The sequence below is a fragment of the Mesorhizobium sp. BH1-1-4 genome (genome assembly GCF_020165665.1).
Lineage (GTDB): Bacteria > Pseudomonadota > Alphaproteobacteria > Rhizobiales > Rhizobiaceae > Mesorhizobium.
The window spans coordinates 228826-688343 of the sequence record NZ_JAIUIN010000001.1; the positions used below are offsets into that span (position 1 = coordinate 228826).

Genomic DNA, 459518 nt, shown 5'->3' on the forward strand with positions numbered 1-459518 from the left:
CAGGACGAGTTCCAGCTGACCTATGTCTTCATCAGCCACGATTTGTCGGTGGTGCGCTACATTGCCGACGATGTGATGGTGATGTATTTCGGCGAGGCCGTCGAATACGGCTCGCGCGACGAGGTCTTCTCGGACCCCAAGCACAGCTACACCAGGACGCTGTTCGCCGCCACACCGCGCGCCGACGTCGCCTCGATCAAGGCGAGGTTGGCGAAGAAAAAGGCGGCCTGACCCGAAGGTCAGGCACGGCCCATCCGGTTACGACAGCTTGGCGATGATAGCGCGCAGCGCCTCGCCGAATTTGTGGATCTCCTCGACCGTGTTGTAATGCACCAGCGAGGCGCGGATGGCGCCGCTGTCCATGCTGAGGTTGAGGCGTTTCATCAGGCGGGGCGCATACATATGGCCGTCGCGGATGCCGATCTGCAACTCGGCCATTTCCTCGACGATCCGCTGCGGCGACAGCTTGCCGATGTTGAAGCAGAAGGTCGGCACGCGCTCATGGATACGAGCCTCGTCGGCGACGCCATAGATGGTCGCGCCGCAGCCCTTCAGCACCCCCATCATCTCGCGCGCCAGCACCAGCTCATAGTCGCGGATGGCGCCCATGCCGGCGACGATGTTCTCGCGCCGCGAGCGGTTGTTGGAGGGTGCCAGATTGCGGCCGATCAGTTCCAGATACTGCACGGCGGCATCCATGCCCGAGACGTTCTCGTAGATGAATGTGCCGGCCTCGACCTTGTAGGGCGGCTCGTCCGGAATGAAATCCTCGCGGAAGGTCGGCAGCCGCTTCAGCGTCTCGAAGCGGCCCCAGAGGAAGCCCATATGCGGCGAGAAGTTCTTGTAGCCGGAGCAGACGAGATAGTCGCAATCCCAAGCCTGCACGTCGATCAGCCCGTGCGGTCCGTAATGCACGCAGTCGAGAAAGACTTCGGCGCCTGCTGCATGCGCGATGTCAGCCACGGACGCGACATCGACGATCGAGCCGATCGAATGCGCCGTCACCGTGCAGGCGACCAGCCGGGTGCGGTCCGAAACCAGCGGCCTGAGATCGTCGACATGCAGATTGCCATCCTCGCGCATGCGCCACCACTTGAACTTGGCGCCGGCCGATTCCAGCGCCAGCCAGGTGGCGATGTTGGCGTCATGGTCCATGTCGGTGACGACGATCTCATCGCGTTCAGAGAGCATCTGGCCGATTCCGAGGCTGACCAGGCGGATGAAGGAGGTGGCGTTCATGCCGAAGCAGATTTCGGACGGGTTGTATGCGTTGATCAGCAAGGCGACGCTGGTCCGGGCGTCGGCGACCGACTGGTCGACGGTGACGCTGCGGCCATAGCGGCCGCCGCGCTGCACATTGTGCGAAACCAAATGGTTGGTCACCGCGTCGAGCACGCTCTGCGGGATCTGCGCCCCTGCGGCGTTGTCCATGAAGATGAAATCGCCCGCCCGCTGCAGAGCGGGAAACATAGCGCGAATGGTGTCGACGGGGAACGCTGAGGCGTTCGCTGTGTCGGTTTGATGCTTGTTCACGGGGTAGGCTCCTACAAAGGACTTGGCGGTTCGGATTGGTTTGCGAGGTCAGCGTGTCTTCTCGGTCTTGAAGCGGGCTTCAAGCAGGCTGACGAGACGAACCATCGGCCAGAGGAAGATGAGATAGACCAGTGCGGCGCCGATCAGCGGCGAGGGATTGGCGTAGAGCGACTGGGCGTTGGTCGCTTCCTTCAAGAGTTCCGGCAGCGCCACGGTGGAGGCCAGCGACGTGTCCTTGAACATCGAGACGCAGTTGCTGGTCATCGGCGGGATGACCACGCGCACCGCCTGCGGCAGCACCACCTTGCGCAAGGTCAAAAGGAACGGCAAGCCGAGCGCCTGCGAGGCCTCGAACTGGCCGCGCGGAATGCTCTCTATGCCGGAGCGGAACACTTCGGCGGAATAGGCCGACATGATGATGGCGAATGCCGTCACGGCGGACGCCCAGGACGACAGGCGTATGCCGAGAAAAGGCAGCGCGTAATAGATCAGGATCAGCACCACCAGCACCGGCAGCGCGCGAAAAATGTCGGTGTAGCCGACCGCCAGCCAGCGCACCGGCTTCGGCGCGTAGAGCCGCAACAGGCTGATCCCCAGGCCCACGGGAATGCCGATACCGATGCTGAGCAGGCCAAGCAGCAGCGTGTTCAGGAAGCCGCGCAGCAACGCCGGCAGGCTCGACGCGATGACGTCGGCGTTGAAGAAAGTGTCGATCAGCGACATCTGAGCATTCCTGAACGGTGTTGCGTCATCCGACGCCAGAGCCCGACCCGGAACATCAAGCTCGGCTTTGCCGAACGGATGCTGGTCCCGGGAAGGTATGCGTGAAACGGGATGTGCCGACCCCTTTGGGGGCCGGCACGCCTTGCGTCCGTGGCCGGCGCTCAGGCCTTGGGCAGCGGCATTTCCTTGACGGTCGAGGAATCGGCCGGGGCCTCGCTACCGAACCACTTCTTGTGGATCGCGGCCAGCGTGCCGTCCTTCTTCATGGCGCTCAGCGCGTCGTTGAGCTTGCCGAGCAGCGGATGGTCCTTGGTCAGCATCAGGCCGTACTGCTCGCCGGTCTTGATGCGCTGCTTGACCTTCAGGTCCTTCATCTTGGTGAAGGAATATTCCATGCCCGGAATGTCGCTGACGGCGGCGTCGATACGGCCGGCGCTGAGATCCAGCAGCAGGTTCTGCTGCGTGTCGTAGCCCTTCACGTCACTGAAGCCGTCGGCGTCCTGATGGGCCTTGACCCAGGTCTCGCCGGTCGAGCCGGAGAGCACGCCGACGATCTTGCCCTTGAGGTCGGCTTCGGCATTGATCGCGCTGTCGGACTTGGTGGCGATGCCCATGTCGGAATCATAATAGGGCTGGGTGAAGGATTGCGACTTCAACCGCTCCGGCGTGATGGTGATCGAGGAGATGGCGACGTCGATGCGCTTCGAGGTGGTCGCGGCGAACAGCGCCTGGAAGCCGAGATCGGCGATGTCGGTGGTCATGCCGATGCGCTTTGCCGCTTCGTTGACGATGTCGACCTCAAAACCCTCGAACGTGCCGCTCTCGTTCTTGTATTCGAAGGGTGGGTTGGTCGGGTAGGCGCCGACATTGAGCACATCGGCGGCAAAGGCGGTTGCCGGTCCGGCGGCGATGCCGATTGCCGCGGCGAAAAGGATGAGATTGCGACGGTTGAGCTTCATTGGTGGTCCCTCTGGGGTGTTCCCTCTGGTTGTTGATCGGGCGGGCTGCCCCGCACGGTTTGTTGCCGTCCCGCCTCCCAGCGGGGCGTCAATTCATGGTTGCGACCATGCGCACGGGCGCGGCCGCGATCTGGTCCTGGTCGCATGCGCATTCACGCTGAAATTGGCGATGGTATCGATATGCAGGTCGCGGATCTGGGCGCATATGCCATCGAAAGCATAGCGCGCTGGACGATGACTGGGGCAGCACAAACGACAAAGGACTGAAACCCCTCCCACCCGGAGCACCGCGACGAACTGCCGGGAAACCCTCCAGCCCGACAGTCGGCATCGACTTTGAATGCTATCCAAAGCGCCGCGCTTTTCAAGGTAAAAGTTTTAAGCTTAAAAAAGTTTCTCGGCTGCCCGCTCGACCGGGCGCTAGCGGGGGCCTTCCTGCTCCAGTTCGGCGTGGGCGGCGCCATAATTGGCCGCGGCGCCCGCGCAGAGAAACATCGTGTCGCTGGCCAGGACGAAAAAGCTGGCGCCGAAGGCTGCCCACTGGCCGACGGTCTGCGGGCTGGCGCAGAATATGCCGGAGGTCTTGCCGTGCGCGATCGCCACGCCAATGATCCTGCTGATCGCATCCGTGAGCTTGTCTGCGCCCTTCGGTCCGATCGCATTGATCGATACGGAGAGATCGCCGGGCCCGACGAAGATCACGTCGACGCCGTCGACATCGGCGATCGCCTCGATGTTGGCCAACCCCTCGGCGGTCTCGACCTGGACAGCGACGACGATCCTGTCATTGGCGCCGGCCAGATATTGCGGAATGCGATAGCCATAACCGGCCGCGCGGCCGGGTCCGACGCCGCGCTCGCCCAGCGGCGGATAGCGCGAAGCCGTCACCGCCATCTCAGCTTGGGCCGCGGTCGAGACGCGTGGCACCAGCACGCCCTGCGCGCCGCTGTCCAGCGCCGCCTGGATGGCTTCCGGCGCATGGCCGGGAACCCGCACCATCGCCGGCACGCGGTGGACATCGGCCGCCCGCACCATGGCCTCGACCATGTCGCGCGAGATCTGGGCATGCTCCCAGTCGATGCAGAGGAAGTCGAGACCGGACAGCGCCATCACCTCGACCGCGACGGGATGCGGAATGGCGGCGAAGGAGCCGACGAGCTTGGCCTTGCCGATACACTTCTGGCGGAATTCGCTCATGCCTATTCCTTTCTCATCCCGCCAAATTCATATCGGCAAACCAGCGCGAGGCGAAGCTATTTCATGCTTGAAATATTTTCGCGGAGCCGTAGCGTGCGATCTTCGCCGGGAGGTCGCGACATGAACAAAGCACATTCGTTGCATGGCACCAACAAACTCAAGCTTGGCGTCTTCTCGACCAACGCCGATGGCGGCCTTGCCATATCGGATGTGCCTGAACGCTGGACGGCAAGCTGGCAGGACAATCTGACGGCCGCCCAGATCGCCGACCGCGCCGGGCTGGAGTTCATGTTGCCGATCGCACGCTGGCGTGGCTTTGGCGGCCGCAACAAGGTCAGGGAAATGTCTTTCGAGACCTTCACCTGGGCGGCGGCGCTCAGCGTGGCCACCGACCGCATCGGCCTGTTCATGACCGTGCACGTGCCGCTTGTGCATCCGCTCTATGCCGCCAAGGCGCTGGCGACCGTCGACCACATCAGCCAGGGCCGTGCCGGGTTGAACATCGTCTGCGGCTGGAACCCGAAGGAATTCGGCATGTTCGGCACGCCGCTGGTCGAGAAGGGTTACGACCAGGCGGCCGAATGGATCGAGATCCTCGAGAAGCTCTACGCGTCGGCGGAGCCGCTTGACTATGACGGCACCTATTATCACCTCAAGGAGGCGGTCAGCCGGCCGGCCAGCCTGCAGCTTCCGCGCCCGGTGACCATGAACGCCGCTTTCGGAGGCCCGGGCCGCGATTTCGCCGCCGCCAGATGCGATTATCTGTTCACGACTTTTTCCGAGATGAGCGATGCCGGCAAGCATGTCGCCGACATCAGCGAGCGGGCCGACAAGGTTGGCCGGGAGGTCGGCGTCTACACCGTGGCGCATGTCGTCTGCCGCCCGACCATGGAAGAGGCGCAGGCATATTATAAAAGATATGCCGTCGATCTTGCCGATCACGAGGCGGTCGATGCGCATATGGCGGGAAAAAAGGAATTCTCGCAGTCGCACGACCCGCATGCCTATGACGCCTACCGCCAGCGTTTCGCCGGCGGCGCCGGCACCTATCCGCTGATTGGGACGCCGCAAACGATTGCCGCCGACATGGCCGCCATATCAAAGCACGGCTATCAGGGCATCGCCCTGTCCTTCGTCAACTACACGCAGGAATTGCCCTATTTCTGCGACCACGTGCTGCCGCTGCTGAGGCAGGCCGGGCTTCGCGAATAAGATATTCCGGGGAAAGCGAATTCTTTATTCCGGAATAACGGCGGTCGCCTGGATCTCCACCTTGGCGCGGTCCTCGACCAACGCCACCACCTGCATGGCGGCCATCGCCGGGAAATGCCGGCCGATCACGTCGCGATAGGCCTCGCCGATGCCCTTCAGGTTGCCGAGATATTCGGCCTTGTCGGTAAAATACCAGGTCATCGAGGTGATGTGCCTTGGCTCCGCGCCGGCCTCGGCCAGCACCGCGACAATGTTCTGGAGCGTCTGCCGCACCTGGCCGGCGAAATCGTCGGTCTCGAACTGGCATTGCCCGTTCCAGCCGACCTGTCCGCCGACGAAGACGAGCCTGCCGCGCGCCGCTACGCCATTGGCGTAGCCGACCGGTTTTGCCCAGCCTTCCGGCTGCAGGATCTCGTGCATGTCGTCTCTCCGCCTGTCCAATATCGGGTCCGCAATATCCGTGTCGAAAAATTCCGTGGTCGCGACCTGTTCAGGCCGCGCCCATCACTTGCCGCGCGATCACCACCTTCTGCACGTCCGAAGCGCCCTCATAAATGCGCAGCGCGCGGATCTCGCGATACAGGCTCTCGATGATGTGGCCCTTGCGGACGCCGTCGCCGCCATGCAGTTGCACCGCTTTGTCGATCACCTCCTGCGCCTTGTCGGTGGCGAACAGCTTGGCCATCGCCGCCTCGCGCGTCACCCGCGCGGCGCCCATGTCCTTGGTCCAGGCGGCGCGGTAGACCAGCAGCGCCGCCGCATCGACGTCGAGCGCCATGTCGGCGATGTGGCCCTGCACCATCTGCAATTCGGCCATCGGCGCGCCGAACAGTTTGCGCTCGGTGGCTCTGTTGATGCTTTCATCGAGCGCCCGGCGGGCAAAGCCGAGAGCCGCTGCGCCGACGGTCGAGCGGAACACGTCGAGCACCGACATGGCGATGCGGAACCCATCGCCCGGCCTGCCGATCAGTGCCGAGGCCGGCAGCCGGACCTGGTCGAAGGATAGCCGCGCCAGCGGGTGCGGCGCGATCACTTCCAGCCGCTCGGCGATTACAAGTCCCTTGGCGTCGCCCGGCACGATGAATGCCGAAAGCCCTTTGGCGCCCGGCGCTTCGCCGGTGCGGGCAAAGACGACGTAGAGATCGGCGATGCCGCCATTGGAAATCCAGGTTTTTTCACCGGACAAAACATAGCTGTCGCCATCGCGGGTCGCCGTCATCTCGGTGTTGGCAACGTCAGACCCGGAGCGCGGCTCCGACAGGGCAAAGGCGGAGATCGCCTTGCCTGCGCGGGTCTTTGCCAGCCATTGCTGCTGGTCAGCCGTTCCGAAAAGGCTGAGCGCGCCGGTGCCCAGCCCCTGCATGGCAAAAGCGAAGTCGGCGAGCCCATCATGGCGCGCCAGCGTCTCGCGGGTGATGCAGAGCGTGCGCACATCGAGTGGTCCCGGATTGCCGGTGTCGAGCGCCGTCGGCTTCAGCCAGCCGTCCCTGCCAAGCATGGCCACCAACTCGCGGCAGGCGGCATCGACGTCGTGATGATCGACGGGCAGGTTTTTCGCGCACCAGGCGTCGAGTTGTTCGGCCAATTGGCGATGGCGGTTTTCGAAGAACGGCCAGTTGAGGAAAGAGCGGTCAGGCATGGATACCTCCGCAATTCTGCGAGGTCTGCACTCTACGGCGCCCCCCTCTGTCCTGCCGGACATCTCCCCCTCTAGGGGGGAGATTGGCAGCTTGCGCGCCGGGCCCCATCCTGCGGTGCTGGCGATTGGCGAAAGCGGCGATGACAGCCGATCTCCCCCTAAGAGGGGGAGAGGTCCGGCAGGACAGAGGGGGGCGCTGTCCCGCCAGCGTCTCCAAAGAAGCGCTCATCTCAATTCCCCTCGAACACCGGCTTTTCCTTGGCCACGAATGCCCGATACGCCCGCTCGAAATCGCGCGTCTGCATGCAGATCGCCTGCGCCTGCGCTTCCGCCTCGATAGCCTGGTCGAGGCCCATCGACCATTCCTGGTTGAGCTGCGTTTTGGTGATGCCGTGGGCGAAGGTCGGGCCCGAGACGATGCGGGCCGCCATCTCCAGCGCATCGGCCTCGAGCGCCGCCGCATCGACCAGCCTGTTGTAGAAGCCCCAGCGCTCGCCTTCCGTCGCCGTCATGGTTCGGCCGGTGTAGAGCAGTTCGGCGGCGCGGCCCTGGCCGATGATGCGCGGCAGGATCGCGCAGGCGCCCATGTCGCAGCCGGCGAGACCGACGCGGGTGAACAGGAAGGCGGTCTTGGCCTCCGGCGTGGCGATGCGGATGTCGGCGCTCATGGCGATGATGGCGCCGGCGCCGACCGCGACCCCATCGACCGCGGCGATGATCGGCTTGCCGCAATTCAGCATCGCCTTGACGAAATCGCCGGTCATGCGGGTGAAGGCCAGGAGTTGCTTCATGTCCATCTTGACCAGCGGCCCGATAATGTCGTGGACATCGCCGCCCGAGCAGAAATTGCCGCCATTGGACAGGAACACCACGGCGTCGACGTCGTCGGCATAGACGAGGTCGCGGAATGTGTCGCGCAGCTCGGCATAGCTGTCGAAGGTCAGCGGGTTCTTGCGTTCCGGCCGGTCGAGCCGGACCTTGGCGATCCTACCCTCGACCTCCCACAGGAAATGCTTCGGCTTGAGGCCGGCCATTGCAGTCATTCGCGTCCCTCCCAGTTGCTGCGGAACGAAGTCAGCATGCCGGTCAGCCGGCGGGCATCCTCCTCGCTGACCTTGCCCAGCAATTCACCGATCCAGCCCTCATGCGCGGCGGCGATGGTGGCAAAGGACTTCGTGCCCTCCTCGGTCAACCTAACCATCGAGGTGCGGCGGTCGCCGTTGCGGCGCGCGCGCGCCACCAGCCCTTCGGAAACCAGCCGGTCGACAATGCCGGTGACATTGCCGTTGGAGACCAACAGGAAGCGCGACAGGTCGCTCATCAGCATGCCTTCCGGCGCCCGGTAAAGTGCCGCCATCACGTCGAAACGCGGCAACGTCGTGTCGAATTCCTTCTTCAGGCGCTCGCGCAGTTCGGCCTCGATCGTGCGTGAGGCGCGCAGCAGCCTGATCCACAGGCGCAGCCGGTCCTTGCCGGGCCCCGATGGCATGGGCAGGGGGCCGGCTACCATGTTTCACCTCCCGAGATCGAAATCGCCTGTCCGGTGATCGATTGCGCCGCGTCGCCGCACAGCCAAAGCACGGCTTCGGCAATTTCCAGCGGCTGGATGAAACGGCCCTGCGGGTTGGTCGAGGCAAGGCTCGCTCTTGCCTGTTCTGCCGAGCGTCCGGTCTTTTCGACGATGCGCTGGATGGATTCCTCCAACATGTCGGTCTCGACGAAGCCCGGACACACCGCATTGACGGTGACCCCGGATTTCGCCGTCTCGGCGGCAAGCGCCCGCATCAGGCCGACGACGCCATGCTTGGCCGCCACATAGGGCGCGACATAGGCGTAGCCTTTCAGACCGGCGGTCGAAGCGATGAAAACGATGCGGCCTGCCTTGCGCGCGGCCATGCCGGCCAGCGCCGGCTTCACCGTCAGGAAGGCTCCGGTCAAATTGACGTCGAGCGTCCGCTGCCAGTCGGTAAGCGTAGTCTTGTGCGCAGGCGTGCTGCCGGCCATGCCGGCATTGGCGACGACGATATCGAACGGTCCGCGCGCGGCCTCCGCCTGGGTGTAGAGCCCGGCCATCGCCGCCTCATTGGTGACGTCGGCGGCAATGCCATGGATGCGAGCGTTCTCGCCAGCCACCTTGGCGAGTTCAGCTTCGCGACGCCCACATATGGTCACATCGACACCAGCCTCGGCCAGTGTCAGCGCGATGGCCCGGCCGACGCCGGATCCACCGCCGGTGACCAGCGCGTGCTTGCCGGGGATCGTCGCTGCCACCGTCATACTTTCAGCCCCGCCGCCGCATCGCGCTCGGCCAGCCGGTAGATTTGATCGCGTCCGGGCAAATAGGGATCCGGCCATTTGACGCCTCGGTCGCCGAGTGTCACCGCCGCATGCAGCGTCCAGTAGGGATCCGTGAGATGCGGCCGCGCCAGCGCGACCAGATCGGCGCGGCCGGCCATCAGGATCGAATTGACATGGTCGGGCTCGTAGATGTTGCCGACAGCCATCGTCGCCATGCCGACCTCGTTGCGGATGCGGTCGGAAAACGGCGTCTGGAACATGCGGCCGTAGACCGGCTTGGCGGCAACCGACGTTTGGCCGGCCGAGACGTCGCAGATATCGACGCCGGCCTCATGCAGCAGCTTTGCGATCTCGACGGCATCGGCGGGCGTGACGCCTTCGATGCCGACCCAGTCATTGGCCGAGATGCGCACCGAGATCGGCTTTCCCGCCGGCCAGGCGGCGCGCACCGCATGGAAGATTTCGAGGGGATAGCGCATGCGATTTTCCAGCGAACCGCCATAGGCGTCCGTGCGCCGGTTGGTTACCGGCGTGATGAAGGACGACAGGAGATAGCCGTGCGCGGCATGGATCTCCAGCATGTCGAAGCCGCAGCGATCGGCCATTTCGGCCGAGGCCACGAACTGGTCGCGCACCAAATCCATGTCGGCGCGGTCCATCGCCCTTGGCACCTGATTCTGCGGCGACCACGCGACGGCCGATGCCGCCATGACAGGCCAGTTGCCGGAGGCGAGCGGCACATCGGTGCCTTCCCAGCCGACACGGGTCGAACCCTTGGCGCCGGAATGGCCGATCTGGGCGCAGATCCTGGCCTCGGTTTCGGTATGGACGAAATCGACCAGCCGCTTCCACGCCACCTCATGCTCGGGCGCGTAGAAGCCGGGGCAGCCGGGCGTGATCCGCCCTTCCGGGCTGACGCAGGTCATCTCGATATAGACGAGGCCCGCGCCGCCCTTGGCGCGCTCGGCATAATGGGTGAAATGCCAGTCGGTCGGGCAGCCGTCGACGGCCTTGTACTGTGCCATCGGCGAGACGACGACGCGGTTGTTGAGCCTGAGGTCGCGCAGCTTGAAGGGCGCGAACATCGGGGCCCGGCGCAGCCTGTTGCCGCCGGCACCGGCCTGGCGCTGAAACCACTCTTCCGCGCTTTCAAGCCATTCGGCATCACGCAGCCGCAAATTCTCGTGGCTGATGCGTTGCGAACGGGTCAAGAGCGAATAGTTGAACTGTACCGGATCGAGGCCGAGATAGCGCTCGACCTCCTCGAACCACTCCAGAGAATTGCGCGCCGCCGATTGCAGCTTCAACACCTCGGTGCGGCGGGCATCCTCATATTTGCGGAACGCGGCCTCGAGGTCCGGTTCGGTCTCGACATACTCGGCCAGCGCCACCGCGCTTTCCAGGGCGAGCTTGGTGCCGGAGCCGATCGAGAAATGCGCCGAGGCCGCCGCGTCGCCCATCAGCGCCAGATTCTTGTAGGACCAGCGCTCGCACAGCACGCGCGGGAAATTGATCCAGGCCGAGCCCCTGATGTGGTTGGCATTGGTCATCAGCGCATGGCCGCCAAGATGTTTGGCGAAGATACGCTCGCACACCGCGATGGACTCCTGCTGCGACATCGCGCCGAAGCCGAAGGCGGCCCAGGTCTGCTCGCTGCATTCGACGATGAAGGTCGCGGTCTCGCTGTCGAACTGGTAGGCGTGCGCCCACACCCAGCCATGCTCGGTCTTCTCGAATATGAAGGTGAAGGCGTCGTCGAATTTCTGGTTGGTGCCGAGCCAGACGAACTTGCATTTGCGCGTGTCGATGTCGGGCTTGAAGATGTCGACGAAGGTGTTGCGCGCCCTGGAGTTCAGCCCATCGGCGGCGACGACGAGGTCATGCGTCTCCATATAGGGTTTTGGGTCGGCGATGTCGGTTTCGAACATCAGCTTGACGCCAAGTTCGCGCGCGCGCCGCTGCAAGAGGACCAGCAGCCGCTTGCGGCCGATGCCGCAGAAACCGTGGCCCGATGAGACCGTCCGCACGCCGTCATGGATGACGGCGATGTCGTCCCAATAGGCAAAATGCTTCTTGATCCAGACGGCGCTGACCGGATCATTCTCAGCGAGATTGTCGAGCGTTTCGGCCGACAGCACCACGCCCCAGCCGAACGTGTCGTCGGCGCGATTGCGCTCGAACACCGTCACGTCGTGCGCGGCGTCCCTCAGTTTCATCGAAATGGCAAAGTAGAGGCCGGCTGGTCCGCCGCCGAGAACCGCAACCCTCATCCGTGCGATCTCCTCTTCGCTTGCTATGCCTCAGTATCGCGCCGGAGGTATGATATTTCAAGCTTAAAGTTTTATGTCGAAATGATTAGGCGGGGATTGCGTGGCGCGCTTGCGTGACATCCCTGCAAGCGCGCCACGGGAGATCATTTCTCCGGGTTCTTCGGGCTCCACAGCACCGTTTCGGCACCCTTCTCATAGGCCATGCCAGAGGGATAGCTGATCGCTTCCAGCTGCAATCCCCACGGCGCCTGGAAATAAAGGATGGTCTGGCCGGCGGCGGGCCCTTCCTTGACCGGCAGCGGCCCCAATCTCGTCTTGACGCCCTTGCCATCGAGATAGGCTTTGGCGGCGGCGACGTCATCGACGTAAAGGGCGATATGGAAGCCGCCAATGTCGCTGTTCTTCGGTGTCAGATCCTTCTGGTCGGGCGCGGTGTATTTGAACAGCTCGATGTTCGATCCATAGCCGCAGCGGACCATGGTGACCTGCTCTATGACAGCCTTCGGATCGACGCCGAGCAGGTCCTGCATGAAAGTGCCCTTGTCGTCGGCGAACGGGCCGAACGACATCGCCTTCTTGCAGCCGACCACTTCGGTGAAGAAATCGACCGCCTGCTTCATGTCGGGGACCGTGATGCCGGTATGGTCGTGGCCGCGCATGCCAGGGATCGAATCCGCCGAGGCCGCTCCCATCGAGCCCAACAGGATCGCGGCAAGCATCGTGCCGCGGGTTGCGTGTTTCATGTTATCCTCCGTTCGCGGGCTGATTTCGCCCCCATGCACGTCCGAGGCCCGCTCTTCGGCGTGCGGGATGAACAGTCTTAGGCCGGCGCCTTCTCGGGCGGCCGCAGCCAGTCCGCGTCGATCTCGGGAAGCGGAATGGCGGCAAGCAGGTCTCGCGTGTAAGTCTCCCTGGGATTATCGAACAGCGTGTCGGTGGCGCTCGCTTCGACGATGCTGCCCTCGCGCATGACGATCACCTGTTGGCAGAGCCGCCGGATGACCGACAGATCGTGGCTGATGAAGGCGACCGTCAGGCCCATCTCCGCCGCGAGTTTCTCCAGCAAGGTGAGAATCTGCGCCTGCGTCGACACGTCGAGCCCGGAAACGATCTCGTCGGCCAGCACGAATTTCGGCGACAGCGCCAGGGCGCGTGCAATGCCGACGCGCTGGCGCTGGCCGCCCGACAGTTGGTGGCGGTAGCGGCTGGCGAAGCTCTGCGGCAGGCCGACGCGTTGCAGTGCCTCGGCGACGCGCGCTTTCAGATTGTCGCCAAGTCCATTCTGCTTCAGCGGCGCGGCGATGATGCTGGCGATGGTGCGGCGCGGGTTGAGCGACGACATCGGATCCTGAAAAATCATCTGCAGGTCGCGGCGCAGAGGCCGCAACCCGGCCTCCGGCAGGTGGGTGATGTCACGGCCTTCGAAACGAATCTCGCCGGCGCTCGGCTCCAGCAGCCGCACCAGCGCACGGCCAAGCGTCGATTTGCCCGACCCGGATTCGCCAACGATTCCGGTCACCGAGCCCTTGGGCAGGTCGAAGTCCAGGCCTTTCAGGATTTCGGCCAGCGGCGCGCGCCCGATCAGCGGCTTGCGCGTCATGTCGGGCAGCGCGACCTTCAGCCCGCGCACGGAAAACAGCGGCTCAGCCATGCGGGCGCCTCCATGCCTGGTCGGCCGCCGCGATCTCGGCCGCAAGTCCGGCCAGCACCGTCTCGTCCACGGGTTTCAGCGACGCGAAGGGGGCGGTGTAGCGCGGCGTCGCGGCCATCAGCGAGCGCGTGTAGGGATGCCGAGGTGCGGCAAAGAGGTCAGCGGTCTCGGCCTCTTCCACCACCTTGCCGGCATAGAGCACCGACACTTTCTGGCTGATCTTGGCGACGACGCCGAGATCATGGGTGACGAACAGGATCGCGGTGCCGTGCTCGCGCTGCAACGCGGCGATCAGCCGAAGGATCTGCTTTTGCACGGTGACGTCGAGCGCCGTGGTTGGCTCGTCGGCAACGATCAGCCGTGGCTCGGCGGCGAAGGCTGCGGCAATCAGCACGCGCTGGCGCATGCCGCCGGACAGTTCGTGCGGATAGCTCTTCAGCACGCGGTCGGGATCGCGGATCTGCACTTCGTCCAGCAATTGCCGGACGCGCTTGTCCGCCTTGTCGCCACTCCAGCCCAGGATGCGCACCAGCCGGTCGGTCATCTGCGGGCCGATGCGGCGCGACGGGTTGAGCGCTGTCAGCGGGTCCTGCGGGATCAGCGCGGTGCGCGCGCCGATCAGCGTGCGCCGCGCTTTTGGCGGGAGTTTGCCGAGGTCTTCGCCCTCGAGCCTCATATCGCCTTCGACGATCCGTACGCTCGACGGCAAAACGCCAAGCACCGCCTTGCCGATCATCGTCTTGCCGGCGCCGCTCTCGCCGACCAGCGCGCGCACTTCGCCGGGTTGCACAGTGAGCGAGACAGAGCGCAGCACGCGCTGGCCGTTGGCCAGCACGGCGCTCAGATTGGCGATGTCGAGACAGGCGCTCATCGCAGCACCGGATCGAAACGCGTCTTCAGCGCCTCGCCGAACTGGCTGAACGACAGCACGGTCAGGATCAGCGTGATCAGCGGGAACACCAGCACCCACCAGGCCTGATGGATCGACAGCCGGCCCTCGGCGATGATGCCGCCCCAGGTCGGATCGTCGGTCGAGATCGACAGATTGACGAAGGATAGGATCGCCTCGACGATGACGGCGATGCCCATTTCCAGCGACAGCAGCGCCACGATCGACGGCACCACGTTGGGCAGCACTTCGCGCAGCATGATGCCGATGCGGCCGTAGCCGGCGATGCGCGCATTCTCGACATAGTCCATGCGTGACTGCCCCATCGCCTCGGCGCGGATCACGCGGCAGAAGCGCGTCCAGTCGATGATCGCGATGGCGAGGATGACCGAGCTCAGGCCCGTTCCGAGCACGGCGACCAGGAGGATGGCGAACAGCACCGGCGGAAACGCCATCCAGATGTCGACGATGCGCGAGATGATGCGATCGGCCCAGCCGCCGAAATAGCCCGCGATCAGTCCCAGCGTCGAACCGACGACGCACGCCGCGATGGCCGCTGCAAAGGCGACGATGAAGGCGATGCGGCCGCCGAAGATCAGCCGGGACAAGAGATCGCGACCGAGACTGTCGGTGCCAAGCCAATAGCCCGGCTCGGCGCCATCGAGCCAGAACGGCGGCAGGCGCTCCAGCATCAGATCCTGCGCCAGCGGATCCTGCGGCGCGACCAGCGGCGCGAAGATCGCGGCCAGCAGTGCCAGCAGCAGCCAGCCGCCGGCCAGCCACAGTCTCGGGCTCAATCGGCGCCTGATAATGCGTGCCTCATCCATGGCGCAGCCTCGGATTGAGCAGCGCATACATCATGTCGACGACGAGGTTGATCAGCACGAACAGCAGCGCGAAGACCAGCACGATGCCCTGGATCAACGGCAGGTCGCGGTTGATGACGGCGTCGATCGCCATGTTGCCGAGCCCCTCATAGGAGAACAGCCGCTCGACGATGACGGTGCCGCCGATGAGGAAAGTGAACTGCACGCCGATCAGGGTCAGTGTCGGCAGCGCGGCGTTCTTCAGCGCCTCGCGCAGGATGACCTGCGTTTCCGAAAACCCCTTGACCCGCGCCAGCACGACATAGTCGAGGTCGAGCACTTCCTTCAGCGACTGTTTGAGAAGCTGCGCGATGATCGCCGCCAGCGGCAGCGCCAATGCGACGGCCGGCATGAGCATGTGTTTCAGGAGGTCCCAGGTCAGGTCGAAGCGCAGCCGCAGCAAGCTCTCGAAGAAATAGAACTGGGTGACGAAGGGCAGGTCGAGTTGCGGCGACACCCGGCCCGAAATGTCGAAGATCGGCACCAGCACGCCGAACAGCAGGATCAGCACCAGGCCCCAGAGGAAGTCGGGGATGGAAAGGGCGGCGCCACTCGCGATATCGATGCCGGCTTCGACCGCCGTACCGCGCTCGCGGGCGCCAAGGATCGCCGTCGTGCCGCCGATCGCCACCGCCATGAGGAGCGCTACGATGGCGAGCTCCAGCGTTGCCGGCAGCCGGTTGAAGACCAGGCCAAGCACGTCTTGCCGCAGCGAAATCGAGGTGCCGAAATCGCCCCTGACGACGCCGGACAGCCATATGAAGAACTGCTCGACGATGGTCTTGTCGAGCCCGTAGAGCGCGCGCAGCCGGGCGATATCGGCATCCGTCGCGCCCGGCGGCAGCATCATGGCGATCGGATCGCCGGGCGCGATGCGGATCACGACAAAGACGACGACGGCCACGCCGAACAGCGTGATCAGCATCGTCAGCAGACGAATCAGGAATCGTTGCAGGAGCATGTAAATCTTTGCAGGAGCCCGTGGGCTCGTATGCCGATGGAAATGCGCGCCGTCATTGGCGACGGCGCGCGGCAATTCCAGGCCTATATCAGGCCGGCGTCATCAAGGCCGGCAGCAGCGCGCCGGAGATGTGCTGGACGACTTTGACGCCCTTGGTATGCACGATCGGCTGCGCGAACTGCACCACCGGCAGCACATAAGCCTGCTCGGCGATGTATTTGTCGACCGCCTTCCAGCCGGCGATGCGCTTGGCCTCGTCCTTTTCGCCCCACAGCGGACCGATCTTGGCATCGAGATCGTCGGTCTTCCACGACGAGTGCGGCGACGGGCCGAACATGGCAAATCCGGTCGACGTCGTCGGATCGCCGATGGCGTTGCCCCAGTTGTAGAAGGCCGCCGGCGCCAGCTTGTGCGCGGCGCGCAGCTCATAGTGTTTGGCGATCTCGTAGACTTCGATGGTTGCCTCGATCCCGACCTTGCGCCACATGCCGACGATCGCCTGCACCATCTCATAGTCCTTGGGCTTGAAGCCTTTGGTCGTCTGGATGGTGATCTTGGCCGGTTTTTCAGGCGAATAACCGGAGGCCTTGAGCAATTCCTTTGCCTTTTCCGGATTGTGCTCGACCTTGATCGACGGGTCGTAAGCGGCGTATTCCGGCGTTTCCAGCGTATCGATCGGCTGGCCGTAGCCACGCAGCAGCCGCTTGACCAGCAGCTCCTTGTCGACCGACATCACGGCCGCCTGGCGGACATTCTTGTCCAGCATGGCGTCCTTGTTGTTGAAGAAGATCATGCCGATGTCGGACACGTTCTTGATCGAGCCGGCAAGTCCGTCCTTGGCGATCAGTCGATCGTATTCCTCATAGGGGATTTCGAGCGTCACCTGCGAGGAGCCGGATTCGATCTCGGCGACGCGGCTCGCGGCGTCGGTGACGAACTTGATCGTCACGTTGTCGAAGGCCGGCTTGCCGCCCCAATAGTCCGGGTTGGCCTTCAGCCGCAGGAAGGCGTTGCGCTCGAATTTCTCCACCATGTAGGGACCGGTGCCGATCGGCGCCTTTTCGAAGCCCTCCGCGCCGACCTTCTCGTAATAGGCCTTGGGCAGGATGTAGCCGGTCAGGAACGACATCCACTTGAAATAGACCGGGTCGAACTGCACCACGTCGCCAGTGATCTTGTTGCCGTCGATCTTGAAATTGTTGACGTTCTTCCAGACGAACTGGATCGGGTTGCCGGTCTTTTCGTCGCCCGCGCGCTGCAGCGACCAGACGACGTCTTCCGGTGTGAAGGGCGAGCCGTCATGCCACTTCACACCCTCGCGCACCGTCATCATCACCTTGGTGCGGTCGTCGTTCCAGCCCCATTCGGTGAGCAGGCCCGGCGCGAAGGACAGGTCCGGCTTCTGCGGGATGAATTGATCGAATACCGATTGGTAGAGGCCCTGGATGGTCGGGTTGACCGCCGAGGGTCCGGTGGTCGGATCCCAGGACGGCAGGTTGACGTTGTAGGCGATGGTCAGCTCGCCGGCTGCGGCGTTGGCGATCTTTGGCAGGCCGACGGCCGCCACGCCAAGTGCCGCGGCACTGTATCCCAGCAATTCGCGTCTGTTGATTGTCATGGTCGTTCCCCTTGTTGTTTGTTGTCTTTGCGCAGCAATGTCAGGTCATTGATTCAGGCTTCGTGGGCAGCAGCGCTTGCCTCTCGTCGCCTCTGTGAAGTCGTCGGGCTACCTCCCGCCAAGCTGTTGCGCGAGCATGAAGCCGGAGGCCGCACCCGTGCCGGCGCCGGGCCATGTCGCGGCGCCCGTCAGATGCAGATTGCCGACCGGAGTGTTCCAGCCGGCATGGCCGCGCGCAGGGCGGAACAGGAAATTCTGCGCCAGATGATGGCTGCCGCAGACCTGGTCGCCGCCCACGAGGTTCGGGTTCTCGCGCTCGAGATCGATCGGCGAAAACACCGCTCGGCCGAGGATTTTCGCACGCAGGCCGGGTGCGTAGGTTTCGATGATGTCGAGCACGCGCTCGGCATAGGCCTCCTTGACCTGGTCCCAGTGCGCCGGCGCGATCTTGCCCGCGGCGTCGCCCAGGATTTCGGCGGGCAGCATGCGCACCTGCACCCACAGTACATGCTTGCCCTCGGGCGCCCGCGACGGATCGACCGCGGTCGGCTGGCCGACGACCAGAACCGGCTCGTCCGGCAGCAGGCCTGCCATCGCCTGCTGATAGGTGCGCGACATCTGGTCGAGCGATGGCGCCAGATGGACATAGGCGAACCGACGCAGCTCTGCCCCGGCGCGCCAGTCGGGCAAACCGTCGAGCGCCAGATGGATCATCATCGTGCCCGGTGCATACCGGAATTTCCCCATCGCCGTGTCGAAGCCGGCGTCACCGGAACCGTTTGGCAGCAGCTTGCCGGTCAGCGCCTTGGGCGCGACGCCGGCGATGACCGCCCTGGTGGCGCTATGCGTTTCGCCGGATGCGAGCCGCACGCCCGTCGCCTTGCCGCTGGAGACCGTGATCTCGGCGACATCGGCGCCGGTGACGATCTTGCCGCCGGCCGATGTCACCATGCCGGCCAGCGCCTTGATGATCGTGTCGGCGCCACCCTTGCCCAGCACCATGCCAAAGCTCTGGTTGGCCATCGATTCCAGATAGGGGAACACCGCGCCGCCGGCGATGTCGGGCGCGAAGTCGAGATGCATGCCCCAGGTGGCGAGCGTTGCCCTGACATGCGGCGAAGAGAAGTTCTCTTCCAGCCAGGCGCGGGGCGACGACAGCAGCAGCCGGCCGGTGTCGAGCGCGCCGGAAACACCCTTCTTGCGCCACAGGGTCCAGGCGGTGCTTGCAAGCGCGCGGGCGCTCATCGGCGATCCCAGCAGTCGGAACAGGTGCTCGGCCTCGCCGGGAAAGGCGGCAACCAGCCTGCGCCATGTCGCGGCATCAGCCGCTGAAAAGGCGGCCATGCGGATGGCGGTCTTCTCCAGATCGTTGCTGACGCCGAACCAGCGCCCATCCGGAAAGGCGCTGGCGAAACAATCGGCGACCGGCGCGAACTCCAGCCCCTGCGCTTTCAATTCATTTGCATATTTCCGGTGAAAGGCGGAGCCGGCAAACAGGCTCAGATTCATCGCGCCGAAATCGTGGCGGAAGCCGGGAAGGGTAAATTCGCGGGTTTGCACCGCGCCGCCGATTGTCGCGCTGCGCTCGAAAATGCCGGTTTTCCAGCCTTTGAGCGCCAAATGCGCAGCGCATGCCAGACTGTTGTGGCCCGCCCCGACAAAGATGGCGTCGAACTCGCTCACGCCCCGTTCCCATTTCCTTTATGCTTAAAGATAATTGCAGATGCATATGTTTTCGTCTAGTAGGTATATTAAGGGCCGAGACGAGCCTTGATCATGTCAGACAAGAGGGAACAGAGACCATGGACACGCAAAAACTCCTTGGCGAAGTCGCCGGCCAATTGCTTTCGGGCGCCATCAGGGTGGTCGACCTGTCGGCGCCGCTCGGGCCCGATACGCCGCTGATCAAGCTGCCGCCGGAACTCGCCGTAGACACGCCGAAGGTCGAAATCCACAACATCTCCCGCTACGACAAGAACGGTCCATGGTGGGCCTGGAACTGGCTGAAGCTCGGCGAGCATTCGGGCACGCATTTCGATGCGCCGCAGCATTGGATCAGCGGCAAGGATTATCCGGACGGCGCCACCGACACCATTCCGGCGCAGAATTTTGTCGGCCCGGTCAATGTCATCGACTGCTCCAGGGAAGCCGCCGCCGACCACGATTTCCTGCTCACCGTCGACCACATCAAGGCATGGGAAGCCAAGCATGGCGCGATCAACGCCGGCGAGTGGGTGGTGATGCGCACCGACTGGTACAAGCGCAATGGCTCGGAAGCCGAGTTCCTCAACGCCAACGAGACCGGCCCGCACACGCCCGGCCCGACGGCCGAAGCCATCCAGTTCCTGATCAGCAAGGACATCAAGGGCTGGGGCTCGGAGACGATCGGCACCGATGCCGGCAAGGCCGGCGGCATGGAGCCGCCATTCCCGGCGCACACGCTGATGCACAAGGCCAACCGTTATGGCCTGGCCAGCCTCTGCAACCTCGACCAACTGCCGCCGAAAGGCGCCATCCTGATCGCGGCGCCGCTCAAGATCGAACACGGCACCGGCAGCCCGATCCGCGCGCTGGCGCTGGTGGCGGGGAAATAAGGGAGCGGTCTTCGGGAGAAGATCATGGTCGCGGTCGATGTCAGATTGATGGGTGGGGAGCGGCAGCCTTGCAGCGCTGGCGCTTACCCCCCTCTGTCCTGCCGGACATCTCCCCCTCAAGGGGGGAGATTGGCAGCTTCGTCACCCCGCTCAATCCTGCGTCGTGTACAAGTGGCGAAAGTCGCGATGACAGCCGATCTCCCCCCAAGAGGGGGAGATGTCCGGCAGGACAGAGGGGGGCGCCGTAGAGCGCCAGCCCACGCAATCGAACGCCATCTCCCAGAGACGGCGAGCACCCGCCAATGACCGCCCCCGACCACATCATCGTCGGCAGCGGCATAAACGCGCTGGTCTGCGCTGCCATGCTTGGTGGCAAAGGCGCCAGGGTGCTCGTCCTCGAACGCAACGACCGCATCGGCGGCTGCATGCGCACCGAGGAGATCACCGCGCCGGGCTTCGTCCATGACGTGATGGCGACGACCTTCGTGCTGTTCATCACCTCGCCGGCCTTCGCGGCACTGGGCGCCGACCTCGCGCGCCACGGGCTGGAATTCTGCCACACCGGCACCCCGACCGGCGTGCTCATGCCTGACGGCAGCCACGCGGTGCTCACCACCGACCGCGCCGCCAACATCGCCGCGCTCAACGCGATCGCGGCCGGCGACGGTGACCGCCACGCGGAAGATGTCGGCGGCATCGAACGCAATGCCGGCCTGCTGTTCGGCCTGCTCGGCGGCAGTCTGTGGTCCTATCCCACCGCGAAGCTCCTGGCCGGCGACGCCTGGCGGCGTGGTCCGCGCGGGCTTGCCGCCTTTCTCGGCGACGCGCTGGTGCCCGCGCGGGGTTGGCTCGAAAGGAGCTACCGATCGGAGACCGTCCGCGCGCTCTGGGCGCCCTGGGTGCTGCATGCCGGACTTGGCAGGGAAGACGCCTTTTCCGGCCAGATCGCCAAGGTGATCGCCTTCGCGCTGGAGGCGGCCGGCGCGCCGATCGTCAAGGGCGGCGCGAGGAACCTGCTTGCCGCCTTCGAGGCCCTGATCCGGGAACGCGGCGGCGACATCCAGACCAGCGCCGATGTCGCCGCGGTCGTCCAGAGCGGTGGCCGCGCCACCGGCGTGCGGCTGGCGTCTGGCGAAACCATCACGGCGAACAAGAGCGTCATCTGCTCGGTCACGCCGACGCAGCTCTACGGTCGCCTGCTCGGCAAGGACGCTCCGAAGGACGATGTCGAGGCGACGCGGAAATACCGCTACGGCAAGGGCAATTTCCAGATCCATTACGCTCTCGACAAGCCGCCGTCCTGGCGCGGCGAAGGCCTGGACAAGGTGGCGCTGCTGCATCTGACGCCGGGGCTAGATGGCGTCTCGAAAGCCTGCAACGAGGCGGCGCGCGGCATGCTGCCCGAGATGCCGACCATCTGTGTCGGGCAGCCGCATGCGCTCGACCCGTCGCGCTGCCCGGAAGGCAAGGCGATCCTGTGGCTGCAACTGCCCGAGGCGCCTCGCCACATCAAGGGCGACGCCGCCGGCAAGCTGCAGGCACCGGCTGATGGGCAATGGACCGACACGTTGCGCGAGGCCTATGCAGATCGCGCCGAAGCGATCCTCGCCAGCCATATCGACGGCTTCAAGGACAGCGTGATCGCGCGCCGCGCCTATTCGCCGGCCGATCTCGAGGCGATGAACATCAACCTGGTCGGCGGCGATCCCTATGGCGGCTCCTCGACCATCGACCAGGCCTTCCTGTGGCGGCCGTTCAAGACCAGCCGCAACCACCAGACCGGCATCAAGGGCCTCTATCATATCGGCGCCTCGACCCATCCCGGCGCTGGCCTCGGCGGCGGGTCCGGCTTCCTTTTGGCGGGGAAGCTCTAATGGAACAGAAGGTCGCCGAAAAACGCCAGCGCATTTCGACCCTCGGCCAGATCGGCCTGCAGCAATTCGCGCCCTATCTGATGAACCGCATCATGGGCCGCTACAACGCCACCCTGCGCGACGATTTCCGCAAGCAGGGCCTGACCATTTCGCAGGTCCGCACGCTGGCCGTGCTGTCGGTCACCGACGGCGTCACCGTCAACGACCTGTCGGTCTACACCGTGATCGAACAGTCGACCCTGAGCCGCACGCTCGACACGCTGGAGGGGCAAGGCTTCGTGCGGCGCGAGCAGGGCGTGAGCGACAGCCGCATCCGCCATGTGTTCCTGACCGACGAGGGCCGCGCAGAGTTCACCCGCGCCTGGCCGGCCATGCATGACGCCTTCGAGGCGATGTTCGACGATATCGACGATGCGGAATATGCGGCACTGATCGCCACACTTTTGAAGATGCTCAAGAACATTCGCAAGCACGACATCTAGATGTACGCGCCGCCAATCCCGGGCGAATAAGGGGCCGGGCGGGCAACGGAAGGAGGCCAAAATGGCCGAACGGTCTTTTGCCAAGGAAGTCGAGAAGCTCAGGCTTGGCGCCGGCGAGGAATTTGCCGGCGAGGGCATCCTCGCCATCACCAAGGCGCTGCTGCAATGCGGCGTCGGCTATGTCGGCGGCTACCAGGGCGCGCCGATCAGCCATCTGATGGACGTGCTGGCCGACGCGCAGGACATTCTGGGTGAGCTCGGCGTGCATTTCGAGGCCAGCGCCTCGGAAGCCACGGCCACCGCCATGCTCGCCGCTTCGGTGCATTACCCGATCCGCGGCGCGGCGACCTTCAAGTCCACCGTAGGCACCAATGTCGCTTCCGACGCACTGGCCAACCTCGCGTCTGGAGGCGTCACCGGCGGTGCGTTGATCATCGTCGGCGAGGATTATGGCGAGGGCTCCTCGATCATGCAGGAGCGCAGCCATGCCTTCGCCATGAAAAGCCAGGTCTGGCTGCTCGACCCACGCCCTAACCTGCCGTCGATCGTCAAGGCGGTGGAGGACGGCTTTGAGCTGTCCGAGATTTCCAACACGCCGGTCATGCTGCAGGTGCGCATCCGCTGCTGCCACGTGCACGGCCATTTCATCGCCAAGGACAACAAGCGCCCACCGATGACGGTCGCCGATGCACTGGACGCACCACGTCGCGACACCGGCCGCATCGTGCTGCCGCCCGCCTCCTTCCTGCACGAGAAGGAGAAGGTGCAAAAACGCTGGCCGGCGGCGGTGGATTTCATCGCCAAGAACAAGATCAATGAGTTCTTCGGCTCGGACCACGGTTCGGTCGGCATCGTCATGCAGGGCGGCATGTACAATTCCGTCATCCGCGCGCTGCAGCGTCTTGGCCTTGCCGACACCTATGGCGAGACCGATGTGCCGCTCTACGTGCTCAACGCCGTTTATCCGCTGATCGACGACGAGTTCCTCGCCTTCTGCGAGGGCAAGCAGTCCGTGCTGGTCGTCGAGGAGGGGCAGCCCAACTATATAGAGCAGGCTTTTGCCGCCATGCTGCACAAGGCCGGGCGCGGCACCCGTCTGGTCGGCAAGGAGCATCTGCCGATGGCCGGCGAATATACCGGCCAGGTCATGCTCGACGGCATCGGCGCCTTCCTGCGCGCCGAGGCACCGCATCTCTTGCCCGGTGAAGTGCGCGCACCGAACAAGGTCGGCGACGGCGTCGACACGGCCGATCTGATCAATGTCGTTCCAGGACGACCGCCCGGTTTCTGCATCGGCTGTCCGGAGCGGCCGATCTTCGCCGCGACCAAACTGGTCGAACAGGAACTCGGCAAGCACCACATCGCCTCCGACATCGGCTGCCATTTGTTCTCGATCATGCCGCCTTTCGAACTTGGCGCCACCACGATGGGCTACGGGCTCGGGCCGGCCTCGGCCTCGGCGTTCAATTCGCCCGACGCCAAGCGCCGCTCGATCTCCTTCGTCGGCGACGGCGGCTTCTGGCACAACGGCCTGACCTCCTCGATCGGCAACGCGGTGTTCAACAAGAATGACGGCGTCATCGTCATCGTCGATAATTTCTACTCGGCCGCCACGGGTGGGCAGGACATCCTGTCATCGCGCGCGGGCAACAAGACCAAGTCGACCAAGCACCCCATCACCGAAGCGGTGAAGGGCATGGGCGTCAAATGGCTGCGCCATGTCGACCGCACCTACGACGTCGGCAAGATGCAGGACACGTTGCGCGAGGCACTGACCACCGAAGAGAAGGGGCCGAAGGTCATCGTCGCTTCGTCGGAGTGCATGCTCAATCGCCAACGCCGCGAAAAGCCGCTGGTCGACAAGGCGATCAAGGGCGGGACCCGTGTCGTCAAACCGAAGTTCGGCGTCGACGAGGACATCTGCACCGGCGACCATGCCTGCATGCGGCTGTCCGGCTGTCCATCGCTGTCGGTCAAGTCGCTCGACGATCCGCTGCGCGACGATCCGGTGGCGTCGATCGACCAGAACTGCGTCGGCTGCGGCAATTGCGGCGAGGTGGCGGACGCCGCGGTGCTTTGCCCCTCCTTCTACCGCGCCGATGTCGTGCACAATCCCGGCCGTTGGGATCGTTTCCTGCAAAGCGCGCGCCGCACTGTAATCAGCCTGATGCAGCGCCGCCGCGAGAGCCGCCGTCTGACGTTCGCCGATGCTTGACCAGAACTCGCCCCTGCGCCCGAAATCCGGTGCCGCTGACAATGAGCCGGTGATCAAGCTCGCCGTGCTGGCGGTCGGCGGCCAAGGTGGCGGCGTGCTGGCCGATTGGATCACCGATGTCGCCGAGCGCAACGGCTATGTCGCGCAGTCGACCTCCGTCGCCGGCGTTGCCCAGCGCACCGGCGCCACCATTTATTATATCGAGATGGCCCGCGACACCGGCCGCCTGCCGGTCTTCGCACTGTCACCCTCGCAGGGCGACGTTGATATCCTGATCGCGGCGGAACTGATGGAGGCCGGTCGCGCCATCATCCGTGGCTTTGTCACGCCCGATCGCACCACGCTGATCACCTCCTCGCACCGCATCGCCGCAGTGTCGGAAAAGATCGAGCCGGGCGACGGCAGGGCGTCGTCATCGAAGGTGCATGCGACGGCTGTGGCCGCTTCCAAGCGCTTCATTGCCTTCGACATGGAAAAGATCGCCGCCGACAATGGCTCGATGATCTCGGCCAGCCTGCTTGGCGCGCTGGCTGGATCGGACGCGCTGCCGTTCACACGCGAGAGCTACGAGCAGGCGGTCAGTGCCGGCGGCCGTGGCGTGAAGGCCAGCCTTGCCGCCTTCGGCGCAGCCTTCGACCGCGCACGCGGCGCGGCGGCAGCACCTTCGCCAAAGCCGGCCGAGCCGGCGATTGTCGAATCCGCTTTGGGTGCCGGGCGTGTGAGCGGCCCGCAAAATCTGCTGCAGGGATGGCAGGCTCTCGCCGCCCGCATCGATCTGATGCCGATCGCGGTGCGCGACATGGCGCTTCGCGGCCTGAGAAAGGTCGTCGATTATCAGGACATTGCCTATGGGCGCGATTATCTCGACCGACTGGACAAGGCCGTGGCCATGGACAGCGCCGGCCACGGCCACGGCCTGTCCATCGCCGCCGCCAAGCATCTGGCCAACGCCATGTGTTACGACGACATGATCCGCGTCGCCGATCTCAAGACGCGCTCGACCCGCGACAGGCGGGTGCGCAAGGAGGTTGGCGTCAAGGACGGCTCGGTCCTGCAGGTGACCGAGTACTTCCATCCGCGCATCGAGGAGTTCTGCGGCACGCTGCCGGCGGTGCTCGGCAGCTATATCGAGAACCGGCCCAAGCTTGCCGGCTTCCTCGACCGCCGCATCAACCGTGGCCGCCGCATCCGCACCGACAGTTTTGTCGGCTTTGCCGCTCTGTGGTTCATCGGCGGCCTGCGCCGCTGGCGCCGCCGCCTGCTGCGCCACAAGGTCGAAATGGCGCATGTGGAACGCTGGTACGCACTGGCGCTCAGCCACGTGCCTCAGGATTACGGGCTGGCCGTCGAAATCCTCAACTGCCGCCGGCTGATCAAGGGCTACAGCGACACGCATGCGCGCGCCCAGTCGAAATTCGACCGCGTGCTGTCGGCGCTTGATCTGCTCAAGGGCAGGGCCGACGCCGCCGACTGGATCCGCCGCCTGCGCGAGGCGGCGCTGAAGGACGAGAAGGGCGATATGCTCGACGGCGCGCTGAAGACCGTGGCGACGCTGGGATCATCTCCCGTCACCTGAGGTTCCCGTCCTGGTCTTAGACAATTGGAGCCGTTCCGCATGGACATGTAGCGGCGCCGCCTGCGGGAACAGGTGCAGCAATCCCGAATCGACGCGCTTGCGCAGATGCGCATCCACCGCGGCCCGGTCCCGGCAGCCATGGAACCGGCCGCTGCAATGATCGCGCAGCCGCACGAGATCAGCCATCATAGGCGACATCGGTAGGCCCGCCGCATCGAGCAGGCTCGCGCTGAGGAAAGCGACATCGAGCGGCGCCGTGTCGGGTATTGGATGGCGAAGCGGGTGATTGAAGGTCGAGAGCGTGTAGAAGGTGCGGTAGGCAAGTGAATCCGGTCTTGCCAGCGCGTCCTCGCCCGCAATGGCATCGACGAGCGGCTTTGTCGCCGACGACTGATGATCGCCGAATTCGAGCACCACGGCGCCGCGTTTGCCGGCTTCCGCTTCCCGGCGTTCCAGGAACGCCTGTAAATCTCCGCGTGCGATCGCCATGCGGCGCAGATATTCGCCGGCCTGGAAATCGTCGGAGAAGGGTTCACCTTCCACCTTCAACTCCGGTTCCATCCGCCCCTCATAGGGGGAGTGCGGGAACATGGTCTCGATTTCGAGGAACAATGGCCGTGCGTCTTCCTTGCGGTGCCTTGCGATGAATGCCTCGGCCGCGCGATAGTAGAAGTCGTCGCGCAGATGGTAGAACGGCGCGGCGATATCCTTGATGTCCAGGATGGTCTCGAAGCCGATCGATTTCAGGAAGGGCCCTTCATTGACGAAGGTAAAATCCATCGGCGTCATCACAGCGGTACGGTAGCCGCATCGCGCCAGAATCTCCGGCAACGCGCCGGCGACCTTGTCCTGCAGCGTGATTGTCAGATAAGGGCTTCGCCAGCCGAAATCGGTGGCAGAAAGGCCGGTCATCAGTGACAAATTGGTGATCCAGGTGCCGCCGCCAAAGGTTTCGACCTGCATCGGGTGCGCTTCGCCGGCTTTGGGGGCGAAGCGCTGTAGAAATCCCGCACCCTTGGCGATCTGGGGAAATTGGCGGGATCGGACTGGCTTTCGCTGAGCACGAAGAAGATGTCGGGAAGCGTGGCCTGGTCACCGCAGTCCACCGTATCGGCGAAGGGGGGCTGCGGCGCGACGGCCTGCAGCCGCTGCTCGAAAGCCGGCTCGACGACCAGATTGCGCAGATCCATCAGCGAGACAAAGAAGGCCGACATGTGCCGGCCTTGCATGTAGTAGAAATAGCGGTCCTTCGACGCCTCGGCTGGAAAGGTCAGCGGCACCAGGGTGACGGGCACCGCCAGAATCACGGCGCGCACCGATACGGGCCAGCCAAGCTTCCGGTCGGCGCGAAAGATCAGGATCGCAGCGGCGATGCCAAGCGCCAGTGCCATGACAACCGGCAGGATGAGATGGAGATAGGAGCCGACGAGGAAGCGATACACTTCCGGATCCCTGGAGACGAAGACGGTGTCGTAGAAGTGCAGCGAAAAACCCTTCATGCGGAACTTGATCGCTGAAATCAGCGTCAGGACGCCGACGATCATCCAGGCGAGGTAGGCGGAAAAGGCGAGTCGCGATGTGGCCAGGAACAGGGTGCCCGCGACGACCGCCACCAGCGCCAGCGAGAACGGCACCGACAGCCATTCATGCTCGACCCTGCCGGCGGCGAGAATGCCGGCAAGGCTGACCAAAACCAGCATCAACGGATGGCATAGCAGCCGCAAAAGCTTCTGAAGCTGAGCTAAAGGTTTTCTCATGGATAGGACTCAGCATAATTTTGGGGAACTCTTCGATTAATTGCGCCGCCAGAACAAACACATAGTGAATTTAACGTTAATTCCGATACAAGGCCGCCCTTGGGGTTGTCTCCGCAAGCTTGTCGAACGACGGAAGGCGTCATTAGTCGGCACCCGATGGTGCTGCTTGGTCGGCGGATCTTTCCAAACGGCCGCTAAGGGGTGGGCCTCCGGAGGATCTTGAGAAAAATCATGAACATCGTTCATTTTGGCTTGAACATTGTTCATAAAATGATATTCTGCAGAAATGAACGCCGTTCATGGCACGGCGGCCGGCGTCATCCACGTCTGGAGGACTGAAGCCGCCGCCGCCATCACTGAAGACGACAAGACGCAGCAAGGAAGTTTAACCAGCTCACTGTTATCAACGGGATTGAAACAGTGCGCGCAACCGCGAGGCCAAAGGCATATTGCCGGTTGGGTTTCGCCAATGGAAATCGCCATGACCACGCATCTGATGCTGTCGCGACGTTTTGCACCGCTTTTCTGGACGCAGTTCCTGTCTGCATTCAACGACAATTTCCTCAAGAACACGCTGGTGTTCCTGATCCTTTTCACGCTGGCCGCCGGTCAGGCGGCCTCGCTGGTCACCTTGGCCGGAGCCGTGTTCATGGCTCCTTTCCTGTTGCTGTCGGCGCTCGGCGGTGAAATCGCCGACCGCTTCGACAAGGCGCTCATCGCCCGCCGGCTGAAATTCGCCGAGATCGGCGCCGCTGCCGTCGCGGTCGTCGGCATCGCGCTGTCCTCCATTCCAGTGCTGATGACCGCGCTGTTGATGTTCGGCGTCATCTCGGCACTGTTCGGGCCGATCAAATACGGCATCCTGCCCGATCATCTCGAGCGCAAGGAATTGCCCCGCGCCAACGCCTGGATCGAATCGGCGACCTTCGCCGCCATCCTTGGCGGCACGATCGTGGGCGGTGTCGTCTCCGCTGACGGCATTGGTGTCGCCGTCTTCGGCCCGATGATGATGATCCTGGCGGTCGGCTGCTGGTTCGTCAGCCGCTATATCCCCTCGACCGGTTCGGCCGCGCCGAACCTTGTCATCGACTGGAATATCTTCCGCTCGACATGGCGCCAGGTCAGTGAATTGCGCACCGACACGCGCATCTGGCGCGCCGGATTGATGACCTCGTGGTTCTGGCTGATCGGCGCCATCGTGCTTTCGATCCTGCCCACGCTCATCAAGGATCAGCTTGGCGGCAACGAGATCGCGGTCACCGCCTATCTCGCGGTGTTCGCCGTTTCCATCGCCATCGGCTCGGCGATCGCCGCCTGGATGTCCCAGGGCCGCATAGTGCTCCTTCCCGCGCCGGTCGGCACGGCACTGCTGGCGCTGTTCGGCCTGCACCTTGCATGGACGATCTGGAGCATGCAGCCCTCGCCCAAGGCCGAAACCCTTGGCCTCTTCTTCGCCGGGCCGAACACGATCCGTGTTGCGATCGACCTTGCCGGCATGGCCATTTCCAGCGCCTTCCTGGTGGTGCCGACCTTCGCCGCCGTGCAGGCCTGGTCGCCCGAGGCGCGCCGCGCCCGCGTCGTCGCCGCTGTCAGCATCGTCAATGCCGGCTTCATGACGTTGGGCGGCATCCTTGTCGCCGCCATCCAGGCGGCGGGCGTCTCCATCGCCAGCGTGCTGTTCGGGCTTGCCGCCTTCAATGCCGTGGCCGCCTGGCTGATGCTGAAATATCTGCCGACCAACGCCTTCCGCGACTTCGTCTCCATCCTCTTCCGCGCCTTCCATCGGCTGGAAGTGGAAGGCCTGGACAACCTCAAGGCGGCTGGTCCGGCGCCCATCCTGGCGCTCAACCATGTCAGCTTTCTCGACGGACCGCTGGCGTTGACGCTGACCGATGAGGAGCCGGTCTTCGCCATCGACTACACGATCGCCCAGGCGTGGTGGATGAAGCCGTTCCTGAAACTGACCCGCGCCCTGCCGCTCAATCCGGCCAAGCCGATGTCGACGCGCACGCTGATCAAGATCGTGCAGAACGGCGATCCGCTGGTCATCTTTCCCGAGGGCCGCATCACCGTCACCGGCGGGCTGATGAAGGTCTATGACGGCGCCGCCATGGTGGCCGACAAGACCGGCTCGATGGTGGTGCCGATCCGCATCGAGGGGTTGGAAAAAAGCCCGTTCTCGCGGCTGACGGCGCAGCACGTGCGCCGCCGCCTGTTCCCGAAGGTCAAGGTGACCATACTGCCACCGGTCAGGCTCAAGGTCGCCGAGGAGCTGAAGGGGCGCAAGCGCAGGGCCGCCGCTGGTGCCGCGCTCTACCAGGTGATGTCCGATCTCGTCTTCCAGACCCAGCACATCGACAAGACCGTGCTCGAAAGGGTCATCGAGACGGCGACCGAGCGTGGCATGAAGCAACTCGCCGTGCAGGATCCGGTCTCCGGTTCGCTGAGCTACGGCAAGCTGCTCACGGGTGCCGCGGTGCTCGGCGAGAAATTCGAAACGCTCTATGCCGGACAGGACACGCTCGGCATCATGCTACCCAACGCCAATGGCGCCTGTGCAGCTCTGCTCGGCGTCATGTCCGCCGGCAAGGTCCCGGCGATGATCAATTTCACCGCCGGTGCCGCCAACATCCTGTCCGCCTGCAAGGCGGCGCGGGTAACCACCATTTTGACCTCGCGAGCCTTTGTCGAGCAGGCCAAGCTCGGCGCAATCGTCGAGGAGGTTGGCCGGTCGGTCAACATCGTCTGGCTGGACGATCTGCGCGCAACCATCGGCCTCAAGGACAAGCTGCTTGGCCTGTTGCGCAAGGCCACGCCCAGGGTTGCCCGCAAGGCCACCGACCCGGCCGTGATCCTGTTCACCTCGGGCTCCGAAGGCACGCCCAAGGGGGTCGTGCTCACCCACCGCAACATCCTGGCCAATGCGGCACAGGCCGCCTCGCGCATCGATTTCCATTCGGGCGACAAGGTGTTCAACGTGCTGCCGATCTTCCATTCGTTCGGCTTGACGGCGGGCACGGTGCTGCCGCTGGTTTCAGGCGTTCCCGTCTATTTCTACCCGTCGCCACTGCATTACCGCATCGTGCCGGAACTGGTTTATGCCTCGAACGCGACCATCATCTTCGGCACCGACACCTTCCTCAGCGGCTACGCGCGCACCGCGCATCCCTATGATTTCCGCTCGGTGCGCTACTGCTTTTCCGGCGCCGAGCCGGTCAAGGCCTCGACCCGCGAAACCTATATGGAGAAGTTCGGCCTGCGCATTCTCGAAGGCTACGGCGTTACCGAGACGGCGCCGGTCATCTCCATCAACACGCCGATGTACAACAAGTCGGGCACGGTCGGAAAAATCATGCCCGGCATGGAATACCGCCTGGAACCGGTGATCGGCGTCGAGGGTGGCGGGCGGCTGTTCGTGCGCGGCCCCAACGTCATGGCCGGCTATCTCAGGGCCGAAAAGCCTGGTGTGCTCGAACCGCTGCGGGACGGTTGGCACGACACCGGCGACATCGTTAGCATCGACGATGCCGGCTTCGTCAGCATTCGCGGCCGCGCCAAACGCTTTGCCAAGATCGGCGGCGAGATGATTTCGCTGGCTGCCGTGGAAGCGTTGGCGGGCGAATTGTGGAAAGGCTCGCTGTCGGCGGTCGCGACCGTGCCGGATCCGCGCAAGGGCGAAAAACTGGTGCTCATCACCGAAGCCGAAAAAGCGACGCGCGCCGAGTTTCTGGCCTTTGCCAAGGCAAACGGGGCGATGGACCTGATGGTGCCTGCCGAAGTGCGTGTCGTGGCGCATGTGCCGGTGCTCGGCTCGGGCAAGATCGACTTCGTCGGCGTGACCAGGCTGGTACGCGGCGAAGCCCTTGAAACCGCCAAGGTCGAGGCCGCCTGATCTCCGACAGCGGCGAGACGACGCCGCGATTCATCGCGGCGTCCTGCTTGGTTCAGACAACCAGGTTCATCATCGGCTTCACCGCTCCTGAATCCGGAAACACCTTGTCGCCGAGCACCGCGGCCGAAAGTCCGAACTGCTCGGCGAGCAGGCCTTTCAGAACCGCCCTGACATCGCTGGTCGGCGCCAGGTCGCGCTGCTGGTAGAGTTGCGCTGGCTTCAATCCCGGCCAGTCGGCGATGACGCGGCCGCCCTTGATCGCACCGCCGGCGAGCAGCACGACCGTGCCGGTGCCGTGATCGGTGCCGACCGTGCCATTGATCCGCGCCGTTCGGCCGAATTCCGTGATGGCGATGATCGCCGTATCCTTCCAGCGCTCGCCGAGACCTTTTTCGAATTCCTCGAACGCGCCGTCGAGGCCGCCGAGCAAGGTGGCGAGCCGGCCGGTCGCGCCGCCTTCGTTGACATGTGTGTCCCAGCCGTCGAAGGCCAGCGCCGCGACGCGCGGCCCGTCATCGGCGGCGATCAGCCTGGCCGCGCCCTGCGCGGCCTGCCGCATGCCGGCGGCGCTGTCGAGGCCGCTCCTCGGTTTCATTGCCTTGGCGCCCATCTGGTAATCGAGCGCCATCCTGTCGGCGTCGAGGCCCTTTTGCAGCGCCACCGCCAGCACCGGGTCGCGATGCTGGTAAAGATCGAGAACGCGCGCCGGGAGGTCGCCGGACGGCGCCGGCAGCGATTGCGGCGCCCAGCCGAGCACAGGGGCCGCGCCACGGATCACCAGTGGCGTCGACGGGCCGACGGCCAGGCCGCCGAGCGTTGCCACGCGGTCGCCCGCCGGCAGGCTTTCGAGCGCCCGGTTGAGCCAGCCGGTGGCGACATGGCCGGGGCCGGCAAAGCCGCTTTCCAGAACATCCTGCCCGTCGAAATGCGAGCGCTCGCGATAGCCCGTCGCGGCAGCGTGCACGACCGCCGCCTGGTTGGCCTTGAACAGCCGGGCGAACGCCGGCATCGCCGGATTGACGGCAAAGAAACCATCGAGCGGCAGCGCTGCGTGCGGGCCGGAGAGCGAGAGCGCAATGTCGCCATGCAGGCCGGCATAGTCTGGATCGCCGACCGGGCCGACCGCCGACAGGCCGTCGAGCGCGCCGCGCAGCACGATGACGATCAGGCGCGGGTCGCGATTGTCGGTGGCCCGGGCGAAGCGCGGCAGATAGGCCCAGGCAAACAGCGCGCCGCCGGTCATCAGCACGGCGCGGCGGGAAGGGTGAGGGGTTTCACATAGCAGGCTCATGAGGTGGTCTCCACGGGAGTTGTCGGCGCCGGATCTGTCGCTCGAACTATCGTCGCTGGAATTCGGGCGCCATCAGCAGCAGCGCCAGGCCTTGCTGCTTGGACTCGGCGCGGCTGACCGCCTGACGCGTTTCCGGCGAGGCGGAAGGCCCGATGACCGCGTCGAGCATGTCGTTGGGGTTGCCGATATCCTTCACTTGCTGGGCAGCCTGCCAGGCGATGTCGAGGCGGATTTTCATGCCTTCCGCCGACGCCCAATTGTCCCCCTGGTCGGAAAAGCCGTTCGGTCCCGGCGGCTGCCAGAGCGGCTCGCCCAGCGCGTTCAGCCAGTTGAGCGACTGGCCGGGATCGTTCGGTCCCGGGCCGCCCGCCCGCCTGATGGCGGCGACATAATCGAAGGGCGAGCGCATCTTGGCCAGGGGCGTCGACCATGCCTCCGGCATGCCGATGAGCGCCGCCGCCAGCGCCCTCAGATTGCCGCTGTTCTTGAGGAACACCTTGGCGAGACGCGCGACCGCCGCCGCCGGCGGATCGTCCGAAATAAAATGGCGGGCGAGTTGCGTGGCGATGTGTTGCGCGGTCGCCGGATGAATGGCGATGTCGTTGAGCGCGGCCTCCGCCTGGCCCACGCCGCCGGCCGGATAGGTCTTGCCGAGCAGCACCGCGTCGCCCGGTTCATGGGCGTTGGCGTTGAAGACGGAACTGCCCGGTTCGCCCAGCCGGCCTTCCCGCCCGGCCATCGTCCAACCGGTCATGATACGCGCGAAGCTGGTGACGTCGGCCTGGGTGTAGCCGCTGCCGACGCCGAGCGTATGCAGTTCCAGGATTTCGCGGGCGAGGTTCTCGTTGAGGCCGCGCTGCCGGTTCTTCCCGGCGCGGGAGTCGGGGCCGACCGACTGCTGGTTGTCGAGATAGAACAGCATGGCCGGATGCCGCTCCACCGCCATCAGCATGTCGGCGAAGCGCCCGAGCACGAAGGGCCGGATGGCTTCGCGTTCGAAGGCGCCGGCGCTGGCGCGCACGATGTTGTCCTTGGCCACGCAGACGCAGAAATGGTTCGACCAGAAATAGACGAGACGCTCGACGAAGCCGACCTCCGCCCGCAAGGCCTTGTCGAAACGGGCCTGGGCTTCGGCCCGGTACAGGGTGGCTTCAACAGGTGGTGTCGCCGGGGTTGGCTTGGCGGGTACCGCCTGCGGCGAGCCGGCCGGCGCGCTCGCCTTCACGGCCGCGCTCGGCATGGCCGGAGCAGTCGATATGGGCGAGGCGGCACCCGTCGCTGCCGGGGCCTTCGCCTTCGCTGGCTGCGCGGCCGCCTTCGCCAGGCCTCTGTCGAGCTTGCGCTGGAAACCCGCCGCCATGCTGGCCTGGATCGCCGGCGTGCTGCCCAGGAGATCGGCATAGGCCGGATCGTCATAGGCGATCATGGCGATGTCGGGCTGCCGAAGTTCCGCCTTGAGATAGCCGCGCGGATCGCCGGCCATTCTGTCGCGGTCGCCCGGGCGGGCTCCAAGCCCGAAACGGTTGAAAATGACGAGGACGGGATCTGGCGGCACGGAGCCTTTAGCCGGGATGGCCATGTCGGCTCTCCATGGTTGGATCACACGCGCGATGCGCGACGCCCGATTGGGCTGTTTCCTGAACGCTCAAACCGGCGACGGGAACCGGGCAGGCGGGGTGCCCGCCCGGCTCTTCCGCACGCTTACCAGTGGTGCCAGCGGTGCCAGTGACGGTGCGGATGCCCGACATAGAATGCCGGGCCGTGCCAGTAGTGGTAGCGCGGATACACCACGACACGGTTGGGAACGCAGCGTCCCCACGGGTTGGGGTGCCAGCCGGGTCCGCAACCCCAGGCCACATGCTCGATCAGCGCCGAGGCGGCAGGTTGCGCCACCATCGGCATGGCGGGGGAGGTCGCGATGGTCGCCGCGGTTCCGGTCAAGGCGAGGACGGCTGCTGCCGCATACTGTGTCAGACGGTTCATGACGATACTCCGAATGTTCTGCGAGAATGAAAACCTGTCCGTGCCGATTGGTCCGGCAGGCTGCCCTTCTCCTGGTTAAACGGCCCCACCGGCGTTTTCCGTCGCTCGTCACGGCGATTTTTTTGGCTCTGCCGCCGGCACAGGCCCGGCGCGCCTGGCCAGCCCGTCCGCCAGCACGGCGCGATCCCCTGCGGAACCCGCCGCCGCGTACTCGACGATGCGCTGCTCAAGCCGCGTGCGCAGGGTGATGTCGGCATTGCGGGCCCTCTCCAGGGCCGCCGCCAGCGCCGCCTTGTCGAGGACGGGTTGCCGCAACAGATCCGCCGCCTCGCGCCTGGCCTTCTGGCCGTCGAGAATAATGTCGCGCGACTCGCGGCGTACCTCGCGCAGCGCCTTGCGGAACAGCATGCGCTGGTTGTCGGGAAGACGGCCGCCGGCCGCTTCCAGCGAATAGCCCTGGGCCGGCTTGCCGCTTCTTATCCAGACGGCGCCGCCGGCAAGCGCGCCGGCCAGGAAGACATTCAGCACCACCGACGCGATGGTGAGGTTGCGGCCTGTACTCATAAGTCCTCCTCGATCGTCTCGCCATCGGGCGCGGCGTCGCCGAACGCCGTCGCATTGGCATCGAGCACATAATGGTCGGACGGAACCTCTGGGGTAACGATGCTCACCATGGCCAATCCGGTCACCGCGCCGGCCAGGCCAATGCCGGCCAGCCCCAGACCCAGCCACCAGACCCGCCGGCGCCGGCGCTGGACGAGATGCCGGTCGGCGATCCGCAGGATGCCGCCGTGCAGCGCCGCGCCGGGCGCCGTGACCTCGTAGCTGTCGAGCAAGGCGTCGAGTTTCCCGGCGTGTCCCAATATGGCCGCGCCTGTCTGGCTCGCGGCGAACATCGCCCCGGCCGCGCGGTCGGCCTGCGGCCACCGCCGCAAATCGCCGCCATAGGCCGCCGCCAGAGCCGCGAAGCGCTCGGCATCCATTGCCGGTTCGTTCCTGGACCCATCAGACATCACTTTGTCCTTTGCCGGTTGGCACGTATCCGGACGGATTCCCGGGACCTCGCCGGGCGCTCGCGAAATACGGTGAACGCTTCGCAATCATGGCCGCCCTTTCTCACTCATGGACACCCTCCCTGGCCAGGATCATCTGCAAGGCCCGCCGGCCGCGCGAAAGCAGGCTTTCCAGGGCATCGACACTGATCTCCAGGGTCGCGGCCGCCTCTATGTTGGACATCTCCTGATAGTAGACCAGGATGATCGCCTCGCGCTGGCGCGGCGCGATTGCCTGCAAGGCCTGCTCGACCCGGTGCGGCTCTTCGCGGGCATCGGGAAGCGGGGCGGGATCGACAATGTCGGGAACCTCGTCGGTCACCCATTCGCGGCGCCGACGTAGCCGGTCGTAGCACAGATTGAGCGTGACGCGGTGGATCCAGCTGTCGAAGCGTGCATTGCCGCGCCGCCAGCCGGATGCATGACGCCAGATGCGCACAAAGGTTTCTTGGGCGACATCCTCGGCCTCCGCCGCGTCGCCCAGCATGCGCGCGGCCAACGCCAGGATGCGCGGCAGCTTGCGCGCGACGAGCGTCCGCACCGCCTCCGGCTCGCCGGCACCGACCCGGCGAACCAACTCCTCGTCCGGGTCGGCGCTCATCGGCTGGCGCACTCCCGATGTCCATCACACGTCATAGCCTCTCGGTCATTGCTCCGGCTTGGGAGCGGATTTGTGGCCCGGCATCTCGTCGGCCGTCAGAATGCCGTCGCCGTTCTTGTCCAGCTTGGCGAAGCGCTTGGCGAAGAACGCGTCGAGCTCGGCCCGGTCGATGAAGCCGTCATGATTGGAATCGATGCGCGCGAAGGATTTGGCGGGATCGCCCTTGATGTTGCGCTTGGCCTGGAAGGCCTCCCACTCCACGAGGCTGATCTTGCCGTCGCCGTCCGTGTCGGCGGCCATGATCGCCTTCTCGCGCCGCTTCTGGAACTTGGCCAGGCTGATGTCGGACTTGCCAGTCGGCGATGGGGCAGTAGGGGCGGCGGGCGACGTAGAGGCAGGTGGCGTCGCGGCCGGTGGCTGTGTCGCCGTCTGGGCGAGGGCCGCCGTGGTCAGCAGGCCCAAGGCAGCGGCAAGGATCGAACGGCGTATCATGCTTCACGTCTCCGGTTGGCGCGTCCCGGACCCAATGCCGAGGTCACGCTTCAACCGTTAAACGTCGCGACCTGAGAAATCCGTCGGTCGGCCCTGCCGATCACGCCGATTGCCCGGATGCCGCGTCTCGTGCCCTGGGAGAGGGCGGCACGGCATCTTATCCGGCGGGGCTGAAATTCACGCCGGCCGGCAAACCCGTCGCGAAGGCGAGCCTTACGTCGATTGGTCGGCTTCCACCAGCTGATCCGATTTGAAGCCCGCGTGCTGCGGGGTCCACACATCGCCCTCTTTGTTGAACCAGTGGCACAGATACATGCCGGAAGCGGCGCCGTCGCTGACCGTCATCCTCGGGCCTCCCGACTTCAGCTTGACGACGTCTCCGGTCTTGAAAGTGTTGGGCATTTTCGGACCTCCCATGCTGAGGCCGGTATTTCATACCAAAACCGGGGTCCCGACAATGGCGGATGGGCCTTCCGGTCCATTGTCTTATGTGGCGATCCGAGGGCGTCGCAAACGAGGCGTCCGGAGCTGCTCCAGCGATCAATCCACCTCGATCACGCGCCGCGCCGGTCTGCCGGCCGGCTCTCGCCGTCGCGCCGGCTCGGGCTTGTCTTGTGCCAATGCCTCCTGCTGCAGTCTCTGCTCCCTCAGGCGGGTTGTCTTGGCAATTCTGGCGTGGCGCTCGGCATCCAGCACCAGCCTCGCCTCACGGTCCGCTCTTGCCAGTTTTTCCTTGTCGACACGCCTTTGCAATTCGAAACCTCCTGTCCGTGAAACCACGGCAGGAAATGTGCGACCCCAACTATCTGTTCCGAAAAAATTAAAACGCCATTTCCATCATTTGTTGTTGAGGTTCGAAAAATCCCGGACTGTCACGTGATTTGCGCGGCACGTTGCAAGCCGCACGATGACCTGACTTGTGGGAAAACTGGTGCCGCTTAGGTGACTCGAACACCTGACCCCATCATTACGAATGATGTGCTCTACCAACTGAGCTAAAGCGGCCCGGGAGGCCGAGGCCTCCAAGATGGGCTGGGTGATAGACTCAACCGGCGGCGAATTCAAGATGCGACTTGGCAATTCTGCAAGGGCGTCCGTCAGGATCTGAGGCAGGCCTCCTCGGTCCTTACGCACGATAATCGCTCGCAAAGCCCGATTTTCTTTGCCGGAACATCGCGAAGATGGACTTTGGACGGCCCGTGGAGGCAGAATGCGCTGCCCGCCCGTTGATTGATTGGTCGCCTGCGGCTAACCATCATGAAAGCTTGGGGCAATTTGCAGAGGGATCTCGCTTGGACGCGATCGAAAAAGCGATCCGGAACGCCTTGGAAAAGGGCAATGCCGAGGACCGGGCGTTCCGCGAGAGGGTCTATCGGTCGGCCTTCGCCGCGCTCGACCGCGCGCTCCAGGCCAATCCCGGCGTGACCGTGGAAGTCGCCATCAAGCGCCGCAAGGCTATTCAGGAAAAAATCACCGAAATCGAATCCGAGTTCCTGCCGGCCGTGCCTGGCGTCGCCCCCCGGATTGACGCGATTGACGCCCCGGCGGCCGAGACCGCGGCTGGCGCGGCACCCGCGGTCGAGGCCGGCCCCAAGGCCCCGTCGGTGCCATCGCCCGCCGTCACCGTCGACGGTCCCGTGCAGGCCGCCTCCGGCGCGCCGCGTTCGCGCGTGCTGCCGGTCGTTCCCGATATCATGCCGGACGCCACGCTTCCGGGCGCACCAGCCATCGACATGTCGGCTGCCGCCGCGCCGGGAGCCGCGACGGAAGTGGCGCCAGACCGCGATGAGCGCCGCATTCGCGGCCGGCGCCTGCCGCTGACCGCCATTTTCCTCACGGTCACGCTGCTCGCGGCGGTTGGCATCGGCCTGTTTTTTGCCGTGCAGACCGGTGTGTTCAAGTCGGCGGCCGAGCTTAATACCGCGCCGCCGGAAGCGCCGCCGACCGTCGAGGACGACGATTTCACCCCGGCAGACGGCGCCAACGCGCCCGCCAAGCCCGGCGCCGCGGACCAGTCGCGCGACTGGATCAACGTGTTCTCGCCGGCCGACCCGACCCATGTCGCCGCCCCGTCGGACGCCAAGGCCGAAGTGATGAGGGACGACGCCGGATCGTTCCTGCGCATCCAGTCCGGCGCCTCCGGCTCGGCGATCGCCTTTGACGTTGGCCAGGGCGTGCTGGAAAAGCTCGCCGGCAAGCACGCCGTGTTCGACATCATCGCGCGCGCCGAGGACGGCAAGGACACGCAGATCTCCGTCGACTGCAATTTTGGTGAACTCGGCGACTGCGGCCGCAAGCGCTACGCGGTCGGCCAGCAGAGAAACGAATATCTGTTTGACGTGAAGTTTCCCGACAAGCGTCCGGGCTCTGCCGGCACCATCGCCATCAATTCCGACTTCGACAAGCAGGGCAAGGCGGTCAACGTCTACGAGATCCGCGTTTCGATCGAGCCGTGAGCAATTCCAGGAAAACCGTTACACGCTTGCTCTAACGGTCGAGCAGCGCCTGCAGCGTCTCGATGCGGTCGGCCTCGTTGGCCGGCTTGTCCCAGCGCAGCCGTGAAATCCTGGGGAAACGCATGGCCACGCCCGATTTGTGCCGGGTCGAGCGGTTCAGCCCCTCGAAGGCGACTTCCAGCACCAGGCCATTGTCGCGATCGGCGCGCACCGAGCGCACCGGTCCGAAGCGCTCGACGGTGTTGTCCCTGACATATTTGTCGATCTGCTTCAGTTCCTCGTCGGTGAAGCCGAAATAGGCCTTGCCGACCGGCACCAGCTCCTCCGCGCCCTCGGGCCCGGACCAGACGCCGAACGTATAGTCGGAATAGAAGCTCGAACGCTTGCCATGGCCGCGCTGGGCGTACATCAGCACGGCGTCCACCGTGTGCGGATCGCGCTTCCATTTGAACCACGGACCCTTCGGCCGGCCGGCGACATAGGGCGAATCCCAGCGCTTCAGCATCACCCCTTCGATGATCGGATGCGGCGGCGCGCGGCGCAAATCCTCGAGCGCCTGCCAGTTGGCGAAGTCGACGAAGGGGGAGAGATCGAAGCGGCTGGGGTCAAGCGTCCCGATGAAGGCTTCGAGGCGGCCGCGCCGCTCGCGAAAGGGCAATCCGCGCAGATCCTCTTCGCCGATCTGCAGCAGGTCGTAACAGCGCATGAAGGCGGGGTATTGCTGCTGCATCTTCGGCGTCACCGTCTTGCGGTTCAGCCGCTGCTGCAGGTCCGAAAAGGTTCCCGTCGCCTCGCGCGGATCGCCGACAAGCAATTCGCCGTCGAGTGCGGCGGAAAAGTGCATGGCGTCGGCAAGATCCGGAAAGGCGCCGGAGACATCGTCGCCGGTGCGCGAATAGAGCCTGCGAATGCCGCCTTCGGCCACCGCCTGGACGCGGATGCCGTCCCATTTCCATTCGGCGGCGTAATCCGCCGGATCGAGTTTTTCGAGGTCGCCGTCGCCAACCGGGTTCGACAGCATCACCGGTCTGAACAGCGCCAATGCCGTATTTTGGGGTTTTTCGGCCTTGCCTTCCAGCCACGCGAACAGCGCGGTGTAAGGCGGCGACAGGCCGTGCCAGAGCTCCTCGACCTCGGCGACGTCGACCTTGCCGAAATCCGCCAGCGCCTGTTTGGCGAGCCGCGCCGAGACGCCGATGCGCAGGCCGCCGGTGACCAGCTTGATGATGGCAAAGCGCGCCGAGATGCCGGCGCTGTCAAGCAGCCCCGTCAGCACCTTCGGCCCGTCGGAGCGGCTTGCCGCCTGCAGCTTGGCCACCACCTCGCCGAGCGTCGGCTCGCGGTTGGCGATCCTGCCCGGCGTTTGCGGCCAGACCAGCGACACCGTCTCGGCGAGGTCGCCGACATAGTCGTAGGAATAGCCGAACAGCACCGGGTCCATGCGCTCGGTGACCAGGGTGCGCAGCATCGCCGGCTTGACGGCGGCGATTTTGAGATCGCCGGTGATCGCGGCCAGCGCCAGGCCACGGTCCGGGTCTTCCACAGTGCGAAAATAGTCGACCAGCAGCGTCAGCTTGCCGTTGCGCGACGGCGTCAGCACCAGGCGGTCGAGAAGCTCGGCGAAGCGGTTCATGGCTGGATGCACCACGCCAGCAGCGAAAGCCGGCGCGCGGCGCCCCCCTCTGCCCTGCCGGGCATCTCCCCCACGAGGGGGGAGATTGGATGTCGCGTCGGCTTTCGCCACTCTCCAAGGTCGAAAGAGATGCGCCGGCACTGAAATTGCCAATCTCCCCCCAAGTGGGGGAGATGTCCGGCAGGACAGAGGGGGGCGCCGTAGAGCGCGACTCCGGTGATTGACGGACCCATCGCCATGCTCAATCGCCCTCGTCCTCATACCCGACAAGATGCAGCGGCCTGGCCGCTATCCCTTCCAACTCGCACCAGCGCACCAGGGCTTCCTCGCGGCCGTGCGTGACCCAGATTTCCCCGGCGCCGGTCTCCTTGATGGTGGCGGTGAGTTCGTCCCAGTCGGCATGGTCCGAGATGATCAGCGGCAGCTCGACGCCGCCTTGCTTGGCGCGCTGGCGGATGCGCATCCAGCCCGACGCGAAGCACGAGATCGGATCGGGAAAGCGCCGTGCCCAGCGGTCGGCGAAAGCCGATGGCGGACCGACCACTATGGCGCCGGCGAAATCCTGCTTGGCCCCGCTCTCCACCGTCGCCGGCTCGAGATCGCCAAGATCGATGCCCTGGCTCTGGTAATATTCGCTGAGCTTGGCCAGCGCGCCATGGATGTAGAGCGGCTTGTCGTAGCCGGCGTCGCGCAACAGCCGCATCACCCGCTGCGCCTTGCCGAGCGCATAGGCGCCGACCAGATGCGAGCGCTCGGGAAATTGCCCCGCCGATTTCAGCAGACGGGCGATCTCTTCCGTGTCGGGCGGATGGCGAAACACCGGCAGGCCGAAGGTTGCCTCGGTGATGAAGACGTCGCAGCGGATCGGCTCGAACGGCGCGCAGGTCGCATCCTTCTGCCGTTTGTAGTCGCCGGAGGCGACGACGCGCCTGCCCTGGTGTTCGACCGCGATCTGCGCCGACCCCAGCACATGGCCGGCCGGGTGGAAGCTGACGCTGACGCCGTCGAGCGAAATCGTCTCGCCGAGCATGGCTGCCTGCGTCGTCCCGGCAAAATCCTCGCCATAGCGCAGTGCCATGATGTCGAGCGTCTGCCGTGTCGCAAGCACCGAGCCGTGGCCGGAACGCGCATGGTCGGAATGGCCGTGCGTGATCAGCGCCCGGTTCACCGGCCGCACAGGGTCGATGAAGAAATCGCCCGGCGGGCAGTAGAGGCCCTCGGGCCGGGGATGAAGCAGGTCGCTGGCGCGCATGCCCTCAAGATAGGATATAATTCCGTCGCGGGAAGCCTGCTGCTCTAGACTGCTGACTCCCGGGCAAAGCGTGCTCAATTCGGTTCAGCTTCGGCATGCTTTGCTCTACAGAGGTTGCGGCCGGCTACCCTGCCGGTGGAACCATCATCATGAAACCGCTTCAGACCTCGTCGGGCGACCCGAACGCCGATCGCCGTGCGGACTATGCCGAAATGCTCTTTGCGTCCGGCGATCACACAGCGGCGGCCGAGTTGCTGCTCGGCGCGCTGGAACTGGCGCCGCAATGGGCAATGGGCTGGTTTCGGCTCGGCGAGATGCAGGAGGCATCGGGCAGGCCCGACTTGGCGGCGCAGGCCTGGACGACGTCGCTGAAACTCGATCCGGCCGATCGCCAAGGCGCGGACCTCAAACTGCACCTGATCGGCAAAGGTCCGGTCTCCACGGCGCCGCCCAGCGCCTTTGTCGAAACGCTGTTCGACCACTATGCCGAGACATTCGAGGAGATGCTGGTCGGCAAGCTCGACTATAGGCTGCCCGAGGTGCTCGACGCCGCTATCCGCAAGGCAAGGCCGGGCCGCTTCCGCCTGGCGCTCGACCTGGGTTGCGGCACTGGACTGATGGGCGAGAGGCTGAGGCCGATCGTCGACCGACTGGAGGGGTTCGATATCTCGGCGAGGATGCTGAGGAAGGCGCGGGCAAAAGGCATCTACGACGCGCTGACAAAAGCGGATTTGCAGGATTTTTCCTATTCGGGCGAAAACCCCGATCTGGTCACCTCGGCCGACGTGCTGATCTATATTGGCAAGCTCGAAGGTTTGGCGGCAACGGTTGCCGGCCTGCTCGCCGAGGGCGGCCTGTTTGCCTTTTCCGTCGAGAGCCTGGCGGAGGGCGGCGACTTCGCGCTGCAACCGTCGCGGCGCTATGCCCATTCGGATGGCTATGTCATACGGACCCTCGAGGCCAACGGTCTCTCGATCGTCGCGCTGGAACCGACGACCATCCGCTGGGATCGCCGCGAGCCTGTCAAAGGCCTGGCCGTCGTGGCACGGAAAGCTCAGGCCGTGTGAGGCCAGCTCGTTGCACTGCTGCAAAAAGGTCCGATTTGCGTGCGCGACTGATATTTGCGATCTGGTCGCATCAGGGCGGGATACCAGGAGGAGCAGTTCGATGCGCTGGAACATGATGATCTTGGCGTCTTGCCTGGCAACCACCGGCTGCGTCGGCAATTCTGCGTCCGAGCGTCAGGATGCCAACATCGAGTCCTCGCTGCAGTATGACAGCGTGCCATGCGACCAGTTGCTGGCGCAGCGCAACGGATTGGCGCAGCAATACAATCTTCCGACGACCGCCAAGCCCACCTTCTCCAACCCCGCCATGGGCTTCGGTCCGTTCACGCCCGACATGCGCTCCAAGGCCCAACGCGACAGCGACAAGGCGTCGGGCGATATCGACGCCATGAACCGGTCCATCGACCGCCGCGACTGCGGCAAGCCGGACAAGCAGAAGAAGTTCGCTCTGCCTGGCTGATGATCCAATCGTCCATCTAGCAAGGCTCCATCCGGTGAACCTCTCGGACCTCGGCGACCGCATCTGTATCCTGGGGCCGTCCAACAGCGGCAAGTCGACGCTCGCCGACGCGATCGCGCGCAAGCGTGGCCTGACGCCCATCCATCTCGATCTGCTCTTTCACCTGCCCAACACGAATTGGGTGCAGCGTCCGAGGAGCGAGTTCATCGCCTTGCATGACGCCGCGATCGCCGGCGAGCGCTGGGTGATGGATGGAAATTATTCGGTTTGCATGCCGCAGCGCTTCCAGCGCGCGACGGGACTGATCCTGCTCGACATCTCCACCTCCGCGAGTCTGCTGCGCTATTTCAGGCGGACCCTGTTCGAGAGGGAAAGGCGTGGTGGCTTGGAAGGCGGGCGCGACAGCGTCAAATGGGACATGATCCACCACATCGCCGTAGCGACGCCGAAAAACCGCGAGAGATACCGGACAATGTTCGAGAGGATCGATCTGCCGAAAGTGCAACTGTCGTCGGTCCGGGCAATCAAGGAATGCTTCCGGGAATGGGAGTTGACCAGATGAGCGTGATGCCCGGCTTGAGCAACTCCAGGAGAAGCGCGTAGCGCTTCCCCTTGGGAATTGCGTAAAAACAAAAAGTTAGAGCGGGTCAGAGATTCTATCCAACTCTGAACCGCTCTAGTACCCCGCCTTGCGGTCCACCAGATTGTCGAGCTTTTCGCCACGCTCGAAAGCGTCCATCTGGCGCAGCATCGTCGGCGCCAGGTGCACGGGGTCGGAGGTCGCCGCGGCATGCGGCGTCACGAATACTTTCGCATGGCCCCACAGCGGACTGGTCTTCGGCAGCGGTTCGACCTCGAACACGTCGAGGCTCGCCTCCTTCAGCGTCCCGTCGTCCAATGCGCGCAAAATGTCGGCGTCCTTCTGGAGGCGCCCACGCCCGGCATTGATCAGCACCGAGCCGCCAAGGCCGTTGCGCTTGCGCAACTCCTTCAGCACGCTGTAGTTGATGATGCCTTGCGTGTCCGGTGTGAGCGGCAGAAGCACGACCAAAATGTCGGTGGCATTGAGAAACGGGATCAGGCCAGCTTCGCCGGAATAGGTCGCCACGCCCTTCATCGGCCGCTCGCCGCGCGACCAGCCATTGACGGCGAAGCCGAGCGACAGAAGCACCGAGGCCGCGGCCCGGCCGAGACTGCCGAGACCCATGATGCCGACGGAAATGTCGCCGGCTGGCCGCTGCAGCGGCTCGTGCCAGGTCTTCTTCAACTGCTGCGACCGGTAAAGCAGGCCCTGGCGATGATGGTCGAGCACCCGCCAGACGACATACTCCGTCATGTACTGGGTGAGGTTGTCGGCCACGACCTTGACGATCGGCACGTCGGGCAGGCCGGGGTCGGCGAAGATATGGTCGACGCCGGCACCGATCGAGAAGATGGCGCGCAGATTGGGCAGCGACGACATCAAATTGGGCTTGTGCTTCCACACCACCGCGTAGGTGATCGACGGATCCTTGGCGCCGTCCGGCTCCAGCACCACCTCGCGCTCGGCCGACAAGAGGTCGCGCCAGCGTTGCGGATGAAAGCCGGTGACGGCAAGCAGGATACGGCCTTTTTCCATCGCGGTTCGTTCAGTCCTTCCTTGTGCGGATCACTCGCTGACCACGCCTGTCGGCGCCGTCTCGATCTTGAAGGCGGCCGAGATCAGCGCCCGAGTATAGTCGGTTTGCGGATTTTCAAAAATCTGCTGGGAAGGGCCGGCTTCGACGATCTGGCCGTTGCGCATGACGATGACGTCGTTGGCCAGCGCCCGGATGACCTTGAGGTCATGGCTGATGAAGAGATAGGCGAGGTCGTGCTTGGCCTGCAAATTGCGCAGGAGATCGACGACCTGCGCCTGCACACTCATGTCGAGCGCCGATGTCGGCTCGTCCAGCATGACGAAGCGTGGGTTGAGCACCATGGCGCGTGCGATGGCGACACGCTGGCGCTGGCCGCCGGAAAACTCGTGCGGATAGCGGTTGCGGGTCGCCGGGTCGAGGCCGACTTCCTTCAGCACGGCGACGACCTTGTCGTCGCGCTCGTCCGGCGACAGCCTTGGCTCGTGAATCCTGAGGCCTTCCTCGATGATCTCGGCGATCGACATGCGCGGGCTGAGCGAACCGAACGGATCCTGGAAGACGATCTGCAATTCGCGTCTGAGCGGCCGCATGGCGTTGAAGGAAAGCTGGTTGATGTCGCGACCATTGAACTGGATGGCCCCGGTCGACGAGATCATGCGCGCCAACGCCAGGCCAAGCGTCGTCTTGCCGGAGCCGGATTCGCCGACCACGCCGAGCGTCTGGCCGGCGCGCACCGTGACATCGATGCCGTCGACCGCTTTCACATGATCGACCGTGCGCCGGAAGAAGCCCTGCTTGATCGGGAACCAGACCTTGATGTCGTTGCCGGTCATGACCGGCCTGGCATCGGCATTGGCGGCCGGCGGCTTGCCTTTCGGCTCGGCGGCGAGAAGATGGCGCGTATAGGGGTGCTGCGGGTTGGCGAAAATGTCCTTGGTCGGCCCGGTCTCGACGATCTTGCCCTTGGTCATGACGCAGACCCGGTCGGCGATCTTGCGCACGATGCCGAGGTCATGGGTGATGAACAGCATTGACATGCCCTTGCGGCTTTTCAGGCCCGCGAGCAGTTCGAGGATCTGCGCCTGGACGGTGACGTCGAGCGCCGTCGTCGGCTCGTCGGCGATCAGCAGTTCCGGCTCGTTGGCGAGCGCCATGGCGATCATGACACGCTGGCGCTGGCCGCCCGAAAGCTGGTGCGGATAGGCGTCGAGCCGCTTTTGCGGATCGCGAATGCCGACTTCGTTGAGCAGGGCCAGCGTGCGCGCCTTGGCCGGACGGTCGCCCATGCCCTGATGCAGCTTCAGGATTTCGACGATCTGATGCTCGATCGTGTGCAGCGGATTGAGCGAGGTCATCGGCTCCTGGAAGATCATGGTGATCTTGTTGCCGCGCACCTGGCGCAATTGCTTCTCGCTCATGGCGAGCAGGTCGGCGCCCTGGAACAGGATCTTGCCCGACGGATGGCTGGCGCTGGGGTAGGGCAGCAGCTTCAGCACCGATAGCGCCGAGACCGATTTGCCGGAACCGGATTCACCGACCAGTGCCACCGTCTCGCCCTTGGCGATGTCGAACGAGATATGGTCGACGGCAACGGACTGGCCGGTGCCCTGGTTGAAGGCGACGCTGAGGTCCTGCACGCTGAGCAAGGGGACTTCGCTCATTTGAACGTCTTGCGCGGATCGAAGGCGTCGCGCGTCGCCTCGCCGACGAAGACCAGCAGCGACAGCATCAGCGAGATGACGACGAAGCCCGATATGCCGAGCCATGGCGCGTTGAGGTTGCGCTGCGCCTGCTTGAGCAATTCGCCGAGCGAGGCCGAACCCGGCGGCAGGCCGAAGCCGAGATAATCGAGCGAGGTCAGGGTCGAGATCGAGCCCGAGAGCAGGAAGGGCAGGAAGGTCAATGTTGCCACCATGGCATTGGGCAACAGGTGCCGGAACATGATGGTGCGGTTGGGCACGCCGAGCGCGCGGGCCGCGTTGACATATTCGAAGTTGCGGGCGCGCAGGAACTCGGCCCGCACTACGCCGACCAGCGCCACCCAGGAAAACAACAGCATCAGGCCAAGCAGGATGAAGAAGCCAGGTGGCAGGATGGCGGCGACGATGAGCAGCAGGTAGAGCACGGGAATGGCCGACCAGATCTCGATGAAACGCTGGAACAGCAGATCGGTCCAACCGCCGAAATAGCCCTGCAAGGCACCAGCGGCGACGCCGATCAGCGCCGAGCCGATGGTCAGGATCAGGCCGAACAGCACCGAAATGCGGAAACCGTAGATGACGCGCGCCAGCACGTCGCGCGCCTGGTCGTCGGTGCCGAGCCAGTTCCAATTGCCGACATTGCAGGCCGGGTCATCGGCTCCCTGCGGATACTGGTTGCAGCGCGTCTTGGCGTCATATTCCCACGACGGCTTGGCCGGAGCCGCCTCGGGAATGGCATTGTTGACGGTCTGGTAGGAGTAGCGGATCGGCGGCCAGATCATCCAGCCATGGGCGTTGATCTCGTCCTGGATCACCGGGTCCCGGTAATCGGTGACGGCATAGAAGCCGCCGAATTTTTCCTCGGGGTAGGCGACCAGTACCGGGAAAAGGATCTCACCCTTGTAGGAAGCTATGATCGGCTTATCGTTGGCGAGGAATTCGGCAAACAGCGACAGCACGAACAGGACGAGGAAAATCCACAGCGACCAGTAGCCGCGCCGGTTGGCCTTGAAGTTCTGCAGGCGGCGCTTGTTGAGCGGCGACAGGAACGGCCGCGGGATCCGCACCGGCACCACCCCGGCGGTAACGCTTGCCTCCGACATCAGATGTCTCTCCGCTCGAAATCGATGCGCGGATCGACCCAGGTGTAGATGAGGTCGGACAACAGCCCGACGAACAGGCCGAGAAGCGAGAAGATGTAGAGGTTGGCGAACACCACCGGGTAATCGCGCTCGACCACCGACCGGAAGCCGAGCAGGCCGAGGCCATCGAGCGAAAAGATGTTCTCGATCAGCAGCGATCCGGTGAAGAAGGCCGAGATGAAGGCGCCCGGGAAGCCGGCGATGACGATCAGCATGGCATTGCGGAAGACATGGCCATAGAGCACCTGCCGTTCCGACAGGCCCTTGGCGCGCGCCGTCACCACATACTGCTTGCGGATTTCCTCCAGGAAGGAGTTCTTGGTCAAAAGCGTGGTCGTGGCGAAGGCCGACAGCACCAGCGCCGTCAGCGGCAACGTCATATGCCAGAAATAATCGGCGATCTTGGCCGGCCACGACAACTGGTCCCAATTGTCCGAGACGATGCCGCGCAACGGGAACCAATCCCAGAAAGAGCCGCCGGCGAACAGCACCATCAGCATGATGCCGAAGAGGAAGCCCGGAATTGCATAGCCGACGATGACGACGCCGCTGGTCCAGATGTCGAAGGGGGTCCCGTCCCTGACCGCCTTGCGGATGCCGAGCGGGATCGAGATCAGATAGGACAACAGCGTGATCCAGAGCCCGATCGAAATCGAAACGGGCATTTTCTCGAGGATCAGATCGAGCACCGAGATGTCGCGGAAATAGCTGTTGCCGAAATCGAAGCGGGCATAGTTCCACAGCATCATGCCGAAGCGCTCGAGCGGCGGCTTGTCGAAGCCGAACTGCTTCTCCAGCTTCTTGATGAATTCCGGATCGAGCCCCTGGGCGCCGCGATATTTAGAACCGACGTCGCCGGCGGGATCGAAATTGGAACCACCCGCATCGCCGCCGCCGCCACCGAGGCGGTCGCTGCCACCCTGGTTGGTCAGCTTGGCGATGACCTGCTCGACCGGGCCGCCGGGCGCGAACTGGATGACGGCGAAGGATATCGCCATGATGCCGAACAGGGTCGGGATCATCAAAAGGATACGGCGCAGTATATACGCGCCCATCAGGCTTTCTGCCCTCGTGGGACGGATATTTCAGCCTTTGCCAATTTTTGCCGCCTTGTCCTTATCGAACCACCACAGCGTCTCGACCGGAAAGCCGTAATCGGGCTTTTGCTCGACGAAGCCGAACATGTCCCAATAGGCGACGCGGTGATTCGCCAGATAGTATGTTGGAATCCAGTCTAGCCGCGCGCGCAAGACCCGGTCGATCGCTCTTAGCGCCGTGACGAGTTCCGGGCGGCTTTGCGCCTTGCCGGCCGCCACGATCAGCGCATCGATGGCCTTGCTTCGCGTGCCTGGATAGTTTCGCTGACCCGGGATGTCAGCCATCCGGGAATCATAGAGCATCTCCAGGCTGTCGGCCGTGGGCGTTGCTCCGATCGACCAATGCAGCAGGTTGAGGTCGAAGTCGAAATCGCTTTGCCGCTGTTCATATTGCGCCGAATCGACCTGGCGGATCGATGCGTCGATCCCGATCGCCTTCATATTTTCCGACCATGGGGTGAAGATGCGAACGAGGCCGTCATCCTCGGCCAGCATTTCGACCCGCAGGCGCTCCCCCTTGTCGTCGACGAGGAAACCACCCGCGCGCTTCCAGCCCGCTTGCGCGAGCAATTTCGAAGCCTCGCCCAGCAGTTTGCGATCATGGCCCGATCCGTCGGAGAGGGGCTGCGTTACCGCCTCGCCAAAGACCTCCGGCGGCAATTCGTCCCGGAATGGTTCCAGCAGGGCCAATTCACCAGGCGAGGGCAGGCCTTCGGCCTTGTAGTCCGACCGTTCGAAGTTCGATTGAGATCGTTCGTACGAGCCGTAAAAAAGAGCCCGCTTCATCCATTCGAAATCAAAGCACCTGGCTATCGCCCGCCGCACCCGCTCATCGCGAAATTGCGGACGACGCTGGTTCAGCGCGGCCCCCTGCATGTCCGGCGTCTTTTCGCCGGGAAATTCGCGTTTGACGACCTTGCCGTCCTTCAGCGCCGGAAAGTCGTATCCGGTCGCCCACACGCGCGCGGTGAATTCCTCGCGAAAATGCGTATCGCCTTTCTTGAAGGCCTCGAAGGCGGCCTGCCGATCGAGGTAGAAGTCGATGCGGATACGATCGAAATTGTAAAAGCCGCGATTCACCGGGAGATCGCGGCCCCAATAGTCGGCCACGCGCTCATATTCGACGGTTTGCCCGGCGGACACACGCCCAATTCTGTAGGGTCCCGAGCCGAGCGGCGGTGTCATGGTCGAGGCATCGAAAACATTCGCCGTATAAAAGGCCTTGGACACGATCGGCATGCCCACGACAGCAAGAATGTTTTGCGCCGATTGTTCGCCATTGAAGGTGAGGTCGAGAGTGGCGGGATCGACCGCGACCGCTTCCGTCATGTAGCGCAGCGCCTTGGAAAGGTTCGGGTGCCCCTGGTCCTTGTAAAGCTTCAGCGCGAAGGCGACGTCTTCGGCGGTCAGCGGCGAGCCGTCGTGGAAACGCGCTTGCGGTCGAAGCGCGAAGCGGAAGCCGTTGCGGTCTTGCGACAGCGTGACGGACTGGGCAAGCAAGCCGTAGACCGCATCCGGCTCATCGAGCGCGCTTGTCATCAGGGAATCGAAACAGAGTTCGGCGCGCGGCGGCGCCTCCCCTTTCAAGACCAGGAAATTAAGCGTGTTGAAAGTCAGGAAGCTCTGATTGAGGGTTGCGTTGGGCGGCGCGAAATTCATCTGGCCGCCCTTGGGCGCGTCCGGGTTGACGTAGTCGAAATGCGGAAAATCAGGCTTGTATTTGAGGTCGCCAAAGGCGGACAGACCGTGCAGCTTGATGCCCGTCGCGACGTTCGCGAAGGCTTTGCCTGGCATCAGGGCGGCGGCCGCGGCAGCGCCGCCCAAGGCCAGGAAATCGCGGCGGGGCAAGGCCGCCATCAATTCAGACCCTTGTACTTGGCCGCCAGTGCAGCTTCTTTCTTGGGATCAATCCACCAAGAATCGAGATCCGGGCCCAAGTAGGTCGGCTGGTTTTCCGGAATGCCGAACTTGTCCCAATAGGCCAGCCAGACCACGGACCGGGTGAATTGCGGGACGAGGTAAAAATTCCACAACAAAACCCGGTCGAGTGCATGGGTGGCGGCGAGCAAATCGTCACGATCCGTCGCGAAGATAACGCGCTCAACCAGTGCGTCCACCACCGGATTCTTGATCCCCGAATAATTTCGCGAGCCCGGCGTATCGGCGGCCTTCGAGCTCCAGTATTCGCGTTGTTCATTGCCCGGCGAATCCGATTGCGACAGCCGGGACGTTATCATGTCGTAGTCGAAATCATTGAGTCGGGCGATGTATTGGCTGGTGTCGACGATCCTGAACGAAGCGGTGACGCCGATCTTTCGCAACATGGTCACAAACGGGTTGACTGTTGTTTCGGCGCCTTGATCGTACCCCAGGATCTCGATGGTGAAGGGCTCCCCGCTTTTCTCATTTGTCATCTGGCCATTCTGGATTTTCCAGCCGGCTGCCGCGAACAGGTCGATCGCTTTGCGCAAATTCTGCCGCTCTGCCTGTGGGCTATCGAAGACCGGAGGTTTGAATTCCTTGCTAAACAGTTCGGCCGGCAGTTTGTCTTTATATTGATTGAGTATCTCCAACTCCTTGCCCTGCGGAAGGCCGCTTGAGGCAAGGTCACTGCCCATGAAATAGCTGTTGGCGCGGGTGTTGAGACCGAAGGACTGGGTGCGGTTCAAAGTTTCAAAATCGAAGGCATAGCCGAGCGCCTCGCGCACGCGTCGATCCTGGAACTTCGCGCGACGCGTGTTCATGATGAAGCCTTGCATCGAAGCGAGGGACGTTGCCTTGAACTCCTGCTTGATCACGTCGCCGGCTCCGAGAGCCGGAAAGTTGTAGCGCGTCATCCAGAGGCGTGCACTGTTTTCAGAGTGGATGTCTTCGTACCCGCCCTTGGTGAAGGCTTGCCACGCGGCATTGTCATCGAGAATGTAGGTATAGCGCCGAACATCGATATTGTTGCGTCCAACGTTGATGCCCAGATCGGCAGCCCAGAAGTCAGGAACCCGCCGCCAGACGACCTCCGAGCCCGGTTTGAAGCTCTCGATCTTGTAAGGGCCAGAGCCGAGCGGGATTTCGAGACTTGGCTTGGTGATGTCACGCTTTTTTCCGCTGGCGTCAGTGCCTTCCCACCAGTGTTTCGGGAGCACCACCACGTCCGCCATGATCAGCGGCAACTCCCGATTGCCTTTTTGATTGAACCGAAATTCCACTTCCCGATCAGACACCGCGACAGCGTCGGTGACGTTGGCGAAATAATGGTTGAACTGCGGACTTTCCTTTTTGAGGAAGTTGAACGACCAAACCACGTCATCCACGGTGATCGGTTGGCCATCATGCCATCTGGCACGCGGGTCGAGCCGGTAAGTCGCGGATGAAAAATCGGCCGGATACTTATAGGCCTCGGCGATTTCGGGATGATTGACGCTACCCTCGTCGAGGGACTTCGCCATCAGCGACTGGTAGAGCAGCCCGCCCTGATAATTCAATCCTGCGGCCGGCGTGCCGCGTGCGATGAACGGGTTGAAACTGTCGAAGGTGCCGAGCTCCACCGAATTCAGCGTGCCGCCTTTCGGTGCGTTTGGATTGACGTAGTCATAGTGCTGGAAATTGGCGCCGTACTTGGACTGGCCGATCAACGACGAAGTGGCGAGCCATTCGTCGGCTTGGCTCGCTTGCAAGCCGCAGACCAAAGCCGCCGCGACCAGCATCGACCTCAGAAGCGTTCGGCCAACCGTCATAATTATCCTCTCGCGATGCGCGCCAGATCATCCAGAAGGGCGATCCTAGATGATTTGGCGCTCATGAAAACCGCAATGCGCCGGCTTTGTCGCCGCATCAGGCATTTTCCCAACAAAAAAGCCGGGCTGAACCCGGCTTTTTCAAGATCGTCGAGATAACAGTCTGGTTATTGGGCAGGCGCCGGTGCGGGAGCTGGCGCTGCCGGAGCGGCTGGCGCCGCGGGCTTGGCAGGTGCCGCGCCGTCGGCCGGTTTCGCCGGAGCCGCCCCATCCGCCGGCTTGGCGGGCGCGGAGGCATCCGCGGCGGCACCCGGTGCCGGCAGCGGCTTGGGATTGTCCGAAAGCGTGCGCAGATAGGCGATGACGTTGGCGCGGTCCTCGTCCTTGGGCAGGCCGGCAAAGCCCATGGCCGTTCCCTTCACGAATTTCTTCGGCGAGGTGATGAAGTGGTTGATGTTGTCGTAGGTCCACTTCTCGGTGCCACCCTTGGAGAATTCCTTCATGCCGGCCGAATAGGCGAAGCCTTCATGTTCGGCCACGGGGCGGTCGACGAGGTCCCACAAATCCGGGCCGACCTTGTTGGGGCCGCCCTTTTCGCCGGAATGGCAGGCCTGGCACTTCTTGAACACGGCAGCACCGGCCTCGGCATTGGCGGTCTGGAGGAGATCGGCGATCGGCTTGGCCTCGGCCGCCGGCGCGGCAGCGCCGCCTTCGGCGGGTTCCGCGGCCTCGATGGCGAAGCCGGGCTTTTCCGGCGCGGGCGAGGCAAACAGCGCATCCGACACCAGGCCGACCGAGAAGACGACGAAAACGGTTCCGAGCAATCCGGCGAGCAGTTTGTTGACTTCGTTGGAATCCATACGCCCCTTGCTCCCTTTTCCGGCGGACTGATCCGTCCACTCCGTCCGTCGGTATCGAGACCTGCCCTCCAGAGCCGGTCAAATCGGGCGGAAACTAGGTCTTTTGCTCCAGCGTTGCAACACCTATAAGGGCGCTTCCAGTGAGACCTTTTGCCACTTTTCCTTGTCCTCTTTTCGAACGCCTCGCCAGACCGATGTCCACCTTGATCCTGATACCGGCCCGCATGGCCTCGACCCGCCTGCCGGGCAAGCCGCTGGCCGATATCGCCGGCGCGCCGATGATCGTCCATGTCGCGCGCCGCGCCGCCGAAGCCGGGTTGGGCCGGGTGGTGGTGGCGACCGACACGCAAAGCGTCGCAGAAGCAGTGCGCGCGCATGGTTTCGAGGCCGTCATGACGCGTATCGACCATGAATCCGGTTCCGACCGCATCCACGAGGCACTGTTGACACTCGACCCCCGGGGCGAGGTCGACACGATCGTCAATGTGCAGGGCGACCTGCCGACCATCGATCCAGCCATCATCGCCGCCTCGCTCAGGCCGTTCGAGGACATCTCGGTGGATATCGCCACGCTCGGCGTCGAGATCGTGCGCGAGGCGGAAAAGACCAATCCCAACGTCGTAAAGATCGTCGGGTCGCCGCTCTCCGGCACACGGTTGCGGGCGCTTTACTTCACCCGCGCCACTGCACCCTGGGGCGAGGGGCCGCTTTATCACCATGTCGGCCTTTACGCCTATCGACGCGCGGCGCTCGAGCGTTTCGTGGCGCTCAAGCCGTCGCCGCTGGAGCGCCGCGAACGGCTGGAGCAGTTGCGGGCGCTGGAAGCCGGCATGCGCATCGACGCCGAGATCGTCCAGTCGCTGCCGCTCGGCGTCGACACGCCTGAAGACCTGGACCGGGCCAGGCAAATCCTTTCAAACTGAGATATCAGCATGCCTGAAAAGACCAACAGAATATCCTTCCAGGGCGAGCCCGGCGCCAATTCCGACACAGCCAGCCGCAACGTCTATCCCTCGATGGAGCCGTTGCCGTGCCCGACCTTCGAAGACGCGTTCAATGCCGTCGAGACCGGCAAGGCCGATCTTGCCATGATCCCGATCGAGAACACCATCGCCGGGCGCGTCGCGGACATCCACCACCTTCTGCCGGAATCGAAACTGCACATCGTCGGCGAATATTTCCTGCCGATCCATTTCCAGCTGATGGTGCTGCCGGGCGTCAAGCGCGACGAGATCAAGACCGTGCACACCCACATCCACGCGCTTGGCCAGTGCCGCAAATACATCCGCAAGAACGGCTGGAAGGGAGTAGTCGCGGGGGACACGGCGGGCGCCGCCAAAATGGTCTCCGAGGTGAAGGACCGCACCATGGCGGCATTGTCGCCGGCGTTGGCAGCAGCGCTCTATGGGCTCGATATCATCGAGGAGAATGTCGAGGACACCGACAGCAACGTCACCCGCTTCGTCGTCCTGACCAAGAGCAAGCAATGGGCCGAGCGGCCGTCGCCCGACGTCAAGATGATGACGACTTTCATCTTTCGCGTCCGCAACGTGCCGGCCGCGCTCTACAAGGCGATGGGCGGCTTCGCCACCAACGGCATCAACATGACCAAGCTCGAGAGCTACCAGCTCGGCGCCTTCACGGCGACGCTGTTTTACGCCGATATCGAGGGCCATCCCGACGATCCGCTGGTCAAGCTGGCGCTGGATGAACTGCGGTTCTTCTCGCGCGAGGTACGGATTCTCGGCGTCTATCCGGCCAGCGAGTCGCGCGAGCAGTGGAAGGTTGCGGACTGAGCTACCAGCCCAGCGGCACGTAATCGATCTCGAGAAATTTCTCGACCTCCGGCACCCAGCGGTCGCGCACGAAGGCGACATGGTCGGGATGGTCGTTGTACCTGGTGTAGGCGGCCTGGTCGGCGAACTCCATCGAGAAGCCGAACTGATAGTCGTTCTTGGGGCTGATCTGGCGCAATTGCTCGAAATGCGTGACGCCCCGGATCGCGGCGAGGATCTTCCTGGCATCGACGAGGAACCGCTTTTCCTCAAGCGAGTGCGGTGGGTGCTTCAGCGTGAAGACGACGGTGTGACGGATCATTTGCCTCTCCTGCAAGGTCTTTCGGTGTTCGCTATTCGCTGTCGACCCAGGCGCGGATGAGATAGTGCGCGATGGCGCCTTTCGGCGGCGTGACCAGGGTGTCGGGGTGCGTCCGGTCCAGCATCAGGCGCACCTCGTCGCGCAAGAACCAGCGGCAATCCTCCAATTCGTTGAGGTCGGCCTGGATGTCCTCGTTGAGCGGTTCGCCGAAGCATCCGATCATCAGCGAATAGGGGAAGGGCCAGGGCTGGCTCGCATGGTAGACGACCCGGCCTAGCCGGATGCCGGCCTCTTCCAGCGTTTCGCGGCGCACCGCCGCCTCGATCGTCTCGCCCGGCTCGATGAAGCCGGCAAGTGCTGAATACATGCCGGGAGCGAAGTGCCGGCCACGCCCCAGCAGGCATTTCTCCCGCGTCGCCGTCAGCATGATCGCCACCGGGTCGGTGCGCGGAAAATGCTCGGTGCCGCAATTCGGGCAATGGCGTTTGTAGCCGCCGGCCCGCATCTGTGACTCGCTGCCGCATTTGCTGCAGAAGCGGTGGCTGGCGTGCCAGGCGAGCAGGGCCGCGCCCTGCGCCATCGCGCCGGCGGCGGCCTCGTCGATCAGCCCTTGCATGTAGACCGAGCGGTAGTCGATCGCCTTGACGGTTTCGGGCAACCGTTCGGCGTCGATGCCGGCCAGCACCGCCAGCACCGGCCCCTGTTCGGAAAAGCCGAGCAGCACGCCCTGGTCGAAGGAAGGCTCGAAAGGCTGGCTCTCGGCGACCCGGTACCAGGGGTCGAAACCGCCATCCGCGAGTTTCAGATAGAGCCGCCCGCCATTCATCAACAGCAGTCGCGTCGTCGGATCGGCCAGCGCCTTGTCGACCGAATCGTCGGCGCGGTTCTCGGATTGCCGGTCGATCGTGTTGCCGGCAAAGCCGACGAACTGGCTCGGCTCGCGCAGGGGCGCGTCAAACAGGCGGAAGCTCATATGGACTCTGGTGCTTTGGGATGGACATGCTTGGGATGGACGTGTTTTTGAATGAACACAGGGAAGGCTTATAGCGCTGCCCTTATCGTTTCGGCAAACCGGCGCAGGTCGGAACGCTGATAGGGCTCGCGCAGGCCATGCCCCCATACCGGGCCGGGCCAGCCTGGATCGCCCTCGGACCGCGCGATGATATGGATATGCAGCTGGCGCACGATGTTGCCGAGCGCGCCCGTGTTGATCTTGGTGCAGCCGCTCACTTTCTTCAGCGCCTGCGCCACCATATTGGTCTCGAAGGTGAGCATCGCCTGGTCGAGCGGCGTCATGTCGTGAATTTCCTCCGCGCCCGGCCGCTGCGGCACCAGGAGCAGCCATGGCCAGCGGCGGTCGTTCATCACCCGCAATTCGCAGAGCCCCAGCCACATCAACTGCTCGCTGTCAGCCTCCAGCCGGGCATCCAGCGTGAATCCGGCCTTCAGGCCCGGCAGCATCGGCGTTTCCCCTGCTTTTCTTGGTTTCCTCAAACCATGGACGCTAGAGCGGCTGCACCGGGGCTGCAAGCGAATCTCTTGGGTTTCGCTGCCGATTTGCCTGCGCACTTGCATTTCGTCCCGCAATTGCCGATATGGACAGCGGGAGGTTGGTGGTGGACGATCCACTCGCCAACCGGGTCAGGTCCGGAAGGAAGCAGCCCTAACGAGCCCGGAACGGGTCATTGTTCCAGCCTCCCACCTCATCGGCCCTCTCGCGACATTGACGACGCATTGCAGCGCGGGCGAGACTATGCGCAGGAATCGGCGCCTTTGGGCGCGGCCTTTTGGAGCTTAACGGGCGAATGAGCGAAGCCGGAAATTCGGGACCGAAAAGCCTGGAGCATGGCAAGGCCGGCGCCTATCGGGTGCTGGCGCGCAAATACCGTCCGTCGAATTTCTCCGAGCTGGTCGGCCAGGAGCCGATGGTGCGCACCCTCACCAACGCCTTCGCCACCGGCCGTATTGCCCAGGCCTGGATGCTCACCGGCGTGCGCGGTGTCGGCAAGACCACAACCGCGCGCATCCTGGCGCGGGCCCTGAACTACAAGACCGCCGATACCGATCAGCCCTCGGTCGATCTCGCCGTGCTCGGCGAGCATTGCCAGGCGATCATGGAAGGCCGCCATGTCGACGTCATCGAGATGGACGCCGCCTCGCACACCGGCATAGACGACATCAGGGACATTATCGAGCGGGTGCGCTACGCACCGGTCTCGGCTCGCTACAAGGTCTACATCATCGACGAAGTGCACATGCTGTCGACGCAGGCCTTCAACGGCCTGCTGAAGACGCTGGAGGAACCGCCGCCGCACGTCAAATTCATCTTCGCCACCACCGAAATCCGCAAGGTTCCGATCACTGTCCTGTCGCGCTGCCAGCGTTTCGACCTGAGGCGCATCGACGCCGGCGCGCTGGTCGCGCATCTCACCTCGATCGCCGGCAAGGAAGGTATTTCGGTCGACGACGACGCGCTGGCGATGATCGCGCGCGCGGCTGAAGGCTCCGCCCGCGATTCGCTCTCCATCCTCGACCAGGCGATCGCCCACGGCGCCGGCTCCGTCAGCGCCGAGGCCGTGCGCGCCATGCTGGGCCTTGCCGACCGCGCCCGCATCGTCGACCTGTTCGAATATGTCATGAAGGGCGATGTGGCGGCGGCACTCGCCGAATTCCGCGCCCAATACGACACCGGCGCCGATCCGGCCGCCGTGCTCACCGATCTGGCCGAGTTCAACCATCTCGTCACCCGGCTGCGTTTCGTGCCGACCGCCATGGACGATGCCTCGCTGTCGCAGGACGAGCGCCAGCGTGGCGCCGATTTCGCCAGCGCGCTGTCGGTCCGCGTGCTGTCGCGGACCTGGCAGATGCTGCTCAAGGGCATTCCCGAGGTACAGTCCTCCAACCGGCCGGTCAGTGCCGCCGAAATGGTGCTGATCCGGCTGGCCCACGCCGCCGACCTGCCGACATTGGACGAGGCGCTGAGATCGCTGGAGAGTGGGGCCGCGGCAACCGGCGCCACGCCGCGCCCGAATGGTGCGCCCGTGAATCCCGGCCCCGTGAGCCCCGGCAATGGCGGTGCTGGCGGCAATGGCGCCAGCGCCGTGGCGCAGGCGCGCATGCCTGGCGGCTCGGGCGGCGCGCAGACCATGCGGCTGGTCGAGGCCACGCCCGCGCCTGCCGCCTTCGTCGCGCCCCCGCAGCCGGCGCCGGAGACGCAAGCCGTACCGCTGAAATCGCTGGCCGACATCGTTGCCCTTGCCGACGCCAAGCGCGACATCGCCTTCAAGGTCCTGATCAAGAGCTGTATCCGCCTGGTGCGCATCGAGCCCGGCCGCATCGATGTCGGCCTGACCGATGACGCGCCCAAGATGCTGCTCAACGACCTGACCACCAAACTGCGCGCCTGGACCGGCCGCAGCTGGCTGGTGTCGCTGTCTAAGGAAGAGGGCGGCCAGACGCTGGCCGAAATGGAATCGACGAAGCGTGAAAACGCCTTTCTCGATGCCAGGAACGACCCGACGGTCGCCGCCATCCTGGCGCGCTTTCCCGGCGCAAAGATCATCGATGTGCGCATACCCGAGACATCGGATGCCGACACGACCGAGGCCGAAATGCCGGTCGAGCCGCCATCCGATGACGACGAACCCTGATATCCAGCACTAATCCGCAAAGGATCGGACCATGAAAGATCTTCTCGGCCTGATGGGCAAGGCGAAGGAAATGCAGGCCAAATTCCAGGCCATGCAGGACGAGATCGCCACGGTCGAAGCCTCAGGCCAGGCCGGCGGCGGCCTGGTCAATGTCACGCTGAGCGGAAAGTTCGACATGAAGTCGCTGAAGATCGACCCGTCCCTGTTCAAGGAAGACGAGGTCGAAATCCTCGAGGATTTGATCCTTGCCGCCCACAATGACGCCAAGGCCAAGGTCGAGTTGATCATGCAGGAAAAGACCAAGGCGCTGACATCGGGCCTGCCCATCCCGCCGGGAATGAAACTGCCGTTCTAGCGTTCGGTGCGCTTATGGCCGACGAGCCCTCCGAAAGACTGATCGAGCAGCGCATACGCAACAGGATCTACGAGATTCTGGAGATCCTGGCCGATTGCGATGCGGGTGTCGATCTCGTCGGCATCAAGGGCTACTTCAACCTGTTCGAGGATTTCGTGCACCGCCCGTCGATCGAGGCCGGCACGTCGGCGCTTTCGAAGGACGAGCGCGCGATCGTGCTGGAAATCGCCGAATTCCTGGAGACGGCCTCCGAAACCAATCCTGACTTCACCAAGGCCGAGTTCATCGACAGCGACTGGCCAGGCAAGATCGCGCCGACGGCAAGGGAGGCGCGCGCATTGTTCCTTAGACGTGGCCTGTTTTCGGAAAAGGTTGAAGAGCTCGACCCTGGTCAGCCGGCACCAATCGCGGCTGGGCGGTAGGCCTGTTCCAAAAAAGGCGTCGTGCGGATTTCCGTGGGGGAATTGCGGCGAAACAAAGAGAGAGCGGTCATCAACTGTGTGAAACGGCCGGCCGAACTATCTGGAAAGCCTCAATTTTGTGGCAATTTGGCAACAGTACGTGGTTAATAACGTTTTGGCCATCATTTTGCCTGAAAGTGTCTCATTCTTGCCGCAGCCTGGGGGCGGGCATCGAAGTGAGAGGGTTACCTGTTGATTGCCATGCGATGGAAGACGCCGCTGTTGCTCGGCGTCGTCACGTCTCCCCTTTTCTTGGCCGCTTGCAGCCAGACCACCTCGCACGGCATGTCCGTCGCCAGCCTGACTGACGCCATCACGCCGAGTTTCCTGAGTTCGCGCGCCTATAGCCACACGCCGAAGGACAGGGAATGTCTGGAACGGGCGATGTTCTTCGAATCCAACCGGTCGAGCCGCGACGGCATGATCGCCGTCGGCACGGTGGTGATGAACCGGCTGCGCTCCGGCAATCATGGCGGCACCATCTGCGAAGTCGTGGGTGAGCCCGGGCAGTTCGCGCCAGGCGTCATGACCAGATCGATGAATTCGCGCGCGATGCCCGATGTCGAGGAGGCCGCCGACGCGGTGCTCAAGGGCGAGCGCAAGGCCAAGCTCAAGAACACGATGTATTTCCACACCGCGGGCCTCCGCTTCCCCTACAAGAACATGCATTACACCATGGTTGCCGGCGGCAACGCCTTCTACGAAAAGCGCGGCCGCAACTGGCAGCCGCTTCCCGATGAGCCAATGGTTGCCTCGGCCGAGCAGCCGGCTGCGTTGCCGGGAGTATCCGCGACGCGTGTCGCTTCCGCCGAGCCCGTATCCGTAGCCAAGACTTCCGGTCGCACCGCTCCAGCCCAGCAGGTCTACATGACCGCCGCGGCGGAGCCGGTACGTCCCGGCAAGGCCGCCCGCACCGCTCCGGCCGAGCAGACCTATGTGACGGCAGCCGCGGCGCCGACGGCAAAGTCGGCGCGGGTTTCGGCGAAGCCGGTGGAAGTTGCCATGCAGGAGCCGATGGAAGAACCGGATGCCGCCCGTTTCGGCGGAACCCTGAACAGCGGAACCTCGAACAAAAGGGTCATCTCCTCGGTTGAGGGCGCGCCGCAGGAAGCGGCGATGGGCTTTCAGTCGACGCCCGAGAACACCGACGCCATCGGCGCGATGATCGTCAGCCAGGGTCGTCCGCTCGAAACCAATTGATCCGCACATCGATAGCGGCCGTGTCAGTATGGCTTATCCGCACCGATGCGGGATGTTTCAAAGCGCTCTGAAAAATCCTAGATCAGAGCGATGTCCAAGCGAATCGCCGGTCCCGAGATCGAACGCCTGATCCAACTCCTGGCCAAGGTGCCGGGACTTGGCCCCCGTTCGGCGCGGCGCGCCGCACTGCATCTGATCAAAAAGAAGGAACAGTTGCTGTCGCCGCTGGCCGCCGCCATGGGCGAGGCCGCCGACAAGGTGCGCATCTGTTCCACCTGCGGCAATGTCGACACCTCAGACCCGTGCATGATCTGCACCGACCCACGTCGCGATCCCGCCACCCTGATCATCGTCGAGGACGTCTCGGATCTCTGGGCACTGGAGCGCGCGGCGGCAATGAATGTGCGCTACCACGTGCTTGGCGGCACGCTGTCGCCGCTCGATGGCATCGGCCCCGACCAGCTCAACATCCGCTCGCTGATCGACCGCATCGCCGGCGGTGAGGTGAAGGAGGTCATCCTTGCCGTCAACGCAACGGTCGAGGGCCAGACCACCGCGCATTACCTGACGGATCAGCTCTCCGGCTTCGAGGTCAAGATAACGCGGCTGGCGCATGGCGTGCCGGTTGGCGGCGAACTCGACTATCTGGACGAAGGCACGCTGGCCGCGGCACTGCGCTCGCGGACGGCGTTTTGACACGATTGGTGGGCAGGAGATGCGAATGATTTTTGTCACGCATCCTTCGAAGCTGGTGGGGCACGCCACGCGCGGCTTTCGCAAGTTCAGCCTTGCATTCTTCCTTGCCGCGCTCTTTGCCCTGATCGCCTTGCCCGCCTCCGCCGCCAAGATCGACGACCAATTCCGCGCCTGGCTGCAAACCGACCTTTGGCCCGAAGCCAAGGCGAAGGGCATCTCCAAGGCGACCTTCGACGCCGCGTTCAACGGCGTGAAGCCGAACCTCAAACTCCCCGATCTTGTCATGCCCGGCGAGAAGCCGAAGACACCGCGGAAGCAGCACCAGGCCGAGTTCAGTTCTCCCGGTGCCTATTTTGCCGAGAAGACGGTTCGCGCGGTGACGTCGGGCGGACGCACCCGCGAAGCCGCCAATGCCCGCACGCTTGCCGCGATCGAAAAGCGCTATGGCGTGCCGGGCGAGATCCTTCTGGCGATCTGGGGCCGCGAGACCGGCTTCGGCGCGGCGAAGATGCCCTACGATGCCTTCGAAGTGCTGGGCACCAAGGCGTTCATGTCGACGAAAAAGGATTTTTTCCGCACCGAACTCCTGGCGGCGCTGGAAATCGTGCAGCGCGGGCTGGCCCCGGTCGGTGCGATGAAGTCGTCCTGGGCCGGTGCGCTCGGCCAGCCGCAATTCATGCCGACCTCCTTCCTCAAGAATGCCGTCGATTTCGACGGCGACGGCCGCGCCGACATCTGGACCTCGACGCCTGACGTGCTCGCCTCGATCGCCAACTACCTCGTCCACTATGGTTGGGTCAGGGGACGCGGCTGGGGTTTCGAGGTAACTGTGCCCGAGACTGTGACCTGTTCGCTGGAGGGTCCGGACCAGGGCAAAAAGATTTCGCAATGGGCCGCCATGGGCATCGAACGCGTCGGCGGCAAGCCGTTCCCGGCCAGCGAGCTGAAGGCGGAAGGGTTCCTGCTGATGCCTGCCGGGCGCAGTGGGCCGGCTTTCATCGCCACCCCCAATTTCTACGTGCTGAAGGAATACAACACCAGCGACCTCTATGCGCTGTTCATCGGCCATGGTGCCGACCGCATCGCCCATGGCGATCAGACTTTTTCCGGCGGTTGGGGGCCTGTCGGGGATCTCCACCGCTCCGACATCGCCGCCCTGCAGCGGGCCCTGGAGGCCAAGGGCTACGATGTCGGCAGCGCCGACGGCCTGCCCGGCTTCAAGACCCGCCGCTCGATCGGCAAATGGCAGGAAAAGAATGGTCAGGCCGCAACCTGCTTCCCCGACGCCGGCCTCGTCGCGGCGCTGAAATAACTCCGAAATTTAGAGCAATTCCAGGAAAAGTGTGTAACGGTTTTCCCGGGAGAAGCGCGTAGCGCTTCCCCTTGGGAATTGCGTGGAAACAAAGAGTTAGAGCGGGTCGGCGATTCCATCAAACGCTGAACCGCTCCAGCGGATTTTCCCGATCGATGCCCTCGATTGGCTGGCATATGCGTCGACACGCCGCCCGCCATTCTGGTCCAATGCACCGTCGCCTAAATGCTCGTTGCCCACCAACAGGCCACTGGATATGCTGTTGACCAATTGGACAAAAACCACGACGGTAAGGGGTCGAGGGCTGCCATAGCTCCGAAAAGAACACCGCAATCCTGAGCCGGGAACTCAGGTCAACAACAACAAAACAGGGAACAATCATCATGATGATGGAAAAGCTCGCTCTACGATCCCGCATCTTGCTTGCGGGCGCCGCCATGTCGGCGCTGCTTCTGGCCGGCGCTCCGGCTGGCGCGGTCACCCCCGCCGACACGCTGGTCGAAGGTTTTGCCATCGACGACATCATCTCGATGGATCCGGGCGAGGCGTTCGAACTGTCGACCGCCGAGGTCACCGGCAACACCTATGACCTTCTTGTCCGCCTCGACCTCAGCGACACCTCCAAGGTCAAGGGCGATCTCGCCGACAGCTGGACCGTTTCGGACGACGGCCTGACCTATACGTTCAAGCTCAAGCCGGGCCTGAAATTCGCTTCCGGCAATCCGATCACGGCGGCCGACGTCGCCTGGTCCTTCGAGCGCGCGGTCAAGCTGGACAAGAGCCCGGCCTTCATCATCAGCCAGTTCGGCATCAGCGGCGACAACGTCACCGAGAAGGCCAAGGCGGTTGACGACACCACCTTCCAGTTCATCGTCGACAAGGCCTATGCGCCGAGCTTCGTCCTGAACTGCCTGTCGGCGACTGTCGCCTCGGTGGTCGACGCCAAGCTGGTCAAGGAACATGTCGCGGCGGTCACGCCAAGCGCCGACTACAAATGGGACAACGACTTCGGGAACGCCTGGCTGAAGACGGGCTATGCCGGCTCGGGCGCCTACAAGCTGCGCGAATGGCGCGCCAATGAAGCCGTCGTCATGGAGCGCAACGACAATTATTACGGCGAGAAGGCCAAGCTCGCCCGCGTCATCTACCGCAACATGAAGGAAAGCTCGGCGCAGCGCCTGGCACTCGAAGCCGGCGACATCGACGTTGCCCGCAACCTCGAACCGAACGACCTCGACGCCATCGCCAAGAACGCCGACCTCACCACCACCAGCGCGCCGAAAGGCACCGTCTACTATATCAGCCTCAACCAGAAGAACCCGAACCTCGCCAAACCCGAGGTCCGTCAGGCCTTCAAATACCTGGTCGACTATGATGCCTTGAGCACGACCATCCTCAAGGGCATCGGCGAAATCCACCAGACCTTCCTGCCCAAGGGCGTGCTGGGTGAACTGGACGAAAACCCGTTCAAGCTCGACGTCGCCAAGGCCAAGGAATTGCTGGCCAAGGCCGGCCTGCCCGACGGCTTCAGCGTCACCATGGACGTGCGCACCGGCCAGCCGACCACCGGCATGGCGGAATCGATCCAGCAGACGCTCGGCCAGGCCGGCATCAAGCTGGAAATCATCCCCGGTGACGGCAAGCAGACGCTGACCAAATACCGCGCCCGCAACCACGACATCTATATCGGCCAGTGGGGCCAGGACTATTTCGATCCGAACTCGAATGCCCAGACCTTTGCCTCCAACCCGGACAATTCGGATGCGGGCAAGACCAAGACCTTGGCATGGCGCAATGCCTGGGACATTCCGGACCTGACCAAGCAGACGGAAGCGGCGCTGCTGGAGAAGGATTCGGGCAAGCGTGCGGATATGTACAAGGATCTCGAGAAGAAGATTCTCGACACCAGCCCCTTCGTCGTCATCCACCAGCAGTTGGAAGTTGCCGGCCTGCGCAAGAACCTCAAGGGCTTCGCGCTTGGTCCGAGCTTCGACACCAACTTCGTAGGGCCGGTCTCGAAAGAGTAGCGTCCGCGGACGCGCCGCATGAGCGCTGTTGAAAACGAGGGCGGGCGCGGCAGCGCCCGCGCCGTCGCCATTGCGTCGGCGATTGGCCGCTTCCTGGTCATCGCGGTGACGACCTATCTCGGTCTTCTCGCCGTCACCTTTTTCATTGGCCGCGTCATCCCGATCGACCCGGTGCTGGCGGTGCTGGGCGACCGGGCGCCGGCCAATGTCGTCGAGCGCACGCGCCGCGAGATGGGTCTCGACCTGCCGTTGATCGAGCAGTTCTATATTTATGTGAAACATGCGCTGAGCGGCGATTTCGGCACTTCGGTGCTGACCACCAATCCGGTCATGACCGATATCAGGCGCGCCCTTCCGGCAACCACGGAACTGGCGACATTGGGGACGCTGATCGGCGCGCTGTTTGGCGTACCGCTCGGCGTTCTGGCCGCCGTCCGGCGCGGCAGCCTGATTGACCAGATCGTGCGCATCATCGGCCTGATCGGCTATTCCGTGCCGATCTTCTGGCTGGGTCTGCTGGCCCTGGTGCTGTTCTACGCCAAACTGCAATGGGTGGCTTTCCCGGCACGGCTCGACGTCGTCTACGAATACACCTTCACGCCGATCACCGGTTTTTATCTGCTGGACTCCGCGATGCAGGGGCAGTGGGACGTCTTTTACGACGCCTTCCGGCACATCATCCTGCCGGCCTCGCTGCTCGGCTATTTCTCGCTCGCCTATATCAGCCGCATGACGCGCTCGTTCATGCTCAACGAATTGGCGCAGGAATACATCGTCGCCGCGCGCGCCAAGGGCCTGTCGGAAACCCGCATCATCTGGGGCCACGCGCTGCGCAATGCCGCCGTGCCGATGGTGACGGTGATCGCGCTCTCCTATGCCGGGCTGCTCGAAGGCTCGGTGCTGACCGAGACCGTGTTTTCGTGGCCGGGCATCGGCCTCTACATCACCAACTCGCTGCAGAATGCCGACATGAACGCGGTTCTCGGCGGCACCATCGTCATCGGCTCGGTGTTCATCGCCATCAACCTTCTGTCCGACCTGCTCTACCGTGTGCTCGATCCGAGGACGAAGACAGGATGAGCGCCGACGCCGTCCAGAGCCGTCGTGACTGGCTGCTCAGCGAGCGGCCGGCCTCGCGCATGCAGGCGAGGCTCGGTCGCGCCTATGTCGCGTGGCGGCGTTTTTCCGCCAACCGTCTGGCCTTTGTCGGCCTGCTAATCATCATCGCGCTGCTGCTCGTCGCCGCCCTTGCCGGTGTGCTCGCGCCCTATTCGCCGACCTTCGGCGACCTGAAGAATGCGCGGCTGCTGGCGCCGAGCGCGCAGCACTGGTTCGGCACCGACGATCTCGGCCGCGACATCTATTCGCGCATCCTCTACGGCTCGCGCTGGACGCTTTATGTGGTTATCCTGGTCGCCGTCATCGCCGCCCCCATCGGCCTGCTGGTCGGCACTGTCGCCGGTTATGCCGGCGGCTGGACCGATGCCATCCTGATGCGCATCACGGACATCTTCCTTGCCTTCCCAAAGCTGGTGCTGGCGCTGGCCTTCGTCGCCGCCCTTGGCCCCGGCATCGAGAACGCGGTGCTCGCCATCGCCATCACCTCCTGGCCACCCTATGCGCGCATCGCTCGCGCCGAGACGCTCACCGTGCGCAACTCCGACTACATCAAGGCCGTACAGCTGATGGGCGCCTCGCCCTTCCGCATCGTGCTGCGCCACATCATGCCGCTCTGCATCTCCTCGCTGATCATCCGCGTGACGCTCGACATGGCCGGCATCATCCTGACCGCCGCCGGTCTCGGTTTCCTCGGCCTCGGCGCGCAGCCGCCGCTGCCCGAATGGGGCACCATGATTGCGTCCGGCCGCCGCTTCATCCTCGACCAGTGGTGGGTGGCCGGTGCGCCTGGCTTCGCCATCCTCATCGTCAGCCTCGGCTTCAACCTGCTCGGCGATGGCCTGCGCGACGCGCTCGATCCCCGGAGCGGCGACCAATGAGTGGCAAGACGGGAACACTGCTTGAGGTGGACGATCTGCGCGTCACCTTCCCGACCCGCACCGGCATTATCGAGGCGGTGCGCGGCGTCTCCTTTTCGCTCGGCCGCGAGCGGCTGGGCATCGTCGGCGAGTCCGGCTCGGGCAAGTCGCAGACTGGCCGCGCCATCATGGGCCTGACGCCGCCGCAGGCCAGGATATCGGCACAAAAATTGGCCTTCGACGGCATCGACCTGCTCGGCATCTCTCCGCGCCAACGCCGGGCGCTGCGGGGCAACCGCATCGCCATGATCCTGCAGGACCCGAAATATTCGCTCGACCCGGTGATGAGCATCGGCCGTCAGATCGTCGAGACGCTGCGCACGCACGAAAAGGTCGGCAAGGCCGAGGCGCGAGAACGCGCGCTGGCCATGCTGGAGGCGGTGCAGATCCGCGATCCCAAACGCGTCTTCGACCTGCATCCGCACGAAGTGTCCGGCGGCATGGGCCAGCGCGCCATGATCGCCATGATGCTGATCGCCGGGCCGGAAATGATGATCGCCGACGAGCCGACCTCGGCGCTCGACGTCACCGTACAGCTCGACGTGCTCGGCATCCTCGACCGGCTGGTCAGTGAGCGCGGCATGGGACTGATCTTCATCTCGCACGACCTGCGCCTGGTTTCCTCCTTCTGCGACCGCGTCATCGTCATGTATGCCGGCAAGGTGGTCGAGCAGCTCAAGGCTTCGGAATTGGGTCAGGCCCAGCATCCCTACACACGCGGCCTGCTCAACTGCATGCCCAAGATCGGCGCCGACCGTCACCCGCTGCCGGTGCTCGACCGCAAGCCGGAGTGGGCGGCATGACATCAGCGATCGCCGTCGACAGGCTGGAGGTCATCTTCGACCGTTTTCGCGCGCTGAAGGGCGTCAGCCTCGATGTGCAGCCGGGCGAATCCTTTGGCCTGGTCGGCGAATCCGGCTCCGGCAAATCGACATTGCTGCGGGCCATCGCCGGCCTCGCGCCGGTCGCCTCCGGCAGCATCGCCGTCAACGGCAAGACACTCGGCGCGCGCCGGGACAAGGCCTTTTACCGCGAAGTGCAGATGGTCTTCCAGGATCCGTACGGCTCGCTGCATCCGCGCCAGACCGTCGACCGCCTGCTGCAGGAGCCGCTTGCCATCCACGGTTTTGCCGATGGCGAGAGGCGGATCGAACGCGCGCTCGACGAGGTCGGCCTCGGCAACGGTTTTCGCTTCCGTTACGCGCACCAATTGTCGGGCGGTCAGCGCCAGCGCGTGGCGATCGCGCGCGCGCTGATCCTCGAACCCTCGATCCTGCTGCTCGACGAGCCGACCTCGGCGCTCGATGCCTCGGTGCAGGCGGAAGTGCTCAACCTGCTGGAAGAGGTTCGCCGGCGGCGCAAGCTGACCTTCCTGATGGTCAGCCACGACCTCGCCATCATCACCCATATGTGCGAGCGGCTGATGGTGATGCAAGGCGGCGAGGCAGTTGAAAATCTGGTGGCCAACGATCTGGTCGAGCGCCGTGTGACAAAGGATTATACGCGCAACCTGCTGCGGGCCAGCGATGGGTTTGTCAGAACCGCTTGAATTTTTCCTGTACGCGAAACCAGCCGTTTATTGAGGAGTTCCCGTGGAGAAATGGACGTTTCCGGACCCTCCCAACGTCGCGGTGTTTTTAGATAGGGGCATAGTTACCCGCGGCGACTGGATCGCATATGTCTCGCCATGGCAGCGCGCCAAGTCGCGCCCGGCATCCTCCAACGACAATGAATGATCCGGCACGCCTCAGGTCTGAATTTGCACCGGTTCGCCGGTCTCCAGGATGGGTGGCTCGGCTTGGTCCTTCGGCTCCTTGATGCGGAACCAAGTCACATATAGCGCCGGCAGGAACAGCAGCGTGATCGCCGTGCCGGCGATGATGCCGCCCATCATGGCGTAGGCCATCGGCCCCCAGAACACTTCGCGCGCGATCGGGATCAGCGCGAGACTCGCGGCGGCCGCCGTCAGCGCGATCGGCCGCATGCGATGTTCGGTCGCTTCGATGACGGCAGCCCAGCGATCCCTGCCTTCGGCGACAAGATCCTCGATCTGTACGATCAGGATGACCGAGTTGCGGATCAATATGCCGATCAGCGCCAGCACGCCGAGAATGGCGACGAAGCCGAGCGGCGCGCCGCTTGGCACCAGCGCCGCCACCACGCCGATCAGCCCGAGCGGCGCCACCGCCACCACGAGGAACAGGCGCTGGAAACTCTGCAACTGCACCATCAGGATGGTGGCCATGACGAACAGCATCAGCGGCACCACGGCGGCGATCGGCCCCTGGCTCTTGGCGCTTTCCTCGACCGAGCCGGCGGTCTCGACCGAATAGGCGGGCGGCAGCTTGGCGACGAAGGTGTCGACCGACGGTTTCAGCTCGTTGACGACGGTCGCCGGCAGCACGTCGCCAACCAGGCCGGCGCGCACGGTGATGGTCGGGATGCGGTCGCGCCGCCACACCGTCGGCTGCTCCAGGTCGTAGCGGAAGTTGGCGACCGCGGCGAGCGGGATCGCCTCGCCTGTGCTGGTCGGCAGCTGCATGTTCTGCAATGTCTCGATCGAGCCGCGTTCGGCCTCGCGCGAGCGGGCCACGACATTGATCAGGTATGTCGCGTCGCGCACCTGTGTGATGGTCGCGCCGCCGACCGTGCTGTTCAGCGCGCTGGCGATGTCGGAGGAGGTGATGCCGAGCTGCCGCGCCTTGTCCTGCAGCACGTCGACCCTCAGCACGCGCTGCGGTTCGTTCCAGTCGAAGGTGGGTGCGGCAAGCTTGGGATTGGACGAGATGAGGCCAGCGAATTGCTGCGCCAGTTCCCGCACGGTCTGGATATCGGGGCCGCTGACGCGGTACTGCACCGGACGCCCGACCGGTGGTCCGAGCTCGAGCGGCTTGACGAAGGCGTCGGTGCCGACGAACTCCGCGCGCAGCAGCTTCTCCAGCGCCGGCTTCACCCGGTTGCGCGCCTCGATGCTCTTGGTGACGATCACCGTCTGGCCGAAATAGGGATTGGCCGGCTGCACGTCATAGGCCAGCACGAAGCGCACCGCGCCCTGGCCGATATAGGACGAGAAGTGGTCAATGTCGGGATTGCCGACCAGCGCCCGCTGTTCGAAGCGCTCCATCTGGTCGCGCGTCTCGGTGACCGACGAGTTCTGCGGCAGGTTCCAGTCGACGATCAGCTCCGGCCGGTCGGAAGGCGGGAAGAATTGCTGCTGCACCAGGCCGAAGCCGGCGATCGAGCCAGCGAACAGGAGCACGGTCACGATGATCGTCAGCCAGTGATGGCGCACCGAGCCGACAAGCACGCGCCGGAACAGCGAGGTGAAGCGGCCCGGCTGGTCGTGATGCTTGGTCTTCATCGTCGCCGGCAGGATGGTCACGCCAAGCAGCGGCGCGAACAGCACGGCCACGATCCATGACACCAGCAGCGACACCGCGATGACGACGAACAGGGTGAATGTGTATTCGCCGGCAGCACTCGAGTTGAGCCCGATCGGGATGAAGCCCGCGACCGTCACCAGCGTGCCGGTCAGCATCGGAAAGGCGGTCGAGGTGTAGACATAGGTCGCCGCCTTGCGCAGGCTGTCGCCCACCTCCAGCCGCGCCACCATCATCTCGACGGCGATCATCGCGTCGTCGACCAGCAACCCGAGCGCGATGATCAACGCGCCGAGTGAAATGCGCTGCAGCGATATGCCGAGATATTCCATGACCGTGAAGGTGATGGCCAGCACCAGCGGGATCGACAGGGCGACGACGAAGCCGGCGCGCATGCCGAGGCTGATGAAGGAGACGGCAAGCACGATCGCAACCGCCTCGAACAGCGCGCGCGTAAAGCCTGAGACGGCCTCCTCGACGATGACAGGCTGGTCGGCGACCAGATGCACGCCGACGCCGACCGGCAGATCGGCCAGCACCTTGTTCATCTCCTCATGCAGCGCTTCGCCGAATTTGAGCAGATTGGCGTTGGGCTTCATGCCGATGGCAAGCCCGATCGCGTCCTGGCCGTTGAAGCGGAACAGCGCCGTCGGCGGGTCGGCATAACCGCGCGTGATCGTCGCCACGTCGCTCAAGCGGAAGAACCGATCGTTGACGCGCAGATTAATGGCCCGCAGGCTCTCCTCGGAGGCGAATTGGCCGCCGACGCGCACGCTGATGCGCTCCGGTCCCGACTGGATGACGCCGGACGGCGTGATCGCGTTTTGCGCCTGCAGGCTGGCCACGATCGCCTGCTGGTTCAGGCCAAGCGCCGCGATCTGGCGGGTCGAGAATTCGAGATAGATCGCCTCGTCCTGCGCGCCGACCAGATCGACCTTGCCGGCATTGGGCACGGTCAGGATCTTGGTTCTGACATCCTCGACATAGTCGCGCAATTGGCGTGGCGTCAGCCCATCCGATGTGAAGGCATAGATGTTGCCGTAGACATCGCCAAAGCGGTCGTTGAAGAACGGTCCCTGCACGCCTTGCGGAAACTGCGCCTTGATGTCGTTGACCATGTTGCGCACCTGAAGCCAGTTCGGCACGACATCGCGCGCCTTGGTGGTGTCCTTCAGGTTGACGAAAATGACCGTCTGGCCGGCGGTTGTAACCGACTTGGTGTAGTCGAGGCTGTCGAGTTCCTCGAGCTTCTTCTCGATGCGGTCGGTGACCTGCTGCACCGTCTCCTTGACCGAGGCGCCCGGCCAGTTGGCCTGGATGATCATCGTCTTGATGGTGAAGTTGGGGTCTTCCTCGCGGCCGAGATTGAGATAGGAGAAGATGCCGGCCACCACGAAGACCAGCATGAAATACCAGACCAGAGAACGGTGGTTGAGCGCCCAGTCCGAGAGGTTGAAGCCCTTCATGAGGCCCCTCCTTCGGGCACTTTGACCTTCTGGCCTTCGACGAGGCTGTGGACGCCGGCGGTGACGACGCGCGTGCCGGCCTCGAGCCCTTCAGCCACGGTGAAGGTGCCGCCGTTTTTCGACGCGACCTTGATCTCTTTCGCGCTCACGCTCGATGTCTGTGGGTCGACGATCCACACCTTGTCGGCGCCGTCCTTTTCGAGCAGCGCCGACATCGGCAGTTCGATCGTCGGCGTCACCTTGGTCATCCGGGTCGCCGTCACCGTCGAGCCGAGCCTGAACGCTTGCGGCGGGTCGGTGAGCGTCAGCTTGACGCGCCGCGTGCGGGTCGAGCCCTCGGACTGGGGCGCGATCTCGCGTAATTTGGCCTCGGTCTGGATCGTCGGCAGCGACTGCAGGATGACCTGGAACGGCGTGCCGGCCGAGAGATCGCCGGTCAACTGGTCGGGAATGTCGACCACTGCCTCGCGCAAGTCCGAGCGCGCCACGGTGACGACCGTCTGCCCGGGCGAGACCGTCTGGCCGACCTCGGCGCCGACGGCGGTAACGACGCCGTCGAAATCCGAGAATAGTCTGGCATAGCCGAGCTGTTCCTGCGATTTCGCCAGCGAAGCCTTCGCCCGCTCGACGCTGGCTTCGGCGGCTTTGCGTGCCTGCTGCGCGGCGTCGAAGACGGACTGCGACGTATTGGCCGAGGCCAGCAACTGGCGCTGACGCTCCTCGCTTGCGGCGGCATTGGCGAATTGCGCCTGCGCATTGGAGAGTTCCGCCTTGGCCGCCTGGACCGCCAGCTCCAGAGCGGTCGGATCGAGTGCCGCGATGGTCGTGCCCTTGCTGACGATGTCGCCGACCTTGACGTCGCGCGAGACGACGCGGCCGAGCAGGCGGAAGGCAAGATCGGCACTGACCTGCGGCTCGACCGAGCCGGCAAAACCAAAAGTCTGTGTGGTGCGCGGCTGGATCACCACCGACAGCACCGGCCGGATGATCTCCGGCGGCTTCTCGTCCGGTTTCGAACAGGCTGCGAGCAGGCCAAGCGCGGCAAGGCCAAGCAGGATGGCTGGCAATCGCTTCATTGCGCCGCCCCCGATATCTCGATGGTCTGTCCGGGGCTGAGCAACTGTCCGCCCGATGTAACGACGCTCTGGCCCTCGTCCAATCCCTTGGCGATCGCCACCGTGCCCGAATCGAACGCCAGCACCTCGACCGGGGCCATCGTCACCGCCTTGGTCGATGGGTCGACGATCCACACCGCGGGTTTGCCGGCGCTGGAGGTCAGTGCCTGCCATGGCAACAGGATCGCCTTCGCCGGCTTGGCGCTGACCGAGCCGATGACGGCCGCTCCCAGAGGCATGCCAGCGGGCGTGTCGGGAATGGCGACCTTCACCCTGATCGAGCCCGAAGCCGGGTCGACCGCCGGCGAGATCTCGCGCACCTTGCCCGTTGCCTTGACCTGCGGGTCGGACAACAGCGTGATCGTCACCGCCGGAGAAGCCGGCGTTTTGGCAACCAGCGTCTCCTGCACATTGAACACCGCGTCGCGGTCGCCGTCCTCGGCGACGGTGAAGACGGTCTGCGCCGCCTGCACCACCTGGCCGGCTTCGACCTGGCGGGCGGTTATCACGCCCGCGGCGCCGGCCTTGAGCTCGGTGAAGGACAGGTTCTGCTGGGCATTGGCGAGCGCGCTCCGCGCGGCATCGACGCTGCCTTGCGCGACCTTCAGCGCCTGGTCGGCGGTGTCATAATCGCGCCTGGTGGTGAAGCCCTGGGCAAGCAGCGTCTTTTGTCGCTCGAAAGTGGCCGCGGCCTGGGTCAATTGCGCCTGCGCGGCATCGAGATCGGCCTGTGCGGAGCGCAAATCGGACTCCTGCTCCTGCGGATCGATGCGGGCAAGTACCGTCCCTTGATAGACATGCTGGCCGACATCGACAAGCCGCTCCGCGACGCGGCCACCGACCCGGAACGACAGATTGTTCAGCGTACGCGCCGCGATCACTCCGGTCAGCGAGGTTCTCGGCGCATAATCCGACATCGTCGCCGTCTCGGTGCGCACCATGATCGGCAGCTTTTTCTCTTCCGCTTGTTGTTGTTTCTGGCAACCGGACAGCAGCATCAGGACTGTACAGGCGACGATGGAAACGGCTGGAAAAGACAAAAGACCGACCGTTTCGACGGATGGCGGCGAGACGGACGATGTCGCGTTCCTGCTCATGGTTCCCCTCGGCCGCGTGCAGGTCGCTGAGCGCGATCCCTCGCGGATATCAGAAGGATAGTCGATCCCGAAAAAAAGGAAACCGGTCTCGTACGCGTATCGCCAGGCTGGTTAAGTCAGGCCCAATCGACCCGGCGATGGTGCCGGCTTGAGGAAAATCTGAAATAAGGCCAGAAGGGAACTCAACGGCATCAAACAGAACGGGCCCCATCTCGATGAGGGATGGCCCGATGAGGGATATGATGAAGAACTCCGCCATTTCCGAACGCAAGAACCAGTCGATCTCGCGCGGCGTCGGCATGACCACGCAGATTTATGCCGATCGAGCCGAGAATTCGGAGATCTGGGATGTCGAGGGCCGCCGCTACATCGATTTCTCCTCCGGCATCGCCGTCGTTAACACCGGCCACCGCCATCCCCGGGTGATCGAAGCAGTCAAGGCGCAGCTCGACCGTTTCACCCACACCTGCCACCAGGTCGTGCCCTATGAAAGCTATGTCAGGTTGGCCGAAAGGCTGAACGCCATGCTGCCCGGCAAATTCGAGAAGAAGACCATCTTCGTCACCACGGGCGCTGAAGCCGTCGAGAACGCCATCAAGATCGCCCGCAACGCCACCGGCCGTCCGGCTGTCATCGCCTTTGCCGGCGGCTTCCATGGCCGCACCTTCATGGGCATGGCGCTGACCGGCAAGGTCGTGCCCTACAAGGTCGGCTTCGGCGCCATGCCGGGCGACGTCTACCACGCGCCGTTCCCGGTGCCGCTGCATGGCGTGTCGGTGGCCGATTCTCTGGCCGCGCTCGACCGGCTGTTCAAGGCCGATGTCGATCCGGCCCGCGTCGCCGCCATCATCGTCGAGCCGGTGCAGGGCGAGGGCGGTTTCTACGAGGCGCCGCGCGAATTCCTGACCGCGCTGCGCAAGCTCTGCGACCAGCATGGCATGCTGCTGATCGCCGATGAGGTGCAGACCGGCTTTGCCCGCACCGGCAAGATGTTCGCCATGGACCACCACGAGGTGGCGGCCGACATCACCACCATGGCCAAGAGCCTGGCCGGTGGCTTCCCGTTGTCGGCGGTCACCGGCCGCGCCGAGATCATGGATGCGCCTGGCCCTGGTGGCCTCGGCGGCACCTATGGCGGCAGCCCGATCGGTGTGGCCGCGGCGCACGCCGTACTTGACGTCATCGAGGACGAGAAGCTCTGTGATCGCGCCAACACGCTCGGTGCAAGATTGAAGCAGCGCTTGCAGTCGATCCGCGACGACGTGCCCGAGATCGTCGATATAAGGGGCCTCGGCTTCATGAACGCGGTCGAGTTCAACGACGTCAAGAAGGGCCTGCCCTCGGCCGAGATCGCCAACGCCATCCGGCTGAAGGCGCTCGACAAGGGCCTGATCCTGCTGACCTGCGGCGTCCACGGCAACGTCATCCGTTTCCTGGCCCCGATCACCATTCAGGACGAAGTGATGAACGAAGCGCTCGACATACTGGAAAGCTCGATCCGAGAGGTGTGCGCGGCCTGAGCCACGAGGACGGGCGTTCCGCGTCACATGTCTTTGGGCATCTTGCCTTCGTCGAAAATGCCCGCGATATCGCGGGCACCGTGCAAGATGCGCTCGACACGCACGTCGTTGCCTTGAGCGATGTAGAAGATCACATATTTCTGGAACGCGACGGAGCGCAGACCAGGCCAAAGCGCGGAACGAGGTGCGCCCCCACGTGGCGCATTCGCTATGCGGCCACATCGTTCCCGAAGCGCGGATATTAGACGGTAAGCGGCGGCCGGATTTTCAGCATGGATGTAATCGCCGATCTCCTCAATGTCTTGCACTGCGGCAGGGGCAAAACTGAGAGCCATTATTTGCGGGTTCCACCGCTGTATTTTTTCTCCAAGCGATCAAAGACGCTGTCGGCCGGAATGCTTGGTCCGCTTTCGACGCCTATGCGGATGTCCTCACGCAGCGCGGCAAGTTTCGCTTGGCGCTGCTCCTCGCGTTCCTCCAATAAGCGCAGGCTATCGCGCACGACTTCGCTGGCGCTGGCATAGCGGCCGCTTTCGACCAGTTCGCGCACGAATGTTTCGTAGCGGGGGCCGATGCTATAGCTCGCAGGCATGAGAGCAACCTTTCATCTTATCAAATATTATCAATTTATGATAAGATCGCCAAGGCGTTTTGCCAAGGTTCCCGGCTTCTTTTAGCTCGCGGCGCGGGCAGGATCGTCCTGCTGAAACGCAGCCAATGCTGCTTTTAGCTCTTCCGGGCCCCCGGCCACCATCCGCGGCGTTGGCGAGAAGCCGGCGCCGAGCATCTTGCGGCCAAGCATGTGGTCGCCGGGGCGGTTGACGGATTCGATGCCGAGCAGCCGGTCACCGGCATAGTGATAGATCGAGAATTTGTTGTCGGGCAGGTCGCCGAGCACGACATGGCTGTCGCCTCCTGATGTCAGGCCGACCATCTGCAGCTTCATGTCGCCAATGTCGGACCAGAACCACGGCACCGCCGAATAGGCGTCGGTGTGACCGGTAATTGTCCGGGCGGCGAGTCGCGCCTGGTCCGTGGCGTTCTGCACCGATTCCAGCCTGACATCACCGCCGGTGAACCAGTGCCGATAGGAGGCGACGTCGCCGATGGCCAGGATTTGCGGCGCCGAACTGCGCATCTGCTGATCGACGCGAATGCCATTGGCGATCGTGAGCCCAGCTTCCTGCGCCAGTTCGACGTTCGGCACGGCGCCGATGCCGACAATGACCATGCGCGCCGGCAGAATTTCGCCTGACGAGATGACGACGGCGCTGACGTGGCCGTTTTCACCTTGGAGGCTTGCAACGGTGGTGCCGGTCAGGATGCGCACGCCGGTCGCTTCCAGCCGCTGCCGGACATGGCTCGCCACGACAGGCGCCACGGCGCGGCCAAGCAGCCGGTCGACGGCCTCGACAACCGTTACGGTGCGGCCTGCCGCCCGCAGCGTCGCGGCGATTTCCAGCCCGATGAAGCCGCCGCCGAGGATGACGACATCTTCGCTGTGCGCGCTCAACGCCCGGATCAGCCGCGCGTCGGCCAGCGAGCGCAGCGATAGCACGCCGGCAAGATCGGAGCCTGGCAGCGGCAGGATACGTGGCTGCGAGCCGGTCGCCAGGATCAGGTGGTCGAACGCAAGCTCGCCACCGCCTTCAATTTCGAGCTTTCGGCCTGCCGTATCGATACGATCGATCCTGATGCCCGGCCGGTAGTCGATGGTGTTGCCGGTATAAAAAGCCTCGCCGCGCAAGGGTTGCGGCTTTGCCTCGGCGTCCTTGATGAAGGTCTTCGATAGCGGCGGCTTGTGGTAGGGCAGTTCGCTCTCGTCGCCGACGAGGATCACCGGCCCTTCATAGCCGTCCTCGCGCAGGCTTGCCGCCGCTTGCACGCCCGCATGACCCGCACCGACAATGACAACGCCGTTCTTCATCGCAACCCGAATTCCTGTTTCAAATCTAGGACGTGACGCCACCTGGCGATTGTCCACCGCCGCCGCGAGAGCCCTTGTCCGGGTCGCATCCGGAACGGCTCCTGTCAATCTCGTCCTCCTCAGCGATAGGTGCGGGCGATGTGATTTAAAGTTGATAATCCTAGTTTAGAATAATTCTAAACTGTTGTTTCAATTGATTTTTTTGTGGTTGGCCAGTTGACTTCCGGCGCCGCCGTCGCTTTATGGAGGCTCGCGCGTCAGCGCATCCCTTTGATGTTTGGGCCTTGAACCCGTTCGATTGGAGGCATTTGGTGTCTTTCTTCCCTGAGCCGCGCAATGGCGCGGCATCCCTAGTGCCGCATGGCGTGCCTGTGTCCCGGCACCGTTTGGCGCGCGCGCCTTTTACCGAATTCCCTTTGACCTGGAGAGTGATGATGACAGCACGATATGGCGGCAGGCTGGCTGCGATCGGTGCCACGGCAATGTTGACGGCGGCGGTTTTCGTGCTGCCGGCCAAGGCGGAGACCGATACGAAGGCCGTGATCATGACCTATGCCGACATCGGGCTTGCCAAATACGAGGATTCGCTGACCACGGCGCAGGCGCTCGACAAGGCGGTCGACGCACTGCTTGCCAGCCCGTCGGCGGAAACGCTCAATGCCGCCCGCGACGCCTGGAAGGCGGCGCGCGTGCCCTACCAGCAGACCGAGGTCTATCGCTTCGGCAACAAGATCGTCGATGACTGGGAAGGCAAGGTGAATTCCTGGCCGCTGGACGAAGGCCTGATCGACTATGTCGCCAAGAGCTACGGCACCGAATCGGACGCGAATTCGCTCTATACGGCCAATGTGATCGCCAACAAGGAGATCGAGATCAACGGCAAGAAGGTCGACGCCTCGAAGCTGTCGCCGGAATTCCTCTCCGGCACGCTGCAGGAGGCCGGCGGCGTCGAGGCCAATGTCGCCACCGGCTATCACGCCATCGAATTTCTGCTCTGGGGCCAGGACCTGCATGGCACCGGCCCGGGCGCCGGCGAGCGCCCCTACACCGATTACGACCTCAAGAACTGCACCGGCGGCAATTGCGACCGCCGGGCCGAATATCTGAAATCCGCCAGCACCCTTCTGGTTTCCGACCTGCAGGAGATGGTCGGCAACTGGAAGGAAGACGGCGCCGCGCGCAAGAACCTGGTCGATGGCGAGCCGAACACGGCCATTTCGGTGATCTTCACCGGCATGGGTTCGCTCTCCTACGGCGAACTGGCCGGCGAGCGGATGAAACTCGGCCTCTTGCTGCACGATCCCGAAGAGGAGCATGACTGCTTCTCCGACAACACCTACAATTCTCATCTCTATGATGCCGTCGGTATCCGCGCCGCCTATCTCGCCAGCTACACCAGGCTGGACGGCACCGTCGTTTCGGGTCCCTCGGTGCACGAAATGGTCAAGGCTGCCGATCCGGCGATCGACCAGGAACTGACCGGCAAGCTCGACGTCTCGGTCGCCAAGATGGACGCGATCAAGGCGCGGGCGCTGGCCGGCGAGGCCTACGACCAGCAGATCGCCGAAGGCAATACCGCAGGCAACGCCACCGTGCAGGCGGCGATCGACGCATTGATCGACCAGACCAAGTCGATCGAACGTGCCGTCGGCGCCTTGAAGCTGAACAACATCGCCTTCGAGGGGTCCGACAGCCTCGACGCACCCGACAAGGTGTTCAAGTAAGCCCTTACCACCCAGCCAAACGGCGCATAGGAGCGCCGTCAGCCAGAGCGACGAAATGCTGATCTGCCATTGCAACATCATCACCGAGAAGGAGATCGAGCAGACGATCATCGGCCTGCTGGATCAGGATCCCTGGCAGCTCATCGTGCCGGCAAAAGTCTATCACGCCATGCACAAGCGAGGTCGCTGTTGCGGCTGCTTCCCAAATGTGGTGGAAACGATCATTCGGGTCACCGAGAACTACCACGCCCGCTCGCAGGCGAGCGGCGTGGACATCGTTTCACACCTGGATCGCGTCAGAGGCCTGCGCGTCCAATACGGGAGCAGAACCCATGAAAGGCGAACCGCAGATCATCGAGCGGCTTAACGAGGCTCTGTTCCTGGAGCTTGGAGCCGTCAATCAATATTGGGTGCATTTCCGTCTGCTCGAGGACTGGGGATACGCCAAGCTGGCCAAGAAGGAGCGCGCCGAATCGATCGAGGAGATGCACCACGCCGACAAGCTCGTCGCTCGCATCATCTTCCTGGAAGGCCATCCCAACCTGCAGTCCGTGGCGCCGCTGCGCATCGGCCAGAACGTCAAGGAAGTGCTCGAATCCGATCTCGCGGGCGAATATGACGCACGCACCGCCTACAAGCGGTCGCGCGAAATCTGCGAGGAAGCGGGCGACTACGTGACGATGAAACTGTTCGAGGAACTGCTCACCGACGAGGAAAGCCATATCGACTTCCTCGAGACGCAACTCGACCTGCTTGCCTCGATAGGCGAGGAGAAATACGGCCTCCTCAACGCCGCATCGGCGGACGAGGCGGAGTAAGGACATGCGGGAATGCGGCGCCCTTTAGACGTCCTGCGCCGCTTGCGGCGGGCCCAAGGCCCGCTGCCCCCCCGGAAAACGCCAGCCAGATTGGCTGGTCGGCGCGGCGTTATTTTGCTGTTGGCGCTGACATCCTCCGCGATCGCCGGCGATCTTCAACCCGCCGGCCTCGCGGCCAGCCGCACCGATCTCAATGCCAAGGATCAGGCGCGCGTCACCGCCGTCATCAGGCCGACCACGGATTTCTCCAAACCCGAACCCTTCGAGCTGATGCAAGGTGGCGCCGGCACCTCGCGGAAGGAGGTCAGCCGTGATTCCTTCTCGCAATCCTCGGCCAACATCACCTTCGAGGAAGAAGGCACCTTCAAGCTCGGCAACGCGCTGTTCCGCAAGAACTGGGTCTCGTCGCCATCCTCGACGCAGGCGTCGGATGGGCTCGGGCCCCTGTTCAATGAACGTGCCTGCCAGAACTGCCATCTCAAGGATGGCCGTGGCCGGCCGCCGCAGGGTGATATCGGTACCACCTCGATGTTCCTGCGGCTGGCGCGCGATGCCAGCAACGCGGAAGAGAGAGCGGCGCTCGCAGACCACAGGCTGCTCAATCTCCCTGACCCGGTCTACGGCACGCAGCTGCAGGAGCTGGCCGTCCCTGGCCTCGAGGGTGAAGGCAGGATGCGCGTCCAATATCAGGGACGTAAGGTGGAGCTGACGGATGGCGCGGTGGTTTTCCTGCGCAAGCCCAGCTATTCCGTCACCGACCTTGCCTACGGGCCGCTCGATTCGCGCACCACGCTGTCGCCGCGACTGACGCCGCCAATGATCGGCCTTGGCCTGATCGAGCAGATTGCGCCGGCGGACATTCTGGCTCATGCCGACCCGGACGACAGGGATGGCGATGGCGTGTCCGGCAAGCCGAACATCGTGCGCGATGGCCCGGGCGGCGAGCTGACGATTGGCCGTTTCGGCTGGAAGGCGCAGGCGGCATCGATCCGCCAGCAGGCGGCGGATGCCTTTGCCGGCGATATCGGCATCTCGACGCCGGAAGAGCCGAAACACTGGGGTGACTGCACCGCCGCGCAGATAAAATGCCTCGCCATGCCTAATGGCGTGCAGGCGCGCCTCGGCCCCGTCGAAGCACCGGCGCCGGTGATGGACCTCGTCACCTTCTATTCGCGAAACCTGGCAGTGCCGGCGCGGCGCGACCTCGCTTCGCCCGATGTGCTCGCCGGCAAGAAGGTGTTTTACGAAATCGGCTGCGTTGCCTGCCACACGCCAAAATTCGTTACCCGCCGCGACGCGCCAGACAAGGCGCAGGCGTTCCAGCTGATCTGGCCCTATTCCGATTTCCTGCTGCACGACATGGGGCCCGACCTTGCCGATGGCCAAGCCGTGGGCGAGGCGACCGGCAATGAATGGCGCACCCCGCCGCTATGGGGCATAGGCCTTACCGAAACGGTCAACGGCAATTCCTTCTATCTGCACGATGGCCGTGCGCGCTCTTTGGTCGAGGCTATCCTGTGGCATGGTGGCGAGGCGCGAAAGGCGCGCGACCGCTTTGCCGCCGCCAGCGCCACCGAGCGCGATGCATTGGTCAAATTCCTGGAGTCACTTTGATGCCGAAGCGTTTCGCGCTGGTTCTCGTTCTTCCGCTTGTGGTGCTGGGCGCCTTGCCCGCATCGGCCGCGGTCAAAGCCTCTGACGTCATCCAGCGCGCGATCGACGGCTTTGTCCGCCCGGCCTATGCAGATCTGCACCAGCATGCGGAAGTCCTCGCCAAGGCAATGCACAAGCTCTGCGAGGCACCCTCGCAAGGGGAGCTTGATGCGGCGCGGGCAGAGTTCTCGGCCACCGTCTATGCCTGGTCGTCGGCCGAGATCATCGGTTTCGGGCCGATGAAGGAGAACAACCGGCTGGAGCGCATGCTGTTCTGGCCGGACCGCAAGAGCATCGGTCTGAAACAGGTACAGGCGGCGCTGTCGGACAAGGATCCAGCGGCCACCGATCCGGTGCAGCTCGCCGGCAAGAGCGTCGCCATGCAGGGGCTCGGCGCGCTGGAATTCGTGCTTTACGGCGACGGTGCCGATACCTTGACGGGCAAGGACGAACCCTATCGCTGCGCCTATGGCGCGGCCGTTGCCGGCAACATCGAAACCATCGCCGCCGACGTCAGCGCGGCCTGGGACAAACCAGACGGCTTCGCGGCGCTCTGGGCCAATCCGGGGCCGCAAAATGCGCTCTATCGCGATGGCAACGAGGCGGTGACCGAACTCGTCGGCGTCTTCATCAACGAGCTGGAAATGGTCAGGGATGTTCGCCTCAAGGGCTTCCTGGGCGCCAGGCCCGACGCCGACAAGCCAAAACAGGCGATCTACTGGCGTTCGCAAAACACCGCCAATGCGCTGGCTGGAAATCTGGCCGGCATCGATGCGCTGTTCCAGGTGTCGAAGCTTGGCGACGCGTTGCCCGAGGACGCGCGTTGGATGGCGGAATCGATCCATATCCAGCTGCTCAACGGCGTCGCCACCGCCAAGGCCGTCCAGGGTCCGGTCGACAAGGCGCTCGCCGATCCGGCGCTGCGCGAAAAATTCGAGCATTTCGCCCTGATCACCTCGAGCCTGTCGACCCTGATCGGCACCAGGCTGACCGCCGAATTCGGCCTGACCGCCGGCTTCTCGTCGCTGGATGGGGACTGAGCATGAAGAGATTGCTCATCGATCGCCGCGATTTCCTCAGGGCCGCCGGCATTGGCTTTGCCGCCGCGGTGACGCCCTCAGCCTGGGCGAACACGCTTGCGGCGGATGCAGTCTTCGCCACCGCCTTCGTCAAGCGCGACGGCGGTTTTGGCGCCGCCGTCCTCTCCGAGGCCGGCAAGCTCCTGCATGCGATCGACCTGCCCGATCGCGGCCATGACGTCACCTTCGATCCCATATCGAAGCGTTCGGTGGTTTTCGCCCGCCAGCCCGGCACCTTCGCCGTCGTTTTCGATCACACCGGGCGCGACGCCCCGCTGACCATAGCCAGCATCGCCGGCCGGCATTTCTTCGGCCATGGCGTGTTCTCGCCCGACGGCGCGTTGCTTTACGCCACCGAGAACGATTTCGACAACGCCGCCGGCGTCGTCGGCGTCTATGACACCAGGGCGAAATTCAAGCGTATTGGCGAATTCCCGACTTATGGCATGGGGCCGCACGAACTTCTGCTCCTGGGCGACGGCAAGACAATCGCGGTCGCCAATGGCGGCATCGAGACCCATCCCGACTATGGCCGCGCCGAGCTCAACATCGCCACCATGAAACCTTCCTATGCGCTGGTCGACCGGATCACCGGGGATCTCATCGAAAAGCATGAACTGCCGGCCGCACTGCACCAGCTGTCGATCCGCCACATGGACACGGACCGATCCGGCACCGTCTGGTTCGGTTGCCAGTACCGGGGGCCGGGCACCGATCGTCCGCCGCTGGTCGGCCGTGCCGCGCGTGGCAAGGATCTGGCCTTGCTCGACATGCCCCGGGACGTGCTGTCCGGCTTCCGCAACTATATCGGCTCGGTCGCCGCCAACCCCGTTGCCGGTACCGTTGCCGTATCCTCGCCGGAGGGCAATTCGCTGGTCGTCATCGATGCGGGCAGCGGCCGGGTGGTCTCCTCCAGCGCGCTGGTCGAGGTCTGCGGCGTGGCGCCCGACGGGGCCGGGTTCATGGCCACAACGGGCGCCGGCGAGATCATCGAAGGCGGCGGTGCCATGCGGTCGGAACCGGACTATGTCTGGGACAACCACGTGCTGCGCATAGATGAGGCAGCATAAGCGTTCCTGCCGGCCAAACCGAAGCCGCTTAACAAATTGTGCACTATACCCTTGCGGTTGCGCGCCGTGGCGGGCACAGGAATGGTTTTTAGAACCGGTCGTTTCATGAAAGTTCTCGCTATCGACTGTGCCGCCAGCCTCTGCGCCGCCTGCGTCTACGACGCGGCGTCCGGGCGGGAGCTTGGCCGCTCGGTGCTTGATCTCGGCAAAGGCCATGCCGAGCACCTGATGGCCGTGATCGCCGAGGCGATGAAGTCAGGTGGGTTGGCTTATCCCGATGTTGGCGCCATCGCCGTCTCCGTCGGCCCCGGCTCCTTCACCGGCCTGCGCGTCGGTGTCTCGACCGCGCGCGGCCTGGCATTGGCGCTCAAGGTCCCGGCAATCGGGGTAACGACGCTCGAGGCGCTGGCCGCCGAGGCGGCCGCCGCGTTTCCGGCACGCGCCGTGCTGGCGTCGCTCGACGCCGGGCGCGAGGAAATCCATGTCGCGCTTTATGATGAAATGTCAGTTTTGACTTACGGACCGGCCGTGGCCGCGCTTGCCAACGCGGCGGCCATGGCGTCGGAACATTCCGCGGTGCTCGCTGGTACGGCGGCGGCGCTGATCGATCAATCGGCCGGCCGACCTTTCGAGATCGGACCTCGGACGGCCACCGCCGACATTCTCACCTACGCCCGGCTTGCTGCCGCAAAGGGGCAGGGCGAAAGGCCGAAACCGCTCTATTTGCGCGGCGCGGACGCCAAGCCACAGGCTGGATTTATACTTTCGAGGCAAAAAAATTAATGCGCATACCTTTTCTCCAATCGCGTCGCCGGGACTATGCGCTCGAGCCGCTCAGGATCACCGACAGCCCAGCGGTCTCGGTGCTGCATCGCGAGGATTTTGTCCGCCCATGGACCGACGGTGAGTTCGCGGCCTTGCTCGAACAGGACACCGTGTTCGGTTATGCCGCGCGCGAAACTGGGCAGGGCGCCAAGCCGCCTGTTGGCTTCGTCCTCGCCCGCCTGGCCGCGGGCGAGGGTGAAATCCTGACCGTCGCGGTGGCGCGGTCGCATCGCCGCCAGGGACTGGGCTGGCAGTTGATGGACGCGGTGCTGCGCGAACTGCATTCGCAGCGCGCCGAAGCCTTGTTCCTCGAAGTCGACGAGACCAATGCCGCGGCGATCGCCCTCTATCGTCGGCTTGGTTTTCGGGAAGTCGGCAAGCGCCCGGATTACTACAAGTCGCCCGATCGCGGGCCGACCGGCGCGCTTGTCATGCGCCGCGATCTTCGCTAGCGAGGGATCGGGTAGGGCCAGGACATATGATCGGAAAAATCAGGATTTTCCTGGCGCTGGGCCTCGTCGTCGCCGGCTCGCTGGTTCTCGTACCGCTGCAGATCCTGTCGATGAAAACCCGCTGGTGGCCGGAAACCGTCATCCTCAAGATCTGGCATCGGCTGATCATCCGGGCGCTCGGCATGCGCATTCATGTCAGGGGCGCACTCTCCGACAAACGCCCCTTGCTGGTGGCATCGAACCACATCTCCTGGACCGACATCATGGTGCTGGGCTCTTTTGCGGATGTGAAATTCATCGCCCGGGCCGACATGGAAGGCTGGCCGCTGATCGGCATGCTGTCGAAATTGCAGCGCACCGTCTTCATCGAGCGCGAGCGCAAGCGCTCCTCGGGCGACCAGGCGAGCGAGATCGCCAATCGCATGGCCAAGGGCGACGCCATGGTGCTGTTCGCCGAAGGGTCGACCGGTGACGGCAATGTCGTCCTGCCCTTCAAGAGCACCCTGTTCGGCGCCGCCTCGATGGCGATCTCTGAAGGTGCCGCGCAGGAAGTGTTCATCCAGCCCGTTGCGATCGCCTATACGCGCCTGCACGGCGTGCCGCTTGGCCGCCGCCACCGCCCGATTGCGGCCTGGATCGGCGACGAGGACCTGATGCCGCATCTCAAGGTGCTGATGGCCGAGGGTGCGCTCGACGTCGAGGTGCATTTCGGCGAACCGATCGCCTTTGCCAAGGGCTCCAACCGCAAGGAAACCTCCAGGCTGATGGAAGCCCGGGTGCGCGAGATGATGCAGGCGGCACTCGCCGATCCGCTGCCGAGCCGCTAGCTCCCGGCATGCGCCGGCCGACACATGCCGAGAATCGTCTGTTTTTTGTCACGGAAAGGCGTTAGAAGCCGCCGGATGGACTTGAACACGATTGAAAGCGACGACATCGGCACAGTGGCCGGACAGCCGGCGGTGCGCGCCACGGCGGCGAAGAAGGTCTTCATCAAGACCTATGGCTGCCAGATGAACGTCTATGATTCACAGCGCATGGCCGACGCGCTGGCCGCCGACGGCTATGCCGCGACCGATGCCATCGGCGAGGCCGATCTGGTGCTGCTCAACACCTGCCATATCAGGGAAAAAGCGGCCGAAAAGGTCTATTCCGAACTTGGCCGCATCCGCGACATGAAGGCCGAACGCGCCGAGGCAGGCCGCCAGATGCTGATCGGCGTCGCCGGCTGCGTGGCGCAGGCCGAGGGCGCCGAGATCATCCGGCGTTCGCCGGCCGTCGATCTGGTCATCGGCCCGCAGACCTATCACCGTCTGCCCGACGTGCTGGCCAGGGTTCGCGGCGGCGAGAAGATCGTCGAGACCGAATACGCCATCGAGGACAAGTTCGAACATCTGCCGCAGCCCAAGCGCGCCGAGGTGATCAAGCGCGGTGTCACCGCCTTCCTCACCGTCCAGGAAGGCTGCGACAAGTTCTGCACCTTCTGCGTCGTGCCCTATACGAGGGGCTCGGAAGTGTCGCGGCCGGTGGCGCAGATCGTTGCCGAGGCCGAACGCCTTGCCGAGGCCGGGGTGCGCGAGGTGACGCTGCTTGGCCAGAACGTCAACGCCTGGCATGGCCAGGGCGATAATGGCGAGGAATGGGGCCTTGGCCGGCTGCTGTTCAGGCTCGCCGAAATCCCCGGCCTGGCGCGGCTGCGTTACACGACCAGCCATCCGCGCGACATGGACGACGAGCTGATCGCGGCGCATCGCGACCTGGCGGCCCTGATGCCTTATCTGCATCTTCCGGTGCAATCCGGGTCGGATCGCATCCTGAAGGCCATGAACCGTAGGCATACGGCCAAGGACTATCTGGCGCTGCTCGACCGCATCCGCGCCGCCCGCCCCGATATCGCGCTGTCGGGCGACTTCATCGTCGGTTTCCCTGGCGAGACGGAGGCCGATTTCGAGGCGACCATGGATCTGGTACGCCAGGTGAACTACGCGTCGGCCTTCTCGTTCAAATATTCGCCGCGTCCCGGCACGCCGGGCGCCGACATGCCCGATCACGTGCCGGAAGCGGTCAAGGATGAGCGCTTGCAGCGCTTGCAGGCCCTGCTGTTGAAACAACAGCAGGATTTCGGCTCGAGCCTGGTCGGTAGCACCATCGACACGCTGATCGAGAAGCCCGGCCGTCAGGCCGGCCAGAAGGTCGGCCGCTCGCCTTGGCTGCAGCCCGTTATTGTTGATGAAAACGCCGGTGAAATCGGTGACATTATCAAGGTGCGAATCACGAAGACGGGCTACAATAGCCTGTTCGCCGAATTGGCCTGATGGTCTCGGCAGATGAGGAGAGACGGTTGAGCGCAGCGGAGCTGAAGAATCTGCCCCCGGTACCGGCATCCGGGGCTTCTGACATGGCGCACATCGTTCTGACTTTCGACAACAACAAGCTTGCCAGCGCCCTTTACGGCCAGTTCGATGAAAACCTCGCCCGGCTCGAGCAGAAGCTGGGCGTCGATATCCGCTCGCGCGGCAACCAGCTGACCATCAAAGGATCGGCTTCCGCGGCCGAACAGGCGCGCCGTGCCTTGGACAATCTCTACGGCATCCTGCAGAAGGGCGTCGATATCGGCCAGTCCGATGTCGACGGCGCCGTGCGCATGGCGATCGCCGCCGATGATCAGCTCACGCTGCCGACGCTGGAGCGCAAGGGCAAGGTCTCCGCCGCCCAGATCGCCACCCGCAAGAAGACCATCTATGCCCGTTCGCTGAACCAGGACGCCTATATGCGGGCGCTGGAGCGGTCTGAACTGGTGTTCGGCATCGGTCCGGCCGGCACCGGCAAGACCTATCTGGCGGTGGCGCACGCGGCGATGCTGCTCGAGCGCGGCATGGTCGAGCGCATCATCCTGTCGCGGCCGGCCGTCGAGGCTGGCGAACGGCTGGGCTTCCTGCCGGGCGACATGAAGGAGAAGGTCGATCCCTATCTGCGCCCGCTTTATGACGCACTCTATGACATGATGCCGGCCGACAAGGTCGAGCGCGCCATTGCCGCCGAGGTGATAGAGATCGCACCGCTCGCCTTTATGCGCGGCCGCACCCTGGCGCATGCCGCGGTCATCCTCGACGAGGCGCAGAACACCACGCCGATGCAGATGAAGATGTTTCTCACCCGTCTCGGCGAGAACTCGCGCATGATCGTCACCGGCGATCCCACCCAGATAGATTTGCCTCCGAGCACCAAATCGGGCCTGGTCGAAGCCTTGCGTGTCCTCGACGGCGTGGCGGGCGCGGTTACCGTGCGCTTCAACGATGTCGACGTCGTTCGCCATCCGCTGGTGGCCGAAATCGTCAGGGCCTATGACCGGGACGCCAAGCTGGCGCGTGGCCTCGGTGCCGAGAATTGATCTTGACGATGCGGCTTGATGCCTGAGAACAACACATCCGGCGGCGGGAGCCATCCGGTTCCCGTCGAGATCGATATATCGGTCGAAGCGGGCGACTGGCCCGACGAGGCAAGCCTGACGCGGTTGGTCGATCGCGCGGTTGATGCCGCCTTTGCCGAGAGCGGCGTGACGGGTCGTTCCGAACTCAGCATCGTTTTTTCCGACGACGCCCATATTCGCACGCTGAATGCCGCCTGGCGAGGCAAGGACAAACCCACCAACGTCCTGTCTTTCCCGGCTTTTCCGGCTGCAAAAGGCGGTCCGCTGCCGCCGATGCTGGGCGACATCGTGCTCGCCGCCGAGACGGTGGCGCGCGAGGCGGTACTGGAAGACAAGCCGATCGCGAACCATATCTCCCATCTCGTCATCCATGGCCTGCTGCATCTCATGGGCCATGATCACGAGACCGACGTCGAGGCCGAGGAGATGGAAGCCATCGAGCGCGCCGCGCTTGCAAGGCTTGCCATTCCCGATCCCTACGCGTAACTAAAAAAGACCAATTGACCGGACGACGATGAACGACAAAACAGAGACTGCCGCCCGCCCCGATGCCGGCAGTGCGATCAAGGCTTCCGACACGTCGGAAGAGGGATCAAGTCCGAGTACTATTACCTCTGGTGGTGCCAACGCCGGCAGCGCCGCCATCGAGCCGTCGCCTGCCGGTCCCTCCCTGTTCAACCGCGTGCTGGGCCTGTTCCGGCAACGCAACGGCACCAGCCTGCGCGAGGAGATCGCCGGCGCGCTCGCCGAGACGACGAGCGACGTCGAATCCTTTTCGCCCGGCGAGCGTGCCATGCTCAACAACATCCTTCGGCTGCGCGAGGTGCGCGTCGAGGACGTCATGGTGCCGCGTGCGGATATCGAAGCGACCGAGATCACCACGACGCTCGGCGATCTGCTTGGCATGTTCGAGCAATCCGGCCATTCCCGCATGCCGGTCTATTCCGAGACGCTCGACGACCCGCGCGGCATGGTCCATATCCGCGACGTGCTAGCCCACATCACCAAGCTGGCGCGCGTCAGGAAGGGCCGCACGACCCGCAAGACACCCATCGCCACGCAGCTGGATCTTGCCCAGGTCGATCTCGCGCGTACCATCGGCGAGCTCAACCTGATCCGCCAGGTCCTGTTCGTGCCGCCGTCGATGCTTGCCTCCGACCTGATGGCCCGCATGCAGACGACGCGCACGCAAATGGCCCTGGTCATCGATGAGTATGGCGGCACGGACGGCCTCGTCTCGCTCGAGGACATTGTCGAGATGGTGGTCGGCGACATCGAGGACGAGCACGACGAAGACGAGCCGATGATCACCCAGACCGGCGACGGCGTGTTCATCGTCGACGGCAAGGCCGAGATCGACGAGGTCGCCAAGATGATCGGCGAGGATTTCGCCGCCGGGGAGCATGGCGAATATGTCGACACCATTGGCGGCATGATCTTCAACACGCTCGGCCGCGTGCCGGCGCGCGGCGAGGTGGTTCAGGCCATTCCCGGCTTCGAATTCCATGTGCTGGACGCCGACCCGCGCCGCGTCAAGCGCGTGCGCATCGTGCAGAGCCAGAAGGGCGAGCGCCGCCGGCGCGCCACGGCGCGCACCGAACAGGCCTGAAAAGCCGCGGCGCCATGAGGGTCGAGGATCCGTTCAAGCATCCGGTCCTCGGCTCTGGCGTGTTCTACCGGAACCCGCGTGCGGCGCTGGACTGGCTCGAGGCAGCCTTCGGCTTCGAGCGCAGCATGGTGGTCACCGATACCGATGGGAAAATGGTCCATGCCGAGATGCGGTTCGGGGACGGCTACATCATCGTCGATTCCGAATGGGCCGATTATGTCGCAAGCCCGGCATCGGTCGGCGGCAAGAACACGCAGTCGGTCTATATCAGGCTGAAAGACGGCCTGGACGCCCATTGCGAGCAGGCGCGGGCGGCGGGCGCCGCCATAATCCAGGAGCCGACGGACCAGTTCTATGGCGAGCGCCAGTATCGGGCGCGCGATCCCGAAGGCCATGTCTGGACTTTTTCCCAGACCTTGCGTTCGGTGTCCCGCGAAGAAGCCGAAAAAATGGCTGGCCTGCGCATAGAGGGCTGGCATCGGTAGAGCGGCGGAAAGCCGCGTTCATCGCGCGTTTGGAGCACGCGGCGCGGCCTGCTAAATCTTGGCTCCTGATTCGCGCGACTCGGAAATACGCATGGAGCGCCTTGCCGGCCGGATAATTCTGCTTTGGGGTTGGCGGCGTGCGCTGGTGGCGTTTCTCGCCGGGGCGCTGGCGGTGCTGGGCCAGGCGCCCTACGATTTCTTCGCCGCCTGTTTCATTTCGTTTCCGCTGCTGGTCTGGCTGCTCGACGGTGCGACCGGCGAAGCCTCCGGCAGCCTGTTGCGCCGCCTGCGGCCGGCTTTTGCCGTCGGCTGGTGGTTCGGCTTCGGCTATTTTCTCGCCGGGCTCTGGTGGATCGGCTCGGCGCTGCTGGTCGAGGCCGACGACTTTGCCTGGGCGCTTCCCTTCGCGGTGGTCGGCATTCCCTTCGCGCTCGCTTTTTTCTATGGCTTCGCAACCATGTTCGCCAGGCTGCTGTGGAGCAGCGATATCGGCCGTATCGCGGCCCTTGCCTTCGCTTTTGCTCTGGCGGAGTGGCTGCGCGGCTTCCTGTTCACCGGTTTTCCCTGGAATGCCATCGGCTACGCGGCGATGCCGGTACCGCTTTTGATGCAGAGCGTCTCGGTGACCGGCATGATCGGCATGAACGCGCTCGCGGTTTTCGTTTTCGCCCTGCCGGCGCTGCTGGCGGCGCGCCGGCATCTTCGGCTCGGCGCCGCACTGTTTGTCGTGCTCGCGGCCGCCCATGCCGGCTTTGGCTATGTCAGGCTCACCGCCCCGGCCGCGCCCGCGAGCCGCACACTCGATGTCCGCATCGTCCAGCCGGCCGTCGACCTGTCGGAAAAGTGGGATGCCTCGGTGCGCGACCGCATCTTCGCCACCTTGCTGGGCCTGTCCGCCAAGGCGCCGGATCCGGGTCACGGGAAGCCGCAACTGATTCTCTGGCCGGAAACCTCGGTGCCGTTCCTCTTTACCGAGCGCCCCGACGCCCTGACGGCGCTGGGCGACATGCTGGGCGACGGCCAGATGCTGATCGCCGGCGTCGTGCGCGAGGAGGGCGGCTCGGCGGCCAGTGCCGACAGCCGCTATTACAATTCCGTGGTGGCGATCAACGACAAGGGCGAAATCGCCGATGCCGTGGACAAGGTCCATCTGGTGCCGTTCGGCGAATATCTGCCTTTTGCCGATCTGCTCGGCCGTTTCGGCATCGAACAGCTCGTCGCCGGGCCGATGAACTTCACGGCCGGCAACGAGCGTCACGCCATCACGCTGCCAGGCGGCATCCGTGCGCTGCCATTTATCTGTTATGAGGTGATCTTTCCCGATCTTGTGGCAGTTGACGCTGCGTCATCGCAGCTTATTGTGAACGTTACCAATGATGCGTGGTTCGGCGACACGCCGGGACCGTATCAGCATTTCAGGCAGGCCCAGATTCGCGCGGTGGAGAACGGATTGCCTTTGTTGCGTGCCGCTAACAACGGCATCTCGGCCGTTGTCGACCCACATGGCCGCGTCGTCGATGCGCTGGCGATCGACGCGCGCGGAGCCATCGATGTGAAGGTGCCTGTTTCCGAACAGACGGTTGTTTCGTCCCGCCAGCGGCGCATTAACGGAATGCTGATCATGTTGCTGTTTGCGCTGGTAGGGGTCTTGTTGAACGTAAGGCAAAGGCTACGGGTGAATTGACAGTCGGCACATTAGAAACTCATACTGTACCGCCTGAAAATTTCTCGAAGCTGGTGGATCGTTCTGTTGGGGCAGTCGCCTCCGGCTTTGTTTGGGCGGGAAAAAATCACAAAGCCGAAAAAATTCGGCGAGGAAAAAATGACAGAAGAAAACAAGAAGAAACCGAATCCCATCGATATCCACGTTGGAAGCCGGGTCCGGCTTCGCCGCAATATGCTCGGAATGAGCCAGGAAAAGCTGGGCGAGAATCTCGGCATCACCTTTCAGCAGATCCAGAAATATGAAAAGGGCACCAATCGCGTCGGCGCCAGCCGCCTGCAGGCGATAGCCTCCATACTCGGCGTGCCCGTCGCCTTCTTTTTCGAGGATGCGCCGGGCCAGGAGCCGGTTGCCGGCCGCGGCTTTGCCGAAGACAGTTCCATGGCTTTCGCCGTCGAATTCTGCGGCAGCCCCGAAGGGCTTCAGCTCAATCGGGCTTTTGTCAAGATCGCCGACGTCAAGGTGCGTCGCAGGATCATCGACCTTGTGAAATCGCTGGCCGAGGACGATCTCGACTGATCCGCGATGCGCTTCGCACCGGCGGCGTGCGCCACCGGTGGCACAAAATATCGCCTCCGACATTCAGGCCAGACCCGCGGCAACGCTTGACGAGCAGCGCTTTGCCCCGCTAACACGTGGCGCGCCAAATCGGCAGCCTGCCGATCGTTTTTCAAGAGGGGACACCCGTGACGCGGCAGAACTACTTCTTCACCTCGGAATCCGTTGCCGAGGGCCATCCCGACAAAGTCTGTGACCGGATCTCCGACGAAATCGTCGATCTGGTCTATCGTGAAGCCAAGAAGACCGGCATGGACCCGTGGAAGGTCCGTGTCGCCTGCGAGACGCTGGCGACCACCAACCGCGTCGTCATCGCCGGTGAAGTGCGCGTTCCCGATACGCTCCTGAAAAAGGACAAGGCTGGCAACATCCTCAAGGATGCCGCCGGTCACCCGGTCGTCAACCCGGCCAAGTTCAAATCCGTGGCCCGCAAGGCGATCCGTGAGATCGGCTACGAGCAGGCGGGCTTTCACTGGAAGACGGCCAAGATCGAGGTGCTGCTGCATGGCCAGTCGCCCGACATCGGCCAGGGCGTCGACAACGCCGCCGACCGCCAGGGCGAGGAAGGTGCCGGCGACCAGGGCATCATGTTCGGCTATGCCTGCCGCGAGACACCGGACCTGATGCCGGCGCCGATCTACTACAGCCACAAAATCCTCGAACTGCTGGCCGCCGCCCGTCACGAAAACAATGGCGAGGCCGGCAAGCTCGGGCCGGATGCCAAGAGCCAGGTCACCGTCCGCTACATCGACGGCAAGGCCGCCGAAGCGACGCAGATCGTGCTGTCGACCCAGCATCTCGATTCGAGCTGGGATTCCAAGAAGGTCCGCAAGGTCGTGGAACCCTATATCCGCGAGGCATTGGGCGACCTCAAGATCGCTGACGACTGCATGTGGTACATCAACCCGACCGGCAAGTTCGTCATCGGCGGTCCGGACGGCGACGCCGGCCTGACCGGCCGCAAGATCATCGTCGACACCTATGGCGGTGCCGCACCGCATGGCGGCGGCGCCTTCTCCGGCAAGGACACCACCAAGGTCGACCGCTCGGCCGCCTACGCGGCGCGCTATCTGGCCAAGAATGTCGTGGCGGCGAAGCTTGCCGATCGCTGCACCATCCAGCTGTCCTACGCTATCGGCGTCGCCCAGCCGCTGTCGGTCTATGTCGACCTGCACGGCACCGGCAAGGTCGACGAGGCAAAGCTCGAGGACGCGTTGCGCACCGTGATGGACCTGTCGCCGTCAGGCATTCGCCGTCACCTCGATCTCAACAAGCCGATCTACGCTAAGACGTCGTCCTACGGCCACTTCGGCCGCAAGGCCGGCCGTGACGGATCTTTCTCCTGGGAAAAGACCGATCTGGCCAAGGCGCTCAAGGATGCTGTCGCGGCCTGAGGGCGGCGGCAGGACTTGCGCCGCCGATGAGCGACGAGGACAGGCCAAGCCGTGCGACCGAAGCCTTCTTCGGTCGTCGGCGCGGCAAGCCCGTTCGCCCGCAGCAGGCGGCGGCGCTGGAAAGCGGGCTTGGCAAATACCGGCTCGATCTGACTGCCGAGGCGCCACAGGACCTGCGCATCCTGTTTGAAGCCGAGGTTTCGGCGGTTCGGCTCGAGATCGGCTTTGGCGGCGGCGAACATCTTCTGTATCGCGCGACCGAGGCGCCGACGATAGGCTTCATCGGCGTCGAGCCCTTCGTCAACGGCATGGCCAAGATGATGATGGCCGTGCAAACAACGCCGCTGGCCAATCTCAGGGTCTACGACGACGATGCCACCCAGTTGCTCGACTGGCTGGCGCCAGCGTCGCTCGACGGCATCGATCTTCTCTATCCAGACCCCTGGCCGAAGAAAAAGCACTGGAAGCGGCGTTTCGTCAGCCCGGTCAATCTCGACCGTTTCGCGCGGGTCCTGCGGCCGGGCTCGAAATTCCGCTTCGCGTCCGATATCGATACTTATGTGAACTGGACCTTGCTGCATTGCCGGGCGCAAGGCGCTTTTACATGGCAGGCGGCGGAGGCGGCTGACTGGCATCGTCCCTATGAGGGCTGGCCAGGCACGCGTTACGAGGCGAAGGCCATTCGCGAAGGCCGGCCGCCGGCCTATCTTACTTTCGTCAGGACGTAAGCCGTCACGGCAGCTTCAGAAACGGCCGATCCTGTTGAACACGGCGGGATCCATGCCGAGCTTGCGCAGGTCGTCCGCGCGCGGCTTGCGCCCTGCTTCCACGGCGCGCGATGCGGCGACGGCGCTGCCAAAAGTGGTGAAGAGATCGCCCAAGGCGGAAAATATCCTGCGGTTGGTCATGGTTTCATCCTTTCGCGCGCCAGCGCGCGCCAATTCAATTCATTTGATGGCTAAGAAGTAAGAGCGCACCGCAGGCTCTTACAGGGGGATTGCCGCATGGCGGCCATGCGCCTGGAACAACCCTGGCGCCGCCAGGCTTTGCCCGGCCGGCACTGCGGGCTTGAAACACCGGCCGTGTTCGTCTATATCAGCCTCAAATTCTTGGTCGGTATGACGAAGAGTGGGTCCACCCGGTCCCGCTCTTTTTTATTACCTGCCGGGTGCATCGGACCGAAAGTGCGAAGCGGTTTTCGGATGGCTCCGATGCGTAAACCAAAGAACATTGCGAAGCGAACGACAGGCAATCGATGACTGCAACGGCAAGCGAAGGTGACGACCGCATAATCCGCGAAAGCGGCATCGATGCGCGCATTGCGCTGATCGTCCAGCCGGTGCTGCGCGGCATCGGTTTTCGCCTCGTGCGCGTGCATCTGTCCGGCCAGAACGGGCTGACGCTGCAGATCATGGCCGAGCGTGAGGACGGCACCATGACCGTCGAGGATTGCGAAGAGGTCAGCCGCGCGGTGTCGCCGGCGCTCGACGTCGATGATCCGATCGAGAAGGCCTATCATCTCGAGGTTTCTTCGCCCGGTATCGACCGGCCGCTGGTCCGCAAGTCGGATTTCGTGACCTGGACCGGTCATCTGGTGAAGATGGAAACGTCGGTCATCGTCGCTGATCGCAAGCGGTTCAAGGGCAAGATCGCCGAGGCCGGTGAGGACGACGTGCTGATCGAGCGCGACAAGGCGGCCTATGGCGAGGAGCCGACGGTGCGCGTGCCCTACGATGCCATTGCCGATGTCAGGCTGATCCTGACCGACGACCTCATTCGCGAAGCGTTGTCCAAGGACAACAGGGAGCGCAAGGAAGCCAAGAGACGCCGCGGTGAACCGGACGACGATGTGTCCGAGGGTGCCGAACCGGACGCCGCGGAAGAACACGAACAGGAAATTTGATTGAGCTGCCGGACCCGAAGGTCCGGCGAACAGGCTCGGGAGAAAGAACCATGGTTGTAAGCGCCAACAGACTTGAACTGCTGCAGATTGCCGACGCGGTCGCGCGTGAAAAGTCGATCGACAAGTCGATCGTCATCGCCGCCATGGCCGATGCGATCCAGAAGGCGGCGCGGTCGCGTTATGGCCAGGAGACCAACATCCGCGCCGACATCAACCCGAACACCGGTGAGATGAAGCTGCAGCGGCTGATGGAAGTGGTCGAAAAGGTCGACGATTACGCCACCCAGATCGCTATTTCCTCGGCACGCGAGCGCAATCCCGACGCCCAGCTCGGCGATTTCATCGCCGAACAGCTGCCGCCGATGGATTTCGGCCGTATCGCCGCCCAGTCGGCCAAGCAGGTCATCGTGCAGAAGGTGCGCGAGGCCGAGCGTGACCGCCAGTACGACGAATACAAGGACCGCATCGGCGAGATCGTCAACGGCACCGTCAAGCGCGTCGAATATGGCAACGTCATCGTCGATCTCGGTCGTGGTGAGGCGATTATCCGCCGTGACGAGCTGATTCCGCGCGAAAACTACAAATATGGCGATCGCGTCCGCGCCTATGTGTACGATGTGCGCCGTGAACAGCGCGGCCCGCAGATCTTCCTGTCGCGTACCCATCCGCAGTTCATGGCCAAGCTCTTCACCATGGAAGTGCCGGAGATCTATGACGGCATCATCGAGATCAAGTCGGTCGCCCGCGACCCGGGCTCGCGCGCCAAGATCGCCGTCATTTCGCGTGACAGCTCGATCGATCCGGTCGGCGCCTGCGTCGGTATGCGCGGCAGCCGCGTCCAGGCCGTCGTCGGCGAATTGCAGGGCGAAAAGATCGACATCATTCCGTGGTCGCCTTCGGCCGCCTCCTTCATCGTCAATGCGCTGCAGCCGGCGGAAGTCGCCAAGGTCGTGCTCGACGAGGACGCCGAGCGCATTGAAGTGGTGGTTCCCGACGATCAGCTGTCGCTGGCCATCGGCCGCCGCGGCCAGAACGTGCGCCTTGCCTCGCAGCTCACCGGCTGGGACATCGACATCCTGACCGAGGCCGAGGAATCCGAGCGCCGTCAGAAGGAATTCGTCGAGCGCTCGGCGCTCTTCATGGAAGCGCTTGATGTCGACGAGATGGTCGGCCAGGTGCTGGCCTCCGAAGGCTTCACCAGCGTCGAGGAAGTCGCCTATGTCGATGCTGGCGAAATCGCCTCGATCGACGGCTTCGATGAGGATACCGCCTCAGAAATCCAGACCCGCGCCCGTGAATATCTGGAGAAGATCGAAGCCGAGCATGACGAGAAGCGCAAGGCGCTCGGCGTTTCGGACGAACTGCGCGAAATCCCCGGCGTCACCACCGCCATGATGGTGACGCTCGGCGAGGATGGCGTGAAGACGATCGAGGATTTCGCCGGCTATGCCGCCGACGACCTCACCGGCTGGAAGGAACGCAAGGACGGCGAGACCAAGGTCTATCCGGGTGTGCTGGCCAACCACGGCGTTTCGCGCGCCGACGCCGAGCAGATGGTTCTGGCCGCTCGCCTCAAGGCCGGCTGGATCACCGAGGACGAGCTTGCGGCCGAAGAAGAACCGGCTGACGAAGCCGTTGGTGCGTGAGGTGAACCCGCATCGCACACAACCCGCCCTTGGACGAGATGAACGATCGCACCTGCATCGTCACCCGCAAACAGGCCGAACCGGATGAATTGATCCGGTTCGTCGTCGGTCCGGATTCGGCCGTCGTTCCCGATCTCAAGAGAAATCTGCCCGGCCGTGGTTGCTGGGTGAGTGCTGACCGCCTACATATTGAGAAGGCGGCGGCCAAGAACCTTTTTGCCCGCGCCTTCAAGGCACAGGTGGTTGTGCCGCCCGATCTTGGCGGCATGGTCGACGGGCTGCTTTCCAGGTCCGCTCTGGGTATGCTGGGTCTTGCCCGCAAGGCAGGGGCGATTTCCCTTGGCGCTACCAAGGTCGAGAGCGCGGTGCGCGGTGGACTGGCGCTTTTCGTGCTCCACGCGACCGAGGCGTCCGATGACGGCGTGCGCAAGATCAGCCAGGCGCGGCGGGCGACCGTCCATATCGGCGGCCCTTCCATCCTTGCCTACAAACTTTTCTCCGAGGCCGAGTTGAGCTTGGCATTGGGGGGTACAAATGTGATACATGCTGCCGTCCTCGCGGGAGACGCGGGTAAGGCGGTCCAGAAGCGCATGGTTGCGCTCGACCGATATCGGGGCGGTACCCCGGACGATCTTGCAATGCTTGCGGCCGTTGCTGACGAAGATGATGCCGCAGAGGATATGGAATGAGCGATACGAAATCGGGCGACGACAAGACGTTGAGTGTTACACCGAAGAAGACCTTGACGCTGAAGCGCCCCGGCATGGAACAGGGCACTGTGCGCCAGAACTTCTCGCACGGCCGTACCAAGTCGGTCGTGGTCGAGACCAAGAAGCGCAAGTTCTCGCTGCCCGGCGACAAGCCGGAGCCGGTTGCCGCTCCGCCCGCGCCCGTCTTCACGCCGAAGCCGGCGGTCGTGGCGGCACCTGTCGTGCAGGAAGCGCCCAAGGCGCCGCCCCCGCCGCCGCCTCCGGTCGAGCGCAGCGGCATGGTGCTGAACGAATTGTCGCGCAGCGAAATGGAAGCGCGCCGCAGGGCGCTCGAAGGCTCGAAGGTCCGCGAGGTCGAGGACCGTCAGCGCGCCGCCGAAGACGCCAAGCGCCGCGCCGAGGACGAAGAGCGCCGCAAGCGCGAACGCGAGGACTCCGCGCGCCGCCAGGCCGAGGAAGAGGCACGGCTGCAGACCGAGGCGGAATCGCGTCGTCGCGCCGAGGAAGAGGCACGCCGCCGCGCCCCGCAAGCCGCTGAGTTGGCGACCGCCGACGAGGAGGAAGAGGTCAAGCCGAAGCGGGCGACCGCCGGTGCGCCGGTGCGCCGCCTGGTCACGCCCGAAGTGGCGCGCCCGGCCAAGCCCACCAAGAGCGAGGAAGACCGTCGCCGTGGCAAGCTGACACTGAATTCCGCATTGTCCGACGAGGATGCGCGGGCCCGTTCGCTGTCGTCGATGCGTCGCCGCCAGGAAAAATTCAAGCGCGCGATGCATAACGAGCCGCGCGAGAAGGTCATGCGCGAAGTGATCCTGCCCGAGACCATCACCATCCAGGAACTGGCGCAGCGCATGTCCGAGCGTGCTGTCGACCTGGTCAAGTACTTCATGAAGCAGGGCCAGATCCTGAAGCCGGGCGACGTCATCGATGCCGACACGGCCGAACTGGTCGCTACCGAATTCGGCCACACGGTCCGCCGCGTCGCCGAATCCGACATCGAGGAAGGCCTGTTCAATATCGCCGACCGTCCGGAAGACCTCGTGTCGCGTCCGCCGGTCGTCACCATCATGGGCCACGTCGACCACGGCAAGACGTCGCTGCTCGATGCCATCCGCAACGCCAATGTCGTTTCCGGCGAGGCCGGTGGCATCACCCAGCATATCGGCGCCTATCAGGTCGAGAAGAATGGTCAGAAGATCACCTTCATCGACACGCCCGGTCACGCCGCCTTCACGGCCATGCGCGCCCGTGGCGCCCAGGCGACCGACATCGCCATCCTGGTGGTCGCGGCCGACGACAGCGTCATGCCGCAGACGATCGAATCCATCAGCCATGCCAAGGCGGCTGGCGTTCCGATCATCGTGGCGATCAACAAGATCGACAAGCATGACGCCGATCCGCAGAAAGTGCGCTCGGAACTCTTGCGCCACGAGGTCTTCGTCGAATCGATGGGCGGTGAAGTGCTGGACGTCGAAGTGTCGGCGACCAAGGGCACCAATCTCGACAAATTGCTCGAGGCGATCCTGCTGCAGGCCGAAATCCTCGACCTCAAGGCCAACCCCGACCGCACCGCCGAGGGCGTTGTCATCGAAGCGCAGCTCGACAAGGGCCGTGGTCCCGTCGCCACCGTGCTGGTGCAGACCGGCACCTTGATGCCGGGCGACATCCTCGTCGCCGGCAACGAATGGGGCCGTGTGCGCGCGCTGGTCAACGATCGCGGCGAGCAGATCAAGGAAGCGCCGCCGGCAATGCCGGTCGAGGTGCTCGGCTTGCAGGGAACACCGCAGGCCGGCGACCGCTTCGCCGTGGTCAACAACGAGGCCCGCGCCCGCGAGATCACCGAGTATCGCCAGCGTCTGGCGCGTGAGAAGGCGGTGGCCAGGCATGCCGGCCAGCGCGGCTCGCTCGAACAGATGATGTCGCAGTTGCAGACGAGCGGGCTGAAGGAATTCCCGCTGGTCATCAAGGGCGACGTGCAGGGTTCGATCGAGGCGATCAACGCCGCGCTCGACAAGCTTGGCACCGACGAGGTGCGTGCGCGCATCGTCCATTCCGGCGCCGGCGCCATCACCGAAAGCGACGTGTCGCTGGCGGAAACGTCGGGTGCGGCGATCATCGGCTTCAACGTGCGCGCCAATGTGCAGGCGCGTGCCGCGGCCGCGGCCGCCGGCATCGAGATCCGCTACTACTCGATCATCTACAACCTCGTGGATGACGTGAAGGCGGCTCTGTCGGGCCTGCTCTCGCCGGAACGCCGCGAGACCTTCATCGGCAATGCCGAGATCCTCGAGATCTTCGACATCACCAAGGTCGGCAAGATCGCCGGCTGCCGTGTCACCGAAGGCAAGGTCGAGCGTGGCGCGGGCGTGCGCCTGATCCGCGACAACGTCGTCATCCACGAAGGCACGCTGAAGACCCTGAAGCGCTTCAAGGACGAAGTTTCGGAAGTCCCGGGCGGCCAGGAATGCGGCATGGCCTTCCAGAACTACGAGGACATGCGCGTCGGCGACGTCATCGAGTGCTTCCGCGTCGAGATGGTGACCCGCACACTCTGAGTTCGAGTGGTTTGTCGATATCGGGCGGTGGTCGAAAGACCGCCGCCTCGGCGCTATTGAGAATGACCGTTTGAGACATGCGGCACGGTCCCATCCCGCGCCCCACGCTTTCAGGATTGAAAAAAATGCCCCGTTCCACGACATCAAGCCCATCCCAGCGCATGCTGCGCGTCGGCGAACAGGTGCGCCACGCGCTCTCTGAAACCTTGCAGCGCGGCGAGATCATCGACCCGCTGATTGAAAATGCGGTCGTTTCGGTCTCGGAAGTGCGCATGTCGCCCGATCTCAAGATCGCCACGGCCTTTGTTTCTCCGCTCGGCGCCAAGGATGCCGACGCGGTGATCGAGGCACTGAACAAGCATGCCAAGTTCGTGCGCGGTCGCGTCTCCGGCGCGCTCAGGCAGATGAAGTACATGCCGGAATTCCGCTTCCGGCTGGATACCTCCTTCGACAATTTCGCCAGGATCAACGACCTGCTGAAGTCGCCCGAAGTGGCGCGCGACCTGGATAGCGACGGCAACAAGGAAGAAGAATAATGGCGCGTCGCGGCAAGAAGAAGGGCCGGCCGATCTCAGGTTGGGTGGTGCTGGACAAGCCGGTCGGCATGGGTTCGACCGAAGCCGTCTCCAAGATCAAATGGCTGTTCCAGGCCGAAAAGGCAGGCCATGCCGGCACGCTCGACCCGCTCGCCTCCGGCATGCTGCCGATCGCGCTGGGCGAAGCCACCAAGACCGTGCCCTACGTGCAGGACGGCGCCAAGATCTACCGTTTCACCGTTGCCTGGGGACAGGAGCGTTCGACCGATGACCTCGAAGGCCCGGTGACGAAAGAGGCCGATCAGCGCCCATCGGAAACCGATGTCCGGGCGCTGCTGGGGAAATACACCGGCGTCATCATGCAGACGCCGCCGCAATTCTCGGCCATCAAGATTGCGGGCGAGCGCGCCTACGATCTCGCCCGCGAAGGCGAGACGGTCGACATACCCGCGCGCGAGATCGAGATCGGCCGGCTCGATATTGTCGAGCACAGACCGGACCGGACGATTTTCGAGGTCGAATGCGGCAAGGGCACCTATGTGCGTTCGCTGGCCCGCGACATGGGCCGCGACCTTGGCTGCTTCGGCCATATCAGCGAACTGCGCCGGGTCGAGGTGGAGCCGTTCACGCCGGAGGACTTCGTCACCATCGCCGAACTCGAGGCCGCCCGCTTTGGCGCCACGGTCGATGAGGATGATGCGCAAGCGGCCGACGAAGCCGAGCCGGCTGACGCGGTGGCCAAGCCGATAGACTTCGACGCCATCGACGCGCTTCTTGTCGACACCTCGGCTGCTCTCGACTGCCTGCCGCAGATCGCCATCAGCGACGATGCCGCGACCAAGATCCGCCTCGGCAATCCGGTCATCATTCGTGGTCGCGACGCACCGGTGGAGGCCGAAGAGGCCTGCGCCACGTCACGCGGCAAGCTGGTCGCCATCGGCGCCATTGAGCAAGGCATGTTCAAGCCCAAGCGGGTCTTTGCCGGGTAATCGGTCCGGCCACCATCGCGGCACAGGAACAGAGTTTGCATAACGGCGGATAGTGAAGGGCGGTTCACGAAAGCTCGTTCTGCTTTTCTTGCGTGTACATTATGTGCATAATCCGATCATGACAGACCTCCTGGAAAAAGCCGTAGCCGTGGCCCGGGACCTTTCCCCGGCCATGCAAGATGAGATAGCTCGCGCCATGCTCATGCTTGCTGCCGAGGAGGCGGAGCCGGTGCTTCTGACGCCTGATGAACGTGCGGCTATTGCGATATCGCGATCGGCTGCCGCACGCGGCGAATTTGCGACTGATGATGAAGTGCGTGCTATGTGGGCCAAGTACGATCTGTGAAGGTTCGCTTCACCAGTCCGGCCCTCGCCGATCTGAACAACCTCGTTGACTACATCAATATTCACTCCCCGCGAGGCGCCCATCGTGTCCGGCAACGCATCAAGCTTTTGTTGGAGCGGATCGAGGGTCAACCGTTCCTTGGCAAACGAACGGACGATCCGGCCATCCGCCGTCTCGCAACCATCCCTTACCCCTATCTGATTTTCTACGAAGTGGCCGGCGAAGAAATCATCGTTCATGCCGTACGTCACGGTGCCCGAGATCCATCGTCCATGCCAGGTCAATCATAGGCATTCGACTATACATGTTTACGGCAACAACCAGGTTTCGACGAGTGGTGGCATGGCAAAGGCCGAAACGGTGAAAAAAAGCGCGCCGGTGAAGACCAGGCGGCCGCCTGTCGGCGCCTCGCCCGGCACGCTGATCGCCGATCCGGCGGCGCGGCGCTCCGAATTGCGGCTGACGTTGGTCTCGTCGCAGAAATTCAAGACGATCGAGAATGCCAGCATCGACGATGTCGAGGCCAATTGCCGGAAATGGCCCGTCATCTGGCTCGACTGCACCGGCCTCGCCAACATCCAACTGATCGAGGAAATCGGCCGCATCTTCAGCCTGCATCCGCTGGCGCTCGAGGACGTGGTCAACACCGGCCAGCGGCCGAAGGTCGACTTCTTCGAGGATCATGCCTTTGTCGTCATGCGCATGATCGACGACGTCACCTCGCATCGCTACGAGCAGATCGCTCTCTTCCTCGGCGAGAACTTCGTCGTCACCTTCCAGGAGCGCGAGGGCGATCCGTTCGATCCCGTGCGCAAGCGCATCGAGAGTTCGGCGCCCAACCGCTTGCGCACACGCGGCGCCGACTATCTCGCCTATGCGCTGATCGACGCCATCGTCGACAGCTATTTTCCGCCGATCGAGGCTGCCGGCGACCTGGTCGACAGTATCGAGGACCAGATGCTGCATTCCACACACAAGCACCAGATGCGGCAGCTGCACGAACTGCGGCGCGACGCCAATGTCCTGAAAGGCGTGCTGTGGCCGATGCGCGATGCACTTGCAACGCTGATCCGCAACGACGTGGCCTATGTCACGGCCGAGACCAAGGTCTTTCTCAACGACACGCTCGACCATTCGCTCAGGCTGATCGAGCTTGTCGAGACCCAGCGCGACATGCTGACCGGCCTGATCGAAATGCATCTGTCGCTGAGCCAGGCCCGCACCAACGACGTCATCTCCTATCTCACCATCGTCTCGGTCATCTTCATGCCGCTCACCTTCCTGGTCGGCATCTGGGGTATGAACTTCGACCCCGCCAGCTCGCCGTGGAATATGCCGGAGCTGAAGGCGTACTACGGCTATCCATTGTCTCTGCTGTTCATGGCTGCGATCGCTGTTGGGCTGATTGCATTCTTCAAATGGAAGAAATGGCTTTGACGGGGGTTAAACCTGCCATTTGAGCCTCAAAAGCCGGCTTGTGAATTGGGCTGGTGTTTTTCGCGGAATTGCACTATATGCGCCGCAGCATAGCGCCTTGATGCTTTGCATGCACGGCCCCTGCTGGACGACATCCCGGCTGTGGGCGACCCGTTTCCTCAAACAGATAAGGAAAAACACGATGTCGATTACTGCCGAGCGCAAACAGGAATTGATGACCGAATTCGCAACCGCCAAGGGCGATACCGGGTCTCCGGAAGTCCAGGTGGCCATCCTTTCCGAGCGCATCAAGAACCTGACCGACCATTTCAAGGACCACAAGAAGGATAACCATTCCCGCCGTGGTCTGCTCGCTCTCGTGTCCCAGCGCCGCAGCCTGCTTGATTATCTCAAGCGCAAGGACGACTCGCGCTATCAGACTCTGATCGAGAAGCTCGGTCTGCGCCGTTGACGAATTGACCGGCGGGCTTTCTTCGGAAAGTCCGCCGGTCGCGCATTCTGTCAGTCGCATAGGCTGGCTAGACCCGGTTTCGAGCGCGCAAAGGGCCACTCGAAACCGCCCATGGACGGTCATGGGGCAGGATTGCAGGACGCTCGCACGCGCTTGTCGCGCCCAAATCACCCGAGCTTCCCGTTGTCTTGCCCGTGGCTGCCCGAGAAAGGAAGCCAGGCAAAGGGCATCCGCGCACCGTGAAACGGCGCGGCCCTTGCCGCTTATTAAGGACAAGACATGTTCAATCACCACAAAGTGGAAATCGAATGGGGCGGCCGTCCGCTCATCCTGGAAACCGGCAAGATCGCGCGTCAGGCTGACGGCGCCGTGCTCGCGACCTACGGCGAGACCAAGGTCCTCGCCACCGTCGTTTCGATGAAGGAGCCGAAGCCCGGCCTCGACTTCTTTCCGCTGACCGTCAACTACCAGGAAAAGACCTATGCCGCCGGCAAGATCCCGGGCGGCTATTTCAAGCGTGAAGGCCGTCCGAGCGAGAAGGAAACGCTGGTTTCGCGCCTCATCGACCGCCCGATCCGCCCGCTCTTCGCGGCCGGCTACAAGAACGACACGCAGATCGTCGTCACCGTCGTCCAGCACGATCTCGAAAATGATCCGGACATCCTGTCGATCGTCGCCACCTCGGCGGCCCTGACGCTCTCCGGCGTTCCCTTCATGGGCCCGGTCGGCGGCGCGCGCGTCGGGTACATCAACGGCGAATACGTGCTGAACCCGCATGTCGACGAGATGCAGGAATCCAAGCTCGACCTCGTTGTCGCGGGCACCGCCGACGCCGTGCTGATGGTCGAGTCGGAAGCCAAGGAACTTGGCGAAGAGCTGATGCTCGGCGCCGTCATGTTCGGCCACAAGGGTTTCCAGCCGGTCATCGACGCCATCATCAAGCTGGCCGAAGTTGCAGCCAAGGAGCCGCGCGACTTCACCGCGCCGGACTATTCCGCGCTTGAAGCCGAGATGCTGAAGATCGTCGGCGACGAACTGAGCAATGCCTACAAGAACGTCGACAAGCAGAAGCGCTACGCCGCCGTCGACGCCGTCAAGGCGAAGGTCAAGGCCGCGTTTGCCCCGGCCGAGGGCGAGGACGCAAAGTACACCTCCGAGCAGATCGGCTCCGTGTTCAAGGAGCTCCAGGCCAAGGTCGTGCGCTGGAACATCCTCGACACCGGCGCGCGCATCGATGGCCGCGACCTGAAGACGGTTCGCAAGATCGTCTCCGAAGTCGGCGTCCTGCCGCGCACCCACGGTTCGGCGCTGTTCACCCGCGGCGAGACCCAGGCGCTGGTCGTTGCCACGCTCGGCACCGGCGAGGACGAGCAGTATGTCGATTCCCTGACCGGCATGTACAAGGAGAAGTTCCTCCTTCACTACAACTTCCCTCCCTACTCCGTCGGTGAGACCGGCCGCATGGGTTCGCCGGGCCGCCGCGAAATCGGCCATGGTAAGCTCGCCTGGCGCGCCATCCGTCCGATGCTGCCCTCCGCTGACCAGTTCCCCTACACGCTGCGCGTCGTCTCGGAGATCACCGAGTCCAACGGCTCGTCTTCGATGGCCACCGTCTGCGGTACCTCGCTGGCGCTGATGGATGCCGGCGTGCCGCTGGCCAAGCCGGTTGCCGGCATCGCCATGGGCCTGATCAAGGAAGGCGAGCGCTTCGCCGTGCTCTCCGACATCCTTGGTGACGAAGATCATCTCGGCGACATGGACTTCAAGGTTGCCGGCACCGAAGGCGGCATCACCTCGCTGCAGATGGACATCAAGATCGATGGCATCACCGAAGAGATCATGAAGATCGCGCTTGGCCAGGCCAAGGACGGTCGCCTGCATATCCTCAGCGAGATGGCGCATGCCCTGACCGGCGCTCGCCCCGAACTCGGTGAGTTCGCACCGCGCATCGAAGTCATGCACATCCCGACCGACAAGATCCGCGATGTGATTGGTTCGGGCGGCAAGGTCATCCGCGAGATCGTCGAGAAGACCGGCGCCAAGATCAACATCGAGGACGACGGCACGGTCAAGATCGCTTCATCGAACGCCAAGGAGATCGAGGCGGCCAAGAAGTGGATCCACACCATCGTCGCCGAGCCGGAAGTCGGCGAGATCTACGAAGGCACGGTCGTCAAGACCGCCGACTTCGGCGCTTTCGTCAACTTCTTCGGTCCGCGTGACGGTCTCGTCCACATCTCGCAGCTTGCCAACGACCGGGTCGCCAAGACCTCGGACGTCGTCAAGGAAGGCGACAAGGTCTGGGTCAAGCTGATGGGCTTCGACGAGCGCGGCAAGGTCCGCCTGTCGATGAAGGTCGTCGACCAGGCCACCGGCAAGGAACTCGCCCGCGACAGGAAGGCCGAAGGCGAAGAAAACGCCGCCTGATCGGTCTGACGGAATAATGAGGCGGGCGCGGCTTAGGTCGCGCCCGTTTTTGTTTATGGAGCACGGCTATGTCCGCTGAAGCGCTGAAGACGCTTTTTCACCCGTTCGAGGCCGAGGCTCTTTCCTTGCCGAGGAGGGGCGAGCGCGTTCTCTTTCTCGGCGCCGAACCCGGCCTGCGCTTGCCGCCGGCTTTCGAGGCTACGCTCAATCTCGTCCAGGGCTTCCGACCGTATTTCCGTGCGTTGCAGGCGGCGGGCTTCATGGTCACGCCGCAATCGGCTGGTGACGGTTTTGACGCCGCGTTGGTGCTCGCCGGCCGCCATCGCGGCCAGAACGAACTGCGCATCGCCGAGGCTATGGAGCGCGTGGCAGAGGGCGGATTGATCGTCATTGCCGGTGGCAAGGAGGATGGCCTCGCCAGCCTGCGCAAGCGTGTCGGCGATCTTGCACTGCTTGATGGCCACCTGCCGAAATATCACGGCATTGCCTTCTGGCTGCGCCGCCCGGCTGATATGCAGGCCGCCGCCGCGCTTCGGGCCGCCAATCCCGCCTTGCTGGTCGGGGACCGTTTCCACACCGCACCCGGCATGTTCTCCTTCGATCGCGTCGATGCGGGTTCGAAACTGCTGGTCGACAACCTGCCCGGTGATCTGCGTGGCAGCGCAGCCGATTTCTGCGCCGGCTGGGGCTATGTGGCGGCGCAGATGGCCGACCGTTCCCCAGGCCTGACGGGCCTCGATCTCTACGAGGCCGATTTCGACGCGCTGGAGGCGGCCAGGGGCAATCTCGGCGACACCGTGGCGCAAGGCTTCTTCTGGACCGACCTGCTCGCCGAGCCTGTCGAGCGCCGTTACGACGTCATCGCCATGAACCCGCCCTTCCATCGCAGCCGTGCGGCGGAGCCTGAGATCGGCGCCGGCATGATCCGCGCGGCGGCCAAGGCGTTGAAGCCCGGTGGCAGGCTGTTCATGGTTGCCAACCGGCAACTTCCTTACGAGCCGGTGCTGTCGGCCGCTTTTGCCAGTCATGCGGAGCTTGCCCGCGACGGCATGTTCAAGGTGTTTGTCGCGCGCCGGTAGTCCCGGTGCTCGGGTGATCAATGCAGATTGGCGACACGCCTGGTGTCATCGGCGGCATGCTCGGCGCCAACCCTGATCTTGAGCGGCGCCGGTCGGCCGAACAGATAGCCCTGCACCACCTCGCAGCCGGCGGCCCGCAGCAGCGTCGCCTGGCTTTCGGTCTCGACGCCTTCGGCGATGATGCTGACGCCGAGCGCCCGCGAAAGCCCGACAATGGTCGACACGACCGCGCCGGAGCTGGCGTCGGTATCGATGCGGCTGACGAAGGAACGGTCGATCTTCAGCTTGCCGAACGAGAAGTCGATCAGATAGCTGAGGTTGGAATAGCCGGTGCCGAAATCGTCGACGGCGACCGAGATGCCCATCTCGGCAAGCTCTTTCAGGATGGCGGCCGCGCGGTCGCGGTCCTGCATCATCGCTGTCTCGGTGACTTCCAGTTCCAGCCGTGACGGCTTGATGCCGGTGGTCCGCATCGTGTCGCGCACAAGGCCGACGAAGTCCTTGGTCATGAACTGGACCGGCGAGATGTTGACGGCGACGAAACAGTCGTCCGGCAGATGGCGGGCATCGCTGCAGGCCTTGCGCAGCACCCATTCGCCGATCGGGTTGATCATGCCGGTTTCCTCGGCGATCTGGATGAACTCCATCGGCGGGATCATGCCGCGTTCGGGATGCTTCCAGCGGATCAACGCTTCGTAGCCGACGATGCGGCCGGTCGGAAGGTCGAGCTGCGGCTGATAGTGCAAATCGAAATCACCGCGCTCGAAGGCCGCGTGCAGCTCGGATTCGACCCATTGGCGATGGTCGGCCACCCGTCCCATCTCGCTGTCGAACACCGACCAGTTGCCAACCCCGCTGGCACGCGCATTCTGCAGCGCCAGGTTGGAGCGCCGCAGGATGAGGACCGGATCGACACCGTCCTTGGGCATCGCCACGATGCCGACCGACAGGCTCACCGATTGCTGATGGCTGCTGAGTTCATACGGCTCCATCATCTCGTCGATGAGCCTCTCGACCATGCTTTCCAGGGTTCCTTCGACCAGATGGTCCGGGAGCAGTACCGCGAACTCGCCGGCCCCGATGCGGCCGATCAGGGCGCGCGACGGCACGCAGCCGTGCAGCCGCTTGGTGAAGGCGCGGATCAGTTCATCGCCCTGGGTGTAGCCGATCGCGTCGTTGATCTGCTTGAACCGGTCGATGTCGATGTCGATCAGGAACACCGGTTCCCCGGTCCGGCTTGTCGTGCATGCCGCCTCGGCGATCTTGCCGACCATGGCCGGGCGCGCCAGCAGTCCGGTCAGCTTGTCGAAATGGGTTTCGTTGAAGACGAAATCCACCGATTCATCGATGCCGGCGAAGAAGGACATTGCCGCCACCGATGCCGCCAGCGCGCAAAGCGCGGCCATGATCGCGACCATCATATCGGCCGATACGCCGGCAAACCCGTCGCCGAGACCGTGCTTCAGGCCCCAGATGCCGAGGACGAAACTGCCAATGCCCGAACTTGCTATCGTGAGCAGTCGGAACACCGGCGTTCGCTTCGGGTTGCTGACGGCAGGCATGAAAAGGTCCCCAGATTGGCAACTCTATAGCGGAAATCTTCTTAAAATGAGTTTCCGCGAATGAATCCAATTTTACTGGAGAGGATTATTTTCTTTACTGGGAAAGGACCACTTGGCGGGACCGCTCTTCAGTCGTGCCCGCCATCCGTCTGCTTCAACTCATCGAGCGTCGGCATCGAGACGATGTGATAGCCGGAATCGACATAGTGGATTTCGCCGGTGACACCGGACGCAAGGTCGGACAGGAGATAGAGCGCGGAGCCGCCGACCTCGTCGATCGTCACCGTGCGGCGCAGCGGTGAGTTGCGCTGCTGGTAGGAGAACATGTGGCGGGCGTCCGAAATGCCGGCGCCAGCGAGTGTGCGTACCGGCCCCGCCGAGATGCCGTTGACGCGGATGCCGCGCGGGCCGTAGTCGTTGGCGAGGTAGCGCACGCTGGCCTCAAGACCGGCCTTGGCGACGCCCATGACATTGTAGTTCGGCATGACGCGGACCGAGCCGGCATAAGTCAGCGTGATCATCGAGCCGCCGCCAGTCATCAGCGGCGCGGCATTGCGCGCCACCTCGGTGAAGGAATAGCAGGAGATCACCATGGTGCGGATGAAATTGTCGCGGCTGGTGTCGGCGTAGAGGCCTTTCAACTCGTTCTTGTCGGAAAAACCGATGGCATGGACGACGAAGTCCAGTCCGCCCCATTCCTTGCCAAGCGTCTCGAACGTGGCGGCGACCGAAGCGCTGTCCTCGACGTCACAGGGGACGACTAGTGAAGCGCCGAGCTTGTCGGCGAGCGGCTTCACCCGGCGGCCGAAAGCCTCGCCCTGATAGGTGAAGGCGAGCTCCGCCCCATGTTCGGACAATTTCTGCGCGATGCCCCAGGCGATCGAATGATCATTGGCGACACCCATGACAAGTCCGCGCTTGCCCTTCATCAATCCGTCCATGGCCGGCGATCCTTATATAAAACTTGGCCTTATGCGGAATAGCGCTGGAAAACGAGCGTTGCGTTGGTGCCGCCGAAACCGAAGGAATTTGACAGAACCGTGTCGATCCTGGCGTTGTCGATGCGCTTGCGCACGATCGGCATGCCCTCGAATTCAGGGTCGAGCGTCTCGATATGGGCGCTTTCGCCGATGAAGCCGCCTTGCATCATCAGGATCGAATAGATGGATTCCTGCACGCCCGCCGCGCCCAGCGAATGGCCGGTCAGCGATTTCGTCGACGTGATGAACGGCATCTTCTCGCCGAACACTTCACGGATCGCGCCCATCTCCTTGGAATCCCCGACCGGCGTCGAGGTGCCGTGGGTATTGATGTAGTCGACCGGCGTGGAAACCGTTGCCAGCGCCTGGCGCATGCAGCGGACCGCGCCTTCGCCCGAGGGCGCCACCATGTCGTAGCCATCGGAGGTCGCGCCATAGCCGACGATCTCGGCATAGATCTTGGCGCCGCGCGCCTTGGCATGCTCCAGCTCTTCCAGCACCAGCACGCCGGCGCCGCCGGCAATGACGAAGCCGTCGCGATTGGCGTCATAGGCGCGCGAAGCCGTCGATGCCTTGTCGTTGAATTTCGACGACATGGCGCCCATGGCGTCGAACAGGTCCGACATCGTCCAGTCGAGATCCTCGTGGCCGCCGGCAAACACCATGTCCTGCTTGCCCCACTGGATCAGCTCGTAACCATTGCCGATGCAATGCGCCGAGGTCGAGCAGGCCGACGAAATCGAATAGTTGACGCCATGGATCTTGAACCATGTCGCCAAGGTTGCCGAGGCCGTCGACGACATCGCTTTCGGCACCGCGAAGGGACCGATGCGCTTGGGGCTGCCGTTCTTGAGCGTGGTTTCGGCCGCCTCGACGATGGTGCGGGTGGAGGGGCCGCCCGAACCCATGACGATGCCGGTGCGCTCGTTGGTGATATCGCTCTCGCCGAGGCCCGCATCCGCGATCGCCTGGTCCATGGCGACGTGGTTCCACGCCGCGCCCTGGCTCAGGAAGCGCATCGCGCGGCGGTCGATCATGGCGGTAGGGTCAAGCGTCGGCGCGCCCCAGACCTGGCAGCGGAAGCCATGCTCGGCGAAGGAATCGGAAAAGCTGATGCCGGATCTGGCGTCATGCAGCGAGGTCTGCACCTCGTTGGCATTGTTGCCGATCGACGACACGATGCCGAGGCCTGTGACTACGACACGTCTCATTCGCAACTCCTTCCAGGGATGCTGGCCAGTGGGCGGGCCAGGGCTGCGGTCAAGCGACCGCCGACTGCTTTGACAGACCGACCTTCAGGTCCGTCGCCGCGTATATGGGCTCGCCATCCGCCTTCATCCAGCCATCGGCGATGCCGAGCACCAGCCGGCCGCGCATCACACGCTTGAAATCCACGCCATACTCGACCTTCTTGACCGATGGCGTGACCATGCCCTTGAACTTGACCTCTCCGGTCGACAGCGCCATTCCCTTGCCGGGTTCGCCTAGCCAGCCGAGATAGAAGCCGGTCAATTGCCACAGGGCGTCCAGGCCGAGGCACCCAGGCATGATCGGATTGCCGATGAAATGGCAGGCAAAGAACCACAGGTCGGGCTTGATATCGAATTCCGCGCGAATGAAACCCTTGTCGAAGGCGCCGCCGGTCTCGCTGACCTCGGTGATACGGTCGAACATCAGCATCGGCGGGTAGGGCAACTGGGCATTGCCCGCTCCGAACAACTCGCCGCGGGCGCAGGCCAGCAATTCTTCGTAGTCGTAGCTGGATTTCGAACCCGCCATCAATTTCTCCCCATATCGTCCGGGCGGTAGCGCGCCCTTGTCGTTGGTGTCCTAACACAATCTGTTTCAGGCCGGAAACCGGCGTTTGCGCTTAACCCGCCAGTCTGCCCGGGTCAATGCGCGCTATTGATCGCATTCGGGCGACAGAATATATGTCAACGGGGGTCCGGTTTCGGCAGACATTCATTTTTTTGCCACTCTGGGCGTGTCTTGAAGCGGGACTGTGAGCTTGGAAGACCAGATGGACCGGGGCTGCCGGAAGGAAAATGTCGCTGTGGACAAGCGGGTACGTGAAGCCGGCCTGAGGCCGACGCGTCAGCGCATTGCGCTGGCCGACCTGCTTTTCGCCAAGGGCGACCGCCATTTGTCGGCCGAGGAACTGCACGAGGAGGCGCTGGCCGCCGGCGTCCCGGTGTCGCTGGCCACCGTATACAACGCGCTTCACCAGTTTACCCAGGCCGGGCTGCTGCGCATCCTCGCCGTCGAGGGGGCCAAGACCTATTTCGACACCAACACCTCCGACCACCACCATTTCTACATCGAAGGCGAAAACCGGATCTTCGACATCGCCAACGGACCGGTCACGGTCACCAACCTGCCGGATCCGCCCGAAGGCATGGAAATCGCCAATGTCGATATCGTGGTGAGGCTGCGTCCCAAGCGTCCGGAATGACCGGCGAGGCCGGCACGATTGGCGAGACCGTGGTCACCGGCCAAGCCAGGGTAATCGGCTTGCGATGAAATCCCTCAGCCTGATAGTCCGGTTCGAATGGGCCATCCTGGCGGTTGCCGCAATCGTTTTCTATGGCGCGACGGGCGTTTCCTGGTGGCTCTTCGCGGTGCTCATCCTGGCGCCGGACCTGTCGATGCTGGGTTATCTCGGTGGACCTCGCATCGGCGCCTTTGCCTACAACGCCTTGCACATTCTGGTCGCACCGCTGCTGCTGTTGCTTGGAGGGCATCTCGCCGGCAGTGCGGCTTGCAGCGCCGTCGCGCTGATCTGGATCGCCCATATCGCGATCGACCGTGCACTGGGCTACGGCTTGAAACTGTCAACAGGTTTTCAGGACACTCATCTTGGCCGGATCGGCCGCAAGCGGGAGACGCTCAGTCCTTGACCCGCTCGCCGGGATAAGCGCCCCAGACGACAGACTGGGCGAGCCAGCCAGTGTGGCCGTCGAGCGTCATTTCACACCATTGGCCGTCGCAGGACTTGATCGTTCCCATCACGCCGGGTTCGACGATCGCCACCACCCTGGCATCCTTGTCGGCGCTCTTCAGAAGATTGATCTGGCCCCCCTTGCCGCGCTGCCAGGGCGCGATGATCGCGGTGCGCCGGCCCGAAAGCAGCGATTGGTTGATCCATCCTTCCGAACCGTCGGCATCGCGCACGCGCCGCCACGTATCGAACTCCTGGATGACTTCCATCGGCAGGCCGGCCTTCATATACATCCAATCGACGGAATAGTTGGCGCCGGGGCCGACGCGCGAGTTGACGCGGCCGGATTTCAGGCTGACGAATCGCGGCAGCGGCAGGCCGCTCGGTCCGAGCGTGATCGCGCTCTGGGCAGGGGCCGCCGCGCTCTGCGCGCCGGCAAGCGGAGAATAGAGGAGAGCGCCGAGAAATGCTGCGCTGATGGCCAGGCGAAGCGACGCGAAACCAGACACTTTCGTTCCTTTCGGCGCCGGCCCGATGGCTGCGGCACCCCTTTTTCTTTGTCTTCGGCGGCACCGCTTGTTACATGGATAAATCGGCTACCGCGACCGGCTTCCAGTTTCGCCGGTCTTGGTTAAAGAGGTCTCAACGAGGGAAACAATGGCAGGCAAAAAGAAGCCTCTCGTGGTCATCACGCGAAAGCTGCCCGACCCGGTCGAGACCCGCATGCGCGAACTGTTCGACGCAAGGCTGAATGTCGAGGACCGGCCGATGACGCAGCCCGAACTGGTCGCCGCGGTCAAGGAAGCCGACGTGCTGGTGCCCACCGTGACCGACCAGATCGATGCCGCATTGATCGCCCAGGCCGGCGACAACCTCAGGCTGATCGCCAATTTCGGCAACGGCGTCGACAAGATCGACGTGGCGGCGGCGGCCAAGAGAGGCATCACCGTCACCAACACGCCCAACGTGCTCACCGAAGATACCGCCGACATGACCATGGCGCTGATGCTGGCTGTGCCGCGCCGGCTGGCGGAAGGCGCCAACGTGCTGACGGGCGACAAGAAATGGGCCGGCTGGTCGCCGACCTGGATGCTTGGCCGGCGCATCTGGGGCAAACGGCTCGGCATTGTCGGCATGGGCCGCATCGGCACCGCCGTTGCCAGGCGGGCCAAGGCCTTCGGCCTGTCGATCCACTACCACAACCGGCACCGCGTGCTGCCGGCGGTCGAGGATGGGCTGGAGGCGACCTATTGGGAGAGTCTCGACCAGATGCTGGCCCGCATGGACATCATCTCGGTCAATTGTCCGTCGACACCCGCCACCTTCCATCTTCTGTCGGCGCGGCGGCTGGCGCTGCTGCAGCCCACCGCCTATATCGTCAACACCGCCCGCGGCGACATCATCGACGAGGAAGCGCTGGTCAAGCTGATCCAGGACGGCAAGATCGCCGGTGCCGGCCTCGACGTTTACGAGCATGAGCCGGCCCTGAACGCCAAGCTCTTGAAGCTCGCCGCCAGGAACAAGGTCGTGCTCCTGCCGCATATGGGTTCGGCCACGCTCGAGGGCCGTATCGACATGGGCGAGAAGGTCATCATCAACATCCGCGCCTTCGTCGACGGCCATCGCCCGCCGGACCGCGTGCTGCCGCTCAGAACCTGACAACCGTCCAGGCGCAGGCTCGCCGTTCAAGTGTAACGCGAAGCTTACGAGATCGTTTTGCGCATGGTGATGGACGTCGGCCTGTCATAGCCCTCATGCGCCGTCCGTTCTGTCTCATGAAAGCCGAGCCGGGCAAAGGCGGCATGATTGGCGGCGAGCTCGATCCTTGTCTCGAGCTCGATGGCGGCCTTGCCGCGGTCGCGGGCCAGATCTTCGACCGCCTGCATCAGCCGCCGACCAATCCCTTGCCCTTGGCGGTTCGGGGCGACAGCGAGCTTGCCGACATAAAAACCGTCAGCCTTTTCGCAAGCAAAAACGCAGCCGACGATCCTGTCGCCGTCGAGTGCCAGGAGGCCGGTCTCCCGCAGGGCCTTGGCGCGCAGCGCATCGACTGTGAGCAGGTGAGCCGAGGATGGCGGGTCGATGATGCCGTCCATGAAGGCGAAGGCCTGCAGGATCAGGGCAAGCACCTCACCCCAGCGGTCGAAATCGGCGGGGATCCGCGTGATCAAAACTTCGGATTGTTCCAAGATCAGCGTCTCTTGTAGCGGATCGTCTCGAAGCGGGCGGCCAGCGCATCGTAAAGCAGCAGCCGGCCGACCAGCGGCTCGCCTATGCCGGTGATCAGCTTGATCGCCTCCATCGCCTGCAGCGTGCCGACGACCCCGGTCAGCGCGCCGAGCACGCCGGCCTCGGCGCAGGACGGCACCAGGCCCGGCGGCGGGGCTTCGGGAAACAGATCCCGATAGCTCGGATTTGGCTTGCCGTCGCCGCCGTTTTCGAAAGGTTTCAGCACGGTCACCGAGCCATCGAAACGTCCGACGGCCGCATGCACCAGCGGCTTTCCTTGGCTGGCGCATGCGTCGGCCACCACATAACGCGTCTCGAAATTGTCGGACCCGTCGACGACGATATCGTACTTGGCGACGAGGGCTGGGGCGTTCTCCACGGTCAGCCGGGATGTGTGCGTTTCGACTGATATGTTGGGATTGATGCGGGCGATCGCCGCCTTGGCGCTCTGGGTCTTCAGCATGCCGATCGTATCGGTGCCATGGATGACCTGACGCTGCAGATTGGACAGCGAAACCGTGTCGTCGTCGATGACGCCGAGCGTACCGACGCCGGCGGCGGCGAGATATTCAAGTACCGGCGCCCCCAGCCCGCCGGCGCCGATCACCAGGACCCGGGCCTGCTTGAGCTTCTGCTGACCCGCGCCGCCGACCTCGGGCAGCACGATATGGCGGGCATAGCGTTCGATCTCGTCGGCGGTGAGCGCTGTGGTCATATCAGGACCATATAGCGGTCGAAAAACCTTGTCAGGGGTCTTCGGTTGGCCCAACCGTGCCGTGGTCGACCGTCAGGAACTGGGCGCGGCCCTCCAGGCTGGAAAACAGCGCCGCATCGGTCCCCGTCATGAAGGCCTGGCAGTTCAGGTCTTCGAGGATCGAGAACAATGCCGCGCGCCGGCCGGCATCGAGATGCGCCGCGATCTCGTCGAGCAGCAGGATCGGCGTCAGGCCGGACATTTCGCCGGTCAGCCGGGCATGCGACAGCACGATGCCGACCAGCAATGCCTTCTGTTCGCCGGTCGAGCAGAGTTCCGCCGGCATCGCCTTGGGCCGGTGCCGGACCAAGAGATCGGAGCGATGCGGACCTTCCAGGGTGCGTCCGGCGGCGCGGTCACGGTCACGCCCATCGGCAAGCGCCCGCCGGAACCGCTCCTCGACGTCGACCGCCGGCGCGGCGGCGATCTCTGCCTCGAGATCGCCTGAAAGACCGATATCAGCCTGCGGAAACGGCCCGCTGTCGGGCAGCCTGTCGATCATGGCGGTGAGCAGCCGCACCATCTCGGCGCGTGCCGCGGCGATCGCCACGCCGGTCTCGGCCATCTGTGTCTCGATCGCCTCGAACCAACCGGCATCACGGGAGCCTTCCGTCAGCAAACGGTTACGGCCGCGCATCGCCTTCTCATAGTCGAGCGCCCGCTGGCCATGTCCGGGATCGATCGCCAGCACCAGCCGGTCGAGAAAGCGCCGGCGGTCCGCGGCGGGCCCGGTGAACAACGAATCCATCGCCGGCGTCAGCCACACGACCCGCAGCCACTCCAGCATGTCCTCGGCCCGCGCGGCGGCGCCGTTTATCCGCACCCGCCTGCCGCCCTCCGCCGTGTCGCCGCCGGAAATGCCGGTGCCGATCTCGACCTCGCCGTCAGCCCCGTCGAGCCGGGCATGCAGGGCAAAACCGCCATCGCCACCCTCACGGGCAACATCCACGTAAGGCGCGCGGCGCAAGCCGCGCCCCGGCGTCAGAAAGGAGATCGCTTCGAGCAGATTGGTCTTGCCGGCACCATTGTCGCCGGAAAACACCACGGCGCCCGGCGCGACATCAATCGCCAGGGTCGCGTAGTTGCGAAAATTGGTAAGCGTAAGCTTACTTATATGGGTTTGTGCCGGCAACCGCTATCCGCCTGTGGAAGTCACCGCACCCGCGACGTTCGCTGCCGGCCCTATTGGAGCCAACGCCGCCGGCTATACCCGCATCGGCATCAGCACGTAAAGCGCGGTTTCGTCGGCCATGTCGTGGATCAGCGTCGGCGAGCCGGCATCGGCCAGCATGAATTTGGCTTCCGTGCCGGTCAGTTGCGCGGCGACATCGAGCAGATATTTGGCGTTGAAGCCGATCTCGATCGGATCCGCCGAATAATCCGCCGCCAGTTCCTCCGTGGCGCTGCCGGAATCCGGATTGTTGACCGCGAGCGTCACCTGGCCCTCGCTGATAGAGAGCTTCACCGCGCGGCCCCTTTCGGAGGAGATGGTCGAGACACGGTCGACTGCGGCGGCGAAGGTCTGGCGGTCGAGGATCAGCTTCTTGTCGTTGCCGGTCGGAATGACCCGCTGATAGTCGGGGAAGGTGCCGTCGATCAGCTTCGAGGTCAGGACGACGCTGCCGATGGTGAAGCGAATCTTGGTGTCGGACAGTTCGGTGGTCACGGCGATATCGGGATCGTCGACCAGCTTCTGCAGTTCGCTCACCGTCTTGCGCGGAATGATGATGCCCGGCATGCCCTCGGAGCCAGCCGGCGCGTCGATCTCGGCGCGTGCCAGGCGGTGGCCGTCGGTCGCCACCGAACGCAGCTTCAGCTTGCCGCCGACTTCATGCGTGTGCAGGTAGATGCCGTTGAGATAGTAGCGCGTCTCCTCGGTGGAGATGGCGAATTGCGTCTTCTCGATCAGCCCCTTCAGCGCCACCGAATCGAGGCGGAAGATGTGCGAGAAGGATCCGGCCGAAAGCTCGGGGAAGTCGGATTGCGGCAGGCACTGCAAGCGGAAGCTCGAACGACCCGACGTCACCGTCATGGCGTTGCCGTCCTCGTCCGTCTTCAGCATCACTTCGGCGCCGTCGGAGAGCTTGCGCACGATGTCGTAGAGCAGGTGCGCTGGAACCGTCGTCGCTCCGCCGCGCTCGACCTTGGCCGGCGTCGCTTCCGTCACCTCCAGGTCGAGGTCGGTGGCCTTCATTTCGAGGCTGGCGCCTTCGGCGCTGAGCAGCACGTTGGACAGGATCGGTATGGTGTTGCGCCGTTCGACCACGCGGTGGACATGATTGAGCGACTTCAGGAGATTTGACCGTTCCAGGATAACACGCATGACGAAACAGGCTCGCTTGAATGAATGAACGGGTCTCCGGCTGCCGGCGCCCCGCGAAAGCTCTGAACAGGCTTCAGAATCTACGCAAACTGACAGGAAAAAACCAGTGAACGCAAGCCCGCGCCACCGGTTCGGGCCGGTTACGCGGGCTTTCTGGGGATAAAGCTGGCCAACCCCGCAAGCGGGCGGTTTCTGGCCGGTCAGGCTTGGTCGTTGATCAGCCTTCTCAGCAATTCCAGTTCCTGCGCCAGCGTGTTGTCATTGCCGGAAAGGTCCTCGATCTTGCGCACGGCGTGCAGCACCGTCGTGTGGTCGCGGCCGCCGAAACGGCGCCCGATTTCGGGCAGGGAGCGCGGCGTCATCACCTTCGACAGGTACATGGCGACCTGCCGCGGCTTGACGATGGTGCGCGTGCGCCGATTGGACAGCAATTCCGTCTTCGAGACGTTGTAGTGGCGCGCGACGATGCGCTGGATGTCCTCGATGCGGACCCGCTTCGGCTCGCCCGTGCGATAGATGTGGCCGAGGATCTCGTCGATGCGGTCGATGGTGATCTGCGGCTCGAACGACTGGCGGAACAGGAGCTGGTTGAAGGCGCCTTCCAGTTCACGTCCGCTGCCGGTCACGGTGCGGGCGACGTGGTTGAGGATCTCTTCGGAAATGTCGAGCGACGCATCGTCGATCCTGGCCGTGGCCAGCCGCAGTTTGAGCATGCCGAGCCGCATGGCGAAATCGGGCGCCGACATTTCGAGCGCGACGCCGCCATTGAGGCGCGAACGGACCCGCGGTTCGAGCGATTCCAGTTCCGATGGCGGCCGGTCCGCGGCGACGACGACCTGCTTGGCGCTGTCGAGCAGCATGTTGATCAGATGGCAGAATTCATGCTGGATCGACTTACCCTGCAGGAACTGCATGTCGTCGATGATCAGGAGGTCGATGTCGCGCAGCTGCTCCTTGAGCGTCAATGCGTTGTTGTCGCGGATCGCGGTGGCGAAGCGCCACATGAAATACTCGGCGGTGAGATAGACGACGCGCGACTTCGGATTCTGCTTCAGCGATTCCGCCGCGATGGCCTGCAAGAGGTGCGTCTTGCCGAGCCCGACGGTGGCATGCAGGAAAAGCGGATTGAAGCGCACCGCGCTCGACTGCGATTCCGCCACGGCCTTGGCGGCGGCGAAGGCCACGCGGTTCGAGGGGCCTTCGATGAAGGAGCCGAACGTGTAGCGCGGATCAAGCGGCGATCCCAGCACATTGTGGCGGAACTCGCTCTCGACCGGCACGCCCGGACGCGGCAAGGGTGACCGCTCCACCCTGCCTGGGCTGACCGTGCCGGCGGCCAGCGCCGTCTGCGTCTGCCGCGTCATCTTGCGCGCCGGCGCCAATTCCGGTTCGGCCTGGCCGCGCCCTTGGCGGGTCGCCGTGCGCACGACGATCTCGATCTTGAGAAGCTCGGGATCCTCGTGCTTCCACAGCTCGGAAATCAGATCGTGATAATGGCCGTTGATCCACGAGCGCAGGAACGCGGTGGGCACGGAGATGCGGACAATGCCCTTGGACGCTTCCGCGACCTTCATGCGTCCGAACCAGCTGGAATAGACTTCGGTTCCCAGGCGCGCCTTCAACTGGGCCTTGACCCGGTCGAATTTCTGTTCCGCGTCGCTGGAGACCGCCATCTCGTTTGCTCCGATCAAAGTTCCAGGAAATGGGAGGTCGCCCGTAAGCTCCCTTTCGATGCCGCTCTGCATGATCGAGTTCCTTGCCTTTCTGTACCTGTTTTTCGCTGGGGATGCGCCTCCTGCATCCTTTTTCCAGCGACCGTGTCTTCGCCACGATGCCCGTTGCCGCCGCCGGCAATGAACACCGCCCACTATCCAAGGGAAACCGGTGCCGGCCCATGGAAGCCAGTCCGCGTTGGGTATGTCAGGGCAATACAACACCGTCCGGCGAAAGAGCGCCGGCGCGCCGTCCTACCTGCCATGTCTAGTTACGCCAGTCCCCTACCGTATCGAAAAAGAGCAAACCATACCCGTTCGCGGACTTGATCCACGTCGCAAATCCCGCCAATTTAAGCTGGCCGCGTAAGGCTGGGTTAAGGGCCAGAGGCCCGTCCCTTTCGATAGATCGACATTACCGAAATCGCTGTGGATAGGGCAAGGCCACGTCTAACCAATTTTTAAGGAATCTGGTTACCTCGGGCGGGTCGGAGCGCCATGCCGCAGCGGCATATTTTGACAAAGCCATTGTGATTCAAACCCTTTTCCGACGAATATGAAAAAGCCGGACCGGCGCGAAATTTTCTGAAATAATTCTCTTGACAGCCAGTTGTCCTCCCGTCCCCTTGGCACGTTGTGGACAAGTTGTGGATGACTATCGCTAACTATATGAAAAATATTGGTTATTTCTGCGGGGCGGGATTCTTTTAGGCGACGCTTTTCAAGCGTGCCGACCATCCGCGGGCATGCATGTGCCGGCAAAGCATTTCGAAGTCTGGAATCTGCATTTGCAGCTGCTTGCGGCTATTCTTTTTAAGTACTTGCCGGCAAACGAAAAAACCCGGCGCGATCGGCCGGGCTTCAAAGAAGACAAGTCTAGAAAGGCGATGTCAGGCCGACAGCACCTTGAGGCGCTGGGCGAGGCGCGACACCTTGCGGGATGCCGTGTTCTTGTGGATCACGCCCTTGGTCGCGGCGCGCATCAATTCCGGCTCGGCGGCCTTGAATGCTGCCTGCGCGGCGGCCTTGTCGCCCGAGGCGAGTGCCTCCTCGACCTGGCGGACATAGGTGCGCACGCGCGAGCGGCGGTTCTTGTTGATCGCCGCGCGGCGGGCGATCTTGCGCGTTGCCTTTTTGGCCGAGGATGTGTTGGCCATGATGCCTCTCTTCTGATCTGGTCGGCGCACGCGGCGTGCCGCAGGGCGCAAAAAACAAACGGGCAGCCACGGGGCCGCCTCGGTTGGTGCGGCTTATAGTTCAGCTTTTCCGGCGCGTCAACGCCGCCTGGCGTTCTTTTTGGCCGACGCCACGGGTTTCGGGCGCCGGCCCGCAATGCGCTACCGGTTGATGAAATTCGGCTTCCGTTTTTCGGCGAAGGCCGCCATCCCTTCTTTCTGGTCCTCGAGCGCGAAAAGCGAGTGGAACAGGCGGCGTTCGAAGCGCAATCCCTCGGACAGCGTCGTCTCATAGGCCCGGTTGACCGCTTCCTTGGTCATCATCACCGAGGGCAGCGAGAAGTCGGCGATCCTGGTCGCCGCCTTGACGGCCTCCTCGATCAGTTCGCCGGCAGGCACGACCCGCGATACCAGGCCCGAACGTTCGGCTTCGGCGGCATCCATCATCCGTCCGGTCAGGCACATGTCCATCGCCTTCGATTTGCCGACGAACCGGGTCAGGCGTTGCGACCCGCCCATGCCGGGAATGACGCCGAGCGTGATCTCGGGCTGGCCGAATTTGGCCGTATCGGCGGCAATGATGAAATCGCACATCATGGCGAGTTCGCAGCCGCCGCCGAGCGCATAACCGGCTACCGCCGCGATGACAGGCTTTCGGGTCCGCGTCAGTTCTTCCCAACCGACGAAGAAGTCCTGCACATAGGCGTCCACATAGGAGATTGCCTGCATCTCCTTGATATCGGCGCCGGCGGCGAAAGCCTTATCGGAGCCGGTGATGACCATCGCGCCGATGCCGGCGTCGTCGCTGAAATCCTTCGCCGCCGCCACCACCTCGGCCATGACCTGCGAATTGAGGGCGTTGAGCGCCTTTGGCCGGTTCAGCGTGATGAGGCCGACCTTGCCGCGCCTCTCGGTGATGATCGTCTCATGGGCCATTGGCTGCTTCTCCTTGCTTGACCCCGGTCTAGCTCAGCTCTGACACGTCCGGCAATAGAAGGTCGAGCGTCCGCTCTGTACGATGCGCTCGACATGGCCGCCGCAGCCGGGCTTTGGGCAAGGCTCACTCTCGCGGTCGTAGACGGCGAAGGAATGCTGGAAATAACCCAGCGATCCGTCGGTGTGCACATAGTCGCGCAGCGAAGACCCGCCGGCCGCTATGGCATCCGCAATGACCGAGCGGATCGCCGAGGCGAGACGTTCGCTTTGCTCCCTGGCCTTCTTGCCTGGCCTGGCGATGGTGCCTGCCTCGCGCAGCGGTGACAGGCTGGCACGCCAGAGCGCCTCCGAGACATATATATTGCCCAGGCCGGCGATCAGCCTCTGGTCGAGAAGTGCTGCCTTGAGGGGCGATCTGCGGCCCTTCAGCAGCGAGGCAAGCAGAGTGCCGTCCAGCAAATTGCCGGTGGGCTCGACGCCCAGGCCGGCGAGCATCGGATGCGTTTCCGGCGGCTCTTGCGCAAACAGCATGAAACCGAAGCGGCGCGGGTCGTTGAAGATGACGCGGGACCGCGCGCCCGTCGCGGAAACGACATGGAACACGACATGATCGTGCGCCGCGCTCTTCGAGCGCTCATGGTGGAACACGCCCGGTGTTTCGCTGTCGTCGCCGGTCTCGATGCGAAACGAGCCCGACATGCCGAGATGGCAGATCAGCACCGGACCGTCCTGCGTATGCATGGTCAGATATTTGGCCCGCCGGCCAAGCGCCGTGATCGTCCTGCCCGTCAGTTGCTCCGAAAACCGTTCGGGGAAGGGGAAGCGCAGATCCGGCCGTCTCATCTCGACCTTGGCCAGATGGGCACCTTCCAGGACCGGCTGCAGGCCGCGCCGGACGGTTTCCACTTCGGGCAGTTCAGGCATGGCCGCCAATCGTCGCATGGAAGGACGTGCCGTTGCGGCCGCGCGCCAGCGAGAGGTGTTCGGCAACGGTCTCGCCGATATCGGCGAATGTCGCCCTCAGCCCTATGTCGCCGCCTTTGAGGCCGGGCCCGGTGCCGATCACCGGAATGCGTTCGCGCGTATGATCGGTGCCGCGCCAGGTCGGATCGTTGCCGTGATCGGCGGTCAGGATGAGAAGATCGCCCTGCTTCAGCTTCGCGAACGCCTCGGGCAGCCTCCGGTCGAAGGCCTCGAGCGCGGCGGCATAGCCGGCGACGTCGCGGCGATGGCCGAATTCGGTGTCGAAATCGACGAAATTGGCAAAGACGAGATCACCGTCCTCGGCCTCGTCCATCGCAACGAGCGCCTGGTCAAACATGGCCATGTTGCCTGGGGCCTTGCGCACTTGCGAAATTCCGCGATGGGCGAAGATGTCGCCGATCTTGCCGACGGCGATGACGCGGCTGCCGCGCCCCGTCAGCCGGTCGAGCAATGTCGGCTCGGGTGGCGGCACGGCATAGTCGCGGCGGTTGTAGGTCCGCTCGAAGGTGGCCGATGTCTCGCCGACGAACGGACGCGCGATCACCCGTCCGATCCTCAATGGGTCGACCAGCCGGCGCACCACCTGGCAGAATTCATAGAGCCGCTCCAGGCCGAAATGGGCCTCATGCGCTGCGATTTGCAGGACGGAATCGACCGACGTGTAGCAAATCGGCTTGCCGGTGCGGATGTGTTCCTCGCCGAACCGCTCGATGATCTCGGTACCCGGCGCATGGCAATTGCCGAGGATGCCCGGCACCTTGCCCTCGCGGATGATCGCCTCGGTCAGGTCGGCCGGGAAGGCGGGAACCGTGTCCGGGAAGTAACCCCAGTCGAAGCGTACCGGCAGGCCTGCGATCTCCCAGTGGCCGGAAGGCGTGTCCTTGCCGCTCGAAATCTCCTGCGCCGCGCCATGGAATGCATTGGCGAGCAGGTCCGTCCCGAAATGCGTAAAACCCAGTCCTGTCGCCGTCTCGGCCGCCTTGCCAAGTCCCAGCGATGCCATGTGGGGGACGAACAGTGGTCCTTGACGAAGCCCTTCGCGATCCGCGCGCCCTTCCGCGCAAGCTTCGGCGATGTGCGCCAGCGTGTTGGCGCCGGCGTCGCCATAGCGTTCGGCGTCGGCCGCGCCGCCTATGCCGAAGGAATCCAGGACAAAGAGAAAAGCACGCGCCATCGGGTCATTTGTTGCCAGTGTGGACGCCCAGACATAGGGTTCCACGGCGGCCTTGGCAATTCGGAAACCAAACGGCGGTACAGGCACAAGGATCAAGGGTCGCGACGAGTTGCGCATGGCCAGGGGCGAAACAAAGGGCAAGGCGATCCTGTCATGAAAGCTTCGCTCAAGGCGTGGACTGCCGTCATGGCTTTGACCGGCGCGTTCTGGTGTGGACCGGCCTGGGCGGACTGGCGCGATGACATCGGCACATTTCGCATCGGCATCGTCGCCGAGCCCGGCGCGGGCAACACCGTTCCGGGGCTAGCCGTATTGACCCAGGCCTTTACCAATGCGCTCGGCATGAAGGTCGAATTCGTCGTGGCCCGCGACTACGCGGCACTCATCGAGGGACAGGCCAATGCGCGGATCGAATACGCCATCTATTCGGCGACCGCCTACGCCACGGCATTGCAACGCTGCGGATGCATCGAGCCGCTCGCGGCTCCGGTCGATGCCGACGGCGCGGCCGGTATTCGCTCTGTATTGCTGACCAGGGACGGCAAACTGCCCGGCCTGGCTGACATCGAGACCCGCCGGATCGCCATGGCGCCGCCGGACAGCGTCGGCGGTTCGCTTCTGCCCTTGGCCGGGTTGGCCGCCGAACACGTCGGAATCGCGGAGGATGCACCGTTTCTGGTCCATGCCCCCTCGGCTTCGGCGGCCGAAACCATGCTCATCAACGGTGGGGCCGACGCCATGTTCGGCTGGGTGAGGGCAGCGGCCGACGGCCAGCCGCGGCTGCCCGGGGGCACCCAGGCAAGGCTCGAGGCATCAGGCCTTTCGGCGTCGGCGCTTCAGGTCGTGTGGATGTCGGGTCTGTTGAGATACGGCCCCCACGCAGTGCGCAGCGATCTCGATCCGGAAGCCAAGCGCCGGCTGACCGTGTTCCTCACCAACCTCAAATCGACGATGCCGGATATCTACGACCTTCTGGAATCGAAGCATGGCGGCGGCTTCATGCCCGTGGTTCCCAAGGACTACGCGGCGGCGGAGGCCGTCGTGCGGATGGTGTCGGTCGAGGGTGGGCGGCAATAAGTCCTTCAGCAGTCGCTGCAAGGGATCGTGACGCTTCTGCGGGGACGCAGGTAATAGGTTTCGCTCATTGTCATGCCTTTGGCGAGCGTCTCGACAAACCCGAGCTTCTGTTGACTGTCGGTCGTCCAGCTGACGATCGGCTTGTAGGCCAGGGTGCTGTCGACGCGGACGAGGAATGTCCCGGCAACCTTGAGCGCTGTCGGAACCGTGGTAGCGGTGCCGGCGGTGGCTCCGACGCTGTAGGTGCCGTTGACCACCTTGCGCGACCACACCACGTTCACCTTTGGCGTGGCATCGGTGGTGATCTGTATGGCCGTGATGGTGATGTCCGGCACCGAGCGGCTATAGGGTTGAAGGGTCAACGTGCCGATCTTCATGATGGCATCGAGGTCCGCCTTGGCGATGGTCGGCTGTTGCGTGACGAGATCGGCGACCATGCTGCCGATGCGGCTGACCTTCTTGCTCGTCTCGATGGCCTGTGAGGCCTCCATGGTCATGAAATACATGATCAGCAGGATGGGCGCTATGAGCGCGAACTCGACCGCCGCGACACCACGGCGATTGGACCAGAACCGGACTGATCTGCCCCAGAGCCCTGCAGTTCCCGGATGTGCCCCCGCACGCATCATGCTCATTGCCTTTTTTCTTGTTGTTGCTTCCGTGATGATTTCAATTGTCGAACGGCTCGTTCTGCCAAGTCACCGAAGCGAAATGCAGGGTCTTGTTGCCTCCCATCGACTGCGCCATCAGGTTGGTCATGATGGGCCATTTGTAGAAAACCCTCAGCATGTTCCTCGACTCCGCCGCACCCCACGTGACGGCAAAGGGAACATCGGAGCCGCTCTTCGTCAGCTGGATGTTACCCCCCTGAATCCTGAAGCCGGCCAGGGCGGCGTCGGCGAATGTCGTGTATTGGCGAAGATCGACGCTCAACTGATTGGGACAATCCTGGGAGACGATGATTTCCAGCTTGTTGCAGATCATGTTCTTCAAATTGTCTCCGGCGACATCGGTTGCCGTCAACTGCCCGGTGCGCAGCCGCCGCGCGACATCGTCGGTGATGTTGGCCATCACCTCCTGGCTGGCAAACGAGATGCAGCTCTCGAGGATGGCGAATACGAGAAGCGCGAACGGCATCGCGAGCAGCGCGAACTCCAGCGCCGTGGCGCCGCGCCGGTCGCGCACGAAGCGTCTGAAAGACCTGGCGCGCTCCACCTTGCACTGATCTGTCGAGCCGAATTCCATGCTCATGCGATGTTCCTGCCATCCTGGACGGTGCTGACAGATGCACTACCGCAAACCAATTGAGGTCCGGTTTGAATGATCGTTAAAGTCGGCGCGGGTGTTTTAACCCGGCGGTAACCGGGGGGCGATGGCGCGCTCCGGTGCCGCCTATTTGCTGACGCTCATCTCGGCTTCGGACGATTTCTCCGCGTCGCTCTTATAGGAGCTTTCGCAATAGGGCGTGCACGACATGGTCTGGACATCCGCGCGCCGGTAAATGCGAACCGACGAGGCTGCCTGGCGGACCACGGTAACCTGTGCGTCGACGATCGGGCTACCCTCCTGGTCGAGAACCACGAGATTGGTGACACCGAAACCCTTGCCGGTGAGCACGATCGTCGAGGCATCCTGGACGGAAGCGTCGGCGATTGCCGGGTTGCCCACGACGATCGTGTCGGCGGCGCGCGACAGTTTCACGATCTTGGCTTGATTCATCGTGACCTCGATGTCGGCGCCAGCCCTGGCGGGCGTGATCAAGCTGGCGGCGCCAAGAAGCGCGGCTATCAGGATTGAGGATCTCGGCACGGCCATCAAGGCGCTCCACGCAAGCGGACTGTTCAACGGAACATGAACGAGATTGGTGAACCAACGGTTAAGTCGGCTCGCCGGCGCCCGGTATAGCGGCCGGCAAGGCTGCCCGCATGAGCGGATCCGAGCAGGTGTGGCAAGCGTACCCAAGCCCTTGCCTTTTGCGGCATTGACTTGTGATAAAGTATGTTAGCCAGCGCTTAGCGTGGAGTTAACCACGCACTCGGTTCGAGCCGGGAAAGGAATCGGTAAGGCTGTTTATTAAGCCGATCGAAAGAGCTTCTCCCTAGGTTGGCAGCATCCGATCAACCATCGCAGAAGTTGACGGAAGTGCTGTAACACGTGGAGTAGGAGCTCTCGAATGTCTAATCTTTTTGCACGCTTCGTGAAGGACGAATCCGGCGCGACCGCTATCGAATATGGTCTGATCGCCGCTCTCATCGCGCTCGCCATCATCACCGGCGCCGGCTTGCTCGGCAATGCCATCAACAACAGGTTCGTTGTTATCGCCAACAGCTTGAATAGCTCTGGCAGCTGATCTGCCTATTGCTGATCGCTTCAATCGCGTTTGAACAGGGGCCGCCATGTAGCGGCCCCTGTTTATGTTGGCGCCGTCTATGCCGGCATGTCGTGGCGCCGCAAAAAACTGTTGGCTTTTCGCGACCCCCTCATCAATCGTTAATCGCGCCAGCCTAGGTTGGATGCCGAGGAATTCGGAAACTATCGCCGATGCTTGAGGCCCTGATCTTCGTCGTCTTCCCTTTCTGCATGCTTTTTGCGGCGATCTCCGACATGCTGTCGATGACGATCGCCAATCGCGTGTCGGTGTTGCTTGTCGTCGTCTTCGCGCTGGTGGCGCCGCTGACGGGCATGGAGTGGGCGGCCTATGGCGGACATTTTGCCGCCGGCGCCATCGTCCTGGCCGTGACGTTCGGGCTGTTTGCCCTGGGTGGCATGGGCGGTGGCGACGCCAAGCTGCTGGCCGCGACCGCCGTATGGATGGGCCTTAACGTGCATCTCGTCCAATATCTTGTCATCTCGACGCTCATCGGCGGCCTCCTGACAATCGCGATCCTGATTTATCGGAAATCGCCGCTGGCGCTTTTCACCGGGCGCAATCCATTCCTGCGTCATTTCGCGGAAGAGTCAGCCGGTGTTCCCTATGGGATAGCGCTCGGCCTGGGTGGGCTGCTGACCTACCCCGATTCCCCTCTGATGGTGTGGGCGCTGGCAAGGCTGGCAAGCTGACACGACTACTATCCGCTATCCATCGACGTGCCCGGCCTCGAAAGGAGCCGGACAGATGTTTTGACGCCATCGTCAATCCATCGTTCTAATTTATGTAAACCTTAAATTAATCACGATCGTAAGCATTACATTAACCTTGTTTTGACGATTGCCGCTGCAAAGTCCGGCTTGGCTACGTGGTTTGCCAAGGGCGAGGGTTCGGACAGATGCCAGCATCCCGATTGATTATTCTGAGCGTGGCGGTGGCCGCGGCGGGTGGTGCTGGCTATGTGGCGAAGAACATGGTCGCCGCCCCGCCGCCACAGATCGTCGTCGATTCCGGACCCCAAGCCCCCGCCGTGGCCTTGCAGGACGTGCTCGTGCTCTCGGGCGATGTCGCGATGGGCACCGCACTCGAGAACAACATCGCCTGGCAATCCTGGCCGGCTGACGGCATCAACGCGAATTTCATCACCAAGGCCACCGCTCCCGACGCTTTGGAGAAACTGAAGGGGTCGGTCGCCCGCGTGGCGATGTATGCGGGCGAGCCTGTCCGGCGCTCCAAGCTGATCGGAGAGGGACAAAGCTTCATGTCGTCCATCCTGCCTTCCGGCATGCGGGCGGTCGCAACGACAATATCGGCGGACACCTCGGCCGGCGGCTTCATCCTTCCAAACGATTTCGTCGACGTCATCATGACCCGCAGGGCCGATGCCAGCAGCGGCGGCGGCGGCTTCAGCACCGAGACCATCCTGAAGAATATCCGCGTCCTGGCAATCGACCAGACCATCCAGGAAGACGAGGAAGGCAAGAAGACCAGGGTAGGCCAGACCGCCACGCTGGAGCTGACGCCGAAACAGGCGGAGATCATCACCGTTGCCCAGCAGATGGCGGATCGCCTGACGCTGGCGCTGCGGGCGATCACGGACACCCAGGAAAAGAATGTGGGCGAGGCCGACTATCTCGTTTCCGGCAATGGCCGCCGGGGAACGGTGAGGCTGATCAAGTCGGGCGAAGTCTCCGAAGTAGGAGCGAGGAAATGAGGCTAAGCGCTAAACTGCCGGCAATCGTCGCCATGGCATTCGGCCTGCTGCTTGTCGGAGCGAATGTGCAGGGCGTCGAAGCGAAGAGCACGCAGGTGTCGGCAACGACAGCCACCCAGCGCGTCAAGCTTGGCCTCAACAAGTCTGTGGTCATAGACCTGCCGAGTGATGCCTACGACATTCTTGTCGCCAATCCCTCCGTTGCCGACGCCGTGACCCGCACCGCAAGGCGTATCTATCTCTTTGGCAAATCGGTCGGCGAGACCAACATCTTCGTCTTCGGGCCGAACGGCGAACAGATCGCCAGCCTGGACCTGGCCATCGAGCGCGACGTCGCCGGCCTTGAGGATTATATCAGGCGCTTCCTTCCGACATCGGCCGTCAAGGTTGAACTGCTGAATGACAACGTGGTTCTGACCGGCACTGTCGATACCCCCTTGGATGCCAAGCGTGCCGAACAGCTGGCAAATATGTTTGTGTCCGGCGGTGAAGCGACGACGGGACAATATTCGCAGACGGCTGCCGGCGGCTCGGCCCAGAGCGGTGTCGACATCAACAACCCGGACCAGGAGCGCCGCGTCAGCCAGATCGTCAATCTGCTGCAGATCATCGGGGACGACCAGGTCACGCTGAAGGTGACGGTGGCTGAAGTCAGTCGCTCCGTCATGAAACAGCTCGGCGTCAACATGATCGGCAGCGGCGGCAGCAACGGCATCAGCTACGGCGCGCTCAGTGACCCTTTCATGGGCCTCGGCAAGCCGCTCTCGAACGCGGGCTTGAGTCTCAGCTCGTCGGGGCTGCAAGCGTATATCAACGCAATGGAGCAGTCCGGGGTCATGAAGACCTTGGCCGAGCCGACCTTGACCGCTGTGTCCGGTGAGAAGGCAACCTTCAAGGTCGGCGGTGAATACAATATGGTGAGCGGGGTCTCGGCCAATGTGTCCACTGACAACCAGACCGGTCTGAAGAACTATAGTATTGACAAGATCGAGTACGGCATTGGCCTGGAATTCCAGCCGGTGGTTCTGTCGCCCGGCCGCATAAGCCTGAAAGTCAGAACTTCGGTTTCCGAACCGACAACCGAGGGCTCCGTGTCCGCCTCCACGGACAATCAGAGCATTGGTATGAATGCTTTGTCACTACGCAAACGCCTTGCCGACACCACGGTTGAACTGCCCTCGGGCGGCTCCATGATGATCGCCGGCCTGGTTCGCGACGATGTCAGGCAAGCCGTCAACGGCTTGCCTGGCTTGACAAAGATCCCCGTACTCGGCGCGCTCTTCCGCAGCAGGGATTTCGTGCGCAACGAGACCGAACTCGTCATCATCATCACACCCTATCTGGTGAAGCCGGTGGCGCGCAATGATCTGGCCAAGCCGGACGACAATTTCAACCCTCCGAGCGACGGCGCCGGCATGTTCCTTGGGCGTGTCAATCGCGTCTACGGCACCATGCAGACCGACAGGCCCAACGGCCGCTATCACGGCGTTGTCGGCTTCATCTACAAGTGAACGGGAAAGCGGACATGTCTCAGTCAGCATTGAAGGCAAGGACCATGGCGATGCGCTCCGGCCGTTCCAGGACAAGCCTGCGGGCCTTTCCGATCATGGCGGTGGCGCTGTCGGCTCTGCTGGCCGGTTGTGCCCAGCGCGACAGCGTTACCGTTGGCGCCATCCCGGATGACTATCGCACCAATCATCCGATCGTCATCGCGGAGAAGAACCAGAAGATCGATCTTCCCGTCGGCGCCGGCGACCGCGGCATGACCGGCTCGCAGCGCGACACGCTTTTGGGTTTCCTCGACGGCTATGACAAGAGCGCCGCTGCGACATTGACGATCCAGATTCCAAGCGGATCGGCCAACGAGGTCGCAGCGACGGCGGCCGGCCGCGATTTCGCTCGGCTCGCGGCCGCCTCGGGCATCAAACGTTCCCGGATCGTCGTGACTTCCTATCAGGCTGGGTCGAGCGAGGCATCAGCCCCGGTTCGCGTGTCCTATATCGCGGTGAGGGCGCAGACCGACAAATGTGGACGCTGGCCCGCTGACCTGGTGGAGACGTCTGAGAACAAACACTACGCCGATTTCGGCTGCTCCTATCAGAACAATCTTGCCGCCCAGATGGCCAATCCGGCCGATCTTCTCGGACCGCGCAAGTCCACCACTATTGATGCGGCAAATCGCAGCAACGCCATCGGTGTCTACCAGGACAGAGGCATTTCGGACGAATTCCTCGGCAGCTCGGATGTGACTTACTAAGCCGCCCCCGGAAAGAAGCGACGTCAGGAACAGGCCACGGAAAGAGCATGACCATGAGCAACCTTGCCTATGACGCCACCGTGGAAGGCGGTGATACCTCGCCGCAGGACGTCGCCGCGATGCAGGCGTTGCGGCCGGTTCCGCGCATTTCGATCCAGGCATTCTGCGAGACCGAGGGTGTTGCCAATCCGGTCCAGCGCGCCGGCGAGGACCGTCGCATGACCAAGGCCCATCTCAAGGTCCATATGGGCGGCGTCCCCACGGCGATCGAGTTCTACCAGTCGGCTCCGACACCGAACCTGATCCTGCTGGAATCGCGCAGCGAGCCCAAGCAATTGCTGGAGCAGCTCGCCCAGCTTTCGGAATATTGCGATCCATCCTCGAAAGTGGTGGTGATAGGTCATTACAACGATGTTGGCCTCTATCGCGAACTCATCCGCTCCGGCATCTCCGAATATGTCATCGCGCCGGTGTCGATGGCGGACGTCGTCAGCGTCGTCTCGTCGATCTTCGTCGACCCGGAAGCCGAACCGCTCGGACGCTCGATCGCCTTCGTCGGCGCCAAGGGCGGCGTCGGGTCTTCCACCATCGCCCACAATGTCGCCTGGGCAATGTCCTCCCTGTTCAAATCCGAGGTCGTCGTCGCCGATCTCGATCTCGCCTTCGGGACCGCCAACATCAATTTCGACCAGGATCCGGCCCAGGGCATCGCCGAGGCGGTGTTTTCGCCCGAGCGCATCGACGAGGTCTATCTTGACCGGCTGCTGACCCAATGCGCCGAGCACCTATCGCTGCTCGCGGCACCCTCGACCCTGGAACGCGTCTACGACTTCGATCCCGATGCCTTCGCGCAGCTTGTCGACACCGCGCAGCGCAGCGTGCCGCTGCTCGTGCTCGATGTCCCGCATATCTGGACGGGATGGGCCAAGAACACGCTGGTCAAGGCCGACGAGATCGTCATCACGGCGACGCCGGAACTGGCCAATCTGCGCAACACCAAGAATCTGATCGACATGTTCAAGCGGCTTCGCCCGAACGACCCGCCGCCCAAATTGATCATCAACCAGGCCGGCGTGCCCAAACGGCCGGAAATCTCGCCATCCGATTTCGCCGAACCGCTTGGCCTGACACCGATGTCGGTCATCGGCTTTGATCCCGTGCTGTTCGGCAATGCCGCCAACAACGGGCGCATGCTGGGCGAGATGGATGCCAAGAACGCGGTTGTGGCCACGATCAACGAGATTGCTCACGTGCTGACCGGCCGCAGCGAAATCAGGGCGAAGAAAAAGGCCGGCCTGGGCAGTCTGCTCGGCAAGCTCTCGCGCAACAAGAAGTGACGCAATGGGGTCGGTAGTCGGTCATGTTCGGTAAAAGAGGCAACGACGACGGCAACCGGTTCAAGCCGGAATTTCGCCAGCCGGCACCTGCGCCGACACCGGCCGCGCCGGCCGTCGCGGTCTCGGCGGACACAGCGGTTCTTGCCCGGCCGGCGACAACGCCGCAGCCGAGCGCACCTGTCCCGCCGCCGGCCAGGCGCGCGGTCGAGGCGCCACCCATGGCGCCGGAACCGCGGAGAGGCCGCGAGAAGAGCGAAACCTATTACGACACCAAGAGCCAGGTTTTCTCGGCTCTCATCGATACGATCGACCTGTCGCAGCTCGCCAAGCTCGATCCCGAAAGCGCGCGCGAGGAAATCCGCGACATCGTCAACGACATCATCGCGATCAAGAACTTCGCGATGTCGATCGCCGAACAGGAAGAACTGCTCGAGGACATCTGCAATGACGTGCTTGGCTATGGACCGCTCGAGCCCTTGCTCGCGCGCGACGACATCGCCGATATCATGGTCAACGGGTCCAAGAACGTCTACATCGAAGTCAACGGCAAGGTCGAGCAGACCGGCATCCGCTTCCGCGACAACCAGCAACTGCTCAATATCTGCCAGCGCATCGTCAGCCAGGTCGGCCGCCGCGTCGACGAATCCAGCCCGATCTGCGACGCCCGTCTTCCCGACGGGTCGCGCGTCAACGTCATCGCGCCGCCGCTGGCCATCGACGGCACCGCGCTTACCATCCGCAAGTTCAAGAAGGACAAGCTGACGCTCGATCAGCTGGTCAAATTTGGCGCCATCTCCCCACAGGGAGCCGAAGTTCTCAAGATCATCGGCCGTGTCCGCTGCAATATCGTCATTTCGGGCGGCACCGGCTCGGGCAAGACGACATTGCTCAACTGCCTGACCAACTACATCGACCGTGATGAGCGCATCATCACCTGTGAGGACTCGGCCGAACTGCAACTGCAGCAGCCGCATGTCGTGCGCCTGGAAACGCGTCCGCCCAACCTCGAGGGCGAGGGCGAGGTGACGATGCGCGATCTGGTCAAGAACTGCCTGCGCATGCGGCCCGAGCGCATCATCGTCGGCGAAGTGCGCGGACCCGAGGTCTTCGACCTTTTGCAGGCGATGAACACCGGCCATGACGGCTCGATGGGAACGATCCACTCCAACAGCCCGCGCGAATGCCTGAACCGTATCGAATCCATGATCGCCATGGGCGGCTATTCGCTGCCGCAGCGAACCGTGCGTGAAATCGTCGTCGGCTCCATCGACGTGATCATCCAGGCGGCACGTCTGCGCGATGGATCGCGCCGCATCACCCATATCACCGAAGTGCTCGGGATGGAGGGCGACGTCATCATCACCCAGGATATCGTCCTCTACAACATCAAGGGCGAGGACGCCAACGGCCGGCTGCTGGGAGAACACGTCTCGACCGGCATCGGCCGGCCGCATTTCTGGGAGCGGGCACGCTACTATGGCGAGGAGCAGCGCCTCGCCATAGCGCTCGAGGCCATGGAGAAACGTGCTGACTGATGTATTCGCGGGCGTGAAGGTTCTGGTCGATGTTTGGAATTGACGGCACCGTATTGGCGTTTGTCGTGCTCGCCGGCTTCAGCGCCGGCGCGGTCGCCTATGCATTCCTGTTCAACCAGATCAGCAACGAGAAACAGGCCGGCAAGCGGCTGGAGACGATCAAGGCCGCCGAGACGGACCGTTCCATCGTCAAGGCCACCCGCGACCGGGCGGCGGATGCCGCCAAGCGCCGTAAATCGGTGCAGGATTCCCTGAAGGACCTCGACGAGAAGCAGAAGACCAAGGATAGCGCTGTCAAGAAGCCGCCGCTGAAAGCCCAGCTTCGCCAGGCTGGAATGAAGGTCCCGATCGAGCGTTTCTATATTTATTCGGCCATATGCGGCCTCGCGCTGACAATCGCAGCCTTCATGGCCGGGGCGCCGATGATTGTCTTGCCCGGTGTGCTGCTCGCCGGAGCCCTTGGCCTGCCGCGTTGGTTCGTCTCTTTTCGTCGTACCCGCCGCGTCAAGGCATTCCTCAACGAATTTCCCAACGCCCTCGACATCATCGTGCGGGCGGTCAAGTCCGGCCTGCCGCTGAACGACGCCGTGCGCCTGATCGCCAATGAATCCCCTGAGCCCGTGAAGACCGAGTTTCGCCGGATCGTCGATTCCCAGCAGATGGGGCTGTCGATCCCCGACGCGACCTTGCGCATGCCCGAAACCATGCCATGCACCGAGGCGAGTTTCTTCGGCATCGTCATCCAGATCCAGTCGCAGGCCGGCGGCAATCTCTCCGAGGCGCTGGGCAACCTTTCGCGCGTTTTGCGCGACCGCAAGAAGATGAAAGCCAAGGTCGCGGCACTGTCGATGGAGGCCAAAGCATCGGCCGCCATCATCGGCGCCTTGCCTTTCATCGTCGCCTTTCTCGTCTATCTCTCCAGTCCCAACTATTTGATGCCGCTGTTCGTGACCAGCGTCGGCCATTTGATACTCGGTTTCTCCGCCGTCTGGATGTTGATCGGCATCTTCGTGATGCGCAAGATGATGAACTTTGAAGTCTAGGGCGCGGCATGACCGAACAAGTCATAAAATCACTGACGGACCCCAGCTTCCTGATTGCGCTGCTGGTTGCTATCGCCGTGTTCGCGACCGTCTTTACGCTGCTGCCGGCGCTTAGCGGAAACCAGCTCAAGTCGCGAATGAAATCGGTCGCGCTGGAGCGTGACGAGCTTCGCGCCAAGCAGCGCGCCCGGCTTGTGACCGAGGCCGATCGCCGCCGCAAGGGTCTGCGCGAGCAACAGTCGGTCGGCATGCGCAATATTGTCGACCGGCTCGACCTGCGGCGTGCATTGGCCGACGAGGCCACCTTGCAAAAGCTCAAGGTTGCCGGCTTTCGGGGGCAGAATCCGCTGACGCGGTTTCTGTTCTTCCGTCTGGTGCTTCCTTTTGTCGGCTTCGCGCTCGGTCTGGTTTATATTTTCGTGCTCGGGGGATTGCCCGACAAGCCATTGGTCATCCGGCTGTTCGTCTGCGTCCTGGTTGCCTATGGCGGCTTCTACGCGCCGGTCCTCTACGTCAACAACCGCGCGACCAAGCGCAAGCAGTCGATCCAGATGGCATGGCCGGATGCGCTCGACCTGCTGCTGATCTGCGTGGAATCCGGCATGTCGGTGGAAGCGGCGCTGCGCAAGGTCGCCGACGAGATCGGCGCGCAATCGGTGGCCCTGGCGGAAGAATTCATCCTCACCAATGCCGAGCTCTCCTATCTGCAGGAACGCAAGCAGGCTTACGAGAACCTGGCCAGCCGCACGGGGCTGGAATCGGTCAAGTCGGTGTCGCAGGCCCTCGTCCAGGCCGAGCGCTACGGTACGCCGGTGGCGCACGCGTTGCGCGTGCTTGCCGCGGAAAGCCGCGACATGCGCATGAACGCCGCCGAGAAAAAGGCCGCCGCCCTGCCGCCCAAGCTCACCGTGCCGATGATCCTGTTTTTCCTGCCGGTGCTGTTCGCCATCATTCTGGGGCCGGCGGGCATCCAGGTCAGCCAGCGCGGCATCTTTGGCGATCATTCCAGCTCGGGCGCGTCGACCAGCCAGTAGACCGACATGGAAACCCATTCGTGGAAACGAAAAGCCGCGCTGCAACCGAGCGCGGCTTTTTACGATTCGCGGTACGCTGCGGCGATCAGTTGGTGGCTGTTTTCGCCGGTTTGGCCTTGTCCTGATCCTTGAGCTGGCTCCAGGCGTTCTGCTGGGCCAGCATCTGCCTGAGATAGGCGACGTTGGCCTGTGCCTGTTCGGGCGAAAGTTCCTGCGAGGCGATCTTCTCGGCTTCGTCGAAACGGCCCTGCAACCCGACGACGAGCGCCAGATTCTGGCGCACCCGGCTGTCGGCATTCGGCTGCTGGGCGGCCGAGCGCATATAGGTCTCGGCGGTGCGCAGATCCCCTTCCAGCACATAGGACATGCCCAGATTGGAAAGGATCGAAGGCTCGTTGGGCTTGAGTTCGAGGGCCTTGCGGTAGAGCTGGCGCGCCTCGTCCTTCTGGCCGATCTGATCGAGAATAGCCGCCTCCGCCGACACCAGCCTCCAGTCGGGATATTCCGGCGTCTGTGCGCGGCGCACCGCATCGAGCGCCGGCTCGAACTGGCCGTTGGCGGCCAGCGCCTTGCCATAAGAGGCCAGTACGTCGCGGTCCTTGGGATAGGCGATCGCCAGCTTGCGCATCACGGCGAGCGACTGGTCGGCATCTCCGTCCATCTGCAGCGCCGCCGCGAAGTTGGTCGCGATTCGCTTGTCGGTGGGGTTTCTGGCGTAGGACTGGCCGAGAGCGGCGGTGGCGTTGTGCAATTCTCCCGCCGACATCGTCTCCAGCGGCTTGCCGCTGGTGCGGCCAATCGAGCCGGTGGTGAGTTTGTCGGTCGCGCAGCCCGCGACGCCTGCCGCGAGCGCCAACGCCAAAGCCGTGGTTATGAGCCGCGTTCGCCTGACAGTCATCGTGCGGTTGATCGGCATTGGCACCGGCCTCCATTCATGCGCGTGGCCATTTGCGTGGCCATCTTCCCTCCCGCAGAAATATTCTGTTAACCCTAACGGACAGTTAAGAAACGCCGACTCGGGCTTGGGCTCGGCATGGAGAACATCGAATGCCTGTCGAACTCGTCGAGAAGAAATCGGATGGTGCGTTGCCGGTCTATTTCGTGGGCCGGGACGGCCTGGAGACTGCGGGCCTTGCGCCATCCACCATTGCGTGGGCGAGGGCCAACGGATTTTCCGGTGAATCGGGCAGGACGCTGGCCGTGCCCGGCGAACACGGCGCGCTTGCCGGCGCGCTGTTTGGCATTGGCGACGGAGAGGGCGCGCTTGCTCTCGGTGTGTTGTCGAAGACCCTGCCTGAAGGCGACTGGCACTTCGCCTCGGCGCCGGCCGAGCCGGAACTGGCGGCGATCGCGTTGGCGCTCGGCGGCTATGTCTTTACCCGCTATGGCAAGAAGCCGGGCAAGGCGCTGCGCTTCGAATTGCCGGCCGGCGCCGATGCGCGGCGCGTTCGCCGCGTCGCCGATGGCGTCTTCCTGACGCGCGACCTGGTCAACACGCCGACCAGCGACATGGGGCCGGACGATCTGGAACGAGCCGTGCGGACCCTGGCCGAGGCGCATCAGGCCGACGTCCTGGTGATCAAGGGCGACGATCTCCTCGAACAGAATTTCCCGATGATCCACGCCGTCGGCCGCGCCTCGTCCGATGCGCCGCGTCTGATCGACCTGACATGGGGGCAGCAGGGCGCGCCGAAGATGACGCTGGTCGGCAAGGGGGTCTGCTTCGACACGGGCGGCCTCGATATCAAGCCGTCATCGGGCATGCTGTTGATGAAGAAGGACATGGGCGGCGCGGCCAATGTGCTGGGGCTTGCATCCATGATCATGGCTGCCGGGTTGAATGTAAGGCTGCGCGTGCTGATCCCCGCGGTCGAGAATTCGATCGCCGGCAACGCCTTCCGCCCCGGCGACGTGCTGGCGAGCCGCAAGGGTATCTCGGTCGAGATCGGCAACACGGACGCTGAAGGACGGCTGGTTCTGGGCGATGCGTTGGCGCTTGCGGACGAAGAGGAACCGCGGCTTCTGATCGACATGGCGACGCTGACCGGAGCCGCCCGCGTCGCGCTCGGCCCCGACCTGCCGCCCTTCTACACCGATGACGATGCGCTTGCCTCGGAACTGGCGGCGGCGTCGCTGGCGGTGGAGGATCCGCTGTGGCGCATGCCGCTGTGGCGGCCCTACGACGCGAAACTGTCGTCGAAGATCGCTGATATCAACAACGTCACCACGGACGGTTTCGCCGGTTCGATCACCGCGGCACTGTTCCTCAAGCGCTTCGTAGAGAAGACCGCGAGCTGGGCGCACTTCGACATCTTCGCCTGGAACCCCGCCGACCGTGCGTACGGTCCCGCCGGCGGCGAGGCGCAAGGCATTCGCGCCTTGGAGCGGATCATCTCGAAACGTTTTGGCTGATGGCCGCGAGCAGAGCCGGCAAATCGCGGAAACTGAAACGGAACCGAAACAATTTGCCGTCATGCTGGCGCGATGTCGATTGCGATGCGCCCGAGCCAGGCCTTGCGACTGTGGCAGCAAGTGATGCTGTCGCAGGTGCGCGAGGACGCGCCCGACCTGACCATGCGCCAGACGGCGATCCTGTTTACAATCTATCTCGATCCGCCACCGCATACGGTGCGCGGGCTTGCCGCTCGCCTCAACGTCACCAAGCCGGTCATCACGCGCGCGCTCGACACGATGGGCGCGCTCAAACTGGTGTCGCGCCATCGCGACGAGCTCGACAAGCGCAATGTCCTGATAAAGCGCACCGTCGAAGGCGCGCTCTTTGTCGAGCGCTTCGGCGATGGTATCATCGCCAAGGCCCACGAACTGCCGATCTGACTGTAGTGCCCATTCAACAGGGTTGCCGATTTTGACCGTCCACGACGCACGTCTTCATGCCTTCCGCTCCGATCTCGCCGATGCCAGGTTGAAAGGAGAGGTCGTTGCCGACCGCTTCGTCGCCGGTCGGCCGGCGCGCATTTCGGTCCCGGTGGCCGATATCCGCAAGGCGCCGAAGACGGATTCTGGCGTCAACACGCAAGCCTTGTTCGGCGACGACGTCCTGGTTTTCGAGGATAGAGAAGGCTGGGCCTGGATCCAGGCCCAGCGCGACGGCTATGTCGGCTACGTCGCCGAAGCCATGTTGGGCACGCGCGATCATGCGCCGACCCATATCGTCTCGGTGCCGCGCACGTTCCTCTATCCCGGTCCCGATCTGCGCTTTCCGATCGCCGGGCAACTGTCGATGGGATCGACCGTAACGGTGACGGGTGCCGCCGAAACGCGCGGCACGCACTATGCCGTCCTGCCTTCCGGCGAGGCCATCATCGCTGGCCATCTGCGCCCTGTCGGCGAAGTGGCCGGCGACTATGTCTCCGTCGCCGAGACGTTTCTCGGTACGCCCTATCTGTGGGGTGGCGTTTCCGGCTTCGGCATCGACTGCTCCGGCTTGGTGCAACTGGCCATGCGCATGGCCGGCCGGCAGGTGCTGCGCGATTCCGACATGCAGGCCGCTTCCGTCGGCGAGCCGCTCGCACCGGGCCCTGATTTTTCGGGGTTGCAACGTGGTGACCTCGTGTTCTGGAAAGGTCACGTCGCCATCATGACCGACGCCGAAACCATGATCCATGCCAACGGCCACACCATGCTGGTCTCGCGCGAAGGGCTGAAGGAAGCCGTTGAGCGTATCGGCTATCTTTATGGCGGACCTACGGGGTTTCGGCGGCCATAAGGCTTTTCGATCACCTTTTGTTCCGATTTTCCTTGGCGATTGCGCGCCGCCGCGCTACCTCTTTCGGGTGACCGAGCTGCCGCGCCTCGCCGACCAGAATGCCGCCGTCGTCTTGCCCGAGCCATTCGTAAAATGGTTCGGCGAGAAAGGCTGGTCGCCGCGCGCGCATCAGATCGACCTGTTGGCGAAGGCCCAAGCCGGGCAATCGGTGCTGTTGATCGCGCCGACCGGCGCCGGCAAGACGCTGGCCGGCTTCCTGCCGTCGCTGACCGAACTGGCCGTCAGGCCGAGGCGAAAACCAGGCCAGGCGCGGCGCGGCATCCACACGCTGTACATCTCGCCGCTGAAGGCGCTGGCCGTCGATATCGAGCGCAATCTCGGCAAGCCGGTCGAGGAGATCGGTCTGCCGGTCACCATCGAGACGCGCACCGGCGACACGCCGTCACACAAGCGCCAGCGCCAGAAGCTTGCACCACCCGACATCCTGCTCACCACACCGGAGCAACTGGCGCTGCTGATCGCAGCGGGCGATGCGAGGCGCTTCTTCGAGGATCTGCGCTATGTCGTGCTCGACGAGTTGCATTCGCTGGTGACGTCGAAGCGCGGCCATCTGCTGGCGCTAGGGCTGGCGCGGCTACGCAGCTTCGTCCCTGGCCTGCAGACGATCGGCCTGTCGGCGACGGTGGCCGAGCCGGACGAATTGCGGCGCTGGCTGGTCAGCCAGAACCCACCTGACGACATGGCGGAATTGATCACCGTGACGGGTGGTGCGAAGCCCGAAATCTCGATCCTCGATTCGGAGGAGCGCGTACCATGGGCGGGGCACTCGGCGCGCTACGCCACGCCGGAAATCTACCGTGAGATCAAGCGCCACAAGACGACCTTGCTGTTCGTCAACACACGCAGCCAGGCAGAGCTGCTGTTCCAGGAGTTGTGGCGGGTCAACGAGGACACCTTGCCGATCGCGCTCCATCATGGCTCGCTCGACGTCGCCCAGCGCCGGCGCGTCGAGAAGGCGATGGGCGACAACGCATTGCGGGCCATTGTCGCTACCTCGACGCTCGATCTCGGCATCGACTGGGGCGATGTCGACCTGGTCGTGCATGTCGGTGCGCCCAAGGGGGCTAGCCGGCTGGCGCAGCGCATCGGCCGTGCCAATCACCGCATGGACGAGCCGTCCAAGGCGATCCTGATCCCCGCCAATCGTTTCGAGGTGCTGGAATGCCGCGCCGCGCTCGACGCCAATTACCTTGGCGCGCAGGATACGCCGCCGCTGGTCAATGGCGGACTCGACGTGCTGGCGCAGCATGTGCTCGGCTGCGCTTGCGGCGCACCGTTCCGCGCCGATGACTTGTACGAAGAAGTGCGAACGGCGGCGCCCTATGCCGGACTCGATCGTCCGACCTTCGACCGTGTCATCGATTTCGTCGCCACCGGCGGCTACGCGCTGAAGAATTACGAGCGCTATGCCCGCATCCGCCTGAACAAGGATGGGCTGTGGCGCGTATCCAATCCGCGCGTCGCCCAGCAATACAGGCTGAATGTCGGCACCATCATCGAGGTGCCGGCGCTTAACGTGCGCTACGTCAAGGCCGGCAGCAGAGGCGCGGCGTCGCACGGCGGCCGCGTGCTCGGCAAGATCGAGGAGGCGTTCCTCGAAACCTTGACGCATGGCGACACCTTCATGTTCGCCGGCAAGGTGCTGCGCTTCGAAGGCATCCGCGAGAATGAATGCTTCGTCTCGAACGCACCCGGCAGCGACGCCAAGGTGCCCTATTATGGCGGCGGCAAGTTTCCGCTCTCGACCTACCTGGCCGAGCAGGTCCGCATCATGCTGGACGATCCGCGGCGCTGGAAGAAGCTGCCGGAGCAGGTGGCCGATTGGTTGCGGTTCCAGCAGGACAAATCGATGCTCCCCAAGCGCGACGATTTGCTGATCGAAACCTTTCCGCGCGGCAACCGCCATTATCTGGTCGCCTATCCCTTCGAAGGCAGGCTGGCGCACCAGACGCTCGGCATGCTGCTCACCCGTCGCCTCGACAGGGCAGGCGCCCGGCCGCTCGGCTTTGTCGCCACCGATTATGCCTTGGCCATATGGTCGCTCGGCGACATGGGCGCGATGTTCAAAGCCAGGAAACCTTCACTCGGCGCGCTGTTCGACCAGGACATGCTGGGCGACGATCTCGAAGCCTGGCTGGCCGATAGCTGGCTTCTCAAGCGCACTTTCCGCAATTGCGCGCTGATCGCGGGCCTGATCGAAAAACGCCACCCCGGCCAGGAGAAGAGCGGCCGCCAGGTCACGGTGTCGACCGACCTGATCTACGATGTGCTGCGCAGCCATGAGCCGGACCACATCCTGCTTCAGGCGACGCGTGCCGACGCGGCGACCGGCCTGCTCGATGTCAGCAGACTTGCCGACATGCTCTCGCGCATCCAGGGTCGAATCATGCATAAGGCGCTCGAACAGATATCGCCGCTGGCCGTGCCGATCATGCTCGAGATCGGCAAGATGCCGGTGAATGGCGAGGCCGATGAAACGCTGCTGATGGATGCGGCGACGCTGGTCGAAGAGGCCATGGGGCCTGGGATGGTCGACGAATGAACTTTTCGCTGGCGCGCGCATCGCTGATCGCCGAGGCCGACCTTGTCGGCATCGCCGGCGAGCGCGCGGTCTGCGATCCACGCGGCGTGCTCTATTTTCCCGAGTTCAAGCTGCTGGCGGTCTCCGATCTGCATCTGGAGAAGGGTTCGTCGCTGGCAAGGCGTGGCACGCTGATCCCACCCTACGATACCGGCGCGACCTTGCTGCGGCTGCAAGCAGTGATATCGGACTACCAGCCGTCGGTCGTCATCAGCCTGGGTGACAGTTTCCACGATGGCGGCGGCGCCCAGCGCATGCATCAAAGTTTCCGCGAGCGGCTGGAAGCGCTGATGGCGGGCCGTGACTGGTTCTGGGTCGCCGGCAATCACGACCCGGAAGCGCCGGCGGACCTGCCCGGCGAGACCGTACGGGAACTCGCCATAGGCTCGCTGCTGTTCCGGCACGAGCCGTCGAAGGTGCGGGTCGAGGGCGAGATTTCAGGCCACCTGCATCCTTGCGCCCGCATCGTGCAGCAAGGCCGTTCGGTGCGCAGGCGCTGCTTTGCCGGCGACGGCGGGCGCATGATCATGCCGGCTTTCGGTGCCTATACCGGCTCGCTCAACGTGCTCGATCGCGCCTATGCCGGCTTGTTCCGGCTGGAAACGCTGATGGCCTACATGCTGGGCAACCAGCGCACCTTTGCCATCTCCGGTTCGATGCTGCGCCCGGGCTGAGGCCACCCGTCGTATGCTAAAAAGTCAAGTTTTCTTTAGGACGGCCTGGAGGCGTTCAAGCGCTTTGTACGCACCACTGTATCCCTGCGCTGCCGATCGCTTAAGCCACTGAATGGCAAGATCGGGGTTTTTTTCAACGCCAACACCTTTTAGGTACATTATTGCCAAATTATACTGGGCCTTACCACTATTGTTTTCAGCTGCTTTTTCGTACCAGAAGAAAGCCAATTGTAGATTCTTGTCTACGTACTGTTCATCTAGATATGAAGTGGCCAAATTTACTTGCGCGCCTACCTCACCTTGCTCTGCAGCTTTTGTCCACCAGAATATGGCATCCATGCCGCTCTGTGGTGCGCCTTTGCCAAAGAAGTACGCATCGCCAAGGTATTGCTGGGCCTTGGCCAAGCCTTTGATTGCAGCTTTTTGCCAAGATGCAACCGCCTGAGTATCGTCTTGAGTGAGCCCTTTGCCGGTTGAGTACAATAGGCCGAGACTCAACTCGGCTGCCGGAAAATCCTGTGCGGCCGCTTTGGCCCACCACTCTGCCGCTTTGGAATAGTCTAACGGCACCCCCAATCCCTCGGAATACATATAGCCGAGGTTATATTCCCCAACAGCATCCCCTGTTTTGGCAACCGCCTCCCATTCCTTGAAGGCTCCCAAATAATTCTTCGCCTTGAAGGCGGCGTCGGCTTCGTGTGCACCCGCCAGGGAATCATGGAAAGAAAAAATCAAAATTCCTACTACGCAAATTCCCCTTGCAAGATGCACCATTGAATTAAAATTATTGATGGCCATCACTCGATCTTCCGATCTGGAACGCGCTTTAACGATGAATTACAATAATTCTCTCCAAGCCACAACTTACTCGGATTAGCCGCCATCCGCCAGCTTAACGAGGATAGTATGCTGAAACTGCTACCTGCCATAGTAGAGCGTGACGGTGTGCTTGGCTTCGGCGAAGAACAGCCAGCGTTCGACCAGCATCCCGGCGAACTGTGCGATAGCGGCCACCACTGACGGCACCGCCGCAAACGGCCAGGGCAAGGCAAAGGTGGCGGCGAGGAGCAGGACGGGCAGGGCGAAGGCCAGCAATTGCGTGATCCGGCGGAGGCGTGCACTGTGCTTGCGCGCTATGCGAAAACCCATTTCCTTGAGCAGGTAGTTTTCCTCGGTATGCGGCCATTCCAGCGACCGCACCGTACCGCCGGAGAGTCCGGTCGCGGTGTTTGCATTGGTCGCGATTTCAAGTTGGTCATTGTGGCGCCAGGTGGCCAGCTTCCAGCCCCAGCCGAGCAAGGTGATCAGTACCGAAGCGGCGAGCAGGACAGTCGAGCCGAGCGCAAAGCCTTGCAGCAGGGCATTCACAAGCACGCAGCCGCTCATCGCCGAGAAGATGAGATAGCCGGGCAAGGTGTAAGGGCTGTGCCATTGGGCGATGGGCTTCAGCGAGGCATAGATCATGCCCGTCATGCAGACCGTGACGATAGCACCGAGGCTGGCCAGAGCGCCCGCGGCCGCCACCCAGCCATCGAGGCGGCCAAGCAAGATCCAGCCCATGCCGAACAGCCCTGCGGGGATGAAGGTGGCAACCGACGCGACGCCTTCGCGCGACAGCCACGAACTGCGCCATTGCGAGAACGCCCGCCAGGCACGTTCAGGCCTGCCGAGATGGCCGGTCGAGGACAGCAGGCCGGCCATGATCAGGCCGAGCGCCAGCCCCATGCCGACAAAGCCCAGCCAGAAATCGGGCGCGATGAAACCGAGCGGGCCGAGCACGCCGAGCAGCGCGAGCAGCCCATAGCCGGCCCCCGTGGCGGTGGTGAAGAAGACGACCGAAAAAGCTGGATGCATGTGGATGGTCAGCTCGAAAGCATGCGGTCGACCCAACCGAGGAAGCCGCCCTCGGCCCGCACCGGCTCCAGCGCCTTCGCAGGCACGGATGCGGCGCGTTGCGTGTGGGCGCGCGGCGGCAGGTATTTGTTTGTCGGCTTGTAGCCCATCTCCGGCATCAAATCGACACCGCCGCGCTCCGCCACCAGTTGCGAGACGGCGGATTGGGGATCGCCGAGATCGCCGAAATGCCGGGCGCTGGTCGGGCAGGCGGCGACGCAGGCCGGCACGCGGTCGCCTTCGGCCAGATTGTCGTTATAGATGCGGTCGACGCAGAGCGTGCATTTCTTCATCACGCCGACATCCGTGTCGAACTCGCGCGCGCCGTAAGGGCAGGCCCAGCTGCACAATTTGCAACCGATGCACTTGTCCTCGTCGATCAGCACGATACCGTCTGAGGCGCGTTTGTAGGAGGCGCCCGTCGGGCAGACGGTGACGCAGGCCGGCGTCTCGCAATGAAGGCAGGAGCGCGGAAAATTCACCGTGCGTCCACCCATCTCGGTGATGTGCTCGTAACTGTGCACGCGGTTGAACCAGACCCCGTCGACATGGCCGCCATAAGGGTCGATGTCGGTCAGCGGCGCCATGTGGCCGCCGGTGTTCCACTCCTTGCAGGCGGTGACGCAGGCCTGGCAGCCGACGCAGGTGTCGAGATCGATGACAAGGCCGAGCTTTTTGTCCGTATGAGAGGGAAGGCAGGTCATTCCACGGCCTCTCTTGCCCGACGAAATTCAACGCCGAAAGTCAGTTTGTCGGGCGAGGGCTCGAAACGCGGCGGCTGGTGAAACCGTTCGAATTGCGGCTCGGTGAAGCCGGCTTCCTCATCAGCGCATTTGACGACGCGCACGCGTAGATCGAACCACGCCGCCTGACCGGTCACCGGATCGGAATTCGAATAACGTTTGCCGCTGGCGTCAGCGGAAGTCTGGTCGCCGATGATGTGGTTGAGCAGGAAGCCGCGATTGCTCTCGGCGGCATCGTCCTTCAGCCCCCAGCTGCCGCGCCTTTTGCCGATCGCGTTCCAGGTCCAGACCGTGCTTTCGTTCACCCCGTCGACCAGCTTGATCTGCCCCTTCACCTTGCCGTTGATGCTCTCGATCCACACCCAGTCGTCATCGGCAAGGCCAAGGCCGGCCGCGGTCCGGTGATGCACGAACAGCCGGTTCTGGCTGGTGATCTGCCGCAACCACGCATTTTGCGAACCCCAGGAATGGTACATGTGCATGGGCCGCTGCGTCAGCGCGTGCAGCGGGTACCTTTCCAGGTCGACGGACGCTTCCTCGAAGGGCATGTACCAGAACGGCAGCGGATCCATGTAGGTCTCGATGCGGCCCCGCTCGGTCTCCGGAGCCTGCACCTTGCCATGGCCGCGCGCGGCAAGGCGAAAGCGCTGCATGGGTTCGGAATAGAGCTGGAAAACAATCGGCTCGGCCTTGGGGATGAAGCCCAGTTGCACGGCGAAATCGAGATAGGAACGGTTGGCCATCTTGTAGTAGCGCTGGTCGTCGGTGAAGTCGTGGTGCCAGAAGCCGCCATTGTCGATGTAGCGCTGCAACTGGTTGGGGTTGACGTCGCCCTTGCCGATCGAGGTTTCATCCTTGCCGCGCCAGCCGGCGAGCGGACCGATGCCGGGCATGCGTTCATGATTGACGATGTAGTCGGCGTAGTCGCGATACTTCGCCGAGCCGTCGTCCTTGACGAAGCCGGGCAAGCCAAGCCGCGCGCCGAGTTCGATCAGCACCGACTGGAACGGCCTGACGTCGCGGTCGGGCTCGACCACCGGATGGCGGATGGCGTCGCCCGGCCCGTCGGCATGGCTGATTGGCCGGTCGAGCAGGCTGATGCAGTCATGGCGCTCGAGATAGGTGGTGTCGGGCAGGACGAGGTCCGCGAACGGCACGGTCTCGGAATAATAGGCGTCGGAATAGATGATGAAGGGGATCCTGTAATTGCCCGCTTCATCATGGTCGGTAAGCATGGCCATGGTCTCGATCGTATTCATCGAGGAATTCCAGGCCATGTTCGACATGTACATCATCAGCGTGTCGATAGGGTACGGGTCGCCGGCCCAGGCGTTGCGGATGACGGTGTGCATCAGGCCATGCGCCGCAAGCGGCGAATCCCAGGAATAGGCCTTGTCGATGCGCAGCGGCGTGCCCGCTTCGTCGACCAGCAGATCGTCGGGTCCGCAGACAAAGCCGAGCGGCATGCCGTCGAGCGGCGTCATTGGCCTCACGTCCTTGCCGCAGGGCTTCGGGCCCGGCGGCGCCGACCTCGGGTACGGCGGCTTGAAGCGGAAGCCGCCAGGAACATCCACCGTGCCCAGCAGAACCTGCAGCAGGTGGATGGCGCGGCAGGTATGGAAGCCGTTGGAATGGGCGGAGATGCCGCGCATGGCATGCATCGAAACCGGCCGTCCCTTGATTGTCCCGTGTCGGCGCCCAGCCCAGTCGGTCCATGCCACCGGCAGTTCGATCGTCTGTTCGAAGGCGACATGGGCAAGTTCGGCGGCGATCCGGCGGATTGTATCGGCGGCAATGCCGCAACGCTCGGCGACCGCGTCGGGTGCATGGCTCTCGTCGAGATAGCGGCCCGCAATGAGCTGGAAGACAGGAACGCAGCTGCGCCCGCCGACCGTGAAGCTGCCGGTCAGTGCGGGCTTCGCATCCGGATCGGCTGCGTTGACGGTGGTCTTCGCCACGCGGTCCCATGCCAGCGGATTGCCCTCGCCGTCGCGCAGAAAAAGCCCGTCATCGGCCGCGCCTGGCTCCTGGATGACCAGGACATGCGCGTTTGTGTAGCGGAGCAGATAATCGAGATCGACGCGGCCGGCTTTCAAGAGTTCGTGGATCAGCGCGAACACGAACAGACCGTCCGTGCCGGGACGGATGCCGATCCAGTCGTCGGCGATCGCATTGTAGCCGGTCCGGCACGGGTTGATCGAGACCACCTTGGCGCCGCGCGCCTTGAGCTTGCCCAGCCCGATCTTGATCGGGTTGGAATCATGGTCCTCGGCGACGCCGAACAGCATGAAGTATTTCGTGTTGTCCCAATCGGGCTCGCCGAACTCCCAGAACGAGCCGCCGATCGTGTAAAGGCCCCCGGCCGCCATGTTGACGGAACAGAAGCCGCCATGGGCGGCGAAGTTCGGCGTGCCGAACTGGCTTGCCCACCAGCCTGTCAAGGATTGTGACTGGTCGCGGCCGGTAAAGAAGGCGAGCTTCTTGGGGTCGGTCCGGCGGATATGCGACAGCCGCCCGGTGGCGATCGCGAAGGCTTCCTCCCACTCGATCTCGCGGAATTCGCCCGAGCCGCGCGGACCGGTGCGCAGCAATGGCTTCTTCAGCCTGGCCGGGCTGTAGTGCTGCATGATGCCGGAGCTGCCCTTGCCGCAGATCACGCCGCGATTGACCGGGTGGTCCTTGTTGCCGTTGATGTAGCGGACCTTGCCGTCCTTGATGTGCACGTCGATGCCGCAGCGGCAGGCACACATGTAGCAGGTAGTCTTGGCGATGCTGTCCGATACTGCGGGCGAGGTGTCGACGCCGTCGCCTTCATCGGGCGCCCGCGTGTCGGCAAGCGGGCGTTGCGAGGGGGCTGAATTGGCGCCGCGCGAAGGTCCCTGCATCATGATCCCGGGGTGCTCGCACGGCCGGCGGATTTGGCGCGTGTCTTCGGTCCGGGGCCGCGCATGTAATGCTCTTCCGGGTGATATCGATCTCCGGCCAACCGCCGCCTTATGCCGCGGGTCCAATGCGCAAGCAGGGATCTGAACCGCCCGATCATTTTGTTCTCTGCGACCTGCAGGCCAATTTTTTCTAACTTCGGCCGAAAAAGTAGAATAAAGACATCGATCCGTCTAATCAGTTGTTCTTGTAAATTCGATCGGAATTGGTTCTTAATGTAGGCATGACCCTGGACCAGTTGCGCATTTTCGTCGCCGTCGCCGAGCGCGGCCACATGACCAAGGCGGCCGAGCTTCTGGGCATTTCCCAGTCGGCGGCATCGGCGGCCATTCGCGCGCTGGAAGAGCAGCATGGTGTGCATCTGTTCAACCGGGTGGGCCGCAATATCGAACTGGCCCAGACCGGCCACCGGTTCCTGCCCGAGGCCAAGGCCGTGCTGGAGCGGGCCGCCGCCGCCCGCAACGTGCTGGAACATGTTTCGCAGACGGTCGCCGGCAGCCTCTCCATCGCCGCCAGCCTGACCATCGCCAGCTACTGGCTGCCGCGCCGGCTGGCCTCCTTCCACGAGGCCTATCCCGCCGTCCGGCTCAGCGTCACAATCGGCAACACGAGGCAGGTCGAGGCCAGCGTGCTCGATGGAACCGCCGATCTCGGCCTGGTCGAAGGGCGCACCGAGTCCGACATATTGCGACGCGCCAAGGTCGATACCGACCGGTTGATGCTGGTCGTCGCCTCTTCTCATCCCAAGATCGCCGAAATCGCGCCGGGCCGCCCCGATATCACCGGCCTGCGCTGGATCATCCGCGAGGGTGGTTCGGGCACGCGCGAGGTGCTGGAGGATCTGGCGCGCCGCGAGGGGATTTCACTTGCCGACCTGCAGATATTCCTGGTGCTGCCCAGCAACGAGGCGGTTCGCCAGGCCGTCGAGGCGGGCGCCGGGGCGACCATCATTTCAGAGCTGGTCGTCGGGCGCGCGGTCGCCGAGGGCAGCCTGAGGGCCGTGCCGATCGAATTGCCGAAGCGCGACTTCGCCATGATCACCCATCGCGACCGTCAGGCAAGCCTGGCCCAGATGGCGCTCAAGGCGCATCTGGCCGCGGAGACGGACGGGCCTGCGCCAGGGTAGAGTCAGCCGAACTTCCGCTGCGCATCCAAGGCCAGTCCAAGCCCGACCGAGCCGAACATGTCGCCTTCGATGACGGAAGCCCGCGGCACCAGAGACAGGATTTCCCGCCTTGCCAGCGGGATCGCCGTCGAGCCGCCGGTCAGGAACACCGCGGTGATGTCGGACGGCTTCACTTGAGCGTCGCGGATGGTCTGGCCCACCGTTTCGGTGACCCGCTCGATATCCCGGGCGATCGTGGTCTCCAGCCCGTCGCGCGTGATCCCGGCGGCGAACGCCGCGTCAGGCAGCTTCACCGCCACCTCCGCCGATGACCTGGCGGTCAGCTCGATCTTGGCTTTTTCGACCAACGCCGCCAGCGCGTGCCCGTAGCGGTGCTCGACGATATGGATGAAGCGGTCGACCAAATCGGCGCGCGCGGCCTCGTAGCGGATCTGGCGCAGATGCGTCATCGCCTTGGCGGTGTAGACCAGGTTGATGCGCTGCCATGTGGCGAGATCGATGAAGTAGCTGGCCGGCAGATTGCGCTTGCCGTCCTTGGTCGGCGAGAGGTAGCCGAGCTGCGGCATGACATGGGCGATGCTCAGCAGCCGGTCGAAATCGGTGCCGCCGATATGGATGCCGCGGCTGGCCAGTATGTCGTCCTTGCGGTCGGTCGATCGCGAGCGCTCCGGCGAGACCCGCACGATCGAGAAGTCGGACGTGCCGCCGCCCATGTCGATGATCAGCGCCAGTTCCTCGCGCGTCACCTTCTGTTCGTAGTCCAGCGCCGCCGCGATCGGCTCGAACTGGAAAGCGATGTGCTTGAAACCCTGGGCGCGGGCGGCCTTCTCGAGCTCGCCTTGCGCCTGCGCGTCGGCTTGCGCGTCGTCATCGACGAACTGCACCGGGCGGCCGAGCACGACGTTTTCCACGGGGCCGCCGGCGTCCTCTTCCAGCCGCGTCTTGAGATGGCCGACGAACAGGCCGATAATGTCGATGAAGCCGATCTGGCGCGCCTTGATACGCGTCTTCTCGTGGGCGAGCGAGCTGCCGAGCACGCTCTTCAGCGAGCGCATCAATCGGCCCTCGATGCTGTCGGTATAATCGCCGATCGCACGCCGGCCGAAATAAGTATGGCCGTCCTCGAAGTTGAAGAACACGGCACTTGGCAAAGTGGGCTGTTCGCCCTCCAGCGGGACCAGCCGCGCCTTGCCGTTCCGGATCACGCCCACCGTGGAATTGGACGTGCCGAAGTCGATGCCGCCGAATGCCTGGTGCATTGCAGCCTCCTGTCCTTGTTTTCGTGGCGGCAAGACAGCAGCGACGCATCGCGCTGTCATTCGGATGGCCGGACCGCCCTGGCGAATGGTGTGCGTGTTTGCCCTTGGGCTGGGAGGCGGCGGTTTATCGCATGGCGGGAAAAAGGGGAACCCCTCTTTTCCCGGAGCATCAATCTTTGCGGAACACCAGCCGGCCCAGCCAGCCGGTTATCATCGCCAGCGATATGGCGAAGACACCGTAGAGGAACGAATAGTCGTGGGCGACGCGGAAGATCGATTGTTCGAAGCCCGATTTGCGGATTTCGAGCTGCGCCGAACTCTCCTTGATGAACAGGCCGCTCTTGAACAGGAAGGCGCGGGCCTTGTGGGTGCCGACCGGCACGTTCGGCGCCAGCCTGACCGTGGCGCGAAACAGGTTCTGCGACAGGAATTGCACGCCGCCGACATTCTCGCTGTAGAGCCCGGCGGCGGCCTTGCGCTCGCGCAGTGCCGCCGTGAATTCCTCGATCGTCGCCGGGCTGTCGCCAGCATCGGCTGGCTGCATGTAGAGGTTGGAGGCGCCGAGCGACAATTGCTTGTAGCTGTTGGGTTCGGTGATGTCCTGCAGGGGCCGTGTGGTCGCCACCGAATAGGACACCGGCACGTTCTCGAAGGTTTCCGAGTCCAGATTGACCCAGACACCCAGCACCCGGTCCTTGCGGCGCACCACCACCGGTTTTGGCGGCCCTTCGAGCACGACGATGACGTCGTAGCGGCCCTGGCGTGCCACCAGTGGGTCGGGATTTTCCAGGGATCCGAAAATGGTCAGATCGGCGCCGGAAAACCCGGCGGTGATCGACACCGCATCGGTGGAAAGGCCGATCTGGATGCCTTCCGTCAGCGGCGTCTGCGCCTTCGCCGGCGCGGCGGCGGTCAGGGACAGGAGGGCGACGGCCGCGAGCGCTTTCAGGCCTTTCATCAATTGAGGCCCACGGCGGACAGCGAATAAAGGTTGGGCGGCGTGACGAACAGATCGATGGCGAGCCGGATCGCCACCGCCAGCACCAGCAGCGCCAGCAAGGCCCTCAATTGTTCGCCGCGCAGCCGTTGGCCGGCCTTGGCGCCATATTGTGCCCCGGCCACGCCCCCGGCCATCAAAAGGAAGGCCAACATCACATCGACGGTCTGGTTGGTGGTGGCGTGAACCAGCGTCGTGTAGGCGCTGGTGAAGATGATCTGGAACAGCGAGGTGCCGATGACGACATTGGTCGGCACTTTCAAGAGATAGATCAGCGCCGGCACCATGATGAATCCGCCGCCGACACCCATGATCGACGACAGGAAGCCGATGCCGGCGCCAAGGCCGAGCACCGGGATGACGCTGACGAAAAGTTTCGACGCCCGGAAGCGCATCTTCAGCGGGAGGCGGTGGACCCAATTGTGCTGGCCCGATTTCTTCAGCACCGGCGCCGCGCCGCTGCGCGTGGCGCGCAGCGCGTTGATGCTTTCGACCAGCATCAGCCCGCCGACGGTGCCGAGCAGCACGACGTAGAGTAGCGAGATGAACAGGTCGAGCTGGCCGAGCCTGCGCAGCAAGCCGAACACGTAGATGCCGCCCGTGGAGCCGACGACGCCGCCGGCCAGAAGGACGCTGCCGAGCTTGAAGTCGAGCGTGCCTCGCTTCATGTGCGACAGCACGCCGGACACGGACGAGGCGATGACCTGGTTGGCGCCGGTGGCGACCGCGATGGCTGGCGGGATGTTGTAGAAGATCAAGAGCGGGGTGATGAGAAAGCCGCCGCCCACCCCGAACATGCCCGACAGGAAACCCACCGCGGCGCCCATGGCCAGCAGCACGAAGACGTTGACGGAAATTTCCGCGATCGGGAGATAGATGCCCACCCGTCAGTCTCGATCAGTTTGCCTGTCGGCGAATAAAGCCGTTGCGGGCAGTATCGCATCGAAAAGCCAATTTTTCCTTGCGCCGACGCGGCAGCGGGGTCAAACCCCGCCACCGCGCCGAAACAAAAAATAACTCAATCAGTTAACAGGCAAATGTATGGCAAGGGCGTCGTGGAAACGACGCTTCTGCCGTTATTTGCGCGCCAGCAATGCCTTGACCAGTTTTTCGTCGACCGCGCCGGTCGCCGGCAGCTTGTTGGCGGTCTGGAAAGCGATGATCGCGTTCTTGGTTTTCTCGCCCATCACGCCGTCGGCGCCGCCGGCGTCATAGCCGTTCTTGTTGAGGATGAGCTGGATGTTCTTGACCGCCTTCTTCATGTCGATGCCGGCGGTCGTCTGCGGCGTGCCTTCCTGCCAGGATTCGGGAATGTCCACCGAATTGGCCGCCGCGTTGAGCGGCTTGGCCTTCCACAATTCTGTCGCGGCGCGCGCCCGCTCGAGCTGCTCGGGCCGCAGCGCATTGGCGATCTCGTCGCGCTTGGCCGCGGCATCCTTGTCGCCGGTCTTGGCGACAAGCGCGAACCATTTGTAGGACTCTTCCAGGTTCTGCTTCATGCCGACGCCCTTGGCGGCGAGGATGCCGAGATTGAACTGGCTGTCCTTGACGCCGAGGTCGGCGGCCTCCTGGAACCAGTGCGCGGCCGATTCATTGTCGGTCACGCCGTCAGCAGCCATGGCGAACAGCACCGCCAAATTGTGCATGGCGCTGGCGTTGCCCTGCGCGGCGGCGAGTTGGTACCAGGTCTTCGACTTCTTGACGTCGCGCGCGACGCCAATGCCCTTCTCGTAGAAATTGCCGATGCGGTATTCGGCCGGAGCGAAGCCGAGTTCCGCCGATTTCTCGTACCATTTGGCAGCCGTCGCCATGTCTTCCTTGACGCCGCGCGACTCCGCATAGCGCGAGCCCACTTCGAACAGTGCCTTGGCGTCACCAGCGGCAGCGGCATCGCGCAGGGCGGCCGGGCCGGCATCGGCCGGGATGTCGAACTTGGCCGCCGCGGTCGCCGCCGGCTTGTCCATGGGGGCAACGGCGCCGGTCGTGTCATTGGCCGTGGCCTCGGTCGCCACTGGCGCGGCAGGGGCCGGTTGGGCATCGGCATCCGTCGCCTGCGTGACGCCGGCGATGGTGGCTGGGGTCGGATCCGTTAAGGTAGGAGCAGCGGTCATCGGAGCAATCGGCGCCGGCGCGGCCGAAGCCATCGCATCGGGAGCGGTCGTGCTCGGGCCGGAAGCCATTGCCGACGCGACTGGGGCCGGAGTGGGCTCTGCCGTGGGCGCCGTGCCGGGCATCGCGTCCGTATCCGACGGCATGGCCATGACGGGCTGCGCCGCCATGTCGTCCTTGGCCGCCGTCGCGGATTGTTCGGCCTGCCTGACGCCGCGGGCCGGCGCGCTGTCCGTGGCGGTCGGCTGGATTTCGGTCTTCGGCTGGCTGGCGGTGTCGAGAGATGCCGTCTGCACCGGCTGCGAGGCGACGATCGGCAGCGCGTCGTTGCTTGCCACCTGGGCGGGATCCGAGAGAAACGCCTTGCCGAGCTGCAGGCCGGCAAGCGCCAGCATGATCGCGGCCGCCGCCATCAGGATCGGCTTGCGCCGCGCCTTGAGCAGATCGCCTATCCTGAGCGCCTTGACCGGGCCCTTCATCGTCGACTGGCGCTTCAGGGCGTCGGCCTCGGCCGCGGCCGCCTGCGCCGCGCGCCGGGCAGCGGCGATGAAATCCGATTTCGCCGCGTCGCTGTCGCCGGACTTTGCCGGTTGTCCCCGCTCGTCGCGCACGCGCTTCATGATGGCATTGAGGTCGGGCGCGCCGGAGCCGGGCTCCAGCGGGCGGTTGGCGATTTTGGGGTCGAGCGGCTCGTCGAGATCGACACTGGGGATATCGGTGCTCGGCGCCGAGCCGGCAAGCGGCGGAACATCGGCTGCCTTCTTGCCCTTGAAGGCGCGTGCCAGCCCGCCGAACATCGATTTGCGGCCCGCCGGCTGGCCTTTCTCGGCGCTCGTGTCGGAACCGAGTGCGGCCATCGCGGCGGCGGCGGCGGCTTCCGCGGGCGAACGCGCGCCCGGCCGGGCGGAAAAGCCCGTCTCCACGTGCAGTGCCGGTTCGCCTGATGAGGCAGGCTCGGCGCGCAATATGGCCGCGGCACGCGCGTCCAGATCGGCCATGTCGCCGGTCAGCGGCAGCGGCTCGTCCATGGTCATCGAGGGTGCGTTCACGGCCATCTTGGGCCGCCGCACGCCACGCCAGCCGCTCGGTTCGGCCGGAACCGCATCCAGCAGTTCGCTTACCGCTTCGGACGGTTCGCTGGTTTCCAGCGAACCCAGCCTGTCCACGATCTTGAGCAGTGTATCGTGAATGGCCTCGAAGGTACGTGAATTGCGTTCGTCGGAACGCCGCGTCAATGTCTCCAGCGTCTTCAGGTCCTGGGCGAGGCCAGACACCGCGGCCGTATTGGTGCTCGTTCCGGCCAGCGAGCGCACCGCGTTCTCGGCCGCCTCGCGTGCCGCACCGAGGATGGAATCGCGGGTGCCGGCCAGTGCTTTTTCGATTTCGTTGAGGCGCGGGCTGATGTCCTCGAAGTCCGGCAGCGGCATGCTTGGCTTGGAAAGATGCGCCGACAGGCCGGCGACCTGCGCCTCCAGGCTGCGGATCAGCGCCGGATCGATGCCGGCGACCTGGGCCGCCGAAGCGTCCAGACGGCTTGAAATGTCCTCGAGCCGGCTTTCCAGCCCGCGGATAGCCGCCTCGCCGGCCGGATCGGGAGCGCGCGTTTCCATGCGCTTGGCCAGTGCGGTGAAGCGGGCATCGATGGCGTCCATGATGCCGGCGCTGTCGATCTGCGGCATGCTGCGCTGGTCCAGCCGGTCGGCAACTTCGTCCAACCGGCGCTCGAGATCGCGAAACAGCATGTTGCCCTGTTCGATGGCATCGCCCTGGCGGCGCTCCATCATGCCGGACAGCACGTCGAAGCGCTGCTCCAGCCCGTGGAATATGTAGTCGGCGTCGGGCATGGCCGGCGCCTGATCGATCTTGTCGGCGATCAGCGCGATCTGCTTGGCAAGCCGTTCCATCGCCTGCTCGGGCAGGTTGGCGCGGCCGGCGAGGTCATCGACTCGGCTCGACAGCGTGTTCAGCCGGTCGATCACGACATTGCCGGGACGGTCCTGCGCCACTTCCTCGATCTGCTGGGCGAGCGAGTCGATCCGCTTCTCGATGCGCTCGAAGGCTTCGTGGTCGATTGAGTTCGCCTGTGCGGCGACGGTCGAGGCGACGATGGCGCGGGAAATCTCGTCCAGCCGCTCATCGATCATGGCCAGCGTATCACCGCCGCGATTGTCCTGCTGGCTGGCGAAATGGTCGACCGCGCCCGCCAGCGTGCGAACCTTTTCCTCCAGCGAACGCAGCGACAGCGATTCCGGCAGATTGTTGACGGCGTTGCTGATCTGCTCCAGCCGGTCGGTCAGGGCGGCAAGCGCGGGATCGTCTGACCGCTTGCGCTGGTCGGCGTCGACGCGGTCCTCGAAAGCCGTCCAGCGGCGATCGAAATCATCCCAGCGGCGATCGACCTTCTGCACGCTCTCCTCGCGCGCCAGCGTGTCGAGCGCGGCCTTGACCTGCTCGAGTTCCAGCCGCAGCAGGTTGACGCTCCTGTCGTCGCTCTTCTCCGACAGCGATTTGATGGCGCCGGAGAGCCGTTCGAATTCCACGCCGAGTTCCGCGCTGCCCTTGCCTGTGGCGCCGGACTTGGCGTTCGACTGGAAGGCGCGGTCGATGTCCTTGCGCAGCGCATCGAATTCGCGCTGCAGTCCCGATGTCACCTGATGGCGCAGTTCCTCGCGCATGCCGCGCAATTCGCCGGCGATCTTGCCGACCATCGCGACGCTGTCTTCCTGGCCGCGCACGCGGTCGATGTCACGCGCGATCGCCTGATAATTCTGATCGAAGGCAGGGGAGGGCGCCGGGTTCGGCGCACGCGGTGCCGGCTGCGGATCCTCATACCAGCGCTGCTGGGCGTTCGGCTGCGCGGCGGGATAACGCGGTTCGGTTGCGGGATAACGCGGGTCGGCTGCGGGGTGACGCGGTTCGGCGCCATATTGGCGAGGAGCCGGGCGTGCCGTCGTGTCCTCGCGCGTCTGCCCCAGGCGCTGTTCCAGCGTCTCCAGTGAGCGGTTCAGCTGCTCGAGCGTGGTCTGCGGCTTGCGCTGCCTGCCGGCGTTGAGTGTATCGAGGTAGGACCGCTTGCTGTTCATCGGTGCGTCCGTCTTTCAGATTGGCCGGCTTGCGACCAGCTCCCCAAGTCCCTGCCGGAACGAGGCGACCGCGCTTCCATGCCACGGTGGAAGACAAGCTTCCCGGGGTTTCACCCGCGCTCCGAAAAACCGTGAAAATTCGATACAGGATAACCACGGGTAGCCGACACGCGCACATTTCGCCCAACGTGGTAAACAACGCGTTAACCAAGCTTAAGAAGTTGCAAGGAAGTTGGCTGTCCCCGCCTCCGGTGCGGCATAAAGCACCGTTCTCATAACGCCCTTGCGTCATGAGGCGGCTATCGGTATAGAATTGACGTAAACGTAAAAGGCGCAGCGAGTGTGCTGTTTTGCGATTTGTTTGTCGAAACCACGGCCGGAAGCACGCCCCCGCTTCCAGTCAGGCGACGCATGGTCCGGGACCGCGACGCCACCAGACGGGGAAAGCCAGTGACCATGAAGCTTATCTCGGCCGGCGAGACCGCGGCCAATACCAATAATGCATCCGTCGAAATCGGCGAGGATCTCTCCCGCATCGGCGAAATGGCCAAAAAGTACGGCGTGACGCTGCGCACGCTGCGTTTCTACGAAGACAAGGGCCTGCTCAATCCGCAGCGCGACGGTTCGACCCGTCTCTACACGCGCCGCGACAAGGCCAGGCTGAAGCTGATCCTGCTCGGCCGCAAGGTCGGGTTCTCGCTGCGCGACGTCAAGCAGATGATGGACCTCTACGATCCGACCGGTTCCAACACCAAGCAGCTGCGGCTGGCGCTGGACAAGTCGGAGAAGCAGCTCGCCCGCCTGCAGAAGCAGCGCGCTCTGATCGACGACGCCATCAATGAGCTCAGCGGCTCGATGTCGGCCGTGCGCCAGATGTTGACCGAGCGTTCGGCGCCGCAGGCGAGCGTCGCCAGCTAGCCATACTCCGACACCGTCGGGCTCTTCACCATCAAAGCCGCGTGGCCATGCCGCGCGGCTTTTCACTGTCGTGGCCTGCTGTTCGCGCTGGCTAGAGCAAAGCCGCAACGTTAGGCTCACCGCGCTCGCGGCGGAAATCGTGTCGCATCGAAAATATTGACGTTTACGCAAACGTCAATATTTGCTATTGCGGCTTCGACATTGGCCCGCTTGCCGCGCACGGCTTGATTTCGGGGCCTCATCCGCATGGTGGAGGAAAAGCATGCCGATCTACAGGGCCCCGGTCCAGGACACGCTGTTCGTGCTCAACGAGGTGCTGGGCTATCAGCGCTATTCGAACCTTCCCGGATTCGCCGATGCCACGCCTGACGTGCTGGAGGCAATTCTCGCCGAAGGCGCCAAGCTCGCCGAGAACGTCATGCATCCGCTCAACCGTGTCGGCGACATGGAAGGCTGCGTGCGCCACGACGATGGCTCGGTGACCACGCCCAAGGGCTTCAAGGAAGCGTTCGACCAGTATCGCGAAGGCGGCTGGATGGGTCTGGCGGCCCCTGTCGAGTTCGGCGGCCAGGGCCTGCCCTATGCCGTGCACACGGCGGTGGCCGAATACATGGTCTCGGCCAATATGTCCCTGATGATGTATCCCGGCCTGACCCAGGGCGCGATCGCCGCCATCATCACCCACGGCACCGACGAGCAGAAGGCGACATGGCTGCCCAGGATGGTCGAGGGCAGTTGGACCGGCACAATGAACCTGACCGAGCCGCATTGCGGCACCGACCTCGGCCTGCTGCGCACCAAGGCGGTGCCGAGCGGCGATGGCACCTACAAGATTTCCGGCCAGAAGATATTCATCTCGGCCGGCGAGCACGACATGTCCGACAACATTGTCCATCTGGTGCTGGCCCGCATCGAGGGCGCGCCGGAAGGCGTCAAGGGCATCTCGCTGTTCATCGTGCCCAAGCTCAAGCTCGACGCGTCGGGAAATCCGGGCACAAGGAACACCGTCTCCTGCGGTTCGATCGAGGAGAAGATGGGCATCCACGGCAATTCGACCTGCGTCATGAACTATGACGAGGCCGAGGGAACGCTGCTCGGCGAGGCCAATGGCGGCCTCAAGGCGATGTTCACGATGATGAACGAGGCCCGCCTCGGTGTCGGCCTGCAGGGGCTTTCGCTGTCGGAGATCGCCTACCAGAACGCAGTCGCCTACGCCAAGGACCGTTTGCAGGGCCGCTCGCTGTCAGGCCCGAAGGCGCCGGACAAGAAGGCCGATCCGATCATCGTCCATCCCGACATCCGCCGCTCGCTGATGACCATGAAGGCCTTCAACGAGGCCGGCCGTGCGCTGGCGCTGTGGACGGCGATCAAGTCGGACGTCGCGCACCGCTCCGCCGACGACAAGGACCGCCAGGCGGCCGACGATTACACCGGCTTGATGACGCCGGTGGTCAAGGGCGTGCTGACCGACAAGGGTTTTGATCACGCCGTCATGGCGCAGCAGGTGTTCGGCGGCCACGGCTATATCGAAGAGCACGGCATGAGTCAGTTCGTGCGCGATGCCCGCATCGCCATGATCTATGAAGGCGCCAACGGCATCCAGGCGCTCGACCTCGTCGGCCGCAAGCTCGGCTTGCATGGCGGCCGCGCCATCCAGGCCTTCTTCAAGGAAGTCGGCGAGTTCTGCGAGGAAAACCGCGCCAACGAGAAAATGGCGGCCTTCACCAAGGGTCTGAAAAAGGGTCTCAACGATCTGCAGGCGGCGACCATGTGGCTGCTTCAGAACGGCATGGCCAAGCCCGACAATGCCGGTGCCGCCTCGACCGACTACATGCACCTCTTCGGCCTCGTGGCGCTGGGTTACATGTGGGCGCAGATGGCCAAGGCGGCGCAGGGCAAGACCGGCGCCAACGGCTCCCAGTCCTTTTACGACAACAAGGTCGTGACGGCGCGCTTCTTCATGGAACGGATCATGCCGGAAACCTCGGCGCACCTGGCCCGTATTTCGAGCGGCGCCGATACGCTGATGGCCCTGCCGGCGGAAGCGTTCTAAGCTCGGTCCTGCTAGCCTTTCTGCCTGTCGATACGCGGAGGAAATCGTGGCCACAAATCCAGCTGAAGTGCTCTCCGTGCCGAAGCCCGCCTGGGCGGCCGACGAGGTCGGCATGCTCTACGACATGGCGACCCGCTTCATGGCGGAGGAGATCGCGCCGCGCTACGACGAGTTCGAGAAGAACGAGATGGTCGACCGCGAGAGCTGGCTGAAGGCGGGTGCGGCCGGCCTGCTCTGCGCTTCCATGCCGGAGGAGTATGGCGGCTCGGGCGGCACCTTCGCGCATGAGAGCGCCATCATCGAGGCGATCGGCCATGTCGGCGTCGACGGCTTCGGCATCGGCTTGCACAATTCGATCGTCGCCCCTTACATCCTCCATTACGGCTCGGAGGAGCAGAAGAAGAAATGGCTGCCCAGGCTCGCCACCGGCGAGCTGATCGGCGCTATCGCCATGACCGAACCTGGCGCCGGCTCCGACCTGCAAGGCGTCAAGACCCGCGCCGAGAAGGACGGCAACCAGTACAAGATCAACGGCTCCAAGACCTTCATCACCAACGGCCAGCTGGCGAACTTCATCATCGTCGTCACCAAGACCGATCCGGAAAAGGGCGCCAAGGGCACCTCGCTGATGATCGTCGAGACCGACGAGGTCGAAGGTTTTGAGCGCGGCCGCAACCTCGACAAGATCGGGCTGAAGGCCAACGACACCTCGGAACTGTTCTTCAACGACGTGCGCGTGCCGACCGCCAATCTGCTCGGGCACGAAGAAGGACAGGGCTTCGTCCAGCTCATGCAGCAATTGCCGCAGGAGCGGCTGCAGATCGGCACAGGCGCCATCGCCATGATCGAGCGGGCGCTGGCGCTGACCATCGATTACGTCAAGGAGCGCAAGGCCTTCGGCAAGGCGATCATCGACTTCCAGAACACCCAGTTCAAGCTGGCCGAGTTGAAGACCGAGGCCACCATCGGCCGCGTCTTCTACAATGACTGCGTCACCCGCCACATCAATGGCGGCCTCGATCCGGTCACCGCCTCGATGGCCAAGTACTGGCTCTCCGACCTGCAGGGCAAAGTCGTCGACGAATGCCTTCAATTGCATGGCGGCTATGGCTACATGAATGAATATCCGATCGCCCGCATGTTCCGCGACGCTCGCGTCCAGCGCATCTACGGCGGCACCAACGAGATCATGAAATTGCTGATCGGACGCTCGCTCTGAGCAGCTCTCTTCAGCGAACCCAAGGAGCATGAAAATGGCTGATGCTTATGTCTATGACGCCGTGCGCACGCCGCGCGGCAAGGGCAAGAAGGACGGATCGCTGCACGAGGTGCCGGCAGTGCGGCTCGCCGCCAGGACGCTGGAAGCGCTGCGCGACCGCAATGGGCTCGACACCGGCACGGTCGACGACATCATCTTCGGCTGCGTCGATCCGGTCGGCGAGGCGGGTTCGGTCATTCCGCGCGCCGCCGCCTTCGAGGCCGGCTACGACACCAAGGCGCCGGGCATGCAGATCTCGCGCTTTTGCGCTTCCGGGTTGGACGCCATCAATTTCGGCGCCGCCAAGATCGCGCAGGGCGCCGATGAAATCGTCATCGCCGGCGGCGTCGAATCGATGTCGCGCGTCGGCATGGGCGCCTCGGGCGGCGCCTGGTTCATGGATCCTTCGGTCGGCCTGCCCGGCTGGTTCGTCCCGCAAGGCATTTCGGCCGACCTGATCGCCACCAAATACGGTTTTTCGCGCGACGATGTCGACGCCTACGCGGTCGAGAGCCAGAAGCGCGCCGCGAAATCCTGGGCCGACGGCCGCTTCAAGAATTCGGTCATTCCGATCAAGGATCAGAACGGCCTGACCATTCTCGACCATGACGAACACATGCGGCCGTCGACCGACATGCAGTCGCTGGCCTCGCTCAACCCGTCCTTCGTCATGCCGGGCGAAATGGGCGGCTTCGACGCGGTCGCGGTGCAGAAGCATCCGGAAGTCGAGGAGGTGAACCACGTCCACCACGCCGGCAATTCGTCCGGCATCGTCGATGGCGCTGCTGCCGTGCTGCTCGGCTCCAAGAAGGCCGGCAAGGCGATGGGCCTCAAGCCGCGCGCGCGCATCCGCACCTTCGCCAATATCGGCTCCGAACCGGTGCTGATGCTGACCGGTCCGGTCGACGTCACCGAGAAGCTGTTGAAGCGCGCCAAGATGAAGCTGTCGGATATCGACCTGTTCGAGCTCAACGAGGCCTTCGCCTCGGTGGTGTTGCGCTACATGCAGGCCTTCGAGATCCCGCACGACAAGATCAACGTCAATGGCGGCGCCATCGCCATGGGCCATCCGCTCGGCGCCACCGGCGCGATGATCTTCGGCACGGTGCTGGACGAACTCGAGCGCCGCGACTTGAACACCGCGCTGGTGACGCTCTGCATCGGCGCCGGCATGGGCACCGCAACCATCATCGAACGCGTCTGACGGGGAGAGAACGATGAGCTACACCAATTTCAGCCTCGACACCGACGCCGACGGCATCGCGCTGGTCACCTGGAACATGCCCGACCGCTCGATGAACGTCTTCACCGAAGAGGTGATGAACGAACTCGACAAGATCATCGACCAGGTTGTGGCCGACGCCGGCATCAAGGGCGCGGTCATCACCTCGGGCAAGGACAGCTTCTCCGGTGGCGCCGATCTCACCATGCTGCAGAAGATGCTGACCGTGTTCGCCACGGAAAAGGCCAGGGATCCGGAGAAGGCGGCAAAGCTGCTGTTCGACAATGCCGGCCGCATGGGCGGCCTGTGGCGCAAGCTCGAAACATCCGGCAAGCCATGGGTCTCGGCGATCAACGGCACCTGCATGGGCGGCGCCTTCGAATTGTCGCTCGCCTGCCATGGGCGCGTCGCGGCGGATTCAGACAAGGTCAAGATGGCCTTGCCGGAAGTCAAGGTCGGCATCTTCCCCGGCGCCGGCGGCACGCAGCGCGTGCCACGGCTGACCGATCAGCAGCAGGCGCTGCAGATGCTGACCTCGGGCCAGAACCTGTCGCCGCAGAAGGCGAAGGCCATGGGCCTCATCCACGAGATCGCTGAACCAGCCAAGCTGGTCGAGACGGCAAAGGCCATGATCAAAAACGGTCTGAAAGCCGTTCAGCCATGGGACGAAAAGGGTTTCAAGCTGCCCGGCGGCCCGGTCTATTCGGCGGCCGGCGCCAATCTGTGGCCGCCGGCCATCGCTATCCTGCGCCGCGAGACCCATGGCAATTATCCGGCCGCCGCCGCGATCCTGAAATGCGTCTATGAGGGCCTGCTGGTGCCCTTCGACACCGCGCTCAGGATCGAGCAGCGCTATTTCACCGAGATCATGCAGTCGAAGGAAGCGGCGGCGATGATCCGCTCGCTGTTCGTGTCGCTGCAGGAGCTGAACAAGGGCGCGCGCCGCCCGGCCGGCGTGCCGGACACCAAGTTCAAGAAGATCGGCATCCTCGGCGCCGGCTTCATGGGCGCCGGCATCGCCTATGTCACCGCCAAGGCCGGCATTCCGGTGGTGCTGCTCGACCGCGACCTGGAGTCGGCACAGAAGGGCAAGGCGCATTCCGACAGCCTGGTCTCCGATCAGGTTAAGAAGGGCCGCGCCAAGCCTGAGGAGAAAGACAAGCTGCTGTCGCTGATCACGCCGACTGCGGACTATGCCGACCTCGCCGGCTGCGATCTCGTCGTCGAGGCCGTGTTCGAGGATTCAGGCGTCAAGAAGGCCGCCACCGAACAGGCGGAGGCGGTGCTGAAGTCGTCGGCGATCTTTGCCTCCAACACCTCGACCATCCCGATCACGGGCCTCGCCAAGAATTCGGCGCGGCCGAAGAATTTCATCGGCATCCACTTCTTCTCGCCGGTCGACAAGATGATGCTGGTCGAGATCATCCTGGGCAAGAAGAGCGGCGACAAGGCGCTGGCCACCGCGATCGACTTCGTCCGCGCCATCAAGAAGACGCCGATCGTCGTCAACGACACGCGCGGTTTCTACGTCAACCGCTGCGTGCTGCGCTACATGTCGGAAGCCTACAAGATGCTGATCGAGGGCGTGCCCGCACCGATGATCGAGAATGCGGCCAAGGCCGCCGGCATGCCGGTCGGCCCGCTGGCGCTGACCGACGAGACGGCCATCGACCTTGCCCAGAAGATCATGAAGCAGACCATCAGGGATATCGGCGACAAGGCCGTCGACCCCAGGCAGATGGCGCTGATCAACACCATGGTCGACGACCATGGCCGCTTCGGCCGCAAGAACGGCAAGGGCTTTTACGATTACCCGGCCAAGCCCGCCAAAAAGAAGCTGTGGCCGGGGTTGAAGGACCTTTATCCGCAGCTCGAGCCCGAAAAGGTCGACTATGAGGAACTGCAACAGCGCCTGCTGGTCACCATCGCGCTGGAGGCGGCGCGGGTGATGGAAGAGGGCATCGTCACCGATCCGCGCGAGGCCGATGTCGGCTCGATCCTGGCCTTCGGCTTCGCGCCCTACACGGGGGGCGCGCTCTCCTACATCGACGGCATCGGTGCCAAGCGCTTCGTCAAGATCGCCAAGGGCCTGCAGAAGAAGTACGGCGCCGAGTTCAAGGCGCCCAAACTGCTCCTCGACATGGCCGAGAAAGGCGAGACTTTCTACGAACGCTTCGATCCCTATGCCAAGCGCGACGTGAAGCAGGCAGCCTGACATAGCGTCATGTATGTCTGGGCATCGACCTGTTCGTCCGCGCCGGCCTGATCACGCTGGCGAGGAAGAATGGCTGGGCGCCGATGATGGGCGGGCTGCAGGCCGTCTACGCCCGCGAGATCCGGCTGTGGCGCCGTTTCGAAGTGGTGTCGTCGATAGAGGCCTGGGCAGGTACCCAGGTCATCGGCAAGCACCGCTTCGTCCTCGACAATGGCGAGACGGCCGCCCTGATCCTGACGACCGCCGGCGTCTACGACCGCAAGGCGCGCCGCTTCCTCGACATTGACGAGGTGGTCGCAGCCCTAGGTCGCGCGGTGAACCCGCGTCTACCGACAGAGGCGGAACGGATTTTCATGACCTCGCACCAGGGTTTGCGCGGTCTGGCAAAGGCGGGCGATTGATCCCGACAATCGGCCTTCCCCGGTGGACAAGAATGTGCGCCGCAGTAGCGCGGCCAGTGGACAAGCCGGCGTTCGAAGACTAGAAGGAAGAGGCATTTTTTCCTGTTTCGAAGGAGAGCACGTCATGCTCTCGCACGACCGCGTCTGGGCTGCCATCGATGCTCTTGCCGAGCGCTATTCGCTTTCGGCTTCGGGTCTGGCAAGGCGCGCGGGGCTCGATTCGACCGCCTTCAACAAATCGAAACGCCTGTCCTCGGACGGGCGGCCGCGCTGGCCTTCGACCGAATCGCTGGCCAAGATCATCGAGGCCACGGGTGCCTCGCTGGATGAATTCACCGGGCTGATCGAGGGGCGGGGCGAAGTCGTCGTCGCGACGTCGCACAGGCGCGCCGTGCCGTTGCTGGGCTTTGCCCAGGCAGGCGCGGGCGGCTTCTTCGACGATGCCGGCTTTCCGGCGGGACAGGGCTGGGATCTCGTCGAATTGCCCGCGCAATCGACCGAAAGCTCCTATGCGCTGCAGGTGCAGGGCGATTCCATGCTGCCGCTCTACCGCAACGGCGACGTCCTCATTGTCGAACCGGGCGCCGTCACGCGCAAGGGCGATCGCGTCGTCGTCAAGACCACGTCGGGCGAGGTGATGGCCAAGGTGCTTGAACGCCAGACCGTCAAGTCGATCGCGCTGGTCTCGCTCAATCCGGAGCATCCGGACCGCGACATCCCCATGCGCGAGGTCGAGTGGGTGGCGCGGATCGTCTGGGCAAGCCAATAGGTGCAACGGGTGCGACTTCCTCATCTTGTCCTGGCGGTTCTGATGGTCCCGGCGATGGCGGCGCTGGTCGTTGCCGGCGGACGCACGCTGAAAGGCAGCGAAAGCACTGTCGTGGTGGATCAGATCGACCCCGGCGCCGATACGATCCCGCAGGCTGACACCGGGACGGCGCCCGAGGAACCCGCCACCTCCGCCATACCTGCTTCGCAGCCGCCAAAGCCGGCGGCCCATTCGCGGGCGATCGATCCGGATGTCGTCGCGCCGCCGGAATTGCCCACCGAGGAGCTCGAGCGGGTCGAGCCGCGCGCGCCGTTGAGCAAGCTGGCGCTCGCAGTGCCGCCCAAGCCGAAGATGCCAGACGACTGGAACGGCACGAAGCTGTTCCAGCCGGTTGCATCCGCCGCCGGGCTGATCGAGGCGAAAGGCTATTCGGTCGCGGTTTCCGGCATCGATGTCGTCAGCCAGGACGAGACTTGCACCGCCGACGGCAAATCCTGGCCGTGCGGGGTCCGTGCACGCACGGCATTCCGCGCCTTCCTGCGCGGCCGCGCGGTGGTCTGCACGGTGCCGCCCGAAGGTGGCCGCGACCGGATAGCGGCGGAGTGCCGGATCGGCAAGCAGGATGTCGGTCAATGGCTGGTCGAAAACGGCTGGGCGCGTGCCGCCAAGGGCGGGCCCTATGTCGAGGCCGGCGACAAGGCACGAAGCGCCAGGAAAGGCATTTTCGGATCGGCGCCGAACCTCGCCGGCATCTCGGCGGCGCCGGCCGCCACCGCCCCGGCGCCTCAGGCGCCGGGCTCGATCCTGGAGGAGGGCTCGATCCTGAAAGAGGAGGGTGGCGCCCTCAAGCCAGCTGACCAGCCAACGCCTTCTGAATGAGAGAGCGGGTCTCGCCGACGCCATAGAGCGCGGCGAAGGACCCGAAGCGTGGGCCGCGTTCCTGGCCGATCAGCACTTGGTAGATCATCTGGAAGAAGGCGCCTGAAACGCCAGGGCCGCCTTCCGGGCTCTGCTTGGAGTGATCCTGGTAGCGGTCGATCTTGCGCGCCACGTTGAGCGAGGCGTTCTGGATCGCCTCGCCGCTGGCGCCCGCCGGCAATTCGCCGAGTGCCTTTTCGAGAGCCACCAGCGCTTCGCGTTCGATCTCGTCGGCCGGGCGGAAGGTTTTCGTCGGCTTCACGAAATCGTCGAAATAGCGGATCGCATAACCTGTCAGCCGGTCGAGTTCGGGATGTGTGGCCGGCGTCACGCCTTGCACATGGCGCGAGATGAAGCCCCACAGCACATCCTTGTTCTGCGCGTTGGAGGCGCTTACCAGGTTGAGCAGCAGCGAGAACGGCACCGGCATGTCGATGGCGGGCGGATTGCCGTCATGCATATGCCAGACCGGGTTGCCCAGCCGCTCCTTCCACTCCTGCCGGGGGTAGGCCGCGAGGAACGTGTAATATTCGTCGACCGCCCGCGGGATGACGTCGAAATAGAGCTTCTTGGCCTGCCTTGGCCGCTGGTACATGTAGAGCCCGAGGCTCTCCGTCGGCGCATAGGTCAGCCATTCGTCGATGGTCAGACCATTGCCCTTCGACTTTGAGATCTTCTGGCCATTCTCGTCGAGGAACAACTCGTAGACGAAATGCTCCGGCGCCCGCCCGCCCAGAATGTTGCAGATGCGGTCATAGACCACGGCATTGGTCTGGTGGTCCTTGCCGAACATTTCGAAGTCGACGCCGAGTGCCGCCCAGCGCATGCCGAAATCCGGCTTCCATTGCAGCTTCACCTTGCCGCCGGTGACCGGCAGCGTGGTTTCGGTGCCTTCATCGTCGAAAGTGATGGTGCCGGCCTTGGCGTCGACATGCTTCATGGGAACGTAAAGCACGCGCCCGCTCTTCGGTGAAATCGGCAGGAAGGGGCTGTAGGTCGCCTGCCGCTCCGGCCCGAGCGTCGGCAGCATCACCGCCATGATCTGGTCGTAGCGCTCGGCGGCGCGCAACAGCATCGCGTCGAAGCGGCCCGACTTGTAATATTGCGTCGCGCTGGCGAATTCATAGTCGAAGCCGAACGTGTCGAGGAAGCGGCACAGCATCGCATTGTTATGGTCGGCGAAGCTCGCATAATCGCCGCCGAAGGGGTTGGGCACCGATGACAGCGGCTTGTGCAGATACGGCTCGAGCGCTGCGCGATCCGGCACGCTGTCGGGTATCTTGCGCATGCCGTCCATGTCGTCGGAAAAGCACAGCAGCTTGGTCGCGACCTTGTCCTGCGTCAGCACGCGGAACGCATGGCGCACCATCGAGGTGCGCGCCACCTCGCCGAACGTGCCGATATGCGGCAGGCCCGACGGTCCATAGCCGGTCTCGAACAGGATCGTTTCGGGAAAGTCGGCGCCCTTGTAGCGCTCGATGATCTTTTTGGCTTCCTCGAACGGCCACGCCTTGCTCTCGGCCGCCGCCGCCAGCAGTTCGGGATTGAGATCGATGATGTTTGATCCCGCCATGGTCCTGTTTTCCAAAATTATTCGCCGCTCGGGCTGCAAGTGTCGATTTTCAACCGGTCTCTAGGCGCGCATGGCCGGAGCGTCAACGCGTGGGGCGCTTTTTCCTTGCGGCCCTTGGCTCCCCTTCCTACCTTCGAGCCCCTGTTGAAGGAGTAAAGAATGCCATCGCCGACCCCGCATGACGCCCTCATCTACCTGATGGTCATCGCCTCCGCCTCCGACCGCGACATGACCGACATCGAACTGGCCAGGATCGGCGACGTCGTCCGCTCATGGCCGGTGTTCGAGGATTTCAAGCAGGACCGGCTGGTTGCCGTGGCTCAGGCCTGCCAGAAGATGCTGCATGAGAAGGATGGGCTGGAAGGTGTCCTGGCCCAGGTCGCCGAAGCGCTGCCGGAGCGGTTGCACGACACCGCCTATGCGGCCGCCTTCGAGGTCGCCGCCGTCGATCTGGAGATGCGGATGGAAGAGGTGCGGGTGCTGCAGCTGATCCGCCGGCAGCTCGATCTCGACACGCTGACCGTGGCGGCCATCGGCCGTGCGGCCAAGGCGCGGCTGCGCACGCTCACCTGAAAGCGGGCGTTACGCCCGGATCAGAAAAAACTGACCGGAAAGTAGCGCAGATAGAATTCGGCGAAGGTGCCCTTCATCGAAATCTCCTGCAAGGCGTAGTCGAGGGCCGCGGCCAGGGCCGGATTGTCCCCCCGCGTGGCGATGACCATGCCGGTGCCCAGATATTCGGGCGCCAAATAGGGGCCGCCCGCAAACCGGCAGCAGCCGGCCGCATCGGATCCGCCCAGCCAGAAGGCGAAGCGCATGCCATCGCCAAAGGCCGCGTCGATCTTGCCGGCCTTGAGATCGCCGTAGAGCGCTTCCGGTCCGTCGAAGGGAACGACCTGGACCGTGCTGAAATAGTCGCGCAGCATGCGTTCATGCGCCGAGCCCGCTATCACGCCGACGCGCTTGCCGTGCAATTTGTCGAAGATCGGTTCCGCCAGCGCCTTGCTCTTGGGCATGATGAAGCGCGCCGGAAACTGCAGGTAGGAGCGCGAGAAGGCGTATGTCTGGCGCGATTGCGGCGTTGCGGCGATGCCGGCGATGACAGCTTCGCCTTCGCCTTTCTCGATCGCGCCTTCGAGCTCCGCCCAGGGCAGGGCCTGGATCTGGCACTTGTCGACGATGCCGAGTTCCACGCAGATGGCGCGCGCCAGGTCGATGTGGAACCCGGACAGCTTTCCCGCGCCGTCGAGGAAATTGAAGGGCGGAAAATCCGTTGTCGTCAGGAACCGCAGCCGCGGCAATGCCGAAAGGTCCGGCTTGGGCAGCCGCTCCTTGGCGTCCCATAGTACCGGTACCTGTGGCTCCGCCGCGCGCGCTCCCGCAACCCATGACAGTGCCGCGACGAGCACAGCTGTCAGGACCTGAGACCTCCATTGGAACGCCACGATAGAACTCCGCCGCACCGTGCTCGTGCCGGTTCTGATACGAAAATGGTACAGGCACAATGCTTTTTGATTTCAACGCGTCGATTTCAGGATATGGTTTGGGGGTTGCAAACAGCGGTGGCTGCCCTGGTGGGGTACCAGGGTCGAGAACCACAACCGGAAGCGGGCGCTTTGCAATCCGTGGTCGGTGGCAAAGTGCCGGCAAGGCGCGGACCATGGACTTTAATGCATACGGCAACATGGGGTTGATGTTGCGATGAGTCAGTTCGATCGGACGCTGGAATACATCGACCAGCTGCAGCATGCCGCAACGGCGGCCGCGGTCTGCGAGAAACTGTTGGGCGTAACATCGGAATTCGGCCTGACCGCGCTGATGGCCGGAACCGTCCCGAAGCCGGGCACGCCGACGGGGCAGCAAAAGCAGCATGTGCTGCTTTGCGACTGGCCGGTCGAATGGCTCGAGCGCTATGTGACGCGCAACTATGTCGATCACGATCCCGTCGTCAGTCACATGAAACAGCTGCAGGCGCCCTTCCAATGGCGGGAAGCCGCCCAAGGCATTCGCATCGACAAGAGCAGTGGCGAGGTGATGGGCGACGCCGGCGCCTTCAAACTGCGTGACGGGCTCGCCTTCCCGCTGATCACGCTCGACGGCGAGATCGTCATGGTGTCCCTGGGGGGCGAGGCCGTGGAACTGTCGGCCGCCGAGTTCGGCCTGGTCTCGCTGGTCTCGACCTACGCGGTCGGCCGCGCCATGCAGCTCCACACCATGGCCGGCAAGATCATCGACCATATCGAATTGACGCCGCGCGAACGCGAGTGCCTGCAATGGGCCGCCGTCGGCAAATCCGAATGGGAGATTTCGCAAATCCTCGGCATCTCCGAACACACGTCGGAGAAACATCTTCTTAACGCCAAAAGCAAACTCGGTGCCGTCAACCGGGTGCAGGCAGTCGCCGAGGCCATCAGGCGCGGATACATTAGCTAGGTCGGCCGTGCCGGCCTAGAATTTCTTGCCTACGTGATCACGCAATTTTCGCAGCGAAGCACGGCCGTATCTTCCCCTGAAACACAGGAGACTACGGAATGCTTTTTTGTCTTACGACCAAAGAATTGATGGAACGTCCCGACCTCTGGGAGGCCGTCCATCGGCTGCGCTATCAGATATTCGTCGAGGAAATGGGATGGGAGGACCTGCGCCGCCCCGACGGATTCGAGGTCGACCAGTTCGACCATGACGAGGCGGTGCATCAGATCGTCATCAGGGGCAATGAAGTCGCGGGCTACCAGAGGATGTTGCCGACCACACGGCCGCATCTCTTGACCGAGGTGCTGACCGACCTTTCCGAAGGAACGCCGCCGGCGGGTCCCAACATCTGGGAGTTGACCCGCTATGCGGTGGCGCCGGGCTTTCGCGATGGCCGGCGCGGCGTCTCGACCGTCGGCACGGAATTGATAGCCGGTTTCGTCGAGTGGGGCCTGAAGCGCGGCGTCGACAAGGTGATCATCGAGTTCGAGCCGATGTGGGTGCTACGCGCATTGCAACTGCACTTCCTGGCGACGCCGCTCGGCTATCAGCGCACCTATGGCAACCAGCAGGTCGTGGCGACGCTGCTCACCTTCAACGAGCACACGCTGGACGTGGTGCGATCACGGCGCAATCACCATGCACCCGTCCTGGCCAGGGGATATCCCGACATGTTCGGTCAAAGGAGAGCCTCATGAGACCGGAGACCGCCATGCATCCGCGGCCTGAACTGCGCAACCACGCGCTGATCGTCACCGTCTCATCGAGTGACGGCCGGCCGGTGCTCGACAGGAGGGCCTATGAGAGCCTTGCCAGGACGTTCCACGAAGCCGCCGATAATGACGAGGTGCGCGTTGTCGTGCTGCGTGGCCTGGCGGGCTGCTTCTGTCTCGGCGGCGACTTTTCCGAATTCCTGGACGCCACCAAGCATCAGAAGCTGATTGCCGCCGTCACCGACATGTTCCGCACGCTGGCGATGTTTCCCAAGCCGATCCTGGCCTGCGTGGACGGTGATGCCGTCGGCGTCGGGTGCACCATCCTGTTCCATTGCGACATGGTGATCGCCTCGGGCAAAAGCACGTTCAGGGTGCCGTTCGTCGATTTCGGCCTGGTGCCGGACGCGGCGACCAGCATCCTGGCGCCGCAGAAGCTCGGCTATGCCGGTGCCTTCCGCTTCTTCTGCCTCGGCGACACGCTTCACGCCGAGGATGCCAGGGCGCTCGGCCTCGTCGCCGAGATCGTGCACGACGGCGTCGAGGAGGCGACGCTCGGCCGGGCCAGGCAACTCGCCAAGAAGCCGGTTGCGGCATTGCTGCAGACGCGCGGCCTGCTCAAGGGCAACACCGCCGCGCTATGCGACCGCATCGACCAGGAGATATCGCTGTTCCAGCAGGCGCTGCAGGACGACACCACGCTGAGGCGGCTGCAGCGGATTGCACGCCTGGCTGCCTGAGCCGACGAAGAGGAAGTCCATCAACCGCGCCGCGCTGCCTTCTGGCCGCGCGGCGCCAACAATCTCAGTCCTGCTTGCCCAGGAATGACGGCCCTTCGCCGATGATCTTCTTGTCTTCCTTGCCGACAACATCGAGATCGCGTCCCTCATAGGGCAGCGACAGGAGGATGCGCCGCATCACCGCCAGCCGCGCGCGGCGCTTGTCGTTGGCGCGCACGATGATCCATGGCGCGAACTCCTTGTGGGTGCGCTCGAACATGGTGTCGCGCGCCTTGGTGTAATCGTCCCACTTGGTGATGCCGGCAATGTCGATCGGCGAGAACTTCCAGCTCTTTAGGGGGCTGTAGCGGCGATCGTGGAAGCGCTCGAGCTGCGTCTCCTGGCCGATGTTCAGCCAGAACTTGAAGAAATGGATGCCGTCGTTGACGACCATTCGTTCGAAATGCGGCGTCTCGTCGAGAAACTTCTCGTGCTGTTCGGGGGTGCAGAATCCCATCACGGGCTCGACGCCGGCGCGGTTGTACCAGGAGCGGTCGAAGGTGACGAATTCGCCCGCTGTCGGGAAATGGTCGACATAGCGCTGGTAGTACCATTGTCCCAGCTCCGTCGGCGTGGGCTTGGTCAGCGCGACGTTGCGCGCGGTGCGCGGGTTGAGATATTGGCGCAGCACGAAGATCGTGCCGCCCTTGCCGGCGGCGTCACGGCCCTCGAACAGCGCCATCACCCGCTTGCCGGTCGCCTGCAGCCATGCCTGTGCCTTGACCAGCTCGATCTGCAGTTTCTCGAGCGTCTCGTCATACTCCTCGCCCTTCATCTTCTTGTCGTAGGGGTAGCCGCCCGCGGTCAGCTTGTTCTCCTCGACCCAGTCCGGAAGCTCCGGATTCTCGATATCGAACTCTCGTTCCTTGCCGCCGATCCTGATTTTCAGCGGACCTGAAGTCGGCGTGACGGAGTTTTCCTTGGCTTTTTTCATGCAGACGAACCCTTTCCAGCATCCGGACTCATGCTATTGGGAGCCTCCGGAGCGGTCCAGCGGAAGTTTCCGCCGCCGTGTGACCGGTGGAAGTTAGGCGTGGGCGCGCGAATGACTGACCTGGGCGCGGAGCAGAAAGGCACGGGGCAAGCCATGGCCGCCCGGCTGTGGAACAGCCGCTGGCTGCTTGCGGCCGGTGTCTTGGCGGTTCTGATCGCCTATGGCTTCGCGGCTATTTCCGCCTATGTGCTGATACCGGCGCTGCTCCTGCTGCTGGCGGCGGCAATATTACCGGTGGCCGGCGCACGCCATTCCGGCGAGAGCGCCAGTGCAATCGAGGCGATGGGCCTGCAGCGTCTGTCGGGCGAATATCTGGCGGCCGCCGTCGCCGACCCGCTCATCATCTTCGACCAGGCCGCCACCATCGTCCACGCCAACGCCGCAGCCTTTGCCGCCTTTGGCGGCATCGCGCCCGGCATATCGCTGCCGCTGAAATTCCGGGCGCCGGAAATGCAGACGCTGCTGGACAGCGTGCTGTCGGGCAGCGTCGCCTCGGATGTCGTCGACTACACCGAGAAACTGCCCGTCGAACGGGCCTACCGGGTCAGCGCGTCCTCGGTCGGGCATGGCACCGACCTCTATGTGCTGGTCTTCAAGGACCAGAGCGAGACGCGGCGCATAGACCGCATGCGCGCCGACTTCATCGCCAATGCCAGCCACGAGTTGCGCACCCCGCTGGCTTCGATCGCGGGCTTCATCGAAACGCTGCGCGGACCGGCCCGCAACGATCCGGCGGCGCGCGAGCAGTTCCTCCAGATCATGCAGAACCAGACCGGCCGCATGGCGCGCCTGATCGACGACCTGCTGTCGCTGTCGCGGCTGGAGATGAAGCCCTATCTGAAGCCCGGAACCGAAGTCGATCTGCGCCAGACCGTCGACAGCGTCATCGACTCGCTCGGACCGCTCGCCCGGGAAAACAATGTCGCCATCGAGCGCGATTTCGCCCACGGGCCGCTCGATGTGCCGGGCGATCGCGACGAGCTGTTCCAGGTTTTCGAGAACCTCCTGGAGAATGCCTGCAAATACGGCCAGTCGGGCGGTCGCGTCGTGGTGTCGATCGCGCGCGGCGATGACGTCTCCGAGCCAGGCATCGACGTCACGATCAGGGATTTTGGCCCCGGCATCCCCGAGGAACATATCCCGCGCATCACCGAGCGCTTTTATCGTATCGATGTCGAGACCAGCCGGACCCAGAAAGGCACGGGGCTTGGCCTGTCGATCGTCAAGCACATCCTGACGCGCCACAACGCCAGGCTGACGATCAAGTCCGAGGTCGGCAAGGGCGCCGCCTTCTCGGTCCATTTGCCGGCGCACTGATAGTGCCCTAGTTATCCACGGCACCGTTTCTTTTTTCTGTCATCCGGCTAGCGTATCAGCGGGGATTCGAGGAAACGACTCAAAATCAGACACCCCCGTGGGAAGGCATTTCGTCCATGCAGTCCGTGCACATCATGAGCGCCTTTGACGAGGAACTGAAATATCTCTCCAAGCGCATCGCAGCGATGGGAGGGCATGCCGAGCGCATGGTCGAGCAGGCGGTCGCCGCCTTGGTCAATGCCGATCCAGGGCTGGCCCAGAAGGTCATTCGCGATGACGTCGTTCTGGACGAAGGGCAGCGCGAGATCGACGACAAGGCGATCATCATCATCGCCAAGCGCCAGCCGATGGCGACGGACCTGCGCGAGATCGTCGGCGCCATCCGCATTTCGGCCGACCTCGAGCGGGTCGGCGACCTCGGCAAGAACGTCGCCAAGCGGGTCGTCGCCGTCATCGACGGCCGTCAGCCGACCAGTCTTTTCCGTGGCCTGGAGGCCCTGGCCAACCTGGCGCTGACCCAGCTGAAGGAAGTTCTCGACGTCTATGCGTCGCGTTCGGTCGACAAGATCGGCTTCGTGCGCGACCGAGACGACCAGATCGATGCCATGTACACGTCGCTGTTTCGCGAATTGCTGACCTACATGATGGAAGATCCGCGCAACATCACCCCCTGCACGCATCTGCTTTTCTGCGCCAAGAACATCGAGCGTATCGGGGATCACGCCACCAACATCGCCGAGACCATCTATTACATCGTCACCGGCGACCAGATGCCGGCCGAGCGGCCGAAGAGCGACAAGACCGACAAGATCGGTCTTCCGGCGGCGCTGCCGGTGAAGTGAACGCGGGTCCTCTCGAACGCTTGATCATAATGCGCTAAACTATCCTGAGAGAAGCCCTGTTGGTTCCCCTCTGGGGAAGGCAGCGCTTCCGGGAGGCTGCGATGGAATATGTCCGGGAGTTCAAGCCCGTGCCGCCGGCATCGGGCATCATCGCCTGCGGCGTTTATACCGCCGGGCACCGCATCGCCGATATTCCGATCGAGGAAGCGGGCGAATGGGCCAAGAAATCGGGGCACGTCGTCTGGATCGGGCTGCTTGAACCCGACCGCGACCTTCTGCTGCGCGTCAAGGCGCAGTTTCATCTGCATGAGCTGGCGATCGAGGACGCCGAGCACCCGCACCAGCGGCCAAAGATCGAGCAATATGGCGATGCGCTGTTCATCGTCGCCCGCACCGCGCAGCTGATCGACGGGCGCGTCACCTTCGGCGAGACGCATCTGTTTGTCGGCTCAGGCTATATCGTCAGCGTCAGGCACGGCCCCTCGACGTCCTATGCCGCCGTGCGCCAGCACTGGGAAAGCTGTCCGCACTCGCTGGCCAAAGGCGAGGACTTCGTCCTCTATGCCATTCTCGACTTCATCGTCGACAACTACATGCCCGTGCTCGAGCAGATCGAGGACGAGGTCGAGGCGATCGAGGATAAGGTCCTGCTGAAGCCGATGACCGGCCCCGATATCGAACGCCTCTACATGCTGCGCCGCGACCTCCTGCGCCTGCGCAACGCGGCACTGCCCCTGGTGGAAGTCTGCCGCCGGCTGACCAGCGCCGAGCTGCCGCAGATCCATTCGGCCATGCATCCGCTGTTCCGCGACGTGACGGATCACATCCGCACCGTCCAGGAGAAAATCGACAGTCTGCGCGAGGTGCTGGCCTTCGCCTTCGAGGCCAGTCTCCTTGTCGGCCAGAGCCAGGAAACGGCGATCTCCAAGAAACTCGCCTCGTGGGCGGCCATCCTGGCGGTGCCGACCGCATTCGCCGGCATCTACGGCATGAACTTCACCGACATGCCCGAATTGAAGATGGAATATGGCTACCCGATGGTGCTGACCATGATCGCGCTGATCTGTTCGTTCCTGTACTGGCGATTCAGGAAGAATGGGTGGCTGTGAAGAAGTGGATAGTCAGTAGTCAGTAGTCAGTAGTGGTTGGTAGGGCTCACTACTCACTACTCACTACTCACTACTCACTACTCACTCCGCTTATCTGTTCCGCCGCCGTTCCGCCGCCGGCTGGAACGCCACGCGGGCATGGTATTTGCAGTAGGGACCTGTCTCGGCAGCCTCGTTGCCGCAGAAATTGAAGTCTTCCGAAAGCGGATCGCCGTTTGGCCACTTGCAGGTGCGTTCGGTCAGTTCGACGAGCTGCAGATGCCGTGAGATCGGTACCACGACGTTCTCGACCGGGCGGATGTAATGTCTTGCCACGGGTTCGGCGTCGAACTGCGTCTGAAGGGCCGTCGCGCCGATCGAAGTCGTGACATGACGTGCCGTGGTCGCGGCGCGTGCCACCGACTTCTGGACGGTCGAGCCCTGCGACGCCTTCTTCTGGCGTGCCGGCGTCGCCGTCGCACGGCCGCGGCCCGACAGCTTCAGCCGGTGCACCTTGCCGATGACCGCATTGCGGCTGACCCCTCCAAGCTGCGCGGCAATCTGGCTTGCGCTCAGACCCTCCGACCACAATTTTCTCAAGAGTTCTACCCGCTCGTCAGTCCAGTTCATGACCGCGCTCCTCATCAGCGTGCGGCAATCAGAATCCTTTCCCGACCCAGCACCACTGCTGGGGCAGACACCACATATATCTGGTGATTAGGTCCGCCGCACGAAATCTAGTTATTTCTCGACTACAACTACTCTATGCGCTGACTCGGTGACAAGAGTCCCAAGTGCAACACGAATCGGTTTTTTCGGTTTTCCCCAACTTGCCCGGTCGCTCATGAGCCGGCGTTGCGTCGGGGGCTTGCCGCGCGCCACTACGCGACGTTTTCGTTGACTTCATGACCGAAAAACACGATAAGCCGCAGAAGGCCGCCGCTTTGGCGGCTTTTTTGATTTTCCGGTACCGGAGACGCATATAATGAGCGGTTCGGCGCTTTACGAGACCTTTGCTCGCGCACCCCTGGTCTTCGACCGAGGGGAAGGCAACTGGCTGGTTACCGACAAGGGCGAGCGATATCTCGATTTTGCCGGCGGCATCGCTGTCAATTCGCTGGGTCACAGCCATCCGCATCTGGTCGCGGCCCTCACCGAACAGGCGGCGAAACTCTGGCACGTCTCCAATCTCTATGAGATCCCGGGGCAGAGTCGGCTTGGCGAGCGGCTGGCTGATGCCACCTTCGCCGACAAGGTGTTCTTCACCAATTCCGGCGCCGAGGCACTGGAATGCGCGATCAAGACGGCGCGGCGCTACCACTTCGTCAAGGGACATCCCGAGCGCTTCCGCATCATCACCTTCGAAGGCGCCTTCCATGGCCGCACACTGGCGACCATCGCCGCAGGCGGCCAGTACAAATATCTCGAAGGCTTCGGACCCAAGGTCGAAGGCTTCGACCAGGTCGGCTTCGACGACATCGACGCCGCTGAAAAGGCGATCACGCCCGAGACCGCCGCGATCCTGATCGAGCCGGTGCAGGGCGAGGGCGGCATCCGCCCGGTGCCGACGCAGTCGTTGAAGCGCCTGCGGCAGCTCTGCGAGCAGCACGGGCTGCTCCTGATCTACGATGAGGTCCAGTGCGGCATTGGCCGTACCGGCAAGCTGTTCGCGCATGAATGGTCTGGTGTGACGCCCGACATCATGGCAATCGCCAAGGGCATTGGCGGCGGCTTCCCGATGGGCGCCTGCCTTGCCACCGACGAGGCGGCCGTCGGCATGACCGCCGGCGTGCACGGCACCACGTTCGGCGGCAATCCGCTGGCCATGGCCGTGGGCAACGCCGTGCTCGACGTGGTGCTGGAAGACGGTTTCCTCGAGGACGTCCAGCGCAAGGCGCTGCTCATGAAGCAGGGCCTGGCCGCGGTTGCCGACGAATTCCCCGAAGTCATCGAGGACATCAGGGGCAGCGGGCTGATGCTCGGCCTCAAATGCGCGATGCCCAATGGCAAGGTGAACCTGGCGCTGCGCGACCAGCATTTGCTGGCGGTTCCGGCCGGCGACAACGTCATTCGCCTGCTGCCGCCGCTCACCGTCACCGATGCCGAGATTCACGAAGCGCTCAACCGCATCCGCGCTGGCGCCAAGGGCCTGTCGGAGGCGATTGCCTCCGCCGCCGCGAAGTAATCCGGAACCATCCCTGATGTCAGTTCGCCATTTCACCGATCTTTCCACCGTTTCCGAAGGCGATTTGCGCTTCATGCTGGATGACGCGGTGACGCGAAAGGCGCGTCTCAAGGCCGGCGAGCGGACCAAGCCGCTCGAAGGCAAGGTGCTGGCCATGATCTTCGACAAACCGTCGACGCGCACGCGCGTCTCCTTCGACGTCGGCATGCGCCAGCTTGGCGGCGAGACCATTATGTTGACCGGCACCGAGATGCAGCTCGGCCGCTCCGAGACTATCGCCGACACCGCCAAGGTGCTGTCGCGTTACGTCGATGCGATCATGATCCGCACCACCTCGCATGAGCGGCTGCTGGAGCTGACCGAGAACGCCACCGTGCCGGTGATCAACGGCCTGACCGACGACACCCACCCTTGCCAGCTGATGGCCGACATCATGACCTTCGAGGAGCATCGCGGTCCGGTTGCCGGCAAGACCATCGCCTGGACCGGCGATGGCAACAACGTGCTGCACTCGCTGCTCGAGGCGTCGGCGCGCTTCCGCTTCAATCTCAACGTCGCCGTGCCCGAAGGCAGCGAACCGGCGCAGAAGCATGTCGACTGGTCCAGGGCGCATGGCGGCAAGCTGCATTTCACCCGCTCGCCCGAGGAAGCCGTCGACCAGGCCGACTGCGTCGTCACCGACTGCTGGGTGTCGATGGGCCAGGAACACCGCGCCCGCGGCCACAATGTCTTCTCGCCCTATCAGGTCAACGCGGCGCTGATGGCCAAGGCGAAGCCCGACGCGCTGTTCATGCACTGCCTGCCGGCCCATCGCGGCGAGGAGGTGACCGACGAGGTCATCGACGGTCCGCATTCGGTGGTCTTCGATGAGGCCGAGAACCGGCTCCACGCCCAGAAGGCGGTGCTTGCCTGGTGCCTCGGTGCTTAAAGGGCCTCGCTGCTTGAAGAGCTGGGGCGCTTGAAGTGTCTGGGCGCTTGATCTGCGGCGGCGCGATGCCTATCTGCGCCGCATCACGCAAATCAAGCGCGTTTGGACGCATGTGCCCACCAGGGCCGCATGGCCGCGCCCTGGAGCTTTGTCATGTTGGAAACCCATCAAGTGACTGAACATCACCCCAAACTCGGCGAGTTCGGCTATGCCGGCGACGATCACGTCGTTCCCTTCGAGGTCGGCCCGCTCGACGTGCGTGGCCGCACGGTCCAGCTCGGGCCGATGCTCGACGCCATCCTTGGCCGCCACGACTATCCCGAGCCGGTTGCCCGCCTGCTGGCGGAAGCCTGTGTGCTGACGGTGCTGCTCGGCACCTCGCTCAAATTCGAAGGCAAGTTCATCCTGCAGACCCGCACCGACGGGCCTGTCGACATGCTGGTGGCGGACTTTTCCACGCCCTCGGCGCTGCGCGCCTATGCCCGTTTCGACGCCGACCGGCTCGAGGCGCTGGTGGCGGCCGGCGAAACGTCCCAGCAGACGCTGCTTGGCAGCGGCGTGCTGGCGCTGACCATCGACCAGGGCGCTCATACACAGCGCTATCAAGGGATCGTACAGCTCGACGGCGAGACGCTGGAAGATGCCGCGCGCACCTATTTCCGCCAGTCGGAACAGATCCCGACCGATATCAGGCTGTCGGTTGCAAAGCTGCTGACGCCCGCCCCTGGTGGCGCGCGTGAACAGTGGCGGGCGGGCGGCATCCTGGCGCAGTTCCTGCCGCAGTCGCCGGAGCGCATGCGCGTGCCCGATATTTCGGGTGGCGACGGCGATCCGCGCGACGTGACGCACGATCCGGCCGACAATTCCTGGCAAGAGTTGCTGGCGCTGCTCGGCACCATCGAACCGACTGAGCTGATCGACCCGACCGTGGGCGCCGAACGGCTGCTCTACCGCTTGTTCCACGAGCACGGCGTGCGCGTCTTCGGCGGTGTGCCGGTGGCGGACCAGTGCTCATGCTCCAGGGACAAGATCCGTGGCATTCTCGAGGGCTTCTCCGCCGAGGAAATCAGGGAAAGCACCCAGGATGGCGGCATCCATGTCGCCTGCGAGTTCTGCTCGACGCAGTACGACTTCGATCCGGCGGAATTTGCCGCGCAGTGAAGCCTTTCCTTCTCCCCGTTTACGGGGAGAAGGTGCCCGAAGGGCGGATGAGGGGCAGCGCCAGCGTTGGTGATGGTAGCGCCCGCCGTGGGCGACGCTGCCGTCTGCCTTGACGAAAATCTCAAAGGCCGGCGCCGCCCCTCATTGCCCTGCCGGGCATTTCTCCCCGTGAACGGGGAGAAAGAAGCCTAATTCACCGTCCGCCTAGTCCCTGGCAGATCGAGCGAAAACGCGGGGATGGCGATGTCGAAGGTCTCGCCGCGCTTGTTGCGCATCGTGTACCGCCCGACCATGATCCCGGACGGCGTCGAGAGCGGGCAGCCGGACGTATATTGATAGCTGTCGCCGGGATTGAGTTCCGGCTGGTCGCCGACGACGCCTGGGCCGCGCACTTCCTCGACCCGGCCGGTGCCGTCGGTGATGTGCCAGTAGCGCGACAACAACTGCACGAACTCGTCAGACTGGTTGTCGATCGTTATCTGATAGCCCCAGACATAGCGGTTTTCCGAGGGGTCCGAACGGTCCTCGAGATAGAACGGCCTGACCTGCACTTCGATGTTGCGCGTCACGGCGCGGTACATGAGCGGCTCCAAAACAATCCGATGACTTTCGACGCTCCCGGCGAGCGGGTCAACATGCGCGTCTTGTCGCGCCTGACCTTGAACGCAGGTGCCGGCAAAGAATGTCATTTAAGTGACACACGACAATGGTGGTGTGCACGAACCGGGCGACTCGGCGCTCTGTCGAACTGTTGAAAAACGGCCACGGTGCGGGCCGCCTTTCCGGAGTGACCAGATCTCGATGGAACTCACCTTCATAGCCGCCTCGCTTTCGACCGCACTCATCCTGTCCAACGCCGCCAGCATTGCGCTCGCCGCTTCACAGCTGAAACGGCGCTCCACGATCGCCCCGCCGGCCGGCAAGTCGCCGCCGGTCTCGGTCATCGTCCCGTCGCGTGGCGTCGAGCCGTTCACGCATGAGACGCTGGAACGCGCCTTCGCGCTCGACTGGCCACGCTACGAACTGATCTTCTGCGTCGCCCATGCCGACGATCCGGTGGTCCAACTGATAAACAGGGCGATTGCCCGGTTTCCCAAGGTGCCAGCCCGGTTGTTGATCGGCGACGACCGTGTCAGCGCCAATCCGAAGCTCAACAATTGCGTCAAGGGCTGGGAAGCGGCGCGCCACGACTGGGTCATTCTTGCCGATTCCAACGTCTTGATGCCGAGGGACTATGTCGAGCACCTGATGGCGGCATGGCGGTCCGATACCGGCCTTGTCTGCTCGACGCCGATCGGTTCGCGCCCCGAAGGTTTCTGGGCCGAGGTCGAATGCGCCTTCCTCAACACGCTGCAGGCCCGCTGGCAGTATGCCGGCGAGGCGCTCGGCCTCGGCTTCGCCCAGGGCAAGAGCATGCTGTGGAACAAGCCGATGCTGGATGCCAATGGCGGCATTCGCGCGCTGGCCGCCGAGATCGCCGAGGACGCCGCTGCGACCAAGCTGGTGAACGGCCTCGGCCTGCGCGTCAATCTCGTGGCGGCACCCTTCGAGCAGCCGCTTGGCCGGCGCACGCTTGGCGAGATCTGGTCGCGCCAGGCCCGCTGGGCGCGCCTGCGCCGCGTCACCTTCCCGCTGTTCTTCGCGCCCGAAATCCTGACTGGAGCGGCGGTGCCGCTGGTGCTTGCTTTGGTTGCGGCGGCGAGCGCCGGCTTCAGCCTGCCACTGACGGCGATCGCCGTGTTGGCGGCCTTCTACCTTCCGGAATACGCCCTGGCCTTGTCCAAAGGCTGGTACGTGTCGTCGCGCATGGTCGCGGCCATGATGGTTCGCGACCTGATCCTGCCGGCGATGTGGACGCGCGGCTGGCTTGGCGGCGCCGTCGACTGGCGCGGCAACGCGATGACCATTCGCACCAAGACAGCCGAACTGGAGGAGACGCCGTCGCGCGCCTGAAGGCGGAAGTTCCGTCTGTTTTCAGCTGTAATTATCGTATATACAGAATTATTGACTCGCACGCTATTTTTGTGTATACGCAATTTACGGAACGCACCGTCGGCGAATGCTGTTCGAGTGGGATGAAACCAAGGCAAGGACAAACCGGGCCAAGGACTTTGGTGAGGACCGTCTTGTTGCCATCGGTCTGATCGAGGCTGGCGTTTATGTGATGGTTTATGTCGAGCGAGGCGATGCCGTCCGCGTTATTTCGTTACGCAGGGCCACAAGGCAAGAAATTATGGACTATGTCGAAAACCTCTAAGACAGTTGTGCGCCGTGAGGCTGCTCCGCCAAAACGGTCACGTGCAAAGGCTTTGTCGCTCGCACGCAAGGCGCTTGCCGCGATGACCAACGAGGAAAACGCTGCGATCAGCGTTGCGGCCGAGGCTGATCCGGATGCGCAGCCGACCGATGTCGTCTCGCGCCGCAAGGCCGGCAGGCCGCCGCTGGCGCGGCCCAAGCGTGCCATACAGTTACGGCTCGACGCCGATGTTCTCGACCGTTTCAAGGCCGATGGCGATGGCTGGCAGACACGCATGAATGAAGCGCTGCGCAAGGCGGTGGGCTTGTAACTCTCCGCCCCGCTGCCTGCTGCTGAGCAGCTACTTGGCCGTCTTCAGCGCCTGCGCGATATCCTCCAGCAGGTCGTCGGCGTCCTCCAGGCCGACAGACAGCCTGAGCGTACCTGGCCCGATGCCGAGTTCGGCGCGGGCCTCGTCGCTCAGGTTCTTGTGCGTGGTCGTCGCCGGGTGGGTGATCAGGCTCTTGGCGTCGCCGAGATTGTTCGAGATCAGCACGATGTCGAGGGCGTTCTGCAGGGCGAAGGCCGCCGGCTTGCCGCCCTTGACGTCGAGGCAGATCAGCGTCGAGCCGCCCGACATCTGTTTCTTGACGATTTCGGCCTGCGGGTGGTCGGCGCGGCCGGGATAGATCACACGCGCGATCTGCGGCTGCTCGGCCAGGAAATCGGCGATCCTGCCGGCGCTTTCCGTCTGCTGGCGCACGCGCAGCGGCAACGTCTCCAGGCCCTTCAGCAAGGTCCAGGCATTGAAGGGCGACAGGCTCGGGCCGGTGTGGCGGAAATAGTCGTGCAGGTTCTCGTCGATCCACTTCTTGTCCGACAGGATGACGCCGCCGAGACAACGGCCCTGGCCGTCAATGTGCTTGGTGGCCGAGTAGACGACGATGTGCGCGCCAAGCTGCAACGGCTTCTGCTGCAGGGGCGTGGCGAAGACATTGTCGACGACAAGCCGCCCGCCGATCGAATTGGCAAGCGCGGCGACGGCCGCGATGTCGACCACTTCCAGCGTCGGGTTGGTGGGGCTTTCCAGGAAGAACAGCTTGGTGTTCGGCCTGACCGCCTTTTCCCAATTGGCGATATCGGTACCGTCGACCAAAGTCGCCTCGATGCCGTAGCGCGGCGCCAGTGTCTCGACCACCCAGCGGCAGGAGCCGAACAGCGCGCGCGCCGCCACGATATGGTCGCCGGCCTTGACGCTGCACAGAAGGGCCGCCGTCACCGCCGCCATGCCCGATGCCGTGGCGCGCGCGTCCTCGGCGCCTTCCAACGCGCACATGCGCTTTTCGAACATGTCGACGGTCGGGTTCGCGTAGCGCGAATAGATGAAGCCTGGCTCTTCGCCCTTGAAGCGGGCTTCCGCCGCCTGGGCGGTCTTGTAGACATAGCCCTGGGTCAGATACATCGCCTCGGCGGTTTCGCCGAATTGGGAACGCAGGGTTCCGCCATGCACGAGTGCGGTTTGAGGCTTCCAGTTGCGCGTTTTGCTCGTCATCGTCCTGTCCAAACACAAAAAAACCGGCCGCGAAAAGTCGCAACCGGTCCATACGGCCTTGCGGCCCGACGGTCCTTTAGCGACTTGTTTAACGTGGCTGCAAGCCGACCGGCCAAATCACCACGGGATAACGACCCTTTAGACCCGCGCCACGCTTGCGTCAATTGCCGGCTTCATTAAGAGGTTTGTACCAAGGCAGGTTCCGCGAAAGTGCCTAGCGGTTTTGCGGCAAGAACCTGCAACAAAGGGACCAGTCTTGGGGCGGAGCCAGACTTTGCGGCAGACAGGCATTCTTCCCGATCAGGACATTTCGGCGCTGTTCCAGTCCGGCGCGCTGAAGTCGCCGCGCGCCCTCGATGCCGACCAGATCCAGCCCGCCAGCCTTGATCTCAGATTGGGCGAAAAGGCCTGGCGGGTGCGCGCCTCGTTCCTGCCCGGTCCCAACCACAAGGTTTCGGAAAAGCTCGATCGGCTGCAACTCCACGAGATCAATCTGACCGAAGGCGCGGTTCTCGAAACCGGCTGCGTCTATATTGTGCCGCTGCTCGAAAGTCTGGCGCTGCCGGCTGACATTTCGGCCTCGGCCAATCCGAAGAGCTCGACCGGGCGGCTCGACATCTTCACCCGCGTGATGACCGACCGTGGCCACGAGTTCGACAAGATCGCCGCCGGCTATCACGGTCCGCTCTATCTCGAAGTCAGCCCGCGCACCTTCCCGATCATTGCGCGCACCGGGTCGCGCCTGTCGCAGATCCGCTTTCGCACCGGCAACGCATTGCTTTCGGAAGCCGAGTTGCACGATTTGCACCGCGCCGAAATGCTGGTCGCCACCGAGCCGCCCAACATTTCCGGCGGCGGCATCGCGCTTTCGATCGACCTCAACGGCGACAAGGATGGGCTGGTCGGCTATCGCGGCAAGCACCACACCGGCCTCGTCGATGTCGACAAGCGTGCCGCGCAGGATGTCGTCGACTTCTGGGAGCCGATCCAAAAGAGCGGCGCCGGCGAGCTGGTGCTCGATCCCGACGAGTTCTACATCCTCGTCAGCCAGGAGGCGGTGCATGTGCCGCCGCTCTATGCCGCCGAGATGACGCCCTTCGACCCGCTGGTCGGCGAGTTCCGTGTCCACTATGCCGGCTTTTTCGATCCGGGGTTCGGCCATTCCGCGGCCGGCGGCACCGGCAGCCGGGCCGTGCTCGAGGTGCGCAGCCACGAAGTGCCGTTCATCCTCGATCATGGCCAGATCGTCGGCCGGCTGGTCTACGAGCACATGCTGAAGCGCCCACAGGCGCTCTACGGCACCGATCTCGGCTCCAACTACCAGGCGCAAGGCCTCAAGCTCTCAAAGCATTTCCGCCCGGCGCGGTAAGGTCGAAGCCGCCGATCTCCCCACGAGAGGGGAGATCCCGCGCTCATGGCTTTCAAAGCGCCTTCACCGCCACCTTCACCGGCTTTTCGATTTCCAGCGGGTTGCGCAGCGGCAGTCCGAAATCCCCTGCCTCAATCTCGAACACGTCGCCGGCCTCCGTATTGATGCCGTCGGCGAAGGAAAGCGTGGCGGTGCCGAACATGTGCACATGCACGTCGCCCGGCTGGCGGAAGGCCGAATATTTGAAGTGATGGTGTTCGAGATTGGCGATGGTGTGCGACATGTTCGTTTCACCCGACAGGAAGGGCTTTTCCCACAATGTCTTGCCGTCGCGCATGATGCGCGACGTGCCTCTGATGTCCGAAGGCAGGTCTCCGATCAGGATCTCCGGCCCGAACGAGGCATTGCGAAGCTTGGAGTGGGCGAGGAAGAGATAGTTCACGCGCTCGGTCACATGGTCGGAGAATTCGTTCGACAGGGTGAAGCCGACGCGGAACGGCGCGCCATCGTCGCCGATGACATAGATCCCGGCGACTTCGGGTTCCTCACCGGCATCCTTGGCAAAGGCCGGCGACATGAGCGCCGCGCCCGGCGCGACCGCCATGGTGCCGTTGCCCTTGTAGAACCATTCCGGCTGCACGCCGACCTGGCCTTTCGCGGGTTTGCCGCCTTCCAGTCCCATGCGGAACATCTTCATGGAATCGGTGAGCTGCTCCTCGCCGTCGGTGCTGAGCTTCTTGTGCATGGAATCGCGCGTTGCCGCCGAGCCGAGATGCGTCAGCCCCGTGCCGGTCAGGTGCAGATGCGCCGGGTCGGGGTGATTGATCGGCGACAGCAGGCGCCCCCTCTTGTAGGCGGCGTCGAGATCGATCGTCTCGCCGAGCCCCTTGCGTTCGATCAGGGCTGCGAGGCCCACACCGGTGCGGGCGGCCTCCATCGCCAGCGAATAGACGCTGCGCGCCCCGTTGATGATCCGGGTTTTGCCGCCGCTGCGGGCAACGACACGGATCGTCTCGGCGTCGTCGAGAATCTGCGAGATCAGCATGATCAGTCCTCTCTCATTTATCTGTATCCGGCTGCCAATCGGCAAAATCCTCACCGGCGCGGCGCGGGAACGCGCCACGGTTGAAATGCTTCGTCCGGATTGCGTTCGCGAGCCTGGTCCTTCACGGACTTCTTGGTGCCGACGGGCTGCCGGCAGCTTCGCGATCTAGAACCCGTATGCCTCCTAGTCTGTGCCCCCAGCCCTTAAGCCTTGTTCTTGTTGTAGACGTCGAAGATGACGGCGCCGAGCAGCACCAGTCCCTTGACCACCTGCTGCCAGTCGACATTGACGCCCATGATCGACATGCCGTTGTTCATCACGCCCATGATGAAGCCGCCGACCACCGCGCCGATCACCTGGCCGACGCCGCCCATCGCCGAGGCGCCGCCGATGAAGACGGCTGCGATCACGTCGAGCTCGCTGCCGAGGCCCGCCGCCGGCACGGCCTGGCCGAGACGCGCCGCGATGATCAGGCCGCCGAGCGCCGACAGCACGCCCATATTGACGAACACCCAGAGCGTCAGCCTTTCGGTGTTGATGCCCGACAGCTGCGCGGCCTTGGCATTGCCGCCCATCGCATAGATGCGCCGGCCGATGGTCATGCGCTTGGTGACGAAGACGAACAGCGAGATCAGCACGCCCATCACCAGGAGCACGATAGGCAGGCCCCGATAGGTCGCGAACTGGAAGACCAGGAAGAGCGCCAGCGCGCTGCCCACCAGGGTCTTGATGACGAACAGAGTGAAAGGCTCTGCCTCATAACCATGAAGCTCGCGCTTGCGCCGCGTCCTGAAGCCGAAATAGGCATAGGCCAGCACGGCGATCAGGCCGAGCACGACCGTCGTCATGTGCAGCGTCAGGCCGCTGCCCAAAATGGTCTTGCCGGCCGCGTTAACCGTCGGCGGGATCAGCGTCAGCGGGCCGATCACGTCCGGGATGAAGCCGGAACTCAGCGCCTTGAAGCTGTCGGGGAGCGGGCCGACCGAGGAGCCGCCGCCAAGCAGGGCCTGGCAGATGCCGCGGAAGATCAGCATGCCGGCCAGCGTCACGATGAAACTCGGAATGCGGTGATAGGCGATCCAGTACCCTTGCGCGGCGCCGATCAACCCTCCGACGATGAGGCAGACGATCGATACCACGAGCGGATTGCTGAATATGCCGAGCGGCCAGATCACCATCATCATCGCGGCAAGCGCGCCGATGAAACCGGCGACCGATCCCACGCTGAGATCGATATAGCCGGCGACGATGACCAGCAGCATGCCGAGCGCCATCACGATGATGAACGAGTTCTGCTGCACCAGATTGCTGAGGTTGACCGGTTTGAACAGCGTTCCCGACGTCGTGTACTGGAAGAACAGCATGATGACGATCAGCGCGATGATCAGGCCGTATTCGCGCAGGTTCGTCGTCAGCGCCGAGACGGCGACTCGAGACCCCTGCTTGACGTCCTCCGAGGTGCCGCTTTGCGGCGCGGGAGCGCTGTCTGTGCTCATGATGCTTTTCCTTCTCCGCGAACAATGGCGCGCATGATTTTTTCCTGGCTGGCGTCGCTTGCCGCCATCTCGCCGACGATGCGTCCTTCGTTCATGACATAGATCCGGTCGGTGATGCCGAGCAGTTCCGGCATTTCCGACGAGATGACGATGATCGCCTTGCCCTCGGCGGCGAGGCGGGCGATGATTGTATAGATTTCGTACTTGGCGCCGACGTCAATGCCGCGCGTCGGCTCGTCGAGGATCAGAACTTCCGGGTCGGCGAACAGCCATTTCGACAGCACCACCTTCTGCTGGTTGCCTCCCGAGAGATTGCCGGTCAGCTGATAGACGCTCGACGCACGGATATTGGTCTTCTTGCGATAGTCGTTGGCGACGCTCATCTCGCGCATGTCGTCGATGACGCCGCCGCTGGAAACGCCGCCGAGGTTGGCCAGCGTCACATTGTGCTTGATATGGTCGATGAGGTTCAGCCCATAGGTCTTGCGGTCCTCGGTGACATAGGCGACGCCGTTCTGCACCGCCTTGCCCACTGTCGAAAGGTCCACGGGCTTGCCGTTGAGCAACACCTCGCCGCTGATGCGCCGGCCATAGGAGCGACCGAACAGGCTCATGGCGAATTCGGTGCGGCCGGCGCCCATCAGCCCGGCGATGCCGACCACTTCGCCCTTGCGCACCTTGAGGTCGATGCTCTTGATCACCTGCCGTTCGGCATGGATCGGGTGGTAGACCGACCAGTCCTTGACTTCGAAAATGACGTCGCCGATGTTTGGCTCGCGCGGTGGATAGCGGTCGTCGAGTGAGCGGCCGACCATCGAGGTGATGATCCGGTCCTCGCTGATCTCCGTCCTCGGCAATGTTTCGATCGTGCGCCCGTCGCGGATCACCGTCACCTTGTCGGCGACGCGGTTCACTTCGTTGAGCTTGTGGGAAATCAGGATCGAGGTCATGCCCTGCCGCTTGAACTCGAGCAGGAGATCGAGCAGCGCCTGGCTGTCCTTTTCGCTGAGCGACGCCGTCGGCTCGTCGAGGATCAAGAGCTTCACTTCCTTGCTCAGCGCCTTGGCGATTTCGACCAGCTGCTGCTTGCCGACGCCGATATGGGTGATCAGCGTCTTGGGGTCTTCCCTGAGCCCGACTTTCTTCAACAGCTCGGCCGTGCGCGCCTCGTTGGCGTCCCAGTCGATGACGCCGTGTCTCGCGCGCTCGTTGCCGAGGAAAATGTTTTCGGCGATCGACAGCATCGGCACCAGCGCAAGCTCCTGGTGGATGATGACGATGCCCTTGTGTTCGCTGTCATGGATGCCTTTGAAATGGCATTCCTGGCCCTGAAAGATGATCTGGCCGTCATAGGTGCCGGAGGGATAGACACCCGACAGCACCTTCATCAATGTCGATTTTCCAGCGCCGTTCTCGCCGACCACGGCATGGATTTCGCCTTCCTCGACGCTGAGATTGACGTTCGACAACGCCTTCACGCCGGGGAACGTCTTGGTGATGTCGCGCATCTCCAAAATCGTCGAGGTCATTAGGCTAGCTCCTCCTAGACTTTCTTGTTTTTACGCAATTCCCTAGGGAAAGCGCTAGGCGCTTTTCCCGGGAAAACCGCCGCGCGCTTTTCCTGGAATTGCTCTAGGCCGGCAGAAACAATACCGGGGCCGCTTGTGAACGAAAAGGGGCCCTGCGTCGCGCAGGACCCCTGTCCTTGTAACCGGGATTACTTCAGGTCTTCGGCCTTGATGTAGCCGGAGTCGACGACCAGCGCCTGGTAGTTCGACTTGTCGACCTCATGCGGCGTCAGGAGGATCGAGGGAACCACCTTGACGTCGTTGTTGTAGGTCTTTTCATCGAGGCCGTCCGGCTTGCCGCCCGAGAGCACCTTGTCGACCAGCTGCACCGTGGCCTTGGCCAGTTCGCGGGTGTCCTTGAACACGGTCGAGTACTGCTCGCCCGAGATGATCAGCTTGACCGAGGCGGTCTCGGCGTCCTGGCCGGTCACGATCGGCCAGGGCTGTGCGTCGGTGCCGTAGCCGACGGCGCGCAGCGAGGCGGTGATGCCGCGCGACAGGCCGTCATAGGGCGACAGAACGCCATCGACGCGGCTGCCGTCCGAGTAGTTGGCCGACAGCAGGTTGTCCATGCGCGCCTGGGCGGTGGCGGCGAGCCAGCGCAGCGTGCCGACCTTGTCCATGCCGGTCTGGCCGGACTTGATCTTGATCGAGCCGTCGTCGATCAGCGGCTGCAGGACCGAGATCGCGCCATTGTAGAAGAAGAAGGCGTTGTTGTCGTCGGGCGAACCGCCGAACAGTTCGACGTTCCACGGCTTGGTGTTCGGGAAACGCTCCTTGAGACCCTTGACCAGGGAATTAGCCTGGATCACGCCGACGCCGAAATTGTCGAAGGTGGTGTAATAGTCGACGTTCTTGGTCTTCTTGATCAGGCGGTCATAGGCGATGACGACGACGCCCGCGTCGTTGGCCTTCTGCAGCGCATCCGACAGGGTGGTGCCGTCGATCGAGGCGATGATCAGCGCCTTCGGGCCCTTGGTGATTTCGTTTTCCAGCTGGCTGAGCTGGTTGGGGATGTCATCCTGCGCATATTGCAGGTCGACCGTGTAGCCGAGAGCCTCGAGCTGGGACTTGACGGCGTCGCCGTCATTGATCCAGCGCTGCGAGGTCTTGGTCGGCATCAGCACGCCGACAAGACCCTTGTCGGCCGCGTGCGCCTGATAGCTCATGGCAGCGATGCCAAGGGCCGCCACGGCGGCCAGCGTCTTGATAATCTTCACATTACTCTCCCTGGTTGATGGACGCGACACCTCGGGGCTTCGCGGGCCGCGCGGCCAAGCAGGAGCGCAAACGCGCCGCTGTCGGCTTTATCGATCTCCGGTATCCTCCCAATCGGCTCCGCGACGCAGTTTCAATCGATACGATTTTGGCCGTCGCCGACCCCTGCGCTTCGGAACGCGCGAAGGGTGGGTCGCTTTGACATAACTGTCAAATGCGATCTCTGGTGATTGCTATACCGAAACCGGTATGATTTAGCATGCGGAAGGAACCGGCGGAAAGATTGGAAGATCATGGCGGCATTGCGCGATCCCGATGCAATTCCAGTGAGTTACGAGAAGCTCCCCAGAGACGGGGAGACGCTGCTGCGGAGCGGCCTGAGCTTGCGCCACATGCGCATGATCGCCGCCCTCGACGATCACGGAAGGGTGAGCGCCGCGGCCCAGGTCATGAACATCTCCCAGCCGGCCGCCTCGCGCATGATCGCCGAGATGGAGGCGGTGCTCGACGTCAAACTGTGCGAACGGCTGCCGCGCGGCGTCACCCTCACGCCCTATGGCCAGGCACTCGCCAGGCGAGCTCGCTCGATCCTGCTCGAGATGCGCGAGGCCGACCGCGAGATTGCCGAGCTCAAGGCCGGTAAGGGCGGCGCGGTTTTCCTCGGCGCGGTGACCGCGCCGGCAATCGAATTGGCGGTGCCGGCGATCCGCGAGATCCGCCGCATCTACCCGCGCATCGAGATCACCATGCAGGTCGAGACGTCTAACGTGCTCGCCCGCGAGCTGATCGCCTCGCGCCACGACTTCATCATCGCCCGCATTCCCGACGACCTCAATCCGCGGCTGTTCGAATCGCGTGTGATCGGCGTCGAGAAGGCCTGCCTGATCGTGCGCCGAGGCCACCCGCTCGCCAGGGGCAATGTGGTGCGGCTGGAAGACACCGCTGCCTATGACTGGGTCTTCCAGTCGGGCGGTTCGCCCTTGCGCCAGGCGATGGAGAGCAACTTCCTGAACCGCAACATCGCGCTGCCAGACCGCATCTTGAACACCAGCTCGCTGCTGCTGACTCTGGTCATGGTCGCGCAATCCGATGCCATCGCCCCTGTCTCGGTGCAGGTGGCGAAATTCATCCAGAATCCGGACGGGCTTGCCGGCGCCATCGATGTCGTCCAGACCGAATTCGACATCGAGGTCAGGCCCTACAGCCTGATTACGGTCAGGAATCGCGTACTGTCGCCGGCGGCCAAGATGCTGCATGATTTCATCCTGCGCGAAGTGGGATGATGGAACGAGAATTGCAGTCGCGCGTTCAAACCGATCGGCATGCGCGCTGGAGCCTTTTTTGGGCGAGGGAACGAGGTGTCGATGGTCAACAACTCGGGAGGTCTTTATGGAACGTCGGTTGTTTCTTACTGGATTGCTTGGCGTTGCGGGGGCAGTGGCGTTTGCTGGTGTAGCCGGAACCGGCCGCGCGGTTGCAGGTGTTCCCCAGGGCAACGGAATTCTCGATGAGCTGGACAAGCCGGATTCGGCGGTCTTCGAAGGGGATGACGAAGTCGAATTGGAGCAGGTCTCGCATCGCCGCGGGCATTTCCGCCGCCATCATGGCCACAATGGCCACTGGCGCCGTCGCCACGGGCGTCGTCGCGGTTGGAGACGAGTTTGCCGCAGCTACTGGCGCCATGGCCGCCGCCGTAGCCGCTGCTGGCGCGAGCGCGTCTGGCTCCGCGCCTGGCTGTAATCGGCTTCTGACTGAGTAGGCGCCGGCCTACAGCATGGCCGGCGCCTGCTCCCGATTCCAGGAACAATGAATGCGTTCGGCGCCGTGACATGGGTCGGGTCGTGCTGCAGCGACAGGACCGCCTTCGCAGGCGATTTCCTGTGGCCGGGCGAAGGCGCAGGTGCGAATCGGGCGGGCCTAACAAGCCGACAACCTAGATACTGCGATGTCAGGCTGGAGCGGGTAGCGGGAATCGAACCCGCGCGTTCAGCTTGGGAAGCTGACAGGCTACCATTACATCATACCCGCGCTGCAGCCTCGTTATCATGACGCCATGGCGTCGGGCAATCGCAAACCGGTCTCACAATGCGGGCTTCGCCAGTTCGCCGGTGACGGTCGGCGCTGGCTCCCTGGCCTTCGCGACTTCGCCGCCGGCGGCGAAGCTCGGCCAATATTTCGAGATGGCCAGCGTCGCGCCGGCGGAAGAGAAATGGCCGTAGTCGAAATAGAGGAACTGCTTGCTGGCGGCATCCGCGTAGGAACAGCCAGTGGCGTCGCACAGATAGGCGAGCGGATCGATGAAGGTCGCGCCCTTGGCGTAGGGCTGTACCTCCTTGTTGATGTCGGGATCCATGGCCATCGGCCAGGATGTGCTCACGGCGCCCTCGTGTTTTGCAAAGAAGGCGATCTTCTGGACATCGGCGATGAACTCCGGAGACTGGCCGATGACATAGACCTTGACACCCATGTCGCGCAGTCGGTCGATCGTCGTCTGCAGCCCGTCGAAGCCCCTGGCCTGGTAGTCGGTCCATCGGCCGCTCAGGATCACCGCCTGGATGTTGGCCTCGCGGATGATCGACAGCGCCCGTTCGTTGAAGCGGGTGCAGGCCGGCCGGGCGTAGGAAAAATAGGTCAGGTTGGGCGGGCAGCCGGCATAGGTATATTGGATGACGTTGGCCTGGATTTTATCGGCGTTGGCCTCCAGGCCCGACACATAGTGGGCGGCGAAGGAATCGCCCCACAGCAGCACATTGGTGGCAAAGCCGTGCGTGCGCGTGCAGGCGGCGAGATTCCAGTTCTCGATCCGGTTCCCGCCCTCGTTGAAGCAGACACCGTTGCGCCAGTCGCCCACCACGATCCTTTGTGTCGAAAAATCGGGAAACCGCTGTGGAAACCCATTGCCGAGCATGCCGGCCAGGCCGCCGATGCACAGCAGCGCGATCGCCGTCGCCGAAAAGGCGAAGATCGGCAGCGGTGCGGTGAAGGCCCGCTTCTGCCGGAAAGGCTGTTCGACATATTTCCACGAAAAGGTCGCCAGGGCGAAGCTGGCCCCCGTCATCGCGACGATCGTCGGCACGGAGATGGCTTTAAGGGAGAGGTAGTGGACGAAGGAATTGATCGGCCAGTGAACGAGGTAGAGCGAATAGGAGATGAGGCCGACCCAGACCATCGGAGCGAATTGGAGCACGCGCGTGGCGACCGGCACCGGCCGGTCCGCGTGATTTTGGCCCGCGTAGATGAGCAGCGCCGTTCCGATGCAGGGAAACAGGGCATTGTAGCCGGGAAACGGGTCGCTCTCCGAAATCGTCAGGAAGCCGAAGGCGAGCAGGGCAAAGCCTGCCAGGCCGATCAGTTCCGTCGCCGGCCGGCTGGCAAGCGCCGGCGGCTTTTTCAGCATCAGCATGGCGCCCAGCGCCAGTTCCCAGATGCGTGTCGGCAGGAGATAGAAGCCGGCGGTCGGCGCCAGCGTGGTCGCCGTCACCGCCAGCGCAAAACTGCCGATGGCGATCGGCAGGAGTATCGTCAGCCAGCGCTTCGAGGCATAGCGGTAGATCAGGTACACGAGGATCGGCGCGAAGATGTAATACTGCTCCTCGACCGACAGCGACCATGTGTGCAGCAGCGGCCGCAGCTCGGCGTCGATCGAAAAATAGTTCGTCGTCTTCCAGAAATAGATGTTCGACCAGAAGGTCGAGGCAGCGATCACGCTGAGGCTGTATTCGTGCAGGTCCGACGGCAGCAGGATGAACCAGGCCGCAATGCTTGAAAGCAGGATGACGAAGCTCAGAGCCGGCAAGATCCGCCTTGCACGGCGCCAGTAGAAGCGTCCGATCGAGAACTGGCCGCGATCGAGATCGTCGAGCAGGCTGCCGCTGATCAGATAGCCCGATATGACGAAAAAGATGTCGACGCCGGTGAAGCCACCTGGAATGGCCGACACGCCGAAATGGAAGAGCACGACGGGCAGCACCGCGACGGCCCGCAGGCCATCGATGTCACGCCTGTAGTTCATTCGGCCGGTCCCAACGCCGTGACCCGCGACGGTCGCTCGGCGGGACCTGACAGGCTCGTCATGCGGTGATCCCGCGTCGTGCGAAAAATCATGGCTTGTAGGCCTCACGGAATGTGCCCTGCAGCATAGTTTTGCTGCACCGCAACATGCATGTCAAGGCGAATGCCAGGCCCGTGAGCGCCGGTGGCGCCGGTTTGCGAAGGGAGGCGATAAATCAGGCGCCGGGAGGCAGGTAGATTACGGCATGGTCGTCGGCATAGGCTCGCTTCCAGCCCAACTCCGCGAAGAAGGGGATGCGTGTGTCGTCGGCGGCAAGCAGCGCCCAGCTAATGGCGTATTTCTTCAACTGCGCCTCCAGCAGCGGTTTCCCGTCGCTTTGCCCCGTCGCGTCATCCGCTTTCATGAACCCGCCCAGGAACAACTGGTCGGTCCTGCCATCGATATAGGTCTTGATGCCGTGGAAAATCAGCGTGCCGCCGAAATTGTAGGAATTCAGCACGTTGCCGGCGAGGTTGTGATCCCTGGCGAATGCAAGCGCACCGCTGGCTGATGTCTTCGGACTTGGCTCGACCTGGTAGGCACTGCCGGCGATCGCGGCCACACCGAGCACCAGGACAATGACCGCGGCGCAAAGCGCGTGGAACCGCCTGGCAAAGAACATTTCCAAGCTGTCTCGCTTTTCCGCCAGCCAGGTCGTGGCCGAGAGCGGCGGATATTGCCGTGCGATTTCGACCGCCATCACCAGGGGTATCAACAGAAAGGGCAAATACATAAATCGCAGATGGGTGAGATAGACATGCAAGGTGAAGGCGATGAACAGCGCCTTGGCCCAGTCGATTCGTATCCGCGACACCAGCAGTGCGAAAAGCGCCGCCAGCATTGCGATTTCCTGGGAAGATTGCTCGCTCGCGTTGAAAGGGCGCCATTCCTGGATCAGGGATACCGCCTCATTGCCGCTGGCGACGGTGAATGTGGCCAGGATTGCTTTCACGCCGTAAGGATGGATGAGGCTGGCCACCAGGCAAAGCAGGCCGAACGCGACCCATCTTGCCAGGAGCGCGGGCTTCGACAGGCCGATGCGTGCCAGAAGGTTCAGGCCGGCAAAGCCGGCGATCACGAAGCTCAGCGTGAAGGTCGCGTGCAGGTTCGCCCACAAGACGACCAGCGCAAGCAGCCACCAGGGCGGCGCCTGCTCCTCGGCCGAAGCGCGAAACAGCACCGCGGTCCAGGCGACGATGATGGGCAAGGTGAAGACATGTGGACGCGCGGTATAGATCGGGGCGATCAGAAAGGCGGCGGCGAAGGCCAGCGCCACCGCCAGTGTCGGCTTGAGCCGCGCGGTGAGGAACCATGTCATCATCAGGACCATCAGCCCGATCGTGGCGATGATCAGCGTGACGACGCCATTCCAGCCGGCAGCGCGATAGGCTAGTCCGAGAAGGACCTGGCCCAGCCATTCCTTGGCGATCCAGGGCTGGCCGGCGAAGGTATAGGAATAGGGGTCGACGGTCGGAAATGTCCGGTTCGCCAGGAAGTCCAGCCCCACCTTCACCTGCCACCAACTGTCGGGGTCCTGTAGGGTCGCGCCGGCAAAGGGGACGAGTGCCATAGCCGTGAAACAGGCTGCGAGGAGGCAGAACATCAGCCTGATCCGTTCCCCCTGCACCGCCTCCGGCTGAGCGTTCGTCATATTGCGTTGCCCCTGACTGTTTGCGCCGGCGTTTGGTTCAAGACACCGGCCCGGACGGCGACCGCCCCGGCCGCTCCGTCATTGGAATTTTGCGGCCGGCATGGTCGTGATCGCCATGGTCCACGAACACGAAGTGCGCCGAGCCGAGGTAGAAGACAATCGAGTAGACGCAGATCCCCGCAAGGTGAACCAGAGGGCTCTCGATCAAGCCGGCCGAACGGGCCGCGATCACGATTGCCAGATTGAGGCCGTAGGCGATCAGGAAGACGCTTCCATAGCGCAGTGCCGTTCCGCGCCGCGAGCCATCCCTCCCGCCGAAGGTCCAGTTGCGGTTGAGAAAGAAGCCCACGACCAGACCCGCCGCATAGCCGGTCGCATTGGCAAGGATGTCGCCAAGCCCAAGAGCAAGCCCGGCCAGGATAACCGTATATCCCAGCGCCGTGTTTAACAGGCCGACCGCACCGAAACGAAGCAGCCTCGAACAGTCAAACGGCAGGCTTGACCACATGCGCAAAATATTGGGCTCCGACGGGTATCTTGGTGAGAAACCGTTCCAGCGGCCTCAGCCTCGCAAGCAGTCTGGGGAAGAAAATCCGGTAGACGATCCGCGTGTTGGAAAGACCCGCCGCGGCCAATCGCCCGCGCATCTCGCGCGAGGTGATCAGCACCGCATTCTCGTCGAAGGCGCAATTTCTGACCGCGTGGGTGGTCAGAGGATTCCACGGATTGTGCTCGAAGAGAAAAAAGCTGCCCCCATCGGCCATAACCCTGCCGATCTCGGCGAGCAGCCCGACCTGGAGGGTTTCGGGAATGTGGTGGAAGACGCAGGCCGCGAATGCCAGATCGAAGCTGCCGTCAGCGAAGGGAATCGTCTTGCCATCGAAATGCGCGAAGACGCCCTGGCCGGGAAAACGCTTGCGGGCGATGTCGAGCGATTCCCGCGAAGGGTCGAGCAAGACGATCTCGCTGTCGGGAAACGCGCGGCGCATATGGCCGAGCGAATTGCCGACCCCGGCGCCGAAGTCGAGAATGCGCCGCGGCGTCACACCGGCTTGCGCCAGCGTCGCGGCGACATCGTCGATCTTGTATTTCGCGAAGAATTCCGGCGTCTCGCCGCTCAGTCTTATGCTCGCGGCATGCTGTTCCTGGTATTCTCGCGCGAACTGGTCGAACTCGGCTTCAAGCACGGGCGGCCCTCTTTGCCATCTCCTGGAGGCGGTGGACAGGCAAATCCTGGTCTTCGGTCGCCGCCTGGCTTCGTGAAACGATCTCGTTAACGAAGTAAAGCGGCCGCCGCTTCGTCTCCATGTACATGCGGCCGAGATACTCGCCGAAGATGCCGAGCACCAGAAGCTGGACGCTGCCCAGGATGAGGATGATCGCGGCAAGGCTCGTCCAGCCGGGCATCACGTTGCCCATGGCCCATTCGAACAGCGCGTAACCCAGCACCACCAGGCCGAGCAGGCCGAACATCATCCCCAGCAACGAGGCAAACCGCAGCGGCACGATCGAAAAGCTGGTCATCGCGTCGACCGCCAGAAGAACCATCTTCTTCAGCGGATAGTGGGTGGCTCCGGCAAAGCGCCGGTGCCGTTCATAGGGGAAGGCCACCTGCCTCAGCCCGATCCAGCTCACCATGCCGCGAATGAACCTGTAGCGTTCGGGCATCGTGTTCAGGTGGTCCAGAGCACGGCGGCTCATCAGCCGGAAATCTCCGGTGTTTGGCGCGATCTCGACATCGACCATCCGGCCGAGCAAACGGTAGAACATCGAGGCGGAGGCCAGCTTGAACCAGCTTTCGCCGTCCCGTTTCACCCTTTGGCCGTAAACGACGTCGAAGCCTTCATCCATCTTCGCCAGCATCGCGCCGAGCAGTTCAGGCGGATCCTGGAGATCGGCGTCGAGAATGAGGATGCGCTGACCGCGGCAGAACTCCAGTCCCGCGCTCAAGGCGATCTGGTGGCCGTAGTTGCGGGCAAGGTCGATGGCGACCACATGGTCGTCCTTTTCGGCCAGCTCGAAAATGGCCTCGCGGGTGCCGTCGGTCGCTCCGTCGATGACGAGCACGACCTCGTAGGAGAGGCTTTGCTCGAGACATGCGGCGCTGACGCGTCGATGAAGCTCCGCCACGCCGTCGCGCTCATTGTAGCAAGGCACGACGACCGACAACATGGGTGCGCGGTGCGCGCCGATTTTTTCCGTTCCCACCAAAGCCTGGCTCCCGCTTTGGAGATGGCAATAGCGGCAATTGGTTAGAAAACAGATAAGCCAGGGATCGGCGCGGCGGTTGCCGGCCCTGCCGCGATGCTTTTGGTGCCGTCAATGGCCCGAGTCACAAACAAACCGGCAGTTCCATGCGGATGCGGGCGCCGCGCCATGAGCCGGCCAGGATCCGGATCGTTCCCTGGTGCAACAGGGCGATCTGCCGGGCAAGATTAAGCCCCAGCCCCGCCCCACGCGACTGCGGCCTGAGGCGATAAAAGGGTTCGAAGACATTCTCCTGCTCTTCCACGGGAATGCCCGGGCCTTCGTCGCGCACTTCGATGCCACCGGCCTTGTCGATCGCGATCGTGATCGTGCCGACGCCGCCGCCATGCTCAATTGCGTTGCGCACGAGGTTGGCGAGCGCCCGCTCGATCTGCGGCACGTTGACTTCGACGCGTGTCTTGTCAGGCGAGGGCTCGAAGGCAAGGTCGTAGCCGGCCTCGATGGCGAGCGGCGCGAAGTCGGCCGCCACCCGGCTGACGAGACCCTCGAGATCGACGATCTCGCGCTGGTCCGATGGCCGGTCGAGCAATTGATGGTCGAGCAATTGCTGTGCAAGATGCGACAGGCGCTCGATATCATGCAGCAGCCGCGCGCTCTGCGGCTCCTGCCGCAGCAATTCGGCGCGCGTGCGCAGGATGGCGATCGGCGTGCGCAATTCGTGCGCGGCATCGGTGAGGAAACGGTTGTGCCGGTCATAGCCCTGCGCCAGGCGGGCCAAGGCTTCGTTGAAGGCATGCACCAGCGGCGCGATCTCCTGCGGCACATGCTTGACGGGCAACTGCATCGCGCGGGTACCGATATCGATGCGGGCAGCCTGGCGGACGGTTTCGACAAGGCCGGCAAAGGAACGGCGCACCACGGCCGGCGTCGTCACCAGCGTGGTGGCGCCCATGACCAGGACGATGGGCAACAGCAGTATGGCGATGACGAGCGCCAGCGCCGGCAGCGCGCGCTCCCAGTTCCTGCTGCCATCCGGATACCGGGCGACCTCGACCGTGGCCGAAATGTTGATCTCGAGCCCGTCGGTCTCCTGACGCGAGGACTGCGTCGCGGCGATGATCTGGACCGCCCCGGCCTTGGTCGAAGCGTTTTCGATATAGGCTTCCGGCCGCATATCCTCATCGGAGAATCCGATCGTGGCGTGGTCTGCTTCACCGAGCAGCCCGCCGAAATCCTTGGTGTAGACAGCCGGTATCGTGCCGGAACGGACGCTCTGCCCGCGATCGTCGCGAACGATGTACCAGACATTCGGGAAGCCCCGGCGAAACGCCGCGAGTTCTTCCGTTTCACGCACGATCAAGCTGCCGTCCTTGTCGCGGTCGACGGCATCCTTGACGGCCGCGACGGCAGCCTCATTGTCGATAAGCAGCCTCGGATTGGCAATCCAAAGGGCGGCCGCGCAAAGCACGATGAAGAAGAGCAGCGTTGCTGCCTGCAGCAGGATCAGCCGGCGGACCAGGATCCATTGCAGCGATCGCGTGCGGACCTTCTTCACGAGACTGCCCGCAGCAGATAGCCAAGGTTGCGGATCGCCCGTATCTCGATGCCGGCCGCGACATCATCGAGTTTGCGGCGCAGCCGCGAGACATGTGCGTCGAGCGCATTCGAGCCGATCTCGTCGTCCAGGGCGTAGACGGCCTCCTCCAGAGCGCCGCGCATGATGGTCCGGCCCGGCCGGCGGATAAGGGTTTCAAGCACCAGCCTCTCACGTCGCGGCAAATCAAGGGCCTGATCCTCGACCAGCGCCTCGCGATGGCGGAAATCATAGGTGAGGCGGCCGACCATCGTCTGGTTGGCGCGCGGAGTGAACGAGCGGCGATGGAGCGCATGCAGCCGCGCGACGAGTTCCACCGTGGCGAAAGGCTTGACCATGTAATCGTCGGCGCCGGCATCGAGCCCGGCCACCCGGTCGTCCAATCCGCTCATCGCCGTCAGCGCGATGACAGGCACATCCAGGTGCAATGCGCGCAGGCGCGGGATCAGGCTGAGACCGTCGCCATCCGGCAGCCGGCGGTCCAGCACCACGGCGTCATGATGGCCCAGGCGAGCGACCGCCTCCGCATCGGTCAAGGTCGCGGCATGGTCGACGATGATATCCAGACGCTCCAGAGCGGCCTTCAGCACGGAGGCCATTTCCGGTTCGTCCTCGACCAGCAGGACGCGCATTGGCGTTCTCCTTCACCCGTAGCCGCGGGATTTGCCGCCGCCGCGGCGGTTCATTCGCATTCCAGCTTTGGCCGGCGGAAATTGGTGATGAACCAGCGGCCGCCGGAAGCGCGGGCGTAAAATGTGTAGAAGCATTCCTGACGCTCGATATAGCCGGGCGTCTCGGTCTCTTCATGGACGGTTCCGTGTTTTGTGTGGCGAACCTCGCTGCTCGATGTCCCGGCAACCGTTGACGTCGAGACCTGGCGCCATTGATAGGCACGCTCCCCCTGGCCGAGATCGACGACCGCCGTTGGTGGACCGTAGTCCAAGACGACCGATTCGACCGGCTGTCCGACATAGTTCTTCATGATGTCGGAGGCGCAGCCCGCCAGGGCGAACGCGGTCGCGATGAACACTATCTTGGACGTCCGTCGGCCGGCGCGATGCGTGGACATTGCTGATTCCATGGTGAAAACGCCGGACCTAGATTGCGAAGATTACATCGACATTGCGACAAGCATGGAATGTTCGCGGCCTCGAAGGGACATCGGTGTCCAGGAACCAAGACCGAGAAGATCGCGCAATGCCGTTGCTGGCATCGCGCGATCGAATCCGCCATTTGCCACTGCTAGAACCGGTAGTTGATGCCGGCTTTCAACTCATGGCTGCCGATCGTCTCCCTGGATCTGCCAAGGGTCGATGTCGTTTCCACGCCGGGGGTGCGGACATAGTCGTACTCGACCTTGGCCGAGAGGCCGCCGGCGAAGCCCTGCTCGATGCCGGCGCCGACAAGGTAACCGACCTTCCAGCCGTCGCTGCTTATCACGCCGTCGCCCTTGTCGAACCTGGTCATGGCCACGCCGCCGGTCCCAAACAGCAGGGTCTGGTCGAAACTGACGCCGGCCTTCGCCTTGGCCGCGCCACGCCATTTTTCCTTGATCTTGCCGCCCCGGACATCGTGTTCGGCGCCGCCCAGATAGGAACCTTCGATCTCGGCGCCGAGAACCGCCGGACCCATCTGCTTGACATAGCCGGCCTGGACGCCGCCGCTGAGGCCGTTTCGGCCCGCGAACGGGTTCGGCATTCCCGTGAACGCCGTCCCGTCATGGACGCCGACATAGGCGCCGCTCCATTGGAAGGCGGGGGGATCGTTGTAGGTGGGCGACAGGTCGGCGGCCATCGCCGGTCCGAGGAGACAGACGGCAAGGACACTCGCCGTCAGGACGATCTTTGCTCGAGAGGACACTGCATTACTCCAACACAAACGCGCATCCGGCACCGATGCGCTGGTTAACTGCCGAGGAGCCGGACCGTTGGGGCCGTCGGCTCCGATTGGTGTCTTTCAGGGATGGTTGCGCGGCTTTGGGGACCGGCTTTCACCGGCTGTGGTAGGGGCAGAGCGCCGCGCGGTCCGTCACCTGAAAGACGCCTGGAATCTCGCAAGTGAAAATTGCACGCACATTGCGCAGAACTGGAAAATGACGATTTTGTGCTTTATTTTCAATAAATTAAAATGAATTTGTTTACCCGTTTTTAAGAATTGCGGAGGGCTTGAAGCCGCTCGGTCAGTTGCTCGAACGATAGAGGGCCCTCTCCGGGTTGCGGCTTGTCGGTTCCAGGCATGCACCGCGCCGGCTTGATGGATGGCCGCCAAGCACGTATCTCTGGGCCGTGCCCACGAGTCCGGGCATCTCAATCGGGAGACGACCTTGTCCGCACTGACGCGCTTTCTCGGCGACTCGCCGCTCAGGGTTGTCCTGAAGCTGCTGGTGATATCCTTTCTCGTCGGCCTGGTCATGAATGCCTTCGGCTGGTCGCCGATGGACGTGTTCTACGGCATCCAGAAGTTCTTCATGGACCTCTGGAATCTCGGCTTCCACGCCATCGACCGCTTCCTCGGCTATATCCTGCTCGGCGCGGCGATCGTCGTGCCGGCCTTCATCCTGCTCAGGGTCGTCAACTACCGGAAATGACCTTCAGGCGTAGCCCGAGGCGACCTCGAACAGGATGGCGTGGCGCGCCGCAAGCGCCGGCACATCGGTGGAATAGCCGCCGCCGATGACACCGCAGACGGGAACGCCGAGCGCCCGAAAATGGCCGATGACCATCTCATCGCGGGCGCGAAGTCCATCGTTGGAAAGCGCCAGCCTGCCCAGCCGGTCCTCGGCATGGACGTCGACGCCGGCATTGTAGAAGACGATGTCCCAGGGCGTACGGGCGGAGAGTTCCGGCAGGATGGTATGGAGCCTTTCGACATAGGCGGCATCGCCGGTGCCGTCGGGCAGCGCCACGTCGAGGTCCGAGGCTATCTTGCGTACGGGGTAGTTGCGTTCGCCATGCATGGAAAAGGTGTACGCGCGGGGTTCATCTCGCAGAACGTCGGCCGTGCCGTCGCCCTGATGCACGTCGAGGTCGACGACCAGGATATTTTGTGCCGCGCCCTCTTCAAGCAGAACCAGCGCGGCGACGGCGACATCGTTGAAGGTGCAGAAGCCGGCGCCTTGCGCGCGCCGCGCATGATGGCTGCCGCCGGCGGTGTTGCAGGCGATGCCGTGGCGCAAGGCAAGCCGCGCCGCCGCCACCGTGCCGCCGGTGGCAAGCTGTGCGCGCAGCGAGACGCGCGGGCCGACCGGAAAGCCGATCTCACGCTCAGTTTTTTCAGGCACGGCGCAGTTGATGACCTGGTCGACATAGTCCGCGGCGTGGGCAAGCCTCAACCAGGACGCCGGCGCGGGCTCGGTTGTGTTGAGCGTCTCGGGTCCGGTCAGGCCGCGGGCCCGCAAGGCCTCCATCAGCAGCGGATATTTGCTCATCGGAAAGCGATGGTTGGTGGCGAAGCCGGCGTCGTAGTCGGGGTGGTGGACGATCTGCAGGGGCATGAACTGGTCGGACGGTTTCGCGCCAGAGCGGGATTTCGGTTGGCCGTCGCGTAACGGCGATTGCGCGGTGGCCGGAAAATGGGGCACATCGGTTCCCCGATCAAGTCGCAATCAGCAAGGCAGCAATCCTTTGGACCAGGGTGCCAGCCCAACCGACGCCAGGGCCTTTTCCGTCACCAACCGCTCGGTGCTTGCCATTGCCGTGCCGATGACGCTCGCCTATCTGACGACGCCGCTGCTCGGCCTAGTCGATACGGCGGTGGTCGGCCAGTTCGGGGATGCCGCCTTGCTCGGCGGCCTGGCGGCCGGCGCGCTGGCTTTCGACGTGGTCTTCACCACCTTCAATTTCCTGCGCTCGGGCACAACTGGCCTCGTCGCCCAGGCATTCGGACGCGGCGACGCCCTCGAGGAACAGGCGGTGTTCTGGCGCGCCGTGCTGATCGCCGTCGTCGCCGGCGTCGTGCTGGCAGCGCTTGCGCCGCTCATCGCCCTTGGCGGCCAGTGGTTCATGGACGCTGGACCACGCGTCAGCGACGCGATGGGCGTTTATGTCAGGATCAGGCTCCTCGCCGCCCCGTTCTCGCTGATCAACTACGCCATCCTCGGTTACGTGCTGGGACGCGGCGAAGGCGGGCTCGGGCTTGTCCTGCAACTGGTGCTCAACGGCATCAACATCGCGCTCTGCTTCCTGCTCGGCCTTGAACTTGGCTGGGGCGTTTCCGGCGTCGCCTGGGCAACCGTCACAGGCGAATTCCTGGCCATGCTGCTTGGTCTGGCGATCGTCGTGCGCCGGTTCCGATCCAGCCCGCCCTTGCCCCGCCACCGCCTGCTCGACATGTCAGCCTTCCTGCGCATGCTGTCGCTCAACCGCGATATCATGATCCGTTCGTTCTCGCTGCTCGCCGCTTTCGCGCTGTTCACCCGCCAGGGGGCTGCGTTCGGCACGGTGACGCTTGCCGCCAATGCGGTGCTGATGAATTTCTTTCTCGTCGCCGGTTACTTCCTTGATGGTTTCGCCACCGCCGCCGAACAGCTGGCCGGCCGCGCCATCGGCGCGCGGGCGGCACAACCCTTCCGGCAGGCGGTCCGCCTGACCCTGTTCTGGGGCTTCGGCTTGGCCGCCGTCGCGACATTGGTGCTGTCGCTGGCGGGTGCCAACCTGGTCGCTGTCGTGACGACATCGCAGGAGGTCCGCGCCGTCGCCGATGTGTATCTGCCGTGGGCGGCTTTCACCGCGCTGAGCGGTGTGCTCGCTTTCCAGATGGACGGGGTTTTCATCGGCGCGACATGGTCGCGCGACATGCGCAACATGATGCTCTTCTCATTCCTCGTCTTCGCCGCCGCTCTGATGACGCTGGCGCCCGCCTTCGGCAATCACGGCCTGTGGGCCGCGCTGCACATTTTCCTGCTGGTGCGAGGATTGAGCCTGCTGACAATTCTGCGGCTGCGGATGCGGACCGCGTTCAGCTGAGCGGCTTCGACGCCCACTGGTCAAGATGGCTGTCGCGCAACTCGCGCATCGAGCTGAGTTTCTCCGTCTGAGCAAAGCGCGCCATCCCGGCCACGATCCGGCCCGGCAGCGCCGGTCCGGCATAGATCATGCCGGTGTAGAGCTGGACGAGATCGGCGCCGGCGCGGATCTTGTCCAGCGCCGTCTCCGACGAGTTGACGCCGCCGACACCGATGATGGCCATGTCGGGCCCGAGCAGCTTGCGCATCTTGGCAAGCGCGATGGTCGAGCGCTCGAACAGCGGCTTTCCCGAGAGCCCCCCCGTCTCCAGCGCGGCGTCGCCGCGCAGCGCCGGCCGGGAAATCGTGGTGTTGGAAACGATGATGCCGTCGATCCGCTTTTCGGTGACCTCGGCGGCGATATCCTCCAGCTCGGCCTCGACCAGATCCGGCGCGATCTTGAGGAAGACCGGCGGCCGCGCGGACGCCGCGGCGCGTGCGGCCATGACGCGCGACAAAAGTTCGCCGAGCTGTTCGCGCGCCTGCATGGTGCGCAGGCCCGGCGTGTTGGGCGAGGAAATATTGACGGTGAGATAGCTGGCATGGGGCGCGAAGCGGGTGACGCCGCGCTCATAGTCGCCGATGCGATCGGTGCTGTCCTTGTTTGCGCCGATGTTGACGCCGACGATGCCGCCGCGCCCCTTGCGCGCGGCAAGGCGTTTTTCGGCCGCCGCGTGGCCTTCATTGTTGAAGCCCAGCCGGTTGATGACAGCTTCATCCGATGTCAGCCGGAAGATGCGCGGCTTCGGATTGCCGGCCTGCGGCAACGGCGTGACGGTACCGACCTCGGCGAAGCCGAAGCCCAGCCCAAGCAGCGCGTCGGGCACCTCGGCGTTCTTGTCGTAGCCGGCCGCCATGCCAAGCGGATTGGGGAAATCGAGACCGCAAAGGCTGATCTTCAGCCTTGTATCGCGTACCGTCCGCGCGCCGACCGGCAGGCCGCAGCGCAGTGCCGCGATCGACAGGCCATGCGCGGTTTCCGGATCGAAGGTGAACAGCAGCTTCTGGCCGATCCGGTCGAACACGCTCATTGCCCCTCCAGGGCGGGGAACTGGTGGGTGCCGTCAGCACCAAGCGGCAGCGGCTTGACCCATAGCACCGCTTTCAGGTCGAGCACGCCATAGAGATGCGGAAACAGCGCACCGCCGCGCGAGACCTCATATTTCAGCGCTTCACCCAGGGTGGCGCCGTCGATGGCGACCAGCAGAAGATCCGTCTGGCTGCGGAAATGCTTGGCCGCCGTTTCCCTGGCCTGCGCCGCCGTCGAGAAATGGATGAAGCCGTCGGCGATGTCGATCGGCGCGCCGGTGAAGCGGCCATTGGCTTCGGCCTCGCGCCAAGGCGCTTGCGGGGTTATCTTGTAGATAATCTGTGACATGGTTGCGCTATAGAGCAATTCCGGGAAAAGTGTGAGGCGGTTTTCCGTCCGGAATTGCGTCAGACGAGTCCGAACCAGTCGTGCGGGGGAGGCCAGGCCAAGGGTCTTCCCCATTTCCGGCGCAAACATGCGATATTTCAGGCTTTGGCCATGGAGGACGACATGCGTCTGCAGCACATCTTGATCCCCGCCGCGCTCGTTTCGCTGGTCGCGGCTTCAGCCTATTCGGAAGAAACCGACCGCTACCGGCTGGAAAAGTCGGCCACCGGCTATATCCGCATGGACACCCAGACCGGCGCGATGTCGATCTGCGAGGAGCGTTCGGGCCAGCTCGTCTGCAAGATGGCCGCCGACGAACGCGCCGCTTACCAGGATGAGGTCGATCGCTTGCAGAGCTCGATGAAGGCTATGGACGAGCGCGTCACCAAGCTGGAGAATTCGCTCTCCGCCCGCCTCGAATCGAAACTGCCGAGCGAAGAAGATTTCAACACGACGATGAGCTACATGGAGCGCTTCCTCAGGAGCTTCATGGGCATCGTCAAGGACATGGACAAGGACAGTGGCAACGGCGCCCAGCTCAACTCGCAGAAGACCTGAGCGCCATAGACGAGGGAAAACGCGGCGCGTTGGCTTTGCCGCTTGAAAACAGCGCGCCGCCCCTCATAATCGTCCGACTGATCCCGCAAAAAGCAGTAAATCGGGGATTCGGGGAGGGACATTTGCCGTCAGGCTATTCTTTCGTCATCGCCGACGATCATCCGCTGTTTCGCGGCGCCCTGCGCGAGGCGCTTGCCGGCATCGGCAACGTCACCGCCATCCACGAGGCCGGCGATTTCGAAAGCGCCAAGGCGCTGGTCGTGGCCAATGAAGATGTCGATCTGGTGCTGCTCGACCTGTCGATGCCGGGCGCCAGCGGCCTCTCCGGCCTGATCTCGCTGCGTGGCATCCATCCGGCGGTGCCGCTGGTCGTGGTGTCGGCGCATGACGATCCGGCGACCATCCGGCGCGCGCTCGATCTCGGCGCTTCCGGTTTCATCTCCAAGTCGGCCAGCATGGAGGAGATCCGCGGCGCGGTGCAGTCGGTGCTTGCCGGCGATATCGCGGCACCCGTCGGCGTCGATCTCGGCGTCGAACGCGATCCCGAAATATCGGACCTGATCAAACGGCTGCAGGCGCTGACGCCGCAGCAGACGCGCGTGCTCGGCATGCTGGCCGAGGGGCTGCTCAACAAGCAGATCGCCTATGAGCTTGGCGTCTCCGAGGCGACGATCAAGGCGCATGTCTCGGCCATCTTGCAGAAGCTCGGCGTCGACAGCCGCACCCAGGCGGTGATCCTCTTGTCCAAGATTGGCAGCGACCCGCTGCAGCCGGCGGGCTGACCGGATGTCCGGGACGACCCAATCTCCACGGAGCTGCCCAAATTCCCTGCTTCGTTTGCCCTTGGCTCTTGGCGGGCTATTCGGCGGCCGAAGCCAGCGGCCTGACCCTGGCCATCATCGAGCGCAGGGCGGCGGGTTTCAACGGCTTGTTGATCACCGGAATCTCGAGCCTGCCCGCCGCCGCCCGCACCTCGTTGGAGCGGTCGGCGGTGACCAGCACGGCCGGCAGGTCGTCGCCATGGATCGCCCGCAGCCCGACAATGATATCGAGACCGGTTTCGCGGTCGAGATGGTAGTCGGCAAGCACGATGTCAGGACGGTCGATCGCGGCCCTGTCCAGATCCTGCGAGCCGGTGACCGTGGCGACATTGCAGCCCCAGCCTTCGAGCAGCAGCCGCATGCCTTCGAGGATACGGATGTCGTTGTCGATGCACAGCACATGCAGTCCCGACAGCGAAGCCGCCGCGCGGGCCGGCGCCCTGGCCTCGACCTCGCGTAGCGGCTCCTGCGCGGCCGCTACCGGCAGGATGACGGAAAAGCGCGTGCCTTTGCCAGGATTGGAGAAGATGCGGATCTCGAGCCGCAACACCCTGGCGATGCGGTCGACGATGGAGAGGCCGAGACCAAGACCTTCGGCTTCGCGTGCGCCTTCGTTCAGCCGGGTGAACTCATGGAAGACGGTGTTCAGCTTGTCGCCGGCAATGCCGATGCCGGTATCGATGACCTGGATCTCCGCCAATGCGCCACGCCGCCGCACGCCGACCAGGATGCGGCCTTGGCGGGTATATTTGATGGCGTTGGAGACCAGGTTCTGGATCAGGCGGCGCAAAAGATTGCGGTCCGTCATCACCGTCAGTGAGGACGGAATAATGGTCAGTTCGAGCTTCTTTGCCGCGGCCATCGGCCGAAAATCATTGCCGATCTGGCTGAGCAGTCCGTCGAGGTTGAAGGCCGTGTCATCCGGTTTCATGGCGCCTGCATCGAGGCGCGAAATGTCGAGCACCGCGCCCAGGATGGTCTCGACCGATTCCAGCGAGGATTCGATGTTGACCGCCGCCTTGCCGGCCGGTCCCCGGCCGGCTTTCTCAATCAGCGAGGAGCAATAGAGCCGGGCGGCATTCAAGGGCTGCAGGATGTCGTGGCCGGCGGCGGCGAGGAAGCGTGTCTTGCCGAGATTGGCCTCCTCGGCCAGCATCTGCGCCTGTGCCAGTTCCTCGTTGACCCGGATCAATTCCTCGTTGACCCGGGTCAATTCGATGGTGCGGGTCTTGACGCGCTGCTCCAGCGATTCATTGGCACTTTTCAGCGCCAGGTCCTGCTCGACGCGTCCCGATATGTCGGCATAGGTGGCGACGATGCCGCCGTCCGGCATCGGGTTGGAGCGAAGTTCCAGGATGCGGCCGCTGGTCTTCAGTTCCATCTGCCACGGGCTGACGAAGCTGGTCAGCCGGTTGAGCATCGCCACGCGCTGGTCGGAGGGAATGTCGCCGCGCTCGGCCAGATGACGCAGGATACGGTCGAGCGAGACGCCGACCTGGCCCATCTCGTCTGGCAGGTCGAACAGCGCCCGGTATTGGCGGTTCCAGCAGATCAGGCGGAAATCGCGGTCGAAGACGGTGATGCCCTGTTCCATCTGGTCGAGCGCGATCTGCAGCAGGTCGCGATTGTGCTGCAGCGCCTCCGTCGCGTCGTCGAGCAGGCGGAAGGCGTCCCTGGATTCGCGGTCGTGGCGGCGAAACAGCAGCGACAGGATCAGCCGCGCCGAGGACGAGCCGACGGCGCTGGCCAAAAGCTGTTCGGAAAAGCGGATGACGTCCATGCTGGCCTGCTCGTTGCCATGCAGCGAGGTGCCGTTGCTTTTCTCGAAGGATTGGAAGGACCGCTCGGTGCGTTCGACGCCGAGATAGCGTGAGATCGTGTCCTTGAGGTCGTTGACGGTGATGGCGGTGCGGAAGCGGCGCAGGCTCGGCATCGGGCCGGCTTCGCGCGGCACGAAGATCGACGCTTGGATGCGCTCAAGCGGCACCGACGCCCGCGACAGCGAGCCGAAGACGAAGAACAGCGTGTTGATCGACAGGCTCCAGAGCACGCCGTGATTCAGCGGTTCGGCCACGGTGCCGAACAGTGCCTGCGGCCGCAATGCCTCGAAACCGAACAGTCCATGCACGATGATGCCGGTATCGGGTGGCACGAGCGACGGCACCAGCAGCGTGTAGCCCCAGACCAGGATGCCGGCGACCATGCCGAGTGCCGCGCCCCGGCCGTTGGCGCCGCGCCAGATCAACCCGCCGATCAGGGCCGGGGCGAATTGCGCGATCGCCGCGAAGGACATCAGGCCGATCGAGGACAGCCGGGCGCTGTTGGTGCTCTCGCGGTAGTAGAGAAAGGCGATGAAGAGCAGGATGAAGATCGCTCCGCGCCGCACATTGAGGATGAGCGTCGACCAGTCCTCGTTTTCGGAAGTGGTTGTGCGCAACAGCCGGCGCACGAACAGCGGGATGATCAGGTCGTTGGAGATCATGATCGACAGCGCCACGCTCTCCACGATGACCATGGCGGTTGCCGCCGACAGGCCGCCGATGAAGGCGGCCATGGCCAGGAAATCATGGCCGCTGAACAGCGGCAGCGACAGCACGTAGAGGTCGCTGCTCGTCCTTGTGCCGACCAGCGTCAGGCCGGCAAAGGCGATCGGCAGCACGAACAGGTTGATCGCCACGAGGTAGAGCGGAAACACCCATGTCGCGGTGCGCAGCTCCGCCTCGCTGCGGTTCTCGACGATGGTGACGTAGAACTGCCGCGGCAGAAGGATTATGGCGAAGCCGCTCAGGCAGGTCAGCACCAGCCAGGTGGCGAGCGACGTCGAATAGCCCATTGCCTGCCGCACCTGGCCATTCTCGGCCAGCCGGTCGAACATGTCGCCGGGGCCGCCGAAGATCAGGAAGGTGACCATCAGGCCGATCGCCAGGAAGGCGGCAAGCTTGACCACCGTCTCGACCGCCACCGCCAGCACCAGCCCGTCCTGATGTTCGGTGGCGTCGGCATGACGGGTGCCGAACAGGACCGCGAACAGCGCCAGCAGCATGGCGACGACCAGCGAAATGTCGCTGACGAAGGGATCGAAGGAGGGTGGCGAGCCCGTATAATGCTCGACCATCAGGCTGACCGAGCCGGAGATAGCCTTCAATTGCAGCGCGATATAGGGCACGGCGCCGATGGTGGCGATCAGCGTGGCGATCGCGGCCACGGTAAAGCTCTTGCCGTAACGCGCGCCGAGGAAGTCGGCGACCGAGGTGATCTTCTCGGTCTTGGCCAGCCGCACGATACGGTTGAGCAGCGGAAAGCCGAACACGAACACCAGCACCGGGCCGGTATAGATGCCGAGGAATTCGAGACCGCGTTCCGAGGAAAGGCCGACCGAGCCGAAGAAGGTCCAGGACGTGCAGTAGATGGCAAGGCTGAGCGCATAGATGAAGGGCCGTGCCCGACTTGGCCCAGATATCGCCGAGCGGCGGTCGCCCAGGCTGGCGATGGCGAACAGCAGCGTCACATAGGCAATCGCGATGATGACGATGAACAAGCCCTGCACGCCGGCAAAATCCTCCCTGTGCCGATTTTCACCTGGCCGGGCCAGACGCAATCACAGCTTGGGCGCCAAGTCCATCGCGGCTTTCGATGCATGCGGGCGATGATTTCCGGCTGTTGCCCCTGGGTAAGGAGAAAGCGGTTGGTTTCTTCCTTTAGCCGATGGTGCAACCCAAGGTTTTTGTTATGGTGTCGCAGGGCCGATGCCGGAGAGGTCTAAGTGGCAGCGCGGTCCCATGATAAGGAGGGTCGAATGCTGAAAGAGTTCCAGGAATTCATTTCCAAAGGCAATGTGATGGATCTGGCGGTCGGCGTCATCATCGGCGCTGCCTTCGGCAAGATCGTCGATTCCCTGGTCAACGACATCATCATGCCGATCGTCGGAGCGATCTTCGGCGGCTTGGACTTCAACAACTACTTCTTTGGGCTTTCTTCGGCCGTCAACGCCACCTCGCTGGCGGACGCCAAAAAGCAAGGCGCTGTTTTTGCCTATGGCAGCTTCATCACCGTGGTGCTGAATTTCATCATCCTCGCCTTCATCATCTTCCTCATGGTCAAGGCCGTGAACAACATGCGCAGGCGCCTGGAAAGAGAAAAGCCAGCGCCTGCCGCCGCGCCGCCCCCCGCCGACGTTGCGCTGCTCACCGAAATCCGCGATCTGCTGGCCAGGCGATAGACGGATACGGTTCTTCTGGACCAAAACCCCGGTCGTTCGCGGCCGGGGTTTTCTGTTTTCGTATCTGGTAAGCAGCGCCTACGAACGACCGAGACAACGGACCTGCCCAATGACCTTGATCCAGACCCTGCGCCCCGAGGCCCTGGCCGCGCCTGAAAGCGGTATCGTCGCCGTCGTCAATTACGGCCGCCTGCGCGAAGGCCTGATCCCGCTCTGGGCCGGCGAGGGCGACCTGCCGACGCCGTCCTTCATCACCGATGCCGCGTCGAAGGCATTGGCCGACGGCGAGACGTTCTACACCTGGCAGAGGGGCATTCCCGATCTCAGGCAGGCGCTGGCGCGCTACTACGCCAGGCATTTCGGCAAGACCTTCCCCGAGGAACAATTCATCGTCACCGGCTCCGGCATGCATGCCATCCAGCTGGCGCTCGACGCGCTTGCGGGCGCCGGCGACGAAGTGATCTACCTGTCGCCCGCCTGGCCGAATTTCGACGCCGCCGCCGCGATCGCGGGTGCCGTGCCGGTGCCGGTCACGCTCGATCACTCCGGAAATGGCTGGTCCTGCGACGTCGAGAAGATCGCTGCGGCGGTCACGCCGCGCACTAAGGCGTTGTTCATCAACACGCCGTCCAATCCGACCGGCTGGACCGCCGACCATGAGACCTTGCGGGCGATCCTCGATCTCGCCCGGGCCAAGGGCCTGTGGATCATCGCCGACGAGATCTATTCGCTGTTTCACTACGGCCATGGCCGCGCGCCGTCCTTCCTCGACATTGCCGAGGCCGAAGACCGCATCCTGTTCGTCAACAGTTTCTCCAAGAACTGGGCGATGACCGGCTGGCGGGTCGGCTGGATCAAGACGCATCCGAGCCTGCAGCAGGTGTTCGAGAACCTGATCCAGTATTCCAACTCGGGCGTCGCCCAGTTCATGCAGCGCGGCGCGGTCGCGGCGCTCGACGAGGGCGATGCCTTCGTCGCCGAACAGGTGGAGCGGGCACGGAAAGCCCGCGACTTGGTCTGCCGCATTCTCGGCGAAACCGGCAAGGCGCGCTTCACCGTGCCGCAAGGCGCCTTCTACCTGTTCTTCACGGTCGACGGCATCACCGATTCACGCAGCGCCGCCTTCGACATCGTCGACAAGGCCAATGTCGGCCTGGCACCCGGCACCGCCTTCGGCCCCGGTGGCGAAGCGTTCCTGCGGCTGTGCTTCCACCGCCGCCTCGATCAACTCGAGGAAGCGGCAAACCGGCTGGCAAGGTGGATGAAGACTGTTTGAGGTCGGTTGGGATTGATCGCCGGCAGGAGATGACAGCGTGCGCCGGCAGCCTGCCGACCGTCGCATTCTTCGGCTGATGTCGCGGCATGGCAACTGTGTTCATGCGAATGCTTTTTTATCACGGATGATGGCGTTGAGGACGACGAGGGGCTTCCTTGCAACGGCAATGATGGCGAGCTTCTTTGACCCTGATCGGGCTGCGATGGCACTGTAGAAAACTCGGAAGCGATCACAGGCTCGGATGGCGCCCAGCGCAGCCATGTAGAGGGCACGGCGCACGCGCGCTCGGCCACCCTGGATCTGGCTCCTGCGATTGAGCTTGCCGCTCTTGTTGTCGAAAGGGGCAAGGCCGGCGAGTGCCGCGATCGACTTGGGTGAACGCTGGCCGAGTTCGGGCAGGTGCGCCAGCAGAGATAACGCGGTGATCTTGGAGACACCAGGCACGGAGACCATCAGCGCGTTGTCGCGAGCAGTATCCTCGACTTGATGAATGGTTTCGGCGATCAGGCTCTCGAGCGCCTTAATGCGTGTGTTGAAGCTGGCGATCAGCTCTTCGAGTTCGGCGATGACAATCTCATCGAAGGCCTCGCTGCGAAGCTTCTTCAATCTTGCCCTGATATCGACCAGTTGGTCGCGGTGGCGGGCAAGCGATTGAAGATGTTCACTTTCTTCGTGCGGCGCCGGCTCGGCTTCAGGGTGATAGCGACGGCCGTAGCCGCTCAACATCCTGGCGTCGAGAGGATCGGTCTTGGCGCGCCGTGCCGTCGACTTCGCATAGTGGTGAGTGTGTGTCGGATTGTGCCGCGAGAACGCCACGCCTGCCTTGGCCAGCGCATGTCGCAGCAGCCGGTCATGGACCCCTGTTGCCTCCATGACGACAAAATCTCGGCCGGGGTGAAGGCCTGCCACATAGGCAGCGATCGCATCGGCTTGGTTGTCGATGCGCTGGCAACGGCTGCTTGCCTCATCAAAAAAATCGAGCCACTGCTTGGAGATGTCGCAGCCGACATAGTTCTGCATTATCATGTCCACGCCTCTTCCTGTGGTGCGAGGTCTGCTGCTAACAGCCCCGTGCAACTGTTCAGGTTGATGGTTCACCGGTGGGAAGGGACCGAGCCATGCCACGGCCTGTCCTCCAAAGGACGACCAGGATCCTGTCGGTCTCCTTCCCACCTCAACTATAGCATGGCAAAAACACACAGGATCCCTAGGGTCTGCGCCGTGTCGCTCCGCTCCTTGCTTCGCCCTAGGATGACGAAGCGATGGGTGTTTCGGCTAATGTCAAAGGTTTGCGATGGCCAATCTCCAATTTCCGAGATTAGCCGAAAAGCCTCGCTGCCTTCGTCATCCTAGGGCGTAGCAGTCGCGAAGCGACGTCGCGGAGACCCTAGGATCCATGCCGCGACATTTGAGAGTCGCGACGGTGAAGAACAATGAATACCGGGCACACACAGTGCCTCTATAAACGGGGCCTCTATAAACGGCTTCAACCGCCCGACTTGGGCACCAGCAGCGGAATGATCCGGTCGCTTTTGGCCACCGAAGGCCGTCCCGCCGAACCGTAGGGGATGCCGAGTGCGTCCCAGGTCTCGACGAGCGCGTCCTGCAGTTCGGCGATCAGCGCATCGGAATGGAATGGCGTCGGCGTGATGCGCAGCCGCTCCGTGCCGCGCGGCACGGTCGGGTAGTTGATCGGCTGGATGTAGATGCCGTGCACGCCGAGCAGGCGGTCGCTGGCCATCTTGCAGAGTTCCGGATCGCCAACCAGCAGCGGTACGATATGGGTTGGCGACTCCATCACCGGCAGGCCGGCCGCCGACAGGATCTGCTTGGTTCGGGTCGCCTGCTGCTGCTGGGCGTCGCGCTCGGCCTGTGAGCGCTTCAGGTGACGGATCGACGTGGTGGCCGCGGCGGCGATCGCCGGCGGCAGCGCGGTGGTGAAGATGAAGCCGGGCGCGTAGGAGCGAACCGCGTCGATGACGGCGCTCGTGCCGGTGATGTAGCCGCCCAGCGTGCCGAAGGCCTTGGCGAGCGTGCCCTCGATGATGTCGATGCGGTCGGCGAGGCCCTCACGCTCGGTGATGCCACCGCCGCGCGGCCCGTACATGCCCACTGCATGGACCTCGTCGATATAGGTCAAGGCATTGTAGCGCTCGGCGAGTTCGACGATCTCCTTGATCGGCGCGATGTCGCCGTCCATCGAATAGACGCTTTCGAAGACGATCAGCTTGGCGCGTTCGCGGCCCGCCGCCTGCAGCAGGCTTTCCAGATGCGCGACGTCGTTGTGGCGGAAGATCTTCTTCTCGGCGCCCGAGCGCCGCACGCCTTCGATCATCGAGGCATGGTTCAGCTCGTCCGAGATGATCAGGCAATTGGGCAAAAGCCGTGCGATGGTCGAGATCGAGGCCTCGTTGGAGACGAAGCCGGAGGTGAAGACCAAGGCGGCTTCCTTGCCGTGCAGGTCGGCCAGCTCATGCTCGAGTTCGACCAGCGGGTTGGACGTGCCGGAAATGTTGCGGGTGCCACCGGCGCCCGAACCCATCTTGCCGGCCGCGTTCTGGAACGCGGCGATGACGTCGGCGTGCTGGCCCATGCCGAGATAGTCGTTGGAGCACCAGACGGTGATTTCCTCGGCGCGGCCGTTGGAACGCCAGATGGCGCGCGGAAACCTGCCCGCGATGCGCTCGAGGTCGGCGAAGACGCGGTAGCGACGCTCGGCATGGAGCTGATCGATCGCTTCCTCGAAAAACCGCTGATAGTTCATATCGACTTCCCAATTTTGCGCGGGATCATAGTCATTGGCCTTTTGGTCGTCCACCGGGCCGATTTGGTCAAAATGCCACGCCCCGGACCTGTTCCTAACGACAGCGGATCGTGGCCTATTCCCAATTCATGGCACGCTCTTTGGTTCACTTTTGTTTCCGCACGATGCCACATCAAGTGAACGCTGGTTACCTCTCGTTTTAATGGGCAGACGGCAGACTTTCCAGTAAGGCGGTTGTTGAGACAGTTTCCGATAAATCTTGGGTAAGCGAGGATTGGATGACGGTTTTGGTGACAGGGGGCGCCGGCTATATCGGCAGCCATATGGTCTGGGAGTTGCTGGATGCGGGCGAGAGCGTCGTGGTTCTCGACCGCCTTTCCACCGGCTTCGAATGGGCGGTGGCGCCTGAGGCGAAGCTGGTCGTCGGCGATGTCGCCGACAAGGAATTGGTCGGCTCGATCATCCGGGAAAACAAGGTCGACGCCATCATCCATTTCGCCGGCTCGATCGTGGTGCCGGAATCGGTCGCCGACCCGCTCGCCTACTACGAGAACAACACCTCGAAGACCCGCACGCTGATTGAAACCGCGGTGCGCGAGGGCGTGCCGAATTTCATCTTTTCCTCGACAGCCGCCGTCTATGGCGGCGCCGGACTGGAGCCGGTGCGCGAGGATGCCCGCCTGGCGCCGGAATCGCCCTATGGGCTGTCCAAGCTGATGAGCGAGTGGATGCTGCGCGACGCAAGCCTTGCGCACGACATCCGCTACACGGCGCTGCGCTATTTCAATGTCGCCGGCGCCGATCCGAAGGGCCGCACCGGCCAGTCCACCCCGGGCGCCACCCATCTGATCAAGGTCGCCTGCGAAACCGCGCTCGGCAAGCGCCCGTTCATGCAGGTCTTCGGCACCGACTATCCGACGCCGGACGGCACCTGCATGCGCGACTACATCCATGTCAGCGATCTGGCCGCCGCGCATCGCCTGGCCTTGCAGAGGTTGCGCGACGGGGGGCAGAGCCTCGTCGCCAATTGCGGCTACAGCCACGGCTATTCGGTGCTCGAGGTCATCGACAGCGTGCGCCGCGCCTTCGGCCATGATTTCGAGGTCAGGATGGGCGACCGGCGTGCCGGCGACGCCGCCGCCGTGGTGGCCAATTCGGATCTTGCCCGCTCCGAACTCGGCTGGACCCCGCAGCGCGACGATCTCGACCAGATCGTCAACGACGCGCTCGCCTGGGAACGTATCCTGACCAGCAAGAACTCCTCGCGGGGCTAAGCCCGCGCTTCCCCAAGGGCTCGCAAGCCGCGCGGCGACGCGCTATGGAAGCATTCGCGATACGGTGCCGAGGCGCCGTGCCGCGAGGAGCTTTGGGGGATCGCATGAAGATAACGGTGCTTGGAGCCGGCGTCGTCGGCACGGCAGCCGCCTATTATCTGGCCGCGGACGGTCACGAGGTCACCGTGATCGAGCGCCATCCGGCGCCGGCGCGGGGCACCAGCCAGTCGAATGCCGGCCTGGTGTCTCCCGGGGATGCCACCGCCTGGGCCTCGCCCGCGGCACTTAAGACGTTCCTGCGCGGGCTCTACAATCATGATCTCGGCATCAAGGTCAGGCTTCGCTTCGATCCCTATTTCCTCGCCTGGAGCCTGCGCTTCCTGCGCCAGTGCACGGTGGCCCGCCTGCGCGCCAACAGCCAGGTCAAGCTGCGGCTCGCGCTCTATTCGCGCGACTGCATCAACGCCATCTCCGCCGAGACTGGCATCCATTACGACGAGCGCAAGAAGGGCATCCTGTATTTCTTCCGCTCGCAGCACAGCCTCGATACCGGCACCGACAATTATCGCTATCTGGCCGAGCATGGCCTGCCGATCGAGATCGTCGGCCGCGATCGGCTGGTCGAGCTTGAACCGGGTCTTGCCGGCGTCAAGGAAAAGATCGCCGGCGGCGTCTATTCGCCGATCGACCAGACCGGCGATTCCCGGCAGTTCGTGGAAAATCTGGCCGCCTATGCCGCCGAAAAGCTCGGCGTGAGGTTTTGCTACGGCACCACGGTCGAAGGCCTCGACATCGAAGGCGACCGGGTGCGCGCCGTGATGACCTCGGCCGGGCCGGTCACCGGCGATGCAGTGGTGATCTCGATGGGGCCGGAGAGCGGTCTGCTCGGCCGCCGCTATGGCATCGACCTGCCGGTCTATCCGGTGAAAGGTTACACGGCGACGATTCCGCTGGAGGACGAGAGCAAGGGCCCGACCATGGGCGGCGCCGACGAGGACCAACTGATGGCCTATTCGCGCCTTGGCAATCGATTGCGGTTGGCTTCGACCGCCGAATTCACCGGCTTCGACCGCAGCCACAAGCCCAGCGACTTCGCCACCATGTTCAGGACCGGCAAGGATCTGTTTCCTGGCGCCTTCGACGAGAAGAAAGCCGAGCTGTGGGCGGGTTTGCGGCCGATGATGCCGAACTCGGTGCCGGTCATCGGCCAGGCGAAATACCGCAACCTCTATCTCGACACCGGCCACGGCCATGTCGGCTGGACCATGGCCTGCGGCTCGGGCAAATTCCTCGCCGACCTCGTTGCCGGGCGCAAGCCGGAGATCGATCCCCAGGGACTGGTCTACGGGGGATAAAATGTCGGGACCGCAAGTCGCCATCGACCTTGGCCGCATCGAGCGCAACGCCCGCACCATCGTCGACCGCTGCGCGCTTTCTGGCATCAAGGTGTTCGGCGTTACCAAGGGCACATGCGGCATGCCGCAAGTGGCGCGCGCCATGCTGCGCGGTGGGGTGGCCGGCATTGCCGAATCGCGCTTCGAAAACATCCGCCGGCTGCGCGACAGCGGCATATCGGCGCCGATCATGCTGTTGCGCAGTCCGCCGATGGCGCGCGTCGAGGAGGTGGTGCGCACCGTCGAGGTCAGCCTGCAGTCGGAGCTGACCATCATCCGCGAGATCTCGCGCATCGCCGAGCGCATGGGCCGTGTCCATGACATCATGCTGATGATCGATCTCGGCGATCTCAGAGAAGGCATCTGGCCGAACGACCTCATCCCCACGGTCGAGCAGATTCTCGACATGAAGGGCGTGCGCATCGCCGGCATCGGCACCAATCTCGGCTGCTTCGGCGCCATCATGCCGACCCAGGAAAATCTCGGCCAGCTCGTCGCCCATGCCTACAAGACCGAGCGTCTGTCAGGAAAAAGCCTGGACTTGATCTCCGGCGGCGCCTCGTCGTCGCTGCCGCTGTTGCTCGACGGCAAATTGCCGGCCGGCATCAATAATCTCAGGGTCGGCGAGGCGATCCTGCAGGGCGGCGTCGAGACTTTTCGCGATGTGCCATGGGCCGAACTCGAACCCGATGCCTGTCGGCTGACCAGTGACGTCATCGAGGTCAAGCTGAAGCCGTCACGGCCGATAGGCACGTCGGGCTACGATGCGTTCGGCAATCAGCCGGTCTTTCCAGACGAAGGCGACAGGCTGCGCGCCATCGCCAATATCGGCCGCGAGGACGTGCTGGTCGAAGGGCTGACGCCGATCGCAAAGGGGATACGGGTGCTCGGCGCCTCCAGCGACCATCTGCTGCTCGATGTGCAGGACGCCGATCCGCCGCCGGCCATCGGCGACCGCGTCGCCTTCCGCATGAGCTATGGCGCCATGCTGCTGGCGATGACCTCGGAATATGTCGAAAAGGCCCCGATGCACGATGTCGCCGACTTTTCCGGCCGCAAGATGGTGCAGATCACGGCCGAGCCTGGGGCCGCCGGCATCCTGGCCAGGGAAGGCACCGGTGCTCGGCTGGAAGCGATGAATTTCGATGTCGTCGAACTGGCCGATATCGACCGGCCGCCCTCGGGCCTGATCCGGCTGACCGCTGGCGCCGACCGGCGCATCGCCCACAAGGCACTGACCGCGACCGCGCGCGCGACCCACTCCTTCGGCCTGATCTGGATCGATTCCATCGCCGCGCTCATGCCGGAAGAAGAGGAAGGCATCGATCTGCCGGAGGCGTCCGTGCTGGCGCGTACGCTTGGGCTCGACCACAAGGCGGGCGCGCTGCAGCCGCAGCTGTCGCCGGAAAACGTCGTCATCGTCGGGCTGCGCCATGCCGATCCGGCGGAAGCGCGGGTGCTGAAGGATTCGCGCGTCTCGGCCTTCACCATGACCGATATCGACGCCATGGGCATGCGCGACCTGATGCACGAGGCCATCCGTATCGCCACTTCCGGCACGCAAGGGTTTCATGTCAGCTATTCGCCCATGGCGACCGAATTTGCCGGCTGGGCGGCTGGTTCCGGCGGCCTCACCGTGCGCGAAACGCATCAGGCCATGGAGGCGATCGCGCTGTCCGGCGGGCTGCTGTCGATGGATGTCTCCGGCCTTAGTGCCGATCTGGAGCCCAGGATCGGCACCGAGACCATCAACTTCGTCATGTCGGCCTTCGGCAAGCGGATCCTCTGATTACCCAACTGCCTCGACCGCCGTCCGCCACGCGCGCGCATACTCCGCCCAGGCCGGATCGACTGGGGGCTCTTGTGTCTGGCCCTTGCCATGCGCGGCTCCCTGATCCGATGCCAGCAGAGCGGCCCCGATGCTGGTGCCGGTCGCGGCTTGCGATGCGATGACCGCACGGCCAGTGCTCGCGGCGAGCATCCGCGTGAACAATTGGTTGCGCGCAAAAGGTCCTTCGACGGTGGTCGGACCATCGCCGCCGATGAGGTCGAGGCAAGTGACGGTCATCAGCGCCAGGTAGAAGGAGATGGCGGCAAAGCGCTGGCCGGGAGGGACCGCCTCGCCCTTGCGCCATGCGGCCGCGTGATGCGGAAACGGCCCCGAGCCTTGCTGGGTCGAAGGCAAAAGCAAGGTCCTGCGCGCCAGCACGGCGACGACGTCGTTGTCGGTCCAGTCCTGCGCCGCGCCTTCGGTCAGCAGTGAGAATTCCCGGCCGCCCATGAAACGCGCCGAGGGCACGGGGTCGCCGAGCGCGTTGACATTGACCAGCGTATCCCTAGCCGGATCGAGCGTCACCGTCCTGCCGCCGACCGCCATCGACACCACCCAGGTGCCGGTCGAGACGACCGAGAAAGGCGGTTTGTCGGACAGGAGATGCGGCAGCAGCGAGGCGTTGGAATCGTGCAGGCCGCAAAAGACGGGCGTTTGAGGATCGAGCCCGGTGCGCTGCGCAAGCACGGGCAGGACCGAGCCAAGACGGTCCCTGGCAGGTCGCACGGGCGCCATCAGGCCGCGCCAACCAAGCCGGTCGACCAGCGCCGAAAAATCCGCTGTCCAGGGGTTCCACAGATCGGTGTGGCAGCCGAGCGATGTCACCTCATTGGCGGCGACGCCGGTCAGGCGCAGCGCCCAGTATTGTGGGTACATCAGCATCGCGGCGACCTTCGCGAACTCCGTCGGGAAGCTTTGCTGCTGCCAGAAGAATTGCGCGCCGAGATTGAGGCCGAGCGGCAGGCGCGGGGTGCCGGTCTCGGCGAAAGGCGGGCGGATCGCGTCGTAGTCCGCCGCGAGCCCGTCGGGTCCGTCGAATTCATAGTCGAGCACAGGCAGCACCAGCTCGCCCGTGGCGTCGACCAGCACGCCGGTCGCGCCATGGGTGGTGATCGAAATCGCGTCGATGCGCTGGTCGCGGTTGAGGTCGGCAAGGCTGTCGAGGATGAACGCCCACAGCGCGTCGACATCGTGATGCGGGTAGGGCGGCTGCCGCACCGGCGCGTTCGCCATGCGGCGCAGCGCCACCTCGCTCAATGTGGCGAGATCGACCAGCGCCACCTTGGCGTTGGTCTTGCCGATATCGATGACGGCGATGTGGCGGAGCGTGCTCATTCCATATGGAACACGGTTTCCAACGGCACAGCCACCGGCTCGTTGTCCGCCTTCGTCTCCATGACATCGGCCATGTGGGCCCACCAGCGCTGCATCACCGGATGGCTGGGCAGGTCGGCCATGCCGTGATCGTCGCGCCGCCACAGCACGCCGAACAGGATGTTGGTCTCTTCGTCGAGATGGATCGAATAGTCGGAGACACCGGCCTGTTTCAGCAGCGTCACCAGTTCGGACCAGATTTCGTCATGACGCTTCCTGTATTCGGCCTTCATGCCGGGTTTGAGCGTCATCTTGAATGCGTATTTCTCGGACATCAGGCCAGGCGTCTCCCGCGCAGCCGCCGCCAGACGATCGGCAGGGCGATGACGATGATCAGGAGCAGGCCGATGAAGATCGACATGACGATGCCGGGCACGTTGAGCAGGCCCAGACCAAATGTCACCAGCCCCATGATCAGGGCGGCAAGCACCACGCCGACAATGCTGCCGGCGCCGCCAAGGATCGAGACGCCGCCAAGCACCACCATGGTGATCACCTCGAGCTCGTAGCCCTGCGCGATCGACGGCCGCGTCGAGCCGAGCCGCGAGGTGATCAGCACCGAGGCGATGCCCGACATCAGCCCGGTCAGGCAAAACAGGATGAATTTTGTGCGGCCGACGCGCACGCCGGAAAACTGCGCCGCGATCGGATTGTTGCCGATGGCGAAGACACGGCGGCCGAAACTCGTGCGGTGCAGCACAAACCAGTAGACGACGGCCGCGATGAGAAAGAGCACCAGTTCGAACGACACCACCCACCAGACATAACCCTGGCCGAAGAAGGCGAAGCTTTCTGGATAGCCCTTGTAGGCCTGATCGCCGAGGATGATGAAGGCGATGCCACGAAACAGGCTCATCGTGCCGATGGTGACGACGATGGACGGCAGGCCGAGGCGTGTCACGAGGAGCCCGTTGAAGGCGCCGCAGCCGAGGCCGACGCCGATGCCGATCAAGACAAGCACCGGCGTGTCGGCGCCGGCCTGCACCGCCATCCCCATCATGGTCGAGGCAAGGGCGATGACGGCGGCCACCGACAGGTCGATCTCGCCGGAAATGATCAGCAACGCCATGGCAAAGGCGATCAGGCCCTTCTCGGTGAAATTGAAGGTCAGGTCCGACAGCGAATAAGGGTCGAGGAAATAGGGCGAGGCAAAGCTGTTGATGGCGAAGATGGCGATGGCCACCACGACCAGCAGCGCTTCCCAGGAAAAGATCGCCGACGAGAGCGGCTTGTCGAGCCGGTCGGGAATGTGGCGCGGGGCGGGAACGTCGGTCATGCCGCCTCCACTTTCCTCAGGATGATGCGGCCTTGCTGGCGCTCGCCGCGTGCATTGAGCACGACGGCCAGGATGATGGCGCTGCCCGAGATCGCCATCTGCCAGAAGGGCGAAATGTTGATGACCGGCAGCGCGTTGGAGATGATGCCGAGGAACAATGCGCCGAGCACCGCGCCGCCGACCGAACCGATGCCGCCGGCGATCGAGATGCCGCCGATGACGCACGCGGCGATGATGTTGAGCTCATAACCGTTGGCGACCTCGACCGAGGCGATGACGTAGCGCGAGATCCAGAGATAGCCGGCGAGGCCGCCGATCATGCCGGAGATGCAGAAGACGATGAATTTCGTGCGGCCGACATCGATCCCGGTATAGACAGATGCGGTCGGATTGACGCCGATGGCATAGATCGAGCGGCCGAGCGCGGTGCGCGTCATCAAGACGAAGAACAGCGCGATGACCAGCATGGCGATCCAGGACAGCACGGGAATGCCGAGCAAAGCGGCGCGCTGGAAGCCGATGAAGTCCGGGCTCATCTTGTCGGCATTGACCCAGGCGCCGCCCGAAATGACGAAAGTGGCGCCGCGATAGATGGTGAGCGTGCCCAGTGTCACCACGATCGATGGGATGTTGAGCCGCCACACCAGAAGACCGTTGATGGCGCCGAGCACCAGCCCGACGGCAAGCGCGATCACGATCAGCAGCGGGATCGGGATCGCCGGATGGGCGGCGTTCAGCATCGCCACCACCATGCCGGTGAAGCACAGGTTCGAGGCCATCGACAGGTCGATGGAGCGGGTCAGGATGACCACCATCTGGCCGAGCGCCAGGATCATCAGGATCGAGGTGTCGTTGAACACCTGGCGCAGATTGCCTGGGTCGGCGAAGGCCGGAAAGCGCGTCGAGATCAGCCCGATCAGCACGGCGACGGCGGCCAGCAGCCAGATTTCGCGGTATTTGAGCAAAGCCTTCATGCCGCGATCCCCGCTGCCGTCCGGACCAACGTCTCGGCGTCCAGTCCCTTATTGTCGTAGACCGCGGCGACGAGGCCCTCGCGCATGACGACGACGCGGTCGGACATGCCAAGAATTTCCGGCAGTTCCGACGACACCATGATCACCGAAAGGCCCTGGGCGACGAGTTCGGCCATGAAGCCGTGCACGGCGGCCTTGGAGCCGATGTCGATGCCCTTGGTCGGCTCATCCAGGATGATCACCTTGGGTGTCGTCGCCAGCCATTTCGCGATGACCACCTTCTGTTGGTTGCCGCCCGAAAGCGTGCCGACATCCTGGCTGAGCGAAGAGGCGCGCAAATCCAACCGCTCGGTGTAGGAGCGGGCTAGCGAAAACTCCTCCGCTAGCCGCAGCATGCCCGACTTGGAGGTGCGGGCGAGCGATGGCAGCGAAACATTCTGGAAGATCGGCAGGCCGATCACCACGCCTTGCTTGCCGCGCTCTTCCGGCACGTAGACGATGCCGGCCTCGACCGAATCCGCCGCCGATTTCGGCGCGATCGCCGTGCCTTCCAGCGTGATCGTGCCGCCTGATATGCGGGTGATGCCTGAAATCGCCTGCATCACCTCGCTGCGCCCGGCGCCGACCAGGCCGTAGAAGCCGAGGATCTCGCCTTTGTGCAGTTCGAAGCCGATGTCGTTGAACTCGGTCGGGTGCGACAGGCCGGAAACGGAGAGCACCGGGGCGCCGATCTCGGCCTTGCGCTGCGGAAAGATGTGGTCGACCGAACGGCCGACCATCATGCGCACGATCTGGCTCTGGCCGGCATCCCTGATCAGCCCTTCGCCGACCATCTCGCCGTCGCGAAACACGGTGTAGCGGTCGGCGATGCGGTAGATCTCGTCGAACTTGTGGCTGATGAACAGGATCGCCTTGCCCTGCTCCTTGAGGAACTCGATGAGCAGGAACAGCTCCTCGATCTCCTTCATCGAAAGGGCGGCCGTCGGCTCGTCCATGATGACGATCCGAGAGTCGATCGACATGGCGCGCGCGACGGCGACGAGATGCTTGTTGGCGATGCCGAGATCCCTGAGCCGTGCATCGGCGTCGATATGGCCGGCATGCATGGTGTCGAGAACTTCGCGCGCATTGTTGCGCATCGTGCGCCAGTCGATGGTGCCGAAGCGGCTGCGCGGCGCATGGCCGAGAAAAATGTTTTCGGCGACGCTGAGATCGTCGAACAGCACCGTTTCCTGATGGATGGCGGTGACGCCAATTCCGAAGGCGGCATGCGCGCTTGGCAAGGTGACGGCCTGGCCGTCGATGCTGATGGTGCCTGCGTCGGGCTGGTAGATGCCGGTCATGATCTTGACCAGCGTCGATTTGCCGGCGCCGTTCTCGCCGATCAGCGCGGTCACCTGGCCCGGATAGAGCGACAGGCTGACATTGTGCAGGGCGCGGACACCGGGAAAGCTTTTCGAGATGCCGGACAGCGTCAGGCGTGGAGCCGAGGCCGGAGGCCGCTCCTGCGTCTCGCTGTGTCGGGCCGTCGTGTCCATATCCGTATCAAGCCCTGAAACTAGAGCAATTCCAGGAAAAGCGTGTAACGGTTTTCCGTCCGGAATTGCGTGAAAACAAAGAGTTAGAGCGGGTCGGCGATTCCATCAAACGCTGAACCGCTCTAGGTCCGTTTGAAGTCGCGGCGGGACGTGAGCCCCGCCGCGTCAGCTTGAGAACTCGGAGATCAATAGATCTTGGAGAACTTCTCGATGTTGCTCTTGTCGAACTGGAAGGGCGGAGCCATCGCGGCCGAGTTGGTGTCGTCGAGCGTCACCTTGCCGACACGGCCGATCGACAGCGTCGCGCCGGGCTTGGCTTCTTCCTTCTTCACCGCCAGGTCATGGGCGAGGTAGACGGCGGAATAGCCGAGGTCGATCGGGTTCCAGAGAGCCACGGCCTGGCTGGCGCCGTTGTCGATGAACTTCTTGAACTCGGACGGCAGCGCCAGGCCGGTGACGTTGACCTTGCCGATCAGGTTCTCGTCGGTGACGACCTGGGCGGCGGCAACGACGCCGACGGTGGTCGGTGCGATGATCGCCTTGAGGTTCGGGTAGGACTTCAAGAGGCCCTTGGCCTCGTCGGTGCTCTTGGCCGAATCGTCATCGCCATAGACGGTGGCGACGAGCTTGATCTTGGGGAACTTCTCCGGCAGCACCTTCTTGGCCGCTTCGATCCAGGAATTCTGGTTGGTCGCGGTCGAGGAGGCCGACAGGATGGCGACGTCGCCGCCTTCCGGCAGATAGTCGGCGGCGAGCTTGATGATGGTCTCGCCGATCAGGCCGGTGTCGGACGGGTTGAGGTGAAGCTGGCGGCCTTCCTTGGCGACGCCCGAATCCCAGGAGATGACGGTGATGCCGCGCTCCATGGCCTTCTTCAGCACCGGCACCAGCGCGTCGGCGTCATTGGCGGAAATCGCAATGGCGCTGACCTTCTGCGCGATCAGCGAATTGACCACTTCGATCTGCGCCTCGGCGGTCGCCTTGGTCGGCCCGGTGTAGATGATATCGACGTCGCCGAGTTCCTTGGCGGCCTCTTCGGCCCCCTTGTTGGCGGCATCGAAGAAGCCGTTGCCGAGCGACTTCACCACCAGCGCGATCTTGACGTTTTCCGCGTAGGCGGCATTCACGAACATGGCGGCCGAGAATGCCGCGGTCACCATCAATTTCTTCAAGAAGCTCATCTGATATCCTCCCTTGAGCGTTGCATTTCCATCGCCGCCGCGGGCGTGAGTTGGTCTCAGGCCTGCAGTGAAGATTCTTCCTTCGTCGACTTGCGGGCGACGATCAGCGTCACTCCCGCGGTCTCCAGCATCTTGGCTTCGCGGTCCTCGATGCCGTCGTCGGTGATGACGGTGGCGATGCGCGAAAGACCGCACAGGATCAGGCTGGAGCGTTTGCGGAATTTCGAGGAATCGACCAGCACCACCAGTTCGTCGGCCTGGTCGATCAGCTTCTGCTCCGCCTGGATCAGCAGCGGGTCGCCTTCCATCAGGCCGAGCGGCCCCAGCCCTTGAGCACCCATGAACATGCGGCGTGCATAGAAATTGCGCGTCACGTCATTGTCGAAGGGCGACAGGATGATGTTCTGCTCGCGGTAGATCGTGCCGCCCGACAGCATCACCGTGTTCTTGGAGTGCTTGAGCAGGTGCTCGGCGATCGGGAACGAATTGGTGAAGATCGGCATGCGGCGCCCGGTCAGGAAATGCACCATCTGGAAGGTGGTGGTGCCGCCATTGATGATGATCGGCTCGCCGTCCTTGCACAGTTCGACCGCTTCTCGAGCGATGGCGCGCTTCTGCGAGGCATTGAGCGTTTCGTTGACGGAGAAGGGCCGACCGGCCAGCCCGATGAACTGCGGCGGCGAGATCGCCTCGGCGCCGCCGCGCACCCGGCGCAGGCGTTTCTGGACATGGAGAGCCGCGATATCGCGCCGGATCGTCGCCTCGGAGGACTCCGTCAGGTCGACCATCTCCTGCACCGTCACCACAGGTTTTTCCTGGACGGCGGACAGAATGATCCTGTGGCGCTCTTTTTCGTGCATGGTTCCTCCCTGCCTGGCCATCTAGGCACCCAAAACGAGCAGTGTCAATCATTTCCGATCATATAATTTCATTGTGCAGTGCAATATGATCGATGTTGATCGTTTGTGATTGACAAGCCGCCTGCTTGCGTAGACATTCCCGGCCAAATGGACCGCGCCTTTTCGCGTCCCCAGGGAGGATATCTATGCTCGACAAGCGCTCCGGCTCGCGCCTCGCCAATCTTTGGGATGATGCGAAAGTGCAGGGGATGAGTGGTCCCGAGCTGCTGGTCTATCGGTCGAACACGCTCGGCTCCGACAAGCGCGTCACCAATTATGGCGGCGGCAATACGTCGTCGAAGATCCGGCAGAAGGACCCGCTCACCGGCCAGGACGTGGAAGTACTATGGGTGAAGGGCTCGGGGGGCGACAGCGCCTCGATCAAGCTTGACGGCTTCGCCACGCTCTACATGGACAAGCTGCAGGCGCTGAAGGGCCTCTATCGCGGCGTCGAGCACGAAGACGAGATGGTGGGGTATCTGCCCCACTGCACCTTCAACCTCAATCCACGCGCGGCCTCGATCGACACGCCGCTGCACGCTTACGTGCCGAAGCCTTTCGTCGACCACATGCATCCCGATGCCATCATCGCCATCGCCGCCGCGAAGGATTCCAGGGCGCTGACCAAGGAAATCTTCGGCGATGCCATCGGCTGGCTGCCGTGGAAACGGCCGGGCTTCGAACTTGGCCTGTGGCTGGAGAAATTCTGCGTCGAACACCCTGCCGCCAAAGGCGTCATCCTCGAAAGCCATGGCCTGTTCACCTGGGGCGATACCCCGAAGCAATGCTATGAAACGACAATCGCGGTGATCAACCAGGCGATCGAGTGGTTCGAGCGCCGCTCCGAAGGCGTGGCGATCTTCGGTGGCGAGGTGGTGAAGTCGCTCGACGCCGCCGCACGTCGCGCGATTGCCGCCAAGCTGATGCCGAAAATCCGCGGCCTGATCTCGGAAAAGAGCCACAAGCTCGGTCATTTCGACGATTCGGCCGCCGTGCTCGAATTCGTCAACTCCAGGGATTTGCGCCCGCTGGCGGCACTCGGCACCTCGTGCCCGGACCATTTCCTGCGCACCAAGATCCGCCCGCTGGTGATCGAATTCGATCCGGCGAAGCCCGATGTCGACGCCGTCATCGCGCGTCTGGCCGACGACATTGCCGAATATCGCGTCGGCTACCAAGCCTATTACGATAGCTGCAAGCACCCGGATTCGCCCGCCATCCGCGACCCCAATGCCGTGGTCTACCTGATGCCCGGCGTCGGCATGTTCACCTTCGCCGGCGACAAGGCGACGGCGCGCATTTCGGGCGAATTCTACGTCAACGCCATCAACGTCATGCGCGGTGCCTCGACCGTGTCGTCCTATGTAGGCTTGCCCGCGCAGGAAGCGTTCGACATCGAATACTGGCTGCTCGAGGACCTGAAGCTGCAGCGCATGCCAAAGCCGAAGTCGCTCGCTGGCCAGATCGCGGTGGTCACCGGCGGCGCCGGCGGCATCGGTCGCGCCACGGCCAACCGGCTGTTGCGCGAAGGCGCCTGCGTCGTGCTGGCCGATATCGACGAGGCGGCGCTCGCCAGCGCCAATGAGGAACTGGCAAAGGCCTATGGCAAGGATTTCGTCCGCCCGGTGCTCATCAACGTCACCTCGGAGGATCAGGTCGTCGCCGGCTTCGCCGAGACTGCGGTCGAGTTCGGCGGCATCGACATCCTTGTCTCCAATGCGGGGCTCGCCTCCTCGGCGCCGATCGAGGAGACGACGCTGGCGCTGTGGAACAAGAACATGGACATCCTGTCGACCGGCTATTTCCTGGTCTCGCGCGAAGCGTTCCGGCTGTTCAGGGTACAGAAGATCGGCGGCAATGTCGTCTTCGTCGCCTCCAAGAACGGCCTTGCCGCATCGCCCAACGCATCAGCCTATTGCACTGCCAAGGCCGCCGAGATCCATCTCGCGCGCTGCCTGGCGCTGGAAGGGGCGGAAGCCCAGATCAGGGTCAATGTCGTCAATCCCGATGCTGTGCTGCGCGGCTCGAAAATCTGGACCGGCGAGTGGAAGGAACAGCGCGCCGCCGCCTACAAGATGTCGACCGACGATCTGGAAGAACATTACCGCTCGCGTTCGATGCTGAAGCGCTCCGTCTTCCCGGAAGACATCGCCGAGGCGATCTATTTCCTCGCCTCCGACATGTCGGCCAAATCGACCGGCAACATCATCAACGTCGACGCCGGCAACGCGCAGAGCTTTACGCGCTAAGCTTTCCTTCTCCCCGTTCTACGGGGAGAAGGTGCCCGAAGGGCGGATGAGGGGCGGCGCCAGCCGTGCGAGTACCGGGAGGAACAGCAGTGTCCGAATTGATCATCTCCGCCGACATCGTCGCCAGCAGTAACGCAGCGCGCGAGGCCGACCTCGAGCGTGACTATGCCTCGCTCGGCGAACGCCTCGACCGCCGAGGCATCGCCATCGACGCCATCCGCGACAAGGTCGAGAAATTCGCGGTGGCAATCCCCTCCTGGGGTGTCGGCACCGGGGGAACGCGCTTTGCCCGCTTTCCCGGCGCCGGCGAGCCGCGCGATGTCTTCGACAAGATCGAGGATTGCGCCGTCATCAAGCAGTTGACGCAGGCGACCCCGACCGTCTCCCTGCACATCCCGTGGGACAAGGCCGACCCGAACCGGCTGAAGCAGGCGGCCTCGCGCTTCGGCCTCGGTTTCGATGCCATGAATTCCAACACCTTTTTCGACGCGAAGGACCAGACATTCTCCTACAAGTTCGGGTCGCTGTCGCATGCCGATGCCGGCGCTCGCCGGCAAGCGGTCGAGCACAATCTCGAATGCATCGAAATCGGCAAGACGATCGGCTCAAAGGCATTGACGGTGTGGATCGGCGACGGTTCGAATTTCCCCGGCCAAGTCAATTTCGCCAAGGCGTTCGGGCGTTATCTCGACGCCATGCGGGAGGTCTATGCCGGCCTGCCGGCTGACTGGAAGCTGTTCACCGAACACAAGATGTACGAGCCGGCCTTCTATTCCACGGTGGTGCAGGACTGGGGCACCAACTACATCATATCGAAGGAATTGGGTGACAAGGCCTTCTGCCTCGTCGACCTCGGCCATCACGCGCCCAATGTCAACATCGAGATGATCGTTTCGCGGCTGATCCAGTTCAAGAAACTCGGCGGCTTCCATTTCAACGATTCGAAATATGGCGACGACGATCTCGACGCCGGTTCGATCGATCCCTACCGGCTGTTCCTGGTCTTCAACGAACTGGTCGACGCCGAACTGTCCGGTGCCGAGGGGTTCGACCCCGCCCACATGCTCGACCAGAGCCACAACGTCACCGATCCGATCGAGAGCCTGATGCTGTCGGCGGTCGAGGTGCAGCGCGCCTATGCGCAGGCGCTGCTGGTCGATCGCAAGGCGCTCGAAGGGTTTCAGGAGGGCAATGACGCGCTGATGGCGACGCAGACGCTGAAGGCGGCCTACCGCACCGATGTCGAACCGCTCCTGGCCATGGCGCGGCTAAAGACCGGCGGCGCCATCGATCCGGTCGCCGCCTACCGGGCGGCGGGCTACCGCGCCAAGGTCGCCGAAGAACGTCCGGCGGTCGCCGGCGGTGGCGGTGGAATCGTCTGAGGTCGAGCCACTCCCCCTCATCCGGCCGCTTCGCGGCCACCTTCTCCCCGAGGGGAGAAGAGGTCAGCGCCGGCGCAAGCTCCTCTCCCCTTGGGGAGAGGTCGGATTGCCCGAATTGCTCTTGCAATTCGACTCGGCAATCCGGGTGAGGGGGTCTCTCACGCGCTTATTCAATTGTTATTGGACGAACGCCTCCCGAAGGTCTTTCGTAGGCGTCCCCGCTTAGGAGTCCCGCCATGCATCTCACCCGCCGGACGCTCATTGCCGTCAGCCTTTCGATCACCTTCGCCTTCCCACCATCCGCCGCCGTCCTCGCCGCGTCGCCAGCCCCTGCCAAAGGCGAGAACGGCATGGTCGTCACGGCGCAGCATCTCGCCTCGGAAGTCGGCGTCGAGGTGTTGAAGAGAGGCGGCAATGCCGTCGATGCGGCGGTCGCCGTCGGCTATGCCTTGGCCGTCGTCTACCCCAATGCCGGCAACATCGGCGGCGGCGGCTTCATGACCATCCGCTTCAAGAACGGCAGATCGACCTTCCTCGATTTTCGCGAGCGCGCGCCGCTTGCCGCGACCAAGACCATGTATCTCGACAAGGACGGCAACCCGGTGAAGGGCGCCAGCCTCGACGGCTATCTGGCGGTCGGCGTGCCGGGCTCGGTCGCCGGTTTCGAAATCGCGCGCGAGAAATACGGCACCGTATCCAGACAGGATTTGATGGCGCCGGCGATCGCCTATGCCAGGGATGGCTTCGTCCTCAACCAGGGCGATGCGGCGTCATTCGCCGGCGGCGCCGACAGGCTGGCGAAGGATCCGGCGGCGGCGGCCATCTTCCTCAAACCCGACGGCAAGCCATACGGCATTGGCGAGAAGCTGGTTCAGCCCGACCTTGCCGCCTCCCTGTCGGCCATTTCCGAGAGAGGGCCCGATGCCTTCTACAAGGGCGCCATAGCCGACGCCATCGTCAAGGCAAGCGGCGCCAAGGGCGGCATCCTGGCCAAGGGCGATTTCGAGCAATATGCGGTGCGCGAACTGAAGCCCGTCACCTGCTCCTATCGCGGCTACGAGATTATCTCATCGCCGCCACCGAGCTCCGGCGGCGTCATCATCTGCGAAATCCTCAACGTGCTGGAAGGCTATCCGCTTTCCTATCTCGGCGCCGGCTCGGCCGAGACGGTGCATGTCATGGTCGAGGCGATGCGCCACGCCTATGTCGATCGCAATTCGGCGCTCGGCGATCCCGATTTCGTCGACAATCCGGTTTCGAAGCTACTCGACAAGGGCTATGCCAAGGACATCCGCGACAAGATCGATCCATTCCGGGCCGGCGTATCGCAGGATCTGATGCCGAAGGGATTCGGCGAGTCGAAGGAGACCACGCATTATTCGATCATCGACAAGGAGGGTAATGCGGTCGCCGTCACCTACACGCTGAACGGTTCGTTCGGCGCCGGCGTGGTGGCGGACGGCACCGGCATCCTGCTCAACAACGAGATGGACGACTTCACCCAGAAGCCCGGCGTGCCCAACCTCTATGGCCTCGTCCAGGGCGAAGCCAACGCCATCCAGCCGAAGAAGACGCCGCTGTCCTCGATGAGCCCGACCGTCGTGGCCAAGGACGGCAGGCCGTTCATGGTCATCGGCAGCCCGGGCGGCTCGCGCATCATCACCATCACGCTGGAAGCGATCGTCAACGTCATCGACCACGGCATGAACATCCAGGAGGCGATCGACGCGCCGCGCATTCATCACCAATGGCTGCCCGACACCGTCTATATCGAGCCGTTCGGCCTGTCGCCGGACACCGAAAGGCTGCTGGCCGGCATGGGCTACCACCTCGATCTCGCCGACCAGAGCTGGGGCCAGGCGGCGGGCATTCTCGTCGGCGGCAAGAGCCTGGCCGAAATCGAGAAGGGCGGCGGCGCGCGTTACAATGGTGCCATCGACAGCCGCGCGGCATCGGGCGAGGCGCTCGGATACTGACAGGCGGCAAGCCCGTTCCCTGAGCGGCGAAGCCGGACTCCGCCTTTCGGGACCGGCAAGTGCCGTCAGGTCACCAGTGTGATGGTCGATGCAATCAGCATCAAGGCGGCAATGCCGACGAACAGCGCGTAGATGCGCGGCCGGTCGAGCAGAAGCGCATTGCCGGAAATCCAGGCCGACGTGGCGCCGCCGAGGGCGAAGAGGAAGCCGTTGCGATGGCCGAACGTCATCGACGCGGCCATCAGCCCGCCGATGATCAGGGCGCCGAACACGATGATCACGGCGACCGCGTATTTCTCGAAGTCGTTGCCGCCGCCCATGGCTGGACCGATTGCGTTCAGATTCGGCAGGTCGTCCGGATCGAAGGGGTTCGCCGACCCGTATTCGTCTTGACCCATGGATTCTCGCATCACTTGATCTCCGCTGACCGGCAACAAACCATCAACGCCTGCCGAGTGCAACCCGATCGCGCTGTGGCGGATGCGCCCGGCACCGCCTTCGGCCCGTTTTCGGCGATGGTTTGCTGACGGATTTCCGGAGCTGTTGCCGGTTCGCGTCACCTGCGTCCCTCGCATTTGTCGCCCGCGTCTCGTCTTAAAACTTGACTGGAAATATCCTGTTTACTAGTCAACCGGAATCGGTCCCCGAAGACCAGGTCCCGCAAACAGGCAAGCCAAGTTGAACACAGACCATCGACCCCGGCCAGGAGAGGCAAATCGCCCGCACGGCCTGATCACACGCCGCCGCGCGCTCGCGCTGTTCACCTTGCCTTTGGCCGGCATGGTGACGCCGCCAGCCAAGGCGAAGCCGCTGCGCATCGTCTGCCTCGATGACGGGCTGGCGGAGACCTTGCTGATGCTCGGCGTCACGCCGGTCGCCGTCGCCGACCGCGAAGTCTGGGAGAAGTGGGTCGTCGAGCCGAAGCTGCCGCCCGAGGTCGCCGATATCGGCACGATCCTGGAGCCCAATCTCGAATTCCTACAGCAGCTTCGTCCCGACGTCATCCTTTCCATCCCTTTTCTCGACGGCATCAGGCCGCTGCTCGAACGCGTCGCGCCGGTGACGACGATCGGCATCTATACGCCGGACGGTCAGCCCTATCAGCGGGCCGTCGAGGCGACCCGGCAACTGGCCAGGCTGGTCGGCAAGGAAAGCGAAGGCGAGGCGCTCATCGCGGCGACGGAGGCCCATTTCTCGACCGTCAAGCAGCAGCTGGAACCGCTTTCGGCACGGCCGGTCTATGTCGTCAGCTTCCTCGATCCGCGCAATGTGCGCGTCTATGGCGAAAAAAGCCTGTTCCAGGCGGTGTTCGACCGCATCGGCATGCGCAATGCCTGGACCGGCGAGACCAATTACTGGGGATTTGCGACCGTCGGCATCGACGGCCTGACGACGTCCGACGACGCACGCCTTGCCTATCTCGAACCCTTGCCCGAAGGGGCAACCGGTACACTGACCGAGAGCCCGGTCTGGAACGCCATGCCGTTCGTTCGCAACCGCTCGATCATGCGCCTGCCCGCGGTGCTGATGTTCGGCACGCTGCCCTCGGCGCGCCGCTTTGCCCGAATGCTGGCCGGGGCGCTGATGGCGGAGACCGCCCGTGGCTGAGCAGCAAGCACTCTTGCCCGACGACGCCAGCCTCATGCGCGGCCATGCCTCGTCGTCTCGCATGCCAGGCAAATATCCTCTGGGCGCGATCCTGCTCTGCGTCGTGCTTGTCTGCGCGGCCAGCGCCGCGACCCTCTCCAACATGAGCGTGCAATTGCCGGCGGCGCGTTGGTCGGATGCGCTCGCTAATCCCGATGTTGAAGATATCAGGCAGGTGCTCGTTCACTACGCCTTCCTGCCCAGGCTTGCCGTCAGCCTTCTCTGTGGCGCGGCGCTTGGTTTGGCCGGCGCGGTGCTGCAGCAGGTTCTGCGCAACCCGCTCGCCTCGCCGGAGACCGTCGGCGTTTCGGCCGGTGCCTATCTGGCGCTGGCGCTGGCGACGCTCCTGGCGCCCTCCCTGTTGGCCCACGGCCGCGAATGGGTGGCGCTTGCCGGCGCTTTCACGGCCCTTGCCGCGGTCCTGGCGCTCTCCTGGCACAAGGGCCTGTCGCCGCTTTCGGTCGTGCTCGCCGGGCTGGTCGTCACCCTTTATGCCGGCGCCATCGGTGCCGCGCTGGTGGTGCTTCGGCATGAATGGCTGGCCAGCCTGTTCCTCTGGGGCGCTGGTTCGCTCGGCCAGCAGGACTGGTCGGCGACGCTGTGGCTTCTGCCGCGCCTTGGCGGTGCCGCGCTGGCGATCGGCCTGATGGTGCGCCCGCTGACCTTGCTTGGCCTCGACGACGAAGGCGCGCGCAGCCTCGGCGTTCCGCTCGGTGTCTATCGCTTCGCCGGCCTGGCGGCGGCGGTCGCCCTGATCGCCTTCGTCGTTGCCGCCGTCGGCGTCATCGGCTTCGTCGGTCTCGCAGCCGCCACGCTCGCGCGCATCGGCGGCGCCCGCCGGCTTGGCCAGCAACTGGTGATGGCGCCGCTGATTGGCGCGGCACTGCTGTGGGCCGCCGATCAGGGGGTGCAACTGGCGACCGGGCCGCAGGGCGACCTGCTGCCGACCGGCGCGATGACCGCGCTTCTCGGCGCGCCGCTGCTGCTGTGGCTTCTGCCCCGACTCGCGCTTGGGACGGAAGCGCCGGCCCTGACCACCGAGCGGTTGCCCAGAACGACAAGGCCGGGCCTTGTGCTGGCGGCGATTGCTGGCGTCCTGCTTCTGATGCTCGTGCTGGCGCTGCTCTACGCGCCGGGGCCAGATGGCTGGACATTCGCGTCCGGCGATCAGCTGCAACCCTTGTTGTCCTGGCGGCTGCCCAGAGTGTCCGCGGCGCTTGCCGCCGGCGCGATGCTGGCGCTGGCCGGGCTGATGATGCAGCGGCTGACCGGCAATCCGATGGCCAGTCCCGAAGTGCTCGGCATCAGCGCTGGCGCGGCGCTTGGCATGATGGTGGCGCTGTTCGCGCTCACCGACGCCAGCCGACCGGTGCAGACCGTGGCCGCCACGATCGGCGCCTTCGCCGCCCTTCTGGCGACGCTGGCGATCGGCCACCGCGCCGCCTATGCGCCGGAGCGGCTGCTGCTTGCCGGCGTCGCTCTGACGGCCCTGTTCGACGCGCTGATCCTGGTGCTGACCGCCACCGGCGATCCGCGCGCCATGCTGCTGCTCAACTGGCTCACCGGTTCGACCTATGGCGTCGACGCGGGCTCGGCGCTTTTGACCTCGATGACTGCCTTTTGCCTGTTCCTGGCGACCCCACTCTTCATGCGCTGGCTGGACATGCTGCCACTCGGATCCGCCGCGCTTCAAAGTCTCGGCGTCAACCTCAAGGCAACACGGCTGCTGGTGCTCCTGATGGTCGCCGCGCTCACCGCCGCCTCGACGCTTGTCGTCGGGCCGCTGACCTTCATCGGCCTGATGGCGCCGCACCTGGCCCGACGCCTCGGCCTGTCACGCGCGCTGCCGCAAGCCATCGGCGCGGTGCTCGCCGGCGCGCTGATCATGGTCTGTGCCGACTGGATCGGCCGCACCGCCATCTTCCCGCGCCAGATCCCGGCCGGCCTCGTCGCGACGCTGATCGGCGGTCCCGTCCTGATGTGGCTGCTGCGCCGCCGCTGACGTTTGTCCCTGTGGAGATATTGATGTCCAAGTCGACGCCCGCTTTGATCGCCGACACCACTGCTCACGATTTCGTTCCGGCCTACGGTGGCGCCCCCTGGCGGGTCTTCATCCATGTGCCCTCCGGCCCGGCGCCCGAGACCGGCTGGCCGGTGCTCTACATGACCGACGGCAATGCCGTCATCGCAACGGCGGTTGACGCCATGCGCGCGCAGGCCTTCTATCCCGCCGGCACCAATGTCGGCTGGGGCGTCATCGTCGCCATCGGCTATCCCGTCGAGGGCGCCTACGACCCGCTGCGCCGCTCATGGGACCTGGGACCCCCACCGGGCAGAACCTACCCGCCCTTCTACGAAGGCACACCGGAAGTCAGGACCGGCGGGGCAGGGGAGTTCCTGGCCTTCATCGAGGATGAGCTGAAGCCTTGGGTCGCCAGCCGGGTCAGGATCGATGAGAATCGCCAGACGCTTTACGGCCATTCCTTTGGTGGCCTGTTCGCGCTCTACGCCCTGTTCACGCGCCCGCTTTCGTTCCGTACCTTCATCGCCGCCAGCCCGGCCATCTACTGGGAGGACCGCGCCATCGATCGCTTCCTGGAGCCATTCGAAATCGCCATACCAGAAGGATTGGAGGCTGACGTGATCCTGTCGGCCGGCGAATACGAGACCGAAAAGCTGGCGCCGTTCCAGATCGGCGCGGAAGACGAGGAAAAGCGCCTGCAGCAGAAGAAACTGATCCGCACCGACGAATTCGCGCGGGCGATGGCGGAACGTCTCGACGCGCTGCCGGGCCTGCGGGCGAGTTTCGAGCTGCACGCCGGCGAGAACCACATGTCGATCCTGCCGGTGACCGTCAATCGCGCGGTGCAGGCGGCGTTCGACGTGCGGTAGAATTTCTGTTCAGCGCGCCGGCAGCAGTTCGAACAGCTTGGCGCCGTTTTCCTGGCCGCGCTCGTCATAGCCGATAATGCCGAACCATCGGGCGACGTCGGGCCCCTGCAGCCAGCTGCGCGAGTGGATGGGAAGGTTCCCGGCAAGCGCCTGGATATGCCTGATGTGCCGCTTGCAGAAGCGCACGGTCGAGCCGCGAAAAAAATCCTCCTGCGCGGCAAACAGCGTATCGGCCGCGTCGCTGTTCTCATGCCAGGCAATGATCGCCACGGCCTTGTCGCCCTCGACCAGTGCGTGCGCCCGGCCTTCCTTCAGATTCATCATCAGATTGTCGTAGGCGATCTTGCTGTCCTTGCCGGCCGCCGCGTACTCGTCCGACATCCGTTTGGACAGGCCATGGAAGACATCCTCGAGATCCCCCAGCGTCGCTGCGCGTGCTCTCATTTCACCTCCTGCAGCCCCGGCAGGGAGTTTGCCCTAGGGTTGTGGGATCACCAAGCAAATTGAATCCGCAAGAAGGCGGATGAGAGCAAAGTCGTACCACCCACTGAAGCGGTCAGACCCGCTCCAGCGCGATGGCGATGCCTTGGCCGACGCCGATGCACATGGTGGCCAGCGCATAGCGTCCGCCGCGTTCGCGCAGCTCCAGTGCCGCCGTGCCGGAGATGCGGGCGCCGGACATGCCCAGGGGATGGCCGAGCGCGATGGCGCCGCCATTCGGGTTGACGTGCTCGGCATCCTCGGCGATGCCAAGCTGGCGCAGCACGGCGATGCCTTGCGAAGCGAAGGCTTCATTGAGCTCGATGACGTCGAATTGTTGCGGCGTCAGGCCAAGCCGCGCGCATAGCTTTTGCGTTGCCGGCGCCGGACCGATGCCCATGATGCGCGGCGCGACACCGGCGGCCGCGCCGCCGAGGATGCGGGCGATCGGCGTCAGCCCGTATGTCTTCACGGCCGCCTCCGAGGCAACGATCAGCGCCGCCGCGCCGTCATTGACCCCGGAAGCATTGCCGGCCGTCACCGTGCCGCCTTGCCGGAACGGCGTCGGCAATTTGCCGAGCGTCTCGACCGTGGTACCGGCGCGGGGATGCTCGTCCTTCGAGACGACGACTGCGTCGCCCTTGCGCTGCGGGATCGTCACCGGGGTGATCTCCTTCGCCAGCCGGCCATTGGCCTGTGCCGCGACCGCCTTGTCCTGGCTGCGTGCGGCGAAAGCATCCTGGTCCGCGCGGGAAACTGCGAAGTCTTCCGCCACGTTCTCGCCGGTCTCGGGCATGGAATCGACGCCGTACTGCTTCTTCATCAGCGGGTTGACGAAGCGCCAGCCGATGGTGGTGTCATAGATCTCCGCATTGCGGGAAAAAGCAGCGTCGGCCTTGGGCATGACGAAGGGCGCCCGGCTCATCGATTCGACGCCGCCCGCGATCATCAGCTCCGCTTCGCCGGCCTTGATCGCGCGCGCGGCGATGGTCAGCGCGTCCATGCCCGAGCCGCACAGCCGGTTGACGGTCGAACCCGGTATCTCCTTCGGCAGCCCGGCGAGCAGCAGCGCCATGCGCGCCACGTTGCGGTTGTCCTCGCCGGCCTGGTTGGCGCAACCATAGACGACGTCGTCGACCGCCTGCCAGTCGATGCCGGCATTGCGCTCGACCAATGCCCTTAGCGGTATCGCACCAAGATCGTCTGATCGTACCTGGGATAGCGAACCGCCGAAGCGGCCGATCGGCGTACGGATGTAGTCGCAGATATAGGCCTCGGCCATGTCAGGCTGCTTTCCCTTTTCCGGTCCCTTCATGCGCCGCCTTGGTGCGGGCCTGCAGGTCGCGCAATGTCTTCAGTTCGAGTTCGCTTGGTGCGGGCGTTTCGTCAAGCGCCTCGGCGAACCTGACCGTCCAGCCACAGCTCTCCTGCACCTGTTGAAGGGTGATGCCGGGATGCAGCGAGACGACAATGAATTCCTTGGTCAGCGGATCCGGCTTCCAGATGGCGAGATCGGTGATGAGAAGCGTCGGGCCTGATGTATCGATGCCCAGCCGCTTGCGATGATCGCCGCCCTCGCCATGGCCGAAGGAGGTGAAGAAATCGATCTTCTCGACCATGCCGCGCTTCGACTGCACCATGGTGATGTAGATCTCCTTCGACGAGGTCGCGATCTCCGGTGCGCCGCCGCCGCCGGGCAGCCTGGTCTTGGGATGAAAATAGTCGCCGATCACGGTGGTGTTGATGTTGCCGAACTTGTCGAGCTGGGCGGCACCCAAAAAGCCAATGGAAATACGGCCGCCCTGCAGCCAGTAGCGGAACATCTCCGGCACCGCGACGGTGGTGACCGCCGTCTCGCACAATTCGCCATCGCCGATCGACAGCGGCAGCACATCGGGCGCGGTACCGATCGTGCCGCTCTCGTAGATCAAGGTGATGTCGGGCGCGTGCGTCAGCCGGGCCACGTTGCAGGCGGCCGATGGCGCGCCGATGCCGACGAAGCAGACATCGTCGTTTTTCAACGCGCGGCTGGCGGCGATGGTCATCATCTCATTGGGGGTGAAGGCCAAGGGGCTATCATTGTCGCTCATGCCGCTCTCCTCAGATGCTCGATCCGGGCGGCGAAATCATCGGCGCTCTTCTCGATCACATTTGCCTGCATCCAGGCCTGGAATTTCTCGCGGTCGCCGGCGATCTCGTCCCATTCGAGATAAGCGGCATTGTCCCTGACATAGTAGCCATGCGCGTAGGATGGATGCGAACCGCCCGGCACGGCCGAGATCGCCGCGATGGTCCAGCGCGGCAGCACGGTCAAATTCGGGTGCAGATCGTCGAAACTGTCGACCACTTCCTCGACCGTCACCACCGCGCGTTTGGCGGCGAGCACCGCTTCCTTCTGGATGCCGATGATGCCTTCGACCAGCACATTGCCTTTTCTGTCAGCCTTCTGCGCATGGATGAAGGTGACGTCAGGCCGGATCGAAGGCACGGCCGCGAGCACCTCGCCGGTGAATGGGCAGGTGACTGATTTGATGTTCGGATTGACCGCCGCCAAACCGGCGCCGCGATAGCCGCGAAACACGGCGCAAGGCAGACCGGCGGCGCCCGCCTCATAGGCGTTGGCCATACCGGCATGGCTGTGCTCCTCGACCTCGATCGAGCGGGGAAAACCGTTTTCGATGGCGTCGCGGGCGCGCCGCAGCAAGCCGACGCCGGGATTGCCGACATAGGAGAAAACAATCTTCTTCGCCATGCCCATGCCGATCATCTGATCGTAGATCAGGTCGGGCGTCATGCGGATCAGGGTCAGGTCGCGAAACCCCTGGCGGATCGCCTCATGGGCGGCGGCTGTGGGGATCAGATGGGTGAAACCTTCGAAGGCCACCGTGTCGCCGTCATGCAAATTCTCCGCGACAGCCTCTTTCAGGGGCAGGAACTTGACCATTCCAATGGCTCCGCATATGCAAAAAAGTTCGTATTGCGAACATATGTTTTATATGCGATACTTCTACGTCGAGCTCTGCCGCCGAGTCAATCCGGTGGCATTGGATTTCCGGAGGCGGCATGGACGACGAGACCGTTTCGCGTGACCATGTCGGATCGTTCGGGCGTGGGCTTGGCGTGATGGAGATTCTGGCCCGGCATCCCGCCGGCATGACCCTGACGGAGATGGCCGAGGAAGCCGGCCTGACCCGCGCCGGCGCGCGGCGCTTCCTGCTGACCTTGGTCGCCACCGGCTACGCGACCCGGTCCGGCCGTGTATTTTCCTTGTCGCCCCGCCTGCTGACTGTCGCCCGCACCTGGCTGGGAGGCGCCTCGCTGTGGACCTTCGCGACGCCCATCATGCGCGCCGTGGCGGCGCAGTTGAACGAGGCTTGTTCGGCGGCGATCCTGTCGGGCGAGGATGTCGTCTATGTCGCCCGTATTCCCGGCCGCCGTATCGTCAGCATCTCGCTCGATGTCGGCACCAGGCTGCCCGCCTATTGCACCTCAATGGGAAGAATGCTGCTGGCAGGACTGACGTCAGGGGAATTGGAAGCATTTCTTGGCAAGGCGACGATCGATCGGCGGACGCCGAAAACGATTGTTGAGAGGTCGTTGCTCGCGAAGGCCATTGCCAACGCCAGAACGGACGGCTTCGCCATCGTCGACGAGGAACTGGAGCTTGGGCTGCGGTCGATCGCCGTACCGATCAACGACCGCGCCGGCCACATCGTCGCGGCCATCAATGTCTCGACCCAGTCGGCGCGCTTTTCGGTCGAGGCGATGGAGCGCGACATCCTGCCGGTGCTTCGAATGGCCAAGGCGCGGGTGGAGGAGTTCTTCGTCGTCTGACGCCGGGGATTTCCGGGATACTCTCGGAAAAGATCACACGTGCAAGCGTAGAGGCTTCGGCGTGGGGAATGGCGGGAGGGAAATGGTGCCCAGAGGCGAGGCACAGAAAATAGGCAGATTCAATGCCTTGCGGCGCGGCTGGACAGTTTCGCTTCCCACGCAATCATTGATCTTTTCGCAAAAGTGTCCAGCAGCTATCATGGCGCATGTCTGACCAGGTTCCGAACCAGAAGAGACCGAAGCTCATCGTCGTCGTCGCTTTCGATCGTGGCAATGATGGCGAGCTATTCCCTGCATTCGGCCCGGCCGATCAGCAGAGCGAGGAGCGCGCAATCCGCATTGCCAAAGATCTGGCAGGGAAGCACGTCGGCGTGCCTACGTTTGAAACGACCTCTTGGCCGTCGTCGTCCGTGATGATGGTTGCATAGCGAGTTGACATAGAAGTCTCCTTGTGGGGGCTCAGATGGAACATCGTTGCTGTCATCAAGTTTGGGCCTGAATTGCCTTGATTCAGAAAGTGAACCCGATGACAGACAATCTATCGCGCCGAGAGGAACAGAAGGGAACAGGCCGGGTCCTCAAGTGGGGAGTGGTCTTGGCCGGGGCCATTTTACTATGCCTGCTGGCAATTTTTGTGCTTACGCCCCTGTCAGGGGGCTCATGGCGGACAGCGCCGTTCAAGCGCGCTCCTGAGCAAAACCAGGGTGGGAATGCGCCAGCGGAAACCTCGCCGTCGCCGGGCGTCCACAAAGATCCCAATGGATATGCCAAAATGCCAGGTTCGCAGTAGCCCTCGAAGCCGCGACCCTCACGCAGCTCGATCCCCACGAAGTCAACAAAAAACCCGCCTGATTTGGCGGGTTCCCGGCGCAACACACCACTATGACGGCGCGCGGCTTGAACAGGCTGCAAGCTTCAGCCTACATCGTTGAGGATCGGACGGATGGCATCCTCCGGTTCTATTTCCGCCGCGGCAAAGCAAAGAAGATCCCGCTACCCGGCGTCCCCGGCACCGACGAATTCAACACAGTCTATTATCAGGCCCTGAAAGGCGAGATCAAAATTGGCGCTACAGGTCCAAAGCTTGCCGGCAAGGGAACTCTGCGTTGGCTGTGCGAGCAATACTATGCGTCGGCCGAGTTCAAGCACCTCGACCCGAAGACGCGCCAGGTTCGCCGGCTCATTCTCGAATCCTGCTGGGCTGAGACGACCAAGCCGGGCGGAACGAAGCTCTTCGAGGATATGCCCCTGCCAGCCTTTACGGCGAAGTCGGTGCGCGTGCTGCGCGACCGCAAGGCCGACCTGAAGGAAGCAGCCAACGGCCGCGTCAAGGCGCTGCGCCAGGTCTTCAAATGGGCATGCCTTCCCGAGATCGACCTTGTCACCGTCAACCCGGCCCGAGATATCGCCTATTTCAAAACAGGGTCGGAAGGCTTCCACTCCTGGACCATCGAAGAGGTCGAGCAGTTCGAGAAACGGCATCCGGTCGGCACCAAGGCCCGCCTTGCCCTCGACCTGCTGCTCTACACCCTTCAGCGCCGAAGCGATGTGGTGCTGTTCGGCAAGCAGCACGTGCGCAAGGGCGTTCTCCACTTCACCCAGTACAAGGGTCGAAACAAAAAACCGATCACGTTGGAAATCCCGATCCACCCCAGGCTGCAGTTCACCATCGACAACAGTCCCTGCGGGGATCTGACGTTTCTGGTGACCGAGTTCGGCCGTGGCTTCACTGGCAACGGCTTCGGCAACTGGTTTCGGAAGCGGTGCGACGAAGCCAACTTGCCGCAATGCAGCGCCCATGGCCTACGGAAGGCAGCATCAAGCCGCATGGCCGATCGCGGCGCCACCGAGCATCAGATCATGTCGATGACGGGGCATCAGACCTCAAAAGAGGTGACGCGCTACACCAAGGCAGCGCGCCAAAAGGTCATTGCCAAGAGCGCGGTCGGACTGCTTGCCGATAGGGAAGGTGCGGAGGAAACCGAGAACAAAAGTGTCCAGAAAAACGGGGTGGTGTAAATCGGCTGGACAAAACGGGGCAAAAAACCGTGCAAATCAGACGGCAAGGAAAGTGATGGTGCCCAGAGGCGGATTCGAACCACCGACACGCGGATTTTCAGTCCGCTGCTCTACCAACTGAGCTATCTGGGCCTGTTCCGGCTAACGAAAACTCGTGCTCCGGATTTCATGGCAGCGCCGTGGGCGCCCCTTGAAAGCGCGTGGGTTATAGCATGGGAATCCAGCCTGTCCAGCGCCTAGATGTGGATTTCCGGCAGGAAAAGAAATGCCGTGCGATCCGCTGCTTTCCGCGCCGCGGTCCGGCCTATCTGGCGCTTGCCAGCCCCTTGCGGAAATCGGAAGGGGTCATGCCGGCGAGCTTGCGGAAGGATTTGTTGAAGGCGCTGAGCGAGCCGAAGCCAGAGTCCATGGCGACGCGCAGCACATTGGCGTCCTGGTGCATCAGCAGCGCCTGCGCATAGCTCAGCCGCAACAGGTTGACATATTCGTTGAGCGTCATGCCGGTCGATTTCTTGAACAGGCTCATGGCGTATTTGGGGTGGATGTCGGCGGCCGCCGCTATGTTCACGCAATCGATGTCGTAGAGGAAATTCTCGGCGATGAAATCGCACATGCGCCCGACATTGCGCGACGATTGCTGGTCGAACGGGTTGCCCGCTTCCTGTCCGGCCGGGTTTTCCGGCACCAGCCTGTAAGGTTCGAACCGCACCCGCTCCAGCCGCAGCAGCAGCTCGTTGACGGCGTGCTCGGTCCTTGCCGCATCGCCCGAGCGGGCATAGCGGTTCCAGCGCGCAAAATTGTCGTTGTCGGATTGGTCGGTGGCGCTGGTCACCAGCGTTGCCCCGGTCATCAGCCGGTGGCGTATGTCGGCTGGCAGATGCAACCGGAAGAAATGCACCAGCGGCAGGTGCGCGCCGGCATAGATGGCGTCGTCGCTGAGATCGTCCATCTGATGCGGCAGGCCGCCCCAGAAAAAGCACATCTCCCCGGCCGAAAGCGAAATCTCATGCTCGTTCATGCGGTAGTGCACACTGCCGCGCACGATGAAATTCACCTCGACCTGGGCATGCCAATGTGGCTTGAGCATCACCAGCGGCGCGGTGTGAAACATCTGCAAGAGCAGCGGCAGCCCTTCCACGCTGCTGGCGCCTGGCTGGTAAAACGGCCGTTCCGGCATCTTACTTTCCGCCAATTCCGTATTCCCTTTGTCGGCGACAAGCCTTCCGCGCCGCCTAGTCTAGCCGGGCTCGCAGAGAGAGCAAATGAAATGGGAGGATTTCAATGCGCATCACACTGACATGCGCCGCGCTCGCGCTTGCCCTGGGCTCAGCCCCGGCCTTTGCGCAGTCCGGCGAAATCACCATCTGGAGCTGGAATGTCGCCGCTTCGTCGCTGAAGGCGACGGTTGCCGGCTTCAACAAGCTCCATCCCGACATCAAGGTCACGGTCCAGGATCTCGGCAATCAGCCGACCTACGACAAGTCGATCGCCGGCTGTGCCGCCGGTGGCGTCGGACTGCCCGACATCGTGACCATCGAGAACGGCGAGGCCGAGAATTACTGGAGCCAGTTCCCAGACTGCTTTGTCGACCTGCACACGCTGGGCTACAGCGCCGAGGACCAGAAGAAATTCCCCGATTTCAAACGCACCGAACTCGAGGTCGGCGACAAGGCCTATGCCATGCCGTGGGATTCCGGCCCGGTCGCCGCCTTCTATCGCCGCGACTTCTATGAGAAGGCCGGCGTCGATCCGGCATCGATCAAGACCTGGGACGATTTCATCGCCGCCGGCAAGAAGATCCAGGCCGCCAATCCGGGTGTCTCGATGACCAACGCCGATTTCAACGGCGACAGTGAATTCTTCCGCATGATCGCCAACGAACAGGGCTGCGCCTATTTCGCCGAGGACGGCCAGTCGATCACGGTCAACCAGCCCAAATGCGTCGACGCCATGACCAAGCTCAAGGAGATGAAGGACGCCGGCATCGTCACGTCCGCCGACTGGGGCACCAAGATCACCAACAACACCGCCGGAACCGTCGCCACCCAGGTCTATGGCGGCTGGTATGAAGGCACCATCCGCACCGAATCGGCGGGCGAAAACGGCAAATGGGGCGTCTATCTGATGCCGAGCCTGACCGCGGACGGCCCGCGCGCGGCCAATCTCGGCGGCTCCTCGCTCGCCATCACCTCGGCGTCGAAGAACAAGGAAGCGGCCTACGAATATTTGAAATACACGCTCGGCACCAATGAAGGCCAGATCACCATGCTGAAGGAGTTCGGCCTCGTCCCCTCGCTGGTCTCGGCGCTGAACGACCCCTATGTCAGCCAGGGCCTGCCCTACTGGGGCGGCCAGGCGGTGTGGAAGGATATTCTCGGCACCTTGCCCAAGGTGGTCCCGAGCCGCGGCACGCAGTTCCAGAGCGATGCCGAGATCATCGTCCGCGCGGTGCAGACCAAATATCTGGCCGGCGGCTATGCCGACGCCAAGGCGGCCCTCGACGATGCCGCCAGCCAGATCGCCGCGGCGACTGGACTACCGGTCAAGTAAAGCGCCGTCTTGCCTTCTCCCCTTGTGGGAGAAGGTGGCCGCGAAGCGGTGGGATGAGGGGTGTTCCAGCTCATCCGTCTCGGCGCTACGCGCCGATCCACCTTCTCCCACAAGGGGAGAAGGAGAAGCGAAAGGAGGAGAAAAGATGCGCAACCGCAATGCCACGGCCTATCGCTTTCTCACGCCCTATCTCCTGATCTTCGCCATCTTCTGGGTATGGCCGATCATCTCCTCGTTCATAATCTCCTTCCAGGCGACGCGCACCGTGCCCTGGCGCTTCGCGCCAGGCTTCAACTGGGGCCGGCTGATCGGCGATCCCGCCTTCTTCAACGCGCTGAAGAACACGCTGCTCATCCTGGTCATCCAGGTTCCGGTGATGATCGCGCTGGCCATGGTGATGGCGGTGCTGCTGAATTCGCCACTGCTCAAGGCGCGCGGCCTCTATCGCTTCGCCTTCTTCGCCCCGGTGGTGGTCGGCGAGGTCGCCTATTCCGCGGTGTTCCGGCTGATGTTCAGCCTCGATTTCGGCATCGTCAACAAGCTCCTGAACAGCATTGGCCTGCCCAAGATCGACTGGTTCTCGAATGTCACGCCGGCCATGGCGCTGATCATGATCGCGGTGACCTGGCGCTGGGCCGGTTACAACGCCATCATCCTGCTCGCCGGCATGCAATCCATCCCCGAGGATGTCTACGAGGCGGCGACGCTCGACCGGGTGAGCAAGCTCAAGCAGTTCTTCTACATCACGCTGCCGTTGCTGAAGCCGGTCATCGTCTTCTGCGCCGTGCTGTCGATCATCGGCACCATGCAATTGTTCACCGAGCCGTTCCTGATCACCGAACGCGGCGGGCCGGGCGGCGGCACCGAGACGCTCGGCCTGCTGCTTTACCGCCAGGGTTTCCGCTCGCTCAACTTCGGCTATGCCTCGGCCGTCGCCTACACCATGGCGGGGCTGGCGATCGCTATCACGCTGGTGCAACTGTGGCTGACGAGGGAACCGAAATGAGCTCGCTCGCATCGGCAAGACTGAAACGAAGCATCGCGTTGCATCTTTTTCTGACGCCGCTGGCGCTGATCTGGCTGTTTCCGCTGTGGATGATGGTGGTGTTCTCCACCATGCCCGACAACGGCATCTTCAGCCCCGGCATCGAGCTGTTGCCGCACGGCAATTTCATCGACAATTTCGACAATCTGCAGCGCGACACCGACTTCGTCGGCGCCATCGTCATCTCGGTCTGCGTGGCGGTGACCTACACCTTCCTGTCGGTGATGCTGACCTCGATGGCCGGCTGGGCGCTGGCGCGCTACCAGTTCGTCGGCAAAGGCGTGGTCGTCGCCATCATCCTCGGCACCATCACGCTGCCCTATGCGGTGGTGCTGATCCCGCAATTCATCATGGTGGCGCGCGACTTCAAGCTCGCCAACACCTGGGTGGCGCTGATCGTGCCGCCGCTGTTCAATTCGCTTGGCGTGCTGTTCATGCGCCAGAGTTTTTCGATGATGCCCGACGACCTGTTCGACGCCGCCCGCGTCGAGGGCGTCAAGGAGTGGCGCATCTTCGTCTTCATCGCCCTGCCGCTGGCGCGGCCGATGCTGGCCGCGCTCTGCATCATCCTGTTCCTCGCCTCCTGGAACAACTATCTGTGGCCGCTTTTGATCAACAGCCAGCCCGGTTCGATGACAGCACCCGTGGCGCTCGGTACGCTGATCGGCCTCACCAAGGTGTCGTGGGGCGGCATCATGGCGGGCGCGGTGATGCTGACCGTGCCGATGCTCATCGTTTTCGTGCTCCTGCAGCGTCATTTCATCGCCGGCATCGCCGCCGGCGCGGTCAAGTAAGAGGCAGCATGGCAAACGTCACGCTCACCAATGTCGCCAAGCGCTTCGGTGCCTTCGAAGTTGTCCACGGCGCCAACATCGACATCAGGGACGGGGAATTCGTCGTCTTCGTCGGCCCGTCAGGCTGCGGCAAGTCCACGCTACTGCGGATGATCGCCGGGCTCGAGGACATCAGCGGCGGCGAGATCGCCATCGGCGGCAAGGTGGTCAACGATGTCGAGCCGGCCGATCGCGGCATTGCCATGGTTTTCCAGTCCTACGCGCTCTATCCGCATATGAGCGTCGAACAGAACCTCTCCTTCGGACTGCGCATGACCGGCAATCCCAAGGCCGATACCGACCGGCGGGTGAAGCGGGCGGCCGAGATCCTGCGCATCAGCGAATTCATGGAGCGGCGGCCGAAAAAACTCTCCGGCGGCCAGCGCCAGCGTGTCGCCATCGGCCGCGCCATCGTGCGCGAGCCGCAAGTGTTCCTGTTCGACGAGCCGCTCTCCAATCTCGACGCCGAACTGCGCGTGCAGATGCGGGTCGAGATCTCGCGGCTGCACAAGGAACTCGGCACCACCATGATCTATGTCACGCACGACCAGACCGAGGCGATGACGCTCGCCGACCGGATCGTCGTGCTGCGCGCCGGGCATGTCGAGCAGATTGGCCGGCCGCTCGATCTCTATGACAATCCCGACAATATTTTCGTGGCCGGCTTTGTCGGTTCGCCGAAGATGAACTTCATCAAGGCCCACATTGTCGGGCGCGATGCAAAAGGGGTTCTGGTCGAGCTGGCGGGCGAGGAGAAAACCCGCATTGTGCAACCATTGGCAGGGCCCGCACCCGAAACCGGCAGCAAAGTCATCGTCGGCGTGCGGCCCGAGCATTTCGGCGGCGCCGGTGAAGGCGATGCCGATCTTACCGTCGCCATCGACGTCGTCGAGCATTTGGGCGGCACGAGCTTCCTTTATGCCAGGACGGCCCATGGCGAGGACGTGGTGATCCAGCGCGACGCGGCAAGGGTCCCCGAGACATCGGAGGTCACCGTTTCCATCCGCAAATCCTATTTGTTCGACGAAAAGGGGCTGCGGCTGCGCTGACCGGCCGCCCCTTTCCAAGCCCGCAAGGAGAATGACATGACTGTATCAACGCCCATTCGCTGGGGCATCCTCGGGCCGGGAGACATCGCCAGGGCCTTTGCCGGCGGCGTCGCCGGTTCGCGCACCGGGAAATTGGTCGCCATCGGAGCGCGCAATCCCGGCAAGCCGGGCCTTTCGGAAAAATTTCCCGGCGCCCGTATCATCGACGGCTACGACGCGCTGCTTGCCGATCCGGAGATCGACGCGGTCTACATTTCCATCCCTCATCCCGGCCACGCGCAATGGGCGATCAGGGCGGCGGAAGCCGGGAAGCATGTGCTGTGCGAAAAGCCGCTGGCGCTGACCGCCTTCGAGGCCGACGCCCTGATGCATGCCGCGCGCAAGGCCGGCACCTTTCTTGGCGAAGCCTTCATGTACCGGCTGCACCCGCAGACGTTGAAGCTGGTGGACCTGATCAAGTCCGGCGTCATCGGCGAGGTCAGGATGATCAAGTCGAGCTTCGGCTTCGCCATGCCCAATTTCATGCCGGAGCACCGGCTCTACGCCAATGACCTCGCCGGCGGCGGCATCCTCGATGTCGGCGGCTATCCCGTCTCGATGGTGCGGCTGATCGCGGGTGCCGCCGTCGGCGAGCCGTTCGCCGAACCGGACAAGGTGGCCGGCCTTGCTCATCTTGGCCAATCCGGCGTCGACGAATGGGCGTCCGCTGTCTTGCATTTTCCGGGTGGCATCGTCGCCGAGGTCTCCTGCAGCATCTCGCTCAACCAGGACAATGTCCTGCGTATCTTCGGCACGAAGGGGCGAATCGAGGTGCCGGACTTCTGGTTCGCCGGCGGCGACCGCAATGTCGGCCTCGGCCGGATCGATGTGATCGGCGCCGACGGCACACAAAAGACCATCAGCGTCAACGAAAAGCGCCATGTCTATTCCTTCGAGGTCGATGCCGCCGGCGATGCGATCCGCGCCGGGCGCCAGGAATTCGCCTGGCCGGGCATGGCCTGGTCCGACAGCCTCGGCACCTTGCGCGTGCTCGACAGATGGCGCGCCGCCGTGGGGCTGGAGTATGAGATCGAGAAGGCTTCCGAGCGCACCAGTACCATCTCAGGCCGGCCGTTGCGCTCTGACGGCACCGCGATCGGCAAGCGCGCCATTCCCGGCCTGGCAAAACCGGCATCGGTGGTGGCGCTGGGCTTCGAGGATTTCCGCACCTTTTCCTCCGGGTCGATCCTGCTCGACGCCTTCTTCGAGGCCGGCGGCAACCTGTTCGACACCGGCTATGTCTATGGCGGTGGCTACACCGAGATGCTCCTCGGCCAGTGGCTGAGGAACCGTGGCGTGCGCGAGCAGTCGGTTGTTATCGCCAAGGGCGCGCATACGCCGCTCTGCTATCCCGACGTTATCGCCAAGCAGCTAGCCCAGTCGCTCGACCGCCTGCAGACCGACCACGTCGATATCTATTTCATGCATCGCGACAATCCGGACGTGCCGGTCGGAGAGTTCGTCGACGCCATGGATCGTGAGGTGAAGGCCGGCCGCATCCGCGGACCGTTCGGCGGCTCGAACTGGACGATGCAGCGCATGGACGAGGCGATTGCCTATGCCGAGCGCACCGGCAAGCAGAAGCCCGGCGCGCTTTCCAACAATTTCTCGCTGGCCGAAATGCTGGAGCCGATCTGGGCCGGCTGCATCACCTCCTCCACCGACGACTGGAAGGCCTGGCTGACATCCAGGCAGATGCCGAACTTCGCCTGGTCGAGCCAGGGACGGGGCTTCTTCACCGACCGCGCCGGGCGCGACAGGCTGGACAGTGAGGAACTGGTGCGGGTCTGGTACTCCGAGCGCAATTTCGGTCGCCGTGACCGCGCTATCGAACTCGCCGCCAGGCTGCGCAAGAGCCCGATCCACATCGCGCTGGCCTATGTGCTCAACCAGCCCTTCCCATCGGTGCCGTTGATCGGGCCGCGCACGCTGGGCGAACTGGATGACAGTCTGCGGGCGCTCGATATCGCGCTTTCGCCAGCCGAACTCGAATGGCTGGACGGCGGCACTCTGCACGCGGCCTGATGGAACAAGGCTCGAAGCGGCGTCAGGTCTCGTCGTCCGACACCTTGGCGCCGCCCCTGGCCGGCGTTCGCAAGCTGGCATACATGCCGGTGGTGCGGAATTGGCTAGGCGTCGTGCCGTAGAGGCGGCGAAAGACCTTGGAAAAATAATTCGCATCCTCGAAGCCGCACAGGATGGCGACTTCCTTCACCGGCAGGAAGTCCGCTTTCGTCAAAAGCTTTGCCGCCCGTTGCAGCCGTTGCTGCAGCACGAACTCGGCGGGCGGCAAGCCTTCGCTCTCGGCGAAGCAGCGCGAGAAATGGGCCCGGCTCAGCCCGCTGATCTGGACGAGGTCCGCCACTGGCAGGGCTTTGTCGAGATTGGCGTTGATGTGATCGATGACCGGCTGCATGGCGCTCTGTTTTTCGGCAAAGGCGTGCGAGCCGAACACATCGTCATAGAGCGCCATGGCGGCTTCATAGGCGATCGCCGACGCGGCTCCCGGCGAAACGGCTCCCTTGATGAGGCGAAGGCTGCAATCGGCGAGATGATCGATCGTCGCCGGCTGCAGCCGAAAGACCGGTCCCGACACGTCGAGGATCGATTTGTGGACGCGCAACGCCTCCTCGCCGTTCATCGAGATCCAGAAATATTCCCAGCGCTCGTCCCTGGCCAGCCAATAGCGGTGGTTGTGCGGCACCAGCACCAGCAGCGTGTCGTTCTTCTGCAGGCGGTAATCGCGGTTCTCGTAGCGCAGCCGGCCGGTGCCGCTGATCGTATGTTGGAGCACGGTGAACGGCGTCTGGCCGCGCTTTCGCCCGTCCCAGTCATAGGTCACGTCCTCGCGCAGCTCATAGCCCGTGCTCGTCGGCATGGCATGCAGGCGCTGGCGACCGCGCGGCAGCGAGATCGTCCGCATCGACTGTCCGTTGGCGATCAAATCACGCAGCACAAAATTACCCCTAAAAGCATAATCCTTCTCTGGCCGCGCCCGCGAATAAGCGCATAATCCCGCCTCGAAGAACGCGAATACCCGCGATCGAGGAGCGGGCGGGAGGAAGGAAAGCCGGATTCCGGCTTGAATGGCTTGCACGCCAAGGCGTGTGGCCGTTTTCCTCCCTTGCTGCTCCTTGCCTAGCATTCGATTGGATCGAGGTGAAGGTGATGAGTTTCAAAATCGCTATTATCGGCGCCGGCAGCGTCGGTTTCACCAAGAAGCTGTTCACCGACATTCTCTGCGTGCCCGAATTCAAGGACATTGAATTCGCGCTGACCGACGTCAGCGAGCACAATCTGGGAATGATCAAGGCGATCCTCGACAGGATCGTCGAGGCGAACGGATTGCCGACCAGGGTGACCGCGACGACCGACCGCCGCAAGGCGCTCGAAGGCGCGCGCTATATCATCAGCTGCGTGCGGGTCGGCGGCCTCGAAGCCTATGCCGATGACATCCGCATTCCCCTGAAATACGGCATCGACCAATGCGTCGGCGACACGATCTGCGCCGGCGGCATCCTCTACGGCCAGCGCAACATTCCGGTGATCCTCGACTTCTGCAAGGATATTCGCGAGGTCGCCGACACCAACGCCAAATTCCTCAACTATGCCAACCCGATGGCGATGAACACCTGGGCGGCGATCGAATACGGCAAGGTCGACACGGTCGGCCTCTGCCATGGCGTCCAGCACGGCGCCGAGCAGATCGCCGCGGTGCTGGGCGCGAAATCCCCGCGGGAACTCGACTATGTCTGCTCCGGCATCAATCACCAGACCTGGTTCATCGATTTGCGGCTCAACGGCCGCAAGATCGACAAGGATGAACTGATTGCCGCATTCGAGGCGCATCCGGTCTATTCCCGGCAGGAAAAGTTGCGCATCGATGTGCTCAAGCGTTTCGGCGTCTATTCGACCGAAAGCAACGGCCATCTCTCCGAATATCTGCCCTGGTACCGCAAGCGTCCCGACGAGATCACGCGCTGGATCGACATGTCGGACTGGATCCATGGCGAGACCGGCGGCTACCTCCGCTATTCCACGGAAACCCGCAACTGGTTCGAGACGGAATATCCGCAATTCCTCGAAGCGGCCTCGAAGCCGATCGATCCGCAAAAGCGCTCCAACGAGCATGCCAGCCACATATTGGAGGCGCTGGAGACCAACCGCGTCTATCGCGGCCACTTCAATGTGAAGAACGACGGCGTGATCACCAACCTGCCGCGCGACGCCATCATCGAGTCGCCCGGCTTCGTCGACCGCTTCGGCATCAACATGGCCGCCGGCATCACGTTGCCGGAAGCCTGTGCCGCCACCTGCATGGCCTCGATCAACGTCCAGCGCATGTCGGTCCATGCCGCCATATCCGGCGACATCGATCTTCTGAAGCTTGCCGTGCTGCATGACCCCCTGGTCGGCGCCGTGTCGACGCCCGAGGAGGTCTGGCAGATGGTCGACGAAATGGTCGTCGCCCAGGCGCAATGGCTGCCGCAATACGCCCATGCGGTTCCGGCGGCCAAGGAGCGGCTGTCGAAATCCGCGGTCAAGACCCGCGAATGGGCGGGTGCGGCGCGGCGAAGCGTGCGCTCGATCGAGGAATTGCGCGCCGAAAAGGCCGCGCTGAAACAGGCCGTCTGAAACCGGGGCGGCGGGCGGATCCAGGGAGGCGGGTCCACCGCGGTCAGCCGTCCCGTGCAATTCCAGGAGAAATGTGAAGGCCCTCCGGAATTGCGCCGAGGCATGGGCAAGACGAGCAGCAGCAGACGTCTGAACACGAGGGAGGAGACCATGATGAACCTACGCAGCATTGGCATTGCCGCTGGACTGGCGCTGAGCGTCTCCGTTCCGGCACTCAACGCTCTCGCTTCAGAGCCGACCGTCCCGCCGGTGCCGGCGACGTTTCCAGCCGAAGGTAAGATCAAATACGTGGCGCGCGACTCCATCGTGGAGTTCAAGGCGCTGCCCGAGTATCACGAGCCGGATTGGGTGACGGAAAAATACGTCAAGCCCGGCAAGCTACCGCCGGTGAAGGACCGGCTGCCGAAGGAGCCGCTGGTCTTCAAGACCGCCAACATGCCGGACGGCGTCGGCGTCTATGGCGATACGATGCGCCATGTCATCGGTGGCCGGCCGGAAGGCTGGAACTACGGTGCGGGCCAGACGCAGGGGTGGGGCGGCATCGATATCGCCCTTTCCGAATGCCTGACGCGTACCGCGCCGCTGTTCCAGGTCGAGGCCAAGGACACCGAGCCGTTGCCGAACCTTGCCAAGAGCTGGGACTGGTCGGCGGACGGCCACAAGCTGACCATGCACCTGATCGAAGGCGCCAAATGGTCGGACGGCGTGGCCTTCAACGCCGACGACGTCATGTTCTACTGGGACGATGAGGTTGTCGATCCCAACGTCTCGCCGCTCAACGGCGCAACGCCGGAAACCTTCGGCGTCGGCACGACGCTGAAGAAGATCGACGACTACACCGTCGAGTGGACCTTCAAGGACGCCTTCCCGAAACAGTACCTCTACGCGATGGCCTACGGCACCTTCTGCCCCGGTCCCGCGCACATCTTGAAGCCGCGGCATCCGAAATATTCGAAGAACACCTACGAGCAGTTCAAGAACGCCTTCCCGCCGGAATATATGAACATGCCGGTCATGGGCGCCTGGGTGCCGGTCGAATACCGGCCGGACGACATCATCGTCATGCGCCGCAATCCCTATTATTGGAAGGTCGACGAGAAGGGCAATCAGCTGCCCTACCTCAACGAAGTCCAATACAAGCTGTCGACCTGGGCCGACCGCGATGTCCAGGCGGTGGCTGGCTCGGGCGACTTCTCCAATCTCGAGCAGCCGGAAAACTTCGTCGCCTCGCTGAAGCGCGCCGCGGAGGCGAACGCTCCGGCGCGCCTTGCCTTCGGCCCGCGCCTCATCGGCTACAATCTGCGCATGAATTTCTCGGCCAATGGCTGGGGCAATCCGGACGAGCGCGGCCAGGCGATCCGCGAGTTGAACCGCAACGAGGATTTCCGCAAAGGCGTCACCATGGCGCTCGATCGCAAGGCGCTGGGCGATGCGCTGGTCAAGGGACCGTTCACGGCCATCTATCCCGGCGGCTTCTCCTCCGGCACCAGCTTCTACGACCGCAACTCGACCGTTTACTATCCCTTCGACCTCGAGGGCGCCAAGGCTGAACTCGCCAAGGCTGGCCTCAAGGACACCGACGGCGACGGTTTCGTGAACTTCCCGGCCGGCACCGCCGGCGGCAAGAACGTCGAGATCGTGATGCTGGTCAACAACGACTACACCACCGACAAGAGCCTCGCCGAAGGGGTTGTCGCCCAGATGGAAAAACTCGGGCTGCGGGTCGTCATCAACGGGGTCAACGGCACCCAGCGAGACTCTACCCAGTATGCCGGCCGCTTCGACTGGCTGATCCGGCGCAACGAGACCGAACTGACCTCCGTCGTGCAGAACACCGAGCAGCTTGCTCCGGTCGGCCCGAAGACCAGTTGGAACCATCGGGCGCCGGAAAGCGGCCAGGTCGACCTGATGCCTTTCGAGAAGGACCTCGTCGATATCGTCAACAAGTTCGTCACCTCCGACGATAATGATCAGCGCGCTGCCTTGATGAAGCGGTTCCAGAAGATCTCGACGGAGCACGTCTACAATGTCGGCCTGACGGAATATCCCGGCGCCTTGATCGTCAACAAGCGCTTCTCCAACATCCCGCAGGGCACGCCGATCTTTATGTTCAACTGGGCCGAGGATTCGATCATCCGGGAAAGGGTCTTCGTCGCGGCGGACAAGCAGGCGAAATATGAATTGTTCCCACAAGAGCTTCCCGGCAAGCCTGGAGACAAGGGTCCGATGTAGTTCAAGGGCCCAATGCAAGTTTACCTCCCCTGACTGAGAGACCCGGCCGCGCCGCTGGCGGGCCCGGGGCAAACCAACCCACCGAGCGCACCCAAGGGAGCGCCCGGCGAGATGAGGAAGCGGACCGTCCATGCTGCGATTCCTGCTCATGCGCATAGCGTCGGCAATTCCGGTTCTCGCCATTTTGAGCCTCGTCACCTTTGCCATCATCCAGGCGCCGCCTGGCGACTATGCCGATTACATCCGCTCGCAGCTGATCAACCAGGGCGGCGCTTCCTTCGCCGAGGCCGACGCGCAGGCCCAGGCCTATCGCGTCGAACACGGCCTCGATAAGCCGCTGCCCGTCCAGTATCTCAACTGGATCGGCGGCATCGTCACCCGCGGCGATTTCGGCTACAGCCTCTATTACAACAAGCCGGTGGCCGACGTGGTCGGCGAGCGCCTGCCGCGCACGCTGCTGCTGGCGCTGGTCTGCCATCTGCTCGCCTCGGTGCTGGGCATCACCTTCGGCATCTGGGCGGCGACCCGGCAATACACCTGGATCGATACGACGCTGTCGGCCATCTCCTTCCTCGGCATGACGGTGCCGCGCTTCCTGATGGCGCTGATCATCGTCTATCTCCTGGTCTTCCGGTTCAACGTGTCGGAGATCGGCTCGTTCTTCTCGCCGCAATATGGCGGCGCGCCTTGGTCGTGGGCCAAGTTCGTGGACCTGGTCAAGCATGTCTGGCCGGTGGTGGCGATCGCCACCTTCGGCGGCCTCGCCTACAATATGCGCGTCATGCGCGGCAATCTGCTCGATACGCTCAACGCGCAATATGTCGAGACGGCCAGGGCCAAGGGCCTGACCGGGAGCGCCGTCGTCATGCGCCACGCCGTGCCCAACGCGCTGCATCCGCTCGTCATGTACCAGGGCGTGGTGCTGCCCTACATGCTGACCGGCGAGATCGAGACGGCCATCATCTTCGCGCTGCCGACCGTCGGCCCTGCCATCGTCGGCTCGATGGCGGTCGGCGACGTCTATGTCACCGCCACCTTCATGATGGTGCTGTCGGCGACGCTGATCGTCGGCAACATCATCGCCGACATGCTGCTGGTCCTGCTCGATCCGCGCGTGCGCCAGTTCGGGGAGGGCTAGATGCTGGCGCGCGACCCTTCACCACCACCCTTGCCGGCCGAGCGAGCCACAGTGGCGCCCGCGCGCGGCAATGAGAGCTACATGGCGCTTGTCTGGCGCCGGCTGAAGCGCTCGTGGACCGGCATGGCCGGTCTTTGGCTGGTCGTGCTGCTCCTTGTCATGGCCGTGTTCGCCGAATTCCTGGCGCCGATGGACCCGAAGGCGACCGATGTCGGCTTTGCGCCGCCGCAGCTGCCGTCCTTCCACGACAAGGATGGCAATTTCGTCGCGCGGCCGAGGGTCTATGCGCTGGCCGATTCGGCCGACCTCGATCCGGTCACCTTCCAGCCCATCGTCGGCCCCGACTACGATCATCCGAGGCTGCTCGGCTTCTTCGTCGAGGGCGCGCCCTACAGGCTCTTCGGGCTGATCCCGGCGAACCGGCACTTCTTCGCCTCGACCGACGGCCAGCCCGTGCACTTCCTCGGCACCGACAAATTCGGCCGCGACGTGCTGTCGCGCGCCATCCACGGCTCGCGTGTCTCGCTGATGATCGCGCTGACCGTCGTCTTCATCATCACCGTCATCGGCACCACCGTCGGCATGGTCTCAGGCTATTCCGGCGGCAGGTTCGATGTCTGGATGCAGCGCTTCGTGGAACTGGTGCTCGCCTTTCCGCAACTGCCGCTCTATCTGGCGCTGACGACACTGATCCCGGTCACCGCGCCGACCAATGTGTTCCTCGCCTTCGTCATCATCGTCATGTCGGCGCTCGGCTGGGCGCAGATGTCGCGCGAGGTGCGCGGCAAGACACTGGCGCTGGCGCGCATCGAATATGTGCGCGCCGCCATGGCGGTCGGCGCCACCGACCGGCGCATCATCCTGCAGCACATTCTCCCCAATGTGATGAGCCATGTGATCGTCGCCGTGACGCTGGCGATCCCGACGGTGGTGCTGCTCGAATCCTTCCTCGGGTTCCTCGGCTTCGCCGTCAAGCCGCCGTTGATTTCCTGGGGCCTGATGCTGCAGGACACGGCGACCTATTCGGTCATCGGCACTTATCCCTGGATCCTGTCGCCGGTCTGTTTCGTGCTCGTCACGGTCTTTGCCTTCAACGCGCTGGGCGACGGCCTGCGCGACGCCGTCGATCCGTATTGAGGGGACCGCGATGACCGTCTTACTCGCCGAGCCCTTCGCACCAGCCTTCCGCCTTGACCATGATGGGCGCAAGGGAGAGCCTGTCATCGACGCCCGCAACATCGAGGTCGCCTTCAAGGTCGAACACGGCACCGTCGAGGCGGTCAAGGACATCTCGTTCCAGCTCTACCGCGGCGAGACGATCGCAATCGTCGGCGAATCCGGTTCCGGCAAGTCGGTGACGGCGCGTACCGTCATGGGCCTGCTGTCGCGCCGCGCCACCGTGTCGCCGAAATCGAACATCTGTTACGACGGACAGGACATCCTGAAATTCCCCGAGAGCGCCCGGCGCAAGCTGCGCGGCAACCGCATCTCGATGATCTTCCAGGAGCCGATGAGCTCGCTCAACCCGATCTATACGGTGGGCAGCCAGATCGTCGAGGCGATCAGGGTGCATCGCAAGGTGAGCCGCAAGCAAGCCTGGGCGCGGGCGCTCGAGCTGCTGCGGCACGTGCAAATTCCCGAACCCGAGGCGCGGCTCAAGCAATATCCGCATCAGCTCTCGGGCGGGCAGCGGCAACGCGTGATGATCGCCATGGCGCTCGCCAACAATCCCGACGTGCTGATCGCCGACGAGCCGACCACCGCGCTCGACGTCACGGTGCAGGCGCAGATCCTCAACCTGATCCGCAATCTGCAGAAGGAACTGCGGATGGCGGTGATCCTGATCACCCACGATCTCACCGTGGTGCGCAAGTTTTCCGACTATGTCTATGTGATGCAGCATGGTGAAATGTGCGAGCACAACGTCACCGAACGGCTGTTCGCCGATCCGCGGCATCCCTACACCCAGCGGCTGCTCGCGTCCGAGCCGCGCGGCCGACCGCAACCGCTGCCCGAGAGCTCAGGCACCATCCTCGAAGCGAACGGCGTGCGCGTCTGCTTCATGCTGCGCCATGGCACGTTCCTGAAGCCGGACTGGCGTGAACTGGTTGCGGTCGATGATCTCGATCTCAAGCTTTGCCGCCACGAGACGCTGGGGCTGGTCGGCGAATCCGGTTCCGGCAAGACCACCTTCGGCCAGGCGTTGCTGCGGTTGACCGACGCCAAACGCGGCGAGATCCGCTTCGATGGCCAGCCGATCCATGGCCTGTCGCGGGCACGGATGCGGCCGCTGCGCTCGCGCATGCAGATCGTCTTCCAGGACCCGTTCTCCTCCCTCAACCCGCGCATGACGATCGGCCAGATCATCGAGGAAGGGCTGATCGTCAACAGTATCGGCGCGACGCGGCGCGAGCGGGTCGAGCGGGTGCGCGAGGCGCTGGTCAGCGCCGGCATGCCGGGCGATATCCTGTCGCGCTTCCCGCATGAATTCTCCGGTGGCCAGCGCCAGCGCATCGCGATTGCGCGAGCCATCGCGCTCGAACCCGAATTCATCCTGCTCGACGAGCCGACCTCGGCGCTGGACCTCTCCGTCCAGGCGCAGATCATCGATCTCTTGCGCAAGCTGCAGGACGAGCGCGGCCTGAGCTATCTCTTCATTTCGCATGACTTGAAGGTGGTGCGCGCGCTGTGCCACCGCGTCATCGTCATGCAGCACGGCAAGATCGTCGAGCAGGGACCCGTCGACGAGGTCCTCACCCATCCCAAGACCGCCTACACCGAACGGCTCGTCAGGGCCGCGTTCGACGTGGCCTGAACATTAGCCGGAGGTTAACGTGGCAAGACATCCAAGGATCACTTTCATCGGCGCCGGCTCGACCGTGTTCATGAAGAACATTGTCGGCGACGTGCTGCAGCGTCCGGCGCTTTCGGGCGCCACGATCGCGCTGATGGACATCAATCCGCAGCGGCTGGAAGAAAGTGCCGTCGTCGTCAACAAGCTGATCGCCACACTCGGCGTCAAGGCGAAGGCCGAGACCCATACCGACCAGCGCAAGGCACTCGCCGGCGCCGATTTCGTCGTCGTCGCCTTCCAGATCGGCGGTTACGAGCCCTGCACCGTGACGGATTTCGATGTGCCCAAGAAATACGGCCTGCGCCAGACCATCGCCGACACGCTCGGCGTCGGCGGCATCATGCGGGGCCTGAGGACCGTGCCGCATCTTTGGAAGATCTGCGAGGACATGCTCGCCGTCTGCCCGCGGGCGATCATGCTGCAATACGTCAACCCGATGGCGATCAACACCTGGGCCATATCGGAGAAATATCCCGAGATCAGGCAGGTCGGACTGTGCCATTCGGTGCAAGGCACGGCGATGGAGCTCGCGCACGACCTCGACCTTCCCTACGACCAGATCCGCTACCGCTCGGCCGGCATCAACCACATGGCCTTCTACCTGAAATTCGAGCATCGCCAGCCGGACGGATCCTACCGCGACCTCTATCCGGACCTCGTGCGCGCCTATCGCGAGGGCCGGGCACCCAAGGCCGGCTGGAATCCGCGCTGCCCCAACAAGGTGCGCTACGAGATGCTGACGCGGCTGGGCTATTTCGTCACCGAAAGCTCGGAGCATTTCGCCGAATATACGCCCTATTTCATCAAGGACGGCCGCCCCGATCTGATCGAGAAATACGGCATTCCGCTCGATGAATATCCCAAGCGCTGCATCGAGCAGATCGAGCGCTGGAAGGACCAGGCGCAGGCTTACCGCTCGGCCCAGCGTATCGAGGTCGAGGAGTCCAAGGAATATGCTTCCTCGATCATGAATTCGGTGTGGACCGGCGAGCCGTCGGTGATCTACGGCAATGTCCGCAACAATGGTTGCATCACCTCGCTGCCGCGCGATTGCGCCGCCGAAGTGCCATGCCTGGTCGACGCGTCCGGCATCCAGCCGACCTATATAGGCGACCTGCCGCCGCAACTGACGGCGCTGATCCGCACCAACATCAACGTCCAGGAACTGACGGTGCGGGCGCTGATGAGCGAAAACCGCGAACACATCTATCACGCCGCGATGATGGACCCGCACACGGCGGCCGAGCTTGATCTCGATCAGATCTGGTCACTGGTCGACGATCTCCTGGCCGCTCACGGCGACTGGCTGCCGGCCTGGGCGCGTGTGAAACGCAAGAACGAAGCCGCCTGACTGGCGGCGCTCGTCTCATTTAGGCTCGTCGACGTCCGGTTCTTCCTCATCGTCACGGGCCGAGATGACATAGGCGCCCTTCAGCCAGCGGTTGAGGTCGATGTCCTTGCACCGCGTCGAGCAGAACGGATAGGTCTCGCGCGCCGACGGCTTGCCGCATTCCGGGCACGGGCGCTTGGGCCGCAGGGGCGTGACCTTGTCGTCGAGGCTCATGGTCGCGCGGACGACCAGTTTTGATGGGTCTTGAAACCTTCGCCCGACAGCAGCGCCACCGTTTCATAGAGCGGCAGGCCGACAATGTTGGTGTAGGAGCCGACGAGCTTGACGACGAAGGCGCCGGCCAGGCCCTGGACGGCATAGCCGCCGGCCTTTCCGCGCCACTCGCCCGACGCGACATAGGCGTCGATCTCCTCGCGCGGCAGCCGCTTGAAACGCACCCGCGTCTCGACCAGCCGCTGGCGCAACTTGCCGCCCGGCGTGACCAGGCAGATGCCGGAATAGACCCGGTGCGAACGTCCGGACAACAACCCGAGGCAGTTGGCGGCGTCGTCCAGCGTCTCGGCCTTGGGCAGGATGCGCCGCCCGACGGCGACCACCGTGTCGGCCGCCAGCACGAAGCTCGGCGCATAGTCCGTCTCGGTCTTGAGCGACGCGAACGCCTTTTCGGCCTTTTCCTTCGACAGCCGCTTGGCCAGCGAGCGCGGATGCTCGGCACGCAGCGGCGTTTCGTCGATATCGGCTGGCAGGATGCGGTCCGGCTCGATACCGGCCTGCTGCAAGAGTTCGATGCGGCGGGGCGAACCCGAGGCAAGCACCAGCTTCTGCAAAATGCTCATCGCGTTCGGCCGGGCCTTGATCTTACTTGAAGCGGTAGGTGATGCGGCCCTTGGTCAGGTCGTATGGCGTCATCTCGACCAGAACCTTGTCGCCGGTCAGCACGCGGATGCGGTTCTTGCGCATGCGGCCGGCCGTATGGGCGATGATCTCGTGTTCGTTTTCGAGCTTGACCCTGAACATCGCGTTGGGCAACAATTCCGTGACGATACCCGGAAACTCGAGGACTTCTTCCTTCGGCATTCGATACCTTTGCTTGGATGGCAGTTCCGGCGTCTAGAGCATGATGCCGAAAAGTGTGAAGCGGTTTTCGGACGACATCATGCTCAACTTCCGACTCTGGCCGGAATTTCGGCGGAACCTATATGATAATCGTGCGCTTGTGAACACGCTTAATCCGTCGCATTTTTTGCTTCGGGAGGCAAAAAACGTCGGCTTATGCGCAACTTCAGCCGCTCGCGCACGTCGCGATAGCTGGCCATGATGTGTTCGCGCGTGCCGCCGGCATCGGTCGGGTCCGGCGTAGGCCAGTATTCCACCTCGACGGCGAGCGAGCGGGTGAGTTCGAGCGCGGCATGGTGCGCTTCCGGCGCCAGCGTCACGATCAGGTCGAAATAATCATCCTCGAGATCGTCCAATGTCCTGGGATGGCGCTCGCCCAGCGTGAGACCCTCCTCGGCAAGCACGGCATCGACGAACGGGTCGCGCTCGCCGGCGCGGACGCCGGCCGAGGCGACGAAAATCGAGGCGGGCAGCATCCGGCGCGCCAACTGCTCGGCCATCGGCGAGCGCACGGCATTCATGCCGCACAGGAACAGAATCGAACGGGGCAGGGCGCCGGGGGCCAGGATCAGCCCCGCCAGTGCAGCACGCAGACCAGCGTGAACAGCCGCCGCGCCGTGTCGAAGTCGATGTCGATCTTGCCGGAGAGCCGGTCCATCAGCGTCTGCGAGCCCTCATTGTGCAGGCCGCGGCGGCCCATGTCGATCGCCTCGATATGGCTCGGCGTCGAGGAGCGGATGGCGTCGTAATAGCTCTCGCAGATCATGTAGTAATCCTTGACGATGCGCCTGAGCGGCGTCAGCGACAGGATGTGGGTGACGACCGCGGCGCCGTCCTCGCGCGCCACGGCAAAGACCAGACGGGACTCGGCCAGCGACAGCTTCAACCGGTAGGGGCCCGTGCCGCTGTCGTTGACGGGCTGAAACCTGTTTTCCTCGATCAGGTCGAAGATCGCCACCGCCCGCTCATGCTCGACATCGGGCGTCGAACGGCCGATCGATTCATCGAGTTCGACATCGATCAGTTTTGCGCGGGTTTGATCGGAGCCCGTCATCTCGGCCTACATGTTCAGCCGGATGGTGACGGAGCGGCCATGCGCCTCAAGTCCTTCCGCCTGGGCAAGGGCGACGGCCGGTGGCGCCAGAGCGCGCAACTGCTCCGGTCCGAGCTTCAGGATAGAGGTGCGCTTGACGAAATCGAGGACCGAAAGGCCCGACGAGAAACGCGCCGAGCGTGCCGTCGGAAGCACGTGGTTGGAGCCGCCAACATAGTCGCCGATGGCTTCCGGCGTATGGCGGCCGAGAAAGACGGCGCCGGCATTGCGCATCCTGGCGAGGAAGCCCTCGGCATCGTCAATGGCCAGTTCGACATGCTCGGCCGCAATGCGGTCGACCAGCGGCAGCGACGCCTCGATGGTCGAAACAAGGATGACGGCGCCGAAGTCGCGCCAGCTCTGCGCCGCCGTCTCGCCGCGCGGCAAGGTCTGCAACTGACGTTCGACCGCCTGTTCGACCGCCTTGCTGAAGGCCGGATCGTCGGTGATCAGGATCGACTGCGCCGACACGTCATGTTCGGCTTGGGCGAGCAGGTCGGCGGCGATCCAGTCCGGATCGTTGTCGCCGTCCGCCACCACGAGCACTTCGGAAGGGCCGGCGATCATGTCGATGCCGACCGTGCCGAACACCTGCCGCTTGGCCGCGGCGACATAGGCATTGCCCGGACCGACGATCTTGGCGACGGGCCTGATCGTCTCGGTTCCGTGGGCAAGCGCCGCGATCGCTTGCGCGCCGCCGACGCGGTAGATTTCCGACACGCCGGCAATATCGGCGGCCACCAGCACCAGCGGGTTGATGACGCCACCAGGAGCCGGCACCACCATGACGATACGCTCGACGCCCGCCACTCTCGCCGGGATGGCGTTCATCAGCACGGAACTCGGATAGCTCGCCGTGCCGCCTGGCACATAGAGCCCGACCGCTTCGATCGCGGTCCAGCGCCAGCCGAGTTCAACGCCGGCCGCATCCGTGAAACGGTCGTCCTTGGGTCGCTGCCGCTCGTGATAGGCGCGGATGCGATCGCGCGCGAATTCGAGTGCTTCGATGGTGCTGGGATCGGCGGTCTTGTAGGCCTGGGCGACATCGTCCTCCGAGACGGCGATGCCGAGGCTGCCTAGGTCGGCACGGTCGAATGTCATCGTGTAGTCGATCAGTGCCGCGTCGCCCTCGGCGCGCACGCGCGCGATGATCCGCCGGACCGCGGTATCGACGTCCTCCGACACCTCCCGCTTGGTCGTCAGAAAGGCAGCAAAACGCTGCTCGAAATCGGCGTCGGACTGGGCAAGCGTGACGGCCATCGTATGCTCAAGCCTTATGCACGGGGCGCGACGTGGCTTCCCACGCACCGCCGATATCGGCAAGGCGGGCCTCGATGCATTCGACATCGAGCATGATGGTGCCGCCGCCTGAAAAAATCAGTTCGACGATGCCGGCCGGCTTGCTGATCTCGATGAAGCTGATCGCCAGCAGCGAGAGGATTTCGGCCGGCTTGTCGCGGGCGATGCCATTTGTCTTGGCGCCCAGCACGCGGTCGAAATGCAGCACGGCCTGCCGTCGCTCATTGTGTTGGCGAAACAGGCCGGATCTGGCTTCCCACACGAAACGGTTCATGGTCAGCACGAAACGCTTGGCCTTGGGCAGGAATTCGAGGTCACTGACTTTGAGCACAGCGTCCTGGACGTGAGCCGAAACAATGCTCAGATCCTGGTCGTCGAGCGCGATAAGCTTGAGGGCCATGCGGATTTCACACCTAAAGGTTGGCAATTCAGCCTTTCTGTTAGGCGGTCTTTCCGATCGGTGCAACCGCGACAGGGACCCCGCTGGAGGCAATTGCCTCAGGTTTTGCGCTGCCCCTCATCGCCCTGTTGGTCACTTCTCCCTCTATGGCGACGGGGAGAAGGACGCCTTCGCCGATGATTTTCGCCAAGCGACTGGAGATCGCTAGGCTGAAATGCGCTCGATCACCGCACCGCAATTGGAGAGCTTTTCCTCCAGCCGCTCGAAGCCGCGGTCGAGATGGTAGACACGGTTGACCGTGGTTTCGCCCTCGGCCGCGAGACCGGCGATGACCAGCGAGACGGAGGCGCGCAGATCGGTCGCCATGACCGGCGCGCCCTTCAGTTTGGCCACGCCGTCGATGATCGCGGTCTGGCCCGAAAGCGTGATGTGGGCGCCGAGCCGTGCCAGTTCCTGGACGTGCATGAAGCGGTTTTCGAAGATCGTCTCGGTGATGCGGGATTTGCCCTTGGCCATGGTCATCAGGCCCATGAACTGTGCCTGCAGGTCGGTCGGGAAGGCCGGGAAGGGCGCCGTCGTCACGTCGACTGGCGAAATCCCGGCGCCGTTGCGCTTCACGCGGATGCCGGAATTGGTCTGCGTGATCTCCGCGCCCGTCTGCGAAATCACGTCGAGCGCCGTCTGCAGCAGCTCCGGCCGTGCGCCTTCGAGCACGACGTCGCCGCCGGTCATCGCCACGGCCATGGCATAGGTGCCGGTCTCGATGCGGTCGGGGATGACACGCACGCGCGCCCCCGACAGAGCTTCGACGCCGTCGATGGTAATGGTCGGCGTGCCGGCGCCGGAAATCCGGGCGCCCATGGCGTTGAGGCATTCGGCGAGGTTGACGATTTCGGGCTCGCAGGCGGCGTTTTCCAGCACCGTCTCGCCCTTGGCCAGCGAGGCCGCCATCATCAGCACATGGGTGGCGCCGACCGAGACCTTGGGGAACACGTAGCGGTTGCCGATAAGCCGGCCGTTCTTCGTCTTGGCGATGACATAGCCGGTGTCGACGTCGAGATCTGCGCCCAGCGCCTGCAGGCCTTCGAGGAACAGGTCGACCGGCCGCGTGCCGATGGCGCAGCCGCCGGGCAGCGACACCTTGGCCTCGCCCATGCGGGCCAGCAGCGGCCCGATCACCCAGAACGAGGCACGCATCTTGGACACCAGTTCGTAAGGGGCTGTCGTGTCGACGATGTTGCGAGCGGAGAAATTGATGGTGCGCGAATAGCCCTCATTCTGCTTTTCGCGGCGGCCGTTGACCGAATAGTCGACGCCGTGATTGCCGAGGATGCGGATCAGCTGCTCGACATCCGCCAGATGCGGCACGTTTTCGAGTGTCAGCGTGTCGTCGGTCAGAAGCGAGGCGATCATCAGCGGCAAGGCGGCATTTTTCGCGCCCGAGATCGGAATGCTTCCGGCAAGCTTGTTGCCGCCGACGATTCTGATGCGATCCATTGGAGAATGTCCCTCTCGGCCAGAAAAAGGCCGGTTCAATCGTTTGAGTATCGGCCCGTCTAGACCATCGGGCAGTTTGGTTCAAGAAATTGGCTGGTTCAAGAAATAGGATTTCCGAGCATCCAGGCCAAGAGTGGCCGATTTGAGTTAATCTTTCTGTATTTCCTTTGCCGCGCCGAGCCCGTCGGGCCGCTTGTCGGCGTCGCCACTACGGCGCGAGCGCGACTGCGCCTTGCGCTTCTGCAGATTGGCGCGCAATTGCTCCGCGAGCCGGTTCTTGCGGATCGTTTCGCTGTTTTTCGGTGAATTCGTCTTGTCGCTCATCGTCTCCGCCCCGGCTGGCGACCAGCCACCCCGCCATTCAGGGATAGCCAACATTGTGGCGCCGCCATGTCAACAAAAGCTATCCGGCAAAGGCTTTCACACAAGCGCTGTTCTTGGCCTTGCGCTTGCCGGTTCGATATGGCAGAAGCCCCGCCATTGGCGGCTGCGGTAGCTCAGTGGTAGAGCACTCCCTTGGTAAGGGAGAGGTCGAGAGTTCAATCCTCTCTCGCAGCACCAGATCTCCCTGGCTTTGACGAATCGGCCCATTCTGGTTCCCTCGACATGCGTCGGATGTGCCCTGTTCGGCGGATCGGAGCAGGTCCGCAATTTGGCATCTCGCCATGCGCCTGAATGCGGTCGCCGTCTCGTGGCAATGGCCGCCTGATCGTTTTCGCGCGCCGACGGCTTGTCTGGCGCCCGGGTCGATGGCTAAATGATCGATCACAGGGGAAGGTAATATGGCACTTCACCTTTCGGCGGATGCCCCAGCGTCAGTCGCGGCCACGCCGCAAAAATATCTCTTTGGACCGTTCATCGACTTTTTCATGCTTGGCGGAAGCGCGCTTCTGATCCTGCCGGTCCTGTACTTTGTGCCTCTCAGGTACGAAGCTACCCTGACGCTGGCCATGTTCTTGCTGTCCCACCTCATAAACCAGCCGCACTTTGGTCATTCATACCAGATCTTCTACCGCGATTTCGCGCGCAAGATTCGCGGCGACGGCTACGGCCGGAATCTCCAGATCCGTTATGTCATTGCCGGCATCGTCGTCCCGTTGGCCATGATTGCCTTCTTTGCCTATGGCTCGCTGACGGGGAACGCCCGGCTGCTCGGCTACGCGACCAACGCGATGGGCTTTTTCGTGGGCTGGCACTACGTCAAGCAAGGCTACGGCATGCTGATGGTGGACGCCGTGCTGAAGCGCAAATTCTTCAGCGATCAGGACAAGAAGGTGTTGCTGTTCAACGGCTACGCCGTGTGGCTGTTCGCATGGCTCCAGACAAACGTGGTGATTGCCGAAAGGCAATTCTGGGGTCTGGATTATTACACGTTCGCGGTCCCGCCGTGGCTCACCACCATCGCCATGTCGATCGCGGCTGCTTCCTCGGCGGCTACCGCCGTGATGTTCATCAATCGCTGGCGCAAGCATGGTGGGGCGCTGCCCTACAATGGCGTCGTCGCCTATGTCGTGTCGCTCTATGCCTGGATCCTGTTCGTGACGTTGAACCCTCTCTGGCTGCTGGTGGTGCCGGCGCTCCATTCATTGCAGTACCTGGCCGTGGTCTGGCGCTACCAGACCAATGTCGAGCGCGACCGTCCGGACGCCGTCGAGGGGCCGGCATGGAAGATCCTGTCCATTCTTGGACCGCTGTACAGGCTGCGCGTGCTGGCGTTCATCGTCGTGGGCGGCATTCTTGGCGCGCTCGGCTTCTGGCTGGTGCCGATGGCGCTGATCGACCTGGTGCCTTACGACAAGGCGGTGCTCGGCTCGTCGCTTTTCCTCTTCATCGCCTGGATATTCATCAACGTTCATCACTATTTCCTGGACAATGTGATGTGGCGGCGCGGCAACCCGGAAGTCTCGAAATATCTGTTCCGCTGAGGCGATTGATTGAATTCACCGTGGGACGGCCCGTGCCGGGCTCCGACACGATTCGTTAACCAAGATGCTGTTCATCGACATGACGGGTTTTGGATGGATTCCCGTCTGCCTCGGGTCGAATCCATGCCTTCTCGGGTCGAGACCGCCAAGAAAGAAGGCTCCGCATCAGGGCGAAGACGTCAAATCGCCTGAAACAAAAACAATGTGCAAGGCATGAACGTGATTGAAAGCCAACAAAACGCGCCCGGCGCTTCCCATCGTTGGGCACGCTTGCCAGCCTTCCTGGTCGCATTCCTTTGCATGTGCGTCACCGAGGCGTTCGCCGAAACGCGGGCCCTGCGAATTCAGCATCTGCATACGGGCGAGAAGGCCGAGATCGTTTTCAAGCGCGATGGACGTTACGATCAGGCGGGCTTGAAGAAGATCAATTTCATGCTGCGCGACTGGCGTCGCAACGAGCCGACCAGGATGGATCCGCGCCTGCTCGACCTGGTCTGGCAGGCCTACCGCGCCAGCGGCTCGAACAGCTATATCCATGTGGTCAGCGCCTATCGTTCGCCGGCGACCAACGCCATGCTGCGCGGCCGCTCCAAAGGGGTGGCCCGGGAAAGCCAGCACATGGTCGGCCGCGCCATGGACTTCTTCCTGCCGGACGTGCCGCTGAAGAAATTGCGCGACATCGGCCTCAAGATGCAGGGCGGCGGCGTCGGCTATTATCCGACCTCCGGTTCGCCTTTCATCCACATGGACGTCGGCAATGTGCGGCATTGGCCGGGCATCAGCCGCCAGGAACTCGCCAGGGTCTTCCCGAACGGCAACACGCTGCATGTGCCGAGCGACGGCAAGCCGCTGCCTGGCTACGAGCAGGCGTTTGCCGCCTACAAATCGCGCAAGGCCGCCGGCACGCCCAACATCGAGCTGGCAAGCGCGGATGGCGGCCAGCGCAGGCAGGCGCGTGGCCTGCTGGCGACGCTGTTGGGCGGGCGCGGCGCGGATGAAGCCGATGACGCCGCTGAAGCGGCGCCCGCGCCACGCAAGCCGGCCAAGCCGGTTGAACCCAAATCCGTCGAACCAAAATCAGTTGAACACAGGACGACCGGACAGGGCATCGCCATTGTGGCGCCGGAGGTTGCCCAGCGGGCGGATATCCAGATGGCTTCCGACCGCCCGGCTGAAGAAACGCCCGCGAAGACGCCCGAAGCGATCGTCATGGCGCTGGCGCCTCGTGCGGTGCCGTTGCCCGCCTTCGCACCGCGTGCCGGGCTCGCGCCCAGCACTCCGACCCCGCAGCCCGAACCGCTCCAGGCGGCGAGCGCTGTCAACACGCGGGTCGAACAGGCGGCGCCCGGCGCCGAGAGTCTATCGGCCAAGGCGGGTGCTCCCGCGATCGCCGCGCCGGACATGGTGGCGCTCAACATTCCCTTGCCGACATGGCGGCCGGAGGGCCAGACAGGCTTGGCGCGTCAGGCGGAGGCCGCCAAATCCACCGATGCAATCGGTGCCTTGCTGGCCATGCATCATCCCGATGGCGGCCTCGATCGGCCGGCCGCTCAGCGCATTGCAGTCCCTGCATCGAAGTCAGAAGATCGTGTCAGGACCAGCCCCAAGGCCGACCGTGTCCAGCCACGTAACGATCCCAAGGCCACCGCCGTCATAGCGCCCCCGGCGTCGACCGGCCGGCCGGTTGCGGCTGCTCGTGGCATTGCCGGCGGAGCCGGATCGGCGGCGGCGCCCATCATTGCCGCCAATTTCATCCGCACCACGCCGGAGCAGGTTTATCTCGAGGGGTTCCGGCCCCGGGGGCAGACCTCCGATCACCGCCGCTTTACCGGCTCCGCGGTCAAGTTCCTGCCCATCGCCAGCTTCAAATAGGTCGCCTGTCCTGTTCTGTAAGATATTTTCCAAATTTGACAATCGGACATGAAATTGTAAGATAATCGTCTTCCCGTCAGCGAGAGGCGATGACCATGTCGATCCGCGAAGAACTGGCCAACACCACCTTGGCGTTCACATCGGCGGAAGAAAAAATCGTGCAGGTCCTGCTCGCCGACTATCCGATGTCCGGGCTGGGAACGGCGACCCGGCTGGCGCGGCGCGCGGGCGTCAGTGACCCGAGCGTGACACGGCTGATGACCAAGCTCGGCTATGTCGGTTTCGCGGATTTCCAGGCGCGGTTGCTCACGGAGGTGGAATCCCGGCTGCACTCGCCGCTTTTGATGATGGAGGCCAAGCGTCCCGGCGGCTCCAGCGAAGGCACCGCGCTCGCTTACTTCCATTCGGTTTCCGACAGTCTGGAGCGCACGCGCACGGCGGTGCCGCTGCAGGCCTATACGCGAGCCGTCAACCTGTTGCTCGAGACAAAGGGCCAGGTCGTGCTGCTGGGCGGTCGTTTCAGCCGGCATATCGCCTCCATGCTTGCTGGCTACCTCCTGCAGTTCCGCTCCGGCGTGCGCGACATCGGTTCGCTCAGCCCCGCCGATTTCGACCTGTTGATCGACCTTGGCAAGCGCGACCTTCTCGTCGTCTTCGACTACCGGCGCTACCAGTCGGATGTGGTGAGCTTTGCGCAGCAGGCGCATGAACGCGGCGTTTCCGTCCTGCTATTCACCGATGTGTGGCTTTCGCCGATCGCTGACATCGCCGACCTGACCATGGTCGCGGCGATCGACGCCAACTCGCCCTTCGACACGCTGGCGACCGCCGTGGCCCAGATGGAGACCGTTTTCGCCCATGCGCTGGAAGGCCATGGCGGCGCGGTGCGCAAGCGCATCGAGGATATCGAGAAGATACGCAGCGCCAATGCCGTTACCCTCGATGCCGCTCTGTCGCCGTCCGATACCGGAACCGCCAAACCAAGAACCCCGAGGAAATAGCGTCGAAACGCCCAAGGCGGCGATGCGAGAAAGGAATAGCAATGGCTGACACCCAGACGATCATCGATGCCGTGCAGGCTGAAATCGAGGCCGACCGCGACTGGCTGATCGGCCTGGTCCGCGACATGGTCCGCATCCCGTCGGTCAATCCCAAATTCGAAGCCAATCCGGCGATCAACCGCGAGGCGGACGTCCAGGCGCTGCTCGAACCGATCCTCAAGCAGGATGGCTTCCGCACCGAGCAGTGGGACGCCTTGCCTGGCCGGCCCAATCTGGTCGGCGAATGGGCCGGAAACGAGGAGCGCAGCCTGATCCTGTGCGGCCATATCGACGTGGTGCCGGTCGGCGAGATGAAGGATTGGTCGGTCGACCCCTTCGGTGGCGAGGTCACCGATGGCCGTCTCTATGGCCGTGGCGCGGTCGACATGAAGGGCGGCGTCGCGGCTTGTGTCGCCGCAGCGCACGCGATCCGCAAGGCGGGCATCACGCTGCAGGGGCGGCTGGCGATCCACTCCGTCGTCGACGAGGAGGCCGGCGGCTTCGGCGCCATGGACGCAGTCAGGAAAGGCAAGCTCGCCAAGGCGGTGCTGGTCGCCGAGCCGACCTGGGGCGATGTCCTGCCGGTCGAGGGCGGGCTCGAATGGGCGCGGGTGACGATCCGTGGTCGCAATGCGCATTCGGCGCTGCGTTACAATGAAATCTATCCGCAGAGACACGACAAGGACCGGCTGAAGCCGGGCGTCAACGCGATCGAGATCGCAGCCCGCTTCATCGCCGCCGTTCGCCAATACGAGCTGGACCGGACGCGGGCGAAATCCCACCCGCTGCTGCCAGTCGGCATGAACACGATCAACATCGGTGTCATGCATGGCGGAACGGGCCTCGGCGAGCACGGCCTGCCGACGGTGATGACCAATCCGGCCATCATTCCCGATGTCGCGGTGCTCGACCTCGACATGAAATTCCTGCCCGATGAAACCTCGGCCGAATACCGCCGCGACTTCGAGACGTTTGTCCATCATTTCGCTCAGGCCGACGCCTGGCTGCGCGACAATCCGCCTGTCATCCAGTGGGAGCTCGGCGGGCTGCATTTCCCGCCCATGAACACCCCGGTCGATCATCCTCTGGTGACGTCGCTGATGCAGCGAAAGGCCGCCATCGGCAAGGCGCCGAAGACAAGCGGCTTCGTCGCCGTCTGCGATGCCGCGCATTATGCCGGCGCCGGCGTCGACGGCGTCATCTTCGGCCCATCGGGCGACGGTTTCCATGGCGCCAACGAATATGTCGAGGTGGAATCGGTGATAGAGACCGCCAAGGTGATCGCCGCTTCAGTGATCGACTGGTGCGGCGTGCGCTGAGCGACGTAATTTTTCCGGCGGTCAGGCCGGGCGTTTGATCCGCCCGGCGACAACATTCCATGCCGACTTGATCATGCCGGCCAGTCCGCTCGGATAGGCCAGCATCACGCCGATGATCAGCACCGCCGTGATGATCGGACGCCATGCGCCGAAATCGGCCATCCACTCGGCGAAGATCGTCAGCACGAACGAGGCGATGATGGCGCCGTAGATCGTGCTGGTGCCGCCCAGCAGCACCATCGACAGGATGATGGTCGCCAGACTCATGCCGAACACGTCGATCGAGGCATTGCGCTGGTAGGCGGCGTAGAAGGCGCCGGCGATGCCGGTGAAGAAGGCGCTTGCCGAGAGCGTCAGCATGCGCTGGCGCACGATCGAGACGCCGCGGCTGATGGCGTATTCCTCATTGTCGCGCAGCGCCACGATGCTGGCGCCGGTGCGCGAACGCACGAACACGCGCAGGAACAGCGTGCTCGCCACCAGCAGCGCCAGCGCGATGTAGAAATAGGCGAATTTGGCGTCGCGGACCATGTTGTGGTCGAACCAGTAGAGGCCGGGAATGCGCACCAGCCCTTGCGTGCCGCCGGTAATGTCGGATTGGCTGAGGATCACCTGCATGATGAGCTGCGCGAAGCCGAAGGTGACCAGGATGATGTAGATGCCCTTCAGCCGCAGGATCGGGATGGTCACCACGATCGCTGCAAGCGTGGCGATGACGCCGCTGGCAAGAAGCGCGATCCAGGGGTCGAGCCCGGCCAGTATGGTGAGCAGGCTGTAGGCGTAGACGCCGATGCCGAACAGCGCCAGATGGCCGAAATTGAAGACGCCGCCATAGCCGAGGCTGAGGTCCCAGTTCGAGGCGACGATGGCGTAGATGAAGGCCATGATCAGGATGTGGCGGGCATAGGTGTCGCCAAAGAAAAGCGGCAGCAGCGCCAGCAGGGCGAAGCCGAGGACGAAACCGACGGCCTCGTGCTTCCACGGCGTGCGGCCGGGCGCGATCGGGGTTGTCGTCGCGGTGCGGATCGGGGAAATCGTCGAAATCGTGTCGGTCATGCGAGGCCTCGCGAGCGGCTGGCGAAAATGCCCTCGGGGCGCACCATCAGGGTCAGGATCAGCACGCCGAATAGCAGCGCCGGCGTCCAGTAGAGACCGAAATAATAGCTGCAGGCGGCCTCGAAGAAGCCGATCAGATAGGCGGCGAAGATCGGGCCCGATATGCTCGATATGCCGCCGAAGACGACCACGATCAGCGCCTTGAGCAGCGGGTCCGAGCCCATGACCGGCGACATGAAGCGATAGCCGCCCATGAAGATGCCGGCGAGCCCCGCCAGCGAGGCGGCGATGGCGAAGGCCAGGCCATAGAGCGCGGTGACGTTGAGACCAACCAGATGGCTCGCATCCTCGTTCTGCGCCACGGCGCGCAATGCCAGTCCGAGCCGCGTGCGGTTGAGGAACATCCACAGCGCAGCCAGGATCAGCGGCGTGATGACGATGATGGCGATCTGGTGCAACGAAACGCCGACACCGCCGATGGTGGTGTTGCCGTCGATGAGCGCCGGGATCTGCTTGGAGCGCGGCCCCCAGATGGTGAGCGCGCCGTTCTCGATCAGCGATCCGGCGGCAAGCGTGGTGATGACGACGACCAGCACGATGTTGGGCCGGCCGATCAGCGGCCGCACGACGCTCGCCTGCAGGATCCAGCCGACGCCGGCCATGACGACGACGGCTATGGGAAAGGCTACCGCCGCCGGCAGGCCGAGTTCAACCAGCTGCCAGGCGATGTAGGCCCCCAGCATCATGAACACGCCATGGCTGAAGTTGAACACGCCGATCGTCGTCCAGACCAGGGCCAGCCCGACCGCCATCATGGCGTAGAGCGAGCCCTGGAACAGACCGCCGAACAGGATTTCCGCCAATGCGCTCATCTTAGAATCCTAGTGGCCAAAATACATCGACATGATCTCGCCGTGGTCGAGGCTTTCGCCCGGCTTGATCTCGGTTGCCACCGCGCCGTGATTGACGAGGTAGAGTTGCTGCGTCAGCTCCAGCAGGAATTCGATGTCCTGCTCGACGACGATGAGCGGCACGCCGCCGCGCGAAATGTCCATGACGGAGGCGCAGAGCTCGTCCTTGATCTTGGGCGCCAGCCCAAGCGTCGGCTCGTCGAGGATCAGCAGGCGCGGATGGCTCATCAGTGCGGTACCGATCGACACCATCTGGCGCTCGCCGCCCGACAGCGTGCGCACGCGCTGGCGCCAGCGTTCGGCGAGTTTGGGGAACAGCTTGACCACCTTCTCGCGGTTCTCCGCCTCATGCGGGCGGGCGCGCGGCGAATAGGCGCCCAGCGCCATGCAGTCGGCGATGGAGAGGTCGGGAAACAGCCGGTTGCCCTGCGGCACATGGATCAGGCCGGTGCCGACGATGGCCCGGGCGCTGAGCCCCGATATGTCCTGTCCGTCGAATTGGATGCGGCCGCTTTTGGGCTGCAGCAGCCCGGAGATGGCGCGCAACAAGGTCGTCTTGCCATGGCCGTTCGGCCCGAACAGGCCGACATTGCCGAAGCGCCCGGCCTCCAGCGAAATGTCGTGCAGCACGGTGACGCGGCCATAGCCGGCGGTGATGCCTTCGACGGTGAGAATAGGGCTCACGCCACCGTCCTCCGGGTTCCGAGATAGGCCTCGATGACGCGCGGGTCGGCGATCACGCTCTCCGGCTCGCCGGCGGCAAGCACGCGGCCATTGTTGAGCACCAGCAGATGCCGCGACAGGCTCATCAGGAAGGTCAGCACATGTTCGATCAGGAGAATGGTGATGCCGCGCTCTGCGGTGCGGCGGATCAGACCGATCGACGTCTCGATCTCGGGCTTGGTCAGGCTCGACGCCGGCTCATCGAGCAAAAGCATGCGGGGCTGCATGGCGATCGCGGTGGCAAGCATCAGGCATTTGCGTTCGAAGACCGAAAGCTCGCCGGCCAGCCGCCCGAACGACGCTGATCCCAGACCGACGAATTCCAGCGCCTCGGCAGCGCCGTCACGGGCCGCCGCGGCCGTCTTCTCTTGCTTGCCATAGCTCGCGCCGATCAGCGCGTTCTCGAACACGGTCAGCCCGTCGAAACTGGTCTCGCGCTGAAAGGTGCGAGCAAGGCCAAGGCGCGCGATGGCATGCCCCGGCTTGCCGTTGATGGCGGTCCCGTCAAAGCGGATGTTGCCCCTGTCCGGCCCGAACGGGATGCCGGTGATGATGTTGAACAGCGTGCTCTTGCCGCTGCCGTTCGGGCCGGCGATACCGAAGATTTCGCCGGCCTCGACCTTGAACGACACGCCATCGACGGCCTTCAGCGAACCGAAGGCCTTCGACACGTCGTCCAGTTCAAGCAATGCCATTAGCCTATTGCATCCACGGCTGCGGCTTGAAGGCGCCGGTGGCGTATTTCTCCGGCGAGATCAACGTGCGCTGGCCATCCCAGATCTGGAAGAAGGTGATCGGGATATAATCGTCGCCCTGGGTGGCGAGGTGCGTGGCCGGGTCGAATTTCAGCCGGCCTTCCGCAACCTGCTTGTCGGTCTCCGACAGCGCCTTCATGATCGCCGCATGGTCGGATGCGCCGCCGACTTTCTTGACCGCGTCGAAATAGACATTGGTCATTTCGTAGAGGCCGACGCCGTAGGTGCCGCTCTCGACGCCGTATTTCGCCTTGAACTTGGCCGCTACCTCGTCGGCACGCGGGTTCTTAGGTGTGGTCAGCGCGCCGCCGAGAAGATTGTAGATGACGCCGTTCGACTTCTTGCCGGTCAGTTCGACGAATTCCGGAACGCTCGGCGCATATTGCAGGAAGACCAGGCTCTTGGTCGGCTGCTCGAGGAACTGGTTCAGGAACGATGCCGAATTGCCCGGCAGATAGTCGGTGTTGATGATGACGTCGGGAACGTTCTCGCGCACCTTGGCGAGGATCGAACGCCAGTCGGTGACCTCGCCGAACGGCACGATCTCGTCGACGGTGATGGTCCAGCCCTTCTCCTTGAAGGTCTTCTTCATGCCTTCCGAGATGGTCTTCGAATAGGCATTGTCGGAGGAGATGATGGCGACCTTCTTGGTCGGCAAGGTGATCTTGCCGTCCGCCGCGAGCTTCTCGACGAACAGGGTGACGTCGGTGTTGTAGGCGTCGAAGGACGGCGTCAGCGACCAGCAGCACATGTATTTGTCGGGGTTCGGGGCGATGATGTCCCTGGTCTGCTGCGAGGTGGCCGCCAGCATGTAGGGCATCTCGGCCTCGGCCATGTTGTCGATCTCGAAATTGGTCAGGCTGGCGTAGCCGGTGAGCATGAACTGCACACCAGGATCGCCGAGCAGGCGCTCGACCGCGCTGGTGACGTTGCCGGCCGACTGATCCTTGACGTCGCCGACCACCAGTTCGAACGTGTTGCCGGCAACGCCGCCGGCCGCGTTTGCCTCGTCGATCGCCATCTGCACGCCGCGCTGGAACTCCTGGCCGTCGGCCGCGGCCGGGCCGGTGATCGGCGCCAGCAGGCCGATCTTGACGACATCGGCGAAAGCGGGGGCGCTTGCCGTGGCGAACGCCGCGATGAGAGCCGTGCTCATCAGCATGTGGCGGATTCTGTTGCCTGCGGATTTGGATTTCATCGTGCCGTTCCCTGTTTTCCTCCCGTTCATCGGGAGTTGGATAATTGACAATCTACGCATAATTGTTCTTATTTGAAAAGGATTTTTCAACGCAACCTGACCGGGAAGACGGTTCCCGCAAAGGTATAGAAGCCATGGCAGCTTTGCTGCGCATCTGCACTAAAACAAGGCAATTCCAGACGGAGCGGACCATGACGACCTCGCAGAAGACCCTTGAAACCAGCCACGGCAAGATCGCCGTTCGCGAGACCGACGGCAAAGGCACCGCCGTGCTGCTGATCCACGGCAATTCGTCGTCAAGCGCGGTCTTCCGCAACCAGCTCGAGAGCCCGCTGGGCGACCGCTACCACATGATCGCTCCCGATCTGCCCGGCCACGGCGCATCCGGCGACGCCATCGATCCCGATCGCTCCTACAGCATGGAAGGCTACGCCGATGCGATGACCGAAGTGTTGGGATTGCTCGGGGTCGGCAAGGCCATCGTCTTCGGCTGGTCGCTCGGCGGCCATATCGGGCTGGAGATGATCGACCGTTATCCCGGCCTGCTTGGCCTGATGATCACGGGCACCCCGCCGGTATCGCCAAAGGAGGTCGGCAACGGTTTCAAGCAGAGTCCTCATATGCACCTTGCCGGGCAGGAAACCTTCAGCGCCGACGATGTCGAGGCCTATGCGCGCAGCACCTGCGGCGTGCCGTTCGAGCCGTTCCTGATCGACACGGTGGCGCGCACCGACGGGCGGGCGCGGCGCCTGATGTTCGAGAAATTCGCCGCCGGCACCGGCCGCAACCAGCGCGAGATCGTCGCCGGCAAGACGCCGCCGATCGGCGTGCTCAACGGCATCGACGAACCGTTCGTCAACACCGATTTCGTCGCGGCGGTCAAGTTTTCCAATTTGTGGGAAGGCAAGTCGCATCTGCTTGACAAATCGGGCCACGCGCCGTTCTGGGATTCACCCGACCGCTTCAACCCGATCTTCGCCCGCTTCCTGGCGAGCGTGGATCCGGCATAGACCCGCCACAAGGCCACCGATCGGCGGCCATCGTCCAGAATGCGTCCCGGCACGGGCACTGCTGGCCGCGTTGCACTGACGGCGAGGGGCCGTCGCGACCGGCAGCGTTGGCAAACGCATGCCAGTCCGGCTATTACGGCAAAGCTGCGCAGGACAGTCAGCTTTTCCGTTGGAGTGCGACATGACCGTATTTACCCGCCGCGGACTGCTCAAGACTGCCGCGGTTGCCGGTGCGAGCGGCGTCGGGCTCGCCGCCATGGGCCGGCTGGGCGGCTTCGCCGCGACGCCTGAGCCGATAGAGCTGCGAACGGCGAAAATCGCGGCCAAGCTGATGGACGGTGGCCAGACCAACAATGTGCTGACCTATGGCAATGCCGGGATGCCGCCGGTGATCAGGATGAAGAAAGGCGAACCCTTCGCCGCGCGCCTGGTCAACGCCATAGACGATCCGACGACCATCCACTGGCACGGCATCCGCGTGCCGAACAAGATGGATGGCGTGCCGTTCCTGGTGCAGCCCTATGTCTATACCGGCGACCATTTCGACTACGCCTTCACCCCGCCGGACGCCGGCACCTTCTGGTACCATCCGCACTGCAATACGCTTGAGCAGATGGGCCACGGCCTGACCGGCGTGATCGTGGTCGAAAACCCGAAAGATCCGAAATTCGATGCCGAAGTGGTCCTCAACCTGCGCGACTGGCGCCTTGGCGACGACGCCCAGTTCATCGACCAGTTCCGGCCGCGCGATGCGGCGAGAACCGGCACTTACGGCACGGTGCGCACCGCCAACTGGCTAGACCAGCCGCGATACGATGCGCCGGCCGGCGGGCTGGCGCGTCTGCGCGTCGCCATTACTGACGTCACCCGCATCTATGCCTTTCGCGTCGACGGGGCCGAAGCAATGGTGATGGCGCTGGACGGCAATCCGGTGCCGCAACGCTTTTCGCCCGACGCCTTGCTGCTTGGGCCCGGGCAACGCATGGAACTCGCCATCCGCATGCCGGACGAGGAGGGCGCGATCGTCAGCCTGCGCGACGTCAGGGGCACCAAGCCCAAGGTGCTCGCGACGCTGCGCGCCACAGGCAATTCGCTGAAGCGGGATAGTCGCGACCTAGCACCGCTGGAGGTCAATCCGGTGGCCGAGGTCGATCTCAGCACTGCCCAGCATATTTCACTGGCGCTAAGCGCTACAGCCGAAAACATCCCCAGCGACGGCATCTGCGGTTCGCTCGGCTACAGTTTCTGGGCCATCAACAAAGTGCCGTGGCCAGGCGATACGCCGGACCCGACGGCGCCTTTGGCCGAACTGAAGCTCGGCAGGAGTTACATCATCGACATGGAGAACCTGACGCCGCAATCGCACCCGATGCATCTGCACGGCATGAGCTTCAAGGTGCTGTCGTCATCGACGCGTCCGGTGCAGCCGTTGATTTCGGACACCTACCTTATCCAGCCGAACGAGAAGGTGAGCCTGGGCTTCGTCGCCGACAATCCCGGTGACTGGCTGCTGCATTGCCACATCATCGAGCACCAGAAATCGGGCATGACGAGCTACGTCAGGGTGGTCTGAGTCACCCTCGGCAAGGCCGCGTCGTCCGCGACCTACTTGCGCAGCTGCGCCTCGATCTCGTCAAGCACCTTGTCCTTGCCGATGCCGGTGAGGAAGGCGAGGCCCTTGATGACCGGCTTGGTCACCGAAGCCGAGATCGGGGTCGTGGAGACGATGAAGTCGACACTGTCGGCCAGCCCCGGCACTTCGGTCGCCTTGGCCTGTTGCGCGTTGAAGGTAAGGCCGCGCTTCTTCATCGCCTCGGTGACGGCAACGTTGACCGCCGTCGAGGTGGCGATGCCGGTGCCGCAGGCAAAGAGAATTGTTTTCTGTTTGGACATTTGCTGCTCCTCCTTGGGTTATCAGCCGAGCACGGCACGCACGTCGTCGAGGTTCCTGGCCGACCTCAAGCCGTCCAATGCATCGGGGTTCTGGATGGTGGCCATGACGGACTGCAGCGCTTCAATCTGCTTGTCCTTGTCATTGATGGCAAGCAGGAAGACGAAGCCGACCGGCAGCTTCTCGTCGGGATCTTCCATGTTGGCGAAGATCACCGGCTTTATCAGCGTGCCCATCGCGATGCCGGGCTTCAGCACATGCTCGGGATCGGTGTGCGGCACCGCGACATTGTCGGCGCGTTCCAGCGGCAGTCCCGTCGGGATGGTCATTTCGCGGCGCACCACCGCGTCGGCATAGGAGCTTTTGACATAGCCGAGAGCCTCGAGCCGGCCGGCGAGGATGCGGATGATCTCCTCATTGGTCGAGGCATCCGATCCGAGCACGATGGCATCGGGATCCAGAAGCTGCATGAGGCTGTCGGACATGTTCTGCTCCGTTATGAATCGTGCGCCCGCGAAGGGCGCACGATCGTTTCAAATTGAGGCGCGATGAAGGGTCAGGCCGTGCCTTCGGCAGGCTCGTCCTCGGCGCCCGCCGCCCGCTCCCAGCCAAGCGTATTGCGGCGATAGAGCACGAACAGGGCAGCTATGACCACCGCGATGAGGATGATGCCAGCAAGCCCAAGCCCTTGGATCGCCTCGATGATCACGTAGGGAACCCACAGGAAGCCGTCGACCACCGAGGTGATCTGCAGCGCATCCGCCGGCAGCTTGAAGCCCGATGCGACGGCCGCGCTGGTGAACAATGGAGCCAGCGCGTTGGCGACATAGAAACCGATCGCCAAGGTCACCGTGCCAATCACCACCATGCGGAACACATTGCCTTTGACCAGCGGCGCGGTCATGGCGACGATGAACGGGATGACCGCCAGGTCGGCGAACAGGATGACGCGGTTGCCCGGCAGGATCACCGACAGGATGATCGCGATCGGCACCAGGATCAGCGACGACGAGATCGCGGCGGGATGGCCGATCAGGATCGCCGAATCGAGGCCGACGAGAAGCTCGCGGTCGCCGGTGCGCTTGCGCACGAATTCCTGCGCCGCGTCGGAAACCGGAAGCAGGCCTTCCATCAGGATCTTGACCATACGCGGCAACAGCAGCATGACCGCCGCCAGCGTCATGCCGGTGCCCAGCACCTTGGCCAGTACCGTGCCGAGATCGCCGGCATTGTAGAAGGCGATGGCGCCGAGCACGAGGCCGATGATCAGGCCGAGCACGACCGGTTCACCGAACACGCCGAAGCGGCGTTCGATGGTTTCGGTGTTGATGTTGATGCGGTTGATGCCGGGAATGCGGTCCATGATCCAGTTCAGGATGATGGCGATCGGCAGGATCTGCGCCGAGGCGAGGTGCGGCACCGAGATGCCGGGCACGCCGTAGAACTGCTGCACCGCGCGCGCCGACCAGTCGGCGAAAAGCAGCGACAGCGCTGCAACGAGCGCCGCGATCGCAATGCCGTAGGCCAGATTGTCGGTGGCGGCAACGACAAGCGAACCGACGAAGGCGAAGTGCCAGAAATTCCAGACGTCGACATTGAGCGTGCGTGTCATGCGCGTCAAAAGCAGCACGATGTTGACCAGAATGCCGACCGGGATGACCCAAAGCCCGACCGACGAGCCGAAGGCGATCGCCGCCGCCGAAGGCCAGCCGACATCGATGATGTCGCGATGGATGCCGGTGTTGGTGACAATGGCCTTGGCCACGTCGCCGATCGACGTGAACATCAGGCCAAGCACGAGGTTGATACCGATGAAGGCGACGCCGATGGTCACGGCGGCGCGAAAGGCCTTGCTGACCTTGGCGCCCAAAACCACGGCAATGATGAAAATGACGATCGGCAGCAGGACTGTCGCGCCGAGCGTGTCGATGGCCCCCTTGAGGCCAGCAAGTAGAGTATCCATTCTTCCTCCCCTGGAGCCGCGGGCTCTGCCCGAAGATGCTCCGTTGATCTCGTCAACGCCTTTGCCGCCTTGGCGCAAAGGCCTCCCCTACCTAACGAGAGGCGGAATGCTCGTCCGAACAGGCTGTCGGAATGAACATTTGCCTTTGTTAGCAAACGAATGTTTTATTGGGGCTGTTCACGGCAATGTCAATTGGCAACCCTTTGGGCCAATAATTCGCGGCGAATGCAGCTTTTCCCGGCGTTTCCGTTGGAAATCGCCGGCCGCGAGCGGTTTCATTGGCACAGCGGACCCGTCCCTGCTAATTCGGCCCCAAATCAAGAAGCTGTGGACATCCCCTGCATGACCAATGTGGCCTTGACCGGACTTGCCCGCGATCTCGCCAGACGCGCGGCCGAGGGCCGCCCCGTGCGCATCGGCGTCATCGGCTCCGGCGAGATGGGCACCGACCTTGTCACGCAAGGCATGCTGATGCCGGGCATCGCGGTCTGCGCAGTCTCGACGCGCCGCCCGCACACCGCGCGCGACGCCATCCGTATCGCCTATGGTGACGAAGGGATGGCGGTCGAGGCCGACGCCGCGTCGACAGTCACCGCGGCGATAGAGGCGGGAAAAATAGCCATCACCTCGAATGAGATGCTGGTCACCAATCCACTGATCGACGTCGTCATCGACGCCACGGGAAAACCCGGCGTCGCCGCCGATTTCGACCTCATGGCGATGGAGCATGGCAAGCATCTGGTCATGATGAATGTCGAGGCCGACGTCACCATCGGCTGCTACCTCAAACAGCAGGCCGACCGGCTCGGCGTCGTCTATTCGGTCGGCGCCGGCGACGAGCCGTCGAGTTGCATGGAACTGATCGAGTTCGCGTCCGCCCTCGGCCTGACCATCGTCTCGGCCGGCAAGGGCAAGAACAACCCGCTCAACCACGATGCCGTGCCCGACGACTATCGCGAGGAAGCGATCCGCCGCAACATGAACCCGCGCATGCTGGTCGAGTTCGTCGACGGCTCCAAGACCATGGTCGAGATGTGCGCCATCGCCAACGCCACCGGACTGGTGCCCGACGTGCCCGGCATGCATGGTCCGAAGGCCGACCGCGACGACCTCGTCAAGGTGTTGATCCCGCGCCAAGACGGCGGCCTCCTGCTGAAGAAGGGTGTCGTCGACTACACCATCGGCAAGGGTGTCGCGCCCGGCGTCTTCGTCATCGTCGAGGCGACGCATCCACGCATTATCGAGCGCATGGACGACCTGCATATCGGCCACGGCCCTTATTACAGCCTGTTCCGGCCCTACCATTTGACGTCGCTGGAAGTGCCGCTCACCGCAGCCCGCATCGTGCTGTTCGGCAAGCCCGACATGGTGCCGCTGCCGAGGCCGGTCGCCGAGGTCTGCGCGGTCGCCAAGCGCGATCTCGTGGCCGGCGAGACCTTCGATGCGGTCGGCGAGACGTGTTATCGCTCCTGGACCATGACCGTCGGCGAAGCCCGCGCCCAGCGCGCCGTCCCGGTCGGCCTGCTCGAGGGCGGCAAGGTGTTGAAGCCGGTCAGGAAAGGCGATTTGCTGACGGCCGACAATGCCGCGCCCGACCAGACGACCAGGCTGTTCGCCTTGCGCAAGCTGCAGGATGAGCTTCTGTACGGGGCCTAAAATTGCATTTGGCAGGCCGGCCTCTCTGGTCTTGTCATGACAAGTTCACTATATTGTAGTGACAACGGCCCGGAGGCTTCCAAAATGAATCTCCAGATCAGAGACCCGCGCGCCCGTGATCTCGCCCGGCAGCTTGCCGAAAAGCGAAAGATTTCAATGACGGAGGCGGTGATCGAAGCGCTCGAATCCGAGCTTGAACGCGAACGCGAACAGGTTCCGCTGGCTGAGCGACTGGCCGCCATCGCGAACGACCTGAAGGCCAAAGGCGGAAGCGGCGGCAGGGATTTGACCAAGGATGAGATCGACGAGATGTGGGGACATTCCTGATGTTCATCGACACCTCGGTGGTGATCGCCGTCCTCGCCGGAGAGGAAGACGCCGCCGAATGGAGCCGCCGGATCGGGCAGGCCTCGATACGGGTAACATCTCCGCTGGTCGTGCTTGAAGCTGCGATGCGGCTTTCATCGAAGTTGGTGGTGGAGCCGCTCTTCGCTGAAAAGGCGATAGAAGATTTCCTGCGCGAGGCCGCAATCGAGGTGCTTCCGATCGAAAGCGGTGATGCCAAGCTCGCGATCCAGGCCTTTTCGGACTATGGCAAAGGTCGCGGCCATCCGGCTCAGCTCAATCTCGCCGACTGCCTGTCATATGCATCGGCAAAAAGCCGTGGAATGCCTTTGCTCTACAAAGGCGAAGACTTTTCCCATACCGATCTGGCTTGAGCTCTGCTTCCCCGACCCTATGGTCTAGAACTCAGCCGCGCTGACGCGGACTCCACGGCGAACAGGGGCGCGTCGGTTTCCTGCTGTCATGACGTCTCACGAAGCGGCGCGGTTCATTTTCCCAGTTCGATCGACCTTAGCCGCGCCGCTTCCACCGCTTGCGTGAGCAGGTTGGTCAGCCGGTCCTCGCCCATCAGCACGCCAAGCGCGGCCGCCGTCGTGCCGTTGGGGCTGGTCACCTGCTGGCGTAGCACGCCCGGATCCTCACGGCTTTCCGCCGCAAGCGACGCGGCGCCGTAGACGGTCTGCATGGCAAGCAGCTTGGCGGTCGCCGCCGGCAGGCCGGCCTTCTCGGCGGCCACGGTCAGCGCCTCGATGAAATGGAAGATGTAGGCCGGCCCCGATCCGGACACGGCGGTCACCGCGTCCATCAGGCCTTCGTCGTCGATGGTGGTCACTTCGCCGCTCGCCGATAAAAGATCCGCGACGAGGCGCTTGGCGTCGTCGGAAACGAGGGGGTTGGAATAGACCACCATCATGCCCTTGCCGATGGCGGCGGGTGTGTTGGGCATGCAGCGCACGATCGGCGCGCGGTTGCCGAGGATCGCCTCGAAGGTGGCGGAGGGTGTGCCGGCGGCAATGCTGACAAATGTGGTGCGGCCGTCGCCGAAGCGCTTGTAGGCGGCGGTGACGTCACGGATCACCTGCGGCTTCACGGCGATGACGACGAGGTCTGGCACGGCGTCCGCCGGTATGGCTCCGGCTTCCGCCGCCGTGTCGCAGCCCAGGGCCGCCGCGCGCTGGCGCAGGTCTTCATTGGGCTCGACCACGAAGACCGCCGAGGGTGCAAGCTTGCCGGATTTCAGCCAGCCCGAGAGCATGGCGTAACCCATATTGCCGCAGCCGGCGAGAACAAGCCTGGTCGTCATCGAGAGCCCCCCAAGGAAAGGCCATGACATAGACGCTCGCGGATCGGCGGGGAAGCCCTCTCAGGATCGCTGCACGGGCGCGCGCACCGCGATCGGCCGCAGCGACACTTGCCTGAGGCCCAGCACGCCGAAGACGAAGAACAGCCAGACCGGATCGCCGCGATGGAAGAAGAAGCTTTCGAGAAAGGCGTTGAGGGCGGTGAACAGCACCACCATCATGAAGAAATCGCCGAGAAAGATGTTTTCCTTGCGCAGCGGAATGCGCATGTAGTCGCGCAGCGGCGCGATGAGGAAAGTGTAGACGGCGACGCAAAGGGCAGGGATGCCCATCAGCACGGCGATGTCGAGATAACCGTCATGGCCATGCACGATGGTCCTGATGTCCCACGGGCGGTCGAAGGGCTGGTCCTGGTTGAACAGCAGCGGCGTGCCCCAGAAGCTCTCATAACCGTAGCCGGTCCACGGTTTCTTCGCCAGCATCGAGCCGGCGAACTCCCACAGCGTGGTGCGGCCGGTGTAGGTCATGTCGGGAAAATAGATCGCCGCCAGATGTTTGACCGGCGGCAGGAAGACGATGCCCAGCGTGCCGACCGCCGTGGCGATGACCGCCAGCGCAAACAGGATCGGCGTGCCGAGCCGCATGCCCATCAGGCTCGGGAACATCACGATCAGGATCGAGAACGGCACCAGCCCGGCGGTGGTCTTGGAGCCGGTGTGCAGCATGAAGATCATCGCCGCGCAGAAGATACCAGCGCCCCACCAGCGCTGACCGCGCCGATAGAGATAGAGGCCGGCGAAACTGAAGCAGGCCATGATAGGTCCGGCGATGTTCTTGTGGGTGAACACGCCGCGCCACAGGCCGGCATGTTCGGGCTCCTGCGAGTCGGCCGTGTGCATCGCCTCGTGCGGAAAGGCGATGAGGCCGAAATAGGACAGGCCCATCACCACGACGGCGGTGAAGACGATGACCCTTGAAAAGGACTCGGCGTCGCGGGGCAGCGCCAGGATCGTTGCCATCGTCAGGATGCCGATCATGGTGAAGGACGCAGCGCGCATTGCCGAGGGCGGATCGGTCGCCAGCACCACCGACAGGAAGAAGAAGCCGAGCATCAGTATCCAGGACGGGCTGAGCAGCGAGCGCACGACGCGCGGATCGGCGAAAGCCGTCAGCGCGAAGATCGAAACAGCGCCGAGCGAGCCGAAGCCGAGCTGGTTGACGATGTCGCCGCCGTCGCCGGTGAGTTCGGCGCCGGCCGGCTGGAACGGGCGGAAGGACACCATGATGACGGTGAACAGCAGCGCGGCGATCGCGGTCGCCACGCCGTCGCGCGTGAATGCGGCGCTGAGCGGGGGGCGATCAGTTTTTCTCAGGCTGGCGGTATTGCTCATTGGCATATCCGAATTCGGCCAGCACGCGGCCAAGCGCCACATGGATGGGATAGAGCGCGATCGCCGGCGATCCGGTCCGCGCCAGCCGCATGATGCCGCGAAGCGGCGAGGCGGCAAGCAGCGCCAGGCTCTTGGCGAACACCTTGGCACCGCCGAAGGGCGTGCCGGCGCGCTTCTTCTTTTCCACCAGTGTCGAGATGACACCGTTGCGCAGGCTGCGGGCGCGGATCCAGTCGCCCTCGACGCGCCGGGCCGGAACCGTCTCCCGCACCTTGGCTTCGGCGCACCAGCCCAGCACGAAGCCCTTTTGCGCCGACCGGCTGAGAAAGTCGGCGTCGCCGCCGCCCATGAAATTGAATCTGAGATCGAGGAACGGCGGCCCCATGGCGGTCAACACGTCGCGCCCGACCAGAAGATTGCCGGACGAATAGAGCGCGGGCACCCGCCCGGTCTCCCGGTAGGGCGGCGCGAAGACAGGATGGCCGGCCCATTTCACATGGGCGGGATCGGCAAAGACGGGCACTTGCGGGCCGCCAACGATATCGGCGCCGAGCGTTTCGGCAGTGCCGCACATCCGCTCCAGCCATTGCGGATCGGCGAGTTCATCATCGTCGATGACCAGCAGATGCCGGAAGTTCGGGAAATGCAGGATCGCCGTCTGCCAGCCGGCATTATAGGCGCTGCAATTGCCGCGCTCGTGCGCGATGATGACCATGCCCGGTATCTCGCCGCGTTCGAACAGCGGCAGCGCCGCCTTGGCGCCCTCCCGCGCCTCGGCTTCGTTTTCCATGACGATGACGGCAAAGCGCCTGCCGGTTTGTTGCGCGCGCAGCGATGCCAGCGTCTCCAGCACCTGTTGCGGCCGCTTGAAGGTCGGCAAGGTGACGATCGCTTCGACGGCCTCCACGTCGAGCCGGGGAGACCGTCCCGCGATCGATACCGAACCGTCCAATGGCAAAGGGATCATCCGTGTCCAGCCGCGTCGTGAGTCGCGTTCTGGTAGCACCACGGTGATAAGGTTTCGTTAATCACCTTGCACGGAGAAGCCTGCCAGGCATGGGCTTTGGCACGTTGGTCGTGCTCGCTTAATCAAGGGTTCACCGCGCTTTGCTACCGGCTACACCACAGGATAGTGAGATGCATCTGCTGTTCGCCACATCGATCGTGCCCGACGGTGCTCTTGCCTCGGGCTACGAGATCGCCAACGCCGCGGTCATCGCCGCCTTGCGGCGCGCCGGCGCGCGCGTGACGGTGATCGGCTTCACCTGGCCCGGGAAAGTCGCGATGGATCCCGAAAATACTGTGGTGCTTGGTGAAATCGACGTGCGCACCGAAAGTGCTTCCCCGCTGCAAAAGCTCGCCTGGCTCGGCAAGGCAGTATTTTCGGGCCTCACCTTCGCGTCGGTCAAGTTGCGTGCGGTGTCCGAGCACGATGTTCAGTCCGCCATCGAACGAGCCGGTCCGTTCGACGGCTATGTGCTGAATTCCGTGCAGTTCGCCGGCGCTTTCGAAAAGCTCTTCGGGGACCGGCCCTCGATCTTCGTCGCCCACAATGTCGAGCATCTCTCGGCCCGCGAGAACGCCGTTGCCGCCGACGGCATTTTCCAGCGCCTGCTGTTCCGGCGCGAGGCAAGGCTGCTCAAGCTGGTGGAAGAGCGCCTCTGCAGGCGTGCGCGCTTCGTCTTCACGTTGGCCGAGGAGGATCGCGTGGCACTCGGTGTCGCCTCGGATGACCGTTCGGCTGTGCTGCCGCTGGTCACCGGCGCCACGGCGCCAATCCCCAAAGGCCGACGTCCGATCGACTGCGACGCGGCCCTGATCGGCACCTGGACCTGGCAGCCGAACCGCATCGGCCTCGACTGGTTCCTGGGCAAGGTGGTGCCGCATCTCAAGCCTGGTTTCCGTATCCGCATCGCGGGCCACATGCCTTCCGGCGTCACCTCGGCGCATCCGGGGGTCGAGTTCGTCGGCCGTGTCCCGGACGCCAGGGCTTTCGTCCGTGGCGCGGCCGTCATCCCGCTGATCAGCACCGCGGGCAGCGGCGTGCAGCTGAAGACCATCGAGACATTCGAGCTTGGTCTGCCCTCGGTCGCAACCAGCCGCTCGCTGCGCGGCATCGACCATCGCCCCGTCAATTGCGTGGTCACCGATGACCCGGCCAGCTTCGCCCGGTCACTGGAGGCAGCCGCGGCCGATATCCACGATGTCGATGGCGGCGCCTTCCATTGCCAGCAGGTCAAGGCGCTCGATGCCGCGGTGCGTGTCGGCCTCGAAAAAATCGGCGCTGTCCGGCAGGAGGTGTTCGCATGAACATGCACGCCGCCCGCGCCGCGTTCGGGCTCGACAGTCTGAAAATGATCCTCGGCATCCCGGTGCTCGCCATCCGGTGGAACGATGCGATCGCCCTGCTTAATCGCCTGCTAGCCGAGAAGCGCTTCACCAAGGTGAGCTTCCTCAACGCCCACAATGCCAACATCGCCTATACCGACCCGGTCTTCGCCGAGGCGCTCGACGATTTCCTCATCCTGCCGGACGGCATCGGCGTCGATCTCGCCGCGAAGCTTCTCTACGGGGCGCCGTTTCCCGACAATCTCAACGGCACCGATTTCGTGCCGGCCTTCCTGCAGGCCTCCAAGAGGCGGCTGACCGTGGGGTTGCTCGGTGCGACGCGTGTCAACGCCGAAGCAGCGTCGGCGAAGCTGGCGGCACTTGCCGTACAGCACGATTTCGTGGTCATTCACGATGGCTATTTCTCCGCCGAACAGGAGCCGGAGATCATCGACCGGATCGCAAAACTGCGGCCTGACATGCTGCTGGTCGCGATGGGCGTGCCGCGCCAGGAGCTGTGGATCGAGCGCCATATCGACGAACGCCACTGCACGCTGCCGGTCGCGGTCGGCGCGTTGCTCGATTTCCTGAGCGGCTCGGTGCCGCGCGCCCCGCTATGGATGCGCCGGCTGAGGCTGGAATGGCTGTTCAGGCTGGCGGTCGAGCCCGGCCGGCTCTGGCGTCGCTATGTGGTCGGCAATCCCGTGTTCCTGTGGCGCGTCGTCAAGCAGAAATGGTCGCGGGGTGCCGAGACCGTCACGGATGCTCCCGGAGAGTTTCGTTGAACAAGCGCTTCGTCCCAGACCCGCTGGCTGGCCCTGGCGTGTTGGCGAAAACGCCGACGGCAGCGGTGGTGACGGCAAGCTACGCCCCGGATTTCGAACGCTGCCGCCTGCTGTGCGAAACGCTCGACCGGCACGTCTCCGGTGCCGCGCACCACTACATTCTGGTCGAACATCGCGACCTCGCGCTTTTCCGTCAGTTGGAGACCAGCCGCCGCTCGGTCGTCAATGAACGGGACCTCTTGCCGCGCTGGCTGCGCGCCTTCGACGATCCGCTCAGCCTGTTTCGCCGGCGCGTCTGGCTCAGCCTGAAGACCCAGCCGCTGCGCGGCTGGCATGTGCAGCAACTGCGCCGGATCGCTATTGCGGCGCACGCCGCGGAAGACGTCCTGATCTTCTGCGATTCCGACGTCGCTTTCCTGAAGGCGTTCGATTGCGGTGCCTTCTGGCACGATGGGAAGGCGCGCCTGTTCCGTCGCGATGGCGTGCTCGCCGATGACGGCCACGACGAGCACCGCCTGTGGTCGCGCAATGCCGGTGCGGCACTCGGCATCGACCCGTCCCGGACATCGGCCCATGATTACATCTCGACGCTGATCGCCTGGCGTCGGGACACGGTGCTTGCCATGTGCGGCCGGATTGAAGAGATCCATGGCCGGGACTGGGTCGAGGTCATAGGCTCGGCGCGCAAATTCTCCGAATGCATGATCTACGGCCGCTATGTCGATGATCTGCTGGACGGAGCCGGCCACTTCCACGGTTCGGAGGAATTCTGCCGCGTCCACTGGACGGGCGAGGCGCTGTCGGACGACGAGTTCCGCCGCTTCGTCGCCGGCATGGCGCCGGAGCAGGTGGCGATCGGCATGCAGTCCTTCATCGGTACCGATATCGGCCGCATCCGCCGCCTGATCGGGCTTGATCGCTGACTTGTTCTAGATTGCCTTCGCCGGTCTGCGCAGCGCCGAATAGGTCAGCAGCATCGACGCGAGATAAAGCAGCAGGAAGACGATGTTGAGCGACAGCACCAGATCGGATGTATCGGTAATGGTCGTCAGCACATAGGTCAGCAGCAGCGCCTTGAGCGCGGCGAGCAGGCCGAGATTGAGCGCCCGCACCAGCGTCTGGCCGCGCGCGAACAGAAGCTCGGCCTGGTATTCGACCAGATTGCGCAATCCCGGAACGCAGATCGCCAGCGCCACCAGGGGCGCGGCTTCCGAGACATTCTTGCCAAGCGCGTTGGGGAAGAAATGCAGCACGATGCCAAGCGCCGCGAGCGCCGCCGTCGAGACCGCGAACACACCGCCCTCGATGCCGCTCTTGACCGCCAGCCGCGACAGGAGTTCGGGAGCCCGCATCATGCGCTGCACGAGCATCATCGAGAAGGTGCGGATCGGGATCGCCGTCAGGTCGACCAGCCGCATGATGATGGCATAGATGCCGGCCAGATGCGGGCCGCCGATCGCCAGCACCAGCAGCTTGTCGAATTCCGATTGCAGGTAGAACAACACCTCGGCGCCGGCGACATAGATCGAATCGGCGAGCCGCCGCAGATAGAGCTCGATGCGCAGCCGCAGCCTCTGGCGCGGATAGAACCAGCCGAAGGCGAGCAGCAGCGAGGCGGTGTTGGCGCCGATATAGAACCAGGACCACGCCCAGATGCTGTGCTGTGCCGAGAACATGAAAAGCACCGCGCCGAGCGCCCTCAGCGCGGTTGCCAGGATCGCCAGCACGGCGGCACGGCCGAATTTGCCCAGTCCGTTGTTGACGATCAGCGCCACTTCCACCGGCCGCCACAGCAACGCCTCGGCAAAGACGATCGCCGTAAATACCGACAGCGGCACGGTGCCGGCGAAGAAGAGCAGGTAGACGCCGAAGGAGGCGGCGGCCAAGAGCGGCAGCGAGGCGACGCCGAGCAGCATGAAACCCGCGGTGAAGGTGCCGATCAGATTGGGGCGGATGGTGGCGGTGCGATAGAGTGCCGAAATGAAACCGAAGGCCAGGATCCGCGACAGCATGACGCCGGCCGCCGAGGCGGTGGCGAACATGCCGAATTCAGCGATCGAGAGCGTGTTGGCGAGCGCGATGAAATAGGCGAGTGAAAACACCAGTCGCCCACCGGCGCCGCTGATGGCTGAAAAATAGTCGCGCACCAGCCCCCGTCGTTCGGCCAGGAAGGTGCCGATCCGCGCGAAGGTCCGCCTTTGCGGTATGTCGCTGGCCTCAGTCATAGGTCAAGGAAATGCATAGGCTGGAAAGTTTAACGCGCCGTTCTGAAGCTTTCGATTGTGTTTAAAATTATTGCAATCATAGCGTGAATTCCAGCTATAGCCCGCCGGAAATTAACCTTTTGTTTCCTATGCCTGTTTAGCGTGGCTTAACGAATGGCCGACCGCCGCTGCCAAGCGGCCCAGAGTAAAGCTCAACGACATGGTCGACAGGGAAAACCGTGAGGACTGGAAGCGCGAGCGCTCCTTGCTGGCGCTTGGCCAGGCCGTGCGCGGCGAGGATGAAGCCTCGCTGGTGTCGATAGGAGACCCCTCATGGCGCGAGGATGCCGCCACGCGCCACCGGCTGGCCCGTTCCCGGCGCGAGACGCGGGCAAATCCGGCGGCCGCTGCCCCCGAACATAACCGTCCTGGCGAAGAGCATGTCGCGAACGAAGCCGGCGGCGGCTGGCGCCCGCGACATGAGGACGCCGTTGCTGATTTGCCGCCAGTCGCGTCGCGCGCAAGAGTGGACAATGCGGATCGTTCCAGCGGCGAACGGCCTCGTGATGCATCAGGCTCCGGCCCCGCGACCCAAGCGGGCGCATCCTCCGGCGATGGCGGGGACGACCAGCAATGGAAGCCGCTGATCGATCCGATGCTGGTCGTTCGCGGTGTTGCCAGGTCGAAGCTGCTGATCGTTGCGACCACGATACTGGGCGCCGGGCTCGGCATTGCCATCGCCCTGTCCATGCCGAAGAAATACGAAGCCACGACCGAACTGATCATCGAGCCCGGCGACTTGAAGCTCTCCGACCGTGATCTCACCCAACCGGTGGGGCAGCCCGATGCCGCGTTGGCGGTCGTCGAAACCCGGATCAAGATGCTAACGTCGGGCACCGTTCTCGACCAGGTGGTCAAGAACCTCAATCTCGTCAACGATCCGGAGTTCAATGGCCAGGGTTCGGGCGGTCTCGGCGTCGTGTCGCTTATCCGCTCGATCGTGTCACGCAACGATGGGCCGGGCGGCGTCGACGAGGTTCGCCGCCAGGCGCTGGCTGTCGGCAATCTGGCCAAGAGCCTGTCGGTCGAACGCACCGGGAAGACCTTTGTCATCTCCGTCAGCGCCGTAACCCAGAATGGCGAGAAGTCGGCCCTCATCGCCAATACGACGAGGACCGTTTTCCAGCAAGAGGCGGCCAAATACCAGTCCGACATGGCTGGACGCGCGACGAACGAATTGACCTCCAAGCTCGATGATCTGCGCAAGGGCGTCGAGGCGGCCGAACGCAAGGTCGAGGATTTCAGGGCCACGCACGGTCTCGTCGACGCGCAAGGCCATCTGATCAGCGACGATCAGATGCTGAAGCTCAACGAGCAGCTCTCCGTTGCCCGCGCCCGCACGCTGGAACTCAATGCCCGGGCGGCGTCGGCGCGTTCAGTGGACGTCAATTCCGTTCTGACCGGCACCTTGCCGGAGGAGATCAACTCCAACACCATGAGCGATCTGCGCTCGCAATATGCGACGCTGAAGCAGGAGGCCGATCGCGCCGCGGTCAGGCTGGGGCCGCGCCATCCCGAACTCCAGGCTCTCGATGCCCAGATTGCCGGCGCGCGTGAGCGCATCGCGGGGGAATTGCGCCGCATTGCCTCTTCGCTGCAGGTCGACCTGAAGCGCGCGGTCCAACTCGAGCAAGACCTCGCTTCCCGACTGGCTCAGGCCAAGGTCCAAAGCGGCGACGTCAACAGCGACCTGGTCGCCCTGCGCGAACTGGAGCGTGAGGCCACCGCCAAGCGTTCCGTCTACGAACAATATCTTTTGCGCGCCAAGGAGACCGGTGAACAGACCGGCATCAACACGACCAACATCAACGTGATCACCTCCGCTCAAGCCCCACTTGAGCCAAATGGACCCTCGCGGGCCTTGGTGGCACTGGCCGGCCTGCTGCTTGGCTTTGGCGCCGGTATCGGTCTCGGCGCCTTGCGCGGGACCTATGACAGCCTGCGCGAAACGGCAAGCTCGCGCTCACGCCGCGAGCGCAAGCTGGGTGAGCGCAAGGCGGATGCGCGCAACGAAAGTGAAAGCAGGGCGCCTCTCGTGGAGCAGTCATTCCGGCCGGAGCCTCCGCCCGCGCCAGCAATGCCGGCAGCGCCGGTGCCGCCGCCGCCCCCCGCCCCGCCGCCGGTCGCGCGGGCCGAGGCAGCGCCCGCCGAAGGCTCCGGCAGGATCGGCACGCTCATGGCGAGACTGCGCAAGACCGTGTCCCGCAAGCCGTCGACCGAAGCCGACGACGACATGTCCAGCGAGTTCGCCGCCTTTGCCGACAACGGACGGTTGGCCAACGCGCCGATATTCCCAGCCTATCCGGAGTCCGGTTTCGCGCCTCGGCAGGCGCAGGCGGCCGGCCCGGACTATTCGCGGTCATCTTCCCAGCCAGGCCCCGATGCCGGCTACGGGCGGCAGATGGCCTCGCCGTCGCCCCTTTTGCCGCAACAGGGGCTGTATCCAGCTCCGCCCTTGTCCTCTCCCTATGCGCAGCCGCTGGGCTATCCCCCGGCGCAGCCATGGTCGCAGGCGGGCCACCCCTACATGGCGGGCCCTTATGCGGCGCCGATGCCGTACCCGCCACAGCCCGCTCCTACGCAGCCATCGGCCCATACAACCGCCCCGCATACGAGGCCGGACCAGGCCGAGGAGGGTGGCGAGCAATCATCGGTCGACGAGATCCGCGCCAGCCTGCGCGAATTCCGCGAAGCGGTCCGCGAACTCACCGAGAGCCGCACCCGTCGCCGCTACTTCTGAGCCACCACATACGCTGCGGAGGCCGAACAAAACCGTGCCGGTTTCGCGTAAACGGCATGGGACGGCGCTTTGGCGGGATTGCGAGCTTGAATTTTCGTGACAATGCCGCGCTGCAGAGTGCCACCGCCGCATTGTGTTGTCGGAAGCGGCGTTGGGCGAAACGATGTTGAGGGTTGGTTCATGGCCGAAGTGATTGACGGAAAGAGCGTTGCCGAAGACGTGGTGCGAACGGTCAAGACCTTGACCGCCGAGCTGGTCGCCAAGGGCAATGCCAAGCCCGGCTTGGCCGTGGTCATCGTCGGCGAGGATCCGGCGAGCCAGGTCTATGTCGCTTCCAAATCCCGCACCGCCAAGGAGTGCGGCTTTCATTCGCTTCAGCACACGCTGCCGGCCGAGACGTCCGAAGCGGCACTGCTCGAGCTCATCGCCGCGCTCAACGCCGACCCTGAAATCAACGGTATCCTGGTCCAGCTTCCGCTGCCCGCCCATGTCGATGCCGGCAAGATCATCCAGGCTATCGCGCCGCAGAAAGATGTCGACGGCTTTCATTTCATCAATGTCGGCAAGCTCGGCACCGGTGAACTCGACACGGCCTTCGTTCCCTGCACGCCCGCCGGCTCGATGCTTTTGATCGAGCGCGTGCGCGGCAAGGACCTGTCCGGCCTCAACGCCGTCGTCGTCGGCCGCTCCAACATCGTTGGCAAACCGATGGCCAATCTGCTGCTTGCCGCCAATTGCACCGTCACCATCGCCCACAGCCGCACCAGGGACCTGCCGGCGCTTGCCCGCACCGCCGACATCCTCGTCGCCGCCGTCGGCAGGCCCGAGATGGTCAAGGGCGATTGGGTGAAGCCCGGCGCCACCGTCATCGACGTCGGCATCAACCGCATTCCCGCACCCGAGAAGGGCGAGGGCAAGTCGCGCCTGGTCGGCGACGTCGCCTATGCCGAGGCGGCAAAGGTGGCGGGTGCCATCACCCCGGTGCCTGGCGGTGTCGGGCCGATGACCATTGCCATGCTGATGGCCAATACGTTAGCTTCGGCCTACCTTGCGGCCGGATTGAAGCGGCCCTCCTTCTGAGCCCGGGTTGACCCTGAAAGCCGCAGCTTTGCCGAACCCCACCATTTCCCCGGAACGGCCGGTCACGAGTGATCCCGTTCAGGGCGGACGGCAGTTCGCCTTCCTGCTGGTCGACAAGTTTTCCATGTTCTCGCTGGCCGCGGCGATCGACACGTTCCGGTCGGCGAACCGCCTGCTTGGCCGCGATTTCTATGGCTGGACGACGGTGTCGGCCGATGGTGACCCGGTGATGGCTTCCAACGGCCTGCCGCTCAAGATCGACTATGCCGTCGCCGACCTGCCGCCGGTCGACATCCTCTTCGTCTCGGTCGGCCTGACGACGGAATTTCCGGGCAAGAGCAAGGTTCTGGCGGCCTTGCGCAGCTGGGGCCGGCGCGGCAACGCGCTCGGCGCGCTGTCGGTCGGATCCTACCTCTTGGCCGAGGCCGGCCAGCTCGAAGGCTATCGCTGCACCATCCATTGGGAAAACCGCGCCGGCTTCGTCGAGCGCTTTCCCGACATCAACTGCACCGGCAATGTCTTCGAGATCGACCGCAAGCGCTACACCTGCGCCGGCGGCACCACGTCGATCGACCTGATGCTGGAGATCGTGCGCGGCGATTTCGGTTCCAACCTCGCCAATGGCGTCGCCAACCAGTTCCAGCACGAGCGCATCCGCTCCGCGGGAGACCGCCAGCGCGTCGGTCCGGAGCGCGACCTGACCGGCAAGTCGGAGAAGCTCAGGCGCATCGTCGAACTGATGGCCGACCATCTCGACGAGCCGCTGTCGGCGGTACAGCTCGCCAAGTCGGCGGGCCTTTCGGTGCGCCAGGTGGAGCGGCTGTTCCTGCGCCATCTCAACGTCACGCCCGGCCGCTACTATATGCGCCTGCGGCTGGAGCGGGCGCGCGAATTGCTGCGCCAGACCAACATGCCGATCCTCGACGTGGCGATCGCGACCGGCTTCACCTCGCATTCCTATTTTGCCCAGAGCTATCGACTGCAGTTTGGCCGCCCGCCCTCGGAAGAACGCCGCACCACATACTGAGTGATTTGCTGGATCGGGCATGCCGGCGCCATGCCTGCGGGCTTGTGTCCCGACGCCACGTCAAATAGCTTTCACGTGCCGACGAGGGGGCTAACTCAGGAGATTTCGATGGCGGGACTTGCACGGAGCGTCGCTGCGGCGATCCTCCTTTTGTCGATGACGACATTCGGCTTTGCCGCCAACAAGGTCATCATCATCCTCGACGCGTCGGGATCGATGTGGGCGCAGATCGACGGCAAGCCCAAGCTGGAAATCGCCCGTGAATCGCTGAGGACCGTGCTCCAGTCGGTTCCCGGCGACGACGAGATCGGCTTCATGGCCTACGGCCATCGCGAAAAGGGCAGCTGTGACGACATCCAGCTCATCGTGCCGCCCCAGGCTGGCTCGGCAAGTGCCATCTCGGCGGCCGCCGACAGCCTGAAATTCCTTGGCAAGACGCCGTTGACGGCGGCCGTCAAGCAGGCGGCCGAAGCGCTGAAATACACCGAGGACAAGGCGACCGTCGTCCTCATCACGGATGGGCTCGAGACCTGTGGTGGCGACCCCTGTGCGCTGGGCAAGGAACTCAAGGCATCCGGCGTCGACTTCACCGCCGACGTCGTCGGCTTCGGCCTGACCGCCGATGAAGGCAAGCAGATCTCGTGCCTCGCCGAAAACACCGGCGGCAAGTACATCCAGGCCTCAGACGAGAAGGCGCTGCAGGCAGCGCTGGTCGAGACCGTCGCGGCGCCGGCGCCAGCCCCTGCGCCAGCCCCAGAACCGGCGCCCGCGCCTGTGCCGAAAGCAGCCGAGGTCGACTACAATCTCATCCCGCAAGCGTTCTTGAAGGAGGGCGGCGAGGCGCCGAAATCCGACGTCTACTATGAAGTCTTCAAGGACGACGCCAAGGGTGTCGGTGGAGACAATGTCAACTACGGCTATAGTGGCATCAAGTTCCACGTTCCCGCTGGCAACTACATCGTCGTCGCCAGCAGCGGCGGCGCGAAGGTCGAGCAGAAGGTTTCGCTGACGGCCGACAAGGCAACGGAGCTGTCGCTCAACCTCAACGCGGCGGAGATATCCATTCATGCGCGCCCGGCGCCCGGCGCCGAGGTCGACCGCAACGCGCAGATCAGCATCGCCTATCCCGGCGGGACGTCGGACGCCAACTACGGCGAAGTCAAATTCGTCGTGCCGGTCGGCGAGACCAAGATCACCGTGAAGCTTGGGGCCGGCGAGGCGAGCGAGACGATGCAGCTTGTTGCCGGCCAGATCGTCGACAAGGACATTATCGTCGGCGTTGGCAAGGCCAAGGCCAACGCCTTCTACGCCCAGGGCGGGGAAAAGGCGGAAACGGACGTTTCCTGGAAGGTGTACAAGGCGGCCAAGAAGCTCGACGGCAGCCGTGACCAGGTCACCTACGCCTACGGCGCCGACAGCCAGTTCGACCTGCCGCCGGGTGACTACGTGATGGGCGTCGACGTGCAGGCCGTGTCCACCGAGCAGCCTTTCAGCGTGACGGTCGGACAGATGACCGATGTCAACGTGACGCTGAACGCGGGCGTCCTGGCCGTCGACGCGCCAGGCGCGGAAGGCTTCAAGATCTATGAGGCGAAGAAGAACATCCAGGGCGAGCGCAAGCAGGTGACCTACGGCTATGGGGACAAGATGCAGACCACGCTGGCGGCGGGCGACTATGTGCTGGTGACCAACTTCACCACCGACAAGGCCGACAAGGAAACGCCCTTCACGATAAAGGCCGGCGAGCGGAACGAGCTGAAGGTCGAGTAATATTGAGCTGAGACGCCGAAAAGGGCGGCCCCGAACCGCCCTTTTTCATGCCGGACAGAATGCGTCAGGCGGTGCCGAAGGCGCTGGCGCCGTGGTCGGCTCGGCCCACCAGCTGCCGCAAGCCCGCGAAAAGCTCGCGGCCGAAGCCGAACTCATTGCCGATGAGGTCGGCATCCGCGGTACGGCGCAGCGCGAACTCGGTTCCTGGCACCAGCACCTCCAGCGTGCCGGCATCGGCATCGAGGCGGATGACGTCGCCGTCATGAATCCGCGCGATCGGTCCTTCCTCGACCGCTTCCGGCGTCACATGGATCGCCGCCGGCACCTTGCCGGAGGCGCCCGACATGCGCCCGTCCGTGACCAGCGCCACGCGCTGGCCGCGGTCCTGCAGAATGCCGAGCACGGTGGTCAGCTTGTGCAATTCCGGCATGCCGTTGGCCTTCGGTCCCTGGAAGCGGATGACGGCGATGAAGTCGCCGGTCAGCGTGCCCGCCTTGAACGCATCGTTCAGGCCCTGCTGGCTGTCGAATACCTTGGCCGGCGCCTCGATGATGCGTCGCTCCGGCTTGACGGCGGAGGTCTTGATGACCGCGTGGCCAAGATTGCCTGACAGCACCTTGAGGCCGCCAGTCGGCTGGAATGCCTTGTTGAACGGCGCCAGCACCTTTTCGTCGCCACTGGTGCGCGGCGAGGCCTCGCGCACCACGCTGCCGTCGGCGCCGAGCTTTGCCTCGACCGCATAGGGCCGCAAGCCTTCGCCCCACACCGTCTGCACGTCCTCATGCAGGACGCCTTCGTCGAGCAGTTCGCGGATCAAGAAGCCGAGCCCGCCCGCGGCGTGGAAATGGTTCACGTCGGCAAGCCCGTTCGGATAGACGCGCGCCAGCAGCGGCACGGCTTCCGAGAGATCGGAAATATCCTGCCAGGTCAGCGTGATACCGGCCGCCGCCGCCATGGCGATCAGGTGGATGGTGTGGTTGGTCGAGCCGCCGGTGGCATGCAGGCCGACGACGCCGTTGACGAACGAACGTTCGTCGATCATCCGCCCGACCGGCGTATAGGCATTGCCGAGCGCGGTGATCGCCAGCGCCCGCTTCGTCGCTTCGCGGGTCAAGGCGTCGCGCAATGGCGTGCCTGGATTGACGAAGGACGCGCCCGGCGTGTGCAGGCCCATGATTTCCATCAGCATCTGGTTGGAGTTCGCCGTCCCGTAGAAGGTGCAGGTGCCGGGCCCATGATACGACTTGGACTCGGCTTCCAGGAGTTCGGCCCGTCCTGCCTTGCCCTCGGCATAGAGCTGGCGGACCTTGGCCTTCTCATCATTGGGCAGGCCTGTCGTCATCGGCCCAGCCGGAACGAAAATCGCCGGCAGATGACCGAAGGTGAGCGCGGCGATCGCCAGCCCCGGCACAATCTTGTCGCAGACGCCGAGATAGACGGCGGCGTCGAACATGTTGTGCGACAGGCCGATCGCGGCCGCCATGGCGATGACGTCGCGAGAGAACAGCGACAGCTCCATGCCGGGCTGGCCTTGCGTCACGCCATCGCACATCGCCGGCACGCCGCCGGCGACCTGGGCGAGGCCGCCCGCCTCGCGCGCGGCCTCCTTGATCAGGGCCGGGTAGGTCTCGAAGGGCTGATGCGCCGACAGCATGTCGTTGTAGGAGGTGATGATGCCGAGATTGGGCACCTTGTCGGCGCCGAGCGCCAGCTTTTCCGAGGGGCTGCAGACCGCAAAGCCGTGAGCAAGGTTGCCGCAGGACAGCACCGACCGGTTGGCGGTCTGGTTCGACGCTTCGGCGATACGGCCGAGGTAGCGCTCGCGGCCCGCTTTGGAGCGCTGGCGGATCCGCTCGGTGATGGCTTCGATATCGCGTCTTGCGGTCATGGCATCAGGTCCTTTCAGGCGAGGTCCCGGAAACATCCTCCCGCAATTGCCGGGACCACTTGTAAACTCGAAATCAGGGCGCCCAGAAAACCTCCACGGGCCTGGGCGATGCGTCGAGCACGGCGCGGATAGGCTTGCGCGGTCCGGGCGCGACGGCGTTGTCGAAGGCGGTGCGCTTGTCTTCACCCTCTATGTGCAAGGCGAGGAAACCCGCATCGATGATGCGGGCGAGCGTCAGGGTCAGGCGAGGCTCTCCGGCGCTAGCCGCATGGACGGGCAGGATGATCCTGTCGGAGGCCGGGTCGAGCAGCTTCGGCAGACCGTCGGCATCGGGAAAGAACGAGGCGGTGTGGCCGTCAGGCCCCATGCCGAGGATCACGACATCGAGCGGCCAGGGCAGGGATCGCAGTGCCGCATCGTCGGATGCCGCGGCATCCTCGATGCCGGTGGCTTCGTGGTAGAGCGGAACGAAACGGGCGGCCTTCGCTGCGTTCTGCAATAGGTTTGCGGCAACCAGCCCGGCATTGGATCGCGGCGAGGCGGCCGGCACGAAACGTTCGTCGACCAGCGTCACGATGACCTTGTCCCAGGCAATCGGCGTCGTCGACAGCGCGGCGAAAAATTTCGCCGGCGTCGTGCCGCCGGAGACAGCCAGCAACGCCGTGCCGCGCCGGTCGATCGCGCTCGTTAGGCAATCGGCCACCTTTGCAGCCAGCGCCGAGGCCAGTTGCGGCCGGTCGGGGAAGGCATTCCAGTTATAGCTGGCGCTGTTCAATTGCTCTCGTGCCATGTCCGCCCGTCACGTTCGATCAGCGCTATCGAGGCCGACGGGCCCCATGTGCCTGCCGTATAACCCTGTGCTTCCTGCTTGGCGCCTTCCCAGGCATTCTGGATCGGATCGATCCATTTCCACGCCGCCTCCACTTCGTCGCGGCGCATGAACAGCGTCTGGTTGCCCCGGATGACATCCATGATCAGCCGTTCATAGGCGTCGGGCGCGCGGCCGTCGAAAGACTGCGCGAAGCTCATGTCGAGCGAGATCTGGCGCAGCCGCATGCCGCCCGGGCCTGGATCCTTGATCATGATGAACTGCTTGACGCCTTCATCAGGTTGCAGCCGGATGACCAGCTGGTTGGCGAAGATCGGCCCGGCGCCGCTGTCGCCGAAGATCGAATGCGGAATCGGCTTGAACTCGATGACGATTTCCGAAACCCGAGTCGCCAGCCGCTTTCCGGTCCTGAGGTAAAACGGAACGCCAGCCCAGCGCCAAGTGCCGATCTCGGCCTTGATGGCGACGAAGGTCTCGGTGTTGCTGTCCTTGCCGAGTTCCTCGACATAGCCCTTCACCGGTCCGCCGGCCGACGCTCCGGCGCGGTATTGGCCGCGCACGGTGTGCTTCGGCGCCTCGTTGCCGTTGATGCGCTTCAGCGCCCGCAGCACTTTCAGCTTCTCGTCGCGCACGGCGTCGGCGTCCATCGACGACGGCGCCTCCATGGCGACGAGGCAAAGCAGCTGCAGCATGTGGTTCTGCACCATGTCGCGCAGCGCGCCGGCCTTGTCGTAATAGGTGACGCGATCTTCCAGGCCCACCGTTTCGGCGACGGTGATCTGCACGTGGTCGATATGGGCGGAGTTCCACAGCGGCTCGTACAGTGCATTGGCAAAGCGCAGCGCCATCAGGTTCTGCACCGTCTCCTTGCCGAGATAATGGTCGATGCGGAAGATCTGGCTTTCGTGGAAGTCGTCGCCGACAAGGTCGTTGAGCGCCTGCGCCGAGGCTAGGTCGCGGCCGATCGGCTTCTCCAGCACGATGCGCGAATTCGGCGTGATCAGATTGTGCTCTTTGAGCTTGTGCGAGATGTCGCCGAACAGCGCCGGCGCCACGGCCAGGTAGAAGGCGCGGATGCTGTCGCTTTCGCCGATCACCTTCTTCAGCTTGTCGAAACCCGCGCCGCTCGTCGCATCGGCCGAGACGTAGGAAAGCCGGGCGAGGAAGGTCTTCAACTCCTTGGCGTCGATGTCGGCCGGTTTGACATGCTCCGAGATCGCCTGCTTGGCGAAGGCCTGGAATTCCTCGTCGCTCATTTTCGAGCGCGACGTGCCGATGATGCGCGTCGGCTCGGAGAATTGATGGTCACGCTGGCGGTAGTAGAGCGACGGCAGGAGCTTGCGTTCCGACAGGTCGCCGGTGCCACCGAAGATGATGAAGTCGAAAGGGTCGACGGGGATGATCTGGCTGGTCATGGTCTGTCCGCTTTGACGCCGGTCGCGAGTACGCGGCTGATATATTCTAATCGATTTAAATTTTCCAGTGCCATGGTGTCACATCGAGCACCAATCGCTGGATATTGATTGGGTCCCACATGTGCGCTTGACACTGGCGCCAGCCGGAGGCTTGTCGGTGAACGAGGACTCCGGAAGCTTTCGCACCTGCAGCATAGAACGTGAATGTGACGAAAGCTAAGGGAGAATCGGCGCTGCATCTGTCGCGGCACCGGCTGGGCCTTCAGCCCTCTCGTGCGAGCCGCGCGATGAACCCAAGGAGCGGTAAACGTATGCGTCTTGAGAACAAGGTTGCCGTCATCACCGGTGCGGCATCGGGCTTTGGCGAAGGCATGGCCAAGCGCTTCGCGCAAGAAGGTGCCAAGGTTGTTGTCGCCGATCTCAATGCCAAGGGGGCGGAACGCGTCGCCGGCGAAATCGGCGATGCGGCGATCTGGACACAGACCGATGTTTCGCTGCGCTCCGAGTTCGACGAGATGATCTATGCGGCCAAAACCGCCTTCGGCCGCATCGACATCATGGTCAACAATGCCGGCTTCACCCATCGCAATGGCGACATGCTCAAGGTCGACGAGGAAACCTTCGATCTGATCACGTCGGTCAACATGAAGGCGATCTACCATGCCGCGCTTGCCGTCGTACCGATCATGGAGCGGCAGGGCGGCGGCGTCATCCTGACCACGGCGTCCACCGCGGGCCTGCGGCCTCGGCCCGGCCTCACCTGGTACAATGCCTCGAAGGGCTGGGCCATTACCGCCACCAAGTCGATGGCGGTGGAACTCGCGCCGAAGAACATTCGCGTCAACTGTCTGTGCCCGGTCGCCGGAGAAACCGGCATGCTGGAGAAATTCATGGGCGCCGACACGCCTCAGATTCGCGAGGCATTTCGTGCCTCGATCCCGCTCGGGCGGCTGTCGACGCCGCTCGACATCGCCAACGCCGCACTCTGGCTGGCCTCTGACGAGGCCGCCTTCATCACCGGGGTAGCGCTGGAGGTCGATGGCGGACGCTGCGTTTGAAGCGCATCGGCCGCACCGACAGCGTTTCTGACCGGGTTTGACATAGGGTTCCCATGGCCTAGTGTTCAAAGGGTCAAGGGGGTGATGGCCTGATGGGCGCGGGATTGGGTAAGCTACGCGAAGGACTGCGGCGTCGCACCAGGGTTTATAGAGCCAGGCGCGCCCGGGCAAATAGCAAGGCGACCTTCATCGGCGTCACCGGCAGTTCGGGAAAATCTACGGTGACGGCGCTGCTCGGGCACATATTGGCCGCCCATCGGCCGACCTATGCGCGTTTCCTCGCCAACACCATGCAGTCGTTGGTCGGCACGCTCTACAAACGCATGCGGCAAGCCGGCGAGGTCGACTATGTTGTTTTCGAAGCTGGGGCTTTTGGCGTCGATACGATCCGGCCGATGGCGCAGATGCTGCAGCCACATGTGGCGGTCGTCACCATGGTTCGCCTCGAGCATGTAGCCAGTTTCAGGACCCTGGAAAACGTCGCTGTCGAAAAACGTGCCTTGGTCGAGGCGCTGCGGCCGGATGGCCTCGCGGTCCTCAATGCCGACGACCCCCATGTGGCCGACATGGCTGCCGGCGCCAGGTGCCGTGTCGTTACTTTCGGCATTGCCGCAGGAGCCGACTATCGTGTGACCGATATTCATGCCGCTTATCCCGATCGGCTGGCGCTGTCGATCGATTGGCGCGGAGGCCGGCTCCAACTCGAAACGCCATTTCCCGCCGAACATTTCTGGCTGCCGACCACCGCCGCCGTCGCGACGGCGCTGGAACTCGGCGTTCCCTGGGATAAGGTTGCCGCCCAGGTGGTGACTTTCCAGCCATTGGCAAATCGCTGCGCCGTGATTGTCACCGATGGCGGTCCACAATTCATCGTCGATGCCGCCAAGGCGCCCTGGCACTCCATCAACCTCGCCCTGGAAATGATGACCAAGGCCACCGCCGTTCGAAAGCGCATCGTCCTTGGCCAGATTTCGGACTATGTCGGCTCGACCAGGAAATACGACCAGGCCTATCGAACCGCGCGGGAAATCGCGGATCAGGTCATCTATACCGGCGACAATGCACATCGCTCGCGGGCGAGCCAGGCTGATCGCGATGGCGGCCGGTTTGTCGAGCTTCGCACGCCGAAGGACGTCTCGGACCATATCAAGCGAACGGCGGTGCCGGGCGAATTGATCCTCATCAAAAGCTCTTCAAACCTTCACCTGGAGCGCATCGCGCTCGCCTGGAAGCATGAGGTCAAATGCTGGGTTCCTGTCTGCGGCAAGCGGGAGGGCTGCGATACTTGCGGTCTGTACGAAGTGCCCTTTGAGCAACATCGCGACCACGTCAGGCAACGCAGGCGCGACAGAAGATGGCAGCGGCTGCGGCGGGTGTTCGGTGGCCGGTCGTCATAAGCCCGCCTCGGCGCACCCTGGCGCGGAGGCCCGCTACGCGCCGGTCTTGATGTAGCTCTTGTAGATCCAGCCGGTCTTGCCGTTGTAGACGATCTGGCACCACTGCTTGCAACTCATCACCTGCACCGAGGTTCTGGCCGGCACCGTGCCGATGGCGGCCGCATTCTTCTTCGGCCCGCTCCGCATGGTCACTGCCCGCAGGACACGCCCGTTGCCGGCCGCCCCCACTTTGCGTGGTTTTGCCTTGGCCTGGCCATCGTCATCCTGGCTGGCCGCCGGCTGCTCATCCGGCGCTTGCGGCTGTACAGCCGGGATAGCTGCGGTCTGCGCGCCATCGGGTTTGCCGCCATTCGCCGCCGCCTGGGGGGCGGCAACCTTGGCAAGTTCGGACTCGGCATCGCTGTTTGCCGACGGTTGTGCGAATGCGGCCGCGGTCGCCGGCTTGCCCTGGGCCTGCTCTGCCTGGGGCGTCCCCTGGTCGGGCGAAGCCGATGCGGCTTTCGCCTGTGAGCCGGTCCAGCGAGGATCATTGGCCGCGAGTGCCGGAATGGCGGCCTGGGCGGCAGCCATGGTCGGTGAAACCTGGCTGGGCTTGTGCTCCACCAGCGGTGTCACGGCGGCAACCGCCACCGTGGTGCTAGAGGTGGAAACTTTCGTCGTCTTCACCGGAATCGTCGGAATGCTTTGCTCCGGATTGGCGGCTGCCTGCCTCTCGCTGGCTGGCAATGCCAGCCACAGCGCCACCGCGGCAACGCCAAGCAAGGCGGCGGTGCCGACCGCGGCAATGACCAGATGCGAGTTCGAACGCACGCCCTGCCAAAATGACGGGCGCATGTCATAGCCGAACTGCATGGCAAAGCGCCGACGTTCCGGAGCACCGAAACTGAAGGGCTCTATCACTTTTGCCACCTCCATGAGCGGGCCGGTGTTCTTTCGATCAAATGTCGCAAATCATGCGTTCGATCGGCACCGGTCCCAAAACGCGGGCAGGCCCGCAACAATCCCCGAACAATTCGCCCAGATGCGGACCCTTCGCCCGCGATTGTGGCATCAGTACGCCATAACCGGGGATTCTGCGCCTTTGGCGGCAATTCCGCAATGCGTCCCCCGGGCAACAAATGTTACATGGATATTACAATATTACAGGAGATCGTGATCGCATGGGATACCGGCAATCCGGGCCAGACTGAAGCATGTCGCGTATAAACGGACCAAGGCAACGCGTTTTAGGGTCTTTGTGTTGATGCATGTCGTCTCTCACTTTTGGGAGACACGCATCAGATCCTGTCCCTGAGCGCAAACCAGTTGAGCGCCAGGAAAAGCAGCGGCGCGCGGAAACGGCGGCCGCCAGGAAAGGGCGGAATTTTCAGGTCCTCGATCAGTTTCAGCCGGTCGCGGTTGCCGGTGACGGTTTCGGCATAGAGCTTGCCGAAGAAGTTCGACAGCATGACGCCGTGACCGGAATAGCCGCCGGCCGAGATCACATTGGGCATCACTTCACGCACGAACGGCTTCCTCGGCACCGTGATGCCGACATAACCGCCCCAGCCATGGGTGATCTCGACATCGCTCAGCGCCGGATAGAGTTCCGCGATCTGGCGGCGAATGTGGATGTGGATATCCTTGGGATCGTTGACGCCATAGACCTCGCGTCCGCCGAACAACAGCCGGCCATCCCTGGATTTGCGGAAATAGCGCACGACGAAGCGGGAATCGTCGACCGATTCGCCCCCCGGCAACACGTTCGAATCCGATCCCAGCGGCACTGTCGCGCCGATGAAGGATCCGATCGGCATGATGTGCGCGGCACTCACCGGCTCGAGCGTGCCGCCATAGGCGTTGACCGCGATCAGGCATTTTTGCGCCGAGATCGTCCCTCGTGGGGTGGAAACCCTGACCTTGCCGCCGGCGGAAATGATGCCGGTCGATGGCGTTCCTTCGAACAAATGCGCGCCCGCCTGTGCCGCCACCCGCGCCGTGCCGATCACCAGTTTCATCGGATGGATGTGGCCGGTGCCAATGTCGCGCGTGCCGCCGAAATAGGCGCTCGAGCCCAGCCGCTCGGCCGTCTCCGCCTTGTCCATGAAAGAAAGATGCGGGTAGGAGAAGCGGTTGGCCATGATCTCGGCATGCGCTTTGTAGTCGTCGACATAGCGCGGCTTGTGCGCGACCGAGAGCTGACCCGGTGCGTAGTCGATGTCGATCTGGTTGGTGGCGGCGAATTCGAGCAGATGTGCCTTCGCCTCCTCGGCAAGATCGAACAGCGCCTTGGCGCGATAGAGGCCGTATTCGGCTTCCAAATCCTCCGCCCAGGCGCGCTGTCCGGTACCAAGCTGGCCGCCATTGCGCCCGGAAGCACCGTCGCCGAAGCGATGCGCCTCGATCAGCACCACGGCCGCTCCAGCCTTGGCCAAATGAACCGCTGCCGACAGACCGGTAAACCCGCCGCCGATGATAACGACGTCGCAGGTCCGATCGCCATCGAGCGCCGAGTACTCAGGCCTTGCCCCGGCCGTATCCTCATACCAGGAACGGCCGGGAGAGATGGGTGATTGATAAGTCATGATACTCATAGGGGAGTAGGGGAGTAGGGGAGTAGGGGAGTAGGGGAGTAGGGACAGCTAGTCGGCTGCAAGCTTACGGATTAGGAGTCGAAGGAGCTTTCCTACACTTTCGGTACTTGCCAACAAGGAGGTCGCCGTCGTTCGCGGCGCGATACCGACACGCTCGGCGATGAGAAGCTGAGTCTCCAGTTCTTTTAATGAGCCTTGAGCAATCCGGAGAAATTGCTGATAGGAACCTCGCACCTCTCTCCCATAGCCTTCAGCTATGTTAGCCGGAACCGAGGTTGCGGCTCGCAGCACTTGGCTGGTCAGTCCGTAAAGCTCCTCCTTGGGCCAGGATCTAGTCGCGCCGTAAACCGCCACCGCAAGATCCATTGCTTGTTGCCAGACTACCAGATCCTTGTAGGAGCCCGTTCTCTCCGTCATTTTTCCCCTACTCCCCTACTCCCCTATACATTCAGCAACAAATATTCCCGCTCCCACGGGCTGATCACTTCCATGAAGGTCTCGAACTCCGCCCGTTTGATCGCCGCGTAGGTGGCGGCGAAGGACTTGCCCAGCAGCGCGCAGAGTTCCTCGTCGCCCTCGAACAGGTCGACGGCTTCGAGCAGGCCGCGCGGCAGGTCGATCTCGTCCGCGTTGGCGGTCGTCAGCACCGGCGGCTCGGCCTTGACCTTTTTGGTGATGCCGATCAGCCCGCAGGCGAGCGAGGCCGCCACGGCCAGATAGGGATTGGCGTCGGAGGACGGGATGCGGTTTTCGACGCGCCGCGCCGCGGGGTCGGAACGCGGCACTCGGAACGCCGTGGTGCGGTTGTCGTAGCCCCATTTGTTGTTGACGGGGGCAGACGCCGCCTGCGTCAGCCGCCGGTAGGAGTTGACGTAGGGCGCGAACATCACCAGCGCGTTCGGCACGTGCTTTTGCATGCCGCCGATGAAATGGAAGAAATCCTCGGTCTCCGAACCGTCCTCGGCCGAAAAGATGTTCCTGCCCGTCTTCTTGTCGACGATCGACTGGTGGATATGCATGGCCGAACCCGGCTGGCCCTGGATCGGCTTGGCCATGAAGGTGGCGTAAATCTCATGCTTGAGCGCGGCTTCACGAATGGTGCGCTTGAACATGAACACCTGGTCGGCGAGCTCGATCGGGTCGCCATGGCGCAGATTGATCTCGAGCTGGCCGGCGCCTTCTTCGTGGATCAGCGTGTCGATCTCCAGCCCCTGGCTTTCGGAGAAATGGTAGATGTCGTCGATCAGTTCGTCGAACTCATTGACGCCGGCGATCGAATAGCCGGCGCCGCCGCCGATAGCGCGTCCCGAGCGCCCAACGGGGGGGGTCAACGGATAGTCCGGATCCGGATTCTTGCGCACGAGGTAGAACTCGATCTCGGGCGCCACCACCGGCTTCAGCCCAAGCTTGTCGTAGGCGGCAACGACGCGCTTTAGCACATTGCGGGGCGTGAACTCGACCGAGCGGCCGTCCTGATGGACGAGGTCGCAGATGACGGCAGCCGTCGGGTCTTCTTCCCACGGCACCACCGTCAGCGTCGAAAGGTCCGGCATCAGCTTGAGGTCGCCGTCGTCTTCGGGATAGTGGAAGCCGTTGCCGTCTTCGGGATAGCCGCCCGAGATCGTCGTCATGAAGACGGCCGAGGGCAGCGCCAGTGAGGTGTTGGAGGTGAATTTCTTCGACGGCATCATCTTGCCGCGCGCCACGCCGGCCTGATCAGGTGTGATGCATTCGATATCCTCGATGCCGCGCCATTCCAGCCAATCGCTGACTTCCTTCCAGTTCTTCACACCACGCAGGTTTTTCACGAAGGCAGGCGTGCGCGCCCGTCCTCCGCGGCTCGACGGACGGACTTCCTTTTTTGCAGGCGGCATCATTCACCAGATTGGGTTGCGGATTTCGGAGTATAGCCGTGCCGCGCGATGGAAGGGAAGGGGAGCCGCCGTCGGGTAGGGGGTCAGTTTGAAATCGGTGGCGGACCCGCCCCGTCTCGACCGGGGGCCTCCAGCACATATGACTGGCGCTCTTCCCCTGAGCTACGGGCCGCCAACCGGGATATATCAGACTGTCCGCTTTTTGTAAGGCCGCGCACCAGAGGCTTTTCGGCTTCCTTCGCTTCGATCAGCGCAACGATGTCGCTGATCTTCCAAAGCTTGTCTGTCACGCCAGCGGCCATCGCCGGGGTCGGAATTTCAAACTGACCCACTACTCGCCGCCGGCAATTGCCGGTGCAGGTTGAAAACCGCCTGCCGGTCGGCTTAGGTTCGATGTCCTTCCGCACTCGAGAAGCCGGCGATGCGAACCAGCAGCGAACTGACCACGATCGGCTTCGATGCCGACGACACACTTTGGCAGAACGAACAGTTCTTCCGCATGACGGAAAAGCGTTTTGCCGCCATGCTGGCCGATCATGGCGAGGAGGCGCAGATCTCGGCGCGACTGCTGGAGGCCGAACGGCGCAACCTTGCGATCTATGGCTTCGGCATCAAGGGGTTTACGCTCTCGATGATCGAAACCGCGATCGAGGTCACCGAAGGGCGCGTGCCGGCCTCGGTCATATCAGGGATTCTCGATGCCGGCCGCGAGATGCTGGGCCACCCGATCGAGCCCCTGCCGCATGCGCGCGAGACGGTCGAGAAACTCGCCGGCACTTTCCGCCTCGTACTGATCACCAAGGGCGATCTGTTCGATCAGGAACGCAAGCTGGCCGGGTCCGGCCTGGGTGACCTGTTCGACGCGGTCGAGATCGTCAGCGACAAGACTGCCGCGACCTATGCGCGCCTCTTCAGCCGCCATGGCGATGGTCCGGCAAGCAGCATGATGGTCGGCAATTCGCTGAAGTCGGACGTGGTCCCCGCCATCGAGGCCGGCGGCTGGGGCGTCCATGTGCCGCACGAACTGACCTGGGTGCTCGAACATGTCGAGGCGCCGGTCGCCGAGCCGCGTTTTCGCCAGATACCGCATCTCGGCCAATTGCCTGACCTGATTGAGAGCATCGCGAAGCCGGGCTGATCGCCACTTCCATTATTTGCTTTCATGGATAATTTCGGAGAGAAAATCGTTGCACGACTTTCCCGGAATTGCCTCAGCGGCTGATCAGGCGATCGATCACCGGTTGCAGCCGTTCGGGCGTGATCGGCTTGGCCACCACCGCATCGATGACATTGGACAAGCCAAGGCTCTCCGGCGTGCCGTTCTTGGTTGAAAGCAGGATCACGGGAGGAAGCGATTTGCCCGAAGCCCGGCGCAATGTTTCGATGCCGGAAATCAGATTGTCGCAGTCCTTGTTGTCGGGGCCGCCATCGAGCACAATCGCGCCAGGCACCAGCGTCCGCAAGGTTTTCGCCGCTATGTCAGGCGGTTCCGAGATTGGCCTGAGTCCGGACCGCTCGACAATCTTCGATACCACCACCCGGTTGACCGGCGATTTCCCGACAACCAGCACCCGCGAGGGATCGCGGATCGTCTCGATGCTTGAATCCCGGGTCCCCAGATTCACGTGCTTTGCGGTCTCGCCCTCGCTCTTCACTGGGCACCCAAGTCGGCCAAGAAGTTCGCCCCTATTTCAATGCAGAGTTGAATCCGGCGGACAATTGGCGTGAGATCGGACCCCATGTCAAGGCGAAATAAAAGACGCTCGCGGGCGTCTTCCACAACAGTGGATTCAAGCAACAGTACTGTACTGCTCTGTCCATGGCTCCGGTGCGTAAAAATAAAATTCACCTGCGCATACATTGCGCAGGTGAAAGGACCGCGTGGACGATTTCCGGTCAGCCATGGCTCTGCTGGGTGACGATTACCGGGATCAGCAGATCGCCCCAATTGCCGTCACCGCCATGATGCCTTGCCGAGCGGACCAGTTCCACCGAGACGCCCGCCTCGACCGCCTTCATCACCGACTGGTTCAGCCTGTGCAGATCGTTGGCCAACATGCGGATCGTCGCCTGCTGGTCGACGCTCATCGTGGTCGATTGCTCTTCCGCCCGTTCCTTGACACGGCTTATCGATGCCATTGGTCTTCTCCTATGTCCTTGCCCTCAAGGGGCGTTCCTCTGTTGGTCGTCTTCTTTGCGGACTCACTCCGCTGCTGGCTTGAACTGCGCGTGCTCGGTCGATTCATGCATGGCGGTGGTCGACGATTTGCCGCCGGTGATCGCCATCGAGACGGCGTCGAAATAGCCGGTGCCGACCTCACGCTGGTGCTTGGTCGCGGTATAGCCATTGGCTTCCGCCGCGAATTCCGCTTCCTGCAACTCGGAATAGGCCGCCATCTGCCGCGCCTTGTAGCCGCGGGCGAGTTCGAACATGCCGTAGTTGAGCTGGTGGAAACCGGCCAGCGTAATGAACTGGAACTTGTAGCCCATGGCGCCCAGTTCCCGTTGGAATTTGGCGATCGTTGCGTCGTCGAGGTTCTTCTTCCAGTTGAACGATGGCGAGCAATTATAGGCGAGCAGCTTGCCCGGATGGTGCCGGCGCACGCCCTCGGCGAATTTCTTGGCCTGCGCCAGGTCGGGCTTGGATGTCTCGCACCAGATCAGGTCGGCGTGGGGCGCATAGGCAATGGCCCGCGCGATGCAGGGCTCGATGCCGTTCCTGACCTGGTAGAAGCCTTCCACAGTACGTCCGGCATCGTAGTCGACGAAGGGCTGGTCGCGCTCATCGATGTCGGAGGTCAGCAGCTTTGCCGCTTCCGCGTCGGTGCGCGCCACGACCAGTGTGGGCGTACCCATCACGTCGGCCGCGAGCCGCGCCGCGTTGAGATTGCGGATATGTGCGGCGGTCGGGATCAGCACCTTGCCGCCGAGATGGCCGCACTTCTTCTCCGACGCCAGCTGGTCCTCATAGTGGACGCCGGCGGCACCCGCCTCGATAAACGCCTTCATGATCTCGAAGGCATTGAGCGGACCACCGAAGCCGGCTTCGGCGTCGGCGACGATCGGCGCGAACCAGGTCTCGACCGAAAGCCCATTGCCTTCGGAGGTCTCGATCTGGTCGGCGCGCTGCAGCGTGCGGTTGATGCGCTTGACCAGTTCGGGCGCCGCATTAGCTGGATAGAGCGATTGGTCCGGATACATAGCCGAGGCGGTGTTGGCGTCGGCGGCAACCTGCCAGCCCGACAGGTAGATCGCCTTCAGCCCGGCACGCACCTGCTGCATCGCCTGGTTGCCGGACATGGCGCCCAATGCGTTGACGAAGTCCTCCTCGTGGATGAGTTTCCACAGCCGGTTGGCCCCCATTTCGGCAAGGCTCTGCCTGATCTGCACCGAACCGCGCAGCCGCTTCACGTCTTCCGGCGAATAGGGGCGTTCGATGCCGTCGAAGCGACCTTCAGGCGCCGAGGGGACGAGGTTGTAAAAATCAGTCATTTCTCACTCCGATGGGTTCTTTACGATGTCCGCACGCCAAATTGTCGGGGCGCTTCTATGTGACGGAATTTACATTGCGGCGCGAAATGAACCAGAAAAATCAGGGAAAACGCGGGAAGATAAGGGAAAATCTGTGTTGTGTTTGACAGGCAACGGCGGTAAATTTGTAACTGTTGTCAAAATCAGTGGTCGAAACGGGGGCGCTCGAAGCTGTAAATCGTGTCAAGGAACACCGATGGCTGATCAGAAGATTTTCGCCGGGCCGCGTATTCGCCGCATCCGCAACGCCAAGGGCCTGACCCAGACGGCGATGGCCGAGGGGCTCGGCATCTCGCCGTCCTACCTCAACCTGATCGAGCGCAACCAGCGGCCGTTGACGGTGCAGCTGATCTTGAAACTGGCCTCCGTCTACAAGGTCGATCCGCATGAGCTCCAGGGCGAGGCAAGGGGTTCGGTCGCCGCCTTGAAGGAGGTGTTTACCGATCCGTTGCTGGTCGGCGAACTGCCGGGAGACCAGGAACTGATCGAGCTTGCCGAGGCAGCGCCCAATGCGTCGGCCGCCGTGATAAAACTGTTCCGCGCCTATCGCGAGCAGGCCGAGCGGCTGTCCGACCTCAACGAGCTTCTGGCGCGCGAGGGACGCGCCACCGCGCTTTCCGGCGCCCGCCTGCCGGTTGACGAGGTGCACGAGATTTTCGAGCGGCGGCCGAACCATTTTTCCTCGCTCGAGGAAGAGGCCGAGGCATTCACCTCGCTGCTCGAACCCGGCGATGACCTGCTCGGCGCCTTGAAAGCCTGGCTGAAGCGCGAATACGGCATCGTGGTCAAGGTTCTGCCGGTCGCCACCATGCCGAACTGGCGCCGGCGCTACGACCGCCACTCGCAGCGCCTGTTCCTGTCGGAGCGCCTGTCGCCGTTCGACCAGTTGCGCGAAGTGGCGATGGAAGCCTGCCTGATCCGCATGACGGTCGCTGTCGCTGGCGAGATCCAGGCGCTGCGGTTGGCCACTGACGAAGCGCGCCGCCTTGCCCGCTTCGAACTCGGCCGTTATGCCGCTCATGCGCTGATGATGCCCTATCAGCCCTTTCACGCGGCGGCCGTTCGCTCACGCTACGACATCGACGTCCTGCGCTCGCGCTTTGGCGTTTCCTTCGAACAGGCGGCAAACCGGCTGACCATGCTGCAACGGCAAGGTGCCGCCGGCGTGCCCTTCTTCATGCTGGAGGTCGACAATGCCGGAAACCGCTTCCGCAAGGCCGGCAGCCAGGGCTTTCCGCAAAGCCGGTTTGGCGGCGGCTGTCCCAAGCTTCCCGTGCACGTCGCCTTTACCCAGCCCGGCCAGATCTTCGTCGAGGCCGTGGAAATGCCCGACGGCGCCGAGTTCCTGTGCATCGCCCGAACGCTGGAGGGGCCGCAGGGCGCATTCGCCGAGCGCCCGCGCCGCACCGCGCTGCTGCTTGGCTGCGACATCGGCTTTCGCGACGACATCGTCTATGGCGCGGCCCTGCCCGGCACGGCAATCGGCGCAAAGGTAGGGGCGGGCATCACGGCGACGCCAGTCGGCCCCGCATGCCGGCTTTGCGAGCGTGTCGGCTGCCTGGCGCGCGCCGAGCCGCCGGTGACGCGCCCCCTCGGCCTCGACGAGATGGTCACCGGCCTGAGTGCCTTCGACTTTCAATAAGGTCGCCGCCGGTGGCGGGCAGGGGTGGTCAGCTTCTTCTTTGGTTACGTAAACAACAAGCCGCCACGTCAAACATTGCGAACAAGAATATTGATTGAGCATTGGCAGTAAGATATCAAACCTCTGGCTGCGGATCGGTGGGGGTATTGATGGGCAGGACGGTTCTTTGGGTTGGTCTGGGCCTTGCTCTGGCGATCTCGCCTGCATTTGCAGAAAAATCCTCGGGGTTCTTCAACTCCTATGAAGGATACAATGATGCCGGAAAGGCATTCTTGGATAAGATTGATCCAAAGACAGGCGCGGTCGACCTTGCCGAAGGTGTGCATCTCAATCTCGGAGATAAGTTCTATTTTCTGAGCAAGAAAGATACGCTCTCGGTCCTGACCGAGGCTTGGGGCAATCCACCCACTTCGGCTTCCGATGCCGTCGGCATGATCTTTCCAGCCAAATACGATCCCCTCGCCGACGGGAATTGGGGGATAGAATTGCGGTGGGAAAAGATAGGCTATGTCGATGATGGTGATGCCGCATCCATCGATTATGGCGACCTGCTGCGCAGCATGCAGGCGGACACCCTGTCGGGCAATGACCAAAGGGTGAAGGACGGCTTTCCGCCCATTACGCTGATTGGTTGGGCATCACCGCCAGTCTATGATGCGGCAAACAAGCGTTTGCACTGGGCCAAGGAATTGCAATTCGGAAACGATAGCGTTCACACGCTCAACTACGACGTCCGTTTTCTCGGCAGGGAAGGCGTCTTTGTAATGAGCTACATCGCAACGGTGGAGCAGTTGCCGGAGATAAGGCAGAGCCTGGATGAAGTCCTTGGCCTCGCAGTCTTCAATGACGGAAAAAAGTACACGGATTTCATACCTGGCGCCGACACGGTTGCAGCAGTCGGCATTGGCGGCCTGATAGCCGGAAAACTGGCGGCAAAGGCAGGTCTTATCGCCGTGGCGCTGATTGCGCTGAAAAAATTTGGCCTGATCCTGCTGATCCCCTTGGCGGGTCTCTGGCGCCTCATTCGCGGTAAGAAGAGCACTTCGTAAGGTTGCCAGAGCCTTACAGTGCGCCAAACGGAGCACCGCACTGGATCATCCCCGGTCAGCGTCTTTGCGTTACGCGAACGAAGCATATTTTTGTCGTCCCTTGCGCATCGTCCCGTCCACAAAAGCCCGACAGTCGCGCCCATGACAGACACAGCATCATCGCCGGGCCTTGTAGCGTCAACCACCTCGGCGCGCGAGGAACGCGTCGGCATGCTGCTGGTCTTCCTGTCGGCGCTGATGTGGAGTTTCGGCGGCACCATCGCCCGCTTCGTCAGCGTTGGTGACAGCTGGACCGTTATCTTCTGGCGCTCCGTCTGGGCCGCCGTCTTCCTGCTCTGCTTCATGGCCTGGCGCGACGGCTGGCGCGGCATGGTGAAGTCATTCCGGGACATGGGCCTGCCAGGCATCGCGGTAGGATCCTGCTTCGCCATTGCGTCGACCTCGTTCGTCGTGGCGCTTGCCTACACCACCGTCGCCAACATCCTCCTGATGCAGGCTGGCGTGCCGTTGCTGGCGGCCCTGTTTTCCTGGGCGCTGTTTCGCGAAAGAGTGACCGTCGCGACCTGGGTGGCGATCGCCGCCGTCATCGCCGGCGTCGCCATCATGGTGTCGGAATCGCTTGACGGCGCCGTCTCGCCCATAGGCGACGGACTGGCGCTGCTGATCGCGTTCATGTTCTCGATCGCCACCGTCATCACAAGGCGCTTCTCCAGCGTGCGCATGACGCCGGCGACTTGTCTGGGCACGATTTTGGCGGCGGGCTTCGCTGCCTCGCAGGTATCGACCTTCACGGTCTCGGCCGGCGACATGGGCTTTCTCTTCGTCTTCGGCGTGGTCAATCTCGGCCTTGGCCTTGCTTTCTTCGCCACCGGCGCGCGCCTGATCCCGGCGGCGATCGCCGCGCTGCTCGGCACGTTCGAGCCGATCCTGGGGCCGATATGGGTCTGGCTCATCCATTCCGAGGTGCCGTCCGCGCGCACCATCATCGGCGGCGCGGTGGTGGTCACGGCGCTGCTTGTCCATATTGGGCTCGAATTCAAGCGCCAGGCGCGGCCGCAGCGGGCTGGGGTCACCGGAGTGCCTTCGCCGAATTGATGACGGCGCCGAAGCTTTGCCCATTGACAATGTCGTTGCCGCCCGGGCAGGCTGGGAATACGGCAACAACAAGACAGGCGTATCTTGCCAAGTCTCCCCGGCGGCTCGATCGAGACCGGCCCACATTCTTGTATCTCTGTCCGCGCGGCGGCGAAAGCTTCTGACGGCACCGCAATTCCTTCCCGCCCGGGACGACTGGGTGGCCATGGGCGGCAGGCCGAATGGCGCTTGTCGGCCGCTGGGAAGCTCAATAGTTTGAAGCAAATGCCCGGCCGCGCGACGATGTCGCGACGCGCCGGCGATGGAACACTCACCAAAGGAGAATAGCATGATCCGCAAAGCGCTCTGGCTTTCGGCGACTTCGGTATTTCTGGCGCTTTTGACGCCCGCCGGTCACGCCGAGGACCGCGTCGTCAACGTCTTCAACTGGTCGGACTATATCGACAGTTCGATCATCGATGATTTCACCAAGAAGACCGGCATCAAGGTCGTCTACGACACCTTCGATTCCAACGAAATCCTGGAAACCAAACTGCTCGCCGGCGGCAGCGGCTACGACGTCGTCGTGCCGAGCGGCAATTTCCTCGCCCGCCAGATTCAGGCCGGTGTGTTCCAGAAGCTCGACAAGTCGAAACTGCCGAACCTCTCCAACATGTGGGATACGGTTACGGAGCGCACCGCCAAATACGACCCCGGCAATGAATACTCGGTCAACTACATGTGGGGCACGGTCGGCATCGGCTACAACGTCAAGAAGGTGCAGGCAGCGCTCGGCACCGACAAGATCGACAGCTGGGATACCTTCTTCAATCCCGACAGCCTGGCCAAGTTGAAGGATTGCGGCGTCTATGTGCTGGATTCTCCCTCCGACATCCTGCCGGCGACGCTGAAATATCTCGGCCTGGACCCCAACAGCACCTCGCCCGACGATATCGCCAAGGCCGAGGCAGCCCTTCTCAAGATCCGTCCCTACATCCGCAAGTTCCACTCATCCGAATACATCAACGCACTCGCCAATGGTGACATCTGCCTGGCGATCGGCTGGTCGGGTGACGTGTTCCAGGCGCGCAACCGCGCGGTCGAGGCCAAGCAAGGCGTGGAGATCGGCTACTCCGTGCCCAAGGAAGGCGCCCAGATGTGGTTCGATCAGATGGCGATCCCGGCCGACGCGCCGCATGTCGCCGAGGCACTCGAATTCATCAACTACATGATGACCCCGGAAGTGATCGCCAAATCGTCGAACTATGTGCTCTACGCCAACGGCAACAAGGCCTCGCAGCAATTCGTCGACAAGGCGCTGCTGGACGACCCGTCGGTCTATCCGGATGCCGCGACCTTGGCGAAGCTCTACACCGTCCAGCCGTACGATCCCAAGACCCAGCGCATCGTCACCCGCAGCTGGACCAAGATCGTCACCGGCCAATAGGCAATTCGATGCGGCCCCGGCAGCCAACTGCCGGGGTCGATTTCTTCTGGGGAATAAAAAACACGGAGTGGGGATATGAAATCGCTTGGCAGCATCCGCAGGGATTTCGCGCCATGGAACGACCCGAACGCCAAGCCCTACATCCAGTTCGACAGCGTCACCAAGAAGTTCGGTGACTTCACCGCCGTCAACAATTTGTCGCTGACCATTTTCGAGCGCGAATTCTTCGCCCTGCTCGGCGCCTCGGGTTGTGGAAAGTCGACGCTGCTCAGGATGCTTGCCGGCTTCGAGGAGCCGACCTCGGGCCGTATCCTGCTCGATGGCCAGGATCTGCGCGGCATTCCGCCCTATCGGCGGCCGGTCAACATGATGTTCCAGTCCTATGCCCTGTTCCCGCATATGACGGTCGAGAACAACATCGCCTTCGGCCTCAAGCAGGAAGGCATGCCGAAGTCCGATATCGAAAAGCGCGTCGCCGAGATGCTGAAGCTGGTCAAGCTCGAGCAGTTCGCCAAGCGCAAGCCGCACCAGCTATCCGGCGGCCAGCGCCAGCGCGTCGCGCTTGCCCGCTCCGTCGCCAAGCGGCCGAAGGTGCTGCTGCTCGACGAGCCGCTGGGCGCGCTCGACAAGAAACTGCGCGAGGAAACCCAGTTCGAACTGATGGATCTGCAGCAGGAACTCGGCCTGACCTTCGTCGTCGTCACCCACGACCAGGAAGAGGCCATGACCATGGCCGATCGCATCGCCATCATGGACAAGGGCGAGGTCATGCAGGTGGCGACGCCGGCGGAAGTCTATGAAGCGCCGGCGTCGCGCTTCGTCGCCCATTTCGTCGGCAACGTGAACATGTTCGAGGGCAAGGTCGCCGAGCGGGCGGCAAACACCACGCGCATCACCGGCGCGACAGGCGCCCAGATCGTTGTTGAAAACAGCACCGAGTCAAAGGCCGGTTCCGACATCGTCTTCGCGATCAGGCCGGAGAAGATCAAGGTGTCGTCCAAGAAGCCGACGGACGCCGTCAATGCGCTGGAGGGCGAAGTCTACGACGTCGCCTATCTCGGCGACATGACTGTCTACCACATCAGGCTGGACGACGGGCAGATCATCAGGGCAAGCGCGCTCAACGCGGCGCGCGTCACCGAGGATCCGCTGACCTGGAACGACCGCGCCTGGGTGTCTTTTCGGCCCGACGCCGGCGTCGTGCTGGCACGGTAGGGGGCTGGCATGTCCAACATCGCCGTCACCGATGCCGCCGCGGTACCGACTGTCGCCAAGCCGTTCCTGACGCGCCTGGGCACCGGCTTCTTCAACCGGCTCGTCATCATCGTCCCCTATCTCTGGCTGCTGTTCTTCTTCCTCATCCCCTTCGTCATCGTCTTCAAGATCTCGCTGTCGCAGACGGCCATCGCCATGCCGCCCTATACGCCGGTGCTCGATTTCAGGGACGGCGTTTCCGGCTTCTTCGCCGGCTTTCGCGACCTCAACTTCGACAATTATGTCTGGCTGACGCAGGACGCCCTCTATTTCAAGGCCTACATCACCAGCGTCGTCATTGCCGCCATTTCGACGGTGCTGACGCTGATCGTCGGTTACCCCATCGCCTATGGCATGGCGCGGGCGCCGGCGACGATCCGCCCGACCTTGCTGATGCTGGTCATCCTGCCGTTCTGGACGTCGTTCCTGATCCGCGTCTATGCCTGGATCGGTATCCTCAAGCCAGAGGGCCTGCTCAACCAGCTGCTTCTGTCATTGCACCTCATCAACCAGCCGCTGGTCATCCTCAACACCTATACGGCCATCTTCATCGGCATCGTCTATTCTTACCTGCCGTTCATGGTGCTGCCGCTCTATTCGTCGCTGGAAAAGATGGACTATTCCCTGATCGAGGCGGCCAAGGATCTCGGCTGCCCGCCGACATCAGCCTTCTGGAAGATCACTTTCCCGCTGTCGCTGCCGGGCGTCATCGCCGGCTGCCTGCTGGTGTTCATCCCCGCCGTCGGCGAGTTCGTCATTCCCGATTTGCTCGGCGGCTCGCAGACGCTGATGATCGGCAAGACCCTCTGGAACGAGTTCTTCGCCAATCGTGACTGGCCGGTGTCATCGGCCGTCGCCGTCATCCTGCTTCTGTTGCTGACCGTGCCGATCATGCTCTTCCAGCAAGCCCAGGCTAAGGCACAGGAGCAGGGCAAATGAACAGCTGGAGCCGCTTCAACGTCACCTCGATCGTGCTCGGTTTTGCCTTCCTCTATCTGCCGATCGTGCTGCTCGTCGTCTTCTCCTTCAACGAGTCCAAGCTGGTCACCGTCTGGGGCGGCTTCTCGACCAAGTGGTACGTGTCGCTGTTCCACAATCAGGGTCTGATGGACGCCACCTGGGTCACGGCGCGCGTCGGTGTCATTTCGGCGACAGTGGCGACCGTGCTCGGCACGCTGGCGGCACTCACCCTGACACGCTACACGCGCTTCAGGGGCAGGGTGCTGTTTTCGGGCATGGTCTTCGCGCCGCTGGTCATGCCGGAAGTCATCACCGGCCTGTCGTTGCTGCTGCTCTTCGTTGCCGTCGGTCTCGACCGCGGTTTCCTTACCGTGACGCTCGCCCACATCACGCTCACAATGTGCTTCGTGGCGGTCGTCGTGCAGTCGCGCCTGGTGTCGTTCGATCGTTCGCTGGAGGAGGCGGCCATGGATCTCGGCGCAACGCCGGCCAAGACCTTTTTCCAGATCACCCTGCCGGTCATCCTGCCGGCGATCGTGTCCGGATGGATGCTGGCCTTCACGCTGTCGCTCGACGATCTGGTCATCGCCAGCTTCACCTCCGGCCCCGGTGCCACGACGCTGCCGATGAAAATCTACAGCCAGGTCCGTCTCGGCGTGACGCCGGAGATCAATGCCGCCTGCACCATCCTGATCGCCGTCGTCGCGGTCGGCGTCATCGTCGCTTCGATCGCCAACAAGCGCCGCGAGGTGCAGCGCCAACTCGACGAACGGGCAGCACAGCGCGGGTAAGGGGACGAAAGTCGAGGCGCAGGCATGTCACCCAGAGTGAGCCAGGCTTTGGGAGAACGAATGGCGTCAGAACAGGACGTTAGCCGGTTTCAAGGAAACGGTGAGCGAGCCGTATTCCTTGACCTGCTTTATTCCCCCGAAACGCCACGGCTTATCGGTGAAATGAACGGCGTGCTCCACGTTCCGCCGACGAAAAACGACGACTGGTTGGGTCCTTGCTGGCCGCTCTTTTGTGCCGCCGCCTGATCCGGCTGGATGACGCCGCCCGACAGCGCCAGTCCGCGCCCTGCGTAGGAAGCGATGCCGGAAAGCCAGATCTTGTATTTCGCCGAATTGGCCTCGGCCTTGTCCAGCCGCGCCACGCCCCTCGAAATGGTTGCCTTGACCTCGGCGCCATCGATGGGCAGCGTCCCGTCCGAGACGTCGTCGAGCGCGAAGAAGCCGCCCTGTTCGGTATGCTTGAGAAAGGCCGGCAGGTTGAACTTGCTGAGCGCGCCAGGGCCGAAGGTCGCCGAGACGGAGCCGTCGGCATTTTCAAAGATCGAATCCCAGGTTCTGCCCGGCCCCTTCAGGATGACCGAGACGGTGCTGGTGCCGACCGGCACCAGCCGGGTCATCCCCGCCGCCGTGGCGAACGCGCCGCCATCGACATCGGAAGCCAGCAGCCGGATCTCGACCTGGGTGCCCTCGGGCTTGCGGTCGAAACGGAGGCTGGTCTGGATGTTGCCGCCAAAGGCCGAGGCGTCGGAGATGTCGAAGACGGAGAGACCGTCCTTGACCTGTGCGGTGGCGGCAACGTCGGCAAGCTGAATGCTGCCCGCCGTGGCATGCGCCGCCGACAGCCTGAGATCGAGATTGACCCGGTCGGCGAAACTCGTGTCGACCTGACCTGGCTCGCCGCTGCTTGCCGGCCCCAGCGGCGTGAAGGCGGACAGGAACGACCTGAGGTCGAGCGTGTCGAAGGCAAGCGTGCCCGAGATCACCGGCTGCGTCTCGCCGAGCGACACGTCCAGCGCGCCCATGCCCGGATTGTTGTCCAGCGCCAGCGCGGTGTTTTCGAATTTGACACGGCCCGCGGACGCCGTGACCTTGCTCGAAATGCTGACCGAGCCGATCGCGGCACTCGGCGCGATGCCGGCCTGTGACCATTCCAGCACGCGGCGCAGCGAGGGGGCGGCGAACTTCACCTGGCCGTCGAAATAGCCATTCTCGGACATGCTGGCCGTGCCGTCGAAGGAGAAGGTGGCGGGCGCGGCCTTGAAGGACAAAGTGAGCGGCGCCATGCCTCCGGCAAACAGCACCAGCGGTCTCTGCGAGGCGGCGTCCAGGGTCACGCTTTCGCCACGCCAGATCCCGGTCGCGGACAGCGTCGCATTGCTGTTCATCGCCGCCCATGTGGCCTGGCCGCTAAGGCTGCTCAGGATCTCCTCGTCCTTGCCGTTGACGGAAGCCACCATGCGGCCGTCCCTGAACTCCACGGTGCCGAAAGTGTCCGTCGGCAGCTTGTCGAGGTCGGGCTTGGCGGGGTCGGCTCTGACCACGCTGCGGGCCGTATCTATGGAGCGCGCGATGCGGCCGCCCGTCGGCGCGGTGGGCAGGAACAGGCCGTCCGCCGTGCGCTGGACCCGGATCGTCGGCCGCACCAGCCGTGCCGTGGAGAACACCACATCGCCCTGCAATGCCGCCATGGCCGAGAGGTCGACCTCGACCCGTTCGGCCTCGACGACCGGCGGCGCGTCGGCGTCGGTCCATTTCGACAGCGTCACATCGGTCAGGATGGCGCGGAATTTCGGCCACACCTCGATGCGCGGCGACCCCTCGATGGCAACCCGAAAGCCGCTCCAGGCGCTCAACTCCCAGGCGATGCGGTCGCGCACGATCCGCGTCGAGGCGATCAGCGGCAGGGCCGCGACCACCAGAGCGATGACGATCACGGCAGCGCCGATCGCCCATACTCCGCGGCGGATCAAGGATGATGGCATATAGCCCCGTATGCTTCCATTCCGACAAAAAAGACCGTTCGGCGGGTTTTACCCCCTGTCGTCACTACGACTTCAGGTCGTCACTACGACTTCAGGTCGTCACTACGACTTAGGGCTGACGCATTTCAAGTCTTTATGGCCCGGCGATGGCATTTGCGCACACCTGGCCGCATCGGCCCAACAAAATCTTGCTCTGCTGCGCTGCGATATGCATAAGCGATGACGACCGTGGGAGGATCGATCATGGCTGGCGAAGTACCGCTCTGGACGCCGACACAAGACCAGATTGATGCATCGCCCCTGACCGCCTTCATGAAGGTCGCGGCAGCGAATACCGGCAGCCCGTTCTCATCCTATGCCGATCTTCACCGCTGGTCGGTCGAGAACCGGGAGGCGTTCTGGGATCAGGTCTGGGATTTCTGCGGCCTTGAAGGCGACAAGGGTGAACGCCTGCTGATCGACGGCGAGAAGATGCCGGGTGCCTCCTTCTTCCCCGATGCATCGTTGAATTTCGCCGAGAACCTTCTGAAAAAGACCGGCGCCGGCGAGGCAATCGTCTTTCGCGGCGAGGACAAGGTCGAAAGGCGGCTGTCGTGGAACGAACTGCATGGCCTGGTCTCGCGGCTGCAGCAGCTTTTCCTGTCGCTCAAGGTGAAGAAGGGCGACCGTATCGCGGCGATGATGCCCAACATGCCCGAAGCCGTCGCCGCCATGCTGGCCGCGGCCTCGATCGGCGCGGTGTGGTCGTCCTGCTCTCCCGATTTCGGCGAGCAGGGCGTGCTCGACCGGTTCGGCCAGATCGAACCTGTCATCTTCATCGCGCCGGACGGCTATTGGTACAATGGCAAGGCCATCGAGGTTGCCGACAAGGTCAAGGCGGTCGCGGCCAAGCTCGGCAGTGTCCGCAAGGTGCTGCTCGTCGACTATCTCGGCACCTCCGCCGACGTCGCCGACACCATCGACAAGGCGGTGGCGCTGGAAGAGGCGCTGTCGCCCTTCGCCGTCAAACCAGTGACCTTCGAGCGGCTGCCATTTTCGCATCCGCTCTACATCCTGTTTTCGTCCGGAACCACCGGCATTCCCAAATGCATCGTCCATTCCGCCGGCGGCACGCTGATCCAGCATGTCAAGGAACACCGGCTGCATGCCGGCCTCGGCGATGGCGATCGCTTCTTCTATTTCACCACTTGCGGCTGGATGATGTGGAACTGGCTCGTATCGGGCCTGGCGTCGGGCGCCACGCTGCTGCTTTATGACGGCTCGCCCTTCTATCCCGACGGCAATGTGCTGTTCGATTTCGCCGATGCCGAGAAGATGACCTTCTTCGGCACCTCGGCCAAGTTCATCGATTCCGTGCGCAAGGCCGGGCTCAAGCCGATGCGCAACCATGATCTGTCGACGGTGCGCGCCATCTCCTCCACCGGGTCGCCGCTTTCGCCCGAGGATTTCCGCTTCGTCTATGAGGGCATCAAGAAGGACGTCCACCTGGCCTCGGTATCCGGCGGCACCGACATCGTTTCCTGCTTCGTGCTCGGCGTGCCAACCCAGCCGGTCTGGACCGGCGAGATCCAGGGACCCGGCCTCGGCCTCGCCGTCGATGTCTGGGACGATGACGGCAAGCCGGTCAGGCAGGAGAAGGGCGAACTGGTCTGCACCAAGGCCTTTCCGTCCATGCCGATCGGCTTCTGGAACGATGCCGACGGCAAGAAATACCAGGCGGCCTATTTCGAGCGTTTCGACAATGTCTGGTGCCATGGCGATTTCGCCGAATGGACCGGCCATGGCGGCATGATCATCCACGGCCGCTCCGACGCAACGCTCAACCCGGGCGGCGTGCGCATCGGTACCGCCGAGATCTACAACCAGGTCGAGCAGATGCCCGAAATCCTGGAGGCGCTGTGCATCGGCCAGGATTTCGACAATGACGTGCGTGTCGTCCTGTTCGTGCGGCTGGCGGCGGGTGTCAAGCTCGACGAGGACCTGGAGAAACGCATCCGCGCCAAGATCCGCACCGGTGCCAGCCCGCGCCACGTGCCGGCCAGGATTGTCGCCGTGTCCGACATCCCTCGCACCAAGTCGGGCAAGATCACCGAGCTCGCGGTGCGCGACGTCGTGCACGGCCGCGCCATCAAGAACAAGGAGGCGCTGGCCAACCCGGAAGCGCTGGAGCTGTTCCGCGACCTGCCACAACTCGCGCAGTGACGCGGCCGGCATGGTTAACGAAATCTGTCGCGCGAATTTACCTAGATTTCACGAGTGGTACACATTCGTAAATTTTTTGGCGACCCGGTAAGGAGTTGTTAAGGCCCGGCGTCGATAGTCGCATGTAACTTGAGGGAGAAATCCCGTTCCTCGGCCCCGAGGATCTGAATTCAGCTCAAGCCCCCGTTGTGACAGCAATCCCATCTCCTAAGGCGTCCTTTGGACGCCTTTTCTTTTACCGGCGCGGGCGGCTTCATCGGTGATTTGGCTCGCGGAAGGAGCTGAGGCCGTTCAGTTTTTACGGCCATTTGCGCCCCCAGAGACGGCGTCGCGTTGCTGCAGAAAGCGGGCGTCGGCCCGAACGTCGATGAAGGAATGATTGACCTGACTGATCCGAAAACGGAAGGGACCGTGTAGGCGATGAACCTAGTGGGCGAATGCGTCGGCGACGAAGTCGCGCCGCTGCCTCGCCGGTCAACCGCTGCGCTCCCTCTTCCGACAGGACGAGAGCGACGGCGTCGAACAGGACGGAGGGACCGCCGTCGATCATATGCCGGGCCTCGATCCAGCTTAGATCATAGCCTCGACCGCCGGACTTGGGAGCGATTACCTCCATGGTGGTGGCGGTGTTGCCGTCGCTGCGGCGTGGTGTGCGGGCAGGGATGAGCCCGCCGCTTTTCAGCGGCGGGCCAAGGATCAAGGGCGATTGGCGTAGCGCCCGCGGTCGCTTTCGATCTCATCGGGCGTATAGGCCTTGGCGTCGCTGTCGAAACCGGTCCAGCCGTCGGCCTCGTATGCGCTGCGGCGGTCTTCCAGATTGACCGCGTTGGCCTGTCCGAGGATCCGCTGGGCCTGGCCGACGAGTTGATCGTCGACCCTGGCGGTCACCAGCGTGCCGCCGCGACGCACGCCCTCCGCATAGACATGGGCATCCTCCTCCGGCACGCCGGACTCGGTCAGCGCACCGACGATACCGCCGGCAGCCCCACCGATGACGGCGCCTCCCACGGCACCGACGGCTGTGGCGGCCAGCCAGCCGGCGGCCACCACCGGCCCGACGCCGGGAATGGCCATGATGCCGAGCCCGGCCAGAAGGCCACCCGCTCCGCCTAGGACGGCACCCACACCGGCCCCGCCGGCGGCATCCTCGGCTGTGTTGGAACGATCGCCGTCGTACCATTCGCTCGAATTGTTGGCGACGATGCTGATATCGGCTTCTGGCACGCCGCTTGCTTCCAACTCGCCGACCGCATCGGAAGCGTCATCGTAATTGTCGAAAAGTCCGGTCACGGTTTTCATGGTCGATATCTCCAGATTCTCTGTTCAGTTGGTGCCGGCAACGACGTTGCCCTGGTAGTCGAGCGCGACGGCCGTCTTCTTGCCGTCCTTGGTCGCCTGGCCGCGCCAGATGCCCTGATCGTCCTTGTTCAATGCCGACACGTCCGAAAAGCCGGCATCCTGGATGCGGCTCTTGGCCTGATCCTCGGTGAAGCTGTTCGCGCCCGGCACGGGGGCGGACGGATTTGCGGTATCGGTCGTGGTGACGGCGGGGGTCGTCGAACTCGTCGCCGAAGACTTGTCGTCCATCGTGGCGGCGATCTTCTCGATCATGTCCTGATGCATCTTGAGCGTCGGCAAGGTCTCCTGCGCAAACGTCTTCAACTGCGCGTTGTCGCCGTCCTTGGCATAGCCGTCGAACAGCTTGACCGCATCGGCATGCGCATCGCGTTGCATCCGCACATAAGATGTGTCGACCGGATCCTTGGCGCTTTGCAGGGCGTCGAGATCGCTCTTGTGCTTGGCGTCCGTTGCCGTCGGCACCTTCAGCTTCTGCTCGCCGGCTATCGTCTCGAGTTTGGCATTGGCCGCGCCATGATCAGCGACCATCTTCTGGGCGAAGTCCTTGACGCCTTGATCCTGCGCCCTGCCTTCGGCGATCTTGCTCGATTCGACCTCGAACATCCCGCCGGCCGCCGCCTTGTCGACAAAGTCCTGCGCCGTGTCCGCGGCGAAGACGGGCATGGCAAAGGTGATGGCTGTGGCCGCGCCGAGCGCGGCCAATACCAGTCGATTTCTCATGAATAGATCCTCATTGGCACACAATGTGCTGCGAGGCTAACCAGCGCCTGAGAGCTTTGTTCCGGAGGCCGAACGATTTTGCCGGAGGGTCGGGGCTTCGGCGGCAGCCAAAATCACCACGCGGAAACTATCGGCTTGCGGCACGCTGCCGCTAAGGCTCACCCTACTCGGCGAGCACCCGCGTCGACGGGAAAGCGACTTCGACCAGCGTGCCTTCGCCGGGCGTCGAGTTGATGGTGAAGCGGGCGCGATTGGCTTCCACCATCGCCTTGGTCAGCGGCAGGCCAAGGCCGGTGCCGTCGCCGCGTCCGCGCTTCAGCGCATTGATCTGCTTGAACGGCTTCAGCGCCTGCTCGATCTCGGCCGGACTCATGCCGATGCCGGTGTCGCGCACCCGCATGACCACGTCGCCCGAGGTCTCATAGGCGGTCGACACGATCACCTGGCCGCCGGCCTGGGTGTAGCGGACGGCGTTGGACAGGATGTTGAGCGCGATCTGGCGCACGCTGCGCAAATCCGCCACCACTTCCGGCAGCCGCGAGGCGAAGCTGGAGCGGATGATGACGCGTTCGCGGTTGGCCTGGGGTTGCATCATCGCCACGGTTTCGGCCAGCGTATCGTTGAGCGACACCGCCTCATAGGCCATTTCCTGCTGGCCGGCCTCGATCTTCGAGATGTCGAGCAGGTCGTTGACCAGGTCGAGCACATGGTTGCCCGAGCGGTTGATGTCGCGCAGATAGTCGCGGTAGCGGTCATTGGCCACCGGCCCGAACTTCTCGTCGACCATCAGTTCGGAAAAGCCGATGATGGCATTGAGCGGCGTGCGGATTTCGTGGCTGATGCGGGCGAGGAAATCGGTCTTCTGCGAGGAAGCGCGTTCGGCCACCGCGCGCGCCTGGGTGAGATCCTCCTCGGCCCGCTTCCACTGCGTGATATCACGCACCACGGCGCAGAAGCCACTGTCATTGGGCAGCCGGCCGATGGTCATGAACAGCGGGATGAAGCGCCCCTGCGCCTCGCGGCCGATCACCTCGCGGCCATCATTCAGGACGCTCGCCACGCCAGGTTCCGACAGGCCGGTGAGATAGTCGCGCGCCGCGCGCTGGCTCTCTATGGCAAACAGCGAGGCGAACGGCTTGCCGGTCACCTCGTCGCTGTCGAAACCGAACAGGGCCTCGGCCGGGCGGCTGATCGAACGGATGGTGCCGTCGCTGCCGATCAGCACGACCCCGTCGGTGGCGGTGTCGATGATGGTGCGCATCTCGGCGATGCGGGCCTTGAGTTCGGAAATGTCGGGCTGCGTCGGCCCCTCGCCGACCGCATGAAGGGCCACTGGCGCGTCGTCCTCGCCGGAACGGCGGACGACCAGCATCAGCGCCTTGCCGTCGCGCCACGGCACGGAGCGCAGGATGGCGTCGATCGGGAATTCCTGTCCGTCGCGCGTTTTCAGCCGCAGCGTCCGGTCGCTGCCGTCGGAGGCGCCGTCATCGGCATAAGGATCGGCGAACAACGCGCCGAGGCCGCCCGCGTCCTCCAGATCCTTCAGCGTCTCGTACCCCGTCAGGTCGAGGAACTCCTCATTGGCATAGTGCAACTGGTCGCCCGAATGGATGATCAGCGGCACCGGCAGCTTGCCGAGCAGCGACGTATCGGGCGCCTTGCTCTCGTCACCCACGGAAAAGGCCGACGGCACGAAACCCCCGGTCTTGAGCGGCGGTACCTGCAGGCGCGGCTGGATGGGCGTCTCGGCCGTGTCACCCGCGCTGGCAGTCTCGTCGGAGGGCGCGGCGGCTTGCTCATCCGAGGCGGCAGAAGTCTCGGCAGGCGCGGCGATGCGGCCGTCGATCTCTGCCCTGTCCTCGCCGCCGGACCAGTCCTCATTGTCCTCGGCATCGCGGAAATCGGCCGCCGTCATGCTGTCATCGTCGTCGACGGCGTCATGCGCGGCGCCCGCGGCCGCCGGTTGCTCGCCGCCATCGGCGGGCGTGGCGGTTTCCGGTTTCGCCGCTGACGGCTCGGAAGCGGCCGGTTGATCATTGTCGGCGACGGAACCGGGTTCGTCGCTGTCGTCGGCGTAGTCGAGCAGCGAGCCCTTGACGGGCGGCAAGGCATCGGCGGGTTGGTCGCGAGCGACGTCGCCGGGATGAGCGCCGTCCAGCAGCGCCAGATCCGCTTCATCCCCGGCATCGCTATCGGCAGCCTGCGCCGCCAGCGGGTCCTCGTCCTGCTTGGCCTGGGCTTCGCCGGTCTCTTGCGGCTCGTCGCGCTGGATGGCATCGGGCGTGGGCACGGCCTCGCCGGCCGGCTCCACGGGAGCCTCGGTCTTCCCGGTCGGAGCTTCGATGGCTGTTTGCGCCACCCGCTCAGTCGGTATCTCGATCGCCGGCCCTGTCGGGCTTTCAATGCCCGGCTTTTCCGCTTCCGGCTCGGCTGGGGAACTGTCCTTCTTCAGCCGCTCGCCAATCTCGCGGAACGCGCTGCGTTCCAGCGTCGACAGCCCCTTGTCGTTGGCCGGCTGCCGGTGTTCGGCCAGCCGGATCACCTTGTCGGCAAAGCGCCGCTCCGGTTTCGGGACGATGGTCAGCGCCGGCACTTCGCCCTTGAACGGATCCGATGCCTTAGACTCTTCGGCCTTCGGCTCTTCCGGCGCCGTCTCCACGGCTTCCGGTTTCGGTGCCGCCGGCATCTCGCCATTGGGCACCAGTGCCATGCCGATCGCTTCCGGATCGACGACCGCGTCCCCGGTACGCGCGACGCCGAAGCCGCGAAAACCCTCGAAGGCACGGCTGCGGCCATAGACCGGCAGTGCCGCCAGGTCGACCGGGATCTTCAGGTCGGTGCCGACGACCGGCCACAGCACTGAGCGGCCGGACCAGGTGTCGCGCCGCTCCAGCAGGCCGGCGATCTCGCCGGACGCATCAAGGCCGAAGGCCGCGGCGACATCCCTGAAGCGCCGGCCGATCACGTCGGCGGCCGGATGGCCGACAATATCGGCGAATTCCGGTGACAGCGCGCTGAACTTGCCCTCGGCGTCGGTCCGCCAGACAAAGCGCACCGGTGCCGCCGAGCGGTCTATCGTCCGGGTGGCCACGGTTGCGGCCGGGGCCGCGGGCGAGGTGGCCTGGTCCTGCTTCACGCCGTCCGCCGAAGCCGCTGTGCCGACCGCTTCGGCCTGGCTTGTCGATTCCTGCGCGGTTGGCGCGTCGTCTTCTCCGGCGTTGAAATACCAATGATCGTGCTGGCCCGGCGTGCCCGCCGCCAGCCGATCATTGTCGGCGGCAACCGGTGTCGCCCCGCTCGGCTCCTCGATCTCCCGCATTGCCCGTTCCGGCGTATCGTCGGCCACGGGCTCGGAAGGGGCGGTCTCCTGTGCGGGCTCGGCTGCGGCAGGCGGCTGTTCGACCGCCTCTGTCCGCGCGACATTCGCCGTCGGCTGATTGTCCTGCGGAGACTCGGATTCCGCTGTGGCGGTTTCCACCGTCCGAACGCTTTCCTCGGCGGAGCTTTCCGTTGCCGCGGGCGAGTGGCCCGCCGGAGCCGCGTTGTCCTCGAGTTGATCCTCGTCGATTACCACCAGCAGATGCCGCTCCGGCGTCAGCCGGGCGAGGCCGGCCGGGTAGGAGGTCCTGCCGCCCGGAACGAGGCGCTTGACGATGCGCTCGCCCTCGGCCGCGACGTCGGCCACCAGGGCCGCCAGTGTCGCGGGCTGGATGCCGAGCGCCGGAAACCCATCCGATGCGGCTTCGACATTTCCCTTGGCGTCGATGAAGGCGATGAAATGGCCGTCTTCGGTAAAGCCGCTGATCGCCCGGCTGGCGATCTCGGCGGCACTGCGCGAGCCGGTCTGCCCCGCCGGCACCGCCAGCATGATGGCGTTGTCGCCATCGGGCAGGGTCACGGCACTGGCAAGGAAGCCGACGGCGCGGCTGGTCATGCCGGTTGCGAGGCGCACCAAGATCGAGCGATCGCCGCCGATCTGGGGAAAACCGCTGGTCGCCATGATCTGGCGGCGCGCGATCAGCGGCAGCCGCGCCGAAGCGCCGATGATTGCTTCGATATCGGGATAGCCGAACATGGCGGCGCCCGGTCCATTGGCCCAGATCACCTGCTCGAGGTCCACCGACAGGATCGCGATCGCGTCGCCGGCGGCAAAGCGCTGGCGCACCGCGTCGAGCACGGCGACGTCGAGGAAGGAATATTCGGACGGCATGCGCTTGGCGAACCTCACGGAGCGGCGAAATTTGCAGTTAACGCTTTGTTAATAAAAGCCGCAGCCACGAAGGTCCACAAGCCAGAACGTTCAAAGGCTGAATTCTGGCCGTTTGGTTAACGGCCAAAAAGATTTTTGTGCAGTGCAACAAGGATATTGCAATGCACAAAATTTGCCTTTATATTGCCATCATACATGAACGAGACGGCTTTCTGTCAAAGCCGCTGCCGCTGAAAAGGATGGAAAATGTCCAGGACCAAGACCGCCGAGACGATCGGCAACGTTGAATTCCCGAGCTTCGACGCTTCCAAGGCCACCGACCAGATGCGCGCTTTCGCCGAAAAGGGCGTTGAGCAGTCGAAAGAGGCCTATGCCAAGCTCAAAACCGGCGCCGAGGAGACCCAGAAGGCTCTGGAGTCGACCTACGAAACCGCCAAGACTGTTTCCAGCGACCTGTCGCTCAAGACCATTGCCGCGCTGCGTGCCAATGCCGAGGCCGGCTTCTCGCATCTCGAAGCCCTGATCGGCGCCAAGTCGCTGTCGGAAGTCGTCGAGCTGCAGACCGCCTTCCTGCGCAAGCGCGTCGAACTGACCGTAGAGCAGGCCAAGGACTTCCAGGCTGTTGCCTCCAAGGCGGCCGAGGACGTCTCGAAGCCGATCAAGACCGCCTTCGAGAAGGCGATCAAGGAAATCAAGGCTGCCTAATATCTGCGCATCGCCGGCGGATGCAACAAAGGTCGCATTTTGTCGGACAAATAGATGTGAGATAGTGTCGGTCAAGTGAATACCCGGCGGGTGGAACCTCCTCCCTCCACCTCCGGGGTGACCAGCCAGCACCTCCTCCCGCTGGCTCGTAACAGGAAAAGGCCGGCACCTCCTCCCGCCGGCCTTTTTCTTTGCCCGGCGAAAGGTGCCCCGTTGTGGGGAAGCGACCTTTGCCTCGCAAAACTCTTGAATTAGAATCCATAAGCCCGTAAGGACGCATCGCCGAACGACAGAGCGGATCGCGGAGAATGAACCTTCCACCTCGATCCCGCTACCAACGTTGAGACGTGCCGTTGTAGCTCAGATGGTTAGAGCGCCGGATTGTGGATCCGGAGGTCGCTGGTTCGATCCCAGCCAACGGTACCATTGGCTTTCCCATAAGCCGTTGAATTTCTTATAGAATTTTCGGGCCAAGCCGATTGTGATACAAATGGTGTGTCAGAGGCCTGGGAAGACGACGCGAAGAGCATGATCCTGACCGCTTCCTGCAACTGAGGGGGGATCATTTCCACTACTACTGCAGGGTGCCCAGAGAGATCAGGGATCTCGACGAGCGTAGCGTGTTCGTTCGCCGCGCCCTCGACACCACTGATCGTATAAGGGCGCGCACCGCCAGAGATCTCCACGAGGCTGCTGACAATGCCTTGTGGGCGCCGTTGATGCTGGGGGAAAATCGCACCGCGGCGAGGCGTTCTTCCTTCGCTCGGTGATCTTGCAGAGCGCGTTCCAAGTGCTCGTAGAGCGCGAGCCATGCCTCACCATCGTCGCCTCGTGCCACGATGATCTCCGCGACGCGGTCGAGCGCGCGTTCAATCCGCTGTGCCGTGATTGGTCGAGGCGTGAGCGAGTATCGCCTCACGGCTTCGCCGTTCTGCAAGGCCATGAATGCAACATATAAGTAGGCGGACTCTCCTGCTGCAGTGGAGGCCTGCGTTCAGCTCGGGCTGGAATCTGCGGCTGCGACCTGAAAATGGGAAACACTCTCTGCTCGTCGGGGGCTGGTAGCGGGAGACCGCTACATCGCAATACCCACTATTGGGGGAGCGTTCTTTTCCTATCGGCGGCATGCCGCGTGACAGCCATGGTAAGCAAGCCCCACGAGTCGAAAATTACGATATGTTGGAATGAATGAACAGCGTCATGGCCCAGGTAAACAAGGTAGCCGCTCCATGCCAGTCCAGGCTCTGTCGTTCAAAGATTAGCCAAAGGATTGCGTAGGCCAACAAGATCAGGAATGCCGCGGGGCGGGAGGTCCATGTGCCGATCGAGTTGAGCACGCCGGTGACGGGATGGTTGGCCATCCCAAAGAACTCGGTGAGCCTGGTTCCCCACTGCGGTACATTGCGCCGTAGGAGCCAGCCACGTGAGACAGACCAATTCGCGGCATGATGATTCGGCGATCCTGCGCAGCTACAACGCTGGCCACTCGATTGCCGGGCGCGCAACCATCAGCCAGAAAATGGCGAGGACCGCGCCGAAAGCCGGGAAGCCGAAGACAAACCAGCGTCTGAACAGCTGATTGTAGCGCTCGGGCGGGGCTTGGTTGGACAGGGCAGCCTGTGTCGCCAGATTTCGCATCTCGATCTGCATCCACACGACAGGCAGCCAGAAAACGCCGGTTACGATGTAAAGCGCAATCGAGAGAATGATCCAGCCTTCGGACAGCGAATACCCCGCAACCCAAGCAAGGCCTAGTCCGGTCAGGGGTTGTACGACAACGGCCGTAGCCGTGAACAGGAAATCAGCCAGGACGACAATGCGGGCGACGGCGGCGATCGTCGCGGCGTTTCCGGTCCGGTGTGCCATAAGCATGAAAAACGCAATGCCGGCGCCAGTCCCGAGCAGCACAGCCGCACCGATGACGTGAAGGTATTTGAGCACAAAGTACATCATCAGCGTTCCTCCAGAATGGCCAGCGCTGCAAAATGCAAAACGAGGGTCGGGAAGATCTTCAACAGCGGCCCGAGTGGCTCATACCAAAGATCCGGCCGCAAAATGCTCCCGGCGACCGCATAGAAAAGCGATACCGTGATTGCGCCTAAAAGACCAAGCCGGCTGGTTGGGCGCCAAGCGATAAGCGTCCCCACGACGATGTCAGCCAGTGCCCCGGCGACGACCGCCGGTTCGGCCAATGCGCCGGCAGCAGTGCCAATCAGCAAGTCAACTCCGCTGCGCCAGCCGACGGTGAGGGAAATGATACCGGTCAGAATCCAGAAGAGCGGCAAAACGACAAACAGCGCCGGCTTGACGAAGTAAAGACCGGCGAACCATCGCTCCTGCACCGTCGCAGGATTTAGACGTAGTGCAGCTGGGAGACTGGACGGTTGAATGCCGGTCGCCGTCATCCACGGCCGGGGATCACCGACAGCGCCACGCGTGATCTCTTTTGCAGCATTGGTGCGCATCGGCGGGCGCCAGCCTAGCTGAGCCGCGGCATCCCCCAGCCTGTACAAGATAGCTGCGGTCCAATTGGGCAAGATGAACTCGCGAGCACGGTTCCATCCGAACCAGCGGCGATAGCAACCGACGACCTCGCTCATCGAGAGCGCCACGGGCCCAGCAAGTTCCAGCGTGAGGCGCGATGGGCTGCCGGGTTTGAGGAAAAAGAGAACGGTGGAGATCACGTCATCGAGCTGAACGACCTGGAGACGGCCCGTGTCGGGCATCAACGGCAAGAGCGGCAAAGCCGCGAGGCCCCGAAAAAGCGCACTTGCGCCGAAAGCCGGCCTTCCCAGCACCACTGAAGGGCGCAGGATTACCCACTCAAGCCTACGCGCCATCAATGCTTCATCGCCGGCAAGCTTGCTGGCGGAAAAGGCGGACGGCTGCTGGCAATCGACCCCGATGGCGGAAAAGTGAATGACCTTGTTCACACCTGCCTGCTCACATGCGATGAAGAGAGCAGAGGCGCCGGTCATATGAACATGCCGGGTGTTTTCCCGGGCGCTATCCTGCAGAACCCCGGCACAGTTTACGACGGCGTCCACACCGGCCAGATAGGGCGTCCAATCTTTAGGTCGCAAGGCTCGCGCCATATCCAGTGAAATGGCTCGGGTCTCAGTATGGATGCCGGTATCTGGATGGTGAAGCACGCGAATCACCTCATGTCCCTCACCAGTCAGGAGCGCGCAAAGCGCCTTCCCAATCAGACCTGAGGCGCCGGTCACGAGAATTCTCATTCCTTGCTCCCACCGTTCGCCGGCGCGTGCGCCCTCATAAACCCTGCCACCGCGCCTGAGAGAACTTGATCGAAGCCGAAGCCAGCAGTGTGACGCCGGGTGGAACAAGCTCCAGGCGACAACGCAGCGAAGAGTTTTCCGGCGGTAGAATGCGTTCGCATCTACAGGTCAACTTCATCGACATTTCGTCGCCGGCTCGGCGCAATCGCGCAGATCGTTGTGAATGTGAGTTGCAGCCGTGGCGGCATGTCCGAACGCAACGGCAATTTGATTGAGCCCCTCGGCCACGTCACCGATGGCATAGAGTCCTGGCGTTGAAGTCTCAAGGTGCCGGTTGACCATGACATAGCCCTCTTCGTCACAGACAGCTCCAAGCGCAACCGCGAGTTCGGAGCGTACGTCGCAGCCCATCGAAGGGTACACCACATCGATGTTGCGCATCGGGGCACCATCGGCCATGACGACATCGAAGCCAGTTCCTCTAGGGACCAAGTCATCGACAGCGTCCCAGATTTCTACTCCGCCTGCCAATGCGACATCGCGGGCAGCCTCGGAAACATCATCCGGGTAGTTGGCGAGCAAGGCAACTGGACTGCCATATTCCTTCAGGAACAGAGCCTCCCTGACGGCGAGATGCTCCGGGCCAACGACGCCGATGCGGCTACCCCTGGCCTCATACGCATCGCAAACCGGGCATAGTCTGACAATGCCATCCGCGATCGCCTGCTGCAGTCCTTTAATCGAAGGGGCCTTGTCCACAATGCCCGTTGCCAGAATTACGCGCCTTGCTTGGATCATCCCGCAGGCCGTCGTCAGAAGAAAATATCCCTCGCGTTTTTCGGCGTGAGCTACGTAATCGTCGGCGACGCTCGCCCCGTATAGGCGTGCTTGGGCTCGTAGCCGGCCGAGCAGTTCTTCCCCGTTGATGCCCTCGGGGAAGCCCGGACAGTTATGGGATTTTGGAATGAGCTTGGCGCGCGCATCCCCCGCGTCGAATGAGATCACCGAACGCAGAAACCTGGCTAAATACGTGGCCGCGGCGAGCCCTGCAGGGCCCCCCCCGACGATAGCAACGTCAAAAATTTGTGAGCCGGAAGAACGTGGCATAGCGCCCAACCCGCGCAAAACAACCTTGTTCCACGTGTCGAATGACACGCGATAAGAGCGAACCTCGAACCGAGACATAAAGAGAAAGGCCACTGCCAAGTCTCCGAAACGTCGTAGCTGCCACCCGTGAATACAGCGCCACAGGGAAAGTGAAACCATCATGGAACTTCGGATCACCGCCGGGCTTAATCTGGCGAAAGGGTCTGAGATGAGCGTGACGAGAGAGTTTTTTGAAAATTGGCTACAGGAGAATGTCGGCACACTTCCTGGCCGAGAGGAAGTCAGCGTTGCGGTGCTCGCCCAACAATTCGAAGAAGATGCCGAGGTGGCTGGTTACGGGCGCGAGGTAAGGGAGGACGAACTCGGAAACATCGAGGATGCTATCGAGCAAGCGATCAAGAACGGCGGGCGCGGGGTGGAGAGCCAGAGATCCGAAGGGGACGATCTGGTGCCTGTAATGGACGCGCTGGAGGTCGATGATCCCAAGAGCGGACCGTAGGCTCTAACAACCGCCTTCCGTTCGCCTGACCAATCCCGCGGGCAGTGGCATAGCGAGGCCCGTCTCGTAATGGGCGCCAGGTCAATTCCGAGTCAGTTCCAGGCACCGTAGAGGAACATTCCTGCCGCCAAGACGTTAGGTGAGTTCCTTCACACCGGTGCGCTCCGTGCTAACTGCGAACCTCCCAGGCGAATGGCTGACCCGGCACGAACAGGGCCACATCTCGCGGCGGACGGCTCTTGCAGGTATTGGCTGTTGGCTGTTGGCTGTCTCCTCGGAAGCCGAGGCACAGCCGCAGCCGCGCGTGCGGTTTGGCGTGCTGGGATATGGCACCGCTGCTTGGGAAGTCGACGTCATGCGGCGGCACGCGTTGGACACCGCACACGGAGTATCAATCGAGGCGCAGCGGCTTGCTGGTGCCGAAGCGGGCAAGACCGCATTGCTGGCGGGCAGTGTCGACGTTATCGTTTCGGATTGGGTGTGGGTTATGCGCCAGCGGAGCGAAGGCGCCGATCTGGTCTTCTATCCCTATTCTCGTGCCGTCGGCGCACTGGAACTGCCACAAGGTTCGCCCATCCGAACTGTTGCGGACCTCAAGGGCAAAAGGCTTGGGATCGCGGGTGGTCCGCTGGACAAAAACTGGATTCTGTTGCGCGCGCTCGGCCTCCGTCAGGTGAAGCGCGATCTTGCTGAAGAGGTGCATCCGGTGTTCGGCGCGCCGCCTTTGTTGGAGCAGGAATTCCTGGCGCGGCGACTGGATGGCCTGCTGACATTCTGGAATTTCGCCGCCCGTCTCGAGACAGGGGGAGCAAGGCCTCTGCTCAGCGTCGCGCAGATGCTGCAGGGGCTTGGCGTATCCGCCGAATTGCCGATGCTCGGCTACGTCTTCCATGAAAGCTGGGCCCGAGCCAACCCGATTGCCCTCACGCGATTCACGAACGCCACTGCGGCTGCAAAGTCGCTGCTCGCGTCCTCGGACGATGAATGGGGGGTACTAACGCCCCAGTTGGGCACGGCCGATCCTCACCTCCAGGCAGCACTGCGCGACGCTTATCGAGCCGGAATCCCTCGTCGCTTCGGCAAAGGCGAACGTGATGGCGCAGCCCGGTTGTTTGCAATCCTGGCCGAACTGGGCGGCGAGGATATGGTCGGCAAGGCAACGAGCTTGGATCCCGGTGTTTTCTGGGCCATACCGGCTTGAGCTGGCGATCATGACCGAGGTCTCAGCCATTACCACCAACATTCAGCGTTGGCAGTCCGCTGCGGCATTGCTTGCCATGGTGCTTACCTGGCAGATCGCGGCATCGATTGCCGCCGATAGGCTGTTTCCCGGTCCGGTCCAGGTTGTTTCGGTTCTCTTGCACGAAGCGGTTCGGGGCGAGCTGCTATACCACCTCGGCATCTCGCTCGCGCGCGTTGCCGCAAGCCTTGGGGCGGCAATCCTGATCGGCGCGGTCCTTGGCTACGCGGCAGGCCGCTCGCGCCGGGCCGACGTCTGGATGAGGCCTTGGATCGTGTTGCTCCTCAACATGCCGGCGCTGATCACCGTCATCCTGATCTATATCTGGCTGGGCCTTGCCGACACGGCGCTTGTCCTGGCCGTCGCGCTCAACAAGATCCCCAACGTTGTGGTGACTATCCGTGAAGGCGCCGGCCGGCTGGACAAGGACTTTGCCGAAATGGCCGAGCTCTATCGTTTCGGCCGCGCCGCGATGCTGCGGTATGTCGTGCTGCCCCAACTGGCGCCTTTCTTCCTGGTCTCCCTGCGCAACGGGCTGGCACTGACGTGGAAGATCGTGCTGCTCGCCGAACTGCTCGGCCGCTCCAACGGCGTCGGGTTCCAGCTGCAGGTCTATTTCCAGGACTTCGACGTCACCCATATCCTTGCCTACGCCATCAGTTTCGGCGTCGTGATGCTTGCCATAGAGTATGGGTTGCTTGTGCCGTTGGAACGCCATCTGCTCACATGGCGACGCTGATGCTCAGGATCAGAATCGAGGAGAAGACTTTCCCGGGTGACGACGGCCAACGCCGGACGATCTTTTGTCCGCTGTCGCTCGATATAGCCGACGGGCAGGTCTGCGTCCTGACCGGGCCGTCCGGTGTCGGCAAGTCGACGCTGTTGTCGATCGTTTCTGGGGTCGACGATGAATTCTCGGGCAGCGTGAGCGGCCGTGCGCTTCCAGTAGGCATGCTTTTCCAGACGCCGAGGCTGCTGCCGTGGCTCACCGCCTTGCGCAATGTCGAACTCGCCGTCCCCGGCCACGCGCCCGATGCCGCCCGGTGGCTCGCCGCCGTCGGCTTGAAAGGTCATGAGCAGGATTATCCGCAACGTCTCTCGGGCGGCATGGCGCGGCGCGTAGCGCTCGCCCGGGCGCTCGCCGTCGAGCCCGCGCTCCTGCTCCTTGACGAGCCGTTCGCATCACTCGACGAGGCGACGGCGCAAGCCATGCGCCGCCTGCTGCAGGATAGTTTCGCCAAGCGGCGCCCCACCACGCTGCTGGTCACCCACGATCTCGCATCCGCCTCGTCGCTGGGCGACCGGGTCATCGTTCTGGAAGGATCGCCGGCGCGCATCGTGCGCGACGTCGAAATTTCACGTCGCGATGAAGCGGGATCGGCGCGCTTTAGGCTGGGAAATTCGACACAATGAGACTGATTCTGGCCCTTCTTTATCTTTTGTTGATCGCCGGCCTTGGCGCCGCCGAGGAACAAACGATGGTGATCGGCTATATCGGCCAACAGCGCAAACCCGCTCTGCCCCTGGGACCCCTTGACGAAGCCGTCGCCGATGACGGCCTGCAAGGCGCGAGGCTCGGTATTGCCGACGACGACAGCACCGGCCGGTTTCTTGGGCAGAAATTTCGGCTGGAGGAAAGGATCCTGGCACCCGCTGAAGCTCCGGCCGACGCTGTAAGGCAATTCGCCGATGCCGGCATCGCCTTTGTCATTGCCGATCTCGATGCCGGTCAGCTTCTGCAGGCCAGTGCCGCGCCCGGGGCTGAGCGGATGACGTTGCTCAACAGCCGAGCGCCGGACGATGCGCTGCGCCAGCAGAATTGCCGCAGGAATGTTCTGCACACGATCCCGAGCCGCGCCATGCTCGCCGACGGATTGGCGCAATATCTCGTCTGGAAACGCTGGCGGCGTTGGTTCCTGCTCGTGGGACCACATCCGCAGGATCAGGCCATGGCGGCGGCCTTTCGACGGGCGGCGGCTCGCTTCGGAGCCGAGATCACGACCGACCAGCCATGGACCTTCAGGCCAGCCAATGGACGCGCCGACACCGGGCATGTCACGCTGCAGACCGAAATACCGGCGGTCACGCAGGTCAGCGACTATGATGTTCTCGTGGTCGCCGATGAAGCGGATGAATTCGGCGCCTATCTGGAGGGGCGCACTGCTCTGCCGAGGATCGTCGCCGGTACCCAAGGGCTGGTCGCCACAGGCTGGAGCGCGGTCAGCGAGGAGTGGGGCGCCACGCAACTCCAGGATCGTTTCCACAGGCAGGCCGGGCGCTGGATGCTGCCCAGCGACTACGCCGCCTGGCTCGCTGTGCGCAGTATCGGCGAAGCGGCGACGCGGCTGCACAGTCTCGATACCGCGGCAATCGGCAAATATATACGCGGCGACGCGTTTCTTCTCGCTGGCTTCAAGGGGCAGGGGCTCACTTTCCGTGCCTGGGACGGACAGATGCGCCAGCCCATTTTGATCGCCGGGCCGCGCCTGCTGATCTCCAGCTCGCCGCAACCGGGCTTCCTGCATCAGCGCACGCCGCTCGACACGCTGGGCATCGACCTGGAGGAGAGCACATGCAAGTTCTAATGGCGTTGTTGCTGGCGGCGTTCGCTCTTGCTGTTCCCGCCGCCGCGGAGACCATTTACGTGTCCAATGAGCAGGACAACACCGTCGCGGTCGTCGATGGCGCGACGATGACTTTGCTGGCGACGGTCGACGTCGGCCGACGTCCGCGCGGACTGGCGCTCTCGACCGACAACAAGATGCTGTTCGTCGCGGAAGGCGACGACAACCGCATCGACGTGGTCGACGTCACAAAGCGCCAGCTGGTCGGGCAGTTGCCGTCGGGAGCCGATCCGGAATTCTTCGCGGTCCATCCGGACGGCAAGCGGCTGTTCGTCGCCAACGAGAACGACAATCTGGTGTCGGTGGTGGACATCGCTGCCGCCAAGGTCATCGGCACGGTCGATGTCGGTGTCGAACCGGAAGGGATGGCGGCCAGCGCCGATGGCCGCTATGTCGCCTGCACGTCGGAGACCACCAGCATGGTCCACCTGATCGACGCAGGCACGCTCGAACTCGTAGACAACCTGCTGGTCGACACCAGACCGCGCGCGACTTTGTTCTCGCCGGACGGCAAGCAGTTGTGGGTCTCGTCGGAGATCCGGGGCACCGTGACCGTCTTCGACACGGCGACACACGCCCAAACCGGCAAGATCGAGTTCGCGGTGCCGGGTATCCGACGCGAGGGCGTGCAGGCGGTTGGCATGGAGATGTCCCGCGACGGCGCGACCGCCTATGTGGCGCTTGGACCGGCCAACAGGGTGGCTGAAGTCGATGTGAAAACACTGGCGGTCCGTCGGCTCTATCTTGTTGGCCAACGACCCTGGCACGTTGCGCTGTCCGCGGACCAAAAGCGTCTGGTGAGCGCCAACGGCAATTCCGGCGACATATCCTTTATCGATCTCGAGAACCAGGAGGTTGTGAAATCGCTGCCGGTAGGCCGCGGGCCATGGGGCGTTGTGATCGGCCCATGAACGCCTTGTCGGTCGAGCACCTCAGCCACAGCTTCGGAAGTCGACGGGTTCTGGATGACGTGTCATTTTCGGTGCCGGAGGGCGGAATGTGCATTCTGCTCGGCCGCAATGGCGCCGGCAAGACGACATTGTTGTCGCTTGTTACAGGTCTCTATCACGCCCACACCGGGTCAGTCCTTGTCTTCGGCCATGCGATGAAGTCTAGCCCATCAACCGCGCTTGCCGAGATGGGTGTCGTCTTCCAGCAGCCGACGCTTGATCTCGACCTGACAGCTGGCGAGAACCTGCGCTATCACGCCGCCCTGCATGGGCTCCCCAAAAGTTTGAGCAAGGAACGTTCCGGCGAGGAGCTCAGCCGGCTCGAAGTGGCCGACAGGATTGATGATCCTGTTCGCGCCCTGTCGGGCGGCCAGCGGAGGCGTGTCGAGATCGCACGGGCGTTGATGCACCGGCCGCGTCTTTTGCTACTCGACGAGCCGACCACCGGCCTCGATGTGCCGGGCCGGCGCGCGCTTGAGCGGCATGTGCGCGACCTCTGCCGCGACGGTGGCATTGCCGTGCTTTGGGCCACGCACTTCCTCGAGGAAGTGGCCCCCACCGACAATGTCGTGGTTCTGCATGAGGGAAGTGTGCGTTGGGGCGGCCGCGCCGACCGCATGGCCGCCGCTGTCGGAGTGGCCAATACGGCCGAGGCGTTCGCGTCCTTGACGAGGTCGCCATGAAGATGCATCACGCCTGCCGGGCACTCACGGGCATCCTGCGACGGGAAATGCTGCGCACGCTCAGGCAGCGCGGCCGTCTGTTCTCGGCGATCGTGCGGCCGCTGGTCTGGCTGGCGATCTTCGCTGCCGGCTTCCGCTCCGTGCTGGGCCTGTCGATCACGCCGCCCTACCAGACCTACGTGCTTTACGAAGTCTATGTCGTGCCCGGCCTGGCGGCCATGATGCTGCTCTTCCACGCCATGGCGAGCTCCCTGGCCATGGTCTACGACCGCGAGATGGGCAGCATGCGCCTGTTGCTGACGGCGCCGTTGCCGCGCTGGTACCTGCTAGCCGCGCGACTGCTCGCCAGCGTCATTGTCGGCCTGCCGCTGGTCTATCTGTTCCTGGTTATCGCGCGCTATTGGGACGTGCGGCCGCCGGCTCTCGGTTATGTTGCGGTGTTTCCGGCGCTCTTGCTGTCGGGACTGATGCTTGGTGCCTTCGGATTGCTGGTATCGTCGGTCTCGACGCAGATGGAGAACTTCGCCGGCGTGATGAATTTCGTCATCTTCCCGATGTTCTTTGCCTCGACGGCGCTCTATCCGCTCTGGCGTCTCGCCGAGGCGGGGCCGGTCCTGGCAACGATCGCCGCTTGGAATCCTTTCAGCTCGGCGGTCGAGTTGATCCGCTTTGCGCTGTATCTGCGGTTCGATGCCGCCTCGGCCCTGGTCGTACTCATCTGTCTCCTAGCGTTCTTCCTGGCAGCCGTGGTCGGCTATGACCCCGGTCGCGGCCTGTGGTCACGACGCCCCGGAAGCTAATCACTTGAGGGCGTAGAGGTAGGCAGCGATATCGCGCGCCTGCTGCTCCGTAATCCCGGTCGATGGCATGGCCGTGCGCGGATTGATCTCCCTGGCCGATCGTATCCAGCGGACCAGGTTCTCCGGATTGTTGGCCAGGAAGCCGCCGATTATGACACGGTCGGCAAGGCTGGCGTCGAGGCGAGGGCCCACTTGCCCCTGCGCGCCCGGCACACCCGTTATCGTATGACAGCCGGAGCAGCCATTCGCGGTCATGATCGGCAGGGCGCGCGCTACCTCACCGCCCGTGGACGCCTCCGCCTCGTGCCGGATGCGCGCGGCCCGATCGGACCACCAGGTCAACCCGGCCACGACGGTGATGAGCAGCACCAGCGCGGCGCTGGCGGCGGCAAGCAGTTTAGACAGGCCCGAGCGCATGCGCCGCCACCCTCCTTCCACTCGTCTTGATCCACAGCCCGGCCAGCAGCAATGCTGCCCCGCCGTAGATCAACCCGGCCGGCACCCACATCACCAGCCCGGCAAGTTGCTGATCTTCCAGCGGGCTCAAATTCCACAGCGCCGCACCGATGGCATTCTCCGGGTACCAGAGCCGTGGCGAAACCAACAGGAGAACGCCGAGCAGGCCGGTATGCAGCGAGGTGACGAAGAGATGCATAACCGCGCCGCCATAGTTCTGCTGACGGCCGGAGCGCGGCAAGATCACCCACCAGAACAGCAGGCCGGTTCCAAGAAAGCTCGCGTGCTGGGCATAGTGCAGCACGCCGCGCTCCAGTGCTGCCACGAACAGGGCCGGAATGTGCCACATCCATATGGCGATGCCATGCATAATGGTCGCGCTTAGCGGCCGGGTAGCGAAAGCCCAGGCCGCGTTCAACCATCCGGCGTGCCCGGCAATTCCCAGAACGCGGCGGAACCGGGCGGGGAGACCCCACATCAAGGCCGCGGCCGGGCAGGCAGCGACCAGCAGCGGCGCAGCCACGGCCATCAGCAGTTCATGCTCGATCATGTGGGCCGCGAACACCTGCTCGCCGAGCGCATGAATGGGACTGACCAATGCGGCCGTCAACACGCCCCATCCGGCGGTGAACAGCAGCGCCTGACGCAGCCGCAATGTCCTGCCGCGGCCGCTGCGCCGCCAAAGCCGGCTCGCGCCCACGACATAGATGAGACCGAGAACGGCAAGCGGCAGCGTGATGGGGAGCGCGAGCGTCCACCCGGCTTCTGGCGCGCCGGCACCATAGCAGATCGAGGTTGAGAACAGCGCGTCGAGGTTCATCGCAAGCACTTGTCCAGGATAAGCGCGGCGCTGCCTTGCATGACGATAACAAGTGCGAACAGCAGCGCCGACAGCAGGCCGAGATTGGCGACGAACCGCTCGGTGTCGCGCGTACGCTCCGGTTTGAAGGCCGCGCCTCCTTCACGCTTCGCCCGCCAGGACAGCGCCCCGCCTAGCAGCGAAAACAAGACGAGCAGCAGCGCCAAGGGGAGCACCACCGGCACCTGGTGGTTGCATTGCCAGGGAACCAGCGCATAGTTCAGCTGCGTCGAGAGTGCCCAAGCTAGCGGGCCTGACAGTAGGCCACCCCAAGACGTTCCAAAACGCAACGCACGCATCTCAGCCTAGCCTCGGCATCCAGTAGATGAGCAGATAGATCGGAATCCAGGTCAGGACCACGAAGTCCCAGTAGAAGACATTGTCGCCGACATCGCCGAAGCGCCGGCCGCTATAGCCGTGACGCGTGAACATCAGCACCGTCAGCACGATGGTGTCGCCGACATCGGTTATGAGATGCGTGGTGTGCAGCCCGAGCAGCACCCAGAGCATGGATCCATAGGCATTGGTGTCCCAATAGATGTTGAGAGCCGGGAATTCGAACCAGCGCACCACGAGCGGAGCGATGCCGAACAGCGACATGACGATCATGCCGATCCGCACCGGCAGCATGGCACACCGCTCGGCATAGCGATGGAGGATGTGGTTCGGCACAAGGCTGACGATGAGCAAGATGGTGACGATCGTTCCTGGCCAATGGTTGGGCTCCGGTGCGCTTAGACGCCAGTTGGGCCACAGGGTCGCGAGATAGAGATAAGCGCCGGCCGCCAGCGCGAAGCCCGTGCCTTCCAGCGCCATGAAGCCGAGTGTGCCCCACCAGGTCGGGCTGCGCGCGCCATGTCCAAAGGTCGGCAGGTCGGAAATATCGGCGGCGGGGCGCTGCTTCATTCTTCGTCCTCCGGATCGCCCTTGGGCCAAAACCATCCGATCAGCGTGATGGCGATCGGAGCGGCGCCCCATACAACCGCCCATGGCGTGAAGATCGAATAGACAAATGTCGCGCCGACGGAGATCGCCGCCAGCAGCGGCCAGATGGAGGGTGCCGCCGATTTCTCGCGAATGTCTGGATGGGCTTCCGCCACGGTCGAGATGAGGAGCTCGCGCGCATCGACCCGCAGCCCGGTCGCCACGGGCAGCGCCTCGCGCTCAGCCCAGAGCGGCTCGACATGCGTGGCGATCGGAATACGCGCGAAATTATAGCTCGGCGGCGGCGAAGACGTCGCCCATTCCAAGGTTCCGGCATTCCAGGGATTGTTCCCGGCTGGTGCGCCTTTCAGCGCGCCATGCGCAAGATTGAAAATGAACAGGACGAAGCTCAGGAAGAAGAGCACAGCCCCGGCCGAGATGAAAAGGTTGATATTTCCCCAGCCAAGCTCGGCCGGATAGGTGTAGACCCTTCGCGGCATGCCCCACAACCCGACGAGATGCATCGGGAAAAACGTCGCGTTGAATCCGATGAAAGCCAGCCAGAAGTGCCAGCGTCCGAGACGCTCGCTCATCATCCGGCCGCTGATCTTGGGGAACCAGAAATAGGCCGCGCCCAGGAGCGGGAAGACAGAGCCGCCGATCAGCACGTAATGGAAATGGGCGACGACGAAATAGGTGTCGTGTACCTGGAGGTCGAGGGGTACCGAGGCGAGCATGACGCCGGTGAGGCCGCCGATGACGAAGATGAAGAAGAAGCCGAACACGAACAGCAGCGGCGTTCGGACCACTGGTCTGCCGTCCCACAGGGTCGCCAGCCAGCAGAAGATCTGCACGCCGTTGGGAATGGCGATCATCATGCTGGACGCTGTGAAGAAGCTGGCGCCAAGCTTCGGCAATCCCGTGGCGAACATGTGGTGGACCCACAGCCCGAACGACAGGAAGCCGACCGCGACCAGCGACAGGACAAGCCCGAGATGACCGAATGTCGGTCGCCTGGCAAAAACGGGAATGATCGAGGACACCATGCCCGTAGCGGGCAGGAAGATGATGTAGACTTCCGGGTGGCCGAAGAACCAGAAGAGATGTTGGAACAGCAGAACATCCCCACCTTCCGCCGGGTTGAAGATGTGCGTGCCGACCAGCCGGTCGAGGATCAGGAAGGTGGAAGTGATCATCACCGCCGGCATTGCGAAGACGACGACGAAGGAGGTAACCAGCATTGCCCAGACGTAGAGCGGGATCTTGTCCAGCGACATGCCAGGGGCTCGCTGCTTGAACACCGTGACGATCGTCGCCACCGCGACGGCCAGCGAGGATACTTCAGTATAAGTGATCATCTGCGCCCAGACGTCGGCCCGCTTGCCCGGCGCGAATTCGGGGCCGGACAGCGGCACGTAAGCAAACCAGCCGACATCGGGCGCCATGTTGAGCGCGAAAGATACCCAGGCGAAAACGCCACCTGAAACGTAGATCCAGTACCCGAACGCGTTCAGGCGAGGGAACGCGATATTGCGGGTGCCGACCATCAGCGGCACGAGATAAATTCCTGTTGCTTGGACGATGGGCACGGCGAACAGAAACATCATAGTAACGCCGTGCATCGTGAACAGTTGGTTGTAGAGGTCCGGCCCGATCAGGCCGCGCTGTGGACCTGAGAGCTGGATACGCATGGCGATGGCATTGAGCCCGCCCAGGCACAGAAATACGAAGGCCGTGATCAGATAGCGCCGTGCGATCACCTTGTGATCGACGCTGGACAGCGCTCCGACGATGCCGGGGGGCGTGCGCCAGGTGCGTTCCAGCCAGCGATGCAGGCGGGCATCGTCCATCCCCGTATCGCGCGGTCCGTCGCGTTCTGGAGCAATGTCGCCCTTGGACGCTGTATCCGGTTTCGAGATATCGCGGTCGCCTGTCATATCGGCGCTGCTCATTTCAGGCCCTCGAGATAGGCGACGATGGCGTTGAGCTCGTCGCCGTCAAGATCGACCACCGGCATATGGGATCCGGGCTTGACGCCTTGCGGGTCGGCTATCCAGGCGGCGAGATTGCCGCGGCTCATCGTCAGTGTTCCGGCCGCCAGGGTCTTCCTGCTGGCTATATGGGTGAGATCGGGGGCGACCGTTCCTCCCGCGGGCGTGCCGCCTATTCTGTGGCACATCACGCAGGGGCGCCTCAGAAACAGATCTTCGCCGGCTTTGGCCTCGTCACCTGCCGGGGCCACGGCCGGCTGCAACTGGTCGTTCCACCAGGCATCGAACTTTGCACGCGGCTCGGCGATGATGAAGGTGCCCATATTCGCATGCTGCGCGCCGCAGAACTCGGCGCATTGACCCCGGTAGACGCCGGGCTTGTCGGCCTTGATGTCGAGCACGTTAATGTGGCCGGGGATGAGGTCGAGCTTGCCGGAAAGGCTGGGGATCCAGAACGAATGGATGACGTCGGTCGAGGTCAAAAGAAGCCGGACCGGCTCGCCGGCAGGGATATGGATCTCGTTTGCCGTGGTCAAGATGCGGCTTGGCGTTGCATCCTCGTAGCGCACCTCCCACCACCATTGATGGCCCGTGACCCGAATGGTCAGCGAGGCATCCGAGCCAATCGCGGCGAGCGTCCTGTTGGCGAAGAAGCTCAGCAAGGTCAATCCGATCAGAATGGCGGCGGTCACCGCGACGGCGGTCAGAACCACGCGCAGCTTCCGTCCTTCGGCGCCGGCGTCGATCGCGAGCGGTTCCGCCTGCGCGCGCGACCGCATCATCAGCGGCGCGGCGAGGGCGATCATCACCAGCACCCACACCACCGCGCAGAGGCCGGTGAAGAACCAAATCAGCCATGCCTGCTCGCTCGCCGCGGGACCTTTCGGGTCGAGGACCGATTGCCAGCCCGCGCACCCCTGGAGCAACAGAGCACCAGCGGTGGCGAACGCCATCGACACGGGGCGCTTCACGGCGACTTCCCCAGCGTGGCGGCATCTGGCATGCGGTTTTCCGACGGATGCACCATCATGTCGTCATTGCGTTGCGGCGCGGCGGAAGACGGCGCGTTGCCGCTGAGCGAGCGAACGTAAGCCGCAAGCTCCCAGATCTGGTCGTCGGGGATCTTGTTGCGGAAACTCGGCATCCCATTCGGCCGACCGTCGCGGATCGTAGCATGGATGCTTTCCATCGAGCTGCCATAGATCCACTTCTCGTCCATCAGCGCCGGCCCCATGCCACCCCCACCGTTGGCATGGCAGCCCGAGCAGTTGAACCAGCTGAACAGGCGCTTGCCCTCGCTCATATGGAAGGCGTTGGCCTCGAAACTCGCCGCCTTGTTGTCGGTGTGAAAGGGTCTTTCGCCGCCGGGCTCGAGCGTGGTCACAGGCGTCGGCTGCTCGCCGGATCCAAGCGCCGATTGCGGCCGCGTGTCTCGCTCCTCGCGCTGGCAGGCAGCGAGGACCAGCGTCGCCGAAACCAGCACGGCAACCCGGCGTATCATCGTGCCTTGCTCCCGGAAGCGTCGAGGCGAGGAACGCTATATTGCGCCAGCACGGCGTCGATCTCGGCCCTGTGCCTGGCCAGCGCTGCGTTCACCTCGCCGCGCAAGGCTTCGTCCTCGCGCCGTACGCCCATGGAAATATCGTAGACCATCGGCAGCAACGGCCCGTCTATGGCTGGCCTGACCGGCGTAATGCGGAGCGGCACCTTCTGCCTGGCGGCAAAATAGCCGGCAAGCGGTCCCCAAACGACCGCGAGGTCGATCTGACCTGCGGCCACCGCTTCGACGATGCGCGCCGGAGGATTGGGTGCGGAATAGTCGCCATAGACCGGATAGCCGACGAGACGGCCGACGACGCCGCGGCGGCCAAGCGCCTGGACGGGCGGGGAATTGGCGCCGTCATCGCCGATAAGCTGCACGCCGATCCGCATGCCGCGCAGGCGCGGATCGTTGAAAGAACTGATGTCCGGACCGTCCTGTCGCGTGACGAAAACGTATGACGACCTGTAGTAGGGCGTGGTGGTGCGCAGCATTTCGAGATTGGCCGGGGTGCCGGGAACAAGATCGCACAATCCCGCCTTCAGGGTGTTGCGCACGAAGCCGCGACGCTGGGCCCACCACGTGTAGGACAACTTTGCGCCGAGCTCGCCCGCCACGATTTGCGCGATTTTGTTCTCGAACCCCTGACCGGCCGCGTTCGAAAACGGCATGTTGTTGGGATCAGCGCATACCCTGAGCTCGCGTCCATCGGCTGCTCTCGCCGCATCCAGCGAACCCCGCATGCCGATGCCGATCGCAAGCAGCACGAGGGCCCAGCGTCCCAGCTTCACGACCGTCGCAAATCTATCGAGGCAGCCGAAACACATAGAGCGTGCCTCCCGCCGTTGTCGCGTTCTTCAGATCCTTCATCGCGTTCACGAAGCCCAGTGCCGCCGTTGCATCGCGTGGGTCTAGGTCGCCCGAGACGATCGCGCCGGCCCAGCCGCCCACGCCCGAGAGGATGGCGACATATTGGTGCCCGTCGGGTCCGCGATAGGTGATGGGCTGGCCAATGATCCCCGACGAGGTCTTGAACTGCCACAGCAGATCGCCGGTCCTGGCGCTCACCGCCTTGAACCAGCCTTCCATCGTGCCATAGAAGACGACGTCGCCGGCGGTCACCACCGCGCCGCTCCACACCGGGAAATTCTCCTTGAGGCTCCAGGCGGGTTTCTCCGCCGCGACATCCCAGGCGGTGAAGGCGCCACGATTGCCGCCGGGCCCGGGGATCATGCGGACGTTCATCCCCACATAGGGCGTGCCGGCTATGTAGTTCACCTCGACGCCTTCTTCATCCATGCAAAGATTGTTGTGCGGGATGTAGAGCAGGCCGGTCTTCGGCGAGAACGCGGATGGCTGCCAGTCCTTGAGGCCTGATGCCGTCGGACAGATATCGCGAACGACCTTGCCGGTTCCGGTCTTCTTGTCAGGGTTTTCGATCAGTCGACCCGTCTTGAGATCAACACCTTTGCTGGAGTTGACGGGGCCGAAGGGTTTTGCCGACAGGACTTCGCCTGTGGTCCGGTCGAGGATGTACAGATAGCCATTGCGCTCCGGCCGGACCAGCACCTTGCGCGGCTTGCCCTGCCAGGTCATGTCGAGCAGGATCTGCTCGTTGATGCCGTCATAGTCGTGGAGGTCATGCGGGCTCCACTGATAAAACCATTTCGCCGCCCCGGTGTCGGGATCGCGTGCGAAAATGCCAGACGTCCATTTGTTGTCGCCCGGCCGCAAATCCGGGTTCCATGGTCCGGGATTGCCGGTGCCGTGGAAGATCAAGTTCAGATCGGGATCATAGGAAATCCAGCCCCACATGTTGCCGCCGCCGATCTTCCAGGCTTCCGGCGGCCACGTGGTGACGCCAAGATCCTTGCCCTTGTCCATGTCGTAATGCGGCTTGAAAGTCGGCCCTATCAGCACGTCCTTGTCCGGCCCGGTGCCGTAGGCGGTCCAGACGACATGACCGTCGCCGGCGTCAAGCGCCTTGACCCAGCCGCGAACGCCCATCTCGCCGCCGGAATTGCCGACCAGCACTTTGCCCTTCACCACAAGCGGCGCCATGGTGATGGTCTCGCCTATATTGATGTTGCCGATATGCGTGTTCCAGATCGGCTTGCCCGTGTTCGCATCGAGAGCAATCGTGTGGCCGTCCAGCGTGTTGAAGAAAACGCGTCCATCGGCGAAGGCCGCCCCTCGGTTAACGACGTCGCAGCAGGCCACCCCCTGTGCCGCCGGCTCGGGATTGGGCTCGTACTTCCACTTCATCGGGGCGCCTGGCCTGGAGAGATCGAGCGCATATACGATGTTGGGGAAGGGCGTTACGATATACATGGTGTTGCCGACGACCAGCGGCGCCGCTTCTTGCCCCTTGTTCACACCTGTCGAGAACGTGAACGCGACCTGCAGGTTCTTGACGTTGCCGTCATTGATCTCGGAGAGTTCGCTGAAGCGCGTCGACGCGTAGTTCTTGGCCGGCATCGTCCATTGGCCGTCATCGGGTGGCGAGGCTGCGGCGGGCGGTACGATCGCTCCTGTCTGAGGGGGCTCCGAGGCAGCGCCCAGAAGCGGCAGGCAGGCGAGCAGCATCACCAAAGGGATAACGCCAAAGGAATTCCCGGCTGTCCATTTGCGGGTATGTCGTTGCGCGTCAACGCGCGTTAATGCCAACTGCGGCAAAGCTTTCATTTATTGATCGAGCCTCCCACGCCGGCACCGAGTTCGGCCGCGATGTCGGCTTCTGTTCCGGCACAAAGCGGATGGCCCCAGCCCGAAGCGCTTTTGCCGCCGGGGTCCAGATCGTAGACAATCGCGTCCTTGCGATTTGGATTGACGCCTGCCGGGACCTTGTCGAAGCCGAGCGCCGCGCGGATACGCCAGGCGACATTGTGATCGGCGCATGAGGAATCGCCTGAAACGCCGAGGCCGCCGACGATGCTATTGCCGTCGTAGAGGGCGAGCCCGCCCCCAAACACCACGACACCTCCGACCGGCTTGCCGACCAGCGGATCGCTCACGCTCCCGAAAGTTTTGGGATCGCCCGCATAGGCCGCAGCCTGGTTGACCGGATTGGTCGCCTGCAGGCCGAATAGTGGCCCGCCCGGCTGCGCCCCCGCATAGAGATTGGCCGTCGACAGGGCCATCTGAGCCAGGCTGAGACCGTTGGCCGTGTTGGCTTTCTCCGCTGCGATGAGGCGGCTCCCAGGCCATTGCGAGTCGGCCGTGGGCCCACTGAACGCAACCGCGCAGACGGTGCCGTCACGAGCAACGATGGCTGCCCATTCGTTAGTTTCAAAGCCGCCATTGGCTGGGCCGCCGCTTGCCTTCACGTTGGCCTTGAGTACAGCAAGCAGCCTGTCGTGATCGGCCGGGCAGGGCTGCTGCGCCATGGCCTTATCCTGGTGGAAGAGGCCACCGATCAGCAACAGCAGAGCAAAGACAGGTACGAAAAGCTGAGAGCGGTACATTGTCCCGGGCATCCGTTCACATGACAAGAAGACCCCCGCCAGATGGAGAGTGCGAGGATATGTCGTATGCGTTGGTGTCTAACTCGCGTAATGCTTCTATGTTCCTGCTTTGAAAAATTCGTGCAGCTGGAGTTGAAGCCTGGGGTTCCATAACGGCTGGAACCCATGTCCCTGCGCCACGGTCGCGACGAGTACTTGATGCTTGAAACGCGACCGGGATCGCGCAGACGCACTCGCCTCTCCCTGAGAGTGCTGTTGCCGTTGTCACAACCCTTCATGCCGCTGGCGGCATTCGCTACGGGCATGTTGGCAGCGCGACCGAGAATGTCGCCGAGGTAACTCGTGAGGCCGACGTGCTGTACGAGGAGGAGAGCCGCCGGAATGTCCGGCGAAATTTCCCGGACAAGTCTCTTCAGCGCGTCGACGCCCCCCCGCCGAGGCTCCGATTGCGACAATGCACCGGTTCTCGCAACCGTGAGCACGGACCTTCTCCGGCTGTCCCGCATGTTCCGACAGCGGTAGCGGTGCGGCGGTGGCCATGTGCTTCACCCACGTTCAGCAAAGATTTCTTCGCGAGCACTCCGGCCAGGCCGCCGCTGCCGGTCGGATGCCCTGCTTTCGTCATCAGCTTCCTGACCCGTCGCCGAACCTAGGTGTCCGGCAACGACGTTCTACTCCGAACTAACGCTTACGTGCGCGTTTGACGGCAGCCTCTGCCACGGCCGGGGCCTCCTCAATGCTTGCCGCGCCGCCAAAATCCGCGTTCTTGGTTCGGCCAGCTCCCGGGCCCGCACCTAGATCAGCGCCTGTGGTCGGATCGGAAGTCGGATCGGAAAGAGTACGGTCGGCCATCTTGGCCACCACCTTCATGTCTTTGGCCCCCAGCTTGACCGTTGCCAGGCCGTCTCCGCCGTCGACGGGCATCACCTCTTCAAGGTCATCGATGCGGTCCCACTCTTCGCCGGAATTCCAGGGGCCAGTGACATCGCCGTCGCCCTGGGAGGTGTTGACGTACATGCTGGCGTACTTCTCTACGCCTGGCAGCTTGCCTGACGGGAAATTGTTTTCGATCGCGTAGAGCGCTTTCTCAAACGATTTCTGGTGAGCGATCTCGCGCGTCATCAGGAAGCCGAGCGCGTCCTTGATGCCCGGGTCGTCGGTGATGTTGATGAGGCGTTCGTAAACGATCTTGGCGCGCGCTTCGGCTGCGATATTCGATCGCAGATCCACCGTAGGTTCGCCGCGCGAGTCGACATAGGCCGCAGTCCAGGGAACGCCGGCCGAATCGCACAGCGCGGGAGCGCCGCCGAACAGAATCGATTCCTTGGCTGTCGTACCGCTGGCGCCGATCATCAGGTAGAGGTCCGCCTCTTTCATTTGACCCTCGGCAAGTTGTGCCTTGAGCCCTTTGTTCAGCATGGTGACTATCGATCCTACCACTTCGAGGTGGCTGAGTTCTTCGGTCGCGATGTCAAGCAGCATGTCGCGACGGCCGAGATCATCTTCGCCAAGGCCTTGGGTGAAATATCGCATCGCCGCGGCAAGCTCACCATCGGCGCCGCCGAACTGTTCCATGATCATACAGGCCAGGCGGGGATTCGGCTCCGAGACGCGAACGGTGTATTGCAGGCGCTTGTTGTGCATGAACATGGACATTTCTCCGGTTAGACCGCCCGAACCTCACCGCAATATGATTGTTCCATCCGGCGCCCGAGTTCGCTTGCCACCACTATCTCACATGCCTGCCGCAACGATGGACCGCTCGAGGGCCCCGTACGACAAACGTGTTAAGCGTGCGATATTTGGACCGTGGCCTGAACTTTGAAAGATGGGCTCTCAGCTGCTCGGCGGCATACTCCGGTTGCTGCCATCGTTTTCGAGCAGCATGCCGGTCGCTTGGCGTCGGGTTGTTAAGGGCCGGGTCTGATGCCAGCTCTTATCCGGTGCCGAGCCGATGGATCCGGATGGCACCAGCGACGTAGCATCCCTATATCAACGGAGGCCCACTCACGAGAGCCGACCGGCCCCTCACTTCAGAGCCAGCTCGTCATGACCTCACCGTCGCGATCCGCTTCAGGCGAGAGACAAAACCTCGTTTGCCACCCGACGGCTTATTTTGGCAGAAACTCCGGGCATTGAGTCTCGCGCACAACGCGGATCAATGCCTCGCCCCGCACGATTGCACGACAAGACCCGTATTCATGCCCTGACCGCCGGCCGGGTTGTGAGTGGCATTATCACCCCATCACCTGGGCAACTTATGCCGTCCCCTGCCTCGCCTCCGCGCTGGACTAACCCGATATCGGCGGCGTATTGCCGTTTCGGCGGGAAGTCGCGGCGCTGGCGGAATAAATCGTGCAGCGAATGCTTGGATGTACGGCGCGGCGTGTGACCTGCGCGCGCCAGGACACGCCGTGTTCAGTCGGCCGGACGGTCCGCGACCGAACGCCGTCCATCGATCCACAAGGCAAGCAAGGTGCAGGCCGCGCCCGAGAGCAGGTAGGCGCCCGCCGCGATGAGGCCGAAATTGCCGGCCAAGAGCAGCGCCGCGAGCGGCGCGAAGCCGGCGCCGAACATCCAGGCAAGATCCGAGGTTATCGCCGAGCCGGTATAGCGATGCTGCCGCGAAAAGCTCGATGCGACGACGCCCGACGACTGCCCGAAGCTCAGCCCCAGCAGGATGAAGCCCAGCACCATGAACAGGGCTTCACCGACGGTGCCGCCATCCAGAAGCTGCGGGGCAAAGCCGCTGAACGTCGCGATGGCGATCGCCGAACCGATGAGCAGTGCGCGGCGTCCGATGCGATCGGCAAGCGGACCCGACGCGACGATGGCCGCGATGCCGAACAGCGCGCTCACCGCCTCGATCGCCAGGAAGCGTGCCGGGCCTTCATTGGTGAACAGGAACACCCAGGAGAGCGGAAACACCGTCACCATATGGAACAGGGCGAAACTCGCCAGCGGCGCGAAGGCGCCGATGACGACATTGCGGCCTTCGGCCCTGAGCGTGTCCCTGATGCGCGTCGGCTGCAGGTCGCCGCTCTCGTATAGTTTCGAGAATTCGGGCGTCACCACGATGCGCAGCCTCGCGAACAAGGCCACGACATTGATGGCGAAGGCGACGAAGAAGGGATAGCGCCAGCCCCAGGAAAAGAAGTCGTCGGCCGAAAGATTGGCGACGAAGAAGGCGAAGAGCGAACTCGCGACGATAAGGCCGATCGGGGCGCCCAGCTGCGGGATCATGGCGTAGAAGCCGCGCCGGTTCCGCGGCGCGTTCAGCGCCAGCAGCGAGGGCAGGCCGTCCCATGTTCCGCCAAGCGCCAGCCCCTGTCCGATGCGGGCCAGCGCCAGCAGCCAGATCGCGATGGCACCGATCTCGCCATAGGCGGGAAGGAACGCGATGGCGACGGTCGAGGTGCCGAGCAGGAACAGCGCGATCGTCAGCTTCGCGCCGCGGCCATAGGCGCGATCGACGGCCATGAACAGGACGGAGCCGAAGGGACGGGCTATGAAGGCCAGCGCAAAGATGGCGAAGGAGTAGAGCGTTCCGGCGAGCGGATCATGCGTCGGAAACACCAGCTTGGGGAACACGATGACGGACGCGATCGCGTAGACGAAGAAGTCGAAGAATTCCGACGTCCTGCCCACGATCACGCCGACCGCTATATCGCCCGCGCTGACCTGGCCATGATGCGAGCCGATCAGCTCGCTGTTCGTTTCGGCAGTCGAAGTCTGAGCCATCTTGTCCGTCGCCACCGCGTCGCATGAAATACCCGGGACGCATTTGTAGCAATCCCATTGTGCGCTGCACACTGCGCCAGACCCGGCCCGGCTGGGCATTGGACAAATTGTCCAATGTCACCGCGCCGTCGCCGGCAGTAGCCCTTTGTCGATACCGCACTGCAACATCGCAACGCGTTGTGGCGGTCCATCGAGGGCAGCGTCTGATGAAACGATCTGGAGCCTTGCTTCTGCTTCCGCTGGCCGGGCTGTTGAGCGGCTGCGATATGGTCGTTCTCGCGCCGGCGGGCGATGTAGCGGCCCAGCAGCGCGATCTGCTCGTGGTCTCGACCCTGCTGATGCTGCTCATCATCGTGCCGGTCATGGCGCTGACCATTTTCTTTGCCTGGCGCTACCGGCAATCCAACGCTTCGGCGACCTACGCGCCGGACTGGGATCATTCGACGAAACTGGAACTGGTGATCTGGGCGGCGCCGCTGCTCATCATCATATGCCTCGGCGCGCTGACCTGGCTCGGCACGCATTTGCTCGACCCATACCGCCGCATCGATCGCATCGAACCCGGCCAGCCCGTCACTCAGGACCACAAGCCGCTCCGGGTCGAGGTCGTGGCGCTCGACTGGAAATGGCTGTTCATCTATCCGGATTATGGCATCGCCTCGGTCAACGAACTGGCGGCGCCGGTCAACCAGCCGATCGACTTCCGCATCACCTCGTCAGCGGTGATGAATTCCTTCTACATTCCAGCCCTTGCCGGCCAGATCTATGCCATGCCCGCGATGGAGACGAAGCTCCATGCCGTCATCAACCGGGAGGGCACCTATAGCGGCTTCTCCGCCAATTACAGCGGCGCCGGCTTTTCGGGCATGCGCTTCGCCTTCCACGGCCTGTCCGGCCAGGCTTTCGACGGATGGGTGGCGCAGACCAGGACCGCGTCGGCGAAACTTGACCGCGACAGCTATCTCGAACTCGAAAAGCCGAGCGAGAACGAACCGGTCCGCCACTATGCCTCCGTCGATCCCGATCTCTATGGCGCCATCCTCAATCTGTGCGTCGAGCGCGGCAAGATGTGCATGAACGAAATGATGTCGATCGACGCCAAGGGCGGTCTCGGCCTTGCGGGTGTCCGCAACACCCTGCCGCTGCAATACGACAAGCTTGCCCGGCGTGGCGCGGTGTTCGGAAACGATCCCTCCTATGTCGCCAGCATCTGCACGGCGGAAGAGGCTGCTGCCGTCTCTCGTGCGGCCCGCGATGCCTGGCCGAGCTATTGGCCTGCGAAGAACCTGTCGCCGCTGCGCGGGGCGGGGCTGCTCCGGCCAGGGACAGACAGCCGCAGTGCCGAAGCGGATACGCCGCCGCTTGGCCTGTTGCGGCGTGAATTGTGAGAGACAGCCGATGCCCGACACGCTGACCAGATTTATTTTCGGCCGCCTCACCTTGGAGTCGCTGCCGCTGCACGAGCCGATCGTGGTGGCCACCTTCATCGCGGTGGCGCTCGGCGGCATCGCGCTGCTTGGCGTCATCACCTATTTCAAGCTCTGGACCTATCTGTGGCGCGAGTGGTTCACCAGCGTCGACCACAAGAAGATCGGCATCATGTACATGGTGCTCGGCCTCGTCATGCTTTTGCGCGGCTTTTCGGACGCCATCATGATGCGCCTGCAGCAGGCCATCGCCTTCAACGGCTCCGAAGGCTACCTGAACTCACATCACTACGACCAGATCTTCACCGCGCATGGCGTGATCATGATCTTCTTCGTGGCTATGCCTTTCGTCACCGGGCTGATGAACTTCGTCGTGCCGCTGCAGATCGGCGCGCGCGACGTGTCCTTCCCGTTCCTCAACAATTTCTCGTTCTGGATGACGGTCGGCGGCGCCATCCTGGTCATGGCCTCGCTGTTCGTCGGCGAATTCGCCCGCACCGGCTGGCTCGCCTATCCGCCGCTCTCCGGCATCGGCTACAGTCCCGACGTCGGCGTCGATTATTACATCTGGGCGCTGCAGGTGGCGGGTGTCGGCACGACGCTCTCGGGCATCAACCTGATCTGCACCATAATCAAGATGCGCGCGCCCGGCATGACGATGATGCGCATGCCCGTCTTCACCTGGACGTCGCTGTGCACCAACGTGCTTATCGTCGCGTCCTTTCCGGTGCTGACGGCGGTGCTCGCCATGCTGTCGCTCGACCGCTATGTCGGCACCAACTTCTTCACCAACGATTTCGGCGGCAATCCGATGATGTATGTGAACCTCATCTGGATATGGGGTCACCCTGAGGTCTACATCCTCATCCTGCCGCTGTTCGGGGTCTTTTCCGAGGTCACCTCGACCTTTTCCGGCAAGCGCCTGTTCGGCTACACCTCGATGGTCTACGCCACGGTGGTCATCACCATCCTGTCGTATCTCGTCTGGCTGCACCACTTCTTCACCATGGGCTCCGGCGCCAGCGTCAACTCCTTCTTCGGCATCACCACGATGATCATCTCGATCCCGACGGGGGCCAAGATATTCAACTGGCTGTTCACGATGTATCGGGGCCGCATCCGTTTCGAGCTGCCGATGATGTGGACGGTGGCCTTCATGCTGACCTTCACCGTCGGCGGCATGACCGGCGTGCTGCTTGCCGTGCCGCCGGCGGATTTCGTGCTGCACAACAGCCTGTTCCTGATCGCGCACTTCCACAACGTCATCATCGGCGGCGTGCTGTTCGGCCTGTTCGCCGGCATCGCCTACTGGTGGCCGAAGGCCTTCGGCTTCAAGCTCGATCCGTTCTGGGGCAAGGTCTCGTTCTGGTGCTGGGTGGTCGGCTTCTGGTTCGCCTTCATGCCGCTCTACGTCCTCGGCCTGATGGGTGTGACGCGCCGCATGCGGGTTTTCGATGACCCCTCGCTGCAGATATGGTTCGTCATCGCCGCCTTCGGCGCGGTGCTGATCGCCTTCGGCATAGCGGCTTTCCTGATCCAGATATTCGTCTCGATCCGCAGGCGCGAGGCGCTCGCCGATCCGACCGGCGACCCCTGGGACGGGCGCACGCTCGAATGGTCGACGTCCTCGCCGCCGCCCGCCTACAACTTCGCATTCATGCCGGTCATTCGAGACAATGACGCCTGGTTCGATATGAAGCAGGCCGGCTACGTCAGGCCGCTTGCCGGCTTCAAACCGATCCATATGCCCAGAAACACCGGTACCGGCATGATCCTCGCCGCCTTCAGCGTCGCGCTCGGCTTCGGCATGATCTGGTACATCTGGTGGCTGGCGGCGTTGAGCTTCGTGTGCCTCATCGCCACCGCGATCGGTCACACCTTCAATTATAACAGAGACTTCCACATTTCGGCGGCCGAGGTCACGCGGACGGAGGAGGCGAGGACGACCCTCCTCGCCGTCCGGGGTTAGGGTTTGAGCATGGCATCGACAGCAATCACGGCCGGCACCGAACCGGTCTTTCACCTGGAAGAAGAGCATGCGCACGCCGAAGGCGGCTCCACAATGCTCGGTTTCTGGCTCTATTTGATGAGCGATTGCCTGATCTTCGCCATGCTGTTCGCGGCCTATGGCGTGCTCGGGGGCAACTATGCGGCCGGGCCGGCGCCCAAGGATCTGTTCGACCTCGATCTGGTGGCGGTCAACACCGCCATGCTGCTCTTCTCCTCGATCACCTATGGCTTCGCCATGCTGACCATGGACAAGGGCCGCGTGGCGGCGACGCAAGGCTGGCTTGCCGTGACCGGCCTGTTCGGCCTGGCTTTCCTGTCCATCGAACTCTACGAGTTTTCCCACATGATCCATGAAGGCGCGACGCCGCAGCGCAGCGCCTTCCTGTCGTCCTTCTTCACCTTGGTCGGAACGCACGGCCTGCACGTCACCTTCGGCCTCGTCTGGCTGGTGACGCTGATGACGCAGGTCGCAAGATTTGGCCTCATCGAGGCCAACCGCCGCCGGCTGATGTGCCTCTCGATGTTCTGGCACTTCCTCGACGTCGTCTGGATCGGCGTCTTCACCTTCGTCTATCTGATGGGGATGTTGCGATGAGCGCTCATGATCATGCCGAGGGTCACGCAGACGTCCATGGTGGAGCGGCACATGGATCGTTCCGGGGCTATCTGACGGGCTTCCTTCTGTCGGTGATCCTGACCGCCATCCCATTCTGGCTGGTCATGACCGGCGCCATCGACGACAAGCAGGTCGCGGCCCTCGTTATCATGGCCTTCGCGGTCGTGCAGATCGTCGTCCATATGGTCTTCTTCCTGCATATGAACACCGCCTCGGAAGGCGGATGGTCGATGCTGGCGCTGATCTTCACGCTGATTCTGGTCGTCATCGTGCTGACGGGTTCGCTCTGGGTGATGTATCATCTCAACGCCAACATGATGCCGGGACTACACGACATGCGCGAGATGCCATGAACCTGACGTCGGGCTCGGGGAGGACCATTGCCGAGGCGGTCGGACAGGCCGGCATCGCTCGGCGCCCCGCGCGGCAGGAGAGCGCAGGCAGGTCGTCCGCGTCGCGCATCTTCCTGGTGCTGCTCGGGCTCCTCGGCGCGCTGGTGTTTGTCGGGCTCGGCATATGGCAGTTGGAAAGACGGGTCTGGAAGCTCGACCTGATCGCGCGTGTCGACCAGCGCATCCATGCCCCGGTTGTCGACGTACCCGGTCCGGAGAACTGGAAAGCCATCAACGCGGCCGGTCATGAATACAGCCATGTGCGATTGGCCGGGCGGTTCCTCGGCGGTGCCAACACGCTGGTGCAGGCGGTGACGGAGCTTGGCGGCGGCTACTGGGTGCTGACGCCGATGCAAACCGACCGCGGCTTCGTCGTGCTGGTCAATCGCGGCTTCATCCCGCCGGAACGCAAGGCGGAATTTGAGCGGGAGAGCGGCGGCTTGGCCGCGCCGGCCGTCATCGACGGGTTGTTGCGCATCACCGAGCCTGGCGGCGGCTTCCTGCGCAACAACGATGCCGCGGGCAATCGCTGGTATTCGCGAGACGTTGCCGCTATCGCAACCGCCCGTGGCCTGGCAAAGGCCGCTCCCTATTTCGTCGATGCGGAAGCATCAGGCACCGATAGCTGGCCGCGCGGCGGGCTGACGGTCGTGACTTTCCGAAACACCCACCTGGTCTATGCTTTGACCTGGTTCACGCTCGCCGCGATGCTCGCCATTGCCTTGGCCAGGTCGATGATCGGCCGCCGTCGGCGGCCAGCAAGATGAGCCTGCCCACGCAAACGTTTCGCCATGACATGTCCCTGGGCGCCGCATCCCTTGCTGGCAACAACGGCGCGGCACCCAATCCCGAAGCGACGAACAGGAAGAACCTGTTATTGCTCATCCAATTGCGTTGGCTGGCGGTGGCGGGCCAGGTGCTCACCATCCTGGCGACGCAATACTGGTTCGCCATTCCGCTGCCTCTGGCGGAGATGGCCGGCGTGGTGCTTTTCCTGGTCGGCTTGAACATCTTCAGCCTGCTGGTCCTGGGCGGCATAAAGCCGATCACCAACACCCAGCTCTTCGTCGCGCTCATCTTCGACATGGCGGCATTGACGACACAGCTTTACCTGAGCGGCGGCGCGTCCAATCCGTTCGTGTCGCTCTATCTCCTGCAGATCACGCTCGGCGCGGCGCTGCTGACGCCACGGTCGACCTGGATCCTGGTGGCGGCGGCCTCGGCCTGCTTCGTCTTCCTCATCTTCCTCTTCCAGCCGATCGCCATCCCGCATCATGGCAGCGATCTCCTGTCCCTGCATATCAGGGGCATGTTCATCTGCTTCGTGCTGGCGGCCGGGCTGATCGTGATCTTCATGACGCGCATCAACCGCAATCTGCGTGAGCGCGACGCCTATCTTGCCGATCTGCGCCAGCGTTCGGCCGAGGAGGACCACATCGTGCGCATGGGCCTGCTGGCTTCCGGCGCCGCGCACGAACTCGGCACGCCGCTTGCCACCATATCCGTCATCCTGTCCGACTGGCGCCAGATGCGCAGCCTTTCGCGCAACCGCGAACTGGCGGCCGATGTGGCCGAAATGCAGGCCCAGATCGAGCGCTGCAAGCACATCGTGTCCGGGATACTGATGTCTTCCGGCCAGGCCAGGGGCGAGGGAACGATACGCACGACCATCCGCGGTTTCCTCGACGATCTGGTCGAGGAATGGCGCACCAGTCGCCAACCCTTCAGGCTGGAATACAACAACGATTTCGACCCGGACGAGCAGATCGTGTCCGACACGGCGCTCAAGCAGGTCATCTTCAACGTGTTCGACAATGCCCAGGAAGCATCGCAGCATTGGGTCGGCGTCACCGCCGAGCGGCAGGGCGACAAGCTGGTGATCTCCGTGCGCGATCGCGGGCCGGGTTTCGACGAAGGTATTCTGGCGGCGCTCGGCCAACCCTATATGTCGAGCAAGGGGCGGCCTGGCGGCGGCCTTGGTCTTTTCCTCGTCGTCAACGTGATGCGGAAACTGGGAGGCGATTTTTCGGCGCGCAACATGGAGCAGGGCGCCTGTGTTACGCTTTCGCTGCCGCTTGCGGCGCTGACCGATGGAGATGACCATGAGGCCTGATCGATCGCTGTTCATCGTCGAGGATGACGTAACCTTCGCCAAAACGCTGAAGCGTTCCTTCGAAAAACGCGACTACGACGTCATGGTCTGTCACGACAGGGAGGAACTGCTCCGTGCCCTCGAAACAGCCGTTCCGGCCTATGCCGTCGTCGATCTCAAGCTCGGGGCCGGCGGCTCCGGGCTGGAGTGCGTCAAGTTGCTCGGCGCCCGCGATGCTTCGATCAGGATCGTCGTGCTGACCGGGTTTGCCAGCATCGCCACGGCTGTCGAGGCGATCAAGCTCGGCGCCAGCCATTACCTGGCCAAACCCGCCAACACCGATGATATCGAAGCCGCCTTCGGCAGGGCCGAGGGCGATGTTTCGGTGCCTCTTTCCTCGCGTCCCACCTCGATCAAGAATCTGGAATGGGAGCGCATCCACGAAACGTTGGTCGAAACCGGCTTCAACATCTCCGAAACGGCGCGCCGCCTTGGCCTGCATCGGCGCACCTTGGCCCGCAAGCTCGAGAAGCGTGTCGTGAGATAGCGGGAATTCGAATCGAGCCGCGGTCTTCTTCGCGGCGTCTTACCATCGTTCCTCGGTCTCACGGTGCGGCAGGTCTATTCCGCAGCAGACCCAGCCAAGGCGCTGGCTCGATCCATAATTGTAACGAGGCTGCAATGGCGCCGGATCATCGAATGTGCCGACATGCAGCGCGATTTCATGGGGCGATGCGTCATAGGCGAGGCTGAGCGGCGAACCGCAACTTGAGCAGAATCCCCTCAAGGCGATCGGCGACGATCTGCGATAGGCCGGTTCGGCGGCGGTCCAGGCCAGGCTCTGGGACGGTACCCACGCCAGAACCGCGAACGCGCTCCCCGTTGCTCGCCGACACATGTCGCAGTGACAATAGTGGACCCTTGGCTCGCTATCGACAGTGAAGCGACTCCGACCGCAGAGACAACCGCCACTTAGCGTCATCCCGGTGACATCCCTGGAATAGCGCGGCCCGATAGTCCCGACAGTCTCATGCCAGCCCTCCCTTCAACGCAGCCGAAACGTCAACCAGCTGCGTCGGTTCCAGCGAACGGCCAGGAACGAGTTCCTTGATCCCACGTTCCAAGTCCGGGATGGGAATGCGAGAGGTCACGATGAACTACCGTTGGTCGGAAATGCCCTGATGTCCATGCCGGGACTGGCATATGGCCCGCTGGGGCAGCGATGCATGCATGTCTGCGTGGATATGCAGAAGCTGTTTGCCGAGCCGTCGCCTTGGGCGACGCCTTGGATAACCCGTGTCCTCCCGCGGATCGAGAAGCTTGTGGAAAGGCGGGCGGAACAGACGGTCTTCACGCGCTTCCTGCCTGCGCAAAGACCAGGGCAGGGCGTTGGTACATGGAAGCGCTATTATGAGCGCTGGGCTTCGATGGCCATCGACAACATCGGGCCGGACATGGTCGAATTGTTGCCGCCACTGGCCGCTTACTGCCCACCCGCATCAGTTATCGACAAGCACATCTATTCCCCCTGGTTTGAAGGTCGCCTCAGGGCTTTTTTGATGGAGCGCGAGATCGACACGCTGGTCGTCACGGGAGGCGAAACCGACGTGTGCGTCCTGGCCACCGTGCTCGGCGCCATCGATTTCGGCTATCGCGTGGTTCTCGTCACCGACGCCCTGTGCAGTTCTTCCGACGCGACGCATGACGCGCTGCTTACCGTCTATCACCAGCGTTTCGCACAGCAGGTCGAGACGGTCGATATGGAAACGGTTCTCTCGAACTGGGCTTGAAACGCCGGCCCCGGGTGCAGCACCAGCCTTCCCTGCGGGGCTCGTAGTGCTTATCTGTCACCAATCGCGGACACTGGAGCAGGCAAAGGCGTGGCGCAACGATCGGGCAGTGCGGATCTTCCCCTTCACGGCGGACGCGTGCCGAAATGGCTGGGCGACCGCATGACCCGCCTTGGCGCCGTCATGTGCGAGGCGATCATCCATCACTATGGCCGCAACGAATTGCTGCGGCGCCTGGCGCATCCGTTCTGGTTCCAGTCCTTCGGCGCCGTCATGGGCATGGACTGGCATTCGTCAGGCATCACCACCAGCGTCGTCGGTGCCTTGAAACGCGGCCTCACGCCGCTGTCGGGCGAACTCGGCATCCATGTCTGCGGTGGTCGTGGCGCGCATTCGCGCAAGACCCCGCACGAGCTCGCGGCAATAGGCGAGCGCATTGGCTTCGACGGAGCGCGCCTGGCCACCGCCAGCCGGCTTGTCGCCAAGGTGGACAGCGCCGCCGTCCAGGACGGTTTCGACCTCTATCTGCATGGCTTCATCGTCACCGATGACGGCGACTGGGTGGTGGTGCAGCAAGGCATGAATGGCGACAGCAAGGTGGCGCGTCGCTACCATTGGCTGTCCGAGGGTTTGAAGAGTTTCGTCGACCAGCCGCATGCGGCCATCGAGGGCGCCAACCAGGGCGAGATCGTCAACCTGACCGACCGGCGCGCCGAAGCCTCGCGCCGGGGGCAGCTGGATCTTCTGCAGGATCTCGGGCCGGACCGTATCCTGCGGGAACTCGCCGCTCTGGAACCCGGTGCCGCGCCGGCTCCGGCGCAGCCGCTGCTGCCGCATCTGGTCATGCCGGCCCACCACGATGTCCGCGAGAGCGATGTCGTGATGCATCGCCTGCACGGCAACATGGCAGCCGCCGCCGAGCGGGGCCCAGCCGATTTTGCCGAGCTTCTCCTGGTCCCCGGAGTCGGCGCCCGCACGGTGCGCGCCCTGGCCCTCGTCGCCGAAGTGGTGCATGGCGCGCCGTGCCGGTTTTCGGACCCCGGCCGTTTCTCGCTGGCGCATGGCGGCAAGGACAGGCATCCGTTCCCTGTTCCGCTCAAGGTCTATGACGAGACGATCGGCGTGCTGAAATCCGCCGTGCAGAAAGCAAGGCTTGGTCGCGAAGAGGAAATCGGCGCCTTGAGACGGCTCGACGATCAGTCGCGCCAAGTCGAGCGATACGTCACCGGCCCCAGCCTCAAGGAAATCGTCGCCGGCGAGTTCGACCAGTCGCATCTGTTGGGTGGCCGTAGCGTCTTTGGCTGGGAACCGGCACCGGACAAGATGCCCGCCGAGCACAACAAGAAGGCATGACGGTCCGCTGACGGCGATCACGCCACGCGACGGTACCTGTGGTGGTCCTTGATGAATTTATTGAAGAAGCGGCCTTTCGAAGGGGCGCGCATGAACGCCGCATAGGTGGCCGGGGCGACTTCCTCATAGTCGTAGCGGTTGCCGTGCGGCACGAACCAGACCGAGAGGATCCTGCTCGCGGGATCGTATTGCGTGTTTCGAATGACGGTCGACGGCATGGTGGCACCTGACGGCTCAGCCGAATAAACCCGCCAGGCATGGTCCGGTTCCGTACCGCCCGAAGTCGCTACCTGTCGCGTGGATTGCCGAACTTCGCGTCGCGCTGCCTCGAATATCGATCGATTCGCGGCAGCTCGTCGGCAAAGTCGACCCAAGGCAGCCTGAGGTCCCAATAGGCGTGCGCCTGGGGCCGCAGCCCTTCGGGTTTGTCGAAGAAACCGATCGTAAGATAAAGCTCGTCAGGCAAGCCTTCGTCGCTATAGCCTATCGAACTCCCGCAATCGGAGCAGAAAGTGCGGACAACGCCCGGTGTCCTGGAAAAGGCCTTTGGCGTGCCCCTCAAAAGGCGGAACTGGCTCGGCCGATATCCGACCCAGATGGTCAGTGGACCGCCGATCGCCTTGCGGCAATCATCATCGTGATCATAGCATATCCAGAAGGGCTCACCGTCCATGGCGGCTGCAATCGCCCCGCAAAAGCAGGCCCCCGTTTCAACGCGCGGCATCCGGTACTCCAAGGCAAGACCATGTCCGACGGCATCCGACGGAGCCGCCCTTTCCTAAACTTTCACGCCGCTCCGGCGTTCCGTTGCGCCGTTGGCGACGTGTCAGGAGGCAAGCGCGGTTCCTATATTGCCTTGTGGTCCGGCCCTCACCATCTAGGCACAATGTCGCCGCTCAAACCGAAAACCGCCGGCCGTGTGGCCCAGCACGATCTCTTCGGCGCCGTTCAGGATGATCTGCCGGAGGGTTTCGCCTACCAGCCGGAACTGATCACGCCGCAAGAGGAAATCGAACTCGCCCGGCATCTTGAGGAACTGCCCTTCAAGGCCTTCGACTTCCATGGCCATCTGGCGAACCGGCGTGTCGCCGGTTTTGGCCTTCGCTACGATTATGACCGGCGAGAAGTGGTCGAGGCGCCGCCGATACCTGATTTTCTTTTGCCCTTGCGCGAAAAGGTCGCGGCTTTTGCGGGCCGGCCCGCCGAAACTTTTGCGCAGGTCCTGATCAATGAGTACCGGCCCGGCGCCGGTATCGGCTGGCACCGCGACAAGCCCCATTTCGAGGACGTCGCGGGCGTTTCCCTGCTGGCGCCCTGCGATTTTCGCCTTCGGCGCAAGAACGGGTCTAAATGGGAACGTCGGACCATCACCGTCGAGCCGAGATCGGCCTATCTCATGACAGGGCCGTCGCGGTCGCAATGGGAGCACAGCATCCCGCCGCTCGCCGAGCACCGCTACTCGATCACCTTGCGGACATTGCGGCCTCACAATCCCTGAGCATGCGCTGAGGTTTGCACCGGGAAGCTTTCCGCATGATCTGGACATCAGTGCTCAACCCGACCCGCGTGCAGCGGGGCGGGTTGAACGATCTTGTGCTTTAACCCTTGTTAGTGGACAATAATTTAGCGGAAGCGCTACGCACTCTTCCGTGGAATTGCCCTAGGTCAGTACCAGCACGATCTTGTATGTATCCGGATCCACGATGACGATCCGGCCGTCGGCGAGGACGAAATACTCGTATGCCTCGTAAGCCGGGACGAGCTTCACGATGCGAGCCGGCAAGCGATGCAGCCTGACCTTATGACGCGGAACTTCGATGCCGACGGAGACGTCGAAGTCGATGTTGGTCACCGGTTCGACCTTGGTTTCCCTGATCACATGGGTGATCTCGGTCTTCTGTTCGACCGTCACATTGTTGATGGACGCGGTCGAGGTCTTGTCCTGCGTCGAGGTTTTGCCCTGAGCCTGCTGGTCGGTCTGGACCTTGGTCTTGTCCCGGGCCTGCTGGTCGGTGGTGGCGCCGGCCTTGCCCTGGGCCTGCTGGTCGGTCTGGACCTTGGTCTTGTCCTGGGCCTGCTGATCAGTGCTGGTGCCGGCCTTGCCCTGCGCCTGCTGGTCGGTCTTGGTGCCAGCCTTGCCCTGTGCCTGCTGATCGGTTTGGACCTTGGTCTTGTCCTGGGCCTGCTGGTCGGTCTTGGTGCCAGCCTTGCCCTGGGCCTGCTGGTCGGTCTGGACCTTGGCCTTACCCTGGGCTTGCTGGTCCGTAGCGGCGCCGGCCTTACCCTGGGCCTGCTCGTCGGTCTTCATCTTGGCCTTGCCCTGAGCCTGCTGGTCAGTCTGGGACTTGGTACCCTCTGCCTGGCTCTTCATCTTCGAACCGCTCTGGCAGTTGGTCGCCCCGGAAGCGCAATTGGTGTCCGCTCCCGATTGGCTTTCGGCGGGCTGCTGCGTCTGAGCCATCGCCGCCCCGCAGCCGAGTCCGATCGCCAGCATGCTGGTCATGAGAACATGTTTCATAGGAAATCTCCTTCGGAGAGTTCGTCCCTTCAAGGGGAAGAACTTCGACCAAAAAAGATTGTTCCGAACTGGATGCGTTGATGTCACCACGCCCGATGGAGCAGAGACCCGGACTTCATGGCCCTATTTCACGCCGATGCCGGCGGTGAGGCCGCCATCAATCTTGTAGTCGGCGCCTGTGCAGAAGCCGGCCTTCGACGAGCACAGGAAAGCGATGAGTTCCGCCACTTCCTCCGGTTCGCCTATGCGGCCTAGCGGATGGGCCGCGCCGAAGCGCCTATAGGCTTTTTCGACATCGGCGTCGCTGCCGCCGGCGCCACGCGCGGCCTTTTCGAGGATCGGTGTACGGATCGAACCCGGGCTGACCGAATTCACCCTTATGCCTGATCTCGCGTAGTCGAGCGCCAGCGACCGCGTCAGCGTATGGATGGCGCCTTTGGTCGTGGCATAGGCGGCGACGTTCTGCTGGCAGGCGAAGCCCTGCACCGAAGCAACGTTGACGATGGCGCCGCCGCCGCGTTTGATCATCTCCGGAATGCCGAAATGGGCGGTCAGATAGATCGAGCCGACATTGACCGTCATCGCCCGGTTCCAGGTGTCCCAGTCGGTCGTCGTCGCGGTCCCGTAGGGATGGACCGCGGCGGAATTGACAATGACATCAATGCCGCCGAATTTCGCGACACCGGCCGCGACAGCATCGCGAACCTGCTCGGGAACGGAGACGTCAACCGTCTGCACGAGCGCATCCGCTCCGGATTTGGCGAGGCTCTCCTGCATGGCGGCATTGGCTGCCCGGTCGATGCCGCAGGCGATGATCGCAGCACCCCCAGCCGCCAGGCGTTTGGCGGTTGCCAGGCCGATACCGGTCGTCCCGGTCACCAATGCAACCTTGCCGTCAAAATCCTTCATCGCGGAAGCTCCTTCATTCGCCATCGAAACCAGCTCTCAGTTTGACACTCATCGTGGTCAAACAATAGGTTGCCGGTCTCTTGTAAGAAGGAAAAGCGGCAATGGAACAGTGCTGGCGCTGGTACGGACCTGACGACCCGGTGACACTCGATCATGTCAAGCAGGCCGGCGCCACCGGCGTGGTTTCAGCCCTTCACCAGATCTATGACGGCAGGGCCTGGCCTGAAGCCGATGTGCTCGAACGCAAGAGGACCATCGAGGCGGCTGGGCTGACCTGGTCGGTTGTCGAGAGCATCCCGGTCCACAATTCCTTCAAGATCGGCGCGCCGGAGCGCGAGCGCTATGCCGGCTATTATCGCGACAGCATCCGCGCGCTCGCCAAGGCCGGCATCCAGACCATCTGCTACAATTTCATGCCAGTGGTGGACTGGACCCGCACCGATCTGGCCTACCGGCTGCCGACGACCGGTTATGCCTTGCGTTTCGACGCCATCGACTTCGCCGCCTATGATCTCTTCGTGCTGCGGCGCAAGAACGGCGCGGCCAGCTACGCGCCGGCGCGCATCGCCGAGGCCGAGCAGCGGCTGAAGGTGCTGACGCCGGAGCGGATCGACGAGATCGAGCGCAACCTGATTGCCGGCCTGCCGGCAACCGAGCGCAAATATGACCGCGACAGTTTTCGCGAAGCCCTGGCGGAATACGATGCGATCGGGCCAAAGGAATTGCGCGACAACCTGGCCTGGTTCCTGCGCGAGATCATTCCGGCGGCTGAAGAGGAAGGGGTGCGCATGTGCATCCATCCCGACGATCCGCCGTTCTCGCTCTATGGCCTGCCACGCGTCGTTTCGACGGCCGAGGATGCGCGTTTCATCCTCGATGCCGTCGACAGCCCCGCTAATGGACTGACCTTCTGCACCGGCTCCTATGGCACGCGCGCCGACAACGACATTGTCGCCATGGTCAAGGAATTCGCCGACCGTATCCATTTCGTCCATCTGCGCAACATCACCATCGAGGCGGACGGCTCGTTCTATGAGGCCGAGCATCTCGAAGGCGGCACGGACATGGCGCATGTCATCCTTGCCTTGATGCAGGAAGAGAAGCGCCGCCGCGAGCAGGGGCGGGCCGACTGGCAAATCCCGATGCGGCCCGACCATGGCCATCTGCTCGCCGACGACATCGGCAAGAAGAAGATCAACCCCGGCTATTCGCTCATCGGCCGGCTGAAGGGCCTTGCCGAATTGCGCGGCATCATGCGTGCGGTGGAGCGATTCGGATTGGCCTGAAGCCGTGAAGCAAGCTGCCTATCGCTGCCGTGACCTGGGTCTCGAAGTCTGCGTGCGGCGACGAGAAGCTGCCCGATGGTGGTCAACAGTTTGATCGAGCTGGCACGCTGGATTTCGAGGCTGGCCGTGTAGTGCTCGTCGACACATCATGGCTGGCCAGCCTCCCATGAAAGCGGGCGACTTCGCGCCCCCGGGCATGAGCGAAGGGCAATGCTTATGGAAAAGGACATCCTTTGACGACCTTCCCTTTCACTGAAGCCAGTCCGATCCAGTTTCAGGCTCCGCTGCCGATGACGTCGGATGTGGTGATTGTCGGCGGTGGCGTCATCGGCGTCACCACGGCGCTGTTCCTGGCCCGGCGCAACATATCCGTGACATTGCTGGAAAAGGGCCGCATCGCCGCCGAGCAATCCTCGCGCAATTGGGGCTGGATCCGCCAGCAGGGCCGCGATGCGGACGAATTGCCCATCGTCATCGAGGCACAGCGTCTCTGGCGCCAACTGGCCGAGGAGTGCGGCGAGGACATCGGCCTGACACGGACGGGCGTGACCTATCTTGCGCGCACCGACAAGGAAATGGCCGATTTCGCCAAGTTCCTGAAGATCGCACAGGCGCATGGCGTCGACACGCGCCTCCTCGATCAAGGCGAGACCGCCAGGCTGATCCCGGCCATGTCACGCCCCTTCAAGGGCGCCATGACCACGCCGTCGGACATGCGCGCCGAGCCCTGGGTCGCCGTGCCGGCCCTTGCCCGCCTGGCCGCGCGTGCGGGTGTCACCATCATCGAGAACTGCGCGGCACGCATGCTCGACATCTCCGCCGGACGCATCAGTGGTGTCTGGACCGAGAAAGGCCGCATCGCGACGTCGAGCGTGCTTGTCGCCAGCGGCGCCTGGACATCGCTGTTCCTGCGCGCGCACGGCGTCTCGATCCCGCAGCTCAGCGTTCGCACGACCGTCGCGGCGACGGCGCCGATGCCGGAAATCCATGCCGGTGCCGCCGCCGACGAGCGCATCGCCTTCCGGCGCAGAAAGGATGGCGGGTACACGCTTGCCGCGGGAGGCAGCCACCTGCTCTATGTCGGGCCGGATGCATTGCGCCACGCACCGAAATATCTGCCCGCCTTGAAGGCAAATCCCTTTGGCACACGCTACCTGCCGGCGGCGCCGCGCGCATTTCCGGACAGCTGGTCAACGCCGCGCAAATGGGACGCCGACAAGGAAAGCCCGTTCGAAAGGATGCGCGTTCTCAATCCCGCCCCCGAGGCCAAGGCTCTTCGCGCCATCGACCGTGGGTTCAAAGGGCTGTTCCGGCAATTCGCCGCAGTGCCGCTCAAGGCCAGTTGGGCGGGCATGATCGATGCGATGCCGGATGTCGTGCCCGTGGTCGATCGCGCCGCCGCGGTTCCGGGTCTCGTTATCGCGACGGGAATGAGCGGCCATGGCTTCGGCATAGGCCCTGGCTTTGGCCGCCTCCTGTCCGACTTGATCCAGGGCAACGAGACGGGACACAAGCTTCACAGGTTCCGCCTATCCCGGTTCAGCGACGGCAGCCCAATCCTGATGGGGCCATCGCTTTAGCGAGATTGCCCTGCCGCCGGTTGGGAGGGCAGGTCGGGTCGGGAGGCCTAATGCAGGGGCCATGTAAATGGCCGCGATCTTTCGATCGAGGCGCTACTGCAAACCGGCGTGCTGCCGGGCATGAAGGCGGCCTTTCCCGTGATCGGCGTCGATTGCGGCCCGACCCGCGCGGATGGCGCTGGCGGGTGCCGATGCCGAGCATCGCATGCGCGCCGTTCTCGCTAGCCCGGCGATCAAGAAGTGGCTGGCGTGAGCCGCGGCTTCGTTGCCCATCATGCGAGCGCGGCGCTGATGGCGAGAAGCGCGGCTTGCCGACCTACACGATGGTCGCGGCGTCACGTCCGCGCCGGCTGAGATGCCTCCGCTTCATGCGCGGGCAGCGCCGCCACCAGCCGGTCCGCCCATTCCTCGATGCCGGAGCGGTTCGCCAGCAGATCCTGCCTTATCTCGACAAGCACGGCTGGGATGCCGCGATCATCGCCATGGATGGGCACGGCGTAATCGGCGTCGCGGCTGATCACATAGGGCACGTTGGCTTCGACATTGAGTGACGCGTCGGTACGCAGGCCCGAAAGGATCGCCGCGGCGAGATCGGCCGCATGGTCATGCAACACGCCCGCATGCCATGGCCTGGCGACACCGAGGAACACGGGCGTGAAGGAGTGGATGGTCACGATCCGTGTCGGCCTGGCCTCGGCCATCCGACGGTCGAGAAATGCCGCCACCCGGTCATGGAACGGCGAAAACATGATTTGCGCGCGTCGGTTTCGTTCCGCCGCGCCGATGCCGGCATTGCCGGGAATATCGGTATCTTCCGACAGCACCGGGATGCTGCCCGGGCTGCCCAGCGGCCGGTTGAGATCGATCAGCAGCCGGGAATAGCCGCTCAGGAACGCCGCCGCATCGAGCCGGGCCGACAGCAGGCGCGTCACCTCCGCGGCACCGATATCCCAGGCGATGTGGCGTTGCAGATGCTTGGCATCGAGCCCGAGCTGGCCATACTCGGCCGGCATGTGGTTGGACGCATGCTCGCACAACAGCACGATGTCGCAGCGGCCGTGCTCGTTGAGAACCTCGACGGCGTCGGGCCAATCTTTTTCAGTCCGCGCGGTCATCAATAAAGCGTCCGGTAGAGATCGCAGATGGCAGCGGGATCAAGGCCGGCCAGGCGGTCGGCTTCATGCCGCTTCAACCCGACGAAGGTCTCGATGAAGATCGGCGCGAACCAGCCCGTGACGGTGTTGTCGGCCAGCAGTGCGTCCAGCGCCGCCGGTAAGGTCTCGGGCAGCCGCACCAGACCGAGCCTTGCCCGTTCCTCCTCGCTCATCAGCGTCGGGTCGCCGGTGACCAGCGGCGGCGAGGGCAGGTCCGCCTTCAGTCCCTCCAGCCCGGCGTGGATGATCGCCGCCAGCGACAGATAAGGATTGCCGGTGGCGTCGGCCGCCCGATACTCGACATTGTACTGCCGTGCCGGATCGCGCCCGCCGATCGTCACCGTCGGACAGATGCGCAGCGATGCCTCGCGGTCGCGGTCCGCGAGCCAGGTGTAGGACGAACTCCAGCTATGCGGCTTCAGCCGGTAGAAGGACGACACGCTCGACGCCGTCATGGCGGTGATCGCCGGCAGGTGACGCAGCACGCCGGCGCAGAAGGCGCCGGCCTTGGTGGACAGGCAGCCGGGTTGCGCCGCATCGTAGGTCACCGGCTTGCCGTCTTGATCGACGAAGCTGAAATGGATGTGCACGCCATTGCCGACGGCATCGGGGGCGATCTTGGGCGCGAAGCTCGCGCGCCAGCCCACATTGCGCGCCACTTCGCGCGTGATCTCGCGGATGGCGACGGCACGGTCGGCTGCGGTGAGCGCATCGGCCGGCTCGTGCGTCACTTCGAACTGTTCACTGCCGAATTCGGCGATGACGACTTCAGGGCTGACGCCGGCCTCTTCGAGCGCGGCCATCAGATTGGGGGCGAACGGATCGGTGCGGCGCAGCGCGGCGAAGGACATCGAATGCGCCGGCGCGAAACCGCCGTCGGCAATGTGGAATTCGTGCTCGAAAGCGGCGATGACGGAAAGGCCGGTGGCCGCCTTCAGTTCCGCCAGCGCATCCCGCAGCATGGTGCGCGTGCAGCCGAGCCAGGGGCTGCCGTCGAGCTCGACGATGTCGCCTGCCACCATGTCGAACGGCGTCGCCGATCCCGTCCGTTCGGTGCGGAAGCGCGCCTTGAGGTTGGGGATCAGCCGCAGGTCGCCGGACGAGCCCCAAGGATTGGGATCGACGATCGAATTGAACGGCGTCATCGACAGATTGGCCTGCAGCCAGCCGACACCGGTCGTGGCGGTCTTCTGCAGCCTGCTTTCGACGACGAAGCGGCCCCGTGTGATGGCGGCGAGATCCGTGGTGACGACGGCGACGAGGGGCTCAACGGCAGATGTCATGCAATTTTTCCCAAAGCGTTGAAGCGGTCGACGACGGTATCGGTGTCCGTGACCCAGCAATAACCGCCGAAGGCCTTCAGCGCGATCTCGTGGCGCTCCTGGGTGATGGTGGCGCAGGCATCCGACACGCAGGTGACGAGGTAGCCGCGGTCGGCGCCGTCGCGCACCGTCATGTCGACGCACTGGTCGGTCAGCACGCCGACCACGACGAGGTAGCGGATGCCGAGGTTCTTCAGGAGATAGTCGACATTGGTCGAGTTGAAGATGCCCGACGAGGTCTTCGGTAGCATGATCTCGTCGCCGACCGGCGCCAGCGAAGCCACCGGCAGGCCTTCGGGAAGGCTGGGCGCGACATGAATCGGCGTCAGCTTGTGGTCGAGCGAGCGGTCGCGGCCGTCTTCGGTCAGGCTCTGGATGATGGTGTGCAGCACTTCCACGCCATTGGCCCGCGCCGCCGCCAGCAGGCGCTCCTGGTTGGGGATCGTCCGCGAGGCTGTCTGCCGATAGAAATAATGATCGGGGCCGCGCTCCGGATGCGAGGGGTCGGCACCCGGCTCCAGCCAGATACGCTGCATGTCGACCAGCAGCAGCGCCGTCTCGCCGGCACGGAAGGCTTCGTCTCGCTTGGGTAGGGCCTGTTTGGATGAGGCTTGGCTCATGCTTTGTCGTCCTGCTTTGCTGCTTTGGGTCCGGGTGTCTTGCGTGGGCCAACTGTCTGTCGTGCGCCGTTCCCATCCGGATCGTTGTCGAGCGTCACCGCATTGGCGTGTCGTACTTTCTCGATCCGCTCGATGCGAGCCCGTGCCTCGTCGTCTAGTGTTGAAACGATATGGGCGGTCAGCGCCTCCATCTGTGCGATCGCCGGCGCCAGCGTGTCGTAGGGCGAGGCGACTTCGAGCGGGCTGACGATGGTGACTTCGGCGAGATCGGCTATCGGCGACAGCCACTGGTCGGTGAAGAGAAGAATGCGCACGTCGAGTGCCGAGGCCTGGCGTGCGTAGGCCATCACGTCGAGCTGGTAGCGGCGATAGTCGAAGACGATGAGCACGTCGCGGCGGCCGAGGTCGGCCAGCGTGTCGAACGCCTGGGGAGAGAGCACGCCGAGATCGCGGACCCCGGAGCGGAATTGCCCGAGATATCCGGCCAGCATGCCGGCGATATGGCGGCTGAACCGGCCGCCAACCAGCACGATCTCGCCCTTGGCCTCCATCAACAGGCGCGCGGCCCGCTCGTAGGTCTGGACCGGTGTCGCGGCGGTGGCTTTCTGCAGGGCCGCGGTGACGGAATCGAGATAGGCGAGCACCGCGCTGTCGCTGGAGCCGCTTTGGCGCTTTGCCTCCATCATCAGCAGCGGCGAATGCAGCCGGGCCTCGACCTCGGCGAGCAGCTTTGCCTGGAAGTCCGGAAACCCTTCATAGCCGAGTTTGACCACCAGCCGGACCACGGTCGGATCGCTGACGCCAGCGCGCCGGGCAAGCGACGAGGCGGTGCCGAGGCCTGAGGTCGGATAGTCCGTCAACAGCAGCCGGACGATCTTCTCTTCCGACGGTGTCAGCGCCAGATCCCCGCGCATCAGAACATCGCGTATCGCCATTGGCCTCCCCGAAAAGCGTGTTGGGCTCTCAGCCTCGTTGTGTCGAGTTTATTACAGGGATTTTAAATCGGGTCAAGAATGAAGAGATGTTGACATAGTTGGAAGAGTAGCCTTAGCTTGTCGGAAAGCAGCCAAGGGACCGCTGGCGCATGCGCGAGCTCGACCCCGGCGGCATGGAGCGGCGCATACCTCACATCCTCGGCTTCGACCTGCCGATCGAACGCCACGAAGCCAAGTTCAAGATGGGGCAGGATGAGCGCCGCTACGACACTTCGGGCGCGATCGACGCGCTGGAGCAACACGATCCGGCGCTCGTCGCGATGATGAAGGCGCACAACGCGCATCGCCAGGACTGACCGGCGCGGCAATGCGGGCAAGGACCAAGACATGATTCCCAATCTCAACATCGTGCCGTTCGTCAGCGTCGACCATATGATGAAGCTTGTGCTGAAAATCGGCGTCGAGCGGTTCCTGGTCGAACTCGCCTTCTATATCGAGGACGATTTCCGCCGCTGGGAACTGTTCGACAAGACGCCGCGCGTTGCTTCGCACAGCGCCGAGGGCGTCATCGAGCTGATGCCGACCAGTGACGGCGAGGTCTACGGCTTCAAATACGTCAACGGCCATCCCAAGAACATGCGCGAGGGCCGCCAGACCGTGACCGCTTTCGGCATGCTGGCCGACGTCCACAACGGCTATCCCGTATTGCTGTCCGAGATGACCATCCTGACGGCGCTGCGCACGGCTGCCATGTCGGCCCTTGCGGCAAAACACCTGGCGCCGGCCGGTTCCCGCTGCATGGCGCTGATCGGCAACGGCGCCCAGGCAGAGTTCCAGGCGCTGGCGTTCAAGGCACTGCTCGGCGTCGACAGGCTGCGGCTTTACGACATCGACGGTTCGGCGACACAGAAATGTATTCGCAACCTTGCCGGGCTCGGCTTCGAGATGGTCGCCTGCACCACCGCGCAGCAGGCTGTCGAGGGGGCCGACATCATCACCACCGTGACCGCCGACAAGCAGTACGCCACCATCCTCACCGACAACATGGTCGGCCCGGGCGTGCACATCAACGCCGTCGGCGGCGACTGTCCGGGCAAGACGGAACTGCACCGCGACATCCTGCTACGCTCCGACATCTTCGTCGAATACCCGCCGCAGACGCGTATAGAAGGCGAGATTCAGCAGCTTGCGCCGGATTATGAGGTGACCGAGCTGTGGCAGGTGCTCACCGGCGCCGTCACAGGCCGCCGCGATGCCGGCCAGATCACGCTCTTCGATTCCGTCGGCTTCGCCATCGAGGATTTTTCGGCGTTGCGTTATGTCAGGGACCAGCTGACCTCGACCGGCCTCTATCAGGAACTCGACATGCTGGCCGACCCCGACGAGCCGCGCGACCTCTTCGGCATGCTGCTCAGGGCAGCCCAATAGGCCGGAGGCCGCGCGCCTGCCGGTGGTTCATATCTGCCGAATGATCGCGGTCATTGTCAGCTTGCCGGCGCGCGTGGAAAAATTGTTCGTCGCGGCCGCTTCGAAGGGCCGATCGTTTCTTTCTTGGCAATCTGGAGTCGATGAGACTTGCGGGCATTGCTGGCGGTTGTGACCGCCGAAAAGTGCACGCATGTCCAACAGGCCTGGTTCGCGGATGGACACACATCCGCAAGAAACCGGGAAAGGAGCCTGATATGCCCAGAATAGTACCCGTGCTCGATTTGAGCCGCTTTGAACAAGGCGCGTCGGAACGTCGGACGTTTCTGACGGACCTGCGCTCCGCCTCGCGCGACATCGGCTTTTTCTATCTGGCCGGACACGGGATCTCCTGGGCGGAAATCAGCGAGGTGCTCACCGCGTCCCGCCGCTTCTTTGCCTTGGCCGAGGCCGACAAGCTGGCGATCGAAATGGTCAGGTCGTCGCAATTCCGCGGCTATACCCGCGCCGGCGGCGAACTGACCAAGGGCAAGGCGGACTGGCGGGAGCAGCTCGATATCGGCGTCGAGCGCCAGCCCATAGCGCAAGGCCCCGGAATTCCGGCCTGGACGCGGCTGCAGGGGCCGAACCAGTGGCCGGCTGCGTTGCCGGAACTCAAACCCGTCCTGCTGGCATGGCAGGCCAAGGCAACGGCGGTGGCTATCCGGTTGTTGAAAGCCTTCGCGCTGTCGCTCGACCAGCCCGAGGATGGCTTCGACCCGATTTACCGCGGAGAGCCCAACCACCGTATGAAGATCGTGCGCTATCCCGGCCGCGAGGCGACAGACGGCGACCAGGGCGTCGGCGCGCACAAGGATGGCGGATTCCTGACGCTGTTGCTCCAGGACGACAGTAAGGGGTTGCAGGTCGACTATGACGGAAGCTGGGTGGATGTGGACCCCATTCCCGGGACGCTGGTCGTCAATATCGGCGAATTGCTGGAGCTGGCCTCGAACGGCTATTTGCGTGCGACCGTGCATCGCGTCGTGACGCCGCCTCCCGGCATCGAACGCATCTCGGTGCCGTTCTTCTTCAGCGCCAAACTCGATGCGACGATACCGCTGCTTGAACTCCCCGATGAATTGGCGGCGCAGGCGCGCGGACCGGCCAGCGAACCGGACAATCCGCTGTTTCGCGATGTCGGAACCAATGTGCTGAAAAGCCGGCTGCGCTCGCACCCCGATGTCGCGCGACGTCATTATGCGGACCTGCTTGAGCCGCAGACCCGGGCTGGCTGAGTCTTTTGGGAGGGAAAGGACAGGATTTTCGCCGTCCTGCCTGATCTTTAGAAAATCGTTCGTCGTATCTGTCCGAGAATCGGCCCAAAAGAGAAAAATCCGTTCGGTGTTTTCCTCCCATTTCACTGAGCGGTGTTCCCCTCTGAAGGTTGTGACCTTCTTTTTTGGCCGGGCCGCTTTCGCGCCCGGCCATTTTTCTTGCCGCCGAGCGCGTTGCCGGCGCCGCTCTGATCCGGCAAGCTTCAAATGGGGGCGGCGCCAGTCTTTGGCTGCAATCATTGGAAGAAGGAGAGATCCCATGACATCCAACGTTGCCGTCATTGCGGGGGCGGGCTCGGGATTGAGCGCCGCGCTCGCGCGTCTTCTCGCCAGGGAAGGCTTCCAAATCGTCCTGGCCGCCCGCAACATCGAGAAGCTCAGGGCATTGCAGGCGCAGACAGGCGCGCAAGCCGTGGCGACGGATGTCTCGGACCCGACGTCGGTGGAGCAGCTGTTTGATGTCGCCGACAAGGCCGGTCCGCTTTCCCTGGTGGTTTTCAATGCCAGCGGCCGCGCTCGCGGTCCGATAACAGAGCTTGATCCCGAGGCGGTCCGCCAGGCGCTGCTGGTCGGCGCCTATGGCGGGTTCCTGGTGGCCCAGCAGGCGGCCCGCCGGATGCTGGCCCTGGGCTCGGGATCGATCCTGTTCACCGGCGCGACGGCAAGCGTGAAGGGGTTCGCCGGCTCCGCCGGCTTTGCCATGCCCAAATTCGGATTGCGCGGGCTGGCGCAATCCATGGCCCGTGAACTGGCGCCCAAGAACATTCACGTCGCGCATTTCATCATCGACGGCGCCATTGCCTCGGCCGCGTCCGACCATGACGCCGAGCCGCTGGATCGCCGGCTGTCGCCGGACGCGATCGCGGAGGCCTATCTTGCCATCCATCGCCAGCAACGCAGCGCCTGGACCTGGGAAATGGAGCTCAGGCCCTGGGTCGAGACCTTCTGACCTCTGGTGATCGATGTGACTTTCGCATGGCTCGTATGCACGACATCGAGGAGAGTCGACATCGCATGAGGATATCACTATATACCGGCGGCTTCGCGGGCTCACGCCTTGAAGCGCAACGTCACAAGGCGGCTGTAGCGACAGCCATTGAGATTAAGAAACGGACTGGAAGCCGTAACAGGTAGAAGCAATTGCTCGGAGCGGGCCGATCCCGCCAACGGTACAGTCCTTCAGAATCAGAAAATGTTCTTTACCCCTCGATTTCCTTCGGCTCTGTGGACCCTGGACGGCATTGACTTGCCGGCTGGCCGCGACTCGGCTGGAATGGGAGCATGCATCCTTTGCGGGATGCCGACGTTTGTGATTACCAACCGGCTTTGCCGCCAGGGAAAAGCAGTATGAGTGAACATGCGATCGAGTTCTTGCGGGGTTGGATCGGCGAAAAGGTCCATTGCCAGTCCCACGCCAGAATCGAGAAGCAGGCCGAGACATTGGCCCGCGAATGCGCCGCCAAGGCGGCCGAGGTCGGCATACCGCTGGAGGACATCCAGGAGGAAGTCGGCGATATCCAGGAATTGATCGCTTCCCGGCTCGAGGAAGCGGCCGAGGCCGACGAAAACCAGCAGGCTTCCAGCAAGGCCGCGGAATAGATTTTCAGGGCAAACCCTGTCTGAATGCGCGGGCCTTTCGGCCCGCGTTTTCGTCTCAGCCGAATTTTTCTTTCAGCCACGCCTTCGGCAGCGCCGGCACGAAGTTGCCGTCGCGGCCGATCATGTCTTCATTGGCGACCAGAGCGTTGAGGATCGATTCCTCCACGGTCCGGATCACGGCGTCGAAGAACGGATCGATGTCCGTATCGGGAATGAAATCGGCACTGGCGATCCGACCCGACGGGGCCAGCGCCGCGGCGGGATTGGCTGTCGAGAAGGCGAGGAATATGTCGCCCGAGCTGTGATAGCCGAAGCCGCCGGTCATGGCGACGCCGAGCGGCACACGGCGTGCCAGCCGCTTCATCTGATGCGGCAGGAACGGCGCATCGGTGGCGATGACGGCGATGATCGAGCCCTTTTCCGCGCGCGCCGTGGCTTCGCGGATCGCTGGTTCGGTGAGTTCGGGATCGGCGCGCCTGCCACGAATTGTGAAATTGTGCCGCTTGCCGAAATTCGACTGCACGAAGGCGCCGACCGTGTAGGCGCGCCCTTGCCATGCGACGATGCGCGAGGCCGTGCCAGAGCCTGCCTTGAAGCCGAAGGTGATCATGCCTGTGCCGCCGCCGACACTGCCTTCCTCGACCGCTCCGCCGGCCGCGCCGTCAAGCGCCTCGGCGACATGCTCCGATGTCAGATGATGCCCGTTGATGTCGTTGAGGAACCCGTCATAGGTCTCCGCCGCCACCGGTAGCCCCCAGGCGCTGTCGAGCGCGGCCGGCAGCACCCGGTTCATCCATCGCAGCGTGCCGTCGCGCGAAACACCGCAGGAATGCGTGTTGGTGATGGTGATCGGGAAGTTGAAAGCGCCGGTTTCCTCGATGATGTGCGAGCCGGTCAGCTCGCCATTGCCGTTCTGGCTGAAGATGCCGGCAAAGACTGGCGTCGCCAGCTCGGCGCGCGGCCTGGGCAGGATGGCGGTGACGCCGGTGCGCACTGGTCCCTTGCCGACGACAAGCGGACCATCGCCTGATATCAGCGTCGCATAGCCGACCGCGACGCCGGGCACGTCGGTGATCGCGTTGAACGGCCCGGGCGTTCCGTCGAAGCCGATGCCGAAATGTCGTGCGCGCGGCTTGCCGGATGGCGTTGCCAGATGGTGCGGATTGTCGGTCATGCTCTTAGAACAAGGATCCCTGATTGCCGGGTTCTCTAGCCTTGGCCGCGGTCCTGGCGGCGGGCTTTGGCCGCGCCGCGCCGCTGGTTGCCACCGCATCGGCCGTGCCGTCGGCGAACTCCAGCGAAAGCGCCATCCCCGACGCCACGTCCGCGGCCTGCTTGATGACGGCGCCGTCGGCATCCTTCACCAGCACGAAGCCGCGCGCCAGGACGGCCTTGTGCGACAGTGTCGCCATCAGCCGCTCGGCCTGGACGATGCGGCCGCGCAACCGTTCCAACCTGAGCAGCATCGCTTGGCCGCCGCGTCTCGTCAAAGCCGTTAGCAGATCCCTCTGGACACGTTGCCGCCGGGCTGTCGGCTCGATCGTGATGCGGCCCTGCAGCAAAGCCAACTGCTGTCTGTGCCGCTGCAATGACGCCTTGGCGCATTTTGGCAACTGATCCGCGGCACGATTGAGCTCCGCGCGCCGGGTTCTCGCCAGAGTGCGCAGAGCCCCCTGCGCCCGCAAAAGATTACGGTCATTGGTGCGCCGTGCCTCGGCAATCCGTTGCGAAAGCATTGTCGGGGTCAATTTTACGGCGAAGAATCGTGCCCGCTTGCGCTCGGTGGAGACCATCAGGCCACGTCCGAGCCTCGATGTCGCCTCGTCGAGGCGCCGGCGCGGCAGCGCCAGCAATTGATCGGGCGAGGGCAGCGCGCGCGCCGCCGCACGGGCGGCCTGCCGCTTGCGTTCGAAATTGCGCAGGACGGCTGCCTTGAGCCGCGCGCCGAGGCTGGCCAGAGTCGCTTCGAGGTCGGCTTTGACCGGCACGGCGATTTCGGCCGCGCCTGTCGGCGTCGGCGCCCGTACATCGGCGACAAGGTCGATCAGCGTCCAGTCGGTCTCGTGGCCGACCGCCGAAATCACCGGAATGCCGGAGGCGGCGACGGCACGGGCGAGTGCCTCGTCGTTGAAGCCCCACAAATCCTCCAGGCTGCCGCCGCCGCGCGCCACGATGAGCAGATCGGGGCGCTGGATGGGGTTGTCCCATGCCAGCGCGTTGAAGCCGGTGACGGCATTGGTCACTTCCGCGCTCGCCGTGTCGCCCTGTACGCGAACCGGCCAGACCAGCACATGCAGCGGAAAGCGGTCCTTGATGCGGTGGATGATGTCGCGGATGACCGACCCGGTCGGCGAGGTGACGACGCCGATGACGCGCGGCATGAACGGCAGCCGGCGTTTGCGGCCGGCATCGAAAAGCCCTTCCGCCTGCAGCCGGCGCTTGCGCTCTTCCAGCAACGCCATCAGCGCGCCGGCGCCCGCCGGCTCCAGATTGTCGATGACGATCTGGTAGTTGGACTTGCCGGGATAGGTGGTGAGCTTTCCGGTGGCGATTACCTCCATCCCTTCCTCGGGACGGAATTTCAGCCGGCTCATCGTGCCTTTCCACACCACGGCGTCGAGCCGCGCGCGGTCGTCCTTCAGCGCGAAATAGGCGTGGCCGGAGGAATGCGGCCCGCGATAGCCCGATATTTCACCGCGCACCCGCACATTGCCGAAGACGTCCTCGACCGTGCGCTTCAGCGCGCCCGATATTTCGCTCACCGTATATTCGGTGGCGTTGGTGCGTGATTCGGATGCTGCTTCGCTCATCGGCCGATTGGGGGCTGGTTGGGCGCCTGCGTCAAGGCGCCCGTGTCGGGCGTCATGACCTTGTTACCAGCCTGGGAGGATCTGGTTCGGCCTGGTCCGCTTCATCTTGGCGAAGGCGAGGGCGGCGAAGTCGAACGTTCCCGTCTCCTCACCAAGCGGCACCGAGATGTTGTCCAGGCTTTCCGAGATGTGGCGGGCAAGCGCATCGACGATCTCCGGCCGCGAGGTCTGGCCGCGCATGATGCCGATGCGGCAATCGGGCAGGGCGCCGAAGCCGTCGGCCTCGCCCAGCACCCGCATGCCGGGCCTGAGCGCGCATTCCGGCAGCACCGAGATCGCCAGGCCGGACAGCACGGCCGCAGTGATCACCGTCGCCGAGAAGCTGGTGAACAGGATACGGTAGTCGCGGTTCTGCTGGTCGAGCACGTCGACGGCGGCGCGCCGCCAGATGCAGTTCGGCCGCCCAAAAGCCATCGGCAGGATTTCCTGCTCGTGCGTCGCATGATTGGCCGAGGATACCCACAGCAGCGGTTCGCGCCGCACGACCTCCGACTGGCCGCGCACATCATTGTGCGTCACCAGCGCCAGGTCGAGATTGCCGCGCTTGATGTGTTCGACCAGCCCCGGCGTCGGCTCGCAGATGACGGTCAGTTCGACGCGCGGATTGGAGCGGGTGAAGCGTGCCATGATCTCGGGCAGGAAACGGTCGGCATAGTCGTCCGGCGTGCCGATGCGGATCGTGCCTTCGAGACGCTGGTCGTCGAAGGCGGCGAGCGTCTCGCGATTGAGATAGAGCAGCCGCCTTGCGTAGGAGAGCAGCTTGTCGCCCTCTTCCGTCAGCCGGTTGGTGCGCCCCTCCTTCTCGAACAGCGGCTTGCCGATCCGCTCCTCCAGACGGCGCATCTGCATCGACACGGCCGACTGGGTCCGGTGCACCTCTTCCGCCGCCCGGGTGAAACTGCCGGTGTCGGCGATCGAGACGAAGGTCTGCAACTGATCGAGATCGAGCGGCGCTTTCATCGGCGTGATCCATCACTAGTGTTGATGCCAAAGATTAAAAACATTCGTTGGATTAATCAATCCGGCGATGGCAAATTGGCATTGTCCACATGAAGGCATGTGTATTGAGACCGGAACGGCGCTTCTCCCGGGCGCCGATTGCCTGGTTTCGTCCGCTCGACTCCGAAGGAGAGACTGACATGACCACGATCGATTTCGCCACCGAGACCTCGCGCATCACCTCGCGTCCGGCCGTTGCGACGCGCGTGGTCAACGCCGCCTTCAATTTCTACCGCGCCTGGAAAAACCGCCGTGCTTTCTACCGCCTGGGCGAGATGTCGGATGCCGAGCTCGCCGATATCGGCCTGACGCGCGCCGACCTGCATGTTGCCATCGACGTGCCGTTCGGCCGCGATCCGACGGCAATCCTGCGTGAAATCGCCAGCGACCGCGTGGAAACGATCGAGGATATCGCCCGCAAAGTGGCCTGATTGGTTCAGTTTCGGTCTTGTTGAACCTTTTTGCGGTCAGCGCGACCAAGGTTCATGCAGGCTCCCACTCCCTGCCGGTTCCCCGCCGGCCTGCCTGCACGCTGCCCGGTCCTCCCAAGGACCGGGCTTTTCTTTTGTGGTTAGGCAAAAGCCAACTTGCGCGACGGCCTTGGTATCGATCTGCCGAGTTCGTGCGCAGCTTCTATCCAGGATGCAATGGCGTCTTGAACGTTTGCGATGGCTTTTTCGGGAGTTTCACCGTCGCTCATGCAACCGGGAAGGTCCGGTACAAGGGCGGAAAACCCATCTCCGTCCTCCATCGCAAGCGGCGCGATGATGACCGGATATTCAAGTCTGTCCGTCATGTCTCTTTGCCTCGTCGATGAATGTTACCAGTTTGAAAGGCGCGGTGACTCGGACGCTTGAACTGCTATCGCCGGTCCATGTCCCGCTTGAACTGGTCGAAGATCGTCTCCACGCCCTTCTGGTACTCGTCGCGTTGTTGGGCGCCGGTCTCGAACATCTTGCCGAAAATGTCGTCGAAAGGGTTCCTTGGCCGGCCGCTCGGATTGGCCTGCGGCTGTGGCGCCTGGGGCTGCTGCGGCTGCGGCGCTTGAGGTTGCGGCGCCGGCTGCCCGCCCGGCATTCCGAAGCCGCCGCCTCCGCCTTGCCGCAGCATCTCCTCGAAGATCTTTCCCAGCGGGTTGTCGCCGTAGGGGCTCTGTGTCTGCTGGGGCTGGGGTCGGCTTTGTGGTTGCTGCGGCGCGCCTCCGCCGAACATGTCCTGCAGCACCTTGCCGAGCGGATTGTCGCCATAGGGATTTGGCGCCGGCTGCGGCTGGCTTTGTGGTTGTGGTGAGCCGCCGCCGAACATGTCCTGCAATACCTTGCCGAGCGGGTTGTCCATGGGGTTCTGAGGCGGCGGTGCCTGGCGCTGTTGCGGCGCCGGCGCCTGCATGCCGCTTTGCCGCATCATCTGCTCGATGATCTCGCCCAGTGGATTGTTGCCGCCGCCGAAGGCCTGCATCTGGCCCCCCGTCAACTGGTTTGTCGTTTGCTTGGACAGGCCGCCCATGACCATCGAGGCGATCGCGGGCAGCATCTGTTGCAGCACCTGCTGGCTGACGCCGCTCGCCTGCGCCGCCTGGCTGGCCACGGCGCGCGACAAATCCTTCGAACCGAACAGATGGCCCAGAATGCCGTTGCCCTCATCGACGCCTTGCGGGGAGAAGGCGCGCGTCGCGTCCTCGAAATACTTGGCGTGCTGGCCGCTCGCCATCGCCGTCATGAAGGCGCCGAGCCCATAGGGATCGGCGGTGTTGCGTTGCAATCCTTGTGAAAAGGCAGGCAGCAGGGCCGCGACCGCCGCCTGCGTCTGCTGCAGCGAAAGCCCGTATTGCTGGGCAAGCGTCTGCATGCCGTTGCCGTTCTGGGCCTGCGTCAGCATGTCGAACAAGGTGGGCATCGGCTTCTCCTCCGGGAAATCCTCGAAGCTGAGCCTAATTCGTTTCAACGCCCGATTGAAGCGGCTTTTGCCGCTCCTGGTGCGCCGGGTTAATAGGCGTATTCCATGAACACCGGCTCGATCGAACCGCCCCAGCGCGTGTGGTAGGCCGACAGCATCTCCTCGGCGCTGGTGGTGCCGCGCGCAACCACTTCGTCCAAAGTGTTCAGGAACGAGGTTTCGTCGTAGCCGTCGCGGTTCTTCTTGCCGCGGTTCTTCAAGCCCATGCGCGAAATGGCCATGACGTCGCGGGCGACCTCGCGCAGCGTGGTGTTGCGGAAGGGTGCGGAAATTCCGAGCTCAGGCACGGCATTACGCATCGCCAGCGTTTCTTCATAGGTCCAGCTTGAGGTCAGCGCCTCGGCCGCGTCGAGCGCCGCCTCGTCATAGAGCAATCCAACCCAGAAGGCCGGCAGCGCGCAGATGCGCCTCCAGGGTCCACCGTCGGCGCCGCGCATTTCCAGGAAACGCTTCAGCCGCACGTCAGGGAACAAAGTCGACAGATGGTTCGCCCAGTCGCCCATCGTCGGCAGCCCGTCCGGCACTTCATTGCGCGCGGCCCCGGCCATGAACTGGCGGAAGGTGATATGCGTCATGTCGTGATAGTGGCCGTCGCGGATGACGAAATACATCGGCACGTCGAGTGCCCATTCGACATAGTCGGCGAAACCGAAATCGGGCGAAAAGCAGAATTCGAGCAGGCCCGAGCGCTGGTTGTCAGTGTCGCGCCAGATGTCGCCGCGCCAGCTCTGCAGCCCGTTTGGCCGGCTGTCGGTGAAGGGCGAGTTGGCGAACAGCGCCGTCGACAGCGGCTGCAGCTTCAGCGACACCTGCATCTTGCGGCGCATGTCGGCCTCGCTCTCGAAGTCGAGGTTCACCTGGATCGTACAGGTGCGGTACATCATGTCGAGGCCCTTGGTGCCGACCTTGGGCATGTAGCGCGTCATGATCTCATAGCGCGATTTCGGCATTTTCGGCGTCTCGGCCAGCGACCATTTCGGGCTGCCGCCGAGGCCGAGGAAGCGGATGCCCATCGGCTCGGCGATCTCGCGCACCTGCGCCAGATGGGCATTGCCCTCGCGGCAGGTCTGGTGGATCGTTTCCAGCGGCGCGCCGGAAAGCTCGAACTGGCCGCCGGGCTCCAGCGAGATTGCGCCCTGGCCGGTTGGCTCGACCAGGCCGATGATGCGGCCGTGGTCGATGATGGGATCCCAGCCGAGCTTGTTCTGCATGCCTTCGAGGATGGCGCGGATGCCCCGCTCGCCGCCGTAAGGCACCGGCGCGTTGCCATCGACGTAGAACGGAAACTTCTCGTGCTCGGTGCCGATCCGCCATTTTTCGCGCGGCTTGTTGCCCTCCGCCAGGTGCTCGACGAGTTCGTCTACGCCTTCGATGGGCCGGAAATCGGTTGTATCGCGCGCCATTTTTCAAGCCCTCAAAGGCGGTTGGACCACCGCCGGCGCTAAATGGACGAAATGTCAGGAGACGATCAAGCGAAAAATCCTGAGCCAGAGGTCAAGAGGAATTGAACGGCTTCTTCGCTACCAGTCGCCAATTGTTGCCTGCATCACCGCGAGCGCTGCCACGGCCGCCGTGTCGGCACGCAGGATACGCGGCCCGAGCGGAATGGCGCTCACGAAGGGGAGCGCCCGCAGCATCATCCGCTCCTCGTCGGAAAAGCCGCCCTCGGGCCCGACCAGCAAGGCGAGCCTCTTTCCCTTTACCGCCTGCAAGGCTGGCAACGGATTGTTGGTCGAGGCATCCTCGTCGCAGAAGATCAGCCGCCTCTCCTTGTCCCAGCCGGTCAGCAGGCGTTCGAACTTTTCCGCCTCGCGCACTTCCGGCACCGCCAGGATGCCGCACTGCTCGGCGGCCTCGACGACATTGGCGCGCAGGCGCTCGATGGACGGCTTCGCTACCTGTGTATGCTGGGTGATGACCGGCTGCAGGACGCCGGCGCCCATCTCGACCGCCTTCTGCACGAGATAATCGAGCCGGCCCTGCTTCAGGGGCGCGAAGCAGTAGATGAGGTCGGGCAAAGGCGGCTGCGGTCTTTGCGGCGCCAGAACCTTCAGCCGCACCGACCGCTTTGACTTCGCTGATATGGCCGCCGACCACTCGCCGTCGCGACCATTGAAGACAAGGACCTCGGCGCCTTCGGCGAGCCGCAGCACATGCAGGAGATAATGGCTCTGCTGCTGGCCGGGCTCGAACTCGATGTCTGGTCCGAGGTCGTCGGGCACGAACAGGCGTTGCATCTTGTAGTTGGCGCGCATGGCCGAGGAATGGGCGAGCCGGCCGCCGCCGTCAAGCCTCGGCCGAAGGATGCCACATGGGTTGAAAGCCGTGACGCAGGACGGCAAGGGTCGTTTCCGGGGTCAGCAGGACAAGCGACTTGGCCTCGAACCGATCAAGGCTGGTCGGCGGGCCATATCCGGCAAAAGCCCACGGCAACATCTTGCCGTGGCGCCAGGCATAAGCACTGCCGCCATCCGCGATCATCGCGCCGTCGGGCAGGCGGGCAAGCGCATCCCTTGCGATGGCGGGCCGTCTGCCGCCGGAAGCCAGCCGCTCCTTGTGCAACCGCTTGTCGACCTGCGGGGCGCGCGGCTCGGCAATACCGAAGGCTTCGCCGAGACGGCCGACAAAATCCTTGGCGCGTTCGCGCTGGCAAAAGAAGCAGGGCCGGTGCCCGGCGGCGAGCGCCGTCACCTCGTCGAGAAAAAACAGTTCGGTCCAGCCGGCCTTGCCACCGGGACGGTTGCGGCCCATTGGCTCGCGCCGCACGTCGCGGAATTGACACACGCAGATGATCCAGGCCTGGAGCGCCCAGCGCTTTCTCAGGAGCGTCTTCGTTGCCGGGTCGTGGATGATGCCGCGATTGCCGGTGAACAGGCCGCGTTCCGGCGCGGCGTGTATGGCGCCGAACGGATCGACCCGGTTCTGCAGTGGCATAGTTTTCTTCCTGGGATACGCATCTTGGCTGTCTTGCCGGCAACATGATATCGCTCGTCGCATCGTTTTCATGTCAGCAAGGTTTTTCCATGCGGGTGCTGGTGGTCCAGAACTACGACAATACCGGGCTCGGCCAGGTCGGAGCGGCACTGGCGGAAGCCGGTGCCCACCTCGATATACGCCTGCCCTACAAGGGCGATCCGCTGCCGCGGGACGCGGCCGGCCATGATGCCATGGTGGTGCTCGGCGGCGGTCAGAATGCGCTGGCCGACGATGAATATCCCTATTTTCCGGCGCTGCTCGAACTGACCCGCGATTTTGCCGGCAAGGACCGAGCCGTGCTCGGCATCTGCCTCGGCAGCCAGCTCGTCGCCCGCGCCTTTGGCGGCGAGAACCGCATCGGCGGCGCCAATGAATTCGGCTGGCGCGGCGTGTCGCTGACGCCGGATGCCAAGGCCGATCCGGTGCTGGCCGAACTGCCGGAAAAGTTCCCGATCTTCCAGTGGCACGACGACACGTTCGAACTGCCGGAAGACGCCGTGCGGCTCGCCGGCAACGACGTCGCCGAAAACCAGGCGTTTCGCGTCGGCCGCGCCGTCTACGGTTTCCAGTTCCATTTCGAAGCCGACCGGCCGATGGTGCAGGACTGGAGTTCCTCCTTCGCGCCCACCATTGCCGTGCGCCATCCCGACTGGGCCGGAAAGCTGGACGGCGAAATGGCCCGTAACGGACCCGACGCCGATGCCGCTGGCCTTGCCATTGCCCGTGCCTGGGTAGCGACGATCTAAGCGTCCGTTGATGCTCTGCGTGGCATAATTGGCACGCGGCCAAGAATCCGTCCGGGACAACACCTTTCATCCTTGGCTTGTGTCCGCCCGCTATCCTAGAAGGCGCGCGCCCTGCATCGGCTGTGCAACCGCGGTGAACCTTTTGTGTGACCCGTGCGACACACCGCCGATACAGAACGCGCCTAGAAGCGCGAAATCTTCGAAACTTTGAAGCGAATTATCCATTTCAACGCATTGGTAACCGCCTGGTGCACAGATGCAGAGAGCTCAACAAGAGATGACGTCCGTGAAAGCAGCGCTTCTGTCCTTTGCCATGCTGTCCGCAATCGTGCTTTGCGGCCTGGGTATCTATGCCGCCGACGCCGCCAACAACCACAATGCGGTCGACGGCTACGGCGTCACCGCCTCCCTGCGCTAAGCCAGGGTATCCTCGCGTCCTCGGACCGGGGGCTCAAGGCTCCTTTATCGACATTTCCAGGATGCGTTTGTCCGCGCCGTCCACGACGAGCGCGGTGAGCATGCCTGATTGCCAGGCGAGCGTGTCGACATTGACGCGGTTGGCCATCACTTCCGCCTCGGGGACCGGCGTGTGGCCGTGCACCACGATCTTCGGGAAGAGACCTGTGTGATCGTGGAAGACGTCACGGATCCAGATCAGATCCTGCGGGTTCTGCTTCTCCAGCTGAATGCCCGGCCTGATGCCGGCATGGCAGAAGAAGAAGTCGCCCGACGTCACCGAGAACGGCAGCGACCGCAGGAAGTCGACATGACTTTGCGGCACGGCCTCGAGCAGGGCCTGGTGTCCCTTGCGCATGGCTGACTCGGCCTTGCCGAACCAGACGCCGCTGCCGTTGTTGATCGCCACCCCATAGGATTGCGCGGTCTGGATGCCGCCGTAGCGGATGAAGAGCCCTTCAGGGTCGGGCGTCTTGAGAAAGTCGAGAAAGCCGATGTCGTGGTTGCCGGCCAGCATCAGGTTTCGCGCATCGCGTTCGCGCGCCTCGATCAGGAAGTCGATGACGCCTTTGGAGTCCGGTCCGCGATCAACATAATCGCCAAGATGGATAATGCGCCAGTCCGCGACACGGTCCCTGGCGATCTCGGCCGCGATCTGGCCGTGCATGGCGGCCAGCAGGTCGAGCCGGCCATGCACGTCGCCGATTGCGTAGAGACGCACGCCTTCCGGCCCGCATGCGTCGAGGAAATGGATGCCGGGTTCCGCCAACGTCTGGATATCTCCTTGGTCAGATGTCACGGATTTAGCGCCTGAGCTGGTCCTTGCCCATGTCGGTGACCAGACGCTTTCCGCACAGCGCCAGCGTGATGTCCATCTCCTTGCGGATGATTTCCAACGCTTTGGTAACGCCTTCCTTGCCGAGTGCGCCCAGGCCGTAGAGAAATGGCCGGCCGATATAGGTGCCCTTGGCGCCCAGGCAGAGCGCTTTCAACACGTCCTGGCCGGAGCGGATGCCGCCGTCCATATGCACTTCTATTGTGTCGCCGACCGCGTCCGCGATCTCTTCCAGCGCCATGATCGAGGACGACGCGCCGTCGAGCTGGCGCCCGCCATGGTTGGAAACGATGATCGCGTCGGCGCCGGTCTTGGCGGCCATCAGCGCATCCTCCTTGTCGAGGATGCCTTTCAGGATCAGCTTGCCGCCCCAGCGTTCCTTGATCCAGGCGACATCCTTCCATGACAGCTGCGGATCGAACTGCTCCGTCGTCCAGGACGACAGCGAAGAGACGTCGCCGACGCCCTTGGCGTGGCCGACGATGTTGCGGAAGGTGCGGCGCTTGGTACCGGCTATTCCCAGGCACCAACGCGGCTTGCTGGCCAGGTCGATGATGTTGGCCAGCGTCATCTTGGGCGGCGCCGACAGCCCGTTGCGGACGTCCTTGTGGCGCTGGCCAAGGATCTGCAGGTCGAGGGTGAGCACCAGCGCCGAGCACTTCGCCGCTTTCGCCCGGTCGATCAAATCGAGCACGAACTCCTTGTCGCGCAGCACGTAGAGCTGGAACCAGAACGGTTTCTTCGTCACCGAGGCGACATCCTCGATCGAGCAGATGCTCATCGTCGAGAGCGTGAACGGCACGCCGAATTCCTCCGCCGCCCGCGCCGCCAGCATCTCGCCGTCGGCATGCTGCATGCCGGTCATGCCGGTCGGCGCCAGCGCCACCGGCATCGACACTTTCTCGCCGATCATGGTCGATTCCAGCGAGCGGTTGCTCATGTCGACCAGCACGCGCTGGCGGAACTTGATCTTCTGGAAGTCTTCCTCGTTCGCCCGGTACGTGCTCTCGGTCCAGGCGCCTGAATCGGCATAGTCGAAGAACATCTTGGGCACGCGCCGGCGCGCGAGATCCTTGAGGTCTGCGATGGTGAGAATGTCGCTCATGATGGTCCCCGCTTGATCGAATGATTAGGAGCGTCCGCGCGCTGGTTCGCTGTCGCCGGCGTCCGAGCGCTGCCGCAGCCGCAGCCGCGACACGCGTTGCCAGTCGCCGCTGCGTTCGGCTTCCGCCATCGAACGCTCGACATAGGTCATGTGCTCCATCGCCGCCTGGCGGGCGCCGGCCGGGTCGCCGGCCTTGACCGCGGTGTGGATCGCCCGGTGCTGCGCCAGCAGCGCCTCGCGCGCGCCGGGCACGGTGAACACCAGCAACCGGTTCTGGAACACGCCTTCCGACAAGAGCCGGTAGCAGGAGCGCAGCGTGTGCAAGAGCAGGATGTTGTGCGCGCATTCGCAGATCGCGTGATGGAATTCGACGTCGATCTCGGCCTCGTCGTCGAAATTGCCGGTGCGATGCGCCTCGTCCATGCGCGCCATGATGCGGTCGAGCAGGGCGATGTCTTCCGGTGTGGCGCGCCGCGCCGCGTATTCGGCCGCTATGCCTTCCATTTCGCGGCGATACTCCAGATAGTCGGCGACCGCCTTGCGATGCGTCGAGATCAGATCCGCCACCGGCTTGCTGAACAGCTGGCCGATAATGTCGGCGACATGCGTGCCGCCGCCGGCCTTGGTCGTCAGCAGCCCGCGTCCTTCGAGCGCCTTCAGCGCATCGCGCAGGATCGGCCGCGACACATCGAACTGGCGCGCCAGTTCGCGCTCGCCCGGCAGCCGGTCGCCGGTGCGCAGCACGCCTTCGAGGATGAGGCTTTCGATCTGCTGCACCACCTCGTCGGCGGTGCGCGAATGCTCGATCCTGGAGAAAATGTCGCTCAAGGGAAGCGCCTGGGGAACGGAATGAATGTCGCGCAGATTAAAGCCACTGTCGCCAACTGGTCAAATTATTTATCCAATTCGTCTCGACCCGTCGATTTCCGCGCCGCGCCGGCATATCGCCCGGCGCTAAACTTTGCTGTTTACCTCCCTTGCCGATTGCCGCAAGACGGCGCGATTGCACGAAGGGTCGAAACCAGGGGGACCAGACGTGTCGGACGAGCCGTCCAATCTTGAATTCCAGCCGCGCAGCCAAGGCAGCGTCATGGGCTTTCCGGCGCACGAAGGCCGGCCCGGCGCGCTCGGCGAGGTTCACGCCCGCCCGCATCCGCTGGTCGAGAAGCCGCGCGTCCTCGTCCAGCTCTCCTTCATGACCGAAGGCGGCTCCGCGGTCGACCATGCCGTGCTTTCGGAACTGTCGCGCCGTCTTGGCATCGCCGCCCCCGAGCGGCATGCCCGCCACCACGCCATGAAATGGGGCAAGGGCACGCTACGCTGGGAGCGGCATACGGAGTTCTCGACCTATCTTTGGGAAGGGCCGCTTGCCGAGAACGGCCGGGGGCAGGAGGATTCGCCCTTCGGCAACGGCTTTTCGCCGCCGGGAACCGTCATCTCGGGCATCCGGCTCGAGATCCGCAAATGGACCCAGACGAGCGAGAGGCAGGTCGCCGGTTTCGACCCGACCAGCCTCTGTTACTCGCTGGTCGAGCGCGGCAGCGCGGCCATCGTCACCGACTTCCGCCAGGACGGCGACGGCATGACCCGCATGCTGGTGCTCGACCGGGGTCTGACGCCGGCCAGCACCGGCGCGCTGTCGCAGCGGCTGATCGACATCGAGACCTACCGCACGCTTGCCATGCTCGGCCTGCCGCTGGCGCTCACCTTGTCCGGCCGCGCCCGCCGCATCGAGGACCGCCTGGCGCAGACGACACTGGAAATGAAGGTCGCCGAAACCCGCGACAACCAGACGCTGCTCGCCGGCCTGACCGAACTCGCCGCCGAGCTGGAGGCGGACGCCGCTTCCAGCCTTTACCGCTTCGGCGCCAGCCGCGCCTATGACGGCATCGTCACGGAAAGGTTGGAGGCGCTGGATGAGGAGCCTGTGCAGGGCTACGACACCTGGGCGGGCTTTCTGCTGCGGCGCATGGCGCCAGCCATGCGAACCTGCCGCTCGGTCGAGGAACGCCAAGCCAACCTGTCACGCAAGCTGACCCGTGCCACCACGCTGCTGCGGACCTGGGTCGACGTCGAGGTCGAGAAGCAGAATCGCGACCTGCTCGCCTCGATGAACAACCGCGCCCGCTTGCAACTGCGCCTGCAGCAGACCGTCGAAGGGCTCTCGGTCGCCGCCGTCTCCTATTACGTTGTCGGCCTCATCGGCTATGTCGCCAAGGGGGCGTCGGTCTTTGGCCACGCCTTCGCGCCGGAGGTCGTCACCGCGGCGTCCGTGCCGGTTGCCATCCTGCTGGTCTGGTGGGGCGTGCGCAGGGTGCGACGGATGCATTCCGAGCCGGCCAGACATCCGGGTGAATAGTCCGCGGCATGCTTCGGGCGCGACAGATGCGCAGCGGCAGATTGCCGCTGCGGAAGCTTTGCCTGCGTCCGCCGCACCGACGCCACCAAAGCAAAGGTTTGCAACAAATGCCGCCAGCTGGTAAATCATTTTTACCAGTTGAGTGGAGGAAGCGCCGATGTCCGGCCTTGCCATGCCCAAGCCAGACGCCGAGACGCTGCGCCGGCGTAGCGAAATCGTCGCCGACATGCGCATCATCGTGCCGGGCGAGGGGGTTGTCGACGCCGCCAACGCCATGCGCGCCTTCGAGAGCGATGGCCTGACCGCCTACCGCCAACTGCCGCTGGTCGTGGTGCTGCCCGAGACGGTCGCGCAGGTTTCGCGGGTGCTGAAATACTGCAACGACCGCAACATCCGTGTCGTGCCGCGCGGATCCGGCACCTCGCTGTCGGGCGGCGCGTTGCCGCTGGAGGACGCGGTGCTGCTCGTCATGAGCCGGTTCAACCGCATCCTCGAGATCGATTTTCCCAACCGCATCGTCGTTGCCCAGCCCGGCGTCACCAATCTCGGCATCACCACAGCGGTCGAGCAGGAGGGCTTTTACTACGCCCCCGATCCGTCCTCCCAGATCGCCTGCTCGATCGGCGGCAATGTGGCGGAGAATTCCGGCGGCGTGCACTGCCTGAAATACGGCCTCACCGCCAACAATGTGCTGGGCATCGAGATGGTGCTGATGAATGGCGAGGTGGTGCGGCTCGGTGGCAGCCACCTCGACGCGGAAGGCTACGACCTGCTCGGCGTGATGACCGGTTCGGAAGGCCTGCTTGGCGTCGTCACCGAGGTCACGGTGCGCATCCTCAAGAAGCCGGAGACGGCGCGCGCCTTGCTGATCGGCTTTCCGACCAGCGAGCAGGGCGGCCAGTGCGTCGCCGACATCATCGGCGCCGGCATTATTCCGGGCGGCATGGAAATGATGGACCGGCCGGCGATCCACGCTGCCGAGGATTTCGTCCATGCCGGCTATCCCCTCGATGTCGAGGCGCTGCTGATCGTCGAGCTCGATGGCCCCGGTGTCGAGGTCGATCATCTCATCACCGCGGTCGAGGCGATCGCTATTCGCAACGGCTCGACCACGTGCCGCATCTCGCAGTCCGAGCAGGAGCGGCTGAGTTTTTGGGCCGGCCGCAAGGCGGCCTTCCCCGCCGTCGGCCGCATCTCGCCCGACTATTACTGCATGGATGGCACCATTCCACGCAAGGAACTGCCGCGCGTGCTGGCCGGCATGCGCGAGCTGTCGGAAAAATACGGTCTCGGCGTCGCCAACGTCTTTCACGCCGGCGACGGCAATCTGCATCCGCTGATCCTCTACGATGCCAACGTGCCGGGTGAACTCGACAAGGCCGAAAGCTTCGGCGCCGATATTTTGCGGCTTTGCGTCAAGGTCGGTGGCGTGCTCACCGGCGAGCATGGTGTTGGGGTCGAAAAGCGCGACCTGATGCCGGAAATGTTCAATCAGGTCGATCTCGACCAGCAGATGCGCGTCAAATGCGCCTTCGACCCCAACCATCTGCTCAACCCCGGAAAGGTGTTCCCGCAACTGCGCCGCTGCGCCGAGCTAGGGCGCATGCATGTGCATCGGGGGCAGGTGGCGTTTCCGGACATTCCGAGGTTTTGAGTTGCATGTTGGTGCTTGAACGCCCCCCTCTGTCCTGCCGGACATCTCCCCCGCAAGGGGGGAGATTGGCCGCTTCAATGTCGCGCCCGCTGCCCAACGTAGGTAGTTGGCGAAGGGGGCTATCGGAGTCGATCTCCCCCCTTGCGGGGGAGATGTCCGGCAGGACAGAGGGGGGTGTGAAGGAACTCGACGTCTCTGCACTTGCAAGTGGCATGTCACGCCTATGACCACCTTCACACCCGCCACTCCAGCCGAAGTCCTCTCCACCGTTGCCTGGGCGGCGGCGGAAGAAACGCCCTTGGAAATCCTCGGCCACGGTTCCAAGCGCGGCATCGGCCGTCCGTTGCAGACCGAGCACACGCTCGACCTGTCGAAACTCTCCGGCGTGACCCTCTACGAGCCGGCCGAACTGGTGCTGTCGGCCAAATCAGGCACGCCGCTGGCCGATATCGAGAAGCTGTTGGCGCAAAACAGCCAGCAACTGGCGTTCGAGCCGATGGACTACGGCCCGTTGCTCGGTGGCGAGCCGGGCAAAGGCACCATCGGCGGTGTACTTGGCGCGAACCTGTCCGGCCCACGTCGGCTGAAGGCGGGCGCCGCGCGCGACCATATCCTGGGTATCAACGTCGTCTCCGGCCGGGGCGAGGCCTTCAAGTCCGGCGGCCGCGTGGTCAAGAACGTCACCGGCTACGATCTCTCCAAGCTGATGGCCAACAGCTGGGGCACGCTGGCCGTCTTCACCGAGGTCACCTTCAAGGTGCTGCCGGCCGCCGAGACTGAGGTGACGCTCGCCGTCCGTGGGCTGCTCGACGATGCCGCGGCAAGTGCCATGGCCCTGGCGCTCGGCTCCAGCGCCGAAGTATCGAGCGCGGCCCATCTGCCGGAGCGGATCGCCGCGCGCGTCGCCGGTGGAAGTCTTGGCAGTGAAGCCGCCACGCTGCTGCGCGTCGAAGGCTTTGGCCCGTCCGTTGCGTACCGCATCGCGGCGCTGAAGGCACTGCTCGGCAGGGCGGGGCCGCTGGAGGAGATTTCCGGTGAGGCCTCGAAGGCGATCTGGCGCGACGTGCGCGATTGCAAGCCATTCGCCGATGGCAGCGAGAAACCGGTCTGGCGCGTGTCGATGACGCCCGCGCAGGGACACCAGATGGTCCTGACGCTGCGCATGCAGGCTGCCGTAAGCGCGTTCTACGACTGGCAGGGCGGGCTGGTGTGGCTGCGCATGGAGGAAGGCGATCCCGAAGCCGGCCTCCTGCGCGGGCTGTTGCGCAAACATGGCGGCGGCCACGCGACGCTGGTGCGCGCCGCGCCGGCCCATCGCGCCGCGCTGCCGGTGTTCGAGCCCCAGGCGCCGGCGCTGGCGGCGCTGAGCCAGCGGCTGAAACAGGAATTCGACCCCAAGAACATCCTCAATCCCGGCCGCATGGCCTAGAGCAATTCCAGGAAAAGTGTGAAACGGTTTTTCGTCCGGAATTGCGTCTAAACAGAGCGTCAGAGATGCAGACCAATTTTTCGCCCGAGCAGCTTGCCGATCCAGATGTCGCCGAGTCCGAAAAGATCCTGCGCAAATGCGTGCATTGCGGCTTCTGCACCGCCACCTGCCCGACCTATGTGACGCTTGGCAACGAGCTCGATTCACCGCGCGGGCGCATCTACCTGATCAAGGACATGCTGGAGAACGGCCGTCCCGCCGACAAGGAAATCGTCACCCATATCGACCGTTGCCTGTCGTGCCTCGCCTGCATGACCACCTGCCCGTCGGGCGTCAACTACATGCATCTGGTCGACCATGCCCGTGCCCATATCCAAGAGACGTACAAGCGCCCGCTGCTCGATCGGCTGATCCGCGCCATGCTGGCCTTCGTGCTGCCCTATCCCCGGCGTTTCCGCGCCGCGCTCAAACTGGCGAAGCTGGGCAAGCCATTCATAGGCCTGTTCGAGAAGATCCCGGCGCTGAAGCCGCTCGGCGCCATGCTCAAGCTCGCGCCGGCATCCATTCCGGCGGCCTCGCCGATGGCCTTGCCGGGCGTCCATGCCGGACAGGGAGCAAAAAGAGGACGCGTCGCGATCCTCACCGGCTGCGCCCAATCGGTGCTCGATCCCGGCATAAACGACACCACCATTTCGTTGCTGACCCGGCTCGGCATCGAGGTCGTGGTGCCGCCGGGCGAGGGCTGCTGCGGGGCGCTGGTCCATCATATGGGGCGGGAAGAAGCCGCCCTTGCCTCGGCCAGGCAAAATGTCGATGCCTGGACCCGCGCCGTCGATGAGGGCGGGCTCGACGCCATCATCGTCACCGCGTCGGGCTGCGGCACGACGATCAAGGATTACGGCTTCATGCTGCGCCTCGATCCGGCCTATGCCGACAAGGCCGCGCGCGTGTCGGCGCTGGCCAAGGACGTCACCGAGTATCTCGCCGCCATCGACCTGCCGGAACCAATGCGCAAGCCGGGCACGATCGTCGCCTATCACTCGGCCTGCTCGATGCAGCACGGCCAGAAGATTACCCGCCAGCCGAAGGAACTGCTCGCCAAGGCCGGTTTCATCGTGCGCGAGCCGCGCGAGGGCCACCTCTGCTGCGGTTCGGCCGGCACCTACAACATCCTGCAATCGGAGATCTCGGCCAGGCTGCGTGACCGCAAGGTGAAGAACATCGAGGCGACGGGCGCATCGATCGTCGCCACCGGCAATATCGGCTGCATCACGCAGATCGCCTCCGCCGCCAGCATGCCGGTGGTGCACACGATCAAATTGCTCGACTGGGCCTATGGCGGCCCAAGACCGGACGGCGTTGCGGAAGACGGCCTGATCGCGGCGGAGTAGGGCGTCCGTTCCGGCGCTATTCCGCCGCCAGCCTGTCCGCCGTGCCGTAGGTCGCCTCGTAGAGCGCGCGCTGGCGGCTGAGCGCGACCATCGTGTTGCGCAGCAGGATCGCCACCGTGATGGGGCCGACGCCGCCCGGCACAGGTGTGATCCAGGAGGCAACCTCGCGCACGCTTTCGGTGTCGACGTCGCCGACAATGCGGCCCGCCCCGTCTGGTCCGATCTCCGAATTGATGCCGATATCGATGACGGCCGCACCCGGCTTGACCATGTCGGCCTTGATCAGCCTGGGCTTGCCGACGGCGACGAACAGCGCGTCGGCACGCCGTGCATGGGCGGCGACCGAGCGCGTCATGTGGTGGCAGACCGTGACCGTCGCGCCTTCGCTCATCAGCAGGAACGCGATCGGCTTGCCGACGATCTCTGAATGGCCGACGATGACCACTTCCAGCCCCTTGAGGTCGAGGCCGGTTTCCTTGAGCAACTCGACCGAGGCAGCGGCCGTGCAGGGCGCCAGATCGAGCTGGTTGTAGACGATGTTGCCGATCGAGGCCGGGTGCATGCCCTCGACATCCTTCAGCGGATGTACGGCCGCCTGCAGCGTCTTGATCGGGATATGCGCCGGAACCGGCCGCTGGATGATGATGCCGGTGACACGCGGATCGGCGTTCAACCCATGGATCGCCGCTTCGAGTTCGCCGGAGGTGATGGTGGCGGGAAAGCGCCGTTCCTCGAAATCGATGCCGGCGAGCTGGGCCTTGGCACGCTGGTTGCGCACATAGACATCGACCGCGTCGGTATCGCCGACGGTGATCGACATCAGCTTGGGCGGAAAACCCTCGGCTTTGGCAATGGCCGCATCCTCGCGCACGGCGGCGATGATGCGCTGGGCAACCGGGCCGCCCTTGAGATAGCGGCTGTCGTCGGACAGGGACATGGAGGGACTCTTTTCGTTCGTTGACGCCGACATAGCAAAAGAACGTCGAAAATGTCAGCACGAAAGCGAACGGCGATACCTCCTGCGCGACGCAACGACGCGGGCCACATCCGACACCAGCCAAAAAGAGAGGGCCGCGCGGTTTCCCGCGCGCCCCTTCCTGACCGACCGCATCCCCATACGGCCCGTCCCCCGTTATCCCTGTACTGGCCTCGAAAAGCGAAGTGCTTTGCCGGCCAGTGATTCGCGTAAGCTATTATATCACCTCGACCGTGGTTCCGACATTGACCCGCTCATAAAGGTCGACCACGTCCTCGTTGCGCATGCGTATGCAACCCGACGACACCGCACCGCCGATCGTCCAGGGCTGGTTGGTGCCGTGGATGCGGTACTCCGTCGTGCCGAGATAGAGCGCACGCGCGCCGAGCGGGTTTTCCATGCCGCCGGCCAGATAGGTCGGCAGATAGCGGCCCTTGGCCGCCTCGCGCTTGATCATCTCGGCTGGCGGACGCCAATCCGGCCAGACGCGCTTGTTGGTGATCTTGTGCGTGCCCGACCATTCGAAGCCGGGCTTGCCGGTGCCGACGCCGTAACGCCGCGCCTTGCCGTTCTTCTCGACCAGATAGAGGAAGTTCTGCGTGGTATCGATGACGATGGTGCCTGGCTTCTGGCCGCCGTCATAAGCGACTTCCTGCGGCAGGTAGACCGGGTTGATCTGCGGCCGCATGACCGTGCGCTTGGCCGGCGCCGGCACGCCCGCCGTCTGCACGCGGTCGGGCTGCGCGGTGCGCTGGCGCGGCTGCTGTTGCACGGCCTGCCGGTTCTGCCGCACGATGCCGGGCGCTTGGCCAAGCTGCAGCACCCAGGGCGCGGAAAGGTCGGGGCTCACCATCACCGGCGGCCTGTCGGCATAGCGGTCATTGGCAAGGGAGGGCATGGTACTCGCGGCAAGCACTGCCGCGCTGAACAACGGAAGCAGGAATTTCATCGGGAACGCACCTTGATCGCCTGACACGCCGGGCAAGAACGCTCCCGGTTTTCGCGATCATTGGCGGCGAGCAGCAACCGAAACATGAATCGGAATGCGTAAAATGCGGTTCTGTCGGTAAACCTTTTGGTGTGGTTACCGCCGGGTTCAGGAATCTGGTAAAGCCACGGTAAAAGCGGCGCGCAAGCGCGTTAACGGATGGATTTCTTGAGATGAGCAATGAAAATACCGGCCTGCTTGCCGGTCCCGACGGTGTCGTGCGCTGCTTCTGGCATGGCAATCTGCCGGACTATCTGCACTACCACGACCATGAATGGGGCCGGCCGGTGGCCGACGACCGCAGGCTGTTCGAAAAGATCTGCCTGGAAGGATTTCAGTCGGGGCTGTCGTGGCTGACCATTCTGCGCAAGCGGGAGAATTTTCGCGAGGCCTTCGCCGGCTTCGACTTCGACAAGGTCGCCGCCTTCACCGACAAGGATGTCGAGCGCCTGCTCGGCAATGCCGGCATCATTCGCCATCGCGGCAAGATCGTCTCGACCATCAACAATGCCAAACGCGCCCGCGAGATGGTCGACGAGTTCGGCTCGCTGGCCGCCTGGTTCTGGAAGTTCGAACCCGGCAAGGAGGAGCGGCCGCAAACCGTCGACCTCGCCCATCTGCGCGCCAACCCGACCACCGCGGTCTCGGTCAGGATTTCGAAGGAGCTGAAGAAGCGCGGCTGGACCTTCGTCGGCCCGACCACCGTCTACGCCTTCATGCAAGCCATGGGCCTGGTCAACGACCATCTCGAAGGCTGCGTGTGCCGCAAGGAGATCGAGAAGGAGCGGCAGGCTTTCAAGCGGCCGAAATAGCCACTTTTGCCTTCTCCCCGTTCACGGGGAGAAGGTGGCCAGAAGGGCCGGATGAGGGGCGGGGCGAACCTCCGAATGCTCGCGCTGCCCTCACTTCTCGAACCGTCCCTCGTGCCCGCTGCCGTTGATGTCCCACACCAGGCTGCGGCCGGAAATGGTCAGCACAAGGCCGCTGAAACCGCTGTCGTCGGGCGTATGATGGGTCGATGCCGCGCTGCGTCCGGCGGGAATGACCTCGACCGTCGAGCCCTTCTTCACCCAACAGCCCTTGCCGTACTGGTCGTTGGCGCCATAGGCGAGCATGAATTCGAAGCTGCCGTCTTTCCTGAGCAGCAGTTCGGAGCCGACCTCCATGACGCCGCGCAGATAGTAATGCCCGGCAAGGCCCGCGTCGCCGGGCTTGCAGCCGGCGGCGCTGGCCGGATTGGCCGCTCCAAGAAGAAGTGCGCAGCCAAGCGCGTATGCGTAGCTCAGGCGCATGCTCAATCCCCAATCAAGAATGAAATCGCTTCCGTGAGGCGGGTGCTTTCAGGTGCCGTTGGCGCCGGCCAGGAACAGCCCGGCGACGATTGCCGCCACGGTGGCTACCGTCGGATAGATCACCAGCAGGCCGGTCACCAGGGCGTCGCGCAGGGAAGGCTCCTTGCTTGTGCCGGCCGTCACATCGAACGGCCCGGCCGTCTGGCCAACCATTTTCGGTGCATGACTGCTCGCCGGACGCAGGCGTGCCGGCAGTTCACCGGCGTCGCTGTTGGCATGGAATTCCGTAGCGCTGCTCATGTCCCGAACCCCTTCGTTTCGGTGCGCTATATCGGCCGCGATTGTGTCGGCACGATGCCGCGCTCATGGCGGCATTGTTTCATTCTTGGTGCGGTTTTGTTTCAGGGGGGTTCGATTCTTCGTGAACTCATCAGGCGCGCTGGGGGGCGCCAACCCTTGCCGCTCCCGGCTTCATCGGTTAGGAAACGCGCGCTGCGGAACAGGAACTTCCTGTTTATGCGGCGCCACGAAACACCGGGTGCTCATCTCATGGCCGACAAATCGGAAAAGACGAAAGCGCGGCTGCCGCGCGGATTTGCCGACCGCGGCGCCGAGGACATCCGTGCCGTCGAGAAGATGATGGCGACGATCCGCTCGGTCTACGAGCTTTACGGCTTCGAGCCGGCCGACCAGCCGCTGATCGAATACACCGATGCGCTGGGCAAATTCCTGCCCGACCAGGACCGGCCGAACGAAGGCGTATTCTCCTTCCAGGACGACGACGACCAGTGGCTGTCGCTGCGCTACGACCTGACGGCGCCCACCGCGCGTTTCGTCGCCGAGAATTTCGAACGCCTGCCCAAGCCATACCGCAGCTACCGGTCCGGCTGGGTGTTCCGCAATGAGAAGCCCGGCCCCGGCCGCTTCCGCCAATTCATGCAGTTCGACGCCGACACGATCGGCACGCCGGGCGTCGCCGCCGATGCCGAGATGGCGATGATGATGGCCGACGTCATGGAAGCGCTCGGCATCAAGCGCGGCGACTACGTCATCCGCGTCAACAACCGCAAGGTGTTGGACGGCGTGCTGGAAGCGATCGGTCTAGGTGGCGACGGGAATGCCGGCCGCCGGCTGACGGTGCTGCGCGCCATCGACAAGCTGGACAAGCTTGGTCCGGAAGGTGTCCGGCTTCTGCTTGGCCCGGGGCGCTGGGACGGCGGCAAAGAAGGCGAAGGCGACTTCGCCAAGGGCGCCGGGCTGGACGATACGCAAGCCGAGGCCGTTCTTCTGGCGACGGCGCGCAATGCGCAGGCCGGCCAGGACGCCAGTGTCAGCGGCAACGCGACCTACCAGGAAGGCGTTGGCGAACTCGCGACGATCGAAGCCCTGGTCAGGGCCGCCGGATACGCCGAGGACCGCGTCGCCATGGACCGTTCCGTCGTGCGCGGCCTGGAATATTACACTGGCCCGGTCTTCGAGGCCGAACTGCTGGCCGAAATCCCCAATGAGGACGGCCAGATCGTACGCTTCGGTTCGGTCGGCGGTGGCGGCCGTTATGACGGTCTGGTCTCGCGCTTCCGCGGCGAGCCGGTGCCGGCGACCGGTTTTTCGATCGGTGTTTCCAGGCTGATGACGGCGCTGAAGAATCTCGGCAAGCTCGACAGCGCCGACGTCATCGCGCCGGTCGTCGTGCTGGTCATGGACAAGGACACGGAAAGCCTTGGCCGCTACCAGAAGATGGTCTCGCAATTGCGCGCCGCCGGCATCCGCTCCGAAATGTATCTCGGCGGCGCCGGCATGAAGGCGCAGCTCAAATATGCCGACCGGCGCGGCTGTCCGGTCGCCATCATCCAGGGCGGCGACGAGCGCGCCAAGGGCGAGCTGCAGATCAAGGACCTGATCGAAGGCGCGCGCATGTCCGCCGAAATCACCGACAATGCCGAATGGCGCGCCGCACGCCCGGCGCAGGTGACGGTGGCGGAAGGTGAGCTGGTTGCCGAAGTGAGGAAGATCCTGGCGGCGCAGGCTGCCGATCGTGTGAAGGGTGGCGCTTGAACACCCCCCTCTGTCCTGCCGGACATCTCCCCCGCAAGGGGGGAGATTGGCAGTTTCAAGTGCGGAGCCCTTTCTGCAACGACGGTGGTTGGCGAAGGCGTGCGCGACATCCGATCTCCCCCTTTGCGGGGGAGATGTCCGGCAGGACAGAGGGGGGTGCCTCGCGCCCATCCTGTCCATGACCTCCCGCTACCCCGCCATATCAGCCGACATCACCAGCCTCTTCGCCACCCGCGACACCCACGCCGTGGAAGTCGCCGTGCTGCAGCCGGCCGATCCGTTCCTCGACATGGCCGGCGAGGATCTGCGCCGGCGCATTTTCCTTACCGAAAGCGAGACCGGACAGACACTCTGCCTGCGCCCCGAATTCACCATTCCGGTTTGCCTCGATCATATCGCCAGCCAGGCCGGCACGCCGCGCCGCTACTCCTATCTTGGCGAAGTGTTCCGCCAGCGCCGCGAGGGCGGCAACGAGTTTTTCCAGGCCGGCATCGAGGATCTCGGCGATCGCGACACGGCTGAAGCCGATGCCCGCTCGGTGGCCGACGCGCATGCGCTGCTGTCGCTCGTCCTGCCCGGTCAGCCGCTGTCGGTCACGCTCGGCGACCAGGGTATCTTCGAGGCGGTGCTGGCGGCACTCGGCCTGCCGCGCGGATGGCGCATGCGGCTGGCCCGTGCCTTCGGCTCGGCGCCGATGCTGGAGGCGGCACTCGCCGATCTCGCCAACCCGCCGCGCAACGGGCAACTCTCCGGCGATGTCGCGGCGCTTGTGCTCGACGGTGATCTCGAAGGTCTGTCAGCTCATATTGCCGGCGGCATGGAGGAGGCTGGCCTGTCGGCATCGGCCGGGCGCGCGCCATCGGACATTGCACGGCGATTGATTGAGAAGGCCGAATTGCGCAGCGTGCGGCTGTCGAACGAGGCCTTCGCGGCGCTGAAGGGTTTTCTGGCCATCGACGTGCCGCTGGATAGCGCTACGCGGGCGCTGGAGTCTTTCGCCGCAGGCGCCGGACTTTCATTGGGTGCGGCGCTGGAAAAATTCGCGGCCCGCGCCAAGGCGATCGAGGCGCATGGCTTGCCCTCGGGAAAAATCCGCTACGACGCGGCCTTCGGCCGTCCGCTCGATTATTACACCGGTGTGGTCTTTGAAATCGCTGCCAGGGATGGCGAGCGTCCCCTTGCCGGTGGTGGGCGCTACGACAGGTTGCTGACGCTGCTTGGCGCCAAGACCGCGATACCCGGTGTCGGCTTCTCCGTGTGGCTCGACCGCATCGAGGCGTTGCGGGAGACGGCACTATGATCACGCTGGCGATCCCGTCGAAAGGCCGGCTGAAGGAGCAGGCGCTGGAGCTTCTGGCCAGGGCCGGCCTCGCCGTCGGCCTGCCCGGCGACGAGCGCAAGTATCACGCCCGCGTCGCGGGCATGGACAATGTCGAAGTGGTCTTCCTGTCGGCCTCCGAAATATCGGGCGAAATAGGGCAGGGCGCGGTCGATCTCGGCATCACCGGCGAGGATCTGGTGCGGGAAAATCTCGCCGAATGGGAAGCGCGGGCCGAAATCGTCGCCCGTCTCGGCTTCGGCCATGCCGATGTCGTGGTCGCGGTGCCCGAGATCTGGCTCGATGTCGACACCATGGCCGATCTCGATGACGTCGCCGCCGATTTCCGCCAGCGCCATGGCCGGCGGCTCAGGATCGCCACCAAATACTGGCGGCTGACGCAGCAGTTCTTTTCGCAGAAGCACGGCATCCAGGTCTACCGCATCGTCGAGAGCCTCGGCGCCACCGAGGGCGCGCCGGCGGCAGGGCTTGCCGACGTTATCGTCGACATCACTTCGTCGGGCTCGACGCTGCGCGCCAACCATCTCAAGGTGCTGGGCGATGGCGTCGTGCTGCAGTCGCAGGCCTGCCTGGTGGCCTCGAGGAAAGATCGTTCCGCTGCCGACGAGGTCGTCTTGCGCGATATAGCCGCGAAAATGGCGGCGGCGGTCGGATAGTCCGGTTTCCCTCGCGGGGAGGGACGCCTCGACCATCGGCGGGATTTCCACCGTCCCGGCAGGCTGATAGGCTCGGTCCGTGCTGGGAGGAGACAGCGATGCCGGTCAATCTCGACGAGCTGAAGAACGCCACCAATCTGCGCGGACGCGGCGCGCGCTCCGGCATTGTGTTTGTCGCGCCCGTCGACGGCAGGGCGCATGTCTCCGGCGAGCGCAAGGTTCCGTTGCTGGAGCAGACCATTCCAGCCCTTTTCTCCGACACCGTCAGCAAATACGGCACGCTCGATGCCGCGGTCTTCGTCGGCCAGGACAAGCGCTTCACCTGGAGCGAACTGTCGGACACCGTCGATGCGCTGGCCGCCGGTTTCCTGGCACTGGGCCTGCACAAGGGCGACCGGGTCGGCATCTGGTCGCCCAACCGCTGGGAATGGCTGGTGACGCAATTCGCCACCGCCCGCATCGGCCTGATCCTGGTCAACATCAATCCAGCCTACCGGCTGACCGAACTGGAATATGCCCTCAACAAGGTTGGCTGCAAGGCGCTGGTGACGGCGGCGAGCTTCAAGACCTCGGACTATCTCGGCATGATCGAGACGCTGGCGCCGGAAATCGTCACGGCGACACCCGGCAGACTGAAGGCCGCGAAATTGCCGGCGCTCAGGATCGTCATCCGCATGGGCGAGGAGAACTCGCCAGGCATGTTCAATTTCGGCGACGTGCTGGCCATGGCCGGCCGCGACGAGCATGACAGCCTCGACCGCATCTCCGAGGGCCTGAAGCCTGGCGATGCGATCAACGTCCAGTTCACGTCGGGCACGACCGGCGCGCCCAAGGGCGCGACGCTTACCCATCTCAACATCGTCAACAACGGCAATTTCGTCACCTCGGCGATAAAACTCACCGTCGACGACCGGCTCTGCATCCCGGTGCCGCTCTATCACTGCTTCGGCATGTCGATGGGCACGATGGGCTGTGTGTCGAAGGGCGCGACGATGGTTTTCCCCTGCGAGGGTTTTGATCCCGGCCTGACGCTGAAGGCGGTCGCGCAGGAGCGTTGCACGGGCCTCTACGGCGTGCCGACCATGTTCGTCGGCATGCTCGATCATCCGGACTTCCCGACCTTCGATCTCTCCAGCCTGCGCACCGGCATCATGGCCGGCTCGCCCTGCCCGATCGAGGTGATGAAGAAGGTGGTGTCGCTGATGCATATGTCGGAGGTGACCATCGCCTACGGCATGACCGAGACCAGCCCGGTCTCGTTCCAGAGCAGCACCGACGATCCGCTGGAAAAGCGCGTCTCGACCGTTGGGCGCATCCATCCGCATGTCGAGGTCAAGGCGGTCGATGCCGAGGGCGCCACCGTTGCCGTCGGCGAGCCGGGTGAGCTTTGCACGCGCGGCTATTCGGTGATGAAGGGCTATTGGGACGACGACGAAAAGACCCGTGAAGCAATCGACATCGACGGCTGGATGCACACCGGCGACCTCGCCACCATCGACGCCGAGGGCTATTGCAACATTGTCGGCCGCGTCAAGGACATGGTCATTCGCGGCGGCGAGAACGTCTATCCCAGGGAGGTCGAGGAATTCCTCTACCGCCACCCCAAGGTTCGGGAAGTGCAGGTCTTCGGCATCCCGGACGCCAAATATGGCGAGGAATTGTGCGCCTGGATCGTGCTCAAACCCGGCCAGGTCGCCACCGAGCAGGAGATCAAGGCCTTCTGCGCCGGCCAGATCGCCCATTACAAGATACCGCGCCACATTCGCTTCCGCACCGAATTGCCGATGACGGTGACCGGCAAGCCGCAGAAATTCCTGATGCGTCAGGCAATGGTGGAAGAGTTGGGACTGGTGGCGCAGAAGACGGCGTGAGGCGGGATCAGCCGCGTCGCGCCATTGCGCCGATGCTGTCGAGCAGCGCCTGCTGGTCGCCGGCCCAGAACCAGTGGTCGTCGCCGTCGACTTCGATGAACCGGGCGCCGGGAATGCTGGACGCGAGGAACCGCCCGGCCTCGATGCGCACGGCCCGGTCGCCGGAGCGGTGGAGGATCATCGTCGGGGCGGAGACTTTTGCCAGGAGGTGGCGGATATCGGCATCCCGTAGCGCCTCCAGCAGGCCGGCGACCGCGCCTGGGCTGGAGGCCGCCCTGAGCAATCCGGCCCACCATGTCCTCGCCTGGCGGTCGTCAGCGAGGCTCGGGGCAAAGGTTTCGATTTCGGCCGGGCCTCCCCAGCCGGCGAGCAGGCGTTGCTTCCACAGATCATACTGCGCGACGGTCAAGGCAAAGGGATAGTCGGGTGCGCGGCTGCCTTTGGCGAGCGAGCCCCACAGGACGAGGCCGGTCAGGCGATCGGGATGCTCGACGGCAAAGCGAATACAGCCAGGCCCACCCTCCGACGCGCCGACCAGCAAGGCCCGGCGGCTGCCGGCCGCGTCCATGACCGCCAGAATATCTTGCGCCGTCGCCTCGACCGTGGGGCGGGCACCGACGCGGTCTGAGAGCCCCATGCCGCGCCGGTCGAAGAGGATCAGGCGACCGAGGCGCGAAACCTCGGTCAGCCAGGCGCGGCAGGTAGGGTCTTCCCAGATACGCTCGACATGAGAAATGAAGCCAGGAACAAGCACGATGTCGGTCGGGCCGCCGCCGACGATCTGGTACGCGATATGGATGCCGTCCACCGCGACATAGCGCGTCCTGGGCACATCCAGGGTGGCGTCCTGAGTTGGCTCGCGCAGCATGGCGAGCGTGGCGGGGTCCGGCGCGACGCCGAGTTCGTCCCGCAAGAGCCGGATGCAGGTCTCGATCTGGCGCTCTGCCGCCGCCCTGTCCCCGGCCGCCAGGTGAGCGCGGATCAGATGGCGGTGCGCGCTTTCGCTCAAGGGGTCGAGTGCCGCCAGCCGTGTCGCATAGACCACCGCGCCGCGCGGCTCGCCGCCGCCGATCTTGGCTTCGACGAGCCGCTCCAGCGCCTGCACCAGCCGGCCGCGCAAGGTCTCTCGCCGGAAGAAGACCCACTCCTCGAATTCCGGACAGTCCGGCAGCGAGAAGCCGGCGAGATAGTCGTCCTTGTAGATCCCGGCTGCCTCGTCGAGAGCGCCGCAATTGCAGGCCTGCTCGAAAACCCTGGTGTCGATCTCGGCGGACAGCGCCGGGTGCAGGCTCAGCGAGGCGCCCGTGGCGGCGATGATCTCGCTGCCGAAGGCGATGCGGATTTTATAGAGCGTACGCCGCAGTCGCGCGCGTGCGGCCTGCTCATCGGCTTCTGGCCACAAAAGCGTGGCGACGACCTCGCGCGCCACCGGTCCGCTGGCCTCGACGAGATAGATGAGGAGCGCCGCCGCCTTGCGCAGGGCGAGGTCCACCCGCCGGCCGTTCAAGCGGAACTCCGGAAAACCCAGAAATCCGAATTCCAGTCGTTCCATCGATCCGCACACGGCCATGCAGGGACGTTGAGGGGACGCCGGCCTTCTATCCATCCCCACGACATCGGGCCGATCGGGCCCGATCATGAGACTCCTTGGAGCGAGAAATGTCACTGGTCAATACCTTCACCCACCATTGCACATCAGGGCCCCTTGCCTGCGGGGGTGCCCCTGTCGGTGCTGCCGACGCAGGGCAAGGAGGCTGAGACATGTGCCAATCCTGTCTCTCCTGGTACGCGCGCTGCATTGCTCCCTACCTGGTCCACGCCGGCTGTTCGGCCAGCGCCTTCGCTGACATGCGCAGGCGCCTGATTCCACGGGCAGGCGGCGTTGTCGTCGAAGTCGGCTTCGGGTCCGGTCTGAACCTTCCCTACTACGACGCCGGCAGGGTAAAGCGGCTGGTCGGCGTCGATCCCGACGGCACGATGCTCGGCCTGGCCGAACCGAAGAGCCGTTCTTTGCCATTCAATGTCGACTGCATCCGGGCCAGCGGCGAAAACCTGCCATTGGCCGACAGCGTCGCCGACACGGTCGTCGTCACCTATGCCTTCTGCACCATTCCGGACCCCGAGGCGGCGCTGACCGAGATCCGGCGCGTCCTGAAGCCCACGGGCCGGTTGATCTTCATCGAGCACGGCCAGGCCGAGGGGCCGCGTTGCCGCCGGTGGCAGGAACGTCTGAACCGGATATGGGGCCGGCTTGCCGGCGGCTGCCATCTCAACCGCGATCCATTGCACCTGATCGATGCGGCGGGTTTTCATGTCGTGGAAGCGGAGCGTGAGCGGTTCCGGCTGCCCTTCTGGCAGTTGGGAAGCCACCATGCCGGTATCGCGATACCCCTAACGGGTTGAGGCGCGTTCGTCGTCTCCTATCGCCCGCCCTTAATCTCCGACGGCCGTGGTGCTGAACCCCGCTCCTGCACCAGCGGCCCGAGCAGCACTTCGCCGAACAGCGGCTGGTAGCTGCGGCGCACCGCCGGGTCCTCCTTGAAGGACAGCGCATATTGGCCGATCTGGTGGAAATAGGTGATGCGGGCCCTGACCAGGCTCTCGTCCGGGGGATAGCCCATGGCGCGGAAGGAGCGCATCAGGAGTTCGACGCGCAAATCGTCGATATCCTTGACCTCCCGCGCCAGCTTTTTCGACGTTCGCGACCAATCGCGCACGGCGAGGTCGAGCAGCGGGCTGAACGGTGCCTCGTCGACCCAGACATGCACGATGTCGGTGAAGAACTGCAGGCCGTCCACGTCGTGCATCTCGCGCATCGCCCAGAAGGGCTGGCAATTGATGTCCCGCCATTCCTGCAGCAGGCCGTCGCGAAGATCGGCTAGGCTGGTGAAGTGGAAATAAAAGCTGCCGCGCGTCACCTTGAACTGCTTGGCGAGGCGGTCGATCTTCACCTCGCCGATGCCGTGCTTCTCCAGCACCTTGCGCGCCGCCGCGATCCAGGCCTCGCGGCTCAGCGTCTGCCGCGCCGCCTTCGCGGGCGCGGCAGGCTTGGACGGTCTCTTGCCCTTGGCCGGCGCGCTATCGGCTTTCATGTGATCAAGACCTTCATCGCCTTGCCCAACGCCTGCAATCCGTTTGCCGGCTCCGATGCGCTTGGCGACTCATCAACTGTCCATTATCGCGGAACGTTAGAGCAATTCCAGGAAGAGTGTGTAACGATTTCCGTCGGAATTGCGTAAAAACAAGGAGATAGAGTGGCCGGGCGTTTCTAAGAGCGCCGGGCCGCGCCAAGCTCAGGGCAATGCGCTGATCCGCTCCAGCATGAGTTCGAAGAACGGCGCCGGATCGATGCGCCGCAGGACGTTGCAGTTCTTGCGCCGTCCCGTCACATGCCACCAGTCGACGACCGTCATGCCGATCGTCTCTGGCGAGACGATGTCGACCGTCACCGCGCACTGGCGCTGTTCATAGATTTGCGGCGCCAGGAGATAGCCGGTGACGCAGGCATCGTGGATCGGGCGTGCCGGCGTCTCGAATTTGTGGGTGCCGTACTGGCGGTAGAAGTCCGCCAGGTTCGCGGCCTCGATCGCGGCGCGGCTGCCGGTGGCGCGCAAGCGGTCCAGCCATTCGGGCGTCATCAGCGCGGTGTAGGTGCAGTCGATGCCCGCCATGGTCACCGGCACGCCGCTGTCGAACACCTTGTGCGCGGCATGCGGGTCGACGAAGATGTTGAACTCGGCAGCTGGCGTGGCGTTGCCGCCCTGGAAGAAGCCGCCGCCCATCAGCACCACTTCGCGCAGCCGAGGTACGATCCTCGGCTCCATGGTCATGGCCATGGCCAGGTTGGTCATCGGCCCGAGCGTGCAGACGGTCAATTCGCCTTCCGGCGCATCCATGATGGTGCTCACCATGTAATTGACCGCGTGTTCGCTTTGCAGCGGCGTCACTGGCTCGGGCAGGTCGGCACCGTCGAGGCCGGTTTCGCCATGGACATATTCGGCGGTGATCAGCTTGCGCACCATCGGCGCCGGACATCCAGCATGAACAGGCACATCGGGCCGCCCGGCAAGCTCCACGACCTTGAGGGCGTTCTTCGACGTCAGTGCAAGCGGCACGTTGCCCCCGACCGTGGTGATGCCGACCACGTCGACCTCATCTGGCGATCCCAATGCGAAGAGGATGGCGAAGGCGTCGTCCTGGCCCGGATCGGTGTCGATGATGATCTTGCGTGGTGCCATGATGCCGCGTCCTTCTCTTTGCGATCGAAAGCCTATTGATGAGGCCGTTCGGATGTGTAGAAATACAGTACTGTATCTTATGTTCAAGACAGGGTGTTCGAAAATGGATGCACAAGAGCGCGGCGATTTTTCCGAAATTCCGATCCTCGACGTCTCGGCGCTCTATGGCGACGACGAAGCCGGGATCCGGGCAACGGCAGCGACCTTGCGCCGCTATCTCGAGACGATCGGCTTCCTCTATGTCACCGGCCACGCCATTCCGCGCGCCGACGTCGAAGCGGTCCGCGAAGCTTCCAAGCGCTTCTTTGCCTTGCCCGAGGAGGAGAAGGCGAAGCTGAAGATCGACAAGAATTTTCGCGGCTTCCTGCCCTTCGCCGGCTCGACCATCGTGACCTCGTCGGTGGCGACCGTCAGCAAGCCGAACCAGAGCGAATCGATCTTTTTCATGCACGAGGTCGGCGCCGATGATCCGCGGGCCCTGGCCGACAAGCCGTTGCAAGGCCCGAACCAGTGGCCTGACGAGGCGGCTCTTGCCGGGTTCCGGGAAACGATCGAGCGCTACGTCCAGGAAATGAGCACGCTCGCCCGCAAGATGGTGCGCGCCATCGCGCTCTCGCTCGGGTTGCCCTCCGGCAGCCTCGACCGCTATTTCGAGCAGCCGACGACCTTCCTGCGGCTGCTGCACTATCCGACGCAGCCCCAGGAAGAGGGGCTTTTCGGTTCGGCGCCGCATACCGATTATGGTTTCATCACGCTGCTGGCGCAGGACAATGTCGGCGGCCTCGAGGTCAAGAACAAGGCCGGCGACTGGGTTCCAGCGCCTCCGGTTCCGGATTCCTTCGTCATGAATGTCGGCGACATCCTGGCGCGCTGGTCGAACGACCAGTTTGTCTCGACGCCGCATCGCGTCATCAACCGCTCCGGACGCGAGCGCTATTCGCAGCCCTTCTTCTTCGATCCCTCGATGGACGAGACGATCGCCGCGCTTCCGGTCTGCGTGCCTGCCGGCACACAGCCGAAATACGAGCCGGTGCTCTATGGCGATTACTTGATGGAGCGCATCGACAAGAATTACCACTACCGCAAGAAGAAGGCGGCCGAGGCAGCCGCCTCGTAAAGGCATGCCGAGCCCAGGCCGGGCACCGGCCCGGGCTTTGCGGCAAGACTGCAATCAAGGACAAGAAAGGGGAACAGCAATGAACAGATATCTGCAAATGACCGGCCTCGCGCTGGCGCTTTCCGCCACCGTCTGGGCCGGGGTTTCCAAAGCCGCCAATGTGCCGAAATCGGCTGAGGTGAAGCAGAGCGGAACGCTCGCCGTCGCCAACACGCTGGACTTCGCGCCGTTCGAATATCTCGACGCCGACGGCAAGCAGACCGGCATCATCGTCGAACTCGCCGGCGAAGTGGCCAAGCTCGTCGACGCCAAGCTCGATATCCAGCGCACGCCGTTTCCGTCGATGATCCCGGGCCTCGCGGCCGGCCGCTTCAAGATCGCCTGGGAGACCTTCTCGGCCACGCCGGAGCGCCTGAAGCAGGTCGATTTCGTCATGTTCCTGAAGGCGGGCCTGGCCGTCTCGACGTCACCCGACAAGAAGGCGAGCTTCGGCGGCGACACGCCGCTTTGCGGCAAGCGCATCGGTGTCTCGGCCGGCAGCGCCTCGGATTTCCTCGTCGACAAGCTCACCAAGGAGTGCACCGACAAGGGCCAGAAGGCCATCGAGAAGTCCGTCTTCAACTCTTCGACCGATATCGTCCAGGCAGTGCTTTCGGACCGCGTCGACGCGCGTATGGACGATGCCACGGCATCCAGCTATTTCGAGGTGACCAGCAAGGGCCAGTTGGTGGTGCTGCCGACGCTTTATGAGGTGGCGCCGCTCGGCATGGCGATCGCCAAGGACGACAAGGAAACCGCCGACATGATGGTGGCGGCCCTTGCCGAGCTGTTCAAGAACGGCACGTACAAGACTGTCCTGGAGAAGTATGGCATGGGCGCTTACGCGATCAAGGAACCCTACTTCGTCGGCTCCATGGACGCGCTTCGAGCCGAATAAGGATTACCCGGCGCCTGACCACGGGCCAGGCGCCGGCCAGAAATCAGGAGACCGTTGATGGGCGTGGCCCACCCGACCGAGATCGGCATCGAGCCGGGCGCTGCCGCCGCCGTATCGCGGCTGACCGTTGTGCCGCAGCGCCGCTATGGCATCTGGATCGGCACCGCGCTCGCGCTGCTGCTGGCGTTTCTGATCATTCGTGCCTTTGCCAGCAACCCTGCTTTCGCCTGGGGCACGGCCGCCGGCTATCTTTTCCATCCCTCGATCATGCGCGGCCTGGGCAACACGCTGCTGCTCACCGTCGTCATCATGGTGCTGGGCATCGTGGTCGGCACCGTCATCGCCATCATGCGGGTGTCGCCAAGCCCGGTGCTGCGCGCCTTTTCCGGCGTCTATGTCTGGTTCTTCCGTGGTGTGCCGGCGCTAATCCAACTGATTTTCTGGTTCAACCTGTCGCTGCTGGTGCGCGAAATCTCGCTGACCTTGCCGTTCATAGGCACGCTGTTTTCGGTGCGCACCAATGATTTCATGACGCCGTTCTTTTCCGCCGTCGTCGCGCTGTCCCTGTGCGAGGCCGGCTACATGGCCGAGATCATCCGCGCCGGCATCAAGTCGGTGCCGTCAGGCCAGTCGGAAGCGGCAAGCGCGCTCGGCATGCCCTACCGCATGATCCTGAAACGCATCACCTTGCCGCAGGCCATGCGCTTTGTGCTGCCGCCGACCGGCAACGAGGCGATCAACCTTCTGAAGATGACCTCGCTGGTGACGTTCATCGCCGTCGACGATCTGTTCTACACCGCGCAAAGCATCTACGCGCGAACCTTCGAGACCATCCCGCTGCTGATCGTGGTCGCCTTCTGGTATCTCGCCGTGGTCAGCATCATGTCGGTCGGGCAGCATTTCCTGGAGCGCCATTTCGGCCGCAGCGATGTCAGACGCGACCCTCTGACGATGCGCGCCTTGCGCAACGCCATCAGCCTGCGCGGCGTTGCCCGATGAGCGATGTGAAATCCGAAAATCGTGCCCGCTTCGGCGTGCCGGCCAACTCCATGGTGTTCGCGCGCGGCGTGCGCAAGACCTATGGCCAGCTCGAAGTGCTCAAAGGCGTCGACCTCGATGTGCCGGAAGGATCGGTCGCCTGTATCATCGGCCCGTCGGGGTCCGGCAAGAGCACGTTTCTGCGCTGCATCAACCATCTGGAAAAACTCAGCGGCGGCATCCTGCTGGTCGACAGCCAGTTCGTCGGCTACGACCTACAGGGCGACAAGCTCCATGAGGTGAAGGACGATCTTCTATGCCGGCGCCGTGCCGAGATCGGCATGCTGTTCCAGTCGTTCAACCTGTTCTCGCACATGACCGTGATGGAGAACCTGATCGAGGCGCCGACGCAGGTGCGGCGAATAGCACTGGACCAGGCGAAGGCCGAAGCGGAAGTGCTGCTGCGGCGTGTCGGCCTCGCCGACAAGGTCGACCGCTATCCGCGCGAATTGTCCGGCGGCCAGCAGCAGCGTGTCGCGATCGCGCGCGCCATGGCCATGAAGCCCAAGGTGCTGCTTTTCGACGAGCCGACCTCGGCGCTCGATCCGGAACTGGTTGGCGAAGTCCTGCAGGTCATGCGCGACCTGGCCGAGAGCGGGATGACGATGGTCGTCGTCACCCACGAGATCGGTTTCGCCCGCGAGATCGGCGACCAGCTCGTCTTCATGGACGGCGGCGTGATTGTCGAACGCGGCACGCCGCGTGAGATGATTGCCAATCCGACATCGCCGCGCACCCGCGAATTCCTGTCGCGGGTGCTGTAGCCCGTGGTTTGACTCGCTCTCAGCCCGCCAGCACCGCCGCGCCGAGGCCCCGGATAATCTTCGCCAGCTCGACGCATTCGCCATGCCGTGCATTGTTGCGCCGCCAGGCAAGGCAGATCATGCGCTGCGGCATCGGCTCCTGGAACGGCACGATCTTGAGGTCGGGGATGGTGCCGGCGGGCCCAGCCGCCATTTCCGGGATGAGGGTGACGCCGAGCCCGTGCGCCACCATCTGCAGCAGCGTGGTCAGGCTGGTGGCGCCGTAGCTTGCCATCGCCACCGGCCGCACATTGCCACAGACGGCCAGCGCCTGTTCGCGCAGGCAATGGCCTTCTTCCAGCAGCATCAATCTTTCCAGCGCCGGGCTCTCGGGTGGGACCGGCGGCGAGGCGAAAGCCGGATCGCCTGATGGCACGGCCAGGAAGAACCGATCGGGAAACAGCGCCTCGGTGATCAGCCCGGGATGGTCGAGCGGAAGCGCGGCGATGAAGGCATCGAGTTTTCGCGATGCGGTGTCGTCGACCAGGGAGGTGGTGACCGCCTCGCGCAATTCGAGCAGCAAGGCCGGGAAGTGCTTCTTCAATTCAGGCAGGGCGAGCGGCAGAAGATAGGGCGCGATGGTCGGGATGATGCCCAGGCGGAAGCGTCCCTCCATCGCCGTGCGGCCGCGCCGGGCTGTCGTTTCCACGTCACGTATATCGGCCAGGATGCGCTCGATGCGCGGCAACAGCGCAATCGCGTCATCCGTCATGCGCACCGACCTGCCGCCGCGCTCGAACAGCCGGCAGTTCAGCCGTTGCTCCATTTCGGCGATCTGGGAGGATAGCGCCGGCTGGCTGACACCGGCAAGTTTCGCCGCACGCCCAAAATGCAGCGTCTGCGCCAGCGCGTCGAAATAATGCATCTGGCGAACCGTCAATCCGATCATGTGGTCAAGCTCGTCATAAGAAAATCCTATCGAAATAAACAGGAAAGACAATTTGTTTTTATCGTCAGTGTGCCCTAGTCTGGAACCGTTCCAGATTGGCGCGCGCCGCTGGCCGCCCCCAAAATCTCGGCAAAAATCAACCTCGGCACAATCAAACCTCGGCAAAATTGGAGTGAGACATGGACGCGAAAACCGACGATAACAGCGCGGGCAAATGCCCTGTGGCGCATGGATCCGCCGGCCGGACCAACCGTGACTGGTGGCCGAACCAGCTGGACCTCGGCGTTCTCCACCAGCAGTCGAACCTGTCGGACCCGATGGGCGAGGACTTCGACTATGCCAAGGAATTCGGCAGCCTCGATCTCGATGCGGTCATCAAGGATCTGCACCATGTGATGACGGATTCGCAGGATTGGTGGCCGGCTGACTTCGGCCATTACGGGCCGCTGTTCATCCGCATGGCCTGGCACAGCGCCGGCACCTACCGCATCGGCGACGGCCGTGGCGGCGCAGGCGCCGGCCAGCAGCGTTTCGCGCCGCTCAACAGCTGGCCTGATAACGCCAATCTCGACAAGGCGCGCCGCCTGCTCTGGCCGGTCAAGCAGAAATACGGCCGCAAGATTTCCTGGGCCGACCTCTTGATCCTCACCGGCAACGTCGCGTTGGAATCGATGGGTTTCAAGACCTTCGGCTTCGCCGGCGGCCGCGCCGACGTCTGGGAGCCCGAGCAGGACGTGGACTGGGGTTCCGAAACCAAATGGCTCGGCGACGAGCGCTATTCCGGCGACCGTGAGCTTCGCGGCCATCTCGGCGCCGTGCAGATGGGCCTGATCTACGTCAATCCGGAAGGGCCGAACGGCAAGCCCGATCCGCTGGCCTCGGCCCGCGACATCAGGGAAACCTTCGCGCGCATGGCCATGAACGACGAGGAAACCGTGGCGCTGATTGCCGGCGGTCACACGTTCGGCAAGACCCATGGCGCTGGCGATGCCTCGCTGGTGGGCGCGGAGCCCGAAGGTGCCGGTATCGAGGCGCAGGGCCTCGGCTGGTCGAGCAAGCATGCGTCAGGCATTGCCGGCGATGCCATCACGTCGGGCCTCGAAGTCACTTGGACGACGACGCCGACCAAGTGGAGCAACAACTTCTTCGACAATCTGTTCAACTTCGAATGGGAATTGACCAAGAGCCCGGCCGGCGCCCATCAGTGGACGCCGAAGGGCGGCGCCGGTGCTGGCACGGTGCCGGACGCGCACAACCCTTCCAAGCATCATGCGCCGGCCATGCTGACCACCGATCTCGCGCTGCGGGCCGACCCGGCCTACGAGAAGGTCTCGCGGCGTTTCCATGAGCGTCCGGAGCAGTTCGCCGACGCCTTTGCCCGCGCCTGGTTCAAGCTGACCCATCGCGACATGGGCCCGGTCGTGCGCTATCTCGGCCCATTGGTGCCGAAGGAAGAGCTGATCTGGCAGGACCCGATCCCGGCGATCGATCATGAACTGGTCAGCGAGCAGGACATCGCCTCGCTGAAGACCAAGATCCTGGCCTCCGGCCTGTCGGTTTCCGAACTGGTCTCGACCGCCTGGGCCTCGGCTTCGACCTTCCGCAACTCCGACAAGCGCGGCGGCGCCAACGGTGCCCGCATCCGGTTGGCACCGCAGAAGGACTGGGCTGTCAATGAGCCGGCCCAATTGTCGAAGGTGCTGGCCAAGCTCGAGGCCATCCAGAAGGAGTTCAATACCGGTGGCAAGAAGGTATCGCTGGCCGACCTGATCGTGCTCGGTGGTGTCGCCGCGGTCGAGAAGGCCGCGAAGGACGGCGGCAACGACGTGAAGGTGCCGTTCACGCCCGGCCGCATGGACGCTTCGCAAGAGCAGACGGACGTTCACTCCTTTGCCGCGCTCGAGCCTAAAGTCGACGGCTTCCGCAACTACGTCAGGGGCAAGCAGCCCATGTCGGTTGAAGCCATGCTGGTCGACCGGGCGCAGTTGCTGGGCCTGACGGCGCCGGAACTGACGGTGCTTGTCGGCGGCCTGCGGGTGCTTGGCGCCAACACCGGGCAGTCAAAGCACGGCGCGCTCACCGACAGGCCGGGTACGCTGACCAACGACTTCTTCGTCAACCTGCTCAGCATGAGCACGGTGTGGGATCCGGCTGCCGGTTCTGTTCCGGGTTCGGAAGAGGTGTACGAAGCGCGCGACCGCAAGACCAGGGCGGTCAAGTGGACAGGCACCCGCGCCGACCTGATCTTCGGTTCGCACGCGCAACTGCGAGCGCTGGCCGAAGTCTACGGATCGGCGGACGCTGGGCAGAAATTCGCCCGGGACTTCGTTGCGGCATGGACCAAGGTGATGAACGCCGATCGCTTTGATATCGCTGCCTGATTCGAACTTAAGGCCTACGAAAAAGGCGCGGGCCACGGCCCGCGCCTTTTGCATTCAGGCTCTGGAAATCAATCCTTCTCGAAGACGCGCGCCTTGGCGACGACGCCGGCAATGGCGCCGCCGATGAGCGGCGCGACGATGAACAGCCAGAGCTGGCTGAGCGCGGCACCGCCGGTAAACAGCGCCGGACCGATGGAGCGCGCCGGATTGACCGAGGTGCCGGTGACCGGGATCATGGCGAAGTGAATGCCGGCCAGCGTCAGGCCGATGACCAGCCCGGCAAAAGCCGTCGAGTGCTTCTCGGCGGTGACGCCAAGGATAACCGTGACGAAGGTGAAGGTGCCGATCAGCTCCCACAGGAACGCCGAGCTCATGCCCCATTTCGTCTCGTCCCAGCCATTGGCGCCGAAGCCGCCGGTGTGGCCACCGGCCTGGCCGGAAACGATGATCCACAACGCCAGCGAGGCGATGATGGCGCCGATGATCTGCGCGATCCAGTAGGGGATGACGTCCTTGGCCGGCAGCCGGCCGGCAAGGAAGACGCCGAGCGTCACCGCCGGATTGAGATGCGCGCCCGAAATCGGGCCGATCGCATAGGCCGCCGCGATGAGGCCGATGCCGAATGCCAGGCCGATGCCCTCCTGACCAAGCGGCAGCGCGCCGCCGAAGCCGCCCGTCACCACGGACGCCGTACCGATGAACACCAACAGAAATGTGCCTAGAACTTCCGCCAGATAAGTCTTCATTGCCCTCTCCTCGTGACGATTCGCCGGTCCACGGTTTCCGCGCCGCGAATCATGGCGACAAGAGTATTCCCAACCGAAAAACTTGGAAAGCAGAGCGGTTGCGCCACAAGCCGTGCTTGCAGTCCCCAGTTACGAACATTAGAGACCTTTCATCTATTGATCGATCTGCTTTTGCCGACCGGGGAAATTTATTGGTCGGCTGAATCCGCTGGCGTGGTCCGCGGCGTCTCGGCGGTGTGCGATGGAGCGGGGTTCAATCCGGACGTGAAAGGCTCTAAGAGCAGGCCCTGGGATTAATGTGCTCGATTTGATGGAATGACGAATGCGACTGGGCGGACGGCTGGCTGCGGCCATCGAAGTGCTGGAGGACATCGGTCGGCGTCACCGGCCGGTGGCCGATGCGCTGAAGGATTGGGGCCTGTCACATCGCTTCGCCGGCGGTGGTGATCGCGCCGCGATCGGCAACATCGTCTACGACGCGCTGCGCCACAAACGCTCCGCCGGCTGGTTGCTGGGCGAAGACACGCCGCGCGCCATCGGCTTCGGCGCGCTGCTGCTCGAATGGAGCCAGACGGCGCAGTCGCTCAACGCCACGCTCGAAGGTGACAAGTTCGCGCCGCCGCTGCTCAGTGCCACGGAACTCCAGGCAATCGCCGAACGCCGGCTCGTCGACGCGCCGCCAGCGGTTCGCGCCGACATACCCGATTGGTGCGCACCGCTGTTCGAACGCGCCTTCGGCGAGACATGGGTCGAGGAGGGCGCCGCGCTGGCCACACGCCCGCCGCTCGACATCCGGGTCAACACGCTACAGGCCGATCGCGCCAAGGTGCTTGCCGAACTGGCCCAGACCGGTGCAAGCGCCGCGCGGATCGCGCCCTATGGCATCCGCATCCCGCCGATCGATGGCGACGGCAGGCATCCCAATGTCCAGGCCGAGCCGGGCTTCCAGAAGGGCTGGTTCGAGGTCCAGGACGAGGGGTCGCAGATCGCGGCGGCACTTGCCGGCGCGACGGCCGGCATGCAGGTGCTCGACTTCTGCGCCGGCGCCGGCGGCAAGACGCTGGCGCTGTCGGCGGCGATGGACAATCACGGTCAGATCTTTGCTCACGATGCCGAAAAGGCGCGGCTGGCGCCGATCTTCGACCGCATCCGCCGTTCGGAAAACCGAAATGTGCAGATCGCCATCAAGCCGGCCGAGCTTGCCCCGCTCGCCAACCACATGGACATCGTGCTGGTCGACGCGCCCTGCACCGGCAGCGGCACCTGGCGGCGGCGTCCCGACGCCAAATGGCGCCTGACGCAGAGACAGCTCGACGCCCGCAAGGGCGAGCAGTCGGCGATCCTCGATGCTGCGAAGGCCTATGTCAAACCTGGCGGCCTGCTGGTCTACATCACCTGCTCGGTGTTCGACGAGGAGAATGGCGAACAGGTCGCCGCGTTTCGCAATCGGCACGGCGGCTTTGCCCCGGTCGACCATCGCCAGCTTTGGGACAGCCATTTTCCAGGCAATGCCGCCGCGATGCGGATCGGTGCCCAAGGTGGCATTTCGCTCTCGCCGGCGCTGAGCGGCACCGACGGATTTTATTTCTGCGCCATGCGGCGGGCGAACTGACGCCGTTGACAGCTTGGGGCTGCGCCCCAGTTCGTGATGCGCGGCGTCGCGCCGCCATGGGGTAAAGTCTTGCAAAAATATCTGTCGCTTCTGCTTTTCCTCGTCCTCGTGCTGGGCGGGGGCCTTCTGATCGGCTACGCGACACTGCCGGGTGCTTGGTATGCGTCGCTGGCCAAGCCTCCCTTCAATCCGCCCACTTGGGTTTTCGCGCCGGCCTGGACCCTGCTCTATGTGCTGATCGCGGTGGCCGGCTGGCGGACATGGCAGCGGGAGCCGTCGGGCACGGCGATGAAGATCTGGGGCACCCAGCTCGTCCTGAATTTCCTGTGGTCGCCGACTTTCTTCGGCGCAAAAATGATGGGGCCGGCCCTGGTCGTCATCGTGCTTCTTCTCGCGAGCATCGTGCTGTTCATTGCGAACGTCTGGAACCGCGATCGGGCTTCCGGCTGGCTGTTCGCGCCCTACGCGGCATGGGTGGCGTTCGCCACTCTGCTCAACGCTTCGCTTCTCTGGTTGAACTAGGACGCCTCGATGTCGTTTTGTTGCAGTGCAGCAAAAGCATTTGCCTGCCGCTCATGCCTCTGCGATAAGCTTTCCCGGCAAACGTGAAGGCAATGGTGATGGCAGCGAAGATCGTACCGGCTCCAGACTATGAGGATCGCGTCAGGGCATCCTTCGCACGCCAGCAGGCGATGGCGACGATCGGCGCCGAACTGACATTGGTCACACCAGGCATCATCGAGATCGAGATGCCCTATTCGGCCGCACTGACCCAGCAGCACGGTTTCCTGCATGCCGGCGTCATCTCGACGGCGCTGGACTCGGCCTGCGGCTATGCGGCCTTCTCGCTGATGCCGGAAAATTCCGGCGTGCTGACCATCGAATTCAAGGTCAACCTTCTGGCGCCGGGCAGGGGCGAGCGCTTTCTGTTCCGCGGGTCGGTGACCAAGCCCGGCCGCACCATCATCGTTGCCGACGGCCAGGCCTATGCCTTCGCCGCCGACGGGGAGGCCAAGCTGATCGCCACCATGACCGGGACCATGATGACGGTGGTCGGCCGCGACGGCATAGCAGGGTGAGGAGCGGTCCGCGCAGCGGACCCCCAAATGGGCTTTTCGAGCGACGAACGCCCGGAGCCATTGGCGAAGGGCCGGGACAGGGAGAAGCAGATCATGACCGGTAACGTCGTGCGCATTGGCGGCAAGGATGTCCTCTTCGTCATGGCGGCGCAGGCCGAATACGGCCCGCATTTGCAGCGGCTGTTCACGCCGCTGATGACCGGCGTCGGCCCGGTCGAAGCGGGCGTCAGGCTCGGTGCCGAGCTCTCCTGGTTGAAGTCGCAAAAGGCATTGCCCGATCTGGTGGTTTCGCTCGGCTCCGCCGGCAGCCGGACCCTGGAGCAGACCGAAATCTACCAGGCCATCTCGGTGAGCTATCGTGACATCGATGCCTCGCCGCTGGGCTTCGAGAAGGGCGCCACGCCGTTTCTCGACCTGCCGGCGGCCGTACCGCTGCCGTTTCGTATTCCCGAAATCAAGCAGGCGACACTGTCGACCGGCGGCGCCATCATTACCGGCTCGGCGTACGAAGCGATCGCCGCAGACATGGTCGACATGGAAACCTTCGCCTGCTTGCGTGCCTGCCAGCTTTTCGACATCCCGCTCATCGGGCTGCGCGGCATTTCCGACGGCGCGGCTGATCTGAGGCACGTCGGCGACTGGACCGAATATCTGCACGTCATCGATGAAAAGCTAGCCGGCGCCGTCATGCGCCTCGAACAGGCGATCGGTTCGGGTTTGCAGCGGGCGGCTTCGGCCAACGATCAGGCCAGACCTGTCTGAAAGTCAGGCACCGCAACCCATTGCGCCGACTCGTTTCTTTCTCTAAACGCTCGCCATGACAACAGCCAATCACCCTGACACCGTCCTGATTGTCGATTTCGGCAGCCAGTTTACCCAGCTCATCGCCCGCCGCATCCGCGAGGCCGGCGTGTTTTCCGAGATCGTGCCGTTCCAGTCGGCCGAGGCGGCGTTCCAGCGCATCAATCCGAAAGCGGTGATCCTGTCCGGCGGCCCGGCCTCGACCGGTGATGTCGGCAGCCCGCGCGCACCGCAGATCGTCTTCGACGCCGGCGTGCCGGTGCTCGGCATCTGCTATGGCCAGATGGCCATGTGCGTGCAAATGGGCGGCGTCGCCGAAAGCTCCAACCATCGCGAATTCGGCCGCGCCTTCGTCGAGATCGAAAAGGACAGCCCGCTGTTCGAGGGCCTGTGGGCCACCGGCCAGCGTCATCAGGTGTGGATGAGCCATGGCGACCGGGTCATCGCCCTGCCGCCGGGTTTTCAGGTGTTCGGCAAGTCGGAAAGCTCGCCCTTCGCCATCTTCGGCAATGTCGAGCGCAAAATGTACGGCATCATGTTCCACCCCGAGGTGGTGCACACGCCCGACGGCGCCAGGCTGCTGAGAAATTTCGTCCACAACATCGCCGGCATCGAAGGCGACTGGACGATGCGCGCCTACCGCGAACACGCGGTCGAGGCGATCCGCAAGCAGGTCGGCAAGGGCAAGGTCATCTGCGCGTTGTCGGGCGGTGTGGATTCCTCGGTCGCTGCCCTTCTGATCCACGAGGCGGTCGGCGATCAACTGACCTGCATCCTCGTCGACCACGGCCTGATGCGCAAGGACGAGGCGGCGGGCGTGGTGGCGATGTTCCGCCAGCACTACAACCTGCCGCTGATCCTGGTCGATGCCTCTGAAAAATTCATCTCGGCGCTGGAAGGCGAGTCGGACCCGGAAAAGAAGCGCAAGACCATCGGCCGGCTGTTCATCGAGGTGTTCGAGGACGAGGCGAAAAAGCTCGGCGGCGCCGATTTCCTGGCGCAGGGCACGCTCTATCCCGACGTCATCGAGAGCGTTTCCTTCACCGGCGGCCCGTCGGTGACCATCAAGTCGCACCACAATGTCGGCGGCCTGCCCGAGCGCATGAACATGCAGCTGGTCGAGCCGCTGCGCGAACTGTTCAAGGACGAGGTGAGGGCGCTGGGCAAGGAGCTCGGTCTGCCCGAAAGCTTCATCGGCCGCCATCCTTTCCCGGGCCCCGGCCTCGCCATCCGCTGCCCGGGCGGCATCACGCGCGAGAAGCTGGAGATCCTGCGCGAGGCCGACGCCATCTATCTCGACGAGATCCGCAAGGCTGGCCTCTATGACGCGATCTGGCAGGCCTTCGCCGTGCTGTTGCCGGTGCAGACCGTGGGCGTGATGGGCGATGGCCGCACCTACGAATTCGTCTGCGCGCTGCGCGCCGTCACTTCGGTCGACGGCATGACGGCTGATTTCTACCACTACGACATGGCATTCCTCGGCGCCGCCGCCACCCGCATCATCAATGAAGTGCGCGGCATCAACCGCGTGGTTTACGACGTGACGTCGAAGCCGCCGGGAACAATCGAGTGGGAATGATTCAGACCCACTCAAACGTCGCCGAAAATACGCCAATTTGCGACGTAACGGACTGAAAACAAAAATAAATCCTTTCAGGGACAATCAGCGACAATCGGCACGCAGAGATTGGCATTGACGGCCCGCTTGCCGGACCTTCCGCATATTGCCCACCCGAATTTTTCTGAGTACCGTCACAGTCAATGAGGCTAGTGACGGTACTTTTTTGCCCCATAAGGCATTGAAGAAAACAGGAATTTTCTGCCGAGAAGCCTCAAAATTGTACTGACGGTACTTTTTCAGGAGGCAGTAGGCATGCTGACGGATGCCGCCCTTAAGGCGCTGAAACCAAAACAGAAAATCTACAAGATTGCGGACCGAGACGGCATGTATGTCAGGGTCATGCCCAGTGGCGCGATCTCGTTTCGGCTGGATTACAGGCTCAACGGGCGTCGCGAGACGGTCTATCTCGGCAGGTATGGGCGGGACGGAATCTCGCTCGCCTTGGCTCGAGAGAAGTGCCTTGACGCGAAGCGCGCTGTTCGCGAGGGACGATCGCCGGCCATCGAGAAGCAGCGCGCGAAGCGCCGCCTGAAAGAGGCTAAGAGTTTTGGCGAGTTCGGGGAGAAGTGGCTCACAGCCGCGCCGATGGCCGACAGCACGCGCGCCATGCGGCGCTCCATCTTCGAGCGAGAGCTTCTTCCGGTCTGGCGCAATCGCCTCCTGACGGAGATCACTCCGGACGATCTACGAGCCCACTGTGGCAGCATCGTCGAACGTGGTGCTCCTGCGACCGCTATCCACGTGAGAGACATCTTGAAACAGATTTACGGCTTTGCGATCCTGCACGGGGAGAAGGTGGCCAACCCGGCCGCTGAAGTTGGGCCCGCATCGATTGCTACGTTCGTGCCAAAGGACCGTTCGCTTTCGCCTTCAGAGATTCGCGTGATGCTGAAGCAGCTCGAGCACATCGCCACACTTCCCACGATCCGCTTGGGAATGCGGCTTTACCTGCTCACGATGGTGCGAAAGAGCGAGCTGCAGGACGCGGTCTGGGACGAGGTCGATTTCGAGAATGCGGTCTGGACGATCCCGAAAGAACGCATGAAGCGATCGAAGGCGCATAACGTCTACCTGTCACGCCAAGTGCTCGACATCATGATTGCGCTGAAGACCTGTTCAGGAAATTCCAGATACCTTCTCCCATCGCGGTACGATGCGGATGCACCGATGTCGCGCGCCACCTTCAACCGCGTCACCTACGCGGTCGTCGAGCGGGCGAAGGCCGAGGGGCTGCCTCTGGAGCCGTTTACGGTTCATGACCTGCGGCGAACGGGCTCGACGCTGTTGAATGAACTTGGTTTCAACAGCGATTGGATTGAGAAATGCTTGGCGCACGAGGACGGGCGCTCGTCGCGTGGTGTCTACAACAAGGCGGAATATGAGGTGCAACGCCGCCACATGATGCAGGAATGGTCGGATATCGTCGATGCCTGGGTCGGCGGCAAGAAATATGGGCCGACACTGATCCCGCCGTCGCTGCCGATCTTGGAGCCTGATCCGGCCCTTTGATTCCACACAACGCATCACGCACGTTCTCGCCCGAGGTTCGCCGAGTTCGTTATTCCTGCCAAGCATTAATATGAAACTTTGTGGCGCCGGTATTATAGCTGGACGATAATATGATGAGGCGGTTCGGGACTCACTACTGCATTAGTAAGCCACTTTTTGTGATTCCTATTAACGCTTGACGTTAATAACGTGTGCAAATATGATTCTTGATAACGTTTTACGATAATAAGAGGATTCCGATGGCTTTCGAAGGACGGAGCGGGCGATATGTCCGACAGCCTGCCGGCTATCGCGCTTTTATACCTTCGCCGTTGCCACCTCAGCCGCCTCTGGCGATTGATGCCGAGCTTCAAAGTCTCCTCTCAAGAGCGGATCGGGCTCTAGGACGGCTTGATGGATCCATACAGACCCTTCCCAATCCCGATTTGTTTGTGATGATGTATGTTAGAAAGGAAGCCGTTCTATCCAGCCAAATCGAAGGAACTCAGGCATCCATAAATGATCTTTTGAAAGCAGAGGCGGAAATCTACGATCAACAAATGCCAAAAGATGTTGATGAGGTCGTCAATTATATATCTGCGATGAATCATGGGATCAGCCGGCTCGACGAACTGCCTCTGTCGGTTCGCTTGATCACGGAAATTCACGAAAAACTCCTTCATGGTGTTCGCGGACATAAGCTTCAACCGGGAGAGCTTCGCCGAAGTCAGAATTGGATCGGCCCAGGCGGAAGCAACCTAACTTCCGCTAGTTTTGTCCCACCTCCTCACGAGGAAGCTGCGTTAGCATTGAGCGACCTTGAAAAATTTCTTCACGCTGATGACCATATCCCGCCGCTCATAAAGATTGGCCTGAGCCATGCGCAGTTTGAAACGATCCACCCGTTTCTTGACGGTAATGGGCGGGTGGGAAGGCTCCTCATCGCATTCTTTCTGTTTGAAAGACGCCTGTTGATGAAACCCGTCCTCTACCTCTCACACTATTTCAAGCAACACCGGCAGGAGTATTACGATCGCCTTCAGAGCACCCGCGTTGATGGAGACTGGGAAGGATGGATCAAGTTCTTTCTTAAAGGGGTCGGTGACGTAGCCGAACAGGCGACTGAAACCGCTAGAGAGATCGTCAGTCTCAGAGAGGGCCACAGATCGATAATATCCGATAAATTTGGCAACTCAGCAGGAAAAGCCAACAAGGTTTTGGAGCACTTATACCGGCGACCCACCGTAAGCATAAACAATGTCCGAGACGTTCTTGGGATCAGTTTCCCAAATGCAAGCGCCCTTGTCGATAAATTTGTCGATACGGAGATTTTGGTCGAAATCACGGGGCAAGCTCGCAACAGGCGCTTCTTTTATTCGCCTTACATCAATCTGTTCTCTAACCTATGAACGACCTCGGAATACGTGTTTCCGCGCGCCCAGTGGGTGACAGCGAAATGCTACCGGCGGATGCCGCCTAAACGTGCTGTCTCTTAGGTGTCTTCCAGCGCCTATCACGCCACCTATGGCGTTCTTCAGCCTGATCGGCATTTCTTCACGTCGGGATTTGGTCCGTCGGACGGACGCTCAGCGACTGGCGTCCGTCCGACGGACCATCTTCCCTGGCTCGCACCAGACCTTCGGCTGCACTCCGGCGACCCCACATCGTACACGAAAGTCGAGCCACGTTTGCCGGATCTGCCCAGGCCGCCGACTGGCTTGTGCTACCTACCCAAACGCGCAGCATCATCTTCCTCCATGATGTCTTCGAGTGTCGGGCGCTTGTTGTTGAAGGTCGTCAGCCGGAAATCGAGCCCTACAATGTTCATGAGCGTGAGCAGGCGTTTGAAACCCATGTCGGATACCCTGCCATAATGGCTGTTTTCGAGGGTCTAATAACCGTGACATCAGACGGCATCATGCCGATCATAAGCAGCAAGCTCCGCACGCTTTTTGCTCCTGATCATCATCGCCATCATGCCGCCGGCGTGATCGTGCCGACGTGACCATCAGTGATCTTCGGCGGGGTGGATGGTTATCACAGATGTCCCGAATCTCGGGTTAGCAGCTTTCGACGTTCGCGACCGCTCAATCTGGTTTATGGACGCCTACCTGAGGCCTGAACCGGGTGTTGGCGCGACCTGCCCAGTGGACCTTGCGGCGCCATGCGTCCGCCGCAGCGGCAAATGTGTCCAAACTGATTGATCATCGACACTGTACCGTGGCGATCGTCCCCTATGCCTACGGTATTTGTGCCCGATCTCGCGCTCTGACAGGAGAGGCTTTCCGTAAACGCACATCAGGAGGACTCGCTCGGGGGATCGGAACTGCCCTGCGAGCCTGCAGCCAGGCTTCTACTTCGGCAAGATCCCAAACCACGCACCGAGGGGTGAGAGCGAAGCGTCGTGGAAATTGCCCGCGTTGTTCCATTTCATAGATTGTGCTGTCGGCCAGAGGTACGATTTCGCGCAGCTCCTTGCGGCGGATCGTCCGCTTTGTTGCACTTTTCCCGGGACCAGTCATGGCGCCATTCCTCCATCGCTAAGCAGACGATTGAAGCTGATGGTCTTCAGGGATGGAAATGGCGAAAGCCGGCAAGCGTATGCAGGGCGGTCTTTTCGTACATATCGGCCGGTGAGGGTTAGCTGTGGCCCGGATCGACCATGCGTCATGCGCGGCGGATCGCTTCCTGCTCCGCGGTCACGTTAGCGAGCAAAGTTTCATATGGCGCCCTTCGCCGGGGGCGGTCGGTCCCGCATCCCGCCTCACGGCGGCGCTATGCTGATGCTCCTTCGGCCGCCCTGTTGAACCGGTCTCAGGGCCACGAACCTGCTCCAGCACCGAACTGACTTATTCCCGCTGACGGACATTTCGGTTCTTCCGCCTTGTACGCCCTTTTTCACATTGGTCGGGAGAGCAGGGGCTCTCCCGACGGACAGTCAGAGGAGGGGCCGGTTTTTCGCGACGGGTTGAAAGCGGAAGGAGAGGCCTTCGGCGCCCGTCGCGGAGAACCGCGATGCCTGTCCGGACCAATCGAACCTATCCCGTCGCCGACCGGTCGAACCTCTACGACGAGATCACCGGCAAGATAATTGCCGAGCTGGAAGCTGGTCGTTTTCCGTGGGTTCAGCCATGGAGGACGTCCGCGGCAAAAGCGTCGCTTTCCCTGCCGCATCGCGCATACAGCGGGATCAACGTGCTTATTCTCTGGGGTGCCGTCGTCGATCGCGGGTTCGCAACACAGAGTTGGATAACCTATCGACAGGCCTTCGCGCTCGGCGGGAACGTCCGCAGAGGCGAGCGCGGGACAACGGTCGTTTATGCCGATCGTTTTGTCCCGGATCGTGAGAAGAAGCGCGCTCGCGAGACGGGCGAGGATGCTCTTGCCATCCCCTTCCTCAAGCGCTTCACCGTTTTCAACATCGAGCAATGTGAAGGGCTACCTGACGAACTCGCAGCTTCGGCCCCGCTGTCGGTGGCAAGCCCGATCGAACCGCAGGTCGAGGCGCTGATCAAGGCCATCGGTATCGACTTCCGTATTGGCGGCGACAGGGCGTTCTATGTGCCTGCCCAGGATTATATACAGGTGCCTCCGCCCCAAGCTTACTTTGAGCCGATCAATTGGCATCGGACAGCTTTGCATGAGCTCGGACATGCCACTGGTCACAGTTCACGCCTGGATCGCAAATTCTCCGGCTCTACCGCCTCCAGAAAATATGCGTTCGAGGAACTTGTGGCGGAGATCAACGCGGCCTTCTGTTGCGCAGCCTTGGGCATCGTGCCCACGGTTCGGCATGCGGACTATATCGGCTCATGGCTTGAGGTTCTGCGCGAGGACAATCGCGCCATCGTTCGTGCCGCCAGTCAGGCCAGCAAGGCGGCGGAGTGGCTTCTTGGCCACTTGCCGGATGAGGTCGGGGCATCCATCGAGTTGGGCGCAGGCAACGATAGAAAGGCAGCATAACCTTCGTCGACGGGACCTGCGCAAGCGCGGTCCCGTCGATCACGCACCGGCTTCACAGGGTTCCGCCTCGGAATTGCACCCGGCGGCCCAGCCGTTCGGCATAGGGATCAAGCGCTAGCCGCGTTTCATCGATCCCACTCATTATCGGCTCAAGCAGAAACTGCGTTCACGGCTACAAGCCGTCCAAGCGTGCGCGCCGTGCCGGCTCCGCTGTCGATCAACGGCGTGCCGGATCGTGCTGGCAAGAGAGGGAGAGGGTTGGAGGGATTTCGTGACGGGTTCAAGGCTGAGAGAGAGGCTCTCGGCGGCCCGTCGTGGAGAAACCTCGATGGCCAACGCTGTTCAGAAGATCACTCTGTCGCCTTCGCGCGACATTCCTTTCAACAAGCTGGTGCTTGCTCAAACCAACGTCAGACGGATCAAGGCCGGCGTCTCAATAGAGGAACTCGCGGCCTCGATCGCCCGGCGCGGTTTGATCCAAGGCATTCATGTTCGTCCCGTGCTCGATGCCGACGGCGAGGAGACCGGAATGTTCGAGATCCCCGCCGGAGGGCGCCGCTACCGCGCCCTCGAAATGCTTGTCAAACAGAAGCGGCTTGCCAAGGTGGCGCCTGTCCCCTGTGTCGTCGGGCGTTCGTCCAGCACGGTACTCGCTGAGGAGCTATCCCTGGCGGAAAACATCGAACGTGCGCCACTTCATCCTTTGGATCAATATCGCGCCTTCAAAGCTCTCTTCGACCAAGGCATGGCCGAGGAAGAGATTGCTGCCGCCTTCTTCATCTCAGTCAACATCGTCAAGCAGCGTCTGAAGCTCACAACCGTATCGCCGGCGCTTCTCGATGTTTACGCCGAGGACGGCATGACGATCGCCCAGCTGGAGGCATTCTCCGTCAGCACCGACCACACCCGACAGGAGCAAGTCTGGGAGGCGATCAAGAACAGCTGGTCGAAAGAGCCATACCAAATTCGCCGCATGCTGACCGAGAATACCGTCCGCGCCTCCGACAAGCGGGCCGTGTTCGTCGGCCTCGAGAGCTATGAGGCGGCAGGCGGCGAAGTGCTACGCGATCTGTTCCAGTCGGATGATGGCGGTTGGTTGCAGGATGTTCCGCTGCTTGAGCGGCTCGTCATTGAGAAGCTCCAGATGATGGCCGACGAAATCGCCAACGAAGGTTGGAAGTGGATTGAGGTCGCGGTGAGTTTCCCTTATGGCGCGGCGGACGGTTTGCGTGAGCTCGAGGGCGCGCCAATCGACCTCGGCAGTGATGAGCAGGCAACGCTCGACACGCTCCGCAACGAATTCGACAAGCTGCAGGCGCAGTATGAGGAGGCCGACGAGTTGCCTGACGAGGTCGACCAGCGGTTTGGCGAGATTGAAACCGCGATCAAGTCGATCGAGGCGCGCCCCGTCCAGTTCAATCCGGTCGAAATCGCGTGTGCGGGTGTGTTCGTCAGCATCGACTCGGACGGAGCGCTTCTCGTCGAACGCGGTTACGTGAAGCCGGAGGATGAGGCGCTTGTTCCGTCCGACGGCAACAACGATCCCGACGTCGACGGATCCGCCGTCTCGGCCACAGGCTCGGGTCAGCGGGCCGTCATCACCATCGATAGCCAGCCGGCCGACACAGAGGATGATGACGAAGATGGCATCAAGCCATTGCCTGATCGCCTGGTGATGGAACTGACCGCGGATCGCACGCTGGCTCTGCGCGACAAGCTCGCCAACGATCCCGCGACCGCCTTCCTGGCCGTGCTCAACAAATTCGTCCGCGACGCTTTCTCTCGCTACAGCGCGCAAGGCGCGGCGATGGAAGTCCTTGTCCGCGGGACAATCTTTCCGGTCCAGTCCGAAGGTCTTCGGGATACGGCATATGCGCGCTCGATCCAGGCCCGCCACGAGGCCTGGGAAAAGCGTCTTCCAAGTGACGTCGCCGAGCTATGGAACGCTCTCTCCGGACTCACGGGCACCGAGCAGGCTGAGCTGTTCGCCCATTGCGCATCCTTGGGTGTCAATGCCCTCTACGAAAGGGCCGATCGCTACGGCAACGGCGGGATCTCCACGCACGGTGTGCAACAGCGCCTTGCCGACGCCGACAATCTTGCCCGGGCAGTCGGACTCGACATGATTGATGCCGGGTGGCGACCCACTGTCGGCAACTATCTCGGCCGTGTCACCAAGGCGCGTATCCTGGAGGCCGTTCGCGAGGGCGCCGGCGAGCGCGCCTCCCAGCTCATTGACCACCTCAAGAAGGGCGACATGGCCAAGGAAGCCGAACGCCTGCTCGCCGATAGTGGCTGGCTGCCTGAGCCTCTGCGGCTTGTCGACGTTGATGTGGAAGCAGTCCACACCAACGCTGGCGACGAAGATGAAGCTCTGCCTCAATTCCTGGCAGGTGACAACGATGTAGCCTTGGCCGACCAGGATGAAAAACAGCTAGACGCCGCCGAATAGGCCGTCTCCTTCCGCGTCCCATCGCCCGGCTCTCGCAAGAGGGCCGGGCGTTTTTGCGTTCGGTCGTGAGAGTGAGTGTCCGGCGGGACGAGTTGAGCCCGTTCGGTCAGAGAGAGCGCCGATGGGCTTTTCCCGGTCTCGCTCTCCAGAGGACCTCCGATGAACTTTTTGTCTCCGAGCGCGGCCGCAAATGCGGCCCCTTCCGCCGCTACGCCCATCGATCAAGCCGCAGCAGTCTATGTGGCAGCCCTGCGTCTACTCCCTCTCCTCGAATGCGGTCAGCGCGTCGATGCCGTCGTGCTGCGAGCCGCGATGGAAGCCTCATTCGCGGCCTCCGACACAAGCGGCGCTTGGGACTGGAAGACGGCCTATGACGCCTGCGAAGCCGCGACCGTTCTGTTTCTTCGCAAATACGGCAGGTCGCTTCTGCACAAAGCCGGCTCCGTGACTTCCGCCTTGCCGCTTTTCAGCCGGATTGCGGACCTTCTGCCCACCCATACCCGCCGCTCCGAGGAAAGCCAGGCGCTGCAGCAATTCTCGACGCCCATCCCGCTCAGCCTCGCGGCCGTCACGGCTGCGGCCATAACGCCGGCTGACCGGGTGCTTGAACCCTCCGCCGGCACTGGTCTGCTTGCCATCCTCGCAGAGATCGCTGGCGGCTCGCTTCTGCTCAACGAACTTGGGGAGATGCGTGCGGGCCTCCTGTCCAATCTTTTCCCGGCCCTCACGGTCACACGCTTCGACGCGGCGCAGATCAACGACCATCTCGATCCCGCCAGCTTGCCCACCGTTGTGCTGATGAACCCGCCGTTCTCGGTCCTCGCCAATGTGCAGGGTCGCGTCGCGGACGCTGCCTGTCGCCATATCGCCTCGGCACTCGCGCGGCTCGCCGACGGTGGCCGGCTGGTCACCATCACCGGCGCCGGCTTCGGACCGGCGATGCCGGCGTGGCGCAATGCATTCGAGCGCCTGCAGGAGCATGGCCGCGTCGTCTTCACCGCTACGATCAGCGGCGCCGTCTACGCCAGGCATGGCACTACGATCGAGACCCGACTGACGGTCATCGACAAGACGCTGGCTGGCGATCCGTCCTTCATTCCGGCCTCGCCCGGCTTTGCGCCGGATGTCGCCACATTGCTCAGCTGGATCGAGAAGCACGTTCCGGCACGCCCGCCGATCGCCGAGGCGGCCAGGGTCGTTCCGGCCATCACCGCACTCCGGACGGTCCGCGGTTATCTCGCTCGCACTGTCGCAGGCCCGGCTCAGCGGCAGCTGTCCGAGCCGGTCGGCTTTGAACTGTCGTACGAGACGGTCGATTGGACGCCAGACGACGGAGCACGGCTGACCGACGCGATCTACGAGGAATTCGGATTGCAGACGATCCGTATTCCGGGTTCCCAGGCGCACCCGACAACGCTGGTCCAGTCCGCGGCGATGGCGTCTGTCGCGCCACCGAAGCCTAGCTATCGGCCGACCCTGCCCGGCGGTATCCTGACGTCGCTCTCCGACGCCCAGCTCGAAACCGTGATCCTGGCCGGCGAGGCACATTGCGGGTTTCTCGCCGGATCGTGGTCAGTCGACCACACGCTCGATGTTGTCAAAGCAGCACCCGATGACGCGCCGGCAGCCGTGCGCTTCCGGCGCGGCTTCTTCATCGGCGACGGGACCGGTGTGGGCAAGGGCCGGCAGTCGGCGAGCATCGTCCTCGACAACTGGCTGCAAGGCCGGCGCAAGGCCGTGTGGATCTCGAAATCAGACAAGCTGCTTGAGGACGCGCAGCGCGACTGGGCCGCGCTTGGCATGGAGCGTCTGCTGGTCACGCCGCTCTCGCGCTTCGCGCAAGGGCGCACCATCATGCTTCCAGAAGGCATCCTGTTTACAACCTATGCCACGCTGCGCTCCGACGACCGCGGCGAAAAGGTTTCGCGCGTCAGGCAGATCGTCGAATGGTTGGGCTCGGATTTCGACGGAGTGCTCATATTCGACGAGGCGCACGCCATGCAGAATGCCGGCGGCGGCAAGGGAGAACGTGGCGATGTCGCGCCCTCACAGCAAGGTCGCGCCGGCTTGCGCCTGCAGCATGCTCTGCCCGGCGCGCGTGTCGTCTATGTCTCCGCCACCGGTGCAACCACCGTCGCCAATCTGGCCTACGCCCAGAGGCTTGGCCTCTGGGGCGGCGAAGACTTCCCGTTCTCGACCCGCGCGGAGTTCGTCGAGGCGATCGAGGCGGGTGGCGTGGCAGCAATGGAGGTGCTCGCCCGGGACCTTCGTGCGCTCGGTCTCTACACGGCACGCTCGCTCTCCTTCGACGGCGTCGAATATGAACTGGTCGAGCATGAACTGACGCCTGAGCAGCGGCGCATCTACGATGCCTATGCCGGCGCCTTCGCCGTCATTCACAACCATCTCGACGCGGCCATGCGGGCCGCCAACATCACCGGCGACAGCGGCACGTTGAACCGCCAGGCCAGGTCCGCCGCGCGCTCGGTTTTCGAAAGCGCCAAGCAGCGCTTCTTCGGTCACCTGCTGACATCGATGAAGACGCCGACGCTGATCCGCTCGATCGCGCAGGATCTCCAGTCCGGGCATTCGACCGTGGTTCAGATCGTCTCCACCGGCGAGGCGCTGATGGAACGCAGGCTGGCGGAGGTCCCGACGCAGGAATGGAACGATGTTCGTGTCGACATCACGCCACGCGAGTATGTACTCGACTACCTCGCGCATTCCTTCCCGGTCCAGCTCTACGAGCCCTTCACCGATTCCGATGGCAACCTGTCGTCGAGGCCGGTCTTCCGTGACGGCCAACCAGTGGAAAGCCGTGAAGCGGTTGCGCGCCGCACCGCGCTGATCGAGAAGCTCGCCAGCTTGCCGCCGGTGCCTGGCGCGCTGGACCAGATCGTCCAGCGCTTCGGAACGGATATCGTGGCAGAGGTGACGGGCAGGTCGCGACGGATCGTCCGAAAGGGCGAACGGTTGCTGGTCGAGACCCGTGCGGCCTCGGCTAATCTCGCCGAGACACAGGCCTTCATGGATGACATCAAACGTGTTCTCGTCTTTAGCGATGCTGGCGGGACAGGACGAAGCTACCACGCCGACCTGTCGTCGCGGAACATGCGGCTCCGCATCCACTATCTGCTCGAGCCGGGTTGGAAAGCCGATGCGGCGATACAGGGTCTCGGCCGCACGCACCGGACCAATCAGGCGCAACCACCGCTGTTCCGACCGATCGCCACCAATGTGAAAGCCGAGAAACGCTTCCTCTCGACGATTGCCCGACGCCTCGACACGCTGGGCGCGATCACGCGCGGCCAGCGCCAGACCGGTGGGCAGGGCCTGTTTCGGCCAGAGGACAATCTGGAATCGCATTATGCGCGCGATGCGCTGCGCCAACTCTATCTGCTGATCGTCCGCGGCAAGGTGGAGGGCTGCTCACTCGAGCTGTTCGAGCAGACCACGGGGCTGACGCTGACGGACGAGAACGGCATCAAGGACGATCTGCCGCCGATCACCACTTTCCTCAATCGCCTCCTGGCACTCACCATCGAGCTGCAGGACGTCTTGTTCGCGGCTTTCGAGCAGTTGCTCACAGCCAAGGTGCAAGGCGCCATCGCGGCTGGGGTCTACGACCTCGGGCTCGAAACGCTGCGAGCGGAGAGTTTCATCGTCACCGATCGGCGGGCGATCTACACCCATCCTGGCACCGGCGCCGAGACACAGCTTCTCACCATCGATCAGCGCCAGCGCAACCGACCCATGCCCGTCGAGGAAGCTGTCGCTCAACTAGACGATCCGCGCGCCATCCTGTTGGTCAACGAACGCTCAGGTCGCGCTGCCGTGCAAGTGCCCGCGCCATCGTTCATGCTCGATGATGGCGAAATCGAGCGGCGGGTCCGGCTGATCCGACCGATGGAACAACACCATGCCTCGCTGCGCATGATGGAGGGAAGCCATTGGCAGCAGGCTGATCGCGAGACCTTCGCCGCCGCCTGGGATGCCGAGGTCGCGAGCGTCCCGGCTTTCTCGGACTCGACCATCCACATCGTCGCGGGGCTGCTGCTGCCGATCTGGAAGCGACTTCCAAACGAATCGAGCCGGGTCTATCGGCTTCAGACCGACGAGGGGGAGCGCATCATCGGTCGCAGGGTTTCGGCAGCCTGGGCCGCCGGCGCGCTCGCAACCGGCGTCAGCACGATCACAGCATCAGATGCCTTCAACGCCCTTGCGGATGGGCGAACGATGCTCGACCTCGACGAGGGACTTCATCTGCGCCGCGTCCGCGTCATGGGCGCCAATCGCATCGAGCTGTCGGGCTTCACCGATACCATGCGCGAGCGGCTAACGGCCTACGGACTTTTCCACGAGATCATCTCCTGGAAGCTGCGCATGTTCGTGCCCGCGGACGCCAGCGGACCTGCGGTGCTTGCCAAGGTCATCGAGCGTCATCCAATACAGCGCATCAGCGAGAGGGAGGCCAATTGATGGCACCTCGCGATGCATCCGCACTGGCGTGCCGTCTCGCCCAGCGGGCGGAGGCGGTGTGCCGCCATTATCTGGCCAATGGTCGCCGCGTTGGCAACTACTGGCTGGTTGGCGATGTCAGCAATGCGCCGGGACGCTCGATGTTTGTTCGTGTCATGGGATCGGATTCCGGCAAGGGGGCCGCCGGGAAATGGACCGATGCTGCCACGGGCGAGCATGGCGACCTTCTGGACGTCATTCGGGAATCGCTTGGCCTTGTCGATTTCAAGGACGTCTGCGACGAGGCGCGCAGCTTTCTGTCGATGCCGCTGACGACGAACGAACCAAAGGACCGGTGGAAGCAAGCCGTTCCCGCTGCCGGCGGCTCTCCCGAAGCGGCGCGGCGGCTGGTCTCCATATCGCAGCCGATACCAGGAACGCTTGTGGAGGCGTATCTGCGCGGACGCGCGATTACAGCCTTGCATGAAACCGGGAGCCTTCGGTTTCATCCGCGCTGCTATTATCGTCCGGAGTGCGGCCCGACCGAAACATGGCCGGCAATGATAGCGACGGTCACCGACCTCAAAGGCAAGCTCACCGGCGCCCACCGCACCTGGCTCGATTCGCGCGGGTTCACCGAGGCCCATCTCGGCCGCGCTCCGGTCGACACGCCGAGACGGGCCATGGGCGAACTGCTCGGACACGCCGTCCGCTTCGGCGGCTGCTGCGATGTCATGGCCGCTGGCGAAGGCATCGAGACCATGCTCTCGCAACGCACCGTCCTGCCCGCCATGCCGGCAATCGCAGCCCTGTCGGCGGCCCATCTGTCCGCAATCCTGTTCCCCGACACATTGCGGCGGCTCTATATCGCCCGCGACAATGACCCTGCTGGCGACGCAGCTGTGACAACCCTCATTGAACGCACCAAAGCGGCTGGTATCGAGGCGATGGTCCTGACACCGCAACTCGGCGACTTCAACGAGGATCTGCGTCTGCTCGGTGCCGATGCCCTGAGGGCGATCCTGCGGGTCCAGATCGCGCCACAGGATATCACGCGCTTCATGGCGCTGGCTGCCTGACCGGAAAGGGGAAGAGAGGGGCGGCATGCCAGGGATGTGTGGCCCGGGTGCTCAAGGTGGACCTTCGCTGGGGCGAGGACCGGCCCACGGCCTTCCAGAGGGCGATCGGGCGCTGGCCGATCCGGACAGGCAATGCCCGCGCCCGGATATTTTCCGGCGGCCCTCGCCACCCCACGCGGCGGGCCGCGCGGGGCCCCGTCTTCGGGCCTTTCCATCGCGAGACAAAATAGCCGGGCTTTGCCATCCTCCACTGCCGTTCCGGCCCTGCGCTGGCGCTTCGGGTGCAAGTCCGGACCGTCCATCGCCTTCGTCGCCATGAAGGCCGCGATGGGCGCGGCCGATCCGACAAAGGCAAGCCGCCATGAGCACCGAGCACGATACCGACTTCGAGCCGCAACCCGCATCATCACCCATCGACCACGTCCTTCAGGAGCTTCAGCTCTACGGCTACCGTCCCTTCGACGACGAACCCGATCCGCGCCCGCTTCCCGAAGGCCGGGTCGTTGCAGCCAGCATCGCCGACATCTTCGACGCTCTCCTGGTGGCGATGGCCGACACACGCCTTGAGCCCGACCTCGAGGAGCTGCTGTGGGGGACGGTCAATCTGTTCCATCGCGCGACCAAGCGGATCGAACGCCAGCTCGATGAAAACGAGCTTTGCCAGCAGCGGCTGCAGCGCGAACAGGATGGATCCGAGGTCAAGTCTGTCGAACTCGAGCGGCAGATCGCCCAAGGTCAGACGCTGCTAGAACGCCGCAACGCTTTTGAATTGATGCGCGACCAGGCCGCCGAACATTACGAGCGTCACACCCACTCGATCTGGCGCCCGCGCTCGGGCTCTGTCGTCAACCATCGCCACCTGACCGCAGCAATGATCGACAGCCGGGACTTCATTGCCGCGAGGAAGCATGCGGACAACCAGGTGCTGTTGCCACCCGGACCGAAAGTCGCCTTCACCGGTGGGCTCGATTTCAACGATCATCGGCTGATCTGGGCCAAGCTCGACCAGGTCCACGCCAAGCATCCGGAAATGGTCCTTCTGCATGGCGGATCACCAAAAGGCGCCGAGTTAATCGCGGCCAAATGGGCTCACAGTCGCAAGGTGCCACAGATCGCCTTCAAGCCGGACTGGACCAGGCATGCCAAGGCCGCGCCCTTCAAGCGCAACGACGCCATGCTCAACACCTTGCCGATCGGCGTCATTCATTTCCCTGGCTCTGGCATTCAGGACAACCTCGCCGACAAGGCCCGCAGGCTCGGCATTCCGGTGATGAAGTTCGGCGCCACGTGAAGGGGCCACCGGCCCACTCGCCTCAAGTCATTCGCCCTGATTTCCATCGCTCCCGACGCGTTGATCGGACGACCGCTCCTGCCGATGTGGCTTCGATGAATGCAAGGCGGCGAACATGAGGGTCACATCTCTTCTTGCCCTGGAAGGGAGGACAGAGAACCGATCACCGCGTTTGTCGGCGTAATTCCTTGATCCGGTCCGAGGGCCTGATGCCATCAACCCGTGAAGGGTCGGACTACGCAAAGCGTGCCGCCGTTTTGGCTGCGCCTTCACGGTGATTGCGGCCCTCGGCCGGACACATCGGGCGCCTGTCACGCGGGGATCGTCCCCGCTTCCAGAACAGGAGCCGGAAAGATGTCCCTCATAGAAGCCAATGCCTTCGCCTTCAGCCTCGCCACCAGCCTGATGGTCAGCATCGTCATCTTCCGCGCCGGCGACGGGACACTCACGGTCGTGCGGGCCGACGAGTATGAAGGAGAGGTCTCCCAGATTGTCCGCGAAATCGATCCACACGAGCCCTGATCCGAAGAACCTTCGGCCGGGCTTTGCCCCCCGCCGTGGAGACACCCTACAATTCGAACCGCAACTGCCGCTGATCGGGCGGCAGCACATCGCCGAGCGTCGAAAGCGTGACGCCCAACAGCCGGATTCCCTTCTGCACCGGGAACACCGACCTCAGGAGATCGGCCGCGAGTTGCTCGAAATCAGCGAGTTCGATCGGCGCCGCCACCGTGCGGCTTCGCGTGATCTGCTGGAAGTCGGCGAATTTGATCTTCAGCGTGACGGTCCGGCCCCGAATGCCTTTGCCTTCACAGTATCCCCAGACCTTGGCGACCAGCGGCCTGAGTTCGGCGATTGATGCATCGAGATCGACGATGTCGGCTGCGAACGTGTCCTCTGCGCCGATCGATTTGCGTGGCCGATCCGGCTCGACCGCGCGTTCGTCGATGGCGCGCGCGATCTGATAGTACCAGAGCCCCGACTTACCGAAATGCTGCTGCAGGAAGGAAAGCGGCCTGTCCTTGAGGTCGGCGCCGGTCTCGATGCCAAGCGCTTCCATCTTCGCGGCGGTCGCGGGGCCGACACCGTGAAATTTCTTGACTGGCAACGTTTCCACGAAGGCGGGTCCCTGGCGCGGCGTGATGACGAACTGGCCGTTTGGCTTGTTCTGATCGGACGCCATCTTGGCGAGAAATTTGTTGTACGAAATGCCCGCGGAAGCGGTGAGACCGGTCACCAGCAGGATCTTCGCCCTGATCATTTCCGCGATCGTCGTGGCGGACGTAATGTCGAGCCGGTTCTGCGTCACGTCGAGATAGGCCTCGTCGAGCGAGAGCGGTTCGATGAGATCGGTATGTTCGGAAAACACCTCGCGTATCTGAGCCGAGACTGCCCGGTAGACGTCGAAGCGAGGCGGCACGAAGATCAGTTCGGGGCATTTGCGCTTTGCCGTGACCGAAGGCATCGCGGAGCGAACGCCGAAGGCGCGGGCCTCGTAGCTTGCGGCCGCGACCACGCCGCGGGCGGCGACTCCTCCGACGGCAAGCGGCTTGCCGCGGAGTTCTGGATTGTCGCGCTGTTCGACCGACGCGTAGAACGCATCCATGTCGACATGGATGATCTTGCGCGGGCCAGCGCCGCGTTCAGGGGCCATTTGCTTGCAATGTCATTTTGGCGGGGTTCTGAGCTTCGTACTGAAGGATGCTACTATCTTCAGATCGCAAATTCAGCCTGCATACGACCCTGGCGGAGACGCGAAATCGCAAAACTTGCTCCCGGAAGGGGACGAAGGACCTCGTGTTCCGGATGCGTCATGTCGAGCCAAGCCGAGCGCTCGTCCCGGTGCAGCACCGCCATCTGGCGATTGTGGTAAGGCGCAATATCGTCGTTGGCCTGGATCGTGAGGATTGCGTAGGCTTCCGGCCAATCGCGCGTCGCTGGCCGCCAGATTCCGGCGAAGTAGAACCAGTCACCGCTTGCGAGGCGAAAGCTGTAGCTCTTTCCCTGGCTGCGATGCCGGAATTCGGACGCCGGCACCAGGCAGCGATGGCTCGGGAACGATCGGTCCTCGGCGCGCACGACCGTGAAAGGTCGCCCGCCTGGTTCCCTGGGTTGAAGTCCCCACGGCAGCTCTAACATCTCAACATCGCCGCCGCAGCGTCTTATGATTATGCGGCGTTCGTCGAGCGGTGCGTCGGAATCGAAAACTCTTGCGCTCATAGCCAAAAGAACATAACAGGAACATGATTGCAGCGCAACGCCGAGACCCGGGTGACACATGTGCAATGATTATCGGCTGATGGTGGATGTCGCCTCGATCGTGGAGGATTTCGCCGATCTCAAAATCAAGATACGCTTCAGCGAAGGCGCGCCGAACATCGAGGCGCGCGCGGATATCAAAATAACGGATATCGGTCCTATTATCCGCCCGATCGACGGCGCGAGCGGCGAGGGTGATCTGGTTCAGCGCCGGTGGAGCTGGCCCGGACAAAACAAGCGGCCGGTCTACAACTTCCGCTCGGACGGTCGCGAGTTCGCCTCGAACCGCTGCCTGATTCCGGCCGATGGCTTTTACGAGTTCACCGACCCGACCGAAAAAGGCAAGAAGCGCAAGGACAAGTGGCTCTTCACCAAACGCGACGAGCCGATCTTCTGCATTGCCGGCATCTGGCGCGAGACCATTGATGTCGGTGAGGCGTTCACCATGCTCACGATGGAACCGGGTCCCGACATTGCCCCGTATCACGATCGGCAGATCGTGATCCTGGAGCGGAAGGATTGGGCGAGCTGGCTTGATCCATTGGTATCCGCCGCATCTCTGATCAAACCGCTTCCGGCGGGCACGCTCTCGGTTGAGCAGGTCGGATGATGGGCTGTCTGGTGCCGGCGATTTCGACGTGCGCCCGAGCCGGCCTCGTATTATCGGAACGCGGTTCGTGGTCTCGGAATTGGTCGCAGACCAAGCCTGATGCACGATGTGGGCGCTGAGGCGGGCTATCGCCGACCCGCTACTGGACGGCCACTCTCTTGCGCCACTCCCAAGGCTGCTCAAACGATCCGATCCATAGTCCAGACTTCGCTACTCGAGCTTCAGCTTGGACCCGTGCATAGTAGCCATCGCTGTATTTCGGCCAGTCGAGGGCGTAGCCGCGCCTGACCAACCACTCTGCGATATCAACGCCGCCGGCTGTGCAGACAGCCACCATGCGCCCAAACTGGTCTCGCCCGACCTCGATGCATGATGTGGGACGGCGTGCGTCGAGGAAGTCCGCGAGGGCAAGGGATGACCGCTGCCCGCAGCGGTATTTCTTGCCGGACCCGTCCAAGCACATCTGAGCGCTTTCAGGCGCGTCTATGCCGCTGAGACGGATCCGCGTGCCGTGAATTTCGATTGTGTCGCCGTCAATAACAGACGGCACGCCAATCAGCGGCTCGGCCATGGCATCTTGGGCGCCGAGAACCATGGCCAGCGAGACTAACCCGACGCGCGCTATTTTGTTGCCAATCGCAGTGTTACAGCTTCGCATGGTGGGTAAGGGTTTTCCTAAGGTGTTGAGGCTGTGTCTTGCTGTTGCGCTGTTGGCGATGATTGGCGCCCAGCCAGCTTTTGCTACGAACACCCCGTGCAGCGGTCATAAGGGTGGAATCTCACACTGCCAGGGCAGCACCTTTATTTGCAACGACGGTTCGGTCAGCGCCAGCAAAAAGAACTGTTCGGCGGAGATGGGTGGGGCGTCCGGTCAAGCCCTTGGGCTTATCGGCGGCGGATCGTCCGAGATGGCACCCGCAAGCGAAGGTGAGTGCAGTTGCCGGGGCGGACACTTCTGCACCGGACCCCGCGGCGGCCACTATTGCATCACCGACAGCGGGCACAAGAGCTACCTGAAAAAGTGATGAGCGGAATGGTCGCGGCACAGCGCTTCAGGCAGTGTTGACGCCTGAGCCAAGGCAAGAGCTTTGGGTCACTTGAAATCCCGCGTCTTGACCTTGATGTTGTCGATGTGAAGGTCGGGAATATAGATGTCGCGGCTGCGCAGTCCCTTGGGCGGCAGCTCGCGCGGATCGGGTCCCGAACCGCCATTGCGCACCTGGTCGCCGCGAGCGTGCGGCACGGGAAAGCTCCCTTCGCGTTCGCCGACGCTGGCGAGCTCGGCGGATAGATCGCTGATCTTCCGAGCCACGAGGTGGACCACCGCGCCCTCACGCTGGATGCGGCCCCTTACCGCGACCATGCCCGCCGAAAGAACCGCGCGCCGATGCTGCTCGAACACTTTCGCCCAGACAACGAGGTTGGCGATGCCGGTCTCGTCCTCAATGGTGATGAACATGACGCCCTTGGCCGAGCCCGGGCGCTGCCGGACGAGCACTAGCCCGGCCGCTTCCAGCCATCGGCCGTCGCGCGCCTCCATCGCCTCGGCGCAAGAGATGATGCGGCGACGGCGAAGGTCGTCGCGCAGGAAAGAGATCGGATGGCTGCGCAGCGTCAGGCCGATATGGCGGTAGTCCTCCACGACCTCGCCGCCGGCGGTCATCGGCCGGAGCGCCACCGCCGGTTCGTTGATCTCGGGCACCCTCTCCGCCTCACGAGCCGATGCGGCCGCGAACAGAGGGAGCGGCTCGTCGCGCAACGCCTTGATCGCCCAGAGCGCCTCGCGCCGCGCGAGACCAAGTTCTGGCCGGAAGGCGTCGGCCTCGGCGAGCTGGATGAGTGCTGACTGCGGCACGCCGGCGCGCCGCCAGAGATCGTCGACGCAGGCGAAAGGCTGGTCGGCGCGCGTGGCGACGATCTTGCTTGCATAGGCGTTGGCCAGACCACGCACCATGCGCAATCCGAGCCGGACGGCGAAGCGGCCATCCTCTGCCACAGGCTCGAGCGTGCAGTCCCAACGCGAGGCGTTGACGCAGGCCGGCCGGATCTCGATCCCGTGCGCGGCCGCGTCGCGTACGATCTGCGCCGGTGCGTAGAAACCCATCGGCTGGCTGTTTAGGAGCGCAACGCAGAACACATCGGGGTGCCAGCATTTAAGCCAGGCGGAGGCATAGGCGATCAGCGCGAAGGACGCGGCGTGGCTTTCCGGAAAGCCATAGGAGCCGAAGCCTTCGAGCTGCTTGAAGGTCTGCTCGGCGAAGGCGCGCTCGTATCCATTGTCCACCATGCCGTCGATCAGCTTCGTCTTGAATGACGAGACGCCGCCGGTGAACTTGAAGGTGGCCATCGACTTGCGAAGCATGTCCGCTTCGCCCGGCGTGAAGCCGGCGCACTCGATGGCAACCCGCATCGCCTGTTCCTGGAACAGCGGCACGCCGAGCGTCTTGCCAAGCACCTTTTCGAGCTCCGGCTTCGGGTAGTACACCGGCTCCAGCCCTTCGCGGCGGCGCAGATAGGGATGGACCATGTCGCCCTGGATCGGACCGGGGCGCACGATCGCGACCTGCACCACCAGATCGTAGAAGGTCCTCGGCTTCAGCCGCGGCAACATCGACATCTGCGCCCGGCTCTCGATCTGGAAGGTGCCGAGCGTATCGGCCTTTCGGATCATGGCGTAGGTGCGCGGATCCTCGGCCGGGATGGTGGCAAGGTCGAGCCGGATGTCCTTGCAGTCGGCGAGAAGATCGAGGCCTTTCTTCATGCAGGTCAGCATGCCGAGCGCCAGCACGTCGACCTTCATGAATTTGAGCGCGTCGATATCATCCTTGTCCCATTCGATCACCTGACGATCCTTCATGCTGGCCGGTTCGATCGGCACCAGGTCGTCGAGACGGTCATGAGTGAGCACAAACCCGCCCGGGTGCTGGCTGAGATGGCGAGGCGCGCCCATCAACTGACGCGCCAGATCGAGCGTCAGCCGCAGACGGCGATCGGCGAGGTTGAGGTTCAGCTCCTCGACATGCCGCTCCTCGACGCCTTCCTCGGACCAGCCCCAGACCTGGCCGGACAGAGTGCGGATGAGATCTTCCGGCAGGCCAAGCACCTTGCCGACATCGCGCAGCGCCCCCTTGGTGCGGTAGCGGACGACCGTCGAGCACAAGGCCGCGTGGTCGCGCCCATAGGTGTCGAACACCCACTGCATGACGATCTCGCGCCGTTCATGTTCGAAATCGACGTCGATGTCGGGAGGCTCCCGGCGTTCCTCGGAGACGAAACGCTCGAACAAAAGGTCGTTGCGGCCAGGATCGATCGAGGTGATGCCGAGCACATAGCAGACCGCCGAATTGGCGGCCGAGCCGCGACCTTGGCACAGGATGTCCTTCGATCGCGCGAAGCGCACGATCGCGTTCACGGTCAGGAAGTAGGGCGCATAGTCGAGTTTTTCGATCAGCCGCAGTTCGTGGCGCAGCGACGCGACGACGCTGTCCGGCAGGCCCTCGGGGTAGTGCGCGTCGGCGCCCTGCCAGGTCAGCTTTTCGAGCGCCTGCTGCGGTGTCAGCGAAGGGTCGTCGCGCTCCTCCGGATATTGGTACGCAAGCTCGTCGAGAGAGAACCGGCAGCGGTCGGCGATCTCGATCGTGCGCGCCAGCGCCTCCGGATAGCGCGCGAAAAGCCGGTGCATTTCCTGCGGCGGCTTGAGAAAGCGGTCGGCATGCCGCTCGCGGCGCTCGCCGAGCGCGTCGATGGTGACGTTGTGCCGGATTGCGGTGACGACGTCCTGGAGGATGCGACGTCCTGGCTCGTGGAAGAGCACGTCGTTGGTGACGACGCACGGCACCCCCATCTTGAGGGCAAGCGCTGCCAGGTCGTGAATGCGAAGCTGGTCGTTGGGCCGGCGCCTGAGTGTCAGCGCGAGATAGGCCCGATCACCGAAAGTCTCGCGCAGATGCCGCAGGCGCAGCGCCAGGGTTTCATCGGCCAGATCGGGCAGGAGCACGGCGATGAGGCCGGCGCCATAGGCGACGACATCGCTCCACGCCAGATGGCATTTCGCCTTTCCCGCGCGGCCCTTGCCAAGCGAGAGCAGCCGGCACAGCCGGGAATAAGCGTCGCGGTCCGTCGGGTAGACCAGCAGCGATATACCGTCCGTCAGGTCGAGCCAGCAGCCGACGATGAGGCGCACGCTGGTCGTCCTGGCGGCCTCGTGGGCGCGAACGATGCCGGCGAGGCTGTTGCGATCGGTGACGGCCAGTGCCTCGATGCCTTGGAGAGCGGCCTGCGAAAACAGCTCTTCGGCAGAGGACGCCCCGCGCAGGAAGCTGAAATGCGAGGTGACCTGCAGCTCGGCATAACGGACGTCGCTCATCCGAACACTCCATGCAGGAACCAGCGCTGCGAGCCCGTCGCCGCATCCTCGCCGTCGCCCGCGCGGTAGAGCCAGTAGCGCTCGCCGGCTTCGTCCTCGACCCTGAAATAATCGCGCACCGCCACCAGCTCGGCGTCGCGCTTCCACCATTCGCCGAAGACCCGCTCCGGACCGTCCGCGCGCTTCACGCGCCGGCGGATGCCGCGCCAGGTGAAGGACACCGGCGGATGGTCGGGCAACAGCGCCACCGTCTCGACCGGATCGGGTTGCGCCAGCAGGCGCGATGGCCGCGGCCAATGGCCGGGCCAGCTCGCGCCCGTGTCGGCGGCCATGGCCGCGATCTTGCCGACCGAGCGCTCCGGCACGTCGCTGGCGACGGGTGCAAGCCGGTAGACAGCGCGCTCGCCGACGCGGTTCATCAGCGTATCGATGAGGTCGGACACGTCGGGGACGGTCTCCTCGACGAGGGAGCTCACGACCTGACTGCGGTCCAGGGGTTCGGCCGAAGTCGCCGCCAAAGTCATCATCTCGATGCCGAAGCCCGGCGCGATGGTTTCGACCTTGTCGCAAAGCAGCCGCGTCATCCGCTTGGCGTCGCGGACGGGCTTTGCCATGCCGACGCGGATTGCCTGGGCCTGGCTGTCGACGCGCTGGCAGATGAGATCGAGACGGCGCGCGCCGAGGCCGCGCCGTTCCATCAGTTCGCAGAGCTGGACCACGAGCTTGCCGATGTAGCGCGCAATTGTCTCGGCCGCGCCGATCGGTTCGGCGAAGGCACGGCGGACTTCGACGATGTCCGGCGCGCGCACTCGGTTTATCGTTTCTGCGACGTTGCCTAGCGCTTGATCGATCCGGCGGCCGATCTCCGGGCCGAAGCGCAGGGCAAGCGGGGCGCGGGGCTGTCTCAGGAGATCGCCGACCCTCTGGAAGCCAAGCCTGCGCAGTTCCGCCGCCGTCGCATGCGCGAGCCGCAGCGCGTCGAGTGCAAGGGGTTCGAGAAAGGATTGGCCATGGCCGGCCGGTGCGATGCGGATCGGCGGGCCGCTATACCGGGCCAGCGCATGCGCCGCGCCCCAGCTGTCCGCGATCGCCGCGCGTGCGACGATGCCCGACATCGCCAGGCGCCCGACCATGCCCTCGAGCATGGCGGCCTCGCCGCCATGAAGGTGCTCCGCGCCTGTCGTGTCGATGACGATGCCGTCAGGCGGATCGGGCGCAACGATCGGTGCAAAACGAAGCATCCAGACGGCGAGCCGCTCCAGGCCTTCAGCATCCGCTTGCGGATCGGCGTCCTGGATCGCTAGGCCCGGCACCAGCACCTGCGCCTTCGTCACGGGCATGCCGGGGCGCAGGCCGGCGGCAAGTGCCGCGGCGTCGGCCGCGAGCACCACGCGCCTGTTTTTATCGCGGCCGATCAGAACGAGCGGGGCCTCAGCCGGCGGCGTGGCGTCGCCGGCCTTGCGCCGCACCCGATCGGTGGGCCAGGTCGGCAGGAACAGCGAGACGACCCGTGCCATCGCACGCCTCCAATTCGAAATCGGCACTTTCACCCGCGCGGGCGCGGATCAATTCAACGAGCCATCGGTGCCGGCCGACGCCCGGCACGGGCAGCGGCGCCGAGGGCAGGACCGAGATGCGCCACCGCGTCATTGCGGCCGTCGGCTGCCCGAAATCGGCCGCCTCCGTCTGCCGCCGCCATCGTCGCAGCGCGATGCCGATGGTGTGGGCTTCTTCGGCGGCAAGCTGCAGTCGCCGCGAGGCGGTCATGGTCAGGCGCGCGACCTCACCGACGACCGCGCCCAGTCCGCCATGCCGGATGCCTTCTTCCATGCAGGCGAGGATTGTCTTGTCGTCGCCGGCCTCGACATAGATGACGCGGTCCGGTTTGAGCCCCGCCTGGGCCAGGGCCGGGGCAAACAGGTCTGGGCGGGTGATGCACCATAAGACCTTGCCTCTTGTGCGCGCCGCGACGCCGCCTGCGAATAGCGCGGCGGCCGCGCCATCGATGGCGCCGTTTCCGCCGCCCGCGATTTCATGCAGGGCACCGAGCGCCAGTCCGCCGCCCGGAAGTCGTGCATCCATCTCAGCGATCCCGAAAGGAAGCACCAATCTCGCGCGCCGGCTCCGGCCCTCGATCTTTTCGATCCGCGCGCGCAAGGCGTCGATGGCGGGCTCCGGCCGCAAGAGGGTCCTTGACCTCCATGAAAGCGTATATGAACATGTTCTCTATTTGTTCTACTAGTTGAGGTAGGAGTCAAGTGGACATCGCCGCCGCAACGCTGGTGGCCTTCTGCTGAGTGCCGATGCCAATGAGGCAAATGTGGCGGTGCGCGAGGACCGTTCCTGTCGCAAGCGTTCCCCGGTGTCGCTGGGGGTAACCTTGGCTTCTCCGGCGAGACGGTCTATTTGGTGTCCACACGCAGCACTCGGGCTAGAGCGGTAGTGTCAACGCAGGTGCGTATGACCGACCTCGTTCGCCATCAAAATCGAACTCGTAGATTCGGGCCTTCCCGATGGCAATCCGACGTTGACCCAGGAAGAATGTGAAAGCGTTGGGCCCTGCGACGAACAAATGGACAAGCCCTCCGCCTGATGAACGAGCGAGCCGAATTGCACCGGCTGCGGCGTCGGCGAGTTCGAAAGCATGCCGTCCAGATGCCACGGACTTTGCTCCACAACCATTGCTTGGCGTTAGGCCCAGAATTCGGCCGACGGTCGGAAGGGTTGCCTGGCAATATCTGTGGACCTCTTTGGATACATCATGTGTCAGGCCGAGCGCGACGGCGATGTCAGGCTGACCAGAGTGAAGCTCGGTGACCGTCGAGACCAGTTTCGGCCAATTGGCATCGCTAGCTGTATCGTCCGGTGACCAGATACGGCGCTCGGTGCTACGCTGCTCCAGTTCTATATGGCGACCGGATTTGATGTCGAGGATGGAACCGGCCGCGAACGCCAGGGTGGTGTGGGCATCAAGGGCAAGCCGCAATCGCGGCTGCTCCCGAGCGGCTGACGTCAAAAACAATCGCAATGCTGGATAGAGTGAGGTTTCCCAGTCGCCATCGCTTCGGATGTAACGTTCGTCGAAAGCAGGAACGAGATCCAGAACCTCGTGGCAACGATCCTCCAGTCGATCGAAGGCATGCTCGAAAGATTTCACGCCATAGACCCTTGGACTGCCCTGGGAGGGGCCCAGAACGCCTTCGCCAGCGCAGATCGCTCGAAAGCTTGCCCGATCGAACTCCAGCCGGCCTTGCGCCATCCACTGGAAGACGAGATCGTCATAGATGAACGCGCTCTGGTTCAGCGGTATGCGGCGCAGGCCCACATAACCAAACAGCAGGTCAAGGTTTTCACGCAGGGCATCGAGAGTGTCCGTCGCCTCTCCGAAGGCCAGAGTGCGAGCAAGTGCGCGCAGCTCGTCCTCGTCGAGTTGGAGGTGCTCGCGCCAAGCCTTTCGGACCGCACCGGCCCTGCTGTTATCGGTCGATGAACCATAGAGCCTTTCAAGCCGCAAGGTCCCCGATCGGTTGCCCACCATCTCGCGAAGCGGATCACTGCGATTGAGGCGCCAGTTAGTCACCAGCTTGAAACGCACGCCAACACCGCTCGGGGCATAGGCAAGCTGCGCTTGGCGCGCGCGCTGGAGAAGCGAGCGAGCGTTGGCGTTGATGAACTCGGGATCAATCAGCTGCGAATAGCCGTAGCTGTCTGGTGTCACGTGCCACTTGCATTGCATGTGTTCACGCTTCAGGGCATCCCCGTACTGGTCACGGCTGCTGCGAGCCGGGTCGTACTCGACCCAGATGTCGTCGAAGCTTTTAGGCCCGGTCTCAAAAGCCACTTTGGTGATTGGACTTTCAGGATCAAGCAGGCGCGCTGCATGCCACCAGAAAATTCGTGCCTGAAACGTGTCGCCGTCACGTCGCACAGAGACTGCTTGCGTCATGATCTTGCTTTCAGCTTTGCGCCACACCGTCACGAAACTGCGGGGTCGCAGCCATGGCCTTCGCGATCTCGATTGCGCGTGCCGCCTCCACCGGTCGCGACGGATAGGCATCGAGCACGATCGTCGGCAGCAGCCGTTGGGTCAGGTCGGAGAACGTAAAGCCCAGTTCCTCCTTACCGCGACGCGGCCCGGTCGCCGCCACCAACGCATCAATATCCTGGCGACGTAGTCCAAAAGGCTCAAGGCGGCTCGCAAGGACAAAACGCCGCTGCTCCTCGTTGGGACGCGCAAAGATCAATATGTCGGCCGCACGTCGGCGCACCGCTGGATCGAGTGCGCTGAGGCGGTTGGTGCACATGATGACTGCTGCCGGCAATTTACCGTTCGCAAGGCGATCGATGCCGCGGATAAAAGCGTTGACACCTGCTCTGTCTTCATGGTGCATCTGAGCCGTCTCGCGCGATTGGGCGAGCGCGTCGGCTTCATCGACCAGAAGGATGACTGCGCCACGCGCCTTGCCGGAAGCGGACTTCAGACGACTGGCCTCGGCGACGGCATAGTCGAATGCGCTTGACAGAAGTTGCGTCATCTCGCCGACCCGTCCCTGACCGCGGGTCGAGAGACTGAGAGGGAGAAGACTTATGTCTATCTTCTCCTGCCGTGCGACCGCGTCGCCGATCGTTTCGGCGAGCTCGGTCTTGCCGGAACCGACATCGCCAGCCAGGACAACCAGCGGCGGACGGCTCAGGACGGCACTGAGAATGGCTTCTGCTCCTGGATAGTGTTGACCTAGCCAACCGGCCAAGCTCGCCGGGTTGACCAAAAGCCCCAGGATTTTAGCCAGCCGACTTTTTTGCTCGTCGAGGCCGACAAGCCGCGCGAGCCGGGCTTGCGGCTCGATGTCGGGGTAGCTGATGCGACGCTCGAATAGTTCATCGAGAGTTGGTTTTACGTTCATCAGAAACTCCTGACGCAGGCGCGGTCGAGGGCCTTGCCGCCGGATGAATAGGTTTGGTCGCTGAGCAGGAACCCGGAAATGCCCGGCTCGTCTGCACCGTTGCGGATGAAAGGCAGCGTTTTCTTGAACGCATCCCGCTCAGCCTGACTCAGCTCATCCCAAGCCGCGCTATAGGTCATGTAGCTGTAGAACGAGGCATTGACGATATTGGCGCCTGGCCTGATGCGGCCTGGATCCTCATCAGCCGCCGACGCACCGGCAAGTTCACGTGAGGTGTAGCGCAGCGTCGGTTCGATCCACTTGCCGTCCCTTTTATAGCCGTATGTTACGGTCCCGAGATACCCGGCTTTCAACATGGCGGTCACCTCCGCCTCATAGTCCGCGATGCTGGCATCGGAAGGCTTTCCATACAAGCGCTGCATACGCTTCAGGTCGGTCGCCACCTTGGCGGCCATGTGGCGCGCATGAACCAGGGTAAAGGTTGTGCTCTCGCTGTAGCTTAGACTGTAGGACATCTTGACCTCACACCTGGAAAGAGGAACCGAAGACCTTTTGCCAGTAGGCAACGGTCAATTGCTTGGAGGGAGCGGCCAAGGCCGCGTCGATGGCGTCACCGGCGTCGAGCGCCGCTTCAACAATCGCGTCGGCGTTCGCCGCGGTGTAGAGCCGAGCTACGTTGTTGTCGGCATTCACCGGGTCGATGATCTGGACCGTGTCGGTGGAGGGCCCCACGGACGAAGCGGGATAGTAATCGCTGAACACGATCCGTTGCCGGAAATTGGTTCGCGCAATGAAGGTGAAAAAGTGCTGCAACGCCTCCGGATAGTCCGAAAAATCCAGGCCGTCGTCACAAAGCTTGGCCATGATCACTTCGATCATGAAGGACTTGAAGCGAAAGCCTTCGCGCTCTTGCTTGACGCGACGTGCCCAGAATTTTGCGAGGCGAACAACCTGCGCGAAATGCTTCTCCTGTGAACGCTTCCTCTTCGAGGCGAAGTCGAGATGCAGGGGAATGCTCGTCTTCAAGAAGGAGCCGTCGTCCTGGCTGACCAGATTGCCATACCATTGAAGGTCGCCATCGTATAGGATTGGGACCACGTCGACATCGAGCCCGCTTCCTCGAAAGGAAACCGTCACCGAATATGTCTGGGGTTGCACCTGGTCCGGGCTGAAATTCGGAAAGGCCTTTCGGAGCCGCTCAGCAAGGTAGTCGAGCAACGATTTGACATCCTGGGGAGCGTCAGCCCCGCTGATATAGC

General features: G+C 63.6%; 420 protein-coding genes, 5 tRNA genes, 1 other RNA gene, 2 pseudogenes and 1 riboswitch (2 of these 429 only partly in view). Of the genes and pseudogenes, 217 read left to right on the top strand and 211 right to left on the bottom strand.

Translation table 11 applies throughout. From position 1 onward, the window contains the following. Positions 1-231, top strand: the 3' portion of a protein-coding gene (locus tag LB569_RS01020; RefSeq protein WP_127278113.1) for a dipeptide ABC transporter ATP-binding protein. Its footprint begins 600 nt before the window's first position; 231 of the gene's 831 nt are visible here — the last part of the coding sequence; its start codon lies beyond the left edge, outside the window; the stop codon is at positions 229-231. A 27-nt stretch (positions 232-258) separates the two neighbouring features. Here the strand turns inward: LB569_RS01020 and LB569_RS01025 are convergent, their stop codons facing one another. The 4 genes from LB569_RS01025 to LB569_RS01040 form a co-directional block, all read right to left on the bottom strand. Continuing rightward, on the bottom strand, positions 259-1533 hold the full coding sequence (locus tag LB569_RS01025) for a cysteine desulfurase-like protein (protein ID WP_224690726.1): 1275 nt from the start codon (positions 1531-1533) through the stop codon (positions 259-261). A gap of 48 nt (positions 1534-1581) precedes the next feature. After that, on the bottom strand, positions 1582-2256 hold the full coding sequence (locus LB569_RS01030) for an amino acid ABC transporter permease (RefSeq protein ID WP_224690727.1): 675 nt from the start codon (positions 2254-2256) through the stop codon (positions 1582-1584). Between the two features lie 161 nt (positions 2257-2417). Next, a complete protein-coding gene (locus LB569_RS01035) occupies positions 2418-3215 on the bottom strand; it encodes an ABC transporter substrate-binding protein (RefSeq protein WP_224690728.1) in 798 nt (265 codons plus the stop codon). A gap of 420 nt (positions 3216-3635) precedes the next feature. Then, positions 3636-4412 carry an HpcH/HpaI aldolase family protein gene (locus LB569_RS01040; protein ID WP_224690729.1) on the bottom strand — a complete coding sequence of 259 codons (777 nt, stop codon included), beginning with the start codon at positions 4410-4412 and terminating at the stop codon, positions 3636-3638. A 120-nt stretch (positions 4413-4532) separates the two neighbouring features. Between LB569_RS01040 and LB569_RS01045 the strand changes: the two genes are divergently transcribed. After that, complete coding sequence (locus LB569_RS01045) at positions 4533-5624, top strand: LLM class flavin-dependent oxidoreductase (protein WP_224690730.1); 1092 nt, start codon at positions 4533-4535, stop codon at positions 5622-5624. A 24-nt stretch (positions 5625-5648) separates the two neighbouring features. On the opposite strand, the gene LB569_RS01050 is transcribed toward LB569_RS01045, so the two are convergent. The 13 genes from LB569_RS01050 to LB569_RS01110 all read right to left on the bottom strand — a co-directional run bounded on the left by LB569_RS01050 (position 5649) and on the right by LB569_RS01110 (position 19499). Next, positions 5649-6044, bottom strand: a complete 396-nt coding sequence (locus LB569_RS01050; RefSeq protein WP_224536289.1) for a RidA family protein — start codon at positions 6042-6044, stop codon at positions 5649-5651. Between the two features lie 70 nt (positions 6045-6114). Next, entirely contained in the window at positions 6115-7263 is a 1149-nt protein-coding gene (locus tag LB569_RS01055) for an acyl-CoA dehydrogenase family protein (protein ID WP_224690731.1), read from the bottom strand. Between the two features lie 230 nt (positions 7264-7493). Continuing rightward, positions 7494-8306 (bottom strand): enoyl-CoA hydratase family protein, encoded by an 813-nt coding sequence (locus LB569_RS01060; RefSeq protein ID WP_224690732.1) that lies wholly within the window; start codon positions 8304-8306, stop codon positions 7494-7496. Next, positions 8303-8773 carry a MarR family winged helix-turn-helix transcriptional regulator gene (locus tag LB569_RS01065; RefSeq protein WP_140706398.1) on the bottom strand — a complete coding sequence of 157 codons (471 nt, stop codon included), beginning with the start codon at positions 8771-8773 and terminating at the stop codon, positions 8303-8305. The genes LB569_RS01060 and LB569_RS01065 overlap by 4 nt, the downstream gene beginning before the upstream one ends. Next, entirely contained in the window at positions 8767-9540 is a 774-nt protein-coding gene (locus tag LB569_RS01070) for an SDR family NAD(P)-dependent oxidoreductase (protein WP_224690733.1), read from the bottom strand. Before LB569_RS01070 ends, LB569_RS01065 begins: the two co-directional genes overlap by 7 nt. Then, a complete protein-coding gene (locus LB569_RS01075) occupies positions 9537-11831 on the bottom strand; it encodes a bifunctional salicylyl-CoA 5-hydroxylase/oxidoreductase (RefSeq protein WP_224690734.1) in 2295 nt (764 codons plus the stop codon). Before LB569_RS01075 ends, LB569_RS01070 begins: the two co-directional genes overlap by 4 nt. Positions 11832-11974: 143 nt before the next feature. Beyond that, the gene (locus LB569_RS01080) at positions 11975-12574 is read right to left on the bottom strand and encodes a VOC family protein (RefSeq protein WP_224690735.1); all 600 of its coding nucleotides are present in this window, start codon (positions 12572-12574) and stop codon (positions 11975-11977) included. A 77-nt stretch (positions 12575-12651) separates the two neighbouring features. Beyond that, positions 12652-13482 (bottom strand): ATP-binding cassette domain-containing protein, encoded by an 831-nt coding sequence (locus LB569_RS01085; RefSeq protein ID WP_224690736.1) that lies wholly within the window; start codon positions 13480-13482, stop codon positions 12652-12654. After that, on the bottom strand, positions 13475-14353 hold the full coding sequence (locus LB569_RS01090; RefSeq protein ID WP_224536272.1) for an ABC transporter ATP-binding protein: 879 nt from the start codon (positions 14351-14353) through the stop codon (positions 13475-13477). Before LB569_RS01090 ends, LB569_RS01085 begins: the two co-directional genes overlap by 8 nt. Next, the gene (locus LB569_RS01095; protein ID WP_140706386.1) at positions 14350-15198 is read right to left on the bottom strand and encodes an ABC transporter permease; all 849 of its coding nucleotides are present in this window, start codon (positions 15196-15198) and stop codon (positions 14350-14352) included. The genes LB569_RS01090 and LB569_RS01095 overlap by 4 nt, the downstream gene beginning before the upstream one ends. Then, the gene (locus tag LB569_RS01100) at positions 15191-16198 is read right to left on the bottom strand and encodes an ABC transporter permease (protein ID WP_224690737.1); all 1008 of its coding nucleotides are present in this window, start codon (positions 16196-16198) and stop codon (positions 15191-15193) included. The genes LB569_RS01095 and LB569_RS01100 overlap by 8 nt, the downstream gene beginning before the upstream one ends. Positions 16199-16286: 88 nt before the next feature. Then, entirely contained in the window at positions 16287-17816 is a 1530-nt protein-coding gene (locus LB569_RS01105) for an ABC transporter substrate-binding protein (RefSeq protein ID WP_224690738.1), read from the bottom strand. Positions 17817-17924: 108 nt separating this feature from the next. Further along, positions 17925-19499 carry a phytoene desaturase family protein gene (locus LB569_RS01110; RefSeq protein ID WP_224690739.1) on the bottom strand — a complete coding sequence of 525 codons (1575 nt, stop codon included), beginning with the start codon at positions 19497-19499 and terminating at the stop codon, positions 17925-17927. A 119-nt stretch (positions 19500-19618) separates the two neighbouring features. On the opposite strand from LB569_RS01110, the gene LB569_RS01115 reads away from it, so the two are divergent. The 5 genes from LB569_RS01115 to LB569_RS01135 all read left to right on the top strand — a co-directional run bounded on the left by LB569_RS01115 (position 19619) and on the right by LB569_RS01135 (position 26557). Further along, positions 19619-20410, top strand: coding sequence for a cyclase family protein (locus LB569_RS01115; protein ID WP_224690740.1), 792 nt, complete (start codon positions 19619-19621; stop codon positions 20408-20410). A 302-nt stretch (positions 20411-20712) separates the two neighbouring features. Further along, a complete protein-coding gene (locus tag LB569_RS01120; RefSeq protein ID WP_224690741.1) occupies positions 20713-22284 on the top strand; it encodes a phytoene desaturase family protein in 1572 nt (523 codons plus the stop codon). Beyond that, positions 22284-22766: a MarR family winged helix-turn-helix transcriptional regulator gene (locus LB569_RS01125; RefSeq protein ID WP_224536261.1), complete on the top strand. Its 483-nt coding sequence runs from the start codon at positions 22284-22286 to the stop codon at positions 22764-22766. The genes LB569_RS01120 and LB569_RS01125 overlap by 1 nt, the downstream gene beginning before the upstream one ends. Positions 22767-22827: 61 nt before the next feature. Further along, complete coding sequence (locus LB569_RS01130; RefSeq protein WP_224690742.1) at positions 22828-24981, top strand: indolepyruvate ferredoxin oxidoreductase subunit alpha; 2154 nt, start codon at positions 22828-22830, stop codon at positions 24979-24981. Further along, a complete protein-coding gene (locus tag LB569_RS01135; protein WP_224690743.1) occupies positions 24974-26557 on the top strand; it encodes an indolepyruvate oxidoreductase subunit beta family protein in 1584 nt (527 codons plus the stop codon). Before LB569_RS01130 ends, LB569_RS01135 begins: the two co-directional genes overlap by 8 nt. On the opposite strand, the gene LB569_RS01140 is transcribed toward LB569_RS01135, so the two are convergent. Beyond that, complete coding sequence (locus LB569_RS01140) at positions 26540-27520, bottom strand: sulfatase-like hydrolase/transferase (protein ID WP_224690744.1); 981 nt, start codon at positions 27518-27520, stop codon at positions 26540-26542. The genes LB569_RS01135 and LB569_RS01140 overlap by 18 nt on opposite strands. Then, the gene (locus tag LB569_RS01145; protein ID WP_224690745.1) at positions 27469-28314 is read right to left on the bottom strand and encodes a hypothetical protein; all 846 of its coding nucleotides are present in this window, start codon (positions 28312-28314) and stop codon (positions 27469-27471) included. The genes LB569_RS01140 and LB569_RS01145 overlap by 52 nt, the downstream gene beginning before the upstream one ends. 481 nt (positions 28315-28795) lie before the next feature. Between LB569_RS01145 and LB569_RS01150 the strand changes: the two genes are divergently transcribed. Further along, the gene (locus LB569_RS01150) at positions 28796-32206 is read left to right on the top strand and encodes an acyl-[ACP]--phospholipid O-acyltransferase (RefSeq protein WP_224690746.1); all 3411 of its coding nucleotides are present in this window, start codon (positions 28796-28798) and stop codon (positions 32204-32206) included. Positions 32207-32258: 52 nt separating this feature from the next. Here the strand turns inward: LB569_RS01150 and LB569_RS01155 are convergent, their stop codons facing one another. The 10 genes from LB569_RS01155 to LB569_RS01200 all read right to left on the bottom strand — a co-directional run bounded on the left by LB569_RS01155 (position 32259) and on the right by LB569_RS01200 (position 38630). Further along, positions 32259-33497: a DUF1501 domain-containing protein gene (locus LB569_RS01155; protein WP_224690747.1), complete on the bottom strand. Its 1239-nt coding sequence runs from the start codon at positions 33495-33497 to the stop codon at positions 32259-32261. Between the two features lie 46 nt (positions 33498-33543). Next, positions 33544-35076, bottom strand: coding sequence for a DUF1800 family protein (locus LB569_RS01160; RefSeq protein ID WP_224690748.1), 1533 nt, complete (start codon positions 35074-35076; stop codon positions 33544-33546). A 122-nt stretch (positions 35077-35198) separates the two neighbouring features. Beyond that, positions 35199-35480: a GCG_CRPN prefix-to-repeats domain-containing protein gene (locus LB569_RS01165; RefSeq protein ID WP_224690749.1), complete on the bottom strand. Its 282-nt coding sequence runs from the start codon at positions 35478-35480 to the stop codon at positions 35199-35201. A 108-nt stretch (positions 35481-35588) separates the two neighbouring features. Beyond that, complete coding sequence (locus tag LB569_RS01170) at positions 35589-36044, bottom strand: periplasmic heavy metal sensor (RefSeq protein ID WP_224690750.1); 456 nt, start codon at positions 36042-36044, stop codon at positions 35589-35591. Further along, on the bottom strand, positions 36041-36493 hold the full coding sequence (locus LB569_RS01175) for a hypothetical protein (RefSeq protein WP_224690751.1): 453 nt from the start codon (positions 36491-36493) through the stop codon (positions 36041-36043). The genes LB569_RS01170 and LB569_RS01175 overlap by 4 nt, the downstream gene beginning before the upstream one ends. 103 nt (positions 36494-36596) lie before the next feature. Continuing rightward, positions 36597-37133, bottom strand: coding sequence for an RNA polymerase sigma factor (locus LB569_RS01180; RefSeq protein WP_140706357.1), 537 nt, complete (start codon positions 37131-37133; stop codon positions 36597-36599). Positions 37134-37178: 45 nt separating this feature from the next. After that, positions 37179-37625: an EF-hand domain-containing protein gene (locus LB569_RS01185; RefSeq protein ID WP_140706355.1), complete on the bottom strand. Its 447-nt coding sequence runs from the start codon at positions 37623-37625 to the stop codon at positions 37179-37181. Between the two features lie 213 nt (positions 37626-37838). Next, positions 37839-38027: a YodC family protein gene (locus LB569_RS01190; protein WP_140706353.1), complete on the bottom strand. Its 189-nt coding sequence runs from the start codon at positions 38025-38027 to the stop codon at positions 37839-37841. A gap of 138 nt (positions 38028-38165) precedes the next feature. After that, complete coding sequence (locus tag LB569_RS01195; RefSeq protein WP_140706352.1) at positions 38166-38378, bottom strand: hypothetical protein; 213 nt, start codon at positions 38376-38378, stop codon at positions 38166-38168. Positions 38379-38554: 176 nt separating this feature from the next. Continuing rightward, positions 38555-38630 (bottom strand) — tRNA-Thr (locus LB569_RS01200). A gap of 287 nt (positions 38631-38917) precedes the next feature. Between LB569_RS01200 and LB569_RS01205 the strand changes: the two genes are divergently transcribed. Then, positions 38918-40081, top strand: a complete 1164-nt coding sequence (locus LB569_RS01205) for a hypothetical protein (protein WP_224690752.1) — start codon at positions 38918-38920, stop codon at positions 40079-40081. A gap of 31 nt (positions 40082-40112) precedes the next feature. Here the strand turns inward: LB569_RS01205 and LB569_RS01210 are convergent, their stop codons facing one another. Then, entirely contained in the window at positions 40113-41714 is a 1602-nt protein-coding gene (locus LB569_RS01210) for a cisplatin damage response ATP-dependent DNA ligase (RefSeq protein ID WP_224690753.1), read from the bottom strand. 241 nt (positions 41715-41955) lie between these two features. Then, on the bottom strand, positions 41956-42966 hold the full coding sequence (locus tag LB569_RS01215) for a ligase-associated DNA damage response exonuclease (protein WP_224690754.1): 1011 nt from the start codon (positions 42964-42966) through the stop codon (positions 41956-41958). A 149-nt stretch (positions 42967-43115) separates the two neighbouring features. Between LB569_RS01215 and LB569_RS01220 the strand changes: the two genes are divergently transcribed. The 3 genes from LB569_RS01220 (at position 43116) to LB569_RS01230 (ending at position 45055) form a co-directional block, all read left to right on the top strand. Next, the gene (locus LB569_RS01220; RefSeq protein ID WP_224690755.1) at positions 43116-44033 is read left to right on the top strand and encodes a class I SAM-dependent DNA methyltransferase; all 918 of its coding nucleotides are present in this window, start codon (positions 43116-43118) and stop codon (positions 44031-44033) included. 100 nt (positions 44034-44133) lie between these two features. After that, positions 44134-44493: a hypothetical protein gene (locus LB569_RS01225; RefSeq protein WP_224690756.1), complete on the top strand. Its 360-nt coding sequence runs from the start codon at positions 44134-44136 to the stop codon at positions 44491-44493. A 34-nt stretch (positions 44494-44527) separates the two neighbouring features. Next, complete coding sequence (locus tag LB569_RS01230; protein WP_224690757.1) at positions 44528-45055, top strand: AAA family ATPase; 528 nt, start codon at positions 44528-44530, stop codon at positions 45053-45055. A 114-nt stretch (positions 45056-45169) separates the two neighbouring features. Here the strand turns inward: LB569_RS01230 and LB569_RS01235 are convergent, their stop codons facing one another. From LB569_RS01235 to LB569_RS01265, 7 genes are all read right to left on the bottom strand, one after another. Then, a complete protein-coding gene (locus LB569_RS01235; RefSeq protein WP_224690758.1) occupies positions 45170-46111 on the bottom strand; it encodes a 2-hydroxyacid dehydrogenase in 942 nt (313 codons plus the stop codon). A 30-nt stretch (positions 46112-46141) separates the two neighbouring features. Beyond that, positions 46142-47773: an ABC transporter ATP-binding protein gene (locus LB569_RS01240; RefSeq protein WP_224690759.1), complete on the bottom strand. Its 1632-nt coding sequence runs from the start codon at positions 47771-47773 to the stop codon at positions 46142-46144. After that, positions 47770-48915 carry an ABC transporter permease gene (locus LB569_RS01245; protein ID WP_224690760.1) on the bottom strand — a complete coding sequence of 382 codons (1146 nt, stop codon included), beginning with the start codon at positions 48913-48915 and terminating at the stop codon, positions 47770-47772. The genes LB569_RS01240 and LB569_RS01245 overlap by 4 nt, the downstream gene beginning before the upstream one ends. Next, positions 48915-50009 carry a microcin C ABC transporter permease YejB gene (locus tag LB569_RS01250; protein WP_224690761.1) on the bottom strand — a complete coding sequence of 365 codons (1095 nt, stop codon included), beginning with the start codon at positions 50007-50009 and terminating at the stop codon, positions 48915-48917. The genes LB569_RS01245 and LB569_RS01250 overlap by 1 nt, the downstream gene beginning before the upstream one ends. A gap of 30 nt (positions 50010-50039) precedes the next feature. Then, the gene (locus LB569_RS01255; protein ID WP_224690762.1) at positions 50040-51908 is read right to left on the bottom strand and encodes an extracellular solute-binding protein; all 1869 of its coding nucleotides are present in this window, start codon (positions 51906-51908) and stop codon (positions 50040-50042) included. Beyond that, positions 51908-53782: an extracellular solute-binding protein gene (locus LB569_RS01260; RefSeq protein ID WP_224690763.1), complete on the bottom strand. Its 1875-nt coding sequence runs from the start codon at positions 53780-53782 to the stop codon at positions 51908-51910. The genes LB569_RS01255 and LB569_RS01260 overlap by 1 nt, the downstream gene beginning before the upstream one ends. Positions 53783-53949: 167 nt before the next feature. Next, on the bottom strand, positions 53950-54642 hold the full coding sequence (locus LB569_RS01265; RefSeq protein WP_224690764.1) for a c-type cytochrome: 693 nt from the start codon (positions 54640-54642) through the stop codon (positions 53950-53952). A 194-nt stretch (positions 54643-54836) separates the two neighbouring features. Here LB569_RS01265 and LB569_RS01270 point away from each other — a divergent pair, with 194 nt between their 5' ends. Further along, positions 54837-55565, top strand: coding sequence for a 3-deoxy-manno-octulosonate cytidylyltransferase (locus LB569_RS01270; RefSeq protein WP_224690765.1), 729 nt, complete (start codon positions 54837-54839; stop codon positions 55563-55565). 9 nt (positions 55566-55574) lie between these two features. Further along, a complete protein-coding gene (locus LB569_RS01275) occupies positions 55575-56438 on the top strand; it encodes a prephenate dehydratase (RefSeq protein WP_140706325.1) in 864 nt (287 codons plus the stop codon). Position 56439: 1 nt separating this feature from the next. Here LB569_RS01275 and LB569_RS01280 read toward each other — a convergent pair whose 3' ends face one another. From LB569_RS01280 to LB569_RS01290, 3 genes are all read right to left on the bottom strand, one after another. Continuing rightward, positions 56440-56739 carry a Dabb family protein gene (locus LB569_RS01280; protein WP_224690766.1) on the bottom strand — a complete coding sequence of 100 codons (300 nt, stop codon included), beginning with the start codon at positions 56737-56739 and terminating at the stop codon, positions 56440-56442. A gap of 31 nt (positions 56740-56770) precedes the next feature. Beyond that, the gene (gene nudC, locus LB569_RS01285) at positions 56771-57712 is read right to left on the bottom strand and encodes an NAD(+) diphosphatase (protein WP_224690767.1); all 942 of its coding nucleotides are present in this window, start codon (positions 57710-57712) and stop codon (positions 56771-56773) included. Positions 57713-57780: 68 nt separating this feature from the next. Further along, on the bottom strand, positions 57781-58200 hold the full coding sequence (locus LB569_RS01290; protein WP_027052531.1) for an HIT domain-containing protein: 420 nt from the start codon (positions 58198-58200) through the stop codon (positions 57781-57783). A 144-nt stretch (positions 58201-58344) separates the two neighbouring features. On the opposite strand from LB569_RS01290, the gene ffs reads away from it, so the two are divergent. The 12 genes from ffs to LB569_RS01350 all read left to right on the top strand — a co-directional run bounded on the left by ffs (position 58345) and on the right by LB569_RS01350 (position 70025). Further along, an RNA gene (ffs, locus tag LB569_RS01295) (signal recognition particle sRNA small type) lies at positions 58345-58441 on the top strand. A 103-nt stretch (positions 58442-58544) separates the two neighbouring features. Next, positions 58545-60389: a DNA polymerase III subunit gamma/tau gene (locus LB569_RS01300; protein WP_224690768.1), complete on the top strand. Its 1845-nt coding sequence runs from the start codon at positions 58545-58547 to the stop codon at positions 60387-60389. 31 nt (positions 60390-60420) lie between these two features. Then, positions 60421-60744: a YbaB/EbfC family nucleoid-associated protein gene (locus tag LB569_RS01305; RefSeq protein WP_224690769.1), complete on the top strand. Its 324-nt coding sequence runs from the start codon at positions 60421-60423 to the stop codon at positions 60742-60744. Positions 60745-60758: 14 nt separating this feature from the next. Further along, positions 60759-61166, top strand: coding sequence for a hypothetical protein (locus LB569_RS01310; protein ID WP_224690770.1), 408 nt, complete (start codon positions 60759-60761; stop codon positions 61164-61166). Positions 61167-61397: 231 nt separating this feature from the next. Beyond that, positions 61398-62405, top strand: coding sequence for a cell wall hydrolase (locus LB569_RS01315; RefSeq protein ID WP_224690771.1), 1008 nt, complete (start codon positions 61398-61400; stop codon positions 62403-62405). Positions 62406-62495: 90 nt separating this feature from the next. After that, positions 62496-63101 carry a recombination mediator RecR gene (recR, locus tag LB569_RS01320; protein ID WP_140706313.1) on the top strand — a complete coding sequence of 202 codons (606 nt, stop codon included), beginning with the start codon at positions 62496-62498 and terminating at the stop codon, positions 63099-63101. A 25-nt stretch (positions 63102-63126) separates the two neighbouring features. Beyond that, entirely contained in the window at positions 63127-64413 is a 1287-nt protein-coding gene (locus tag LB569_RS01325; protein WP_224690772.1) for a lytic murein transglycosylase, read from the top strand. A gap of 383 nt (positions 64414-64796) precedes the next feature. Continuing rightward, the gene (locus tag LB569_RS01330; RefSeq protein ID WP_140706311.1) at positions 64797-66440 is read left to right on the top strand and encodes an ABC transporter substrate-binding protein; all 1644 of its coding nucleotides are present in this window, start codon (positions 64797-64799) and stop codon (positions 66438-66440) included. Between the two features lie 18 nt (positions 66441-66458). Next, a complete protein-coding gene (locus LB569_RS01335) occupies positions 66459-67520 on the top strand; it encodes an ABC transporter permease (protein WP_140706309.1) in 1062 nt (353 codons plus the stop codon). Next, positions 67517-68437, top strand: coding sequence for a nickel transporter permease (nikC, locus tag LB569_RS01340; protein ID WP_224690773.1), 921 nt, complete (start codon positions 67517-67519; stop codon positions 68435-68437). Before LB569_RS01335 ends, nikC begins: the two co-directional genes overlap by 4 nt. Further along, positions 68434-69279, top strand: a complete 846-nt coding sequence (locus tag LB569_RS01345; protein WP_224690774.1) for an ABC transporter ATP-binding protein — start codon at positions 68434-68436, stop codon at positions 69277-69279. Before nikC ends, LB569_RS01345 begins: the two co-directional genes overlap by 4 nt. Next, the gene (locus tag LB569_RS01350; RefSeq protein WP_224690775.1) at positions 69276-70025 is read left to right on the top strand and encodes an ABC transporter ATP-binding protein; all 750 of its coding nucleotides are present in this window, start codon (positions 69276-69278) and stop codon (positions 70023-70025) included. The genes LB569_RS01345 and LB569_RS01350 overlap by 4 nt, the downstream gene beginning before the upstream one ends. A gap of 198 nt (positions 70026-70223) precedes the next feature. Here the strand turns inward: LB569_RS01350 and LB569_RS01355 are convergent, their stop codons facing one another. The 3 genes from LB569_RS01355 to LB569_RS01365 are packed head-to-tail and all read right to left on the bottom strand — an operon-like array spanning position 70224 to position 75534. Further along, positions 70224-73322, bottom strand: coding sequence for an efflux RND transporter permease subunit (locus LB569_RS01355; RefSeq protein WP_224690776.1), 3099 nt, complete (start codon positions 73320-73322; stop codon positions 70224-70226). Continuing rightward, entirely contained in the window at positions 73319-74398 is a 1080-nt protein-coding gene (locus LB569_RS01360) for an efflux RND transporter periplasmic adaptor subunit (protein WP_224690777.1), read from the bottom strand. Before LB569_RS01360 ends, LB569_RS01355 begins: the two co-directional genes overlap by 4 nt. After that, positions 74395-75534 carry an efflux RND transporter periplasmic adaptor subunit gene (locus LB569_RS01365; protein ID WP_224690778.1) on the bottom strand — a complete coding sequence of 380 codons (1140 nt, stop codon included), beginning with the start codon at positions 75532-75534 and terminating at the stop codon, positions 74395-74397. The genes LB569_RS01360 and LB569_RS01365 overlap by 4 nt, the downstream gene beginning before the upstream one ends. Before the next feature lie 242 nt (positions 75535-75776). Between LB569_RS01365 and LB569_RS01370 the strand changes: the two genes are divergently transcribed. Next, the gene (locus tag LB569_RS01370; RefSeq protein ID WP_140706599.1) at positions 75777-77054 is read left to right on the top strand and encodes a 4-aminobutyrate--2-oxoglutarate transaminase; all 1278 of its coding nucleotides are present in this window, start codon (positions 75777-75779) and stop codon (positions 77052-77054) included. Between the two features lie 23 nt (positions 77055-77077). Here LB569_RS01370 and LB569_RS01375 read toward each other — a convergent pair whose 3' ends face one another. The 3 genes from LB569_RS01375 to LB569_RS01385 all read right to left on the bottom strand — a co-directional run bounded on the left by LB569_RS01375 (position 77078) and on the right by LB569_RS01385 (position 78981). Then, positions 77078-77389 carry a type II toxin-antitoxin system RelE/ParE family toxin gene (locus LB569_RS01375; protein WP_140706294.1) on the bottom strand — a complete coding sequence of 104 codons (312 nt, stop codon included), beginning with the start codon at positions 77387-77389 and terminating at the stop codon, positions 77078-77080. Next, on the bottom strand, positions 77389-77646 hold the full coding sequence (locus LB569_RS01380) for a type II toxin-antitoxin system ParD family antitoxin (RefSeq protein WP_140706292.1): 258 nt from the start codon (positions 77644-77646) through the stop codon (positions 77389-77391). The genes LB569_RS01375 and LB569_RS01380 overlap by 1 nt, the downstream gene beginning before the upstream one ends. Positions 77647-77727: 81 nt before the next feature. Continuing rightward, complete coding sequence (locus tag LB569_RS01385) at positions 77728-78981, bottom strand: NAD(P)/FAD-dependent oxidoreductase (protein WP_224690779.1); 1254 nt, start codon at positions 78979-78981, stop codon at positions 77728-77730. Positions 78982-79415: 434 nt separating this feature from the next. Here LB569_RS01385 and LB569_RS01390 point away from each other — a divergent pair, with 434 nt between their 5' ends. From LB569_RS01390 to trmB, 18 genes are all read left to right on the top strand, one after another. Beyond that, on the top strand, positions 79416-80705 hold the full coding sequence (locus LB569_RS01390; RefSeq protein ID WP_224691112.1) for an imelysin family protein: 1290 nt from the start codon (positions 79416-79418) through the stop codon (positions 80703-80705). A gap of 55 nt (positions 80706-80760) precedes the next feature. Beyond that, positions 80761-81072, top strand: coding sequence for a (2Fe-2S)-binding protein (locus tag LB569_RS01395; RefSeq protein ID WP_140706288.1), 312 nt, complete (start codon positions 80761-80763; stop codon positions 81070-81072). Continuing rightward, positions 81038-81523 carry a bacterioferritin gene (gene bfr, locus LB569_RS01400; protein WP_140706286.1) on the top strand — a complete coding sequence of 162 codons (486 nt, stop codon included), beginning with the start codon at positions 81038-81040 and terminating at the stop codon, positions 81521-81523. Before LB569_RS01395 ends, bfr begins: the two co-directional genes overlap by 35 nt. A gap of 12 nt (positions 81524-81535) precedes the next feature. Then, positions 81536-83137 carry a di-heme oxidoredictase family protein gene (locus LB569_RS01405; protein ID WP_224690780.1) on the top strand — a complete coding sequence of 534 codons (1602 nt, stop codon included), beginning with the start codon at positions 81536-81538 and terminating at the stop codon, positions 83135-83137. Next, entirely contained in the window at positions 83137-84216 is a 1080-nt protein-coding gene (locus LB569_RS01410; protein ID WP_224690781.1) for an imelysin family protein, read from the top strand. The genes LB569_RS01405 and LB569_RS01410 overlap by 1 nt, the downstream gene beginning before the upstream one ends. Positions 84217-84218: 2 nt before the next feature. After that, entirely contained in the window at positions 84219-85325 is a 1107-nt protein-coding gene (locus LB569_RS01415; RefSeq protein ID WP_224690782.1) for a DUF1513 domain-containing protein, read from the top strand. A gap of 105 nt (positions 85326-85430) precedes the next feature. Beyond that, entirely contained in the window at positions 85431-86108 is a 678-nt protein-coding gene (tsaB, locus tag LB569_RS01420; RefSeq protein WP_224690783.1) for a tRNA (adenosine(37)-N6)-threonylcarbamoyltransferase complex dimerization subunit type 1 TsaB, read from the top strand. After that, the gene (gene rimI, locus LB569_RS01425) at positions 86108-86602 is read left to right on the top strand and encodes a ribosomal protein S18-alanine N-acetyltransferase (protein ID WP_140706277.1); all 495 of its coding nucleotides are present in this window, start codon (positions 86108-86110) and stop codon (positions 86600-86602) included. The genes tsaB and rimI overlap by 1 nt, the downstream gene beginning before the upstream one ends. A gap of 26 nt (positions 86603-86628) precedes the next feature. Beyond that, entirely contained in the window at positions 86629-87429 is an 801-nt protein-coding gene (locus LB569_RS01430) for a lysophospholipid acyltransferase family protein (RefSeq protein WP_224690784.1), read from the top strand. Between the two features lie 75 nt (positions 87430-87504). Beyond that, positions 87505-88914, top strand: coding sequence for a tRNA (N6-isopentenyl adenosine(37)-C2)-methylthiotransferase MiaB (gene miaB, locus LB569_RS01435; RefSeq protein WP_224690785.1), 1410 nt, complete (start codon positions 87505-87507; stop codon positions 88912-88914). Positions 88915-88997: 83 nt separating this feature from the next. Next, positions 88998-89990 carry a PhoH family protein gene (locus tag LB569_RS01440; protein ID WP_224536181.1) on the top strand — a complete coding sequence of 331 codons (993 nt, stop codon included), beginning with the start codon at positions 88998-89000 and terminating at the stop codon, positions 89988-89990. 18 nt (positions 89991-90008) lie between these two features. Continuing rightward, on the top strand, positions 90009-90515 hold the full coding sequence (gene ybeY / locus LB569_RS01445) for an rRNA maturation RNase YbeY (protein ID WP_224690786.1): 507 nt from the start codon (positions 90009-90011) through the stop codon (positions 90513-90515). 28 nt (positions 90516-90543) lie between these two features. Beyond that, entirely contained in the window at positions 90544-91638 is a 1095-nt protein-coding gene (locus tag LB569_RS01450) for a hemolysin family protein (protein ID WP_224690787.1), read from the top strand. A gap of 14 nt (positions 91639-91652) precedes the next feature. After that, on the top strand, positions 91653-92123 hold the full coding sequence (locus tag LB569_RS01455) for a VOC family protein (protein ID WP_224690788.1): 471 nt from the start codon (positions 91653-91655) through the stop codon (positions 92121-92123). 91 nt (positions 92124-92214) lie between these two features. Then, positions 92215-93807 (top strand): apolipoprotein N-acyltransferase, encoded by a 1593-nt coding sequence (gene lnt, locus LB569_RS01460; protein ID WP_224690789.1) that lies wholly within the window; start codon positions 92215-92217, stop codon positions 93805-93807. Between the two features lie 138 nt (positions 93808-93945). Beyond that, positions 93946-94365 (top strand): helix-turn-helix domain-containing protein, encoded by a 420-nt coding sequence (locus LB569_RS01465; RefSeq protein WP_140706264.1) that lies wholly within the window; start codon positions 93946-93948, stop codon positions 94363-94365. Positions 94366-94532: 167 nt separating this feature from the next. After that, the gene (gene metK, locus LB569_RS01470; protein WP_224690790.1) at positions 94533-95798 is read left to right on the top strand and encodes a methionine adenosyltransferase; all 1266 of its coding nucleotides are present in this window, start codon (positions 94533-94535) and stop codon (positions 95796-95798) included. 26 nt (positions 95799-95824) lie between these two features. Next, positions 95825-96526, top strand: a complete 702-nt coding sequence (gene trmB, locus LB569_RS01475; protein ID WP_224690791.1) for a tRNA (guanine(46)-N(7))-methyltransferase TrmB — start codon at positions 95825-95827, stop codon at positions 96524-96526. A gap of 15 nt (positions 96527-96541) precedes the next feature. Here trmB and LB569_RS01480 read toward each other — a convergent pair whose 3' ends face one another. After that, positions 96542-96706, bottom strand: coding sequence for a hypothetical protein (locus LB569_RS01480; protein WP_140706258.1), 165 nt, complete (start codon positions 96704-96706; stop codon positions 96542-96544). Positions 96707-97053: 347 nt separating this feature from the next. Between LB569_RS01480 and rimP the strand changes: the two genes are divergently transcribed. From rimP to LB569_RS01540, 12 genes are all read left to right on the top strand, one after another. After that, entirely contained in the window at positions 97054-97701 is a 648-nt protein-coding gene (gene rimP, locus LB569_RS01485) for a ribosome maturation factor RimP (protein ID WP_224690792.1), read from the top strand. Positions 97702-97751: 50 nt separating this feature from the next. Then, complete coding sequence (gene nusA / locus LB569_RS01490; protein ID WP_140706254.1) at positions 97752-99347, top strand: transcription termination factor NusA; 1596 nt, start codon at positions 97752-97754, stop codon at positions 99345-99347. Between the two features lie 38 nt (positions 99348-99385). Beyond that, entirely contained in the window at positions 99386-100036 is a 651-nt protein-coding gene (locus LB569_RS01495) for an RNA-binding protein (protein WP_013891268.1), read from the top strand. Next, on the top strand, positions 100033-102609 hold the full coding sequence (gene infB, locus LB569_RS01500) for a translation initiation factor IF-2 (RefSeq protein WP_140706251.1): 2577 nt from the start codon (positions 100033-100035) through the stop codon (positions 102607-102609). Before LB569_RS01495 ends, infB begins: the two co-directional genes overlap by 4 nt. Before the next feature lie 125 nt (positions 102610-102734). Next, complete coding sequence (gene rbfA / locus LB569_RS01505; RefSeq protein ID WP_224690793.1) at positions 102735-103145, top strand: 30S ribosome-binding factor RbfA; 411 nt, start codon at positions 102735-102737, stop codon at positions 103143-103145. After that, positions 103145-104134 (top strand): tRNA pseudouridine(55) synthase TruB, encoded by a 990-nt coding sequence (gene truB, locus LB569_RS01510; RefSeq protein WP_224690794.1) that lies wholly within the window; start codon positions 103145-103147, stop codon positions 104132-104134. Before rbfA ends, truB begins: the two co-directional genes overlap by 1 nt. Positions 104135-104252: 118 nt before the next feature. Continuing rightward, entirely contained in the window at positions 104253-104480 is a 228-nt protein-coding gene (locus LB569_RS01515) for a hypothetical protein (RefSeq protein WP_140706245.1), read from the top strand. Beyond that, positions 104477-104770: a type II toxin-antitoxin system RelE/ParE family toxin gene (locus LB569_RS01520; protein ID WP_224690795.1), complete on the top strand. Its 294-nt coding sequence runs from the start codon at positions 104477-104479 to the stop codon at positions 104768-104770. The genes LB569_RS01515 and LB569_RS01520 overlap by 4 nt, the downstream gene beginning before the upstream one ends. Positions 104771-104822: 52 nt before the next feature. Continuing rightward, positions 104823-105917: a magnesium/cobalt transporter CorA gene (gene corA, locus LB569_RS01525; protein WP_224690796.1), complete on the top strand. Its 1095-nt coding sequence runs from the start codon at positions 104823-104825 to the stop codon at positions 105915-105917. A 100-nt stretch (positions 105918-106017) separates the two neighbouring features. Continuing rightward, positions 106018-106368, top strand: coding sequence for a 30S ribosomal protein S15 (gene rpsO / locus LB569_RS01530; RefSeq protein WP_411970184.1), 351 nt, complete (start codon positions 106018-106020; stop codon positions 106366-106368). 279 nt (positions 106369-106647) lie between these two features. Continuing rightward, positions 106648-108795 carry a polyribonucleotide nucleotidyltransferase gene (pnp, locus tag LB569_RS01535; RefSeq protein ID WP_224690797.1) on the top strand — a complete coding sequence of 716 codons (2148 nt, stop codon included), beginning with the start codon at positions 106648-106650 and terminating at the stop codon, positions 108793-108795. A gap of 68 nt (positions 108796-108863) precedes the next feature. Beyond that, entirely contained in the window at positions 108864-109874 is a 1011-nt protein-coding gene (locus LB569_RS01540) for a class I SAM-dependent methyltransferase (protein ID WP_224690798.1), read from the top strand. Between the two features lie 17 nt (positions 109875-109891). Here LB569_RS01540 and LB569_RS01545 read toward each other — a convergent pair whose 3' ends face one another. From LB569_RS01545 to fabA, 4 genes are all read right to left on the bottom strand, one after another. Beyond that, entirely contained in the window at positions 109892-111436 is a 1545-nt protein-coding gene (locus LB569_RS01545) for a putative bifunctional diguanylate cyclase/phosphodiesterase (RefSeq protein WP_224690799.1), read from the bottom strand. Positions 111437-111564: 128 nt separating this feature from the next. Further along, on the bottom strand, positions 111565-112377 hold the full coding sequence (gene fabI, locus LB569_RS01550; protein ID WP_224690800.1) for an enoyl-ACP reductase FabI: 813 nt from the start codon (positions 112375-112377) through the stop codon (positions 111565-111567). Between the two features lie 29 nt (positions 112378-112406). Then, positions 112407-113627, bottom strand: coding sequence for a beta-ketoacyl-ACP synthase I (gene fabB, locus LB569_RS01555; protein ID WP_224536149.1), 1221 nt, complete (start codon positions 113625-113627; stop codon positions 112407-112409). Positions 113628-113676: 49 nt separating this feature from the next. Then, positions 113677-114195, bottom strand: coding sequence for a 3-hydroxyacyl-[acyl-carrier-protein] dehydratase FabA (fabA, locus tag LB569_RS01560; protein ID WP_224536147.1), 519 nt, complete (start codon positions 114193-114195; stop codon positions 113677-113679). A 241-nt stretch (positions 114196-114436) separates the two neighbouring features. Here fabA and irrA point away from each other — a divergent pair, with 241 nt between their 5' ends. Both irrA and LB569_RS01570 read left to right on the top strand, forming a co-directional pair. Next, positions 114437-114868 (top strand): iron response transcriptional regulator IrrA, encoded by a 432-nt coding sequence (irrA, locus tag LB569_RS01565; RefSeq protein ID WP_181175772.1) that lies wholly within the window; start codon positions 114437-114439, stop codon positions 114866-114868. A 64-nt stretch (positions 114869-114932) separates the two neighbouring features. After that, the gene (locus LB569_RS01570; protein ID WP_224690801.1) at positions 114933-115313 is read left to right on the top strand and encodes a DUF4260 domain-containing protein; all 381 of its coding nucleotides are present in this window, start codon (positions 114933-114935) and stop codon (positions 115311-115313) included. Here the strand turns inward: LB569_RS01570 and LB569_RS01575 are convergent. Then, entirely contained in the window at positions 115303-115863 is a 561-nt protein-coding gene (locus tag LB569_RS01575) for an SH3 domain-containing protein (protein ID WP_140706224.1), read from the bottom strand. The genes LB569_RS01570 and LB569_RS01575 overlap by 11 nt on opposite strands. Before the next feature lie 148 nt (positions 115864-116011). On the opposite strand from LB569_RS01575, the gene LB569_RS01580 reads away from it, so the two are divergent. Beyond that, positions 116012-117013 carry a 2-hydroxyacid dehydrogenase gene (locus tag LB569_RS01580; RefSeq protein ID WP_224690802.1) on the top strand — a complete coding sequence of 334 codons (1002 nt, stop codon included), beginning with the start codon at positions 116012-116014 and terminating at the stop codon, positions 117011-117013. 44 nt (positions 117014-117057) lie between these two features. Here LB569_RS01580 and LB569_RS01585 read toward each other — a convergent pair whose 3' ends face one another. From LB569_RS01585 to LB569_RS01625, 9 genes are all read right to left on the bottom strand, one after another. Continuing rightward, positions 117058-117543, bottom strand: a complete 486-nt coding sequence (locus LB569_RS01585; protein WP_224690803.1) for a GNAT family N-acetyltransferase — start codon at positions 117541-117543, stop codon at positions 117058-117060. 2 nt (positions 117544-117545) lie between these two features. Further along, positions 117546-118298: a molybdopterin-synthase adenylyltransferase MoeB gene (locus LB569_RS01590; protein ID WP_224536141.1), complete on the bottom strand. Its 753-nt coding sequence runs from the start codon at positions 118296-118298 to the stop codon at positions 117546-117548. A 31-nt stretch (positions 118299-118329) separates the two neighbouring features. Next, the gene (gene recF / locus LB569_RS01595; protein WP_224690804.1) at positions 118330-119469 is read right to left on the bottom strand and encodes a DNA replication/repair protein RecF; all 1140 of its coding nucleotides are present in this window, start codon (positions 119467-119469) and stop codon (positions 118330-118332) included. Positions 119470-119541: 72 nt separating this feature from the next. Then, entirely contained in the window at positions 119542-120660 is a 1119-nt protein-coding gene (dnaN, locus tag LB569_RS01600) for a DNA polymerase III subunit beta (RefSeq protein WP_140706216.1), read from the bottom strand. Positions 120661-120860: 200 nt separating this feature from the next. Next, on the bottom strand, positions 120861-122405 hold the full coding sequence (gene dnaA, locus LB569_RS01605; protein WP_224690805.1) for a chromosomal replication initiator protein DnaA: 1545 nt from the start codon (positions 122403-122405) through the stop codon (positions 120861-120863). Positions 122406-123262: 857 nt separating this feature from the next. Next, positions 123263-123529 (bottom strand): 30S ribosomal protein S20, encoded by a 267-nt coding sequence (gene rpsT / locus LB569_RS01610; RefSeq protein ID WP_027026587.1) that lies wholly within the window; start codon positions 123527-123529, stop codon positions 123263-123265. A gap of 180 nt (positions 123530-123709) precedes the next feature. Further along, positions 123710-124483: an enoyl-CoA hydratase gene (locus LB569_RS01615; RefSeq protein ID WP_224690806.1), complete on the bottom strand. Its 774-nt coding sequence runs from the start codon at positions 124481-124483 to the stop codon at positions 123710-123712. Positions 124484-124516: 33 nt separating this feature from the next. Beyond that, complete coding sequence (gene mutM, locus LB569_RS01620; RefSeq protein WP_224690807.1) at positions 124517-125407, bottom strand: bifunctional DNA-formamidopyrimidine glycosylase/DNA-(apurinic or apyrimidinic site) lyase; 891 nt, start codon at positions 125405-125407, stop codon at positions 124517-124519. Beyond that, entirely contained in the window at positions 125400-126641 is a 1242-nt protein-coding gene (locus LB569_RS01625) for a phosphopentomutase (protein WP_140706208.1), read from the bottom strand. The genes mutM and LB569_RS01625 overlap by 8 nt, the downstream gene beginning before the upstream one ends. 153 nt (positions 126642-126794) lie before the next feature. Between LB569_RS01625 and LB569_RS01630 the strand changes: the two genes are divergently transcribed. Then, a complete protein-coding gene (locus tag LB569_RS01630) occupies positions 126795-127718 on the top strand; it encodes a phosphate/phosphite/phosphonate ABC transporter substrate-binding protein (RefSeq protein ID WP_224690808.1) in 924 nt (307 codons plus the stop codon). 5 nt (positions 127719-127723) lie between these two features. On the opposite strand, the gene LB569_RS01635 is transcribed toward LB569_RS01630, so the two are convergent. The 3 genes from LB569_RS01635 to LB569_RS01645 all read right to left on the bottom strand — a co-directional run bounded on the left by LB569_RS01635 (position 127724) and on the right by LB569_RS01645 (position 129533). After that, positions 127724-128347 carry a TadE/TadG family type IV pilus assembly protein gene (locus LB569_RS01635; RefSeq protein WP_224691113.1) on the bottom strand — a complete coding sequence of 208 codons (624 nt, stop codon included), beginning with the start codon at positions 128345-128347 and terminating at the stop codon, positions 127724-127726. A 40-nt stretch (positions 128348-128387) separates the two neighbouring features. After that, positions 128388-128969 carry a TadE/TadG family type IV pilus assembly protein gene (locus tag LB569_RS01640; RefSeq protein ID WP_140706204.1) on the bottom strand — a complete coding sequence of 194 codons (582 nt, stop codon included), beginning with the start codon at positions 128967-128969 and terminating at the stop codon, positions 128388-128390. Between the two features lie 141 nt (positions 128970-129110). Then, positions 129111-129533 carry a pilus assembly protein N-terminal domain-containing protein gene (locus tag LB569_RS01645; RefSeq protein WP_140706202.1) on the bottom strand — a complete coding sequence of 141 codons (423 nt, stop codon included), beginning with the start codon at positions 129531-129533 and terminating at the stop codon, positions 129111-129113. A 358-nt stretch (positions 129534-129891) separates the two neighbouring features. Between LB569_RS01645 and LB569_RS01650 the strand changes: the two genes are divergently transcribed. From LB569_RS01650 to LB569_RS01690, 9 genes are all read left to right on the top strand, one after another. Next, on the top strand, positions 129892-130068 hold the full coding sequence (locus LB569_RS01650; RefSeq protein WP_140706200.1) for a Flp family type IVb pilin: 177 nt from the start codon (positions 129892-129894) through the stop codon (positions 130066-130068). A 191-nt stretch (positions 130069-130259) separates the two neighbouring features. Beyond that, a complete protein-coding gene (locus LB569_RS01655) occupies positions 130260-130778 on the top strand; it encodes a prepilin peptidase (RefSeq protein WP_224536125.1) in 519 nt (172 codons plus the stop codon). Between the two features lie 206 nt (positions 130779-130984). Beyond that, on the top strand, positions 130985-131800 hold the full coding sequence (cpaB, locus tag LB569_RS01660; RefSeq protein WP_140706197.1) for a Flp pilus assembly protein CpaB: 816 nt from the start codon (positions 130985-130987) through the stop codon (positions 131798-131800). Further along, on the top strand, positions 131797-133311 hold the full coding sequence (locus LB569_RS01665) for a type II and III secretion system protein family protein (RefSeq protein ID WP_140706195.1): 1515 nt from the start codon (positions 131797-131799) through the stop codon (positions 133309-133311). The genes cpaB and LB569_RS01665 overlap by 4 nt, the downstream gene beginning before the upstream one ends. Positions 133312-133325: 14 nt before the next feature. Continuing rightward, the gene (locus LB569_RS01670; RefSeq protein WP_140706193.1) at positions 133326-134057 is read left to right on the top strand and encodes a CpaD family pilus assembly protein; all 732 of its coding nucleotides are present in this window, start codon (positions 133326-133328) and stop codon (positions 134055-134057) included. Positions 134058-134104: 47 nt separating this feature from the next. After that, the gene (locus tag LB569_RS01675; protein WP_140706191.1) at positions 134105-135394 is read left to right on the top strand and encodes a CpaE family protein; all 1290 of its coding nucleotides are present in this window, start codon (positions 134105-134107) and stop codon (positions 135392-135394) included. A 23-nt stretch (positions 135395-135417) separates the two neighbouring features. Further along, on the top strand, positions 135418-136929 hold the full coding sequence (locus LB569_RS01680; protein ID WP_140706189.1) for a CpaF family protein: 1512 nt from the start codon (positions 135418-135420) through the stop codon (positions 136927-136929). A gap of 29 nt (positions 136930-136958) precedes the next feature. Continuing rightward, the gene (locus LB569_RS01685; RefSeq protein WP_224690809.1) at positions 136959-137972 is read left to right on the top strand and encodes a type II secretion system F family protein; all 1014 of its coding nucleotides are present in this window, start codon (positions 136959-136961) and stop codon (positions 137970-137972) included. 8 nt (positions 137973-137980) lie between these two features. Further along, positions 137981-139006 carry a type II secretion system F family protein gene (locus tag LB569_RS01690; RefSeq protein WP_224690810.1) on the top strand — a complete coding sequence of 342 codons (1026 nt, stop codon included), beginning with the start codon at positions 137981-137983 and terminating at the stop codon, positions 139004-139006. An 85-nt stretch (positions 139007-139091) separates the two neighbouring features. Here LB569_RS01690 and LB569_RS01695 read toward each other — a convergent pair whose 3' ends face one another. Then, positions 139092-139922 (bottom strand): tetratricopeptide repeat protein, encoded by an 831-nt coding sequence (locus LB569_RS01695; protein WP_224690811.1) that lies wholly within the window; start codon positions 139920-139922, stop codon positions 139092-139094. Between the two features lie 131 nt (positions 139923-140053). Between LB569_RS01695 and LB569_RS01700 the strand changes: the two genes are divergently transcribed. From LB569_RS01700 to pdeM, 5 genes are all read left to right on the top strand, one after another. Then, positions 140054-141418: a leucyl aminopeptidase family protein gene (locus tag LB569_RS01700; RefSeq protein WP_224690812.1), complete on the top strand. Its 1365-nt coding sequence runs from the start codon at positions 140054-140056 to the stop codon at positions 141416-141418. A gap of 72 nt (positions 141419-141490) precedes the next feature. After that, complete coding sequence (locus LB569_RS01705) at positions 141491-141841, top strand: MarR family winged helix-turn-helix transcriptional regulator (RefSeq protein WP_015319324.1); 351 nt, start codon at positions 141491-141493, stop codon at positions 141839-141841. A 31-nt stretch (positions 141842-141872) separates the two neighbouring features. Beyond that, positions 141873-142733 carry a C40 family peptidase gene (locus LB569_RS01710; protein ID WP_224690813.1) on the top strand — a complete coding sequence of 287 codons (861 nt, stop codon included), beginning with the start codon at positions 141873-141875 and terminating at the stop codon, positions 142731-142733. A gap of 67 nt (positions 142734-142800) precedes the next feature. Then, positions 142801-145335 carry a ligase-associated DNA damage response DEXH box helicase gene (locus LB569_RS01715; protein WP_224690814.1) on the top strand — a complete coding sequence of 845 codons (2535 nt, stop codon included), beginning with the start codon at positions 142801-142803 and terminating at the stop codon, positions 145333-145335. Continuing rightward, complete coding sequence (gene pdeM, locus LB569_RS01720; RefSeq protein WP_224690815.1) at positions 145332-146048, top strand: ligase-associated DNA damage response endonuclease PdeM; 717 nt, start codon at positions 145332-145334, stop codon at positions 146046-146048. Before LB569_RS01715 ends, pdeM begins: the two co-directional genes overlap by 4 nt. A 24-nt stretch (positions 146049-146072) precedes the next feature. On the opposite strand, the gene LB569_RS01725 is transcribed toward pdeM, so the two are convergent. The 4 genes from LB569_RS01725 to LB569_RS01740 form a co-directional block, all read right to left on the bottom strand. Then, the gene (locus LB569_RS01725; protein WP_224690816.1) at positions 146073-146846 is read right to left on the bottom strand and encodes a tetratricopeptide repeat protein; all 774 of its coding nucleotides are present in this window, start codon (positions 146844-146846) and stop codon (positions 146073-146075) included. A 120-nt stretch (positions 146847-146966) separates the two neighbouring features. Beyond that, positions 146967-147902 (bottom strand): dimethyl sulfoxide reductase anchor subunit family protein, encoded by a 936-nt coding sequence (locus tag LB569_RS01730; RefSeq protein ID WP_224690817.1) that lies wholly within the window; start codon positions 147900-147902, stop codon positions 146967-146969. An 8-nt stretch (positions 147903-147910) separates the two neighbouring features. Beyond that, positions 147911-148645, bottom strand: coding sequence for a 4Fe-4S dicluster domain-containing protein (locus LB569_RS01735; RefSeq protein ID WP_224690818.1), 735 nt, complete (start codon positions 148643-148645; stop codon positions 147911-147913). After that, positions 148642-151572, bottom strand: coding sequence for a molybdopterin oxidoreductase family protein (locus LB569_RS01740; protein WP_411970178.1), 2931 nt, complete (start codon positions 151570-151572; stop codon positions 148642-148644). Before LB569_RS01740 ends, LB569_RS01735 begins: the two co-directional genes overlap by 4 nt. Before the next feature lie 278 nt (positions 151573-151850). Here LB569_RS01740 and LB569_RS01745 point away from each other — a divergent pair, with 278 nt between their 5' ends. Next, positions 151851-152753 (top strand): LysR family transcriptional regulator, encoded by a 903-nt coding sequence (locus tag LB569_RS01745; RefSeq protein WP_140706168.1) that lies wholly within the window; start codon positions 151851-151853, stop codon positions 152751-152753. A 2-nt stretch (positions 152754-152755) separates the two neighbouring features. On the opposite strand, the gene LB569_RS01750 is transcribed toward LB569_RS01745, so the two are convergent. The 4 genes from LB569_RS01750 to LB569_RS01765 form a co-directional block, all read right to left on the bottom strand. Beyond that, on the bottom strand, positions 152756-154012 hold the full coding sequence (locus LB569_RS01750) for an Hsp70 family protein (protein WP_224690819.1): 1257 nt from the start codon (positions 154010-154012) through the stop codon (positions 152756-152758). Between the two features lie 169 nt (positions 154013-154181). Next, on the bottom strand, positions 154182-154970 hold the full coding sequence (locus tag LB569_RS01755) for a TIGR02186 family protein (RefSeq protein ID WP_224536098.1): 789 nt from the start codon (positions 154968-154970) through the stop codon (positions 154182-154184). After that, positions 154970-155893: a sulfite exporter TauE/SafE family protein gene (locus LB569_RS01760; RefSeq protein WP_224690820.1), complete on the bottom strand. Its 924-nt coding sequence runs from the start codon at positions 155891-155893 to the stop codon at positions 154970-154972. Before LB569_RS01760 ends, LB569_RS01755 begins: the two co-directional genes overlap by 1 nt. 192 nt (positions 155894-156085) lie before the next feature. Further along, positions 156086-160201: a peptidoglycan-binding protein gene (locus LB569_RS01765; RefSeq protein WP_224690821.1), complete on the bottom strand. Its 4116-nt coding sequence runs from the start codon at positions 160199-160201 to the stop codon at positions 156086-156088. Positions 160202-160657: 456 nt separating this feature from the next. Here LB569_RS01765 and LB569_RS01770 point away from each other — a divergent pair, with 456 nt between their 5' ends. The 8 genes and pseudogenes from LB569_RS01770 to LB569_RS01805 all read left to right on the top strand — a co-directional run bounded on the left by LB569_RS01770 (position 160658) and on the right by LB569_RS01805 (position 169916). After that, positions 160658-161119 carry a MerR family transcriptional regulator gene (locus LB569_RS01770; RefSeq protein ID WP_140706589.1) on the top strand — a complete coding sequence of 154 codons (462 nt, stop codon included), beginning with the start codon at positions 160658-160660 and terminating at the stop codon, positions 161117-161119. A gap of 262 nt (positions 161120-161381) precedes the next feature. Further along, positions 161382-163172 (top strand): acyl-CoA dehydrogenase, encoded by a 1791-nt coding sequence (locus tag LB569_RS01775; protein WP_224690822.1) that lies wholly within the window; start codon positions 161382-161384, stop codon positions 163170-163172. Positions 163173-163218: 46 nt separating this feature from the next. Continuing rightward, on the top strand, positions 163219-164391 hold the full coding sequence (locus LB569_RS01780; RefSeq protein WP_224690823.1) for an acyl-CoA dehydrogenase family protein: 1173 nt from the start codon (positions 163219-163221) through the stop codon (positions 164389-164391). A 34-nt stretch (positions 164392-164425) separates the two neighbouring features. Next, complete coding sequence (locus tag LB569_RS01785) at positions 164426-165634, top strand: acetyl-CoA C-acetyltransferase (RefSeq protein WP_224690824.1); 1209 nt, start codon at positions 164426-164428, stop codon at positions 165632-165634. Positions 165635-165647: 13 nt separating this feature from the next. Next, the gene (locus tag LB569_RS01790) at positions 165648-167867 is read left to right on the top strand and encodes a 3-hydroxyacyl-CoA dehydrogenase NAD-binding domain-containing protein (RefSeq protein WP_224690825.1); all 2220 of its coding nucleotides are present in this window, start codon (positions 165648-165650) and stop codon (positions 167865-167867) included. Positions 167868-167890: 23 nt separating this feature from the next. After that, positions 167891-168268, top strand: a pseudogene (locus LB569_RS01795) (thioesterase family protein); the annotation flags it as partial. A 124-nt stretch (positions 168269-168392) separates the two neighbouring features. Next, entirely contained in the window at positions 168393-169037 is a 645-nt protein-coding gene (locus tag LB569_RS01800) for a helix-turn-helix transcriptional regulator (RefSeq protein WP_224690826.1), read from the top strand. A 9-nt stretch (positions 169038-169046) separates the two neighbouring features. Then, a complete protein-coding gene (locus LB569_RS01805; RefSeq protein ID WP_411970179.1) occupies positions 169047-169916 on the top strand; it encodes a thermonuclease family protein in 870 nt (289 codons plus the stop codon). Here the strand turns inward: LB569_RS01805 and LB569_RS01810 are convergent. Further along, positions 169882-171528: a lysine--tRNA ligase gene (locus tag LB569_RS01810; protein ID WP_224690828.1), complete on the bottom strand. Its 1647-nt coding sequence runs from the start codon at positions 171526-171528 to the stop codon at positions 169882-169884. The genes LB569_RS01805 and LB569_RS01810 overlap by 35 nt on opposite strands. 159 nt (positions 171529-171687) lie before the next feature. On the opposite strand from LB569_RS01810, the gene LB569_RS01815 reads away from it, so the two are divergent. Beyond that, the gene (locus tag LB569_RS01815; protein WP_140706144.1) at positions 171688-172101 is read left to right on the top strand and encodes a tellurite resistance TerB family protein; all 414 of its coding nucleotides are present in this window, start codon (positions 171688-171690) and stop codon (positions 172099-172101) included. 20 nt (positions 172102-172121) lie between these two features. Here the strand turns inward: LB569_RS01815 and LB569_RS01820 are convergent, their stop codons facing one another. Next, a complete protein-coding gene (locus LB569_RS01820) occupies positions 172122-172973 on the bottom strand; it encodes a transporter substrate-binding domain-containing protein (protein WP_224690829.1) in 852 nt (283 codons plus the stop codon). A 256-nt stretch (positions 172974-173229) separates the two neighbouring features. Between LB569_RS01820 and LB569_RS01825 the strand changes: the two genes are divergently transcribed. The 3 genes from LB569_RS01825 to LB569_RS01835 all read left to right on the top strand — a co-directional run bounded on the left by LB569_RS01825 (position 173230) and on the right by LB569_RS01835 (position 175453). Continuing rightward, on the top strand, positions 173230-173961 hold the full coding sequence (locus tag LB569_RS01825) for a helix-turn-helix transcriptional regulator (RefSeq protein WP_140706140.1): 732 nt from the start codon (positions 173230-173232) through the stop codon (positions 173959-173961). A 98-nt stretch (positions 173962-174059) separates the two neighbouring features. Continuing rightward, positions 174060-174698, top strand: coding sequence for an acyl-homoserine-lactone synthase (locus tag LB569_RS01830; protein WP_224690830.1), 639 nt, complete (start codon positions 174060-174062; stop codon positions 174696-174698). Beyond that, entirely contained in the window at positions 174695-175453 is a 759-nt protein-coding gene (locus tag LB569_RS01835; protein WP_224690831.1) for an enoyl-CoA hydratase-related protein, read from the top strand. The genes LB569_RS01830 and LB569_RS01835 overlap by 4 nt, the downstream gene beginning before the upstream one ends. Before the next feature lie 64 nt (positions 175454-175517). On the opposite strand, the gene ppk2 is transcribed toward LB569_RS01835, so the two are convergent. Beyond that, positions 175518-176426: a polyphosphate kinase 2 gene (gene ppk2, locus LB569_RS01840; protein ID WP_224536072.1), complete on the bottom strand. Its 909-nt coding sequence runs from the start codon at positions 176424-176426 to the stop codon at positions 175518-175520. A 111-nt stretch (positions 176427-176537) separates the two neighbouring features. Between ppk2 and LB569_RS01845 the strand changes: the two genes are divergently transcribed. The 3 genes from LB569_RS01845 to LB569_RS01855 all read left to right on the top strand — a co-directional run bounded on the left by LB569_RS01845 (position 176538) and on the right by LB569_RS01855 (position 179754). Continuing rightward, positions 176538-177803 (top strand): ATP-binding protein, encoded by a 1266-nt coding sequence (locus LB569_RS01845; RefSeq protein ID WP_224690832.1) that lies wholly within the window; start codon positions 176538-176540, stop codon positions 177801-177803. Between the two features lie 116 nt (positions 177804-177919). Then, complete coding sequence (phoU, locus tag LB569_RS01850; RefSeq protein WP_140706132.1) at positions 177920-178645, top strand: phosphate signaling complex protein PhoU; 726 nt, start codon at positions 177920-177922, stop codon at positions 178643-178645. Positions 178646-178746: 101 nt separating this feature from the next. Continuing rightward, positions 178747-179754 carry a magnesium and cobalt transport protein CorA gene (locus LB569_RS01855; protein ID WP_140706130.1) on the top strand — a complete coding sequence of 336 codons (1008 nt, stop codon included), beginning with the start codon at positions 178747-178749 and terminating at the stop codon, positions 179752-179754. Between the two features lie 90 nt (positions 179755-179844). Here the strand turns inward: LB569_RS01855 and LB569_RS01860 are convergent, their stop codons facing one another. Continuing rightward, positions 179845-180363, bottom strand: a complete 519-nt coding sequence (locus LB569_RS01860) for a GcrA family cell cycle regulator (protein WP_127275610.1) — start codon at positions 180361-180363, stop codon at positions 179845-179847. Between the two features lie 355 nt (positions 180364-180718). On the opposite strand from LB569_RS01860, the gene LB569_RS01865 reads away from it, so the two are divergent. The 3 genes from LB569_RS01865 to LB569_RS01875 all read left to right on the top strand — a co-directional run bounded on the left by LB569_RS01865 (position 180719) and on the right by LB569_RS01875 (position 184007). Continuing rightward, positions 180719-181918 carry an aspartate aminotransferase family protein gene (locus tag LB569_RS01865; RefSeq protein WP_224690833.1) on the top strand — a complete coding sequence of 400 codons (1200 nt, stop codon included), beginning with the start codon at positions 180719-180721 and terminating at the stop codon, positions 181916-181918. A 16-nt stretch (positions 181919-181934) separates the two neighbouring features. Beyond that, complete coding sequence (argF, locus tag LB569_RS01870; protein ID WP_140706126.1) at positions 181935-182846, top strand: ornithine carbamoyltransferase; 912 nt, start codon at positions 181935-181937, stop codon at positions 182844-182846. Between the two features lie 129 nt (positions 182847-182975). Further along, positions 182976-184007: an Hsp33 family molecular chaperone gene (locus LB569_RS01875; protein WP_140706125.1), complete on the top strand. Its 1032-nt coding sequence runs from the start codon at positions 182976-182978 to the stop codon at positions 184005-184007. A gap of 188 nt (positions 184008-184195) precedes the next feature. Here the strand turns inward: LB569_RS01875 and apaG are convergent, their stop codons facing one another. Further along, complete coding sequence (gene apaG, locus LB569_RS01880) at positions 184196-184588, bottom strand: Co2+/Mg2+ efflux protein ApaG (RefSeq protein ID WP_140706123.1); 393 nt, start codon at positions 184586-184588, stop codon at positions 184196-184198. Between the two features lie 220 nt (positions 184589-184808). Here apaG and LB569_RS01885 point away from each other — a divergent pair, with 220 nt between their 5' ends. The 3 genes from LB569_RS01885 (at position 184809) to LB569_RS01895 (ending at position 186574) form a co-directional block, all read left to right on the top strand. Beyond that, positions 184809-185960 (top strand): ceramide glucosyltransferase, encoded by a 1152-nt coding sequence (locus LB569_RS01885; RefSeq protein WP_224690834.1) that lies wholly within the window; start codon positions 184809-184811, stop codon positions 185958-185960. A 106-nt stretch (positions 185961-186066) separates the two neighbouring features. Next, positions 186067-186264, top strand: a complete 198-nt coding sequence (locus tag LB569_RS01890; protein WP_224690835.1) for a BrnT family toxin — start codon at positions 186067-186069, stop codon at positions 186262-186264. Between the two features lie 52 nt (positions 186265-186316). After that, on the top strand, positions 186317-186574 hold the full coding sequence (locus LB569_RS01895) for a BrnA antitoxin family protein (protein WP_318013091.1): 258 nt from the start codon (positions 186317-186319) through the stop codon (positions 186572-186574). Between the two features lie 30 nt (positions 186575-186604). Here LB569_RS01895 and LB569_RS01900 read toward each other — a convergent pair whose 3' ends face one another. Then, positions 186605-187795 carry an O-succinylhomoserine sulfhydrylase gene (locus LB569_RS01900; protein ID WP_224690837.1) on the bottom strand — a complete coding sequence of 397 codons (1191 nt, stop codon included), beginning with the start codon at positions 187793-187795 and terminating at the stop codon, positions 186605-186607. 56 nt (positions 187796-187851) lie between these two features. Beyond that, positions 187852-187929, bottom strand: a riboswitch (SAM riboswitch). Between the two features lie 140 nt (positions 187930-188069). Between LB569_RS01900 and LB569_RS01905 the strand changes: the two genes are divergently transcribed. Next, complete coding sequence (locus LB569_RS01905; protein ID WP_224690838.1) at positions 188070-189164, top strand: 2'-deoxycytidine 5'-triphosphate deaminase; 1095 nt, start codon at positions 188070-188072, stop codon at positions 189162-189164. Positions 189165-189216: 52 nt separating this feature from the next. Here LB569_RS01905 and araD1 read toward each other — a convergent pair whose 3' ends face one another. The 4 genes from araD1 to chvE form a co-directional block, all read right to left on the bottom strand. Further along, entirely contained in the window at positions 189217-190209 is a 993-nt protein-coding gene (araD1, locus tag LB569_RS01910) for an AraD1 family protein (RefSeq protein ID WP_224690839.1), read from the bottom strand. Positions 190210-190412: 203 nt separating this feature from the next. Then, positions 190413-191705 (bottom strand): multiple monosaccharide ABC transporter permease, encoded by a 1293-nt coding sequence (gene mmsB / locus LB569_RS01915; protein WP_224690840.1) that lies wholly within the window; start codon positions 191703-191705, stop codon positions 190413-190415. After that, on the bottom strand, positions 191702-193234 hold the full coding sequence (gene mmsA, locus LB569_RS01920) for a multiple monosaccharide ABC transporter ATP-binding protein (protein WP_224690841.1): 1533 nt from the start codon (positions 193232-193234) through the stop codon (positions 191702-191704). Before mmsA ends, mmsB begins: the two co-directional genes overlap by 4 nt. A 188-nt stretch (positions 193235-193422) precedes the next feature. After that, positions 193423-194493: a multiple monosaccharide ABC transporter substrate-binding protein gene (gene chvE / locus LB569_RS01925; protein ID WP_140706107.1), complete on the bottom strand. Its 1071-nt coding sequence runs from the start codon at positions 194491-194493 to the stop codon at positions 193423-193425. Between the two features lie 291 nt (positions 194494-194784). Between chvE and LB569_RS01930 the strand changes: the two genes are divergently transcribed. Next, positions 194785-195774 carry a LysR family transcriptional regulator gene (locus tag LB569_RS01930; protein WP_140706105.1) on the top strand — a complete coding sequence of 330 codons (990 nt, stop codon included), beginning with the start codon at positions 194785-194787 and terminating at the stop codon, positions 195772-195774. A gap of 85 nt (positions 195775-195859) precedes the next feature. Here LB569_RS01930 and LB569_RS01935 read toward each other — a convergent pair whose 3' ends face one another. The 11 genes from LB569_RS01935 to LB569_RS01985 all read right to left on the bottom strand — a co-directional run bounded on the left by LB569_RS01935 (position 195860) and on the right by LB569_RS01985 (position 205855). Next, positions 195860-196111, bottom strand: a complete 252-nt coding sequence (locus tag LB569_RS01935; protein ID WP_224690842.1) for a hypothetical protein — start codon at positions 196109-196111, stop codon at positions 195860-195862. A 334-nt stretch (positions 196112-196445) separates the two neighbouring features. After that, a tRNA-Gly gene (locus LB569_RS01940) sits at positions 196446-196519 on the bottom strand. 52 nt (positions 196520-196571) lie between these two features. Continuing rightward, positions 196572-198503: an acyltransferase family protein gene (locus LB569_RS01945; RefSeq protein ID WP_224690843.1), complete on the bottom strand. Its 1932-nt coding sequence runs from the start codon at positions 198501-198503 to the stop codon at positions 196572-196574. A 214-nt stretch (positions 198504-198717) separates the two neighbouring features. Next, entirely contained in the window at positions 198718-200193 is a 1476-nt protein-coding gene (locus LB569_RS01950) for a hypothetical protein (RefSeq protein ID WP_224690844.1), read from the bottom strand. 37 nt (positions 200194-200230) lie between these two features. Continuing rightward, on the bottom strand, positions 200231-200701 hold the full coding sequence (locus tag LB569_RS01955) for a GtrA family protein (RefSeq protein WP_224691115.1): 471 nt from the start codon (positions 200699-200701) through the stop codon (positions 200231-200233). Continuing rightward, the gene (locus LB569_RS01960) at positions 200679-201380 is read right to left on the bottom strand and encodes a class I SAM-dependent methyltransferase (protein WP_224690845.1); all 702 of its coding nucleotides are present in this window, start codon (positions 201378-201380) and stop codon (positions 200679-200681) included. Before LB569_RS01960 ends, LB569_RS01955 begins: the two co-directional genes overlap by 23 nt. Next, the gene (locus LB569_RS01965) at positions 201373-202401 is read right to left on the bottom strand and encodes a glycosyltransferase family 2 protein (RefSeq protein ID WP_224690846.1); all 1029 of its coding nucleotides are present in this window, start codon (positions 202399-202401) and stop codon (positions 201373-201375) included. Before LB569_RS01965 ends, LB569_RS01960 begins: the two co-directional genes overlap by 8 nt. Positions 202402-202525: 124 nt before the next feature. Then, a complete protein-coding gene (locus LB569_RS01970) occupies positions 202526-203956 on the bottom strand; it encodes an ATP-binding protein (protein WP_224690847.1) in 1431 nt (476 codons plus the stop codon). Further along, positions 203953-204627 carry a response regulator transcription factor gene (locus LB569_RS01975; RefSeq protein WP_140706091.1) on the bottom strand — a complete coding sequence of 225 codons (675 nt, stop codon included), beginning with the start codon at positions 204625-204627 and terminating at the stop codon, positions 203953-203955. Before LB569_RS01975 ends, LB569_RS01970 begins: the two co-directional genes overlap by 4 nt. Positions 204628-204677: 50 nt before the next feature. Next, complete coding sequence (locus LB569_RS01980; protein WP_224536037.1) at positions 204678-205064, bottom strand: hypothetical protein; 387 nt, start codon at positions 205062-205064, stop codon at positions 204678-204680. A gap of 173 nt (positions 205065-205237) precedes the next feature. Next, positions 205238-205855 carry an outer membrane protein gene (locus LB569_RS01985; protein WP_224690848.1) on the bottom strand — a complete coding sequence of 206 codons (618 nt, stop codon included), beginning with the start codon at positions 205853-205855 and terminating at the stop codon, positions 205238-205240. Between the two features lie 463 nt (positions 205856-206318). Here LB569_RS01985 and LB569_RS01990 point away from each other — a divergent pair, with 463 nt between their 5' ends. Next, positions 206319-206582, top strand: coding sequence for a DUF6460 domain-containing protein (locus LB569_RS01990; RefSeq protein WP_224536033.1), 264 nt, complete (start codon positions 206319-206321; stop codon positions 206580-206582). A 3-nt stretch (positions 206583-206585) separates the two neighbouring features. Here the strand turns inward: LB569_RS01990 and LB569_RS01995 are convergent, their stop codons facing one another. Further along, positions 206586-207488, bottom strand: a complete 903-nt coding sequence (locus LB569_RS01995; RefSeq protein WP_224690849.1) for a histone deacetylase — start codon at positions 207486-207488, stop codon at positions 206586-206588. A gap of 130 nt (positions 207489-207618) precedes the next feature. On the opposite strand from LB569_RS01995, the gene LB569_RS02000 reads away from it, so the two are divergent. Next, positions 207619-208959 (top strand): MATE family efflux transporter, encoded by a 1341-nt coding sequence (locus LB569_RS02000; protein WP_224536029.1) that lies wholly within the window; start codon positions 207619-207621, stop codon positions 208957-208959. Here the strand turns inward: LB569_RS02000 and LB569_RS02005 are convergent. Both LB569_RS02005 and LB569_RS02010 read right to left on the bottom strand, forming a co-directional pair. Continuing rightward, positions 208952-210028, bottom strand: a complete 1077-nt coding sequence (locus LB569_RS02005) for a quinone-dependent dihydroorotate dehydrogenase (RefSeq protein ID WP_224536027.1) — start codon at positions 210026-210028, stop codon at positions 208952-208954. The two genes, LB569_RS02000 and LB569_RS02005, sit on opposite strands and share 8 nt — an antisense overlap. After that, a complete protein-coding gene (locus LB569_RS02010) occupies positions 210025-210375 on the bottom strand; it encodes a DUF952 domain-containing protein (RefSeq protein ID WP_224690850.1) in 351 nt (116 codons plus the stop codon). The genes LB569_RS02005 and LB569_RS02010 overlap by 4 nt, the downstream gene beginning before the upstream one ends. A gap of 162 nt (positions 210376-210537) precedes the next feature. Between LB569_RS02010 and LB569_RS02015 the strand changes: the two genes are divergently transcribed. Next, on the top strand, positions 210538-210972 hold the full coding sequence (locus tag LB569_RS02015) for a hypothetical protein (protein WP_140706075.1): 435 nt from the start codon (positions 210538-210540) through the stop codon (positions 210970-210972). Positions 210973-211094: 122 nt separating this feature from the next. Further along, positions 211095-211754, top strand: a complete 660-nt coding sequence (locus LB569_RS02020) for a response regulator transcription factor (protein ID WP_127870796.1) — start codon at positions 211095-211097, stop codon at positions 211752-211754. Positions 211755-211830: 76 nt separating this feature from the next. Here LB569_RS02020 and LB569_RS02025 read toward each other — a convergent pair whose 3' ends face one another. Further along, entirely contained in the window at positions 211831-215340 is a 3510-nt protein-coding gene (locus LB569_RS02025) for a NahK/ErcS family hybrid sensor histidine kinase/response regulator (protein ID WP_224690851.1), read from the bottom strand. 249 nt (positions 215341-215589) lie between these two features. Here LB569_RS02025 and mscL point away from each other — a divergent pair, with 249 nt between their 5' ends. Continuing rightward, positions 215590-216012 (top strand): large conductance mechanosensitive channel protein MscL, encoded by a 423-nt coding sequence (mscL, locus tag LB569_RS02030; protein WP_224536022.1) that lies wholly within the window; start codon positions 215590-215592, stop codon positions 216010-216012. Positions 216013-216121: 109 nt separating this feature from the next. Further along, complete coding sequence (locus LB569_RS02035) at positions 216122-217288, top strand: pyridoxal phosphate-dependent aminotransferase (protein WP_224536020.1); 1167 nt, start codon at positions 216122-216124, stop codon at positions 217286-217288. A 99-nt stretch (positions 217289-217387) separates the two neighbouring features. On the opposite strand, the gene LB569_RS02040 is transcribed toward LB569_RS02035, so the two are convergent. Together LB569_RS02040 and hemA are read right to left on the bottom strand one after the other, a co-directional pair. After that, a complete protein-coding gene (locus LB569_RS02040) occupies positions 217388-218308 on the bottom strand; it encodes an IS110 family transposase (protein WP_224690852.1) in 921 nt (306 codons plus the stop codon). Positions 218309-218774: 466 nt separating this feature from the next. Beyond that, entirely contained in the window at positions 218775-220052 is a 1278-nt protein-coding gene (hemA, locus tag LB569_RS02045) for a 5-aminolevulinate synthase (RefSeq protein ID WP_224690853.1), read from the bottom strand. A 278-nt stretch (positions 220053-220330) separates the two neighbouring features. Here hemA and galE point away from each other — a divergent pair, with 278 nt between their 5' ends. The 3 genes from galE (at position 220331) to LB569_RS02060 (ending at position 224509) form a co-directional block, all read left to right on the top strand. Further along, on the top strand, positions 220331-221326 hold the full coding sequence (galE, locus tag LB569_RS02050) for a UDP-glucose 4-epimerase GalE (RefSeq protein ID WP_224690854.1): 996 nt from the start codon (positions 220331-220333) through the stop codon (positions 221324-221326). Positions 221327-221430: 104 nt separating this feature from the next. Then, a complete protein-coding gene (locus LB569_RS02055) occupies positions 221431-222681 on the top strand; it encodes a D-amino acid dehydrogenase (protein WP_224690855.1) in 1251 nt (416 codons plus the stop codon). Position 222682: 1 nt separating this feature from the next. After that, positions 222683-224509, top strand: coding sequence for an alanine racemase (locus tag LB569_RS02060; RefSeq protein WP_224690856.1), 1827 nt, complete (start codon positions 222683-222685; stop codon positions 224507-224509). Here LB569_RS02060 and LB569_RS02065 read toward each other — a convergent pair whose 3' ends face one another. From LB569_RS02065 to LB569_RS02095, 7 genes are all read right to left on the bottom strand, one after another. Next, entirely contained in the window at positions 224510-225886 is a 1377-nt protein-coding gene (locus LB569_RS02065) for an FGGY-family carbohydrate kinase (protein ID WP_224690857.1), read from the bottom strand. Beyond that, positions 225883-226200 (bottom strand): L-rhamnose mutarotase, encoded by a 318-nt coding sequence (gene rhaM / locus LB569_RS02070; protein ID WP_224690858.1) that lies wholly within the window; start codon positions 226198-226200, stop codon positions 225883-225885. The genes LB569_RS02065 and rhaM overlap by 4 nt, the downstream gene beginning before the upstream one ends. Continuing rightward, the gene (locus tag LB569_RS02075; protein ID WP_224690859.1) at positions 226200-227201 is read right to left on the bottom strand and encodes an ABC transporter permease; all 1002 of its coding nucleotides are present in this window, start codon (positions 227199-227201) and stop codon (positions 226200-226202) included. Before LB569_RS02075 ends, rhaM begins: the two co-directional genes overlap by 1 nt. Continuing rightward, a complete protein-coding gene (locus LB569_RS02080; protein WP_224690860.1) occupies positions 227198-228175 on the bottom strand; it encodes an ABC transporter permease in 978 nt (325 codons plus the stop codon). The genes LB569_RS02075 and LB569_RS02080 overlap by 4 nt, the downstream gene beginning before the upstream one ends. Further along, positions 228172-229713, bottom strand: coding sequence for a sugar ABC transporter ATP-binding protein (locus LB569_RS02085; protein WP_224690861.1), 1542 nt, complete (start codon positions 229711-229713; stop codon positions 228172-228174). Before LB569_RS02085 ends, LB569_RS02080 begins: the two co-directional genes overlap by 4 nt. A 185-nt stretch (positions 229714-229898) precedes the next feature. Beyond that, positions 229899-230894, bottom strand: a complete 996-nt coding sequence (gene rhaS, locus LB569_RS02090; protein ID WP_224690862.1) for a rhamnose ABC transporter substrate-binding protein — start codon at positions 230892-230894, stop codon at positions 229899-229901. Between the two features lie 56 nt (positions 230895-230950). Beyond that, positions 230951-231754: a DeoR/GlpR family DNA-binding transcription regulator gene (locus LB569_RS02095; RefSeq protein WP_224536690.1), complete on the bottom strand. Its 804-nt coding sequence runs from the start codon at positions 231752-231754 to the stop codon at positions 230951-230953. Positions 231755-231939: 185 nt separating this feature from the next. Between LB569_RS02095 and LB569_RS02100 the strand changes: the two genes are divergently transcribed. From LB569_RS02100 to ggt, 3 genes are all read left to right on the top strand, one after another. After that, entirely contained in the window at positions 231940-234042 is a 2103-nt protein-coding gene (locus LB569_RS02100; RefSeq protein WP_224690863.1) for a bifunctional rhamnulose-1-phosphate aldolase/short-chain dehydrogenase, read from the top strand. An 89-nt stretch (positions 234043-234131) separates the two neighbouring features. Further along, positions 234132-235424, top strand: coding sequence for an L-rhamnose catabolism isomerase (gene rhaI / locus LB569_RS02105; RefSeq protein ID WP_224690864.1), 1293 nt, complete (start codon positions 234132-234134; stop codon positions 235422-235424). A gap of 236 nt (positions 235425-235660) precedes the next feature. Further along, positions 235661-237400 (top strand): gamma-glutamyltransferase, encoded by a 1740-nt coding sequence (ggt, locus tag LB569_RS02110; protein ID WP_224690865.1) that lies wholly within the window; start codon positions 235661-235663, stop codon positions 237398-237400. A 65-nt stretch (positions 237401-237465) separates the two neighbouring features. Here the strand turns inward: ggt and LB569_RS31900 are convergent, their stop codons facing one another. Next, the gene (locus tag LB569_RS31900; RefSeq protein WP_140706583.1) at positions 237466-237810 is read right to left on the bottom strand and encodes a hypothetical protein; all 345 of its coding nucleotides are present in this window, start codon (positions 237808-237810) and stop codon (positions 237466-237468) included. A 322-nt stretch (positions 237811-238132) separates the two neighbouring features. Here LB569_RS31900 and LB569_RS02120 point away from each other — a divergent pair, with 322 nt between their 5' ends. Genes LB569_RS02120 through LB569_RS02130 form a run of 3 tightly spaced genes read left to right on the top strand, consistent with a single transcriptional unit; the run spans position 238133 to position 241939 of the window. Then, positions 238133-239008 carry an ABC transporter substrate-binding protein gene (locus LB569_RS02120; RefSeq protein ID WP_411970185.1) on the top strand — a complete coding sequence of 292 codons (876 nt, stop codon included), beginning with the start codon at positions 238133-238135 and terminating at the stop codon, positions 239006-239008. Between the two features lie 34 nt (positions 239009-239042). Then, complete coding sequence (fhuB, locus tag LB569_RS02125) at positions 239043-241049, top strand: Fe(3+)-hydroxamate ABC transporter permease FhuB (protein WP_224691116.1); 2007 nt, start codon at positions 239043-239045, stop codon at positions 241047-241049. A gap of 23 nt (positions 241050-241072) precedes the next feature. Continuing rightward, complete coding sequence (locus LB569_RS02130; protein ID WP_224690868.1) at positions 241073-241939, top strand: alpha/beta hydrolase; 867 nt, start codon at positions 241073-241075, stop codon at positions 241937-241939. A gap of 9 nt (positions 241940-241948) precedes the next feature. On the opposite strand, the gene LB569_RS02135 is transcribed toward LB569_RS02130, so the two are convergent. The 4 genes from LB569_RS02135 to LB569_RS02150 all read right to left on the bottom strand — a co-directional run bounded on the left by LB569_RS02135 (position 241949) and on the right by LB569_RS02150 (position 245363). Beyond that, positions 241949-242383 (bottom strand): hypothetical protein, encoded by a 435-nt coding sequence (locus tag LB569_RS02135; protein ID WP_140706041.1) that lies wholly within the window; start codon positions 242381-242383, stop codon positions 241949-241951. A 112-nt stretch (positions 242384-242495) separates the two neighbouring features. Continuing rightward, positions 242496-243701, bottom strand: a complete 1206-nt coding sequence (gene pcaF / locus LB569_RS02140) for a 3-oxoadipyl-CoA thiolase (RefSeq protein WP_140706579.1) — start codon at positions 243699-243701, stop codon at positions 242496-242498. 1 nt (position 243702) lies between these two features. Next, the gene (locus LB569_RS02145) at positions 243703-244509 is read right to left on the bottom strand and encodes a CoA-transferase subunit beta (RefSeq protein ID WP_224690869.1); all 807 of its coding nucleotides are present in this window, start codon (positions 244507-244509) and stop codon (positions 243703-243705) included. After that, positions 244506-245363 (bottom strand): CoA transferase subunit A, encoded by an 858-nt coding sequence (locus tag LB569_RS02150; protein ID WP_224690870.1) that lies wholly within the window; start codon positions 245361-245363, stop codon positions 244506-244508. The genes LB569_RS02145 and LB569_RS02150 overlap by 4 nt, the downstream gene beginning before the upstream one ends. A 119-nt stretch (positions 245364-245482) precedes the next feature. Between LB569_RS02150 and LB569_RS02155 the strand changes: the two genes are divergently transcribed. The 3 genes from LB569_RS02155 (at position 245483) to LB569_RS02165 (ending at position 248272) form a co-directional block, all read left to right on the top strand. Next, a complete protein-coding gene (locus LB569_RS02155) occupies positions 245483-246253 on the top strand; it encodes an IclR family transcriptional regulator C-terminal domain-containing protein (protein ID WP_224690871.1) in 771 nt (256 codons plus the stop codon). A 206-nt stretch (positions 246254-246459) separates the two neighbouring features. After that, a complete protein-coding gene (locus LB569_RS02160; RefSeq protein WP_224690872.1) occupies positions 246460-246681 on the top strand; it encodes a hypothetical protein in 222 nt (73 codons plus the stop codon). Positions 246682-247150: 469 nt separating this feature from the next. Then, on the top strand, positions 247151-248272 hold the full coding sequence (locus tag LB569_RS02165) for a tyrosine-type recombinase/integrase (protein ID WP_224690873.1): 1122 nt from the start codon (positions 247151-247153) through the stop codon (positions 248270-248272). Positions 248273-248328: 56 nt separating this feature from the next. Here LB569_RS02165 and LB569_RS02170 read toward each other — a convergent pair. Next, positions 248329-248404, bottom strand: a tRNA-Phe gene (locus LB569_RS02170). 172 nt (positions 248405-248576) lie between these two features. Then, a complete protein-coding gene (locus LB569_RS02175; RefSeq protein WP_140706029.1) occupies positions 248577-249449 on the bottom strand; it encodes a helix-turn-helix domain-containing protein in 873 nt (290 codons plus the stop codon). 104 nt (positions 249450-249553) lie between these two features. Here LB569_RS02175 and LB569_RS02180 point away from each other — a divergent pair, with 104 nt between their 5' ends. The 5 genes from LB569_RS02180 (at position 249554) to LB569_RS02200 (ending at position 255813) form a co-directional block, all read left to right on the top strand. Further along, positions 249554-250822, top strand: coding sequence for an extracellular solute-binding protein (locus LB569_RS02180; protein ID WP_224690874.1), 1269 nt, complete (start codon positions 249554-249556; stop codon positions 250820-250822). Positions 250823-250967: 145 nt separating this feature from the next. Next, positions 250968-251828, top strand: coding sequence for a carbohydrate ABC transporter permease (locus LB569_RS02185; protein WP_224690875.1), 861 nt, complete (start codon positions 250968-250970; stop codon positions 251826-251828). After that, complete coding sequence (locus LB569_RS02190; protein ID WP_224690876.1) at positions 251825-252661, top strand: carbohydrate ABC transporter permease; 837 nt, start codon at positions 251825-251827, stop codon at positions 252659-252661. The genes LB569_RS02185 and LB569_RS02190 overlap by 4 nt, the downstream gene beginning before the upstream one ends. Before the next feature lie 8 nt (positions 252662-252669). After that, positions 252670-253749, top strand: coding sequence for an ABC transporter ATP-binding protein (locus tag LB569_RS02195; RefSeq protein ID WP_224690877.1), 1080 nt, complete (start codon positions 252670-252672; stop codon positions 253747-253749). A 36-nt stretch (positions 253750-253785) separates the two neighbouring features. Beyond that, complete coding sequence (locus LB569_RS02200) at positions 253786-255813, top strand: aldo/keto reductase (RefSeq protein WP_224690878.1); 2028 nt, start codon at positions 253786-253788, stop codon at positions 255811-255813. A 22-nt stretch (positions 255814-255835) separates the two neighbouring features. Here LB569_RS02200 and LB569_RS02205 read toward each other — a convergent pair whose 3' ends face one another. Beyond that, a complete protein-coding gene (locus tag LB569_RS02205) occupies positions 255836-256744 on the bottom strand; it encodes an AraC family transcriptional regulator (protein WP_224535972.1) in 909 nt (302 codons plus the stop codon). 212 nt (positions 256745-256956) lie between these two features. Here LB569_RS02205 and LB569_RS02210 point away from each other — a divergent pair, with 212 nt between their 5' ends. The 6 genes from LB569_RS02210 (at position 256957) to LB569_RS02235 (ending at position 265998) form a co-directional block, all read left to right on the top strand. After that, positions 256957-258423, top strand: coding sequence for an alpha-glucosidase/alpha-galactosidase (locus tag LB569_RS02210; RefSeq protein WP_224690879.1), 1467 nt, complete (start codon positions 256957-256959; stop codon positions 258421-258423). A gap of 150 nt (positions 258424-258573) precedes the next feature. After that, positions 258574-260655, top strand: a complete 2082-nt coding sequence (locus LB569_RS02215; protein WP_224690880.1) for an ABC transporter substrate-binding protein — start codon at positions 258574-258576, stop codon at positions 260653-260655. Between the two features lie 130 nt (positions 260656-260785). Continuing rightward, positions 260786-261793 (top strand): ABC transporter permease, encoded by a 1008-nt coding sequence (locus LB569_RS02220; protein ID WP_140706017.1) that lies wholly within the window; start codon positions 260786-260788, stop codon positions 261791-261793. After that, the gene (locus LB569_RS02225; protein WP_140706015.1) at positions 261794-262930 is read left to right on the top strand and encodes an ABC transporter permease; all 1137 of its coding nucleotides are present in this window, start codon (positions 261794-261796) and stop codon (positions 262928-262930) included. Between the two features lie 10 nt (positions 262931-262940). Continuing rightward, positions 262941-264608 carry an ABC transporter ATP-binding protein gene (locus tag LB569_RS02230; protein ID WP_140706013.1) on the top strand — a complete coding sequence of 556 codons (1668 nt, stop codon included), beginning with the start codon at positions 262941-262943 and terminating at the stop codon, positions 264606-264608. Between the two features lie 19 nt (positions 264609-264627). Next, complete coding sequence (locus tag LB569_RS02235; protein ID WP_140706011.1) at positions 264628-265998, top strand: alpha-glucosidase/alpha-galactosidase; 1371 nt, start codon at positions 264628-264630, stop codon at positions 265996-265998. A 15-nt stretch (positions 265999-266013) separates the two neighbouring features. Here LB569_RS02235 and yacG read toward each other — a convergent pair whose 3' ends face one another. The 9 genes from yacG to LB569_RS02280 form a co-directional block, all read right to left on the bottom strand. Continuing rightward, positions 266014-266211, bottom strand: coding sequence for a DNA gyrase inhibitor YacG (gene yacG / locus LB569_RS02240; protein ID WP_140706009.1), 198 nt, complete (start codon positions 266209-266211; stop codon positions 266014-266016). Beyond that, positions 266208-266834: a Maf-like protein gene (locus LB569_RS02245; RefSeq protein WP_224690881.1), complete on the bottom strand. Its 627-nt coding sequence runs from the start codon at positions 266832-266834 to the stop codon at positions 266208-266210. The genes yacG and LB569_RS02245 overlap by 4 nt, the downstream gene beginning before the upstream one ends. Before the next feature lie 22 nt (positions 266835-266856). Then, positions 266857-267075 (bottom strand): translation initiation factor IF-1, encoded by a 219-nt coding sequence (gene infA, locus LB569_RS02250; protein ID WP_006329283.1) that lies wholly within the window; start codon positions 267073-267075, stop codon positions 266857-266859. 149 nt (positions 267076-267224) lie between these two features. Then, positions 267225-267695, bottom strand: coding sequence for a low molecular weight phosphatase family protein (locus LB569_RS02255; RefSeq protein ID WP_224691117.1), 471 nt, complete (start codon positions 267693-267695; stop codon positions 267225-267227). Next, positions 267683-268168, bottom strand: coding sequence for a UPF0262 family protein (locus LB569_RS02260; RefSeq protein ID WP_208697294.1), 486 nt, complete (start codon positions 268166-268168; stop codon positions 267683-267685). The genes LB569_RS02255 and LB569_RS02260 overlap by 13 nt, the downstream gene beginning before the upstream one ends. Before the next feature lie 6 nt (positions 268169-268174). Further along, positions 268175-269467 (bottom strand): histidinol dehydrogenase, encoded by a 1293-nt coding sequence (hisD, locus tag LB569_RS02265; protein WP_224690882.1) that lies wholly within the window; start codon positions 269465-269467, stop codon positions 268175-268177. 7 nt (positions 269468-269474) lie between these two features. Beyond that, positions 269475-269906 carry a DUF2948 family protein gene (locus tag LB569_RS02270; RefSeq protein WP_140705999.1) on the bottom strand — a complete coding sequence of 144 codons (432 nt, stop codon included), beginning with the start codon at positions 269904-269906 and terminating at the stop codon, positions 269475-269477. Between the two features lie 204 nt (positions 269907-270110). Next, positions 270111-271403 carry a UDP-N-acetylglucosamine 1-carboxyvinyltransferase gene (gene murA / locus LB569_RS02275; RefSeq protein ID WP_224690883.1) on the bottom strand — a complete coding sequence of 431 codons (1293 nt, stop codon included), beginning with the start codon at positions 271401-271403 and terminating at the stop codon, positions 270111-270113. A 147-nt stretch (positions 271404-271550) separates the two neighbouring features. Next, a complete protein-coding gene (locus LB569_RS02280; protein WP_181173692.1) occupies positions 271551-271781 on the bottom strand; it encodes a hypothetical protein in 231 nt (76 codons plus the stop codon). A 108-nt stretch (positions 271782-271889) separates the two neighbouring features. On the opposite strand from LB569_RS02280, the gene LB569_RS02285 reads away from it, so the two are divergent. The 5 genes from LB569_RS02285 (at position 271890) to LB569_RS02305 (ending at position 277559) form a co-directional block, all read left to right on the top strand. After that, a tRNA-Thr gene (locus tag LB569_RS02285) sits at positions 271890-271964 on the top strand. 221 nt (positions 271965-272185) lie between these two features. Beyond that, entirely contained in the window at positions 272186-273328 is a 1143-nt protein-coding gene (locus LB569_RS02290) for a hypothetical protein (protein WP_224690884.1), read from the top strand. A 213-nt stretch (positions 273329-273541) separates the two neighbouring features. Continuing rightward, entirely contained in the window at positions 273542-275200 is a 1659-nt protein-coding gene (locus tag LB569_RS02295) for a DUF882 domain-containing protein (protein WP_224690885.1), read from the top strand. Between the two features lie 95 nt (positions 275201-275295). Then, positions 275296-276201 carry a MurR/RpiR family transcriptional regulator gene (locus tag LB569_RS02300; RefSeq protein ID WP_224535951.1) on the top strand — a complete coding sequence of 302 codons (906 nt, stop codon included), beginning with the start codon at positions 275296-275298 and terminating at the stop codon, positions 276199-276201. A 41-nt stretch (positions 276202-276242) separates the two neighbouring features. After that, positions 276243-277559 carry a M20 family metallopeptidase gene (locus tag LB569_RS02305; protein WP_224690886.1) on the top strand — a complete coding sequence of 439 codons (1317 nt, stop codon included), beginning with the start codon at positions 276243-276245 and terminating at the stop codon, positions 277557-277559. A 21-nt stretch (positions 277560-277580) separates the two neighbouring features. Here LB569_RS02305 and LB569_RS02310 read toward each other — a convergent pair whose 3' ends face one another. The 5 genes from LB569_RS02310 to LB569_RS02330 are packed head-to-tail and all read right to left on the bottom strand — an operon-like array spanning position 277581 to position 282202. Continuing rightward, positions 277581-278615 carry a branched-chain amino acid ABC transporter permease gene (locus tag LB569_RS02310; RefSeq protein WP_224690887.1) on the bottom strand — a complete coding sequence of 345 codons (1035 nt, stop codon included), beginning with the start codon at positions 278613-278615 and terminating at the stop codon, positions 277581-277583. Next, on the bottom strand, positions 278612-279487 hold the full coding sequence (locus tag LB569_RS02315) for a branched-chain amino acid ABC transporter permease (protein WP_140705983.1): 876 nt from the start codon (positions 279485-279487) through the stop codon (positions 278612-278614). The genes LB569_RS02310 and LB569_RS02315 overlap by 4 nt, the downstream gene beginning before the upstream one ends. A gap of 9 nt (positions 279488-279496) precedes the next feature. Beyond that, complete coding sequence (locus tag LB569_RS02320; RefSeq protein WP_224690888.1) at positions 279497-280210, bottom strand: ABC transporter ATP-binding protein; 714 nt, start codon at positions 280208-280210, stop codon at positions 279497-279499. Beyond that, a complete protein-coding gene (locus LB569_RS02325; RefSeq protein WP_224690889.1) occupies positions 280207-280944 on the bottom strand; it encodes an ABC transporter ATP-binding protein in 738 nt (245 codons plus the stop codon). The genes LB569_RS02320 and LB569_RS02325 overlap by 4 nt, the downstream gene beginning before the upstream one ends. A 4-nt stretch (positions 280945-280948) precedes the next feature. Then, complete coding sequence (locus tag LB569_RS02330) at positions 280949-282202, bottom strand: ABC transporter substrate-binding protein (RefSeq protein ID WP_224690890.1); 1254 nt, start codon at positions 282200-282202, stop codon at positions 280949-280951. 191 nt (positions 282203-282393) lie between these two features. Here LB569_RS02330 and LB569_RS02335 point away from each other — a divergent pair, with 191 nt between their 5' ends. Further along, a complete protein-coding gene (locus LB569_RS02335; RefSeq protein ID WP_224690891.1) occupies positions 282394-283212 on the top strand; it encodes an alpha/beta fold hydrolase in 819 nt (272 codons plus the stop codon). 181 nt (positions 283213-283393) lie between these two features. Further along, a complete protein-coding gene (locus LB569_RS02340; RefSeq protein WP_224690892.1) occupies positions 283394-284785 on the top strand; it encodes a multicopper oxidase family protein in 1392 nt (463 codons plus the stop codon). Between the two features lie 32 nt (positions 284786-284817). On the opposite strand, the gene LB569_RS02345 is transcribed toward LB569_RS02340, so the two are convergent. From LB569_RS02345 to LB569_RS02355, 3 genes are all read right to left on the bottom strand, one after another. Further along, positions 284818-285105 (bottom strand): PTS sugar transporter subunit IIB, encoded by a 288-nt coding sequence (locus LB569_RS02345; protein WP_140705971.1) that lies wholly within the window; start codon positions 285103-285105, stop codon positions 284818-284820. A gap of 21 nt (positions 285106-285126) precedes the next feature. After that, positions 285127-285588: a PTS sugar transporter subunit IIA gene (locus LB569_RS02350; RefSeq protein WP_224690893.1), complete on the bottom strand. Its 462-nt coding sequence runs from the start codon at positions 285586-285588 to the stop codon at positions 285127-285129. Between the two features lie 71 nt (positions 285589-285659). Next, on the bottom strand, positions 285660-287066 hold the full coding sequence (locus LB569_RS02355; protein ID WP_224690894.1) for a PTS galactitol transporter subunit IIC: 1407 nt from the start codon (positions 287064-287066) through the stop codon (positions 285660-285662). Between the two features lie 342 nt (positions 287067-287408). Here LB569_RS02355 and LB569_RS02360 point away from each other — a divergent pair, with 342 nt between their 5' ends. The 3 genes from LB569_RS02360 to LB569_RS02370 all read left to right on the top strand — a co-directional run bounded on the left by LB569_RS02360 (position 287409) and on the right by LB569_RS02370 (position 289441). After that, on the top strand, positions 287409-288722 hold the full coding sequence (locus LB569_RS02360) for an NAD(P)H-dependent oxidoreductase (RefSeq protein WP_224690895.1): 1314 nt from the start codon (positions 287409-287411) through the stop codon (positions 288720-288722). An 84-nt stretch (positions 288723-288806) separates the two neighbouring features. Further along, positions 288807-289049 carry a type II toxin-antitoxin system VapB family antitoxin gene (locus LB569_RS02365; protein ID WP_224690896.1) on the top strand — a complete coding sequence of 81 codons (243 nt, stop codon included), beginning with the start codon at positions 288807-288809 and terminating at the stop codon, positions 289047-289049. Then, a complete protein-coding gene (locus LB569_RS02370; RefSeq protein WP_224690897.1) occupies positions 289049-289441 on the top strand; it encodes a type II toxin-antitoxin system VapC family toxin in 393 nt (130 codons plus the stop codon). The genes LB569_RS02365 and LB569_RS02370 overlap by 1 nt, the downstream gene beginning before the upstream one ends. A gap of 113 nt (positions 289442-289554) precedes the next feature. Here the strand turns inward: LB569_RS02370 and proC are convergent, their stop codons facing one another. Genes proC through LB569_RS02385 form a run of 3 tightly spaced genes read right to left on the bottom strand, consistent with a single transcriptional unit; the run spans position 289555 to position 292726 of the window. Beyond that, on the bottom strand, positions 289555-290370 hold the full coding sequence (proC, locus tag LB569_RS02375) for a pyrroline-5-carboxylate reductase (protein WP_224690898.1): 816 nt from the start codon (positions 290368-290370) through the stop codon (positions 289555-289557). A 60-nt stretch (positions 290371-290430) separates the two neighbouring features. After that, positions 290431-291759: an O-antigen ligase family protein gene (locus LB569_RS02380; RefSeq protein WP_224690899.1), complete on the bottom strand. Its 1329-nt coding sequence runs from the start codon at positions 291757-291759 to the stop codon at positions 290431-290433. Further along, positions 291728-292726, bottom strand: coding sequence for a glycosyltransferase family 2 protein (locus tag LB569_RS02385; RefSeq protein WP_224690900.1), 999 nt, complete (start codon positions 292724-292726; stop codon positions 291728-291730). Before LB569_RS02385 ends, LB569_RS02380 begins: the two co-directional genes overlap by 32 nt. A gap of 170 nt (positions 292727-292896) precedes the next feature. On the opposite strand from LB569_RS02385, the gene LB569_RS02390 reads away from it, so the two are divergent. The 3 genes from LB569_RS02390 to LB569_RS02400 are packed head-to-tail and all read left to right on the top strand — an operon-like array spanning position 292897 to position 295795. After that, a complete protein-coding gene (locus LB569_RS02390; protein WP_224690901.1) occupies positions 292897-294069 on the top strand; it encodes a glycosyltransferase in 1173 nt (390 codons plus the stop codon). Further along, entirely contained in the window at positions 294066-294872 is an 807-nt protein-coding gene (locus LB569_RS02395) for a WecB/TagA/CpsF family glycosyltransferase (protein WP_224690902.1), read from the top strand. The genes LB569_RS02390 and LB569_RS02395 overlap by 4 nt, the downstream gene beginning before the upstream one ends. Next, a complete protein-coding gene (locus tag LB569_RS02400; RefSeq protein WP_224690903.1) occupies positions 294869-295795 on the top strand; it encodes a DUF6492 family protein in 927 nt (308 codons plus the stop codon). The genes LB569_RS02395 and LB569_RS02400 overlap by 4 nt, the downstream gene beginning before the upstream one ends. A gap of 6 nt (positions 295796-295801) precedes the next feature. Here LB569_RS02400 and LB569_RS02405 read toward each other — a convergent pair whose 3' ends face one another. Further along, complete coding sequence (locus tag LB569_RS02405) at positions 295802-297097, bottom strand: lipopolysaccharide biosynthesis protein (RefSeq protein ID WP_224690904.1); 1296 nt, start codon at positions 297095-297097, stop codon at positions 295802-295804. A 199-nt stretch (positions 297098-297296) separates the two neighbouring features. Between LB569_RS02405 and LB569_RS02410 the strand changes: the two genes are divergently transcribed. The 4 genes from LB569_RS02410 to LB569_RS02425 all read left to right on the top strand — a co-directional run bounded on the left by LB569_RS02410 (position 297297) and on the right by LB569_RS02425 (position 303753). Further along, positions 297297-299876 carry a GNVR domain-containing protein gene (locus LB569_RS02410; protein ID WP_224690905.1) on the top strand — a complete coding sequence of 860 codons (2580 nt, stop codon included), beginning with the start codon at positions 297297-297299 and terminating at the stop codon, positions 299874-299876. Between the two features lie 180 nt (positions 299877-300056). After that, the gene (gene folD, locus LB569_RS02415) at positions 300057-300956 is read left to right on the top strand and encodes a bifunctional methylenetetrahydrofolate dehydrogenase/methenyltetrahydrofolate cyclohydrolase FolD (RefSeq protein WP_224690906.1); all 900 of its coding nucleotides are present in this window, start codon (positions 300057-300059) and stop codon (positions 300954-300956) included. Between the two features lie 28 nt (positions 300957-300984). Beyond that, a complete protein-coding gene (locus LB569_RS02420) occupies positions 300985-301983 on the top strand; it encodes a GlxA family transcriptional regulator (RefSeq protein ID WP_135920564.1) in 999 nt (332 codons plus the stop codon). A gap of 108 nt (positions 301984-302091) precedes the next feature. Further along, positions 302092-303753, top strand: coding sequence for a vWA domain-containing protein (locus LB569_RS02425; RefSeq protein WP_224690907.1), 1662 nt, complete (start codon positions 302092-302094; stop codon positions 303751-303753). A 64-nt stretch (positions 303754-303817) separates the two neighbouring features. Here LB569_RS02425 and edd read toward each other — a convergent pair whose 3' ends face one another. From edd to zwf, 3 genes are all read right to left on the bottom strand, one after another. Continuing rightward, a complete protein-coding gene (gene edd / locus LB569_RS02430; protein WP_224690908.1) occupies positions 303818-305641 on the bottom strand; it encodes a phosphogluconate dehydratase in 1824 nt (607 codons plus the stop codon). A 73-nt stretch (positions 305642-305714) separates the two neighbouring features. After that, positions 305715-306431, bottom strand: a complete 717-nt coding sequence (gene pgl / locus LB569_RS02435) for a 6-phosphogluconolactonase (RefSeq protein ID WP_224690909.1) — start codon at positions 306429-306431, stop codon at positions 305715-305717. Next, positions 306413-307885, bottom strand: a complete 1473-nt coding sequence (zwf, locus tag LB569_RS02440) for a glucose-6-phosphate dehydrogenase (protein ID WP_224690910.1) — start codon at positions 307883-307885, stop codon at positions 306413-306415. Before zwf ends, pgl begins: the two co-directional genes overlap by 19 nt. A gap of 311 nt (positions 307886-308196) precedes the next feature. Here zwf and LB569_RS02445 point away from each other — a divergent pair, with 311 nt between their 5' ends. Beyond that, on the top strand, positions 308197-308943 hold the full coding sequence (locus LB569_RS02445; protein WP_224690911.1) for an SDR family oxidoreductase: 747 nt from the start codon (positions 308197-308199) through the stop codon (positions 308941-308943). A gap of 92 nt (positions 308944-309035) precedes the next feature. Then, a complete protein-coding gene (locus tag LB569_RS02450) occupies positions 309036-310340 on the top strand; it encodes a Mur ligase family protein (RefSeq protein ID WP_224690912.1) in 1305 nt (434 codons plus the stop codon). A gap of 33 nt (positions 310341-310373) precedes the next feature. Here LB569_RS02450 and LB569_RS02455 read toward each other — a convergent pair whose 3' ends face one another. The 5 genes from LB569_RS02455 to LB569_RS02475 form a co-directional block, all read right to left on the bottom strand. Next, complete coding sequence (locus LB569_RS02455; protein WP_224690913.1) at positions 310374-311240, bottom strand: SH3 domain-containing protein; 867 nt, start codon at positions 311238-311240, stop codon at positions 310374-310376. A 377-nt stretch (positions 311241-311617) separates the two neighbouring features. After that, entirely contained in the window at positions 311618-312904 is a 1287-nt protein-coding gene (locus LB569_RS02460; RefSeq protein ID WP_224690914.1) for an NAD(P)/FAD-dependent oxidoreductase, read from the bottom strand. Positions 312905-312961: 57 nt separating this feature from the next. Then, on the bottom strand, positions 312962-313330 hold the full coding sequence (locus tag LB569_RS02465) for a four helix bundle protein (protein ID WP_224690915.1): 369 nt from the start codon (positions 313328-313330) through the stop codon (positions 312962-312964). Between the two features lie 23 nt (positions 313331-313353). Beyond that, a complete protein-coding gene (locus LB569_RS02470; protein WP_181173820.1) occupies positions 313354-314790 on the bottom strand; it encodes a glutamine synthetase family protein in 1437 nt (478 codons plus the stop codon). Positions 314791-314870: 80 nt separating this feature from the next. Then, complete coding sequence (locus LB569_RS02475; protein ID WP_224690916.1) at positions 314871-315119, bottom strand: hypothetical protein; 249 nt, start codon at positions 315117-315119, stop codon at positions 314871-314873. Between the two features lie 89 nt (positions 315120-315208). Here LB569_RS02475 and LB569_RS02480 point away from each other — a divergent pair, with 89 nt between their 5' ends. Next, positions 315209-315925: an HAD family hydrolase gene (locus tag LB569_RS02480; protein WP_224690917.1), complete on the top strand. Its 717-nt coding sequence runs from the start codon at positions 315209-315211 to the stop codon at positions 315923-315925. Between the two features lie 73 nt (positions 315926-315998). On the opposite strand, the gene LB569_RS02485 is transcribed toward LB569_RS02480, so the two are convergent. From LB569_RS02485 to aceA, 3 genes are all read right to left on the bottom strand, one after another. Next, on the bottom strand, positions 315999-316412 hold the full coding sequence (locus tag LB569_RS02485) for a response regulator (protein ID WP_224690918.1): 414 nt from the start codon (positions 316410-316412) through the stop codon (positions 315999-316001). 271 nt (positions 316413-316683) lie between these two features. Continuing rightward, positions 316684-316926, bottom strand: coding sequence for a hypothetical protein (locus LB569_RS02490; protein ID WP_006202762.1), 243 nt, complete (start codon positions 316924-316926; stop codon positions 316684-316686). Positions 316927-316989: 63 nt separating this feature from the next. After that, positions 316990-318279 (bottom strand): isocitrate lyase, encoded by a 1290-nt coding sequence (gene aceA, locus LB569_RS02495; protein WP_224690919.1) that lies wholly within the window; start codon positions 318277-318279, stop codon positions 316990-316992. A gap of 235 nt (positions 318280-318514) precedes the next feature. Here aceA and LB569_RS02500 point away from each other — a divergent pair, with 235 nt between their 5' ends. The 7 genes from LB569_RS02500 (at position 318515) to LB569_RS02530 (ending at position 326535) form a co-directional block, all read left to right on the top strand. Beyond that, positions 318515-319960, top strand: a complete 1446-nt coding sequence (locus LB569_RS02500; RefSeq protein ID WP_224690920.1) for a short-chain fatty acyl-CoA regulator family protein — start codon at positions 318515-318517, stop codon at positions 319958-319960. 149 nt (positions 319961-320109) lie between these two features. Beyond that, positions 320110-321009, top strand: coding sequence for a DUF2167 domain-containing protein (locus tag LB569_RS02505; RefSeq protein ID WP_224690921.1), 900 nt, complete (start codon positions 320110-320112; stop codon positions 321007-321009). Positions 321010-321150: 141 nt separating this feature from the next. Beyond that, positions 321151-322104, top strand: a complete 954-nt coding sequence (locus LB569_RS02510) for a DMT family transporter (RefSeq protein WP_224690922.1) — start codon at positions 321151-321153, stop codon at positions 322102-322104. Between the two features lie 328 nt (positions 322105-322432). Then, positions 322433-323530: a polyamine ABC transporter substrate-binding protein gene (locus LB569_RS02515; RefSeq protein ID WP_140709340.1), complete on the top strand. Its 1098-nt coding sequence runs from the start codon at positions 322433-322435 to the stop codon at positions 323528-323530. A gap of 75 nt (positions 323531-323605) precedes the next feature. Beyond that, positions 323606-324745: an ABC transporter ATP-binding protein gene (locus LB569_RS02520; RefSeq protein WP_224690923.1), complete on the top strand. Its 1140-nt coding sequence runs from the start codon at positions 323606-323608 to the stop codon at positions 324743-324745. Positions 324746-324754: 9 nt separating this feature from the next. Further along, entirely contained in the window at positions 324755-325723 is a 969-nt protein-coding gene (locus tag LB569_RS02525) for an ABC transporter permease subunit (RefSeq protein ID WP_224690924.1), read from the top strand. Further along, complete coding sequence (locus LB569_RS02530; RefSeq protein WP_224535899.1) at positions 325720-326535, top strand: ABC transporter permease; 816 nt, start codon at positions 325720-325722, stop codon at positions 326533-326535. Before LB569_RS02525 ends, LB569_RS02530 begins: the two co-directional genes overlap by 4 nt. Positions 326536-326663: 128 nt before the next feature. Here the strand turns inward: LB569_RS02530 and LB569_RS02535 are convergent, their stop codons facing one another. Then, on the bottom strand, positions 326664-328517 hold the full coding sequence (locus LB569_RS02535; protein WP_224690925.1) for an AsmA-like C-terminal region-containing protein: 1854 nt from the start codon (positions 328515-328517) through the stop codon (positions 326664-326666). 243 nt (positions 328518-328760) lie between these two features. Between LB569_RS02535 and LB569_RS02540 the strand changes: the two genes are divergently transcribed. After that, a complete protein-coding gene (locus LB569_RS02540; RefSeq protein ID WP_224690926.1) occupies positions 328761-330719 on the top strand; it encodes an acetoacetate--CoA ligase in 1959 nt (652 codons plus the stop codon). A gap of 429 nt (positions 330720-331148) precedes the next feature. Here the strand turns inward: LB569_RS02540 and LB569_RS02545 are convergent. The 4 genes and pseudogenes from LB569_RS02545 to LB569_RS02560 form a co-directional block, all read right to left on the bottom strand. Further along, positions 331149-331338, bottom strand: a pseudogene (locus LB569_RS02545) (hypothetical protein); the annotation flags it as partial. A 77-nt stretch (positions 331339-331415) separates the two neighbouring features. Beyond that, positions 331416-332018, bottom strand: coding sequence for a general stress protein (locus LB569_RS02550; protein WP_224690927.1), 603 nt, complete (start codon positions 332016-332018; stop codon positions 331416-331418). A 24-nt stretch (positions 332019-332042) separates the two neighbouring features. Next, the gene (locus tag LB569_RS02555) at positions 332043-332798 is read right to left on the bottom strand and encodes a DUF4142 domain-containing protein (protein WP_224690928.1); all 756 of its coding nucleotides are present in this window, start codon (positions 332796-332798) and stop codon (positions 332043-332045) included. A 163-nt stretch (positions 332799-332961) separates the two neighbouring features. Next, on the bottom strand, positions 332962-337008 hold the full coding sequence (locus LB569_RS02560; RefSeq protein WP_224691118.1) for a PAS domain S-box protein: 4047 nt from the start codon (positions 337006-337008) through the stop codon (positions 332962-332964). Positions 337009-337254: 246 nt separating this feature from the next. On the opposite strand from LB569_RS02560, the gene LB569_RS02565 reads away from it, so the two are divergent. Both LB569_RS02565 and LB569_RS02570 read left to right on the top strand, forming a co-directional pair. After that, entirely contained in the window at positions 337255-337713 is a 459-nt protein-coding gene (locus LB569_RS02565) for a phasin (protein WP_224690929.1), read from the top strand. A gap of 349 nt (positions 337714-338062) precedes the next feature. Continuing rightward, a tRNA-His gene (locus tag LB569_RS02570) sits at positions 338063-338139 on the top strand. Between the two features lie 148 nt (positions 338140-338287). Here the strand turns inward: LB569_RS02570 and LB569_RS02575 are convergent. The 4 genes from LB569_RS02575 to LB569_RS02590 form a co-directional block, all read right to left on the bottom strand. Continuing rightward, the gene (locus LB569_RS02575) at positions 338288-338656 is read right to left on the bottom strand and encodes a hypothetical protein (protein ID WP_224690930.1); all 369 of its coding nucleotides are present in this window, start codon (positions 338654-338656) and stop codon (positions 338288-338290) included. A 527-nt stretch (positions 338657-339183) separates the two neighbouring features. Continuing rightward, entirely contained in the window at positions 339184-339666 is a 483-nt protein-coding gene (locus LB569_RS02580; RefSeq protein WP_140709328.1) for a DUF2269 family protein, read from the bottom strand. Further along, the gene (locus LB569_RS02585; RefSeq protein ID WP_224690931.1) at positions 339666-340952 is read right to left on the bottom strand and encodes an SDR family oxidoreductase; all 1287 of its coding nucleotides are present in this window, start codon (positions 340950-340952) and stop codon (positions 339666-339668) included. The genes LB569_RS02580 and LB569_RS02585 overlap by 1 nt, the downstream gene beginning before the upstream one ends. Before the next feature lie 174 nt (positions 340953-341126). Further along, on the bottom strand, positions 341127-342152 hold the full coding sequence (locus tag LB569_RS02590) for an NAD(P)/FAD-dependent oxidoreductase (protein WP_224690932.1): 1026 nt from the start codon (positions 342150-342152) through the stop codon (positions 341127-341129). A 67-nt stretch (positions 342153-342219) separates the two neighbouring features. Between LB569_RS02590 and LB569_RS02595 the strand changes: the two genes are divergently transcribed. From LB569_RS02595 to LB569_RS02630, 8 genes are all read left to right on the top strand, one after another. Continuing rightward, positions 342220-342558, top strand: a complete 339-nt coding sequence (locus LB569_RS02595; RefSeq protein ID WP_224690933.1) for a hypothetical protein — start codon at positions 342220-342222, stop codon at positions 342556-342558. Between the two features lie 262 nt (positions 342559-342820). Next, positions 342821-343759 carry an ABC transporter substrate-binding protein gene (locus LB569_RS02600; protein WP_224690934.1) on the top strand — a complete coding sequence of 313 codons (939 nt, stop codon included), beginning with the start codon at positions 342821-342823 and terminating at the stop codon, positions 343757-343759. A 10-nt stretch (positions 343760-343769) separates the two neighbouring features. Next, complete coding sequence (locus LB569_RS02605; protein WP_224690935.1) at positions 343770-344537, top strand: ABC transporter permease; 768 nt, start codon at positions 343770-343772, stop codon at positions 344535-344537. Further along, positions 344537-345211, top strand: coding sequence for an ABC transporter ATP-binding protein (locus tag LB569_RS02610; RefSeq protein ID WP_224690936.1), 675 nt, complete (start codon positions 344537-344539; stop codon positions 345209-345211). Before LB569_RS02605 ends, LB569_RS02610 begins: the two co-directional genes overlap by 1 nt. Next, positions 345208-346383, top strand: a complete 1176-nt coding sequence (locus LB569_RS02615; RefSeq protein ID WP_224690937.1) for an ABC transporter substrate-binding protein — start codon at positions 345208-345210, stop codon at positions 346381-346383. Before LB569_RS02610 ends, LB569_RS02615 begins: the two co-directional genes overlap by 4 nt. Further along, positions 346371-347333 carry a PQQ-dependent catabolism-associated beta-propeller protein gene (locus tag LB569_RS02620; protein WP_224690938.1) on the top strand — a complete coding sequence of 321 codons (963 nt, stop codon included), beginning with the start codon at positions 346371-346373 and terminating at the stop codon, positions 347331-347333. Before LB569_RS02615 ends, LB569_RS02620 begins: the two co-directional genes overlap by 13 nt. Then, positions 347330-348055, top strand: coding sequence for an ABC transporter ATP-binding protein (locus tag LB569_RS02625; protein ID WP_224690939.1), 726 nt, complete (start codon positions 347330-347332; stop codon positions 348053-348055). The genes LB569_RS02620 and LB569_RS02625 overlap by 4 nt, the downstream gene beginning before the upstream one ends. Continuing rightward, positions 348052-348855, top strand: a complete 804-nt coding sequence (locus LB569_RS02630; protein WP_224690940.1) for an ABC transporter permease — start codon at positions 348052-348054, stop codon at positions 348853-348855. The genes LB569_RS02625 and LB569_RS02630 overlap by 4 nt, the downstream gene beginning before the upstream one ends. Here the strand turns inward: LB569_RS02630 and LB569_RS02635 are convergent, their stop codons facing one another. From LB569_RS02635 to LB569_RS02695, 13 genes are all read right to left on the bottom strand, one after another. Continuing rightward, complete coding sequence (locus tag LB569_RS02635; RefSeq protein ID WP_140709318.1) at positions 348856-349272, bottom strand: c-type cytochrome; 417 nt, start codon at positions 349270-349272, stop codon at positions 348856-348858. Continuing rightward, the gene (locus LB569_RS02640; protein WP_224690941.1) at positions 349253-350131 is read right to left on the bottom strand and encodes a cytochrome c oxidase assembly protein; all 879 of its coding nucleotides are present in this window, start codon (positions 350129-350131) and stop codon (positions 349253-349255) included. The genes LB569_RS02635 and LB569_RS02640 overlap by 20 nt, the downstream gene beginning before the upstream one ends. Continuing rightward, positions 350128-350337, bottom strand: a complete 210-nt coding sequence (locus LB569_RS02645) for a hypothetical protein (RefSeq protein WP_224690942.1) — start codon at positions 350335-350337, stop codon at positions 350128-350130. Before LB569_RS02645 ends, LB569_RS02640 begins: the two co-directional genes overlap by 4 nt. 133 nt (positions 350338-350470) lie before the next feature. Further along, complete coding sequence (locus LB569_RS02650) at positions 350471-351076, bottom strand: heme-copper oxidase subunit III (RefSeq protein WP_224535867.1); 606 nt, start codon at positions 351074-351076, stop codon at positions 350471-350473. Beyond that, on the bottom strand, positions 351073-353046 hold the full coding sequence (gene ctaD / locus LB569_RS02655) for a cytochrome c oxidase subunit I (protein ID WP_224690943.1): 1974 nt from the start codon (positions 353044-353046) through the stop codon (positions 351073-351075). The genes LB569_RS02650 and ctaD overlap by 4 nt, the downstream gene beginning before the upstream one ends. Beyond that, positions 353043-354038 carry a cytochrome c oxidase subunit II gene (gene coxB / locus LB569_RS02660; RefSeq protein ID WP_140709355.1) on the bottom strand — a complete coding sequence of 332 codons (996 nt, stop codon included), beginning with the start codon at positions 354036-354038 and terminating at the stop codon, positions 353043-353045. The genes ctaD and coxB overlap by 4 nt, the downstream gene beginning before the upstream one ends. Before the next feature lie 14 nt (positions 354039-354052). Further along, a complete protein-coding gene (locus LB569_RS02665) occupies positions 354053-354586 on the bottom strand; it encodes a c-type cytochrome (RefSeq protein WP_224690944.1) in 534 nt (177 codons plus the stop codon). After that, positions 354583-355368 carry a substrate-binding domain-containing protein gene (locus LB569_RS02670; protein WP_224691119.1) on the bottom strand — a complete coding sequence of 262 codons (786 nt, stop codon included), beginning with the start codon at positions 355366-355368 and terminating at the stop codon, positions 354583-354585. Before LB569_RS02670 ends, LB569_RS02665 begins: the two co-directional genes overlap by 4 nt. A gap of 61 nt (positions 355369-355429) precedes the next feature. Next, entirely contained in the window at positions 355430-357211 is a 1782-nt protein-coding gene (locus LB569_RS02675; protein WP_411970186.1) for a methanol/ethanol family PQQ-dependent dehydrogenase, read from the bottom strand. 95 nt (positions 357212-357306) lie between these two features. Further along, positions 357307-358089, bottom strand: coding sequence for a heme-binding protein (locus LB569_RS02680; protein WP_224690946.1), 783 nt, complete (start codon positions 358087-358089; stop codon positions 357307-357309). Further along, complete coding sequence (locus tag LB569_RS31985; protein ID WP_224690947.1) at positions 358041-358595, bottom strand: chemotaxis protein CheB; 555 nt, start codon at positions 358593-358595, stop codon at positions 358041-358043. The genes LB569_RS02680 and LB569_RS31985 overlap by 49 nt, the downstream gene beginning before the upstream one ends. Before the next feature lie 175 nt (positions 358596-358770). Beyond that, positions 358771-359739, bottom strand: a complete 969-nt coding sequence (locus LB569_RS02690; protein WP_224690948.1) for a manganese catalase family protein — start codon at positions 359737-359739, stop codon at positions 358771-358773. Positions 359740-360507: 768 nt separating this feature from the next. After that, positions 360508-361830 (bottom strand): MFS transporter, encoded by a 1323-nt coding sequence (locus LB569_RS02695; RefSeq protein WP_224690949.1) that lies wholly within the window; start codon positions 361828-361830, stop codon positions 360508-360510. 206 nt (positions 361831-362036) lie between these two features. Here LB569_RS02695 and cyoA point away from each other — a divergent pair, with 206 nt between their 5' ends. The 7 genes from cyoA to LB569_RS02730 are packed head-to-tail and all read left to right on the top strand — an operon-like array spanning position 362037 to position 368914. After that, the gene (cyoA, locus tag LB569_RS02700; RefSeq protein WP_224690950.1) at positions 362037-363218 is read left to right on the top strand and encodes a ubiquinol oxidase subunit II; all 1182 of its coding nucleotides are present in this window, start codon (positions 362037-362039) and stop codon (positions 363216-363218) included. 10 nt (positions 363219-363228) lie between these two features. Further along, the gene (gene cyoB, locus LB569_RS02705; protein ID WP_140709302.1) at positions 363229-365226 is read left to right on the top strand and encodes a cytochrome o ubiquinol oxidase subunit I; all 1998 of its coding nucleotides are present in this window, start codon (positions 363229-363231) and stop codon (positions 365224-365226) included. A 9-nt stretch (positions 365227-365235) separates the two neighbouring features. After that, positions 365236-365862, top strand: a complete 627-nt coding sequence (gene cyoC, locus LB569_RS02710) for a cytochrome o ubiquinol oxidase subunit III (protein ID WP_411970181.1) — start codon at positions 365236-365238, stop codon at positions 365860-365862. Continuing rightward, the gene (gene cyoD, locus LB569_RS02715; RefSeq protein WP_224690952.1) at positions 365859-366236 is read left to right on the top strand and encodes a cytochrome o ubiquinol oxidase subunit IV; all 378 of its coding nucleotides are present in this window, start codon (positions 365859-365861) and stop codon (positions 366234-366236) included. Before cyoC ends, cyoD begins: the two co-directional genes overlap by 4 nt. Then, a complete protein-coding gene (locus LB569_RS02720) occupies positions 366233-367042 on the top strand; it encodes an SURF1 family protein (protein WP_224690953.1) in 810 nt (269 codons plus the stop codon). The genes cyoD and LB569_RS02720 overlap by 4 nt, the downstream gene beginning before the upstream one ends. Continuing rightward, on the top strand, positions 367039-368388 hold the full coding sequence (locus tag LB569_RS02725; protein ID WP_224535845.1) for an ATP-binding protein: 1350 nt from the start codon (positions 367039-367041) through the stop codon (positions 368386-368388). Before LB569_RS02720 ends, LB569_RS02725 begins: the two co-directional genes overlap by 4 nt. Next, positions 368378-368914: a response regulator transcription factor gene (locus LB569_RS02730; RefSeq protein WP_181173813.1), complete on the top strand. Its 537-nt coding sequence runs from the start codon at positions 368378-368380 to the stop codon at positions 368912-368914. The genes LB569_RS02725 and LB569_RS02730 overlap by 11 nt, the downstream gene beginning before the upstream one ends. 39 nt (positions 368915-368953) lie before the next feature. Here the strand turns inward: LB569_RS02730 and LB569_RS02735 are convergent, their stop codons facing one another. Beyond that, positions 368954-369349: a GFA family protein gene (locus LB569_RS02735; RefSeq protein WP_224690954.1), complete on the bottom strand. Its 396-nt coding sequence runs from the start codon at positions 369347-369349 to the stop codon at positions 368954-368956. Between the two features lie 199 nt (positions 369350-369548). Between LB569_RS02735 and LB569_RS02740 the strand changes: the two genes are divergently transcribed. Continuing rightward, entirely contained in the window at positions 369549-370157 is a 609-nt protein-coding gene (locus LB569_RS02740; protein WP_224690955.1) for a cysteine hydrolase family protein, read from the top strand. A 90-nt stretch (positions 370158-370247) separates the two neighbouring features. Then, positions 370248-371510 carry a DUF763 domain-containing protein gene (locus tag LB569_RS02745; RefSeq protein WP_224690956.1) on the top strand — a complete coding sequence of 421 codons (1263 nt, stop codon included), beginning with the start codon at positions 370248-370250 and terminating at the stop codon, positions 371508-371510. Between the two features lie 17 nt (positions 371511-371527). On the opposite strand, the gene LB569_RS02750 is transcribed toward LB569_RS02745, so the two are convergent. Both LB569_RS02750 and LB569_RS02755 read right to left on the bottom strand, forming a co-directional pair. Next, positions 371528-371728 carry a KTSC domain-containing protein gene (locus LB569_RS02750; protein WP_224690957.1) on the bottom strand — a complete coding sequence of 67 codons (201 nt, stop codon included), beginning with the start codon at positions 371726-371728 and terminating at the stop codon, positions 371528-371530. 68 nt (positions 371729-371796) lie between these two features. Next, entirely contained in the window at positions 371797-372234 is a 438-nt protein-coding gene (locus LB569_RS02755) for a GFA family protein (protein WP_318013092.1), read from the bottom strand. 162 nt (positions 372235-372396) lie between these two features. On the opposite strand from LB569_RS02755, the gene LB569_RS02760 reads away from it, so the two are divergent. After that, positions 372397-373008 carry an alpha-ketoglutarate-dependent dioxygenase AlkB gene (locus tag LB569_RS02760; protein ID WP_224690958.1) on the top strand — a complete coding sequence of 204 codons (612 nt, stop codon included), beginning with the start codon at positions 372397-372399 and terminating at the stop codon, positions 373006-373008. A 162-nt stretch (positions 373009-373170) separates the two neighbouring features. Here the strand turns inward: LB569_RS02760 and LB569_RS02765 are convergent, their stop codons facing one another. Beyond that, the gene (locus LB569_RS02765; RefSeq protein ID WP_224690959.1) at positions 373171-374028 is read right to left on the bottom strand and encodes a DUF1236 domain-containing protein; all 858 of its coding nucleotides are present in this window, start codon (positions 374026-374028) and stop codon (positions 373171-373173) included. Between the two features lie 123 nt (positions 374029-374151). After that, the gene (locus LB569_RS02770) at positions 374152-374937 is read right to left on the bottom strand and encodes an SDR family NAD(P)-dependent oxidoreductase (protein ID WP_224690960.1); all 786 of its coding nucleotides are present in this window, start codon (positions 374935-374937) and stop codon (positions 374152-374154) included. Positions 374938-375038: 101 nt separating this feature from the next. Between LB569_RS02770 and uxuA the strand changes: the two genes are divergently transcribed. Together uxuA and LB569_RS02780 are read left to right on the top strand one after the other, a co-directional pair. After that, entirely contained in the window at positions 375039-376223 is a 1185-nt protein-coding gene (uxuA, locus tag LB569_RS02775; RefSeq protein ID WP_224690961.1) for a mannonate dehydratase, read from the top strand. 233 nt (positions 376224-376456) lie between these two features. Next, positions 376457-377803, top strand: a complete 1347-nt coding sequence (locus LB569_RS02780) for an NAD(P)/FAD-dependent oxidoreductase (RefSeq protein WP_224690962.1) — start codon at positions 376457-376459, stop codon at positions 377801-377803. A gap of 335 nt (positions 377804-378138) precedes the next feature. Here the strand turns inward: LB569_RS02780 and LB569_RS02785 are convergent, their stop codons facing one another. Genes LB569_RS02785 through LB569_RS02800 form a run of 4 tightly spaced genes read right to left on the bottom strand, consistent with a single transcriptional unit; the run spans position 378139 to position 381834 of the window. Beyond that, a complete protein-coding gene (locus tag LB569_RS02785; protein WP_224690963.1) occupies positions 378139-378918 on the bottom strand; it encodes an N-formylglutamate amidohydrolase in 780 nt (259 codons plus the stop codon). Continuing rightward, positions 378918-380240 carry a glutamine synthetase family protein gene (locus LB569_RS02790; protein WP_224690964.1) on the bottom strand — a complete coding sequence of 441 codons (1323 nt, stop codon included), beginning with the start codon at positions 380238-380240 and terminating at the stop codon, positions 378918-378920. The genes LB569_RS02785 and LB569_RS02790 overlap by 1 nt, the downstream gene beginning before the upstream one ends. Next, complete coding sequence (locus LB569_RS02795; RefSeq protein ID WP_224690965.1) at positions 380237-380899, bottom strand: cysteine hydrolase family protein; 663 nt, start codon at positions 380897-380899, stop codon at positions 380237-380239. Before LB569_RS02795 ends, LB569_RS02790 begins: the two co-directional genes overlap by 4 nt. Then, positions 380896-381834: a MurR/RpiR family transcriptional regulator gene (locus tag LB569_RS02800; protein WP_224690966.1), complete on the bottom strand. Its 939-nt coding sequence runs from the start codon at positions 381832-381834 to the stop codon at positions 380896-380898. The genes LB569_RS02795 and LB569_RS02800 overlap by 4 nt, the downstream gene beginning before the upstream one ends. Positions 381835-381983: 149 nt before the next feature. Here LB569_RS02800 and LB569_RS02805 point away from each other — a divergent pair, with 149 nt between their 5' ends. The 5 genes from LB569_RS02805 to LB569_RS02825 all read left to right on the top strand — a co-directional run bounded on the left by LB569_RS02805 (position 381984) and on the right by LB569_RS02825 (position 386174). After that, complete coding sequence (locus tag LB569_RS02805; RefSeq protein ID WP_224690967.1) at positions 381984-382190, top strand: hypothetical protein; 207 nt, start codon at positions 381984-381986, stop codon at positions 382188-382190. 31 nt (positions 382191-382221) lie between these two features. Beyond that, the gene (locus LB569_RS02810; protein ID WP_224690968.1) at positions 382222-383262 is read left to right on the top strand and encodes an ornithine cyclodeaminase; all 1041 of its coding nucleotides are present in this window, start codon (positions 382222-382224) and stop codon (positions 383260-383262) included. A gap of 254 nt (positions 383263-383516) precedes the next feature. Next, the gene (locus LB569_RS02815) at positions 383517-384536 is read left to right on the top strand and encodes an isopenicillin N synthase family dioxygenase (RefSeq protein ID WP_224690969.1); all 1020 of its coding nucleotides are present in this window, start codon (positions 383517-383519) and stop codon (positions 384534-384536) included. A gap of 298 nt (positions 384537-384834) precedes the next feature. Then, positions 384835-385524 carry an SDR family NAD(P)-dependent oxidoreductase gene (locus LB569_RS02820; protein WP_224690970.1) on the top strand — a complete coding sequence of 230 codons (690 nt, stop codon included), beginning with the start codon at positions 384835-384837 and terminating at the stop codon, positions 385522-385524. Positions 385525-385922: 398 nt separating this feature from the next. After that, positions 385923-386174, top strand: a complete 252-nt coding sequence (locus LB569_RS02825) for a DUF768 domain-containing protein (RefSeq protein WP_015316487.1) — start codon at positions 385923-385925, stop codon at positions 386172-386174. Between the two features lie 55 nt (positions 386175-386229). Here the strand turns inward: LB569_RS02825 and LB569_RS02830 are convergent, their stop codons facing one another. The 3 genes from LB569_RS02830 to LB569_RS02840 all read right to left on the bottom strand — a co-directional run bounded on the left by LB569_RS02830 (position 386230) and on the right by LB569_RS02840 (position 390004). After that, the gene (locus LB569_RS02830; RefSeq protein WP_140709266.1) at positions 386230-387348 is read right to left on the bottom strand and encodes a P1 family peptidase; all 1119 of its coding nucleotides are present in this window, start codon (positions 387346-387348) and stop codon (positions 386230-386232) included. 4 nt (positions 387349-387352) lie between these two features. After that, the gene (gene xseA, locus LB569_RS02835; protein WP_224535806.1) at positions 387353-388984 is read right to left on the bottom strand and encodes an exodeoxyribonuclease VII large subunit; all 1632 of its coding nucleotides are present in this window, start codon (positions 388982-388984) and stop codon (positions 387353-387355) included. A 63-nt stretch (positions 388985-389047) separates the two neighbouring features. Further along, positions 389048-390004: a LysR substrate-binding domain-containing protein gene (locus tag LB569_RS02840; RefSeq protein WP_140709262.1), complete on the bottom strand. Its 957-nt coding sequence runs from the start codon at positions 390002-390004 to the stop codon at positions 389048-389050. Between the two features lie 179 nt (positions 390005-390183). On the opposite strand from LB569_RS02840, the gene LB569_RS02845 reads away from it, so the two are divergent. Then, positions 390184-390474: a DUF1127 domain-containing protein gene (locus tag LB569_RS02845; protein ID WP_224535804.1), complete on the top strand. Its 291-nt coding sequence runs from the start codon at positions 390184-390186 to the stop codon at positions 390472-390474. 140 nt (positions 390475-390614) lie between these two features. On the opposite strand, the gene LB569_RS02850 is transcribed toward LB569_RS02845, so the two are convergent. The 5 genes from LB569_RS02850 to LB569_RS02870 form a co-directional block, all read right to left on the bottom strand. Beyond that, positions 390615-390839, bottom strand: coding sequence for a type II toxin-antitoxin system HicB family antitoxin (locus tag LB569_RS02850; protein WP_224690971.1), 225 nt, complete (start codon positions 390837-390839; stop codon positions 390615-390617). Positions 390840-390904: 65 nt separating this feature from the next. Beyond that, the gene (locus tag LB569_RS02855) at positions 390905-391939 is read right to left on the bottom strand and encodes a DUF937 domain-containing protein (RefSeq protein ID WP_224690972.1); all 1035 of its coding nucleotides are present in this window, start codon (positions 391937-391939) and stop codon (positions 390905-390907) included. A gap of 89 nt (positions 391940-392028) precedes the next feature. Beyond that, positions 392029-393402 (bottom strand): glutamate--cysteine ligase, encoded by a 1374-nt coding sequence (locus LB569_RS02860; RefSeq protein ID WP_224690973.1) that lies wholly within the window; start codon positions 393400-393402, stop codon positions 392029-392031. 117 nt (positions 393403-393519) lie between these two features. After that, entirely contained in the window at positions 393520-394254 is a 735-nt protein-coding gene (locus LB569_RS02865) for a 16S rRNA (uracil(1498)-N(3))-methyltransferase (RefSeq protein ID WP_224691121.1), read from the bottom strand. 31 nt (positions 394255-394285) lie between these two features. Continuing rightward, positions 394286-394933, bottom strand: coding sequence for a hypothetical protein (locus tag LB569_RS02870; RefSeq protein ID WP_224690974.1), 648 nt, complete (start codon positions 394931-394933; stop codon positions 394286-394288). A gap of 89 nt (positions 394934-395022) precedes the next feature. Between LB569_RS02870 and LB569_RS02875 the strand changes: the two genes are divergently transcribed. Next, positions 395023-395721, top strand: coding sequence for a type 1 glutamine amidotransferase (locus LB569_RS02875; protein ID WP_224690975.1), 699 nt, complete (start codon positions 395023-395025; stop codon positions 395719-395721). Positions 395722-396007: 286 nt separating this feature from the next. Next, positions 396008-396139, top strand: a complete 132-nt coding sequence (locus LB569_RS31760) for a hypothetical protein (RefSeq protein WP_013893872.1) — start codon at positions 396008-396010, stop codon at positions 396137-396139. Between the two features lie 33 nt (positions 396140-396172). On the opposite strand, the gene LB569_RS02880 is transcribed toward LB569_RS31760, so the two are convergent. The 3 genes from LB569_RS02880 to LB569_RS02890 are packed head-to-tail and all read right to left on the bottom strand — an operon-like array spanning position 396173 to position 398945. After that, positions 396173-396946: a metallophosphoesterase gene (locus LB569_RS02880; protein WP_224691122.1), complete on the bottom strand. Its 774-nt coding sequence runs from the start codon at positions 396944-396946 to the stop codon at positions 396173-396175. 34 nt (positions 396947-396980) lie between these two features. After that, a complete protein-coding gene (locus LB569_RS02885) occupies positions 396981-398117 on the bottom strand; it encodes an alpha-hydroxy acid oxidase (RefSeq protein WP_140709246.1) in 1137 nt (378 codons plus the stop codon). Positions 398118-398141: 24 nt separating this feature from the next. After that, positions 398142-398945, bottom strand: coding sequence for an FCD domain-containing protein (locus LB569_RS02890; protein ID WP_224690976.1), 804 nt, complete (start codon positions 398943-398945; stop codon positions 398142-398144). A gap of 208 nt (positions 398946-399153) precedes the next feature. Here LB569_RS02890 and LB569_RS02895 point away from each other — a divergent pair, with 208 nt between their 5' ends. The 4 genes from LB569_RS02895 to glcF all read left to right on the top strand — a co-directional run bounded on the left by LB569_RS02895 (position 399154) and on the right by glcF (position 404950). After that, a complete protein-coding gene (locus LB569_RS02895; RefSeq protein WP_140709242.1) occupies positions 399154-400476 on the top strand; it encodes a DUF3422 family protein in 1323 nt (440 codons plus the stop codon). Between the two features lie 157 nt (positions 400477-400633). After that, complete coding sequence (locus LB569_RS02900) at positions 400634-402130, top strand: FAD-linked oxidase C-terminal domain-containing protein (RefSeq protein WP_224690977.1); 1497 nt, start codon at positions 400634-400636, stop codon at positions 402128-402130. 223 nt (positions 402131-402353) lie between these two features. After that, the gene (locus LB569_RS02905) at positions 402354-403559 is read left to right on the top strand and encodes an FAD-binding protein (protein WP_224690978.1); all 1206 of its coding nucleotides are present in this window, start codon (positions 402354-402356) and stop codon (positions 403557-403559) included. A gap of 65 nt (positions 403560-403624) precedes the next feature. Then, positions 403625-404950, top strand: a complete 1326-nt coding sequence (glcF, locus tag LB569_RS02910) for a glycolate oxidase subunit GlcF (protein ID WP_224690979.1) — start codon at positions 403625-403627, stop codon at positions 404948-404950. A gap of 16 nt (positions 404951-404966) precedes the next feature. Here glcF and LB569_RS02915 read toward each other — a convergent pair whose 3' ends face one another. Continuing rightward, positions 404967-405887 (bottom strand): bifunctional 5,10-methylenetetrahydrofolate dehydrogenase/5,10-methenyltetrahydrofolate cyclohydrolase, encoded by a 921-nt coding sequence (locus tag LB569_RS02915; RefSeq protein ID WP_224690980.1) that lies wholly within the window; start codon positions 405885-405887, stop codon positions 404967-404969. A 256-nt stretch (positions 405888-406143) separates the two neighbouring features. Then, positions 406144-406875, bottom strand: coding sequence for a L,D-transpeptidase (locus LB569_RS02920; RefSeq protein ID WP_140709232.1), 732 nt, complete (start codon positions 406873-406875; stop codon positions 406144-406146). Positions 406876-407087: 212 nt separating this feature from the next. Here LB569_RS02920 and LB569_RS02925 point away from each other — a divergent pair, with 212 nt between their 5' ends. Continuing rightward, entirely contained in the window at positions 407088-407726 is a 639-nt protein-coding gene (locus LB569_RS02925; RefSeq protein ID WP_224690981.1) for a DNA-3-methyladenine glycosylase I, read from the top strand. A gap of 90 nt (positions 407727-407816) precedes the next feature. On the opposite strand, the gene LB569_RS02930 is transcribed toward LB569_RS02925, so the two are convergent. Together LB569_RS02930 and LB569_RS02935 are read right to left on the bottom strand one after the other, a co-directional pair. Beyond that, positions 407817-408206: a hypothetical protein gene (locus LB569_RS02930; RefSeq protein ID WP_224690982.1), complete on the bottom strand. Its 390-nt coding sequence runs from the start codon at positions 408204-408206 to the stop codon at positions 407817-407819. 48 nt (positions 408207-408254) lie between these two features. After that, positions 408255-408506: a hypothetical protein gene (locus LB569_RS02935; RefSeq protein ID WP_224690983.1), complete on the bottom strand. Its 252-nt coding sequence runs from the start codon at positions 408504-408506 to the stop codon at positions 408255-408257. Between the two features lie 249 nt (positions 408507-408755). Here LB569_RS02935 and hisS point away from each other — a divergent pair, with 249 nt between their 5' ends. From hisS to LB569_RS02955, 4 genes are all read left to right on the top strand, one after another. Then, positions 408756-410261, top strand: a complete 1506-nt coding sequence (gene hisS / locus LB569_RS02940; protein ID WP_224690984.1) for a histidine--tRNA ligase — start codon at positions 408756-408758, stop codon at positions 410259-410261. Positions 410262-410439: 178 nt separating this feature from the next. Beyond that, a complete protein-coding gene (locus LB569_RS02945; RefSeq protein ID WP_224690985.1) occupies positions 410440-411561 on the top strand; it encodes an ATP phosphoribosyltransferase regulatory subunit in 1122 nt (373 codons plus the stop codon). Further along, complete coding sequence (hisG, locus tag LB569_RS02950; RefSeq protein ID WP_224690986.1) at positions 411558-412256, top strand: ATP phosphoribosyltransferase; 699 nt, start codon at positions 411558-411560, stop codon at positions 412254-412256. Before LB569_RS02945 ends, hisG begins: the two co-directional genes overlap by 4 nt. Positions 412257-412354: 98 nt before the next feature. Next, positions 412355-414127, top strand: coding sequence for an AMP-binding protein (locus LB569_RS02955; RefSeq protein ID WP_224690987.1), 1773 nt, complete (start codon positions 412355-412357; stop codon positions 414125-414127). Positions 414128-414134: 7 nt separating this feature from the next. Here LB569_RS02955 and LB569_RS02960 read toward each other — a convergent pair whose 3' ends face one another. Continuing rightward, positions 414135-415679 (bottom strand): alpha/beta hydrolase, encoded by a 1545-nt coding sequence (locus tag LB569_RS02960; protein ID WP_224690988.1) that lies wholly within the window; start codon positions 415677-415679, stop codon positions 414135-414137. A 209-nt stretch (positions 415680-415888) separates the two neighbouring features. Here LB569_RS02960 and LB569_RS02965 point away from each other — a divergent pair, with 209 nt between their 5' ends. Further along, entirely contained in the window at positions 415889-416530 is a 642-nt protein-coding gene (locus LB569_RS02965) for a class I SAM-dependent methyltransferase (protein WP_224690989.1), read from the top strand. A 17-nt stretch (positions 416531-416547) separates the two neighbouring features. Here LB569_RS02965 and LB569_RS02970 read toward each other — a convergent pair whose 3' ends face one another. Both LB569_RS02970 and LB569_RS02975 read right to left on the bottom strand, forming a co-directional pair. Then, entirely contained in the window at positions 416548-417219 is a 672-nt protein-coding gene (locus tag LB569_RS02970) for a TetR/AcrR family transcriptional regulator (RefSeq protein ID WP_140709212.1), read from the bottom strand. Between the two features lie 201 nt (positions 417220-417420). After that, on the bottom strand, positions 417421-418365 hold the full coding sequence (locus LB569_RS02975) for a nucleoside hydrolase (protein WP_224690990.1): 945 nt from the start codon (positions 418363-418365) through the stop codon (positions 417421-417423). Positions 418366-418468: 103 nt separating this feature from the next. Between LB569_RS02975 and LB569_RS02980 the strand changes: the two genes are divergently transcribed. From LB569_RS02980 to LB569_RS02995, 4 genes are all read left to right on the top strand, one after another. Then, positions 418469-419482 (top strand): isopenicillin N synthase family dioxygenase, encoded by a 1014-nt coding sequence (locus LB569_RS02980; RefSeq protein ID WP_224535764.1) that lies wholly within the window; start codon positions 418469-418471, stop codon positions 419480-419482. Positions 419483-419561: 79 nt separating this feature from the next. Further along, complete coding sequence (locus LB569_RS02985; RefSeq protein ID WP_224690991.1) at positions 419562-420419, top strand: ABC transporter substrate-binding protein; 858 nt, start codon at positions 419562-419564, stop codon at positions 420417-420419. A 57-nt stretch (positions 420420-420476) separates the two neighbouring features. Beyond that, on the top strand, positions 420477-421418 hold the full coding sequence (locus LB569_RS02990) for an amino acid ABC transporter permease (RefSeq protein ID WP_224690992.1): 942 nt from the start codon (positions 420477-420479) through the stop codon (positions 421416-421418). Continuing rightward, positions 421415-422221, top strand: coding sequence for an amino acid ABC transporter ATP-binding protein (locus LB569_RS02995; protein WP_318013093.1), 807 nt, complete (start codon positions 421415-421417; stop codon positions 422219-422221). Before LB569_RS02990 ends, LB569_RS02995 begins: the two co-directional genes overlap by 4 nt. Positions 422222-422240: 19 nt before the next feature. Here the strand turns inward: LB569_RS02995 and LB569_RS03000 are convergent, their stop codons facing one another. Next, positions 422241-423149, bottom strand: coding sequence for a hydrogen peroxide-inducible genes activator (locus LB569_RS03000; RefSeq protein WP_140709200.1), 909 nt, complete (start codon positions 423147-423149; stop codon positions 422241-422243). Between the two features lie 179 nt (positions 423150-423328). Between LB569_RS03000 and katG the strand changes: the two genes are divergently transcribed. Then, positions 423329-425530 carry a catalase/peroxidase HPI gene (gene katG / locus LB569_RS03005; RefSeq protein ID WP_224690993.1) on the top strand — a complete coding sequence of 734 codons (2202 nt, stop codon included), beginning with the start codon at positions 423329-423331 and terminating at the stop codon, positions 425528-425530. 68 nt (positions 425531-425598) lie between these two features. On the opposite strand, the gene LB569_RS03010 is transcribed toward katG, so the two are convergent. Continuing rightward, positions 425599-426276 (bottom strand): MIP family channel protein, encoded by a 678-nt coding sequence (locus LB569_RS03010; protein WP_127277877.1) that lies wholly within the window; start codon positions 426274-426276, stop codon positions 425599-425601. A gap of 322 nt (positions 426277-426598) precedes the next feature. Here LB569_RS03010 and LB569_RS03015 point away from each other — a divergent pair, with 322 nt between their 5' ends. The 7 genes from LB569_RS03015 to LB569_RS03045 all read left to right on the top strand — a co-directional run bounded on the left by LB569_RS03015 (position 426599) and on the right by LB569_RS03045 (position 434286). Then, on the top strand, positions 426599-427888 hold the full coding sequence (locus LB569_RS03015) for an RsmB/NOP family class I SAM-dependent RNA methyltransferase (protein ID WP_224690994.1): 1290 nt from the start codon (positions 426599-426601) through the stop codon (positions 427886-427888). A gap of 36 nt (positions 427889-427924) precedes the next feature. After that, on the top strand, positions 427925-428410 hold the full coding sequence (locus tag LB569_RS03020; RefSeq protein ID WP_140709194.1) for a TspO/MBR family protein: 486 nt from the start codon (positions 427925-427927) through the stop codon (positions 428408-428410). 98 nt (positions 428411-428508) lie between these two features. Then, on the top strand, positions 428509-428967 hold the full coding sequence (locus tag LB569_RS03025) for a PaaI family thioesterase (protein ID WP_023686843.1): 459 nt from the start codon (positions 428509-428511) through the stop codon (positions 428965-428967). Positions 428968-429060: 93 nt separating this feature from the next. After that, on the top strand, positions 429061-429729 hold the full coding sequence (locus LB569_RS03030) for a 5'-methylthioadenosine/S-adenosylhomocysteine nucleosidase (RefSeq protein WP_224690995.1): 669 nt from the start codon (positions 429061-429063) through the stop codon (positions 429727-429729). Positions 429730-429784: 55 nt separating this feature from the next. After that, positions 429785-431347, top strand: a complete 1563-nt coding sequence (guaA, locus tag LB569_RS03035) for a glutamine-hydrolyzing GMP synthase (RefSeq protein ID WP_140709190.1) — start codon at positions 429785-429787, stop codon at positions 431345-431347. A gap of 294 nt (positions 431348-431641) precedes the next feature. Next, positions 431642-432898 (top strand): tyrosine-type recombinase/integrase, encoded by a 1257-nt coding sequence (locus LB569_RS03040; protein WP_224690996.1) that lies wholly within the window; start codon positions 431642-431644, stop codon positions 432896-432898. Positions 432899-433137: 239 nt separating this feature from the next. Next, positions 433138-434286 carry a Fic family protein gene (locus LB569_RS03045; protein ID WP_224690997.1) on the top strand — a complete coding sequence of 383 codons (1149 nt, stop codon included), beginning with the start codon at positions 433138-433140 and terminating at the stop codon, positions 434284-434286. Positions 434287-434600: 314 nt separating this feature from the next. Here the strand turns inward: LB569_RS03045 and LB569_RS31765 are convergent, their stop codons facing one another. Beyond that, complete coding sequence (locus LB569_RS31765; protein WP_263494094.1) at positions 434601-434732, bottom strand: hypothetical protein; 132 nt, start codon at positions 434730-434732, stop codon at positions 434601-434603. Positions 434733-434750: 18 nt separating this feature from the next. Here LB569_RS31765 and LB569_RS31770 point away from each other — a divergent pair, with 18 nt between their 5' ends. Beyond that, entirely contained in the window at positions 434751-434882 is a 132-nt protein-coding gene (locus tag LB569_RS31770) for a hypothetical protein (protein WP_263494096.1), read from the top strand. 235 nt (positions 434883-435117) lie between these two features. Here LB569_RS31770 and LB569_RS03050 read toward each other — a convergent pair whose 3' ends face one another. Next, positions 435118-435399 carry a helix-turn-helix transcriptional regulator gene (locus tag LB569_RS03050; RefSeq protein ID WP_224690998.1) on the bottom strand — a complete coding sequence of 94 codons (282 nt, stop codon included), beginning with the start codon at positions 435397-435399 and terminating at the stop codon, positions 435118-435120. 493 nt (positions 435400-435892) lie between these two features. Between LB569_RS03050 and LB569_RS03055 the strand changes: the two genes are divergently transcribed. From LB569_RS03055 to LB569_RS03080, 6 genes are all read left to right on the top strand, one after another. Further along, a complete protein-coding gene (locus LB569_RS03055; protein WP_224690999.1) occupies positions 435893-436840 on the top strand; it encodes an ArdC family protein in 948 nt (315 codons plus the stop codon). 328 nt (positions 436841-437168) lie between these two features. Next, positions 437169-439292 (top strand): ParB/RepB/Spo0J family partition protein, encoded by a 2124-nt coding sequence (locus LB569_RS03060; protein ID WP_224691000.1) that lies wholly within the window; start codon positions 437169-437171, stop codon positions 439290-439292. A 159-nt stretch (positions 439293-439451) separates the two neighbouring features. After that, the gene (locus LB569_RS03065; protein WP_224691001.1) at positions 439452-443771 is read left to right on the top strand and encodes a strawberry notch-like NTP hydrolase domain-containing protein; all 4320 of its coding nucleotides are present in this window, start codon (positions 439452-439454) and stop codon (positions 443769-443771) included. After that, complete coding sequence (locus LB569_RS03070) at positions 443771-444829, top strand: toprim domain-containing protein (protein WP_224691002.1); 1059 nt, start codon at positions 443771-443773, stop codon at positions 444827-444829. The genes LB569_RS03065 and LB569_RS03070 overlap by 1 nt, the downstream gene beginning before the upstream one ends. Before the next feature lie 361 nt (positions 444830-445190). Continuing rightward, a complete protein-coding gene (locus LB569_RS03075; protein WP_224691003.1) occupies positions 445191-446120 on the top strand; it encodes a DUF2493 domain-containing protein in 930 nt (309 codons plus the stop codon). A gap of 354 nt (positions 446121-446474) precedes the next feature. After that, positions 446475-446642 (top strand): hypothetical protein, encoded by a 168-nt coding sequence (locus LB569_RS03080; protein WP_224691004.1) that lies wholly within the window; start codon positions 446475-446477, stop codon positions 446640-446642. A 46-nt stretch (positions 446643-446688) separates the two neighbouring features. Here LB569_RS03080 and dinB read toward each other — a convergent pair whose 3' ends face one another. Together dinB and LB569_RS03090 are read right to left on the bottom strand one after the other, a co-directional pair. Next, positions 446689-447774, bottom strand: coding sequence for a DNA polymerase IV (gene dinB / locus LB569_RS03085; RefSeq protein ID WP_224691005.1), 1086 nt, complete (start codon positions 447772-447774; stop codon positions 446689-446691). Positions 447775-447833: 59 nt separating this feature from the next. Further along, a complete protein-coding gene (locus LB569_RS03090; RefSeq protein WP_224691006.1) occupies positions 447834-448340 on the bottom strand; it encodes an SOS response-associated peptidase family protein in 507 nt (168 codons plus the stop codon). Positions 448341-448398: 58 nt separating this feature from the next. Here LB569_RS03090 and LB569_RS03095 point away from each other — a divergent pair, with 58 nt between their 5' ends. After that, on the top strand, positions 448399-448989 hold the full coding sequence (locus LB569_RS03095) for an SOS response-associated peptidase (RefSeq protein ID WP_224691007.1): 591 nt from the start codon (positions 448399-448401) through the stop codon (positions 448987-448989). Positions 448990-449128: 139 nt separating this feature from the next. Here the strand turns inward: LB569_RS03095 and LB569_RS03100 are convergent, their stop codons facing one another. Then, a complete protein-coding gene (locus tag LB569_RS03100; RefSeq protein ID WP_224691008.1) occupies positions 449129-449560 on the bottom strand; it encodes a thermonuclease family protein in 432 nt (143 codons plus the stop codon). Positions 449561-449582: 22 nt separating this feature from the next. Here LB569_RS03100 and LB569_RS03105 point away from each other — a divergent pair, with 22 nt between their 5' ends. After that, positions 449583-450014 carry a hypothetical protein gene (locus LB569_RS03105; RefSeq protein ID WP_224691009.1) on the top strand — a complete coding sequence of 144 codons (432 nt, stop codon included), beginning with the start codon at positions 449583-449585 and terminating at the stop codon, positions 450012-450014. A 68-nt stretch (positions 450015-450082) separates the two neighbouring features. Here LB569_RS03105 and LB569_RS03110 read toward each other — a convergent pair whose 3' ends face one another. The 7 genes from LB569_RS03110 to LB569_RS03140 form a co-directional block, all read right to left on the bottom strand. Beyond that, entirely contained in the window at positions 450083-453355 is a 3273-nt protein-coding gene (locus tag LB569_RS03110; protein ID WP_224691010.1) for an error-prone DNA polymerase, read from the bottom strand. Beyond that, positions 453352-454872 (bottom strand): DUF6504 family protein, encoded by a 1521-nt coding sequence (locus LB569_RS03115; protein WP_224691011.1) that lies wholly within the window; start codon positions 454870-454872, stop codon positions 453352-453354. The genes LB569_RS03110 and LB569_RS03115 overlap by 4 nt, the downstream gene beginning before the upstream one ends. Then, entirely contained in the window at positions 454787-455539 is a 753-nt protein-coding gene (locus LB569_RS03120) for an ImuA family protein (RefSeq protein ID WP_224691012.1), read from the bottom strand. The genes LB569_RS03115 and LB569_RS03120 overlap by 86 nt, the downstream gene beginning before the upstream one ends. Before the next feature lie 247 nt (positions 455540-455786). Then, positions 455787-457301, bottom strand: coding sequence for an SAVED domain-containing protein (locus tag LB569_RS03125; RefSeq protein WP_224691013.1), 1515 nt, complete (start codon positions 457299-457301; stop codon positions 455787-455789). A 10-nt stretch (positions 457302-457311) separates the two neighbouring features. Then, complete coding sequence (locus LB569_RS03130) at positions 457312-458259, bottom strand: AAA family ATPase (RefSeq protein WP_224691014.1); 948 nt, start codon at positions 458257-458259, stop codon at positions 457312-457314. Then, positions 458259-458774 carry a hypothetical protein gene (locus LB569_RS03135; RefSeq protein ID WP_224691015.1) on the bottom strand — a complete coding sequence of 172 codons (516 nt, stop codon included), beginning with the start codon at positions 458772-458774 and terminating at the stop codon, positions 458259-458261. The genes LB569_RS03130 and LB569_RS03135 overlap by 1 nt, the downstream gene beginning before the upstream one ends. A 7-nt stretch (positions 458775-458781) precedes the next feature. Then, positions 458782-459518, bottom strand: the 3' portion of a protein-coding gene (locus LB569_RS03140) for a CBASS oligonucleotide cyclase (protein WP_224691016.1). It continues 229 nt past the right edge of the window; 737 of the gene's 966 nt are visible here — the last part of the coding sequence; its start codon lies off the right edge, out of view; its stop codon occupies positions 458782-458784.

Coding starts and splice junctions, on each gene's coding strand:
- LB569_RS01345 (WP_224690774.1), top strand. CDS start 68,434: ATGAGTGGCAAGACGGGAACACTGCTTGAGGTGGACGATCTGCGCGTC.
- LB569_RS02695 (WP_224690949.1), bottom strand. CDS start 361,830: ATGGCTCAGACTTCGACTGCCGAAACGAACAGCGAGCTGATCGGCTCG.
- LB569_RS03075 (WP_224691003.1), top strand. CDS start 445,191: ATGAGCACCGAGCACGATACCGACTTCGAGCCGCAACCCGCATCATCA.
- LB569_RS03055 (WP_224690999.1), top strand. CDS start 435,893: ATGCCTGTCCGGACCAATCGAACCTATCCCGTCGCCGACCGGTCGAAC.
- LB569_RS01050 (WP_224536289.1), bottom strand. CDS start 6,044: ATGCACGAGATCCTGCAGCCGGAAGGCTGGGCAAAACCGGTCGGCTAC.
- LB569_RS01865 (WP_224690833.1), top strand. CDS start 180,719: ATGAGCGGTTCGGCGCTTTACGAGACCTTTGCTCGCGCACCCCTGGTC.
- LB569_RS01705 (WP_015319324.1), top strand. CDS start 141,491: ATGTCGATTGCGATGCGCCCGAGCCAGGCCTTGCGACTGTGGCAGCAA.
- LB569_RS02985 (WP_224690991.1), top strand. CDS start 419,562: ATGAACAGATATCTGCAAATGACCGGCCTCGCGCTGGCGCTTTCCGCC.
- LB569_RS01075 (WP_224690734.1), bottom strand. CDS start 11,831: ATGAGGGTTGCGGTTCTCGGCGGCGGACCAGCCGGCCTCTACTTTGCC.
- LB569_RS02260 (WP_208697294.1), bottom strand. CDS start 268,168: ATGACGGGCTCCGATCAAACCCGCGCAAAACTGATCGATGTCGAACTC.
- uxuA (WP_224690961.1), top strand. CDS start 375,039: ATGGAACAGTGCTGGCGCTGGTACGGACCTGACGACCCGGTGACACTC.
- LB569_RS02630 (WP_224690940.1), top strand. CDS start 348,052: ATGAAGATGCATCACGCCTGCCGGGCACTCACGGGCATCCTGCGACGG.
- rbfA (WP_224690793.1), top strand. CDS start 102,735: ATGCCCCGTTCCACGACATCAAGCCCATCCCAGCGCATGCTGCGCGTC.
- LB569_RS02225 (WP_140706015.1), top strand. CDS start 261,794: ATGCTGGCGCGCGACCCTTCACCACCACCCTTGCCGGCCGAGCGAGCC.
- LB569_RS02605 (WP_224690935.1), top strand. CDS start 343,770: ATGACCGAGGTCTCAGCCATTACCACCAACATTCAGCGTTGGCAGTCC.
- phoU (WP_140706132.1), top strand. CDS start 177,920: ATGCAGTCCGTGCACATCATGAGCGCCTTTGACGAGGAACTGAAATAT.
- LB569_RS01675 (WP_140706191.1), top strand. CDS start 134,105: ATGACCATGAGCAACCTTGCCTATGACGCCACCGTGGAAGGCGGTGAT.
- cyoA (WP_224690950.1), top strand. CDS start 362,037: ATGAAACGATCTGGAGCCTTGCTTCTGCTTCCGCTGGCCGGGCTGTTG.
- LB569_RS02230 (WP_140706013.1), top strand. CDS start 262,941: ATGACCGTCTTACTCGCCGAGCCCTTCGCACCAGCCTTCCGCCTTGAC.
- LB569_RS01580 (WP_224690802.1), top strand. CDS start 116,012: ATGGCAGGCAAAAAGAAGCCTCTCGTGGTCATCACGCGAAAGCTGCCC.
- edd (WP_224690908.1), bottom strand. CDS start 305,641: ATGACCGCAAGACGCGATATCGAAGCCATCACCGAGCGGATCCGCCAG.
- fhuB (WP_224691116.1), top strand. CDS start 239,043: ATGCGCGGCCATGCCTCGTCGTCTCGCATGCCAGGCAAATATCCTCTG.
- folD (WP_224690906.1), top strand. CDS start 300,057: ATGGCCGAAGTGATTGACGGAAAGAGCGTTGCCGAAGACGTGGTGCGA.
- LB569_RS01785 (WP_224690824.1), top strand. CDS start 164,426: ATGGCTGATGCTTATGTCTATGACGCCGTGCGCACGCCGCGCGGCAAG.
- araD1 (WP_224690839.1), bottom strand. CDS start 190,209: ATGCTGATCTCGCAGATTCTCGACGACGCCGAGACGATCCGTGTCGTT.
- nusA (WP_140706254.1), top strand. CDS start 97,752: ATGGTTGTAAGCGCCAACAGACTTGAACTGCTGCAGATTGCCGACGCG.
- LB569_RS01080 (WP_224690735.1), bottom strand. CDS start 12,574: ATGAAACACGCAACCCGCGGCACGATGCTTGCCGCGATCCTGTTGGGC.
- LB569_RS01590 (WP_224536141.1), bottom strand. CDS start 118,298: ATGACCACAGCGCTCACCGCCGACGAGATCGAACGCTATGCCCGCCAT.
- dnaA (WP_224690805.1), bottom strand. CDS start 122,405: ATGCAGAGCGGCATCGAAAGGGAGCTTACGGGCGACCTCCCATTTCCT.
- LB569_RS02100 (WP_224690863.1), top strand. CDS start 231,940: ATGCTCGACAAGCGCTCCGGCTCGCGCCTCGCCAATCTTTGGGATGAT.
- LB569_RS01670 (WP_140706193.1), top strand. CDS start 133,326: ATGTCTCAGTCAGCATTGAAGGCAAGGACCATGGCGATGCGCTCCGGC.
- LB569_RS01170 (WP_224690750.1), bottom strand. CDS start 36,044: ATGAGTACAGGCCGCAACCTCACCATCGCGTCGGTGGTGCTGAATGTC.
- corA (WP_224690796.1), top strand. CDS start 104,823: ATGGCAAAGGCCGAAACGGTGAAAAAAAGCGCGCCGGTGAAGACCAGG.
- LB569_RS02965 (WP_224690989.1), top strand. CDS start 415,889: ATGTGCCAATCCTGTCTCTCCTGGTACGCGCGCTGCATTGCTCCCTAC.
- truB (WP_224690794.1), top strand. CDS start 103,145: ATGGCGCGTCGCGGCAAGAAGAAGGGCCGGCCGATCTCAGGTTGGGTG.
- LB569_RS01430 (WP_224690784.1), top strand. CDS start 86,629: ATGATCGGAAAAATCAGGATTTTCCTGGCGCTGGGCCTCGTCGTCGCC.
- LB569_RS02160 (WP_224690872.1), top strand. CDS start 246,460: ATGTCTGACCAGGTTCCGAACCAGAAGAGACCGAAGCTCATCGTCGTC.
- LB569_RS02555 (WP_224690928.1), bottom strand. CDS start 332,798: ATGAGAAATCGACTGGTATTGGCCGCGCTCGGCGCGGCCACAGCCATC.
- LB569_RS02770 (WP_224690960.1), bottom strand. CDS start 374,937: ATGAAGGATTTTGACGGCAAGGTTGCATTGGTGACCGGGACGACCGGT.
- bfr (WP_140706286.1), top strand. CDS start 81,038: ATGAAAGGCGAACCGCAGATCATCGAGCGGCTTAACGAGGCTCTGTTC.
- LB569_RS31765 (WP_263494094.1), bottom strand. CDS start 434,732: ATGGGTTTCAAACGCCTGCTCACGCTCATGAACATTGTAGGGCTCGAT.
- LB569_RS02980 (WP_224535764.1), top strand. CDS start 418,469: ATGGATGCACAAGAGCGCGGCGATTTTTCCGAAATTCCGATCCTCGAC.
- LB569_RS01250 (WP_224690761.1), bottom strand. CDS start 50,009: ATGGGCGCGTATATACTGCGCCGTATCCTTTTGATGATCCCGACCCTG.
- LB569_RS03050 (WP_224690998.1), bottom strand. CDS start 435,399: ATGACTGGTCCCGGGAAAAGTGCAACAAAGCGGACGATCCGCCGCAAG.
- cpaB (WP_140706197.1), top strand. CDS start 130,985: ATGCCAGCATCCCGATTGATTATTCTGAGCGTGGCGGTGGCCGCGGCG.
- LB569_RS31900 (WP_140706583.1), bottom strand. CDS start 237,810: ATGCGAGAATCCATGGGTCAAGACGAATACGGGTCGGCGAACCCCTTC.
- LB569_RS02870 (WP_224690974.1), bottom strand. CDS start 394,933: ATGCCACTGCAGAACCGGGTCGATCCGTTCGGCGCCATACACGCCGCG.
- murA (WP_224690883.1), bottom strand. CDS start 271,403: ATGGATCGCATCAGAATCGTCGGCGGCAACAAGCTTGCCGGAAGCATT.
- hisG (WP_224690986.1), top strand. CDS start 411,558: ATGATCACGCTGGCGATCCCGTCGAAAGGCCGGCTGAAGGAGCAGGCG.
- LB569_RS02585 (WP_224690931.1), bottom strand. CDS start 340,952: ATGAGAATTCTCGTGACCGGCGCCTCAGGTCTGATTGGGAAGGCGCTT.
- LB569_RS02925 (WP_224690981.1), top strand. CDS start 407,088: ATGAGCAATGAAAATACCGGCCTGCTTGCCGGTCCCGACGGTGTCGTG.
- LB569_RS01265 (WP_224690764.1), bottom strand. CDS start 54,642: ATGGATTCCAACGAAGTCAACAAACTGCTCGCCGGATTGCTCGGAACC.
- LB569_RS01770 (WP_140706589.1), top strand. CDS start 160,658: ATGAAGCTTATCTCGGCCGGCGAGACCGCGGCCAATACCAATAATGCA.
- LB569_RS01860 (WP_127275610.1), bottom strand. CDS start 180,363: ATGAACTGGACTGACGAGCGGGTAGAACTCTTGAGAAAATTGTGGTCG.
- LB569_RS01235 (WP_224690758.1), bottom strand. CDS start 46,111: ATGGAAAAAGGCCGTATCCTGCTTGCCGTCACCGGCTTTCATCCGCAA.
- LB569_RS02765 (WP_224690959.1), bottom strand. CDS start 374,028: ATGAAACATGTTCTCATGACCAGCATGCTGGCGATCGGACTCGGCTGC.
- LB569_RS02330 (WP_224690890.1), bottom strand. CDS start 282,202: ATGAAATCCAAATCCGCAGGCAACAGAATCCGCCACATGCTGATGAGC.
- LB569_RS01830 (WP_224690830.1), top strand. CDS start 174,060: ATGCTTTTTTGTCTTACGACCAAAGAATTGATGGAACGTCCCGACCTC.
- LB569_RS02975 (WP_224690990.1), bottom strand. CDS start 418,365: ATGGCACCACGCAAGATCATCATCGACACCGATCCGGGCCAGGACGAC.
- LB569_RS01210 (WP_224690753.1), bottom strand. CDS start 41,714: ATGAACCGCTTCGCCGAGCTTCTCGACCGCCTGGTGCTGACGCCGTCG.
- pnp (WP_224690797.1), top strand. CDS start 106,648: ATGTTCAATCACCACAAAGTGGAAATCGAATGGGGCGGCCGTCCGCTC.
- LB569_RS01225 (WP_224690756.1), top strand. CDS start 44,134: ATGCGCTGGAACATGATGATCTTGGCGTCTTGCCTGGCAACCACCGGC.
- LB569_RS01975 (WP_140706091.1), bottom strand. CDS start 204,627: ATGCGCGTCCTGCTGGTCGAGGACGAACCGGAAATGGCCTCCGTGCTG.
- LB569_RS01645 (WP_140706202.1), bottom strand. CDS start 129,533: ATGGCCGTGCCGAGATCCTCAATCCTGATAGCCGCGCTTCTTGGCGCC.
- LB569_RS02300 (WP_224535951.1), top strand. CDS start 275,296: ATGTCGATCCGCGAAGAACTGGCCAACACCACCTTGGCGTTCACATCG.
- LB569_RS03045 (WP_224690997.1), top strand. CDS start 433,138: ATGGCTTTCGAAGGACGGAGCGGGCGATATGTCCGACAGCCTGCCGGC.
- LB569_RS02280 (WP_181173692.1), bottom strand. CDS start 271,781: ATGTTGGCTATCCCTGAATGGCGGGGTGGCTGGTCGCCAGCCGGGGCG.
- LB569_RS02885 (WP_140709246.1), bottom strand. CDS start 398,117: ATGAGCGACATTCTCACCATCGCAGACCTCAAGGATCTCGCGCGCCGG.
- fabA (WP_224536147.1), bottom strand. CDS start 114,195: ATGGCGGGTTCGAAATCCAGCTACGACTACGAAGAATTGCTGGCCTGC.
- LB569_RS03025 (WP_023686843.1), top strand. CDS start 428,509: ATGGCAGCGAAGATCGTACCGGCTCCAGACTATGAGGATCGCGTCAGG.
- LB569_RS01175 (WP_224690751.1), bottom strand. CDS start 36,493: ATGTCTGATGGGTCCAGGAACGAACCGGCAATGGATGCCGAGCGCTTC.
- LB569_RS03070 (WP_224691002.1), top strand. CDS start 443,771: ATGGCACCTCGCGATGCATCCGCACTGGCGTGCCGTCTCGCCCAGCGG.
- LB569_RS01245 (WP_224690760.1), bottom strand. CDS start 48,915: ATGTCGGAGGCAAGCGTTACCGCCGGGGTGGTGCCGGTGCGGATCCCG.
- LB569_RS02955 (WP_224690987.1), top strand. CDS start 412,355: ATGCCGGTCAATCTCGACGAGCTGAAGAACGCCACCAATCTGCGCGGA.
- LB569_RS02565 (WP_224690929.1), top strand. CDS start 337,255: ATGTCCAGGACCAAGACCGCCGAGACGATCGGCAACGTTGAATTCCCG.
- LB569_RS02560 (WP_224691118.1), bottom strand. CDS start 337,008: ATGCCGTCCGAATATTCCTTCCTCGACGTCGCCGTGCTCGACGCGGTG.
- LB569_RS01945 (WP_224690843.1), bottom strand. CDS start 198,503: ATGAACTACAGGCGTGACATCGATGGCCTGCGGGCCGTCGCGGTGCTG.
- LB569_RS02525 (WP_224690924.1), top strand. CDS start 324,755: ATGTCCAACATCGCCGTCACCGATGCCGCCGCGGTACCGACTGTCGCC.
- LB569_RS02995 (WP_318013093.1), top strand. CDS start 421,415: ATGAGCGATGTGAAATCCGAAAATCGTGCCCGCTTCGGCGTGCCGGCC.
- LB569_RS02535 (WP_224690925.1), bottom strand. CDS start 328,517: ATGCCATCATCCTTGATCCGCCGCGGAGTATGGGCGATCGGCGCTGCC.
- LB569_RS01810 (WP_224690828.1), bottom strand. CDS start 171,528: ATGGCGGGATCAAACATCATCGATCTCAATCCCGAACTGCTGGCGGCG.
- LB569_RS02075 (WP_224690859.1), bottom strand. CDS start 227,201: ATGACCGACGTTCCCGCCCCGCGCCACATTCCCGACCGGCTCGACAAG.
- LB569_RS02325 (WP_224690889.1), bottom strand. CDS start 280,944: ATGGCATTGCTTGAACTGGACGACGTGTCGAAGGCCTTCGGTTCGCTG.
- LB569_RS02860 (WP_224690973.1), bottom strand. CDS start 393,402: ATGGCGCGCGATACAACCGATTTCCGGCCCATCGAAGGCGTAGACGAA.
- LB569_RS03040 (WP_224690996.1), top strand. CDS start 431,642: ATGCTGACGGATGCCGCCCTTAAGGCGCTGAAACCAAAACAGAAAATC.
- LB569_RS01980 (WP_224536037.1), bottom strand. CDS start 205,064: ATGTCCACGCATCGCGCCGGCCGACGGACGTCCAAGATAGTGTTCATC.
- ctaD (WP_224690943.1), bottom strand. CDS start 353,046: ATGAGCAGCGCCGATATGACAGGCGACCGCGATATCTCGAAACCGGAT.
- LB569_RS02470 (WP_181173820.1), bottom strand. CDS start 314,790: ATGATGCCGCCTGCAAAAAAGGAAGTCCGTCCGTCGAGCCGCGGAGGA.
- LB569_RS01275 (WP_140706325.1), top strand. CDS start 55,575: ATGCCTGAAAAGACCAACAGAATATCCTTCCAGGGCGAGCCCGGCGCC.
- LB569_RS03125 (WP_224691013.1), bottom strand. CDS start 457,301: ATGACGCAAGCAGTCTCTGTGCGACGTGACGGCGACACGTTTCAGGCA.
- LB569_RS01160 (WP_224690748.1), bottom strand. CDS start 35,076: ATGGCCATCCCGGCTAAAGGCTCCGTGCCGCCAGATCCCGTCCTCGTC.
- ggt (WP_224690865.1), top strand. CDS start 235,661: ATGCATCTCACCCGCCGGACGCTCATTGCCGTCAGCCTTTCGATCACC.
- LB569_RS01065 (WP_140706398.1), bottom strand. CDS start 8,773: ATGGTAGCCGGCCCCCTGCCCATGCCATCGGGGCCCGGCAAGGACCGG.
- LB569_RS02820 (WP_224690970.1), top strand. CDS start 384,835: ATGACATCCAACGTTGCCGTCATTGCGGGGGCGGGCTCGGGATTGAGC.
- LB569_RS01700 (WP_224690812.1), top strand. CDS start 140,054: ATGCCTGTCGAACTCGTCGAGAAGAAATCGGATGGTGCGTTGCCGGTC.
- LB569_RS01890 (WP_224690835.1), top strand. CDS start 186,067: ATGCTGTTCGAGTGGGATGAAACCAAGGCAAGGACAAACCGGGCCAAG.
- LB569_RS01120 (WP_224690741.1), top strand. CDS start 20,713: ATGACCGCCCCCGACCACATCATCGTCGGCAGCGGCATAAACGCGCTG.
- LB569_RS01790 (WP_224690825.1), top strand. CDS start 165,648: ATGAGCTACACCAATTTCAGCCTCGACACCGACGCCGACGGCATCGCG.
- LB569_RS02795 (WP_224690965.1), bottom strand. CDS start 380,899: ATGAGCCAAGCCTCATCCAAACAGGCCCTACCCAAGCGAGACGAAGCC.
- LB569_RS01455 (WP_224690788.1), top strand. CDS start 91,653: ATGAGGGTCGAGGATCCGTTCAAGCATCCGGTCCTCGGCTCTGGCGTG.
- pcaF (WP_140706579.1), bottom strand. CDS start 243,701: ATGGCCGAGGCCTATATCTGCGACTACATCCGTACGCCGATCGGCCGC.
- LB569_RS03130 (WP_224691014.1), bottom strand. CDS start 458,259: ATGAACGTAAAACCAACTCTCGATGAACTATTCGAGCGTCGCATCAGC.
- LB569_RS01035 (WP_224690728.1), bottom strand. CDS start 3,215: ATGAAGCTCAACCGTCGCAATCTCATCCTTTTCGCCGCGGCAATCGGC.
- LB569_RS03135 (WP_224691015.1), bottom strand. CDS start 458,774: ATGTCCTACAGTCTAAGCTACAGCGAGAGCACAACCTTTACCCTGGTT.
- LB569_RS01030 (WP_224690727.1), bottom strand. CDS start 2,256: ATGTCGCTGATCGACACTTTCTTCAACGCCGACGTCATCGCGTCGAGC.
- aceA (WP_224690919.1), bottom strand. CDS start 318,279: ATGACTGATTTTTACAACCTCGTCCCCTCGGCGCCTGAAGGTCGCTTC.
- LB569_RS01355 (WP_224690776.1), bottom strand. CDS start 73,322: ATGAAGGGCTTCAACCTCTCGGACTGGGCGCTCAACCACCGTTCTCTG.
- LB569_RS01255 (WP_224690762.1), bottom strand. CDS start 51,908: ATGGCGGCCTTGCCCCGCCGCGATTTCCTGGCCTTGGGCGGCGCTGCC.
- LB569_RS01290 (WP_027052531.1), bottom strand. CDS start 58,200: ATGCTGCCGGGCCTGAAGGCCGGATTCACGCTGGATGCCCGGCTGGAG.
- LB569_RS01040 (WP_224690729.1), bottom strand. CDS start 4,412: ATGAGCGAATTCCGCCAGAAGTGTATCGGCAAGGCCAAGCTCGTCGGC.
- LB569_RS02815 (WP_224690969.1), top strand. CDS start 383,517: ATGCCCAGAATAGTACCCGTGCTCGATTTGAGCCGCTTTGAACAAGGC.
- LB569_RS01190 (WP_140706353.1), bottom strand. CDS start 38,027: ATGCCCAACACTTTCAAGACCGGAGACGTCGTCAAGCTGAAGTCGGGA.
- LB569_RS01640 (WP_140706204.1), bottom strand. CDS start 128,969: ATGAGCATGGAATTCGGCTCGACAGATCAGTGCAAGGTGGAGCGCGCC.
- LB569_RS01335 (WP_140706309.1), top strand. CDS start 66,459: ATGAGCGCTGTTGAAAACGAGGGCGGGCGCGGCAGCGCCCGCGCCGTC.
- LB569_RS02615 (WP_224690937.1), top strand. CDS start 345,208: ATGAGACTGATTCTGGCCCTTCTTTATCTTTTGTTGATCGCCGGCCTT.
- rhaM (WP_224690858.1), bottom strand. CDS start 226,200: ATGTCCGAGAAATACGCATTCAAGATGACGCTCAAACCCGGCATGAAG.
- galE (WP_224690854.1), top strand. CDS start 220,331: ATGACGGTTTTGGTGACAGGGGGCGCCGGCTATATCGGCAGCCATATG.
- glcF (WP_224690979.1), top strand. CDS start 403,625: ATGCAGACCAATTTTTCGCCCGAGCAGCTTGCCGATCCAGATGTCGCC.
- LB569_RS01395 (WP_140706288.1), top strand. CDS start 80,761: ATGCTGATCTGCCATTGCAACATCATCACCGAGAAGGAGATCGAGCAG.
- LB569_RS02015 (WP_140706075.1), top strand. CDS start 210,538: ATGCGTCTGCAGCACATCTTGATCCCCGCCGCGCTCGTTTCGCTGGTC.
- LB569_RS02490 (WP_006202762.1), bottom strand. CDS start 316,926: ATGGCATCGATAAGCCGTGTCAAGGAACGGGCGGAAGAGCAATCGACC.
- LB569_RS01545 (WP_224690799.1), bottom strand. CDS start 111,436: ATGCCTGCCGTCAGCAACCCGAAGCGAACGCCGGTGTTCCGACTGCTC.
- LB569_RS03065 (WP_224691001.1), top strand. CDS start 439,452: ATGAACTTTTTGTCTCCGAGCGCGGCCGCAAATGCGGCCCCTTCCGCC.
- LB569_RS01215 (WP_224690754.1), bottom strand. CDS start 42,966: ATGCGCGCCAGCGACCTGCTTCATCCCCGGCCCGAGGGCCTCTACTGC.
- rimI (WP_140706277.1), top strand. CDS start 86,108: ATGCGCATACCTTTTCTCCAATCGCGTCGCCGGGACTATGCGCTCGAG.
- LB569_RS02210 (WP_224690879.1), top strand. CDS start 256,957: ATGAGTTTCAAAATCGCTATTATCGGCGCCGGCAGCGTCGGTTTCACC.
- LB569_RS01815 (WP_140706144.1), top strand. CDS start 171,688: ATGCCATCGCCGACCCCGCATGACGCCCTCATCTACCTGATGGTCATC.
- pgl (WP_224690909.1), bottom strand. CDS start 306,431: ATGGCACGAGAGCAATTGAACAGCGCCAGCTATAACTGGAATGCCTTC.
- zwf (WP_224690910.1), bottom strand. CDS start 307,885: ATGACCAGCCAGATCATCCCCGTCGACCCTTTCGACTTCATCATCTTC.
- LB569_RS01260 (WP_224690763.1), bottom strand. CDS start 53,782: ATGACGGTTGGCCGAACGCTTCTGAGGTCGATGCTGGTCGCGGCGGCT.
- LB569_RS01370 (WP_140706599.1), top strand. CDS start 75,777: ATGAAGAACTCCGCCATTTCCGAACGCAAGAACCAGTCGATCTCGCGC.
- rimP (WP_224690792.1), top strand. CDS start 97,054: ATGACTGCAACGGCAAGCGAAGGTGACGACCGCATAATCCGCGAAAGC.
- katG (WP_224690993.1), top strand. CDS start 423,329: ATGGACGCGAAAACCGACGATAACAGCGCGGGCAAATGCCCTGTGGCG.
- LB569_RS02690 (WP_224690948.1), bottom strand. CDS start 359,739: ATGTTCATGCACAACAAGCGCCTGCAATACACCGTTCGCGTCTCGGAG.
- LB569_RS01380 (WP_140706292.1), bottom strand. CDS start 77,646: ATGCCTGCGAGCTATAGCATCGGCCCCCGCTACGAAACATTCGTGCGC.
- LB569_RS02310 (WP_224690887.1), bottom strand. CDS start 278,615: ATGACCGACACGATTTCGACGATTTCCCCGATCCGCACCGCGACGACA.
- LB569_RS01835 (WP_224690831.1), top strand. CDS start 174,695: ATGAGACCGGAGACCGCCATGCATCCGCGGCCTGAACTGCGCAACCAC.
- LB569_RS02530 (WP_224535899.1), top strand. CDS start 325,720: ATGAACAGCTGGAGCCGCTTCAACGTCACCTCGATCGTGCTCGGTTTT.
- LB569_RS02520 (WP_224690923.1), top strand. CDS start 323,606: ATGAAATCGCTTGGCAGCATCCGCAGGGATTTCGCGCCATGGAACGAC.
- LB569_RS01090 (WP_224536272.1), bottom strand. CDS start 14,353: ATGAGCGCCTGTCTCGACATCGCCAATCTGAGCGCCGTGCTGGCCAAC.
- LB569_RS02410 (WP_224690905.1), top strand. CDS start 297,297: ATGGTCGACAGGGAAAACCGTGAGGACTGGAAGCGCGAGCGCTCCTTG.
- LB569_RS02055 (WP_224690855.1), top strand. CDS start 221,431: ATGAAGATAACGGTGCTTGGAGCCGGCGTCGTCGGCACGGCAGCCGCC.
- LB569_RS02360 (WP_224690895.1), top strand. CDS start 287,409: ATGACCAATGTGGCCTTGACCGGACTTGCCCGCGATCTCGCCAGACGC.
- LB569_RS02450 (WP_224690912.1), top strand. CDS start 309,036: ATGGGCGCGGGATTGGGTAAGCTACGCGAAGGACTGCGGCGTCGCACC.
- LB569_RS02755 (WP_318013092.1), bottom strand. CDS start 372,234: ATGCCGCGCGTTGAAACGGGGGCCTGCTTTTGCGGGGCGATTGCAGCC.
- LB569_RS01155 (WP_224690747.1), bottom strand. CDS start 33,497: ATGAGCCTGCTATGTGAAACCCCTCACCCTTCCCGCCGCGCCGTGCTG.
- hemA (WP_224690853.1), bottom strand. CDS start 220,052: ATGAACTATCAGCGGTTTTTCGAGGAAGCGATCGATCAGCTCCATGCC.
- LB569_RS03000 (WP_140709200.1), bottom strand. CDS start 423,149: ATGATCGGATTGACGGTTCGCCAGATGCATTATTTCGACGCGCTGGCG.
- LB569_RS01495 (WP_013891268.1), top strand. CDS start 99,386: ATGAACGATCGCACCTGCATCGTCACCCGCAAACAGGCCGAACCGGAT.
- LB569_RS01105 (WP_224690738.1), bottom strand. CDS start 17,816: ATGACAATCAACAGACGCGAATTGCTGGGATACAGTGCCGCGGCACTT.
- LB569_RS02085 (WP_224690861.1), bottom strand. CDS start 229,713: ATGGACACGACGGCCCGACACAGCGAGACGCAGGAGCGGCCTCCGGCC.
- pdeM (WP_224690815.1), top strand. CDS start 145,332: ATGAACTTTTCGCTGGCGCGCGCATCGCTGATCGCCGAGGCCGACCTT.
- LB569_RS02180 (WP_224690874.1), top strand. CDS start 249,554: ATGCGCATCACACTGACATGCGCCGCGCTCGCGCTTGCCCTGGGCTCA.
- LB569_RS01130 (WP_224690742.1), top strand. CDS start 22,828: ATGGCCGAACGGTCTTTTGCCAAGGAAGTCGAGAAGCTCAGGCTTGGC.
- LB569_RS01150 (WP_224690746.1), top strand. CDS start 28,796: ATGACCACGCATCTGATGCTGTCGCGACGTTTTGCACCGCTTTTCTGG.
- LB569_RS01045 (WP_224690730.1), top strand. CDS start 4,533: ATGAACAAAGCACATTCGTTGCATGGCACCAACAAACTCAAGCTTGGC.
- LB569_RS02500 (WP_224690920.1), top strand. CDS start 318,515: ATGGCTGATCAGAAGATTTTCGCCGGGCCGCGTATTCGCCGCATCCGC.
- LB569_RS01330 (WP_140706311.1), top strand. CDS start 64,797: ATGATGATGGAAAAGCTCGCTCTACGATCCCGCATCTTGCTTGCGGGC.
- LB569_RS01875 (WP_140706125.1), top strand. CDS start 182,976: ATGGCCGCGCCCTGGAGCTTTGTCATGTTGGAAACCCATCAAGTGACT.
- LB569_RS02135 (WP_140706041.1), bottom strand. CDS start 242,383: ATGAGAGCACGCGCAGCGACGCTGGGGGATCTCGAGGATGTCTTCCAT.
- LB569_RS02730 (WP_181173813.1), top strand. CDS start 368,378: ATGAGGCCTGATCGATCGCTGTTCATCGTCGAGGATGACGTAACCTTC.
- LB569_RS02680 (WP_224690946.1), bottom strand. CDS start 358,089: ATGTACCGCTCTCAGCTTTTCGTACCTGTCTTTGCTCTGCTGTTGCTG.
- LB569_RS01055 (WP_224690731.1), bottom strand. CDS start 7,263: ATGCCTGACCGCTCTTTCCTCAACTGGCCGTTCTTCGAAAACCGCCAT.
- LB569_RS02740 (WP_224690955.1), top strand. CDS start 369,549: ATGTCCATGCCGGGACTGGCATATGGCCCGCTGGGGCAGCGATGCATG.
- LB569_RS01125 (WP_224536261.1), top strand. CDS start 22,284: ATGGAACAGAAGGTCGCCGAAAAACGCCAGCGCATTTCGACCCTCGGC.
- LB569_RS03010 (WP_127277877.1), bottom strand. CDS start 426,276: ATGAAGACTTATCTGGCGGAAGTTCTAGGCACATTTCTGTTGGTGTTC.
- xseA (WP_224535806.1), bottom strand. CDS start 388,984: ATGAGCGAAGCAGCATCCGAATCACGCACCAACGCCACCGAATATACG.
- LB569_RS02540 (WP_224690926.1), top strand. CDS start 328,761: ATGGCTGGCGAAGTACCGCTCTGGACGCCGACACAAGACCAGATTGAT.
- LB569_RS02840 (WP_140709262.1), bottom strand. CDS start 390,004: ATGAAAGCGCCGCTCGATCTCGATCAGTTGCAGACCTTCGTCTCGATC.
- LB569_RS01465 (WP_140706264.1), top strand. CDS start 93,946: ATGACAGAAGAAAACAAGAAGAAACCGAATCCCATCGATATCCACGTT.
- mscL (WP_224536022.1), top strand. CDS start 215,590: ATGCTGAAAGAGTTCCAGGAATTCATTTCCAAAGGCAATGTGATGGAT.
- LB569_RS02340 (WP_224690892.1), top strand. CDS start 283,394: ATGACCGTATTTACCCGCCGCGGACTGCTCAAGACTGCCGCGGTTGCC.
- proC (WP_224690898.1), bottom strand. CDS start 290,370: ATGACGACCAGGCTTGTTCTCGCCGGCTGCGGCAATATGGGTTACGCC.
- LB569_RS02970 (WP_140709212.1), bottom strand. CDS start 417,219: ATGAAAGCCGATAGCGCGCCGGCCAAGGGCAAGAGACCGTCCAAGCCT.
- LB569_RS03080 (WP_224691004.1), top strand. CDS start 446,475: ATGTCCCTCATAGAAGCCAATGCCTTCGCCTTCAGCCTCGCCACCAGC.
- LB569_RS02800 (WP_224690966.1), bottom strand. CDS start 381,834: ATGGCGATACGCGATGTTCTGATGCGCGGGGATCTGGCGCTGACACCG.
- LB569_RS02270 (WP_140705999.1), bottom strand. CDS start 269,906: ATGGCCCTCAAGCTTATCGCGCTCGACGACCAGGATCTGAGCATTGTT.
- LB569_RS02510 (WP_224690922.1), top strand. CDS start 321,151: ATGACAGACACAGCATCATCGCCGGGCCTTGTAGCGTCAACCACCTCG.
- ppk2 (WP_224536072.1), bottom strand. CDS start 176,426: ATGAAAAAAGCCAAGGAAAACTCCGTCACGCCGACTTCAGGTCCGCTG.
- LB569_RS01995 (WP_224690849.1), bottom strand. CDS start 207,488: ATGCCCCTGCAGATCGTCCACCACCCCGACTACGACGCCGGCTTCGCC.
- LB569_RS02665 (WP_224690944.1), bottom strand. CDS start 354,586: ATGATACGCCGGGTTGCCGTGCTGGTTTCGGCGACGCTGGTCCTCGCT.
- LB569_RS02905 (WP_224690978.1), top strand. CDS start 402,354: ATGACCACCTTCACACCCGCCACTCCAGCCGAAGTCCTCTCCACCGTT.
- tsaB (WP_224690783.1), top strand. CDS start 85,431: ATGAAAGTTCTCGCTATCGACTGTGCCGCCAGCCTCTGCGCCGCCTGC.
- LB569_RS01115 (WP_224690740.1), top strand. CDS start 19,619: ATGGACACGCAAAAACTCCTTGGCGAAGTCGCCGGCCAATTGCTTTCG.
- LB569_RS01755 (WP_224536098.1), bottom strand. CDS start 154,970: ATGAAAGGCCTGAAAGCGCTCGCGGCCGTCGCCCTCCTGTCCCTGACC.
- LB569_RS01135 (WP_224690743.1), top strand. CDS start 24,974: ATGCTTGACCAGAACTCGCCCCTGCGCCCGAAATCCGGTGCCGCTGAC.
- cyoC (WP_411970181.1), top strand. CDS start 365,236: ATGGCATCGACAGCAATCACGGCCGGCACCGAACCGGTCTTTCACCTG.
- LB569_RS01360 (WP_224690777.1), bottom strand. CDS start 74,398: ATGAAGCGATTGCCAGCCATCCTGCTTGGCCTTGCCGCGCTTGGCCTG.
- LB569_RS03090 (WP_224691006.1), bottom strand. CDS start 448,340: ATGAGCGCAAGAGTTTTCGATTCCGACGCACCGCTCGACGAACGCCGC.
- LB569_RS01630 (WP_224690808.1), top strand. CDS start 126,795: ATGAAAGCTTCGCTCAAGGCGTGGACTGCCGTCATGGCTTTGACCGGC.
- LB569_RS02750 (WP_224690957.1), bottom strand. CDS start 371,728: ATGCCGTCGACCGTCATTCGAAACACGCAATACGATCCCGCGAGCAGG.
- LB569_RS02945 (WP_224690985.1), top strand. CDS start 410,440: ATGACCTCCCGCTACCCCGCCATATCAGCCGACATCACCAGCCTCTTC.
- LB569_RS01955 (WP_224691115.1), bottom strand. CDS start 200,701: ATGTGGTCAAGCCTGCCGTTTGACTGTTCGAGGCTGCTTCGTTTCGGT.
- LB569_RS01350 (WP_224690775.1), top strand. CDS start 69,276: ATGACATCAGCGATCGCCGTCGACAGGCTGGAGGTCATCTTCGACCGT.
- LB569_RS01765 (WP_224690821.1), bottom strand. CDS start 160,201: ATGAACAGCAAGCGGTCCTACCTCGATACACTCAACGCCGGCAGGCAG.
- mutM (WP_224690807.1), bottom strand. CDS start 125,407: ATGCCTGAACTGCCCGAAGTGGAAACCGTCCGGCGCGGCCTGCAGCCG.
- LB569_RS02865 (WP_224691121.1), bottom strand. CDS start 394,254: ATGCGCGCCAACTACAAGATGCAACGCCTGTTCGTGCCCGACGACCTC.
- irrA (WP_181175772.1), top strand. CDS start 114,437: ATGGACCGGGGCTGCCGGAAGGAAAATGTCGCTGTGGACAAGCGGGTA.
- LB569_RS02825 (WP_015316487.1), top strand. CDS start 385,923: ATGAGTGAACATGCGATCGAGTTCTTGCGGGGTTGGATCGGCGAAAAG.
- LB569_RS02130 (WP_224690868.1), top strand. CDS start 241,073: ATGTCCAAGTCGACGCCCGCTTTGATCGCCGACACCACTGCTCACGAT.
- LB569_RS02315 (WP_140705983.1), bottom strand. CDS start 279,487: ATGAGCGCATTGGCGGAAATCCTGTTCGGCGGTCTGTTCCAGGGCTCG.
- LB569_RS02640 (WP_224690941.1), bottom strand. CDS start 350,131: ATGAACCTCGACGCGCTGTTCTCAACCTCGATCTGCTATGGTGCCGGC.
- LB569_RS01735 (WP_224690818.1), bottom strand. CDS start 148,645: ATGACCTGCCTTCCCTCTCATACGGACAAAAAGCTCGGCCTTGTCATC.
- LB569_RS01365 (WP_224690778.1), bottom strand. CDS start 75,534: ATGAGCAGGAACGCGACATCGTCCGTCTCGCCGCCATCCGTCGAAACG.
- LB569_RS01825 (WP_140706140.1), top strand. CDS start 173,230: ATGAGTCAGTTCGATCGGACGCTGGAATACATCGACCAGCTGCAGCAT.
- LB569_RS01625 (WP_140706208.1), bottom strand. CDS start 126,641: ATGGCGCGTGCTTTTCTCTTTGTCCTGGATTCCTTCGGCATAGGCGGC.
- LB569_RS01325 (WP_224690772.1), top strand. CDS start 63,127: ATGATTTTTGTCACGCATCCTTCGAAGCTGGTGGGGCACGCCACGCGC.
- LB569_RS01390 (WP_224691112.1), top strand. CDS start 79,416: ATGACAGCACGATATGGCGGCAGGCTGGCTGCGATCGGTGCCACGGCA.
- LB569_RS02365 (WP_224690896.1), top strand. CDS start 288,807: ATGAATCTCCAGATCAGAGACCCGCGCGCCCGTGATCTCGCCCGGCAG.
- LB569_RS01745 (WP_140706168.1), top strand. CDS start 151,851: ATGACCCTGGACCAGTTGCGCATTTTCGTCGCCGTCGCCGAGCGCGGC.
- LB569_RS02460 (WP_224690914.1), bottom strand. CDS start 312,904: ATGACTTATCAATCACCCATCTCTCCCGGCCGTTCCTGGTATGAGGAT.
- hisS (WP_224690984.1), top strand. CDS start 408,756: ATGGCCGACAAATCGGAAAAGACGAAAGCGCGGCTGCCGCGCGGATTT.
- LB569_RS03115 (WP_224691011.1), bottom strand. CDS start 454,872: ATGGCACGGGTCGTCTCGCTGTTCCTGCCGACCTGGCCCACCGATCGG.
- LB569_RS01540 (WP_224690798.1), top strand. CDS start 108,864: ATGTCCGCTGAAGCGCTGAAGACGCTTTTTCACCCGTTCGAGGCCGAG.
- LB569_RS02185 (WP_224690875.1), top strand. CDS start 250,968: ATGCGCAACCGCAATGCCACGGCCTATCGCTTTCTCACGCCCTATCTC.
- LB569_RS03015 (WP_224690994.1), top strand. CDS start 426,599: ATGCGACTGGGCGGACGGCTGGCTGCGGCCATCGAAGTGCTGGAGGAC.
- LB569_RS02610 (WP_224690936.1), top strand. CDS start 344,537: ATGCTCAGGATCAGAATCGAGGAGAAGACTTTCCCGGGTGACGACGGC.
- LB569_RS02465 (WP_224690915.1), bottom strand. CDS start 313,330: ATGACGGAGAGAACGGGCTCCTACAAGGATCTGGTAGTCTGGCAACAA.
- LB569_RS02345 (WP_140705971.1), bottom strand. CDS start 285,105: ATGTCCAAACAGAAAACAATTCTCTTTGCCTGCGGCACCGGCATCGCC.
- LB569_RS03060 (WP_224691000.1), top strand. CDS start 437,169: ATGGCCAACGCTGTTCAGAAGATCACTCTGTCGCCTTCGCGCGACATT.
- LB569_RS01740 (WP_411970178.1), bottom strand. CDS start 151,572: ATGATGCAGGGACCTTCGCGCGGCGCCAATTCAGCCCCCTCGCAACGC.
- LB569_RS02915 (WP_224690980.1), bottom strand. CDS start 405,887: ATGTCCCTGTCCGACGACAGCCGCTATCTCAAGGGCGGCCCGGTTGCC.
- LB569_RS01615 (WP_224690806.1), bottom strand. CDS start 124,483: ATGGCCCATGAGACGATCATCACCGAGAGGCGCGGCAAGGTCGGCCTC.
- LB569_RS01140 (WP_224690744.1), bottom strand. CDS start 27,520: ATGCAGGTCGAAACCTTTGGCGGCGGCACCTGGATCACCAATTTGTCA.
- LB569_RS02220 (WP_140706017.1), top strand. CDS start 260,786: ATGCTGCGATTCCTGCTCATGCGCATAGCGTCGGCAATTCCGGTTCTC.
- LB569_RS02385 (WP_224690900.1), bottom strand. CDS start 292,726: ATGATCCCTTTGCCATTGGACGGTTCGGTATCGATCGCGGGACGGTCT.
- LB569_RS02155 (WP_224690871.1), top strand. CDS start 245,483: ATGGACGACGAGACCGTTTCGCGTGACCATGTCGGATCGTTCGGGCGT.
- LB569_RS01165 (WP_224690749.1), bottom strand. CDS start 35,480: ATGAACCGTCTGACACAGTATGCGGCAGCAGCCGTCCTCGCCTTGACC.
- fabI (WP_224690800.1), bottom strand. CDS start 112,377: ATGGACGGATTGATGAAGGGCAAGCGCGGACTTGTCATGGGTGTCGCC.
- yacG (WP_140706009.1), bottom strand. CDS start 266,211: ATGAGCCTCGACGACAAGGTCACGCCCCTGCGGCCCAAGCGCCCGTGC.
- nikC (WP_224690773.1), top strand. CDS start 67,517: ATGAGCGCCGACGCCGTCCAGAGCCGTCGTGACTGGCTGCTCAGCGAG.
- LB569_RS02505 (WP_224690921.1), top strand. CDS start 320,110: ATGGGCAGGACGGTTCTTTGGGTTGGTCTGGGCCTTGCTCTGGCGATC.
- LB569_RS01410 (WP_224690781.1), top strand. CDS start 83,137: ATGCCGAAGCGTTTCGCGCTGGTTCTCGTTCTTCCGCTTGTGGTGCTG.
- LB569_RS03030 (WP_224690995.1), top strand. CDS start 429,061: ATGACCGGTAACGTCGTGCGCATTGGCGGCAAGGATGTCCTCTTCGTC.
- LB569_RS02515 (WP_140709340.1), top strand. CDS start 322,433: ATGATCCGCAAAGCGCTCTGGCTTTCGGCGACTTCGGTATTTCTGGCG.
- LB569_RS02425 (WP_224690907.1), top strand. CDS start 302,092: ATGGCGGGACTTGCACGGAGCGTCGCTGCGGCGATCCTCCTTTTGTCG.
- apaG (WP_140706123.1), bottom strand. CDS start 184,588: ATGTACCGCGCCGTGACGCGCAACATCGAAGTGCAGGTCAGGCCGTTC.
- LB569_RS02035 (WP_224536020.1), top strand. CDS start 216,122: ATGACCTTGATCCAGACCCTGCGCCCCGAGGCCCTGGCCGCGCCTGAA.
- lnt (WP_224690789.1), top strand. CDS start 92,215: ATGGAGCGCCTTGCCGGCCGGATAATTCTGCTTTGGGGTTGGCGGCGT.
- LB569_RS01385 (WP_224690779.1), bottom strand. CDS start 78,981: ATGAAGAACGGCGTTGTCATTGTCGGTGCGGGTCATGCGGGCGTGCAA.
- LB569_RS01415 (WP_224690782.1), top strand. CDS start 84,219: ATGAAGAGATTGCTCATCGATCGCCGCGATTTCCTCAGGGCCGCCGGC.
- LB569_RS02175 (WP_140706029.1), bottom strand. CDS start 249,449: ATGCCGGAACGGCCGTTTTACCAGCCAGGCGCCAGCAGCGTGGAAGGG.
- LB569_RS03110 (WP_224691010.1), bottom strand. CDS start 453,355: ATGAGCGACGTCCGTTATGCCGAGCTGCAGGTCACCTCGCATTTCAGC.
- LB569_RS01095 (WP_140706386.1), bottom strand. CDS start 15,198: ATGGATGAGGCACGCATTATCAGGCGCCGATTGAGCCCGAGACTGTGG.
- LB569_RS02650 (WP_224535867.1), bottom strand. CDS start 351,076: ATGAAGCAGCGCCCCGCCGCCGATATTTCCGACCTGCCGACCTTTGGA.
- LB569_RS01280 (WP_224690766.1), bottom strand. CDS start 56,739: ATGATCCGTCACACCGTCGTCTTCACGCTGAAGCACCCACCGCACTCG.
- LB569_RS02305 (WP_224690886.1), top strand. CDS start 276,243: ATGGCTGACACCCAGACGATCATCGATGCCGTGCAGGCTGAAATCGAG.
- LB569_RS01680 (WP_140706189.1), top strand. CDS start 135,418: ATGTTCGGTAAAAGAGGCAACGACGACGGCAACCGGTTCAAGCCGGAA.
- argF (WP_140706126.1), top strand. CDS start 181,935: ATGTCAGTTCGCCATTTCACCGATCTTTCCACCGTTTCCGAAGGCGAT.
- LB569_RS01515 (WP_140706245.1), top strand. CDS start 104,253: ATGACAGACCTCCTGGAAAAAGCCGTAGCCGTGGCCCGGGACCTTTCC.
- rpsT (WP_027026587.1), bottom strand. CDS start 123,529: ATGGCCAACACATCCTCGGCCAAAAAGGCAACGCGCAAGATCGCCCGC.
- LB569_RS02010 (WP_224690850.1), bottom strand. CDS start 210,375: ATGTCACAGATTATCTACAAGATAACCCCGCAAGCGCCTTGGCGCGAG.
- LB569_RS01730 (WP_224690817.1), bottom strand. CDS start 147,902: ATGCATCCAGCTTTTTCGGTCGTCTTCTTCACCACCGCCACGGGGGCC.
- LB569_RS02095 (WP_224536690.1), bottom strand. CDS start 231,754: ATGCACGAAAAAGAGCGCCACAGGATCATTCTGTCCGCCGTCCAGGAA.
- miaB (WP_224690785.1), top strand. CDS start 87,505: ATGGACTTGAACACGATTGAAAGCGACGACATCGGCACAGTGGCCGGA.
- trmB (WP_224690791.1), top strand. CDS start 95,825: ATGAGCGACGAGGACAGGCCAAGCCGTGCGACCGAAGCCTTCTTCGGT.
- LB569_RS01070 (WP_224690733.1), bottom strand. CDS start 9,540: ATGACGGTGGCAGCGACGATCCCCGGCAAGCACGCGCTGGTCACCGGC.
- LB569_RS02295 (WP_224690885.1), top strand. CDS start 273,542: ATGAACGTGATTGAAAGCCAACAAAACGCGCCCGGCGCTTCCCATCGT.
- LB569_RS01635 (WP_224691113.1), bottom strand. CDS start 128,347: ATGATGCGTGCGGGGGCACATCCGGGAACTGCAGGGCTCTGGGGCAGA.
- LB569_RS02725 (WP_224535845.1), top strand. CDS start 367,039: ATGAGCCTGCCCACGCAAACGTTTCGCCATGACATGTCCCTGGGCGCC.
- LB569_RS02355 (WP_224690894.1), bottom strand. CDS start 287,066: ATGGATACTCTACTTGCTGGCCTCAAGGGGGCCATCGACACGCTCGGC.
- LB569_RS02735 (WP_224690954.1), bottom strand. CDS start 369,349: ATGACGCTAAGTGGCGGTTGTCTCTGCGGTCGGAGTCGCTTCACTGTC.
- LB569_RS02145 (WP_224690869.1), bottom strand. CDS start 244,509: ATGAGCGACAATGATAGCCCCTTGGCCTTCACCCCCAATGAGATGATG.
- rpsO (WP_411970184.1), top strand. CDS start 106,018: ATGCTTTGCATGCACGGCCCCTGCTGGACGACATCCCGGCTGTGGGCG.
- LB569_RS01900 (WP_224690837.1), bottom strand. CDS start 187,795: ATGACGAGCAAAACGCGCAACTGGAAGCCTCAAACCGCACTCGTGCAT.
- cyoD (WP_224690952.1), top strand. CDS start 365,859: ATGAGCGCTCATGATCATGCCGAGGGTCACGCAGACGTCCATGGTGGA.
- LB569_RS02875 (WP_224690975.1), top strand. CDS start 395,023: ATGCGGGTGCTGGTGGTCCAGAACTACGACAATACCGGGCTCGGCCAG.
- LB569_RS01185 (WP_140706355.1), bottom strand. CDS start 37,625: ATGATACGCCGTTCGATCCTTGCCGCTGCCTTGGGCCTGCTGACCACG.
- LB569_RS02720 (WP_224690953.1), top strand. CDS start 366,233: ATGAACCTGACGTCGGGCTCGGGGAGGACCATTGCCGAGGCGGTCGGA.
- LB569_RS02390 (WP_224690901.1), top strand. CDS start 292,897: ATGCATCTGCTGTTCGCCACATCGATCGTGCCCGACGGTGCTCTTGCC.
- mmsA (WP_224690841.1), bottom strand. CDS start 193,234: ATGACCTCGACGATTTTGGAGATGCGCGACATCACCAAGACGTTCCCC.
- LB569_RS02395 (WP_224690902.1), top strand. CDS start 294,066: ATGAACATGCACGCCGCCCGCGCCGCGTTCGGGCTCGACAGTCTGAAA.
- LB569_RS02060 (WP_224690856.1), top strand. CDS start 222,683: ATGTCGGGACCGCAAGTCGCCATCGACCTTGGCCGCATCGAGCGCAAC.
- LB569_RS02215 (WP_224690880.1), top strand. CDS start 258,574: ATGATGAACCTACGCAGCATTGGCATTGCCGCTGGACTGGCGCTGAGC.
- LB569_RS02580 (WP_140709328.1), bottom strand. CDS start 339,666: ATGATGTACTTTGTGCTCAAATACCTTCACGTCATCGGTGCGGCTGTG.
- LB569_RS02405 (WP_224690904.1), bottom strand. CDS start 297,097: ATGACTGAGGCCAGCGACATACCGCAAAGGCGGACCTTCGCGCGGATC.
- LB569_RS02960 (WP_224690988.1), bottom strand. CDS start 415,679: ATGGAACGACTGGAATTCGGATTTCTGGGTTTTCCGGAGTTCCGCTTG.
- LB569_RS01440 (WP_224536181.1), top strand. CDS start 88,998: ATGGCGCACATCGTTCTGACTTTCGACAACAACAAGCTTGCCAGCGCC.
- LB569_RS02920 (WP_140709232.1), bottom strand. CDS start 406,875: ATGAAATTCCTGCTTCCGTTGTTCAGCGCGGCAGTGCTTGCCGCGAGT.
- LB569_RS02575 (WP_224690930.1), bottom strand. CDS start 338,656: ATGGCCTTGCAGAACGGCGAAGCCGTGAGGCGATACTCGCTCACGCCT.
- LB569_RS02195 (WP_224690877.1), top strand. CDS start 252,670: ATGGCAAACGTCACGCTCACCAATGTCGCCAAGCGCTTCGGTGCCTTC.
- LB569_RS02760 (WP_224690958.1), top strand. CDS start 372,397: ATGTCGCCGCTCAAACCGAAAACCGCCGGCCGTGTGGCCCAGCACGAT.
- LB569_RS02480 (WP_224690917.1), top strand. CDS start 315,209: ATGCGAACCAGCAGCGAACTGACCACGATCGGCTTCGATGCCGACGAC.
- dinB (WP_224691005.1), bottom strand. CDS start 447,774: ATGGCCCCTGAACGCGGCGCTGGCCCGCGCAAGATCATCCATGTCGAC.
- LB569_RS01145 (WP_224690745.1), bottom strand. CDS start 28,314: ATGAGAAAACCTTTAGCTCAGCTTCAGAAGCTTTTGCGGCTGCTATGC.
- LB569_RS01950 (WP_224690844.1), bottom strand. CDS start 200,193: ATGACGAACGCTCAGCCGGAGGCGGTGCAGGGGGAACGGATCAGGCTG.
- LB569_RS02900 (WP_224690977.1), top strand. CDS start 400,634: ATGTCCGGCCTTGCCATGCCCAAGCCAGACGCCGAGACGCTGCGCCGG.
- LB569_RS03105 (WP_224691009.1), top strand. CDS start 449,583: ATGGCCAGCGAGACTAACCCGACGCGCGCTATTTTGTTGCCAATCGCA.
- LB569_RS01085 (WP_224690736.1), bottom strand. CDS start 13,482: ATGGCTGAGCCGCTGTTTTCCGTGCGCGGGCTGAAGGTCGCGCTGCCC.
- LB569_RS02990 (WP_224690992.1), top strand. CDS start 420,477: ATGGGCGTGGCCCACCCGACCGAGATCGGCATCGAGCCGGGCGCTGCC.
- LB569_RS01240 (WP_224690759.1), bottom strand. CDS start 47,773: ATGAGCGAAGTCCCCTTGCTCAGCGTGCAGGACCTCAGCGTCGCCTTC.
- LB569_RS02850 (WP_224690971.1), bottom strand. CDS start 390,839: ATGACGGACAGACTTGAATATCCGGTCATCATCGCGCCGCTTGCGATG.
- guaA (WP_140709190.1), top strand. CDS start 429,785: ATGACAACAGCCAATCACCCTGACACCGTCCTGATTGTCGATTTCGGC.
- LB569_RS01845 (WP_224690832.1), top strand. CDS start 176,538: ATGACTGACCTGGGCGCGGAGCAGAAAGGCACGGGGCAAGCCATGGCC.
- LB569_RS01750 (WP_224690819.1), bottom strand. CDS start 154,012: ATGCACCAGGCATTCGGCGGCATCGACTTCGGCACGTCCAATTCCACG.
- fabB (WP_224536149.1), bottom strand. CDS start 113,627: ATGAGACGTGTCGTAGTCACAGGCCTCGGCATCGTGTCGTCGATCGGC.
- LB569_RS01930 (WP_140706105.1), top strand. CDS start 194,785: ATGGCGGCATTGCGCGATCCCGATGCAATTCCAGTGAGTTACGAGAAG.
- coxB (WP_140709355.1), bottom strand. CDS start 354,038: ATGGCGTTCGCCACCGCTGGTGCTCTGTTGCTCCAGGGGTGCGCGGGC.
- ybeY (WP_224690786.1), top strand. CDS start 90,009: ATGCCTGAGAACAACACATCCGGCGGCGGGAGCCATCCGGTTCCCGTC.
- LB569_RS31985 (WP_224690947.1), bottom strand. CDS start 358,595: ATGCGGGACAGCCGGAGAAGGTCCGTGCTCACGGTTGCGAGAACCGGT.
- LB569_RS01180 (WP_140706357.1), bottom strand. CDS start 37,133: ATGAGCGCCGACCCGGACGAGGAGTTGGTTCGCCGGGTCGGTGCCGGC.
- LB569_RS01450 (WP_224690787.1), top strand. CDS start 90,544: ATGAACGACAAAACAGAGACTGCCGCCCGCCCCGATGCCGGCAGTGCG.
- LB569_RS01310 (WP_224690770.1), top strand. CDS start 60,759: ATGGCCGACGAGCCCTCCGAAAGACTGATCGAGCAGCGCATACGCAAC.
- LB569_RS02040 (WP_224690852.1), bottom strand. CDS start 218,308: ATGCAGAACTATGTCGGCTGCGACATCTCCAAGCAGTGGCTCGATTTT.
- LB569_RS01690 (WP_224690810.1), top strand. CDS start 137,981: ATGACCGAACAAGTCATAAAATCACTGACGGACCCCAGCTTCCTGATT.
- LB569_RS02350 (WP_224690893.1), bottom strand. CDS start 285,588: ATGTCCGACAGCCTCATGCAGCTTCTGGATCCCGATGCCATCGTGCTC.
- LB569_RS02150 (WP_224690870.1), bottom strand. CDS start 245,363: ATGGTCAAGTTCCTGCCCCTGAAAGAGGCTGTCGCGGAGAATTTGCAT.
- LB569_RS01220 (WP_224690755.1), top strand. CDS start 43,116: ATGAAACCGCTTCAGACCTCGTCGGGCGACCCGAACGCCGATCGCCGT.
- LB569_RS01655 (WP_224536125.1), top strand. CDS start 130,260: ATGCTTGAGGCCCTGATCTTCGTCGTCTTCCCTTTCTGCATGCTTTTT.
- LB569_RS03100 (WP_224691008.1), bottom strand. CDS start 449,560: ATGGCCGAGCCGCTGATTGGCGTGCCGTCTGTTATTGACGGCGACACA.
- mmsB (WP_224690840.1), bottom strand. CDS start 191,705: ATGAGCACAGACAGCGCTCCCGCGCCGCAAAGCGGCACCTCGGAGGAC.
- LB569_RS03020 (WP_140709194.1), top strand. CDS start 427,925: ATGCGCGGCGTCGCGCCGCCATGGGGTAAAGTCTTGCAAAAATATCTG.
- LB569_RS01775 (WP_224690822.1), top strand. CDS start 161,382: ATGCCGATCTACAGGGCCCCGGTCCAGGACACGCTGTTCGTGCTCAAC.
- LB569_RS02200 (WP_224690878.1), top strand. CDS start 253,786: ATGACTGTATCAACGCCCATTCGCTGGGGCATCCTCGGGCCGGGAGAC.
- LB569_RS01300 (WP_224690768.1), top strand. CDS start 58,545: ATGAGCGAAGCCGGAAATTCGGGACCGAAAAGCCTGGAGCATGGCAAG.
- LB569_RS02065 (WP_224690857.1), bottom strand. CDS start 225,886: ATGAGCACGCTCCGCCACATCGCCGTCATCGATATCGGCAAGACCAAC.
- LB569_RS02550 (WP_224690927.1), bottom strand. CDS start 332,018: ATGAAAACCGTGACCGGACTTTTCGACAATTACGATGACGCTTCCGAT.
- LB569_RS01665 (WP_140706195.1), top strand. CDS start 131,797: ATGAGGCTAAGCGCTAAACTGCCGGCAATCGTCGCCATGGCATTCGGC.
- LB569_RS01480 (WP_140706258.1), bottom strand. CDS start 96,706: ATGACCAACCGCAGGATATTTTCCGCCTTGGGCGATCTCTTCACCACT.
- LB569_RS02810 (WP_224690968.1), top strand. CDS start 382,222: ATGATTCCCAATCTCAACATCGTGCCGTTCGTCAGCGTCGACCATATG.
- LB569_RS02670 (WP_224691119.1), bottom strand. CDS start 355,368: ATGCGGGGTTCGCTGGATGCGGCGAGAGCAGCCGATGGACGCGAGCTC.
- LB569_RS01305 (WP_224690769.1), top strand. CDS start 60,421: ATGAAAGATCTTCTCGGCCTGATGGGCAAGGCGAAGGAAATGCAGGCC.
- LB569_RS01100 (WP_224690737.1), bottom strand. CDS start 16,198: ATGCTCCTGCAACGATTCCTGATTCGTCTGCTGACGATGCTGATCACG.
- LB569_RS02930 (WP_224690982.1), bottom strand. CDS start 408,206: ATGCGCCTGAGCTACGCATACGCGCTTGGCTGCGCACTTCTTCTTGGA.
- LB569_RS02830 (WP_140709266.1), bottom strand. CDS start 387,348: ATGACCGACAATCCGCACCATCTGGCAACGCCATCCGGCAAGCCGCGC.
- nudC (WP_224690767.1), bottom strand. CDS start 57,712: ATGAGCTTCCGCCTGTTTGACGCGCCCCTGCGCGAGCCGAGCCAGTTC.
- LB569_RS02290 (WP_224690884.1), top strand. CDS start 272,186: ATGGCACTTCACCTTTCGGCGGATGCCCCAGCGTCAGTCGCGGCCACG.
- LB569_RS02370 (WP_224690897.1), top strand. CDS start 289,049: ATGTTCATCGACACCTCGGTGGTGATCGCCGTCCTCGCCGGAGAGGAA.
- LB569_RS02675 (WP_411970186.1), bottom strand. CDS start 357,211: ATGCTGCTCGCCTGCCTGCCGCTTCTGGGCGCTGCCTCGGAGCCCCCT.
- cyoB (WP_140709302.1), top strand. CDS start 363,229: ATGCCCGACACGCTGACCAGATTTATTTTCGGCCGCCTCACCTTGGAG.
- LB569_RS02595 (WP_224690933.1), top strand. CDS start 342,220: ATGGAACTTCGGATCACCGCCGGGCTTAATCTGGCGAAAGGGTCTGAG.
- LB569_RS31770 (WP_263494096.1), top strand. CDS start 434,751: ATGGCTGTTTTCGAGGGTCTAATAACCGTGACATCAGACGGCATCATG.
- hisD (WP_224690882.1), bottom strand. CDS start 269,467: ATGGCCGTCACGCTTGCCCAGTCCGACGCCGATTTCGAGCAGCGTTTT.
- LB569_RS01270 (WP_224690765.1), top strand. CDS start 54,837: ATGTCCACCTTGATCCTGATACCGGCCCGCATGGCCTCGACCCGCCTG.
- infA (WP_006329283.1), bottom strand. CDS start 267,075: ATGCCGAAGGAAGAAGTCCTCGAGTTTCCGGGTATCGTCACGGAATTG.
- LB569_RS02785 (WP_224690963.1), bottom strand. CDS start 378,918: ATGACCGCGCGGACTGAAAAAGATTGGCCCGACGCCGTCGAGGTTCTC.
- LB569_RS02190 (WP_224690876.1), top strand. CDS start 251,825: ATGAGCTCGCTCGCATCGGCAAGACTGAAACGAAGCATCGCGTTGCAT.
- LB569_RS01800 (WP_224690826.1), top strand. CDS start 168,393: ATGCTCTCGCACGACCGCGTCTGGGCTGCCATCGATGCTCTTGCCGAG.
- LB569_RS02845 (WP_224535804.1), top strand. CDS start 390,184: ATGACCACGATCGATTTCGCCACCGAGACCTCGCGCATCACCTCGCGT.
- LB569_RS02380 (WP_224690899.1), bottom strand. CDS start 291,759: ATGAGCAATACCGCCAGCCTGAGAAAAACTGATCGCCCCCCGCTCAGC.
- LB569_RS01725 (WP_224690816.1), bottom strand. CDS start 146,846: ATGGCCATCAATAATTTTAATTCAATGGTGCATCTTGCAAGGGGAATT.
- LB569_RS02005 (WP_224536027.1), bottom strand. CDS start 210,028: ATGAGCGTGTTCGACCGGATCGGCCAGAAGCTGCTGTTCACCTTCGAT.
- LB569_RS02805 (WP_224690967.1), top strand. CDS start 381,984: ATGCGCGAGCTCGACCCCGGCGGCATGGAGCGGCGCATACCTCACATC.
- LB569_RS01695 (WP_224690811.1), bottom strand. CDS start 139,922: ATGCCGATCAACCGCACGATGACTGTCAGGCGAACGCGGCTCATAACC.
- recR (WP_140706313.1), top strand. CDS start 62,496: ATGTCCAAGCGAATCGCCGGTCCCGAGATCGAACGCCTGATCCAACTC.
- rhaS (WP_224690862.1), bottom strand. CDS start 230,894: ATGAGCTTCTTGAAGAAATTGATGGTGACCGCGGCATTCTCGGCCGCC.
- LB569_RS02790 (WP_224690964.1), bottom strand. CDS start 380,240: ATGACATCTGCCGTTGAGCCCCTCGTCGCCGTCGTCACCACGGATCTC.
- LB569_RS01885 (WP_224690834.1), top strand. CDS start 184,809: ATGGAACTCACCTTCATAGCCGCCTCGCTTTCGACCGCACTCATCCTG.
- LB569_RS01060 (WP_224690732.1), bottom strand. CDS start 8,306: ATGACTGCAATGGCCGGCCTCAAGCCGAAGCATTTCCTGTGGGAGGTC.
- LB569_RS01855 (WP_140706130.1), top strand. CDS start 178,747: ATGGAATATGTCCGGGAGTTCAAGCCCGTGCCGCCGGCATCGGGCATC.
- LB569_RS02445 (WP_224690911.1), top strand. CDS start 308,197: ATGCGTCTTGAGAACAAGGTTGCCGTCATCACCGGTGCGGCATCGGGC.
- LB569_RS03095 (WP_224691007.1), top strand. CDS start 448,399: ATGTGCAATGATTATCGGCTGATGGTGGATGTCGCCTCGATCGTGGAG.
- LB569_RS01570 (WP_224690801.1), top strand. CDS start 114,933: ATGAAATCCCTCAGCCTGATAGTCCGGTTCGAATGGGCCATCCTGGCG.
- LB569_RS02335 (WP_224690891.1), top strand. CDS start 282,394: ATGACGACCTCGCAGAAGACCCTTGAAACCAGCCACGGCAAGATCGCC.
- dnaN (WP_140706216.1), bottom strand. CDS start 120,660: ATGCGTGTTATCCTGGAACGGTCAAATCTCCTGAAGTCGCTCAATCAT.
- LB569_RS01405 (WP_224690780.1), top strand. CDS start 81,536: ATGCGGCGCCCTTTAGACGTCCTGCGCCGCTTGCGGCGGGCCCAAGGC.
- LB569_RS02245 (WP_224690881.1), bottom strand. CDS start 266,834: ATGAGCATTTTGCAGAAGCTGGTGCTTGCCTCGGGTTCGCCCCGCCGC.
- LB569_RS02855 (WP_224690972.1), bottom strand. CDS start 391,939: ATGCCCACCTTGTTCGACATGCTGACGCAGGCCCAGAACGGCAACGGC.
- LB569_RS01685 (WP_224690809.1), top strand. CDS start 136,959: ATGTTTGGAATTGACGGCACCGTATTGGCGTTTGTCGTGCTCGCCGGC.
- LB569_RS01650 (WP_140706200.1), top strand. CDS start 129,892: ATGTCTAATCTTTTTGCACGCTTCGTGAAGGACGAATCCGGCGCGACC.
- LB569_RS02635 (WP_140709318.1), bottom strand. CDS start 349,272: ATGCGCTCGGGCCTGTCTAAACTGCTTGCCGCCGCCAGCGCCGCGCTG.
- LB569_RS02620 (WP_224690938.1), top strand. CDS start 346,371: ATGCAAGTTCTAATGGCGTTGTTGCTGGCGGCGTTCGCTCTTGCTGTT.
- LB569_RS02625 (WP_224690939.1), top strand. CDS start 347,330: ATGAACGCCTTGTCGGTCGAGCACCTCAGCCACAGCTTCGGAAGTCGA.
- LB569_RS02935 (WP_224690983.1), bottom strand. CDS start 408,506: ATGAGCAGCGCTACGGAATTCCATGCCAACAGCGACGCCGGTGAACTG.
- LB569_RS02080 (WP_224690860.1), bottom strand. CDS start 228,175: ATGAAGGCTTTGCTCAAATACCGCGAAATCTGGCTGCTGGCCGCCGTC.
- infB (WP_140706251.1), top strand. CDS start 100,033: ATGAGCGATACGAAATCGGGCGACGACAAGACGTTGAGTGTTACACCG.
- LB569_RS01375 (WP_140706294.1), bottom strand. CDS start 77,389: ATGGCTCTCAGTTTTGCCCCTGCCGCAGTGCAAGACATTGAGGAGATC.